Source organism: Polaromonas sp. SP1 (assembly GCF_003711205.1).
GTDB lineage: Bacteria > Pseudomonadota > Gammaproteobacteria > Burkholderiales > Burkholderiaceae_C > Polaromonas.
Map to the genome: position 1 here is coordinate 3820555 of NZ_CP031013.1, position 461373 is coordinate 4281927.

The following is a 461373-nucleotide window of genomic DNA, read 5'->3' on the forward strand; positions in this document are numbered from 1 at the left end:
AGTTGAGGAAGGTCAGCGCATGCGCCTCGGGCGTGCCTGACTTCAGACTGGCGGCCTTGAGCAGGTGCTCGCCCACCAGGTGCGGCGCCTGCCCGCGCATCGCGCCCACGCCGAGGTTGACCGACGGCTCGCGAAAGTAAATCGGCAGCAGCTGGGCGTGGCAGTCGGTCATATGCAGCAGGTGCACATTGCCGGTGCGCGGCAGCTCATACAGGCTGGCGGCCTGGGCGGCGCCGGCCTCACGCAATGGGAAACCGGCGGCCAGGGCGGCCGCCATGACACTTGCAAACTCGCGGCGGGAGAGATTCATGGCGTTAAACATCCTGCCCAGTGCGACGGGCACCTACTGGAAATCCAGTTAAATTGCTATTGATTTGATAGCTACCAGCCCAGTTGGGATATGGGCTGGAGGCCTAAAACACTGATAAATCGGCCACGGCCTGGTGACCGGCTCGATTACTTGTTGACGGGCGAATTCGGGTCCAGCAGCAGCGCCATCACGTCGCGGATCTGCTGCTCATTGAGGATGGCGGCATGGCCGAACCTGGGCATGTCGGAGCAGGCGTTGTAGGCCTTGGCGTTCCACAGCTTGCCCCAGGTGTAGTCGACGATGGGTTTGCTCTCGGCAGACGCCGGGTCGCTCACGCCGCGCAGCTTGCCGTAGTTGTAGAGGCTGGGGCCGATGGAGCCGAAGGACAGCTCGGCCTTGCTGATCTGGTGGCAGTTGTAGCAGCTGCCGCCGTTGGCCTCGCCCGGCTTGTCGGTCCAGGTCAGGCCCCGGCCGTTTTGCGCGATTTTTTCGCCTTCAGCCCAGCTGCCGAGGTATTTGCCGTCGGAAGGCAGCTTCACCGTCTTCATGTTGGCTTCTTCGATGGACTTGGCGAGTTTTTCGTCCAGCGGCTTGCCGGCGGCTTCCGAGCAGGCCTGGTTGGAGGCATCCGGCGCGAGCCGGTCCATCTTGGCGATGCCCTGTTCGCTGAAAGAGCTTTTAAGCACCTGCTGGGTGGCTTCGTCCACCTGCTGGGGTGTCGGCGCGGTGGCGCAGCTGGCCAGCAGCGCGGCTGTCATGGCGATGCCGGCGGCTGAAAGCGCCGCTTTTGCGTGGGTCTTGTTCATCGTGTTGGTGGTGTTCATTTGAATCCTCACTGCCGGCTTAGCGCTTCAAGGCAGGCGCAATCGAGACGCCGGCCTTGCTGTTGACACCCATGTACACGCCCAGGGCAATGGTCGCGTCGGACGCGTAACCCGGGAAGGGGAAACGCTGCTGGCGGTAGCAGTCGTTCAGGCGGCGCTGCATGCTCCACAGGTCGCCGCTGGAGACACGGTAGGCCGGCCACGAGCCGAAGCCGACGCCGGCGCCAGGCTGCTTGGTGAGATTGGGCAAATCCTGCAGGCGCACGCGCTTGTTGTCTTCGCCGTGGCACGACGCGCAGGAGAAATCGTAGGGGCCGCCGCGAAGGTAAAACACCTTCTTGCCGACTTCGTACATCAGTTTTTCCTTGGCGTGCGACTGCGGCACGTTGAAGGCCAGGTCACGCGATTCGCCCGAAATGTAAGCCACCAGCGATTCGATGGTTTTCTGCTCACCGGCGCCAAAGCGCGTCTTGGCGATTTCGCCGGCGTTAAAGCCCTGCAACTGCTCCATACAGGTCAAAAGGCGCGACTCCAGGTCCTGCACGCGCTGCGTATCGGCAAAAAACCGCGGCAGCTCGACAAACGCGCCCTTCACCACGCCCGGGCCCTTGCCCAGGTCGCATTTTTCAAGCGAGGCCTTTTTGGGGCCACGCGCCTCTTTCCAGAGGGATTCACCCTTGGCCTCATAGAGCTCGGCGGGGTTGCCGTCGGCCAGCATGGCGCGGTATTCGGCGATGCCTTCGGCCGTGGTTTTCTGCGCCGCGGCAGTCAAAGGCAAGGCAGCGATCGCGGCCAGCGCCGCCAGCCCGAACAGGCTTGATTTCATCGTGGTCTCCTCAAATATCGCTCAAATTTATCGTTATGGGCAGCTTGCGCCGCGGCGGGAACGCCCGGACCCGGCCGGGCTCAGGCCCGGACTCAGGAAATGACGGCTTCGTCGGTCCGCTTGTCGCCGTGGTTGTCGACCCAGCTGACGGCAACCTTGTCGCCGGCCTTGCCGCCCTTGAAGCTGAACTGCATGAAGGGGTTTTTGGACACGGCCGTGCCCCACTGGGCGCTCATGACGGTCTTGCCGTTCCAGGTCGCCGAGATGTTCTGGATAAACCAGGCCGGCACGGTCTTGCCGGCGGCGTCTTTGCGCTGGCCGCTTTCCATTTCGTGGCTCACGAGCACGCGCACCGTGGTTTTATCGCCTTGGGCCTGTGCCCGGATTCGCATCGGTTCTGACATTTTTTTCTCCTGATTTCAAGGGTTGTGGTGGTGATCGGGTTTGGGCGGGAAAGGCGGGGATTAGCCGCCGCAGCCACCCAAAGTCACTTTCACTTCCTTGACCGCATAAAAGTACTTGTCACCGGCCTTGGCCAGCGCGTAAACGTTGGACGACTGGCCCATCTTGATGTTGGTCGACACGTTGGCATCGGTGCCGGCCGGGATGTCGAACATGGCGGCGAGCGCGCTGGGGTTTTTCTCAACCACCAGGGCGATTTGCGAGGTGTTGGCGATGTTGCTTTGGGCGCCGACGCGCACCACGTTGCCGTTCTCGGCAATTTCAGGCGCCTGCAGCAGCAAATCCTTGCTTTCAACGGGCGCGCTGGTGGCGCCCATGGCCTTGGCCGCGTCGGCCAGGGACTTGCTGTCAAAAGCGGCCTTGTTCCAGCCGGCTGCGTTTTGCGCATGGGCCGGGCTCAAACCGGCGGTAGCGGCCAGCACCAGCGCGGTGGCGCCAGAACTGCTTGCCAAAAAATCACGACGTTCCATGACTGAACTCCTTTTTATATAACTTGAATGTCTTAAACACTGAACACGATTGGACACAAAAACTCGAAAACGCGGGAGGGTATTTCTCCCAAGCATGCCTCAAAAAAACACCGTCCACCTTCGCATGGCCTTTCATCCGGCCCTGCGCCCTACTTCGCCGCGCCTTGCGCCAGCCATTGGGAAATTTGCGCCGCCTCCGCCGCGCTCAAGGCCGTCGGCGGCATGGGGATGGCACCCCACACGCCTTGCCCACCGGACCTGATTTTGCCCGACAGGTAGTTCGCAGCATCTGCGCGGTCCTTATATTTGTTGGCTATATCCTTGAAGGACGGGCCCACCAGTTTGCTGTCCATGCCGTGGCAGGCCAGGCAGGCGTTTTTCTGCAGCAGCGGCATGACGGAGGCGGCGCCCGCGGCTGCCGGCTTTGTCGAGGCGGCTGCAGGTATTGCCGTGGCCGGCGCTGCCGTTGCTATCTTTTCAGGAGCGGCTAGCGCACGCCCTGCCTGGGCTGGAGCACTATTTGGCTGTGAACCGGCGGCCACTGGTGCTTGTGTGGTGTCGACCCCGCGGCTGGCGCCCACGAGCCTGGACTGCTCGGCCAGGTTGCCGTGCGCATTGCGCGCGTAGTCCGGCAAAAAGCTTTTGATGACGACCTCGGTCTTGCAATTGGCCATGCAGCTGGAGCCCTGGGCGTCGGGCCTGGCCGTGCCGCCCAGCTCCTTGCCCGGCCACATCGCGTGCGCGGTGGTCATGCCGTTGCGGTTGGGCAGGCGGGCCTGCACCTCACGGATGTTGGCATCGGACAGCGTGAAGTTGTCGGGCAGGACATTGCCCAGGTGCAGGATGTAGGCCGTCACGGCATACACCTCGTCGGCGGTCAGCGTCTTGGGCGCGTTCCAGGGCATCGCGCGGTTGATGTAGTCCCACAACGTCGACAGCGTGGAGACCTTCATCAGCGTGGTGCGGTTGGGCTGGTTGGCGCCGGGCAAGAGGCCGTCGACGCGGCCGTTCTTGATATCTTGCGCAGTCGTGCCGCCGGCAATCGGCGTGAACACCTCGGACGATTCGGCAAAGCTGCCATGGCAGGAGGCGCATTGCGCTTCCCACAGCACTTCGCCCTGGCGCACCGAGCCCTGGCCCTTGGGCAGGCCCTTGAAGTCGGGCCGTACGTCGATGTCCCAGGCCTTGATTTCGGCGGGTGTGGCGGTGCGGCCGACCTCTGCCAGCGCGGCTTGCCGCGCGGCCGGCTGGGCGTGGGCCCAACCTGCGCCCAGCAGGCAAAGGCCCGCCAGCACGAACGAGGGCGAAGAAAGCCGGTGCAACTCAAACCTGGACATTTTTCACCTCGCCGTTTTCTTCCAGCGACCACGACTGGATGGCGTTGTTGTGATAGATGCTGCGCGATGCGCGGACCTTGCGCAGTTCGCTGTAAGTCGGCTGTACCTGGCCGGTCTCATCGACGGCGCGGCTCTGGAAGATTGCCGGTTTGCCGTCCCAGACGAAGTCGGCGTTAAAACGCGTGAGGCACTTGGAGAGCACCGGCCCTTCGAGCCGCGCCTGCGTCCAGTTTTTTCCGCCATCCACCGACACGTCGACCCGGCGGATCTTGCCGCGCCCGCTCCAGGCCAGGCCGGTGAGGTTGTGAAAGCCCTTTTGCAGCAACACCTGGCCGCCGCTGGGCGAAGTCACCACGCTTTTGACTTCCTGGACGCTGGTGTACTGGCGATGCAGGCCGTCCGGCATCAGGTCGACGTAATGGATGGTTTCGTCCTTGGCGCCGTAGGGCATGTCGCCCACTTCGATGCGCCGCAGGTATTTGACCCAACTCACACCCTGCACGCCCGGCACGACGAGGCGCAGCGGGTAGCCGTTTTCGGGGCGCAGCATTTCGCCGTTCTGGCCGTAGGCCACCAGCACTTCGCCGCTCATCACCAGGCTCATGGGGATGGTGCGGGTCATGCCCGAGCCGTCCGCGCCTTCGGCCAGGATGAATTTGGCACGCTTGAAATCAGTGCCGCACAACTCAAGCAATGCGCGCAAAGGCACACCGGTGAATTCGCTGCAGCTGAGCATGCCGTGGGTGTACTGCACCGTCGGCACGGCGGCGTTGCCCCATTCCATGCCGGTGTTGGCGCCGCATTCGATGAAATGCATGCGGCTCACATTGGGCAGGCGCATGATTTCGTCCATGCTGAACACCATGGGTCGCTTGAGCATCATGTCGTCCGAGCCGTTGAGCATCAGGCGGTGTTTGGAGGGGTCGATGTCCCACCATCCCTGGTGATGGCGCTCAAAGTGCAGGCCGCTGGGCGTGATGATCCCGAACAGGCCCTGCAGCGGGCAAAAGCTCACGCTCGCCTGGCCGATGCGCGTCAGGCCCGGGCTCTCGCGGCGCTGCAGGTTTTTTTCCCATTCGCTGGGCAGGCCGTACCCGCGGGCCGCCACAGGCTGGCCCAGGCCTTTGCTGTGGGGCGGAAGGTTCAGGATATTGGCGTCGCCCTCGGCGGCAGCGCCTTGCGCGCTGGCACGGCTGGCCGCAGCGGCGGCCGCCGCAAACGCCCCGGCCAGAAAGCCGCGGCGCCCTGCCCGCACTTCATGAATCTGGTCCCGCGAGAGGAAGTGCTCAGGGGCACGCTGGATGAATCGGTTCAACATGGATGGCATCTCTTTTTATTCAGGCGTCAGCAGCTCCGGACCGGGGCGACAGGCTTTCGCCCGGCGGCAGCGCGCCCGGCTCGTCCAGCTCGATGGCGATCTGCGTGCAGACGCTGCGGCACAGCGCCACGGCTTTTTCGCTTTGCACCCGGTAGATCACCTGCGTGCCCTCTTTGCGCTTGGCCAGCACGCCGGTGCGGTAGAGCACAGCCAGGTGCTGTGAAAGATTGGGCTGCGTGGTGTCGATTTCAGCCAACAACTCATTGACGGACTTTTCACGCTCGCACAGGGCGCTGAGCACCCGCAAACGCATGGGCGTTGCCAGCACGGCGAAAAGTTCCGCCGCCAGCTCAAAAACCCGGCCTCTTTCAACCTGCGCACTGCCCTGAATCATCTGGTCCATAGCAACTTTTTCTTAATATAAGCAATGACTAATATTATTCATCAGTACCCATAAGGAAAGACACCGTAGATACCCTCAGGCACCGTGAAATTGGTAAATATCACCAGGCACCGGCCAAACCGGCAAAAGGTGTTGCCAACACGCAATTTCACCCCCCGCCGAAAGGTGTAATAAAGCGTTGCACGCCCCTTGAGCGTGATATAAAACTTTTGTTGCTTACGGGTTGTTACCTAAGACACTTAAAAAATAATACTTATGTTTTCAAAAAACACACTTTTTTCGGGTGGCTTACTGGTCGCGGCCCTGATCACCCATCCCGCACATGCAGAGGTCGACGCCCTGGTCACCAATGCCCGCACATTGCTCGACCAAAGCCAGGCGCAAAAAGCCTTCGACCTGCTGGAGCCGCAAGAGCCCGCACGCGCAGGGGATCCCGACTTCGACACCGTGCTGGGTATCGCCGCCAATGAGACCGGACAGTACACCCGGGCCGTCTTCGCACTGGAGCGCGTGCTGGCCGTGCAACCCAGCAACTCGCGGGCACGCGCCGAACTCGGCCGCGCCCTCTTCTCCGTCGGCGACACCAAGGCCTCCCGCCAGGTGCTGATGGAAACCAAGCGGGACAACATCCCCGCCGAGGCCGCCGCGACCATCGACCAGTTCCTGCAGGCCATTGACCGCACCGAGGAAGCGGCCCGCTCCTCGGTCAAGCCCTTCCTCGAAGCCGGTATCGGCTACGACACCAACATCAACAGCGGCCCGGGCAACCCCAATGTGGCCGTTCCGGCTTTCGGCGGGCTGATCTTCACGCTGAACCAGGCTGGCGTTGAAACCAAGGACACGTTTTTCACTCTGGGCGGCGGTGTATCCGCCCGCTATGTCGTGGATCCACGCTGGTCGCTGATCGGCAACGTCTACGGCAATGCCCGCGCCAACGCGAAGCACGGCGACTTCGACACCGGGCAGGTCGACGTCAACGCCGGCGCCAGCTACCGGTATGAAAAGCACGAATTCAGCGGCGTCGTCCAGGCCGGCACCTACTCCGTCAACGGATCACGCGCACGCGACCAGCAAGGCCTTGTGGGCGAATGGACCTACCGCATCGACGGCTTTCGCCAATGGAGCACCTACATCCAGTGGGGCGACCTGAAATACCCGGGGCAGTCGATTCGCGACGCCACACGCACGGTGCTCGGCACGTCATACGCGCACGCTTTCCGCGAAAGCAACATCATCGTGTTTGGCGGCGGTTATGTCGGGACCGAAAAGGAAAACGCCGCCGGTGTGCCGCACCTGGGCCACGACCTCGTCGGCTTTCGCGCCGGTGCGCAGAAAACGCTGTCAGATGCCCTGGCCCTGTTTGGCAGCGTGAGCTATGAAGACCGCAAATACGGCGGCGCCGACCCGCTCTTCCTTGTCACCCGCCATGACAAGCAATGGAATTTGAACCTGGGCCTGAACTGGGTGCCCGCCAAACTGTGGCGCGTCACGCCCCAGCTGACGCTGACCAACGTGAAATCCAATGTTGCCATTTCCGACTACAACCGCAGCCTGTTCTCCGTGACGGTGCGCCGCGATTTCTGACCTTCGTCACGACAGAGAACGCAACGGCAGGAAACCAACGCCATGAAAACAAGAAGAAGCCTTCCGCTTAAACGCACCGCCCTCTCGGTCGTGGTGGCGGCGGCCTTCCCCCTGTTTCCGGCGCACACCCTGGCGGCCGGGTCGGCGGGCGTGGCTCAATTCATCGCCGGCGACGTCAATGTGCTGCGCGCAAACGGCAAAACCGAGCCGCTCGCCAAAGGCAAAGCGCTCGAGAGCGGCGAATCCATCCTGACGGGCAACGCCGGCCGCGCGCAGGTGCGCTTCACCGACGGCGGCCTGGTGTCCCTTCAGCCCAACACCGAATTCAAGATCGCGAACTATGTCGACGAAGCAGACCCCAAACAGGACCGCTTCCTGGTCGACCTGCTGCGCGGCAGCATGCGGGCCATCACCGGCCTGATCGGCAAGCGCAACCGCGAGAACTACAAGGTCACCACAACCACCGCCACCATCGGCATACGCGGCTCCGGCTTCAGCGTGGGCTACAACCCCGACGGCTCGCTGGGCATCACCACCGAACTGGACGGCATCGAAGTCTGCAATGCCGGCGGCTGCGTGGGGCTGACGGCAGGCGAGTCAGTGCGCGTGGTAAGCCCTACCGAGGCGCCCGTACGTACCAATGTGCGGGCAAACGTGCCAACGCCGGCGCCAGCCCAGGAGGTGGTCACGGTCGGCAACCAGACCACTGCCGACGGCAAGGCCAGCATCGTTTCCACGCCGTCCGCCCCTGCCAGGCAAGTGTTCACCGACCTGTCGGTGGGCGTGGTGTTTACCGATACCTCAGCCAACCCGGTGGCGGAAAGCTACCACCCCGAGGGCGGCACCGCCGTGCTGACCAGCTTCCTCAGCGGGCAACCCATCGACTTCGACAGCGTCGACAGCAGCAACGTCCGGACCCAGTTCCGCAGCACGCCCGGCCTCACCAACATGGAAAAGGGCACGCTGGGCGTACCCACCGACGCCGATTTCGTCGGCTGGGGCAGCTGGGTAACGGGGCAAAAGATCGTGGGCGGTTCGGCCGCGTCCATCGAGTCCGTTCACTTTGTGATGGGCCGGCCGACGCCTCTGGCGCAAATGCCCACCAACATGCAGGGCACTTACGCGCTTGCCGGCGGCACGGCGTTTTCCAACACGCTCGGCGCAGGTCAATTGGTCGGCGGCTCCATCACAGCCAATTTCAGCGGCGCCGGCCAGGGCAATGGTTATCTCGACCTCACCACACGCTTTGGCGGCACCAACTACTCAGTGACGGGCATCTCCCTGGATATCAACAACTCCAGGATCACGAATACTTCGGGGTCCAATATCACCGGCTTCTTCACCGGCAGCAACGCCAGCCGGGCAGCGCTGGTCTACAGCACGCCGATCGAAAGCGCAGGCCAGGTTTCCGGCGCAGCCGTCTTCCAGCAGACCGGCTTGAGCGCCATCCCCCAATAAGCCAGCCCGCGCGCACAGCATTACCCAAAAAAATCTCCGGAGAATCAGCATGACCCCCTCGTCCTTCAAGCTTCAGCACACTGTCCTGGCCGTTGCGCTGGCTGCCATTTACCCGCTGCAGGCGTCTGTTGCGGCTTCTGCCGGTGTGGCCCAGTTCATTGCAGGTGATGTGAATGTCCGCCGTGCCGATGGCGGCTCCACACCGCTGGTCAAAGGCAAAGACATCGAAAGCGGCCAGGCCATCGTGACCGGCGCCAGCGGCCGGGCGCAGGTGCGCTTCACCGACGGCGGCCTGGTGTCCCTGCAGCCCAATACCGAATTCAAGGTGGCCAACTATGTCGACAAGGCCGACCCGAAAGAAGACCGCTTCCTGGTCGACCTGCTGCGCGGCAGCATGCGGGCCGTCACCGGCCTCATCGGCAAGCGCAACCGCGAGAACTACAAGGTCACCACCACCACCGCCACGATCGGCATACGCGGCTCGGGCTTTAATGCCGGCTACAACCCCGACGGCTCGCTGGGTGTAACCACCGAGTTCGACGGCATCGAAGTCTGCAACGCCGGCGGCTGCGTGGGCCTGACGGCCGGTGAATCGGTGCGCGTGGTCAACAACACGGACGCACCCGTGCGCACGAATGTGCGAGCCATAGTGCCCACGCCGGGGCCCATACAGGATCCTGTGATTGTGGGTAACCAGACCACGCCCAAGGGAGCACCAAAAATCCTCGTGGAAGACTCAAAAGTTGCTGGACTCCCCACCGGTGAAAACGGCACCTTCACCGACATGACCGCTGTCGTTCATTACCATCTGCCGCCTGTCAACACTGACCCGAATGGCAGCTTTGCCGGCCCGATTGCTTCAACGTCAGTGGTGCTGAGCGGCAGCAAGGCCACGTCCATCGAAGCTTCTGGCTTCACCTTCACGCCGACCGTCAACACAGCGGCGGGCTCTTTCGGTTCAGTCGCTACCAATGACTTCATCGGCTGGGGCAACTGGGCCACCGGCACCAAGACAGGCCCCACCAACCTCGCCGAGATTCACTACCTCGTGGGCCAGGCTACGCCGGTCATACCGACCATCGGGGGAGCCGCCTCCTACACTCTCGTCGGCGGCTCGGCCCCCACGTCGTACACCGGTGCCAGCGGAGTCCTGAACAGCGCAACGCTTTCGGTCAACTTTGGTGGTGGCTTTCTGGACGTCAACATTAACACCTCATTTGGCAATGTGGTGGAGAACTTCCTGTATTTCTCCAGCTCCACCTTCAGCAGCGGCAGCGGCAGCATCAAAGGCATGTTCACAGGCCCCAACGCCAATTACGCGGGCCTTATTTACAACGGCGGCCTGTCGCCGGCAGGCACGTTCACCGGCACCGCGATCTTCAAGGCGCCTTAACGCCCGCACCAGGCAGCCGCAGGCCCAAGGTAATAAACCATCTCCCGCTGCGTGGCCTCGGGGCCATGCACAGCGATCGCCTGCAGCCTTCCTGCCTCGCCCATGCTCCGGCACAACGCGGGGTCCGCCGCCAGTTGCATCACCGCGTCGTAAGCTTCTTCCTGCGACTGTATGAGCCGGCCCGACACCCCGTCTTCCATCACTTCGGCATAACCGCCGCGCACGTGCGCCACGACGGGCAGGCCCGCGGCCATGGCTTCCACCACCACGCGGCCATACGCTTCCGTTGACGCGCCGGTGCGATAGAAAAATGCATCCAGCGAACGGTAGAAATCGGGCGTGCTTTCAGCGCCGGCGGGCAGCAGTTCAACCCCTTCGACACCCGCCAGCGCCTGCGCCATGCAGGTGCCGCCCATGATGCGCACCCGCAGCCCCCGGCTGGCCAGCATGCGGTACAGCGCCGGGTCTTCGGGGTGGTGCTTGTCGGGTGCGTCGCGGCTGACGCGGCCCACGGTGAAGGGGCGATCAGCCGCCCCCGGCGTGGAAGCCTGTGCGAAGCGCTCGCCGGCTACCGCCAGGAAAGGCTGCACGTCCATCAGGCTGCGTGAAATGCGCCCAGGCAAACCAACGCTCAACTGCAGCAGCTTTGACACGAACACCAGCTCCGGGTCTAGACCCGTGCTGTCCCGCAGGGACTCCATCGCTGCAAACAGCTGCGCGTGGTTGGCCAGGTTGTAAAACAGGATGATCTGCTCAAACTTCGCGTACTTCAGCCAGAGGCCGGGCCGCATGTGCACGCCGGCAATCAGCAAGGCGCCGCCCCTGGGGAACTGCTGGGCAAAAGGCTGGATCACGGCAATGTCCTGCCCCGCGTAGCTGGGGTGCAGCGGCACATCCGACCACAGCTTCACAGGCCGCCGCCCTTGCAGCAGGCGCCGGATGTCCAGCAGCTCACGCTCTGCACCGGTATAGGCCTGGCTGAAACGCCCCAGCAAATGCAGCGTAGAGGCTGGTGATGCAGGCGAAGGCGAGGCTGGAGCAGAGGCATTCATTCTTCGGCAATTATCCCTGCGATGCGAGGCTCTGCCACATAATCCGGAGGATGCAAAACACGCTCCCGGGCGCACCCGACGCTGCCGGCCTGCAGGCCCCTGAAGACAGCCAAAGCTGGATGCTGCGCGGCTCCCGGCTTCATGCCGCCGGCCAGCTCGAGCAGGCGCTGATCGCCTTTGAAAAAGCCCTCGCCCTGCAGCCCACCGACGTCAATGCCGCCTCGGCCTGCGCCACGCTGCTGTCTGCGCTCTCCCGGCCGATGGCGGCGTACAAGGCACTGCTTTCCGTCGAGGCCCTGCTGCTGGAAACCGCCGACGGTGCAGCCAACCTGGCCATCGCGGCCGAAAGCTGCGGCGACCTCGCCCGCGCCAGCATGGCCTACCAGCGCGCATTGGTGCTGGACCCCCACCATGGGCGCGCCCTCAACAACGTCGGGCTGATGGCCGCCGCGCAGTCGCAGTGGGAGGCCGCGCTCGAATGCGCCCGCCAATGCCTGGCGCAAGACCCCGCCCACGCGCCCTACCACGTCAACCTGAGCGACTACCTCTGCGGCGCCCGGCGCTATGCCGAGGCGCTAGCCGTGCTTGAAGCGGCCGCGCTTCGCTTCCCGGACGACCTGGACATCCGCATCCGCACCGCCGCCGTGCTGGCTTTCAACGGTGACTTTGAAAAGTCCCGCGAAGCAAGACTGCGCTTTGACGCCGCCACGCTGGATTACTTCAAGGACTTCCTCTCCCGCTCAATCGCGCCCGCCTACCTCGACCACAGGTTGCGTGGCCCCCAAGGTCAACTCCCCGATGCGTTTCAGCTCTACACCGGCCAGGCCTTCGAAGCCATGACCGTCTGCGACTGGCGGGACAACGAACGCGCCGCGGCCACGCTGCGGCAAATGCTGGACGACGTCTTGCGCACCGGCATAGGCCGCGACTGGCGCGACGCGCAGTTCTACGGCCTCATGCTCGGCATGAACGAAGACGAGCTGGCACAGATACGCCGCATCTCGGTGGCCAGGATCAGCAAAGACCTGCAGTCGCCCCTGCCGCCGTTTGTGCAGCGGCAAAACCCGGTGGGCAAGCGCGACGGGCGCATCCAGATCGGCATCACGGTGCAAAGCCTGCGCGACGAGCGCCATGCGCACGCCCTCAAACGCCAGCTTGCGCTGCACGACAGCAGCCGCTTTGCCATCCACCTCTATTCACCGACACGGCACCCCGAACCCGCGCACAGCGAAATGCTGCAAGCGCACGTCGCCAGCGTGACGGAAATCGCGCACATGTCCGACGTGGAAGCCGCCGCGCGCATGCGGCTGGACCACCTCGACGTGTTTGTCGACATGACGTTTGACACCGCTTGGTGCCGGCCCGAAATACCCGAGCTGCGCGTGGCGCCGGTGCAAATACGCCAGCTCACGTGGCACCGCCACAACCCGCCGCGGCCTTGCGACTACAACATGTCCGACACCTTTGTGCACCCCGACGGGCTGGACCTCACGCCCTACGGCGCCGTCGTGCGCCTGCCGCACACCTGCTGGCTGGCCACGCATGACGAAGCACCCGAGGCCGGCTGGGACAACCGCGAGAAAGCCGGCCTGCCCGCCGGCGCGCTGGTGCTCTGCTCGGTGGTGCCGTCGGTCATGCTCGATCCGCAAAGCTTCGCCGCCTGGATGAAAATCCTGCGCTCGCTGCCCGACGCGGTGCTCTGGCTGCCCGCCTACAGCCTGCCCATTGCCGCCAACCTGGTGCGCGAGGCCAACGCCGCCGGCGTGCATGAAAACCGCCTGCTGTTTGCCAACCGCCTCTCGCGCGTGCAGACGCTCGCCTGCATGAAGCACGCCGACCTCTTCCTCGACACCCTGCGTTTCAGCGCCAACCAGGGCCTGGAAGACGCCCTGCGCATCGGCGTGCCGGCCATCACCTGCGCGGGCGACAGCATGGCCTCGCGCCTGGGCGGCAGCATGCTGCGGGCCGCGGGACTAAACCAGTGCGTGATGCAAAGCCCGGACGCCTATGTCGCAGAGGCCGTGCGCCTGGGGCGCGACCCGCAAGCGCTGCAGCAGTTAAGGCAGCAGCTGCTGGCCGAAAAAGCCGGCGCGCCGCTCTTTGACCTGGCCGCGCGCGTTCGGGAATGGGAGGCCGCCTGGGCCCATATGGCTGAGCGCACGCGCGCGGGGCTGGCGCCTGCGGCCTTTGATGTGCCCGCCTCTGCCAGCACGGCGAAGCTGTAGCGCTATCAATTTAGTAGCTACAAGCCCAGGCAGCGCCTGGGCTAGAGGCACTTTTTACTTAAAATTCCGTGAGATCCTGTGAAGCCGCGCTCAGGCCTCACCAGGCGACGCGGGCAGCGCACACACCTCGCCAGTCGGCAGCAACCCCGCCTGCGCTTTCGCTTCAGCAATACCCACAGCACGCGGCAAAGCCACGCCGTTCTTCACCGCCGTCAGCTCAGCCAGGATGGAGATCGCAATCTCGGGCGGCGTCTTGCTGCCGATGTAAAGGCCGATCGGGCCGTGCAGCTTGCCCAGCTCTTCGGCCGTCAAGTCGAAGTGCTCGGCCAGCCGCTCACGGCGGCGCTGGTTGTTCAGGCGGGAGCCGATGGCGCCGACGTAAAACGCCTCAGAGCGCAGCGCCTCCATCAGCGCCAGGTCGTCCAGCTTGGGGTCGTGCGTCAGCGCAATGACGGCGCAGCGCGCGTCCAGCTTCATGTCGTGCACCACGTCGTCCGGCATGCCGGTGGCCAGCTCCACGCCGTCGACCTGCCAGCTGTCACGGTATTCCTCGCGCGGGTCGCACACCGTCACGGCGTAGTCCATGCCCTGCGCAATCTGCGCCACAAAGCGCGACAGCTGCCCGGCGCCGATGATCAGCAAACGCCAGCGCGGGCCGTGCAAGGTCACCAGCGCAGCCTCAGACACCTGCATGCCCTGGCTGGGCTGGGCCGTGCTGAGCGTGACGGCGCCCGTGTGCAGATCAAGCCGGCGCGCCACCAGTTCACCGGCCTGCAGGCGCTGCAGCAGTTCGTCAATCCGGCTGGCTTTTGTCAACGGCTCAATCGCCAGCTCAATGGTGCCGCCGCAAGGCAGGCCGAAGCGGCGCGCCTCATCGGCGGAGACGCCGTAAGTCACGATGGCCGGCCGCGCCTGGCTCAGGCCTTCGCGGCGGGCGCGGTCAATCATGTCGTCTTCAATGCAGCCGCCTGACACCGAGCCCACCACCCGGCCGTCTTCGCAGATGGCCAGCATGGAGCCCTCGGGCCGCGGGCTGGAGCCCCAGGTCTTGAGCACGGTCACCAGCTCGCAGCGCAGCCCGGCGGCCAGCCACTGCGACGAGGTTTTCAGAACTTCGAGGTCGATGTTGTCCATGCGTCAAATGCTAGCAGCCCGCGTCCTTCGGCGCCCCGGCCTGGCGTCAATCCCTCACGCCTTGGCCAGGTTGTCATTCAGCGGCAGCGTGCGCACGCGCTTGCCGGTGGCGGCAAACACCGCATTGGCCACCGCCGGCGCCACCAGCGCCGTGGCCGGCTCGCCAATGCCGCCGGGCTTCTCGGTGCTGGGCACCAGCGTGATGTCCATCACCGGCGACTCATGCATGCGCAGCACCGGGTAGTCGCCAAAATTGGTCTGCTGCACCCGGCCCTTGTCCAGCGTGATCTGGTTGTTCAGCGCCGCCGAGAGGCCAAACACAATGCTCGACTGGATCTGCGCCTGCACCGTGTCGGGGTTGACCATGCGGCCCAGGTCGGCCACGGTGGTGATCTTGTGCACGGTGATCTGGTTGTCCTTCACCGAGACCTCGGCCACCTGCGCCATGTAGGTGTCGTAGCCCTCCATCAGCGCGATGCCGCGGCTGCGGCCCGCCGGCGGCGGTGTGCCCCAGCCGGCCTTGTCGGCCGCCATCTTCAGCACATTGGCAAAGCGCGGTTGTTTCTCGAGCAGCGACATCCGGTAGGCATACGGGTCCTTGCCCGCCGCCAGCGCCATCTCGTCGACAAAACTCTCATTGGCAAACGCGTTGAGCGCATGGCTGACCGAGCGCCAGTAGCCGGCACGCAGCCCGGTGTCATGGATCACCAGGTCGTACTGCGTGTTCGGGATGTCGTAGGGCATCACGCCGGCTTCGGCCATGAACGGGTCCAGCGTGTCCTTGGGCAGGCCAAAGGCGCGCTGCGTGATGGACTGCGAGGTCACCTTGAAATTCAGCGCCACCGGTTTGCCGTCGGCGCCCAGCCCGGCTGAGAGCTGGTTGACGGCCATGGGCCGGTAGAAGTCGTGCGTGGTGTCGTCCTCGCGGCTCCAGATCAGCTTGACGGGCTTGCCCACGGCCTTGGAGATTTGCGCCGCCTGCACGATGAAGTCGAGCTCCAGCCGCCGGCCAAAGCCGCCGCCCAGGAAGGTCGTCTTCAGCGTGATGTCTTCAGGCTTGAGGCCCAGCGCCGCCGCCACACTGCCCTCGGCACCCTGCTGGAACTGCGTGGGGCCGATCAGCAGGATCTTGCCGTTCTTGAAGTCGGCCGTGAAGTTCATCGGCTCCAGCGTGGCGTGCGCCAACAGCGGCGAGACATACTCGGCTTTCACCGTCCTGGCCGCGCCCTTCATCGCGCCCGCCGCATCGCCCTTGGCCGGCACGATCGGGATCAGCTTGCCGCTGTCCGCCGCTTTGCGGATGCCGTCCAGCATGTTGGCGTTGTTGATGGCCGCGACCGGGCCTTCGTCCCATTGCACCGTCAGCGCCTGGCGCGCCTTGTAGGCATGCCAGTAGCTGTCGGCCACCACGGCCACGCCGTCCGGGATCTGCACCACGTCGATCACGCCGGGCATGGCTTTGGCCTTCGCTGCATCAAAGCTCGTGACCTTCCCGCCGATGACCGGGCATTGCTCCAGGCTGGCGTAGACCATGCCGGGCAGCTTCACGTCGATACCGAACTCGGCCGTGCCGTTGACCTTCATCGGCGTGTCCAGCCGCTTGGTGGGCTTGCCGATCACGGTGAAGTCTTTCGGGTCTTTCAACGCCACGTTTTCCGGCACCGGCAACTTCGAAGCCGCCTCGGCCAGCGAGCCGTAAGTCGCCTTCTTGCCGTTGGGCCCGATCACCATGCCGTTTTCGGCCTTCAGCGTCGAGGCATCGACGTTCCACTTAGCAGCCGCCGCCGACACGAGCATGGTGCGCACCTGCGCGCCCGCAATGCGCAGCTTCTCCCAGCCGTCCCGCACCGAGGTCGAGCCACCGGTGATCTGCGCGCCCAGCAGTGCATTGGTATAGACCTTGCCCGGAGGCGCAATCGCCACCTTGATCTTGCGGATATCGACATTGAGCTCTTCAGCAATCAGCATGGGCATCGACGTGTACACGCCCTGCCCCATCTCGGAACGCGCCGACAGCAGCGTGATGGTGTTGTCGTCGGCAATGTGCACCCAGGCATTGGGTGTGTAGAGCGTTCCGGCCGCCTGCGCGGCCGACGGAACACCCAGCGATACACCCAGCATCAAGCCGCCGCCGGCCACCGTCAGCGCGGACGATGTCTTGAGGAAAGTGCGGCGGTTTGGAGAAACCAGTGAAGTCAATGAGGTGATAGTCATGATCGTTCTCCTCAGGCTTTACGCATCGTGGAAGCAGCATCCTTGATCGCCGCCTTGATGCGCGGGTAGGTGCCGCAGCGGCAGATGTTGCCGCTCATCGCCGCATCAATGTCGGCGTCGCTCGGGTTTTTGTTGCCCTTGAGCAAGGCCGCTGCGCTCATCAGTTGCCCTGACTGGCAGTAGCCGCACTGCGGCACATCGTGTTTGATCCACGCCACCTGCAGAGGGTGCGTGTTGTTGCGCGACAGGCTTTCAATCGTCGCCACCTTCTGCCCGGCGGCTGCAGACAGCGGTGTTTGACACGATCGCACCGGGTTGCCATTGAGGTGCACGGTGCACGCGCCGCACAGCGCAGCGCCACATCCAAACTTGGTGCCGGTCATGCCCAGCTCATCGCGTATCACCCACAAGAGGGGTGTGTCGGGTTCAGCATTAACGGAAACGGCGCGGCCGTTCACGTTGAGTTTTGTTGTCATGGTGGGGGTTCCTTTTAGCCGCTGCCTTACTCGTCGTAATCACAGAATCCGGCAGGCCCCTCCAAAAAGTCAGCTGTTCAGCGACTCACCCAGCGACTACCCGAAGGCCTTGCGCAGGTCATGCTATGACTGGGGTTTAGGGGGTGTCTGGGTAGAAACCCTTGGCTGAAACAAAGTCTCAATACTTTTTCTCAAGATGAGACATTGGCGATTAGTTCATTTGATTCATCAATTAGAGGAGGCGCCTCTTCCTGCGCCTCCCTAAACTGAGCTATGTGACCGTTTACCGGTGCGCCATAGGTCTGCTTCAACCCGATGATGCCCTTAAGTCTGAACTCAAGCATGGAACAAAAAGCTCAACTATCTTTTTCTCACACCGTCGACTACGCATTCGTCGAGACTGCACTGAAGGCCCGATGGGAACCATTCTCTGAATTGGAGACGGAATTCCACTCATTCGTACCTAAAACCATCCAAGACTTCGCTGAATATCGCAACTCTGAACTGGATAGATTAAAAGCACTAAATCCAGACTCTCCAGCGGAAGATCTCCTAAAGTTGATTGACGGTCAAATTCGTGCGCACGCGAATCCCGAATATCAAGTTTTCCGCCGCTTCACAGATCGCGTTATGGCTGAGTACGTAACCATCGCATTTCTCTCGCACGCGCTTTCAGAGTCAGCGATCAATGCCATTCTCGCAATTGGCCTAGCAACATCTGGAACTGAAGAACTTTTTAGTCTGCTGGAGCGCGCTGAAATCAAAGAAAAGTGGATTGCCGGCCCTAAAGCATTTCATCCCTCTTACACGCTCCCCAAGAACACCGCGCTCTATCAAACACTGCAAAAACTGACGCGACAACGAAACGCGTTCGTCCATCACAAAATCGAGATTGAAATGGAAGGGAAAGTAAAACTGGAAGGATCTCGTCTTGACCGACTTCCTTTGAGTGAACAGCTTTCTTGGATGAGGCGATTTTTAAGTTTGCCCTACGATTTGGCGAATCACGCGGGGAGAGAAATTCCATCCTTCCCGGGGTTGATCCTCTATGACAGCGGTCCAATCCAGCGTTTCCCCCCTCATCTTCTAACTTAAGTCACTTCCGCCATACCGGGCGGCTTATGTCAGGTAACAAGGTTTACTTATGAGAATCGAAAATTATTTTCGGTCGATTTCCGCAGAACTCGATGCTCTAAAAAATCGAGTGCGACACATGATAGAAGACCATCACTGGCCGACAGATGGAGAATGGAAAGAGTCAGTTCTTCGATCAATTATTCGCCGAAGCGCTCCAGCTTCTGTTTCGGTTGGGCGAGGTTTTGTTGTCACAGCCACCGGTTGCACCACTCAATTAGATATTTTGATTCACGACAATTCTCATCCGGTTCTATATAGGGATGGAGACTTAGTATTTGTATCTCCAGCTGCATGTTTGGCGATTATCGAAGTCAAATCAAAATTGACAACTACGAATTTTCGCGACGCAAGCGATCAACTGGCTACTGCCGCCGGTTTTGTGAGACATGCTCCGGGAGGAAGAAATATATTTGCCGGCTTATTTGCTTACGAGCTATCAGGCTCTCGTCCAGAAAGAATTCTCGACAGCCTAGCAGCGTCGGCAAACGGAGACATGCACCGAGTTATTGATCATGTCGCGCTAGGAGAAGACCATTTCATTAAATGGTGGCACACAACGCCTGAACGCCCAAGACAATTGCACGAATCGTGGCACGCATATCGACTTCGAGAAATGGCGGCTGGATATTTTGTGCATAACTTACTTATGCACCTCAGTCCGGACAAAGAGAATGATCAAACAATCTGGTTTCCCGAGCAATCAAAAGAGGCTCATGTCCTTTCGCGACATGGCCTTTAGGAATTTGTCCCGGACGACCTACCCCACATGATCACAGTGGCTCAGACGCCCGCCACCCGATCCCGAATCTGCTGCAACGCCGCCGGGTCGTCCATCGTCGTCAAATCCCCCGGGTCCCGGCCCTCGCACACGGCCTGAATCGCGCGGCGCAGCATCTTGCCGCTGCGGGTTTTGGGCAGGGCTGAGACAAAGTGCACACGTGAAGGCCGGGCGACCGCACCCAGGTCACCGTCCACGCGTTTCATGACTTCGCCCTCCAGCTTCATCGCCGCCGCCTTGTCGGCCAGCACGCCCGAATCCTTGGGCACGGCAAACGCCATGGCGACCTGGCCTTTGAGCTGATCTGCCACACCGATCACTGCCACCTCAGCGACGCCAGCGTGGCCCGAAATGCTTTCTTCGATTTCTCGCGTACCCAGGCGATGGCCGGCCACGTTGATCACGTCGTCGGTGCGGCCCAGGATGAAGTAATAACCGTCTTCGTCGCGTATGCCCCAGTCGAAGGTGCTATAGACCATCTTGCCGGGCACGCTTTTCCAGTAGGTGTTGACGAAGCGGGCGTCGTCCTTCCAGATGGTTTGCATAAAACCGGGCGGCGTCGGGCCTTCGATAACGACCACGCCTTTTTCGTTGGGCTGGGTCAGCTCTTCGCCGGTGGACTCGTGCAGGATCTTGACCTTGTAGCCGTACATGGGCACGCCGGGGCTGCCGAATTTGCTGGCTTTCTTTTCAACGCCGTTGGCAATCGTGATGATGGGCCAGCCGGATTCGGTCTGCCAGTAGTTGTCGATGATGGGCACGTTCAGGCCTTCGCTGATCCAGCGTGCTGTCGGCTCATCGAGCGGCTCGCCGGCCAGGAAGAAGGCGCGCAGGCTGGAGAGGTCGTGTTTTTTCAGCAGGGCCGGGTCCTGCTTTTTCAGCACGCGCACTGCCGTGGGCGCGCTGAACATCGCGGTCACCTTGTACTTCTCGACCAGGCTCCACCAGATCGCGCCGTTGGGCTGTTGGTCCATGCCTTGCGTGGGCAGGCCTTCGTACATGATGGTGGCCATGCCGGCAATGAGCGGGCCGTAGACGATGTAGCTGTGGCCGACCACCCAGCCGATGTCGCTGGTGGAGAAATAGGTTTCACCGGCGCGGCCGTCAAAGATGTGCTTCATGCTGGCGGCCAGCGCCACGGCATAACCGCCGGTGTCGCGCTGCACGCCCTTGGGCTTGCCGGTGGTGCCGCTGGTGTAGATGGTGTAGCTGATGGCGGCGGAGTCCAGCCATTCGCAGTGCACCTGAGCGTGCATGTATTTGGCACGCAGGGTTTCCCAGTGCAGGTCGCGGCCGGCCACGATGGTCATGGGCGCCATGCCGCGGTCGACCAGCAGCACGGCTTCGGGCTGGTGCTTGGCCAGGCGGATGGCCTCGTCGAGCAGCGGTTTGTACGCCACCACCTTGCCGCCGCGCGAGCCGGCGTCGGCGCTGATGATCACGCGCGGCGTGGCGTCGTCAATGCGTGAGGCGAGCGAGCCGCTGGCAAAGCCGCCAAACACCACGCAGTGAATCGCGCCAATACGTGCGCAGGCCAGCATGGCAAACGCGGCCTCGGCAATCATGGGCATGTAGATGAGCACACGGTCGCCCTTGATCACGCCCATGGCGAGCAGGCTGGCGGCCATGCGCTGCACTTCGACATGCAGCTCTTTGAAGCTGTAGGTTTTTTCAATACCGGTTTCGCTCGACACGTAAATCAGCGCCGCCTGGTCGGCCCGGTCTTTGAGGTGCCGGTCGACCGCGTTGTGGCACAGGTTGGTCTGCCCGCCTTCGAACCACTGGGCAAAGGGCGGCTTGTCGTCGTTGCAGACGCGGGTGAAGGGCTTGTGCCAGTCGATCAGTTTGGCCTGCTCGGTCCAGAAGGCGTCGGGCTGGGCTATGGACTGGCGGTAGAAGTCTGCGTAGCTTGTCATTGTCTTTGGCTCCGTTTTCTTTTCTTGAATCTGCGTTCAGATTTTGACGACCACCCGGCCACGCACCTTGCCTAACATCAAGTCCGCGGCTTTTTCTGCAGCGCGGGCCAGCGGCACTTCTTCGATCATGGACTCCAGCTTCGCCGTGTCCAGGTCTTTGGCCAGGCGATCCCACGCCTGCTGGCGTTTGGCCAGCGGCGCCATCACGCTGTCGATGCCGGCCAGCGTCACACCACGCAGGATGAAAGGCATCACCGTCGCCGGGAAGTCCGCGCCCTGCGCCAGCCCGCAGGCCGTGACCACGCCGCCGTAACGCGTCTGCGCGCAGGCATTGGCCAGCGTGTGCGAACCCACCGCGTCGACCACCGCGGCCCAGCGTTCCTTTTGCAGCGGCTTGCCGGGGGCCGAGAGTTCTGCGCGGTCGATGATGCTGGCTGCGCCGAGTTGCTTCAGGTAAGCCTCTTCACTGGCCTTGCCGGTGGCCGCCACCACGGTGTAGCCCAGCCTGGCCAGCAGCGCGACAGCCACGCTGCCCACGCCGCCAGTCGCGCCCGTCACCAGCACTTCGCCGTCGCCCGGCCTGGCGCCATGCGCCTCCAGCGCCAGCACGCTCAGCATCGCGGTGTAGCCCGCCGTGCCGATGGCCATGGCCTGGCGCGGGGTGAAGGCTGCCGGCAGCTTGACCAGCCAGTCGCCCTGCAGGCGCGCACGCTCGGCCATCAGGCCCCAGCGCGTTTCACCCAGGCCCCAACCGTTGTGCACAAAGCGGTCACCGGCCTTCCAGCCGGCGTGGGTGGATTCGAGCACGGTGCCCGCGCCGTCAATGCCGGCCACCATGGGCCAGCTGCGCACCACCGGCCCCTTGTTGGTAATGGCCAGGCCGTCTTTGTAATTGAGGGTGGAGTACTCGACCTGCACCAGCACGTCGCCGGCGGGCAGCTGCGCTTCGTCGGTGTCCGTGATGGCGGCGGAAAAACCGGCGTCGGATTTGCTCAGTTGAAGGGACTTGAACACGGGTTTGTCTCCGGAAAGGTGGTGGCCTGCGCTGGGCCGAAGAGGTGAAAAAAGAGCGAAACTGAATTCTTAATTATGGATAACGGGCTTTCAGCTGGCTGACGAAGACGGTTATGACCCTTTAACAGGTGCTATTTGCTATTAATTTGATAGCTATAAGCCAAGGCACGGTCTTGGCTAGATCCACTTTTCATTAATAATTTATGCCTGCCTGGAAAAGCGCTTATAGCCGCGTCAAAGCCCAAATGAGCAGCACTGCCGCAACCAGCGCCGCAAACGTGCGCACGTGGTTCCACATCGTCCAGCCAGTCACATAACCACGCCAGAAACCCACCGCCTCCGCCGCCGACGGATCAAGCCGCGCCAGCGCGTTATTGCGCGGCACATTAAAAGCCATGGTCACGCCGAAAGTACCCAGCACGTAGCAGACGCTGCCTGCTGCCAGGTACAGCGCAGCCGGCGATTGCCAGTGCATCACGGCGTAGACAAACAGTACGGCGCACGCCAGCGCCGTGCCCATAAAGAGACCGAGAAAAAGCGGGTTAAGCACCACCACATTGATAGCCTGCATAGCCGCAATGCCGGCCGGCGGGCTGATGCGGGCCAGCGCGCCCATCACGAAGCTGGAAAACGCCAGGAAGATGCCGGCGACGAGCGCGCAGCCCAAGGCGGCAAGAAAGGTCAGTGCAAACAGCCAGGTGTCAGCAGGCATGGTGTCTCGCTGGGGGGCGCAGGGTGCTCACGTCTGGCAGGGTAACGCCTCTGCGCGTCCTAGCCAACCGATTTGTTATACGCCACCCACGACCTGGTTGCGATAAGCGGTCCATCGCTCCAGACCGGCTGCCGCGTTATGGGCTCGTTCAAGGAACTCACCGGTGCTGCAGTCGAGCGCCTGCCAGCGCTGCGCAACACACATTGCGACAATCAGCTGAACGACGGCTGCAGACGCCCGGATGTGCATCATGAACCCGGTATTCGGCTTGTCTTCACCGACGCTGAACTCAATGGAGCCATGCGGCGAATTGAACCTTCCCCACGCGGGATCAGACCAGTCGGTGGCGCCAAAGTGCTGTGAAATGGCTGCGTGCACCTCGGCACGGGAGCCCAAAGGCATGCAGCACTCTGTTTCGGGGATGTCCCCGAGCGCCTCGTACTCGCGCGAGTACCGTGCCACAAATACGTCCCAACTCATAAGCAGCTCCTGTGGTACTTTTATCCATGCCTGAATAGCCCACAGACCAGGCACTTCGCGGGTCAGGGCCGTTATTTCTCAACATTTTGCCCCACCGGCACGGCCTGCGGCCTCCGCGCGACAGGGGCGTGCCTCACTTCACCAGGGCCAGCACGTCCTTGAAAGCCTCATGCTCAGCCGTTCGCAGCCACTCAAAAGCCACCATCTCGGTCGTCACCAGCTCGGCGCCGTTGCCGGCCAGGCGGTCAAAGGCGGCGTCGCGGTTGCGTTCGCTGCGGGAGCTGCAGGCATCCGTCACCACCCAGACTTCAAACTCGTCTTCCAGCAGATCCAGCGCGGTCTGCATCAGGCAGACATGGGCTTCGCAGCCGGCGATGACGATGGTGCTTCGGCCCTCTTCCGGTTCGGGCGCGGGTTTTTGCAGGTGCTTGGGCAGGCTGCGGGCGTTGCCGCCGGCCTGCGCCTTGCGCACGGGCGGGCGCAGCAGTTCACCAAAGCCGTCGGCCACGGCACTGAAAGACATCTTGTCGAAGGTTTTACCGCCGGCCGCTTCGATGGCGGCCTGTAACTCAGGCACGTTGGGGCCCAGCGATGCCGGGTTTTCGGCGGTGCCCCACACCGGTACGTCGAGCAGCTTGGCGATGCGGGCCAGCCGCAGCGCATTGGCCAGCACCACGCTGCTTTCAAAAATCGAGGGCATGAGGCGGGACTGGTAGTCCACCAGCACCAGTTGGGAGTCGTCGGCATCAAGCAGCATGGGAAATCCTGGGAAATGAGTGAAGGCGGAAGGCTGAGAGCGAATCAGGCGGACGGCCGCTGCAGGCGCTCGACCAGGGCAATCAGGTAGGCGTCAAACAGCAACGTGGCGTCTTGCCCGAACATGCGGATACGGCCTGTGTGCTTCATCAGCAGCAAACCGACACCGTGCGCGAACAAGGCCGTATTTTCGCGCAAGGCGTCTTCGGCATTCAAACCCATGGCCTGCAGGGCCGCTTCGCAGGGCCGCAAGGCGTCATGCAAGCGGTCGTTGAGCTGGTAGTTCAGCTCTGCCGTCAGCCCGCGCGGGCGCATGCCCTGCACGAGGTAAAAGCCCAGGTCCAGGTCGCGCGGGTTGGCCGCAAAAAAGCCGAACCAGGCGTCGGCCTTGGCCTCCAGCAGGTCGGCGGGCTCGGTGCAATCGTTGCCGGCCGCGTCCACCGCGGCGTTCAGGCGCTCCAGCGACTCGGCCAGCAAGGCGCCGTAAATCGCCTCTTTGTTCTCGAAGTAGGAATAGATGGCGCCGGCGGTGTAGCCGGCTTCCTTGGCGATCTCGCGGATGCTGGCGCCCTCGATGCCCAGGCGGTCAAACACCGCGCGGGCCGCGTCCAGCACCCCTTTGCGGCGCGAGTCGCTTTGGGCCTGTTGGCGGTCTAGTCGGGCTTGCATCGATCAAATGTAAGCCCAAAGGCAGCGCCGGAAGCCCTGAATTGGGGTGAAAAATAACACTTGTTTTAAATTTTGAACACTGTTCAAATAATTAACCACACGTTCAACCACGATTCAGGAGACTCCATGAATGCCCCTGCCCCCGCCGCCAGCCTGATGTCCGGCAAGGACTTTCGCGAGTCGCTGCGCCGCTACAAACCCCGGGTGTTCCTGGACGGCCGCCAAGTCGGCAGCGTGGCCGACGAGCCAGGCTTTGGCCCCGGCATCAATGCGATTGGGCTGACGTACGACTACGCGCTCAAACCGCAGTACGCACCGCTGATGACGGCGGTGCAGCACACCAGCGGAAAGCGGGTCAACCGCCTCAGCCATATCAACACCAGCAGCGGCGACCTGCTGAACAAGCTGGAAGCCGTGCGCCTGGTCTGCCAGGAGACCGGCTGCGCCCAGCGCTACCTCACGCACGACGCGCTCAACGCCATCGGCCAGGTGTCGGCGCGCATCGACGATGCGCAAGGGAGCAAAGAGCACTCCGCACGCTTCCTGAACTACCTGCACCGGGTGCAAGACCAGGACCTGACGCTCGCCGTCGCCATGACCGACGCGAAAGGCGACCGCAGCCGCCGCCCGCATGAGCAGGCCAACGTGGACAGCTATGTGCATGTGGTCGAGCGCAATGCCAAAGGGATCGTGATTTCAGGCACCAAAGCCATCGTGACCGGCGCACCCTATGTGCATGAGTTCCTCGTCATGCCCTGCCGCAACATGGGCCAGGAAGACGCCGACTTCGCCATCTGCTGCGCCGTGCCGGTGGACGCGCCCGGCATCACCATCATTGCGCGCCCTGCCGGCCGCCCTGGCGAAAAGGTCGAGCACGGCGCCGCCCTCTTCAGCCGCAAATACGGCCAGAGCACCGGCGTGGTGATGTTCGACAAGGTCTTTGTGCCCTGGGAGAGCGTGTTTTACGACGGCAGCAACGGCACCTGGGAACACTCCGGCCACCTCACCTACAGCTACGCCACCCACCACCGCCACACCTGCATAGGCGCGCGCGCCGGCTTCGGTGATTTGCTGATTGGAGCGGGCGCACTGATGTGCGAGGCCAACGGCTTTGACCCGGGCAAGGAAACGCATCTGCGTGAGCAGATGGTCGAGCTGATCACCATCACCGAAAGTTTTTACGCCTGCGGCGTGGCGGCCAGCGTGTATGGCAAGCCCGACGAGCACAGCAAGACCTTTGTGCCCGACGCCGTCTTCAGCAACATCGGCAAGCTGCTGCTGGCCACCAAGATTTACGACATGCACCGCATCGCGCACTATGTGAGCGGCGGCCTGATCGTCACCCTGCCCGGCCCGGACGAAGACCACAACCCCGAGACAGGCGCCAAGCTCTCGGAAGTGCTGCGCGCCAACCCCGATGTGCCCTATGAGCAGCGCATAGAAACCGCCCGCTTTATCGAAGACCTGACGGCCGGCTACCAGGGCGGCTGGTACAGCGTGATCAGCCTGCACGGCGGCGGCTCACCGGCGGCCATGAAGCAGGAGATCTACCGCAACTACCCGGTGGGCTCGAAGGTGGAACTGGTGGAGCGCATCCTGGAGCGCGGCGTGAATGGCGACGGCGTCCCGCACGACCCGGACCGCGCCATCACGAAGAACCGCCAGCCCGGCAAGTGCTGCGACACAGGTTGCACCGCGCCCGGGCAGCCGGTGATGGTGGATTTGCCCGCCTTGCCTTCTGCGTTGACCATCGCGCGGCACTGAGCGCGTGCGCCTCCCCCTCTAAACAAGGGAGGGGTTAACCCGCTGCGTTTCCGGGAAGACTGGGCACACATTTGCTGGGTGTTTCACCCTGCATCTCACACCGGAAAATCCATGTTGATAAAAATCAGACCCCACAACGCCGCGCTATGGAAAGCCGGCCTCGCAGCCCTCGTGGCAAGCCTTCTCGTGTTGGCGGGTTGCGCCACGCCCGCCACAAAATATGCCGCGTCAAACCCGGTGAACAACCAGAGGCTGACCACGGCGAATGTGGTGTTTCAGGATCCGCCCAACATGGGCCTGGCCTTCGCCACCACCAGGCTCGCCCCGCCGGAACAACGAAACAACGACCGCAAGTATGCGGAGGCGGCGCTGGAACCGATGGTGAGGTCTTTGCGGGTCAATGCACCGAACCAGTTGCGGGCGGCGCTCTCGCAGCGGGGCGTGACCGGCGGCAGGGACGCCATCATTTACCTGCGGCCGATACAGGCCAGCAACCTGCCGGAGACCGGGCTTCAGGTCACGCTTGAAGTCACCGTCCAGCCGAGGGACGGCGCCAAGTGGGTTGTCAGCATTCCGGATGGCTCCAGCCTCAACCCCGGCGGTGAAGAAGTCGCTGCAAAATTCACCGCCAGGATCATCCAGGAACTGGTCAAGGCTGGCTTCCTGGCAAGCTGAGGTCTCGGGGCGGAAGGCTCGCGAACTTCCGTAAGCGCGCCCACCGCCAACGCACATCACATTGCAGCCAGGTCCTGGATCGCGTCCACCACCATGTTGCTGCCCACCGCGATCAGCAGGATGTCGGTGGCGACGCGCACATATTTGTGGCCTGCGGGCGGTGCGCCGAGTTGCACCACCACCGACGAGGGCACGGGGTAGAACACCACGTCACGCGGCAGCGGCTGGCCGATGGCGTATTTTTTTGCCTGCCCCGGAGGCAGGCAGCCGTTGTTTTTCTTGGCCAGGCCCGGGGGGCATTTGCCGGCCTTGAATTGCTGGCCGTAGTAGTTTTGCACCACCACACGCTGCTGCGGCACAAAGTAACCGCCGACCTTGACCTCGGCGGCCTGCTTGTTTTTCTTCGCCTTCTTGCCCTTGCCGGAATCGCCCTGGTCGGACTGCTCCACCTGGTCGTGCTTGTTGCCCTTGTTTTTGCCGCCGCCGGCCCATTCGGGTTTTTCGGCAAAGCTGGAGGAGCAGGCCAAGGCCAAGGCGGCTGCCATGACGAGCGTAAAGCTGTGGCTCCGCAAGAAGGCATTGGTGGGACTGGTGTTTGTCGTGGGGGTTGTCATCGTGGTGCTCCGGTAGTTTTTGGTGAGAGGCCAGGCGGCAGTAACCCGCTCGCATATCACGCCTCAATATGTCCAACGGGTCTATTTGCCCACCGTTGACAGGAGTTTCCCCGGAGCCGGTGGTGTTACAAGCCTTCGCGCTCACTCCGAACGCGAAGGCTCGGCAAACTTCAGCAGCCGTGTGGCCAGCAAGGTCTCGGCCAGAAAACACACCAGCGCCAGCAAGAAACAGATCACCCCGGACAAAAAACACACCGTGGCGATCCGCAGGATCGGCAATTCACTGGTTTCGCCGAGAAACAGCAGGATGATGGTGGTGCCTATCAGGATGGCGCAAAAGGTCAGCAAGGCGATGCAGATGTTGACCAGCCAGCCGCGGTGGCGCAACTCGCGCAACTCGGCATACATGCGCTGGGCGCGGGACTCTTCCACGCCGCCGGTTTCGAGCCGGTTTTCCAGAAAGCGCGCGCGGTCGATGATGCGGGCCAGGCGGCCGGCGACGGCGGCGATCATGCCGGAGACGGCCGTGAGCAAAAACACCGGGGCTACCGCCAGCTGGATGCCGTGGGTGACCGTGGCAAGGTCGGGCGCAAAGTTCATCCGGGGCTCCAGGAAGGTTGAAGGGTTGGCGAGCTCGCTATTGTCATTCAAAGAGTCATTCAAAGAGTCATTCAAACAGCCATTCAAGCATCGTGCCAGGCGCGTTTGCGGCCTGCCCAAACCGCCCGCTGGTGGTGAAGCCTTACACCGATGTCGTCGCTGTCCGACAGCACCGCGCAGGCGGCGGTCCCCACAATGAATGACCATCCCAAGGACTCTCAAGGATTTCCCATGCTCTCCAACAACGAGGGACAACGCGTCCCGGACGTCAGCTTCAAAACCCGCAAGGACGACCAGTGGGTCGAGCTCAAAACCGCCGACATCTTTGCCGGCAAAAACGTCGTGGTGTTTTCCCTGCCCGGCGCCTACACGCCGACCTGCTCGTCCACCCACCTGCCGCGCTTTAACGAACTGGCCAACACCTTCAAGGCCAACGGCATTGACGACGTGGTGTGCTTTTCAGTGAACGATGCGTTTGTGATGAACGAATGGGGCAAGGCGCAGGAGGCCGGCAACATCACGCTGATCCCGGACGGCAACGGCGACTTCACCCGCGGCATGGGCATGCTGGTCGACAAGAGCGACCTGGGCTTCGGCAAGCGCTCGTGGCGTTATTCGATGCTGGTGCGGGACGGCGTGGTCGAGAAGATGTTTATCGAACCCGAAAAAGAAGGCGACCCGTTTGAGGTCTCGGACGCCGACACCATGCTCAAGTACGTCGCGCCTGATGCAAAAGCGCCTGAGCCGGTGACTATCTTCACCAAACAGGGTTGCCCGTTTTGCGCTAAAGCCAAGGCCCTGCTGGAAGAGGCAGGTCTCAGCTACGAGGAGATTACCTTGGGCCATGGCATTACGACCAGGACCTTGCAGGCGGTGGCGGGCGCGGGAACGGCGCCGCAAGTGTTTATCGACGGGAAAAAAATCGGTGGGTCGGAAGACTTACAGACCTGGCTGGCAGAGACAAGATCGGGAGACGGTGCGAGTTTATCGGGTGCATCAGGGGCATCAAGCCAAACCGAGGCGCAACCATTGCCGCACCAGTTTCTTGATTAGCCTCCAGCCAGTGCCCTGCGTTTGGCGCCGGCAGCACGCCGCGCACGCCAGCTGACCACCGCATCGCAGGCCTCAAAGTGTTTGAGCAGGTTCTGCTTTTGCCGCTCGAGCAGTTGGCTGTCGGCAATCATCCGCGGCCATGATTCGCAGGCTTTGCCCACTGCCTCATTGAGCACGCCGCGCACGCGCGTTTCAAACATGCCGGTGGCATTGCAGAAGCTGCGCAAGGTTTGCGCGTTCAGCCGCGCCTGCTTCTCGCCGCCGGGCACAAACCGCAGCGCGTGCCCTCGCCCCCCCAGGTAGGCCGCGTAGGCCACCACGTCATAGGCGGGAGACAACGCGGGCGTACGCCCATCGCGGTAGAGCACACCGAAGTTCTTCACATGTGCGTCGTAGTTGCCCAGCATTTCATTGACCATCACGCGGCGTATCAGCTCTTCGGCCGCGCCCTCGCCCTCTTGCGCCGGCAAGCTCATGCCTTCGCGCAGGGTGCGCGCCATGGCCGCGTAACTGGCGGCCGGGTGGGTGTATTTTTCTTCGGGCTGGATGCGCAGGATCTGCGCAAAGTCTTCGCAGTGGATGTGGCCTTCAGGCCCGCGGTCAAAACGTTTGACGGCCAGGAACTGCCGGCTCTCGCCCAGCACAAAGGGCTGCTCGGCGACGATCTCGTCCAGCGGCGCCAGCCAGGCCTCGCACACCGTCACCCCGGCGGCCCGGGCCAGGCGCAAAGACAACTCTTCGACTTCGGGCAACAGCGCAAATTCAGCCGTGGGCAGCTTGGCAATGATGTGCGTGCCCCTGGCATCCCGCGTGCGTGCCACGTAGCGCCCCTGCTGCTGCACCAGCGCCAGCTTGGGCTGCACGCCTGACAGTGAGGTCGCATCGGGCAACGGGTCGGCGGTGACGGACATCTCGAGTGCGTCGTGGTGCTGGGTCACCACGCCGGCCAGCGCCTGGGCGTCGAGGTGCGCGGGGTAGGCATAGACGTTGCCCGGCAAGTCGGTGCCGCAGGCGGCCAGCATGTCGAAATGGTCGTTGGGGCCGCAGCCGCGCAGTTGCTCGAGGTGGCGGCGCAGCGGCCCTTCGGGCAACAGGTTTTGAAAGAAGGCCGGCAGGCGGCCGCCTTCGGCATTGAAGAACGGCGTGTTCACGTAACTGCGCCAGAAAATCTCGCGGCGCTGGGCGTCGTCATCCGTCGCGGCCCATGAGAACACCGGCGAGGCCGGGTTGGACCAGAAGGCCTCGTCGGGAATCAAACGCGTGATGGCGGTGCTGCCCGTGCCGTACTGGAACAGCAGCCCGGCGCGCAAAGGGCCGATGTAGATGTCGAGCGCCAGGACGTTCATGGCTTAAGCCCGGCGAGTTGCGAGGTCTCAGCCACGATGCGGTCCACCCGCGACAGCGCAGGCGGCGGGGGTTCTTCGGCGGTATGCGCCTGCAAGCCGGACGCCACCACCTTGGGCAGCAGCAGCACCTCCAGCCCAAGCTGGTCGGCAATCGCCATCAATGTGGTGATGCGCGGCGCGGTGCGGCCCTGCAAAACGCCGCGCACCGATAGGGGCGTGAGGCCTGTGCGCTCAGCCAGGGCCTGGTAGTCCAGTCCCAGCCGCCGCCGTTCTTCTTCCAGGCGGGTGGCCATGTCAGAAAGGGTTTTCATACAGAAATAAAAGAGAAGTATAAATAAGTATCGATTTTCATGAAATCGATAGTATTTTATCTATATCAAGCTTGAAAATCAATATTGAACTATCTTTTTTGCTAAATGAGATAGTTTAATATCGATTAACACCAAGGCATGGTGGTGATGGGCGGCAAACGCCCTCCTCCAAAAGCATTCCTGAAATGCGACCCTAAAACGCGTAGCTGCCCGACAGCGACAGCAGCCAGCTTCGCCCGGCGGCAGGCTCAAAGTAACGGCCATTGCCCTCATTGACGATGACGGAGCCGGCGTACTTTTTGTCGAACAGGTTGTCCAGCCGTGCGCTGGCAAGCACTTTCCAGCCGGCGGCCTCTACCGCATACCCCACATGCGCCGCCGCCGTCACAAACGAAGCGGCCGTATCCGAGTTGAGGTCGTTCACGGCCACGCTGCCCAGGTAGCGTGCCTCCACACCGCCGCGCCATCCACGCGCCGGGCGCCAGCCGGCCTCTACCGCCAGCGCTGTACGCGCCAGCCCCGGAATGCGGTTGCCCGCCGGCACCGCCACGTTGGGCACGGCGCAGGGCGTGGCCGCGCAGGTGAGGAAGGCGTCGCGGTAACGCGCGTCCAGCCGGGTGTAGGACGCCTGCACCAGCCAGTCGCCCGGCATAGCCAGGCTGCCGGCCAGCTCCAGCCCGCGGCGGCGGGTGGCGCCGGCGTTTTGAAAAGTGCTGCGCCCGCCGACATTGGTCTGGGTGACGATCTCGTCCTGTGTGGCGGTGTTGAACAGGGCGGCGCTCCACTCCACGCGAGTCGGGTTGCCTGCCGGCGTGCGCCCTTTCACGCCGGCTTCGACGTTGTTGCTGCGCGAAGGCCTCAAGCCCAGGTTGAGGCCGGTGGAGCCGTCGGCGCGGTAAGCCGTCTCATTGAGCGTCGGCGTTTCAAACCCCTTGCCGGCCGTGGCGTAAAAGCGCAGGTCTTTCGACGGCGCGTACATCACGCCGGCCACCGGCAAGGTCGCGCTGTAGCGCGCGCTGCCGCTGTCATTGCCGTTGGGCCCGGCCACATACTGGTCGGCCGATTCAAAGCGCACCGTGCTGCGGCGCAGGCCGGCGTGCAATGTCCACTGCGGCGATAGCTTGAGGCTGGCCTGCGCGTACGGGTCCAGGCTGCTGGCGCGGTTGACTTCATCGCGGCGCAGAGCGCCCTGCACGCCCAGGGTGGCGCCGCTGAAGTTTTGAAAACCCCGGCGGTGCTCGCGCAGCGTGTCATAGGCCAGGCCCGTCACCAGCTCCAGCGGCAACTGGGCCAGGTGCGCCTGCAGGGTCAGGCGCACATCGGCGCCGCCGTAATTTCTGTCCAGATCAATCACGCCGCCGGGATGCAACGGGCTGGCCTGCACCGCCACCGGAATTGCCTGGTACTGCACGGTGGCGCGCTGGCCCTGGTAGACCATGGCGCGCAGGCGGTTGCCGCCGCCCAAAGGTTCCTCGTACACCAGTCCGGCCTGGGTCTGTCGCACCGTCTTGCGGGTGTTGAACTGGGTGGCTGACGGGTCGGCGCTTTGCGGTGCGGTGTCGAACTGGTTGCGGTTCAGGCCCAGCGGGTCGTCGGCGCGCGCATCGAGGTGGTTGGCGACCAGGGTGAGCTGCCCGCCGGAAAGCAGTTGCCAGTCCAGGCGGGCGTTGGCCAGGTCGCGCTCTGACGCGCTATGGGCACGAAAGCCGCCGCCGGCAATGCGGCTGGCGTTCAGTGCGTAGCCGAACGGCCCGATGCCCCCCGCAGCTTTGACGCCGCCCCTGTAAAAACCGTCACTGCCCCACGCGGCGCTGGGCGTGACGACGGGCCGGCCGCGGCCCTCCTCGGTAAACACCTGAACCACGCCGCCCGACGAATTGCCGTACAGCGCGGAAAACGGCCCGCGCAGCACCTCGACCCGGCCCACCGAGCCGAGGTCTATGTGCGAGAGCTGCCCCTGCCCGTCCGGCATGGTGGCCGGAATGCCGTCGACATAGATGCGCACACCGCGCACGCCGAAGGTAGAGCGCGCGCCAAAGCCGCGCACCGAGAGTTGCAGGTCCTGTGCCTGGTTTTGCCGGTCACGGGCCAGCACGCCGGGCGTGAGCGACAGGCTTTCGGAAAGGTTGAGTTGCGCGCGGCCGTCGGCGCGAAGCCGCTCGCCGTCCAGCACGTCGACGGAGGCGGGCACGTCAAAAGGTGGCAGCTCGGTGCGGGTGGCGGTTACGGTGACGGGTGTGAGGGATTGGGCTTGCGCGTCGCTTGCCGGCCACGGCAACAAGGCCAGCATCATCGCCAGCGGAACAGGCTTCGTGAATGGAAGGGGCATGAAGGCGGCAGGGTTGGTGGGCAACGGAAAAGGCCAAGCCATCGTAGCTTGCCGATGCCGCCCTTGCCACCGCAAGGCTGTAGGCCGATGCCGCAAAAGGAGGCGCCCTTCTTACTCCCTCTCCCTCTGGGAGAGGGAGTAAAACCATGTGCGCAGGTTCAGCCGAACTTGCGCACCGCATCCAGCGCCAGCCCCGCGCCGATGCTGCCGAAACGGTCACCTTCCACGCTGCGCGCCTGCGGCAGCAAGGCGGAGATCTGCTCGCGCAGCAAAGGCACGCCGCTGGAGCCACCGGTGAAAAACACGGTGTCGATGTCGCCGACATTTACGCCCGCATCTTTGAGCAGCGCCACAACGGTGCGCGACACCGTGCCGACCAGCTCGCTGATGGCCGCGTCGAAATCAGGCCGGTGCAAGGTGAGAGTCTCACCCGGCGCGATGCGGCCCAGGTCCATGGTGGTTTGCGGCGCGTCAGACAACGCGATCTTGGCCGCCTCGACCTGCATGGCCAGCCAGTGGCCCGCGCGCTCACGCACGAGGTTCTGCAGGCGGTCCAGCTTGTCCTTGTCGACCGCACTGCGCCGGATGTCGCTGATCTGCGTCCACGATTTTTTGCTGTAGACCTGGTTGATGGTGTGCCAGGTCGCCAGGTTGAAGTACTGGGCCGAGGGCACCTCCAGCCCGCTCTGCAGCTTGCTGCCCAGGCCCAGCGTGGGCATCACGCTGGCCAGGCTCAGGTATTTGTCGAAGTCGGTGCCGCCTATGTGCACACCGCCGCTGGCCAGGATGTCGTCACGGCGCTCAGCCTTGCGCGCGCGCTCGGGCGACAGACGCACGAGCGCAAAGTCCGAGGTGCCGCCGCCGATGTCGACCACGAGCACCAGTTCTTCGCGCCGGATCTGCGACTCGTAGTCAAACGCCGCGGCGATCGGTTCGTACTGGAAGGCAATGTCTTTGAGGCCGACCGCATGCGCGATTTCGGCCAGTGTGTTTTCAGCTTTCTTGTCGGCGGCCGCATCGTCATCCACGAAAAACACTGGGCGGCCCAGCACCGCTTGCGTAAAAGGCTGGTCGGCAGCTTTTTCGGCACGGTGCTTGAGCTCGCCGATGAACTGCGCCAGCAAATCGCGAAACGGCAGCGCGCGGCCGGCGACTTCGGTGTGGTCGTCAATCATGGAGGTGCCGAGCAGGCTTTTGAGCGAGCGCATCAGCCGCCCTTCGTAGCCCGCCAGGTAGTCGGCCAGCGCGGCGCGGCCGTAGCTCACATGCTCGTCCTCGGCATGGAAGAACACGACAGAAGGCAGCGTGGGCTTTCCGCCTTCAAGCGGCAACAACGCAGGAAGTGCGGGAAGCCCCGGCCGGCTCCAGCCTGCCGTGGAGTTGGACGTGCCGAAGTCGATCCCGCAGGCGCGGGGGGCGCTCACCGCCCTGCCGGCTTGGCGAAGCCGCTTTCAGCCCACGCCACGGCGCTGGCACGGTTGAGCTTGAAGGACGGCGCCACGCGGACCTGCGCGAGCTCCTCACCCGCTTCGTCAGCGGCGCTGAGCAGGCCGTGCGGGTTGTCTTCGTCCGGAACGATGTCGAGCGAAACGGTGACGCGCACCTCATTGGCCGTCACTGCAATGCTCTGGTGCAACGTGGCATGCAGTTGCTGCTCATGGCGGCGCACAAACTCCGACGCGGTTTTCACCAACGTGCTGAAGGCCGGGCCGTCCAGCGGCTTGGGGTTCTTCTTGTCGCGGCCCATGGTCCAGGGGCCGACCAGTGCGGGCTCGGGCTCGCCGTCCTTGATCATCGCCACCGCCCAACCGTCGTCGTCCTCGTTCTTGATGACCTTGGCCGTCCAGCCGTCGCCGCACCAAAGCCGCGGCTCCTGGATGGGCGTGTCGTTGGGGGATTCATCGGCCAGGCCGGCCGGCGGGGTGTGGGAGTCAGTCAAAACGCAGTCACTCGGGTGGGGCGCCCCGGTTACAGGCCGGGGGCAAATTCGGGTCACGCACCACATGGCGCGCAGAGGGGAGCGGATTTTACAACCCCTCCCCCATCCCGTCACAAGCCGAGGTCGCTCAGGCTCGGGTGATCTTCGGGCCTGCGCCCCAGCGGCCAGTGAAACTTGCGGTCGGCCGCCTTGATGGGCAGGTCGTTGATGCTGGCGTGGCGCACCGCCATCAGGCCGTTTTCGTCGAACTCCCAGTTCTCGTTGCCGTAGGAGCGAAACCAGTTGCCGGCGTCGTCATGCCATTCGTAGGCAAAACGCACGGCAATCCGGTTGCCGCCAAAGGCCCACAGCTCCTTGATGAGGCGGTAGTCGAGCTCGCGCGCCCATTTGCGCGACAGCAGGCCGGCTATTTCTTCGCGGCCGGTGACAAATTCGGCGCGGTTGCGCCAGCGGCTTTGCGCGGTGTAGGCCATGGACACGCGCTGCGGCTCGCGCGTGTTCCAGCCGTCTTCGGCGGCGCGGACTTTCTGGGCGGCAGTCTCAAGGGTGAAAGGCGGAAGGGGTGGCCGGGTTTCCATGCGATGTCCTTTGATGAAATTTGAAGGCGGTGATTTTGGTAGACAAGTCTGTCTACACGTAGAAATTCTGGCACAAGTAGACAGGCCTGTCTACTCCACCTAAAATCTCGTCCATGGACATCCCTGCCCCCTCCCCGCGCGAGCGCATCCTGCTCACCGCGCACGACCTTTTTTACCGCGACGGCCTGCGCGCCACCGGCATAGACCGCATCATTGCCGAGTCGGGTGTCGCCAAGCTCACCTTCTACCGGTGCTTTGCCAGCAAGGACGAGCTGATCCGCACCTTCCTCGACTACCGCCATGAGCGCTGGATGGCCTGGTTTGTCGATGCGCTGGGGCGGCACGGCGCTGTGGCGGGTGGCGGCCTGGCGCCGCTGGTGCCGGCGCTGGGCGAATGGTTTGCCGACCCGCTGTTTCGCGGCTGCGCTTTCATCAATGCCATCGCCGAGGTGGGCTCCGCAGTTCCTGGCGTGGCCGGCATCGTGCAAAGCCACAAGCAGGACATGCAGCAGGTGATTGCCGGTTTGCTGCCTGCCGGCGTGCGCCAGCAGGCGCTTGCCGGCGCGGCGGCATTGGCCGTAGATGGCGCCATCGTGCGGGCGCAGATGCAGGGCTCTGAAGCCGCATTGGCCGGGCTGCTGCTGCTGCTGGACGCGCTTGAGGTGCCCGCCTAAACCTTGGCAGGCCGGCGCTGCCCAGGCGCGCCGCCCGTGCGCGCTACGGCCTTCACATCTTTCACCGACTTCACCGCCGGGCGCTTGCCCGAGGCCACCCACTCGTCGTAAAAATCGATCTTGGTGTTGAGCAGCGTGAGCGCCTGCTGCCACTCGCCAATCATGGCCTTGACCTGCTCGCGGTGCGCCGCGAGCAGCGCCTGCCGTTTGGCCAGCGTGCTGCTGCCTTGCTTCACCAGCTCGGTGTACTCGCGCATTTCGGCAATCGACATGCCGGTGCGGCGCAGGCGGTCCATCAGGTCGAGCCAGTTGATGTGGAGCTCGCCATACACGCGGCGGCGGCCGCTGTCGCGCGCCACGCCGGGGATCAGGCCTTGCGCCTCATACCAGCGAATGGTGTGCACGCTGCGCCCGGTACGCGCGGCGAGTTGCCCGATCAGAAAGTTTTCAGCCATGCCCGACTGTAGGAAGTTGCGGCTCAGGCCGCAAGCGCGGCCACGGCGGGAGGAGCTTCCAACGCCTCCAGCACCAATGCGGTGTCCAGGTATTCCATCAACTCCTTCATCTGCCCGCCTTCCATGCGAAAGACATAGCAATACCGGTTGTTATAGGCCTTGCCAGCCTTGGTGGTGACCTTTCCCTCGAACTCGACCACCACCCTGTCGCCGTCGGCCAGGATGCTGCGCGTGGTGCTGATGTAAGGGAGAACGAACTGGGCATACAGCGGTTGCAGCAGCTCACTGACGACGGCCTGCTTGCCGCGGTAGCTGCGCGACCACGGGGTGTCGCCGGGGATGGTCCAGCAAAAGTCGTCGGCCATGGCGTCGACAAAAGGCTTGCCGTTGCCTTTGTCCAGCTCGGCCATGATGTGCTGCAGGCGCTGGCGGTTGGCGTTTGTGATGTCGGTGGTGGTAGTGGTGGCGGAAGCTGCGTTCATGTTCAATCTCCGTGAGGTGTTGGAGCCCGGCATCGTGCAAGGCTTGGGGCGATTAAAAATCCTTGAGTGCACTCAAGGTCAAGCCCCTGTTGCAGATTCATCAGATTGAGCACCAAATTGGCCTCCAGCCCAATACCCGCATAGGCTATTCGCTCCTTTTTTGATAGCAAACACCTCACAACCCTACAATGCCACCATGAACCAGAAAAGACCTGCCAACAGCGAATGGGTGACAAAAATGCTGGCCGTGCTGAAAACCGGCAACACGCCGGCGGCGCTGGCCCAGATCAAGGCCACCACCAGCAGCAAGGATTTGCAGCAACTGCATGCCGCGCTGGAAAAAGCGCAACTGCTCAAGCAGCTCAAGGCCGTCGATGTCGCGATTGCCGACCAGCTCGTGGCGCTGGCTTCTCCACGGCTGAGCCGCTCGCCCTGAGCGTTTCTTCCCTCCCCTGATCAGTCACTGCAGTAGTTGACAGTGCGCAATGCCCGGCTTAATATAGCTACATGGCTATATAACCAAACAGGAAAATGAACACCTCTCCAGACACCCTCAACCAGGCCTTCGCCGCCCTGGCAGACCCGACCCGGCGCGCCATCGTGGCCCGGCTGGCGTCCGGCGAAGCCACCGTCAATGAGCTGGCCGCGCCCTTCAACATGAGCCAGCCGTCCATCTCCAAGCACCTCAAAGTGCTGGAGCGGGCGGGTTTGATCTCGCGCGGGCGCGCGGCGCAAACCAGGCCGTGCCGGCTGGAAGCGGCGCCGCTCAGGCAGGTCGCCGGCTGGGTGGATCTGTACCGCAATATCTGGGAAGAAAGCTTCGACAAGCTCGACACCTTCCTGCAGTCCACCGCGCCGCCGCCTTTGCCGACCGCCATTCCAAACGCCACCCCACCGTCCACGAAAGGAAAAAAACATGTCCTCAAATAACGCCCCCTTCTTCATCACACGCGTCTTCAAGGCGCCGCGCGAGCGCGTCTGGCAAGCCTGGAGCGACGCCGCTTCGCTGCAGCAATGGTGGGGGCCCAAGGGCTGCACCCTCGACGCCTTGCGTTTTGAGTTCAGGCCCGGCGGCTTTTTTCACTATGCGATGAAGTTCGACGGCGCACCCACGTGGTGGGGCCGCTTCAACTACCGCGAGATCATTGAAGGCGAGCGCATCGTCTGGCTCAACTCATTTGCCAACGCAGCGTGCGGCATTGCGCGTGCGCCCTTCAGCGAGGTCTGCCCGATGGAGATTGAAAACACGGCGACCTTCACCGAAAAAGACGGTGTGACGACCGTCTCATTGCGCGCCCTGCCCTTCGGCGAATCCGCGGCGGAGCGCCAGTACTTTGAAGAGCTGAAGCCCTCGCTGGAGCAAGGCTACGGCGGCACGCTGGACCAGCTGGCCAGCTATCTCAAAGTGTGAATGCCTGAGCCATCACTACCGTTCGCCCTGAGCTCGTCGAAGGGCTTCGACAAGCTCAGCCCGAACGGTGTGGTGTCATCCCTCGTGGAACATCAATAGGCCGGGCGGATCTCGAACTGCGCATCACCCATATAGCGGTGCGGCCCCAGCGCGGCGGTGGTGGCGGCCAGCTCGGCCGCCTGCCACTGAGTGAAGATTTCAAGCTCGTCGCTGGACAGCACATCTTCGGCCGGTGAATCGCCATAGATGCCGACCAGCCGCATGTAGGCGGTGTAGACCGGCAGCACCAGGCTTTCATGGCCCAGCGCTTCGTCCAGCGCGGCCCTGAAGCGCTGCTCCGCCGCCTTCAGCTCGCCCTCGGAGGCGTCTTCATAGGCATACAGCCTCAAGCGGTAACTCACAACGCGTCCTTCATGGCTTGGTGACCGGGGGCCGTGCCGCTGCCGATGTGCCTTGCGTCAACTCGATGCGGCGGCGCAGCCGCTCGGCGGCCTGCGTGTCGCCGGCCTGCTCGGCACGGCGCAACTGCACGCCCAGCCAAGCCAGCAAGGGCCTGCGCCAGCCCTTGTCTGATGCGGTGTCGATCGCCTGCGCGATCACGTCCGGGCTGGCCTTGTTGGTTTGCAGCATCACGCCGGCAGCCACGAGCCTCGACAGCGGATCGGCAATGCCCTGCAGCGCGCCCGCATTGCCCGCAGCGGCGGCGCGTTGCGATTCGGGCAGCAGTGCAATGCCTGCCGGCTGCACCTGGCCCTTCAAATAATCAGCGTAGGCGCGCTGGGCGTCGGTGGCATCGGGCCGCAGTTTTTCAAACGCGGCGCAGGGCTCATCGAACACCAGGCTGGCCACGCGGGTGGCGCAGTGCAGCAGCTCGGCCGTGGCCAGCAGGTCGGCGCGGCCCGAGCGCGTGAGCTGGGTGCGTGCGCGCTCCAGCTCGGCCATCTCGACACGGCTGTTGCCCTCCATGTAGGCGGCGACGGAGCGGTCCATCGAACCTTTGGCTTCAAGCTGCCAGTCAGGCGGTTGCGGGCCGCCGGCGCAGGCGGCCAGCACAGCGGCTGCAACCATAGGCAAGATGAGTTTGATGACAGCGGTCTTCATGGCAGCTTCATCTCCGCATCACGCGCATCCTTGGCAAAAGGCCATTTGCGGCTGATCTCGTTGATCAGGCCTTCGACCTTGCGCAGGCTGGCCTCCACATCGGCGCGCAGCGCGCCCAGGTCGTCGGTGGCGTCTTTGGCGTTGCGGGTGACGGCCTGGGCGTCCTGCAGCAGTGCATCGACTTTCTTGAGGCTGGTGCGGGCCTCTCCCAGCATGGCATTGAGCTGCACGACGGTCGCGCGCGTCTCGGGCATCAGGCCTTTGTCGCCAAATACCTGCGTATCGGTCTTGGCGGCCAGCCCGTCGAGTTTGGTGAGCAGGGAGTTGGTGCGCTCCAGCGTGGCGGCAAACTTCTTGGCCTCGGCCTCGCTGCCCAGCAGCACAGTGAGCGCGCCGCCCGGGCCGTTCAGGCGCTCGGTCAGCGTCTGCAAATTGGCCAGGCTGGCGCCCACCGCGCCACCGCTGCCGGTGAGGGTGTTGAGGTTTTCGATCAGGTCCTTGGCGGCGGCAATCACTTTGGGCACCTCGCCCGCCGCGTCGCCCAGCAGCACGGTGCGCTCGGCGCCGTCGGGCAGCGGCGGGTCGTTCAGCAGCCCGGTGTAGGCGCGAATGTTGGTGCCGCCCACCAGGCCCTTCACGAGCGTGAACACGCTGGTGGTGCGCAGCCAGTGTGCATCCTTGGAAGCCACGTCGACCAGGATGCGGGCCTTGCCGTCGCTGGCCAGTTCGATGCGTTTGACACGGCCTATTGGAAAGCCGGAAAAGGTCAGGTCCATGCCGACCACCACGCCTTCGGAGTCGTCGGCGATCAGCACCAGGCGCTGGGTGGATTCAAACGCGCCGCGCGCATACATCACATACAGCGCCGAGCCGATCACCAGCACCAGCATGAAGATCAGCAGCAGCCGCGCCTTGAACTCCAGGCTGGCGATTTCCGCCGGCGAGGATTCGGTCTCGCGCGCCGGCTGGAGCGGGTCCGGCCGGTCGTGCTCCGGCGATTGCGGTGAGGGGTCGTGGGGTGATCTCATGGGTATTGTTTTTGGTATTTTTTGAGGAGGTCAATAGTAGTTGCCGACCAGCGAAGCCACTTCAATCAGCAGCAGCACAGCGAACATGCGCACCAGGCCGCGCATCTCGGCGCTGGTGCGGACGCTGGCCTCGCCCATGCCGTAGAGCGCCGAGGCCATGGGGATCAGCGACACGGCCAGGCAGAAGAACAGGGTTTTCAGCACAAAGATCAGCGTGACGGACGGGCTGAAGACCTGGCCGAACAGCCGGGTGTAGGCCGCCAGGCCTGACACGCTAAAGCCGTAGGTCGCCACATAGGCCACCACCAGCGCCACCACGCAGCTGAGCGCCGCCAGCGTGATGCCCGAGAACATGCCCGCCACCACGCGCGGCAGCACCTCTCGCCGCACCGGCTCCACGCCGCGCTCGCGCATCTCGTCGAGCTCGCCGCTGGCCTGCATGGCCGTGAGTTCCGCGCCGTCAGGGATGGTGCAGCGCAGCGCCACAAACAGCGCCGCCGTCAGCGGAATCAGCTCCAGCACCAGCACGCGGATGACGACCTGCAGCGCGTATTGCGACAGCCCGTAGCTGAGCGCCGTTACCAGCACGATGCGCGTCAGCACCACCGTGACCAACGCACACAGCAAGGTAAAACCCAGCAGGATGGGCGCGGTGTTGATGTAGATGTGGCGCGACAGAATTGCGCGGTTTTGCGGGCTGTAGCTGGACGGCGAAAGCGTCAGCACCAGGATGATCGCGCCGAGGTTGACCAGGCGCCACCATTCGATCAGCCAGTGCTGGGCGTCGCGGCCTGTTTTGGCGAGGCGGCCGTGCCAGTGTGATGCTGTTGAAGCCATCCGGGCATGATAACTGCGGGCTATCGTTGTCCATGTAGGATGGCAGGCGTTTTGAAAAGCTTGGCTTGTTCCAATACTGCTCGAGAAACCGTTCGGGCTGACCCTTCGACAGGCTCAGGACAAGGTACGCCTGACGGCGTATCGAAGCCCTCTCCGACAGCCCTTCGATACCTCAGGGCGAACGGCCTTAAACGAACAGCATTGGGGCTCGCACCCTGCCCCCATCACCACCCGCCTCTTTCTTCATCTCTACCCTGCTTCACCATGGCCATCGACACCTGGACCGCCTACTTCCTCGCTTCCATCCTCATCGCGCTGTCACCCGGCTCGGGCGCCGTGCTGGCCATGAGCCACGGCCTGAGCTACGGCATGCAGCGCACGCGCGCCACCATTGCCGGGCTGCAGCTCGGGCTGGTCATCATCCTGCTGGTGGCGGGTGCGGGTGTGGGTTCGCTGCTGATAGCGTCGGAGCTGGCCTTCAATGTGGTGAAGGTGTTGGGCGCCGGCTATCTCATTTACATCGGCTGGGCGCAGTGGCGCTCGGCAAACGGCATTGCACCGGAAGGCGGCGAAAACCTGGCGGATGCCAACGGCTTGTCGGTCAAACGGCGCTTCCTCACCGGCCTGCTCACCAACGTGACGAATCCCAAGGGCATCCTCTTCATGGTGGCGGTGCTGCCGCAGTTCATCAGCCCCACGCGCCCGCTGTGGCCGCAGCTGCTGGTGATGGCGTTGACGACCGTGGCGGTCGACACCGTGGTGATGCACGGCTATGCGTTTGCGGCCAGCCGCCTGCAAAAGCTGTTCAACAACGCGCGCGCCGTGCGGCTGCAAAACCGGGTCTTCGGCGGCATGCTGATGGCGGTGGGAGCGGGTCTCTTTTTCGTCAAGCGCAGCCACGCGGCGGCGCATTAGGCGGCCGGGGCCTGGCATGTTGCTACTAAAAATATAGCAGCATGCCCATACCCATCAAGGGCTAGAGGCCTAAATTTCTTATAAAACGCTTGTAAAACGTTTCAGCCCGCCCCGGCCTTTGCGGCCTCTGCCGACACAATCCCCGCCAGCTTGCGCAGCGCCTCGTCGGCTTGGGCTGAATACGGCGCGCCGCAGCTGATGCGCAAAAAGTGGTCGAAGCGGCTGGAGTTGGAAAACAGCGAGCCGGGCGACACGCGTATGCCCTGGCGGATGGCGGTGTTGAAGACCGCCTGCGCCGAGGTGCCGGGCGGCAACTCGACCCACAGCAGCATGCTGCCGCCGGGCACCGACAGCCGGGTGCCGGCCGGAAAGTGCGAGGCGATGGCGTCGGCCATTTGTTCACGCTGCACGGTGAATGTGCGACGCAGCCGGGCGAGGTGCCTGTCATACGCGCTGGAGGCCATGAACTCCGCCACAGCCAGCTGGGGCAAGGTTTCGTTGACGCGGCTTTGCGCGTACTTGAGCATGTTGATGCGGGCCTGCCAGCGCCCGCCGGCGATCCAGCCCAGGCGCATGCCGGGCGCCAGGGTTTTACGCAGCGAGGCGCAGTAAATCACCGAGCCGCTGCGGTCCCAGGCCTTGACGGCTTTCAGCGGAATGTCGTCGCGGCCCATGGCGGCGTAAGTGTCGTCCTCGATCAGCGCCACCTGCTGGCGCTCGCACAGCCGCACCAGCTTTTCCTTCTCGGAATCGGGCATGACGCAGCTCAGGGGGTTGTGGAAATTGGGTATCACCACCACCGCCCGAATCCGGTCGTGCGTCTGGAAGGCCAAATCCAGCGCCTCGACCGAAATGCCTTGCGTCGGGCTGGTCGGGATTTCGAGGGCGCGCAGGCCCAGGCTTTCCAGGATCTGCAGCAGGCCGTGGTACGTGGGGGATTCAACCGCCACGGTGTCGCCGGGCTGGGCCACCGCGCGCAGGGCGATGTTGATGGCCTCGATACAGCCGTTGGTGACCAGGATGTCTTCGGGCGCCAGCTGCATGCCGGCCTCCAGTGCGCGCTTGGCCAGTACGGCATTGAGCGGTGAATCATTGAGGAAGTCGGGCGGGCTGGACAGCAGCATCGGGTGCTTGCGCAGCGCCCGGATGGCGGCGTTTTTCAGCGCCTCGGCCGGGTAGACCTCAGGCGGGCCGTAGGTGCCGGCCAGGTTGGTGACCAGCGGGTAGATCTCGCACTTGGCCACGTAATCCGAGACCCGGTCATGGATGCCGACGTACTGCGCCGCATCCAGCTTGCGGCCCGGATCGGGCTCGCTGGGCGGCGGCAAATCAACCCGGCGGCGCTTGAGCACAAAGTAGCCCGACCGCGGCCGCGCCTCCAGCAGGCCTTCGTCTTCCAGCGTGTGGCAGGCCTCCACAGCCGTCGACAGGCTGACCTGGTGCAGCCGGGTCAAGGCCCGTACCGAAGGCATGCGTTCGCCCGGCATCAGCACGCCGGACTGGATGGCCTGGCGGTAGTGGCTGGAGAGCCGCAGATAGAGGGGTTCCGCGTGAGATTGCGCTGGGGATTGCACGTTCATAAGCCGAATGATCCGTGAAAGAAAAGCCTGCACACAGCCACAGATAGGGCGAAATCAGACCATAACAGATGTAAAACAAGTCGTCTGTACCGATACAGAAAGGTCCCGGGTGCATCTGTCGGAAATCAGCCGCTTTCCTTAATCTAGCGGTGTCCCTTCCCTGATTGACCCCTCTATGGAGCCGCCATGAAAAGCCATCCCGCCTCCCGCCAGCTTGAGCTTGACCCCGGTGAATCGCTGTTTTTCCACAGCAAGGCCGGCAGCGCACTGATCAGCACCGCCGGCACCCTGCTGGTGACGGGCGCGCCGCGCTGGTTGGGCGAGCAGCTTGTGTGCAACAGCACGGTGCTGGAATCAGGGCAGGCGCACACCCTCGACCAGGACGGCTGGATCACCGTGACCGCCCAGCACGGCGGCGCGGTCTGCGTGGTGGCCCAGAAGGGCCGCCCCTGGCCATGGGCCGCGCTGGTGTCCGCCTGCGTTGCAGTATTCGGCCGATACCGCAGCGCCAAACCGGTCTAAAGCCGTCGCGGTAAATTCGATCTGTTCCCCTTCCCCTTCTTATCTGTCATTCATCCGGCCCACGCCAACGACCCCATGACCACCTCCGCCTGGCTCCTCTTCATCACCATTTCGCTTGTCACCGCGCTCAGCCCCGGGCCGGGCATTTTGCTGGCGGTGTCCAACGCCGTGGCGTGGGGGCCGCGCAAGACGCTGTGGAGCTCCGCCGGCAATGTGCTGGGCGTGTTTTCCGTGTCTGCCGCGGCCATGGCCGGCCTGGGCACCTTGCTGCACACCTCGGCCTGGCTGTTTGCAGTACTCAAAACCATAGGCGCGGTCTACCTGGTCTACCTCGGCTGGCGCCAGTGGACCAGCAAGACCTCGATGTTCGACACACCGCTGCCCGAGCAGACCCAGACAGGTAAAACCAATGCCGCGCTGTTCCGCCAGGGCCTGCTGGTGGCGCTGACCAACCCGAAGAGCATCCTCTTCTTCACCGCCCTCTTTCCCCAGTTCATCCGCCCCGAGGCCCCGGTGCTGCCGCAGTTCCTGGCCCTGACCAGCGCTTTCGCCGCCTGTGTGCTGGTGTCGCATCTGGCGTATGTGCTGCTGGCCCGCCACACCCACCGCTGGTTCGGCACGCCCCGCCGGGCGCGCATTTTCAACCGGCTGTGCGGTGGCGCCTTTGGCTTGCTGGGCTTGAGCCTGCTGCGGCTGAAAAGCCCCCAATAAAACCAACACATAAAGGAATCCCCCATGAGCGACTCCCGCGACACCCGCGACACCCGCGACACCCGCGACACCCGCTTCGCCGCCATCGAAAAAGCCCTCGGCTACAGCTTTGACGGCGAAATCAAGATAGGCGGTAACTACACCTCCACCGTGCAGCACGGCGATGTGGTTTACGTCAGCGGCCAGGTGCCGCGCGTGGGCAGCACCGTGGTCGTCACCGGCCGCGCCGGAGCGGACGTGTCACTCACGCAGGCCCAACTCGGCGCCAAGGTGTGCGCCATGCGCGCGCTGGCGTTACTGCGGCAAAACCTGGGCAGCCTGGACCGCATCCAGCAGGTCATGCGGGTCACGGTCTACACGCAGTCCGCCACCGATTTCACCCAGCAAAGCGAGGTAGCCGACGCCGCGTCGGAGGTGCTGCACACGGTGCTGGGCGCGGCGGGCATCCATACGCGCACCTCGGTGGGCGTGGCCCAGTTGCCCAAGAACGCGACGGTCGAGGTCGACCTGATCGCCGCCGTCACGCCGGCTTGAACCGGCGAGCCCGATCCCGTCAGTTCGCGGGCAGCAGGCGGATCAGCTTGCCGTTGCTGTTGTCCGTCAGCACGTAGAGCAGGCCGTCCGGCCCCTGTTTCACATCGCGGATGCGTTCGCCCACCTCGGTGAGCAGCTTGTTCTCGCGCACCACCTTGCCGCTGAAGGGCGCCGACAGCTCGATCCGGTTGAGGTAGCCGAACTTGAGCGAGCCCACAAACAGGTTGCCCTGCCAGGCCTTGCCGTAGCGCTCGCTGGTCAAGAACGCCATGCCCGAAGGCGCGATCGACGGCACCCAGTAATGCAGCGGCTGCTGCATGCCGGCCTTTTCGGTGAGGCCCTCGCCGATCTTGCCGCCGCCGTAGTTCTCGCCGTAGGTGACCACGGGCCAGCCGTAATTGGCGCCGGGTTCGGGAAGGTTGATCTCGTCGCCGCCTTGCGGGCCGTGCTCGTGCATCCACAAGGCGCCGTCGGGCGCCAGCGTGGCGCCCTGGGCGTTGCGGTGGCCGTAGCTCCAGATCTCCGGCAGCGCCCCGGCCTTGCCCACAAACGGGTTGTCTTTGGGCACCGTGCCGTCCTTGTTGATGCGCACGATCTTGCCGTGGTGGTTGTCCAGCGTCTGGGCGTCTTCCTTGCGGGAATAACGGTCGCCCAGCGTGAGGAAAAGCGGGCCATCTGCAGCGCCATTCGCGCCGCCGGCCCGGCTTTCAACGATGCGGCAGCCGAAATGCGCGGTGCTGGCGAACTTGGGCTTCTGGCTGAAGATGACTTTGAGGTTCTCGAGCCGGCTGTCGTCGGCGCTCAAGGTCGCCCGCGCCAGCGCCGTGCTGTTGCCGCCCCCGCTGGCCGCCGGCTCTGAATAGCAAAAATAGACCGTGCGGTTGCGGGCAAAGTCGCTGTCGGCCAGCACATCCAGCAAACCGCCCTGCCCGCCGGCCGCCACCCGGGGCACCCCCGCCAGCGCGGCCGAGGCCTTGCCGTCCGTCGCGATCACCCGCATCCGGCCGGGGCGCTCGGTTACCAGAAAGCGCCCCTCCGGCAAAAACGCCACACCCCAGGGGTTTTCAAGCCCGGCGGCCACCGTTTGCGGCCGCACCGCCTGGCCCCAGGCAGGCTGAGTGGCTAAAACCGCCACCGATATTGCTATCAAAAAAGGAGCTATAAGTGCACGTGGCGATTGGGCTGGAGGCATATTTGATCCCTGAAGTTGGTGCTGACCGGGCGCGAACCGCCGCTGCCAGCCATTGCACCCGAAAACACGGCCGGTGAGGCTGTTTTTACGCCCCAAATCGTATGTAAACATAGCATCCAGACCAAAAACAAGGGTTTTCGCGTACACAAAACCGTTACAAATCAATGGTTTGAATACGTTATCAAGAACGGACTTGAGGTTGACGTAGGACAGATCTGTCAAGTATCCTAGGCGCCATGCGAAAAATTGCCCCTGCGCTCATCATTGCCTCTGCCGCCTGGCTGGCAATCAACGCGCACGCGGCGCCGAACCACGCGGCCGATGACATGGACAAACTGCTGGCCGACAAAGGCCTGCTGAACAAAATTGAGCATGTCCGCCAAAACGTCAGCAACAAGGCTTCCGAGCTGGTCGTCAACGCCATGGGCTTCCTGGGCGTGCCCTACAAGCGCGGCGGCAACACCGCCGAAACCGGTTTTGACTGCAGCGGCTTTGTACGCGCCATTTACGAACAAAGTGTCGGCCTGCTGCTACCGCGCCGCGCCGAGCAGCAAGCCGCCGCCACCCAGCGCATCGACAAAAACGACCTGCAGCCCGGCGACCTGGTGTTTTTCAACACCATGCGCCGCGCCTTCAGCCATGTCGGCATTTATGTGGGCGACGGCAAATTCATCCACTCCCCCAAGCCCGGCGCCGAAGTGCGCGTCGAAAGCCTGAGCGTGAGCTACTGGCAGCGCCGCTTTGACGGCGCCCGCCGCGTGCAGGCCGACGGCGCCGCAGGCCAGGACACGCAACGCACCGCCGCCCTGCCGGCTGCGCAGCCCCAGGCGGCGCAACTCGCCGTGGAGACCCAGGCGGCGCAGGCTTCGGCTTCGCAGCTCACGGTGGCCCAGCAGACGCAACTGCTGATGCAGCAAGAGCAATACAGACGCTGATCGACGCTATTCGGCGCTGATCGGCGCTATCGACACCAACCGGCGCCAAGCCGGTTTTTTTTCGCCCCTGCCCGGCCCCCGGGCCTCTGCTCAGCCCCTCAGTCTTTCTCCTTTTCCTTCCCGTCCTTCCCGTCCTTCCCGCTTTCCCCTTCATGGCCTGGCGACATGTCCAGCTCGACCGCCTGGCCGTTGTCGATGGCCTCGCCGGCGCCGGACGGTTTGCTGCGGCCCACGGCTTGCTCTCCCCCGCTTGCCAAAACGCCGGCCTGGGCCAGCTGAAGCACAGGCTCATCGGCGCCGTTGCCCTCGGCCTGGCTGCTGCCGGTGGGGATCACGCGGTTGTTCTCCGCGTTGGACGACAGCTGCTGGTTGCCCTGGGGCCTGCCGTTCACGTTGACCAGGCCGCTGCCCGAATTGGTGACCTGCCCGAAGTTGCCGCTGACGGTGCCGCTGGGGGCGTTCATCGTGACCTGGGACGACGAGCCGGACAGATGGGCATCGCTGACGGCGGCCACTTCCACCACGGGCGCGACGACGTTGGCGACGACAGAATCGCCGGCCAGCGAAGCGGAGCCCGAGGCCACCACATTCACATTCACATCGCCCTGTGCCTGCACCGTCACGTTGTTCCCGCTGATGCTGCCGGTGATGTCGCCTGTGCTGCTGGTGATCTGCACATTGCCCTGGCTGGTGGTGGTGCCCGTCACGTCGCCGACGGCGGCCACTGCCACCGTGCTGGCCGTCACGTTGGCCGAGACGTCGCCGCCGCTGGTGACCTGCACGGCGCCCAGACTGATGGTGGAGCCGCTGACGTCGCCGCCGGCGTTCAGCGTGTTGGTGGCGCTGGCATCCTGCCCGCGCAGGGTGTGGTCGCTCAGCGCGACATTGCCCAGCGCGTCAATCCCGTAGCCCTTGACCCACAGCGTGCTGTCCAGGCTGTAGCCGTTGGACACCACCTCCAGCCGGCCGAGCGCGTTGGCCTCGGTGCCGCCCGACACCATGTGCACATTGCCGCGGTTGGCGCCTGAGCCGGCCAGCAGGCTCAGCGCGCGGGCCGTGCTGCCGGCATTCTGGATGTCGCCGTTGAGCGTGATGTCGGCGCCCTGGGTGGCGAGTGTGGTGTCGCCCAGCAGGCTGACGGGCGCATTGAACACGATGCCGCCGGCGCCGTCGGCTGTCACCGTGCCGCTGACGCCGGAGCCTGCCGCGCCGCTTGTGAGTGAAAGGCTGTGCACGGTGGCGCCGTTAAAGAACAGGTTGAACGGGTTGCTCACCACCACGTTCTCGGCATAGGTGCCCGCACCCACGTTGATGCCGGCGCCGTTGGCCGCGTTGCCCAGCGCCGTGCCGATGGACATCGCCTGGCTGCCGCCGCCCAGCAGGTTGCCGGTGCCGACGTGGAAGTTCTGCGTGGCCTGCGCGCCGTTCCAGCCCTGCACATAGCTGGAGGCCGAGCTGCCCAGGTTGACGGCGAAGTCGAAGGCGTTTTGCTGCGAGGCCTGCAGCCAGGTGTACTGGTTGTTGCTATTGGCCGTGCTGGCGTTGCGCACGGCAAAGTCAAAGCCGGCGATGTTGAGCGTGCCGAAGTCGCGGCTGGCCGACTCGTCCTGCAGGTAGACCGGGTTGCGCTCGGTAAAGCTGTTGTTGGCCGCCACCGTGATGTTGTTCATCTGCTGGTTGTAGGCGCGGTTGGCCTGGTAGAGCGCCAGGCCGCCCCAAGCGTTGTTGCGCGTGGTCGAATTGGTGATCGTCACATTGGCGCTGTCGGTCAGCTGGATGCCGGCGCCCTGCGTGCTGCCGCTGTTGTTGCCCACCGGCGCGCCGTCGGCCGTGACGTGGTCGATGACCGCGCCGTCCACGCCGTTCAGGTCGAGCTCGGCCCGGCCCGCGCCGCGGCTGGTGACGTTGCTGATTGAAAAGTTGTGCAGCCGCGCCGACGCGCCGCCCGAAGGCGCCACCTTGATGCCGTAGGACGCGGCCACATTGGCACTCGGGCCGTACAGCGTGAAGTCCCGCAGCGACACGTTGTCCGCCGTGACCTGGATGCCGTAGCCGTTCACGCCGCTCGCATCGATCACGGTGGACCCCTGGCCAGCACCGGCCAGCGTCATGCTGCGGTCCACCGTGACGGTGCGGGCCTGTACATGGGTGCCGCTGCCCACGTTCACCGTGCCGCCCGCCACGACGGCGTCGACACCGCGCTGCAGGCTGCCGCTGTTTTGCGTGACATAGACATTGCCGTCCGTCCAGGTCACCAGGCCGCGGCCGGTGGCGTCCAGCGCGTGGGTCACGCGGTCTTCAATGGCAAAACCGTCGGCCGCGCCGACAAAGACGGCGCCGCGGGCGTCCACCTTCACGGCGTCCACCGAGATGTCCTGCCCGTTGTTTTTGAACTGGGTGCCGCCGCTGATGGTGACCGTGGGCTGGCCGCCGCTGCCGTTGCGCAGGGTTTCCACACGCAGGCCGGTGCGGGCGGAGTCCTCGATGCTGCCGCCCGAAATATTGACGCTTTGCAGGCTGGCCGGCGCCGCGGTGTAGTCCGTGCTGTCGCCGGCGATGCCGCGCGTCTTGATCACCACCGCCGCAGCCGTCGGGCTATTGGAGCTGTAGCCCGAGTTTTTGACCACCACGTTGTCGAAGTTGATCGAATTGAAGGCGTCGTACTTCAGGTTGATGTCGATGCCCGCGCCGTACTGCTGGTGCTGCGACGAACTGGCCGGCGCGCCGTAGTTGCCGGCGTTGCTGACGGTGACGTTCCTGAGCGTCAGGTCGTTGGCGGTCTCCAGGTAAAAGCCCTTGAAGGTCGGGCCGTCGATGGTGACGTTCTCAAACAGGGCATTGGCAAAAGAGCCCGTGGCGACCGGCTGGCCGCCCACCATCTGGTAGCCGTTGTAGGTCTGCACGCCGATCTGCCCGCCGGTGATGCTGCTGTTGAGCATGCGGAAGTTGTCGGCGCGGGTCGCCGTGCCGTTGCGCATGCCGAAGGTGTTGTTGTTGAAGGCCACGCGGTTGACCGTCACGTTGTTCGAAGTGCCGTTAAGGCGCAGCCCGTACAGGTAGTCGGCGATGGACAGGTCGGACAGCGTGACGTTGGAGGCGTTGTTGATGGTCACCGCGTCGCCGGCGCCCGCGGCGGCCGACCGCAGCACGGTTTGCCCGGCGCCCGCGCCGTCCAGCGTCAGCGACTTGCCGATGACGACGCTGCCGCTGTAATTGCCGGCCGCCACATTCACCGTGCCGCCCGTCACCACGGCGTCCACGCCGGCCTGGATGCTGCCTAGCGGGTTGAGCAGGCTGCCCTGCGCGCCGCCGGCGCCGTTGGCCGCCACGTTCACATGCGTGCGGTTGGACGAGGTATACGCCTGGTCCTGCACCGACCAGCCGCCGTTGGCCGCGCTCAGGGCCAGCAGGGATTGCTGCCACCCCAGCGTCGGCGCCGCAGCCATAGGGTTGCTGAGAATATTTCCACCCGACAGATAGCCGTTCAGGTGCAGGTTCATCCCCCACTCGTTGCCGACCGGCCCCTGGCTGTTGCCGGCCAGGGTGATGCCGGCGCCGTCGGTGTATTGCACCGAGATGGCGCTCTTGGTGTTTTCAATCCGGTTGCCGGTCACGCTGCCGGTGTTGCGCCCGTCGATCAGGATGCCGTTGCGCACATCGTGGATGTTGTTGTTGGCGATGGTGAAGCCGGTCACGCCGTTGGCGACCGCGATGCCGCGGGTGATTCCCGAACCCCAGGCATAACTGGTGTAAGGCTGGTTGACGGGGCCGGCGATCTCCATCCCGGTGACCGTCACGTTGTTGGCTGTGATGCTGATGCCGTTGAGCTGGCCGGCCGTGTCGGGCACCTCGATCTTCGCGCCCGCCAGGCCGGTCAGCGTCATGTTGGCCTTGTTGAGCGCCACCTGCTCTGCATAGTTGCCGGCATGCACATCGACCGCCGCGCCCGCACCCGGGCTGCCGGTCTTGGCGATGTTCACCGCGTCCTGGATGCGCGCGCCGCTGTACACGTCCACCCGGTTGGCGTTGCCGCTGACATTGGGCGCCTGCAGCGCCGACTTGAGCACCACGGCGTGGCCGTTGACGACGATGGCGTTGCTGGCCTGCTGCACGCCTTCCAGGTTGATCACACCCGACAGCAGGTTGGCGGCATCGCCGACGCCCAGGCGCAAGGTGGCGCCGTCCAGGCTGGCGCCTGCCGTGTTGGACACGCTGTTGCCGGTGGCGCCCGTGGGGATGGCGAATTCATAAAGCCCTCCGTTCAGCGACACCGTGGCGGCCGTGCTGCCCCCCAGCGCGATCGTGCCGCCGGTGGCGGTGATGCTGCCCTGGTTGGTGACCGAGGGCGCGACCAGCGCCACCAGCCCGGCGCCCTGCGCGGTAATGCTGCCCTCGTTGGTGATGCTGCCTGCAGCACCGGTGATCAGCGCGCCGCCGGTATTGATGAAATTGTTCACATCGATGTTGCCGGTGGTGGCAATGAGCGAACCCACATTCACGGTGGCGGTCTGTCCGAACATCACGCCGTTCGGGTTCATCAGCATGACGGTGCCGGGCGCCGTGAGGCTGCCGAGAATCTGCGAAGGGTTGGCGTCGCCCGTGACCCGGTTGAGCATGGCGGACCCCGCGCCGGGCTGCAGGATCTGCACCGCCTTGCCGGCATCGATGTTGAAGGACGCCCAGTCCACCACGGCCCGCGCGCTCGTCTGGTTGATGGTCAGCTGGTTGCCAGCAACGCAGCCGGCGACGCAGGGGGAGATCGTCCCGGAAAACACCGTCCCGTTTTGCGGCAGGCCCGCACCGCCGGCGATGTCTATCGTCCAGCCCGCCGGTGAAAACAGCAGCGCCACCGCGGCGGGGAGCGCTTTCAGTGCGAAGGATTTGCGGCGCAGCGCCGGAAGGGCCGGAAGGGCCGGGATGACCGGGAGGACCGGAAAGTAAAGATCAGCTTGCATGGAACACCTCTTGATGCAAAAAGGCCAATGACATGGAATGACGTCGAATAAGACAGCGCGCTTTCAGAACCGCACGAGCAGCGAGCCCATCAGGCGCGGGTCTTTGCCCTGCCCCTGGCCCTGGTAGCTCGCGATGGATTTGGTCAGCGGCCACGCCGCCTCAATCGCGGCCACCACATTTCTTTCGAGGAAAAGCCGCACACCCAGGCCGGCGGAGGCCAGGCTCTGGCTGGCAGGCGTGCCGGGTGTGACGCTCCCCACCTTCCAGACCTTGCCGATGTCGTAAAAGCCGAACACCTGAAAAGACCTGACGCCCGGCATGCCGGAGGCGCCGACATAACGCGGCTCGACGCGAAACGCCAGCGCGCGTTCACCCACCATTTCGGCCGGCTCATAGGCCCGCCCAAACTTGCGCCCGCCCAGGGCGTATTGCTCCGACGAGAGCAGCGGCGTGTTGGCCCACTGCCCGCCGACGCCCACACTGAAAGAGACATTCGGGCTCAGGAACTGCGAACGCTCGTAGTCAAACACCAGCTTGTTGAACACGCCCTTGGCGCCGGCCCGGCTCTTGAGCAGGTCGGACTCCTGCGTGCCGCCCAGCCCCTGGGTGAAGTCGACATCGAGCGCGTTCTGCCCGTCCAGCCGGTCCAGCACCCGCCAGCTGATGCCCAGGCGCAATGCACGGATGCGGTCTTCAATCACCCGCGTGCCCAGCACATTGGTATGCACATCCGAATGGTCGTACACGGCGCGGGCGATCACGCTTTCATTGCGCGTTCTCAGCAAGGGATAAACCGCCGCCACCGACACCGTGTCGGCATTGCCACGCACATCAAACGGCGCGAGCACATCACCCGGCTGCGTGCGCGCCCTGGACACCGCCGCGGCAAGCTTGAGCCCCTCGGTCGTCACGACCTGGCTGTACGACAGCTGGGCATAGGACATCTCGGAGTTGCCGGTGCTCACGCCGACAAACCGCCACTGGTCGTTGACGCCGAGCAGCTGGTTGCCCGTCACGGCCAGGGTCGCCTGGCCCGGCCCCAGGTATTTGGAGCCGTAGTTGTCGATCGCGGCAAAACCCTCCACCCGCTTGAGGCTGGCCACCAGCGTGAGGTCGGCCGCGCCTGGCGCCTTTGACGGCGCCAGGATGCTGCGCAGTTCAACGCCGGGAAGGTCGTTGGCCAGCAGCAGGTAGTGCTCGAGCACGGCGCTCCTGATGGGCCGCGAAGCCGTGATGCGCTCACCGATCAGCGCCAGCCTTTGTGCAATGCGGGGGTTCATGCCTTCTGCTGTCTGCACGTTAACCCGGTCGATGTAGCCCTCGATCACGCGCAGCGTGAGCGTGCCGCCAGACAGCGACTGCGGCGGCACCACCACCAGCGACAGGATGTAGCCCGCATTGCGGTACATCGCCGTGAGCGACGCCGCGAGCTCCAGGATGTCGTTGCCGGTGATTTCGCGCCCGGTGTAGGTGTCGGCGCGCGCCTGCAGCACGTTGCCGGGCAGTACGGTGGCGCTTTCTATCTCGATACGCTGCAGCGTGACGCGGATGGCTCGAAGCGAGTCGGGCATGGACTCGATGGGCTCCGTGCGCAGTTGCGCCGGCGGCGGCGCCGGCGTTGCCTCGGGCTGGAAATCAAACCGTTCACGAAGCCGGCCCGGGTCGATGGTCGGCGGTGGCTGTTGTGCCAGCGAGACGGCCGGAGCAAGCACCAGCACGCCAAGGGCATAGTGAAGAACAGGGTGTATGCCATCACCATCGGTACGCTTCATTGTCCATCCTTGCGGAAAATCCTGAATCAATGGCTCCCTGGCCAGCCGGACCGAGTATTTCGGTTCTATTTTTCGTGAATTAAGTCACGGTAACCAATTGTGAAACTTGATACAAGCAAGAAAAAGTGATTAATTACTGAAGACTTTGTGGCAGAGTTTCGCGCCGGTTTTTTGGCGATGAATTCTTGCGTGTTACATCAATGCCTGTTTTGCGCCGTTTTGCGGCAAACAAATTGCGGCAATGTGATACCTCCGGCTTATTGGAAGCCGGCGCAAACCCCGCTTCACGGGTCGCGGTTTTAGAAAAGTCCTCAGGTTTGCTGTGTAAAGTTTTGGGTGCAATTGGTGCCCGCCAGCCATGCCGGGCCAGCGGCCGGCTTGCGTTATAAGCTGCAAGGCCAAAGGCAAAAAACCGGAAACGAGACCAGGAACGAAACCAGGAAGCCGCCAGTGAAGGTTCACGTCTATACCGATATCGAGACCTTGTTCGGCCGCGCCTCGCGTGTGTGGATGGACACGCTCCTGGAGGCCGGGCATGAGGTGGAGCTCGTTGACCTGGGCACCAACACCGAGGCCCCCTTGCCCGACGTGGGCGCCGCTGATGTCAATGTGCTCATCGCCGGCATTTACGCCCTGCCGCGCTTTGCAAAACAGGGGCTGCCGCGCCACGGCAAACACCTGCTCTGGATGTTTGACCCATTGACCAAAAATGAAGCCTCGGTGCACCGCCACAAGGCCGCCCTGTTTGATGCACTGGCGCCAAAGCTGCACGCGGTCATGGCGATGGACGCTTGCATCGGGCGCTACATCGCGCAGCATTTTCCGGCGCTTGCCGTCTTTTACCTGCCCTACCTGGTGGCCGGCAAACATGTGCGCGCACCGATTCCTGAATCACAGCGCAACAGGGGCGTCATCCTGCTGGGCGGAGACACTCCGCGGCGGCGCGAAGCCGAAAAACATTTCCAGGGCGCAAAGACGCCGCTGGACGCCGAGTTCATCTGGAGCGGCATGTGGGGTGCCGCCCGCGACGCCTGCCGCGCCGGGGCGCGCATCAGCCTGAGCATTCATGCGGATGCCGAACACACCTACTTCGACCAGTTCCGCGCTTTTGAGACCTGGGCTGCAGGCACCGTGGTGGTCTCCGACCCTTTTGATGGCTGGGAGAGTTTCGGCATCGAGCCGGGTGTGCACCTGGCCATGGCGGCGCCGCAAGAAATGCCGCAGCTGTGCGCAGAGCTGCTGGCCGATGCGCCGCGGCGCGAAGCCATGGTGCAGGCCTCCCAGAAACTGCTGCGCGAGCGCTTTTCCCCGGCCGCGTGGCAGGGCCGCATGCTCTCCATGATCGAAAGCGTCGCCTGAGCTCGCAGAACCTTTCGAGAGAAGAACTGGTTGGCTTGCGACTGGCGAGCCATCGGCTGGTATCGCCCTTTTCAACCAGGCGCATAGAGCAGGCGGTGCAGTGGTCCGGCGCCGTGCAGGCGCAGGAATACACCCATGCCCGGTGGGCTATCGGCTCCCGGTTTGCGCCGGCAGCATCAGCGACCGACACCTCCATTGAACAGGCTGTGGCCAAACGCAAGGTGATCCGCACCTGGGCCTTGCGCGGCACCCTGCACCTGGTGGCGGCGGCCGACGTGCGATGGCTGCTGGCGCTGGCCGCGCCCGCGCTGCTCACGCGCACGGCGGCCAGCTATCGAGACGCGAAACTGGACGCGGCGGCCTTCCGCAAAATCCTTCCGGCCGTCCGGCAATGCCTCGAAGGCGGCCAGCAATTGACGCGCGCGGCACTTTTTGAAGAACTTGCCCGCCGCCGCATAGACACCGGGGGCCATCGCGGCGGGCTCATCCTGTACCGCGCCGCGCAAACCGGGTTGATCTGCCTGGGCCTGCCGAGCGGCAAACAAGCCACCTATACCTTGCTTGATGAATGGCTGCCGCAACCCGCAGAAGCACCGGAGCCCTCACGCGAAGACGGCCTCAAGCGGCTCGCACAACGCTACTTCACCAGCCACGGCCCGGCCACCCTGGCCGACTTCACCTGGTGGTCAGGGCTGGCCGCAGGTGAAGCCAAGGCAGCGCTGGAGATGGCCCTGCCAGGCCTGTCAGAAGCGCTGCATGCGGGCAGCACGGTCTGGTGGTCAGCGCGTACGCCGGTGCCAAGCGCATCACCAATCAGCACTCCGATGGTGCATCTTCTCGCTGGTTTTGATGAATACCTGTTGGGTTACACCGACCGCACACCCATCATCGACAAGGCGCAGGCGGGGAAGGTGATGACGCCGAACGGCCTCTTTCGGCCGGCCCTGCTGGTGGATGGCCGGGTGGCCGGAACCTGGCAAGCCGAAACCAGAGAGGGCGCACTCGTCCTGAGTGTTGCGCCGTTCGCCCCTGCGCTGCTTTCCCGCAAGGCCGGCGCTGCATTGCAAGAGGCTGCACAGCGCCATGCAGCATTCAACGGTCTCGCACTGGGTGAGATCCGCAACGGTATTGCGCCGAAGTAATTCACAGCAGTCCGACGCGGCCGCAGTGGTCACGCGCATGAATGGCAAGGGTTTACCCCATCGAACTTTGTCCGCCGCCGCAAGTCATCACATTACTCGGGTATAGACGCTGCAGGTGCATTTGACGTGCACCGGCGCTACTATCCGCCGAGCCTGTTAACAGGCCCTGGTCTTCCGCCCATCCTGGTTCCTTTCAAATAATGAGGAGTGCATCCATGGCAAAACTGAACGTCAACGGTGTCGTGCGTGAGTTTGAGGCGGAGGAGGACACACCGCTGCTGTGGGTCATCCGCGAGCAGCTTGGCCTGACCGGCACCAAATATGGCTGCGGCATTGCGGCCTGCGGCGCCTGCACCGTGCACCTCGACGGCGTCCCCACACGCAGCTGTGTGCGGCCCGTCTCCACGGTGGGCCCGACCGAAAAAATCGTGACCATCGAAGGCCTGTCACCTGACGGCTCACACCCCATCCAGAAGGCCTGGGTGGCGCTGGACGTTCCGCAGTGCGGCTACTGCCAGTGCGGCATGGTGATGACGGCAGCGGCGCTGATCAAGGCCAAACCGAACCCGACGGATGCCGACATCAACGAGGCGATGAGCAACATCTGCCGCTGCGGCACCTACAACCGCATCCGTGCCGCCATCAAGGTCGTTGCCGCCGGTGGCAACACCAAGAGCGCAGCGCTCTCTATTCAACACACCGACGGGAGCACGACATGAACGCGCCCTCCTCCACGACCTCCTCCACCTCCCCACGCCTGTCGCGCCGCCGTTTCCTGGCGTCAAGCGCATCGGCCGGCCTCATCGTCGGTTTTCACATTCCATTTGGCAGCGCGGCCCTCGCCCAGGGCGCAGCCTCACCGGAGATCAATGCCTGGGTCGTGGTACGCCCCGACGACACGGTGGTGATTCGCATCGCCCGTTCTGAAATGGGTCAGGGCAGCTTGACGGGCCTGGCGCAACTGGTGGCCGAAGAACTCGAATGCGACTGGGCCAAGGTCACTACCGAATACCCCACACCCGGGCAAAACCTGGCACGCAACCGGGCCTGGGGCAATTTCTCGACCGGCGGCAGCCGCGGCATCCGCGAGTCGCACGACTACGTGCGCAAGGGCGGCGCCACCGCCCGCATGATGCTGGTGCAGGCCGCGGCCGACGAATGGAAGGTGCCGGCGTCCGAATGCACGGCGGCCAACAGCGTGATCACGCACACGCCCTCGGGGCGCAAGACCACCTACGGCAAGGTCGCCGTCGCGGCGGCCAAGGTGGCGCCGCCTGCGGCCCCCACGCTGAAAGACCCGAAAGACTGGAAGCTGGTGGGCAAGCGCCTGGCCCGGCTGGACACGCTGGACAAAGTCACCGGCAAGCAAATCTACGGCGCAGACCTGAAGCTGCCCGGCATGCTCAATGCCGCCATCAAGGACTGCCCGGTGTTCGGCGGCAAGGTCAAAAGCTTCAATGCCGCCGCGATTGAAAAACGCCCCGGCGTGAAGAAGGTCGTGGCCGTCGGCGACAGCGCGGTGGCGGTGGTGGCCGACACCTGGTGGCGCGCCAAGACCGCGCTTGACGCGCTACCCATCGAATGGGACTACGGCCCCAACGTCGCGAACTCCAGCGCCACGGTGGCCGCGATGCTCAAGGCCGGGCTGGACGCGCCCGATGCCGCCGTCGGCAACCAGAACGGCGACGCCAAAGCCGCGCTGGCAAGCGCTGCGCGCAAGATCGAAGCGGTGTATTCCTACCCGCACCAGAACCACGCCACCATGGAGCCCATGAACGCGACAGCGCGCTGGACGTCCGAGCGCTGCGAAGTCTGGACACCCACGCAAAACGGCGAAGCCGCGCTGGCCGCCACCTCCGAGGCGGCGGGCCTGCCGGCGGCCCAATGCGAGGTCTACAAGATCCACCTGGGCGGCGGCTTCGGGCGGCGCGGCGCAGTGCACGACTGGGTGCGCCAGGCGGTCGACATCGCCAAACAAATGCCGGGCGTGCCGGTCAAGCTGCTCTGGTCGCGTGAAGAAGACATGCTGCACGGCCGCTACCACCCCGTCACGCAGTGCAAGCTGCAGGCCGGGCTGGACGCGCAGGGCAATGTCACCGCGCTGCACATGCGCATCTCGGGCCAGTCCATCCTGGCAGGGGTGTTTCCGCAAAACATCAAGAACGGGCTGGACCCCGTGCAGTTCCAGGGCCTGAATGCGCCCGGGCCTGAAGCGTCCATCGGCTACAGCTTTCCCAACCTGCTGATTGACCACGCGATGCGCAACCCCAGCGTGCCGCCCGGCTTCTGGCGCGGTGTGAACCTGAACCAGAATGCGATTTACCTCGAGTCCTTCATCGATGAAATCGCCTTCGCCACGAAGCAGGACCCGCTGGCCTTGCGGCGCAAGCTGATGACCAACCATCCCAAACACCTGGCCGTGCTCAACGCCGTGGCCGAGCGCGTGAAGTGGGATGTGCCGCCGCCCGATGTCGGCGGCCAGAAGGTCTACCGTGGGCTGGCGCAGACCATGGGCTTCGGCAGCTATGTGGCGGCCTGCGCGGAGGTGTCGGTGAACAACGAAGGCGAGCTCAAAATCCACCGCATCGTGGCCGCGACCGACCCGGGCTACGCCGTCAATCCGCAGCAGATCGAGGCGCAGGTCGAAGGCTCTTTTTCCTATGGCCTGTCGGCAGCGCTTTTTGGCGAGTGCACGCAAAAAGACGGCCGCATCGAGCAGGACAACTTCAGCACCTACCCCGTCGTGCAGATGCATCACATGCCCGCGGTGGAAACCATCATCGTGGCCTCGGGCGGCTTCTGGGGCGGCGTGGGCGAGCCGACCATCGCGGTGGCCGCGCCTGCGGTGCTGAACGCGGTGTTTGCCGCGACCGGCAAACGCATACGCGACCTGCCGCTGAAGAACCACAGCCTGAAGAAGGCTTGACGAACGCATGACCTGGCAAGGGGCCATCGCCGGCGGGATGATGATGATGGTGCCCTGGACCAGCTTTGCGCAGCAGGCGGCGCCCCCTGGTGAGCTTCGCGTGGCTGGCGATGCCATCCCGCAAACGCTGACAGGCACGCCCGGCGACGCGGCGCGCGGCCGGGCCATCGTCGCCAACCGCCAGCTGGGCCTGTGCCTGCTCTGCCACACCGGCCCCATTCCCGAAGAGCGCTTTCAGGGCAACCTGGCGCCTGATCTTTCAGGTGCAGGCACACGGTGGACTGAAGGGCAGCTGCGCCTGCGCATCGCCGACGCGCAGCGCCTGAACCCGGCCAGCATCATGCCGGCCTACTACCGCACCGATGGACTGGTGCGCGTGAATGCAAGCTGGCAGGGCAAGCCGCTGCTGGAGGCGCAGCAGATTGAAGACGTCGTGGCTTTCTTGCTGACGCTAAAGTGAACTCATGACCACCACAGACAATCCCCACGCTTTCAAACGACGCCGCATTTTGGCCGGTGCGGCCGGCATGGGCCTGAGCGTCGTTTTTCGCCCTGCAGCCGCACAGGCCGATGAGCTTGCCGCAGCGGTGGCGGCCTACGCCCAGGGCGCCCCGGTGCGCGCAGGCAAAGTCAAACTGGATGTCGCCGAGCTGGTGGACAACGGCAACGTGGTACCCATCACTGTCACGGTAGAAAGCCCCATGACAGCGGCGGACCACGTGAAAGGCATCGCTGTTTTCAACGCAAAAAATCCCCAGCGCGATGTGGCGCGCTTTACCCTCGGCCCGCGCGCCGGCAAGGCCAGCGTGACCACACGCATCCGCCTGGCCACATCGCAGCAACTGGTGGCCGTTGCGCAGATGAGCGACGGCAGCTACTGGTCGCATACCGTCAACGTGATCGTGACCTTGGCAGCCTGCATCGAGGGGGACATTTAATGGCACGCACCCTCATCAATGCCCCCACCACTGCCAAACGCGGCGAAGTCATCGAGATACGCACCACCATCGGCCACCCGATGGAAACCGGTTTTCGCCCCGGCGAAGACGGCAAGACCCTGCCGCGCAACATCATCCAGCGCTTTAGCTGCCGGTACAACGGCGAGCTTGTCTTCAGCGCGGAGTTGTTCTCTGCCGTGTCGGCCAATCCGTATATCGCCTTTCACACTGTCGCCACCGACACCGGCACCCTGGTGCTGAGCTGGGAAGGCGATAACGGCTTTGCGCAGACTGAAAGCATCAGCCTGACCGTCACGGCATGACGCGAACCGTCGCCTGCCTGCTGTCGTTGTTCTTCCTCGCGGGGCACGCCGCCTCGCAACCGGCGCCCAAGGAGGCCCGCCGCTCGGGCTACGACTTCATGGGTGCCTCCACACAGGCCATGCAGAAGGACGACACCCTCAACCCCGGCATGCTGTGGGTCAAGGACGGCGAAGTTTTGTGGAATCAGCCCGCCGGTGCCAGCGGCAAGGCTTGCGTGAGCTGCCACGCGGCAGCGCAAAGCAGCATGCGCGGCGTGGCGGCACGCTACCCCGCGTTCGAACCAAACCTGGGCCGGCCCGTGGCCTTGGGCCAGCGCATCAACCAATGCCGCCAGCAGCACCAGCAGGCCGCGCCGCTGCGCGCCGAAAGCCAGGAGCTGCTGGCCCTTGAAAGTTATGTCGCGCTCCAATCCCGCGGCCTGCCGCTGGCGCCGCCTGACGACGCCCGGCTGGAGCCGTTCCGCCGGCGCGGCGAGCAGCTCTTCATGCAGCGCATCGGCCAGCTGAATTTGTCATGCGCGCAATGCCACGACGGCCTGGCCGGCAGGCGCCTGGGCAGCAGCGTGATCCCCGAGGCACACCCCACAGGCTACCCGGTGTACCGGCTTGAGTGGCAGGCAATGGGCTCCCTGCAGCGCCGCCTGCGCGGCTGCATGAGCGGTGTGCGCGCCGAGCCCTTTGCCTATGGCGCGCAAGAGCTGGTGGAACTGGAGCTCTACCTGAACGCCCGCGCGAAGGGCATGCCGCTGGAGTCACCCGGCGTGCGGCCCTGACTAGCGGGGTTTGAACGCAGGGCTTCACCGGTTGCCTTTGCGGTGGCCGCCGCATACGATGGCCCGGCTACAACCAACAACGAGGGAGTCGGGATGATCAATACGCGGTGGGGCCTTGCCCAAAAATCTTCTCGCCCCTCGTGGCGAACGGCCCTCCTGTTCAGCCTTTCGGTGGTGGTCTCGGGCTGCGCGGCAGTCAAGCCCGCAGAAGCCGACAAACCCGCGCTCTACGTCTATTCCACCATCGACGCGCTCTTGTCCGGCGCCTATGACGGCGAGCTCACCGTCAAACAGCTGGTCAGCAAAGGCGACTTCGGGCTGGGCACCTACAACCGGCTGGACGGCGAGATGCTGGTGCTGGGCGGCGTGCCCTATCACTTCAAGGCCGACGGCTCCGTCACTGTGGCCAAACCGGACGACAGGATTCCACTGGCCTACGTGCTGCCGTTCAAGCCGACCCATCGTTTCACGCTGGCGGGCTCGCCCGCGGCGATGTCGCTGACAGACATCGAGGCCGCCATTGACGCGCGCCTTCCCAACAAGAACCTGTTTTACGCCGTCGACGTGACGGGGCAGTTCACCGGCATTACCACCCGGGCGATTGCCGCCCAGGTGCGCCCCTACCGCCCGCTGGCCGAGCTGGTGAAGACCCAGGTTCTTTTTCCCCGGGCGTCGGCCACCGGCACCATGGTCGGCATCCGCAGCCCCGCCTTCAGCAAAGGCGTGAGCGTTCCGGGCTGGCACTGGCATTTCATTTCCGACGACAGGTCTTACGGCGGCCATGTGCTGGCCATCGGCCTGGTGAATGCCGTCGCCAACATCACGCCGTCGCACAAGGTGGAACTGGATCTGCCGGGCAATGAAGACTTCGCCAATTCAGACCAGACCAGGGACCGGTCCGCCGAGCTTCACCAGGTCGAGAAGCAGCAGAAGTAGTCCGGCACCGCCCATTTGCTATCAAATCAATAGCTGTCTGCCCTTATGGTGTTTCGGCTAGATCCCTATCTCTTTTGAGTTTTGGGATGTCGGGCCGATTGCTGCAGCTGGTCCGGGAGTCACCTTCCGCAGTGACAAATAGCCCCGATCGCCGGGCGAGCGGCGTTCAGGTTATCTCGCTCAATTCATTCGCTAAACAACAATGCGAAACAGGAGGCTACCAATGAGCAAAGCAGGCATTCAATCCAATCGAGGCGATGGCTATCAGACGTTAGTGGCCTTTGAATGGGCACTAGATGTTCTCAGTGATCCGGCTTACGAATGGCTTGAAGTTGATGCTGCGACGATTCCAGTAGATGATGTGGTCGTCGGTAAAAAAGATGGGTCAAGGATTTGCTGTCAATGCAAAAAGAACCAAACATCGCATCAGTCATGGTCAATAACAGATCTTGCCGACGAACTTCAAAAAGCCAGCGAGTTGCTCGCTAGCGACCCGAAAGCATCCGTACGTTTTTATTCCCGTAGCCCCTTCGGTGAATTGGCAACTTTGCGGGAGTACAGCACCAACTATCCCAACGCGGCCAGCTACCAAGCCAACTTGAGCAAAACGACTGAGACAACAAATGCAAAACTGAAAACCCAGCTTGAGCATCGCGCCCCGACACTTTCAACCCACGACTTCCTGCGCCGCACCACGTTTGAAATCAGTCCAGAACTGGATCGTATGGAAACATTGCTGCGCGAACGCCTGCACCGGTTGGCAAGCAACCCCGATGTTGCTTTCAATGCCCTTTGGACGCGCCTTGACCTTCTCGGCATGCGTGCTGACAGCGGGAACGGACAAAAAGCAGCGATACAACACAGACTAAGCAAAGCTGATCTTCAATCCATTCTTGATGCGGCTGGTTCTTTGCTGGTTCCCACCATGAATTTGGTGGAAGTTCGCTCTACGTTTGAAAGCACATCGGCTGTTGGCAGAAAGTGGCGCAGAGACATTGCTGGCGAAGTCATTTTGACTCCGTTGGTGGCCGAAATACTGACAGCCATTGACTCCAAGCCCTCTTCCATTTTGCTCACTGGCCAGCCTGGCTCCGGAAAAACTTGCGTGATGCTTGCCTTGCAAGAAGCGCTTGAACTACAAACCCAGTCCCGCTTGGATAGATTCCCCCTTTTTATCCAATCCCGCGAATTTGCGGATTTGGATACCGCGCAAGACCGCCAAGCTCAAGGACTACCACATGACTGGGTAGAGCGCGCCGCACGCATGGCCGAAACAGCTCATGTGGTAGTAATCATTGACTCGCTAGATGTGCTCTCCATTGCCCGCGAACACAAGGTGTTGGACTATTTTTTGGCACAGATAGATCGCCTGCTGAGATTGCCTAATGTCACGGTTATCACTGCCTGCCGCGACTTTGATCGCCAATATGACAGACGCATTGCCCAACGAAAGTGGAGCAGCGAATTCAAATGCGCCCCCTTGAACTGGGCAACAGATATTGCGCCGCTACTCACCAGACAGGGCATAGATACCTCCGACATGGAGGACGCCACCAGGCAACTGATTCAAAACCCGCGTGAATTGGCCTTGTATGTGGAACTGGCTCGCCAAGGCGGCAGCTTTAATGTGGTGACCAGTCAGGCACTGGCCCAAAAATATTTGGACACTATTGTTCAAGGCAATAACGCGCTGGGTAGTGCCGCTATGCACGCAATCGAGGCCATTTCTACAGAAATGCTGAAGCTGCGCAGCCTGTCAGTACCACCGCAACGACTGGCGAGTTCTGATGCGGTGCGACGTTCGCTGTTAAGTCACAACGTGCTGCAGCAAACCCAAGATGGAAAACTGACGTTTGGACACCAAACCTTGCTGGATGTGCTGGTCATAAGTGATGCCTTGAGGCAGGGAAAAACATTGCACGCATTCGTTCAAAACTTACCGCCGGTGCCCTTTGTCCGTCCAAGCATCCGCAGCTTTGTAGCCCAACTGGCCACCGGGGACAGAAAAATATTCCGCAGCCAACTGCGCACCGTACTCACCCATAAGCATGTCTTTCACATCCGCCGCCTAGTAGCGGAATGCCTGGCCGAACAAATACCGCAGGACGATGACTGGCCCCTGATTCGCGATTTGCGTGCCCAACATCCTGAAGTTTTCCAAGTCGTGTACACCCAAGCGGTTAGATTGGAGTGGCATCACTTCTGGATGAAGCATCTGGTCCCCCACCTGAAACTTCTGCGAGACGGCGAGGGCATGACAAGGCACTTTCATCGCATCTCGGCGTGGAAAACCGATGATGTGACAGGGGTGATTGGCTTCTGGACGGAAGTACTGACGACCGAATGGGTTGATCGCGCGCACTTAGGAGAACAATTGGCCTTCGCCATATCAAGCATGGGCGACAGTTATGCAAGCCAGCTGTCCCCCTTGTTAAAAATATTGTTGAACATGCCGAGGGGGGAGCGCAGCTTTCTTGGAAAAGCTTTGGCACGTTGCGTCACTGCCGGGGGGCTGGACGATGAGGTGTTGTGGAAATACATCGCAGGCGAAGTCAGCGACAAGGACGTCCTCGGATATCGCTTCGACAAGAATTTGCATTGCGAACCAAACGAATTCGGCCATGCAAATGACCGTTTTTTGACTCGTCGCATGCAGATGTCGACATCCTTACTGAATTTGGCGGTGGACGCATTGGAAGGTTGGAGCAAGACCCATTCATCGCGATACGGCGGAGATCAGGGCTATCGGAGTGGTTTTCTGCGTGAAACATCCTATGAAGACACCCACAGCCAGACCGACCACCGACCTATCGATAGCGGGCGTATTTTTATGGACTCTATTGAAGCAGCGGTCGTTCACCATGCAAATACCAACTCCGAGTGGTGGCAACTGAACCGTAAACGACTGTGCTCCAACACGGAAGGAGCATTGCGCTATTTCGCTATCCGAGCCTGCATAGCGACGCCGGCTACCAATTTGGAGGTAATCGGCCGTATGTTGTGCGATGCAGATCTACTCAAATCGGATTTATCGTTCGAGATCGGAGCACTGATCCAGACCGCCTTTATTGACTTGGACTTTGCCACGCAAGATGCAATTCAGCTGGAAATTTTGGACATTTATCGTGAAGACACTACCGATACGGACCATCTTGCATGGAGGTTACTCCTACAAGCTCAATTGATACTGCCCATCCCATGCCATCTACGAACCCCGGCGAGTCAAGCAGTCATCGATAAGGTTGAATATTTGAAGTGGCCCCTTGTCAGACAGGCCAGCATTGACTCTGCTGGTGGCTGGGTTGCACCACCCTTTTCCTTTGAAGTTTTTTTGAACTCCAGTGACGTAGCGGTACTGGGATTGCTACGCCACTACGAGGGCTATCTGAGAAATTCCTTCAGTGATTTTTTGATTGGTGGTGAAGAAGAGGTTGGCCGTCAACTGCAGGAAGCAACATCGCGCCATCCAGGTCGCTTCATCGCATTTTTGTTGCATCACTGGGAAGACATACCAAAGAGATTCCGCGATGACCTCATGGATGGTGCCGCCACTCATCTCGCCATCCGCCACGGTAACTTGCAGCCCAATGGCAACTGGACGCCTGTTAAAGAAGCCGACGCTGCGGCACTTGCTCAAGACATGCTGAATGCTCTGGAAAAATATCCAGAACACTGGCATCACAGTCGCGAGGCAGCCAAAGCTTTGGAAGCCTGTGCACATTTAATCCATGACACTCCGACATCCCAAAGACTGGTGTTATTGGCTAGGCAGTTTTTGGCAATGACTGAGAAAGAATCCATTTCTGGCGATTCAGTTAGTTGGCTGGACATTGGCATCAACATGACAAAAGGCAATGTTGCTGATGCACTGATGATTGTGGCCACGGAGCTTCAAGAAAACAGCACGCCCTGGCCTGAACTTCTGGCTCCTACTCTGCGTAGTTTTGCAAACGATATCCACCCTGCTGTTCGGGCAGTCATGCTGCGACGGTTGCCATATTTGCAAAGTCTTAATCCCGAATTTGGATGGCACCTGTTTGACATCGCCATGCACCAACCTGCCGCGGGGCTTTGGGCGATGGCGGAGCCTTGTCTGTATTACGCGTACCACCAGCGGTTTGAGATAGTTAAGCCGCGGCTTGTACAAATGGCGACCAAAGGCGACGGCAAAGATCTCGAAACATGGGGTCGTATTGCTGCACTTGCGGCATTGAGCGACAGATTTGATTTCAATCTGCTGCTTGAGCAGCTTAAGACCATGAATACCGCGGAGGCTTGGCGAGGCGCTGCAAGTATTTGGAGTCACCCTGAAAATTACCAACGTCATATAAAGCAGTGTTACGAGGGTCTCGAAGTTGGTATGTCTCTACAGAATCAACATGCAGCGGCTGTGGCACGTAAGCTGCGAAACCTGTTCTGGGATCCGAAACCGCTGGCAGTAATTTCCCTATCACTACTCAAGCGTTGTTTTGAACTTCTGAAAGCCGAAACTGAGCCCAATCGGCGGGAGTTTCACGGGTTTGATGCTTGGCTAAATGCCATGTCTCAACATGAACCAGAAGAGGCGCTGGCGGCTTGCGAGTTTTTTTTGGAGTTTGTGCAACACACCAGGCTCCATCTGTACGACCACGAAAATAACTTCACCCAACTACTAACTCATCTTTTTGCTCATGCGGAAGAACGAGAAGAATCGGATAGCGGATCCATGATTCAGCGCGTCGTCGCAATACAGGATAAGTTGCTTGCCCTTGGCGTGAATGGCGTCAGTGAATGGCTCAAAGCGGCGGAAAGACAGTGATTAGGCTCATCAGCAAAAAAGCCCGGGCTCAGCCGGGCTTTTTACTATACGCAAGGCGCTGCTTACTTGCGAGGTGGCGGCAAATCGGTGCAGCTGCCGTGTGCCACTTCCGCGGCCATGCCCATGCTCTCGCCCAGTGTGGGGTGCGGGTGGATGGTCTTGCCGATGTCGACGGCGTCGGCGCCCATCTCGATGGCGAGGGCGATCTCGCCGATCATGTCGCCGGCGTGGGTGCCGACAATGCCGCCGCCCAGGATCTTGCCGTGGCCGTGAGCCTCCGGGCTGTCGTCAAACAGCAGCTTGGTGAAGCCTTCGCTGCGGCCGTTGGCAATCGCGCGTGCGGAGGCCGTCCAGGGGAAGAGGCCCTTCTTGACCTTGATGCCTTGCGCCTTGGCCTGGTCTTCGGTAAGGCCGACCCAGGCGATTTCGGGGTCGGTGTAGGCGACGCTGGGGATCACGCGCGCATTGAAGGCGGCGCTGGCGAGTTCCTTGTTGCCTTGCAGTTCACCGGCGATGACTTCAGCCGCCACATGGCCTTCATGCACAGCCTTGTGCGCCAGCATGGGCTGGCCGACGATGTCGCCGATGGCGAAGATGTGCGGCACATTGGTGCGCATCTGGATGTCGACGGGGATAAAGCCGCGGTCGGACACGCTGACGCCGGCTTTTTCGGCCGAGATTTTTTTGCCGTTGGGCGAGCGGCCCACGGCCTGCAGCACCAGGTCGTAGGTTTGCGGCGCCGGGGCGCCCTCGCCTTCAAACGTGACTTCAATGCCGGCCTTGGTCGCCTTGGCGCCCACGGTTTTGGTCTTGAGCATGATGTTGTCAAAACGCGGTGCGTTCATCTTCTGCCAGACCTTGACGAGGTCGCGGTCGGCGCCCTGCATCAGGCCGTCCATCATCTCGACCACGTCGAGGCGCGCGCCCAGGGTGGAATACACCGTGCCCATTTCAAGGCCGATGATGCCGCCGCCCAAAATCAGCATGCGCTTGGGAACTTCTTTGAGGTCCAGCGCGCCGGTGGAATCGACCACGCGTGGATCGACCGGCATGAACGGCAGGCGCACAGCCTGCGAGCCCGCCGCGATGATGCAGTTCTTGAAGGCGATGGTTTGTTTTTTGCCGGTTTTGTCCTGGCCGGTTCCGGAGGTTTCTTCCACCTCGATGTGGTTGGCACCGACAAAATTGCCGTAGCCGCGCACCACGGTGACCTTGCGCATCTTGGCCATGGCGGCCAGGCCGCCGATGAGCTTGCCGACCACGGTTTCCTTGTGGGTGCGCAGCTTGTTGATGTCGACCGTGGGTTCGCCAAAGCTCACGCCCACGCTGCCGAAGTGTTTGACTTCGTCCATCACGGCCGCCACATGCAGCAGCGCCTTGGAAGGAATGCAGCCCACATTCAGGCAGACGCCGCCCAGCGTGGCGTAGCGCTCGACGATGACAACCTTCAGGCCCAGGTCGGCCGCGCGGAAGGCGGCGGAATAGCCGCCGGGGCCGGCGCCCAGCACCACCAGGTCGCAATCCAGGTCGGCGGAGCCCGCAAAGCTGGCGGCCGTGGGGGCCGGAGTTGCTACAGTTTTAGGAGCGGCAGGTACAGGAGCAGCCTGGGCTGCAGCCTGTTTTGGTGCTGAATCTGCTGTGGGGGCTGCGGGTGCTGCGGCCGCGCCGGTGCTCTCGATCGTCAGCACGACGGAGCCCTGCTTGACCTTGTCGCCGAGTTTGACCTTGATTTCCTTGACCACACCGGCCGCCGACGACGGGATTTCCATCGACGCCTTGTCGCTTTCAACGGTGATCAGGCTTTGTTCGGCCTTGATGGTGTCGCCGGCCTTGACCAGCACTTCAATCACGGACACTTCGTCAAAATCGCCAATGTCCGGCACCTTGATGTCTACCAGGCTGGATGCGCTCATTTGGAGGCTTTCAATTTAAGGGTGAATATGTCTATCGGTCCGGCGGAGTTCTTGTCGAACTCGCAGCCTGCGCTGAGGCCGGCCATGGCCACCTCGCGCGCCGTTTTGGCTTTGTCCCAGGCGGCATGCATCGCGCCCAGCGCAAAGCTGCGGCCTGAGCCGATGCCCCAGAATTCCTTGAACTCAAAGACTTCACGGTAGCTGTAAAGGCCGTAAATGCCGCTGGCATTGGCGATCACTACCGTGAACTGGCTGGACTCGTAGGGATCGTTGTCGTCTTCCTTGGTCTGCAGGAAAAACGTTTCTTTCAGCATGGGGTGCAGCTTGACGAAGGTGTCGAACACCTCGTCGCGCGAACCCAGCTTGAGCTGCTCTTTGGGCAAGGCCGCCATGGCCTTGCGCAGCACCGGAAAATGCGCCACCGTACCGGCCATGCCCACATAGCTCATGCCGGCGGGCGTGTCGACCTTGAAGATCTTGCTGTTGGCCTCGAAGCGGTGCGTCAGGCTGGTGTCGCCGAAGGTCACCAGCGTGTCGGCCGCGATGGCAACCTGCCCCGCTTTTTTGACGACTACTAGCGTTGTCATATGTGCGCCACCTGTTTAGAGGAGGACGCGGCGGAAGTCAGCGAGGATTTGTCCGAGGTAGGCGTTAAAGCGCGCGGCGCCGGCGCCGTCAATCACGCGGTGGTCCCAGGCCAGCGACAGCGGCAGCATCAGGCGCGGCTGGAAGGCCTTGCCGTCCCAGACCGGCTCCATCTGGCTCTTGGAGACGCCGAGGATGGCGACTTCAGGGGCGTTGATGATGGGCGTGAAGTAACGCCCGCCGATGCCGCCCAGCGACGAGATGGTGAAGCTGGCGCCCTGCATTTCGGCCGGCGTCAATTTGCCGTCGCGCGCCTTCTTGGCCAACTCGCCCATTTCCTGGCTGATCTGCAACACGCCTTTTTTGTCGGCGTCTTTCAGCACCGGGACGACCAGCCCGTTGGGCGTGTCGGCCGCAAAACCGATGTGGTAGTACTGCTTGTAGACGATCTGGTCGCCGTCGAGCGAGGCATTGAACTCGGGGTATTTCTTCAGGGCCGCAACGCTGGCCTTGATCAGGAAAGCCAGCATGGTGACTTTCAGGCCGGCCTTTTCGTTTTCCTTGTTGGTCGAAACGCGGAAGGCTTCGAGCTCGGTGATGTCGGCGTCGTCATGGTTGGTGACGTGCGGGATCATCACGTAGTTGCGCAGCAGGTTGGCGCCGCTGATCTTCTTGATGCGCGACATGTCCTTGCGCTCGACCGGGCCGAACTTGGTGAAGTCGACCTTGGGCCATGGCAGCAAATCGAGCCCTGCGCCGCCGCCCGACGATGCGGGCGCCTTGGCGGCCTGCGCCTGGGTGCGGACGCTGCCGTCCATCACCGACTTGGTGAAGGCCTGGATGTCGTCTTGCGTGATGCGGCCTTTGGGGCCGCTTCCTTTGACTTCGGCCAACGGCACGCCGAGCTCGCGCGCGAACTTGCGCACCGAGGGCGAGGCATGCGGCAGGCTCCCCTGCGGCGCGGTGGTGGGGTCGTGGGCCGGCTGGCTTGCGGGGGCGGATGTGGTTGCCTGTGCAGGCGCAGCAGCGGCGGCGGCAGGTGCAGCCGGGGCCGCAGCAGGCGCCGGTGCGGGCGCAGGCGCTGCGCTGGCAGCCACAGAGCCTTCGAGGATGGCCACCAGGTCGCCGATGTTGACGATGTCGCCCATCTTGACCTTGAGCTCTTTGAGCACGCCGGCGGCGGACGACGGAATTTCCATCGAGGCCTTGTCGGACTCGACGGTGATCAGCGATTGCTCGGCCTTGATGGTGTCGCCGGGCTTGACCAGCACTTCAATGACGGAGACGTCCTTGAAGTCGCCGATGTCGGGCACGCGGACTTCGACCGGGCCGGAAGCGGCCGGGGCCGCAGCGGACGCGGGCGCCGGCGCTGCTACAGATTTGCTAGCGGCTGGTGCAGGTGCAGCCTGGGCTGCAGCCGGTTTTGATGCAGAAGGAGCGGCTTCAGCGCCGGCCACTTCCAGCGTCAGGACCACAGAGCCCTGCTTGACCTTGTCGTCGAGCTTGACCTTGATTTCCTTAACCACACCCGCGTGGCTGGACGGGATTTCCATGGAGGCCTTGTCGGACTCCACGGTGATCAGCGACTGCTCTGCTTTCACGGTGTCGCCGGGTTTTACCAGCAATTCAATCACCGTCACTTCGTCGAAATCCCCGATATCAGGAACTTGAATGTCTACCACTGCCATATTCTTGTCTCCGTTTGCTTCAGGCGTCTGTACGTCTACGTCAGGGTTTTAACTCAAGCGTAAAGCGGGTTGATCTTGTCGACATTGATGCCGTACTTCTTGATGGCTTCGCTCACCTTCGCGACCGGCACCGTGCCCTCTTCGCTGAGCGCCTTGAGCGCCGCCACGACGATGTAGTGGCGATTGATCTCGAAGTGCTCGCGCAGCTTGCTGCGGAAGTCGCTGCGGCCGAAGCCGTCGGTGCCCAGCACCTTGTAAGTGCGTCCCTTGGGGATAAAAGGCCTGATCTGCTCGGCGTAGGCCTTCATGTAGTCGGTCGACGCGACGACGGGGCCGGTGTGCTTTTCGAGCTGCTCGGCCACAAACGGCACCTGGGCTTTTTCGGTGGGGTGCAGCAGGCTCCAGCGTTCGGCGTTCTGGCCGTCGCGGGCCAGCTCGTTGAAGCTCGGGCAGCTCCAGACATTGGCGGCAACGCCCCACTCTTTTTCAAGCAGCTCTTGCGCGGCGATGGATTCACGCAGGATGGTGCCGGAGCCCAGGAGTTGCACGCGTGGCGTGAGTTTGGCGCCCTCTTTGCAGAGGTACATGCCCTTGATGATCTGCTCTTCGGTGCCGGGCTTGAGGCCGGGCATGGCGTAGTTCTCGTTCAGCAGCGTGAGGTAGAAGTACACGTTGTCCTGCTTTTCGACCATGCGCTTGAGGCCATGGTGCAGGATGACGCCGACTTCATGCGCAAAGGTCGGGTCGTAGCTGATGCAGTTCGGGATGGTGCCGGCCAGGATGTGGCTGTGGCCGTCTTCGTGCTGCAGGCCTTCGCCGTTGAGCGTGGTGCGGCCCGAGGTGCCGCCCAGCAGGAAACCGCGCGCCTGCATGTCGCCGGCCGCCCAGGCCAGGTCGCCGACACGCTGGAAGCCGAACATCGAGTAGTACACGTAGAACGGGATCATGATCCGGTTGTTGGTGCTGTACGAGGTGGCGGCTGCGATCCAGCTGCTCATGCCGCCGGCTTCGTTGATGCCCTCTTGCAGGATCTGGCCCTGTTTGTCTTCCTTGTAGTACATGACCTGGTCTTTGTCGACCGGCGTGTACTTCTGGCCGTCAGGGTTGTAGATGCCGATCTGGCGGAACAGGCCTTCCATGCCGAAGGTGCGGGCTTCGTCGACCAGGATGGGGACGACGCGCGGGCCCAGGGCCTGGTCGCGCAGCAGCTGCGTGAGGAAGCGCACATACGCCTGCGTGGTCGAGATTTCGCGGCCTTCGGCGGTGGGCTCGATCACCGACTTGAAGGTCTCGAGCGCCGGCACGGTGAACTGCTCGTCGGCCTTGACGCGGCGATGCGGCAGGTAGCCGCCCAGGGCCTTGCGGCGCTCGTGCAGGTAACGCATTTCGGGCGTGTCGTCGGCCGGTTTGTAGAACGGGATGTCGGCGAGCTGGCTGTCAGGAATCGGGATGTTGAAGCGGTCGCGGAAGGCCTTGATGTCCTCGTCGGCCAGCTTTTTGGTCTGGTGGACGTTGTTCTTGCCTTCGCCGATCTTGCCCATGCCGAAGCCCTTGACGGTCTTGATCAGCAGGACGGTGGGCTGGCCTTCGTGCTTGACGGCCGCGTGGAAGGCCGCGTAGACCTTCTGCGAGTCGTGGCCGCCGCGGCGCAGGTTCCAGATGTCGTCGTCGCTCATCTTGGCGACCATCTCGAGCGTGCGCGGGTCCTGGCCGAAGAAATGCTTGCGCACGTAGGCGCCGTCATTGGCCTTCATGGCCTGGTAGTCGCCGTCCAGCGTGTCCATCATGACCTTCTTGAGCGCGCCGTCCTTGTCGCGCGCCAGCAGTGGGTCCCAGTTGCTGCCCCAGATGAGCTTGATGACGTTCCAGCCGGCGCCGCGGAACTCGCCTTCGAGCTCCTGGATGATCTTGCCGTTGCCGCGCACCGGGCCGTCCAGGCGCTGCAAATTGCAGTTGATGACGAAGACGAGGTTGTCGAGCTTTTCGCGTGCGGCCAGACCGATGGCGCCCATGGATTCGACTTCATCCATCTCGCCGTCGCCGCAGAAGACCCAGACCTTGCGGTTTTCGGTGTTGGCAATGCCGCGGGCGTGCAGGTACTTGAGGAAACGGGCCTGGTAAATCGCCATCAACGGGCCCAGGCCCATGGACACGGTGGGGAACTGCCAGAACTCGGGCATCAGCTTGGGGTGCGGGTAGCTGGACAGGCCCTTGCCGTCGACTTCCTGGCGGAAGTTGAGCAGTTGCTCTTCGGTCAGGCGGCCTTCCAGGTAGGCGCGGGCATAGACGCCGGGCGACACGTGGCCCTGGATGTAGAGGCAGTCGCCGCCGTGGTTTTCGCTCTCGGCATGCCAGAAGTGGTTGAAGCCGGCGCCGAACAGGCTGGCCAGCGAGGCGAAGGAGCCGATGTGACCGCCCAGGTCGCCGCCGTCGGCGGGGTGCAGGCGGTTGGCCTTGACCACCATCGCCATGGCGTTCCAGCGCATGTAGGCGCGCAGGCGTTCTTCGATCTCGAGGTTGCCGGGGGAGCGCTCTTCGTGGTCGGCTTCGATGGTGTTGACATAACCCGTGTTGGCCGAGAAAGGCATGTCGATGCTTTTCTGGCGGGCATGCTCAAGGAGTTGTTCGAGCAGGAAGTGGGCGCGCTCGGGGCCTTCGCTTTCGATGACGGCGGACAGCGCGTCCATCCACTCGCGGGTTTCCTGGCTGTCTTTGTCCAGTGCGTCGTTGGCGGCGGCGCGCAAGTTGTCGCCGGCTTGGGTGGGGTTGGCAGCCATGTTTTGTCTCCTGAGTAGCCTGATAAAGCTTGTTAACCTGCTACCCAGCCTCTTGTCGGGCTGCGCGCAGTGCCTGGGTCTGTTTGGGTCTAAACGTGTTGTAAACGCAATTTAGATTCAAGTCTCTAGTTTCTCACAATATTCCACAGATTTCAAATCGTGCTCATTGATTTCACATTAAGAAATTTATAAACACAAACGAAACAGCCTGTGCGTCAGGCCGAACATGGCCGGAACTGAAACGCAAGACATCTCCGGGGTGTCGCAGCTGCCGGGTTTCTCCTCCAAAAGACAAGGGTCAACGCGGCCCGTCAAAGGCAACTCACTTAAACTGCTCCTTCCCTATGACCCAGCAAGCTCCCTCTCCTGCAGACGCCGCAAACCCCGCCCCCATCGCCTTGTGGCGCCACTGGTGGCGCAGGCAGTCGCCATCGCGGCAAGACCGTTTCATCACGCTGGGGCCGCTGCTGGCGGTTGCACTCTTTCTGGCTGCGGTGATCGCAGCATTTGGTTACCTTCGCATTGAAGAGATCGACCGCGAACAGCAAGCCGTCAAGCGCGATGTGGAGTACGCGCAGCAGCGCTTGCGGCTGCGCCTGCTGGAGCGGCAAGAGCAGCTCATGCGCATAGGCCGCGACGTCTCGAACAAGGAAGTCGACACCGAAGAATTCATCACCCAGGCCGAGTCGCTGGTCAACCAGTACCCGGAGCTGATGGCGGTCACCTGGGTTGACAGCAAGCGGCGCATCAAGGTGGCCTATGTGTCGCCCAGCGCCAATGCCAGCCAGCTGCGCGGCGCCGGCGAGCAGCTCAAGGTGGGCGAAACCGACGGCACCTATGAGCTGGCCAGGGATTTGCGGCAACCGGTTTATTCACGGCCGCTGGCGGCCAAAGAGGCCGGCGGCTACAACACACCGACCCTGCAATTGCAGGTGCCGCTGGACGACCAGGGCAAGTTTGCCGGCGTGATCATGGGTGAATACTCGATCGACGGGCTGCTGCGTTTTGGCGTGCCGACCGAGGTCACCGCCAAATACGCCGTCACGCTGGTGGATGACAAAAACGCCGTGCTGGCCGGCAACCTGCCGCCGCCCCGCAATCCTGCGGCCCGGCTGCTGCCCTGGTCCGACAGCGCCGCTGAATACGAGATACCGGTCTCGCCGGTCGGCAACGGCCTGCTGATACGGGCCGAAGGCTACCGTGCCTCGCTGGGCGTGGTCGGCAGCGGCTTCTTCTGGCTGGTCAGCGCGCTGAGCGCCCTGACGGTGTGGATGCTGCTGGGCACCTGGCGCCACACGCGCCGCCGCGTGCAGGCCCAGCAGGCGTTGATCTCCGAAACCAACTTTCGCCGCGCGATGGAAAACTCCATGCTCACCGGTATGCGCGCGCTCGACCTGCAGGGCCGCATCACGTATGTGAACCCGGCTTTTTGCCAGATGACGGGCCTGACCGAAGGCGACCTGGTGGGCCGCACGCCGCCCTTCCCGCACTGGCCTGAAGGCGAAATCGAGACGCTGATGGCGCGTCTGGACGATGAACTGCACGGCCGCACACCGCCGGGCGGTTTTGAAGTCCGGGTCAAACGCAAGAACGGCCAGATTTTTGACGCCCGCATGTATGTCTCGCCGCTGATCGACCCGCGCGGCCAGCAAACCGGCTGGATGACCTCGATGACGGACATCACCGAGCCCAAACGCGTGCGCGAAGAGCTGACGGCCTCTTACGAACGCTTCACCACGGTGCTCGAAGGCCTGGACGCGGCCGTGTCCGTGGCGCCGCTGGGCAGCGAAGAACTGCTGTTTGCCAACAAGCTGTACCGCTCCTGGTTTGGCGGCGAGGTGTCGGGCCACCTGAACCTGATCGCGCAAGCAGGCGTGCCCAGCGCCGTGCCCACCGACGACACGCTGGATGCGGTCGACGGCCTGGCCGGCCTGCCGACCGACACGCTGACGGCGGCGCAGACAGAAAACGCCGAGATTTTTGTTCCCGAGCTGAGCAAGTGGCTGGAAGTGCGCTCACGCTACCTGACCTGGGTGGACGGGCGCCTGGCCCAGATGGTGATTGCCACCGACATCACGCCGCGCCGCCATGCCGAGGAACAAGCCGCCCAGCAAAACGAACGCGCCCAGACCGCCAGCCGGCTGATCACCATGGGCGAGATGGCGTCCAGCGTGGCGCACGAGCTGAACCAGCCGCTCACGGCCATCAACAACTATTGCAACGGCATGGTGTCGCGCATCAAGGGCAAGCAGATCAGCAACGAAGACCTGCTGGTCGCGCTGGACAAGACCGCCAAGCAGGCGCACCGGGCCGGGCAGATCATCCAGCGCATCCGCGCCTTTGTGAAGCGCAGCGAACCCAACCGCACCGCGGCCGACGTGGCGACCATGGTGAGCAATGCCATGGAGCTGGCCGACATCGAGCTGCGCCGCCACCATGTGCGCCTGAGCCACTACATCGCGGCCCGCCTGCCGGAGATCATGGTGGACCCGATCCTGATCGAGCAGGTGCTGATCAACCTGATGAAGAACGCGGCCGAGTCCATCGAGCAGGCGCACATGCCCACGGCGCGCCGCAGCGTGGAGCTGCGCGTGGTGCCCAAACACATTGAAGACCAGGCCGTGGTGGAGTTTTCGGTGCTCGATTCGGGGCGCGGCCTCTCGCCCGAAGTGATGGGCCGGCTCTACGAAGCGTTTTATTCCACCAAGGCCGAAGGCATGGGCATAGGCCTCAAACTGTGCCGCAGCATTGTCGAGTCCCACCAGGGGCGGATGGAGGCGGAGAACCTCTACAATGGGGACGAAGTGGTAGGGTGCCGGTTTACCTTCTGGATCCCCGTAACGCCCCTGATGGCGCCCACGGCGCCTGCTAGCGATACCGTAACCACCAAGGACACCGGCGTTCATTGAAAACATTCAGGAACCGTCTTTAAGAAGTTCACGAAAGAAAGTTTGGCATGAGCTTGATTCCCAAAAAAGGTACCGTCTACGTCGTTGATGATGACGAGGGCGTGCGCGACTCGCTGCAGTGGCTGCTTGAAGGCAAGGACTACCGGGTGCGCTGCTACGACTCGGCCGAAACCTTTCTCTCCCGCTACGACCCGCGCGAGGTCGCCTGCCTGATCGTCGACATCCGCATGGGCGGCATGACGGGCCTGGAGCTGCAGGACCGACTGGTCGAGCGCAAGTCGCCCCTTCCCATCGTGTTCATCACCGGCCACGGCGACGTGCCCATGGCGGTCAACACCATGAAAAAAGGCGCCATGGATTTCATCCAGAAGCCCTTCCAGGAAGAAGCCCTGGTCAACCTGGTCGAGCGCATGCTGGAGCAGGCCAAGGAAGCCTTCAGCGACTACCAGCAGTCCGCCAGCCGCGACGCCCTGCTCGCCAAGCTCACCTCGCGCGAAGCGCAGGTACTTGAACGCATCGTGGCGGGCCGCCTCAACAAGCAGATCGCCGACGACCTGGGCATCAGCATCAAGACGGTGGAGGCGCACCGCGCCAACATCATGGAAAAGCTCAACGCCAACACCGTGGCCGACCTGCTCAAAATCGCCCTGGGATCCAACGCACCCAAGGTCTAACCCCCTTTTGCTATCTTTTTGATAGCTCATAGCGCCCGTGTTGATTGGACCAGCGGGCGTTTTTACTTTAAAAACCGATTACAAAATGACTGCCCAGCTGATCGACGGAAACGCCCTCTCCAAACAACTGCGCGCCGAAGTCGCCCAGCGCGCCGCCGCCCTGCTGGCGCGCGGCGTCACGCCGGGCCTGGCGGTTGTGCTGGTGGGCGAGAACCCCGCCAGCCAGGTCTATGTGCGCAACAAGGTCAAGGCCTGCCAGGACAACGGCCTGCATTCGGTGCTGGAGCAATACCCCGCCACCCTGAGCGAAGCGGACCTGCTGGCCCGTGTGGACGCGCTCAACAACGACCCCGCCATTCACGGCATCCTTGTGCAGCTTCCGCTGCCTGCGCACATCGACGCACAAAAGGTCATCGAATCGATCTCGCCCGCCAAGGACGTTGACGGCTTTCACGTCGCCAGCGCCGGAGCGCTCATGGTCGGCCAGCCGGGCTTCTGGCCCTGCACGCCTTACGGCTGCATGAAAATGCTGGAAAGCATCGGCTACGACCTTAAAGGCAAGCATGCCGTGGTGATAGGCCGCAGCAATATCGTCGGCAAGCCGATGGCGCTGATGTTGCTGCAAAAGAACGCCACCGTCACCATCTGCCACAGCGCGACCAAAGACCTCAAGGCCATGACGCTGCAGGCCGACGTGATCGTCGCGGCTGTCGGCAAACGCAAGGTGCTGACGGCCGACATGGTCAAGCCCGGCGCCGTCGTGATCGATGTGGGCATGAACCGCAATGACGAAGGCAAGCTCTGCGGCGACGTGGACTTTGACGGGGTGAAAGAAGTGGCGGGCTACATCACGCCGGTGCCCGGGGGTGTCGGCCCGATGACGATCACCATGCTGCTGGTCAATACGCTCGAAGCCGCGGAAATGGCCCCCACGGTCGCTCACTCCGTGTAGCTTCCTGCCCCCCGAGGGGGCCGCTGCGCCTGCGGCCTGGCAAAGCCAGTTCCGCGGCCCCGGCTGGCAAAGAAGCGTTCCCTTGCAGCACGAGCCTTCAGGTGGCAGCATCCCTTTGCAATACGGCAGCCAGGCGCCAGAGCGCCAGGCCGGCGCAAAGCCACTGCACCACATAAAGCGCCGTACCCAGGCCATGCCAGAGCTTGAGGTTGCCGCCCTCGGCACGCGCGCTGACGATGCGCGGCGCGATGCCGAACTCCACCAGCAAGGCCAGCAACAGGCCGGCCACTATAAATTTCATAGCAGCTTGTGCTTGCTGCGTAAGGGCTGCATCGTCTTTTTTATTAAGAACCAGCAGCAGCAACATGGCGCAGCCGGTGCTCAGCCAGGTTTGCGCGGTGAAGAGTCTGGCAGCCATGGCGCCGGCCACCGCAGGTGTGCCCAGGTTGGCGAACAACATCGGCACCACGACGAATCCCAGACCCGTCAGGCTGCCCCACCAGAGGGCCGCCACCATCACATTGAAGCGTTGCTTCATGGCTGTGGTATCTAACTCTAGATGTACATCACCGAAATGATTTCGTAGCGCTTGATCCCGCCGGGCGCCTGGACTTCAGCCGTATCGCCTTCGTCCTTGCCGATCAGCGCGCGTGCAATCGGTGAGCTGATATTGACCCGGCCCAGCTTGATGTCGGCCTCGTCTTCACCCACGATCTGGTAAGTCACCTTGTCGCCGGTGTCTTCGTCTTCCAGCTCGATGGTCGAGCCGAACACGACCTTGCCGCCGGCGTCCAGTGCGGAGGGATCGATGATTTGTGCGGCAGAGAGCTTGCCTTCGATTTCCTGGATACGGCCTTCGATAAAACCCTGGCGATCCTTGGCGGCGTCGTACTCGGCGTTTTCGCTCAGGTCGCCCTGGGCACGCGCTTCGGAAATGGAATTGATGACCCAGGGGCGGTCAACGGTTTTAAGCTGGTGCAGTTCGGCCTTCAGGCTCTCTGCGCCGCGCTTGGTGATGGGGATGGTTGCCATGTTTTTGCTCCTGCAAAAGCGAAACCGCCACCAGTCACCTGGCGGCGGCGCTTGAATCCAAAATTTCAGTCAAACAAGTTTAATGCAAATCAGGTCTGGCCCAACCCGGAAATAGCCCGGAAAACCCCCGGCAAAACCCGACTATCAAGCCAGCTGGGCATGCAGTTCCTGTACTGAATAGACATTCAGGTTGTCCAGGTACTTCATGCCTTCCACCGCGGCTTCGGCGCCCGCGATGGTGGTGTAAGTCGTCACGCGGGCCAGCAGTGCAGAGGTGCGAATCTGCCGCGAATCGGTGATGGCGTTGCGCCGCTCTTCCACGGTGTTGATGACCAGCGCGATCTCGTCGTTCTTGATCATGTCCACCACGTGAGGCCGGCCCTCGGTGACCTTGTTGACCACGGCGCAAGTGATACCTGCCGCCTGGATGGCCGCCGCGGTACCCTTGGTGGCCACGATTTCAAACTTCAGGGCCGCCAGCTTGCGCGCGACTTCCACGGCACGTGGCTTGTCGTTGTTCTTGACGGTGAGGAAGACCTTGCCCGACGTCGGCAGTTTGGTGCCCGCACCGAGTTGCGACTTCACAAAAGCCTCGCCGAAGGTCTTGCCCACGCCCATGACTTCGCCGGTGGATTTCATCTCGGGGCCGAGAATCGTGTCCACACCCGGGAATTTCACAAACGGGAACACCGCTTCCTTGACGCTGAAGTAAGGCGGCGTGACTTCGTCCTTGATGCCTTGCGAAGCCAGCGACTGGCCGACCATGCAGCGCGCCGCCACTTTGGCCAGCTGGATGCCGGTGGCCTTGCTCACAAAAGGCACGGTGCGCGAGGCGCGCGGGTTGACTTCCAGCACGTAGATCACGTCCTTGCCGTCGATGTTCTGGATGGCGAACTGCACGTTCATGAGGCCGACCACCGTCAGCGCTTCAGCCATGGCTGCCGTCTGGCGCTTGATTTCGGTGACAGTTTCCGCGCTCAGCGAGTATGGTGGCAACGAGCATGCCGAGTCGCCGCTGTGCACGCCGGCTTGTTCGATGTGCTCCATCACGCCGCCGATAAAGGTACGGCCTTCCGGATCGCGCAGGCAGTCGACATCGCACTCGATGGCGTCGTTGAGGAAGCGGTCCAGCAGCACGGGCGAGTCATGGCTGACCTTGACGGCCTCGCGCATGTAACGCTCAAGGTCGCGCTGCTCGTGCACGATCTCCATGGCACGGCCGCCCAGCACATAGCTGGGGCGCACGACCAATGGGTAGCCGAGCGCTGCAGCTTTTTCGAGCGCTTCGGGCTCGGTGCGCGCCGTGGCGTTGGGCGGCTGGCGCAGCTTCAGCTCGTGCAGCAGCTTCTGGAAGCGCTCGCGGTCTTCGGCCGCGTCGATCATGTCGGGCGAGGTGCCGATGATGGGCACGCCGTTGGCTTCAAGGTCCAGCGCCAGCTTCAAAGGCGTCTGGCCGCCGTACTGGACGATCACGCCCAACGGTTTTTCCTTGTCGACAATTTCAAGCACGTCTTCGAGCGTCAGCGGCTCGAAGTACAGGCGGTCAGAGGTGTCGTAGTCGGTCGAAACCGTTTCGGGGTTGCAGTTGACCATGATGGTTTCATAGCCGTCTTCGCGCATGGCCAGCGCCGCGTGCACGCAGCAATAGTCAAACTCGATGCCCTGCCCGATGCGGTTGGGCCCGCCGCCCAGCACCATGATTTTTTTCTTGTCAGTCGGTGCGGCTTCGCACTCGCTGCCTTCGGCCTCGTAGGTCGAATACATGTAGGCGGTGTTGGTCGCGAACTCGGCAGCGCAGGTGTCGACGCGCTTGTAGACCGGGCGCACGCCCAGCGCGCGGCGTTTCTCGCGGATGGCCGTGTCGGTGGTCTTGAGCTGCTTGGCCAGGCGGCGGTCGGAGAAGCCTTTTTGCTTCAGCGCGCGCAGCGTGACGGCATCGATCCTGTCGAGCGAGGTGGTTTCGAGCTCAAGCTCGATCTTGACGATCTGCTCGATCTGCACAAGGAACCACGGATCGATCTTGGTGAGCGCAAACACTTCGTCGACGCTCATGCCCTGGGCGAACGCATCACCCACGTACCAGATACGGTCAGGGCCAGGCGCGCCGAGTTCTTTCTCGAGCACTTCGCGGTCTTGCGTCTTCTCGTTCATGCCGTCGACGCCGACTTCCAGGCCGCGCAGCGCTTTCTGGAAGGACTCCTGGAAAGTGCGGCCCATGGCCATCACCTCGCCCACCGATTTCATCTGGGTGGTCAGGCGCGAATCGGCGGCCGGAAATTTCTCGAACGCAAAGCGCGGGATCTTGGTGACGACGTAATCGATGCTGGGCTCGAAGCTCGCGGGCGTTGCGCCGCCCGTTATTTCGTTACGCAGCTCGTCCAGCGTGTAGCCGACCGCCAGCTTGGCCGCGACCTTGGCGATCGGAAAGCCCGTGGCCTTGGAGGCCAGCGCCGAAGAACGCGAAACGCGCGGGTTCATCTCGATCACCACCATGCGGCCGTCGACCGGGTTGATGGAGAACTGCACGTTGGAGCCGCCGGTGTCCACACCGATCTCGCGCAGCACGGCCAGCGAGGCGTTGCGCAGGATCTGGTATTCCTTGTCGGTCAGCGTCTGGGCCGGCGCCACGGTGATGGAGTCACCGGTGTGCACGCCCATCGGGTCCAGGTTTTCGATCGAGCAGACGATGATGCAGTTGTCGGCGGTGTCGCGCACCACTTCCATCTCGTACTCTTTCCAGCCGAGCAGCGACTCTTCGATCAGCAGCTCGTTGGTGGGCGAGGCTTCGAGGCCGCGCTTGCAGATGACTTCAAACTCTTCGGAGTTGTAGGCGATACCGCCGCCGGTGCCGCCCAGGGTGAAGCTGGGGCGGATCACAGTCGGGAAACCGACCGTCTTCTGGACAGCCCACGCTTCGTCCATGCTGTGCGCAATGCCGGAGCGGGCTGAGCCCAATCCGATCTTGGTCATCGCGTCCTTGAACTTCAGGCGGTCCTCGGCTTTGTCGATGGCTTCGGGCTTGGCGCCGATCAGCTCGACCTTGTACTTGTCAAGCACACCGTTGTGCCAGAGGTCGAGCGCGCAGTTCAGCGCGGTTTGTCCACCCATGGTCGGCAGGATGGCGTCGGGACGCTCCTTGGCGATGATTTTTTCAACCGTCTGCCAGGTGATGGGCTCGATATAGGTAACGTCGGCGGTGGCCGGGTCGGTCATGATCGTCGCAGGGTTGCTGTTGATCAGGATGACCTTGTAGCCCTCTTCGCGCAAAGCCTTGCAGGCCTGTACGCCGGAATAATCAAACTCGCAGGCCTGGCCGATGATGATGGGGCCGGCGCCGATGATGAGGACGCTTTTAATGTCTGTGCGCTTAGGCATTCTTCTTCTCCCCAGCCTGTTCCATCAGCGCGGTGAAACGGTCAAACAAGTATGAAATATCGTGCGGGCCTGGCGAGGCCTCCGGATGACCCTGGAAGCAGAACGCCGGCTTGTCGGTGCGGGCCAGGCCCTGCAGCGTGCCGTCAAACAGGCTGATGTGCGTGGGCCGCAGGTTGGCGGGCAGGCTTTTTTCATCGACCGCAAAACCGTGGTTCTGGCTGGTGATGCTGACGCGGCCGCCGTATTTGTCGTCATTGGTCAGGTCTTTGACCGGATGGTTGGCGCCGTGGTGGCCGAACTTCATCTTGAAAGTCTTCGCACCGCTGGCCAGCGCCATGATCTGGTGGCCCAGGCAGATGCCGAAGGTCGGGATGCCGGTTTCAATCAGCTCGCGCACTGCGGTGATCGCGTAGTCGCATGGCTCAGGGTCACCTGGGCCGTTGGCCAGGAAAATGCCGTCGGGTTTGAGCTTGAGCACGTCGGCCGCAGGCGTTTGCGCCGGCACCACCGTGATGCGCGCGCCGCGCTCGGCCATCATGCGCAGGATGTTTTTCTTCACGCCGAAGTCGAAGGCCACGACGTGGAACTTCGGGGTAATCTGAACGCCATAACCGGCGCCCAGTTTCCATTCGGTCTGCGTCCACTCGTAAGTTTGCTTGACGGAGACGACCTTGGCCAAATCCAGGCCAGCCATGCTGGGCGCGCCGCGGGCGGCCGCAACGGCTTTTTCGATCGCGGGCTGGCTCATTTCTTCGCCTGCAGGCAAAGCCATGATGCAGCCGTTCTGGGCACCCTTGGTGCGCAGGTGGCGTGTGAGCTGGCGCGTATCGATGCCGGCGATGGCGACGGTGTTTTCCTTGACCAGGTATTCGGACAAGGTCATGGACATGCGGAAGTTCGAGGCCAGCAGCGGCAGATCCTTGATGATCAGGCCGGCGGCGTGGACTTTTTCAGCTTCGACGTCTTCGGCGTTGATGCCGTAGTTGCCGATATGCGGGTACGTGAGGGTGACGATCTGCTGGCAGTAGCTCGGATCCGTGAGGATTTCCTGGTAGCCGGTCATGGCGGTGTTGAACACCACCTCGCCGACTGTGGAGCCTGCGGCCCCGATGGAGTTGCCGATAAAGACCGTGCCGTCTGCGAGCGCCAGGATGGCGTGAGGGGTTCTTCCTGATTTTCCCTGTAGAGACAAAAGCACTGGGTTCTCCGGGTTGGTTACGGTTCGCCCAAGCGTGCACAAGAAACGTCTCGGTGAGACTCTTGCTGGCTGCCTTAGTTGGCTGCTTTTGTGAGGGTGTTTGCTTTGTCTGCGCTCGGGCGAAGCTGTGTTTTGAAAAGCCCCTGATTATAGCTCGAGGATGTGGCCCCCACGGTCGCTCACTTCGTGTAGCTCCCTGCCCCCCGAGGGGGCCGCCCGCCTGCGGCCTGGCAAAGCCAGTTCCGCGGCTCAGACTGGATGGCCCCCACGGTCGCTCACTTCGTGTAGCTCCCTGCCCCCCGAGGGGGCCGCCCGCCTGCGGCCCGGCAAAGCCGGTTCCGCGGCTCATGCTGGGCTTAAGAATTCAGTGAGCTTGCGTAAAGGCAGATCGCGGCTGCGGCTGCCACGTTGAGCGACTCCTCGCCGCCCGGCTGGTCGATACGGACCTTGAGGGCTGCCCGGGCCATCAGGTCGTCGCTGACGCCCTGCCCTTCGTGTCCCATGGCCCAGGCGCAGGGCATGGGCAGCTTTTGCTGGTGCAAGAAACCACCCTGGTGCGAGCTGGTGACCACGATGGGAACCGCCAGCGAGGCAAGCGCCTCGGGCTCGACGCCTTCGACCAGTTGCAGGGCGAAATGGGCGCCCATGCCGGCCCGCAGAACCTTGGGAGACCAGAGCGCAGCAGAGCCCTTCAGGGCAATGACCTGGGCAAAACCGAAGGCCGCTGCGCTGCGCAGGATGGAGCCGACGTTGCCGGCGTCCTGCACCCGGTCGAGGATCACCGAAGCCGCGCCGGGCTGCAGGCTGCGCGCCGCCGGCAAATCCAGCACAAAACCCATGCGCGCAGGCGACTCAAGGCCGCTGATTTCAGGCAGCAACGTATCGGCGATTACTATGGTTTTGATAGCAGACTGTCCATACTCAGCCTGGGCTAGAGGCCAAAAAGACTCGGAAAACACGGCGAGGGCGGGTTTCAGGCCACGTGCCAGCGCAGCGCGGCAGAGGTGATCGCCCTCCAGCCAGACGCGCCCTTGCTTGCGGTAGGCCGTGCTGTCTTGCGAGAGCTTGCGCAGCTCCTTGACGAGTGGGTTGTCGCGTGAGGTGATGTGGGTGACTGCGGCGGAAGGCCCGGCGCCGGCAAAACTCACCGCAGAACCTCTGCCACCGGCGCAAACGATTTGCGGTGCTGCGGGCAGGCGCCGTGCTCCCGCAAGGCGGCCAGGTGTTCGGCCGTGCCATAGCCCTTGTGGTCGGCAAAGCCGTACTGCGGGTATTCAAGGTGAAATTCGGCGCACCAGCGGTCACGGTGGACTTTGGCCAGGATGGACGCTGCCGAAATCGACGGCACCAGCGCGTCGCCGCCCACAATGGCCTCCGACAGGATGACCAGCGTCGGCAGGCGGTTGCCGTCCACCAGCACCTTGTTGGGCTTCAGGCGCAGGCCTTCCACCGCGCGCTTCATGGCCAGCATGGTGGCCTGCAGGATGTTGATGCTGTCGATTTCTTCGACCGTTGCCATGGCGATGGAGCAGCACAGCGCCTTGGCGCGGATTTCGTCGTACAGCCTTTCACGGCGCAAGGCCGTCAGCTTCTTGGAGTCGGCCAGGCCTTTGATGGGATTGAGTTCGTCCAGAATGACGGCGGCGGCCACCACGGGGCCCATGAGCGGCCCCCGGCCCGCTTCGTCAACACCCGCCACCAGGCCCGGGATGTCCCAGGACAGTGCGGTTTGTTCAGCTTTCAAGAATTTGCTGGATCGCATCGGTTGCTAAGGTTGAAGTATCCCGCTGCAGCTCTGCGTGCAGCGCGGCAAATCGTTGTTCCACGGCCGCTATTTTGGCAGGTGCCGATGATTTTGCCTCTATCCATTGCAGAGTAGCCGCCGCCAGCGCCGCGGGCGTAGCCGCATCCTGCAGCAGTTCGGGCACCACAAAATCCCGGCACAGGATATTGGGCAGGCCCACCCAGGGCTGCAGCTTCTTGCGCCGCATGATCTGCCAGGACAGCCAGTTCATGTTGTAGGCGATCACCATGGGACGCTTGAAAAGCGCGGCCTCCAGGGTGGCCGTGCCGCTGGCGATCAGGGTGGCGTCACAGGCTGCCAGGGCGGTGTGCGACTGGCCATCCATGATCTGCAGGCGCCCCTGCATGCCTGCCTCTGCGGCCATCCGCTCAATCATGCTTTTGAGTGCGGGAATCGCGGGAACTATGAATTTGATAGCGGGTTGTGCATGCAGGATAAGGGCTGCAGCCTGAAAGAACCTCAAAGCGAGGTACTGGATTTCCGATTTACGGCTGCCCGGCAAAATCGCGATCACATCGTCTTCATCCCTCAAACCCAGTTTTTTCCGTGCTGCAGCGCGGTCTGGCTGCACAGGGATGACATTGGCCAGCGGGTGCCCGACATACGTGGCGGCAATGCCGTGGGCCGCCAGCAAGGCGGGCTCAAACGGGAAAATGCACAGCACGTGGTCCACGCTGCGTTTGATTTTCTCGACGCGGTCGGCACGCCAGGCCCAGATGGCCGGGCTCACAAAATGGACCGTTTTGATGCCCTGCGCCTTGAGCGCGGCTTCCAGGTCGAGATTGAAATCGGGGGCATCCACGCCGACGAAGATGTCGGGCCGCTGGGCAAGCAAGCGCTGCTTGAGCTGCTCGCGTATACCGACGATCTCACGGTAGTGGCGCAGCACCTCGACATAACCTCGCACCGCCAGTTTTTCGCTGGGCCACCAGGCGTCAAACCCGCGTGCTGCCATCTGTGAGCCGCCGATGCCGCCGGAGGTCAATGCCGGCCAGCGCGCCTTGAAGCCATCCAGCAGCAAACCCGCCAGCAAATCGCCTGAGGTTTCGCCCGCCACCATGGCAACATTCGGTGCACGAGTAGCCGGCACCCCTGCCTTGGGGTCGTCAGCCTCTCTACGGGCTGGCAGAGGGCTGGTCTGAAGAGACATAAGGCCTTACCGGACAATGCCGCGCTGCGGCGAGGTTTGCTCCAGAAAGGAGAGCATCATCTGCACGTCGGGTGCGGCTTCCGGGTGCTTTTCAGTCAGTTCGGCAATTCGTATCCGGGACTGCTCGAGGGTCAGGTCGTCACGGTACAAGGCCTTGTGCATGGCCTTGACGGCTGAAATGCGGTCGGGAGAGAAACCGCGCCGCCGCAGGCCTTCGAAATTCATGGACCGGGCCTCGGCCGGCTGGCCTTGCGCCATCACAAAAGGCGGCAAGTCGGCAAACAGCAGTGAACACATGGCGGTAAAACTGTGGGCGCCGATTTTCACAAACTGGTGTGCGACGGTAAAGCCGCCCAGGATCACCCAGTCGTCCACATGCACATGCCCGCCCAGTTGGGTGTTGTTGGCAAAAATGGTGTGGTTGCCCACCACGCAGTCATGCGCCAGATGTACATAGGCCATGATCCAGTTGTCATCGCCGACGCGGGTCACACCGGCGTCCCCGGGCGAGCCGATGTTGAAGGTGCAAAACTCGCGAATCGTGTTGCGGTCGCCAATGAGCAGCTCGCAAGGCTCACCCGCATACTTCTTGTCTTGCGGAATCGCCCCCAGCGAGTTGAACTGGAAAATCCGGTTGTCCCGGCCTATGGTCGTGTGGCCTTCGATCACGCAGTGCGCGCCTACGGTGGTGCCGGCGCCGATCTTCACGTGGGGGCCGATGACCGTGTAAGGCCCGACGCTCACCGACTCATGAAGCTGGGCTTGCGGGTCCACGAGGGCCGTGGCGTGGATGCCCGGCGCGGTAAGGGGTGCAGTCATGTCGCGATCGCCTTGAAGCTCACAAGCCGGTTCACGCGATCGTGCGCATGGTGCACATCAACTCGGCCTCGCAGGCAATCGTGTCGCCGACACGGGTAACGCCCTTGAACTTGAAAATGCCGGCCTTCATGCGGTCCAGCGTCACGTCCATGATCAGTTGATCACCCGGCTCGACCGGCCGCTTGAAGCGCGCGCCGTCAATACCGGCGAAGTAATAAACCGTCTTGTCGTCGGGCGTCACGCCCAGCGTCTCAAACGCGAGCAAGGCAGCAGCTTGCGCCATGGCTTCAAGCATCAGCACGCCGGGCATCACTGGATGGTGGGGGAAATGGCCCATGAAAAACGGCTCGTTGATCGTGACATTTTTAAGCGCCTTGATGCTTTTGCCTTTTTCGATTTCGAGCACACGGTCCACCAGCAAGATGGGATAACGATGCGGCAGCTGCTTGAGAATTTGGTGGATGTCCATCATGATTTTTCTTGAATGTGTCCTGAATGCAGAAGGGCTTTTTCAGCCTGCCTGAGGCGCTCGCGAAAGGTGTGAAGCTGTTTGAGCGTCGCGGCATTTTTCTCCCAGACAGCATTGTCGTCTATGGGAAAGAGCCCGGTGTAGTTTCCAGGCTTCAGAATCGACCGCGTCACCACGGACGCAGCCGATACATGAACGCCGTCGGCGAGTGTCAGATGGCCCAGCACAATCGCGCCGCCGCCCACCGTGCAGTGCGCCCCTATCGTGGCGCTGCCCGCAACGCCGGCGCAGCCGGCCATGGCGGTGTGCTTGCCGACGCGAACGTTATGCCCGATCTGAACAAGGTTATCCAGCTTGACGCCGTCTTCCAGCACCGTGTCTTGCAACGCACCGCGGTCAATACAGGTGTTAGCGCCGATTTCCACATCGTTGCCGATCTGCACGCCGCCCAATTGCTCGATCTTGACCCACTGCCCCTGGTGAGGCGCGAAACCAAAGCCGTCGGCGCCAATCACCGCCCCCGGATGGACAATGCAGCGCTCTCCGATCCGGCAACCGTCGGCCACGGTGACCCGCGCAGACAGCCGGGTGCCGGCCCCAACCTGCGCATGCCGGCCCACCACGCAATGCTCCGCGATGCGCGCGCCTTCTCCAATGATGGCGCCCTCCCCGATGCACGCAAAAGCGCCCACGGACACGGCGGGCGCCAATGTAGCGCCGGGGTCGACAAACGCGCTGGGATGGATGTACGGCGCAGCCTCAGGAAATTGCCGCCGCTTCCAGAACTGGGTGACCAGCGCGAATGCATGGTAAGGGTCATCCACCACGATGCAAGCGCCCCGGCTGATTGCAGCCTCACGGGCGGCGGGCGCAACGATGACGCAGGCCGCTGCGGATTGAGCGAGCTTGGACTGGTATTTGGGATTGCTGAGAAAGCTGAGGTCCTGGGGACCCGCGGCCTCGAGGGTGGAGAGCCGCTCTATCTCAAGGCCGGAATCGCCGATGAGTTCGGCGTTGACTGCGCCGGTGAGAAACCGGGCGATATCGGCAAGACGGAGTGTCACACTGCGCCTGCCGTTTTCACGATGGTGATCGTCGTGAACACCCCGCGATCAACGGGAAGCGTTCAGCGCCTTGATCACCTTGTCGGTGATGTCATGCTTGGGGTTGACGTATACCGACTCTTGAAGGATCAGGTCGTACTTTTCGGTTTCTGCCAGCGTTTTCACCACTTTATTGGCGCGCTCGATCACCTGCTGGAGTTCTTCGTTTTTACGGTTGTTCAGGTCTTCCTGGAACTCGCGGCGCTTGCGCTGGAAATCCCGGTCCTGGTCTACCAGCTGCTTTTGGCGCGAAACACGCTGTGTCTCCGGAAGCGTGGGCGCTTCACGCTCGAATTTGTCGGACAGCGTTTTCAGCTGGTTGGCGAGGTCATTGAGCTCTTTCTCGCGCTTGCTGAATTCCTGCTCCAGTTTGGTCTGGGCTGCCTTGGCCGAATTGGCTTCGCGGAAAATCCGGTCCAGATTCACGACCCCGACCTTGAACTCTTGCGCACTCGCGGAAAAACCCGCCAGCGCGACAACAAGACCCAGGAAAATTTTGCTTGAAAGATGCTTCATTAGAAAGATGTACCAATTTGGAATTGCAACCGCTCTATTCTATCGCCAGGCTTTTTGCGCAGGGGCGTCGCAATGGCAATGCGCAATGGCCCCACCGGAGAAATCCAGCTTATACCTACACCGGTGGACACCCGCATATCGGTAAAGCTGTAGCTTTCCTTTTCGCCGAAAACGTTGCCCATATCGACAAAACCAAACATACGCAACGTTCTGTCATTTCCTGCGCCCGGGAATGGTGCAACGAGCTCTGCGTTCAAGGTCACTTTCTTCGGGCCACCCGTCGCCAGATCAGAGGCGTCACGTGGGCCCAGCGATCCCTGCTCAAACCCGCGCACCGACCCCAGGCCGCCTGAATAGTAATTCTTGAACAGCGGGTAGGGCTGCCCATTCAGGCCCTTGCCCCAACCGAACTCGCCATTCAGGGCGATGGTGAACTGCTTGTTGAGGGGGATGTACTGCTGAATCTGGTAATTGGCACGCACAAACTTGATGTCGCCCGCCACACCCCAGTCGCCATACAGGCGCTGGTAGCGGCCGGCGGTGGGGACCAGCGCGCTGTCCCGGCTGTCGCGCGACCAACCCACTGTCAGGGGAATGGAGTCGCTTTTGTTGCCGAACTGGTTGGCGTAGGTTTGGTAGCTGACCGGCAGGTTGGTGCCGGGAACAATGGTGAGCTGCTCATAGCCGCTGCCAAAATAAACCGTGTCGTTCTCGGTGAAAGGGACACCGAAGCGGATACTCGCACCGCGGGTTTTCAGGGAATAATCGCCGCCCTGGCCGGAAAGCGGCTTGGCCGTGCGGTCATACACATCAATCGTGCGTGAAATGCCGTCGGCTGTGAAGTAAGGATCGATCGTGCTCAACACAACCTGCCGGTTCGACTTGCTGGTATTGAGTTCAATCCCGAGGTAATTGCCGGAACCGAAAACGTTTTCCTGCTTGATACCGAACAACAGGGAGACGCTGTCCGCACTGGAATAACCCGCACCCAGTTGCAGGTTGCCGGTGGGCTTCTCAACCACATTCACCGTCACATCAACCTGATCGGTCGTGCCGGTAACTTCCTGGGTATCCATATTCACGTCGGTAAAGAATCCAAGGCGGTCGACACGATCGCGCGAAAGGCGAATCTTGTCGCCGTCATACCAGGAAGACTCGAACTGGCGGAACTCGCGGCGAACGACTTCATCACGCGTACGGTTGTTGCCCGCAATGTTGACGCGGCGGACATAGGCCCGGCGGGACGGGTCGGCCTGAAGCACAAAAGAAACGCGGTTGTTGGTGCGGTCAATCTCCGGCACTGCTTCGACGCGCGCAAAGGCGAATCCAAACGTGCCAAAGTAGTCGGTAAACGCCTTGGTGGTTTCGGCCACATGGTCCGCGTTGTAGGGCTCACCCGGCTCAATTTTCACCAGCGTCTTGAACTCTTCTTCCTTGCTCAGGTAGTTGCCCTCAAGCTTGACGCCCGACACCACGAAACGCTCCCCCTCGGAAACGTTCACCGTGATGGCAATACTTTGCTTGTCCGGCGAAATCGCAACCTGGGTGGAGTCAATCTTGAATTCCAGGTACCCGCGTGAAAGATAGTAGGAGCGCAAGGTTTCAATGTCTGCGTTGAGCTTGGTGCGCGAATAACGGTCGGACTTGGTGTACCAGCTGAGCCAGCCGCCGGTGTCAAGGTCAAACAGCCCGAGCAGCGTCGACTCGCTGAATGCCTTGTTGCCGGTGATGTGGATTTCCTTGATTTTTGCAACGTCGCCTTCGACCACGCTGAAAGTCAGGTTCACGCGATTGCGCTCAATCGGGGTCACGGTGGTAATCACCTCGACGCCGTACAGGCTCTTGTTGATGTACTGGCGCTTGAGCTCCTGCTCGGCCTTGTCGGCAAGCGCCTTGTCAAAGGGCTGGCCGTCTGCGATGCCGGCTTCGCGAAGCGCCTTCTTGAGCGCCTCTTTATCGAATTCCTTGGTGCCGACGAAGTCCACATCGGCAACGGTGGGACGTTCTTCCACGATCACCACCAGCACATCGCCACTGACTTCAAGCCTCACGTCCTTGAACAGGCCCAGGCCAAACAAGGCCCGAATGGCCGTTGCACCTTTGTCGTCGTTGTAGGTTTCGCCGACACGAAAGGGAAGCGACGCGAAAATGGTGCCCGGCTCTACGCGCTGAAGGCCTTCAACCCGGATATCACGGACGGTGAACGGGTCGACAGCCCAAGCGGAACTGGCGGCAAAAAGACCGGCGGCGATGGCGCAAACTGCACGAACTTTGAAACGATTTATTTGTTTTTGCATGAAATGTATGGAGTTAGCCCAAAAGCCGGGTGACATCGTTAAACAGGGCAACGCACATCATGCCCAGCAGGATCGCAACGCCACCGCGCTGCAACCGGTCCATCCAGGCGTCTGACACGCCCCGGCCGGTGATCGCCTCCCAAAGATAATACATCAGGTGCCCACCGTCCAGAACCGGCAGCGGGAGTAAATTCAGCACGCCAAGGCTCACGCTGATGAGGGCCAGGAACAGCAGGTAAGAGCTCCATCCAAGGCTGGCGGATTTGCCGGCGTAATCCGCGATTGTGAGCGGGCCGCTGAGGTTCTTGAGCGAGGCCTCGCCGATGATCATTTTCCCCATCATCCGAAGGGTGAGAACGGACACCTGCCAGGTGCGGACGGCGCCCTGCCACAAGCCGTCAAGAAAGCCATAGCGCACTGTCACGAATTCGGGCGGGGCGCCCACATAGGCGTCGATGCGGGGGCTCATAGTTCCATTGACAGACTTGATTTCGGGAGTCACCTGCAGCACCAGCGTCTGGCCACCACGTACAACTTGCCAGCTCTGCGGCGCAACAGGCGCCGCGCCGCCACCAGGCTGGCGCAGCGAAGTACGGATGACCTCACGCAACTGCTGCCCATCCACGATGGCAACGTCACCAACCCGAAGCACTTCATCACCGGCGCGCAAGCCGGCCTTTTCGGCTGCGCCTGCGGCCATCACCTCGCCGATCACGGGACGTGTCCAGGGGCCGAGAATGCCTATTTTGCGAAACAGCTGGGCATCGGCTTCCGATGCGCCCAGCGTGCTGAGCGCCAGCCGTAGCGTTTGGCCGGGATTTGCGGCGCCCTCGCCCACAACCAGCATGACGTCACGCCCGTCCAGGCCGCCCTGGGTCAGCCGCCAGCGCAAATCCTCAAAGGAACGCACAGCCTGGAGCTCGTCGCCGTCAAGCGCAGCTTTCTCAATCGTTTCATGGCCGCGCAGGCCCGCTTTTTCAGCCAGGGAGCCGGCGACAGGGCTGGCCAGGATAGCCTTGGGCTCCTGCAGGCCGATCCAGTTCACGAGGGCGTAAAGCAGCACCGCCAGCAGAAGATTGGCGGCGGGCCCGGCCGCGACCACGGCCGCCCGGGATTTGAGCGGCTGGGTGTTGAAGGCCAGGTGGCGCTCGGCCGGGTCGACCGGGGCCTCGCGCTCGTCAAGCATCTTGACGTAGCCACCCAGGGGCAGCATGCCGATGGAGAACTCCGTGGACTTGTTTTTGAGCTTCCAGGTGTAGAGGGGCTTGCCGAATCCGATGGAGAACTTCAGGACCTTGATGCCGCAGGCCACGGCCACGCGGTAGTGGCCGTACTCGTGCACCGCAATCAGGATGCCCAGCGTTACGACAAAAGAAACCAGCGTCAACATGTCATGCCTCCAGTTGTCCGGCAATTTGAACGGCGACACGGCGGGCCTGCCCGTCCAGCGCGAGCAAGCCTTCGATATCACTTGCCTCAGAGACCTGAATGGCCTCCAAAGTTGCGTGATTTACATGATGGATGTGGTCAAACCGGATCCGCTTGTCCAGGAAGGCTGCCACGGCGACCTCGTTGGCGGCGTTCAGCACCGCCGTGCTGCCGGCAGGGCCGTTCAGGACCTGCCAGGCCAGCGGCAGCCCCGGAAAGCGCTCGTCGTCCGGCGCTTCAAACGTCATGGTCGCCAGCGACCTGAAATCCAGCGCTTTGGCGCCCGACGTCACCCGGTCAGGCCAGGCCAGGCCATAGGCGATGGGAACACGCATGTCGGGCGTTCCCAGCTGCGCCACCACCGAGGTGTCGCGGTACTGGACCATGGAGTGAATGATGCTCTGGGGGTGGATCACCACCTCGATTTGTTCGGGCGTCAGGCCAAACAGGTACTTCGCCTCGATAACCTCCAGGCCCTTGTTCATCATGGTGGCCGAGTCGACCGAGATCTTGCGGCCCATCACCCAGTTCGGATGAGCGCAGGCCTCATCGGGCGTCACATGGCGCAAGCTGGCTGCGTCGCGGGTGCGGAACGGCCCGCCGGAGGCGGTCAGGATGATTTTTTCGACGCGCTGGCCCCAGGTCGCGGCGTCTTCAGGCAGCGACTGGAAGATGGCCGAGTGCTCGCTGTCTATGGGCAGCAACTTGGCGCCGCCGGCCCGGACCGCCTGCATGAAAACCTCGCCGCCCACCACCAGCGCTTCCTTGTTGGCCAGCAGCAAGCGCTTGCCGGCCCTGGCCGCAGCCATGCACGGCGCCAGCCCTGCCGCCCCCACAATGGCGGCCATGACCGTATCGACCAACTCATGCGACGCTATCATTTCGAGAGCATCAGGTGTAGACAACACTTGGACTGGGAGCCGATTTGCCTTGATTTTCTCAGCCAGCTGACGGGCATGGGGCGCGCTGGCCATCACGGCATATTGCGGCTTGAACTGGGCACACTGCGCCAGAATCAGGTCGACTTGCGTCGCCGCACTGAGCGCAAATACCTCGAAACGCTCGGGATGGCGGGCAATCACGTCGAGCGTGTTGACGCCCACGGAGCCCGTGGACCCCAGAACCGTAATCCGCTGTTTTTGAAACGACATTCGGGTGCCTAAAGAGTGACCAGCATCATCGCCAGCGGCAGTGTGGGCAAGAGGGCATCGACACGGTCCAGCACGCCGCCGTGCCCGGGCAACAAGCCGCTGGAGTCTTTCACGCCCGCGCTGCGCTTGATCAGGGACTCGACCAGGTCGCCGACGACACTCATGGCCGCCAGGAAAACAACCGCCAGCAGCATCACCACGATGCCGTGGTGTTCTGCCAGCCGGCTGTAAAGCGTCGGCTCACGCCAGAAACCCGCGCCGCCCGAAGCCGCACCCGCATAAACCCAGGCGAGCGACAGCGCCACCACACCGGCCATGCCGCCCCAGACACCTTCCCAGCTTTTACCCGGACTGATCGAGGGCGCCAGTTTGCCTTTGCTGAAGCGCCCGCCAAAGGTGCGTCCGGCAAAGTAGGCAAAGATGTCCGCGACCCAGACCAGCAGCAGCACGGAGAGCAGGAAATTGATGCCGACGACACGCGCCTGCGCGACCGCCAGCCAGGCAAGCCACAAGGCCACCATCCCACCGGCAAGCCGCAGCGCTTTGGGAATACGGGGCCAGCCGGCGACGCCGCTGCGCAGCAGCCAGCCGCCGGCCAAAACCCACGCAGCCCCGGCTACGGCCCACAGCAAGGGCAAGGGTTGCGCCAGCAGGCCGCCATACCAGGACAGCGCACAGGCAATCACACACACGAGGCCGAGCCCCACGGACACGCCTTGCCCATAACCATTGAGGCGGCCCCACTCCCAGGCCCCCGCGGCAATCAGCAGCAGCGCCACAGCGCAAAAAGGCTGGGGTGTTTGATAGAAAAGTGCGGGCAGCAAAATGGCGAGCAGAACGATCGCCGTGATAACGCGCTGTTTAAGCATCAGGCAGCCTTTATGTTGTCGTTGTTGCCGTCACGGCTGACCTGGGCGGAGGTTTTGCCAAAACGCCGCTCGCGGGTGCGGAAAACGGCGATTGCCTCATCCAGCGCGGCTTCGTCAAATTCGGGCCAGAGCTTGTCAGAAAAATGCAGCTCTGAATACGCGGCCTGCCAAAGCAAAAAATTGCTGATGCGCAACTCGCCGCCGGTGCGGATCAGCAGATCCGGGTCGGGCACGTGCGCCAGTGCCATCGCGCGGTCCAGCGACAACTCGGTGATGGCCTCGCCGCGGCCGGCGAGCTTTTGTGCGGCCTGGGCAATGTCCCAGCGGCCGCCATAGTTGAAGCACACGTTAAAAACCAGCCGGCTGTTGGCCGAGGTGTCGAGTTCAGCCTTGGCCAGCCCGGCCCGGACTTTCTCGAACAACCGCTCGCGGTCCCCGATGAAGTGCAGTTGCACGCCGTTTTCGTTCAGGCTGGGCACCTCTTTGGCCAGGGAAAGGGCCAGCAGCTCCATCAGGCCGGACACCTCTTCGGAAGGCCGGTTCCAGTTCTCCGACGAAAAAGCAAACACCGTAAGCACACCGATGCCGCGCTCCAGGCAGGCCCGGACACAGCGGCTCAGGGAATCGACACCCTGTTTGTGGCCCGCGATGCGGGGCAAAAATCGTTTGGTCGCCCAGCGCCCGTTGCCATCCATGACGATGGCGACGTGGTGTGGAACGGCGGGATGGTGGGTGGCCATGGTGAATCAGGCCAGACGGCGAGGCGTCAAACCGCCATGATGTCTTGTTCCTTGCCGGCGACCAGTTTGTCGACTTCGGCAATGAAACGGTCCGTGAACTTCTGGATGTCGTCCTGCGAGCGGCGTTCATCGTCCTCGGAAGCGAGCTTGTCCTTGACCAGCTTTTTGATGCCGTCGTTGGCATCCCGGCGCAAGTTGCGGATCGCCACCTTGGCGTGCTCACCTTCCGCCCGCACGACCTTGGTGAGCTCCTTTCGGCGCTCTTCGGTCATGGCCGGCATCGGGACGCGGATCAGGTCGCCTTGCGCCGCGGGATTCAGACCGAGGTCGGAATCGCGAATCGCTTTTTCGATTTTGGCGCCCATGCCCTTTTCCCAGGGCGAGACACTGATGGTGCGTGCGTCGAGCAGCGACACATTGGCCACCTGGCTGATCGGCACCATGGAGCCGTAGTAGTCGACATGCACGGTGTCGAGCAGGCCGGGGTTGGCGCGGCCGGTGCGGATCTTGGTCAGGCCGTTCTTGAACGAGTCGATGGACTGCAGCATTTTTTGCTCTGCCAGCTGCTTGACGTCAACAATGCTCATGGTCGAATCTCCGGATTTTTATGGCAAAAAAACAAGCCTCGGACAGGCCTTATGTGGGCGGCGGTCAAACGTGAACCAGGGTTCCTTCGTCCTCACCCTGCACGACGCGCTTGAGTGCACCGTGTTTGAAAATACTGAACACCTTGATGGGCAGCTTCTGGTCACGGCAAAGCGCAAAAGCGGTGGCATCCATGACCTCGAGGTTTTTACCCATCGCTTCATCAAAGGTGATGTTGGTGTAGCGCGTTGCCTTCGGGTCCTTCTTCGGGTCCGCGGTGTAAACGCCGTCGACCTTGGTGGCCTTCAGGACGATTTCAGCGCCGATCTCCGCGCCGCGCAGTGCGGCGGCGGTGTCGGTGGTGAAGAAGGGGTTGCCGGTGCCGGCTGCAAAAATGACGACTTTGCCCTCTTCGAGGTACTGCAGGGCCTTGGGTCGTACATAGGGCTCGACGACGCGCTCGATGCCGATCGCGGACATCACGCGGGCGATCAGGCCGGCCTTGTCCATGGTGTCGCCCAGTGCGAGGGCGTTCATCACGGTTGCCAGCATGCCCATGTAGTCGGCGGTGGCGCGGTCCATGCCGACCGAGCCGCCCGCCACCCCGCGAAAGATATTGCCGCCGCCAATCACCACGGCCACTTCGACACCCATGCGGGTGACTTCGGCGATTTCTTCCACCATGCGCACGATGGTGGCGCGGTTGATGCCGAAGGCATCGTCCCCCATCAAGGCCTCACCTGACAGTTTTAACAAGATTCGCTTGTAGGCTGGCATGTGAGGGGCTTTCTGTGGTTGGAGTGAACTGGAGTTTAGCGGCCTTCCGGCTGGGCTGAAGTGCTTAAGCGGCCTTGGCGGCTGCGACCTGGGCGGCAACTTCGGCGGCGAAATCGTCCACCTTCTTGTCGATACCCTCGCCCACCACGTACAGCGTGAAGGACTTGATCGTCGTCGCTTTTTCCTTGAGCATCTGCTCAACGGTCTGCTTGTCGTTCTTGACGAAAGTCTGGTTGTACAGGCTGACTTCCTTCAGGTACTTCTGCACGCCGCCTTCGATACGCTTTGCAACAATTTCGGCGGACTGAACAGGCTTTCCGGCGGCTTGCGCAACAGCGGCATCTTCAGCAGCCTTGGCCGCAGCCACCGAGCGCTCTTTGGCGACCAGTTCGGCAGGCACTTCGGCGCTGGACAGCGATACGGGCTTCATCGCGGCCACATGCATGGCGACGTCCTTGGCGGCGGCTTCGTCGCCTTCAAACTCCACGACCACGCCGATGCGCGTGCCGTGCAAGTAAGAGGCCAGCTTGCTGCCGGCAAAACGCTTGAAGCGGCGCACGCTCATGTTTTCGCCGATCTTGCCGATCAGGCCCTTGCGCACGTCTTCCACCGTCGGGCCGAAGCCGTCCAGCGTGAGGGGCATGGCGCCAACGGCTTCCACGTCGGCGGGGTTGTTCTTGACGATGCCTTCGACCACGGCCTTGGTGAAAGCCAGGAAGCTGTCGTTCTTGGTCACGAAGTCGGTTTCGCAGTTCACTTCAACCAGCGCGCCCACATCGCCTTCGCGGTGTGCAGCCACAACGCCTTCGGCAGTGACGCGGGAAGCGGCCTTGCCGGCCTTGCTGCCGAGCTTGACGCGCAGGATTTCTTCTGCTTTTTCGAAGTTGCCTTCTGCCTCGGTCAGTGCTTTCTTGCACTCCATCATCGGGGCGTCGGTCTTGGCGCGCAGTTCAGCGACCATGCTTGCAGTAATTGCCATCTTTGATTCTCCGTTTTGTCGTTTTGGACAGGCTGGAAGCGATCAATTCGCACCCAGCTTTTCGTTAGGTTGTGAAAAAGGGGCTACGCGAGCCCCTTTTTCGCGTCTGGCGCAGCGCCGAAAACTATCAGGCAGCTGCGTTTTCCACTTCCACGAACTCATCCGAGCTCTCAGCCGAAACCGCCTTGACGACTTCGTTCACGGCGTTGGCGCGGCCTTCCAGGATCGCGTCGGCGATACCGCGTGCATACAGGGCGACAGCCTTGGAGGAGTCATCGTTGCCGGGAATCACGTAGTCGATGCCGATAGGCGAGTGGTTGGAGTCAACCACGCCGATCAGGGGGATGCCGAGCTTCTTGGCTTCCAGGATCGCGATTTTGTGGAAGCCCACGTCGATCACGAAAATGGCGTCCGGCAAGGCGTTCATGTCCTGAATGCCGCCGATGTCTTTTTCAAGCTTTTCGATTTCGCGCTTGAAGGTGAGTTGTTCTTTTTTGCTGATGGAATCAAGGCCGGCTTCCTGCTGGGCCTTCATTTCCTTCAGGCGCTTGATGGAGGTCTTGACCGTCTTGAAGTTGGTCAGCATGCCGCCCAGCCAGCGCTGGTCGACGTAAGGGACACCGGCGCGCTTGGCTTCGGTGGCGACGATTTCGCGGGCCTGGCGCTTGGTGCCCACCATCAGGATGGTGCCGCGGTTGGCGGACAGCTGCTTGGCGAACTTCATCGCTTCCTGGTACATCGGAAGCGATTTTTCCAGGTTGATGATGTGGATACGGTTGCGGTGGCCGAAGATGTACGGGGCCATCTTGGGGTCCCAGAAGCGGGTTTGGTGTCCGAAATGAACGCCTGCTTCCAGCATTTCACGCATAGTGGTCGACATAGGAATACTCCAAAAGGTTGTGTCTAAAATCAGCGCTTATCGCCCTGTTTGGGGCGACACCTTGGGTGGCTGATTTGCGATTTGCATTGCAAACAACAAAATCGTCATTTGCAAAGCCTGTCGAGTATAACATTCTTCCGCCCTCCCCCGCCTACCCGCCCGCCTTTCCTCCCGTCTTCCGCCCTCTCGCACCCCCATGAGCCAGACACTCCCCCCAGGCGACCTCCATGCCACCCGCCAGGCACTTCAAGCCGGCCATGTGCAGGCCCGGGACATCCTGGCCCAAGCCACCCAAATCGCCCAAAGCGAGGCCTGCCGCCACGTTTTCATGCCGGAAGGTTCCCCGGGGCCTTTTGAGGCCCCGGAAACGGCCCTTTCCGGCCTTCCGCTGGCCGGCATCCCGGTCTCGGTCAAGGATTTGTTCGACGTGGCGGGCCAGCCGACCCGCGCCGGCTCCACCGTTTTGGCCCAGGCCGCGCCGGCCGAGGCCGATTGCCCCGCCGTGGCGCGCCTGAGGGCCGCGGGCGCGGCCCTGGTGGGCCGCACCAACATGGTGGAATTCGCCTTTTCGGGCGTGGGCGTCAATCCGCATTACGGCACGCCCGTCAACCCGGCCGACCCGGCAACGCCACGCATCCCGGGCGGCTCCTCGTCCGGCGCGGCGGTGTCGGTAGCCACCGGCGCTGCCCTGGTCGGACTGGGCTCCGACACGGGCGGGTCCATCCGTATCCCGGCGGCGCTCTGCGGCATCGTCGGGTTTAAAAGCACGGCGCGACTGGTGCCTACAGCCGGCGCCATTCCGCTATCCACCAGCCTGGACACCGTCTGCGCGCTGACGCGCTCGGTGCGCGACGCCGTTACGGTGCACGAAGTGCTGGCGGCGCGCCAGGTGCGCCTTGCAGGCAAGCCGCTTTCGGCCTGCCGCCTGGCCGTGGCCAAAACCGGGATGCTGGACGCGCTGGACACCGGCGTGGCGCAGGCTTTTGAGCACAGCCTGAAGGTGCTGCGCGAAGCCGGCGCGCACATCGAAGAGATCGCGCTCGAGGAAATCTCCGACCTGGCGGCCATCAACGCCACCGGCGGCCTGTCGGCAGCCGAAAGCTACGCCTGGCACCGCCACCTGATCGCCGAACACCAGGCCGGCTACGACCCGCGCGTCGCGCTGCGCATCCTGCGCGGCGCGAGCATGAGCGCGGCCGACTACATCGACCTGCTGGCGGCGCGCAAAGGGTGGATTTCACGCATGGAAGCCCGGCTTGACGCATTCGACGCGGTGCTCTCACCAACGGTACCCATCGTCGCGCCGGCGATCGCCAGCGTCGTGGCCGACGACACCGAGTTTTTCAGGGTCAACGGCCTTTTGCTGCGCAACACCGCCGTGGTGAACATGCTCGACGGCTGCGCAATCTCCCTGCCCTGCCACGCACCCGGCCAGTTGCCCGTGGGCCTGATGCTGTGGCACGCGGCGCTGCAGGACGACACGGTGCTGGACCTGGCCTTGCAGGTCGAAGCTGCCCTGACCCGTTCGCTACAAAATTAATAGCTGCTTGCCCATATAGATATTGGGCTGGCGGCCTGTTTTACTTATAAAAACAATGCACAACATGATTTCGCGCAACCGGCCCTTGCCGCTGCTTCGCCTGCCTTATTCACGCCCTTGCGGCGCCCGCGCATGAAGGTCGCCGTCATAGGTGCCGGCATCATCGGCATCACCACCGCTTACGAGTTGGCCCTGGACGGCCATGACGTCACCGTGTTCGAACGGCGCGGCGCGGCGGCCGAGGAAACCAGCTTTGCCAACGCCGGCCTGGTCGCGCCCGGCTACGTCACACCGTGGGCCGCGCCCGGCATGCCGGGCAAGGTCCTCAGCCACCTCTTCAGCCGGCATGCACCCGTCAAACTCGGCCTGCCGCTGTCGGCGGGCGAGTTGGCCTGGATGTGGAAATGGTTTCGCGCCTGCAAACTCGAGACTTACCTGGCCAACCGCGCGCGCATGCAGCGCCTGGCTTTTTACAGCCGCGAACGGCTGCATCACCTGACGGCCGAACTGGAGCTCGAATACGACGGCAGCCCCGGCTACATGGTGCTGCTGCGCTCTGAAAAAGACAGCAAACTGGTGCAACCCGGCCTGGCGGTGCTGCGCGACGCCGGCGTGGTGTTCAAGGAAATCGGCCCGGACGAGGTGCGCAAGATCGAGCCGGCGCTGAACCCGGACACCGAATTCCTGGGCGCGGTGCACCTGCCGAACGACGAGGTGGCCAACTGCCGCCAGTTTGCCCTGCTGCTGAAGAACGAGGCCCAGCGCATCGGCGTCAATTTTGAGTTCAATACGGCTGTAGCCAAGGTGGATCCTTCGCAGGCAGCTACTATTTTGATAGCAGGCGAGAGTGCGCCGCGCAGTTTCGACCGCGTCGTCATGTGCGCCGGGCTGGCCTCGGCGCAGTTGTTGAAGCCGCTGGGCCTGAAGGTCCCGATGGCTGCGGTTTACGGCTACTCCATCAGCGCTCCGATCCGCGAACCGCTCAATGCACCGCGCAGTGCCTTGATGGACGAGCGCTTCAAGGTGGCGATTTCCCGTCTTGGCAACCGCGTGCGCGTGGCCGGCAGCGCCGAGATCGGCGGCTCGCTCGAGACCAAGCGCGCAGCATCCCTGCAAACTCTTTACAAGGTCTTACATGACTGGTTTCCGGGCGCTGCGCAGCTGGCCAACACTGGTGCGAGCGTGCAGGAGTGGAAAGGAGCCCGCCCCATGCTGCCCGACGGCCCGCCCATCATCGGCGACAGCGGCATCCCCGGCCTCTGGCTCAACCTGGGCCACGGCTCCAGCGGCTGGGCGCTCAGCTGCGGCAGCGCGCGGGCGCTAGCCGACCTGATGGCCGGCAAGAACGCCGACATCGACATGGAAGGCCTGGGCGTCGCGCGCCTGACCTGAAGCCCCAAGATCTGCCCGGGCCGCAAAAGCGTCACCGCAGGCGAGTACAGTGGTTGCAGCCCGGTGTTCTTGCCGGGTTGCCATTTCTGCAACCTATCTACTGATTGGAGTTCCCATGGGCATGTTCAGTTTTATCAAAGAGGCCGGTGAAAAGCTTTTCGGTCGCGGCGAAGCCAAGGCCGCGCAGGAAGCCGCCGCAGCCAAGCCCACACCCGAGAACATCGAGGCACTGAGCAAGGCGGCGGGCGATGCCATCGCCACCTACATCAACTCCATGAACCTCAATGTGCAGGCGCTGAAGATCGGCTTTGACGCGGCCAGCGCGACCGTCACCGTCTCGGGCGTGGCGCCCGACCAGGCCACCAAGGAAAAAGTGCTGCTGTGCTGCGGCAACGTGGCCACGGTGGCCGCCGTGAACGACCTCATGACGGTGTCCAGCCCCGAGCCGGAATCGCAGTGGCATGTGGTCGTCAGCGGCGACAACCTGTCCAAGATCAGCAAACACTTCTACGGCACACCCAACAAGTACCCGCAGATCTTTGAAGCCAACAAGCCCATGTTGACGCATCCCGACAAGATTTACCCGGGCCAGGTGCTGCGCATTCCGCCTGACGCTTAAACGCCTGCCTCCCGCCTCCACAAGCCCGGCCCGCCGGGCTTTTTACGCCCGGGGCCGCACAATCGGGCCATGCGACAAATCTCCAGCGCCCACAGCGAGCCGCTTCACAGCGTGGCGGCCACCCGTGACCTTGAGCGGCAAGCCGCCGCCGGCCTGCCGCCGCACACGCTGATGCAGCGGGCCGGCCTTTCGGTTGCGCGCCTGACGCTGGCCCTGGCGCCGCACGCGCAGCACATCTGGATCGCCTGCGGGCCCGGCAATAACGGCGGCGACGGCTTTGAAGCGGCCATGCATCTGCACCAGTGGGGCAAAAAAATCACCGTGAGCTGGACCGGCTTGCCGGCCGGAAAGACCAGCCTTCCGCCCGATGCCCAGGCCTCACGCGAGCGCGCCCTGACCGCCGGCGTGCCCATGGCGGCCCAGCCGCCGCATGATTTTGATTTCTGCATTGACGCGCTGCTGGGCATTGGCGGCACGCTGGACGCGAGCCGCGAAGGCACGGCGCTGATGCTGGACTGGCTGGCACGGATGCGCGACAGCGGCGTGCCGCGGCTGGCCGTGGACGTGCCGACCGGCCTGGATGCGAATACCGGGTTTGCTACACAATTGATAGCATATACCCAAGGTGGGATATGGGCTGGAGGCCTTTTTACCTTAAGCCTTTTGACACTGAAGCCGGGCCTCTTCACCGCCCATGGCCGGGACTGCGCCGGCCAGGTCTGGTTTGACGATCTCGGAGCCGGCAGCGCGCAGGGCGCCTCGGGCTCACCGGACGCCTGGCTGCTGGGCGCCGACCAGGCCGCGCAAGCGCCAAAGCTGGCCGGCGCGCATGCCAGTCACAAGGGCAGCTTTGGCGACGTGGCCGTTATGGGCGGAGAGTCCACCGCCCGCAGCCACATGGCAGGCGCCGCGCTGCTGGCCGCGCGCGCCGCCCTGCATGCGGGCGCGGGCCGGGTGTTCGTGGCGCTGCTCGGCAGCCCCGCCCTCGCTGTGGATTCGCAGCAACCCGAGCTGATGTTCCGTGCACCTGACGCGCTGGACCTGGCCCAGCAGGTGGTGGTGTGCGGTTGCGGCGGCGGTGATGCGGTGCGCGCCATGCTGCCCAGGGTGCTGTCGGCGGCGTCGCGATTGGTGCTCGACGCCGACGCGCTCAACGCCATCGCCGGGGACTCACAACTGCAGACGCAACTCACAGCACGCCACCGCCGCGGCTACAGCACGGTGCTGACGCCCCATCCGCTGGAGGCCGCGCGGCTGGCCGGGATCACGTCCAAAGAGGTCCAGGCCGACCGGCTGGCGTTGGCCGGCCAACTGGCGGACCGGTACCAGTGCGTGGTGGTGCTCAAGGGCTCAGGCACCGTCATTGCCGCGCCCGGGCGCCCCAGCGCCGTCAACAGCAGCGGCAACGCCCTGCTGGCCACTGCGGGCACGGGTGATGTGCTGGCCGGCATGCTGGGGGCCGGCATGGCCGGGGGACTGGGGGCTTTTGAGGCGGCCTGCAGCGCCGTGTTTGCGCATGGCCGCATCGCGGATGAATGGCCGGTCGGGCAGGCGCTGACGGCGTCTGCGCTGGCCAGTCGCGCCTAAACGAGGATCATCAGGGCGATCTGCAGCAGCACGATCAGCACGATCGCCGAGATGTCGACGCCGCCGATCGGCGGGATGACCCGGCGCAGCGGCGCCAGCACCGGTTCAGTCAGGCGGCCGAGCAAGGCATAGACGGGTGAGCCGGGCTGGATCCACGAGAGGATGGCAAAACCCAGCACCAGGATGATCAGGGTTTGCAGCGCGACGCGGATCAGCATCTTCAACGCAAAGACCAGCAAGGTCAGCAGCGCCAAAGGCCCCGCCTGAACCGACCAGTACGTCACGCCGGCCAGCACGCCGAACAGCAAAGACCACAGCACCCCATAGAGCAGAGCCAGCACCACCGCCGCAATCACGCTGGCCCAGTCCACGCGCGACTGCGCAAGCGACCTGGGCAGCACGCGGCGCAGCGGCTTGACCAGCCAGTCGGTCAGGGCCATCACAAAGCTGCCCGGCTGGGCGCTCATGTTGACGCGCACCCAGTTCATCCAGGCGCGCAGCAGCGCTGCCGCGATCAGCACGAAGAAGATGGTTTCAAGCAGGAAAGACAGGATGCGGATCAGCATGGAGGGTGGTTTTGGGCAGGAAAGGTTGAAAGTTTGCCGCGTTTTTACCGGCGCGGCTTCTTGCCCTGCTTGCGCCCGGGGTTACCTGCAGCCTTCTTGACGGCAGCCTTCAGCGCCTGGATGGGCGACTTGGGTGTGCGTTCGCTGCCTGCGCTGCTCCTCCCTGAACTACTGCCGGAACTGCCGCCGGAACTGCTGCGGCTGCCGGAGCGGCCTTCGGTGTGTTTGCCGGCGGTCTTCTTGCCGGCCTTTCCAGCCTTGTCGGCCCTGCCCGTACGCTCGTCCCCGGCATGGCGCGCGGCGCCGCGCTCTTTGGCCGGCAGCTCGGTGGCATGGCCGCCGGTCTTGTCCTTCATGGCGCGCCCGACCAGGTCCTGGCCTTCCGTCACCAGCCGGAAGTCGATCTTGCGGCCGTCCAGGTCGACCCGGCTGACCTGCACCCTCACCCGCGTGCCGATGGCGTAACGGATGCCGGTGCGCTCGCCGCGCAGCTCCTGGCGGGCTTCGTCGAAGCGGAAGTATTCGCCGCCCAGCTCGGTGATATGCACCAGGCCTTCCACGTACATGGCATCGAGCGTGACGAAGATGCCGAAGCCGGTGGCCGCCGTGACGACGCCGCCGAACTCCTCGCCGAGGTGCTCGCGCATGTACTTGCACTTGAGCCAGGCTTCAACGTCGCGGCTGGCTTCGTCGGCGCGGCGCTCGTTGGCGCTGCAATGCAGGCCCGCCGCCTGCCAGGCAAGTTCGTCGGCACTGGCTTTTTTGGGTTTTTGAGTCGGCTCTTTCACGCGCGAAGCCAGGCGTTTGGACAGCTTGGCCTCGGCCTCACCCGGCGTGGGCAGGGTCGGCAACTGGTATTTGGCCTTGTTCAGCACCGCCTTGATGACGCGGTGCACCAGCAAGTCGGGGTAACGCCGGATCGGGCTGGTGAAGTGGGTGTAAGCCTCGTACGCCAGGCCGAAGTGGCCGCTGTTCATGGGCGTGTAGATGGCCTGCTGCATGGAGCGCAGCAGCATCGAGTGGATTTGCTGCGCGTCCGGACGGTCTTTGGTAGCCAGTGCGATTTTCTGGAACTCGCCGGGTTCCGGGTCGTCGCTGATGGTCATGCCGATGCCTGCCGCCTTCAGGTAATTGCGCAGCATCTCCTTCTTCTCGGGCGTCGGGCCTTCGTGCACGCGGTACAGGCCCACATGCTTGCTTTGCAAGATGAAGTCGGCCGAGCAGACGTTGGCGGCCAGCATGGCTTCTTCGATCAGGCGGTGGGCCACGTTGCGGGTGCGCGGCACGATTTTTTCAATCCGGCCAGCCTCGTCGCAGACGATTTGCGTTTCGGTGGTCTCAAAGTCCACCGCGCCGCGCACGCCGCGCTCCTTGAGCAGCACCTGGTACACATCGTGCAAATCCAGCAGGTGCGGCACCAGCGCCTTGCGCTGCGCGGCTTCAGGGCCGCGCGTGTTGGCCAGGATGGCCGCCACTTCGGTATAGGTAAAGCGCGCCTGGCTGAACATCACGGCCGGGTAGAACTGGTAGGCATGGACTTCGCCCTTGGCGTTGACCAGCATGTCGCAGACCATGCACAGGCGCTCGACGTTGGGGTTGAGCGAGCACAGGCCGTTGGAAAGCTTTTCCGGCAGCATCGGGATCACGCGGCGCGGAAAGTACACGCTGGTGGCGCGGTCGTAGGCGTCGATGTCGATGGCGCTGCCGGTTTCCACATAGTGGCTCACGTCGGCAATCGCCACCAGCAGCCGCCAGCCCTTGCCGCGGCCGACCTTGGCGGGCTCGCAGTACACGGCATCGTCAAAATCGCGGGCGTCTTCGCCGTCGATGGTCACCAGGGGCACATCGGTCAGGTCGATGCGGTGCTTCTTGTCGGCGGGGCGGACCGCGTCAGGCAAGGCACGGGCCAGGGCCAGCGCTTCATCGCTGAATTCGTGCGGTACGCCGTACTTGCGCACGGCGATTTCGATTTCCATGCCGGGGTCGTCGATCTCGCCCAGCACTTCCTTGACGCGGCCCACAGGCTGGCCGAAGAGCGCGGGCGGCTCGGTGAGCTGCACCACCACCACCTGCCCGGACTTGGCCGTGCCGGTAGCGCCCTTGGGGATCAGGACGTCCTGGCCGTAGCGCTTGTCTTCGGGGGCGACCAGCCAGACGCCGCTTTCCTGCAACAGGCGGCCGATGATCGGGTTGGAGGAGCGCTCGACGATCTCGGTCACGCGGCCTTCGGGCCGGTTTTTGCGGTCATGCCGCACGATGCGCGCCTTGACGCGGTCCTTGTGCAGCACTGCGCGCATCTCATTGGGCGGCAGGTAAATATCCGCTTCGCCGTCGTCGCGCAATACAAAGCCGTGGCCGTCGCGGTGGCCGGAAACGGTGCCCTCGAATTCAGCGAGCAAACCGGATGAATGGGCGGACGATCCGCCCGAATGGGAGTGAGTTGTTTTGATAGAAAGTCTCTTTTCGTTGGAGGCTGCCGGTTTTGAGTATGCAGCCGAAATATTTCAGGAAAATTTGCGGGCCGGGCCCTGAGAAAGCGTTGAAGTAATGGTACACTGCTAGCTGTGCCCGGGTGGCGGAATTGGTAGACGCGCACGGTTCAGGTCCGTGTATCGCAAGATGTGGAGATTCGAGTTCTCTCCCGGGCACCAGATACACCAAACAGCTTTGCCAGACTCTGAAACGAGCTCTGGAAGAAAGCAAGATTAAAGCCACTGTGAACCAGTGGCTTTTTTTGTTTCCGGTTTTGTTTCCGGAATTCCCGGGCTGCATCTTCAAGCCCGGTTTTTCGTCTGCAGTTTTAATCAAACAGGCACGGCAACCAGGTCATGGCCCTGGGTTCCGACGATCCGGGCGCGGGTGAATTCCCCCACCTTCAGCGTCTTGCTGATTTTTTCGGGCGGCAGCAGCTTGACCACGCCGTCGATCTCGGGCGCATCGGCGTAAGAACGCCCTGTGCCGCCCTTGCGGCCCAAGGCCGGCGCCGAATCTACCAGCACCTGCATGGTTGCACCGATGCGCTGCTGCAATTTCTGGCTGGACACCGCCTCTGCCACCGCCATGAAGCGGGCGCGCCGCTCTTCACGCAATTCGATCGGCAGCATGCCGGGAATGTCGTTCGCCGTGGCGCCTTCCACGGCGCTATAGGCAAAGCAGCCTGCACGGTCGATTTTGGCTTCGCGCATGAAATCAAGCAGGTGCTCGAATTCAGCTTCGGTCTCGCCGGGGAAACCGGCGATGAAGGTGCTGCGAATGACGATCTCGGGGCAAATCTCGCGCCAGCGCGCGATGCGCTCAAGATTTTTCTCTCCGCTGGCCGGCCGCTTCATGCGTTTGAGGACATCCGGATGGCTGTGTTGCAGGGGCACGTCCAGGTATGGCAAAACCTTGCCGGTGGCCATCAGCGGCAGCACTTCATCCACACTTGGGTAGGGGTAGACGTAATGCAGGCGCACCCAGGCGCCATAGGGCTCGGCGATCTCGCCCAGCGCCTGGACGAGCTCGAGCATGCGCGTCTTGACGGGCTTGCCGTCCCAGAAGCCGGTACGGTATTTGACGTCCACGCCGTAGGCCGAGGTGTCCTGGCTGATCACCAGCAATTCCTTCACGCCGCCCTCAAACAGTGCACGTGCTTCGTTGAGCACATCGCCGATGGGCCGCGACACCAGGTCGCCGCGCATGGATGGGATGATGCAGAAGGTGCAGCGGTGGTTGCAGCCTTCGCTGATCTTCAGGTAGGCGTAATGTTTGGGCGTGAGCTTGATGCCGGCAATACCGAAAGCGTTGGGCACCAGGTCCACAAACGGGTCGTGCGGCTTGGGCAAATTCAGGTGGACGGCATCCATCACTTCCTGCGTGGCGTGTGGGCCTGTCACGGCCAGCACACTGGGGTGCATCTGGCGTACCAGGTTACCGCCGCCCTCACCCGCCTTGGCGCCAAGGCAACCGGTCACGATGACCTTGCCGTTCTCGGCCAGCGCCTCACCGATGGTGTCCAGGCTTTCCTTCACCGCGTCGTCAATGAAGCCGCAGGTGTTGACGATGACCAGGTCAGCGCCCTCAAAGGTTTTGGAGGTCTGGTAGCCCTCTGCGCTCAACTGCGTGAGGATCAGCTCGGAATCGGTCAGGGCCTTGGGGCAGCCCAGGCTGACAAAACCCACGCGCGGCGCGGGCCTGGTGTTAACGGATACGGGTGGGGAAATAACTTCGCTCATGGGGTGTATTGTCTCAGGTCACCGGTTTCTACGGGGACCGCCAGAGATTCAACCCCTGGCTTTGACTTCAGCGCTTCAAGCCGAAGGCCTGCAGCATCTGCTCGCTTTGTTTTTGCATCTGCTCCTGCATCTGCGTAAAAACGGTCTTGGATTGCTCCACATAGTTGCCCATCATGCCCTGCATCATGGGAGACTGGGCATTCATGAACTGCGCCCACATCTCGGGCGTCAGCCCTTTGGACTGCTCGGCCATCTTGACCTGCAGGTCCATAAAACTCTGCACGTTTTTCTCGAGGTAGGCGCCCATGAAGCTTTGCATCGCATTGCCGTAAAAACGGATGATGTTGGCGAGCACGGCTTCGGTGAACATCGGCGCTCCGCCGGTTTCTTCTTCCAGGATGATCTGCAGCAGGATGCTGCGCGTCAAATCTTCGTTGGTCTTGGCATCGCGCACCACAAAATCGGCGGTGTCCATCACCAGCTGGCGCACTTCCGTGAGCGTGATGTAGGTTGACGTTTCGGTGTCGTAGAGCCGGCGGTTCGGGTACTTCTTGATCACGCGGGACGCCGCAGCCTTGCCAGCAGCCCGGCCGCTTTTGGCGCCGGGATTGCCGTCGGCAGCTGCTTCGCCCTGTGAAGGTGGAAGGCCGGATGCCGGGCTGGTGGATTTGCTTTTTGGCACTGATTTCTCCTCTGAATGACGACCGGCGCCGAGACGCCGGGACTCAATACATTCTAGGAATTCTGATGTACTCAATCCCCTTGGTTTACCCTGTGTGATGGGCCCGCATCACAGGGATGCAGAGCTTGTACAGGAACCGTTTGAGGGAATTGGTAGGCGCGATTGGACTCGAACCAACGACCCCCACCATGTCAAGGTGGTGCTCTAACCAGCTGAGCTACGCGCCTAAGGACTGTTCGAAGCTCGTATTGTAGCAAAGCAAAACGAGGTTCTTGGCCGGCCCTCAAAAAATGCCGAAAAAAGAACGCAGCAACCCGCTAGCGGCGCCGCGCGGAACGAACGCCGGGCACCTCGGCCACGATGGCCAGCACCTGGCTGAGGCGGCCCGACTGCGCCACCTCCACCGTGAAAGTCATCCAGGCCGTACCGCCGCGGTTGTCTTTGACCGACTGCGTCTGCACGCCGATCACATTCATCTTTTCCTTGGCAAACACCTCGGAAATATCGCGCAGCAGCCCCTGCCTGTCAGCGGCTTCCACCGCCACGTCGACGGGGTACACCGCGCCGTCCGCCGTTTTGGGTGAGTTCCACTCCACCTCGATCACGCGGTCCGGACTGCCGCTGGCCATGTTGCGGAAGTTGCTGCAATCGCTGCGGTGAATGCTGACGCCTTTGCCCTTGGTGACAAAACCCAGGATATCGTCGGGCGGCGCAGGCTTGCAGCATTTGGCGAGCTGGGTCAACAACGATCCCATGCCGACGACGAGCACCCCACCGGCACCCTTCTTCGAGCCCGGGCTGGGGGCACGTGCCTTTTTGGCCAGCACATAGTCGTCCTGGCTCATCACCGGCTCGGGCGGCCTGAGCATGTTTTCGATCGTACGCAGGGACAACTCGTCCTTGCCCACCACCTCGAACAAATCATCTGCCGTCTTGAAGCCGAGCTGCACTGCCAGGTCATCCAGCTTCATGGACGTCTTGCCTTCGCGCTGCAGCAGTTTCTCCACCGCTTCACGGCCCCTGGCAACGGTCTGCTCCATCGCCAAGGCGTTGAACCACGCGCGCACTTTTGACTTGGCGCGGTGGCTGCACAAAAAGCCCAGTTCCGGGTTGAGCCAGTCGCGCGACGGACCGCCGTCCTTCACGGTAATCACTTCCACCGTCTGGCCGTTTTGCAGCGGGGTGTTAAGCGGCACCATCACACCGTCAAGACGCGCGCCACGGCAGCGGTGCCCCAGGCTGGTGTGCACGCTGTACGCAAAGTCCACCGTCGTCGCGCCCTGCGGCAGCTCCACGATGGCCGCGTCTGGCGTCAGCACATAAATGCGGTCTTCAAAGAGCCCCTGCTTCGCGTCGCGCGCACGCTGCGCGGCCGGGCCCGACAAATCGCGTTCCCAGGCCAGCAACTGGCGCAACACGGCAATCTTGGCGTCGTATTCGCTGCTGGCGGAAACGCCGGCATAACCCTTGGCGCCCGCTTCCTTGTAGGCCCAGTGCGCGGCCACACCGTGCTCGGCATGGTCATGCATGGCCTGTGTGCGCACCTGGATTTCGACCGCCCTGCCCGCGTCGTCGCGCACCACGGTGTGCAGCGACTGGTAGCCGTTGGTCTTGGGCTTGGCGATGTAATCGTCGAATTCGCCGTCTACCGGCGTAAAGCGCGAGTGCACAAAGCCGAGCGCCGCGTAGCAGCCCTTCACGTCGGCGGCAATCACGCGCAGCGCGCGGATGTCGAACACCTGCTCGAAATCCAGCGACTTGCCGCGCATCTTTTTGACAATGCTGTAGATATGCTTGGGCCGGCCTTGAACCAGGGCGGCAATGCCGTTCTGGTTCAGCTCGCGCTCCAGCTGCGCGCGCAAAGCCTCCATGAAGCCTTCGCGCTCCACGCGTTTTTCGTCGAGCAGTCGGGCCGTTTGCTTGTACGTGTCGGGCTCGAGAAAACGGAAAGCCAGGTCTTCCATTTCCCATTTGATTTGCCAGATGCCCAAGCGGTTGGCCAAAGGCGCAAACACATGCAGCGACTCATACGCCAGCGACAAGGGCGCCGTCTGGCGCGTGGACGCATAGTGGCGCAGCGTCTGCAGGCGCGAAGCCAGCCGCAGCATCACCACCCGCAAGTCGCGCGAAAACGCCAGCAGCATCTTGCGCACGTTCTCAGTCTGCGCGGCCGGGTCGTCCAGCAGCTGCGCCTTTGCGTCGGCGCTGCGGGCCTGGCGCTGCACCTGCACCAGCTTGGTGGTCTCGATTGCCAGCGCGGCGTAGTTGGCGCCAAAGGCCTTGGTGATCACTTCCTGCGGCTTGGTGAGGTGCTGGCAGGCATACACCAGGTAGGTGGCCGCCTGCATGGCTTCCGAGCCGCCAATGGTTTTCAGAATGGCCGCCACCGCATCGGCATGCGCCAGGATGTTCTCGCCGGTGTCATGCGTTTCGCTGGCGATCAGGGGCTCGGCAAACGCGCGGGCGCGGGCCAGCGCGTGCGGCTGGTCCGGCAGGCTGTCGGCCGTGGCGGTCACGATGGAGGCGTTGGCCCCCTGGGAGGCTGCCGGGCCACCCGGCCCGGGCACATTGCTTTTCATGAAACTTCAGTCAAATAGTTGCGAGGCCGGCGGCGCATCGCGCCGGCAATAATGGGGATCACCCAAGCAGGAAACCGGCCACCGCGGCCACCTGGTCTGCTGCGACCAGCGTGGGCGCATGCCCTACCCCTTCGAATTCCACCAGGCGGGCCCTTGGGCCGCGCGCCGTCATGGTCTGTGCCGTCTGCGGGCTGAGCAGGTCCGACTGCTTGCCCCGTATCAACAGCGTTTCGGCCTTGATATTGTCGTAGAGCTGCCAGAGCGTGGCTTCGCCCTTCAGCGCGGATTCTTCCGTTGCCTGTTTGAACGGCACGGCAATGGCCGGGTCGTAGTGCAGCCGCCATTGGGCATCTGCGGCGTCGGACACGCGCCGGAGCATCGGGCGCGACAGCGCCAGCCACTGTTCGGGCGTGTGCGGCCCAAAGCTCTGGGAAATGGCCCACATCGCATCGGCCGCCTGCTGCACCGACCCAAAATGGCCAGCAAGCCCCAGATAAGTGCCGATCCGCACAATCGCCTGCCACTGGATGGCCGGCCCGACATCGTTGAGCACCAGCCGGCGCACCGGCACCGGCAACAATGGAGCCCCCACGCTTGCCGCTCCGCGTGCTGCGCTGCCCCCCGAGGGAGCCTTCGCGTCTTGGGGCGGCCCGGCGACGCTCAAACCCGGCTGCCCGCATACGGCAATGCCGATCAGGCCGCCCATGCTGGTGCCCACCCAGTCAAGTGTCTTGATGGGCGCCTGCGCATTCAGTTGCCCCAGCAAGGCAAGCATGTCACCCGCATACACCGGGATCTGGTAGCCCATCGGGTCTTTGAGCCAGTCGCTTTCGCCGCGGCCCACCACGTCGGGGCAGACCACGCGAATGCCACCCGGCTGTGCCGCGCCCTGCTCGGCCAGCGCCCGTGCCAGCACGTCAAAATCCCGGCCCTGGCGCGACAGGCCGTGCACACACACCACCACGTTGGCGCTGTCCGCCTGGCCCCATTGCCAGTAAGCCATGCGGTGGCCGCCTGCGGCGTCCGGGCAATTTACGTAGTTAAGCGTAGGTTGGGTCATGGTCGTGGGGTTTCAATCAAAGGCTTGATAATTGCTTGAGACATTGACCGGTCGCAGCGCCTGCCGCGCACCTGCCAAAGCCCCAGATCAACCATCGTAAATCATCCGGAGAAACAGCATGCTCAAAGGTAAAACAGCCCTCGTCACCGGCTCCACCAGCGGGATCGGCCTGGGCATCGCCAAGGCGCTGGCAGCGCAAGGCGCCAACATCGTCATCAACGGTTTCGGTGACGTGGACGGCCCCAAGGCCGAGGTGGAAGCCCTGGGTGCACGCGTGGCCTACCACGGCGCCGACATGAGCAAGGTTTCCGACATCGAGGACATGATGCGTTACGCCGCCGCGCAATTCGGCCAGGTCGACATCCTGGTCAACAACGCCGGCATCCAGCACGTGGCCCGCGTCGAGAACTTCCCCGTTGAACGATGGGACGCGGTGATCGCCATCAACCTGAGCAGCGCCTTCCACGCCACGCGCCTGGCGCTGCCCGCCATGCTGGCCGCTGACGGCGGCAAGGGCTGGGGCCGCATCATCAATGTGGCTTCTGTACACGGCCTGGTCGGCTCGGCTGAAAAATCCGCCTACGTCGCGGCCAAACACGGCATCGTCGGCCTGACGAAAGTCACCGCGCTCGAAAACGCCACCACCGGCGTGACCTGCAACGCGATCTGCCCCGGCTGGGTGCTCACGCCCCTGGTGCAAAAACAGGTAGACGCCAAAGCCGCTGCCGGCAACATCAGCAATGAAGCCGCCACCAAACAGCTGCTGGGCGAAAAAGAGCCTTCGATGCAATTCACCACGCCCGAAGAACTCGGTGCACTGGCCGTCTTCTTCTGCTCACCGGCCGGCAACAATGTGCGCGGCGTGGCGTGGAACATGGACGGCGGCTGGGCGGCGCAGTAAGAGGCTTTAGGCTTTAAAGCAGCCGGCTCACGTAATCGCCAATCGCCAGCGAACTCGTCAGCCCCGGCGACTCAATGCCGAACAGGTTGACCAGCCCCGCCACGCCGTGATCACGCGGCCCCTGGATGAGGAAATCTTTGGCGGCCTCGTGCGGCGCCTGGATCTTGGGCCGCATGCCTGCGTAGCCCGGCATCAGCGCACCATCCGCCAGCCCTGGCCAGTACTTGCGCACCTCGGCGTAAAAGGCGTCGCCGCGCGCCGGGTCCACCACCAGGTCGTCAGGCGAGTCGACCCACTGCACATCGGGCCCGAACTTGGCCTGGCCGCCCAGGTCGATGGTGAGGTGCACGCCCAGGCCGGCGGCTTCAGGCACGGGGTAAATCAGGCGGCTGAAGGGCGAACGGCCGGGCAGCGTGAAGTAGTTGCCTTTGGCGTAATGGCTGGGCGGCACATGTTGTGCGGGCAGGCCGGCAAAGCGGCTGGCCAGTTGCTGAGCATGCAGCCCTGCAGCGTTGACAACCGTTTTGGCTTGCAGCTCCGTGCCGTCTTCTGCTACCAAATAGATAGCAGACTGTGCACACTCCGCCTGGGCTAGAGGCGAATTTAGCACTACAAGCCCGCCCGCGTTCTCCAGGTCGCCCTGCAGCGCCAGCATGAGACCGTGGCTGTCGACAATGCCGGTGCTGGGTGAATGCAACGCGGCCACGCATTCCAGCTGGGGCTCCATCGCCCGGGCCTCCTCGCGGGTCAGCAGCACCAGGTCCAACACGCCATTGGCGGCGGCTTTCTCGCGTATGCCTTGCAGCTGCGCGACTTGCTCGTCACTAGTCGCCACGATGAGCTTGCCGCAGCGCTGGTGGCCTATGCCGCGTTCGGCGCAGTAGTCGTACAGCAGGCCTTTGCCTTGCACGCACAGCCTGGCTTTGAGCGAGCCTTGCGGGTAATAGATGCCGGCGTGAATCACTTCACTGTTGCGCGAGCTGGTGCCGGTGCCTATGGCGTCTGCCGCTTCCAGCACCATCACCTCCCGGCCATGCAGGGCCAGCGCGCGCGCCACGGCCAGGCCCACCACGCCCGCGCCAATCACCACGCAGTCGACCTGGTCCATCAGCGGCCTTCAAACCCTTCAATGACATTGACGGCATTGGTGCCCAGCTCGGCGGCGGCATAACCGCCTTCCAACACGAACACGGTGGGCAGGCCCAGCTTGCCCAGGCGCTCGCCCAGGCGGATGAAGTCCACCGGCTGCAGCGCGAATTTGGAGATCGGGTCTTCGGCAAAGGTGTCCAGTCCCAGCGACACGACGAGTGCGTCGGCGCGATAGCTGGCGATGCGCTTGCAGGCGGTTTCAAGCGCGTCGAACCAGCGAGGCACGGTGCAGCCGGCCGCCAGCGGCAGGTTGAGGTTAAAACCTGCGCCCTCCCCCTCCCCGGTCTCATCGGCATGGCCCAGGTAGAACGGGTACTCGGTCATCGGGTCGCCGTGCAGGCTCACAAACAACACGTCTGAACGGCGGTAAAAAATGCTTTGCGTGCCGTTGCCGTGGTGGTAATCCACATCGAGCACGGCCACACGCGCCGCGCCGCCGTCGCGCAGCGCCTGAGCGGCCACCGCAGCGTTATTCAGAAAGCAATAACCGCCCATGAAGTCGGGCCCCGCATGGTGGCCGGGCGGGCGGCTGCAGCAGAACACGGCACGCTCGCTTTTGCCAGCCAGCAAAGCAGCAGCGCTGGCAGCGGCGTCGGCGCCGGCCTTGGCGGCCTGCCAGGTGCCGGCCGACAGCGGTGAGCCGTTGTCCATCGAATACAAGCCCAGCCGCGCGGTGAAGTTGACGGGCTCCACGTCGCTGCGCAGGGTGCGCACCGGCCATACCGACGGGAAAGGCTGGCGCTGTTCGTTGCCGGCTTCGAGCGCGGCCCAGTCGCGCCAGGCGTGCTCCAGGAACGCGAGGTAGCGGGCGGTGTGCACTTTGGCCAGCACCGCGCGGCTGTCTGCGTGCGGCGTGCGCAGCAGGTGGCCGCGTTCGGTGAGGCGGGTTTTGACGAACTCGGCGCGGGCCGGGGTTTCAAAACACGGCACGCGGTCACCGCGGAAAAATTCGTACTGCGGGGCGTGGGCGTGGTGGCTGTCGCTGAAGAAGGTGAGCATGGCGGCGGGGAATCAAAGCGTGCGTGGATCGGTTTTCAGCAGCATCCCAACCAGGGAACGCAGCGAGGCCTTGAGCGATTCCGCGCCCGGCGTCAGCGCCAGCGTGGTTTCGTCCATGTAGAGCTTGCGGTTGATTTCGAGCTGGATGCTGTGGCGCTGCCCGGCCGGGTTGCTGTAGCGGCGAACCAGCTCGACGCCTTTGTAAGGATGGTTGTAGGCCACGCTGTAGCCGCGCGCCTTCAGATGTCCGGACACCCGCATGGACAGCGCCACGCTGGCCGTCGTGCCTTCGCGGTCGCCCACCACAAAGTCGGCGTGTTTTTCCCCCGGAAAGTCCGTCGCGCTGGCAGAGGCCACCGCCGGCATCGAATGGCAGTTGATGTGGATGCTGTAGCCGTGCTGCCTGTGGGCGCTGTCAATGGCGTCGGCCACGGCGGCGTGATACGGCTTCCAGCATTGCTCGATGCGCGCCTGGATTTCGGCCACGCCCAATTGCCGGTCGTAAAGCGGCACGCCCTCGTCGGTCGTGCGCCAGATCAGGCCCTTGCCCAGGCGGACTTTGGACATGATCCTGGGGTCGGTCTCCACCGGCCCGGGCCAGGGTGCGTCCAGCAGGGTGACGTCCATCTCGGTGGTGTTGCGGTTGGCGTCCAGGTAGCTGCGGGGAAAGTGCGCCTCTATCCAGTGCACGCCCATGGCGGGGGCAAAGTCGTAGAGCTTTTCGACGTGCGTGTCTTCGGCGCTGCGCAGCACGGCCAGCGCGCAGGCGTGCCTGAAATCTTCCGGGTAAGCCGTGCCGCTGTGGGGCGAATCCAGCACCAGCGGCGTGCTTCCGGGCAGGTAGGTAATGAAGGGCATGGCTTGACTTTAGCAGCAGGCGCCGCGCACACGCGTCTGCGAAAAAGCCGGGTTTTGCGCGGTTCTGCGGGGTCGGCAGCCGCCCGCGAACTTCCGCTTGTCCTACAGGCATTTAACGGTTGCACCCACAAGCGCGCACCGGCCTTGCCCCTAAATTTCATGACGCAAGCCAAACACCGCGCCGGCTTTTTCCGGCGTGACAAGCAAATTCATCATTGAAGGAAAAACACCATGCGATCTTTGACCCGGACTTTTACCGCAACCCTGCTGGCAGCCGCCGCCATGGCAGCCGCCACCGGCGTGCAGGCACAAAGCACCAACGCCGGCGCCTCGGCCAACACCAACTACTCGTTTTACGCCCCCGGCTCGCGCTACTTCGGGCTCAACGTCGGCAAGTCGGACTTCTCGCTGCCCAATGGCGTGGGCGCTTTCCCTTCCGACAACAAGGACACCTCGTACAACATCTACGGCGGCAGCTACTTCAACAACAACTTCGGCCTTGAGCTGGGCTACACCGACTTCGGCAAGATCACCCGCGGCGGCGGCCAGACAGAAGCCGAAGGCATCAACCTGAGCCTGGTCGGACGCCTGCCGCTGAGCAACTCCTTCAACCTGTTGGGCAAACTGGGCACGACTTACGGCCGCACCCGCGTGTCGGCTTCACCGGCTTCGGGCCTGGCCTCTGGCACGGAAAGCGATTGGGGCGTGTCGTACGGCATCGGCGCCGAATGGGCATTTACCCCTGCGCTGTCGGCCGTGGTCCAGTGGGACGAGCACAACATGAAGTTTGTCGGCACCGGCAAGGAGCGCATCAGCACCACCAGCCTGGGCCTGCGCTACCGCTTCTAAGCCTCCCGGCTTGAGCCCCCGAGCCCGCACGCCCCACAGGCTGCGGGCTTTTTGCTGGCCATTTGCTGGCCCTTCGCTGGTCATTTGTTGGCCGTTTTGCTATCAATTAGATAGATTCATGCCTATGGCACGCCTGGGCTGGAGCCTGTTTTTACTCATAATCCCGGCGGCGCAGCGGACTCGGCGGGCGTTGCCGCCGGTGCCAGCATTTCCTGCAGCAGCCACGTGCCGGCCCGGCCCAGCGGGCGCTGGCGCGACCAGACGGCGTCCACCGGCACGCGCCGCGGCCAGCCCCGTGCGTGCAGCTCCGCCAGCTTGCCGGTGGCAAAGCGCGTGACCATCCAGCGCGGGATGGCGGCCCAGCCAAAGCCGAGCACCGCCATTTCCATCAGCATGAGGTAGCTGGGCGCCGACCAGGCGCGGCGCGACTGCGCAGCGCCCTGCTCCGTCTCTATATAGGTGTCCAGCCGCAGCTCCCTGAAGTTGGCGAGCACCTCGGGTGTGATGTCTTTCATGCCGGCCAGCGGATGGGCGGTGGCCACAAACAGCGTGATCTCCGACTGCTCGGCAATGGTGGCAAAGCCGACGTCGGGCGGGTAGGCGTTTTGCGCCGCCACCACGCCGATGTGCGCCCGCCCCGTCTGCACCAGCGACACCAGGTCGCCATGCTCGGCAATCAGGCACTCAAACTCCAGGTCGGGAAAGCGGTTTTCAAAGGCCAGCAGCATCTCTTCAAAGCGGTCGGACTGGTAGGTGTCCGACCAGACCACGCTGAGTTTGGACTCCATGCCGCCGCCCAGCTGGCTGGCGGCGCGGTCCATCCGGTCGCTGGCGGCCAGGATCTCCTGCACCTTGCCCAGCATGACCCGGCCGTGCTCCGTGAGCGCCGGTTTGCGGCTGCTGCGGTCAAACAGCGTGATGCCCAGGTCGATTTCCAGGTTGGCGATGGCGCTGCTCACCGTCGACTGGCTTTTGCCCAGCTTGCGCGCTGCGGCTGAAAACGAGCCCAGCGTGGCGGCTTCGGCAAAGGCGGTCAGGGCTTCTGGTGAGTGGCGCATGGTGGTTTTTTAGGTTATCCATCTGTTTTTACGATGGTTATTGATTTTAATGTATTCGAAATAACGATGAAAATACCCGCATGGCTACCAGGCACCCGTGCTTTTGCACGCTGCTGATGGGGCCCCAATCAGTCAGAAAGTGAAGTGCATCGTGAGTCTGCAGAAATCCCTCAAAGAACGCTTTTTCCACGCCCTCGGGTTTGAAGTCCTGGCCATCGCCATCTGCGCGCCGCTAGGCGCCTGGCTGCTGGGTTATTCGCTCGCGCACATGGGCCTGCTGACCCTGATGGTCTCGCTCATGGCCATGGCCTGGAACATGGTCTTCAACGCCATCTTCGACCGGGCACAGCGCCGCATGGGCTTTCAGCGCACGCTGGGTGCGCGGGCCGTCCACGCAGTGCTGTTTGAAATCGGCCTGATCATCGCCGTGGTCCCGCTGGCCGCCTGGTGGCTGGACATTGGCCTCTGGGAAGCCTTTGTGCTGGACATCGCCATCGTGCTGTTTTTCCTGCCCTACACCTTCGGCTTTAACTGGGCCTACGACCACATCCGTGCCAAAGTTGTCGCCCGCCATCGCCGGCTGGCGCAGAAACACAAAGAAAAACAGAAGGCCTGCGCTTCAGCGGCCTGAACGCCGGGCGGCCTGGACCGCCCACGCGCCCCGCTTCATCACTTCATCTGCACGGAGCCCGACACGCTGACCTGGACGGTGCTCTTGCCGGCTTCCACCGGCACCGAGGAGTCGGCCATTTCGGACTTGGCCGCCATCGCCATCATGCGGGGGCGCGGCGGAAAGCTCTGGTCGTTGGCATTGATGGAGACTTCGCGCAGCGAGTAGTTGGCAAAACCAAAGCTGCGGGCCACCTCAGCGGCTTTGGCCTTGAAACGCTCGATCGCCTGGGCCTGGGCTTCGCCCTCGACTTTGGCGCGCTGCTCGCGGCTCAGGGCAAAACTCACATTGCCCATGGTCAGCGTCTGGATCTTGCCGGCCGTGCTGGTGATGCGCGGGAAGTCCTTGCCTTCCAGCACCAGTTCGGTCGAGCCCTGCCAGCCGTTGATCTTGCCGTCCTTGCCGTAGCGCGGGTACAGGCTGAAGTTGCCGGTGCGCACATCCATCTGGCCGGGAACGGCCGCCTGCTTGGCCAGGGCCAGCGCAGTATCAAGCGCCTGTTTGAGCTGGGTTTGCACGACGCCCGCGTCGGTGCCGTCACGCGTGGTGTTCAGCGAGATCGACAGCAGGTCCTGCTGTACTTCTACGGAGCCGGTGGTCGAGATCTGGGCCACGTTTTGCAGGGGCTCATGGTGCATGGTCTGGGCCATCACGCCGGAGGCCATGGCGGCGCCCGCCAGCAGGACACAGGCAGCTATCGATTTGGAAGTTCGCATTGGGATTTACCTTTCGGGTGGTTGATCTTGTCTTGGCCATGGTGGCGGCCGGGAAAGGAATGAAACGAAGGAGCGCGCAAAAAGGGGTTAAAACAGGGCAAAAAATTTTGCCCTTTGCAAGGGTGTCGCCGCTCCCGGTGTGCCGGCAGCCCGCACAAGCCGCCGAGTCTCGCCGTCATGGACCAGCGGCCGAATGAGCGGCCGCTGGTGCTTATGCAGCACGGGGCAGCAATTTTCACACGGCCTTTTTCGGATGGGTGTAGGAGGATTTCCACAATCAAATCCTGCGTATGCACGCTGCCGCAACTTATGTAACAGTGTGTCAAAGTGACTGAAAAATGAGACATCTCGTGTTTTCAGCCTTCAAAATGGCTCTGTTACAAATTACCAGACGACTATGACTCAAGCTCAACCTAACGCCCGCGCCGACAAAATCCTGATCCTTGACGACGATGCCCGCATCCGTGACCTGCTGCGCCGCTACCTCGCCCAGGAGGGTTTTGAAGTCATCCTCGCCGAAGACAGCAAGGCACTGAACCGCATCATGCTGCGCGACGCCGTCGACCTGATCGTGCTGGATCTGATGATGCCCGGCGAAGACGGCCTGTCCATCTGCCGCCGGTTGCGCGCCGCCAACGACCGCACGCCCATCATCATGCTCACCGCCAAAGGCGAGGACGTGGACCGCATCGTCGGCCTGGAAGTCGGCGCCGACGATTACCTGGCCAAACCCTTCAACCCGCGCGAGTTGCTGGCCCGCATCCATGCCGTGCTGCGCCGCCGCCCGACCGCCGAAGTGCCCGGCGCGCCGTCCAGCGACCAGGAAGTCATCACCTTCGGCCCCTTCTCGTTCGACATGGGCCTGCGCACCCTGCACAAGAACGGCGAAGAACTGCCGCTGACCACCGGCGAATTCGCCATGCTGAAAACCCTCGTGCGCCACCCGCGCCAGCCGCTGTCGCGCGAAAAGCTGGCCCAGCTGGCACGCGGACGCGAGTTCGAGCCCTTTGACCGCAGCCTGGACGTACAGGTCTCGCGCCTGCGCAAGCTGATCGAGGTCGACGCGGCTGTGCCCCGCTACATCCAGACCGTCTGGGGCATTGGCTACGTGTTTGTGCCGGATGGCACTAACTGACCCCCACGCTTTTCACTTCGCCTTCGGCTTCGTGTAATGCGCTGCCCCCCGAGGGGGCCGCCCGCCCTGCGGCCCGGCAAAGCCGGTTCCGCGGCGGAACTAGCCCCCACGGTCGCTCACTTCGTGTAGCTCCCTGCCCCCCGAGGGGGCCGCCCGCCCTGCGGCCCGGCAAAGCCGGTTCCGCGGCTCATGCTGGGTTTAAGAATTCTTTGGGCGCGACCAGCGGAAGCGCTTGTTTTTACCGCGGCTTCATGCCACCTGACGTGCGTCTGCAACAGGCGGCAACAGCTTGCCCGCCGTCGCGCAGGCGTATCGTGCTAACGTCCATAATCACCCGCGCTTACCGCACGCAACTGACTTTCCATGGACGCTACCAACCCCGCCCCCCTTGAAACCGCCCCGGCACCGCTGGAAATGCGCCCGCGGCGTGGCTTCAGCCTGTTCTGGCGGACTTTCTTTTTCCTGTCCCTGCTGTTGTTCGGCTCCATCGTGGCCTGGCTGCAGACCTTTCGTGCGCTCGAGTCCGAGCCGCGCGCCATCCAGAGCGCGCAGCAGCTGGCCTCGCTGGTCAACCTGAGCCGGGCTGCGCTGCGCTATTCGGACTCCATTGCCCGCGTCTCGCTGATCAAGACCCTGGCCGACGAGGAGCGTGTGCGCATCACGCCGCGTGAGCCCAAAGACAAATACGAATTGTTCGAAAGCGACGAGTTGGGCGAGCGCACGGCCGAAGAACTCAGGGCGCGGCTGGGCGGCGGCACCGTGGTGGCGAGCAGTGTCAACGGCCAGAAGGGCCTGTGGGTGGGTTTTGCCATCGACGGGGACTCCTACTGGCTGCTGACCGACCCGTCCAAGATCGGGCCGTCGCGCAACAGCACCTGGATCATCTGGTTGATCACGGCGGCGATCCTCTCGCTGGCGGGAGCGGCTTTTATCGCGCGGCTGATCAACCGGCCGCTCAAGCAGCTGTCGTTTGCGGCCAGCCGCATGCGCGATGGCGACTTTGACGCCAGCCTGCTGGACGAAAAAGTCGCCACCAGCGAAATCCGCGAGGTCAACATCGGCTTTAACCGCATGGCCGAGCAGCTCTCCAAGATCGAGCAGGACCGGGTCATCATGCTGGCCGGCATCTCGCACGACTTGCGCACGCCGCTGGCGCGCCTGCGCCTGGAAACCGAGATGAGCGTCTCCGACGCCGACGCGCGCGAGCACATGGCCGCCGACATCACCCAGCTGGACGCGATCATCGACAAGTTCCTCGACTACGCCCGGCCCGAGCCACCGCGGCTGGAGCGGGTGTCGCTCAATGCCGTAGTCGATGCGGCGGTGTACGCCGTGGCCGACTACGAAGACATGCGCGTGACCGTCACCATCCCCGACGACATGGCAGTACTGGCCGACGAAGTGGAGTTGTCCCGCGTCATCGCCAACTTGCTGGAAAACGCCAGGCGCTACGGCAAGACGCCCGAAACCGGCATCGCCCTGGTCGACATCGCCGCCAAGGCGCGCGACCAGTGGGTGCTGATCAAGGTGCGCGACCACGGCATGGGCGTGGCGCCCGAGACGCTCTCCAAACTCACGCGGCCGTTTTTCCGCGGCGATGCGGCGCGCACGGCGGCCACCGGTGCAGGCCTGGGCCTGGCGATTGTCGAGAAAACCATTCACCGCATGGGCGGCGTGTTCGGCCTGGCCAACACCGGCTCGGGCGGCCTGGCGGCGCACATCAAGCTGCGCAGGAACTGAGGTTGAAAGGGTTTGGGGCGGCGCAGGTTTTATAAGCCAAATATGCCTCCAGCCCAGACACCGCCTAGGCCTTTCGCTATTAAAACCATAGCACCCAGCCTTTAATACCCGGCGGCGGCTTAACGGTGCAGCAGGACCACGGCGCGGGCTTCCATGCCCAGGCCCTGCCCGACCGGGCCCAGTTTTTCCGCCGTCTTGGCCTTTACGTTCACCTGGCTGGCGTCCAGCCCCAAGGCCGCGGCGATATTGGCGCGCATGCCGGCGATGTGCGGCGCAAGCCGGGGCGCCTGCGCGATCACGGTGCTGTCGATGTTGCCGATCTTCCAGCCGAGTTCGGCCAGCTTTCGCCCCGCTTCCTTGAGCAACACCGAAGAGTCCGCGCCCTTGAAGCGCGCGTCGGTGTCCGGAAAGTGCGAGCCGATGTCGCCCAGCGCCGCCGCGCCCAGCAGCGCGTCGGTGATCGCGTGCAGCAGCACATCGGCATCCGAGTGGCCGAGCAGGCCCACGGTGTGGGGAATGTCGACGCCGCCGATGATGAGCTTGCGCCCGGGCACCAGCGCATGCGTGTCCCAGCCTTCACCGATTCGAAAGTTCATGGCGGTCATCGTGGGGCCTTGTTGGAGTGACGTGGGTGACGTGGGTGATGTGGGTGGGCTCGCATGGCTTATTTTCTGCGCCGCTCAAAGATGGCTTCAGCCAAGGCAAAGTCTTCCGGGTAGGTCACCTTGAAGTTCTGCGCGCTGCCGTTCACCAGCCGGGGCGACAGGCCTGCCGCCTCCATCGCGCTGGATTCGTCCGTCACCGCATCGCCCGCAAGCTGGAGCGCATCAATCAGCGGACCGATGCGAAACATCTGCGGCGTCTGCGCCAGCCATTTGTCACTGCGGTCCACCGTAGAGGCCACGCGGCCGTCGCGTTCGGTTTTGAGCGTGTCGGGCAGCTTTTGCGCCAGCAAGCCGCCCACGGCGTCGTTGCGGCACTCGTTGATCAGGGCCTTGATCTGCTCGGGCGTGACCAGGCAGCGCGCGGCATCGTGCACCAGCACCCAATCGTCCAGGTCAGCGCCGGGCTGCTGCTCCAGCATGGCTTTGAGGCCGTTGAGCACCGTGGCCGCACGCGTGGCGCCGCCGCCCACCAGCAGGACTTCATTGCGCTGGTTGAAATCAGGGAACACATCCAGAAAATCCTCGTCAGACGGGGAAATCACCACCCAGACCGCCGCAAAGCTGCCTGCCAGCGCCCTGAAGGCTTCGACCGTGTGCCGCACCATGGGCCGGCCGTCAATCAGGTGGTATTGCTTGGCCCTGGCGGTGCCGGCCCGGCTTCCCTGCCCGGCGCAGGGGATCAGCACAAAAAAACGGGCTCCGGAACGGGTATTGGCAGGGCTTGTCGTCATAACTTCATCATAGATTCTAAAATCGGGGATTGAACACGCAGGCACCCCACTCCAGATGGTTTGGGGTGCCTGGCTTTTGTCGCTTCATTTTTGAATACGCCCAGCCAGACCTCCACAGCGCCTCGATCCATGCAGCTACCCCCACTCGCCACCGGCAAACGCTACACCCTGCCCCAGCCCGCCGGTTCGGCCGATGCCTTGCTGCTGGCCCGCCTGGGCACGCGTGAAAAAGCCGCCGGCAAGCTCACCGCCATCATCACGTCGGACGCCACCACGGCCCAGCGCCTGATGGACGAGATCGCTTTTTTTGCGCCTGACTTGCGCTGCGCGCTCTTCCCCGACTGGGAAACCCTGCCCTACGACACCTTTTCGCCGCACCAGGACCTGATCAGCGAGCGCCTGGCCACGCTGTGGCGCATCCAGCAGCGCGACAAGGACACCGGCGCCGACGTCGTCATCGTGCCGGCCACCACCGCGCTGTACCGCCTGGCGCCGCCCAGTTTCCTGGCGGGCTACACCTTCCAGTTCAAGGTCAAGCAAAAGCTCGATGAAACGCGGCTCAAGGCCCAGCTCACGCTGGCCGGCTACAGCCACGTCACGCAGGTGGTCAGCCCCGGCGAATACGCGGTGCGCGGCGGCCTGATCGACCTGTTCCCCATGGGCAGCCTCGTGCCCTACCGCGTCGACCTGTTTGACGACGAGATCGACAGCATCCGCACGTTTGACCCGGACAGCCAGCGCAGCCTCTACCCCGTGCCGGAAGTGCGCCTTTTGCCGGGGCGTGAATTCCCGATGGACGACGAAGCGCGCGCGCGCTTTCGCAGCCGCTGGCGTGAGTTGCTCGACGGCGACCCGACCAAGAGCCGCATCTACAAGGACATGGGCAACGGCGTGGCTACCGCCGGCATCGAGTACTACCTGCCGCTCTTCTTTGAAGAAACCGCCACGGTGTTCGACTACCTGGGCAGCGATGCCACCGTGGTGCTGCACGGCGACCTGGAGCCGGCCTTCCAGCGCTTCTGGCAAGACACCAAAGACCGCTACCGCCTGGTGCGCGATGCGCCGGACCGCCCGGCGCTGCCGCCCGAGTCGCTCTTTCTGGGCGCCGAGCAGTTTTATGCGCGCGCCAACGACTACGCGCAGCTGGCCATACGCGCCGCGGTCGAAGACGTCGCCGACAACGCGCAGTTTCAAAAGCTGGGCGAAATGGCCGTGGTGCGCGGCGCTGAAGACCCGCTGGCCAAATTCAAGGGCCATGTGCGCAACACCGCCCACCGCGTGCTGGTGCTGGCTGAAAGCGACGGCCGGCGCGAAAGCCTGCTCGACTTCCTGCGCGCCAGCAGCGTCAGCCCGCCAGCCTTTGACTCGCTCGAAGACTTCCAGGTCAGCGACGAAAAGCTCGGCATCGCCACCGCGGCGCTGAACACCGGTTTCAGCTGGCTGGAAGAAGGCATCGACTTCATCACCGAGACCGAGCTGTTTGCCGCCGGCGCCACCGTGCGCCGCCGCAACAAAAAGCAGGAACAGGTCAGCGACGTTGAAGCGCTGATCAAGGATCTTTCCGAGCTCAACGTCGGCGACCCGGTGGTGCACAGCGCCCACGGCATAGGCCGCTACCGCGGCCTGATCAACATGGACCTGGGCCAGGGCACGAATGCCGACGGCACGCCACTGCTGCAGGAGTTTTTGCACCTTGAGTATGCCGACGGCGCCACGCTGTATGTGCCCGTCAGCCAGCTGCACCTGATCAGCCGCTACACCGGCGTCAGCGCCGAAGAAGCCCCATTGCACCGCCTGGGCAGCGGCCAGTGGGAAAAGGCCAAGCGCAAGGCCGCCGAGCAGATTCGCGATTCGGCCGCCGAGCTGCTCAACATCTACGCCCGCCGCGCCGCGCGCGAAGGCCATGCCTTCCGCTACTCGCCCGGCGACTACGAAACCTTTGCCAACGACTTCGGCTTTGACGAAACCGCCGACCAGCGCGCCGCCATCCATGCGGTGATCCAGGACATGATCAGCCCGCGCCCCATGGACAGGCTGGTTTGCGGCGACGTGGGCTTCGGCAAGACGGAAGTCGCCCTGCGCGCAGCCTTTATCGCCGTGACCGGCGGCAAGCAAGTGGCCCTGCTGGCGCCGACCACGTTGCTGGCCGAGCAGCACTACCAGACGCTGGTGGACCGCTTCGCCAAATGGCCGGTCAAAATCGCCGAGATGAGCCGCTTCCGCTCGGGCAAGGAGATCACCGCAGCCATCAAGGGCCTGGCCGACGGCACCGTCGACATCGTGGTCGGCACGCACAAGCTGCTGAGCCAGGACGTGAAGTTCGAACGCCTGGGCCTGCTCATCATCGATGAAGAGCACCGCTTCGGCGTGCGCCACAAAGAGGCGATGAAGGCGATGCGCGCCGAAGTCGATGTGCTGACGCTCACCGCCACGCCGATCCCGCGTACGCTGGGCATGGCGCTCGAAGGCCTGCGCGACCTGAGCGTGATCGCCACCGCGCCGCAGCGCCGCCTGGCCATCAAGACCTTTGTGCGCAGCGAAAACAACGGCGTGATCCGCGAAGCCGTGCTGCGCGAATTGAAGCGCGGCGGCCAGGTCTACTTCCTGCACAACGAAGTCGAGACCATCCAGAACCGGCGCGAAAAACTCGAAGAAATATTGCCCGAAGCCCGCATCGCCGTAGCCCACGGCCAGATGCCCGAGCGCGAGCTGGAGCGCGTGATGAAGGACTTCATCGCCCAGCGCTACAACCTGCTGCTGTGCTCGACCATCATCGAGACCGGCATCGACGTGCCGACCGCCAACACCATCGTGATGAGCCGCGCCGACAAGTTCGGCCTGGCGCAGCTGCACCAGCTGCGCGGCCGCGTGGGCCGCAGCCACCACCAGGCCTATGCCTATTTGATGGTGCCCGACATCGAAGGCCTGACCAAGCAGGCCAGCCAGCGGCTCGAAGCCATCCAGCAGATGGAGGAACTCGGCTCGGGCTTTTACCTGGCCATGCACGACCTGGAAATCCGCGGCACCGGCGAGGTACTGGGCGAGAACCAGAGCGGCAACATGCTCGAAGTCGGCTTTCAGCTCTACAACGAGATGCTCAGCGAAGCCGTGGCCTCGCTCAAAGCCGGGCGCGAACCCGACCTGCTGTCGCCGCTCAGCGTGACGACCGAAATCAACCTGCACGCCCCCGCCCTGCTGCCCAACGACTACTGCGGCGACGTGCACCTGCGCCTGTCCTTCTACAAAAAGCTGGCCACTGCCAAAAACACCGACCAGATCGACGCGCTGCTCGAAGAAATCGTCGACCGCTTCGGCAAGCTGCCGGCGCAGGCGCAGACACTGATCGACGTGCACCGCCTGCGCGTGATCGCCCGACCCTACGGCGTGGTCAAGGTCGATGCCGCGCCCAGCGGCATCAACATCACCTTCAAGAAAGACCCGCCCATCGATTCGATGGCCATCATGCACCTCATCCAGAAGAACCGGCACATCCGCCTGGCCGGCAACGACAAGCTGCGTATCGAGCGCGAGCTGCCGGAGCCCAAAGACCGCGCGCAAATGGTGCGCGACATCCTGCGCTCGCTCGGACAACCCAAAACCCCCTCCACCCCAGAAGCAACACCCGCATGACCCCCACGGAAATCTCCCCCGGCCTCGTCGTCAACGTCTCTACGCCCGACCTCAAGCTCAGCGACTTCAAGCTGATCGCCTTTGACATGGACTCCACGCTCATCAACATCGAGTGTGTGGACGAAATCGCAGACGCCGCCGGCCGCAAGGCCGAGGTGGCCGCCATCACCGAAGCCGCCATGCGCGGCGAGATCACCGACTACAAGGACAGTCTGCGCCAGCGCGTGACGCTGCTCAAGGGTGTGAGTGTGGCCAGCATGGACGAGGTCTACCACCAGCGCCTCCAACTCAACCCCGGCGCCGCCGAGCTGGTGCACGCCTGCAAGGAGGCCGGCATGAAGGTGCTGCTGGTCAGCGGCGGTTTCACCTTCTTCACCGACCGTGTGCGCGACGAGCTGGGCATCGACTACACGCGCTCCAATGTGCTGGAGGTGAAAGACGGCTACCTCACCGGCAAGATGGTCGACCAGCCTTGGGGCGACATCTGTGACGGTGAGGAAAAACGCAAGATGCTGCTGGAGACCTGCGGCAAGCTGGGCATCAACCCGCTGCAGGCGATTGCCATGGGCGACGGCGCCAACGACCTGCCGATGATGGGCGTGGCCGGCCTCTCGGTGGCCTACCACGCCAAGCCGCGCGTGCGCGAGCAGGCCATGGTCGCCATCAACGAAGGCGGACTGGACCGCCTGCTGGAGCTGGTGAAGTAAACAGATCACAAGACCAAAAAGGTCACAAAAAATCTCCGGACGAACCCACAAGGCGCACCCCGGAAGAAAGAACATCCCGTACCCATGCTGTTCAAGAAATTCGAGAACCTCCTTCACGCCTACCCTGAGGGCGAGCCCACGCTGCCGCCCAAGGGCTTCATGGCCTTTATCTGGGCCTGCAGCCGCGGCGCGCGCGGCTACATCCTGATGCTGGCGCTGCTGTCGGCGGCCATGTCGGCCTTTGAGGCCCTGCTCTTCGCCATGCTGGGCCGCGTGATCGACTGGCTGGGCAAGGCCGAGCCCGCGCGCCTGTGGATCGACCACGGCAGCACGCTGACGGTGCTGGCCTGGATCGTCGTGGCCAGCATCCTGGTGGTGGCGCTGCAGACCATCGTCAAGCACCAGACGATCGCCATCAACTTCCCGATGCGCCTGCGCTGGAACTTTCACCGCCTGATGCTGGGCCAGAGCATGGCCTTCTACCAGGACGAATTTGCCGGGCGGCTGACCACCAAGGTCATGCAGACGGCGCTGGCCGTGCGCGACACGCTGTTTGTGCTGGCCGACGTGCTGGTGGCCATGGCGGTGTATGTGGCGACCATGACGGTGCTGGCGGCCGCCTTCGACATGAAGCTGATCGCGCCCTTTTTGATCTGGCTGGTGCTGTACATCGCCGCGCTGTTTTTCTTTGTGCCCAAGCTGGGCCGCATCGGCAAGCAGCAGGCCGACGCACGCTCGCTGATGACGGGCCGCATCACCGACGCGTACACCAACATCACCACCGTCAAGCTGTTCTCGCACACGCAGCGCGAAGCGGCCTTTGCCCGCTCGGCCATGCAGGAGTTCATGAAGACGGGCTACAGCCAGATGCGGCTGGTGAGCAGCTTTGAGATCGTCAACCATGCGCTGAGCATGGGCCTGATCCTGGGCATGGCGGGCACCTCGCTGTGGCTGTGGAGCCTGGGCCAGGTCGGCGCCGGCGCCGTGGCCGCCGCCACCGCGATGGCGCTGCGGCTGCAGGGCATGTCGCACTGGATCATGTGGGAGATGACCAGCCTCTTTGAAAGCGTGGGCACCGTGCAGGACGGCATCAACACCCTGTCGCGCCCGCGCGTGATTGAAGACAAACCCGATGCGGCCACGCTCAGCGTGCCGCAGGGCGAAGTGCGCTTTGAAAACATCGGCTTCAGCTACGGCAAGGCCCCGCGCGTGATTGACGGCCTGACGCTAACGGTGAAGCCGGGCGAGAAGATCGGCCTCATCGGCCGCTCGGGTGCGGGCAAGTCCACGCTGGTCAACCTGCTGCTGCGCTTTCACGACCTGGACGCCGGCCGCATCCTGATCGACGGCCAGGACATTTCAACGGTCACGCAGGACAGCCTGCGCAGCCACATCGGCATGGTGACGCAAGACACCTCGCTGCTGCACCGTTCGGTGCGCGACAACATCACCTACAGCCGCCCCACCGCGACGGAGGAGCAGATGCGCACGGCCGCCCGCCGCGCCGAGGCCGACGGTTTTGTCGAATACCTGAGCGACCCGGCCGGCCGCAAGGGCTACGACGCCCATGTGGGCGAGCGCGGCGTGAAGCTCTCGGGCGGGCAGCGCCAGCGCATCGCGATTGCGCGCGTGATGCTCAAGGACGCGCCCATCCTGCTGCTGGATGAAGCCACCAGCGCACTCGACTCCGAAGTCGAGGTCGCCATCCAGGGCAGCCTGAACACGCTGATGCAGGGCAAGACGGTGATTGCGATTGCCCACCGCCTCTCGACCATCGCCGCGATGGACAGGCTGATCGTGCTGGACCAGGGCCGCATCGTCGAAGAAGGCGACCACCGCAGCCTGCTGGCCAACGGCGGCTTGTATGCGCGCCTGTGGGCGCACCAGAGCGGCGGCTTTTTGAGCGACAACCTGGAAGAGGACGCGCTGGCGGTTTGAGCTAGCCGGCTGGGGCGGGTGCTCGTTTGCTATTGTTTTAATAGCTACCCGCCCATGCTGCCATTGGGCTAAGGCGCGATTCTTCTTTCAAACAAGGACGCACTCGTTCGCATATTCAATCGCTGAATATGACCAATCTTGCTCCCACCATGAGCACAAGAAGTCCAACAGTGACCACGTTGACCCACATGGATGCCGAGAGCATTCGCGTGCTGCGATACGCCTCTTTGAACATCAACTTCTTTAGCCAAAAGGTGACGGTGATCAAGCCTAAAAGCGCCCCACAGAACAGGGTGAATGTTGATGGGATCAAGTAGATCGGCGCTGGCCAGGCGAAGTGGAACTTGTACAGGTTGGCAACTGCAGCGAAGAACCGTTCCAGAGCGAACAAAAAAAACAGCGCCGAGGCAACCATCACGCCGAGCGCAAAAATCCTGAACATGACAAATTTCTTGTTTTGAATTAACAACTGGGCCTCTCTTTTTTATAGTGCGCGGTTAGTGCATCTTGCCAGTTGTGTTGTGCTTCAACGAACATCTAGATCTTCTCAACCACCGGCCGCCCCGCCTGTACCGCAAACTGCGCCAGCGTTTGCACCCCGCTGTCCGCACGCGTCACGTCGTCCACCACACGCAAGGTGGTGGTCAGCTTGCGCGGCGTCAGCTCCACCACGCCGTAGCCCCGGCGCTCTGAATCCGCAAAGATGAAGTGCGGGTTCTCGGCCAGGTGGTCCGGGATTTTTGCGTTGCCGGCCGAGCGGGACGTGATGCTGGTGCCGCAAAACTCGGCGCCTATCGCCGCGCTGGCCGCATCGGCGTAGTCGGCTTTGACATGGCCGACCCAGTTCTCATGCACGTCCCCGCCCAGGATGACCGGGTTGGCGACGGCGTGCTTTTGCAGGGCGTTGGTGAAGCGGGTACGCGCTGCCGCATAACCGTCCCAACCGTCGTTCCACAAGGTCTGGCCGGGGCCGCGGTGAAAGTCACGCTGGCCCAGCAGCGACTGCTGGCCCACCACGTTCCATGCGCTTTCCCTGCTGGCGGCTTTGCCCCATTCGGCGTCCAGCCAGCTTTCCTGTTGCCGGCCCAGCATGCTGCGGGCCGGGTCGTTCCAGGCTGCGCAATGCACCGGGTTCAGCGTGCTGGAGCCGGCTTTGCCGTCCCGTGAGCAGACCTGCGCATCCTTGTATTGCCGCGCGTCGAGCATGTAGAGCGAGGCCAGGCGGCCATAAGGCACGCGCTGGTAGATGCGCATCTCGGCGCCGCTCGCCAAGCCTGCCAAGGCCTGGGTGAGTACTGATGCGCGCACCGGCATGTGCTCATAAAAGGCCTGGTAGGCGGCGGCGCGGCGGGCGGCAAAGTCAGGCACCGGCGGCCCGCTGTTGCCGGGTGCAGCGCCCGCATAGTCGTTTTGCACCTCGTGGTCGTCCCAGGTGACCATCCACGGGCAGGCGGCGTGCATGGCCTGCAAGTCGGCGTCGCTTTTGTGCAGGGCATAGCGCTGGCGGTAGTCGTCGAGCGTGAGCACCCAGCCGCCTGTGGGCACGCGCACGGCCTGGCCGGCGTGGGGGTATTCGTAGATGTAGTCGCCCAGGAAGAGCACGAGGTCCAGGTTCTCCTCACGCATGTGGCGCAAGGCGCTGTAGTAACCGTGCTCCCAGCGCTGGCAGGAGGCATAGGCCAGGCGAAGCCGCGCCACAACGGCATCGGGCGCCGGAAAGGTGCGGGTGCGGCCTGTCGCGCTCACCGCGTCACCCGCCACAAAGCGGTAGAAGTACCAGCGGTCGGGCTCAAGGCCCTGCACTTCCACGTGCACCGAATGGGCCAGGCCGGGCACGGCCTGGGCCTGCCCTGTTTGCACCATGCGCGAGAACCTGTCGTCATGCGCAAGCTCCCATCGCACGGCGACGGGGCCTTGCTGCAGGCGCAGGGCATCGCCGTTTGGCAGGGCCAGTCGCGTCCAGAGCACGACCGAGTCATGCGTGGGCGAACCGCTGGCCACACCGAGTGTGAAAGGGTTGCCGCCGATGCGCGCCTGGGACCATGCGCTGCGCGGCAAATACAGGCCTGCCCCCGCCGCCGCCAGTGATTGCAGCAGCCGGCGTCGCTGAATCAAGGCGGGCGTGCTCATGGCAAGGCCTTCTAGCGCCGCGCAGGCAGGCGCACCGTAAAGCAGGTGCCGGCGCCGGCGCCACTTTGGACGGCGATGGTGCCGCCGTGGATGTCCACCGCATTGCGCACAATCGCCAGACCGAGCCCGGTGCCCTGGATGGTGCCGACATTGCTGGCGCGGTGGAAGGACTCGAACAGGTGCGGCAATTCTTCTTCGGGGATGCCGATGCCCTCATCGGCGACTTCCATGACTGTCATGCCTTCGTCCTCGCGCACCTTGAAGAGCACCAGGCCGCCCAGCGGCGAATACTTGACGGCGTTGGACAGCAGGTTGCCGAAGATGTGCCGCAGGAGCTTTTCGTCGTACAGGCCCAGGCCGGGCGCGGCGGAGTACTCCAGGCGCAGCTCGCACAGGCTGTCGGGCTGCTGCATGCGCGCTTCTTCGAGCAACTGCTCGCACAGCTTTTGCAGGTCCAGCAGATGCGGCTCGAACTCCAGCATCTGCGCATCGGCCTTGCCCAGCAGCAGCACGCGGTCCAGCATGCCGGTCATGCGTTTGACGCCGGCGGCAATGCTGTCGAGGATCTCCAGCTTTTCTTGCTCGGGCAGCCGGCTGCCATAGTGCCTGAGCAGCTCTTCGGCCGACAAAATGCCCGACAGCGGCGTGCGGAACTCGTGGCTGGTCATGGCCACAAAGCGGGTGCGCAGCTCGTTGAGCGCTTTTTGCTGCTCCAGCGCCTCCTGCGTGTCTGCTTCGGATTTTTTGCGCTCGGTGATGTCGAGGAAGGCCCAGATCACGCCGGAGTCGGGGTCTTTGGGCTGGATGCAGCTTCCGGCCATTTCGGCCCAGAACAGTGTTCCGTCGCGGCGCCGGAGCTGGCGTTCGGCGATGTAGCTGCCGGTGTCGATCAGCGTCTGGCGTGCTTCCCTGCCGAATTGCTCCCAGGTGGCGAGGTCAGGATGGATATAACTGGAGGGCTGGCCGATCAGTTGCTCGCGCGGGCAGCCCATCATCTGGGCGAACTTCTCGTTCACCCATTCGTGGCGCCGGTTGACCGACAGCACGATGCCCACCAGCGCACTGTTCAGGATGGCTTCTCGCTCGGACGACGTACGCACCAGTTGCGCCTCCAGCTCCTTGCGCCGGGTGATGTTGATGATCACCCAGACCGTGCCCTGGCTGAGGTCGCGCTCGCTGACGGACTTGCCCGACAGCGACACCCAGATCCGCGTGCCGTCGAACTGCTGCACCTGGATTTCGGCTTCATAGTTTTCGCCCCGGGCCACACAGGCGGCCACCTCGCCGCCGACGCGGATGTATTCCTCGCGCGAGAGGTAAAACGGCTCCATCGAGGTGAGCTCGTTGCTGCCGGCGCCGAAGACTTTGAGCATGGCCTGGTTGGCCCAGCGAAAGCGCCCGTCAGGCGTGAGGAAGGCGATGCCCACGATGGAGTTCTCGAGGATCATCTCGCGCTCTTTGAGCTGTGTGCGGAAGTTTTCCTGCGAGACGCTGAGGGCCTCCACCATGGCGTGCTCGGCCAGGGTGCGCGCCTGGGCCTGCTCCTTTTCACGCCGGGTGACGTTGATGCGGTCGGCCAGCGCAAACGACAGCACCACCATTTCGAGCGCGGAGCCGATCAGCAACGAATTGGCCGTCAGCGAGTTGGACGGCAGCAGGCCGGTGTTGTGCAGGGCCAGCGTGACCACCCCCACCAGCAGCAAGGCCCAGGCGGCCAAAAAATATTTCGCGCCCGGATGGCCCGAGCGCAGGCTCAGCACACCCACAACCACCAGCGTGATCACACTGAAGACGGCCAGCACCGTCACCATCAGGGACGACACCACATAAGGCATGGTGAGCGCCGCCAGCAGCGTCAGCAGCCAGCCGGCCACCAGCACTTGGATGAGGCGGTCGAGGCGCGGCATTTTGAGCGCGCTGGACAAAAAGCTGCGTGCAAACAGCAGGCCGAACACCGCCGTGGCGGCCATGCCCGTGGGCGGCGAGACGCTGTTCCACCAGAGCTGCCCCGGCCAGAGGAATTGCGCGCCGAAACCCGTCAGGGCCGCTTGCGCCATCGCCATGCAGGCGACGAAGGCGACATAAATCAGGTAGGCCCGGTCGCGCACCGAGAAAAACAGCAGCAGGTTGTACAGCAGCAGGCCTATCAGCAGGCCGAAGTAGAGGCTGATCGTGGCGTACTCGGCCTGGTCGTGCCGCCACAAGGCCGCAGGCTGCCACAGCTTCACCGGCGCCGACACCGTGCCGCCCGACGTCACCCGCAGGTAGAGCGTGCTGGCGGCGCCGGGCTTGAGGCGCACCGGCATGACGTGGTTGCGGTGCACCACGGCCCGGTCGGCAAAAGGCGACAGGTCACCGCCCACCTGGCGGCTGAAGCCGCCCTTGCCGTCGGGTGTGTAGAGCTCCAGCCGGTCCAGTGGCGGGTAGGCCAGCTCCAGCATCCAGTCGGCGGGGGCGCCCGGCGCGGTGCGCAGCGTCACACGCAGCCAGATGGCCGCGCTGGTCAGGCCGAAGTTGGTGGCCGAGCCGCTTTGCGCCACCGGCTGGAAGCGCGCCTGGGCATCGGGCTTCAACAGGTCGGCCAGTGCCAGCTCGCCACCGGGGTCTTCAAGGTAAGTGAAAGCGCGCGACAGGGCGTAGCTGCCTTCGTTGCCGATGGCGGTCTCGCTGCCGGTGTTGGCGCCTGGCGTGGGAGCTGCTGCTTGCGCCCTGGCTGGCGGCGGCTTTTGTGCGGCGGCCGGCAAAGCCAGGCAAGCCAGGCTTGCCAGCAATACCGCCGTCCACGCGCCATACCACCGGCCCATCTTCATGCGGCGGCGCCGGAGTTGGCCGCCGCACGCCGCTGCACCCGCCCGGGTGCGGCGGCCGATGCCGGCACCGTGCCGGCGGCATGCCGCTGGCCGTTGCAGACTTCGTGGCTGATGGCAAGGTTTTCCGCGTGGCTGTTGCCGCCTTCGCTCAGGGGCCGGATGTGCTCCAGCGTGGCGGCCTCCTGCGTGACGTGCTCACCGCAAACCCAGCACGGCACCACCCCATGGAGCTGCCGCGCCACGGTTTTGTAGATCTTGTCCCGGGTATGCCCCAGCCGGCTCACGAATCGGCCGCTTCCTACTCGAGCCTGGCCGGCCGCGTATCCGCAGGCTGAATGAAGGAGTCTTCCCATTGCACGGCAAAACGGTCGCTGTTGTCGCTGCCGCGCAGGCCACTGCCGCCGTCGGACGTAAAGCCGATGTCGCGCGTGGCGGCGGCCTGGGCAGCCTCCTGCTGGGTTTCCTTGTTGAGCTCCTTGAGCGCGGCGTCCTTGGCGGCCTTGACGCGCTGCTTGGTAAAGGATTCCAGGTCGGCGTGAAAACTGCTGTCGCCGCCGCGCGTTTCTTCGGCTTCCTGCGCGAGTTCTTCAGGGATCTCACCCAGAAACGCGGCGCGCATGGCGCTGGCCGTGGGCGGGCGGCTGGCCTTGACCGTGGTGTAGGCAATGCCGCAGTCGGACAGCAGGGTTTCCTTGAGCTGGCGGCTGGCCCGGCTGACGTCACGCTTGCCGCGCAGATCGACGCAGCCCACGACCTTGCCGTCCAGGGTGCAGATGGTGAAGGTGGTGTAGACGCCGTTGAGCAGCTCAAGCAGGCGTGCGTTCTTCTCCTTGTTCTTTTCCTTGTCTTTGTCCTTTTCGACCGGGATCGTGAAGCGAAGCACCGGCAGCTTCACCATCACCGCGTGGTCGTGAAAGGTGTTGCGCAGCCATTTCCAGACCTCATGCTCGTCGTTGGTCACCATGCCGCGCACGGCCAGCGGCCATTTATGGGGGATGCGCAGCTTTTCGCTGTCTTTTTGGCGCAACCAGCGGGCGTACAGCAAGACTCCGCCTATGGCGCCCACGGCAATGCCCAGCAATGCCATCAGCCATGAAATCAGGTTCAAGATAGGGTTCTCCTCAGTTTTGGGGGCCGCGGCGCCACAAGCGGTGCAGTGGGGCCATCCCCGCTGAACCCAGTGAGTCACAGAACGCCAGCCGTGTCAATCTGGCGGCTCGAGGCCCAAGCCCTTATTAAAACAGGTTTTTTCCGGTTGCTTGCCGGTTTACAAGCCAAATCAGCCCCCAGCCCATACTGCACATGCACAAGCAGCTATGTTTTTTATAGCACGCCGGTTCCCCGGCTTGCATCCGGTCAACCCCCTTTGCCAGCCGGCGCCTGAATCGCTATGCTGGATTTTTTGCAGGAGCCGCCATGGAACGCAAGACCGCCCAGGACTTTGACCAGGAACTGCTGATTCTGTTTGATGCCTATGTGCACGGCACCCTGGACCGGCGCGGGTTCCTGGAGCGCGCCCAGAAGTTTGCGACCGCCGGCATGACCGCCACGGCATTGCTGGCCGCCCTGAGCCCCAACTTTGCGCTGGGGCAGCAAATCGCCAAAGACGACAAACGGCTCAAAACCGAAATGGTGAGCTACCCCTCGTCCGCCGGCACCGGCACGGTCAAGGGTTACCTGGCCAAACCCGCTAACGCCAGCGGCAAGCTGCCCGGCGTGCTGGTGATCCATGAAAACCGGGGCCTGAACCCCCATATAGAAGACATCACCCGCCGCCTGGCGCTGGAGAACTTTGTGGCTTTCGCCCCGGACGCCCTCACCCCGCTGGGCGGCTACCCGGGCGACGAGGACAAGGCCCGCGAGCTTTTTGCCAAACTGGACCAGCGAAAGTGCGTGGAAGATTTTGTGGCCGCCACGACTTACCTCAAGGGCCGGGACGACTGCACCGGCAAGCTGGGCGTGGTCGGCTTTTGCTACGGCGGCGGCATGGCGCACATCCTCACCACGCGCCTGCCCGAGCTCAACGCCGCCGTGCCCTTTTACGGCAACCAGCCCGCGCCCGAAGACGCCGCCAGGGTCAAAACCCCGCTGCTGATCCATTTTGCGGCGGTGGACGAACGCATCAACGCCGCCTGGCCGGCGTATGAGGCCGCCCTGAAAGCCGCCGGGGCCAGCTACACCGCCTACCAGTACCCCGGCACGCAGCACGGCTTCAACAACGACACCACCCCGCGTTATGACGCCACGGCCGCCAAATTGGCCTGGGAGCGGACGCTGGCGTTTTTCAACCGGCAGCTCAGGACCGGCTGATCCCGGTGCCCCGCCGGGCCCCTTTTATCCGCCCGTCCCGCCCTCTTGGCGAAAACCCTGCCCGGAACCCTCCGGGCACGGCTTTTGCAGGCGTTACCATTGACGACTTGCGCTTTATCGGCCCCTTGTGTAAGCGGGCCGACCAGCACCTTTATCTTTCCTTCTGGACATCACCATGAACCTCCTTCACAAAATCGCCGCCACCGCCGGCCTGCTCACGCTTGCCTTCGGTACCGTCCATGCCCAAAACAAGGAGCTGGTCGTCGGCTCCAGCGCGACCTACCGCCCGTTTGCCTACGAAAGCCCGACCAAGGAAATCGTCGGCTACGACGTCGACATGATCAAGGCCATCGCCCAGAAGGCCGGCCTGCAGATCAAGATCGTCAACACCCCCTGGACCGGCATCTTCGCGGCGCTCAACAACGGCGACGTGGACCTGGTTATCTCGGGCGTCACCATCAACGACAAGCGCAAGCAGTCCTACGACTTCACCACCCCTTACTTTGAAGCGCGCCAGCTGATCGCCGTGCACAGCAACAGCACCGCCAAGGGCCTGAAAGACCTGGCCGGCAAAAAAATCGGCGTGGTCACCGGCAGCACCGGCGACGACATGGCCTCGCGCGAATTCGGCAAGACCAACCCCGACATCCGCCGCTTTGAAAGCACCCCCGTGGTGATCTCCGAGCTGGCCAACAACGGCCTGGACGCCGCCATCGGCGACAACGGCGTGATCGCCTTCCGCACGCAGGAGCACAAGCAGCTCAAGACCGTGAGCGACGCCAGCTTTCCCAAGGAATACTTCGGCATCGTCGTGAAGCAGGGCAACAAGGACCTGCTGGCCAAGCTCAATGCCGGCCTGGCCGCCGTGAAGGCCGACGGCAGCTACGCCACCATCTACAAGAAGTGGTTCCAGGCCGACGCCCCTGCGTTGCCCGCGCAATAAGCGCTTAAGACTTCTTCGTCATGGAGCAAGTTCTCTGGTTCGGCTGGTTCCGGGCCGACATCATTGCAGAGTACGGCGTGCTGTTCTGGCGCGGCCTGCAGATGACCATCATGGTGACGCTGATCTGCATCGCGCAGGGCACGTTGCTGGGCCTGGCCATCGGCATGGCGCGCGTGGCGGAATCGCGCCACTCGCCCGCACGCGAAATCTGCAAATACGCCCTGCGCTGGCCGTCCACCGTGTACGTCAGCTTTTTCCGCGGCACGCCGCTGTTCGTGCAGATCCTGCTGATCCACTTCGCCGTGCTGCCGCTGTTCATCAACCCGACCGACGGGCTGATCATCTCGGGTGAAACGGCGCGCAACATCAAGCAAAACTACGGCGCCTTCCTCTCCGGCATCGTGGCGCTGACGCTGAACGCCGGCGCCTACATCTCCGAGATCTTCCGCGCCGGCATCCAGTCCATCGACAAGGGCCAGGTGGAAGCCTCGCGCTCCCTGGGCATGTCGTTTCCGCGCACCATGTACCACGTCGTGCTGCCGCAGGCGTTTCGCCGCATGCTGCCGCCGCTGGGAAACAACGCGATTTCGCTGCTGAAAGACTCGTCGCTGATCTCGGCGATCGGCCTGGCCGAACTGGCCTACGCCGCGCGCACCGTGGCCGGCGCCTATTCGCGCTACTGGGAGCCCTACCTCACCATCTCCGTCATGTACTGGGTGCTGACGCTGGGACTGGCTTACCTTGTCAAGAAACTGGAGGCTCGTTATGGACGAGGTGATTCGCGTTAACCGGCTGACCAAGCAGTTTGGTCAAACCCCGGTGTTGCGCGGCATCGACTGCGCCATCAAGGCCACCGAAGTGGTGTGCGTCATCGGCCCGTCGGGCTCGGGCAAAAGTACGTTCCTGCGCTGCCTGAACGGCCTGGAAGACGCCACCGGCGGCGAAGTGCTGGTGCACGGCGTGTCGGTGCATGAGCCCAAGACCGATGTCGACGCCCTGCGCTCGGAAATCGGCATGGTGTTCCAGCGCTTCAATTTGTTCCCGCACAAGACCGTGCTGGAAAACATCACGCTGGCGCCGACCAAGGTGCGCAAGCTGACGGCCCTTGAAGCGCGCAACCGCGCCAGCGAGCTGCTGGTCAAGGTCGGCCTGCTCGAGAAGATCGACGCCTACCCCAACCAGCTTTCGGGCGGGCAGCAGCAGCGCGTGGCAATTGCCCGGGCGCTGGCCATGCAGCCGCGCATCATGCTGTTTGACGAACCCACTTCCGCGCTGGACCCCGAAATGGTCGGCGAGGTGCTGGCCGTCATGCAGGCGCTGGCCGAAGAAGGCATGACCATGGTCGTCGTGACCCACGAAATGGGTTTTGCGCGCCAGGTGGCCGACCGGGTGATGTTCATCGACGAAGGCCTGGTGATCGAAGAAGGATCGCCGGCGGAGATCTTTGACAACCCCAGGGAAGAGCGCACCAGGCGCTTTTTGAGCAAGGTGCTGTGAGCCAGGGGCCCGCATGACCTGCGGGCCTTTTTCTTTGGCTTGCCCGCAGGAATGACCTATGCCGCAACTGCCCGGCCTTGTCCCTTCGGTGTTCACGATCGTTGCCTATGTCGTCTGCATCAAGCTGGCGGCAAGGCTCTTTCGCCAGACGCCGCTGAGCTGGAAGCACGCTGCTGTTTTTGGTGCCACGCTGTTCCTGGTGCTGCTGGCCGTCGGCACCTGTGTGAGGGCGCTGAACCTTGCCTCAGGCCCCGTGTCCGCCTCACTGCTGGATATCGCCACAGGCTTGCTGGCGCAGCCGGCTGTGGGCGCCTGGATCCTGGGGCGGTGCACCAGGACACCCGCCGGCGCGCCTATCGGATTTAAAGGGGGCGCTTTGCTGGCCCTCGTCGCCTATGCGCTGGTTTTTTTGCTCAGCATTGCAGCGACCTTCCTTCTGCCCCTGTTGGCACGCATGGCCGGCATCCCCGCGTAACCCCGTAATCTAATACCCCGGCACCTTCAGCAGCCGCGCCAGGTAGTCAAAAAACACGCAGTACAGCGCGATCGGCAGCGGCAGTCCCAGCAGCGTGCCCGCCAGGTAGTCGCGAAACTTCACGCCCGACATCGCCAGCGCATAGTTCAGCACCGGCACGGTCTGCAGCAGCAGGCGCAACACCACAACGCTGGCCACCGGCCGGGCATCGAGTTGCGCGAAGGCGCGCTGCGCCCAGCCGCCTTTGACCTGCCGCAGGGCGTCGCCGCCCAGCAGGCGTATCAGCCAGAAGGTAAAGACGCATGAGACCACCGCCGCGAGGTAGGTCGCCACGCCGCCCCACACCTCGCCCAGCGCCAGCACCGCGGCCGCCAGGAATACCCAGCCCGGGATGTGTATCAGGTTGCCCAGTGCAAACAGCGCGATAAAGATCAGCAGCCCTGTGGCCTCGTTGTCCAGGAACTTCTGGTGCAAAAAAGCCAGGCTGAAGTTGTCCCGCAAGCCGGAGAGCTGAAACACCGCCAGCAACAAACCCAGAAAGGCCAGGACGGCGAACAGTCGTTTAAAGCGGTGCATCGGGTGGTGTTGCGCAGGGGGTGGCGGGAAGCCTTTGCGATTTTGCCTGCAAATAAACAGGGCCGGCCTGTAAGAAAGGCGCACCTCGCCCGACCAAATCCCAACACGCAGCACAACTGCGGCGGAAATTCCGGCGAAAGCGCCGGGCATCGCGGGCAACCCTGAGGAGCGTTTGATGATTACAGGCAAAGAGACCGTACATCCCGGCTGGCTGCGCGCCATGCATTGGCTCAATGCGCTCGCCGTGGTGGTGCTGATGATGAGCGGATGGCGCATCTACAACGCCACCGCCTTCCTCGGCTTTGCCATTCCCAAAGAACTCACACTGGGCGGCTGGCTGGGCGGCGCGCTGCAATGGCACTTCGCGGCCATGTGGCTGCTGTTCTTCAACGGCCTGCTCTACCTGGCCTTCAACCTCTTTACGCGGCGGCTGTTTCACAAGTTCTTTCCATTGTCGGTCAAGGGTGTTTTTGCAGACCTGCTGGCCGCGCTGAAGGGCAAGCTGGCCCATGCCGACCCGCGCCACTACAACATGGTGCAGCGCCTGGCCTACCTTTTTGTCATGGCCGACAGCGTGCTCATCGTCCTGTCCGGGCTGGTGCTCTGGAAGTCGGTGCAGTTTCCCCTGCTGCGCGAACTGATGGGCGGCTATGAAGGCGCGCGCCTGGTTCACTTCCTCGCCATGGCGGCACTGGCCGGTTTTGTCGTGGTGCACCTGGTGATGGTGGCGCTGGTGCCCAAAACGCTGGTGTACATGCTGCGCGGCCGCTGAGCGGTGCCTCACAAGCCTCAAGCCTCAAGGAGCCTCAATGAAAATCCAACGCCCCCGGCGCCTGAATATCGACGGCGACGCCGTCCTCCGGGAAGCCGCCGACCGCATCGCCTCGGCCCGCAATCTCTCCCCGGCCCGCCGCAGTTTCCTGCGCGGCTCGCTCACCCTGGGCGGCCTGGCCATGCTGAGCGGCTGCGTGCTGGACGACAGCGAGGCCGTCAACACCGCACTCACCCGCATCTCGCGCCTCAACGACGGCGTGCAGGGCCTGCTGTTTGACCCCAACCGCCTGGCGCCCACCTATCCCGACTCCATGATCACCCGACCCTTCCCGTTCAACGCCTACTACGGCGAGGACGAAGTGCGCGAGGTCGAGGAAGAAAGCTACCGCCTGGAAGTCGCCGGCCTGGTGGCCGACAGGCGCAAATGGTCGCTGCCCGAGTTGCGCGCCATGCCGCAGGTTGACCAGGTGACACGCCACATCTGCGTGGAAGGCTGGAGCGCCATCGGTAAATGGGGTGGCGTGCCCTTCTTCCATTTTTTGCGCAAGGTGGGCGCGGACACCACCGCCAAATACGTGGGCTTCAAGTGCGCGGACGACTACTTCACCAGCATCGACATGGCGACCGCACTGCACCCGCAAACGCTGCTGGCGCTGACCTACGACGGCCAGGTGCTGCCACCCAAATACGGCTTTCCGATGAAGCTGCGCATGCCCACCAAGCTGGGCTACAAAAACCCCAAACACATCCAGGCGATCTTTGTGACCAACACCTACCCTGGCGGCTACTGGGAAGACCAGGGCTACAACTGGTTCGGAGGCAGCTGAGCACGCTCAGGGGCCCCGCAACGCCGGCAAAGGCAGCCACCCTTGCCGTTTTTTCAATGACTTCCAACACTCTTTCAAGGACAACATCATGAACAAGACACTGACCGCCTCCCTCCTCTCGGCTTGCCTGCTTTTCGCCGGCGGCAGCGCCATGGCGCAGGACGCCATGAAAAAAGACGCCATGGGCAAAGACGCGATGAGCAAGGATGCCATGGCCAAAGACGGCATGAAGAAGGATGCGATGGGTAAGGACGCCATGGGCAAGGACGCCATGGCCAAGAAGGACAAGATGAAGAAAGATCACATGGCCAAGGACGCCATGGGCAAAGATGCGATGAGCAAAGATGCGATGGCAAAAGACGCCATGGGCAAGGATGGCATGAAGAAGTAAGGCCTGCGCCCGGTGACCGGGCTGCATGCCCGGCGCCCTGGCGCATTGCCCCGGTTCTGCGCGCCTGCCGGCTAGCGTTCGCCCGCAGCTTCCTGAAAATAACGGATCCGCTCGGCATCCGCAGGATGGGACGCAAAGGCGATTCCCAAACCCGACTCCTGCTCCGGGCCCCGGTCGCCGGGAGGGCTTGCGTCAACCGGCTCGCCAGGCTTTGCGCCCTTGCCTGAGCCGGCGGCTTCATTTCTCTGTGCGGCGATCTTCTCAAACAGGGTCACCATCACCGCAGGTGAAATGCCGGCGGCTTTCAGGATGCGCACCGCTTCGTGGTCGGCTTCGCGCTCGGCATCGCGCGAATAGCTGGCCTGCCCCAGCAACACCGGCACACCCGCCAGCACGGTGCTGAAGTCGCCCACCACCATGGCGGCCAGCCCGCTCAGCGCGGTGGCCTGTATCAGCATGCGCAGGCCGTGGCGGTGCCGCACATGGCCCAGTTCGTGCGCGAGCACGGCGGTAATCACCTTGTCGTCACGCCCCACCAGCTCGACCAGCTCGTCGGTCATCACCATGGTGCCGCCCGGCAAGGCAAAGGCATTGGGGCCGATACGGCTGCGGCGGAACACCAGTTGCCACGCCGGCACACTGCCCGGCGGCATGGCGCTCACGGCTTTGGCAAACGCATCGCGCAGCCGTGCCTGCTCGGCCAGCGGCAGCTTGCTGGGGCGCATCAGGTGCTCGTCGATCACGGTCAGCGAGGTCTCGCCCAGGGAGCTGTCGACGCTCAGCGGGGTGACGGCCACTACGGCGCGCGCGGCCACCGGCAATCCCCATTGCTGGATCACCACCAGCAGCAGGACCAGCGCGGCTGCGCTGGCGATCACCCAGCGCCAGCTTTGCTGCATCGTCACCACGAGCGAATCGCGGCGGCCGCTGGCGCGGCTCCAATCGTCCCAGGCCCCAGCATCGGCGCACTGCACCGAGCCGCCTTCCGTGAAGTGGGCCACCCGTGTGCCGTGGCGGGTGCGCTCCGGCCACTGCACCTTGCGCAGCGCGACGCGGCGATGGAGGCCCTCGCCGGTGATCAGCAACTCATCGCCCTCGATCTGCAGCGTGACGGGCCGCGCGCGGGCGCTGGCGCCGTCAAAGTAGCTGGCCGCGAGCGTGGGCGCCTGGCTGGCCGGCGGGTGTGTCGCAGCTGTCAAGGTCAGAACCCGATGTCCAGGCCGAACAGGTCGCCGCCGGCCTCACCGGCCGCATCGCCCTCAACGGCGCCGGCCATGGCGATCAGGGTGTCCGGGCTCACCCGCGTCTTCACCGTCACGGCCTCCAGCCGGATGCGGGCCAGCGCCACCGCCGCGAAGGGCCAGTAAAGCCCGAGCGTGATCACGATCAGGAACCAGTTTTTCAGCGTGACCCACAGCAGCGACCTGAAACCCAGGCGGCTGATAAAGCGCAGGGACACATTGCCGGTGCGCGTCCACACCAGGTCCTGGAAGCGGGCCGTGGCATAGGGTTTGACCAGCACCAGCAAGACCATCATGACGGCCAGCGGCACCAGGGCCGCGAGCATGAAGAGACCGACGGAGGGACGGCCCTGCGCCCCCCCGGTTTTCACCGCATAAATAATGGCGCCGGCAATGCCTCCCGACACCAGCAGCGGCAGCACGGCGAGGCCCAGGATTTTGAAAAACAGTTTGTAGAACGAACCCAGGGTGGCCTTGAAGGTCGTCTGCAGCGACGCCAGCGCATAGCTGTTGTGCTGGTACTGCTTGAGATTCCACAGCAGCCAGGGCGCCACCACCAGCGAAACCAGCAGGATCACCCCCAGCACCTGGAGATACCAGAGCGGCGGTTTTTCAGGGTCGGCCACCTGCGTCGCCGCGGCCAGTATCACGACGCCGGGCACGAACAGCGGCAGCACCGCGCGGTAAGCGCCTTCCAGCGAGCCCTTGAACCCGAAGCGCAGGCCGCGCCAGCTGGTGTTGGCCATGCGGAACTGCATGGAGGACTTGAGCAACGCGGGCCACAGGGCCGCAACGATGAGAAAGGCAATAAAACCGGCGATGGCGGAGAACTTGCCCGCGGCCGAATACAGCATGAACAGCAGGCCGACCAGCAGGTAACCTTTGAGCAGCTTGGTAGGGTCGGCATGAAACCCCAGCGGCTCGCCGCCCACCACGGTGTTGCCGTAAAAGTAGCGCAGGCGCCGCACCTTGGCCCATGGGTAATAGATGCCGGCCGTCACCATCAGCAGCAACAGGTTGACGATCCAGATCCGGAAGTATTCGCTTCCCGAGCCGGTGAATTCAATGCTGAGTTTGTGCGTTTCGTCGGCGTGGGGCGCTTGCGGCTGCGCCAGTGGCATGCCTGGGTCCAGTACGGGCTCCATCACGATTTCCTCCCGGTGTCATTGGTATTGGTTATTGCTTGTGCGGGCTTGCATGCGCTTGCGTCGGCGCCGGCCTCCCGTCAAATAATGTAACGCCCTTCAACGGGCGGCAATTCGGTGCGGGCCTGCGGGTTACGCAGAAGGCTGGGCAGGCGCCACCGGGGCAAGCCACAGCGCGGCGGCATCGGCGGGCTCCATGCTGCGCAGGCGGGTGTCCTGCCAGATCATCCCGTTGGGGAGCTCGGCCGGCATTGTTTCCATGGGTAAATCATAGTTGAAGACTGTATGTATGTACAGTAATATTGTTCTTCAACACAAACAACTCCCACCCAGCAAATCCCAAAAACATTGCCCGGAAAAGACTGAAATGCAGCTGTCACGCCATCCCCCTCCCCCCACCAGGACGCCCGTCACGCCCTTCCTGCCGCAGCAGCAAAGCCGCGCCGCTGCCTCCTGGCCGTTTTATGTGCAGGCGCCGCGCCCGCTTTCACGTGACATCAAGGCCAACGCGGCGCGCGTCCTCGAAACCTCGGCGCGCTACTTTTTCACTGCGCCCGCGGCGGACAGCAGCCTCAAAAACGGATCACGCTGAACACCACCAGCCCGATGGCCATGCCAAAGCTCAGCGCGTGCACATTGGCGGCCATGGCGAAGCGCCGCAGCAGCCTCAGGCCGTAGGCGTCCCCCGCGCCGAGCAGGAAAAGAATGCACAGCTCGCGCCTGGCCTGGGGGTCAACGGCGCTGCGCTCCTTGAGCGCCTTGTGCATGGAAACCGAAAGATAGATAGCGAGCAGTGAGGCCGCGCCGACCACCGGCAGGAACCAGCTGTGCAGCATGGGTGGCGTCCTGGATGCGGCGAGAGGCCCGGCCCGGCTCATGGGGCACTGTCAGTTTGCTATCTTTTTAATAGCTACAAGCCCATGCCACGCCTGGGCTGGATGCCAATTTGGCTTAAATTCCTGGCTGGCGGCAAAGCACCCCCGAATAGCACCCCGGAGAGCACCCCACAAGAGCGCTTCAGAAGGGCATCGAGGCCTGCAGCCACAGCGTAGGCCGTTTGGCCGCCGAGGCGGGGATGGAGGTCGGCAGCCCGCCGTCCGTGCGCCAGGCCAGCGACGAACGCAGCTGCACCGGGCCCAGGCTGGCATTGACGCCGACGCCCACACCCGCGAGGTTGCGGCTGTTGGAGGCCGGCGCGCCGAAGGGGTTGCGGTTGATGGTGATCTTGCCCCAGTCGTAAAACACCGTGGCCTGCACGTTGGGCATCACGTTGTGGCGCAGCTCTACCGTGGCGCGGTAACCCTCGTCTCCGCTGGCTTCACCCTGCGGATAGGCGCGCACGGCGTTGATGCCGCCCAGCGAGAACTTCTCGGACGAATCCAGGTTCTTGCTGGCGGTCTGGCCGCTCACTGAAGCGGCCAGGAAGGTGCTGTCGGTAAAACGCTGCAGGCGGTTGGCGCCGTAGGTCATGCGGGTGTAGCTGCCGTTGGAGCGGGCCGAGGCGTTGTCGATGGCCAGCGCCGTGGGCGAGTTAATGCTCAGGTTGCCGAGGATCAGCGAAAGGTCCAGCCCGGTGATGCCGCCGCCGCCCAGGGCGTCCTGCAGGCTGCCCGACAGGCCGAAGCTGGTGACCGTGACCTTCTTGGGGGTGAAGGTGCCGGTGCCGTCGACATAATCCTTCAGGCGCTTGTCTTCCAGCGCGATGGTGCCGTTCAGGTTCTTGAACTGGCTGCGGATGAAGGGGTAGGCGGCAAACACGCTGGCGCTGGTGGCCGTGCCGTGGGCCTGCAGGGCTTCAAACTCCTGGCCCAGCTTGTAGTGGATGTCGGAGTAAGCGGCGCCCACCTTCAGGCCGTCGCTGCCCACGGGCAACTGGTAGGCCACGCGGCCAAAGCTGAGCCTGGAGCCGGAGGTCAAGCCGTTGAACATGAGCTGGTCGCCGATCTTCAGCGGGCTGGCCAGGGTGAAGGTGCCTGCCACGCGGTACTCGCCGGTGTAGCGGCTGCCGTAGTTATCCAGCGTCACGTTGCCGCTGTAGGGCCTGGAAGGGTTGACCTCGATCAGCAGCTCGGAGGTGCCCACGCTGGCGCCGGGCTGCAGCGTGGCGCGCGAGTTGCTGACGCCGGGTGTGTCCTGCAGCAGCAGCAGGCCGCGGTCGATCTGGTCGCTCTTGATGACGTCGCCGTCCTTGACCTGTCCGAGGTAGGCTTGCGCACGTTCGTCGGACAGCAGCGACTGGTTGTTGATCTTGTGGCTGGAAATACGCCCTTCGATGATGCTGATGGTGACGGCGCCGTCGGTGATGTCTTGTGCGGGCAGATAGGCGCGGGCCACGGCAAAGCCCTGGCTGCGGTAATAGGCCGTGATGCGGCGGGCGGCGGCGTTGAGCTGGGTCAGCGAGCGCTCGGCGCCCACCAGGCCGGCCACCAGCGGCTGCAGCTGCTCCGTCGGGATTTCCTTGTTGCCGGTGATGGCGATGGACTTGACCATGACTTTCGCTTCGCCTGCCTGGCTCAGGTCGGCGGTTTCATCGATGCGCTGCAAAGGGGCGGACTGCTGCGGCGGCGACGGCCGGGCCTGCTGCAGGTCGCGCAGCACCTGGCCGGCATCGGGCACCGGCGGCGTCTGGGCCCAGGCGCTTCCGTACAAAGCCAGCATCAGGGCTGAGGTCAGTGTCGACAGGGGCAAGGAATTGAATGTCATTTTTTTCATTTCGATTTTTCTGTTCAGGCGCGGCGGGCTTGCAAAACAGTCCAGCGAAGGTCCGGCAAGGACGCAGTCCCCGCGGCCGCTTGATTCTGTGTATCGATCGGTAACGGCACCATACTGCAAATGTAGTAAGGGGCTGGTCCCATCGCGACGATTTCAGCAATGTCGCAGAGACCACCGGGCCTGTATGTCCCTATTTTTGGGGACACACCCTGTAACACGGCCATTCGCAGAGTTGTGCCGGAAACAATGGTAGCCAGGCACGCGGGTTTTACCTGTAGCACAAATGCGCTACGAGGCCCGTCCCCCAATCCGTTGGACAATATTCCCCAGATGCAAGCGCTCAACCCCCAGACCCAAGAACAGCCGGCGCCCCTGGACGGAACCGGGCCGCGCATCCACGTCGCCATCGTTGAGGACGACCTCGGCTTTCGCGGTGCGCTGGCCCGCGCCTTGCTGGCCGCGCCCGACATGACGCTGGCCGGCACGGCCGGCACCCAGGCCGAAGGCCTCGCCCTGCTGCAGGGCCCGCCGGTGGACGTGCTGCTGGTGGACCTGGGCCTGCCCGACGGCTCGGGCATCGAGGTGATACGCGCCGCTGCGCGGCAGTGGCCCAGCTGCAGCATCATGGTCAGCACCAATTTCGGCGATGAAACGCATGTCATGCGCTCCATCGAAGCGGGCGCCGCCGGCTACCTGCTCAAGGACAGCTCCCAGGCCAAGATCGTCGACGAAATCCGCAGCCTGGCCAGCGGCGGCAGCCCCATCAGCCCCATCATCGCGCGCCAGGTGCTGGCGCGTTTCCGGCAAGACGCCACCGCCGGCGCCGCGCCAGGGACGGAGCCCCCGGGCGATGCGCCGCAGTTGCTGTCGGCGCGCGAAAAGGAAGTCCTCGACTTCATCACCAAAGGGTTCACCGCGGTGGAGATCGCCAAGCTCATGGGCCTGTCGCATTTCACGGTGCGCACCTTTGTGCGGCGCATCTACAGCAAGCTCAAGGTCACCTCCAAGGCCGAAGCCATCTACGAGGCCCGCAGCCAGGGACTGCTGGCGCAATAGCGCCCTGCCCTGCCCGGCTGTTTCCGTAGCTCAAGGCAAAATCCCGCCGTGACACCTGCGCAAGAACCTTCATCGAGCCACCCCCAACGCCGCGCCGCCCGCTTGGTTGCGGTCATCGCCGGCGCCCTGCTGGTGACCGTGGCGGCCCTGGCGGCGCTGGACATACGGCCCGCAGGCGCGGATACGCAGGAAAGCCTGCACATTACCGGGGCGCAGTGGCAGGTGGTCGATGAGCCCGGCTTCAGCACTGCGGCGCCCACGCAGGACAGCGCCTCGCTGCCCGCCGCCTGGCAAGCCGCCACGCTGCCCCATGCCTTGCCGGTATCGCTGGTTCGCCAGGCAGCGGCCTCAACCCCGGGCACCACACGCACCACCTGGTTCAGGATTTCACCGCAGCGCCTGCCTGGCATGCGGGCGCCGCTGGCCTTGTACGGCGCCCGTGTGCGCACCGACGGCACCGTGGCGGTCTATGCAGACGGCCAGCTCGTGCACACCGCCCAGCAGCAGGGGCCGCTCTGGAACAGCCCGCGCGTGCCCCTGTGGGTGCCGCTGGATAAAACCGCCGACGGCAACCCGCCGCGCGAAATCCTGATCCGCCTGGAGCACACGCGCGCCAGCCAGGTGGCACTGTCGTCACTGTGGCTCGGCGCGGCCGACGCCTTGAGCTGGCGCCACAGCTGGCGGCACTGGCTGCAGCTTGAGCTGCCGTCCATGTTCAGCACGGCCTTCCTCGCCGTGGGCATCTTTGCGCTTTTTGTGTGGTTCAAGCGGAGGCACCGCACCGATTACCTGCTGTTCTTCGCGTTGGCCGCAACGTCCTTCCTGCGCGGGCTGCACTTTTATGTGGGCTTCCCGATCGCCAACGACTGGTTTGCCTGGCTGACGGTGAATTCGCTGTTCTGGCTGGTCGTGATGGTGCATTTTTCCATCGTCCTGCTGCACCAGCGCCGGCAGCCCTGGGTCACCGGCTCGCTGGTCGCCGTCACGGTGTTGATGGGCCTTCTGACCTTGCCGGCCAGCGCCCCGCTGCCCAACACACCCCAGGTCACGCCGCTGATCTACGGGGTGGTGGCGCTCATGGGTGTGACTGTTTCGCTGGCCGGCGCCATCAGCGCCTGGCGCAGCGCTTCCGGCGAAGCCATGCTGGTGGCCATGGGCACGGCCCTGTGCACCGTGTTTGGTGCAGGCGACTGGCTGCAGCAAAGCAACTTCACCAGCCCCGAAGGCTGGTACCTGGGCGCATGGACCAACGCGATCAGCTTCAGCATCTTCGGCGCACTGCTGTACCGGCGTTATGTCGGCGCGATTGTCGAAGTCGAACAGCTCAACGCCAGCCTGGCCGAACGGCTCAGGGCACGTGAGGTCGAGCTTGAAATGAGCCACCAGCGGCTGCGCGCCGTCGAGCAGCGGCAGATGCTGAGCGACGAGCGCCAGCGCATGATGCAGGACATGCACGACGGGCTCGGTTCGTCACTGATCAGCGCGATCCGCTCCGTGGAGCACGGCGGCATGAGCGATGCCAAGGTCTCGCAAATCCTCAAGGACTGCATGGACGACCTGAAGCTGGCCATCGATTCGATGGAGCCGGTGGAGGCCGACCTGCTGTTGCTGCTGGCCACACTGCGCTTCAGGCTGGAGCCCCGGCTGGAGGGCTCTGGCGTCACCCTGTTCTGGGAAGTGCAGGAACTGCCCACGCTGCAATGGCTGGACCCGTCAAGCGCGCTGCACATCCTGCGCATCGTGCAGGAAAGCGTGGCCAACATCCTGCGCCACACGCGGGCCACAGAGATCCGCGTCGCCACCGCCACCGCAGACGGCGGCGTGCAGGTCACCATCGAAGACAACGGCCAGGGTTTTGATGTGCAAGCCGCGCTGGCCGAAGCCAGCGGCAAGGGCCTGCATAACCAGCAGCGTCGCGCGCAGACGCTGAACGGCAAAGTGGCGTGGAAGTCGGGGCCGGGTGGTACGCGGTTTACGCTGTGGATGCCGCTGGCGCGTACGCTGGCGTAAAAGGCCCCCACGCTCCCCCACTTCATGTGGGTCGCTGCCCCCGGGGGGGGCCGCCGTCAATAGGCATACCCCTATCGGGCTCACTGCGTGTAGCCCTTTTCCCCTTGCAGGGGACTGAGCTTGCGGCCCGGCAAAGCCGGTTCCGCGGCTCATGCTGGGTTGAAGATTCAGGGCGTATGCAGAGTCGGTATTTCACCAGCGGGGGCCGCGGGTCCGGCTTTGCCGGCCCCAGGCGCCGCCCCCTCGAGGGGGGAACAGGCTACACGCAGTGAGCCTGGACGGGGGTGGGTCTATTCTTCACCGGTGTTGCCGGCTTCGGCGGCTGCAGCCCGCAGCGCGTCGCTGGGATCTGCACCACCGCCTGAACCACCACCGCCGCCGCCGCCCGAGTTCGCCACGTTGTACAGCGCGCTGAGGTAAGCATCGCTCACTGGCGCGCCGCTGCCCTGCCCCGCCGGCGCCACCGGAACCGGGTTGATGGTCAACACACCGTCGACGTAATTAAGCGCGTAGTTGCCCGCGGTGTATCCGCCGGCCGTGATGGCGTAGTTGCCTGCGGCGGTCGCGCCTTGTGCGCTGCCGCCGTAGGCCAGGGCGCCACCCAGTACGGCCGCCGTTTCGCCGTTCACAAAGCCGCTGAAGCTCACGCCGTTGCCGCCGGTGTAGGCCGCACCGCCGGCAGTCCGGCTGTCGTTGTTGGCGGTGATGCTCAGGTTGGCTTTGTCGATATTGGCCGTGGTGGTGACGGGCGCTGCTGCCAGCTGGTAGTTGCTGGCCAGGCCCGTGCCGTCGGCCACGCTGTAGCTGGCGGTCACGGTCTTGCCGTTGGCGGCGCTCGCGTCAGAGAAGCTGGCGCCGGTGGCGCTCAAGGCCAGCAACTCGCCGTAGGCCAGGCCCGTCAGCGTGCCGATATTGCCCAGGGTCGCCGTGGCGTTGCCGTCGTAAGTCTTGTTGTTCGCGGCCACGCCCGTCACGCTCACCGTGGCTTTGTCTACCGTCAGCGTGCCGTTGGTGTAGGAGACGCCGTAACCCAGCGCCGCCGCCAGCGCGCCCTGCGTGATGGCGTGCGTGCCGGCCGACGCGGCAGCGCCTGTCGGCGCGGCCAGCAGGCCGGACAGCACGGTGCCTGCCGTATCGCCCGCCACGAGGCCCGAGCCCACGGTGTAGGTCAGCGTAGGGTCGGCCGCGCCATACACCTTGGTCTGGTTGTCGCCGGTGATGTTGATCACCGGTGTGACGCTGTAGACCATGCGGTTGCCGGTGATCGAGGTCATCGATGCATCGGTGGGCGCATTGGCGGCGTAGGTGCGGCTGAAGGCATTGCCGGTGGAGGCAAAGCCGCCGAAGGTATTGGCCGTCGGGTCGGTTGAATACACCAGGAAGCGGCCCGCACCGGGGTTCAGCGGCGTGGCGCCGGCGTTGTTGATGAAGTTGCGCCCGGCGGCCAGCACCAGCGAATCGCTGGCGGCGCTGCCCGAGGTCACGGTGTTGTTCAGCGTGATGTCGCCTGCGGCGCCCGTGGCGCGCACCAGCACCTTGCCGCTGGCGGTGAGGCCTGCAGTGTTGACGGTGCCAATGGTGAGCGCGCCGGCCTGCGAGTACTCGGCATTGCCGGTGTTGCCTGCCAGCGTTGTCACGGCATTGCCTGCGTTGTTGAGCGTGTGCGTGCCGGTACCCAGCAACTCCAGGCCAGTGGCGGTGATGGCCGCTGTTTGTGTGCTGGTGCCGGCAGTGTTCAGCGTGAGTTCACTAGCCATCAGCGCGCCGTTGATGGCGATGTTGCCGGCGGTCGTGCTCAGTTTGAGCTTGTCCTGCGTATTGCCGAAGGCGCTGCCCACCGTGATGCCGGCGGCTGATGACAGGCTGACCGTCTGCGCCGCCCCGGCATTGGTGGTGATGCTGAAATTGCCGGTGTTGATGGCATTGGCAGCGGCGATGCTGATGTCGCCGGTGGCACCTGTCGTGGTCAGTGTTTGCAGGCCGGACACGTTGGTGCCCAGCGTGATGCCGTTGGCGGCGGTCGCGTTGAGCGTGGCAGCGGTGATGTTGTTGGCCGCACCATTGGCGTCAAGGATGGCGCCGGCCGCGGCACCAAGGGTGACCGCGCTGCCGGCCACCGTCTTGACCGACAGGTTGCCGGCCGCGGCCGTGACGCTGACCGCACCCGGGGCGCTGATGTTTTCGACGCTGGCGCCGCCGGCCAGGGCCAGATTGACTTGCGAGGCGCCGCCACTTGCCACCGCGGTGACCGAGCCCGACGTGGAGAGGGTCACCGCATCGCCAGGGGTGGTGCCTATGTTGCCGTTGCCTGCCTCCAGGTAGACCGAACCTCCGGCAGCGTTGGTGATTTTCGAACCTGCGACGGTGCTGATTCCGCCCGTGGCCACCACGCTGACGGCTGCCGTGGCCGCGGCACCGCCGCCGGAGGCATTCGCGCTGCTGAAGTCGGCCGTGGCGCCCAGCGTGATGGCGCCGGTATTGCCGATGTCGATACGCCCGCTACCGGCACCATTGTTTGCGATGCTGCCGATGAAGGTGGCATCAACGCTATTGCGAATGACGATGTCGCCTGATGTGCCATTGTTGAAGTTGGCGAAAGTCTGGATCTGGTTGCCTGCATGGTCCAGCGTCATGCCCCCGAAGGTGGCGGCCTGGAAGACATTCGCGACGATGGCCTGGGTTTGCGACAGCGCGCCACCGGTGGTGGTGAGCACGACGGCGCCGGCGCCATGGATGCCGGCCGTTCCGTCCACCGTCCCCACGGACAGTGCGGAGTTGGAGCGGAGCGAGAAATTGCCCCCGTAGGCACGCCCGCTGACCTGGCTGAACTGGTTGTTTGGGTTGGACAGGGTGACGGTCCGCGCCTCGGCGTTGAGGTTGGCGACCTTGAATCCCGCGGTTTGCAGGATGTTGCCAATGGAGGCGCTGTTGAGCAGGCTCAAGCTTTGCGTGCTGGTCATATTGACCGCACCGCCGGTGTTGCCGATCTCAATGCCACCGTTAGCGGCGCTGCTGCCCAGGCGCAAGACCGAGGCCGTGATGTTGTTGAGCTCGCTGTTCGACAGGTTGAGCCCGACTTGCTCACTGTTGCTCAAGCCGCCGGCCAGGGTGATCTTCCAGTTGTCGTCGTTGGCCGTGATCGCCGTCACGCCGGCGCCGGAGTTGACGGTGCCGTCAATTTGCATCCGGTTGCCGGTCAGGTTGACCTGGCCGCCGGCCGTGCTGACCGCTGTGCCGGTGATGAGGCTGAGGTCATAAGAAGAAGGCAAAGAGCCCGCCAGGTTGGCAACGCCGGAGCCTTTGAGCGTGACGGTGGCCGCGCCCGTTGCAGCCAGGCTGCCGCCGCCCAGCAAGAGCGCTGTCGCCCCGGTGGCGGCGGGGGCGGCCACCGTCCCTGTGGCCGTCACATTGCCGGCCGACGTGGCACTGCCGTTGAGCGAAGCACCGGCCAGGCTGGTGGAAGCGTACGACGAGTTCACCGTGCCCGTGATGTCCAGGCCGCCTGACCCGGCGATGATTTGGGATGAAGCACCGGTCAACAAGCCGGTGCCGGCGCTGCCGGCGGGCGCGCCGCCCGTGGTGGCGGTGCCGGTGAGCGTGACCTTGCCGGCCGCGCCGGTTTCCACACGGCCGTCCACCGACAGGCCGGTGCCGCCGTAATGCTGGGCGTTGTTCATGGTGCCCGAGAGCGCCACGTTGCCGCCCGTGCTGAACACGGTGGCGCCATTGGCGAGCTCTCCGCCCATGCTGGCGGGGCCGGTATACGGGTCGGGCGTCATGATCTGGTCGCCGGTGACGGTGCCCGTCAGCGTGACGCTGCCGGCGCCCGTGATGGTGGATCCCGTGCCCACACGGAAGCCGCGCTCCACCTGGCCGCCCCTGCCCGTCCCGCCGGCGCTGCCCGTGATGGTGATGGCACCTGTGCCGCCGGTGATGTTGGAATTGGTGATGGCCACGCCGGCGGCCGAACCGCCCGTGGCACTGGCGCCGCCGCTGGTCAGGCTGCCGCTGAGGCTGATGGTGCCTGCGCCGGTGGTGCTGACGGTCGATTGCGTGGCGCCGTTGTTCACGATCTCCAGCGAATGCGCGTCGCTGGCACCTGCCGCGCTCAGCGTGAGACTGCCTCCCGCCGCGCTGACCTTGCTGCCCAGCACCTGGATGGCGCCGTTGGACGCCGTCAGGCTGACATCGGCGCCGGCTGCCTGGTTCTGGATGCCGTCACCCATGCCCAGGTTGGTGACCACCACCTTGCCCGTGCCGGTGTGCGCCAGCAAAAGATGGCCGGTACTGGTATTGATGGCGCTCAGGCGCGCCGCATCGACCGACGCCGCGCCGCCAAGGTCGTTGCCTATGCCCGATGCGGCGGAGAGTTTCACATCGCCCGCGCGCAGCGTGGCGCCGTTTTGCACCGTGATGGCGCCGCCCGCCGTGACGCTCAGGCTGGTCAGCGCAGTGGTGCCGCCCACCGCGCCGGCGAAGGTGGTGTTGCCGAAGCTGTTGGTGCTCAGCGTGTTCGCGCCGTTGACCGTGCTTTCAAATCTGATGGTGCCGCCGGTGCTGACCAGGTTGGCGGGGCCGATGACGTTCACCGCGCTGTTGAAGGTCTGCGCCCCTCCCGTCTGCAGCGTGCCGCCCAGCCTGTTGATGCCGCCGCCCGCCGTCAGCGAGAGGCCGCCGCTGAAGTTTTGCAGGCCCACCAGGTCTATGGCTCCGACATCCCTGATCAGCGTGAGCGTTCCCATATAGCTGGGCGCCGTGGGAAAAGCGAAACCTGTGCCGTAACGGAAGGCCATGTCTTTCACGTTGCCGCTGCCATTGACCGTGACGCCGCCGAGAAAGGTGTTGGCCGACGTGCCCATCAAGACGTCTTTATTGAAGCCGTTGATCGTGAAGGTGGAGGCGCCCGTTACGTTCAACGTGTCGGACTGCGAGATCGAGCCCGAGCTGGAGATGGCTGTCAGACTGCCGCCCACGGTGGACGCGCCAAGCTTCAGGTCGTCGACGTCCCGGATGGTCACGGCGTTGTTGCCCGTATTGCTGAGCGCGACCGCGCCGGTGAAGTTGTTGCCGGTGTTGCTCAGGTTGATGGCGCTGGCGCCGCCGTTGATGGTGACCGCACCCGCGCCGGCCGCCTGCGTGATCGCACCGGTCTGGGTGATGTTGTTGCCGGTGATATTGAGCGTGCCGCTGCCCAGCGACAACGTGCCCAGGGTCAGGGGGTTGCCAACGGCGTTAAGGGTGACGTTGTTCAAACCGAGATTGGTGACGCTGACCGCGCCGGTGAAGTTGTTGCCGCCGCCGCCCAGATTCACGACGCCCGCGCCCGCATTGACGCTGGTGGCACCGCCCACCGTCAATGCGCCGCCCGTTTGCTGGATGCCCATATTGGAGGAGAGTGTCAGGTTGCCGGTCGCTGTGAGGTCTGAGTTGATGCTCATGCCGTTTGTCGCGGTCAGGCTGAGGTTGTTGGCATTCAAGGCACCGCCAAGCGAGAGCGCGCTGCCCGACAAAGTCAGGTTTCCGGCGCCGGTGTTCACCGCACCATTGAGCATCAGCACACCGCTGCCGGCCCCCAGGCTGACGTTCTGGTTGACGCCCACCAGGTTCAGGGAATTGATGTTGAAGAGGCCGCCGTTCGAGGAGGAGACATTCACGTCCCTGGCGGCTGTGATGAAGGCATTGCTGACCGCCCTGTCGCTCGTGAAGTCGATCTGGCCGCCGCCGCCCGTTCCCAGGGCGGTCAGGTTGAGCGTGCCGATGGCGTTGCTGCTGCTGTTCAGGCGCATGCTGCCGTTGCCTGTGTTGCCCGAGGAAGCGGTGAAGCTGCCACCGGGCGAGGTCATGACGGCGATCAGGGCGGAGCCGGGGTCGCTTCCCCGGATGTTCGTGCCCGCAAACAGGTCGAAGGAGCCGGCGTTCCAGGTAATGCCGCTGTTCGTGACCAACTCACCGGCGGTCGCTTTCATCTTCAAACTGCCTGCGTGGATTTGCCCCAGGCCGTCGATGCTGCCGATACTGCCGCCGGCGGTCAGGTCCATCGCGCCGCCGTTCAGGTTCAGGGTTCCCCCGCCGGTAATGTCGCCGCCGGCGTTGGCCGTCATCGCCAGAGCGCCCGAAGTGCTGGTGATATTGCCGGTGAACACCATGTTGCGCCCGGCGTTGAGCGTCAAACCTGCCGCGCCCCCGCCGTTTTTACCCATGCTCGCGTTGACGTTGATGTCGCGCTCGGCGGTCAGCGTCAGGGTGTTGCTGTCCGTCCGGTTGATGGCCTGGTCGACGTGGATATCGCCATTCCCGCCCGCCGTCCCCTGGGTGACGGTGGAGATTTCCACGTCGGTCCCCAGCAGCTGGGTGGCGAGGGTCGTGGCAGATATGTTGCCCGCAGCGGAGATGGTGAAGTCGTTGGGGTCGATCAGCCATTTGCCGGTGCGGCCACCGCCGCCTGCCGCAGCCAGCGTGGTGATCCTGGCGTCACTGCCGACCTTGACATGCCCAGCGCTGGTTTCGATAAAGCCGCCGTTGCCGCCCATGCCGTCGGTGTTAGGTGCTGAGGCATCCAGCGTGCCGCCCACATTGACGGTGCCCGTTTCCATGTCGCCCATCAGCATGATGCGGCCGGCCCTGTTCTGTATCGTCTTCGCCTCAATCACACCGGTGTTGTTGACCGTGGCGGTGGTCAGGCTGTCCATGGCCTTGGCCGAGAGCAGCACCTGCCCGCCGTTGGCCTGGATGAGTTGCCTGTTCTCGGCCAGCGCGTTGATGGCGCCCTGGTCGATGCTGTAGCCCAGCAGGCTGCCGTTGTCGATGTTCAGCGTGACCTTGTTGCCGGCGGCGAGGAGTGCCGTGCCCAGGCTGGCCGTCATCACGCCTTCGTTGCGCACTTCAGGCGCCAGCAGCGCCAGGTAGCCGCCAGGCGCGGCATTGAGCGTGCCCTGGTTGACCACCGAGCCACCCGAGCCGGTGAACACATGGTTGCCGGCCATGAAGTCGGCATTGCTCATGCTGAGCGTTGAGGCCACCAGGCCGCCGACATTGACCTGCGAGCCCGCGCCAAACAGCACGCCATTCGGGTTGAGGATGAAGACCTGCCCATTGGCTGTCAGGCTGCCCAGCAGTTCACTCGGGCTGCTGCCGGTGATGCGGTTCAACGCGATGGCCGCAGCATTGGGCTGGTTGAAGATCAGCGCCTCCTGCGCTGCCGTCGACAAGCTGGTCCAGTCGATCGCCACGCGCTGGCTGCCCTGGGTAATGGTGGTGGTGTTGCCCACCGTCGCAATGCCTGCGGCGCCAGCGGTCACGGACGCGTTAGCCGCATCGGCGGCTCGTGCTTCGTGGGTGAGCACGGCCAGCGATGTGAGAAGCACCAGCACCGCCCGGCACGCGGTGTTGAGCGTAAAGCCTGTTGCGCCTCCCTGCGCCTGCACGGCATCCCGCTGCACGCTACTGCGCGAAGAGCCGCCCTTGCCGCACCCTTTGGCGTTTTCGGCCACTGCCACCCACACACTGAGTGCTGCGTTCCAGACAAGACGGTAAATGCGGTTCATGCTGGCGTGGCTCTTCATGGCGGACTTTCTCGAAAGGCCGGCAGGTGACGCGAAGGTCTTGAGGTGCGCCGGCAGACAGGGAAAACGCGCGGCGGCGCTCAACGGCGTTGCGGCGCAGAGAAGCCACGTATTGGCTTCCAGGTTGCCAATAGTATGGACGGACTGAGGCGCTGCCGATGTCAACCACGTGTAGCCACTATTGGCTACACAATCCTCAAGATTTCGCTGGACAAAGGCGTGGACCTCGGCTAAATCAACTCTGCCGGCACCAAAAATTCCTAGCGGCCGCCTTCGTCCGCAGCCTCTGCCGCCGCGGCGGACAAGGCGCCTGCCAGGGCGTCCGCGCCAGGGCGGGCTTGTGCATTCGCCGCACGGGCCACGCCGGCCAGGTACACCATGGCGCTGCGGTAGGCCTCGTCGGCCAGGAAATCGCTGCCGGAACCGGTGGGCCTGATCGTCAGCGTGCCGCCCGTGATGTCATACCCCTCCTGGGTTGACCAGGCGTTGTAGATGCCCGGGTTGGCGCCACTGGCCGCCGTGACGCCGGCCGCACCGGCGCCCGACTGCTGCGCGCCGTTGAACACCACGCTGGTGTCGGGCAATGTGACCGGCAGGAGGAAGCTGCGCAACAGCGGGCCGGTCTGCCCCTCGTAAATGCGCCAGACCACCGTGGTGCCGCCTTGCGTGGCCATGTCCCAGCCGGCGAAGGTGGCCGCCTGCATCATCTGGGCGCTGGTTCTGCCGGTGCCGCCGGCGCTGGTCGCCTGGCCCGAAGTGGTGATGTTCCAGTAGCTGTTGCTGGTGGATGCCGTTCCGATCTGTTCGCCCACAAGGCCACCCGCCGCGCCCGTGGCCGTGACAAGGCCCGTGCTGTAAGCACGCGTGATGGTGCCGTCAATCGAGGTGCCGACGAGCCCGCCCACCTTGTCCGCCCCCGTCACGGCGCCGGTGGCGTACGAGTCGGTGATGCCGCCATCGCTGAGTTCACCCACCAGGCCGCCCACTTCGTCGTTGCCGGTGACGGATGCCGTGCTGTAGATATTGGTGAAGGTGGTGCAGCAACCCTGCCCTGCAATGGCGCCCACAAAGTCGGCGCCGGTGATGCTGCCGCCCACCAGACCGAGGTTGCGGATACTGGTGCTTTGCGTCAGGCCGAAGAGGCCGACGAAGTTGTCGCCCGGCCGGTTGATAAAGAGGTTGGTGATCTTGTGGTTGAGGCCGTCGAAGCGGCCCTCAAAAATACCCGGCGCGCCTACGCCGCCCAGGGTGTCAAAGCCCGCGCCTGCGTTCCAGTTCACCGTGTCGCTGGCGTCGATGTCGGCGCCCAGCACGTAGTTCAGCGCCGGGGCGCCGTTGATGCCTTGCAGGTCGGTGCCGGTGGTGCTGCCCGCCGCGCCCAGGCTGGTGATGACCTTGTAGGGGTCGGTCGCGCCGTCACTGCCCAGCCGGGTGCTGAAGTTGTCGCCGGCCCGCAGGTTGACGGGGGCGCGCACGTTGTAGGTCGCCGTGTTGCCCGCGTTGACGGCGCCCAGCCCGTACTCCAGCGCCAGCTTGCCGTTGGCGTGCTGCGAGGTGATGGACGCGTTGATGTTGATATTGCGCCAGGCGCTCAGGGTCAGCGTGGTGCCGGCGTTCCAGGTCACAGCCGAGTTGACGTGAATGTCGCCGTTCTCGGTGCCGGCCCCATTGTTGGTAGCCAGCGCGACATTGCCCAGGTTGAGGTTGGTGGCCAGTGTGGTGGCGCCTATGCCGCTGCCGGTCAAGCCGCCGCTGCCTGCGGCGATGGTGAAGTCGGTCGGGTCGATCAGCCAGGTGCCGTGCTTGCCACTATTGGCCAATGTGGTGACTTTGGCGCCATCGGCCACCTTCACATGGGCCGCGCTGGTCTCCATAAAACCGCCGTCGCCACCATCCGGTGCGGACGCATCCAGCGTGCCCGCCACATTGATAGTGCCCGTCTCCATATCGCCCATCAGCAGGATGCGGCCGGCCTTGTTCTGGATCGTCTTCGCTTCAATCACGCCGCTGTTGTTGACCGTGGCGGTGGTCAGCTTGTCCATGGCCTTGGCCGAAAGCAGCACTTGCCCGCCGTTGGCCTGGATCAGGAGCTTGTTTTCGGCCAGTGCGTTGATGGCACCCTGGTCGATGCTGTAGCCCAGCAGGCTGCCGTTGTCGAGGTTCAGCGTGACCTTGTTGCCGGCGGCGAGGAGTGCAGTCCCCAGGCTGGCGGTCATCACGCCCTCGTTGCGCACCTCCGGCGCCAGCAGCGCGAGGTAACCGCCGGGGCTTGCGTTCAGCGCACCCTGGTTGACCACCGGGCCCGAACCGCCCGAACCGGTGAACACATGGTTGCCGGCCATGAAGTCGGCATTGCTCATGCTGAGCGTTGAGGCCACCAGTCCGCCGACATTGACCTGCGAGCCCCCGCCAAAGAGCACACCGTTCGGGTTGAGGATAAATACTTGCCCATTGGCTGTCAGGCTGCCCAGCAGTTCACTCGGGCTGCTGCCGGTGATGCGGTTCAGCGCAATGGCCTGGGCATTCGGCTGGGTAAAGATCAGCGCCTCGTTGGCCGCGGTGGACAAACTCGTCCAGTCAATCGCCACGCGCTGGCTGCTTTGATTGATCGTGGTGGTATTGCCCGCCGTTGCAATACTGGCTGCGCCCGCAGAGACGGAGGCATTGGCGGCATCCGCAGCCCAGGCTTGCGGGGCGCCCACCATCAGCAAGGCGGCATTGAGTATGAAAGCGCCTGCTACGCCGGCGCCGGCGCGCCCCCCGCCCCTGGCGTTTTCAGCCACGGCCACCCAAAGGCTTGCTGCGGCGTTCCAGACGAGGCGGTAAATGCGGTTGATGCTGGCGTGGCTGTTCATGATGCGCCTTTTGGGACAGACAGGACGATTGCAAGATCCCAAAAGATCTCCTTTCTCCTGCCGGCGATGGTATGCCAGTTAAAGCGCCACGCCCATGCCCATGCCCCGCACATTACAAATGCAATGCAGCCCCGCCTGATCGCCCTGCCGTGCAGACGGGAATTGGCGTGATTTTGCTATTTTTTTTATAGCTAACTGTCCATACAAGTATTGGGCTACAGCCTCTTTCTACTAAAACCAGGCGATGGCGGCGTCCGTCAAGCAAGCAGGGCGCCGTGGAACCGGTTTCGCCGGGCCACAGGCACCGTCCCCTGCAAGGGGAAAAGGGCTACACGAAGTGAGCCCGATAGGGGTGTGCCGATTTTTCGGCTTCGCCAGACCGCAGGCACCGCCCCCTTGAGGGGGGAACGGGCTACACGAAGTGAGCCCGGACGGGGGGGAGCCTATTTCTCGTCTGTGTTGCCCGCTTCCGCAGCCGCAGCAGCCAACGCATCGGCTGCGGCGCTGCCGCCGAAACCACCGCCACCGCCGCCACCGGACAGGGAAGCTCCCAGGCCGGCGATGGCCTGCAGGGCGCTGTCGTAGGAGTTCACCAATCCGGCATTGCCCACAGCCGCCGTGCTGGCGTTGGAGGTTTGAATGCTCAGTGCGCCATCCACAAAGCCCAGGGTGTAGTTGCCCGAGATCGAGCTCAGGCCGCCCGCAGTAATCACATAGTTGCCCACGGCGACCGCCCCTTGCGAAGAGCCGCCGTACGCCAGCGAACCGCCGATGTCGGAGGCCGAGTCGCCCGCCACAAAGCCGTTGTAGCTCACCCCATTGCCACCGCTGTAGGCCGAGCCGTCATACAGCCGGGTGTCGCCGTTGGCCGTGACCGTCAACGCCTTGGGTGTGATGCTGGCCGTGGTGGTGGCCGTGGTGTTCAGCAGGTTGTAGTTACCGGCATCCGTGCCGCCCACGGCAATGCTGTTCACGCCCACCGATTTACCGGTGCCGGCATTCTTGTCGGCAAACGATGCAACGCCCATGATGCTCAGCACATCGCTGCCCAGCCGGTTGTCACCGTAGCCCACCGTGGCGGCAGTCGTGCCGTCATAGACCTTGTCCACGCCGCTGGCCGTCACCGTCAGGTCGGCCTTGTTGATGGTGCTGGTCGTGTTGTTGGTGTAAGTCACGGCGTAGTTGCCGTTGTTCACGCCGTCACCCACCGTCACACCGCTGGCCGTTACCGTCTTGTTGCCGGTGCCGGCGTTCTTGTCGGTGAAGGCAAAGGTGCCGCCCGTCAGGCTGTCGCCGGCAAACAGCGTGCCGCCGGTCACCGTGGCCGTCCCCACCGCCGTGGTGGTGGCGTCATAGGTTTTGGTGACATTGGCGCTGCCCACCGTCAGGCTGGCCTGGGTGACGCTGGCCTGCTGCGTGCCACCGGTGAAGGTGTAGTTGCTGGCCAGGCCGGTGCCGTCGGTGAGGCTCAGGCCGCCGACCGTCAGCGTTTTGTTGGCGCCCACGTTCTTGTCGGCCATTGTGGCCAGGCCGGAGAGGCCCAGCGTTTCACTGCCCACCAGCGGGCCGATGTTCAGCACACCGGCGGCCACGTCGACCGTGCCGTCATACGTGCGGGTGCCCGACACACTCACGGCAAACGGGTTGATGGTGCTGGTGGTGTTGTCGGCGTAGGTGACTGCGTAGTTGCCGTTGTTCACGCCGTCGCCCACCGTGACGCCGCTGGTTTGCACCGTCTTGTTGCTGTTGCCGGCGTTCTTGTCGGTGAAGGCAAAGCTGCCGCCGGTCAGGCTGTCGCCGCTGAACAGCGTGCCACCGGTCACCGTCACGCTGCCTGCGGCCGTCGTGTTGCCGTCGTAGGTTTTGGTGACGTTGCTGGTGGACAGCGTCAGGCCGGCCTGGTTGATGGTGCTGGTGGTGTTGTCCACGTAGCTGACGTTGTAGTTGGCGTTGTTGACACCATCGCCCACCGTCACGCCGGTGGTCGTCACCGTCTTGTTGCCCGTGCCGGCGTTCTTGTCGGTGAAGGCGAAGCTGCCACCGGTGGTGTTGTCGCCGGCGAACACCGTGCCGGCTGTTACTACCACCGCACCGGTTGCGCCTGTCGTGCCGTCGTAAGTCTTGGTGACATCGGAAGTCGACAAGGTCACATTGGCCTTGTTGATGGTGCTGGTCGTGTTGTCGACGTAATTGATGTTGTAGTTGCCCGTCACGTCGGCGTTGCCGCTGTCCTTGATGGTCAGGCCGCTGGCCTGGACCGTCTTGTTGCCGATGCCGAAGTTCTTGTCGGTAAAGGTCTGCGTCGCGGCCGTGTTGACCACTTCGCCCGCACCGGCGCCGGCCAGCGCGCCCACGGTGCCCGAGCCCGCAGCGGCCAGCGTGCCGTCGTAGGTCTTGGTGACCGCATCGGCCGTCACCGTCAGGTTGGCCTTGTTGATGGTGCTGGTGGTGTTGTCAGCGTACGTGACGTTGTAGTTGCCGTTGTTGAAACCGTCACCCACCGTCACGCCGGATGTCGTCACCGTCTTGTTGCCGTTGCCCGCATTTTTGTCGGTAAAGGCAAAGCTGCCGCCTGTCAGGCTGTCGCCCGCAAAGAGCGTTCCGGACGACACTGTGGCTGTGCCCGAGGCGGCCACCGTGCCGTCGTAGGTCTTGGTGACATTGTTGCTGGTGAGCGTCAGGTTGGCCTGGTTGATGGTGCTGGTGGTGTTGTTCACATAGCTGACGTTGTAATTGCCGTTGTTCACGCCGTCACCCACCGTCACGCCGAAGGTCACCACCGTCTTGTTGCCCGTGCCCACATTCTTGTCGATGAAGGAGAACGCGCCGCCCGAGGTGCTGTCACCCGCAAACACTGTGCCCGATACCACGACCACCGTGCCGCTCGCAAAGAAGTCGCCGTCGTAGGTCTTGGTGACGTCGGAAGTCGACAGGCTCAGGTTGGCCTTGTTGATGGTGCTGGTCGTGTTGTCGACGTAATTGATGTTGTAGTTGCCCGTCACGTCGGCGTTGCCGCTGTCCTTGATGGTCACCCCGCTGGCGACCACCCTCTTGTTGCCGATACCGAAGTTCTTGTCGGCAAAGGCCTGGCTGCCGGCGGCATCTACCACTTCACCCGCTGCCGCACCGGCCAGCGCGGCCACGGTGCCCGTGCCGCTGGCAGAGATCGTGCCGTCGTAGGTCTTGGTCACGCCGGTGGCCGTCACCGTCAGGTCGGCCTTGTTGATCGTGCTGGTGGTGTTGTCCACATAGCTGATGTTGTAGTTGCCGGTCACATCCACGTTGCCGCTGTCCTTGATGGTCAGGCCGCTGGCTTGCACTGTCTTGTTGCCAATGCCGAAGTTCTTGTCGGTAAACACCTGCGTGGCGGCGGTATTGACCGACTCACCCGCACCGGCACCTGCCAGCGTGCCGACCGAGCCTGTGCCCGTCGCGCTGGTCGTGCCGTCATAGGTTTTGGTCACACCCGTGGCCGTCACCGTCAGGTTGGCCTGGTTGATGGTGCTGCTGGTGTTGTCGGCATACGTGACGTTGTAGTTGGCGTTGTTGACGCCGTCGCCCACTGTCACGCCGGATGTCGTCACCGTCTTGTTGCCGTTGCCGACATTCTTGTCGGTAAAGGTGAAGGTGCCGCCGGTGGTGCTGTCACCCAGGAACACGGTACCGGCTGACACTGTGACCGTGCCTGCCGCACCTGTCGTGCCATCGTAAGTTTTGGTGACGTCGGAAGTCGACAAGGTCACGTTGGCCTTGTTGATGGTGCTCGTCGTGTCGTCCACATACGCAATGTTGTAGTTGCCCGTCACGTCGGCGTTGCCGCTGTCCTTGATGGTCACGCCGCTGGCGCGCACGGACTTGTTGCCGATACCGAAGTTCTTGTCGGTAAAGGCCTGGCTGCCGGCGGCGTCCACGACCTCGCCGGCGGCCGCGCCGGCCAGCGCGGCCACGGTGCCCGTGCCGGTGGCGGCGGTTGTTCCGTCGTAGGTCTTGGTCACGCCGGTGGCCGTGACCGTCAGGTCGGCCTTGTTGATGGTGCTGTTGGTGTTGTCGACGTAGGCAATGTTGTAGTTGCCGGTCACGTCGGCGTTCCCGCTGTCCTTGATGGTGACGCCGCTGGCGCGCACGGCCTTGTTGCCGATGCCGAAGTTCTTGTCGAGGAAGGCCTGGCTGCCGGCGGCATCCACTACTTCACCCGCAGCCGCTCCGGCCAGCGCAGCCACGGAGCCCGTGCCCGTGGCGCTGGTCGTGCCGTCATAAGTTTTGGTCACACCTGTGGCCGTGACTGTCAGGCTGGCCTTGTTGATGGTGCTGGTGGTGTTGTCGACGTAGCTGACGTTGTAGTTGTTGCCGCTATTGCCGTCATGGATTGTCACGCCGGCCGCCGTCACCGTCTTGTTGCCGGTGCCGGCGTTCTTGTCGGTAAAGGCGAAGCTGCCGCCCGAAACGATGTCACCGCCCAGCAAGGCCGTGCCGCCCGTGGCCACGGCAGTGCCGGCGGCCGAGGTGGTCCCGTCATAGGTCTTGGTGACATCACTGGTGGTCAGCACCAGGTTGGCCTGGTTGATGGTGCTGCTCATGTTTTCGGCATAGCTGACGTTGTAGTTGCTGTTGTTCACGCCGTCACCCACCGTTACGCCGCTGGTCGTCACGGTCCTGATGCCATTGCCCACATTCCTGTTGGTAAAGGCAAAGGTTCCGCCTGTGGCGCTGTCACCCGCGAAGATCGTGCCGCTCGTCACGACCACGGTGCCGTTGGCGGAGTAAGTGCCGTCGTAGGTCTTGGTGACGTCGGAGGTCGACAGGGTCACATCGGCCTTGTTGATGGTGCTGGCCGTGTTGTCGACGTAGGCAATGTTGTAGTTGCCTGTCACGTCGGCGTTGCCGCTGTCCTTGATGGTCACGCCGCTGGCGACTACTGTCTTGTTGCCAATACCGAAGTTCTTGTCGGCAAAGGCCTGGCTGCCGGTGGCATCCACCACTTCACCCGCGCCGGCGCCGGCCAGCGCGGCAACAGTGCCCGTACCGGTCGCCATGGTCGTACCGTCGTAGGTCTTGGTCACTGCATTGGCCGTCACCGTCAGGTCGGCCTTGTTGATGGTGCTCGTCGTGTTGTCAACGTAGGCGATGTTGTAGTTGCCCGTGACATCCAAATTGCCGCTGTCCTTGATGGTCACACCGCTGGCGCGCACCGACTTGCTGGCTATACCGAAGTTCTTGTCGAGGAAGGCCTGGCTGCCGGCGGCATCCACCACTTCGCCCGCACCGGCGCCCGCCAGAGCAGCCACGGTGCCCGTGCCTGTGGCGGCGGTCGTACCATCGTAGGTTTTGGTCACCGCATTGGCCGTCACCGTCAGGTCGGCCTTGTTGATGGTGCTGGTGGTGTTGTCGACGTAGCTGATGTTGTAATTGCCGGTCACATCGACGTTTCCGCTGTCCTTGATGGTCAGGCCGCTGGCCTGGACCGTCTTGTTGCCGGCGCCGAAGTTCTTGTCGGTAAACACCTGCGTCGCGGCCGTGTTGACCACTTCACCCGCACCGGCGCCTGCCAGCGTGCCGACCGAGCCCGTGCCCGTGGCGCTGGTCGTACCGTCATAGGTTTTGGTCACGCCCGTGGCCGTCACCGTCAGGTTGGCCTTGTCGATTGTGCTGGTGGTGTTGTCTACATAGCTGACGTTGTAGTTGTTGCCGCCATTGCCGTCATTCACCGTCACGCCAGCCGCCGTCACAGTCTTGTTGCCGGTGCCCACATTCTTGTTGGTGAAAGCAAAGCTGCCGCCGCTGGCGGTGTCACCGCCCAGCAGCGCCGTGCCGGCCGTGGCCACCGCCGTGCCGGCAGCCGAGAGCGTGCCGTCATAGGTTTTGGTCACGTCGCTGGTGCTCAGCGTCAGGTTGGCTTTGGCGATGTCGAGCCCGCCGCCGATGATGTCGTAACCCTGCTGGTTCGAGTAATAACCCGTGAGGTAGCTGCCCGCGTTGCGCGCGCTGGCGTTGCTGCCCGACACCCCCACGACGCCGGTGGTGGCGCCTGCCTGCGTGCCGCCGTCATAGGTCACGTTGGTGTCGGCCAGGGTCAGCCCGGTCAGGAAGCCGCGCAGCAGCGGGCCGGTGTTGCCCTCGTAAATGCGCCAGGTGGTGCCGTCTCCGCCTACATTGCTGGCGTTCCAGCCGGCGTCGGTGAAAGTCTGGGCCTTCATCATGTCAGCGGTGAGGATGCCTGTGCCCCCGCCTCCACTGCCGGCCTGGCCGCTAGTCTGGGTGTCCCAGAAACTGGCGGTCACCGTGCCAATGTTGTCCCAACCCACCAGGCCGCCCGTCTCCGAGGAGCCCTGCACCAGGCCGTTGGCATAGCTGCTGGTGATGGTGCCGCTGTTGATGCCCGCCAGGCCGCCCGTCGTATGGTCGCTGGCAGTGCCCACGGCACCGCTGGCATAGCTGTTGGAGATGGCGTTGCTGTTGACCCCCACCAGTCCGCCGGCGTTGCTGCCGAGGACGGTTCCGGTGGCGTAGCTGCCGCTCACGGTTCCGCTGTTGGTCCCCGCCAATCCCCCCGTATAGATCGAGCCGGACACATCGCCGCTCGCGTAACTGTTGCTGATGGTTCCGGCATTGGTGCCGACCAGCCCGCCCACTCTCGAACTGCCGTTCACGGCCGCCGAGCTATGGCTGTTGATGATCGTTCCAATGGAGCGGCCGACCAGCGCGCCTACGGTGTCGTCGCCAGTGACACTGCCTCCCGTCAGCCCCAGGTTGGAGACTGTTCCGCCGTTCATCAAACTGATCAAACCTACATCGGTGCCAGGCCTGTTGATGACGAGTTGGTCAATCACATGGCCGCCGCCATCCAGGGTGCCAAAAAATTGCGCGCCTCTGGCGATGGGGTTGAAGCCCGCACCCGCATTCCAGTTCACGGTACCGCTGGCATCGATGTTGTTGGCCAGTTTGAAGTTCTTGTTCAACATGTCGGCGGAGCCCGCGCCCTGCAGGCCATAGACATCGGCGATCTGGTAGACCGTGCCGGTGCTCAGGCCATCGCCGGCCAGCGCGCGCACAAAGGTGCCGCCGGTGATGCGGAAGTCACCCGCGGAGAAGGTGGGCAAAGTACCGACCTGGCTGAAGGTGCCGGCCTTGAGGTCAAACACGCCGCTGACGTTAATGGCCGCCGGGGCGCTGATACTGCCCTGGGCGCTGAGCGCCAGGCCTGCGGCGCCGATGGCACTGGTCAGGTTGATATCGCCTGCCGTGGCCGTGAGGTTGATGTTGTCATTGGTGGCAGCAAAGGCATTACCCACCGTGATGCCCGAGGCCGAGCTGGAGGTAAGGCTGACGTTTTGCGCCGAGCCGCTGTCGGTGCTGATGCTGTAGTTGGCGGTGTCTATCGCATTGGCGGTGCTGATGCTGATGTCACCCGTGGCGCCGGTGGTGGACAGCGTCTGCAGGCCGCTGACGTCGGTGCCCAGTGCAATCCCGTCCTGCGCCGAGGCGGTCAAGGTAGTGGCCGTGATGTTGTTGTCGGTGCCGTTGGCGTCGGTGATGGCGCCTACTGCGGCCGTGAGTGTGACGTTCGCTCCAGAAACGGTCTTCACGTCCAGGCCCGCGTAGGAGGTCAAAGAAATATCACCCGTAGTCGAAACGTTTTCAACGGTGCCCCCGGTCAGGTTGATGCGTATCGACCCGGAAGTGCTGGTGGCAGTCATGGAGGGTGAATCGACCAGGTCCATGTCTATGCCAGTTGCGGCATTCAGCGTCACCCCGCCAGCGGCGGATACGGTGTGCATGCCGGTGATGCTGCCGCTGCCGGCAGTGATGTGAACTGCGCCAATAGCGCTGCTAACGGCGGCATTTACGGCGACATCGGTGGCACCGGCGAGGGTTAAAGCCCCATCGGCCACAAAAACAGGTGCTGCCACGGTCAGTGCGCCGGCTGTGGTGCTCACAGCCACATTGCCGGTGCCCGTGGTAGACACACCGTTGATAGCGCCGCCGGGAACGGCAGCGCCCCCAAAGGTCACCTGGTCAATCGCCAGCGCCTTGTTGTTGCTGATGCCGATGTTGCTACCAGCCACCGCCGAGACTGCGTTCACGCTGGTGTTCAGCGTGTTGTCGCCGCCCGCGCCGGCGCCGATGTAGCCGCCGGCCCGCACGGCCAGGTTGTTGCCGGTCAATGCCATCGTCACGGCGTCGGCCTGCTGTATGTTCGCTCCGGCAGAAACATAGAGGTCGCCCGTGTTCGTTGTGGCCTTCCCTACGCCCGAAAAGATGACATCGCGCCCCGCTTCAAGCCGGATATTGCCGTCGATGGCCGACAGCGTGCCTCCGTTGATGGTCAGGTCGTTGCCGCCGCCCGCGCTCAGGCTGATGTTGCCGGCGCCGTTGCGGCCCAGGCCGTTCACCGTGAGCGCGCCGTTGCTGGTGGCGATGTCCAGGTCCCCCGTTGTGAACGTGTTCTGCACCTGCGCGCCGACCAGGGTCACAGCACCGCCGCCATAGATGACACGGACCGAGCCCGCGGCACCCGCGTTCTTGTTTTGCGCCGTGCCGGTGACGGGAATGATGCCCAGGCGCTGGCTCAAATCACCCGCCCCCGTACCCGCGCCTATGCCCTGGTTGGCCGTCACGGCAACCGTCGCGCCATTGAACCAGCCGCCGGGCACCTGCTGCACATAGCCGGCCGCTGCGGTCACATTCACCGCCTTGCTGGCGCCCGCGGCGCCGCCGGCCAGCCCATTGCCGCCTGTCGCATCGATGGAGCCGATCGACACATTGTGGTTGGCGCCGCCAGCGCTCACCGTCACAAAGCCGCCCGCGCCGCCGTTGTTGGCCAGCAGGGTGCCGCCGCCCACGGCATTGCCGCCCTTGGCATTGGCGCTGCCGGCCAGGCTGACGCTGCCGTTGCTGGCGGTCATGGTGATATTGCCCGCGGCGCCTATGCTGCAAATACTGTTGTTGCTGCAACCGGCATTTTCGACAAAGCTCAGCACATTGCCGCTGCCGGTGATGTCGGCATTGGCGCCCGCCGTTTTGATATTGACCGTACCGCCTGTGCCCGACACGATGGTCGCGCCGCCGTTTTGGGAGTAGTTGGTGTTAACCCGGTTGAGCGAACCTGCGCCGCCGTGCGCGTCGAGGTTGCCGAACTGGATGGTGGCGCCTGCGCCTTTGGTGTCCAGCGTGACGTTGCCGGCATTGCCGCCGTTGTTGCCGGGATTGGAGTTGCCGACGTACTTTCCGCCCCAGGTGCTGATCGCCCCCGTCGTGATGGAGGCCGCGCCTGTGGCCACCGTCGTGACGGAGACGTTGCCGCCGCTGCCGCCGTTGCCGATGTAGCCCGCCTGCCCGCCCTGCGCGGAAAGGTTGCCCACGCTGATCGTGCCTGCACCACTGGTGGAGGTGGTTTTGATATCGATCGCGCCGCCATTGCCGCCGATGCCGAAATTCCAGGCAAAGTTGGTGCCGCCGCCGCTGCCGTTGCCGCCGTTGGCCAGCACATTGCCCGCTATCGCGATGCCGGCGCCGGCGGCCGCCGCAGTCACGTTCACGTTGCCGCCGCGGCCGCCTGCGTTGGCGGCGTTGCCCGTGGTGTTGTTGGCATTGGCGTTGCTGCCCTGCGCGGCGAGGTCGCCCGTGATGTTGATGGAGCCGCCATTGGCGGTGAGCGTGATGTCGCCGGCGTTCGAGCCGTTGGTGTCCATGCTGCTGGGTGCGCCGGAGGTCACGATGGCGCTGCTGCCGCTGCCGGATGCCGTCAGGGCCCCGCCGGCGGTGATGGCCACATTGGCGCCCACGGTGGATACCGTTACCGCGTTTTGCGCGTAGTCGTCATTGGCGTTCAGCGTGATGGTGTTGGCGCTGCCGCCCGTGGTGCTGACGGCCTTGTTGAGCGTCAGGCTGTCTGTCGCACCGCCGCTATCGACGGTGGCCAGCGAAATCGCGCCACCCGTGCTGCTCACGCCGACAATCGAGCCGCCATGGGGAGGGGTCGTACCCTGGAAGGTGACCGTATCCACCGTCAGCGCGCCGGTGTTGCTCACCGAAATCGCACCCGGTGCCACCGCAGAGAGCGTATTCACCTGCGTGTTGAGCTTGTCGTCACCAGCCACCGCGGCGCCGCTGTTGCCGATATAGCCAGTCGATCGTATGGAGAGTTTGTCAGCGGTGACCGCAATGCCGGTGCCGCCCTGCTGGATATTGCGCCCCCCCAGGTAGACATCACCCGCGGCGGTGATGGCGCCCGTGCCGTTGAAGATGATGTCCTGCTGGCCGTTGAGTTCCACGTAGCCGGCAACGATGCCAGAACCATTGCCGATGGTGATGTCCCGGGCATTCAGTTTCACATTGCCGCCGTTGGTGTTGATGGCCGCGCCGTTGGCGAGGCTGATATCACCTACGAAGCCTCCGCCGGCAAAGGCATTCACATTCAGTGCGCCATTGGTGCTGGTGATCGACTGGTTGATGGCGATGTTGTTGTCCGCGACCAGGGCCAGCGTGCCGGCGCGTGAGCCGGTATAGGTCACGGCGTCAACGACTGTGATGTTGCCCGCGCCCGCACCGTCCGGGTTATTAGTGCTGATAACCACGTCGTTGTTGGCCAGCGCCGCCGTGAGGGACGCCGTAGTCAGCAGCGAATCGTCCACCGCGCCGCTGGCGGCAAAGGGCTGGCCCGCGCCGCCGTCGGCGCTGCTGTCGCCCACGGCATAGCCCGCAGCGGCATCGGCGCTGGCGCTGTCGACGGCGATCCAGATATTGGTGGGGTCCAGCAGCAGCGTGCCCTTGTGGCCATTCGCCGCCGAGGTATCGACCTCGCCCTTGAAAGCCAGCAGGCCTTTGCCCGACACCTCAACAAAACCGCCGTCGCCGCTGTCCGCGCCGCCCCTGGCCGAGATGCTGCCGTTGTAGCGCGTGGTGCCGTCGGACCAGACAATGACCTTGCCGCCGTCGCCCGAAGTGATGGCGTCGGCATTCACGTTGGCGTCCGCACTCACATAGGTGGCCGAGGCATTTTTGACCGCCGCGTTCTTGCCCTGGAAGTCGCCGCCAATCAGCGCCGTGCCGCCGCCGGCATCGCCCGAGACATCGACGTGGGCCGCATCAAACAGGCCCACCTTGTCGCCGGTAACCTGTACCCGGCCGCCGCGTTCGCCCGTGCCTTTGCCGCTGGCGTCCAGCGTGCCGCTCACATGCACCACGCCGCTGTCACCGCCTTCGAGGCGGATCACGCCGCCCTGGTTGTTCAGGGTCCTGGCCTCAATGACGCCCGAGTTGTTGACCACCGTGCGCAGCAAGGCGTCTGTGGCGCTTGCCGTCAGGATCACCTGGCCGCCGTCGGCCTTGATCAGGTGCCGGTTGTCGGCCAGTGCATTAAGGGCCGCCTGGTCGATGCTGTAGCCCAGCAGGTTGCCATTGTCGATATGGAGGGTGACCTTGTTGCCCGCCGCCAGCAAGGCGGTGCCCAGCGTCGCGCCGATCACGCCTTCGTTGCGCACTTCAGGCGCCAGCAGGGCGATGTAGCCGCCGTTGGCCGCCGTGAGCGTGCCCTGGTTGACCACCGAGCCTGAACTGCTGGAGCCCGTGAACACATGGTTGCCGGCCATGAAGTCGGCATTGCTCATCGACAGCGTCGAAGCCACCAGGCCGCCCACGTTGACTTGCGAACCGGCGCCGAAGAGCACGCCGTTCGGGTTCAGGATAAACACCTGGCCGTTGGCCGTCAGGCTGCCCAGCAACTCGCTGGGGCTGCTGCCGGTAATGCGGTTCAGCGCTATCGCCGCCGCGTTGGGCTGGTTGAACCGGAGCGCCTCGTTGGCCGCAGTCGACAGCGATGTCCAGTCGATGGCCACGCGCTGGGAGCTTTGGTTGATCGTGGTGGTGTTGCCGACGGTGGAAATCCCGGCGGCGCCTGCCGTCACGCTGGCATTGGCGGCATCGGCGGCACGGGCCTGGTGGGTGATCACAGTGAGGGAGGTCAGCAGCACCAGCGCTGCCCGGCACGCGCTATTGAGCCTGAAGCCCGAACCTGCACCGCCCCCTTCAGCCGCACCGGCCGGCGCCGAGCCAAACAGCACGCTGCTGCGCGCCGAGCCGCCCTTGCCGCGCCCTTTGGCGTTTTCCGCCACCGCCACCCACAGGCTGAGTGCGGCGTTCCAGACAAGGCGGTAAATGCGGTTCATGCTGGCGTGGCTCTTCATGGCGTAGGTCCTCCGGAAAATAGACAGGGGCGGCTCCCGGCTACAGGCACGCGCGACACGGGCGCACGCGGGTAACCGTGACAAAACGTACAAATCGTAAAAGTCCGCCCGCCGCCTGTATGTCCCCACTTTTGGGGACGCGGCGCTTGCGCCGCTGGTGAAAATTTCCCTTTTCGCCTGTGGGTTCCGGTGCCCGGAACAGCACGCCGCCGGAACAAAAGCCAGGGCCGCACCCGGCTTCCGGGCACCGGTTTTTTGTAACAAGCCCGGTGCCCAGACACGCTGCCGATGCCGGACGAGCGCCGGCAGGTTTGCGTGCGTGTCCCCAGTTTTGGGGACAAGCACGCAAGCCGGGCAACCGCAAAATCCATCCCGGACGCGGGCGCACCCGCCAGGGCGGCCATTTGCTATCGTTTTTATAGCTGCCTGCGCTTGCCAGCAAAGGGCTGGAGACCAATTTGCCTGCTATTTCGCTTCGCTGGAAGCTCTTGCGCAAATGGCGGGGCCGCTGCGCGGCGCTGCTGCTGGCCGCGCTGTTGCCGGCGCCGGCGAGCCTGCAGCCGCTCACTGCCGATGCCTTGCATATCACTGCCGCCGAGCTTTTAGCGGTAGACGGCCGCGCGTTTTCGCCGCCACCCTACGCGCTGCAAGCCGGCACGCCGCCGGGCGCCTGGCAGAAGGTAAGCCTGCCGCATGCCTTGCCGAGGCAACTGATTCCGGACCGCGACGACGCCGAGGCGCCGCAGACCGTGGTCACCTGGTACCGCGCGCAACTGCCGGCGCGCCCTGCTTCGCGCGAGCCTCAGTACCTCTACGTCCCGCGCTGGAAGAGCGACGGGCAGATCGCGGTGTATGGCGACGGCCGCCTGGTCTACCAATCGCATTCCAACCTGCTGTGGAACGGCTCCAACCATCCGCTGTGGATCGCGCTGGATGGGACCGCCGATGCGGCGCCGGTGCAGACCATCGTGTTGCGCATTGAGCGGCTGCGCACCACCGGCGGCGCGATTTCCAGCCTGTGGGTGGGGGACGAGGCCGCCATCGGCTGGCGCTACCGTATCCGCGATGCGCTGCAGATACAGCTGCCGCTGATGAGCAGCGCAGCCTTCCTGGCCGTAGGCATGTTCGCGTTGTCGGTGTGGATGCGGCAACGGCGGGTGTCTGGGGGCGCCTCGCTCTATCTGCTGTTTTTCATCATCTCAGTCGCTTCCTATCTCCGCTGCCTGCACTACTACGTGGGCCAGCACCGGCTGCCGGTGTCTGACGAATGGTTTGGCTGGTTCACCATCAACTCGCTCTTCTGGCTGATTGCCGCGGCGCACTTCTTTTTGGTCCGGCTGCACCGTCAGCAACAGCCGTGGCTGAACCGTTCAGTTCTGCTGCTCACGGCGGCGGTCGGCGTGCTGACGCTGCCGGTGTTTGCCGGCAACTGGCCGGGCGCCACCGCGCTGGCGCCGCTGGCCTACCTTTTTGTGCTGGTCATGGGCATCACGGCTTTCGGCTACGGCCTGGCGAACGCCTGGCGTGCCCGCTCGCGCGACGGCATGGTGCTGGCCGGCTGGAGCCTCTTGAGCATGGGGATAGGTGTGTATGACTGGCTGCTGCAGAACAACCACGTCAGCGTGGAAGGCAGCTTCCTGGGCTCCTATGCCAACGTGGGCGCATTCTTCATCTTTGTGTACATCATGTTCCAGCGTTACACCCGCGCCATTGAAGAGGCCCGCCAGGTCAACGCCGGGCTGGAGCAGCGACTGCAGGCGCAGGAGGCCGAACTGAACCGAAGCCATGCACTGTTGCGCGAGGTCGAGCAGCGGCAGATGCTGAGCCAGGAACGCCAGCGCCTGATGCAGGACATGCACGACGGACTGGGCTCCTCGCTGGTCAGCGCGCTGCGCGTGGTCGAGCGCGGGCGGCTGGAAGACATCCAGGTGGCCGAAGTGCTCAAGAGCTGCATCGACGACCTCAAGCTGGCGATCGACTCGATGGAGCCGGTGGAGGCCGACCTGTTGCTGCTGCTGGCCACGCTGCGCTTTCGCCTGGGCAGCCGGCTGGAGAGCACCGGCATCGCACTGCGATGGGAGATCAGCGATGTGCCGACACTGGACTGGCTGGACCCGCGCAATGCGCTGCACATACTGCGCATCCTGCAGGAAGCCTTTGCCAACATCCTCAAGCACGCCCAAGCCAGCGAAATACGCGTGACCACCGCCGCGGGTGACGGCTGGGTGTACGTCGGCATCACCGACAACGGGAAAGGCTTTGCCGTGGAAGCAGCGCTGGATAACGGCCGCAAAGGCGGCAAGGGCGGCAAGGGTTTGTCCAACCAGCGCCGCCGCGCGCAAGCCATAGGCGGCGACGTGGCGTTTGAATCCTCGGCAGCCGGCACGCGCCTGACCTTGCGCTTGCCGGTGCAGCGGCCCGTAACGGCCTGAATGGGCGGCCGCCGGAAGCTGAGACCCCTACTCCCCGCCAGCCAGCGCTGCATTCTCTGCAGCGGCATCGTTCAACGCTTTGATCAGCGCGGCGTCACTCGACACAGTCGATTCACCGTCGATATCGCTGCCCAGATCCTTGTCGGCGCTGGTAACGGTGTTGATCGCGGTCACATACGGCCCATCCAGCACCCCCGTCACGCCGAAAAGAGATGCAGGCAATGGCGGCGTACCGGTCATCGTCAGTGTGCCGTTGGTGTAGACAACGTTGTAACCCAGGGCCGATGCCAGCGTGCCCTGCGTGATGGCGTGTGTCGGGCCCGTCGTGGCAGCGCCTGTGGGCGCCGACAGCGCGCCGCCCAGCGCGCTGGCCGCGGTGTCGCCCGCCACCAGGCCGCTGTTGACGGTGTAGGTCAGAGCCGGGTCGGCGCCGCCGTAGGCCTTGCTCACGTTATCGCCGCGCACATTGAGCGTCGGCACAACGCTGTAGACAAAGCGGTTGCCAGTCAGCGAGGTCATCGAGGCATCGGTGGGCGCATTGGCGGCGAAGGTGCGGCCAAACGCATTGCCGGTGGAGACCAGGCCGCCCAGGGTGTTTGCCGTCGGATCGGTTGCGTAGACGAGGAAGCGGCCTGCGCCCGGATTGAGCGCACCCGCGCCCGCGTTGTTCACAAAGTTGCGCCCGGCGGCCAGCACCAGCGCATCGTTGGCGGCACTGCCGGAGGCCACGCTGTTGTTCAAGGTGAGGTCGCTGGCCGCGCCCGTTGTGCGTATCAGAACTTTGCCGGTGGCGGTCAGGCCTGCGGTGTTGACGGTGCCGACAGCCAGCGCGCCAGCCTGCGTGTAGCTGGCATCGCCGGTATTGCCCGCCAGCGTTGTCACCGCATTGCCCGCGTGGTCGAGCGTGTGCGAGCCGGTGCCCAACAGCTCCAGGCCGGTGGCGGTGATCGCCGCTGTCTGGGTACTGGTGCCAGCGGTGTTCAGCGTGAGTTCACTGGCCGTCAGCGCGCCATTGATGGCGATGTTGCCGGCGGTGGTGGTCAGCTTCAACTTGTCTTGCGCATTGCCGAAGGCGGCGTCTACCGTGATGCCGGCGCCGGACAACAGGCTGACCGTCTGTGCGGACCCGGCGTTGGTGGTGATGCCGAAGTTGCTGGTGTTGACGGCATTGGCGGCGGCGATGGTGATGTCGCCCGTCGCACCTGTGGTCGCCAGGGTTTGCAGGCCGGTCACATTGGTGCCCAGCATGATGCCGTCGCGCGCACTTGCATTGAGCGAGGTGGCGGTGATGTTGTTGGCCGCGCCATTGGCGTCGGTAATTGAGCCGGCCGCTGCGCTGAGGGTGACCGAGCTGCCGGCCACCGTTTTGACCGCGAGGTTGCCGGCCGCGGCGGTGACGCTGACAGCGCCCGGTGCGCTGATGTTTTCGAGGGTGGCGCCATTGTTCAGTGAGAGATTGACTTGCGAGGCACCGCCATTCGCCACCGCGGTAACCGAGGTCGCGTCCCAGATATTCACCGGGGCAGCGGTGCTGGCGCCTATGCTGCCATTGCCCGCCTCCAGGTAAACCGAGCCACCCGAGGAGGTCCAGATGTTGGGCGAGATTGTTTGCGCACTGATGCCGCCCGTGGCCACCACGCTGAAGCCTGCGGTGCCCGCCGTCGTACCCGAGGCGGTGCTCGACGTGGCAAGGGCGCTGCCACCTAAAAAGATATTCCCCGTGTTGGCGATATCGACGCGACCCTGGCTGAAGATGAAGTTCAGGAAGCTGGCGGTGGCAGCGGTGTTGCGAAGGGTGAGGTTGCCTGATGTACTGTTGGTGAGGTTGCCGAAATTCTGAACCCGGTTACCTGCGTGGGTGAGCGTCATGCCCCCGAAGCTGGTGACCTGCAAGGTGTCCGCGACGATGGCCTGGGTTTGCGACACGGCGCCGCTGCTGTGCAGCATCACCCTGCCGGTGCCGGAGTGGGTGATGCCGGCCGTTCCGTCAACCGTTCCCACCGACAGCGCAGAGGCCGAGCGGACCTGGAAATTGTTCGTTCCGTAGCCGCGGCCGCTGAGCTGGATGATCTGGTTGGCCGTGTTGCTCAAGGCGACGCTTCCTGCATCGACGTTCAGATTGGCAGCTGTGAGTCCCGCCGTCTGCGTGATCGTGCCCGAGGTGCTGTCGTTAAGCAGGCTCAGAATGGGTGCGCTGGCCAGGTTGATCGCGCCGCCGGTGTCGCCGATGGATATGCCGCCCGTATTCAACGTGCTGCCGATCTCGATCACCGACGCGGTGATCCGGTTGAGCTCGGCGTTGCTCAGGTTCATGGCGGTGGTTTCTGATGCGCCGCCAAGTGTGATCGACCGGCTGTTGTTGAGGAAGTCCGCGCTGACCACCACCTTGCCCGCGCCCGCGTTGACGGCAGAGCCGATGTTGATGCGGTCGCCCATCAGCGTGATCGCACCGCCTCCGCTGGTGATGCTGGTGCCGTCGATGTTCAGGGCGTAGCTGCCGGCCGGCGCAATGGCAGCCGCTGGAAAATTCATTCCGCGCAGCGTCATGGCCGCCGTGTTGGAGTTAATGCTGCCGCCGGTCAGGCTCACGGCATGACCGCCGCCCATGGAGCTTACCCCACCGAGGCTTCCGATCATGGTGACCGGGCCGGTCGAGTTGATACTGCCGCCAACCATGGAGATGCCGTTAATGGTCGGCGTCCCCCCGCCCGAAACACTGAAAATCCCCGTACTGCTAAAACCCTGCCTCCCTGCGATGATGTCTGCGCCGGCATCGATAAGGACGCCGGAGCCGCTGATCCCGGCAGCACCCAAGTTTGAGGAACCGTCGAGTGTGATGCCGCGCAAGGTGCCGGACTGCACTTTGCCTCTTGCCATCAGGCCATAGCTCTCTGTGACGACGCCGTTAGCGGAAGTCCCCCGGCCGGTAACCGTCACATTGCCGCCGGTGCTGGACACCTCCGAGCCGGTGCCGAGCTCGGCGCCCGCGCTGCCAGTCAGGATACCAAACACCACACGTCCGGTGATGTCGATGTTGCCGGCACCCGTAATCTTGGCCAAGGAATCCAGCCGTACCCCGCGGGACACCTGACCGGCGAGTATGGGCAGACTTACATCACCGTTCACCGTGACAGCGCCGCTGCCGCCCGTCACGTTCGAATCGCTGATGACCACGCCGCCCGCGGAGCCGCCGGTGGCGCTGCCGCCACCGCTCTTCAGGTTGCCGGTGATGTTGATCGTGCCGCCGCCGGTGACGCGGACGTTGGTTTGCGTGGCGCCGGAATTGACGAGCTCAACCGCGTGATGGCTCGAATTGGCATTGGACGCATCGATGCTGATGTTGCCGCTGCTGGTCAGGCTGCTGCCCATCAGCTTGATGGCTGAACTGGCGCTGTTGATGTTGGCATTGCCGCTGGTGAGGGTGGCACGGTCCAGCAGCACGCCATACTGCGCCATGTCAGCCGTGATGCCATTGATGGTGAGGGCGCCGGTGCCGGCGTTCACCGTGCCCTGGGACACCAGAACACCCGAACTCCCCGTCTGGCCCGCCCCGGTCAATGAAATGGCGCCTCCGCTGCTTTGAACAATCGCATTGCTGATATCCAGCGCGCCGGCGGAGTTGACGGTGATCGTGCCTGCGCCGCTGGTCACGGCCAGCCCGGAGCTCTTGATGGCCTGGGTGGCCGAAGCCGTACTCAGCACAAGCGCGCCGCCGCCGGAGGTCTTGAATGTCAGGGCAGCTCCATCGCCGCTGCCCGTGAGGTCAATACCGGTGCCGGTGGGCCCGGTGGTCTTGATCGTGAGGCTCAGGCCAGTGGGCATGTCCACATCGGCATTGGTGAAGTTGCCCGTGACGTTGATCGAGTCCGTGGCCTCGATGGTCATGTCGGCGCCGACCGATTCAAGAAAGTCCTCGTAAATGGTGTTGGCCGCTCCACCATTACCGGCCGCAATGGTCATCGTGGCCGGGTCCAGCAGCCAGTTGCCGTTCTTGCCTTGCGGCGCCCGCGTGTTGACCCTGAAGCCTGGCAGTATCTTGAAGCTCGCGGCGCTGGTTTCGATAAAACCGCCGTCGCCGCCATCGGGGGCAGAGGCGTCCAGCGTGCCGCCGATATTGACCATGCCGTGTTCCATGTCGCCGATCAGCATGATGCGCCCGGCCTTGTTGGCAATCGTCTTTGCTTCAATCACGCCGGTGTTGTTGACGGTCGCAGTTGTCAGGCTGTCGAGTGCCTTGGCACCGAGCAGCACCTGGCCGCCATCGGCCTGGATGAGTTGCTTGTTCTCGGCCAGCGCATTGATGGCGCCCTGGTCGATGCTGTAGCCCAGCAGGCTGCCGTTGTCCAGGTTGAGCGTGACCTTGTTGCCCGCTGCAAGCAAGGCGGTTCCCAGGCTGGCGGTCATCACGCCCTCGTTGCGCACCTCGGGCGCCAGCAACGCCAGGTAGCCGCCCTGCCCTGCATTCAGGTTGCCTTGATTGACGACGGAACCGCTGGAGCGGTTGTTGCTGAACACGTGGTTGCCGGCCATGAAGTCCGCATTGCTCATGGACAGCGTCGAAGCCACCAGCCCGCCGACATTGACCTGCGAACCCGCGCCAAACAACACGCCGTTCGGATTCAGGATGAAGACCTGGCCGTTGGCGATCAAGCTGCCCAGCAACTCGCTGGGGTTGCTGCCGGTAATGCGGTTCAGCGCAATCGCCTGCGCATTGGGCTGGTTGAAGATCAGCGCTTCCTGCGCCGCTGTGGAAAGCGAAGTCCAGTCAATCGCTGCGCGCTGCGTGGTCTGGTGGATGGTGGTGGTGTTGCCCACCGTGGAGATCGCGGCAGAGCCGGCTGTCACGCTGGCGTCGGCCGCGTTGGCGGCATGAGCCTGGTTCGTCAGAACCGAGAGGGACGTGAACAGCACCAGCGCCGCACGGCAAGCGGCCCTGAGCGTGAAGCCCGAGGCTGCATCGCCCATCGCAGCAGAACCGAACAACACGCTGCTGCGCACCGAGCCGCCCTTGCCACGCCCCCTGGCGTTTTCAGCGACAGCCACCCAAAGGTTCAGGCTTGCGTTCCACACCAGTCGATAGATGCGATTCATGCTGGCGTGGCTTTTCATGGGCGGCTTTCGTAGGCGATAAAGGCAAAGGCGACCGGTTGATCCGCCAGGCTGTCAAGCCGGTGCACCGCACCCCGGAGCGGATCATCCGGATTGACGGCCGTCATCGTACGAATGACAGGGCCGGCTGTCTGTAGCACGTATGCGCTACAGCAGGCTTCCTGGAATTTATGGAGTGAAATCAGGCTGAAGCCCAATGCAGGCATAGGGATTTCGCTATCAAAAATGTAGCAACTACCCGACCTCAACTTTGCGTGCCGCCTAGCATTCATCGGCGTCAAAGCCCACCGGCATGCGCACACCGCAGCCCTCGACGCGTGTCGCAGTGCCTTCTGGTCTATCGCCCACGCTGCGTTGTTGCCGCGGGTTCAAAAGGTTTTCACCCTGCTCGGCCTGCATGCCTTGCAACACGGCGCTGTACTGCGCCATCAGTTCACCGCCCGAAGTGCTTGTGGCGACGGGCAGCGGTGTCCCGCCCACCCACACGCCGTTGACCCGCAGCGTGACCACGCCTGTTCCGGCGTTGATGGCCGAGCCCGCGCCGAAGTTGATGCCGGCCGCGCCGGCCTGGCGGTCGGCTGGTAACGCGCCGGCATCCCCGGCGGATGCGGTGAAGGCGCCGTTGGCCGTATTGATCACGCTGTTGAGGTTGATGTTGCGCCCGGCTTGCAAGTTCAGTGCGCCGCCTGCGGTGCCTGCCACGTTGATGTTCGAGTTCACCGTGATGTCGTTGCTGGCCTGCAGCGTGACCGCCGTGCCGCCGGCCAGTGTGGCGCTGAGGGCGGAGGGGTTGAAGCTCATGGTCTGGCCTGTGCCGTTGGCATAGCTGATGCCGCGCGGTGTGCCCATCAGCACCTGGCCGTTGTTGCCGCCGGCATTCGGGCTGGCCACCAGGTAGTTGCCGTTGCCCAGCGGCGTCACGGCGCTGATGTCCAGTCCCGTGCTGCTGTCCACCGCCTTGAAGCCCACGCGGTCATTGGCCGCGGTTCCCACCAGACTGTTGAGGCTGTTGACCGCGCCGCTGACGCCGCCCGCGCCGCTGCCCCAGGTCACGGCCCCGGCATCGGTCAGGGCGCCGTTGTCCCAGCGTGAGCTGCTCACCACATAGTCGCCGGTGGCCAGCGCCGTGACGCCGGTGGCGCCCACCTTGTCGTTGGTCTGGCTGCCCACCAGGCTGTTGGCGGCGCCGACAACGCCGGTCGTGCCGGTGCTGCCGTTGCCCCATGTCACGGCGCCTGCGTCCACCACACCGCCGTTGTCCCACTGCGAGCTGCGCACCACATAGTTGCCGTTGGCCAGCGCCGTGACACCGTCGGAGCCCAGAAAATCGCTGGCGCTGCTGCCCAGCAAGCTGTTGCCCGCGTTGATGGAGCCGACCAGCCCGGTGCTGCCATTGCCCCAGGTGATGGCGCCTACATTGACCAGTGCGCCGCTGTCCCACAACGGGCTGCGCACCACGTAGTTGCCATTGGTCAATGCCGTAATGCCGTAGTTGCCGACGGCATCATTGGCCTGCAGGCCGACAAAGCTGTTGGCGGCGCTGACGGGGCCGACCAGGCCCGTCGCGCCATTGACCCACGTGGCCGCGCCGGCATCGGCGATTGCGCCGTTATCCCAGACGGGCGAACTCACCACATAGTTGCCATTGCTCAGCACGGTGACTCCGGTGCCGTTGCCGGAGCCCACCTGGTCACTCGCCTGGGTGCCGTACAGGCTGTTGGCGGTACTGATGTCGCCGGTGATGCCGGTGGCGCCGTTGGCCCAGACCACGGCGCCCGCATTGGAGATGGCGCCGTTGTCCCAGAGACGGTTGCTCACCACGTAGTTGCCGTTGGGCAGCGCCGTCACGACGCTGCCGATGTAGTCGCCGTCATGGGTGCCGTGCAGGCTGTTGGCCAGGGTAATGTTGCCGGTAAGGCCGGTGCTGCCGTTGCCCCAGATGGTGGCGCCGACCCTGACGCCGCCGCTGGACCAGTTCGGGGCATTGACCACATAGTTGCCGTTGCTCAATGCGATCGCGGCCACGGTAAGGTCGTTGTTCGAGGTGCCCACCAGGCTGTTGGCCGCCGAGACCACACCGCTGGTGCCGGTCGCGCCATTGCCCCACGTGATGGCGCCGGCATTGAGCAGGCCGCCGGTGTCCCACTGCGTGGAGGACACCACATAGTTGCCGTTGGTCAGCGCGGTGATGGTGCCGCCCACGTTGTCGTTCAAGGTGCTGCCCACCAGGCTGTTGGCCGCGGTGATGGCGCCGCTGACGCCGGTGGTGCCATTGCCCCAGGTGGCCGAGCCGGCATTGACGACGGCGCCGTTGTCCCAGTTGGGGTTGCGCACCACATAGTTGCCGTTGGACAGCGGGGTCACGCCGAACAAGCCCACGTTGTCGCTGGCGGTGCTGCCCACCAGGCTGTTGGCCGCGCTGACGGCGCCGGCAGTGCCGGTCGCGCCGTTGCCCCAGGTGGCGGCGCCCGCGTCGGCAATGGCGCCGTTGTCCCATATCGAGCTTCGGACCACATAGTTGCCATTGGTCAGCGCGATGACCTCCCGGTTGCCCACGTTGTCATTGGCGGTGGTGCCGTAAAGACTGTTGGCGGTGCTGACCACACCATTAATGCCCGTCGCCGCGCTGCCCCAGGTCGCCGCGCCGGCGGCAGCCACAGCACCGTTACTCCAGAACTGGCTGCGCACCACATAGTTTCCGTTGGACAGCGCCGTCGCGCTGGTGCCCACGCGGTCGTTGGCCCGGCTGCCCGTCATGGTCGACACCAGGGCGCCCGTGGTGGTGTCGAACAGGTAGACCGCACCTGCATTGGAGGCGGCCAGGCTGTCGGTAGTCACCGTGATCACGGCCTTGCCGTTTTCGGTGAACACGCCGTTGGTGGTGGTGCCCAGCAAGGTGGTGTTGGCGCCGAACTGGTTGCCGGGCGTGGCGTGCGGATCGACCAGCGCATAGGCGGCCGGGCCGGCGGTGTCGCTGATGATGATGTTGGCCGGATCCAGCAGCAGCGTGCCGCCCACGCCCGCATCGGCCTGGCCGCCGTAAGTCAGCTGGCCCTTGCCCGAGACTTCAATGCGGCCGGCGCCTGTGGCGCTGGCGCTGCCGTAGTAGTCGGTCTGCCCGTCGGACCAGACCACGATCTCGCCGTTCGCGCCGTTGGCCTTGAGTGTGGTCGCGCCGTTGACGAAAGTGGTTTGCGCATTCATCACGCCGGCGTCGCGGCCCTGGAAGCCGCCGCCTACGCGGATCAACCCGCCGCGTTCGCTGCCCGAGGCGTCCAGCCTGGCCGCCGCCAGCGAGACGCGGTTGCCCAGCGTGTCAATCGTGCCGCCGCGCTGGCCGGTGGCGCTCAGCGTGCCGGAGCTGAAAAAGCTCTCATCGCCCTGCAGCGAAATCGCGCCACCTTGCGTGGCGCCGTCGGCCTTCAGGTTGGCCGAAGCCGTCTGCACGATGGCCTGTGTAGCGCGGTAGGCGATGCTGCCGCCCTCGCCCGCCGCGCCGCTGGCGTTCGCCGTGCCGGCATCCAGGATAGCGCGGCCCTTCAGGTCGATACGGCCACCTTCGGCGCCTGACGCGTCCAGTGTTCCGGCCTGCACGATGAAGTCGCCTTCCAGCGCGATCCGGCCCTTGCTGGCGTTCAGCGTTTTGGCCTCGACGATGCCGGCGTTGTTGACGACGCCCGAGCTCAGCGCATCAAATGCCCTGGCCGAGAGCAGCACCTGCCCGCCGTTGGCCTGGATGAGTTGCCTGTTCTCGGCCAGCGCGTTGATGGCGCCCTGGTCGATGCTGTAGCCCAGCAGGCTGCCGTTGTCGATGTTCAGCGTGACCTTGTTGCCGGCGGCGAGGAGTGCCGTGCCCAGGCTGGCCGTCATCACGCCTTCGTTGCGCACTTCAGGCGCCAGCAGCGCCAGGTAGCCGCCAGGCGCGGCATTGAGCGTGCCCTGGTTGACCACCGAGCCACCCGAGCCGGTGAACACATGGTTGCCGGCCATGAAGTCGGCATTGCTCATGCTGAGCGTTGAGGCCACCAGGCCGCCGACATTGACCTGCGAGCCCGCGCCAAACAGCACGCCATTCGGGTTGAGGATGAAGACCTGCCCATTGGCCGTCAGGCTGCCCAGCAGTTCACTCGGGCTGCTGCCGGTGATGCGGTTCAACGCGATGGCCGCAGCATTGGGCTGGTTGAAGATCAGCGCCTCCTGCGCTGCCGTCGACAAGCTGGTCCAGTCGATGGCCATGCGCTGGCTGGCCTGGTGAATGGTGGTGGTGTTGCCCAGCGTGGAAACACTGCCGGCGCCGGCGGACACGCTGGCATCGGCCGCATTGGCCGCAAGCGCCTCATGGGCCGGCGCCGCCAGCGCAGCGACCAGCACCAGCGCCGCCCGGCACGCGGTGTTCAGGCGAAAGCCGCCGGCCTGCAAAGCTGCCGGCGCCAGGCCGCCGGGCACCGGGCTCCCCTTGCCGCGCCCTTTGGCGTTTTCAGCCACCGCCACCCAGAGGCTGAGTGCGGTGTTCCAGACCAATCGGTAAATGCGGTTCATGCTGGCATGTGATTTCATGGAGGGCTTTCAGGGTACGCGTGGCGCACTCCGCACGCGCGGACTGCAACAAAATCGTTAATGTCGCCATCTGTTGCCGCGCTGTCTGTCCCTTGTTCTGGGGACAGGGTCCCGTCTTTTGCAGTCGCGCTGCAGTCGTGCGGGCAGCCGTGTCCCCAGATATAGGGACATGCCCCCACCCGCTGTTGACGCACAATGCGTGTATTTCGGCCGTCCTCTTTTTCTCCCCTTTTCTTTTCACCCTGTAGGGGCGGCCATGCATGCGCAGCGCATGCGACAACGCAGGAACCGACATGCAGTCCAGCCCCACCCCACCGCTGATCCATGTGGCGCTTGTCGAAGACGACGTTCACTTCCAGAACGCCATCGTGACCGCCATCGCAGCCTCGCCCGACATCCGGCTGATGAGCCTGGCCAGCACGCGTGCGCAGGGCTTGCAGTCGCTGCAAAGCGCACCGGCCGACGTGCTGCTGGTGGACCTGGGATTGCCCGACGGCTCTGGCATCGACGTGATCCACGCCGCGCATGAGCGGTGGCCCACCTGCGCCGTCATGGTGTGCACGGCCTTTGGCGATGAGGCGCATGTGCTGCAGTCCATCGAGGCGGGTGCCTCGGGCTACCTGCTCAAGGACAGCGAACCCGAGAACATGCTGGACGAAATCCGCAGCCTGCACGGCGGCGGCAGCCCCATCAGCCCGCTGATCGCGCGGCAGATCCTGATGCGCTTTCGCGCATCGCCCGCCGCGACTGCGCCCTTATCCCTGTCGACATCCGCCGCACCGGCCGCGGTGCCCGCCACGGGCGAAAACGCCGTGCTGTCCGCCCGCGAAAAGGAAGTGCTGGAGCTGATCACCAAAGGTTTTACCGCCGACGAAATCGCCCGGCTGATGCAGGTGTCGCAGCACACGGTGCAAACCTATGTGCGGCGCATCTACAGCAAGCTCAATGTGAATTCCCGGGCCGAAGCGATCTATGAAGCCAGGCACCAGGGCATTTTGGCGGCCTGACGTGCTGGCGCGCTTTGTTCGCCTGCTGCTCGTATGCGGCGGCCTGCTCGCAGCAGGCCCCTGGGCATGGGCCGCGGACGCGGTGGTGCACTACACCCGCGCCGAGATGCTCCGCGAAGAGGGGCCCCGCTTCAAGCCGCTGGCGGCGCAAGTCGACGAAGCCGCCCTGCCGGGCAACTGGACGACGGTGGAGCTGCCGCTGGTCATTCCCAAATCTGCGGCCCTCCCTGCAGCATCACCTGCGGCGTCAGGCACCGCAAAACCGCCCCTCGTCACCACCTGGCTGCGCGTGCGGCTCGATGAGCTGCAGGGCATGCGCACGCCCACCCATTTCTACCTGATCCGCTGGCTCGCGGCCGGCCAGATCGCGGTCTATGCCGACGGCAAACTGCGCTACCGCTCCACGGGCAGCCCGGTGTGGAATTTGTTCAACCACCCGGCGCTGCTGCTGCCGCTGAACCTGACCGCCGACAGCGCGCCGCCCCGGACCCTGCTGATCCGCATGGACAGCCTGCCCTCGCCCGAGGCGGCGATTTCGTCCTTCTACGCGGGCGACTCCAACAGCCTGATCGAGATGGCCGCCAAACGCGACTGGCTGGCCTACCAGTTGCCCTTCATGAGCAGTGCCGCGTTTTTGGCGGTCGGGATTTTTTCGCTGGCGGTGTGGGTGATCCGCCGCCACCCGGCCAGCCTGCTGCTGTTCGTGATTGCCCTGATGGGCGCGATACGGCGCTGGCATTTTCAGCTGGGCCCTGAAAAACTCATCGTCAGCGACGCGTGGTTCATCTGGCTCACCCTCAATGCCCTGATGTGGCAGCTGCTGGCGCTGCACCACTTCATGCAACTGCTGCACGGTCGCGTCATGCGCCGGCTCGGCTGGCTGATGCTGGGCATCGCCGTGGTTTTTTCCGTCATCACGCTGCCCTTCGCCTCGCTCGTGCCCAGCCTGCTGGTGATCAGGCCCTACGCCCACCTGCTGCTGATCAGCATGGGCACGGTGGTCACCGCCATCGGCCTCTGGCACTCCTGGCGCAGCCCCTCGCCGGACGCGAAGATGCTGTCGTTCGCGCTGCTGATCAGCTATGTCTTCGGCTTTTACGACTGGGCGCGGCTCAAGTACGTGCTGGACCTGGAAAGCTACTACCTGACGCCTTACGCGGCCATGATTCTTTTTGCGGTGTTCGTCGTGATCATGTTCCGCCAGTATGTGGGCGCGCTGGCCACGGTGGAGCAGCTCAACAGCGGGCTGGAAGAACGCCTCAAGAACCGGGAAACCGAACTGGCGGCAAGCTACGAAAAACTGCGCGAAGCCGAGCAGCGGCAAACCCTGAGCCAGGAGCGCCAGCGCCTCACGCAGGACATGCACGACGGCCTGGGCTCCTCGCTGGTCAGCGCCCTGCGCGTGGTCGAGGGCGGGCGGCTCAGCGAGGCCGACGTGGCCGAAGTCTTGAGGGGCTGCATCGACGACCTCAAGCTGACCATCGACTCCATGGAGCCGGTGGAGGCTGACCTGCTGCTCTTGCTGGCCACCCTGCGCTTTCGCCTGGGGCCGCGGCTGGCAGGCGCGGGGGTGTCGCTGCAATGGGAGATCTCCGATGTGCCGCCGCTGCCCTGGCTTGACCCGCGCAACGCGCTGCACATCCTGCGCATCCTGCAGGAGGCTTTCACCAACACCCTCAAGCACACCCGCGCCACACAGATGCGCGTGACGACCGGCGCGCAAGACGGCTATGTCACCGTGACCATCACCGACAACGGCGGCGGCTTTCCGGTCGACCAGGCACTGGCCGGCGGCGGCAAAGGCCTGGCCAACCAGCAGCGCCGGGCCCAGGCCATAGGCGCCGAGATTGTGCTCACCACCAATGACGCGGGCACCACGCTGGTCCTGAAGCTGCCGGAAAAGCGCCTCCCGGGCTGAGCGCCTGTTTGCTACTCTTTTGATAGCGACTTGCCCAGGCGGCGATTGGGCTGGAGGCTGATTTTGCTTAAAAGACTGCGGCGCCGCACTGCCCCGCCGCGCAAGCCGCCACCCGGCCTGGGGCATGGCCATTCATCCCTCTTCATAATCACCCCATGAAGATTTCACGCCACCCCTTTCGCGCGCTGACCGGCGTTGTTCTTGCGGCCCTGTTCAGCGGCCTTGCCGGCGCACAGGCGCTCAAACCCTCCAGCGCCATCGCTGCGCCCGCATCAGCCCCCGCCGCAACGTCACCCCACCCCCTGACAGGCACCTGGAGCTGGACGCTGCCCGGAAAGACCTGCACCGAAACCTTGCAATACCGCGCCGACGGCAAACGCCTGGGCACCAGCGGCGAAGAAACCACCCAGGCCGACTACCAGGTACCGGCCAAACCCACGACCACGGGCTTTTACCCGCTGACTGAAACGATCACGGGCAGCAACGGCAAGCGCGACTGCTCGGGCGACCTGCATGCCGACGGGGACGAAAGCGTGATCCGCTTCCTCCAGTTCAGCCCAAAGCAGGACCAGTTCATCGTGTGCAAGACCGCCTCGCTGGAGGCCTGCTTCGGGCCGCTCAAGCGGGTGCCGGACTGATCAGTATTTGTATTTGGAGCCGCAACCGATGACGTGGTTGCGGTCGCTGGACATGCACTGGTAAAACAATTTTTTGTTGCCGGTGGCCGACTCGCAATCGGCCGGCGTGGTTTTTGAAAGCCCCTCGCGCAGCTTGCTTGCCACGCCTTCGAATTCGGCGGCGCCGGTGTAACCCTGCTGGACGTTGCGCTGGCCCGTCTCCAGCATGGTCTTGACCTGCGAGCGCACGTTTTCCACCGCGGTGCCGCAGGACAAGGGCACGCTTTTCGGATCCACCTTCTTGAGCGCGACCTCCATGCCACTCATCAGTTCCCGGGTGTCCTTGGGAATCGGCTTGGTGCCTCCCAGGTTGTTTGCACTGGTGCTGCTGGTGCTGCTGGTGCTGCTGGTGCTGCTGGTGCTGCTGCCGGTGCCGCGGCCGCCCTGCAGCTTCATCGGCTCCACCTCCTTGTCGGAAGGGGGCGGCTGGGAGCCATAGTGGGTCTTGCCGCTGGCATCCACCCATTTGTAAACCGGCTGGGCCTGGCCGCCGTGCCACACCGCCAGCAACGCGGCTGCCATCAAAATCGTTCGCCATTGTTTTTTCAGCATGTGCATCCTTGCAGGGCTCGTGTCCGATGCGGCACGAATGGCTGAAATTGTAGGGGGCCGCCTGCCGCGCCCGCGGCTTTTTCAGGCGCGCGCCGGCCCGGAAACCAGGCTGTCCAGTACGCCCGGCGCGAAGTGCTCACCGATGTAGTCAGCCAGGCCATCGAACACCGAGTCCAGCGTGGGCACGGCCGCGCCGAACAGGGCTTTGAGCACGCGCGGGTCTTCAAACATGCCGTGCAAATACAGGCCCAGCACATTGCCCGCCTGGTTCTGCCAGGCCAGGCCTTCGGGCATCACGGCATACGCCACGTCGCCCGCCGCCGCCATCGCTGAATGCGGGGCGGTCTGGCCGTGGTGAATCTCGTAGCCCTGCACCTCGACATTTGACAAACCGGTCCACAGCCCGTGCAGCGGCGTGAACGCAGCCTGCCGGTGCTGCACGGTCTTGGCTTCGTCAAACACCGTGACCACCGGCAGCAGGCCCAGGCCGGGCGCGTTGCCGTCAATGCCGTGCGGGTCGATCAAGGCCTCGCCCAGCATTTGCAGGCCGCCGCAAATGCCCAGCACCGCGCCGCCCCGGCCCGCGTGTGCGGCAACGGCCTGGTCCAGGCCCTGCGCGCGCAGCCAGGCCAGGTCACCGCTGGTGTGTTTGGAGCCCGGCAGGATCACCCAGTCAGCGCCCATCAGGTCGGCCGGGCTGCGCACCCATTTCAGGCGCACGCCGGGCACGTTTTTCAGCGGCTGGAATTCATCGAGGTTGCTGATGCGCGGGTAGGCGATCACCGCCACGGTCCGGGTCACGGCACCGCTGGCGACGCTGCGGTCGTCAAAAACGCCATCCTCTTCAGGCAGGCCGTGCTGCCACCACATCGGCAGCGTGGCCACAGTCGGAATACCGGTCATGTCCTGCAGCATTTGCGGGCCGGGCGCCAGCAACCGGGCGTCGCCTCTGAATTTGTTGAGCACAAAACCCTTGATGAGTTGGCGCTCCGATTCGTCGAGCATCGCCCAGGTGCCGTACAGGTGCGCAAACGCACCGCCACGGTCGATGTCGGTCACCAGCAGGCAGGCGGCGTTGGCGTGTTGCGCCGCGCGCATGTTGACGATGTCGCTGGCCTTGAGGTTGATCTCGGCGGGCGAACCGGCACCCTCCATCACCACCACATCGTTTTCTTCCAGCAGCTCATCGAGCGCACGCGCCACCACCGGCCAGACCGACGCGCTGCGGCCGCGCCACTCCATGCGCGAGAGTTCGGCATTCACCTGCCCCATCAGCACGACCTGGCTTTGGGTGTCTTTTTCGGGCTTGAGCAGCAGCGGGTTCATGCGCACATCGGGCACCGCGTTGGCCGCGAGCGACTGGAAATACTGGGCAGAGCCGATCTCGCCCTGCGCCACCACCCTGGCGTTGTTGCTCATGTTCTGCGCTTTAAAGGGCGCTACCTTCAAACCCTGGCGCGCGTAATAACGGCACAGCGCGGTCGTCAGCCAGCTTTTGCCGGCGCCGCTGGTGGTGCCCAGCACCATCACACTTTTTGCGGTCATTGGCTTGCCTTGATGAGTTGTTGCCATGCATTGTGCAGGTCGTCCTGCGCGCCAGGCGGCAGCACACCCAGGCGCACATGGCCTGGCAAGCCAAATGAGGTGGTGTCGCGCAGCTTGATGCCACTCGCGCGCAACGCGGCCAGCGCCTGTTGCAAATCAAGCCCCTCGGGCAAGGCCGGCTGCGCACAAAAGAAGTTGGCCTCACCAGGCAGGCACTTCCAGCCCAGCGATTCGCAGACGCCGATCTGCCGGGCTTTCCATTCACGCAAGGTCTCGAGGCTGGCGGCCAGCCAGTCCTGCGCCTCGCGGCCAGTCCAGGCCTGCAGCATGGCCACGCCGTGCGCGCCCACCGGCCATGAGGGGCAGAGCTGCTCCAGCGCTTGAGCAGCATCGACCCGGCCCACGGGCGCAATTGCGTAGGCGGCGCGCACGCCGGTCAGGCCGAGCGCCTTGTTGGGCGTCCAGATTTGCCAGGTGGTTTGCAACTGCTGCGGCGACAGCGTTGGCGCGCTGCCAAGGCGCAAGGGTTCATAGGCGCGGTCCAGCACCACAAAGGTGTGCGCTTTTTGTTCAGCCGCCAGCGCCTGCAAACCGGCTTGCGCTGCCCCGGCCGGACTGGAAGGCTCGCAGGCCCACAGCAGTTGCGCATCGGCAGGCTGCCCCGCCACCGCAAGCCGGTGCGCCGCGGCGGCCTGGGCGTAGTCGCCATAACTCATCGGCGGCAACCAGGCGGAGCGCGCACCGCCTTGCACGGCCAGCGCCGTGATGCGAAAGATAAATTCGCTGGCGCTGCCGGCCAGCAGCACACGCGCTTCGTCAACCTGGTGAAAGGCCGCCAGTTGGGCCCGCAGTGCCGTGTAGCCGGCGTCGGGGTAACGCGTGGCATCGGCCCGGCTGACCGCAGCCTGCGCCGCGGGGCAAGGACCGCAGGCGTTGCTGTTGGTGGAAAAGTCATGCAGCGGCACGCCGAGCCCGTCCGGCCCGCCGTGGATGCGCGCATGCCTGGCAAGGCCTGCGCTCATGACCACGCCCCGATTGCTACAAAAATCATAGCTATAAGTGCAACATACATAAGGGCTTGAAGCACTTTTGACCCAAAATTTTGAGCCTGAACGACATCCGCCGCGCCGGGGGACCGCCCTTGCGGGTTGAGGCTGTAAACCCCCGGCTTGCTGAGCGAAATGCCCAGCGCCAGGGCCATGGCCGCCATGGGCCAGCCGCTGTTGGGCGATGGGGTCTTGCGTGCCTCTTGCCGCAAAGCCCGCAGGGGCAAGCCTTTGGCCGCCAGCGCCAGCAGCAGCGCCGTGATGCGCGCCGGCGCCCACGACAGCACGTCGTCGGCGCGTGCGGCCCACTTGCCGGCCCACTCCCAGTTCTTGCCGCGGTAGACGCCGCGGTAACCCCACATGGCGTCGGCCGTGTTGGCAAACCGGTAAACCGCCGCGCCCGGCAAGCCCAGCAACACAAACCAGAAGATGGGCGCCACCACGGAGTCATTGAGGTTTTCGGCCAGCGACTCGATGGCGCTTTCGCGCACCTGGCCTTCGGTGAGCTGTGTGGTGTCGCGGCTCACCAGCCACGACAGGCGCTCACGCCCGGCATCCAGCGACTGGCCCAGGGCCAGCTCGACCGCGCCCACTTCTTCGCGCAGCATGCGCCAGGACAGCATGCCCTTCAGGGCCCAGGCCACCAGCACGGCGACCAGGGCCGCCTCGACGCCGTTCGGCAAATCAGGGTGCGCGCGGTATTCACCGACCTGCCAGAACAACAGCACTTGCAGGCTCCAGCCCAGCGCGCCCACCACCAGCACGCCCACCCACCAGGCCAGCGCCCCCAAAAGAAAAGCCGGCGCCGGCGCGCAGCGCACCGTGACGCTTCCGCACAGGCGCAGGTAATTGCCCATCCAGACCACCGGGTGCACATTCGCAGGCGGCTCGCCGAAATGCTGGTCTATCCACAAGGCCAGCAACAGCACAAAGGCCAGCACCAAAGCCGGCACCAGGGCCGGCACCCACGCCACGCTGCCGGGCAAGCCCTGTGAAGCGATAAAGGACGTCCAGCTTGCGAGCACGTCAGCCCTCGGCAGGGCCGCGCCCGCCGGCGCCGCCCCAGCGGTCTTCAAACACCATGTCGGCCAGCGGTGCGCGGCGCGCCCACTTTTCGGCCTGCAACATGGGCTGGTCGTAAAAAGCGGCCACCGGCCCCAGGCACAGCACCGCGATGGGCTTGGCGCCCACGGGCATCTGCAGCAGGCCGGCCAGTTGCTGCGGATCAAAAATCGACACCCAGCCCATGCCCAGCCCCTCGGCCCGTGCCGCAAGCCAGAGATTCTGGATGGCGCAGGCCGCCGAGGCCACATCCATTTCAGGCAAGGTGCGGCGGCCAAACACATGCTGCTCGCGCCCCGGCGGCAAGGCCACCACCAGCACCTCGGCGGCGTCGAGCACACCCTGCACCTTGAGCTTCATGAACGCGTCTTCGCGCTCGCCCAAGGCTTTGGCCGTCAGCACGCGCTCCTGCTCGATCAGGGCATGGACGCTTTCGCGCAAGGGCCGGCTGCGCACGCGGACAAAACGCCAGGGCTGCATGAAACCCACGCTGGGCGCATGGTGCGCGGCTGACAGCAGGCGCTGCAGCACGTCGTCGGCCACCGCGCCGCCGCTGAAGTGGCGCATGTCGCGCCGCTCATGGATGGCCCGGTAGAGCGCCTGCTGCTCGGCCGGGCTGAAGGCGTGGCTGGGCCTCACCTCGCCCGCGGCAGCGTTAGCGGCCTCAACGCCGCTCACATCACTCACTGCGACGCTTGTACAGCGCCCACAGCCGGCGCCTCGGCACGCTGCAGCACCGCCAGCAAGGCCGGGCGCACCCAGCGCTGGAAGGCCCATCCGCCTGCCAGGCCCATGCAGACCCAGAACGACAGCGACACCCAGGTCGTTGCCCAGATGAACTGCGTGCCCAACTGGCGCAAGGCTACCTGTGCCTCACCGCTGAAACCGGCGAGCGGGTCGGCCGTGATGTGGGGTGCACCTACGACATAGGGCACAGCCAGCCAGCCGGCTGCGGCGATCCAGCGCCAGGGATTGCGCAGCACGGCCAGCGAGCCGCAGGCCAGCGCCGCACTGGCGGCCGCCAGCACCCACCAGCCCTGGCGCGAGCCCAGGCGGGCGGCATCCATGCCGGGGATTTCCGCATGCAGGCCCAGCGACGGCCAGAAGTGAAAAGTCAGCCAGCCCGCGGCGGCCACCCAGGCGGCCAGCGTGAAGGAACGCAGCTTGCTGCCGCGCGCCAGGCTCAAACCCATCACCACAAACACCAGCAGCGCCATGCTGAACGCGTGCAGCACATTGGCCACCCAGGTCCAGACAATGCGCTCCGCGCCATCGGCCGGCGACCACTCGCTGGCTTCGTCCGCATGGCTATGCGCGGCGGCACCATCAGCGTGTGTGTGCGCCGCGGCGGCCGCGGGCGCGGGCGCAGCGGCCGGCTGAGGCGTTTCCGCCTTCTGGTTCTCAAACACCTCTGCGGCCAGGATGATGGGCACGGCCTGCAGTTGCTGCACACCCGACTGCACGCTCCCCACCACCAAGGCGACCGCCAACGCGGCCCAGATCAATCGTTGAAAAATCATGGCTTTCTCCTTGTGAAGCGCGCCGCGCTCAGTGGCAGGGCTTGACGGTCACGTGGCGCACATCGTGCGCGGCGTTGTGCGCCAGCGGGCTCTCGGCAAAAGCCACGCCGTACAGCACGGCGAAGCCCAGCACGGCAGCGCCGAGCAGCGGGCGCAGCACGGCCTGGGTGGGGTTGAGAGTGTGGGACGGGCTGTGGGCCAGCGTTGTCGGGTCAGTCATGGGGATCTCCTTGGGTTGGTGGTAAATAAAAATAAACGTAGTGGATTTGGCCGCTCATGTCGAGGCCAAACCGACAGGGGGAAGCCGCGCGAGGATGCCGGCGCGCAATCGCTCGGGCCGTGCGTTGCGCATCAGGTTGCCGTCGCTGCTCTGCCGGTGCAGCTGCGCGCAGGCAATCACCTGGGCGGCGGTCTCGTCGTCCGCCGCCAGGTCGCCAAAGTAATAGGTGAACTTGCCCTGGGCCTGAAGCGTGACGGTGCAGGCGCGGGAGCAGCCGCTCATGCAGGCCAGGCCGCGTAACTTCAAGCCTTTGTGCAGCCCGGCGTCGAGCTCGCACACCAGCAGCGCGTCCTGCACGGCTTCAAACAGGGCCAGGCCTTCAGCGGGCAGCTCGCGCGATGCGCCCGGTGGGCGGCAGGTGGTGCAGACAATGATTTCGGTATCGGACATGGGTACGTTGTTCGGTTTGTCGTTGTTCGGTTTGTTGTGCGTTTTTTTCAGGCCAGTGCCAGGCGGTGTTCCGCGCCCCATCGCACGGCCCAGGCGGCGCAGCGGCCCAGTTGCTTTTTCGGGTCGTCAAAGTCGACGATCACCAGGTGCTGTGCCGCGAGCGGGGCCTGCGGTTGCTCCAGCGTGCGGCCGTCTGTCAGCAGCCACAGCCAGCATTCACTGGGGCCGCTCTTGCGAAACGTCCGTTGCAGCAGGCGGTCGGCCTGGGCCAGCGCTTCGGCCAGCGGCGTGCCCCCGCCGCCGCCCACGGGGCGCAGGCGCTGGCTGGCGGCGGCGCGCGCGCGGCCCGGCGGCAGCAGCAGCTCCACGCCCTGCCCGCCAAAGCTCAGCAGCGCCACATCGTCACCTTGCCTTGCGGCCTGCTCGATCATGAAAGCCGCATGACCCTTGGCCAGGGCCAGGCGGCCGCGCCGGCGCATCGAGCCCGAGGTGTCGAGCACGATGCAATGCAGGCGGCCGGCGCGCAGCGCGACGGGCTGGCGGCGCAGGTGTTCGCGCTGGAGCGGCGCAGGTCCCTTGGCCACCACGGTGGGAAGCCAGGCAATCGCGGCGCTGCGCTGCCGTGCGCCTGGCGTTGCGGCGCTTGCCAAAAGTTGTTGGGGTGGAGGCCACCGCCAGCTGCCAGGCCCGTTGCGCGGGCGGCGGCTGGGGTGGCCTAGGCTTTTTTTGGCGGCCACCCTGCGATGCGCTGAACTTTGGTGATGCCTTCAGGCTGGGCGGGCAGCGCGCCCCAATCGCCCTGGCGTTCCGGGGCTGCAGATACGGCGGGTGGCTGGTCTTGGTGGCGATCCGGTTTGGACTGGGCCTGCTGCGACGGTGCGGCGCCGCTGGATGGCGGGGCCACGCCCTCAGGCCGGCGATGCACCAGGGCCAGTTCGGCCACGGCATCGACATCGGCTACCGTCACTTCGCTGCGCCCTTCGAGTGCCGCAAGTGCACGCGCAGCGCGCAGCATCACCAGGTCGGCACGCATGCCGTCGACACCGGCCGCGATGGCGCAGGCGGCTGCATGCTGCAGTACTTCGTCCGACCACTTCAAGTACGGCAACGCGGCACGCGCCGCTACCAGTGCGGCGCTGAGCGCGCGTTGTGCTTCGGCATGCCGTGCAGCCAGCGCCTCGGGGTTTTCATCAAAGCCCAGGCGGGCACGCAGGATGGCGGTGCGTTCTGCGGCATCGACCGTGTTGGCCAGCACCAGCGAAAGGCCGAAGCGGTCCAGCAGTTGCGGGCGCAGCTCGCCCTCCTCCGGGTTCATGGTGCCGACCATCACAAAGCGGGCGGCGTGCTGCTGCGAAATGCCGTCGCGCTCCACGGTGTTGACGCCGCTGGCGGACACGTCCAGCAAGGCATCGACCAGTGCGTCGGGCAGCAGGTTGACTTCGTCCACATAGAGCACGCCGTTGTGGGCGCGTGCCAGCAGGCCCGGCGCCAGGCGCACCTGGCCGTCGCGCAGCACGTCTTCCACATTCAGTGTGCCCACCAGTTGCTCCAGGCTGGCCGCCAGCGGCAGGGTCACAAAGGGCGCGCCGGGCAGCAACGCGGCCAGCGCGCGCGCTGCGGTGGACTTGGCCGTCCCGCGCGGGCCGCTGATCAGCACACCGCCGATGCCGGGGTCGATGGCCGCCAGCTTCAGCGCAAGCTGCAACTGCGGCTGGCCCACCAGCCCGGTGAAGGGGAAAGCCGCGCGCGTGGCGGGCTCGACGGGAATGTTCAGTTCAGGAATGCTCATGGGGGTGCTCATGGAAATGCTCATACCAAGGGTCCTTCTCCGTGTTCTTCAAGCCGGCGCTCCAGCGCCAGCAAATGGTCTTCAATGCGCTCGCGGTGGTCGCCCGGCGCCTCCCAGAGGCCGCGGTGCATGGCTTCGAGCAGGCGCTCGCCGATGCTGCGCAGGGCGCCAGGGTTGTGTTGCTGCAGGAAGGCGCGGTTGATGTCGTCGTGCAGGTAGGCCTCGGCAACCAGCGCGTACTGGTGGTCGCCCACCACGCCGGTGGTGGCGTCAAACGCAACCAGGTAGTCGACCGTAGCCGCCATTTCAAACGCGCCCTTGTAGCCGTGGCGGCGCACACCCTCCAGCCACTTGGGGTTAACGGCGCGCGAACGCACCACGCGCGCCACTTCTTCCCCCAGCGTGCGGATGCGCGGCGCGCCCGGCACGCTGAAGTCGCCGTGGTACAGCGCGGCCGGCGCGCCGGCCAGGTGCTCCACCGCCACCGCCATGCCGCCCTGGAACTGGTAGTAGTCGTCCGAATCGAGCACATCGTGCTCGCGGTTGTCCTGGTTGTGCAGCACCGCGTCCAGGCCGGCCAGGCGCTGCTCAAACCTTTCGCGCGCGGGCGCACCGTGTTCGCCCTGGCCGTAGGCAAAGGCCCCGGCACGCAAGTAGGCCTGGGCCAAATCCGCGCCATTATTCCAGCGGCCGCTGGCCATGACTTCCTGCAGCCCGGCGCCATAGCCGCCGGGGCGTGGGCCAAACACGCGCCAGGTGGCTTCGCGCTGGGCCGCCTCGGCGCTGAGCCCCTTGGCCTGCGCCTCGGCCGCTTCGCGCCGCACGCGGGCGCGGATGGGGTTCACGTCGTCGGGCTCGTCCTCTTCGCTGATCGCGGCCACGGCACGCACGGCGGTGTCAAACAGGTCAATCACATTGGGAAAAGCATCGCGGAAGAAACCCGACACGCGCAGCGTCACGTCCACGCGGGGCCGGTTCCGGATGGCCATGGGCAACACTTCAATGTCTGTCACCCGGCTGCTGCCGTCGGCCCATTTGGGCCGCACACCCAGCAAGGCAAAGGCCTGGGCGATGTCTTCGCCGCCGGTGCGCATGGTGCTGGTGCCCCAGACCGACAGGCCCAGGCAACGCAGCATCTCGCCGTGGTCTTGCAGGTGGCGCTCAATCACGCGCTCGGCGGCGGCCGCGCCCATGGCATAAGCGGTCTGAGTCGGCACGGCGCGCGTGTCGACCGAATAAAAGTTGCGGCCTGTGGGCAGCACATCGGGCCGGCCGCGCGACGGCGCACCGCTCGGGCCGGCAGGCACAAACTGGCCCGACAAGCCGCGCAGGCACTGCGCAATCTCTTGCGGCCCGCAAGCGTCCAGGCGTGGGCGCAGTACAGCGCGCATGCGCTGCAGCACCGGGGCGGTGTGCGGCCAATCGGCGGCATTCCATGGCGCATCGGCCACCACATGGTCGGCCACGAGTTTTCGCGCCAACAGTTCCAGCCGTTCCCGTGTATGGCCGGCGTGGCGCCAGGCCTCGCCGCTGACTTCCTGCAACACGGCCGGGTAAGGCCCATTCCACGACGCGGCCCATTCCGGGCTCAGCGCGCTAAAGCCCTCCACACCGTCCAGCTGTAAATCCTGCGCCAGCGCCACCAGCAGGCTGCGCTGCCCGGCCGCCGTGCCGCCGGGAAAGCGCGCCAGTGCGACCAGCGTGTCGACCTGCTGGCGGCCCTGCGGCGAACTGCCCAGGATGTGCAGGCCGTCGCGGATTTGCGATTCCTTGATCTCGCACAAATAAGCATCCAGCCGCTGCAGCAGCGCGTTGCGTGCCGCCTCGTCGGCGGGTTTGGCAAAACCCAGCTCGGCGTGCAGGCCTTCGCTGAGCACGCGCTCCAGGATGTCTTCACGCAGGCGCTGCGCGCGCCGCGGGTCCAGCGACAGGGCTTCGTAGTACTCGTCCATCTGCCGCTCGAGCTTTTGCAGCGGGCCGTAGGTTTCGGCGCGGGTCAGGGCCGGCATCAGGTGGTCGATGATGACGGCCTGCGTGCGGCGCTTGGCCTGGCTGCCCTCACCGGGGTCGTTGACGATAAACGGGTAGAGGTGCGGCAAGGGGCCGAGGATGGCGTCGGGCCAGCAGGCCGCGCCCAGTGCCACACTTTTGCCGGGCAGCCATTCGAGGTTGCCGTGTTTGCCCACATGCACCACCGCATCAACCGAAAAGCTGCGGCGCAGCCAGAAATAAAACGCCAGGTAGTTGTGCGTGGGCACCAGGTCAGCATCGTGGTAGGTCGCCACCAGGTCCAGGTCGCGGCCACGTGCGGGCTGTATGCCGACAAACACGTTGCCATACATCTGGCCGGACACCATGAAGCGGCCGCTGCGCACCATGGGATCCTGTTCCGGTGCACCCCACAGCGCCTTGACGGCGTCGCGGCTGGCTGCGTCCAGCCGGTTGAAATCTTGCAGGTAGTCGGCCATCGCCAGGCTTTGGCCCGCGGGCCGGCCGTCGTTGGCGTCCAGGTTGTTGGTAACGCCGGCTACCAGCGCGGCAATCAAGGCATCACCGCCGCCCGGCAATTCGCCCGTGGCGTAGCCTGCGTCCTGCATGGCACGCAGAAGCGCCACGGTAGAGGCCGGCGTATCCAGGCCCACGCCATTGGCCAGGCGTGCATCGTCGTTCGGGTAGTTGGCCAGGATCAGCGCCACCCGCTTGCCGGCGTTGGGCTTGCCGCGCAGCACACACCAGCGTCGCGCCAGCTCGGCCACAAAAGCCATGCGTTCGGGTTCGGGCTGGTAACGCACCACGTCTACTTCGGTGCGCTCATCGCGCCAGGCCAGGCCCTTGAAGCTGATGGCGCGGGTGCCGATGCGGCCGTCGACCTCGGGCAACACCACCTGCATCGCCAGGTCGCGCGGCGCCAGGCCATGCGGGTCGGCCTGCCACTGATCTTGCGAACAACCGGCGGTGATGAGTTGCAGCACCGGCGCGTCGCCGGCCAGCGGCGCCATCTGCGCGCCTTCGACGCTGTCGACGTCATCGCCGTCGAGCGCGCTCATGGCAAAGCTGGTGGCGTTGAGCACCACACCCACCTGGTGCTGCACGGCGAGCGATTGCAGCAGTGTCAGGCTGGCCGGGTTCTTTAGCGAGTCCACGGCCACTGCCACAGTATTGAGACCCACGTCACTGAGCGCGGCAAGCATGGCATCAAACACGGGCGTGTTGCCGGCCTGCACGTGGGCGCGGTAGAACACGAGCATGGCTACCGGTGCGCCTTCTTTCCATGGCGCATGGGCAGCCTGCGGCTGGTAGACCATGGCCGGCGGCAGGGCCACGGGCGGCGCGGGGCGTAGGCCCAAGCCAAACGCGGAGTGGCCAATCAGCTCAAAGAAATTGCGGGCGTTGTCACGGCCGCCTTCACGCAGGCAGCGCCAGAGCTGACGGCAATCCTCCTGCGGGGCGGTGCTGCGCAGCAGCAGTTGCAGGTCTTCACTGGCATCGCCCGAAAACAAGGCCAGCCACTGGCCGCGCGCACGGGCCAGCTCGCGCACCTGCTCCACCACATAGGCCCAGTCGCTGGCACTGCCGAGGTGGTCAATCACCACCACGCGCGCATGCTGCAACACGTCGTCCACATACATGTCGGCCGATGCCGGCTGGCGCAGCCACATCAGGTTGGCCAGGCGCACCGTGGGGAAATCCGCGCCCAACTCCCCCGCCGCATCGGCCAGCAGGGCCAGCGTGGTGTCGGCCGCGCTGAGCACCACGATGTCGCCCGGCGTTTGCGCCACACGCACCACGCCCTGGCCACCGTCTTCAACGTGGCCGCCCGGGCGGGTGGAGAGCAGATGCATGGCGTGTTCTTTATCGTTACGCCGTGACAGGCGTCGCCAGTGCGGCGCTCAGTTCAGCTTGAAGCACAGCCGCATCGAGTTCAGAACCAATCAGCACCAGCCGCGATTGCCGCGCCTCATCGGCACGCCACGGGCGGTCAAAGTAACTGTCAAAGCGCGTCCCCACGCCCTGCACCACCAGGCGCATGGCCACACCGGGCAAGGCGACAAAGCCCTTGGCGCGGTAAATCTCGTGGCGCTCGACCACGCCGCGCAGTGCGGCCAGCAGCGCGTCGCGGCCGGGCACATCGAGCGTGACCTGCACCGAATCAAAGGCGTCATGGTCGTGGTCTTCTTCCTCGTCGTGGTGGGTCTTGCGCTGGTCGATCACGTCTTCCACCGCGCGCTCCAGGCCCAGCAGCACGCCGATGTCGATGCGGCCATGCTGCGCATGCACCAGCTTCACACCGGGTGCGGTTTCTAAACGAATGGCGGCTTCCACATCCGTCAACTGGACGGCGGTCAAACCGTCGGTCTTGTGCACCACCACCAGGTCGGCTGTGGCGAGCTGGTCTTCAAACAGCTCGTGAAGCGGCGAATCGTGGTCCAGGTTGTCGTCGGCGCGGCGTTGGGCGTCAACAGCGACCGGGTCGTCGGCAAAGTCGCCGGCCGCAACGGCAGGCGCGTCCACCACCGTCACCACCGCATCCACGGTGAAGGTGTTGCGCAGCGTGGGCCACTGGAAGGCCTGCACCAGCGGCTTGGGCAGGGCCAGGCCTGAGGTCTCGATGATGAGGTGGTCGATCTGGTCGCGGCGTGCGGCCAGCTTTTCCATCACCGGCGCAAACTCTTCCTGCACGGTGCAGCACAGGCAGCCGTTGGCCAGCTCATAGAGCTGTCCATTTTCTTCACCGTTCTCATCACAGCCAATGCCGCAGCCGCGCAGCAATTCTCCGTCGATGCCGAGTTCGCCGAACTCGTTGACGATGACGGCGATGCGGCGGCCCTGCGCATTGGCCAGCAGGTGGCGCAACAGCGTGGTCTTGCCGCTGCCCAGAAAACCGGTGACGATGGTGGCGGGAATTTTTCGGGTTTGCATAAGGGTGTCCTGGTTGGAAAAGTTAACGGGGCGGCAGCGCGCTCAGGCACTCCACCAGCATTTGCGCGGCCTCGCCCAGGCGCGGGCCGGGGCGCGACAGCAAATCCATGCGCTCGGTGTCCAGCAGGCACAGCTGCTGGCGGCGCACGGCGGGCAGCGCGCCCCAGCCTGGACGGTCTGCCACATTGGCCAAGGTGGCGCGCGGGCCGATGATGATGTCTGGCGGGCGGCGCAGCAGCAGCTCGGGGTTGATGCGGGGGAACAGGCCTAGCTCGCCGCTGACCACATTGACCAGTCCCAGCCTGGCGACCGTCTCGCCGATAAAACTTTTTTCACTGGCCGCAGACGACCCCGCCCCCACTTCGACATAGACGGTGCGCCCGCGCAAGGCAGCGGGCATTCGGGCGGCCGCTGCGTCCATTTCGGCATCCATGCGGGCGATCAGCTCTGCAGCACGGGCCGGCTCGCCCAGGGTGTCGCCCAGCTTGAGCAGCATGCGTTTCAAATCGGCATGCGTTCGGGCATCGAAGGTCATCACCGGCACGCCCAGGGCCTGAAGGCGTTCACCCGCACGGCTGCGCGGGCCCAGCAAAACCATATTGGGCCGCAGCGTGACGATGCGTTCGATCTGCGCGTCTTCCAGGCCACCCACCTTGGGCAAGATTTGCACCGAGCCGGGCCAGGTGGAATGGCGGTCGGTGCCGACGAGCTGGGCGCAGCGGCCCAGCGCGCACACGGCTTCGGTCAGGGACGGCGACATCGTGACGATGCGCGACACCGGCTGCACGCCCTGCGCCACCGCGAAGCTCGAAAACAAGCCCAGCGCCGCCATCGACGACACCGAAGGCAGCATGCGCAATGCAGTACGCGAGGCGACAAGCGTGGGAGTCATATCTCTAATCTTCGATGCCACGTTGGGCTGGCACGCCCGCTTTGAAATGGTGTTTGATGAGCGTCATCTCCGTCACCGTATCCGCCAGCTCCACCAGCTCATTCGGCGCATTGCGGCCGGTCAGCACCACATGCACATGCGCCGGGCGTTCGCGCAGGCAGGTCAGCACGGTTTCCAGCGGAATCCAGCCGTAGCGCAACGGGTACATGATTTCATCCAGCACCACCATGAAGTGCTCGCCGGCGCGAATCGTCGCTTCGGCCTTGGCCCAACCATCGAGCGCCAGCTGGGCCGAGTGATCCAGGTCGCGGCTCTTCCAGCTGAAGCCGTCGCCCAGGCCTTCGATGGGAATGCCCAATTGCTCGAACAGGCGGTGCTCACCAAAACGCGCGGTGGGTACCTTCATGAACTGGTAGACCTTGACGGCCTTGCCGCGGCCGTGGGCGCGCAGGGCCAGGCCGAAGGCGGCCGTGCTCTTGCCCTTGCCGTGGCCCGTGTTGATCATGACCAGGCCGCGGCGCTCGGCCGTGGGAATGACACGTTCGTAATCGACGGGTGGGGTTTCAATTTGCATGGGGGCCTTCTTTGCAGGGGTGTTGACTTTGGGCAGCGCGATCCACTGCCCTTGCAGGGGGTGGACGGCAATGCGCCCGTCGAAGACGTCTTCCAGGGCCCGGTGCGTGGCCGGCTCGGCGCAGGCGCCCTGGTGGGTGATGCGGCCGCCCGCCATCACCACCATGGTGTCGGCCTGCAGCGCCATGGTGATCTCATGCAGCACGCTGACGACGGTCTTGCCCTCAGCCACCAGCGCACGCACCACATCCAGCCAGTCGGCCTGGTGCGGCGGGTCCAGGTTGGCCAGGGGTTCGTCCATCAGCAGCACCTGGGCCCGCACCGCAAGGGCCCGTGCCAGCAGCACGCGCTGGCGCTCGCCGCCCGAAAGCTGCCCCAGGGCGCGCTCGCGCCAGTCCCAGGCGCGGGTGGCGCGCAGCGCCTGCTCTACCGCCGCATGGTCGGCGGCGCTGGGCGGCGCCAGCCAGGCCTGGTGCGGCAGGCGGCCCAGCATGGCGACGTCCCACACCGTCAAGTCATCGGCCGAGGTTTCGTTCTGGCCCAGCCAGGCCAGCTGGCGCGCGCGTTCACGGTGCGGCAGGTTTTGCATGGGCTGGCCCAGCAAGGTGACGCTGCCGCTGTGCGGCAACACGCCCGCCAGCGCCCTGAGCAAGGTGGACTTGCCCGCGCCATTGGGGCCGACGATGCTGGTCCAGCGCCCGGCCGCAATGTCCAGGCTGATGCCGTGCAGCACCGCCTGCTTTTGCAAGCCATTTCCGAGGCTGGCACTGATGGCGCTTGCGCCTATAGCTATTGATTTGATAGCAACGCTCATGCCGCGCGCCCTCCGCCCAGGTTGCTGCTCCGGTGCATCAGCCACAGCAAATAGCCGCCGCCCAGAACCGCGGTGAGCATGCCCACGGGCAGCTCCTGCGGCGCAATCAGCCAGCGCGCCAGCGTGTCGGCCGCCATGAGCAGCACGCCACCCATCAGGCTGGACAGCAGCATCAGGTGGGCGTGCGTGGTCTTGACCACCGAACGCACCAGGTGCGGCGCAGCCAGGCCGACAAAGGCGATCAGCCCGGTTTGCGCCACGGCCGTGCCCGTGGCCAGCGCCAGCACCGCCACCAGCGCCGCGCGCATGGGCGCCACCGGCAGGCCCAGGCTGATGGCCGTGGCATCGCCCAGGCTCAGGCCGTCCAGCACACGCGCCAGCAGCCACGCCGCCAGCACGCACACGCACCAGACGCTGGCCATCAGCACGCAGGATGTCCAGCCGACAAAGGCCGTCGAGCCCAGCATGAAGGCCTGCATGGCCTGCAGCGACTCCGGCGAGAACAGCAGCACCAGGTGCGTCATGGCGCCCAGCACCACGCCCACCACCACGCCGGCCAGCAGCAGGCGCAGGGTGTGGCCCACACCGCGCGACAACACGAGCGTGAGCATCACTGCCAGCACCGCGCCCAGAAACGCCGCGCCCGTCAGGCCCAGGCGCACCCAGAGCGCGCTGGAGAACACGCTGACGGCCACGCCGCCATTCATCATGCTTCCCCCTATCGATCCTCCCAACATGCCCGCGCCGCCGCCCAGGGCGGCCAGCGCCAGCGCCACACCCAGCGAAGCGCCCGATGCGCTGCCCAGCAAATACGGGTCGGCCAGCGGGTTGCGAAACAGGCCCTGCGCCACCGCGCCGGCCAGGCCCAGCAAGGCGCCGGCGGCCCAGGCGCCCAGCGTGCGCGGCAGGCGGATTTGCCAGACGATTTGCTGCGCCATCGCGGTTTGCGGCGGGTCCAGCGCGGGGTTGAGCAGCGGGCCGATCAAATTCTCCAGCCCGGCGCTGCCCACGCAGATGCCCAGCACGACGAGCGCCAGCGCACCCAGCACACCGGCCCACACCAGCCACCACACGCGGGCCTGCATCATGGCTTGGCCTCCGCGGTGGATTTGGGTGCTTTGCCGGCGATGCACGTGGCCATCAGGCGCGCAGCCTCGGCCATGCGCGGGCCCGGGCGCACCAGCACATTGGCCTCTTCCGTCGGAAAGATGCAGACGCGTTGTTCACGCAGCGCGCGAATGCTCTGCCAGCCAGGCCGCGCCTGCAGGCCGTCGGCACTGCGCTGGCCGATCATGATCAGGTCGGGGTTGGCGCGCACGATGAACTCGGGGTTGAGCTTGGGAAAGGGCCCGAGCCTGGCCGGCACGATGTTTTTCACGCCCAGGCGCGTCAGCGTCTCGCCGATAAAAGACGCCTCGCTGGCCGCATACGGCCCCTGGTTGACTTCAAAGTAGACCCGCGTGCCGCGCACGCCGGGCGGCAGCGACTGGGCCGCGGCCGAAACGCCGGCATCAATCGAGCGCCAGATGCGCGCGGCGTCGCGCACCTCGAGCAACTGGCCGAGCTTGAGCATCACGCGCTGCACATCGGCGTGGCTCCTGGGCTCCAGCGCCACCACCTTGATGCCCAGCGCCTGCAGCCGGTCGGCCGCGCGTGACGACGTCGCCAGCAGCACCACATCGGGCTTGAGGGCCACCATGCTTTCGATGTTGGGGTCCAGCCCGCCGCCGACCTGGGGCAGCTTTTGCACGCTGGCCGGGAAGTTGGAATAGCGGTCCACCCCGACCAGGCGCTGGCACTGGCCGAGCTCGCACACCGTTTCGGTCAATGAAGGCAGCAGGCTGATGATGCGCTGCGGCGCCTGGGCCAGCGTGACGGTCACGCCGCGGTCGTCGGTGATTTGCAGCGCGCGGGCCGGCGCCGTGGCGGCCAGGCACAGCAGCAGGAAAAGAAAGACGATGCGGTTCACGAAGGGGCTTTCAGGATGAGCGGCAAACCCGCCGCCATCAGGGTGACACGTTCACAGGCGCCGGCGACCTGCTGGTTGAGCAGGCCCAGGGCGTCGACAAAGGCGCGGGTTTCACGGCCCAGCGGGATGACACCCAGGCCGATCTCGTTGCCGACCAGGACAACGGGGCCGGGCGCAGCCTCGATTGCTCTCAAAATCATAGCGGTATGTGTAGATGCAACCTGGGCTGGAGACTGATTTGACTCATAACCCGGGGCGGGCATGAGCAGGTTGGTCAACCAGAGCGTCAGGCAGTCGACCAGCACCAAAGTGTGGGCTGCGCTGTGCCGGGTGATCGCCTGGGCCAGCTCCAGCGGCTCTTCCACCGTGGCCATGCCGGGCACGCGCTCGGCCCGGTCCTGCTGGTGGCGCCGGATGCGTTCGCGCATTTCGTCGTCCCACGGGCGGGCCGTCGCGACCATCACGGCGCGGTGCTGCGGCGACTGCGCCAGCCACTGCTGGGCCAGTTGTTCGCCGCGGCGCGACTTGCCGCTTTTCTGGCCGCCGAGGATGAGCTCGCTTTTGGCAATCGTCATCGTGCTCATGATTCGGACGCTCCGGCTTGGTCAGAATCCATCCACTTCAGGATGATCTGGTGCATCCTGGCCACGCCGTCCGTCAGTGCGGCGGGGCCGGGCTGCAGGATGTCGGGGGACTTGATTTCAAACAGTTGCTGGTGGCGCACCGCATTCACCGCATCCCAGCCTTCACGCGCCACCACGTTCTCGGGCCGGAATTTTTTGCCGCACCAGGAGCCCAGGATGATGTCCGGGTTGCGGCGGACGATTTCGGCGCCGTCGGCAATGATGCGGTTCTTGCCCAGCGATTCGGCGGCGAGCTCGGGGAAACAATCGTCGCCCCCCGCGATGCCGATCAGCTCCGACACCCAGCGGATCGCGCTGATGTGCGGGTTGTCCCATTCCTCAAAATACACCTTGGGCCGGCGTGCACCGCCGGCAAGCTTGCTTGCGACGGCCGCTTGCATGGCGCGCAAATCAGCCTGTATCTGTGCAATGCGCCGGGCGCCCTGCTCCGCCTCGCCGACCATGGCGGCCAGCTGGTACAGCATGGAGAAAATTTCGGCCACGCTGCGCTGGTTGAAGATGGTGACTTGCACACCGCGCTTGACCAGGTCCGAGGCAATGTCGGCCTGCAGATCCGAAAAACCCAGCACGCAATCGGGCTGCAGTTCCATGATCTTCTCGATCTTCGCGCTCAGGAAGGCGCTGACGCGCGGCTTCTCGTCGCGCGCGCGTTTGGGGCGTACGGTGTAACCCGAGATGCCCACAATGCGCTGCTGCTGGCCCAGCAGGTAGAGCCATTCGGTGGTCTCCTCGGTCAGGCAGACGATGCGCTGCGGGCCGGGCTGGTAGTGCAGCAAGTCCGTCATGCCATCACCTCCGCAGGTGCGGTGAACAGCTCCGCCACCGCTTCGGGGCAGGAGGGAAACCAGGCGTGGAAGTAGCTGGCGCGCACCGCACGCTGCTGCCACACGGCCTCGCCCACATCCGGCGCAGGCGCGGTGCCCGGCCGCGAGGTGCGGGCCACAGGCTGCAGCGGCGTGGCCGTGGTCGAGTAATGGAAGGTGTGGCCGCGGACAGTGCCGCCGGCCAGTGGCAACTGCTGCGGGCCCAGGCCGGCCAGCAGCTTTTGCATGGTCACCTCGCCGGGAAGCACACCCCATTGCGCATGACGCTGGCCGTCGAGCGTGACCAGCGTGTCGAACAGCGCCATCATGCCGCCGCACTCGGCCCACACCGGTTTGCCTGCGGCGATGTGCGCGGCCAGGCTGTCCCGCATCGCGGTGTTGGACGCAATCGTCTCTGCATGCAGTTCGGGGTAGCCGCCGGGAATCCACAGCGCGTCGCACCGGGGCACGGCCGCATCCGCCAGCGGCGAGAAAAACACCAGCCCGGCCCCCAGCGCACGCAAGGTGTCGAGGTTGGCTTCATAGATAAAGCAGAAAGCGGCGTCGCGCGCGATGGCGATTGTCTTTCCCTGAAGCGCTGGCGCCAAGGGAGCAGAAGCTTCAGGCGCCGCGAAGTCCACCGCCCAGCGCTGCAAATCGTCCAGGCTCATCTGGCCCAGCGGCGTGTCGGCCAGCGCATCGGCTGCGGCGTCCAGCCGCTCCATGGCATCGGTCACTTCGCCTGCCACCGTCAGGCCCAGGTGGCGCTTGGGCAGGCTCATGGCGGCATTGCGCAGCACCGCACCCAGCCATTGGCCGGGCGCCACGCTGGCCTGCAGCATGCCCGCATGGCGCGCATTGGCCACACGATTGGCCAGCACCCCGGCCCAGGGCATGTCGGGCCGGTAGTGCTGCAAGCCGAACGCCAGCGCGCCGAAGGTGGCCACCATGGCCGACGCATCCACCACGGCCAGCACCGGCAAGCCGAATCGCTGCGCCAGGTCCGCCGCACTGGGCTCGCCGTCAAACAGGCCCATCACGCCTTCCACAATGATCAGGTCGGCCTCTTGTGCCGCCGCATGCAGGCGCGCACTGCAATCGGCCTGGCCGGTCATCCACAGGTCCATCTGGTACACCGGCGCACCGCTGGCCAGGGCGTGCCAGCATGGGTCCAGGAAGTCCGGCCCGCACTTGAACACCCGCACCCGCCGCCCCTGCCGTGCATGCAGCCGCGCCAGGGCGCACGCCACCGTCGTCTTGCCCTGACCGGAAGCCGGGGCGGCGATGAGGATGGCGGGGCAGCGGGAGGGGTTGGTCATCTGGAATTTCCCGGTCAAAGAGGCGCCCACGTCAAACCGACGTACACCGCGCGCCGCGGCATGGCGTAGGTGCCGGCGGTTTGATAGGCCTTGTCGTTCAGGTTATCCACTTTGGCCGTCAGCTTCCAGTCTCTGGAAAGCGCCGTCGAGGCACTCAGGTTGAGCATGCCGTAGCCCGGCAGCAAGGTGGTGTTGGCAGCCGTGTCATAGCGCTGGGCCGAAAGCAGCACGTCGGCGCCGAAGTCCCAGCCGGCCACTTTGGTGTCGACGCCCAGCACGGCGTGCCGGCGCGCGCGCCGGGCCAGGTACTTGTCCAGGACCACGTCGCGTGGATTTTGCAGGTCGAGCGAGCCGTACAGCCTGACGCCGCCCAGCCGCTCGGCGGCGGTGAAGGTGATGCCCTCGTACTGCGCCTTCGCGGTATTGGAATAGCAGCCGTTGGCCGGCACCGGGCAACCGGCTGCGCCGGCGCCTGACAGGAAGCTCAGCAGGTTGGTCATTTTGTTTTTGTAGACGACCACGCCGTATTCGCTGCTGCCTTCGGCATATTTAAGGCCGATCTCGGCGTTGCGCCCCGATTCGGGTTTGAGGTTGGCCACGCCGTATTGGCTAAAGCGCTGGTACAGCGTCGGCACGCGGTAAGACGTGCCGGTGCTGGCCGAAACTTTCAACGCAGGCGTGATGGCGAAGGCATAGGCGGCCGAGCCGGTCGTCTTGCCGCCGAACTCACTGTCGTTGTCATGGCGGACGTTGAGCTGCACGGTGTGCCCGGCTTGCGACCAGCCGTAGCCCAGGCCCACGCCGGTCTGCGATTTGCTGCGGTCCACGCGGGGGGCGCTGGTCAGCAGGAACTCGTCCCTGCGCTGCTCCAGCGTGGCGCTCAGCAGGTGGTTGCCGATCTTGTATTCGTTTTGCCAGAGCACGCCGGCGATGCGGGTCTGGTCGACCGATCGGTCGATGCTTTCCTCGCCTTTGTCGGTGCCGTGGCTCAAGGCGATTTTGGTGCTGTAGCTGGCGGTCCATTTGGACTCCAGCTGCAGGCCCAAAGTCTGCAGGGTACTGGTGCGGCGGTAGTCGCGCACCAGCGGAAAAGGCGTGCTGTCGTACTGCGCCTCCACCCGGCTTTGCAGCACATTGGCCTCGATGCGGTGGTCGGCGTTGACCTGGAAACCCAGGCGGGCATTGGCGCTGCGGGCCTTGTAGCCGTCGGCATCGGGGTTCTGCGCGGGAACGAGGTTGGGCCGGATATTGAAGCCGTCGCTGGCGCCTTCGGAGACCCCGAACGAGTAATCGAATGCGTCGACCGAGCCGCTGGCCGACACGTCCAGCCGGTGGGTCTGGTAAGTGCCGTAGGTCAGCGCCACGACAGGCGCGAAAGGGCCTTCGCCCTTTTTGGTGAAGATCTGCACCACACCCGCCACCGCATCGGAGCCGTACACCGCGCTGGTGGGGCCGCGGACCACTTCAATGCGTTCGATCTGCGACAGCGGGATCGCGCTCCAGCCGGCGCCCCCGCTGGTGGTTTGCGAGTCGATGCGCACGCCATTGATAAGCACGGCCGTATGCCGGCTCTCGCCGCCGCGTATCGACACGCCGGTGGTATTGCCGATGCCGCCGTTGCGGGTGATTTCAATGCCCGGCACGCGCGCCAGCACGTCGGCAACGCCTACGGCGCCGGCGCGCTCGATGGTTGCACGGTCGATGATGGTGACATCGGCCACCACATCGCCGACAGGGCGCGCGCTGCGTGTGGCGGTGACCATCATTTCCTTGAGCTGCGGCGTCGTGCCGGCAGTTTGGGACAAGGCAGGAGAAGCGGCGAAAAAGGCCAGCGGAAATGCGGCGGCAACGGCCAGCGGAAGCACGGCAAGGCGTGCACGGGGAACAGTTTTCATTGAACAGACAGTCAGCAATGTGCCCTCACCGGCTTCCCCGCCGGCGTATGAGCGTTACAAACGCCCAGCCCAAAACTGGACGTGCGCGTTCACCTTGTTGGCCGGTATCCGGGCTGACGGAACTGCCCCCATCGCCTTCCCAAGCGCTTGTTCAAGGCGCTCAGTGGCGAGTGATGAGAGCTGAATGGGCCTCTGGCTTTGACACCAGGAAGCGCATTCGTCCGTTTTACCGTTGCGGGGGCAGCGCAGGTTAAAAGCCTCGGCGCCGGCACATCAGGGTTGACCCGATGGGCGTGGCTTTGACTTTCTCCTGCTTCCCGTTGAACTGCAGCGTGTGAACCACACTGCGGGCACCAACAGGGCAGATTCTACGCGGCCCTCCCCCACGCCGCCCCGCAAACCCTACAATGAGGCCTGCCATGGCGAACCAAACCCAAATCGACCAGATCGTCGAACGCGTTGAGCGGCTTTTGCTGCGCTACGAAGAGCTGCAGCGCACCAACGCGCTGCTGACAGAGCAGGTCAACGTTTTGACACAGGAACGCGACTCGCTCAAGTCGCGCCTGGGTGCCGCGCGCGCGCGCGTGGATGCGCTCCTGGAGCGCCTGCCTGAAAGCAATGGCCACACCAAAACCACCGTGGGAACCGAGTCATGAAGCAGCTCGAAGTACAGATCATGGGCCAGAGCTACCTGCTGGGCTGCCCCGAAAACGGCGACGCCCGCATGCTGGATGCCGTCAACCGGGTGGACATGGCCATGTGCCGCATTCGCGATGCCGGGAAAATCAAGGCACGCGACCGCATCGCCGTGCTGGCCGCACTGAACCTCGCATTTGAGCTTCCCGAGCGCACGCCGAACAGCACACCCGCACCTGCTGCCGCGCCCGCACCCGCAAGCAGCGGCGCCGCTGAAACAGAGCACCCGCAGCTCTCTGCATTGCTGCAGCGGCTTGACACCGCACTGGGGATCGACGGCCGCCTGCTCTGAGCACGCGGGCGCTGTCCGGCGTTCATCCCGTCACGCTTCTTTACCGACGCGCGGGGCTGCAAAGGCCTACAATGAAGACGTCTGCGATGCGCACTGGGCTTTATATTTCCTTGAACCAATGCTCTTCGAGCACGGGCTTGGTAAATTGTCCGGCAGGTGTGATCGTCTCGCGTTAGACGAACCCGAAACCTGACTGCCCTCGCCCACCTGAACCCCGGTTCAGGATGACGGTCCGGTGGCACTCGCAGACACCTTTTTCCAGCGTTCCGGCTTGACACGTCGTCAGCAAGCCGCGAACACCATCGCCGCGAAATAGCGGGGCCAGGCGGTCACGCCCACAACAACAACTTCGATGTCCCTAGAGCCCCAACTCATTGCTGAACTCCTTGTGGTCGGGCTGTGCACCGGCTTTCTTGCCGGCCTGCTGGGCATAGGCGGGGGCATGATCATGGTGCCCTTCATCACCTTCATCCTCACGTCAAAAGGGTTCCCGGCGGAATACACCGTGAAAATCGCGGTCGCCACCTCGCTGGCCACCATCTGCTTTACCTCGCTGTCGTCGGTGCGTGCGCATCACCGGCGAGGCGCGGTGTTATGGCCCATCGTCCGTTTGCTGGCGCCGGGCATCCTGGTGGGCTCGCTGCTCGGCGCGCAACTGGCCGTGGCGCTGCCGGGGAAAATCCTGAGCATCCTGTTTGCGGTCTTCGTGGCGTTTTCCGCCACGCAGATGTTCCTCGGCCGCAAACCCAAACCCACCCGCACACTGCCCGGCCCCGTGGGCACCTTCAGCATGGGCGGCGTGATCGGCATGTTGTCCTCGCTGGTCGGCGCGGGCGGCGCTTTTGTTTCGGTGCCTTTCATGACCTGGTGCAACGTGAAAATTCATGACGCCGTGGGCACTTCGGCTGCACTCGGCTTTCCGATTGCGTTGGCCGGCACGCTGGGCTACATCTGGGCGGGCCAGGATTTGCCGCAGATGCCGCCCGGCTCCCTGGGCTTTCTTTACCTTCCGGGCCTGGTCATCATCTCGCTGGCCAGCATCTGCACGGCGCCGCTGGGCGCGCGCACGGCCCACCGCATGGACATCCAGCCGCTGAGAAAAGTCTTCGCGGTCGTCCTCTACATCCTGGCCGCGTACTTCCTGCTGCGCTGATCTGTATCGCCTAGCGGCGCGCCGGTGTGGCCCGCTTCGTGGCCGGTTTGGTGCGCAGGCCTATCGTCTGCTCGATCAACGCCCCGCCGTCGCTCATCAAAAAATCCTTGAAGGCTTGCGCCACCGGCGTGAGTCGCTTGTTGCGGCGGTGCACCACATACCAGTTCAGCATCAGCGGAAAGCCCTGCACATCGAGCACCGCCAGGCTGCCGACCTGAAGCTCGCGGCTGATGGTGTGCGCCGACAAAAAGCTGACTCCCATGCCCGCAATCACCGCCTGCTTGATGGTTTCCGTGCTCTTGATTTCCATGGCGATGTTGAGCTCGGCCAGGTGATCACCAAAGCCCTCCTGCATCGAATTCCAGGTGTCCGACCCCTTTTCACGCACGACAAAAGGCTCACTTGCCAGGCGCGATAAGGGAATGCGTTTTTTACTTGCCAGCGGGTGGTCGGGCGCGGCCACGACCACATAGGGATGCGGCGCAAACGGTTCGCTCACGGTATCCATGTCCAGCGGCGGACGCACCATGACGGCCAGGTCCGTCAGGTTGTCGTTCAACTGGTTCAGCAGTTCCTCGCGGTTGCACACACCGAAGTCCAGGCTCACGCCGGAATGGCGCCGGGCAAACTCCACCAGCAGGCGCGGAAAAAAATAGTCGCCGGCACTGATCACCGTGACATTCAATTTGCCGCCGGAGACGCCCTTGAACTGCGCCATGGCGTCTTCCACCTCCTTGAACTGCTGGATGATGATCCGGCTGGAGTGAAGCATCTCAACGCCTGCCGGCGTGAGGTGTATTTTTTTGCCCAGCTGCTCAAAGAGCGGAAGGCCTGCGTGGTCTTCCAGCTTGCTCACCTGGATGGACACGGCGGGCTGCGTCAGGTGCAACTCTTCCGCGGCCCGCGAAAAGCTCAGGTTTCGGGCCACCGCTTCAAATACCTTGAGCTGGCGCAATGTCGCGTTCTTCATACCGGCCGTCCACCCATAAGCACTAGATAATCAATAGTACCAAAGGGTTTAGCAATGGCTAATTCATCTTTGGCCCGTGTTTTCGCGGCTATTTCTGGTCGGCCCACCATGACTCGCCGAACTGGCCCTGCAGCCAGCCGACAAAACCGCTGACCTTGGCAGGCACCAGTTGGGGAGAAGGAAAAACGGCGTGGATCTCCTGCGAAGGAAGCATCCAGTCGTCCAGCAAGGTCACCAGCGCACCGCTGCGTATCGACTCATGCGCCACGTACTTCGGCAAGGCGGCCACCCCCATGCCCCCGCGCGCCGCGACCAAAAGTGCGGAGAGATTGTTCGAGCGCAAAGGCCCGCTGACCGAGACCGGCAGCGCATGGCCTTCGGCGCCGGTGAAATGCCAGCGGGCATCGCCCTGCACCGTGCTGTAGACGAGTGCACTGTGGGCGGCAAGACCGGCGGGATCGACCGGTGCGCCGTGCTTATTAAGGTACTCCGGCGACGCCACCACCACCCACGGGTTGATGCCGAGGTAACGCGCCCCCAGTGTCGAGTCCGCCAGCGGCCCCATCCGGATCGCCACGTCAATGCCTTGCTCGACCAGGTTGACGTACCGGTCTTCGAAGTTCAACTCGATTTGCAGTTTGGGATGGAGCTGCATGAAACGCATCACCAGCGGCACCAGCACACGCCGCCCGAAGGCCACCGAGGTGGTGATGCGCAGGCCGCCCTGCACCTGAGATTGCAGCAGCGCCGCCACTGTCTCCGCCTCTTCGACATGGTGGGCGATCAGCTTGCACTTGGCGTAATACAGCGCACCGATCTCGGTGGGCGTCACACCGCGCGTCGAACGGTGCAGCAAGCGCGAACCCAGTTGTTTTTCCAGTTGCACGACCAGTTTGGTGGCCGAGGGCTGGCCCATGCCCATGTCGGCCGCGGCCTTGCTGAACGAGCCGAGGTCCACCACGCGAATGAAAAGCCGGATGGCCTGAATGCGGTCCATGGCCGCAAGTAGACCACGGCACTGCGGGCGCGGCAACTATTTATTCCAGTTTGGAATAAGCGTAATGCACGCAGCAGGGATTCCGCCAGGCAGCCAAGGCCGCGACCATCAGCCCAACGTTCAACAACCCCCAGGAGACTCAAATGGCAAAAATGAAAGCCATCATGGCCGCTGTGCTGGTGATGGAAAAAGAAGGTATTACACAAGCCTTCGGCGTCCCCGGCGCGGCCATCAACCCGCTGTATTCGGCGCTGCGCGAGCGGCAGTCCATCACCCACATCCTCGCACGCCACGTCGAAGGCGCCTCGCACATGGCCGAGGGTTACACGCGTGCCGCGGCAGGCAACATCGGCGTGTGCATCGGCACCTCGGGGCCAGGCGGCACGGACATGATCACCGGCCTTTACTCGGCCAGCGCGGACAGCATCCCCATCCTCTGCATCACCGGCCAGGCGCCGCGCGCGCGGCTGTACAAGGAAGACTTCCAGGCCGTCGACATTGAGTCCATTTCCAAACCGGTCACCAAATGGTCTTGCACGGTTCGCGAACCCGGCCAGGTGCCGCGCGCCTTCCAGCAAGCCTTCCACCTGATGCGATCGGGCCGGCCCGGCCCGGTGTTGCTCGATTTACCTTTCGACGTGCAGATGGCCGAAATCGAATTCGACATCGACACCTACGAGCCTTTGCCGGTCTACAAGCCCGCGGCGTCGCGCAAGCAGATCGAAAAAGCCCTGGACATGCTGACAGCGGCCGAGCGCCCGCTGATCGTGGCCGGCGGCGGCATCATCAACGCCGACGCCAGCGCCCTGCTGGTCGAGTTTGCCGAGCTGACCGGTGTGCCGGTGATTCCCACCCTGATGGGCTGGGGCACGATTGCCGACGACCATCCGCTGATGGCGGGCATGGTCGGCCTGCAGACCAGCCACCGCTACGGCAATGCCACCATGCTCGCCAGCGACTTCGTGCTGGGGATCGGCAACCGCTGGGCCAACCGCCACACCGGCTCGGTCGAGGTCTACACCAAGGGCCGCACCTTTGTGCACGTCGATATCGAACCGACGCAAATCGGCCGGGTATTCACGCCTGACTACGGCATCGTCTCGGACGCCAAAGCAGCGCTCGAACACTTCGTGCAGATTGCCCGCGAGCGCAAGGCGGCCGGCCAGTTGCCGGACCGCAGCGACTGGGCTTACCGCTGCGCCGAACGCAAACGCCTGATGCACCGCAAGACCCATTTCGACAACGTGCCGATCAAGCCCCAGCGCGTTTACGAAGAGATGAACAAGGCCTTCCCGCGCGACACCATTTACGTCAGCAACATCGGCCTGAGCCAGATCGCCGCCGGGCAGTTCATGCAGATCTACGGCCCGCGCCAGTGGATCAATTGCGGACAGGCCGGCCCGCTCGGCTGGTCGATGCCCGCGGCCCTCGGCGTGGTGGCGGCCGATCCTTCACGCACCGTCGTGGCCATCACCGGCGACTACGACTTCCAGTTTCTGCTCGAAGAGCTGGCGGTGGGTGCGCAGTTCCAGTTGCCCTACGTGCATGTGCTCGTCAACAACTCTTACCTCGGCCTGATCCGCCAGGCCCAGCGTGGCTTCGAGATGGACTACTGCGTGCAGCTGGCTTTCGACAACATCAACGTGCCCGACTCCGACGACAAGCTGCGCAGCTACGGCGTCGACCATGTGGCGGTGGTGGAAGGCCTGGGCTGCAAGGCGCTGCGCGTCAAGCACCCGGACGAGATCCAGGGCGCGCTGCAGCAGGCGCGGGCGCTCGCCGCCGAGCACCGTGTGCCGGTCGTGGTCGAGATCATCCTGGAGAAGGTCACCAACATCGCCATGGGCACCGAGATCGACAAGGTCAACGAGTTCGAAGACATCGACTGCCGCCATCCGGAAGGCCTGCGCGGCCTCGAGCTGGCCGGCTTGCTCGAGTAAGCCAACGCGCTTGACTCGCCTCACCTGTTCCCACACATCAACCCATACAGAAAGCAGCTCATGCCCCGCTTTGCAGCGAACCTGACCATGCTCTTTAACGAGGTGCCTTTCCTCGACCGCTTCGAACGCGCCTCCATGGCGGGCTTTGAAGCTGTCGAATTTTTATTCCCGTATGCATTCGATGCCGGTGATATCCGGCAACGCCTGGACGCCCACGGCCTGAAGCTCGTCCTGCACAACCTGCCCGCAGGCGACTGGGATGCGGGCGAGCGCGGCATCGCGTGCCTGCCCCGCCGCGTGGACGAGTTTCGCGCCGGCGTGGCCAAAGCCGTGACCTATGCCAAGGCGCTTGGCGTCGGCCAGCTCAATTGCCTGGCCGGCAAGGCGCCGCCGGACATGGACGGTGCGCTGCTGCGCCGCACCTTTGTATCGAACCTGCGCTATGCCGCGGCCGAGCTCAAAAAAGCAGGCCTCAAGCTGTTGATCGAGCCAATCAATACCTTCGACATCCCGGGCTTTTACCTGAACCGCACCGCGCAGGCGATCGAGATCCTTGACGAAGTCGGTGCAGATAACGCCTACGTGCAGTACGACCTCTACCACGCACAGCGGATGGAGGGGGAGCTGGCCGCCACGCTGCAGAAATACCTGCACCGCATCGCCCACGTCCAGCTGGCCGACAACCCCGGCCGCAACGAGCCCGGCACGGGCGAGATCAACTACAGCTTCCTGTTCGCCCTCCTCGACCGCCTTGGGTACAAGGGCTGGGTCGGTTGTGAATACAAACCCGCGACCACGACGGAAGCGGGACTGGGCTGGTGCTGCCAGCACCTGGCCACCGAAACGGCCATCGCTTAAACAGAAAAGGAAACCATGCACCCGTCTGCATTAAAAATTGGATTTATCGGCCTGGGCATCATGGGCGCGCCCATGGCGGGCCACCTCATCAAGGCCGGGCACCAGCTGTTTGTCCATACCCTGGGCAAGATGCCGGAAGCAGTCTCCGCCAGCAGTGCCACCCAATGCATGAGCGCCCGCGGCGTCGCCGAACGCGCCGACATCATCTTCCTCATGGTGCCGGACACGCCTGACGTGGAAGCGGCCCTCTTCGGTGAAGCAGGGGTCGCGGCCGGGCTCAAGGGGGCCGGCTCGGGCAAGGTGGTCGTCGACATGAGTTCCATCTCGCCGATCGCCACCAAGGCTTTTGCGCAAAAGATCAACGCGCTGGGCTGCGACTACCTGGACGCGCCCGTCTCCGGCGGTGAAGTTGGCGCCAAGAATGCGACGCTCTCCATCATGGTGGGCGGCGCCGAAGCGGTGTTTGACCGCGTCAGCCCCCTGTTCGCATTGATGGGCAAAAACATCACGCTGGTGGGCGGCAATGGCGACGGCCAGACGGCCAAGGTCGCCAACCAGATCATCGTGGCGCTAACCATCGAAGCGGTTGCCGAAGCCCTGCTGCTGGCCTCCCGCGCCGGTGCAGACCCGGCGCGTGTGCGCCAGGCCCTGATGGGCGGCTTCGCCTCGTCGAAGATTCTGGAGGTGCACGGGGAGCGCATGGTCAAGCGCAATTTCGAGCCCGGTTTTCGCATCGAGTTGCACCAGAAGGACCTGAACCTTGCGCTGTCTACCGCGCGCCAGCTGGGCATCTCGTTGCCCAATACGGCCACGGCGCAGGAGCTGTTTAACGCCTGCTCCGCCCACGGCGGCAAAGCCTGGGATCACTCGGCCATGGCGCGCGCGCTGGAAAAAATGGCCAACTTCGAAATCGGCCAGAAACCCGGTTGAGGTCGCGGCTCCCCGCATTTTTTCGGCGCCGCAATCGGGCGCCTTTTTTCTTGCCGGCCCTGTTTTTTCACTCACCCCTATCATTACTTATAAGTAATACATAGCATCAAATACTTTAACTATCATTAATCGTTCTTTCTTTTTACAGTTGCCTCAAGCCCGGTGAAATAAACCCCATGGATACCGGGCAGTGCCTCAAGAGCGCCAACCCCTTCAAAGGAGAATCCTCATGCTCAACGCCTTGCCTGACAACACCGCCACCGACCAGGCCCGCCACGCTTACAACGCCGCGTTTGAAGAACTCGGCCTGAGCTGGCACTGGGACGTGGCCACGTATGCCCGCCTGCAAAACAGCGCCCACGGTGCAGTGCGCACTTACCTTGAAACCGAGCAGTCCCACCTCTTGCGCGCGTACGAAGCCGATTTCCTGGTGGAAGCCGTTGAAGCCGCCAAGGCCCGCTGCTACGCCAGCCTGGCTGCCGAGAGGGTGAGCCCGGCGCCGTATGCCGTCTGGTCCAGCCATTCACTCGCACCGGCCAGCAGCCGCCCCCAAAACACCACGCCAGCACCCCGGTTCACGCCGAGCGCGCTGTACACGTGAAGGGCCGCAATGTCCAAGCGTTGGCTGCGTTTCAAGAAAGACAACTCCACCGGATTCGGCGTCCTGGAGGGCGAGAATATCCGGGTGTGCCAGGGCGACATGTTCTCGGGTGCGACCCCGACAGACCAGGTACTGCCGCTGGCCGGCGTCGAGCTGCTGATGCCGGTGCGGCCCACCAAGGTCATCGCGATGTGGAACAACTTCCACGCGCTGGGCCAAAAGCTGAACCTGGCGGTGCCGGCTGAGCCGCTCTACCTGATCAAGGCGCCGAACTCCTACCTCGACCCCAACGGCATCATCCTCAAGCCTCCCTGCAACGGCAAGGTGGTGTTCGAAGGGGAACTGGGCATCGTCATCGGCAAGACCTGCAAGCAGGTCTCTGAGCGTGACGCCATCGACCACGTGTTTGGTTACACCTGCGCCAACGACGTGACGGTCGCCGACATCCTGAACCGCGATGCCTCATTCGCCCAGTGGGTGCGCGCCAAGGGCCTGGACACTTTCTGCCCCTTCGGGCCGGTCGTGGCCACAGGGCTGGATCCCGAGAAACTGGTGGTGAAAACCATCCTCAACGGGGAAGTCCGCCAGGACTATCCCATCAGCGACATGCGCTTTTCAGTCAGGCAGCTGGTGAGCCTGATCTCGCAGGACATGACGCTTTATGCGGGCGATATCATCCTGTGCGGCACGTCAATCGGCGTGGGATCGATGAAACCGGGTAGCACGGTCGAGGTGGAGATTGCCGGCATCGGCAAGCTCAGCAACCGGTTCGAATAACGTTTTTTGCCAGGAGTACGGGTGTGAAGATTGCGATCATTGGGGCCGGGGCCATCGGCGGTTATGTGGGCGTGAAATTGGCTTTGGCCGGTGAGGACGTGACTTTCATCGTACGCGGTGCCAACCTGGACGCCATCCGCAAGAAGGGCATGAAGCTCATCATGCACGACGGCACCGAACATATCGCGGACAACGTCAAGGCGACCAATAACTACGCTGAAGCCGGCCCGCAGGACCTGGTGATCCTGGCCATGAAAGCGCACCAGGTCGAGGCCGTGGCCAATGAATTGCCCAAGCTGTTCGGCCCTGATACCGCGGTCGTCACCATGCAAAACGGCATCCCTTACTGGTACTTCCACAACCACGGCGGCCCGTTCGAGGGCAGCCAGGTCCACAGCGTTGATCCCAGCGGCGTACAGTCAAAAATGATTCCTGCCCAGCGGGTGATCGGCTGCGTCGTGTACCCGGCCTCTGAACTGGTGGCGCCGGGCGTCGTCAAACATATCGAAGGTGATCGTTTTCCCGTGGGCGAGCTCGACGGCTCCACGAGTGAACGTGTCACGCGCATTTCAGAATGTTTTTCCAAAGCGGGCTTCAAGGCCCCGGTGCTGGACAACATCCGCTCGGAAATCTGGCTCAAGTTGTGGGGCAACCTCACCTTCAACCCCATCAGCAGCCTGTCCCATTCCACGCTGGTGGACATCTGCCAGTTTCCGCTGACGCGCGACCTGGCCGCCAACATGATGCGCGAAGCGCAGGAAGTTGCGCACAAGCTGGGCATCGAGTTTCGCGTCACGCTGGACAAGCGCATCGCCGGCGCCGAAAAAGTGGGCAAACACAAGACGTCCATGCTGCAGGACATCGAAGCCGGCCGGGCGCCGGAGATCGACGCCCTCGTGGGCTCGGTGGTGGAACTGGGCCGCCTGACGCAAACGCCCACGCCGCACATCGACACGGTGTATGCCCTCGTCAAGCTGCTCGCCAAAACCATGGACGAAGAGCGCGGGCAAGTGCGGCTTCAGCTGGCCGCCTGAGCAGGCACCGCAGCCAGTCGCTATATTTTTTATAGCTACAAGCCAAGTCGCTGCCTTGGCTACAGCCACTTTTCTTATAAATTCCGGCTGAAGCCGGCTTCAGGGCCCAAAGGCCAGCGATTTCTTCATCGCTTCGACGACCCCATCGGAGGGGGTCTCGAAATCGAACTTGGCCCCAAGGTCCAGCGCTTTCAACAGCAGCGGATTGGCGTTCTTGAGGGAGTCGAACAAACCCGCCGCTTTTTTGACCGCGTCTGCCGATGCGCCAGGGTGAACGTAGAGCCCGTAGCCCCAGCTCGCGTTAGTGGTCGGCACGATCACCAGTTGCGCCATATGGATACGCTCATCGGTGCCGTGGTGGCTCTTCATGGAGGCGGCCTGTGCGCTCTGCAGCCGGGTAATCAGGCCGGCCCAGCGGTCTGCCTGCCAGTGAAACGCCGCCTTGGTCGGCAAATAGCTCTGCCCCAACCCTTGCTGCGGCAATATCTCAACCACCGTGCCGCAAATACTTTCGGCCTTCACCAGCGATGTGGTCACGCCGCTTTTCATTCCAAAGCAACTGGTCGTCTTGAGTTTGGCCAGCACTTTGGCCTGATCGGCGGCGGGAAGCGTCTTCAGCTCGACGGGTTTGCCGTCTTTGACCGTTCCGATGTCAGCCAGAATCAGTACAGCCGACTGGATCGGATCCATGTTGACCGCCACCGGCCGATAGCCCGAGGCAAGACCGACCACCGGATTGCCGTAGACCCAGCAGGGTGGTGCGGGCTTTTTGACAGCCGTCAAAACATCCTGCGTCTCCCGGATGTTGAGCACCGGCGTGACCGACAGCCCCGTGGGGCGGATGAAGTCAACGAGTTCTTTCAGGGCACTTTCGGTTTGCGATGCGCCCTCGCCCCGAATGACCTGGGGATTCAGGTAAAGCCCGCCTTCGCACTGCTGCGCCTGAGCGGTAAAACCGCAGAAAAACAAAGCCACCAGCAACAATGCGTTTTTCATGGTTATTACCTTTCAAAACATTTTTTATGTTCCAGTTATCGCCATGGAACGAAGCGCCAGCCCTGTTGAAATTCATGGTATCGGCGATGTGACACTTTCCTCCTAGGGACATACGCTATCCGTGGGCGCCGGAGCGGCTCCGGAGAAACCCTAGAGGGGCTCGAAAATCCCGCAAACTTGACCCCTGTCAAGAGTTTTTGGCCCACTTGGTAAGACCATACGTCTGCAATATCCTCGGCGAGGGAATCAATAAAGAAATTCCAGCCAACAACAGAGTTACCCAACACAGGAGACAACGTGATGAAAACCAGATTTGCAAGCATCCGGAATAAATTGGCTGCAGCGGGGACAACCGTCATCGCAGCAGCTGCGCTGACGGCCTTCCCGGCCCACGCGGCCTGGGAACCCACCAAGCCGGTGGAGTTCGTGGTACCTGCGGGTACCGGCGGCGGCGCCGACCAGATGGCGCGACTGATGCAGGGCATCGTCATCAAGCACAAGCTGATGAAAGAGCCGCTGATCGTCGTCAACAAATCCGGTGGCGCAGGCGCCGAGGGTTTCCTGGAGGTCAAGGGCGCTACGGGCAACCCGCACAAGATCATCATCACGCTGTCCAACCTCTTCACCACGCCGCTGGCAACCGGTGTTCCCTTCAACTGGCGCGACATGACACCGGTGTCCATGATGGCACTCGACCAGTTCGTGCTGTGGGTGAATGCAGAGAACCCGGCCAAGAACGCCAAAGACTACCTGGCTGCCGTGAAGGCCGCGGGCCCCAGCAAAATCAAGATGGGTGGCACCGGCTCCAAGCAGGAAGACCAGATCATCACCGTCGGCATTGAGCAAGCCACCGGCACCAAATTCATCTACGTGCCCTTCAAGGGCGGCGGTGAAGTCGCGGTCCAGCTGGTCGGCAAACACGTTGACTCTTCCGTCAACAACCCGATCGAGGCGGTTGCCCAGTGGCGCGCCAACCAGCTGCGCGCTCTGTGCGTGTTCGATGACAAACGAATGACCTACAAGACCAAGGTGACCGACACCCAGTCGTGGGCCGACATCCCAACCTGCAAGGAAGCCGGTGTGCCCACCGACTACACCATGCTGCGTGGCATTTTCATGGCGCCCGGTGTCTCCAAAGACCAGCTCCAGTTCTACGTCGATCTGCTCAAGAAAATCCGCGACACACCTGAGTGGAAAGACTACATGGAAAAAGGCGCATTCAACCAGACCTCCATGTCCGGCGACGAGTTCGGCAAATGGCTCGGCAGCGCAGAGCAGCGCCATCGCGAGCTGATGAAGGAAGCCGGCTTCATCGCGAAGTAACGATCAAGAAAACCCCGTTCGCCGGGTTTTCCCCTGCGGGCTGGCCATGCGCCAGCCCCACAATCATCAAAGTTCGCCCTGGTACAGGGCACTCAATCCAACGGAGTTGCTCATGGAGCCAAACCAAGAATCCGGCGCGGAGCGCACGGGCGTCGCCACCTATGTCGTTGAAGCCATCGTCGCGACCTGTATCGTCATCATGGGGGCGGTGGTCCTCCAGGGCAGCTGGGCCCTCGGCTCCGGCTGGACCAGCGACGGGCCAGGCGCAGGTTACTTCCCGTTTTACATCGGCATCATCCTGTGTATTTCCGGCGCAGGCACCCTCTACCAGGCGCTGTTCGGAAAGAACAAGAACACCGAAGTGTTCGTCGACGGCGAGCAGCTCAAGCGCGTGCTGTCGGTACTGGTTCCCGCCATCGTTTACGTGGGGGCTGTCCAGTTTTTGGGCCTCTACGTTGCATCGGCCGTCTACATCGCGCTGTTCATGATCATCCTGGGAAAGTTTTCCCCGATCAAGAGCGTGATCACTGCCCTCCTTGTGAACGCACTGTTTTTCTTCATGTTCGAGGTCTGGTTCAAGGTCCCCTTGTTCAAGGGCCAATTCGAGCCGCTGAGCTTCCTCGGCTATTGAGCCCTCTCTAACCGTACCGAGCCCCACAGAACTTTTACCGGATATCGAAATGGAAGAACTAAATTCGCTTTTTCACGGATTCAGCGTCATTCTGACGCCGATGAACATCGTCCTGATGTTCGTGGGCATCATTCTGGGTGTGCTGATCGGCGTGCTGCCCGGCCTTGGCGGCGCCAACGGCGTGGCCATCCTGCTGCCACTGACCTTCACGATGTCGCCCACCTCGGCCATCATCATGCTGTCCTGCATTTACTGGGGCGCACTGTTCGGTGGGGCCATCACCTCGGTGCTGTTCAACATACCGGGGGAGCCCTGGTCGGTTGCCACCACCTTTGACGGCTACCCGATGGCGCAGCAAGGCAAGGCCGGCGCTGCGCTGACGGCTGCTTTCACCTCGTCTTTCATCGGCGCCTTTGTTGCCGTGGTGATGATCACCTTCCTGGCGCCCCTGGTCGCCAAGTTCGCGCTCAAGTTCGGCCCTCCCGAATTTTTCGCGGTCTACCTGCTGACGTTCTGCAGCTTCGTGGGCATGGGCAAGGGCTCTCCGTTCAAGATCCTCGCGTCGATGACGATCGGCTTTGCGCTGGCCTCCGTCGGCATGGACACGGTGACCGGCCAGCTGCGCCTGACCTTCGGCATCCCCGACCTGATGCGCGGCTTCGACTTCCTGATCGCGGTGATCGGCCTGTTCGGTATCGGCGAGATCCTGCTGTCCATGGAAGAAGGCCTGGCTTTCTCGGGCAAGAGCGCCAAGATCGACCCCAAGGTCGTGCTGGAAACCTGGAAGAAGCTGCCGAAATACTGGATGACCTCGCTTCGCAGCTCGCTGATCGGTATCTGGATGGGCATCACCCCCGGCGGCGCCACACCAGCCTCGTTCATGAGCTACGGCCTGGCCAAGAAGATGTCCAAGAACGGTTCGAAATTCGGCACGGGCGAAATCGAAGGCGTCATCGCCCCCGAAACCGCAGCGCACGCTGCCGGCACCAGCGCCCTGCTGCCCATGCTGGCACTGGGCATCCCGGGCTCCCCCACCGCAGCCGTGCTGCTCGGAGGCCTGCTGATCTGGGGCCTGCAGCCCGGACCTTTGCTCTTCGTTGAGCAAAAAGACTTCGTCTGGGGCCTGATTGCCAGCATGTACCTGGGTAACCTGGTCGGCCTGATCGTTGTGCTGACCACGGTGCCGCTGTTTGCGTCCATCCTGCGCATTCCGTTCTCCATCATTGCGCCGGTGATTGTGGTGATCTGCGCGATCGGCGCCTACACCGTGCACAACGCCATGCTGGACATCTGGTTCATGATGCTGTTCGGCGTCATCGGCTACCTCTTCAAGAAGCTGGACTATCCGCTCGCGCCGCTGGTGCTCGCATTGGTCCTCGGAGACAAGGCCGAAGACTCGTTCCGCCAGGCCATGCTGGTGTCGCAAGGTGAGATGTCCATCATGTGGTCCAACCCGCTGGTGGGCGGCATCACGACACTGGCCCTGGTCCTGCTGTTCTGGCCCCTGATCTCCCGCGTGATGGCCAAGATTCGCCCGCCCAAGAAGAACGAATTTGCCGCGGAACAGCCCGTCGACTGATCGTCGGGGCAAGCAACAAAAAGCCGGGTAACTTACCCGGCTTTTTTATTGCTGCTTCACCTGCTGCGGCTTTGCTTTTTAGCGTCAGATCTTGCCGCGCTGCTTGAGCCGGCTCAGGGTTTCCGCGGAGAGGTTCAGGTAGGACGCCAATTCCTTTTTGGGAATGCGGTCGAACAGTTCCGGGTGCTTGCGCTGAAAGCGTTTGACACGGCCGGGTGCGTCCAGCAAATGCAGCGTGATGGTATGGGCCATGATCTCGCTCATCAGGCGCATCACGTAGTACTCGAACGATTGCTTGATTTCATGATGGCGTTCCAGAAACGCTACCCATTCCGGCAACGGCAGCTTTGCCACCCGCACTTTGGTCACGCACACCGTGCTGTAGGGCGTCGGCGTGCCCAGCCGCCAGGCGGCGTAGCTGGTTTCCATGTCGCGCTCGTCGGCAAAACGAAGAATCATCTCCTTGGCCTGCTCATTGGTCACCACGCGCTTGAGGATGCCTTCAAGGATGAAATATTGCTCCATCTCATGCACCCCCTGCTCCAGCAGGGCATCGCCTTTCTGCCCGTCAACAATGACCAGGTGCGACTCGAGTTCCGCGCTTTGTTCCGCCGTCATTCCCTTGAGCACGATGTTCTGCGCCAGCTGGACACGAATGACGTTTCTCTCGGAATGATTTGGTATGGACGACATGAAGGCAATAAGGATTGGGCAGGACCCGGATCCATCGGTTTTTCAGAGGGGCGAATACACCGAAAATTGACCGTGGTCAATGTTGGAATCCGAATCGATTCCTATGATACCTCGACGGTGCAAATGACCCCTTGGGCACCCAAAAGCGAGGCGACGTAACACACCGCTGAAGGCCCTTCACTCAAGTCAACGAGTTTCAGGGCCCGATACGGCCAGTTGCTTTGCTCAACCTTTATCGAAGTCAAAACGAAGAGACATTTCATCATGACCAACGCCACCACATCGACAGAGCAGATCGACGGTTTCCACCTCGTCATCGATGCCCTCAAGCTCAACGGCATCGACACGATCTTCGCCCTGCCCGGCATCCCCATTACCGACCTCACCCGCAAAGCGCAGGCTGAAGGCATTCGCATGATCTCGTTTCGCCACGAGCAGCATGCCGGCAATGCCGCCGCAGCCGCCGGCTTCCTGACGCAAAAACCCGGGATTTGCCTGACCGTCTCCGCTCCCGGCTTCCTGAACGGCCTCACGGCCCTGGCCAATGCCACCACGAACTGCTTCCCGATGATCCTGATCAGCGGCTCCAGCGAGCGCGAGATCGTCGACCTGCAGCAGGGCGACTACGAAGAAATGGACCAGCTGGCGATTGCCAAGCCATTGTGCAAAGCAGCATTTCGCGTTCTGCACGCTGAAGACATCGGCGTGGGCATCGCCCGCGCCATCCGTTCGGCACTGTCCGGCCGTCCCGGCGGCGTTTACCTCGACCTGCCGGCCAAGCTGTTCAGCCAGTCGATGGACGCCGCGGCTGGCAAGAAGTCGCTCATCAAGGTGGTCGACCCCGCACCGCGCCAGATCCCTGCCCCCGATGCCGTCAAGCGCGCACTCGACCTGCTCAAGGGCGCCAAACGCCCCCTGATCGTGCTCGGCAAAGGCGCTGCCTACGCCCAGTGCGACGCCGATATCCGTGCCCTGATCGAAAAAACCGGCATCCCTTACCTGCCGATGTCCATGGCAAAGGGCTTGCTGCCTGACACGCACCCACAGTCGGCTTCGGCCACCCGCTCCCACGTATTGGCAGAAGCCGATGTGGTGGTGCTGGTCGGTGCTCGCCTGAACTGGCTGCTCTCGCATGGCAAAGGCAAAACCTGGGGCGGCGCGAATGCCGACACCCGCCAGTTCATCCAGATCGACATCTCGCCGACCGAAATGGACAGCAACGTGCCGATCGCCGCACCGCTGGTCGGCGACATCGGCTCGTGCGTCTCGGCATTGCTGGAAGGCCTGGGCGCCAAGTGGGCCAAGCCGCCTGCCGACTGGACCCAGGGCATCACCGAGCGCAAGGACAAGAACCTGGCCAAGATGGCCGCAACGCTGGCGCTGAACCCGCCGACGATGAACTTCCACAGCGCGCTGAACGTCATCCGCAATGCGGTCAAGGCCCGCCCCGACGCCATCGTTGTCAACGAAGGCGCCAACACCCTCGACTTCGCGCGCAGCATCGTCGACATGTACGAGCCGCGCAAACGCCTGGACGTCGGCACCTGGGGCATCATGGGCATCGGCATGGGCTTTGCCGTCGCCGCCGCCGTGACCACGGGTAAACCCGTAATCGCTATCGAAGGCGATAGCGCTTTCGGCTTCAGCGGCATGGAAGTAGAAACCATCTGCCGCTATAACCTTCCAATTTGTGTCATCGTCTTCAACAACAACGGCATTTACAAAGGCACCGACGTGAATCCACGTGGCGGCGATGTAGCGCCTACTGTTTTTGTCAAGAATGCACGCTACGAGATGATGATGCAGGCTTTCGGCGGCGTGGGCGTTCTGGCCAACACACCGGACGAGCTGGCCAAGGCGCTGGACGAGGCCGTCAAATCCGGCAAGCCAACCCTGATCAACGCCATCATTGACGAAACTGCAGGCACCGAAAGCGGCCGGATCACAAGTCTGAATCCGCAAAGCGCTGCAGCGAAGAAGTAATCCAAAGCATCCTAAGGAGAAATCAAATGAGCAACAAACCACTCGCCGGCATCAAGATCATCGACTTCACCCACGTTCAAGCCGGTCCCGCCTGCACCCAGATGCTGGCCTGGTTCGGCGCCGACGTGATCAAGGTCGAGCGTCCCGGCTCCGGCGACGTCACCCGAAGCCAGCTGCGCGACATCGAGGGCGCCGACGCGCTGTACTTCACCATGCTCAACAGCAACAAGCGCGGCCTGACGCTGGACACCAAAAAGCCCGAGGGCAAGGAAGTGCTGGAGAGGCTCATCAAGGAATCCGACGTGATGGTCGAGAATTTTGGCCCCGGCGCGCTGGACCGCATGGGATTCACCTGGGAGCGCATCCAGGAACTCAACCCCAAAATGATTCTGGCTTCCGTCAAGGGTTTCTCGGACGGCCACCACTACGAAGACCTCAAGGTTTATGAAAACGTGGCCCAGTGCGCAGGCGGCGCGGCGTCCACCACCGGTTACTGGAAAGGCGAGAACTCAGGCCCCACCATTTCGGCTGCCGCTTTGGGCGACAGCAATACCGGCATGCACCTGGCCATCGGTATTTTGACGGCCTATATCGGCCGCCAACAGACCGGCAAGGGCCAAAAAGTGGCCGTGTCCATGCAGGACAGCGTGCTCAACCTGTGCCGCGTCAAAATGCGTGACCAGTTGCGCCTGGACAAGCTGGGCTACCTGGAAGAGTACCCACAGTACCCGCATGAAATGGAAGCCTTCAAGGACGGCGTGGTGCCGCGCGGCGCCAATGCCGGCGGCGGCGGCCAACCCGGCTGGATTTTGAAGTGCAAGGGCTGGGAGACAGACCCCAACGCGTACATCTATTTCACGGTTCAGGGCCACGCCTGGGAGCCGATCTGCGACGCGCTGGGCAAACCCGAATGGAAAACCGACCCCGCCTACACCACGGCCAAGGCACGCCAGCCGCACATCATGGACATCTTCGCCACGATTGAAGCTTTCATCGCCGACAAGACCAAGTTCGAAGCCGTGGACGTCTTCCGCAAGTTTGACATTCCCTGCGCACCCGTGCTGTCAATGAAGGAATTGCTGCACGACGAGTCCTTGCGCGCCAGCGGCTCCATCGTTGAAGTGCCGCACAAGGTGCGCGGCAGCTACTTCACCGTGGGCAGCCCGATCAAGTTCTCCGACACCAAACCCGAAGTGACGGCATCGCCCCTGCTGGGCGAGCACACGGATGAAGTTCTGGCTGAACTGGGCTACAGCAAGGACCAGATCGCGGCCATCCACGCGGCAAAAGCGGTTTAACGCAAGCGCGGTTTTTTTGACTTAGAGGTCTGGTGACCCGCAAAAACGGCGTTCAGTTTGAGCGCCGTTTTTTTTAAAGCCCAGCCAGCTTAATTGCCAGCAGCAGGAGTGGACCTATGCAAACAACAACCGACCTGAAACAGCTCGTGGAAGCCGTGGGCGACGCCATTGTGGCCTCCGATGCCGGCGGTGCGATCGTGCTGTGGAACCCGGCCGCTACGCGGATGTTCGGTTTCACGGAAGAAGAAGCCCTGGGCAAGTCGCTGGACATCATCATTCCGCAGCGCCAGCAGCAGCGTCACTGGGACGGCTACCACAAGACCATGGAAACCGGCAAAACGCGGTATGGCAACGACGTGCTGCGGGTGCCGGCCGTGCACAAGGACGGGCATGGCCTGTCCATCGCCTTCACCGTGGCCCTGTTACATACCCCGGACAACAAGGTTTCGGCCATTGTTGCGGTGATCCGCGACGAAACCGCCCGCTTTGCCGAAGAGCGAAATCTGAAGAAACGCCTGACGGAGCTTGAAATGCAGCTTGCCCCTCAGGGCAATACACCCTAACCCAAACCGTACAGGCTTACCACTGGAGCAGTGATTACCATAGGGGTTGACAGGGCACAAGAGGCCCGGCCATGGCCAAAACCATGTGTCAAACAACCACTTTTTCAACTTCCCAGCAGGAACTTTCATGAGCAAAGCGTTAGACGGCGTTCGCATCCTTGATTTCACCCATGTCCAGTCGGGGCCGACGTGCACCCAGTTGCTGGCGTGGTTCGGCGCCGACGTCATCAAGGTCGAGCGTGCGGGCGAAGGCGACGCCACGCGCGGGCAGCTGCGCGACATCCCCGGTGTGGACAGCCTGTATTTCACGATGCTCAACCACAACAAGCGCTCGATCACCCTGGATACCAAAAAGCCCAAGGGCAAGGAAGTCCTGGACACGCTGATCAAGGAATGCGACGTACTGGTGGAAAACTTTGCACCCGGCGCACTCGACCGCATGGGCATCACCTGGGAACACATCCAGAAGCTCAATCCCCGCATGATCGTCGCCTCGGTCAAGGGTTTCGGCCCTGGCCGCTACGAAGACTGCAAGGTGTACGAAAACGTCGCCCAGTGTGCCGGCGGCTCCGCCTCCACCTCGGGCTTTGACGACGGCCCGCCCATGGTGACGGGCGCACAGATCGGCGACAGCGGCACCGGCCTGCACCTGGCCCTGGGCATCGTCGCCGCCCTCTACCAGCGCAACACCACGGGTCGCGGCCAGAAGGTGCTGGCCCCCATGCAGGACGCCGTGCTGAACCTGTGCCGCGTCAAGCTGCGCGACCAGCAGCGCCTGGAGCGCACCGGCACCATGCACGAATACCCGCAGTACCCCGACGGCAAGTTCGGTGAAGCGGTCCCCCGCGCAGGCAATGCTTCCGGCGGCGGCCAGCCGGGCTCCATCCTGAAATGCAAGGGCTGGGAGACCGACCCCAACGCGTACATCTACTTCATCACCCAGGGCGCAGTGTGGCCTGCCGTCTGCAAGGTGATCGGCGAAGAAGGCTGGATTGACGACGAGGCTTTTGCCACGCCGGCGGCCCGGCTGCTGCACCTGAAGCCCATCTTCGCGCGCATCGAGAAATGGACCATGACCAAGACCAAGTTCGAGGCCATGGAAATCCTGAACCAGTACGACATTCCCTGCGGGCCCATCCTGTCGATGAAGGAGATCGCGGAGGAGCCAGGCCTGCGCGAGACAGGCACCATTGTGGAAGTCGACCACCCCACCCGCGGCAAGTACCTCACCGTGGGCAACCCGATCAAGATGTCAGACAGTGCCACTGAAGTGACCCGCTCACCCCTGCTGGGCGAGCACACCGACGAGGTATTGACGCAATTGGGCTACGGCGCCGATTACATCGCCGAACTGCGCGCCGAGCGCGTCATCTAGGCCGGGCAGCCCACGCCACCAACGCCAGCCATACAGCGAGCCAACACGCTTCATGAACCATCCCATCATTCCCATCGCCGTCATCGACGCCTCCAAGCAGCGAAAACGCCAGGCCCCCAAGGGCCGCCGCGTAGACCCGCAGGCGCTGGCGGAGGTGCAGCGTCTGCTGGGCACCGAGTCGCGCCGTGCGGACCTGCTGATCGAGCACCTGCACAAGATCCAGGATGCGTTCGGCCACCTGTCGGCAGCGCACCTGGCCGCGCTGGCCCAGGAGATGAAGCTGGCGCAGACCGAGGTCTATGAAGTGGCAACCTTCTATCACCACTTTGATGTGGTCAAGGAAGGTGAATCAGCGCCCCCCGAACTCACCGTGCGCGTCTGCGACGGCCTGTCATGCGAGATGGCGGGCGCCAAGGATCTGCTGGCCAGGCTCCCTGCCCTGCTGGGCCGCGAAGTCCGTGTCATTGCCGCGCCCTGCATAGGCCGCTGCGAACAGGCTCCCGCGGCCGTGGTGGGCCAAAACCCGGTGCCGAACGCCAGCTGCGAAGCCATCGTGTCGACCGTCGCTGCGCAGGCTGTGCAACACGTGCCCGAAGGGTTTGTCGACCTTCCCGCCTACCAGGCAGAAGGCGGCTACAGCCTGCTCAAGCAATGCGTCTCGGGCGGACGTGATGTCGAAGCCGTCCTCAAGACCATGGAAGACTCCGGCCTTCGCGGCCTCGGTGGGGCAGGATTTCCGTCCGGCCGCAAGTGGCGCATTGTCCGGGCCGAAAAAGGCCCACGCCTGATGGCCGTCAACATCGACGAGGGCGAGCCCGGCACCTTCAAGGACCGCGTTTACCTGGAGCGCGACCCGCACCGTTTCCTCGAAGGCATGCTGATCGCCGCCTGGGCCGTCGGCATCGAGAAGATCTACGTTTACCTGCGGGATGAATACCACGGCTGCCGCAACATGCTGGAAGCCGAACTGGCCCGGCTGCGGCTGGACCCATTGATGGCCGGCATGCCGGAGATCGAGCTGCGCCGCGGCGCGGGCGCCTACATCTGCGGCGAAGAGTCGGCCATGATCGAATCCATCGAAGGCAAGCGCGGCATGCCCCGCCTGCGCCCACCGTACGTGGCGCAAGTTGGCCTGTTCGGCCGGCCGACGCTGGAGCACAACTTCGAAACGCTGTACTGGGTCCGCGACATCCTGGAAAAAGGCGGCGAGTGGTTTGCCTCGCACGGCCGCAACGGCCGCAAGGGCTTGCGTTCGTTCTCGGTGTCGGGGCGGGTCAAGGAGCCCGGCGTCAAGCTGGCGCCGGCCGGCATCACCATCCAGGAGCTGATCGACGAGTACTGCGGCGGCATGCTGGACGGTCACACGTTCTATGCCTACCTGCCCGGCGGTGCTTCGGGCGGCATCCTGCCGGCCACGATGAACACGATTCCGCTGGACTTCGACACGCTGCAACCCTACGGCTGCTTTATCGGCTCGGCGGCCGTCATCATCCTTTCCGACAAGGACACGGCCACCGGCGCTGCACGCAACATGATGAGTTTCTTTCACCATGAGTCTTGCGGCCAGTGCACGCCCTGCCGCGTCGGCACGGCGAAAGCGGCGCACCTGATGGAGCAGCCCAAGTGGGATCTGGCCTTGCTGGCAGACCTGTCGCTGGTGATGCGTGACGCATCGATCTGCGGCCTGGGCCAGGCAGCACCGAACCCGATGGACTGCGTCGTCAAGTACTTCCCCCACGAACTATGAGCCCCCACGCTTGTCGCTTCGCGTACTACGCTGCCCCCCGAGGGGGCTGGCCTTGCTTGGGGCGGCCCGGCGCTGCGGCCGGCCTGCCTGCGCACTTTAAGGATTTCTCATGAATGCAATTACCCGCCAGGAACTCGCAGAGCTCGATGCTCCGCTCGTAAGTTTCAGCCTCAACGGCCGTGAAGTCCAGGGCCGTGCCACCGAATCGCTGCTGCAGGTCGCCAAACGCGAAGGCGTGGAGATTCCGCACCTGTGCTTCAAGGAAGGCATGGAAGCCGTCGGCAACTGCCGCTCCTGCATGGTCGAGATCAACGGTGAGCGCGTACTCGCCCCCTCCTGCTGCCGCGCGCCGACTGCCGGCATGAAGGTCGTCACCGACAGCGAACGCGCCGTCGCATCCCAAAAAATGGTGCTGGAGCTGTTGCTGTCGGACATGCCCGAGAAGGAATACACCCGCAACAACGAGGTGGACCAGTGGGCCGCCAAAATCGGCGTCGGCAAGCCCCGTTTCGAGGCGCGCCAGCAGGTGCGCCAGGATGTGTCGCACCCCGCCATTGCCGTGAACCTGGACGCCTGCATCCAGTGCACGCGCTGCCTGCGCGCCTGCCGCGACGAACAGGTCAACGACGTGATCGGCCTGGCCTTCCGCGGTGACCAGGCCAAGATTGTGTTCGACATGGACGACGCGATGGGCGCGTCCACCTGCGTGGCCTGCGGCGAATGTGTGCAGGCCTGCCCCACCGGCGCACTGATGCCCGCCCGTGAGGCTGCGCTGACCGTGCCGGACAAGCAGGTCAAGTCGGTCTGCCCCTATTGCGGCGTCGGCTGCCAGCTGACCTACAACGTCAAGGACGACAAGATTCTGTTTGTGGAGGGCCGCGACGGCCCGGCCAACCACGAGCGCCTGTGCGTCAAGGGCCGCTACGGTTTTGATTACGCACACCATCCGCAGCGCCTGACCAAGCCGCTGATCCGCCGCGAAGGCGTGCCGAAAACCGGCGACTTCACGATGGACCCGGACCGCGTGATGGACGTGTTCCGCGAAGCCAGCTGGGAAGAAGCGCTGGAATTCGCCGGCGGCAAGCTTGCCGCCATCCGCGACCAGTACGGCAAAAAATCGCTGGCCGGTTTCGGCTCGGCCAAAGGCAGCAACGAAGAGGCCTACCTGTTCCAGAAGCTGGTGCGCACCGGCTTCGGCAGCAACAACGTCGACCACTGCACCCGCCTGTGCCACGCCTCTTCCGTGGTCGCCCTGCTGGAAGGCATCGGCTCCGGTGCGGTGTCCAACCCGGTGATGGATGTGACCAAGGCGGATGTCGTTGTCATCATCGGTGCCAACCCGACGGTCAACCACCCTGTCGCTGCCACCTGGATCAAGAACGCCGTGAAAAACGGCACCAAACTGATCGTGATGGATCCGCGCCGCTCTGACCTGACCCGCGTGGCGCACCGCCACCTGCAGTTCAAGCCCGACACCGACGTGCCCATGCTCAACGCGATGATGAATGTCATCGTGACCGAAGGCCTGGTAGACCAGGCCTTCATCGACAGCCGCACCATCGGCTACGAAGAGCTGCGCAAAAACGTGGAGGGCTACACGCCCGAGTTGATGGCCCCAATCTGCGGTATCGACGCCGAGACGCTGCGCTACGTGGCACGCCTGTTCGCCACCTCCAAAGGCTCGATGATCCTCTGGGGCATGGGCGTTTCGCAGCACGTGCACGGCACCGACAACGCACGCTGCCTGATTGCCCTTTCATTGATGACCGGCCAGATCGGCCGTCCCGGCACCGGCCTGCACCCCCTGCGCGGCCAGAACAATGTGCAGGGCGCGTCCGACGCGGGCCTGATCCCCATGATGCTGCCGGATTACCAGCACGTCTCCAAACCCGAGGTCCGCGCCAGCTTCGAGAAGGCCTGGGGCGTGGCGCCCGGCTCCCTGGATGACCAGGTCGGCCTGACAGTGGTCGAGGTGATGCACGCCATCAAGAAGGGCGGCATCAAGGGGATGTACGTGCAGGGCGAGAACCCGGCCATGTCCGACCCCGACGCCAACCACGCGCGTGAAGCCCTGGCGGCCCTGGACCACCTGGTGGTGCAGGACATCTTCCTGACTGAAACCGCCTACCTCGCGGACGTGATCCTGCCGGCCAGCGCCTTCCCTGAAAAGGACGGCAGCTTTACCAACACCGACCGGCTGGTGCAGATGGGCCGCAAGGCCATCAACCCGCCCGGCGATGCGCGCCAGGACCTCTGGATCATCACGCAGATCGCCAACCGGATGGGTTGCGGCTGGGACTACAAGCACGTCTCCGAGGTGTTCGACGAGATGCGCCACACCATGCCCAGCATTGGCGGCATCACCTGGGAGCGGCTGGACCGCGAGCATTCGGTCACCTACCCCTGCATGAAGGAAGGCGATCCCGGCCAGTCGGTGGTGTTCGTGGAGGACTTCCCCCGCGAAGGCGGCCGCGCTAAATTCGTTCCGGCAGACATCATCCCGGCCAACGAGCGCCCCGATACCGAGTACCCCATGGTGCTGATCACCGGCCGCCAGCTGGAACACTGGCACACCGGCAGCATGACGCGGCGCGCCACGGTGCTCGATGCGATCGAGCCTGATCCGGTCGCCCTGGTGCACCCGCTGGACCTCGCCGCCATGGGCGGAAAACCGGGCGATGTGGTGACGATCGAGTCGCGCCGCGGCAAGGTGGGCCTGTACGCCCGCGCCGATGAGAGCTCGCCACGCGGCGCTGTGTTTGTACCTTTCTGTTACTACGAGGCCGCCATCAACAAACTGACCAACGCGGCGCTGGACCCTTTCGCGAAGATCCCGGAGTTCAAGTACTGCGCGATTCGTGTGTCGCTGGGCGGCGTGCCGCCCGAGCAGGACAGCTACGGCGGCGGGCAGGCGCTGAAGAATTCGATCGCGCTTGCCGGCTTCTGAGCGGACCGGCGGCGCGTCAGTGACGCGCCCCGGCCGCACTTCAAAAATTTACGCCAAATCGCCTTCCAGCCCAGTCGCCACCTTGGGTTATAGCTATCATTTAGATAGCAACCAGGCGCTCGGCCCTTATTCCCGCTGCGGCGCCGGCATCACGACGATGCCGTCCTCATCGGCGTAAAGCCAGTCGCCCGGCCGCACCCAGACGCCTTGAATCTGCACGGGGACGCCCGTCAGGCCCGCCTGGCGCCTTTCCGTGGGCAGTGGCATGCTCGCCAGCGCGCGGATGCCGGTCTGGCATTGCGCCAGCTCAGCCACGTCGCGCACGCAGCCGTCAATCACCACCCCCGCCCAGCCGTTTTTGGCGGCCGCCGCGCCCAGGTTGCCGCCCAGCAGCGCACGGCGCAGCGAGGCCCCGCCATCCACTACCAGCACGCGTGCCTCGCCCGGCGACTCCACCGCCGCCTTGACCGGCGTGTTGTCCTCAAAACACTTCACCGTGACCACGGGGCCGCTGAACTTCTGCAGGCCGCCATAGCCCCTGAAAACAGGCGGCAGCACCCTGAAATTTCCCGAGGTATCGCCTTTGTGGAGGTCGCAGAGATCGCAGGTGGCGAATGGCGTGACATTGTTCTGGCTCATTTTCCGGTGACTTTCTTGATGACGGGCTTGATGTCTTCGCGGCGGGCCGGCAAGACGACGGCATTTTCGCGGGGGGCGTTGAGGACGATGGACGTCGAGGTCTCGGTGAGGATACAGAACTTGGTCACCACCGCGTCCAGGTGCGCCACGTCGATCACCGCGATCTCCAGCACCCAGCTGTCCTCGCCGGTCACGTTGTAGGCATTGATGACCTCGGGTGTCTGCTCGATCAGCTTGACGACCCGGGCGTACTCGACCCGCCCCACCCGCGCGATGGCGCGTATGCCATAACCCAGGCGTGCCAGGTCCACCTCGGCCCGGTAGCCCTTGATCACGCCGCCCAGTTCGAGCTTGCGTACGCGCTCCGTCACCGCGGGCTGGCTCAGGTGGACGCGCCGGCCCAGTTCGGCCATGGTGATACGCGCGTCCCGCTGCAGCTCGCCAAGGATGCGGCTGTCGTAATGGTCCCATTCGGTGGTTTCGGTCATGCGTGCTTTCAAGCTTTAAATTCAAAGGCCGGATGTCGTTTTGCCGTTAATTTTGCATGGCCTGAACGCACATGGCAACCTACGATCACGGCATGACCTCAGCACGCCTTTCCACTCCCGCCGCCGGCAAAGCGCCGGCGCTTTTAATCCCCGCCCTCCTCGCCTGCTACCTGGTGTGGGGCTCCACCTACCTGGCGATCCGCTTTGCCCTCGTCAGCTTTCCGCCCTTCTTCCAGATGGGCACGCGCTTCCTGGCGGCGGGCATCCTGATGATGGCCTGGGTGCTGCTGCGCGGGCACAAGCTGCCGAGCCGGCGCGAATGGGCCAACGCCGCCGTCATCGGCACCCTGATGCTGGGCGGCGGCATGGGGTTGACGGCGTCGGCCGAAGTCCACATCGGCTCCGGGCTGATCGCCACCTTTATCGCGGTGGTGCCCATGATGGTGTCGGCCTGGGGCCTGCTGCTGGGCCAGCGGCCCGGCAGGCTGGAGTTCCTGGGCATGGTGGTGGGGCTGGCCGGCGTGCTGATGCTGGTGCAAGGCGCCAGCTTCAGCGCCGCCCCCGTCGGCATGGCGTGCATCGCGGCGGCCACCTTGCTGTGGTCGCTGGGCTCGGTGCTGTCGACCACGCGGCTGCCTCTGGCCAACGGACCCGCCGGTTTTGCCAGCGAAATGTTGTGTGGCGGCGCGGTGTTGATGGTGATTTCTCTCGCACTGGGTGAGCATCGCGAAGCCGCCGCCAACTGGCCCGCGCAGCCCGAAGCCGTGCTCGCCTGGCTCTACCTCGTGGTGTTCGGCTCGCTCATCGCCTTCAGCGCCTACCTGTATTTGCTGGCCAATGCCTCGCCTGCAGTGGCCACCAGCTACGCCTTCGTGAACCCTTTGATCGCGATTTTCCTGGGCGCATTTTTCGCCGGGGAGCACGTCACCGGGGGAGAATGGGTCGCTTGCGGCGTGATTCTCGTGGGCGTTTTCCTGATTTTCAGAGGTAAATCTGCAACATTCAGGCGCAAATAAAGTGTGTTTTCGCTAGGAAACTGCGTTTTTCTCCAGTAGCATCCGCATTGCCACAAGGAAGAGTAGTTATCCATGTGGTGATTTATCAACTTCTAGAAGGAAAATCAATCATGGCAACTGCAAAAAAAGCACCGGCTAAAAAAGCGCCTGCAAAAAAGGCTGCTCCGGCAAAGAAAGTAGCTGCGAAGAAAGCAGCTCCTGCAAAGAAGGCTCCTGCTAAGAAAGCAGCTCCTGCAAAGAAGGTAGCCGCGAAGAAGGCAGCTCCCGCCAAGAAAGTTGCGGCCAAAAAGCCAGCAGCGAAAAAAGCGCCTGCCAAAAAGCGCACTCCCAATGCAGCGTTCATGAAGGCACTGACCTTGAGCCCCGCACTGGCAGCCGTGGTGGGCGACAAGCCTCTGCCACGTACCGAGATCGTCAGCAAGCTGTGGGTTTACATCAAATCCAAGGGCCTGCAGGACAAGGTCAACAAGCGCATGATCAACGCCGACGAAAAACTGCGCGCCGTTTTCGGCAAGGCGCAAGTGTCGATGTTCGAGATGGCTGGCCTGATCGGCAAGCACGTCAAATAATCGGTTTTTGCCGATTTCAAAAAGGCCGGTTTCGCCGGCCTTTTTTTATGCCCCCACGCATCAAGGCAGCGGCGCAGCGGCCGCCCTCTGGCACGCTTCCTGCGTTGCTTTCTCCATGTTCATTCACCTTTCATTAGCGCCACAAGCACCCGTGAAGCCCTCCTGATGCCATAGGGTTACTGAGTAGCCCGCCCCTGGCGGCATAGGCAAAAAATCACGCTAATGTTGCTAAGATAAAAAATTCCCCGCGGCACTGCCCGGGCCAGACTGACCAGAACAAGATTTCATGTTGAAGCCATTGCATTCCAAGACCTGGGCGGCGGAAATTTCCGTGCGCCTTTCATGTCGCTTACGCGACGGATTCTCCACAGCCCGCGCTAAGCGCTGCTTTAGCATCCCGCGATAATGCTGCGCTTTATCTTTACCCGACTGAGCCTGATCATTCCCACCTTCCTGGGAATGACACTGCTGGCCTTCTTCCTGATCCGGATGGTGCCGGGCGACCCGATTGAAACCATGGCGGGCGAGCGCGGCATCGATCCGGTGCGCCACGCCCAGCTGCTCAAGGAATTCGGCCTGGACCAGCCCGTGATGGTGCAGTACGGCATCTATATCGTCCGTGTGCTCAAGGGTGACCTGGGCAAGTCCCTCATCACGCAAGAGCCCGTGCTGCGCGAGTTCCTCACGCTGTTCCCTGCCACCATCGAACTCGCAGTCTGCGCCATCCTGTTCGCACTGCTGATCGGCATACCCGCCGGCATCCTGGCAGCGGTCAAGCGAAACTCCATCCTCGACCACGGTGTGATGGGTATCTCGCTGACGGGCTATTCCATGCCGATTTTCTGGTGGGGCCTGCTGCTGATCCTGCTGTTCTCGGTCCAACTCGGCTGGACGCCCGTGTCGGGCCGGCTCTCGGTGCAGTACTTCATTGAGCCCACCACGGGCTTCCTGCTGATCGATTCGCTGCTGTCTGACGACAAGGGCGCCTTCTGGTCGGCCGCCTCCCACCTGATATTGCCGATGATCGTGCTGGGCACCAACCCGCTGGCGGTGATCGCGCGCATGACGCGCTCGGCCATGCTGGAGGTGCTGGGTGAAGACTACATCCGCACCGCCCGCGCCAAGGGCCTTTCCAACCTGCGTGTGGTGGCCCTGCATGCACTGCGCAATGCGCTGATCCCGGTGGTCACCGTGATCGGCCTGCAGGTCGGCGTGCTGTTCACGGGCGCCATCCTGACCGAAACCATCTTTTCCTGGCCGGGCGTCGGCAAGTGGCTGATCGAAGCCATCAGCCGCCGCGACTACCCGGTTCTGCAAGGCGGCATCCTGCTGCTGGGCGCCATCGTCATGGCCGTCAACCTGCTGGTGGACATCACCTACGGCATCATTAACCCACGCATCAGGCACCAGCGATGAGCACGGCCACCTTGAAAACCGCCGCCCAAAAACCGGGCACACCGCCGGCGCCACCGCACCCGCTGCGCGAGTTCTGGAACTACTTCAGCGCCAACAACGGCGCCGTCATCGGCCTCGTGATCGTGATCGGCGTGCTGCTGATCGCGCTCTTTGCACCGCTGCTGGCGCCGCACGCACCCAACATCACCAACAACGCGGTGTTCCTCAAGCCGCCGGCCTGGCAGGCAGGCGGCTCCTGGACATACCCGCTGGGCACCGACGCCATCGGCCGCGACATCCTTTCGCGCCTGATGTACGGCGCACGCCTGTCGCTGGTCATCGGTCTGGCCGTGGTGGCGCTGTCGGTCATCGTCGGCACGGTGCTGGGCCTGCTGGCGGGCTTCTTCCGCGGCATCTTCGAGATCGCCGTGATGCGCCTGATGGACATCATCCTGACCCTGCCCAGCCTGCTGCTGGCCATCGTCATCGTTGCCATCCTCGGCCCCGGGCTGATGAACGCGATGCTGGCCGTCGCCATCGTCGTGCTGCCGCATTACGTGCGTATCACACGCGCCGCGGTGATCGCCGAGACCTCCCGCGACTACGTGACTGCCGCCCGCATGAGCGGCGCCAGCCGCTTCCGCCTGATGTTCAGCGAGATCCTGCCCAACTGCACGGCGCCGCTGATCGTGCAGGCCTCGCTGGGCGTGTCGACTGCCATCCTGGACGCCGCCGCCCTGGGCTTCCTGGGCCTGGGCGCCCAGCCTCCCTCACCTGAATGGGGCACCATGCTGGCCGATGCCCGCGAATTTGTCTTGCGCGCCTGGTGGGTGGTTACCTTCCCCGGCCTCGCAATTTTGATCACTGTGCTGGCCTTCAACTTGCTCGGCGACGGACTGCGTGACGCGTTCGACCCCAAGCTGAAGCGCTGAAAGATTCCGTATGGCTCTCCTGGAAATAGAAAACCTCTCCGTCGAGTTCCCCTCGCAAAACGGCATCATGCATGCCGTCGACGGTATCAGCCTGTCGCTCGAAGAAGGCGAAGTGCTCGGCATCGTCGGCGAGTCCGGCTCCGGCAAAAGCGTCACCATGATGGCCTTGATGGGCCTGGTGGCCTACCCCGGCCGCGTGAAAGCCGACAAACTGCGTTTTGCCGGCCACGACCTGCTCAAGCTGTCGCAGGGCGAGCGCAACAAGCTCATCGGCAAAGACGTCGCGATGATCTTCCAGGAGCCCACGACCAGCCTGAACCCCTGCTTCACCGTCGGCTTCCAGATCACCGAAACCCTGCGTTTGCACCTGGGTATGGACAAAAAGGCCGCCACGCGCAAGGCCATCGAGTTGCTCGAACAGGTCGGCATCAACTCGCCTGAAAGCCGCCTCAAGGCCTACCCGCACCAGCTCTCGGGCGGCATGAACCAGCGCGTGATGATCGCCATGGCGATTGCCTGCAACCCACGCCTCTTGATTGCCGATGAACCCACCACGGCGCTTGACGTGACCATCCAGGCGCAAATCCTCGACCTGCTGCGCAGCCTGCAAAAGGAACGCGGCATGGCCCTGGTGCTGATCACCCACAACATGGGGGTGGTGTCCGAAATGGCGCAGCGCATCGCCGTCATGTACGCCGGCCAGATCATGGAAGAGCAAAGCGCGCAAGCCCTCTTCAACACGCCCCAGCACCCGTATACCGAAGCCTTGCTGTCGGCCCTGCCCGAGCGCAGCGACGGCAGCGCGCGCCTCGCAACCATTCCCGGCATGGTGCCCGGCCTCTACGACCGCCCCGCCGGCTGCCTGTTCGCGCCTCGCTGCTCCTACGCCACCGAGCATTCCCGCAATGAGCGCCCGCTGCTGCGCGCCTGGAAGGACGGCATGGTCCGCTGCCACTACCCGCTGGGCGACCCCAGCCGCGAGGGCAATATCGAACGCGACACCCCCGTGATGGAGGCCGCGCAATGAGCACCGCCACCACCCCCACCCCGCGCACCCTGCCCACCGGCCCCGTCGTCGAGGCAAAGAACCTCCGGCAGGTCTACGAAATCCGCCGCGGTTTCATGCGCAAGTCCGATCATCTGCAAGCCGTCGGCGGCGTCTCTTTCTCGGTCGACGCCGGCAAGACGCTGGCCGTCGTCGGCGAATCGGGCTGCGGCAAGTCCACCCTCGCCCGCATGGTGTCGCTGATTGAAACCCCCACGGGCGGCGAACTGACCATCACCGGCATCGACGCGGTGAACGGCGCCCAGGAAGAACGCCAGGGCCTGCGCAAAGCCGTGCAGCTGGTATTCCAGAACCCCTACGGCTCGCTCAACCCGCGCAAGAAAATCGGCGCCATCCTTGAAGCGCCGCTGGAAATCAACACCAAACTGACCGCCGCGGAGCGCGCCGAAAAAGCCCGTGCCATGCTGGCCATGGTCGGACTGCGCCCCGAACACTACGACCGCTACCCCCACATGTTTTCGGGCGGCCAGCGCCAGCGCATTGCCATTGCACGCGCCCTGATGCTCAACCCCACCGTGGTGGTGGCCGACGAGCCGGTGTCCGCCCTTGACGTCTCCATCCAGGCCCAGGTGCTCAACCTGCTGGCCGACCTGCAGCAGTCCATGGGCCTGGCCTACCTGTTCATTTCGCACGACCTGGGTGTGGTGCGCCACATCGCCCACGACGTGCTGGTGATGTACCTGGGCCACGCGGTAGAGCAAGGCGAGAAGAACGCCCTGTTCAACCGCCCCCTGCACCCCTACACCCAGGCTTTGCTGGGGTCCACACCGGGCCTGGCCGGCACCGGTGTCAAGCAGCGCATCGTGCTCAAGGGCGAATTGCCCTCGCCGCTCAACCCGCCCACCGGCTGCGTGTTTTCCACCCGCTGCCCGCACGTCACCGACCGCTGCCGCGCCGAAAGGCCCCAGCTGCGCGAAGTTGCAGGGCGGCAGGTTGCGTGCCACTATGCTGAAAACTTTCTCACTGCGTGACCTGAAACCATGCATTTCCGCACCGGTTTCAGGCCACGTTTTTCAATGACCAGAGCGCACAACGTCACAAATGTTGTGCAATCTGGCCGCAAGCCCCGCTGCGATGCAGCATCAACCTCCAAAGGGATCGTCAAATGATTCAGACCAAACCAAGTGCGAGCCGGCTCCGTCCGGTCCAGCGCGCATTGCTGTGCGCCGTTGCCCTGCCAGCGCTGCTGGCACTTTCACCCGTCTCCGCCAAGACGCTGGTGTTCTGCTCTGAAGGCAGCCCCGAGAACTTCTACCCCGGTGTCAACACCACGGGTACGTCGTTTGATGCCAACGAACCCGTCTACAACCGCCTCGTCGAATTCGAATACGGCGGCACCAAGGTTGTCCCCGGCCTGGCCGAAAAATGGGACATCTCCGCCGACGGCCTGACCTACACCTTCACGCTTCGCAAGGGCGTGAAATGGCATGCCAGCAACAAGGCCTTCAAGCCAACGCGCGACTTCAACGCCGACGACGTGCTGTTCATGTTTGAACGCCAGTGGAAAGAAGACAACGCCTTCTTCAAGGTCACCAGCCCCAACCACTCCTACTTCAGCGACATGGGCATGCCCAAGCTGCTGAAATCGGTGGAAAAGGTCAACGACCTCACCGTCAAGATCACGCTGGACAAGCCTGAAGCGCCGTTCCTGGCCAACCTGGCCATGCCTTACGCGGCCGTCCAGTCCAAGGAATACGCCGACGCCATGCTCAAGGCCGGCACGCCCGAAAAAATCGACCAGGACCCGGTCGGCACGGGCCCCTTCTACCTGGTGCAGTACCAGAAAGACGCGGTCATCCGCTACAAGGCTTTCCCACAATACTGGGGCGGCAAGGCCAAGATCGACGACCTTGTGTACTCGATCACGCCTGACGCATCGGTGCGCTGGGCCAAGCTGCAAAAAGGCGAGTGCCATGTCATGCCTTACCCCAACCCCGCCGACCTGGACGCCATCCGCAAGGACGCCAACGTCACCATCGTCGAGCAGGCCGGCCTGAACGTGGGCTACCTGGCCTACAACACGACCAAGAAGCCGTTTGACGACGTGCGCGTGCGCAAGGCCATCAACATGGCCATCAACAAGAAAGCCATTGTTGACGGCGTGTACCTGAGCACCGGCGTGGCCGCCAAGAACCCGATCCCGCCGACCATGGCCGCGTACAACAACGCCATCAAGGACGACGAGTACAACCCCGAAGCCGCCAAGAAATTGCTGGCCCAGGCCGGTTTCCCCAACGGCTTCACCACCGACCTGTGGGCCATGCCCGTGCAGCGCCCGTACAACCCGAATGCCAAGCGCATTGCCGAGTTGATGCAGGCTGACCTGGTCAAGGTCGGCGTCACGGCTGAAATCAAGAGCTTCGAATGGGGCGAGTACCGCAAGCGCCTGCAGGCCGGCGAACACCAGATGGGCATGCTGGGCTGGACCGGCGACAACGGCGATCCTGACAACTTCATGTACACCCTGCTCGGCTGCGCTTCGGCCCAGTCCGCCAGCGGCTCCAACATCGCCAAGTTCTGCTACCAGCCGTATGAGGACCTGGTCCTGAAAGCCAAGACCGTGACCAACCCCGCAGAGCGCATCAAGCTCTACCAGCAGGCCCAGGTCATCTTCAAGGAACAGGCTCCCTGGTTCACCATCGCCCACGCGGTGCAGCTCAAGCCCATCCGCAAGAGCGTGATCGGCTACAAGAACAGCCCGTTCGGCCGCCACAACTTCTACGCTGTGGACATCAAGGAGTAATTCTTCAAGACCAGGCGGCTTCGTCACGAAGCTGCCGCCACAAAAAGGCCGGGATAACCCGGCCTTTTTTGTTTCCCTCAATCGCTTTTTTAAGAAAAATCAGCCTCCAGCCCAATCAGGGTATGGGCTAGCCGCTCTCTTTTTTATAGCACCACTAGGTCGGGCGTTTCAACGCGTTCTGCGTGATCGCCGACAGCGTGCCGCGCGTGGTGATGACTTCCGGGTCCAGCGTGACTTCGATCACCGTGCCCTCCTTGCGCGCCAGCGCCGCCAGCAGTTCCGCTTCAAACTCGGCCGTGCGCGTGATGCGCACGCCGGCATAGCCGTAGGCAAGAGCCAGCGCGGCGAAGTCCGGGTTGTTCAGGCGTGACCCACTTTCGTGCTTCGGGTACTCCCTTTCCTGGTGCATGCGGATGGTGCCGTACATGCCGTTGTTGAGCAGCACGATGATGCTCTTGGCGCCATGCTGCACGGCCGTGGCCAGCTCCTGCCCGTTCATCAAAAAGTCACCGTCACCCGCGATGGTGAAGGCCACCCGGCCGGTCGTGATGGCCGCCGCGATGCCGGCTGGCACGCCGTAGCCCATCGCGCCCACCGTCGGCGCCAGCTGCGTCTTGTGGCCCTTGACGAGGCCGTGGTGCTGGAAGAAGCGGTGCACCCAGCTGGCGAAGTTGCCTGCGCCGTTGGTCAGCACCGCGTCGTCCGGCAAATGCTTTTGCAGCAGGCTGACGATGGCCGGCATGTCGATATCGCCCGGCAGGTTGGCCGTTGCCGTGGGTTTGAGGTTTTCCAGGTAGTCCTCATTCGCCGACGCCGTCCAGGCCTCCCAGGCTACGGTGACCGGTGCCGTCAGCACCTCGAGCGAACGCGCCGCCGCATTCATGGTCGCGTTGATGGCCAGGTCGGCGTGGTAGACGCGGTTGAGTTCCTCGGCGCTGGCATGGATGTGCACCAGCTTCTGCTTCGGCCGGGGCGCTTCGAGCAGCGTGTAGTTACCGGTTGTCATTTCGCCCAGGCGCGGGCCGATGGCGATGATCAGGTCGCTGGCCTTCACGCGTGCGGCCAGCTTGGGATTGAGGCCTATGCCCACATCACCGGCATACAGAGGATGGTGGTTGTCAAAGGTGTCCTGGAAACGGAAGGCATTGCCTACCGGCAACTTCCAGTTCTCGGCAAAGCGCTGCAGCGCCTGCGCCGACTGCGGCGTCCAGCCGCCGCCGCCCGCAATCACCAGCGGGCGCTCGGACTTGAGCAGCATCTCGCGCAGCGTGCGCAGCGAGCCCGGGTCGCTCCAGGCCTGTACCGCTTCCACACGCGGCAGCGGCTGTGCGGCGGTCATGCGCGTCAGCATGTCTTCGGGCAAAACCAGCACCACCGGGCCGGGCCGCCCGTTCAGGGCGGTGGCAAAGGCGCGCGCGACGTATTCGGGAATGCGGTCGGCGTCGTCAATGCGCTCCACACGCTTGGCAAAACCTTTGGTGCTCGGCCCGAAGAAGTTGAAGTAGTCCACTTCCTGGAAAGCTTCGCGGTCGCGGCAGTCGCTGGCCACGTCACCCACCAGCAGCACCATGGGGGTGGAATCCTGGAAAGCTGTGTGCACACCGATGGACGCGTTGGTGGCGCCCGGCCCGCGCGTGACCATGCACACGCCCGGGCGGCCCGTCAGCTTGCCATGCGCCTCGGCCATAAAGGCGGCGCCGCCCTCCTGGCGGCAAGTGACGAACTGGATCCTGTCCTGGCGCGCATGCAGGCCGTCGAGCACGGCCAGATAGCTTTCACCGGGCACACCAAACGCATGGGTAACGCCCTGGGCCAGAAGGCAATCGACTAGGAGGTGGCCAGCAAGTTGAGGGGTAGTCATGAGCCTATTGTGCCGCTGGATGTGCACAGCCGCAGCGCCAGAACGGGCCTCTATCAACCAAGCGGGTGCCGCGGAACCGGCTATGCCGGGCCGCAGGCGCCGTCCCCTGCAAGGGGAAAAGGGCTACACGGAGTGAGCCCGATAGGGGTGTGTCAATTTTTCGGCTTTGCCGGGCCGCAGGCGCCGCCCCCTTGAGGGGGGAACAGGCTACACGCAGTGAGCCTGGACGGGGGCGGGCTCTTTATTCAGGCGTCGCTGCGTCGCCGTCACCGCCGCCTGCTTCCAGGGCCTGACGGGCGAGCTCTTCGTCGCTCAGTGGGGGCGCTGCTTCCAGCGCGGCAAGTTCATCAAGGAACTCCTGCGTCGGCTCCTCATGCTCCAGCAGCACTTCCTCCAGCTTTTGCCGACCGGTCTCTGCATGTACCGACGGTGAAACCAGCACGGTGGGCGGCACCGGGAATTTCTCGCCGAGTTCAAACTTCAGCGCTTCAGATTTCTCTTCAACCCAGTGCGCGAAATCACCGTCTTTGGGTGTGTTCGAATTGCTCATGGCGGCCTCCTTGGCTTGCGTTGCGGACCGGGCGCGAGTGGCCAAGACCTGAATCATTATGAAACGGTGCTGCGTATAACGATAGTGCCGGCCGCGCTCATTCGCGTAGGCCGCAGCCCCCTGCTGCGACTGGGGACTTGATTTAATTCACCAAACAGTTAAATTTGCAACATGCCAGCCGCCACCGCCTCCACACCCGAACCGCGCTCACGCGACGCCGACCGCTCGCAACAAACCATCCTGCTGGCCGCACGCGACGAGTTTGCGCTCTATGGCCTCGCAGGCGCGCGGGTGGACCGCATCGCCGAGCGCGCCGACATCAACAAGCGCCTGATCTACTACTACTTCAAGAGCAAGGACGACCTCTTCCTGGCGGTTCTGGAGAACACCTACGCCGACATCCGCGCGGCCGAGCAGAAGCTGCACCTGGACGAGATGGACCCGGTCGAAGCCATCCGCGAGCTGGTGTCCTTCACCTGGCATTACTACCTTGAGCACCCCGAGTTCATCTCGCTGCTCAACAGTGAAAACCAGCACAATGCGGCGCACCTGAAAAAGTCCGCGCGCATCCAGGAAATGAACTCCCCGCTGGTGCAGATGCTCGATACGGTGCTGGAGCACGGGCGCCGCAAGGAGCTGTTTCGCGCGGGCATAGACCCGATCCAGCTCTACATCTCGATTGCGTCGATCTGCTACTTTTACCTCTCCAACAACCAGACGCTTTCCACCATCTTCGGGCGCGACCTGCGCGCGCCCAAGGCCATGGCGCAACGCCTGTCGCACATGACGGACATGGTGCTCGGCTATGTGATGCGCTGAGCGCAGCGCCCTCGCAGGCACACCTCCGGGATTTCCCTAGGGGCCGTTGACAGCCCTCGCCACAGCCCCAACAATTCACCATATAGTTACATACGGACGTGCCAAACCCCGGCACAGCGCCGCATGGGCGACAAGGAGACTTCCCGATGCTGCGCAAGTTGCTGCTGTTACCGGCGCTCAGGCCCTTCCTGCTGATCATCCTGCTGCTGGTGCTGTGGGACCTCGCCATCCGCGTCTTCAAGATCCCCGCTTACCTGATCCCGCGCCCCGAGGAAGTCGTGCGGCAGTTGATTGGCGAATGGAACAACCTGCTCAAGCAAAGCTGGAAGACCACCCAGGCCACGCTGGGGGGCTTTGCGCTGACCATCGTCATCGGCATTCCACTGGCCATGGTGATTGCCTACTCCCGCCTGGTCGAGTCTTACGTCTACCCGCTGCTGGTGTTTTCACAAAGCATTCCCAAGGTCGCGATTGCGCCGCTCTTTGTCGTGTGGTTCGGCTTCGGCATCTTTCCCAAGATCATCTCGGCCTTCCTGCTGGGCTTTTTCCCCGTCGTGGTGTCTACCGTCATGGGCTTCAAGTCGGTCGAGCCCGACATGCTGGACCTGGCGCGCTCCATGGGCGCCAGCCGCCTGCAAACCTTCTTCAAGATCAGCCTGCCGCAGGCCCTGCCCGCCATCTTCAGCGGCCTGAAGGTGTCGATCACGCTGGCGGTGGTCGGCGCAGTCGTCGGTGAATTCGTCGGCTCCAACTCCGGCATCGGCTATGTGCTGCAGGTGGCCAATGGCAATTTTGATTTGCCGCTGATGTTCGCCGCGCTGGTCGTGCTGTCGTCCATCGGCGTGCTGCTGTTTGCGGCCATCGACCTGGCCGAGCGCCTGACGATTCCATGGCATGCCTCGCAGCGCCAGGTGTTCTGAGTTCCCGTCCTTCCTTCGTCGTTTCACGTTCCATCACCGGCAACCCCAGGAGACACATCATGAAGAACCGCATTTCCCCTCTACTCACCGCCATCACCGCCCTCGCCGGCGCATTGATGCTGGCCATGGCGCCCGCCCAGGCCCAGACCAAGGCGCCCGAAAAAGTCACGCTGATGCTCAACTGGTACCTCTACAGCGAGCACGCGCCCTTCTTCCTCGGCAAGGAGCGCGGCTTCTATGCCGAAGAAGGCATAGACCTGGACATCCAGGAAGGCCGCGGCTCGGCGGTGACGGCGCAGGCGGTGGTGGCCAAGTCGGCCACCTTCGGCTATATCGACGTCACCACCATGATCAAGGCCGCCGCCAAGGGCGCGCCACTCAAATCGACCGGCGTGCTCTTCCAGCTGAGCCCGATGTCGGTCATGGGTTTTGCCGACAAAAACATCAAGACGCCCAAAGACATCATCGGCAAGACGGTCGCCACCACGCCCGGCGATTCGATGTCACAGATGTGGCCGCTGTTCCTGAAGGTCAACAACATCCAGGCCGACCAGGTCAAGATCGTCTCGGGCGACGGCCAGACCAAACTCAACGCCGTGATGAACGGCCAGGCCGATTTGCTGCTCGGCTACGTGATGGACCAGGCCATCAAGCTGCAGGACGCCACCGGCAAGCAGGTCTACCCGATCCGGTTTGCCGACTCGGGCATCAACCAGATCAGCTCCGGCATCATCGCCAACAAAAACCTGCTGACCGAGAACCCCGACCTGGTCAAACGCTTTATGCGCGCCTCCACCCGTGCTGCTGAAGCCGCTGAGAAAAGCCCTGAAGCGGCCGTGGACGCCATGCTGAAAGCCAACCCCAAGGCCGGTGTGCGCGACACGCTGATCGTCGGCATGAAACAAAGCGTGGCGCTGTACCACACCAGGGAAACCGCCAACCAGCGGCCCTTCCGCGTCACGATGAAAAACGTCAGCGACTCGCTGGACCTGCTGGTGCAATACGGCGGCATGGACGCCTCGACACGCGGAAAACCAGAGGACTACGTGAGCCTCGACTTCCTTCCTGCAAACTGAAGAAGGCATACCGCATCCATGCCCAACGACCACCTGATTGAAGCCCGCGGCGTCTCCAAGACCTACCAGACCAAGGACGGCCCTGTCGAGTCACTCAAGCCGCTGGATTTCTCCATCCGCGAGGGTGAATTCATCTCGGTGGTCGGCCCTTCGGGCTGCGGCAAAAGCACGCTGCTGAAAATGGTGGCCGGGCTGCTGCCCATCTCCGGCGGCACGCTCACGCTGGCGGGCAAGCCCATCAACGGGCCGCAGAAGGACGTCGGCATCGTGTTCCAGAGCGCGGTGCTGCTGGCCTGGCGCACGGTGCTGAAAAACATCCTGCTGCAGGCCGAGATGCGCCACATGCCCAAAGAGCAGGCGCTGACCAAGGCGATGCAGCTGATCGAGATGGCCGGCCTCAAGGGTTTTGAGAACAAGTACCCGTGGCAACTGTCGGGCGGCATGCAGCAGCGCGCATCGATCTGCCGTGCCCTGCTGCACGACCCCTCGGTGCTGCTGATGGACGAGCCCTTCGGCGCGCTGGACGCGATGACGCGCGAGAAGATGAACCTGGAGCTGCAGCGGATCTGGTCGGCCTCACAAAAAACCGTGCTGCTGATCACCCACAGCATTCCCGAGGCCGTGTTCCTGTCGGACCGCGTGATCGTGATGAGCGAGCGGCCCGGCTCGATTGCGGCCATCTATGACATCGACCTGCCGCGCCCACGCACGCTGGACATGATGGGCTCGCCCGAATTTGCGGTGTACGCCAGGCAGATACGCGCGCATTTTTACTCGCAGGGCACGCTGGACCACTGAGCGTATCAAACGGACACCATGGACGAACCCCTCCGCTTCCGGATTGACGAGATCCGCTTTTCCGAGCGCGATGTGGTGCTGCGCCTGCCCTTCCGCTTCGGCGCGGCCACCGTCACCTCCTGCCCGCAGGTGTATGTGCAGGCGCGTATCCGCTTTGCCGACGGCGCGACCTCACTCGGCGTCGCGGCCGAGATGATGATTCCCAAGTGGTTTGACAAAAACCCGGCGCTCACGAATGAAGACAACTTCAGGCAACTGCGCGACGCGCTGACGGCCGCCCGCGCCGCCTACTGCGCCGACGCCGGCCACAAAACTGCCTGGCAGCATTTTGCGCAGCACTACAAGCCGCTGCTCCAAAGCGGCGCAGCCGCGGGCCTCAACCCGCTGGCGGCCAGCTACGGCCCCGCCCTGCTGGACCGCGCCATCCTCGACGCCCTGCTGCTCAAACTCAACTGCAGTTTCGCCACCGGGATGAGCGCCAACGTGGCGGGCATTGCTTTGCGCGGCAGCGGCCTGGCAGACGACCTCAAGGGTTTCGACATCGCGCGCTTCATGTCGCTGCAAATGCCGCGCAAGCAGATTTCGGCGCGGCATACGGTCGGCCTGGCCGATGCGATCCACCCGGCAGACCGGCCGGCCGGCGAGCCCAACGACGGCCTGCCGGCCTCGCTGGTGGCGGTCATTGCCCGCTACGGCCACCGCGACTTCAAGATCAAGCTGAGCGGCGACACCAACGCCGACATGACGCGCCTCATGGCCATCAGCCAGGTCATTGAAGACGTGGCGCGCGTCATCACGCTGGACGGCAACGAGCAGTACGCCAGCGCCGGCGCTTTTGCCGACTTCTTCGCGCAACTGACGTCCGACCCGCAACTGGTGCCGCTGGTTGAAAAAATTGCTTTTGTCGAGCAACCCCTGCACCGCGACCAGGCGCTGGCGCAAGACGTGTCCAAGCTTGCCAGGCAGATTCCGCTGCTGGTCGATGAGTCGGACGCCACGCTGGACGCCTTCATCAAGGCCAGGCCGCTGGGCTACACCGGCGTCTCCAGCAAAAGCTGCAAGGGTTTTTACAAGTCCGTCATCAACGCCGCACGCTGCGCCGAATGGAACACCAAAGCGCCGGGCGCGCCCTACTTCCTCTCGGGTGAAGACCTCACCATGCAGGCCGGCCTGGGCGTGCAGCAAGACCTGGCGCTGGTGAGCTGGCTGGGCCTGGCGCATGTGGAGCGCAACGGCCACCACTATGTCAACGGCTTGATGGCCGCGCCTGAAACCGAGCAGCAAAACCTGCTGCTGGCGCACGACACCCTGTATGAATACAGCGCCGACGCGGTGCGCCTGCGCATCAAGGGCGGGCAGATCGCGTTGGGCTCGCTCGACTGCCCGGGCTTTGCCACCGGCCAGGCCGGCGGCAACATTTCGTGGGACGCGATGCGTTCCGTTTACTGAACCGACCTACCAAGGACCCCACCATGAGCACACAAACCCTGGGCATCATCATGCACGGCGTCACCGGCCGCATGGGCATGAACCAGCACCTGATCCGCTCCATCCTCGCGATACGCGCGCAGGGCGGCGTGCTGCTGTCCAACGGCAACCGCGTCATGCCCGACCCCATCCTCATCGGCCGCAACGCCGAGAAGATGGAGGCGCTCGCCAAGGCCCACGGCGTCGCGCGATGGGGCACCGACCTGGACAAAGCGCTGGCCAACAAAAGCGACACCGTCTTCTTCGACGCCGGCACCACGCAGATGCGCCCCACCCTGCTGGCCAAGGCGATACGCGCCGGCAAACATGTCTACTGCGAAAAGCCGATTGCCACCAACCTCAACGAGGCGGTTGAAATTGCCCGGCTGGCTGAAAGATCCGGCCTGAAACACGGCGCGGTGCAAGACAAGCTCTTCCTGCCCGGCTTGCGCAAGCTCGACATGCTGCGCCGCGCCGGCTTCTTCGGCCGCATGCTGTCGGTGCGGCTGGAGTTCGGTTACTGGGTGTTCGAAGGCGACCTGCAGCCCATCCAGCGCCCGAGCTGGAACTACCGCAGCGAAGACGGCGGCGGGATGATCCTGGACATGATGTGCCACTGGCGCTACGTGCTGGACAACCTGTTCGGCGAAGTGAAATCTGTCTCCTGCCTGGGCGCCACCCACATCCCCGAACGCTGGGATGAAGCCGGCAAACCCTACAAGGCCACCGCCGACGATGCAGCCTATGCGACGGCCCAACTCATCGGCCACAACGGCGAGCCGGTCATCGCCCAGATGAACATGTCCTGGGCCACGCGCGTGCGCCGCGACGACCTGGTCACCTTTCATGTCGACGGCACCCACGGCTCGGCCGTGGCGGGCCTTTCCAGCTGCCGCGCGCAGTCGCGCGTGACCACACCGCGCCCGGTGTGGAACCCCGACGAGAAGCAGATGATGAATTTCTTCGAGCAGTGGCAAGAGGTGCCGGACTCGCAGGTCTATGACAACGGCTTCAAGATCCAGTGGGAGCACTTCATCCGCCACGTGGTCGAGAACGAACCCTACCGCTGGACCCTGCCCGAAGGCGCCAAGGGCGTGCAGCTGGTCGAGGCGGCCCTGCAAAGCTGGAAAGAGCGGCGCTGGGTTGACGTTCCTCCGCTACAGGTTTGATAGCAACAACCCAAAACAGGGTATGGGCTAGAGGCCTTTTTTACTTATAAACCGACAAACCAATAAAGCGATAAAGCGGATTTACCATGACGCTGACACTCACCTTGCCCCAGGCCGGCGGCGGTTTGCAGCCCTATGCCTTGCGCGGCAGCGCGCCGGCCAAAGCCGCTGCACGCCGGCCGTTCAACCGCATCGCCTATTCCGCCGCGCATGTGGTCGCTGACCCGCTGGCGGCCGTGGACCCATGGCTTCACTGCGCGGTCGACTGGGACGCCACCATCAACTACCGGCGCCACCTGTGGTCGCTGGGCCTGGGCGTGGCCGAAGCCATGGACACCGCCCAGCGCGGCATGGGCCTGGACTGGCCGACCTCGCTGGAGCTGATCCGCCGCTCGCTCGATGCCGCCAAAGAGATGCCGGGCGCGCTCGTCGCCTCCGGCTGCGGCACCGACCACCTGGTGCTCGAGGAGGTCAAGACCGTCGACGACGTCATACGCGGCTACGAAGAACAAATGGCCGCCATCGAAAAACTGGGCGGCAAGCTCATCGTCATGGCCTCACGCGCGCTGGCCCGCGTGGCCACAAGCCCGGCCGACTACGAACGTGTGTACGACCGCATCCTGCGCCAGGCCCGCCAGCCCGTGGTGCTGCACTGGCTGGGCGACATGTTTGACCCGGCGCTGGCCGGCTACTGGGGCAGCCCCAATAGCGACCGCGCCATGGACACGGCGCTGGGCATCATCCACGCGCATGCAGCCAAGGTCGACGGCATCAAGATTTCGCTGCTCGACAAGGACAAGGAAATCGCGATGCGCCGCCGCTTGCCGCCGGGTGTGCGCATGTACACCGGCGACGACTTCAACTACGCCGAGCTGATTGCCGGCGACGGCGTGGGCAACGCGGCCAACCGGCAGCAAAGCGATGCGCTGCTGGGCATCTTCGACGCCATCGCACCGGCGGCCAGCGCCGCGCTGGGCGAGCTGGCTGCCGGCAACATCGACAAATTCCACGCCATCCTCGGCCCCACGGTGCCGCTGTCGCGCCACATTTTTGCCGCGCCCACACGCTTTTACAAAACCGGCGTGGTCTTCATGGCCTGGCTCAATGGCCACCAAAGCCACTTCACCATGGTGGGCGGGCAGCAAAGCACGCGCTCGCTGCAGCACCTGGCCGAGCTGTTTCGCCTGGCTGATGCAGCCAACCTGCTGGAGCAACCCGAGCTGGCGGTGCGCCGCATGAAGACCCTGCTCGCAATGCACGGCGTTGAATGACGGCGCTCATCCGATGAGAGACTTTTCCCAAGACCACCGCTGGCTCTCCATCAACACGGCCACCGTGCGCAAGCAACGCGGCACCGAGCAATCGCTGACCGCCATCATCGAAGCCTGCGCAGCCCGCGGCATACGCGCCATCTCGCCCTGGCGCGACCAGGTGGCTGCCGCCGGCCTGCCGGTGATTTCCAAGCTCGTCAAAACCCACGGGCTTGAGCTCTCCGGCTACTGCCGCGGCGGCATGTTTCCCGCAGCGGATGCGGCCGGCCTGAAAGCCGCCCATGACGACAACCGCCGCGCCGTCGATGAAGCCCGCGAACTGAACGCCGCCTGCCTGGTGCTGGTGGTGGGCGGCCTGCCCGGTGCGCTGGCTGGCAAGGCGGTGCACAAAGACATTGCACTCTCACGCAGCCAGGTGCATGACGGCATCGCCGCCTTGCTCGAACATGCGCGAACCGCCGGCATGCCGCTGGCGATCGAGCCCCTGCATCCCATGTACGCAGCAGACCGCGCCTGCATCAACACCCTGGAGCATGCGCTCGACGTATGCGATGAACTCGACCCCGGCAAAAGCGGCGCGCTCGGCGTGGCGGTAGACGTGTACCACGTCTGGTGGGACCCGAAGCTTGAGGCGCAAATTGCACGCGCCGGTAAAAACCGGCTGCTGGCCTTTCACGTGTGCGACTGGCTCACGCCGACGGCCGACCTCTTGAACGACCGCGGCATGATGGGCGACGGCGTCATCGACATCCCGAAGATCCGCAGGTGGATGGAGGCCCAGGGCTTTGCGGGCTACAGCGAGGTGGAGATTTTTTCGTCCGCCAACTGGTGGCAGCGCGATGGCGGCGAGGTGCTGGACACCTGCATGGCACGGCATCGCACGGCGGTGTAAGCCAACACGGCGCGCTCAGGGTTTATGGGCGGTCATCCGCCCCGCCACCTTGAAGCGGCCATCGCCCTGCGGCGTGAGCACCACCATCTCGGCGGTGTCCGGTGAAATGCCGGTCAAGGCCAAAATGGTCGAGCCGTGCGAGACCATCACCGTATTCCCGTTCGCAGGGATCTGGCCCGCCAGGGGTCTAAGGTCGGCCAGCTGCCGGGCCGACTCCTCGCTGCGGCCGAAGAGATTGCCCAGCGCCGGCGTCAGATCCGGCGTCTTTCCAAAAGCCAGCTTCGCAGTCTCAATCGACCGGCACCACGGGCTGGACAGCAGGCGGCCGACAGCAACGCCGCGTTGGCGGAAGGCCTCACCCAGTTGCCGCGCGTGCGTGCGGCCTTCATCACTCAGGTTGCGCTGCGTGCCGCAGTCGGCCAGCTTCATGCCGGGCGGGTCACCCACACCGGGCGTGGTCAGCGCATGGCGCACCATCACCACCTGGCCGCCGCCCTTGAGCAGCGCCCACAAAGCCTCGTCCGCCCAGGCAGAAGGTGCCGACACCAGCGCCGCCACCAGGGCCAGCAGCTGTCCGATCCGGTTCAGGGTCATTGCAATCTCCAGGATTTTTATGAGGGCCCCAACTGGCAAGGCCGGCAGCGCTACCTGAAGCGGTACGACACCGCGATAAAGCCGAAGTCCTGCGTTCTGCGGCCGACCAGCGGGCTGTTGCGCACCGAGGAGTCCAGCCACTTGCGGCGCACCTGCATGGTCAGCACCCAGGGCTCGCCCAGCGGTACGTCCACACCCAGGCCCAGCATCGGCGCGGTGGAGCCGCCGGCGTTGTACGCGGCAAAGCCGCTGGCGGCCGACTCTGCGGCAGTGACGCCGTACAGGTAGTTGTTGTATTTGCCGCTGGTGTATTCAAGCCCCACCTGCGGAAAGAAGGACCAGCTGCCGACCTTGAACTCGGCGGCGTAAGTCGCCTCCAGCAAGGTGCCGTGCGACTTGTTGGCGTCGACAAAGGCGTTCAGGAAGAGGCCGCCGTAAGGCGTTTCCTGGAAGGTGCCAATGCCCAGCGGGATCGGTGTCTTGCGGTCTTTCAGGCCCGACAGCGCCGCCGTGTCGGCGCGCCAGCCGTCCTGGCTGATGCGGCCCGCAAATTCGAGGTAGCCGTAACCAAACTTGACGGTTTTCAGGCTCAGGGTGTCGACCCGCGCGGCAAAGCGGCCGTAGTCGAAAAAGCCGTAAGGCAACAGCCGTGTTTCGCTGCCCTTGCTGCGGATCACGCTTTGCGTGCCGTAAAACGCGCCGCCGACGTCGCCCGTCACCTGGTAATTAATCGGGGCGACCTGCGCCTGCGCGGAGCCCAGCAGCAGCGCCGCGCCCAGCAAGCCGGCAGCGCGCAGGGCTGCGACCGCACGCGCGGCGTGGCTGTAAGAGTTCATCACATACGAGGTGGAGGCCATGCGAATCAGTATAGGACTGCGCCCCTAAAAATGCACCTTTGCAAGCCCCCGGCGGGGCGGTCTCACGCAGGCTTGCCCCAAAACCGTTGCTGCGGCGCACAACCGTTGCTGTTTCGCCGCAACCCGTCCCGTCCTAGACGGCTGTAGGCAGCTGGCCGGCGGCCGGCAGCACCGTGCGGCGCACCTTGCGCACGTTAAAGGCGCTGGCGATCAGCACACATTGCATGAAGGCCAGCCCCAGCAGCACGCCGCGGTACTGGCCGTGGTCCATCATCGCGCCGAAAACCAGCGGCGACACCGCCTGGCCGATGTCCAGGCCCGCATACACCACGCCGTAGACGCGGCCTGATGCGTTTTCAGGCGTCGAGCGCTTGACCAGCAGGTCGCGCGACGGCCCGGCGATGCCCGAGGCGAATCCCATGATGCCGAACAGCACCGGCACCATCCAGGCGGCAAAGCTGCCCACCGCCAGCAGCACGGCCGCAACGGCAGCCACGCCAAACCCGATGCCCACAATGCGTTCGCAGCGCGTGGGGTCTGCGGCCAGGAAGCCGCCCATCACCATGCCGCCGGCGGCGCACACCATATAGATCGTCAGGCACATGGCCACCAGTGCCAGCGGCACCTCATGCAGGTGGCGCGCGGCCTCAGGCGCAAAGGCCTGCACCACGCTGAGCACGATGGCGTAGAGGAAGAAGAAGGTAAAACACATCCAGACGGCCGGAATCCGGAGGAAACCCAAGGAGCTGTCGGCGGCCGGCGCACCCTTCAGCGGGGGCGTGATGGTCAGCGTCAGCTTGTCGCGGTTGAACACCAGCACCGCCAGCACAGCAAACGCCAGCACGCCCGCAGAGGCCAGCGCCACGCGCCATGAGAACGCAAACGTCAGCGGCACCAGCATGGCCGGCGCCAGCGCCCAGCCCAGGCTGCCGGTGATGCCGTGCACGCTGTAGGCATGGCCCAGGCGCGGCGCGCTTACCTTGCGGTTGATCAGCGTGTAGTCGACCGGGTGGAAAACGCCGTTGCCGATGCCGGCGACCACCGCAAAGGCTGCAAGCATCCAATAGCTGGTGCTGATGGAATAGCCGAAAGCGGCGATGCCCAGCAAACTCAGGCCGCCAAACAGGATGGGGCGCGGACCGAACCGGTCGACCACAAAGCCCGACAGCGCCTGCACCGCGCACGAGACGACAAAGAAGATCGTCATGAGGAAACCCAGCTCGGCGTAGCTCACGTTGAACGCTTCCTTGAGCCAGGGAAAGAGCGGCGCCAGCAGCAGCTGGCTGAAGTGGCTGATCATGTGAGCCGTGCCGACCAGGCCGATCACGCTGGCGTCCTGCTTGAGCGAAATGGCGTTCGCCGCAGGCGAATTCAGGGTGCTTGAAGTATTCATGCCGCTATCGTAGTATTGGCCTTGCCTGCTGAAATGCGACAAAAAGCCATGATTCATCGAATTTCGGACAAACCGCAAAAACCCCTCAAACCATCGCCCCGCGCCGTGCGCTCCAAGGTGCGCAGCCTCAACGCCGGCCTTCAGCTGATACCGGTCGGCGACACCGGCAACTTCACGCCCAGCCCCAAGCGGCCGGTGTGCGTGCGCTCCCGCTCCCTGCTGGCCGATACGCACTTCGAGCCGCACGCCCACGCCTGGGCGCAACTGGCCTATTGCGCCACCGGCGTGCTGCAAGTCACGGCTGAAGGCGCCATGGACAGCAATGAGGCCGGCGGCGAAGTCAGCTACATCGTGCCGCCCTCGCGCGCCGTCTGGATCGCCCCCGGCGCGCGCCACCATGTCACCGTGCTGGAGGCCGCCGAGTTCCGCACGCTGTACATCGACGCCAGCGCCACGCCGCCGGGCTGGAGCGGCTGCCGCGTGCTGGTGGTCTCCCCGCTGCTGCGCGAATCGATCCATGCACTGGACACTTCAGCACTTGACCGCCCGCTCACCGCCGCACGCGAACAGTTGCTCAGCGGCCTCATCCTGGACGAACTCGCGCATGCCGACACCCAGGCGCTGGGCGTGCCCATGCCGCATCCGCAAACCGGCGACAAGCGGTTGCGCGCGCTGTGCGAGGCGGTGCTGCGCTCACCCGCCGAGCGCGCCACGCTGGCCGAATGGGCCGCCGGCACAGGCGCCAGCGAGCGCACGGTGGCCCGGCTTTTTCGCGACGAGCTGGGCCTGAGCTACCAGCAGTGGCGCCAGCAAGCCATCCTGGCGCACGCCCTGCCCCTGCTCACGCGCGGCCAGCCGGTCAGCGCCGTCGCTGCGGCCAGCGGTTACGCCAGCGACAGCGCGTTCTCCGCCATGTTCAAAACCGCCATGGGCCAGTCGCCCAGTCATTTTCAAGGCAAATAGGCCTACCCCCGTCCTGGCTCACTTCGTGTAGCCCGTTCCCCCCAAGGGGGCGGCGCCTGGGGCCGGCAAAGCCGGACCCTCGGCCCCCACTGGCTAAATACTCCGGCTGGCTATCATGGGCTGATGCATACCCCAGCAACACCCACGACACGGCCAGGCCTGTGCTGGCATACCGTCGGCTGCTCGGTGCTTGCCGCTGGCTTGATCACGGCCGGCCCGGCACACGCACAACCCGCCGAAGACCACCCGGCACTGCTGCGCGCGCTGAATACCCTGCGCCAGCAAGGCTGCAGCAAAGGCGCACGCCCGGCCACCCCGCTGCGTGAAAACGCCGCCCTCTCGCGCGCTGCCGCGCGCATGGCGGCCGGCAGCAAGCTGGACGACGCACTCAAGTCGGCAGGCTACCGTGCAGTGCGCGTTACGCAGATCACGGTGAAGGGTGCCAGCGGGGCCGCAGCATTGACGCGCAGCACGCTGGGCAGCTCATGCAGCCCGGCCATGCACGGCGAGCTGCAGGACGCCGGCTTTCACCAGCGCGGCACCCAAACCTGGGTGCTGCTGGCCGCGCGCTTCTCGCCACCCGACGCAGCCGATACCAACAAGGTGGAGGCACGTGTGCTGGCGCTGGTCAATGAAGCACGCGCAAGGCCGCAGCGCTGCGGCAACCAGGCTTTTGCCCCCGCGCCGCCATTAAGGCTTAACGACACCCTGCAAAGCGTGGCCAGCGGGCATGCCGCCGAGATGGCGCGCTACAGCTACTTCAGCCACACCGGCCGCGACGGCAGCAACGTCGACGGCCGCGCCACCGAAGCCGGCTACCCCTGGCGCAACATCGGCGAAAACATCGCCGCCGGCCAAACGACCGCCGACGCCGCCGTGCAAGGCTGGATCAAAAGCCCCGGCCACTGCGCCAACATCATGTCGCCCGCCTACAGCGAAATGGGCGTCGCGTTTGTCGTGAGCCAGCAAAGCAGCGCCGGGATTTATTGGGCGCAGGTGTTTGGGGCGAGGCGGTAGCGTGCCTTGCAGCAGCGCGGGCTAGACCAGCCGCTTGAGCAAACCCATCACCTGCGCAAACCGCTTGCCATACGGCGGGTAAAACAGATCACCGCGCGCCCACTTCGACTGCACCATCACTGGCTTTTGCTGTGACAGGCGCAGGAAGCCGGCTTCACCGTGGTACGAACCCCAGCCGCTTTCACCGACGCCGCCGAAAGGCAGGTTCTCGTGGGCGATGTGCATCAGCGTGTCGTTGACGGTGACACCGCCGCTCACCGTGTTGGCGAGCACGTGATCGCGTGAGCCGGTGTCGGTGCCGAACCAGTAGAGGGCCAGCGGGCGTGGCCGGGCGTTGATGTAGCTGATGGCGTCTTCGAGCGAGTCATAGGGCATCACCGGCAGGATGGGGCCGAAGATTTCTTCGCTGAGCAGCTTCGAGTGGGCGGGAGTGTCGAACACCAGCACCGGCGCCATCTGGCGCGATGCCGGGCTTGTACCCGCAGCGCCGGGGTTGATCGTCTGCAAGCGTGCGCCCTCGCCTTCGGCCTGCGCCAGCAGCGCCTGCAGGCGCTCCAGGTGGCGCGGGCTGATGATGGCGGCGTAGTCGGGGTTGCCGGCGATGCTGGGGAAGAGTGTGGCCACGGCGCGGGCAAAGGCTTCGCCGAACGCCGTCTCGCGGCCTTTGGGCAGCAGCACGTAGTCGGGCGCGATGCAGGTCTGGCCGGCGTTGAGCAGCTTGCCGTGCGCGATCTTGATGGCGGCTTGGTCGATGTCGCACGAGACATCGATGATGCAGGGCGACTTGCCGCCCAGCTCCAGCGTGGTCGGCGTCAGGTTGGCGGCGGCGGCCTCGGCGACCTTGCGGCCCACGGCGGTGGAGCCGGTGAAAAACAGGTGGTCAAACGGCAGGCCGGCAAATTCAGCGGCGAGCTGGCCGTCGCCCTGCACCACGCACAACTCTTCGGGCGCGAAGGATTGTGCGATCAGGCTGGCGAGCAGCGCCGAGGTCTGCGGCGTGAGCTCGCTGGGCTTGAGCATGACGCGGTTGCCTGCGGCCAGGGCGGTGATGACGGGGCCGAGCGAGAGTTGCACCGGGTAGTTCCACGGCGAGACAACACCGACCACGCCCAGCGGCTGGCGCTGCAGCCAGGCGCGTGACGGTTGCAGGTAGAGCGGCGTGCTGACCTTCTGCGGCTTCATCCACTTGGGCAGATGCTTCAGCGTGTTCGACAGCAGCGAGCGCAGCACAAAGATGTCGGCGATCTCGGTGAGCTGGGCGGAGCGCACGCCGAAGTCGGCGTTGACCGCTTCGGCCAGCGCGCTGCCGTGCGCGTCCAGCAAGGCGCGAATGCGCAGCAGGCGGTCGCGGCGCAGCGCCAAGGGCACATCGATCTGCGCGCGGCTGGCGCGGTGCTGGGTGTCAAAGAGTGTGCGAAGCGTTGCTGCGGATGGGGTGGTGCTGGAAGTCATCCGGCCATGATAGAGACGGCCGCTCACGTTCAGTAGGGGCGCAACTCCACTTCCGCCCCTGGAAAACCCCTCTACAACCCCCTCTGACGGTCCCTCTGGCAGGCCTTCTCAACGGCACGCACCCGCGCCGCATCCGCGGCTTTCCTGACGCAAGACTGAAAGCGGATTGACAGTCTCGGTTCCTAGCATTCATCACGCAGAACCGCTGCATTGACGTAGATACACGTAGATAAAAACCCAGGAGACATTTTCATGAAAGCATTGCCACTCGCGGCCGCCCTCGTTTCACTGTGCGCCGCAAACGCCCAGGCTCAATCGTCTGTCACCGTGTTCGGCATCGTCGATGCCAACTACGCCCACATGAGCGGCGCCGGCAACGCCTCGCAAACCATGATCGGCACCGACGGTTATTCGTCCAGCCGCATCGGCTTCAGGGGCATGGAAGACCTGGGCGGCGACCTGAAGGTCGGCTTCTGGCTGGAGGGCGCCTTCAGCCCCCACACAGGCCAGGGCGGCTCGACCAACTCCAACAACCAGCTTGCCGGCAACGTTGCCGCCAGCGGCCTGACGTTTGGCCGCCGCTCCACCATCAGCCTGATCGGCTCGTGGGGCGAAGTGCGCGTGGGCCGTGACTTTGTGCCGGGCTTCCAGAATCTTTCGGCCTTCAGCCCCTTCGGCACCAACGGCGTGGGCACATCGGCCTTCCTGTTCTACCCAGTGCAGGCGGCCGCCCGCGTGACGCACATCCGCGCCTCCAACTCCATCGGCTTCTTCCTGCCGAAGATGGGCGACGTGTACGGCCAGGCCATGTATGCCTTCGGTGAAAACCCGTCCAACTCAGGCGCCACCAGCGACGACGGCAAGGTTGCCGGCCTGCGACTGGGTTATTCGCCCGGCCCGTTCGACATCGCTTTCGGCATCACCAAAACCAAAATCAGCGCGCTGGGCGATTTGACGCAAACCAACCTGGGCGCCAGCTACGACTTCGGCGTGGTCAAGGCCATGGCGCTGTGGAACGAAAACAAGGTGGGTGCCACCAAGACGCGCACCTACCTGATCGGCGGCCACATCCCCGCGGGCCCGGGCGTGGTGCGCGCGGCTTACAGCCGGGTCAACACCACCGGCGTGGCCAACGACGCCAACCACCTGGCGCTAGGTTATGTCTACAACCTGTCCAAGCGCAGCGCGCTGTACGCCAACTACGCGCATATTTCCAACAAGAACAACGGCACCAACTACAACGTCGGCGTCGCGGTGCTGACGCCGGGCGGCTCGTCCAGCGGCTACGAACTCGGCATCCGCCATTCGTTCTGAGCTGCGGCGGCTCCGGCCGCCACACGCCATGAAAGCACTGCTGGTTGAAGACGACGGGCCCATGCGAAGCCTGCTGTGCGGCGCGCTTGCCGCATGGGGCTTTACCACGACCAGCGCGGTGGACGGCGCGCAGGCGCTGGCCAGCTGGCAATTGCTGCAGCCCGACGCACTGATCCTGGACCTGGGCCTGCCCGACATGGATGGGCTGGATGTGCTGCAGCGCGGCCGCGCGCTGGGGCTGCAGACGCCCGTCATGCTGCTGTCGGCGCGTGCCACGCTGAGCGACCGCATCCTGGGCCTGAACTTCGGCGCCGACGACTACCTCACCAAGCCGTTTGACCTGGGCGAACTCGAAGCCCGCCTGCGCGCGCTGTGCCGGCGCAAGGGCGCATCGCCGCCACTTCCGCCGCAAGACCCTGACCTGGCGCAAAGCCTGGGGACGCTGAACTGGCGGCCCTCCAGCGGTGCGTTTTTTTGCGGCGACAAGCGGCTGTCGCTCTCCCCGCGCGAGCTGGCGCTGCTGCGCGCGCTGGTGGAGCGCCCCAACCGCGCCCAGCCCAAGGAATATTTGGTCAACGCGGTGTTCCCTGAGCGCGACGTGCTGGAAGACGCGGTGGAGGTGGTGGCCCATCGACTGCGCAAGAAGCTGCTGCCCTGCGGCGTGGCTGTGGTCACGCTGCGCGGGCTGGGCTACCTGATCAAGTCGGCCGGCTGAAAATATTCAGCCAAATCGGCCTCCAGCCCAGGTACCACCTTGGCTATTAGCTATCAAAACAATAGCGTCCCAATAACGTCAATCACTTGTTAATCAGGGCAGTTATCGGCACGATGGCGGGCCGCACCCGATGGCAGGCTGGCAGAATCAGTCGCCATGTCCGACACCGCAGCACCCGCCCTCAAACACATCTTTGACCCTGCCCGCCTGCGCCACATCGCAGCCGAAACCGCGGCGGTCTACCCGCGCTTTGACAGCAAGGAATTCCTCAAGCTCGCGCTGAAAGACCTGGACGATTTATCGCTGATGCAGCGACTGCGCCGCACCACCGAATGCCTGCACGCCACGCTGCCGGCCGACTACCCCAAAGCCATCGCCATCCTGCGCAAGCTGGCGCCGCGCATCAACAGCGGCTTTGTCACGCTGGTGCTGCCCGACTACGTGGGTTTGTATGGGCGCGACGACTTTGACACGTCGATGGAAGCGCTGAAGTTTTTCACCGCCTTCGGCAGCTCGGAGTTCGCGATCCGCGAGTTCATCCGCCAGGACCCGGCGCGCACGCTGGCCGTGATGAAAACCTGGGCCAAAGACGAGAGCGAACACGTACGCCGCCTGGCCAGCGAAGGCAGCCGCCCCCGCCTGCCCTGGTCCTTCAGGCTCGATACGCTGATGGCCGACCCCGAGCTGGCCGCGCCGATTTTGGAAGCCCTCAAGGCCGACAGCGCGCTCTACGTGCGCAAGTCGGTTGCCAACCACCTCAACGACATCACCAAGCTGCACCCTGAATGGGTGCTCAAACGCCTGAAAAGCTGGCCGCTGGACAACCCCCACACCGCGTGGATCGCCCGGCACGCGCTGCGCACGCTGATCAAGCAGGGCGACAAGCAAGCGCTGGGCGTGATCGGTGCCGGAAAAAAAGCCGCCGTCAGCATCAGCGATTTCTCCGTGGCTCCGAAAAAACTCAAGCTGGGCGAGCGGCTGGCGTTGTCGTTCACGCTGCAATCCACCTCACGCCAAAGCCAGCGCCTGGTGGTGGACTACGCCATCCACTACGTCAAAAAAGCCGGCAGCAGCTCAGCCAAAGTCTTCAAGCTCAAGGAGCTGACCCTGGCCGCCGGCGACAGCGTGGCACTTTCACGCAGCCAGGTGGTACGCGACTTCACCACCCGCGTGCACCACGCCGGCCGGCATGAGGTGGACATCATGGTCAATGGTGAGCGGCTGGCGAGCGGGTTCTTTGAGCTTTTGAAGCCGTAAGCGCCCTCACTCCTGTACAGATGCACACAAACGGGCGGCACGCCCGGCGCGCAGCTTTTGTACATTAGAAGCTCGGGCCGCACGAAGCCCACGCCACTCATACACACCAGGAGGGATACACCATGACCACTCAACCCCAACTCATGCGCCGCCTGCGCCCTGCGTTCAGCGCGCTTTTCCTGACCGGGCTGTTGTCGGCCTGCGGCCAGGCCGGCGGTGAAGAAGTCGGCGCAGTCGACACAGTCTTCAAGTTCATAGGACCCGACCACAAGATCGTGGTGGAGGCGTACGACGACCCCAAGGTCAGCGGCATCACCTGCTATGTCTCACGCGCCAAAACCGGCGGCCTCAAGGGCGCTTTCGGTGTGGCGGAAGACAAGGCCGAGGCGTCGATCGCCTGCCGGCAGACCGGCCTCATCATCTTCAACGGCAAACCGCTGGAAAAGCAGGAAGAGATGTTCAGCGAGCGCATCTCGCTGGTGTTCAAGAAGCTGCGTGTGGTGCGCATGGTGGACACCAAACGCAACACCCTGGTCTACCTGACGTACTCCGACCGCGTGATCGAAGGCTCGCCGCAAAACAGCGTGACGGCGGTGCCGGTGCCAGCGGGTACGGTGATCCCGGTCAAGTAAAACGGTGGGAAAAACGGCTTATTGGCCGAAAGAATGCCAGCCCTGCCAGGCGGTAAAGATGGCGCTGGCAATCAGCACCGCACCCACGCTGCGCGCCATCATCACATTGGCGGTGGGCCGGCCGGCCATCCACTGGCGCACACCGCCTGCCGCAAACGCAAAGACACCGTAGACCACCGCCTGCGTCACGCTGATGATGAGGCCGAGCGCCACCGCCTGCACCCACAGCGTGCCGTAGGCTGGCTTGAGGAACTGCGGGAATATCGCCAGCATGAAGAGGTAAGCCTTGGGGTTGAGCAGGCAGGTGAGCGCCGCCTGCCGGAAGGTGCGCCACGGCGCGGCCTCTGACAGCACGGGCAGCGCCACCATGACCGACGAGCTGCGAAGCAGCGACCAGCCTATCCAAGCGATGTAGGCGCTGCCCGCCAGCAGCATCAGGTTGATCAGCCCCGGCACCAGCTTGAGCAGCAGACCCAGCCCCAACGCACCGGCAATTACGTGGCACACCCCGCCAAAGACGATGCCGGCCACGGCAAAAAAACCGGCCTTGCGCCCGCCGGTGAGCGAGCTGGCCATGACAAAGGCCATGTCCATGCCGGGCAACACGATGATGCCGAAGACCATCAGGAAAAAAAGCCAGAGGTGCGAGAAGTGGTCCATGAAACGTGTTGCCTCTTTCGTTGTTTCTTTCGTTGTCTTTTTTTGCTTACCGCAGCAATGAGCGGCGGGTTGGCGCCAGCCTCACCACCTCGTTCTCCCGCCAGGTGCGCCTGCAGATCTCCGGCTGCACCTGCTCACGCCACACCGCTGAAGCCGCCAGCTTGCGGTGAAACGCCTGCTGCTGTTCATCCCCGTCAAAGCGCAGCAGCCAGATAAAAAGCGTTTCGCCTTCCCGTACCGGCAGGCGCTGGAAGTTGTTCTCACGGTGGTCCACCATCCAGCGGCCTTCGATTCTGGCGCCTGCCGCCTGCAATACAGGGCAGATCGTGTCCTCAAACCAGGCGGCAAATGCCATGTCGGTGCGCGGGGCCAGGTAGCAGGTCGTCATCTCAAAGACGCCGGCGTCGCCAAGGTCTGCCGCAGGCGATGGGCGGTGCGCGCCAAAACGGCGGGGCAAAGGGCCGGGGCCGAGCAATGAGGGCGCGGCGGCATCGCCCAAGGGCGTGAGCATCAGCACGTTGTCGGAGTTGACCATGGTGCCGTTGGCTGCGCCTGCGTGCTGCGCCCACACCGGGCCGGTGTAGAAGCTGCGCAGCGCCTCGGCCCGTTGCGGCAGGTCTTCAAAACGCCGCAGCCAGACGAAGGCATCCGGGTCGTCCAGGTCGCGGAACTGGGCCAGCACGGACATGCCGGCGGCCTCCTGCGTTTCGAGGAACTCGCGGTCGAACAGGTCGATCAGCATCTCGCGGGCATCACGTTGCAGGCGGTAGCGGCGCAGTTCGACCACGGGGCGGGCCGGGGCTTGAGATGGGGTGCTGGTCATAGTGCGTGCAGCGCCAGTGCCAGATGCTGCGGCGCCAGCGACTGGAGGAAATCGCGCGAATCAAAAGTCTCACCGGCTGCGCGCACGCCTGTGGCCCGCGCGCGGCCGTCGACGGCACGCACGGCCGCCTCCACCACCAGCGGCGCGGTGATGGCGTAGATGTCCCGCCCGCTGGCGACGGCGCGGCGCTCCCGGCCCGCAGAACGCACCACCACCTCGACCAGGAAGGTCTGCGATGAACGCCCGCTCTCGTCGATGGCCGGCGGCGGCGCCAGGTCGGGGTTGACGAGGTCCTTGACGGCTGCGGCGGCCATGTAGGTGCGTATCTCCGGCACCTTCACATGGCGCGGGATCGTCACGCTGTCGGCCATGGTGAACTCGGTCACGACGGGCTGCGTGCCGACTGGCGCGGGGAAAGCCCACTCACCCGGCGGCGCTGCCTCGGTGCGGTACGCCAGTTGCCCTTCTGTGAAAACAAGCCTGCGCCCGCCCCTGCGCTGCCTTGAAACCTGGCCCGCAGCCCGCGTGCCGGCCGTCGGCGCCCAGCTGCTCAGTGCATACGCCACGCTGATCTCGTCGGCCGCCGTCCAGTCCCCCATCGCCACCGTCGCCAGCAAATCACTCAGGCCGCCATAAAACGCCATGGCGGGCACGACCAGGATGCCGGCGTCGCGTGCGCGATCGGCGTAGTGCGCGAAGGTGTCCACGTTGGCTTCTATTTCCGCCGCGACATCCAGGTAGGGAATTCGCGCGCGCAGCGCGGCGTCGATCACGGGGGCGGCCGTGCTGGCAAACGGCCCGGCGCAGTTGATGACGGCTGCCGCGCCCTGCAGCGCGTGGTCCAGCGCAGCCGGGTCGTCGATGGCCGCGGCGCGAATCGCCAGGCCGGGATGCGCCATCCCGAAGGCGGCCAGCTTGCCGGCATCGCGGCCCGACAGCACGGGCGTCAGGCCGCGCCTGAGCAGCTCGGCCACCACAAAGCGCCCGGTATGGCCGTAGGCGCCGTAGACGGCGATGGTTGGGTTGGAATGCATGAAAAAGTCCTTTGTCCAGGGGGTGATTGAGGGGTGCTGGGGAAGCCTGATCGGCTAGAATCAAAACGCTACAGACCTGTCTGTTTTTTATCTTGGGCGAGTATGCGCTACAGATCTGTAGCGTGTCAACCGCTTTTGCCTTGCCCTGAGAGGATTTGCCATGCCCCGCACCGCCGCCCTCCCCAACACGCCTGGCGCTGAAACCCCGCCAGCCGCCTCCGCCAGCGTGCGCGACCGCATCCTCGACACCGCCACCGAGCTCTTCTACCAGGAGGGCGTGCGGGCCGTGGGTGTTGACCTCGTCGTCGACCGCTCAGGCGTGGCCAAGACCAGTCTGTACCGGCACTTCAGCACCAAGGACGAGCTCGTCGTGGCCTTTCTGGAGCGCGAGAACAGCGATTACTGGGGCCACTGGGACAACATCGCCCATCGCCCGCAGGCCAGCGCCGCGGCCGAACTCAAAGCCCATTTGCAGCGCATCGCCGACTACATCGCCGGGCCGAAATACCGCGGCTGCCCTTTCCTCAATGTGGCGACCGAATTCCCCGCCCCGGACCACCCGGCGCGCGCCGTAGCCGCGGGCCACAAGGCCGAGCTGCGCCGCCGCCTGACCGGGCTGACGCGGCAAATGGGCGCCGGCCAACCCGAGGCCTTGGCCGACCAGCTGGTGATCCTGATTGACGGCGCGTATGTCAACGGCCACCTGCTGGGCAACAAAGGGCCGGCCGGCTCCCTGGTGCCGGCGGCGCTGGCGCTGATTTCCGCCGCCGGCCTGCAGGCAGGCTGAGCCGGCACGCGGCTGCGGCTGCCCGGCAAGCCGACGGTGTATAACCGTAACCCCCGGTCATGCGCCACGCCACTTGCGTTAGCGCATGCCCCACCCTCTTTCACAGACCCGGCGCACCGCAGCGCCGCACAACATCAAGGAACATCCACCATGGGCGCGCAATGGAAAGCAAAAGGCAAGGAACTGGCCGCGAATGCCAGGGGCCGTCTCTTCGGAAAGCTCGCCAAGGAAATCATGGTGGCCGCACGCAACGGCGCCGACCCGGCCTCCAACGCGCGGCTGCGCCTGGTGGTGGAGCAGGCGCGCAAGGTCTCCATGCCCAAAGACACGCTGGAGCGCGCCATCAAGAAAGGCGCCGGCCTCACGGGCGAGTCGGTGCACTTCGAGCACGTGATCTACGAAGGCTTTGCGCCGCACCGCGTGCCCGTCATGGTCGAATGCCTGACCGACAACCTGAACCGCACCGCGTCTGAAGTGCGCGTGCTGTTTCGCAAGGGGCAGCTGGGCACCTCCGGCTCGGTCAGCTGGGATTTCGACCACATCGGCATGATCGAAGCCGAGCCGGCGGCAGCCGGCGCCGACCCGGAACTGGCCGCCATCGAAGCCGGCGCGCAGGATTTTGAGCCGGGCGAGGAAGAAGGCACCACGCTGTTTGTGACCGATGCCGTCGACCTGGACCTGGTCAGCCGCGCGCTGCCGGCCCAGGGTTTTACCGTGCTGTCGGCCAAGCTCGGCTACCGCGCCAAGAACCCGATCGCGCCTTCATCCCTGAGCGCCGGCGAGCTCGAAGAGGTCGAAGCGTTTCTGGCCGCCATCGACGCGAATGACGATGTGCAGAACGTGTTTGCAGGCCTGGCCGGTTAAACACCAAACGCGTGCCAGACGCGCCCCAGGCAAAAAAAGGCCCGCCATCTGCGAAAGATGGCGGGCCTTTATTTTTAAGTAAAAACAGGCTGCAGCCCAATCAGCGCCTGGGCTTATAGCTATCTAATTGATAGCATATGAATGACCCGGACTACGCGGCTACGGTTTCCGGCGCAGCGCCTGCCGCACCAAAGCTGAACACGCCCGGGTTGCGGATCGGGTCCACGTCCACCGGGATGGTGCTCTTGGGCGGAAAGCGCCCTTCGAGCAGCAACTTGCTCAGCGGGTTCTCGATGCGCTGCTGGATGGCGCGCTTCAAAGGCCGCGCACCGAACACCGGATCGAACCCGACCTTGGCCAACTCGGCAATCGCCGCTTCCGACACGTCCATCGTCAGGTCCATCTTCTGCAGGCGGGCCATCAGCACCTTGAGCTGGATGCGTGCGATGGATTCGATGTTCTTCGCGTCCAGCGCATGGAACACCACCACCTCGTCGATCCGGTTCAGGAACTCGGGGCGGAAGTAGTTCTTCAGCTCGTCGGTCACCGCGTCCTTGATTTCCTCCGTCGGCTTGCCGACCATGGACTGGATGATGGGCGAGCCGATGTTGCTCGTCATCACGATCACGGTGTTCTTGAAGTCCACCGTGCGGCCCTGGCCGTCGGTCAGGCGGCCGTCGTCCAGCACCTGCAACAGCACATTGAAGACGTCCGGGTGGGCCTTCTCGACCTCGTCGAGCAGCAGCACGCTGTAGGGCTTGCGGCGCACGGCTTCGGTCAGGTAGCCACCCTCTTCATAGCCGACATACCCCGGGGGCGCGCCGATCAGGCGGGCCACGGAATGCTTTTCCATGAACTCGCTCATGTCGATGCGGATCAGGTGGTCTTCGCTGTCAAAGAGGAAACCGGCCAGCGCCTTGCACAGCTCGGTCTTGCCCACGCCCGTGGGGCCGAGGAACAGGAAGGAGCCGGTGGGCCGGTTCGGGTCACTCAAGCCTGAGCGCGAGCGGCGAATGGCGTTGGCCACCGCGCCAATGGCTTCGTCCTGGCCGACCACTCGGTCGTGCAGCTTGTTTTCCATCAGCAGCAGTTTGTCGCGTTCACCCTGCATCAGCTTGCTGACGGGGATGCCGGTGGCGCGCGCCACAACTTCGGCGATCTCTTCGGCGCCGACCTGGGTGCGCAGCAGCGTGGGCGCGTTGGACTTGCCTTTGCTGGCTTCGCTGTCCTGCGCTTCTTTGAGGCGCTTTTCCAGCTCGGGCAGCTTGCCGTATTGCAGCTCGGCGACCTTGTTGAAGTCGCCCTTGCGGGTGAACTCCTCGATCTGGAAGCGGATGCGGTCGACCTCTTCCATCACGTCTTTGGAACCCAGCGCCTGGGCCTTTTCGGCCTGCCAGATTTCGTCGAGGTCGGAGATCTCTTTTTGCAGCTTGGTGATCTCTTCTTCAATCAGGCCAAAGCGCTTTTGCGAGGCTTCGTCTTTTTCGCGGCGCACGGCTTCGCGCTCGATCTGCAGCTGGATCAGGCGGCGGTCGAGCTTGTCCATCACCTCGGGCTTGGAGTCCATCTCGATCTTGATCTTGGCCGCGGCCTCATCGATCAGGTCGATGGCCTTGTCGGGCAGGAAGCGGTCGGTGATGTAGCGGTGCGAGAGCTCGGCCGCGGCCACGATGGCCGGGTCGGTGATCTGCACGCCGTGGTGCACTTCGTATTTCTCTTGCAGGCCGCGCAAGATGGCGATGGTCGCTTCCACCGTCGGCTCGCCCACCAGGATTTTCTGGAAGCGGCGCTCCAGCGCAGCGTCTTTTTCGATGTACTTGCGGTATTCATCCAGCGTGGTGGCGCCCACGCAATGCAGCTCGCCGCGGGCCAATGCGGGTTTGAGCATATTGCCGGCGTCCATCGCGCCTTCGGCCTTGCCGGCGCCCACCATGGTGTGCAGCTCGTCGATGAAAACAATGGTCTGGCCTTCGTCTTTGGCCAGTTCATTGAGCACGGTTTTCAGGCGCTCTTCAAACTCGCCGCGAAACTTGGCGCCGGCCAGCAGCGCGGCCATGTCGAGCGACAGCACACGTTTGCCTTTGAGCGAATCGGGCACCTCGCCGGCCACGATACGCTGGGCCAGGCCTTCAACGATGGCGGTCTTGCCGACGCCGGGCTCGCCGATCAGCACGGGGTTGTTTTTGGTGCGACGCTGCAAAACCTGGATGGCGCGGCGGATTTCGTCGTCGCGGCCGATGACCGGGTCGAGCTTGCCCAGGCGGGCGCGCTCGGTCAGGTCCATGCAGTATTTTTTCAGGGCTTCACGCTGGCCTTCGGCGTCGGCGCTGTTCACGCCCTGCCCGCCGCGCACCGCGTCAATTGCGGCTTCAAGGGCCTTGCGGGTCAGGCCGTTGTCCTTGGCCATCTTGCCGGCTTCGTTTTTGCTGTCTGCCAGCGCCAGCAAATAGAGCTCGCCCGCAATGAACTGGTCGTTGCGTTTGATGGATTCCTTTTCGGTCGCCTGCAGCAATTTGGCCAGCTCGGAACTGACGGAAATCTGCTCCTGCCCCTGCACCTGGGGCAGCTTCTTGACCGCGGCATCGGCGGCCTGCATCAGGCCGCCTACGTTGACGCCGGCCCTTTCAAGCAACGCACGCGGGCCGTCTTCCTGGCGCAGCATGGCCAGCAAGAGATGCACGGGCTCGATGTAGCCGTTGTCATTGCCCAAGGCGAGCGACTGCGCATCGCTGAGCGCTTCCTGGAATTTGGTCGTAAGTTTGTCTTGTCGCATGGACGATTTCTCCGAAATTTTCTGACTTGCCCTTCATTTCGGGCATTTAAGGGCATTTTCAAGGGAGCCCACGGCCTGCATTTGCGCAGGATCAAGGCCAGGGGGAATACCGCAGGCAATGCTTCACCGCACGGGTAAAGATGGCCTGCCTGCGCTTGAGCCACCGCAAGCAGGGCCGATAAGCGGCACCTTAAAATCGGCCGATGAACATCCAGCAGGTCTCCGTGACCTACCTCCCGGAGCAGGACCGCTTCCTGGCCCGCATCAGCAGCCGGGAAGGTGAGGAACTGCGCCTGTGGCTGACCCGCCGCCTGGTGCTGCCCCTGCTGCCGGTTTTGACCAAAACCGCCGCTGAGCAATTGGCGCGGCAAACCAGCAAAATCGACCCGGCGGCGCCACCCGACATCCAGCGCCAGCGCGTGGTCGAGAACTTCAAGAAAGAAGCGCTGGCCCACGCCGCCGACTTCAAGACGCCCTACCAGGCCAAAGACGCCGCGCTGCCTTTGGGTAAAGAGCCGCTGCTGGTCACGGAAATCAAGATGTCTTTGCTCGCATCCGGCAAGCTGCAGCTGGACCTGATCGAGAAGCTGCCGGGCCAGGGGCGCAATGTGCAGGTTGCCATGAACGCCCAGCTCACACAAGGCTTGCTGCACCTGCTGAACCAGGGCCTGAAGAAGTCCCAGTGGCTCAAGCCGCCGGCCGCCGGCGTCCATGCGGCAGCCGATGCCGCTGAGCCGGTGGAGCCGGCGGAAAAACCCCGTTACCTGAACTGAGGTTTGCGGGTGTCCTGGCGTCTCAAGCGTTCGAAACGCTGATGCCCCATTTGGCCAAAGCCGCGTCGTCGGTGACGCGGGCATCGACCCAGCGCGCGCCCTCCGGCGTGACTTCCTTCTTCCAGAAAGGCGCCTGGGTCTTCAGGTAGTCCATCAGGAACTCGCAGGCCTTGAAGCTCTCGCCGCGATGGGCCGACACCACGGCCACCATCACGACCTGGTCCAGCGGCTGCAGCAGGCCGACACGGTGGATCACACGGGCGCCAAAAATATCAAAGCGCGACAGCGCCTCATCGATCATGGACTCAATCGCTTTTTCGGTCATGCCGGGGTAGTGCTCCAGCTCCATGCTGCTGACGCTCAATCCGTCATTGCGGTCCCTTACGGTGCCCGTAAAAGTGCAGACAGCGCCGACCCGCTTGTCGTCGGCGCGCAGGGCGGCGACTTCATCGGCGAGGTTGAAGTCATCGGTGGTGATCAGGACGCGGGGGGATGTCATAGTGGCAATTTTGCCACTGGGGCGCCCTGGCCGGTGTCTATTCAAGGCCGAACCGGCGCCAGAATCCGCCCCTTCAAGTAATATGGGCCGCATGACTGGCCACACCCACCTCCTTGCCAACCGGACGCCCCGCAGCGCCTGTGGCTTTGAGGCGTGCGCCAGCAAATCGAAAAAACCGTTGCTCATTTGACCGGGGCTGCGGTTCCGTCGTCGAATGAGCGATGGAGCCGCCGGTTACTTTTCCAGAGTCTTTTGCGGACACCTTCCCTAGTTCTGATGACGGCCTTTTTAGCCGGTCAGTTTTTTGGGATGTGTATTCATGCAAACAGCGTTTAACGTCAATCAGACCAATCAGGCCAATCAGGCAATCCACGATTTCTCCGGGCTTTGGATCCCGCTCGTCACCCCGTTTGAGCAGGGCAAGGTCGACTACGCGGCCTTGAAGCGCCTGGTGGCGCATTACCGGGCCAGCGGCATCGCCGGGCTGGTGGTGTGCGGCTCTACCGGCGAAGCGGCGGCCCTGAGTGATGAAGAGCAGCTCGAGGTGCTGCAAACCGTGATGGCCGAAGCCCCTGGGCTGCCGGTGATCGTGGGCGTGTCGGGCTATCACCTGGGCAAAACGGTGGCGCGCGTCCGGGCCTTAAGCCAGCTGAAACTCGCCGGCATCCTGCTGCCGGCTCCCAGCTACATCCGTCCTTCGCAAGCCGGCCTGATTGAATGGTTTACGGCGCTGGCCGATGCCAGTGCGGTGCCAGTGGTGCTTTACGACATCCCTTACCGCACGGGCAGCCAGATCGCGCTGGACACCCTCCGCGCGCTGGCGGCGCACCCGCGCATCCAGGCGCTGAAGGACTGCGGCGGCGACCCGGCCAAAACGCGGGCATTGATTGCCGATGGGCAGTTGCAGGTGCTGGCGGGTGAAGACGCGAACATCTTCAGCACCGTCGCAGCGGGCGGCCGGGGCGCGATTGCGGCGGCCGCGCATGTGCACACGGCGCGGTTTGCGGAGGTCGTGCAACGCATCCAGGCAGGTGATGTGGCCGGGGCCGAAGCGCTGTGGGCGCCGTTGCCACCGCTGATCGAAGCGCTGTTTGCCGAACCCAACCCGGGGCCGCTCAAGGCCTTGCTGGCGCGGCAGGGTTTGCTTCGCGACGAGTTGCGCAGCCCGATGACGCGGGCGTCTGCGGCGCTGGTGGAGCGGCTTGCGCGGCTGGATGCGCTGGTGGCTTGAATCAACCGCCGGTGACGGGCGGGAAGAACGCGACTTCGCAGCCCTCGCTGAGCGCAGCGGATTCGTCGCTCATGACCTGGTTGAGCGCCATGCGCACAGACCGGCCTCGTGCAAGCGCCGCAGCGTGCGCGGGCGAGGCGGCCAGCAGTTCGTCGCGCAGTGCGGCCAGCGTGCGGGCGGAGGTCTCGCGCAACTCGCTGCCCTGCCCTATGGCTTCGCGGATGGAGGCAAAGTATTTGACGGTGATTTTCATGATGGGCCTTGCGAGACGCTTTTACGACATCAGCGCCGAGAACGGGATGAACTGCACCATGTCGCCGTGCGCAATGGTCTGGCCGGCCGGGTTGTCGATCACACCGTCCCCCCAGACCGCCGAGGTCAACACGCCTGAGCTCTGGTTGTTGAACAGCTCCAGCCCGCCGGCGGCGTTGCGCCTGACGCGCAAAAACTCGCGGCGCTTGTCGGCCTTGGGCCAGTCGAAATGCGCCGGCGCCGCAATGGGCCGAACGGCGGTTTCAACAGCGCCCTGCAGCTTGAGCAGGAAGGGCCGCACCAGCACCAGAAAGGTCACAAAGCTGGACACCGGGTTGCCCGGCAGGCCGATGAAGTGCGAGCCTGCAATCTTGCCGTAGGCAAAGGGCTTGCCCGGCTTCATGGCGATTTGCCAGAGTGCCAGTTCGCCCAGCGCCTGCACGGCCGGCTTGATGTGGTCTTCTTCGCCCACCGACACACCGCCGCTGGTGAGAATCAGGTCGTGCTGCTCGCTGGCGCCCTTGAGTGCCGCGATGGTGGCATCCAGCCGGTCGGGCACGATGCCCAGGTCGGTCACGGTGCAGCCCAGGCGCAGCAACAGCGCCCGCAAAAAGAAACGGTTGGAGTTGTAGATGGCGCCGGGCTTCATGTCGGCGGGCGCGACCTCACCGGGCATCACAAGCTCGTCACCGGTGGAGAACAGCGCCACGCGCACGCGCGGGGCCACCTGCAGTTTGTCAAAGCCGATGCTGGCGGCCAGGCCGAGCGAGGCGGGCGTGAGGCGCTCGCCACGGTGCAGCACCACGGCGCCGGAGGACACGTCTTCGCCGCGGCGGCGTATCCATTGGCCGGGCTGGGGCTGGACCTTGATGCGCACGCCGGTGTCCACCGCGTCGCAATCTTCCTGCATGACCACGGCGTCGGCGCCGGGGGGAATGGGTGCGCCGGTGAAGATGCGCGCGGCGGAATTCGCAGCGAGCGCGTGGCCGCTGCTGCCGGCCGGAATGCGCTGGTTGACCTGCAGCACGGCGCCCTCGGCCCAATCGGCAACGCGTAGCGCGTAGCCGTCCATCGAGCTGTTGTCGTGCGCCGGCACGTCGAGGCTGGAGGCCAGGTCTTGCGCCAGCACGCGGCCATCGGCGTCAAAGGTGGAAACGGCCTCGTTGCCGGGCAAGGGCGTGGCGCGGGCCAGCAGCTCGGCGAGCGCTGTGTCGAGCGGCTTAAGCGGGGCGCGGGCGGGGGCTGCGGTGGATGGAGGGGCAGAACTCATGGTCGGGTTGTCCGTTGCAAAAGATCAGGCCTGCGTGCGCCAAGACTAATCGTGGAAGCGGTCTTCAAACGAATACGCAAACCGTTCCTGATTGTTCACCAGGTAGTCGGCCACGGCGCCGGGGTTGTTCAAATCCAGCACCGGGCGCAAGGTTGCCTGGGGCAACTGGTCGGGGGCGTCGGTGGCGATGGCGACGATGAAGTCGTCGTCCATGTAGCGCGCCGGTTTGCCGGCGTAGTCGGCCGTCGGGCCGCGCCAGACTTCGATCTTGAGCAGGTCGCTGCTTTTAAAACCCTCAACCAGCACCCAGTCCACACCGCCGTACAACTCGGCGATCAACTGGTGAACGGTGAGCTCGGATGGTTTTTCAAATTCGCGAATAAGCGCCAGCCGGTTTTGCGAGGCCACCACCACCTCGAAGGCGCCGGCCTCGCGGTGGCGGAAGGTGTCCTTGCCCGGGTGGTCGATGTCGAACTTGTGGTGGGCGTGCTTGACGACCGACACACGCAGGCCTTTGGCCTTCAAAGCCGGGATCAGCTGCTCGACCAGCGTTGTCTTGCCCGAACCGGAATACCCGGAAAATCCGACCACATTCATGCGTTACTTTCCAGTGACAGGGTTTGGCACTTTGCTATCAAAAAAGGAGCTGCCTGCCCATACAGGTATTGGGCTGGAGCCCGATTTAATGCACATTGTCGGCAATGTAGCGCTTGATCACGGCCGCATCGGCCGGCAGTACCTTGACACGTTTGGGCAAGGCCTCAATGCCTTCAAACTTCGCGGGCCGCGTGGGCAACTGGCCCAGGGCTTCTTCAATGGTGGCCGCGAACTTGATGGGCAAGGCGGTCTCAAGCACGATCATGGGAACGCCGGGCTGCAGCTGCTCACGCGCCACCTTCACGCCGTCGGCGGTGTGGGTGTCGATCATGGTGCCAAAGCGCTTGTAGGTATCGCGGATCGTGGCCAGCCGGTCGGCATGGGTGCTCTTGCCGCTGGCAAAACCGTAGCGCTGCGCGGCGGCCTTGAAGGCGGCTTCACCGCTCAGGTCAAAGAAACCCTGGCTGCCGAGCTGGTCGTGGAACAAGGCCTTGGTCTTGCCGCCGTCGCGGCCCAGCAGGTCAAACACAAAACGCTCAAAGTTCGAGGCCTTGGAAATGTCCATGGACGGGCTGGAGGTTTCGTGCGTGTCGGCGCTGCTGCGCACGCGGTACACACCGGTGCGGAAGAACTCGTCGAGCACGTCGTTCTCGTTGGTGGCGACCACCAGTTTGCCGATGGGCAGGCCCATCATGCGGGCGACATGGCCGGCGCAGACATTGCCGAAATTGCCGGAGGGGACCGTGAAGTTGACCTTTTCGGTGTTGTTGCTTGTGGCCTGAAAGTAACCTGCGAAGTAGTAGACGACTTGCGCCATCAAGCGCGCCCAATTGATCGAATTGACCGTGCCGATCTTGTACTGGCGCTTGAAAGCCAGGTCGTTGGACACGGCCTTGACGATGTCCTGGCAGTCGTCAAACACGCCTTCAACCGCGATGTTGTGAATGTTCTCGTCCTGCAGGCTGAACATCTGCGCCTGCTGGAAAGGGCTCATGCGGCCGTTGGGCGAGGTCATGAAAACGCGCACGCCCTTTTTGCCGCGCATGGCGTATTCGGCCGCGCTGCCGGTGTCGCCGCTGGTGGCGCCCAGGATGTTGAGTTCTTCACCGCGGCGCGCCAGTTCGTACTCGAACAGGTTGCCCAGCAGCTGCATGGCCATGTCCTTGAAGGCCAGTGTGGGGCCGTTGGACAGGGCTTCAAGGTACAAGCCGTCTTCCAGCTTTTTCAGCGGGACGATCGCCTGGGTGCCGAAGACTTCCTCGGTGTAGGTCTTGTTGCAGATGGCTTTGAGGTCGGCGGCGGGAATGTCGTCGACATAGAGCGAGAGCACCTCGAACGCCAGCTCGGCGTAAGGCAGGCCGCGCCATTTGGCAAGGGTCGCCTCGCCAACCTGCGGATAGGTCTCAGGCAAATACAGGCCGCCATCAGGCGCCAGCCCTTCGAGCAGGATTTCGCAAAAGCGTTTGCGGTCAGCGTGGCCGCGTGTGGACACGTAAAGCATCAGGCCAACTCCTCCTTGCGGATGCGCGTGATGGGTGCCAGCACCGTGGGCAGCGCCTGCATCTGCGCCAGGGCGCCGTTCATCTTGGCTTCCTGGCATTCATGCGTCAGGATGATGAGGTCGGTGTGGGTGGAGCCTTCGCCGCCCACTTCATCGGCTTCGCGCTGCAGCACGGCGTCGATGCTGATGCCCGCGCTGGCCAGGATGCCCGTGACCTTGGCCAGCACGCCGGCTTCGTCGGCGACTTTCAGGCGCAGGTAGTAGCTGGTGACCACATCGGACATCGGCACCACGGGCAGGTCGCTCATCGCGTCGGGCTGGAAGGCCAGGTGCGGCACGCGGTGTTCAGGGTCTGCAGTGTGCAGGCGGGCGATGTCGACGAGGTCGGCGATCACGGCGCTGGCCGTGGGCTCGCTACCCGCGCCCTTGCCGTAGTACAGCGTGGTGCCGACGGCATCACCCTGCACTACCACGGCGTTCATTGCACCTTCGACATTGGCGATCAAACGTTTGGCCGGCACGAGGCTCGGGTGTACGCGCAGCTCAATGCCGTTGGCGGCGCGCTTGGTGATGCCCAGCAGCTTGATGCGGTAGCCGAGTTGTTCGGCGTAGCGGATGTCTTGCGCAGCCAGGCCGGTGATGCCTTCGACGTAGGCCTTGTCGAATTGCACCGGAATGCCGAAAGCAATCGCCGACATCAACGTGACCTTGTGGCCCGCGTCCACGCCTTCGATGTCGAAGGTGGGGTCGGCTTCGGCGTAGCCCAGGCGTTGTGCTTCTTTGAGCACGACGTCGAAGTCCAGGCCCTTGTCGCGCATCTCGGACAGGATGAAGTTGGTGGTGCCGTTGATGATGCCGGCGATCCACTGGATGCTGTTGGCGGTCAGGCCTTCACGCAGCGCCTTGATGATGGGGATGCCGCCGGCCACGGCCGCTTCAAACGCGACCATCACGCCCTTGCGGTGGGCCGCTGCAAAAATCTCGGTGCCGTGCACGGCCAGCAGCGCCTTGTTGGCGGTGACCACATGCTTGCCAGCCTCAATGGCTTCAAGCACCAGCTGTTTGGCAATGCCGTAGCCGCCGATGAGCTCGATCACGATGTCGACATCCGGGCTGGCGACGACTTTGCGGGCGTCGTCGACCACCTGCACACCCGCGCCCACGGCGGCCTTGGCGCGCACCACGTCGAGGTCGGCCACCATGGTGATTTCAATGCCGCGGCCGGCGCGGCGGCGGATTTCTTCCTGGTTGCGCTGCAGTACGTTGTAGGTGCCGCTGCCCACGGTGCCAATGCCCAGGAGGCCTACCCGGATCGGGCTCAAATTCGTCGGTTTCATAGTCGCTGAGGTCTTGCTTTACGTTGATCTTGGATGCCCGCGCCCAAAAAGGATGCGCGAAAGGAAAGAGGCCGAATACAGGATCAAATTCGGTTGTTGCGGTAGTTCTCGAGGAACTTCGCAATGCGGCCGACGGCTTCGCGCAGGTCTTCCTCATGCGGCAGGAAGACGATGCGGAAGTGGTCCGGTTCGGGCCAGTTAAAGCCCGTGCCCTGCACCAGCATGACCTTGGTCTCTTTGAGGAGCTCCAGGAAAAACTGGCGATCGTCCTTGATCGGGTAGACCTTGGGATCAAGCCGCGGGAACATGTAGAGCGCGGCGCTGGGTTTCACACAGGTGACGCCGGGAATGGCGGTGATCAGTTCGTAGGCCAGGTCGCGCTGGCGGCGCAGGCGCCCGCCTTCGCAGGTCAGGTCGTTAATGCTCTGGTAGCCGCCCAACGCCGTCTGGATGGCCCACTGGCCGGGCACGTTGGAACACAGCTTCATGTTGGCCAGCATGTTCAGGCCTTCGATGTAGTCCTTGGCCTGCTTCTTGGGGCCGGACACCACCAGCCAGCCGGCGCGGTAGCCGCAGGAGCGGTAGCTCTTGGAGAGCGAATTGAAGGTCAGCGTGAGCACATCGGTGGAGAGGCTGGCGATGGCCGTGTGCTTGACGTCGTCGTACAGCACCTTGTCATAGACCTCGTCGGCGAGGATGACGAGGCCGTGTTCGCGCGCGATGGCGACGATGCCCTTGAGCAGTTCGTCCGAATACAGCGCACCCGTCGGGTTGTTGGGGTTGATGACCGCGATGGCCTTGGTCTTCGGCGTGATCTTTGCGCGGATGTCGTCCAGGCTGGGCATCCAGCCATTGCTTTCATCGCACAGGTAATGCACCGGCGTGCCGCCCGAAAGGCTGGTGGAGGCCGTCCACAGCGGGTAGTCGGGTGCGGGCAGCAGCAACTCGTCGCCGTCGTCCAGCAGGGCGTTGGTGGCCATGGAGATCAGCTCGCTCGCGCCGTTGCCGAGGTAGATGTCGTCCAGCGTCACACCCTTGATGCCCTGCTTCTGGGTTTCGTGCATCACGGCCTTGCGCGCCGCAAAAATCCCCTTGCTGTCCGAATAGCCGGCCGAGGCGGGCAGGTTGCGGATCATGTCCTGCTGGACTTCTTCGGGCGCGTCGAAACCGAACACCGCCAGATTGCCGATATTGAGCTTGATGAGCTTTTGGCCCTCTTCTTCCATCTGCTTGGCGGCATCCATGATCGGGCCACGGATGTCGTAAAGCACATTGGCAAGCTTGGCGGATTTGGTGATCGGTTTCATGCAACTTTATGGATATGTGGGCAAAGACCCCATCGCCGGCAAACGCCGGCAACAGCGGCCAAACGGGGCGCACGGGTGATATGCACCCGCATTGCGGCGGGAAATTCGGGCGGAATCTATAATTTGACCACATAAACAAGGGTTTTCGCCCGGAAAACCGCGGCAAACCGCCCTCGCAAGCAGCGCCTTCCACGCCTTCACAACGCCCGGATCCATCCCGCATGAAACTCCAGCCAGACCGTCTCGATGTCCAGTCCATTCTTGGCTACGGCCCCGGATGGGTCGGCCTGGCAAGCAACGGCGTGGCGGAAAAGATCGAGCACAGCGTCGTCATTGGCTCGCGGGGCGAGAAGTTCGACTGGAAGTGCCCGCGCTTTGAAGACCTCACGGCGGAGCACTTCGCGCTACTGGCCGAAACGCAGCCCGAACTCGTCATTTTTGGGAGCGGCCCCCGCCTTCGCTTTCCGCCGCCGGCCTTTTTGCGCATGCTGATGGAGCGCCGGATAGGCATTGAAACCATGGATACGCTGGCCGCATGCCGCACCTACAACATCCTTGCCGGGGAAGGCCGGCAGGTGATTGCAGCCCTGCTGATTGAAACAGAAGGAACCAGGGACTGAAACAGACCCTCTTTCAGGGTAAAATCTAGGGTTGCACTTGGCACCACATCCCGGGATGAGTCCCAGGCCGGTTGCCAAAAGGCACGGCTAATTACAACTACTTTCGTCAGGGTCAACTCAGTATGGCAGTCGTCGTCAATAAACCACTCCCCGAATTTGAAGCGATCGCCACCGGTGGCCTGAAGGTGTCCAACACCTCCCACCTGGGCAAAGTCGTGGTGTTGTACTTCTATCCCAAGGACAACACACCGGGTTGCACCACGGAGGCCATGCAGTTCCGTGACCGCTACAAGGACTTCGTCAAGGCCGGCGCGACCGTGTTCGGCGTGTCCCGCGACAACATGAAGTCCCACGACGAGTTCAAGTCCAAGCTTGAGCTCCCGTTTGAGCTGATTGCGGACACCGAAGAAAAAATGTGCCACATGTTCGGCGTGGTCAAAAACAAGATCATGTACGGCAAAAAGGTCAAGGGCATCGAGCGCAGCACCTTCCTGGTGGGCGCCGACGGCCAGCTGAAGGAGGAATGGCGCGGCCTGAAAGTGCCGGGCCATGTGGACGACGTGCTCAAGGCCGTCAAGGCCCTCAAAAAAGCAGCCTGAGCCTTGTTGAGGCCAGTTAGCAACACAGGATTTATAAAGAATTGCGAGGGATTGCCCTGTCACTTGAGTTGTGCATAATGAACTCATGCTGTTGACCTTCGCAACTGCGCCCAAAGAACAAGCCGCCCTGGTTTCAAGGCGGCTTTTTCGCTTCTGGAACCCTTCTTTTTTAGAGAGTTTTAAGCACTATGCCCCTGCCCCCCGCCCCGACCAAACGTGCCGCCCTGCTCTCCCCTGACGCGCTCGACGCGCCCGCCCGCTCACCCTCGAAAGTCGCACGAAAGACGGAAAGCGCTGAATCCACCCAGAAACCCCCGGTAATGGACCTGTTTGACAGCCGCGCGGCAGGCGAAGGCAGCCACCCGGTGGCTTTTAAAGGAAAAGAGCCCTCCAGCCCAGACAGGGCAACGGCTGGTAGCTATAAAAAAGAGAGCATCGCGCTGCCCCAGCCGGCCGCAAAACCGAAAAAGGCCAGGCGCACGGGGCCATCCAAGCTGTTCGTGCTCGACACCAATGTGCTGATGCACGACCCGATGTGCCTGTTCCGCTTCGAGGAACACGACATCTTCCTGCCCATGATCGTGCTCGAGGAGCTGGACGGTCACAAAAAGGGCATGACTGAGGTTGCGCGCAACGCCCGCCAGACCAGCCGCACGCTGGATGCGCTCGCAGGCGCCCAGGGCGCCGATATCGGCAAGGGCCTGAAACTCGACACCACGGGCCATCCGGAAGCCGGCGGTTGCCTGTTTTTCCAGACCAAACCGCTGGACTACACCCTGCCCATGAGCCTGCCCCAAGGCAAGGCCGACAACCAGATCCTGGGTGTGGTCGAGGCCCTGCGCAAGGAATATGCGCCCCGCGAGGTCGTGCTGGTGTCCAAGGACATCAATATGCGCGTCAAGGCGCGTGCCCTGGGCCTGGCCACAGACGACTACCAGAACGACAAAACCCTGGAAGACGGCGACCTGCTGTATTCCGGCTCACTCGCCCTGCCGGCTGACTTCTGGACGCGCCAGAGCAAGACCATCGAGAGCTGGCAACAAGGCAGCCACACCTTCTACCGCATCACCGGCCCCATCGTGGGCAGCCTGCTGATCAACCAGTTTGTGTTCTTCGAAGCCCCGGGCGAGCCGCCTCTGTACGCCCGCGTGACCGAAATTCGGGCCAAAACAGCCGTTTTGAAAACCCTGAAGGACTACAACCACCTCAAAAACGCCGTCTGGGGCGTCACCACGCGCAACCGCGAACAAAATTTTGCGATGAACCTGTTGATGGACCCAGAAGTGGACTTCGTCACGCTGGCCGGCACGGCAGGCACCGGCAAGACCCTGATGGCGCTGGCCTCGGGCTTAACGCAGGTGCTGGACGATCGCCGCTACACCGAAATCATCATGACGCGGGCCACGGTTTCGGTCGGCGAAGACATCGGCTTCCTGCCGGGTACTGAAGAGGAAAAAATGGGCCCCTGGATGGGCGCGCTGGACGACAACCTCGAAGTGCTGGGCAAAACCGACAGCGGCTCGGGCGAATGGGGCCGCGCCGCCACCAATGAGTTGATCCGCTCTCGCATCAAGGTGAAAAGCATGAACTTCATGCGCGGCCGCACCTTCCTGAACAAGTACGTCATCATCGACGAGGCGCAAAACCTGACGCCCAAGCAGATGAAAACACTGATCACGCGGGCCGGCCCCGGCACCAAGATCATCTGCATGGGCAACCTGGCGCAGATCGATACGCCCTACCTGACCGAAGGGTCCTCCGGCATGACCTTTGCGGTGGACCGCTTCAAGGGCTGGCCGCACGGCGGGCATATCACGCTGGCACGCGGCGAACGCTCCAGGCTGGCTGATTTCGCGAGCGAAGTGCTCTGACCCTGCCCAAAACCGCGCCACGCCGCGCCGAAATGAAAAAAGGCCAAGTCGCAAGACTTGGCCTTTTTTGTTCTTCAAATTCTGGTGGGCGGTGCAAGTTTCGAACTTGCGACCCCTGCAGTGTGAATGCAGTGCTCTACCCCTGAGCTAACCGCCCTATCGGTCAGCCTGCGATTATATGCTGTTTCGGGCCTTTTTTGAGCCTGATCCGTGGAATTGCTGTTTCCTGCTCGCGGCTCAGGCGGCCAAAGCGCGCCAGACGGTTTTGCCTTTGCTCGCCTTGTCGATATCAGTGAGCAATTTCTCATGCTCGGCAATTTCCTGGTCATTGGCCGCCAGCAGCGGCAATTCAAAGGTGGCCAGGTCAACCAGCGGCGTACTGTCCCCCTCCTGATTGTTGCTGCTCACCTCCATCACCAGCGAGTTCTGCCCCCGGGTCAGGTTGATGTAAACGTCGGCCAGCAACTCGGCATCCAGCAAGGCGCCGTGCAAGGTGCGGCCTGAGTTGTCGACATCGAGCCGGTCGCACAGGGCGTCGAGCGAATTACGTTTACCCGGAAACAGCTCCTTGGCCATCATCAGGCTGTCGGTCACCTTGGCCACGCAATGCTTGATGGGCGGCCTGCCGATGAGCTCGAGCTCCTTATTGAGGAAGCTCACGTCGAAAGGCGCGTTGTGGATGATGATCTCGGCGTCCTGCAGGTACTCCAGCAGTTCGTCGGCCACGGCCGCGAACTTGGGTTTGTCCTTCAGGAACTCGTTGCTGATGCCGTGAACCTTGAGCGCGTCTTCGTGGCTGTCGCGCTCGGGGTTCAGGTAGAAGTGGCGGTTGTTGCCGGTGAGCTTGCGGGCCACCAGTTCAACGCAACCGATTTCGATGATGCGGTCGCCGTTTTCAGCGGAAAGACCGGTGGTTTCAGTGTCCAGAACAATTTGGCGCATCACCCGATTATCGCCGCCTCACGGCTGTCTGAATCCGCTTTCAGGGCTGCTCCGGGGTTTCAGGACGCTCCTGCGCTCCGGCACTGGCGCCCCGGTACCCGGGCGAGCGGCGTGCAAAGGCAATCGCGGCAATTGCAGAAGTTTGTATTGATATTTAAATAGTTTATATATAAACTATATTTTCAAGCAGTTCCAGCTGCTTGAGACGTCGCGCACTTCTGCCGCCCTCCCCGCAAGCTCCATCGAGGCCCCATGTTTTCAACCTTCCGTCTTCTGGCCGCCATGGCCGCAGTACTGCTTCCCGTTTGCGCGTTCGCACAGGCCAAGCCCATCCTGATCGGGCAAACCTATGTACAGACGGGACCCCTGGCCAGCCTGGGCACAGAGCCGCTCATCGGCATCAAGGCCATGCTCGCAGCCACCAACGAAGCGGGCGGCATCAACGGCAGGCCGGTCGAGATCCGCCAGGTCGACGATGCCTATGACGCGGCAAAAGCGGCGGACAACGTCAAGAAACTGGCGGCAGACGGCGCGGTCGCCATCCTCATGCCTGTGGGCACCACCTCGTCCGTGGGTGCGCTCAAGGCCGCCAACGAGCTCAAAATCCCGCTGGTCGCGCCCTATACCGGCGCCGGCCCGGTGGTGAAGTTTTCTGAGTACGGCTTCCCCGTGCGCATCAGCTTTGACGAAGAGTACGGCCGCATCGTCAACCACCTGTTCACCATCGGCATCACGCGCATCGCGTTTGCCCACAACGACAACCCCGGCGCCCGCTCCGCGATGGAAAGCACCAAAGCGGCCATTCAGCAACGCGGCGACAAGATGCTGGGGAGCGTGGCCATACAAAACGATGGCGCCGACGCGGAAGCGAAAGCAGTCGAGTTGGCCAAACTCAAACCCACGGCCATTGTCTTGTCCGCCACCAACGCGGTCACCGCCAAATTCATCAAGGCCTATAAAGCCACCGGGGAGGAAGCCCGGTTTTACTCGTTCTCTTTCCTCAATGGCCAGCAGCTGCACAAGGCAATCGGCGACGATGCGGTGGGCGTGGTGATTTCCCAGGTTGTCCCCTATCCATGGAACTCGGTCATGCCCATCATTGCCGAGTATCAGGCAGCCATGAAAAAGATCGGTGTGAACGAATTCAGTTACGGCAGCCTGGAAGGCTATGTCAGCACCAAGGTACTCGTGGAGGGCCTCAAGCGCGCCGGTTCCAGCCCTACGCCCGAGTCACTCAAGAAGGCGCTGGAAACATTCAAGCCACTGAACCTGGGCGGCCTCTTCATTCGCTACGCACCCGGAGAGCACCAGGGCCTGACCTTTTCCGAGCTGTCCATGCTGCGCAAAGACGGCGGATTCGTACGCTGAGCGTATTCGCGGGCCGGATGGCAACAAGCCACGCCAACAAAAAAGCCCGTCGCTGACGGGCTTTTTTATGATCCGCAGAAGGCACAGCTACGCGTTCAGTGGTTTTCCTTGGCGTGGTTGATAGAGTACTTGGGTATCTCCACCGTCACATCGGACTGGGCCAGGAACGCCTGGCAGCTCAGCCGTGAATTGGGCTCAAGGCCCCAGGCGCGGTCGAGCAGGTCTTCTTCGCTTTCGTCGAGCTCGTTGAGCGATTTGAAGCCCTCGCGCACAATGACATGGCAGGTCGTGCAGGCGCAGCTGAGGTCGCAGGCGTGCTCGATGTTGATCTTGTTGTCGAGCAGGGCTTCGCAGATCGAGGTACCGGCCGGCGCGCTGATCTCAGCGCCTTGGGGGCAGTACTCGGGATGGGGCAGTATTTTGATGATGGGCATGGTTGTCAGTCGAATCAGACTGCCTCAATGTTTTTACCGGCCAGGGCTTGCTTGATGCCGCGGTTCATCCGCTGGGCGGCAAAACCTTCGGTGCCTTTGGCCAGCGCCTGGGTGGCTGCTTCGATCGCAGCCGCGTCGCCGTGGACACGCGTGTCGGCAAGGCCAACGATCAGGCTGTCGATTTGCGCGCGCTCGTTGGGGCTGAGCAAATCGGCATCGGCCGCCAGCGCGCTTTGCGTGGCAAGGATCATGCGGTCGGCATCGACCTGGGCTTCGGCCAGCGCGCGGGCCTGCATGTCTTGCTGGGCGGTTGAAAAGCTGTCTTGCAGCATTCGCGCAATCTCGTCGTCCGACAGGCCGTAGGACGGCTTGACATCGATGCGCGCCTCAACGCCGCTGACCTGCTCTTTTGCATTCACGCTGAGCAAGCCGTCGGCATCGACCGTGAATGTCACGCGGATACGCGCGGCGCCGGCCACCATGGGCGGAATGCCGCGCAGTTCAAAGCGGGCGAGGCTGCGGCAATCAGCCACGAGGTCGCGCTCGCCCTGCACCACATGCAGCGCCAGCGCGGTCTGGCCGTCCTGGTAGGTGGTGAAGTCCTGCGCCATCGCCGTGGGGATGGTCTGGTTGCGCGGCACGATACGCTCGACCAGCCCGCCCATGGTCTCAATGCCCAGCGACAGCGGGATCACATCCAGCAGCAAGAGATCTGCGCCCGTGTTGTTGCCGGCCAGCTGGTTGGCCGAAATGGCCGCGCCCAGCGCTACCACTTCATCAGGATTCAGGTTGACCAGCGGCTCGCGCCCGAAGAAGCTGGCGACCGCCTTGCGCACCTGCGGCATGCGGGTAGAGCCCCCGACCAGCACGGCGCCCTGCACGTCTTCTTTCGTCAGCTTCGCATCGCGCAAGGCCTTGCGGACGGCAGCGAGCGTGCGTTGCGTCAAATGCGCCGTAGCGGTTTCAAAATCTTCCGCCTTCATCTCGAAATTGACGAGCGCCTTGGCCAGCTGCACCGAAAAAGGCACCGGGTCGGCGCAAGACAGCGCTTCCTTGCAATTGCGGGCCGTGCGTTGCAGGGCGGCCTTGTCGGACGGCGTGAGCGTGTCTGCCGCGAGCCCGGCCTTGGCCAGCACCCAGTCGACCAGCGCGCGGTCATAGTCGTCGCCGCCCAGCGCGGAATCGCCGCCGGTAGCAACAACTTCAAAGACGCCTTGCGTCAGGCGCAGGATGGAGATATCGAAAGTACCACCGCCCAGGTCGTAGACGGCGTAGACACCTTCGCTGGCGTTATCCAGCCCATAGGCGATGGCGGCGGCCGTGGGCTCATTGAGCAGGCGCAGCACATTGAGGCCGGCCAGTTGCGCGGCGTCTTTGGTGGCCTGGCGCTGGGCATCGTCAAAGTAGGCCGGCACGGTGATCACGGCGCCGTAGATGTCGTCGTTGAAGGTGTCTTCGGCGCGATAGCGCAACGTGGCCAGGATCTCGGCGCTGATCTCGACCGGGCTCTTCTCACCGGCAACCGTCTGCAGCGTGACCATGCCCGGCTTGTCGTTCAACTCGTAAGGCAATTGAGCGCGGCTGCCGATGTCGTTGATGCCGCGGCCCATCAGGCGTTTGACCGACGAGATGGTGTTGCGCGGGTCTTCTACCTGGGCGGCCAGGGCTTCGTAGCCAATCTGGCGCTTGTCGCCCTCAAGGTAGCGCACCACGCTGGGCAGCAGAACACGCCCTTGCTCGTCGGGAAGGCATTCTGAGATGCCGTTGCGTACGCTGGCGACCAGCGAATGCGTGGTGCCCAGGTCTATGCCCACCGCGATGCGCCGCTGGTGCGGGTCGGGCGTCTGGCCGGGTTCGGAAATTTGCAGAAGTGCCATGCGCGGTTGTCGTACTTTTTCTGTAATGCCTTGGAACAGGATCCTATTGTCCCAGCTGGTCGATGCGTGCATCCACCTCACTGGCAAAGCGCTCAATAAACATAAGGCTTCTGACCTGCTGGGCGGCGGCGGGAAAATCCTTGTCCACGTCCAGCAGTTGCTCTATTTTTGATAGCTGCATGCCCATACTGGACAAGGACTTCGAGGCTATTTCTTCAAAATCTTCGATGCTCTCAGCGTCGTCGAGCGCTTCGCGCCATTGCATCTGCTGCACCAGGAAATCGTGCGGCATCGCGGTGTTGTTCTCGGCATTGATGGGCGCGCCGTTCAGCTCGCACAAATAGCTCGCCCGCTTGAGCGGATCCTTCAGCCGTTGGTAGGCTTCGTTGATACGCACCGACCACTGCATGGCGACGCGTTGCGCCGCCGCCCCCTGAGCCGCAAACTTGTCGGGGTGTGCTTCACGCTGCAAATCCTTCCAGCGTGCATCAAGCGCCGCGCGGTCTTGCGCGAAACGCTGGGGCACGCCGAAAAGTTCGAAGTCGTTGGATTGAAGATTCATGCCGAGAAAAAGCCGCCAGCACCATCAGTGGAGGCGGCTTCGGTAAGGGTGCAGCACGCGTTCGACCGCTCGCCCGTCAAACCCGGAAGCTTTCGCCGCAGCCGCAACGATCACGCTCGTTGGGGTTGATGAACTTGAAGCCTTCGTTCAAGCCCTCGCGCACAAAGTCCAGCTTGGTACCGTCGATGTAAGCCATGCTTTTCGGGTCGACCAGCACCTTGACGCCATTGTCTTCGAATACAACGTCCTCGGGTGCGATCTCGTCGGCGTATTCCAGCTTGTAGGCCAGGCCGGAACAGCCGGTGGTCTTCACGCCCAGGCGAACGCCCACACCCTTGCCGCGCTTGGTCATATAGCGGGTCACGTGTCGGGCAGCAGCATCAGTGAGGGTAACGGACATTTAAATCACTCGAAAGAAAGGCAGGTGACGGGAAATGCGTTGTATCAGTGCGTGTGCTTTTGCTTGTAGTCGTTCACGGCGGCCTTGATGGCGTCTTCGGCCAGGATGGAGCAGTGAATCTTGACCGGCGGCAAAGCCAGCTCTTCGGCGATCGCGCTGTTCTTGATGCTCGCCGCTTCGTCCAGTGTCTTGCCCTTGACCCATTCGGTCACAAGCGAGCTGGAGGCGATGGCGGAGCCGCAGCCGTAGGTCTTGAAGCGTGCGTCTTCGATCACGCCGGTAACCGGGTTGACCTTGATCTGCAGCTTCATCACGTCGCCGCAAGCCGGTGCGCCGACCATGCCGGTGCCTACCGATTCGTCGCCCTTTTCAAAGGAGCCGACGTTGCGGGGGTTTTCATAGTGGTCTACCACTTTTTCGCTGTATGCCATTTTGTTTACCTCTTTAAGCTATTGGGCGCGCTGCTCAATGAGCAGCCCACTGGATGGTGGACAAATCAACACCATCCTTGAACATCTCCCACAGGGGGGACAGTTCGCGCAGTTTGGCCACGTTTTCCTTGATGGTGGCGACCGCGTAGTCGATTTCTTCTTCGGTGCTCCAGCGGCCGATGGTCATGCGCAGGCTGCTGTGCGCCAGCTCGTCGCTGCGGCCCAGGGCGCGGAGCACATAGCTGGGCTCCAGGCTGGCCGACGTACAGGCTGAACCGCTGGACACGGCCAGACCCTTGATGCCCATGATCAGCGACTCGCCTTCAACGAAATTGAAGCTCATGTTCAGGTTGTGCGGCACGCGCTTTTCAGCGTGACCATTGAGGAACACCTCTTCCACATCCTTGAGGCCATTGAGCATGCGCTGATGCAGGGCCAGGATGCGCTTGTTTTCCTCATGCATCTCGGCCTTGGCGATGCGGTAGGCCTCGCCCATGCCGACGCACTGGTGCGTAGGCAAGGTGCCCGAGCGCATGCCGCGCTCGTGGCCGCCACCGTGCATTTGCGCTTCAAGGCGCACGCGCGGCTTGCGGCGAACGTACAGTGCGCCAATGCCTTTGGGGCCGTAGGTCTTGTGCGACGTGAGGCTCATCAGGTCGACCGGCAAGGTGGCGAGGTCGATGTCGACACGGCCCGTGGCCTGTGCGGCATCCACATGGAAGATGATGCCTTTTTCGCGGCACAGCGCGCCGATCGCCGGGATATCCTGGATCACGCCGATTTCGTTGTTGACGAACATGACGCTGACCAAAATGGTGTCGGGACGAATAGCGGCCTTGAGCGCTTCCAGGTCGAGCAAACCATCGGCCTGCACGTCCATGTAAGTCACTTCAAAACCCTGGCGCTCCAGCTCGCGGCAGGTGTCCAGCACGGCTTTGTGCTCGGTCTTGACCGTGATGATGTGCTTGCCCTTGGTCTTGTAGAAATGCGCCGCGCCCTTGAGCGCCAGGTTGTTGGACTCGGTCGCGCCGCTGGTCCAGACGATCTCGCGCGGGTCGGCGCCAATCAGGTCGGCGATCTGCTCGCGCGCCTTCTCGACGGCGGCTTCCGCTTCCCAGCCCCAGGCGTGGCTGCGCGAAGCAGGGTTGCCGAAGTGCTCGCGCAACCAGGGAATCATGGCGTCCACCACCCGCGGGTCGCAGGGGTTCGTGGCGCTGTAGTCCATGTAGATGGGAAAGTGTGGGGTGTCCATGTGGCTAGCTCTTTAAATTCACAGGCTGGCTGGCAGCGCGATCAATGAAGTCAATGCAATCGGGTCACAAAAGGAAGGTGCCGGGCATACGCCCGGCATCGATCCATCAGGATTTGGAAAATGCATTGCCCAGCGCAAACACCGAATTCGGTGCGTTCACGCGAATCGGCTTGACCGCCGGCGCCGTGAAAATCGCTTTTTTCACCTGGGGGGTGTTCTCGATCACCACGCCCTTGGCCAGCTGGTCTTCCACCAGTTTTTGCAGGGTCACGGAGTCCAGGAACTCCACCATGCGGCTGTTCAGCGAAGCCCACAGCTCGTGCGTCATGCAGCGGCCGCCCTCGCCCAGGCAGTTTTCCTTGCCGCCGCACTGGGTGGCGTCGATCGGCTCGTCCACCGACACGATGATGTCGGCCACGGTGATTTCCGAAGCCTTGCGGCCCAGCGTGTAACCGCCGCCGGGGCCACGGGTGGATTCCACCAGTTCGTGGCGGCGCAGCTTGCCGAACAGTTGTTCGAGATAGGAAAGGGAAATTTGCTGGCGCTGGCTGATTGCAGCCAGGGTGACCGGGCCGTTGTTCTGACGCAGTCCCAAATCAATCATTGCAGTGACCGCGAAGCGGCCTTTGGTCGTGAGGCGCATAACAAGCTCCTTTAAATGGCTTGACTGTCGTTTTCACCCTGAAAGCTTGTGGCTTACAGGGAACTCTTCCTCCAGCCGCCCAGGTCAGTCAACCGGTATCGCGGGGGCTTTTTGTTGTTCTGATATTGTTCTTGACTGTTTTCGTCAAGTATAACACAGGCAGGGTTTTTCCTGCTGAGACTGCCCAAAGATGGGAGCTAACCCGTAGTCGCCCCATCCAACGCACCATTTCAGTGCGTCAGATGGATAAACGGGTCGAACAGGCCTAGGCGCGGCTTGGGCCCGCAACGCCCGGCGGCACGACATTGTCGATGCCGGGCGCGCCAAAAGCCTGTTGCTTGAGGCTGTGCAGTTGGTCCCGTACCCGGGCGGCTTTTTCGAACTCCAGGTTCTTGGCGTGTTCGATCATCTGCTTTTCCAGGCGCTTGATCTCGCGGGCGATGTCTTTTTCGCTCATGTCTTCGACCAGCGCTTTTTGCATCTCGAGTTTTTCGGCTTCCTTGCCGGATTTCTCGCTGTAGACGCCGTCGATCAGGTCGCGGATGCGCTTGACCACGCTGCGCGGCGTGATGCCGTTTTCCAGGTTGAAGGCAATCTGCTTGTTGCGCCGCCGCTCGGTTTCGTCCATGGCTTTTTTCATGGAATCGGTGATGCGGTCGGCATACAGAATGGCCCGGCCATTGAGGTTGCGGGCCGCCCGGCCAATGGTCTGGATCAGGCTGCGCTCCGCGCGCAAAAAGCCTTCCTTGTCGGCGTCCAGGATGGCCACCAGCGACACCTCGGGGATGTCCAGGCCCTCCCGCAGCAAGTTGATGCCCACCAGCACGTCAAAGGTGCCCAGCCGCAGGTCGCGCAGGATTTCCACGCGCTCAACCGTGTCCACATCGCTGTGCAGGTAGCGCACCTTCACGCCGTTGTCGCTCAGGTAGTCGGTCAACTGCTCGGCCATGCGTTTGGTCAGCGTGGTGATCAGCACCCGTTCATTCTTCTCGACCCGGATGCGGATTTCCTGCAGCACATCGTCGACCTGGTGCGTGGCCGGCCGCACTTCCACCTGCGGATCGACCAGGCCTGTAGGCCTGACCACCTGCTCCACCACCTGGCCGGCGTGCTCTTTCTCATAGGCAGCCGGCGTGGCCGAGACAAAAATCGCCTGGCGCATCTTGGTTTCGAACTCTTCGAACTTGAGCGGCCGGTTGTCCAGCGCGCTCGGCAGGCGAAAGCCGTATTCCACCAGCGTGGTCTTGCGCGCCCTGTCGCCGTTGTACATGGCGTTGAGCTGGCCGATCATGACGTGGCTCTCGTCCAGGAACATCACCGCATCCTTGGGCAGGTAGTCGCACAGCGTCGACGGCGGTGAACCCGGCGGCGCGCCGCTCAGGTGGCGGGTGTAGTTCTCGATGCCTTTGCAATGGCCGATCTCGCTGAGCATTTCCAGGTCAAACCGGGTGCGCTGCTCGATGCGCTGGGCCTCGACCAGCTTGCCGTCGGCCACGAACTGGGCCACGCGTTCAGACAGCTCGAGCTTGATGGTCTCCACCGCCGTCATGACCTTGTCGCGCGGGGTGACGTAATGGCTCTTGGGGTAGACCACAAAGCGCGGGACTTTCTGGCGGATGCGGCCCGTCAGCGGGTCAAACAGCTGCAGCGACTCGATCTCGTCGTCGAACAGCTCGATGCGTATGGCCAGCTCGGAATGCTCCGCCGGGAAGACGTCGATCACGTCGCCACGCACCCGGAACGTGCCGCGGGAAAAATCCTGGTCGTTGCGCGCGTACTGCATGCGGATCAGCCGCGCGATCACGTCGCGCTGGCCGGTCTTGTCGCCGGTGCGCGCGATGAAACGCATCTGCGTGTAGTCCTCGGGCGCGCCTATGCCGTAAATGGCGCTGACCGTGCCCACGATGATGGTGTCGCGCCGCTCCAGCACGCTCTTGGTGGCCGACAGGCGCATCTGCTCGATGTGCTCGTTGATGGCCGAGTCCTTTTCGATGAACAGGTCGCGCTGCGGCACATAGGCTTCGGGCTGGTAGTAGTCGTAGTAGCTGACGAAATACTCCACCGCATTCTTGGGAAAGAACTCGCGGAACTCGCTGTAAAGCTGCGCCGCCAGCGTCTTGTTGGGCGCAAACACAATGGCCGGGCGGCCCAGGCGGGCGATCACATTGGCCATGGTGAAGGTCTTGCCGGACCCGGTCACGCCCAGCAGAGTCTGGAACACCTCGCCGTCGTTGACGCCCTCGACCAGTTGGTCGATCGCCGTGGGCTGGTCGCCTGCCGGCGGAAAGGGCTGGAACAGCTCAAACGGCGAATCCGGAAAACGGATGAACTGGCCCTCGCTGGGGGCCGACTCGGCCTCATCGGTTATGACTTCTATTGTTTCTGGCATAAAACCTCGATCAAGCCCCGTTAAAATTCGGGGCAACCAAACAGAATACGACATTCGGCCGAAAATGGGAATTGCAAGCCCAACGGCCCTTTTGGATACCTCTTGTAGCCTTGTTTCCGGTCAGCTTGTGCCCTAAATCACCGGCCCCGAAAAGCCAGACGCCCCCACACCGCCGCTTTCGCTTTTTTCCACTTCTCTGAGGATATTTCATGTCTTTGTTTACCGCTGTCGAAATGGCCCCGCGTGACCCGATCCTGGGTCTCAACGAGCAGTTCAACGCCGACCCCAACCCCGCCAAGGTCAACCTGGGCGTGGGCGTGTACTACGACGACAACGGCAAGCTCCCCCTGCTCGAATGCGTGAAGACGGCTGAAGCGCAGATGATGGCCGACCCCAAGGCCCGCGGCTACCTGCCGATCGACGGCATCGCCGCCTATGACGCGGCCGTCAAGGGCCTGGTTTTCGGCGTCGACAGCGAACCCGTCAAGAGCGGCCGCATAGCCACCGCACAAGGCATAGGCGGCACGGGCGGCCTGAAGATCGGCGCCGACTTCCTCAAAAAACTCAGCCCCAATGCCAAGGTGCTGATCTCCGACCCGAGCTGGGAAAACCACCGCGCGCTGTTCACCCAGGCCGGTTTCACCGTTGAAAGCTACCCTTACTACGATGCGGGCAAGCGCGGCGTCAACTTCGACGGCATGCTCGCCGCCCTCAATGCCGCAGCCGAAGGCACCATCGTCGTGCTGCACGCCTGCTGCCACAACCCCACGGGCTACGACATCACCGCCGAGCAGTGGGACCAGGTGATCGCCGCCATCCAGGCGCGCAAGCTGACACCCTTCCTCGATATGGCTTACCAGGGCTTTGGCCACGGCATCGCAGAAGACGGCGCAGTCATCGGTAAATTTGTGGCTGCCGGCCTGAGCTTTTTTGTGTCGACGTCGTTTTCCAAGAGCTTCAGCCTCTACGGTGAACGCGTGGGCGCCCTCTCGGTGCTCTGCCAGTCCAAGGAAGAAGCCGACCGCGTGCTGTCGCAGCTCAAGCTGGTCATTCGCACCAACTACAGCAACCCGCAGATCCACGGCGCCATGGTGGTGGCCACGGTGCTCAATACGCCCGAGCTGCGCGCCCTCTGGGAAAAGGAGCTCGGCGAAATGCGCCTTCGCATCAAGCAGATGCGCATTGCCCTGGTCGAAAAGCTCAAGGGCGCCGGCGTCAAGGAAGACATGAGCTTCATCACCACGCAGATCGGCATGTTCAGCTACTCCGGCCTCTCCAAAGACCAGATGGTGCGCCTGCGCAATGAGTTCGGCGTTTACGGCACCGACACCGGCCGCATGTGCGTCGCGGCACTCAACAGCAAGAACATCGATTACGTCTGCGCGTCCATCGCCAAGGTCATGTAACGCAGCCCCGGTGACGGCGCCCTCCGCTGCCCCGCTCCCGGACGACTTCATCCGGGACGCGCTGCAAAACCGCCACAACCGGGCCATCCTGGATCGCTTGCCCGCACTGGGCTTGCCTGACGCCTGGCTGGTGGCCGGTTGCCTCTTCCAGACTATCTGGAATCTGCGCTCGGGCCAGCCGCCCGAGGCGCAGATCAAGGACTACGACCTGTTTTACTTCGACCCCTCCGATTTGTCGGAGGCGGCTGAAGCGCGCATCAACGAGAGGGTCAGCGCCTGTTTTTCAGGGCTGGGCATTGTGGTTGAAGCCAAAAACCAGGCGCGCGTCCATACCTGGTACCAGGCGTACTTCGGTTTTCCCTACCCTGCCCTGGGCAGTTCCATGGACGGTATCGACCGCTTCCTGGTGCGCTGCACTTGCGTCGGATTGAGCGCGGGCGAATCAGGGCTGGCGCTGTATGCACCGAACGGCATGCAAGCGCTCTATCAGGGCCAGCTTGGCCCGAACCCCCTGTGCCCCCACCTGCCGCTGTTTGAGAAGAAGGCCAGGGCCTACCAGGAGCGCTGGAGCTGGCTGGAAATCGCACCCGCCCCAAGCCGAGATTTTTAAGAAAATCGACCTCTAGCCCACGACCTGCATGGGCAAGCAGCTATTAATTTGATAGCAAATCGACTCCAGAAAGCTCAGCCCCACACCACCGAGCGCATGGAAATCGAACCCGCCTGGAAGCTGGTGTTGAAAAAGCGCATAGGCTCCTTCGAATCGGCAGCGCCTGCCGCATACAGCAAGGGCAGGTAGTGCTCATAAGTGGGGTGCGCCATCCTGGCCACCTGCCCCAGTTTCTGGAAGTTCTGCAGTGCGTCCAGGTTGCCCTGCTGCAGGTAGCCGCCAATCGTCTGGTCAAACTCCAGCGCCCAGTCGTAGGCCTGGCTGCCCGTCGCGCCGCGCTGCATCTGGCGCAGGTTGTGCACGATGTTGCCGCTGGCCACGATCAGCACGCCGCGCTCGCGCAACGCCTTGAGCTGCTTTGCCAGCGCATAGTGGTCCTCGGGCGCGCGGCCGTAGTCCATGCTGAGCTGGATGACGGGAATGTCCGCATCGGCAAACATGGGCTTGAGCACCGACCAGGCGCCGTGGTCCAGCCCCCACTCGCTTTCGTCCAGCCCCAGAGGCGCCGACGCCCTTTGCCTGACCAGCTGGCTGATCGCCCGGGCGGCCGCCGGATCGCCGGGCGCGGGATATTGCTGGTCAAACAGCTCCTGCGGAAACCCGCCGAAGTCGTGAATGGTCTTGGGCTTGTCCATCGCGGTCAGCCACCAGCCCTCTGTCAGCCAATGGGCTGAAACGCACAAAATCAGTTGCGGCCGCGGGTATTTGGCGCCGAACTCCGCGCCCAGCGCCTGCCAGCTGCGCCGGTACTCGTTGTCGCCGATGGCGTTCATTGGGCTGCCGTGCCCCAGAAAAAGGACCGGCATCCGGTCGGATTTCTTCAGGGAGGCGACCTGGTCCAGCGCGGAAATGTCGATCGGGGAGCTCATGTTATTTTTTCCTGTTCAAGAGGGCTGCATCGGGCCCGGCAAAGATTGCTGCCGGGGCGCAAAATGATAAGTATTCCGTCAATTCCCCAGGTGGCGCCGGCCTCCAGGTAAAACAAGCCCGCCGCCGCTTTGTGGTGCACCGGCGCCAGCCGCGTGAAAACCGTCCGGATTTAGGGCGGAATTAGTAGATATCCCTAAATCAGTGCACCCCTCGCCTGTTATATTGCACTGCAACATAATACGTTTTACGTAAAAAATTTACATAACCAAGGTTGATCCCGATGCTGTATCAAGTCTATGAAACCCAGCGCACCTTGATGGAGCCCTTTGTTGATTTTGCGCAGGCAGCGGCCAAGCTCTACGGCAACCCGCTTTCGCCGCTCGGCCAAAACCCCTTTGCCCAGCGCGTGGCCGCCGGCTACAGCCTGATCTACCGCCTGGGCAAAGACTATGAAAAGCCGGCCTTCGACATCCGCACTGTCGACGTCAACGGCACAGAAGTCAGCATCCATGAACGCGTGGAGATCGACAAGCCCTTTTGCGAGCTGCGCCGCTTCAAGCGTTTCACCGACGACCCCGCCACGCTGACCGGCCTGAAGGGCGAGCCCGCCGTGCTCATCGTGGCGCCGCTGTCGGGCCACTACGCCACCTTGCTGCGCGACACCGTCAAGACCATGCTGAAAGACCACAAGGTCTACATCACCGACTGGAAGAACGCGCGCACCGTACCCCTGTCCGACGGCGCCTTCCACCTGGACGACTACGTCAACTACGTGCAGGAATTCATCCGCCACATCCAGGGCATCTACGGCAACTGCCACGTCATCAGCGTCTGCCAGCCCACCGTGCCGGTGCTGGCCGCCGTGTCGCTGATGGCCTCGCGCGGCGAAACCACGCCCCTGAGCATGACCATGATGGGCGGCCCGATCGATGCGCGCAAGTCGCCGACCGCCGTGAACAACCTGGCCATGAACAAGAGTTACGAGTGGTTTGAAAACAATGTGATCTACCGCGTGCCCAGCAACTTCCCGGGCGCCGGCCGCCGCGTCTACCCCGGCTTTTTGCAGCACACCGGCTTCGTCGCGATGAACCCCGACCGCCACGCCAAGAGCCACTACGACTACTTCAAGGATTTGCTCAAGGGCGACGACGCCAGCGCCGAGGCGCACCGCAAGTTCTACGACGAATACAACGCCGTGCTCGACATGGATGCCGACTACTACCTCGAAACGATCAAGACGGTGTTCCAGGAGTTCAAGCTGGTCAACGGCACCTGGGACGTGCGCAACGTGGACGGCGAACTCGAACGCGTGCGGCCCGAAGACATCAAGACCACGGCCCACTTCACCGTTGAGGGCGAACTGGACGACATCTCCGGCTCCGGCCAGACCGAGGCAGCCCACAGCCTTTGCCACAACATCCCCAAGGCACTGCAAAAGCACCTGGAAGTCAAGGGCGCGGGCCACTACGGCATCTTCAGCGGCCGCCGCTGGCGCGACATTGTCTACCCTCAGGTCAAAGCCTTTATTCTTGAGAATAATCGGGCTCCAGCCCAGGCCAAACGTGCGGTAGCTGCTCCTAAAAAAGTAGCAAAGCCTGCCGTGAAGGCCGCCCCAAAAGCCGCAGCCAAGCCGGCAGCCAAAAAGGCAACGCGCAGCAAAAAGGCCTGACGGCCGCTGCGGCAAAGCTGTTTGCGGGCCATGGCTGGTAGGACAATAGGGCGGTGACCTCCCCCGCCGACCTTCCCCTTTTCGAACGCATCAACGCCGCGCTGCCGCAAACCCAGTGCACGCGCTGCGGCTACCCGGATTGCGCGGCCTACGCCGCGGCCATTGCGCAAGGCGAAGCCCCCATCAATCAATGCCCGCCGGGCGGCGCTGAAGGCGTGCAGCGCCTCGCGGCCATTACCGGCCAGCCTGCCCAGCCGCTCAACCCCGCCAACGGCACCGAAGGCCCGCGCGCCGTGGCCATCATTGACGAAGACTGGTGCATAGGCTGCACGCTGTGCATCAAGGCCTGCCCGACCGACGCCATCATGGGCAGCAACAAGATGATGCACACCGTGATCGAGCCCTGGTGCACGGGCTGCGAGCTGTGCATCCCGGTCTGCCCCGTCGACTGCATCAGCCTGGAAAACGTCACCGGCGAGCGCACCGGCTGGGCTGCGTGGTCGGCGCAGGAGGCCGACACGGCCCGCAAACGCTATCAAATTCATAGCTACAGGCTCAGCAAGGGCAAGGGCTACAGCCCTAAATCGCTTGAAAAATCCGGCGGCGCTGCTTACCCTGCAACGGAACCACCTGCAGCGACCGCCGCACGCGCCGAAACCGATACCGACGTCGTCGACCGCAAGCGCGCGGTGATTGAAGCCGCCCTCGCCCGGGCCCGGGCGCAGCGCGAAAAAAAGGCCGGCTGAGAAGCCGGCCTTTTCTGCAGCACCTGCAAACTCAGGCCGTCAGTTCCGTCAGGCCCAGCACATCCGCCTCAAAGGCGTGCAGCGAAGGCGCGCCGCCTGTGTGGATAAACAGCACGTTCTCGTCCTTGCGGAAGAAGCCCTTGCGCGCCAGGCCGATCAGGCCGGCCATGATCTTGCCGGTGTAGACCGGGTCCAGCAGGATGGCCTCGGTGCGCGCCAGCATCTGCACGGCCTCCACCATGGCCTGGTTGGGCACCGAGTACTTGGGCCGCCACCAGTCGCCGTGGCTCACCACCGCCTCGGCCGGGACCGTGATGCCAAGGCCCAGCAAGTCGGCCACGGCCTGCGCTTCCTTGTGCACCAGCGGGTTCTGGTCGGCCGGGTCGCGGCTCACGCCGATGCCGACGATGGGAATGTTGATGTGGTTGCCCATAAAGCCGGCCAGCAAGCCGCCATGCGTGCCTGAGCTGCCCGAGCCCACCACGACCTTGTCGATACGCACACCCTGCTCGAAGAACTGCTGCTGCAGCTCCTGCGCGCAGGCCACATAACCGAGGCCGCCGATGGCGTTGGAGCCGCCGCCGGGCACGATGTAGCCCTTGCGGCCTTCCTTGGCCAAATCCGCCGCGACCTTCTGCATGGCTTCGAGCATGTTGGTGCCGGCCGGCACCACGGTGATGGCTTCAACGCCCATCAGGCGGAACAGGAAATTGTTGCCGCTGGCGTCTGCCTTGTAGCTGTTGGGTACACGCTCTTCAATCACAAAACGGCACTTCATGCCTTCCTTGATGGACGCGGACAGCGTGGCGCGGCAGTGGTTGGACTGCGGCGCGCCGCAGGTGATCAGCGTGTCGGCGCCTTGTGCCAGCGCATCGGCCGCCAGGAACTCGAGCTTGCGTGTCTTGTTGCCGCCGGGCGTCAGGCCCAGCATGTCGTCGCGCTTGATCCACACATTGGGCCCGCCATCGGGGCCGCAAGTGGCGCGCAGGGCTTTAGTGAAATTGGGGAGAAACTCCAGCGGCGTGTGGCCTTCGGTGTAACGGCGGCGGGGAAAGCGGCTCAAATCCATGAAACGATGCTCCAGACGAATCGGTGGTTGAAAATCAGGCAGCCTGCATTGTGCCGCCAGCCCTGCAATTGCGTGCGCTAGTGGGGCATTCAGCCCAGCGCAGCAAACGCCTTGATCACCTCAGGCGGCGCCTGGACCATTTCAATCAGCACCCCTTCGCCTGACACCGGAAATTCGTCGTTAGCCTTGGGATGCAGGAAGCAGATGTCAAAACCCGCCGCGCCCTTGCGGATGCCGCCGGGCGCAAAGCGCACACCCTTGGCCGTCAGCCATTCCACCGCCTTGGGCAAGTCATCAATCCACAAGCCCACATGGTTGAGCGGCGTGGTGTGCACCGCCGGTTTTTTGTCCACGTCCAGCGGCTGCATCAAATCGACCTCGACCTTGAACGGGCCGCTGCCGATCGCGCAGATGTCTTCGTCAACGTTCTCGCGTTCGCTCACAAAGTTGCCGGTGACTTCAAGGCCCAGCATGTCGACCCACAGCGTGCGCAGCCGGTCCTTGTTGGTGGCGCCGATGGCGATCTGCTGGATGCCCAGCACTTTAAAAGGGCGACCGGCGCTCATGCCTGGAATTCCACAATCGGCTGGTCGACGCTCAGCGATTCGCCCTTGGCTGCCAGCACCTTGCCGACCACGCCATCAGCGACAGCAAACAGCACGTTTTCCATCTTCATGGCTTCGATCACGGCCACACGCTCACCGGCCTGCACCTTCTGCCCCACCTGCACGGCAACGTCCACCAGCAAGCCGGGCATGGGCGACAGCACATAACGGCTCATGTCCGGCGGCGCCTTGTAGGGCATCAGCGCATGCAGTTGCGCCGCGCGCGGCGTCAGCACCAGCGCATCCAGCCGTGTGCCGTTGTGCGCGATGCGGATGGCCAGCGGGTTACGGCCCACGCCGCGCTCCACCTGCGCGGCGAACGGCTGGCCGTTCACCGTGCCGCGTATGCGCGCGCCGCCCAGATGCCAGTTGCTACAAATTTCATAGCTGCCAACCCGCGTCTCTACTGTGCCGGAGCCCGATTGGGCCTGATAATTTCTTACGGTGACGGGGTGCTGCGTGTTTTGCCCCGCAGCGCCCAGGCTGACCACCACAAACTCTTCACCCACCGTCACGCCATGGCCCGGCAGCTGCCCACTGATACCGGCTGCCCGGCCCAGCATGCGGCGGTTGACGTAAGCCGCCAGCGCGAGCAGGAAGGACGGGTCGTCGTGCGGCACGTCTTCGGCGTGAAAGCCTTTGCCGTAGTTCTCGGCAATGAAGCCGGTGTTGAAGTCACCGGAAACGAACTTCGGATGCGCCAGCAAAGCCGCCTGGAAAGGGATGTTGCTGGAGATACCCCGAATGACAAAACCATTCAGCGCCTCGCGCATTTTGGCAATGGCGTCTTTACGGTCTTTCCCGTGCACGATGAGCTTGGCGATCATCGAGTCATAAAACATCGGGATCTCGCCGCCGTCCTGCACGCCGGTGTCGACGCGCACGCCATACAGCTGCGAGGTGTCGGCCGCGAACATCGTCTCTTTGGGCGGTTGAAAGCGCACCAGCCGGCCCGTCGAAGGAAGAAAGCTGCGGAACGGGTCTTCGGCGTTGATACGGCACTCAATCGCCCAGCCGTTGCGCTGCACGTCTTTTTGCGCAATCGGCAGCTTCTCACCCGCTGCCACGCGAATCATCAACTCCACCAGGTCCAGCCCGGTGATGCATTCCGTCACCGGGTGCTCCACCTGCAGACGGGTGTTCATCTCGAGGAAATAAAAACTCTGGTCCTTGCCGACCACAAACTCCACCGTGCCGGCGCTCTGGTACTTCACCGCCTTGGCCAGCGCCACCGCCTGCTCGCCCATGGCCTTGCGTGTGGCGTCGCTGATAAAGGGCGACGGCGCCTCTTCAATCACCTTCTGGTGACGCCGCTGGATGGAGCATTCGCGCTCGTTCAGATAGACCACGTTGCCGTGGCTGTCGCCCAGCAGCTGGATTTCGATGTGACGGGGCTCCTCGACAAACTTCTCGATAAAGACACGGTCGTCGCCAAAGCTGTTGCGGGCTTCATTGCGGCAAGAGGTGAAACCTTCAAAGGCCTCTTTGTCATTGAACGCAACGCGCAAGCCCTTGCCGCCGCCGCCGGCCGAAGCCTTGATCATCACGGGGTAACCAATCCCCTTGGCAATCTCCACAGCCTTCTCGGCCGTTTCAATCGCATCGTTCACACCGGGAATGCAGTTCACCCCCGCCGCGCCCGCCAGTTTTTTCGATTCGATCTTGTCACCCATCGCGGCAATCGAATAGTGCTTGGGGCCGATAAAGATGATGCCCTCTTCCTCGACACGCTTGGCAAAGCCAGCGTTCTCGCTCAGGAAGCCGTAGCCCGGATGCACGGCTTGCGCGCCCGTCTGCTTGCAGGCCGCGATGATCTTGTCGGCTTGCAGATAACTGTCACGGCTGGGCGCGGGGCCGATATTGACGGCCTCGTCGGCCAGTTCGACATGACGCGCATCCTTGTCGGCGTCGGAATAGACGGCAACGGTTTTGATGCCCATCTTGCGGGCGGTGAGGATGACGCGGCAGGCGATTTCACCGCGGTTGGCTATGAGGATCTTTTTAAACACGTTTACATAACTCCAATAGTTCGAAATTCAATTTCGTTCTTCACGCCTCTTCGGGCTCGCTCGTCGCTTGAATTTCCATAGCGGATAACCGGCTTATCGCCTCTTTGCAATCAATCAAGGGGACAAGAAAACCGCAATACTCGTCCCCACCGGTGTCGAAAATAATCAAATCAAACGATCGCTCAATCAACCAATTCTTGAACAGTCCCAGAACCTTCAGGGGCATCGCCCCTTGAATCGCCTCGTCGAATTGAAAGCGGTCCTTAATTCCGTATGCGTCACAGACTTTGCCAAGAATGATTTGGGCATTCTCGGTATATCTGGCCTCAAAAAGAAAGACAAATGGCGTTCGCCTGCCACCAAAAAAATCCCCCATCAAGCCGTCTCGAAGAGCGCTTGCAGGCTCCATAACTTCGCCATCCTCGCTTCGAGCGGCCTTATGAACGCGTCGCGAAATTCGCTCTGCGACTTCGCTACCCAGGAATGAGAAAGTCGCAAGAACAAAAACATGCAGCTCAGCTCTCAATTTTTTGAGAGCTCTTGCGTCATCTCGAGCATCTTCAGGGCTCGGTTGGCCGTCCCATGCTTCCAGGTCATCTTTCGAGACTATCCCTTGCCACCATGCTTTTAGGCTTTGAATTGCACCCATCGGGTTATCCCAGTTTCAAAGAGAAGATTTCCGAGCTTGCGCCACGGGGTTGCGTGTAGATACAGCCAGAACTTCCCGAGCTGAGCGTCCTTGCTCTCAACCATTCTCACAACATTCACCTAGCTATTCATAACGGGATATTCCCGTGCTTGCGCCACGGGTTCTCAATCTTCTTGTCGCGCAACATCACCAGCGAACGGCAAATCCGTTTGCGGGTTTCATGCGGCAGGATCACATCGTCGATAAAGCCACGCGCGCCGGCCACGAACGGGTTGGCAAAGCGGGCCTTGTATTCGGCTTCCTTGGCGGCCAGCTTGGCCGGGTCGCCTTTGTCCTCGCGGAAGATGATTTCGACCGCGCCCTTGGCGCCCATCACGGCGATCTCGGCGTTGGGCCAGGCGAAGTTGACGTCGCCGCGCAAATGCTTGGAGGCCATCACGTCGTAGGCGCCGCCGTAGGCTTTGCGTGTGATCACGGTGATCTTGGGCACGGTGCATTCGGCGTATGCATAGAGCAGCTTGGCGCCGTGCTTGATGATGCCGCCGTATTCCTGCGATGTGCCGGGCATGAAACCGGGCACGTCAACAAAGGTGATCACGGGTATGTTGAAGGCATCGCAAAAGCGCACAAAGCGTGCCGCCTTGATGGAGCTCTTGATGTCCAGGCAACCGGCCAGCACCAGCGGCTGGTTGGCAACGATGCCGACGGTCTGCCCTTCCATGCGGGCAAAGCCGACGATGATGTTTTTCGCGTACTCGGGCTGTATCTCGAAGAAGTCGCCGTCGTCTACCGTCTTGACGATGAGTTCTTTCATGTCGTACGGCTTGTTCGGGTTCTCGGGCACCAGCGTGTCCAGGCTCAGGTCCATGCGGCTGGCCGGGTCGGCGCTGGGGCGTACGGGGGCCTTTTCACGATTGTTCAGCGGCAGGTAGTTGTAGAGGCGGCGCAGCATCAGCAGCGCCTCGACATCGTTTTCAAATGCCAGGTCGGCCACGCCGCTGCGCGTGGTGTGGGTGGTGGCGCCGCCCAGCTCTTCGGCCGTCACTTCTTCATGCGTCACGGTCTTGACGACTTCAGGGCCCGTGACAAACATGTAGGAGCTGTCCTTGACCATGAAGATGAAATCGGTCATGGCCGGTGAATACACCGCGCCGCCAGCGCTGGGGCCCATGATCATGCTGATCTGCGGGATCACACCGCTGGCCATCACGTTGCGCTGGAACACATCGGCATAACCGCCCAATGAGGCCACACCCTCCTGGATGCGCGCGCCGCCCGAGTCGTTCAGGCCGATGACGGGTGCGCCGACCTTCATGGCCTGGTCCATCACCTTGCAGATTTTTTCGGCATGGGCTTCGCTCAAGGCGCCGCCAAACACGGTGAAGTCCTGGCTGAAGACAAACACCAGGCGCCCATTGATCATGCCGTAACCGGTGACCACACCGTCGCCGGGAATCTTGTTGTCCTGCATGCCGAAGTCGGTGCAGCGGTGCTCGACAAACATGTCCCATTCTTCAAACGTGCCTTCGTCGAGCAGCAGCTCCAGACGTTCGCGCGCGGTCAGCTTGCCTTTACCGTGCTGCGCGTCGATGCGCTTTTGGCCGCCGCCCAGCCGGGCTGCGGCGCGTTTCTTTTCGAGTTGTTCAAGGATTTCTTGCATGGTGTGTTCCGCAATGGTGGGACGTTGGAAATTACTTGGCTGATTCAAACAAAAGGCGAGCGGCTGCCTGGCTCATACGGCGTGAGTCATGCCCCACGCCCGGCACGGTGACACGCTCCCAGGCCAGGGGCGTGCCCAGCCTTTGCGCCTCTGCCTGGGCCTGTGCGAAGAAGTGGGTGCCGCGCTCAAGACGGTTCACGCCCTGGGCCGTGGCTTGCCTGGCTTTGGGAAGGTTGGCTGCATCGGTTTGTGTGTCGTTTTCACCCAGCAGCACAATCAGCTTGCGCGCAAAAACCTGCTTGAGCTTGTCGGGGCTGACGATGCCTTCGTCGAGTGCATAAGGAAACTTGTCATCCATCAAACCCGGATAGATGGGCAGGGTGTAGCTGCCGGCATTGGCCGCCACGGCGACAGAGACGCGCGGCGCCTCGGACAGCAACATGAAGCGATGCACAAATTGGCCGCCCGCCGAATGGCCGAACAGCAGGTAGTCGGGCGCAGTGAGCCCCTCATCGGCACGTACAAACTCAAAGAGGTGCTCGACGATCTGGAACGACCACTTGCTGCGGTCGCGCGTCTCAATACCGCCCATGTTGAAGAGCCGGGAGGGATACCGCGCCTCGTCGAACTCCGGGGCCAGCACGATCAGCCTGTTTTTCTCGGCAAAGGGCATCCAGTTGTCGCGCATGCGCGAGCCCTGGCGCTCGGCGCCGTGGATCACCAACATGACTTTGGCATCGGGGCCGGCGCTGCGCGCCTTGTAGTAATACACGGTGACGGGCTTGTCCGCAAAGTAGCCTTTGTCGGTAAAGACAAAACTCTGCGGCTCACCGGCGATCAGGCCGCCGGCCCAAGTCAGGCAGGCCTGCAGAAGCAGAGTGCAAAGAATGGCGATTTCCTTCATGCGTTCCACCCCTTCGAGGCGAGGGCCAGCAAGCTCCTGGCAGCTGTCGATGCCGCGACTTCACCACGCGCCACCTCCGCCATCAGGCCGGGCAGGCGCTCGCGCACCTGCGGATTTTGGCGGAAAGCCTGCTTCAGGCCCGCGTCAATGCGCTCCCACATCCAGGACAGCGACTGCTGCTGGCGGCGAGCGGCCAGCTGGCCGTTGGCAGTCTGCAAGGTTTTGAACTGCGTCACGGCTTTCCAGAACACATCGACACCCTTGTTGTGCAATGCGCTGAGCTGGACGACTTGCGGGTGCCAGTTCTTGTCATAGCTGGCGGCCTGCGCGCCATCCATGGCGTTGTTGACCAGGCCAAACAGGCGCATGGCCGAAGTGATCTGCGCTTCAGCCCGCATGGCCGCGTCGGCATCAATGTCGGCCTTGTTGATGATGACCAGGTCGGCCAGCTCCATCACGCCCTTCTTGATAGCCTGCAGGTCGTCGCCGGCGTTGGGCAACTGCATCAGCACAAACATGTCGGTCATGTCGGCCACGGCGGTTTCGCTTTGTCCCACGCCGACGGTCTCCACAATCACCACGTCGTAGCCGGCAGCTTCGCAGACCAGCATGGCCTCGCGCGTTTTCTCTGCCACGCCACCCAGGTTGCCGCTGGAGGGACTGGGCCGGATGTAAGCGCGTTCATGCACCGAGAGCTTTTCCATGCGGGTCTTGTCGCCCAGGATGGAGCCGCCGGAGACGGAAGACGAAGGATCGATGGTGAGCACGGCCACGCGGTGGCCCTGGGCGATCAGGTAGAGGCCCAGCACTTCGATAAAGGTGGACTTGCCCACGCCGGGTACACCGCTGATGCCCAGGCGGAAAGACTTGCCGGTATGAGGGAGCAAGGCTGTGAGCAGTTCGTCGCCCTGGGCTCTGTGATCAGTGCGGGTGGACTCCAGCAGCGTGATGGCTTTGGCGATGGCGCGGCGCTGGAGTTCTGGCTTGTCTCCGAGCACGTTTTGGAGAAGATTGAAGGGGGCCTTGTCCGCGCTGACGGAAGAGCCCTTCGATACCTCAGGGCGAACGGGGAGGGAAGCATTCGCGGGCGGGTCACCCTGGACGCCAATCTCATCGGCAACCTGAGCCCGTTCGCCCTGAGACCTCTCATCCCGTTCGCCCTGAGGTATCGAAGAGCCATCACCCGCCAGATGGGCCGGCAGAGGGTTGTTCGTACCCCATGCGTGTCTTTGCACCGCTTTCCAGTCGCCGCGTATCAGAGCCTCCTTCTTCGCCCGCGACCACCCCTTGATTTGTTGCTCAAAAGCAATAGCGCCCTCGCGCGTTTCAAACTCGCCCTGCCACACCAGCTCCACCGGCTTGCGTGTCGACGTGTAGCCAATCTCTCCTGCATGGTGTTGATGCATGCGAACGGCCATGTCGTCCGTCTGGCCGCCGTAATAGGAGCCATCCGAGCATTTCAGCAGGTAGACGAAGAAGGGTTTCACTGATTCAGGTGATTACAAGAGTGGAGGTATTCGGCGAGCCCTTCGATACCTCAGGGCGAACGGAAAAGCGAGGCATAAATGCTGGGCTGAATCACTTCAAGGAAGCCCTGATCTGCTCAAGCACATCCTTGGCACTCGCCGGAATCGGCGTGCCAGGGCCGTAGATGCCCTTCACGCCGGCCTCATACAACATCTCGTAATCCTGCCGCGGAATCACCCCGCCGACAAACACGATGATGTCGTCAGCACCCTGCTTTTTGAGTTCGGCGATGATGGCCGGCACCAGCGTCTTGTGGCCGGCGGCCAGGGTGGAAACACCCACCGCATGCACGTCGTTTTCAATCGCCTGGCGGGCGCATTCTTCGGGCGTCTGAAATAGCGGGCCCATGTCGACGTCAAAGCCCAGGTCGGCGAAGGCCGTGGCCACGACCTTGGCGCCGCGGTCATGGCCGTCCTGGCCGAGTTTGGAGATCATCACGCGCGGGCGGCGGCCCTGCTCTTCGGCAAAGGCATTGATCTCGGTCTTGAGGGTTTCCCAGCCTTCGGCCGAGTCATAAGCGGCAGCGTACACACCGGTCACCTTTTGTGTATCGGCGCGGTGGCGCCCGTAGACTTTCTCGAGGGCATCGCTGACTTCACCCACTGTGGCGCGCAGGCGCACGGCCTTGATGCTGAGGTCCAGCAAATTGCCGTTGTTATTTTCCGCCGCGGCCGTCAGGGCGTCCAGCGCGGCCTGCACGGCGGCGTTGTCGCGGCTGGCCTTGATGGCCTTGAGCCGCGTGATCTGCCCGTCGCGCACGGCGACGTTGTCGATGTCGCGCGACTCAATCACGTCTTCGGTCTTGAGTTTGTATTTGTTGACGCCGACGATGACGTCTTTACCGCTGTCAATGCGCGCCTGCTTTTCGGCGGCGGCCGCCTCGATCTTGAGCTTGGCCCAGCCGCTGTCGACGGCCTTGGTCATACCGCCCATGGCTTCGACTTCTTCGATGATGGCCCAGGCCGCGTCTGCCATATCCTGCGTGAGCTTTTCCATCATGTAGCTGCCGGCCCAGGGGTCGATGACGTGCGGAATGTGGGTCTCTTCCTGGATGATGAGCTGGGTGTTGCGGGCAATGCGGGCGCTGAACTCGGTGGGCAGGGCAATCGCTTCGTCAAACGAGTTGGTGTGCAGGCTTTGCGTGCCGCCAAACACCGCAGCCATGGCCTCGATGGTGGTGCGCACCACGTTGTTGTACGGGTCCTGCTCGGTCAGGCTCCAGCCGGAGGTCTGGCAGTGGGTACGCAGCATCAGGCTCTTGGGGCTCTTGGCGTTGAAGCCCTTCATGATGCGGCACCACAGCAGGCGCGCGGCGCGCATCTTGGCAACTTCAAGGTAGAAGTTCATGCCGATGGCCCAGAAAAAACTCAGGCGGCCGGCGAACTCATCCACGTCCAGGCCCTTGCCCAGCGCGGTTTTCACATACTCTTTGCCGTCTGCCAGCGTGAAGGCCAGCTCCAGCGCCTGGTTGGCGCCGGCTTCCTGCATGTGGTAGCCCGAGATCGAGATCGAGTTGAACTTCGGCATGTTTTGCGCCGTGTACTCAATGATGTCGCCGATGATGCGGATGCTGGGCTGGGGCGGAAAGATATACGTATTGCGGACCATGAACTCCTTGAGGATGTCGTTCTGGATGGTTCCGCTCAATTTGTCCTGGCTCACGCCCTGCTCTTCGGCCGCGACCACATAGCCCGCCAGCACCGGCAGTACCGCGCCGTTCATTGTCATGGAGACGCTGACCTTGTCCAGCGGGATCTGGTCGAACAGTATCTTCATGTCCTCGACCGAATCAATCGCCACGCCGGCCTTGCCCACGTCGCCGGTCACGCGCGGGTGGTCGCTGTCGTAGCCGCGGTGCGTGGCCAGGTCAAATGCGACCGATACGCCCTGCCCGCCTGCGGCCAACGCCTTGCGATAGAAGGCGTTCGATTCTTCGGCTGTGGAAAAGCCTGCGTACTGGCGGATCGTCCAGGGGCGCACCGCATACATGGTGGCCTGCGGGCCGCGGATAAAAGGCTCAAAACCCGGCAGCGTGTTGGTATGGGGCAGGTCTTTGGTGTCTTCGGCGGTGTAGAGCGGCTTGACGCTGATGCCGTCCGGCGTCTGCCAGTTCAGCGCGCCGACATCGCCGCCAGGGGCCGATTTGGCCGCAGCTTTGGCCCAGGCTTCAAGGCTCGCTGGGGAAAATTCAGGTTCTTGGCTGGGCTTGTTGGGCTTGGACATGGGAAGGTTTACCGTAACGGGTCTGCACGCCAGGGCGCTGTGAAGAGCATAGGCCCAAGCTGCAAGGGAGTCATGAATCCGGCCAAGTTTACATCATTTATAATTATTGATGCAAAATTCAGTTTGCAGTAAGATGCCACCAAATCGAGCAGGTGCCGGCACGCAAGCAGCACCCACTCCAAGCAGTTGCAGACCCCAAAACACCTTATGCCCATGGCCGCAGTTTCGCTAACCCCTCGAGCGCTTTACGAAGAAGTGGCGGAGCTTTTGCGCCAGCGCATCTTCAACCGCGAGCTGGCGCCGGGCAGCTGGATTGACGAGCTCAAGCTGGCCGAGGAATACGGCATCAGCCGCACGCCGCTGCGCGAAGCCCTGAAGGTGCTGGCCACGGAAGGCCTTGTCACGATGAAGGTGCGGCGCGGCGCTTACGTGACCGAAGTGTCTGAGCGCGACCTGGCCGATGTGTACCACCTGCTCGCGCTGCTGGAGAGCGATGCGGCCGGCGTGGTGGCCGCCCAGGCCACACCGGCCCAGCTCAAAGAACTGCAGGGCCTGCACAACGAACTGGAAAAAGCGGTGAGCAACCGCGAGCGCTTCTTCGAGATCAACGAAGCCTTTCACATGCGCCTGCTCGAAATCGCCAACAACCGCTGGCGCGACCAGATGGTGGCCGATTTGCGCAAGGTGATGAAACTCAACCGGCACAACTCGCTGCTCAAGAGCGGCCGGATTGAAGAGTCATTGGCCGAGCACCGCGCCATCATGCAGGCGCTGAGCACACGCGACGCCGATGCCACCGCGCAACGCATGCGCGAGCACTTCAGGAACGGGCTGGAAGCGGCGGCCTGACGGGAGCGGGCGGCCTGCCCGTCACCAAAAACACCCCGGGGAGGATCAGCAAGGCGCCGATGGCGTGGTGCCAGCCCAGCGGCTCACCCAACACGCCCCAGGCAGCCAGCCCCGCATACAGCGGCCCCAGGTAAAGCGACACCGCCACACGGCTTGCGCCCAGGATTTTTTGCGCCCAGCCGTAGATCCAGTACGCGCCCAGCCCCGGCACAATCGCGGCCACCACGATCAGCCACAGGCCGTAACCGCTCAGCGGCAGGGCGTCGGGCTGCGACATTTCCCACAGGGTGAATGGAATCAACACCAGCGTGCCACCCGCGCAGATGGCGGCCAGCCGGGCGGTGGCGCCCAGCGGGCTGGGCCACTGCTTTTGCAGCAGCGCGTAGGCAGCCCACGACACCGTCGCCGCAACAATCCACAAATCGCCTGCGGAGAACTGCACGCCGGCCAGTGCCGTCCATTGGCCTTTGACCACCACATGCACCACGCCGGCGATGGCTAATGCCACGCCCACACCCTGGCGCACGCCAAAGCGTTCACCCAGCCACAGCACGGCGCCCAGGCCGATCAGCACCGGCGAGGCTGAATAAATCAGCGCGATATTCATCGCCCCGGTGGAGCGCGCACCCTGGTACACCCAAGCGCCGCAAATCATCATGCCCAGGGTGCCCAGGATCAGGTATTGCCGCCACACCTTGGCGATGTCGGCGCGCTGGCGCCAAAGCTCGGTACGGGTCAGCAACAGCAGAAACAGTGCCGCCAGGCCCCAGCGCCCGAATGCCAGCAAATACGGGCCGATCACCCCGGGCGCCTTGCGGGCCACGATGTAGTTGACCGTCCAGAGCGCCGGCACCAGCCACAGCAGGGCCAGCGCCTGGCGCGAATGTTTTTGCGCGGAATCAGGCATCGGCCGTGGCGGTCGCGTCTGCAGGCTCGTGGTTTTGCGAGGCCGGCACTTCATGCGCCAGCGCCATCACCGCGTGCGGCGGCATATCGCGCAGGCGGTGGTCACTCCACACCTGGCGCCAGCGCCGCGCACCCGGCAGGCCGTTGCGCAAGCCCAGCATGTGGCGTGCGATGGCGCTCTTGGGCGTGCCATGCTCGGCGGCTTCACGGACCATGTAGTCGCACATCAGCGCTTCCACGTGCTCGCGCGTCAGGGGTGATTCGGGGGCGGCCTCACCGAAAAATTCCGCATCCCACGACGCCAGCCACCAGGGGTTGTGATAAGCCTCACGGCCCACCATCACGCCATCGAGTTCACCCAGCTGCGCTGCAACTTGCGCGCTGGTGTTGATGCCGCCGTTGATGCCGATGACCAGGTGCGGGAATTCTTTTTTCAGGCGGTGCACCAGCTCATAGCGCAGCGGCGGCACTTCGCGGTTTTCTTTGGGCGACAAGCCTTTGAGCCAGGCATTGCGGGCATGCACCATAAACACCTTGCAGCCGGCTTCACTGACGGTGCCGACAAAGTCGCGCACAAAGTCGTAACTTTCGGCCTTGTCGATGCCGATGCGGTGCTTGACGGTGACGGGCACATCCACCACGTCGACCATGGCCTTCACGCAATCGGCCACCAGTTGCGGCTCGGCCATCAGGCAGGCGCCGAAAGCGCCGCGCTGCACGCGCTCGCTGGGGCAGCCGCAGTTGAGGTTGATCTCGTCGTAACCCCACTGCTCACCGAGCTGGGCACAGCGGGCCAGGTCGGCGGGCTCGCTGCCGCCCAGTTGCAGCGCCACGGGATGTTCTTCGGCGTTAAAGCGGAGGTGGCGTTCCACGTCGCCGTGAATCAGTGCGCCCGTGGTCACCATTTCGGTGTAGAGCAGCGCATGGCGCGACAGCAACCGGTGGAAATGGCGGCAATGTTTATCGGTCCAGTCCATCATGGGGGCCACACTCAGCCGCCACGGGCTGGCAGGTTCAGGCGTGCCGGCGCTGGCCGGGCATAGAGGCGAAAACGAAGGGACAGACGAGACGGGCATGGTGCATTTTCCCAGAAAGAGCCTCGTCCGGCCCGGGTGGGGTTTTGCAAGGGTGCAGGCAGCTTACGAACTGCGCCAAAATCGCCCTCGCTTGTCACGCCGCCACACCCTCGGGCGGGTAACATGGGCATTCACGCCGCCCCATCAGGCCGCGACTGGCCTTAGAGACAGGAACGAGGAACAGGACATCCCAGAATGCAAAAGACGATGACAATGCCGCGCCCCCTCCCGATAGCCCTCCACGCCTTGCCCGCTCGCCGCGCCGTCCGCCGCGTGCGTCCGCTTGCCGCCATGGCTCCCCTGGTTTTGCTGGCGGCTTGTGCATCGACCCCCCTGCCGCCCTGGACGCCCGCCGCCTTGCCGCGCCCTCCTGCCAGCGCGCAAGCCCCTGCGCCCGTGCCGCCTGCCGCACCCCGGCCGGCAGCGGTTCAGGTCACGCCTGTTGCGCCGGCTGCGTTGCCCCCGCTCGCCTCATCACCCGCAGCACCACAATCCCCCGCTGCCGACCAGGCGGCCCCTTACAGCGCTGCGGTGGCTGCGCGCTTCCCGGCGCCCTCTGTGGTGTACAACACCCCGGGGCTGCAACCCGGCCGCACCACCTTCACCAGCCAGGCGGAGATCCAGGGCTGGCTGCGCGAACAGTCGGCCGCCGCATCACGCACACCCGGCGTGAGGGCGGCCGTGTTGCCGATTGGGCGTTCGCAGCGCGGCGAGACGCTGGAAGCGCTGGTGCTGACCCGCGCGGGCGGCACCGATCCGGCCGTGCTGAAATCCGCCGGCAAGCCCACGGTGCTGCTGGTGGGGCAGCAGCATGGCGACGAGCCCGCCGGCAGCGAGGCCCTGCTGGTCATTGCAAGGGAACTGGCGCAAGGCCTCCTGTCGCCCGTGCTGGACCGCATCAATGTGGTGATCGTGCCGCGCGCCAACCCCGACGGTGCGGCAAGCGACCAGCGCGCCACCACCGGCGGGCTGGACATGAACCGCGACCACCTGCTGCTCAACACGCCCGAAGCCCAGGCGCTGGCCCGGCTGGCGCGCGACTACAGCCCGACGGTCGTGGTCGACGCCCATGAATACACCGTGGTGGGCCGCTACCTGCAGAAATTCGGCACGGTGCAAAAGTTCGACGCGCTGCTCCAGTACGCCACCACCGCCAACCTGCCGGAGTTCCTGACCAAGGCTGCTGAAGAGTGGTACCGCCGCCCGCTGCTGGCCGCGCTCAAGGGCCAGAACCTCAGCACCGAGTGGTACTACACCACGTCCAGCGACCTGGCCGACCGGAAAATCTCCATGGGCGGCACACAGCCCGACACCGGCCGCAATGTGAACGGCCTGAAGAACGCCGTCAGCCTGCTGATCGAAACGCGCGGCGTCGGCATCGGCCGCCTGCATATCCAGCGGCGCGTGCACACCCATGTCACGGCCATCACCAGCGTGCTGGCCAGCACGGCGCAGCGCGCCAACGAGCTGCACCAGTTGCGCCCCTATCTCGACAAGGAAGTCGGCGGCCAGGCCTGCAAGGAGCAAACCGTGGTGGAGGCCGGCCCCACCGCCGCCCAGTACGAGCTGCTCATGCTGGACCCGGTCAGCGGCGCCGACAAGGCCGTCTCCGTCGACTGGGACTCCGCACTGGCGCTGCGCAGCCTCAAGGCCCGCGCCCGCCCCTGCGGTTACTGGCTGTCGGCAGCGTCCACGGTTGCCGTCGACCGGCTGCGGCTGCATGGCGTGCAGGTGCTGCGCGTGGCCGAGCAAGGCTCCATGCTGGGCGACAGCTACCGGGAAACCGCCAGTGCGACAGGCGAGCGCCAGGACGTGCGCGGTGCGATCGCCGACGGCAACGCCATCATCAAGGTGCAGGTGAGCCTGGCACGCGGTGTGGTGGACGCGCCGCGCGGCAGCTACTACGTGCCGCTCAACCAGCCCATGGCCAACCTGGTCGTCGCAGCGCTGGAGCCCGACACCCAGAGCAGCTACTTCGCCAACCAGATCCTGCAAGGCCTGCAAAGCACGGTGCGCGTGATGGCCGAGCCGACCATCAAATTAGAAGAACTGAATTAGGCTCCACACCTTCGCTTCGCGTAGTACGCGCGCCCATAGCCAGCGGGTGCCGCGGGACTGGCCTTGGCTTGTCCTGAGCTTGTCGAAGGGCCAGACCGCAGGCACCGCCCCTTGAGGGGGAACAGGCTACACGCAGTGAGCCTGGACGGGGGGATTGACGTTAGTGTCTGACAGGAACAGGATGTGATCGCTGACCGGAAATCCACGATTTCCGCGCCTTAATGATTCGTTGATACAACGTTAATTCATGAAAGGACTTGCGATGAAGCACTTTGAACTGACCAAAAAAATGTTCAGCATGGGCGGGGTCTTCTACCCCACCGGCTACGCCTTCATCATGTTCCCGGATGCCGAGGACGCCAGGCAGGTAGCGAAAGACCTGGAGGTGGGTAACGAAGGCGTCATGCTGCTCACCCCCGAAGATGTCATCCAAAGCATCGGTAACGCGGACGGCAAGTCGGTGGTAGACCTGCCCGATGTCGGCACCGAGGGCGCCACCGTGCACAAGTACGTTGACCTGGCACGCGATGGTCACCATGCGGTGATGGTTCCGGCCCCCAACAAGGAGGCGACGGAGCGCATCATGGAAGTGGTGCGCCAGGTACCGTTTTCGTACGGCCAGAAGTACCACAGCCTGGCGATCGAAGACCTCGAATAGCGCCTGTCCCGGGAAGGGCCCAAGGGCAATCGCCGCCGCTTGAAGCCCGCGGCGGGATTGAGGCACACTGCGCCTCATGCCCCAGCCCAGCCATCCCGGATCCCTTCCCACACATCCCACACCCCGCGCCCGGCAGCTGATTGACCAGTTGCAACTCCAGCCCCACCCGGAAGGCGGCTGGTACCGCGAGGTGTTCCGCTCACAGGGCCACGTCATGCCGCAAGACGGCAGGCCCGCGCGCAACGCCCTCACCTCCATCTATTTTTTGCTGGACGACACGCAGCATTCACGCTGGCACCGCGTGCTGTCCAACGAGGTGTGGGTTCACCTCGAAGGCGCGCCACTGGATCTCTGGACATGGGATGCGGCGGACGGCAAGCTGCACCGCGCGGTGCTCGGCCCGGTCAGTGCATCAACCCTGCCCCAGCACGTTGTGGCGGCCGGCCTGTGGCAGGCGGCCAGGCCACAGGCCGGCGACGCGGCGGGCTATGTGCTCGTGGCCTGTGCCGTGGGGCCAGGCTTTGACTTTTCGGATTTCCGGATGATGGCGCCGGACGGCGAAGAAGCCCGGCGGATGGCCGCCGACCATCCGGCATTGGCGCCATTGATCTAGCCCTCACACACGCTCCAAAATCTCAAGGACTCCCATGATCGATCTGCACTACTGGCCCACCCCCAACGGATGGAAGATTTCCATCATGCTCGAAGAATGCGATCTGCCCTACAGGCTGGTTCCCGTCAACATCGGCAAAGGTGAACAGTTCGCGCCGGAGTTTCTGGCCATCAGCCCCAACAACCGCATGCCGGCCATCGTCGACCACGCACCCGCCGGCGGCGGCGCGCCCGTGGCCGTGTTTGAAAGCGGCGCCATCCTGATGTACCTGGCCGAAAAGACCGGCCGCTTTTTGCCGACTGAATTGCGCGAGCGCTACCAGGCCATGCAGTGGCTTATGTGGCAGATGGGCGGGCTGGGTCCCATGGCCGGGCAAAACGGCCATTTCCTCTTGTATGCGCCGGACAAAATCCCCTACGCCATCGAGCGCTACGGCAAGGAAGTGGACCGCCTTTACGGCGTGCTCGATGCCCAGCTGGCACGCACCGGCGCGCATGTGGCCGGCGCCGGCTACTCCATCGCCGACATGGCGATCTTCCCCTGGGTGCGCACGCACAAGGCCCAGCAGGTTGATCTGCAAAAATTTCCCCATGTGCAGCGCTGGTACGACGCCCTGTTTGAAAGGCCGGCCGTCAAACGCGGGCTGGACCTGGGCAAAGAGCTGCGCGCGCCGGCCCTGACCGAAGAGGCCCGCAAGGCATTGTTCGGGCAGACCGCACAAAGCGTGCGTGAGGGCATGCACAAGGTTTCCTGATCCCTTTTTTGAAAAAGAACGAGACACGCCATGATTGAATTTTTCTTCGACTGCTCCAGCCCCTGGACCTACATCGCCTTTCGCAACATCCAGCCGCTGGCGGCCGAACTCCAGGAGACCATTTCCTGGCGGCCGGTGTTGGTGGGCGGCATCTTCAACAGCGTCAACAAAGGCATCTACGCCGCGCGGGAAGACATGAACTCGCCGAAGAACCGCTACATGCTCAAGGACGTGCAGGACAGCGCGCGCGAGGCGGGGCTGAAGATCGCCTTTCCGCCCAGGGTGTTTCCGGTCAACAGCGTCAAGGCCATGCGCGGCTGCCTGTGGATTGCGCAAGATGCCGCGGCCCAGACGCATTACCTTGAATTCATCGAGGCCACCTTTGCGGCCTACTTCAGCCGTGAAGAAGACATTTCGCAGGACGAAGTGCTGGCGGCCATTTGCCGGCAGGTGGGCATTGATGCGGATGCATTCCTGGAGGGCATCGCACGGCCCGACATCAAGGATCAGCTCAAGGCCAACACCGACGAGGCCATCCGCCGCGGGGCTTTCGGTTCACCCACCTTCTTTGTGGGCGACGACATGTACTTCGGCAACGACAGGCTGGCGCTGGTGCGCTCTGCCGTGTTGCGGGGAAAATCCAAAAACTAGTGGGACGCCGCGGCCGCTGCGCGCTCCAGCACATGCCGCGTCATCGACTGCGCCAGTTCGTGCTCGCCGAGGAAAACCTTGCCGGCCTTTTCGTTGTCGAGCAGGCGCGCTTCGGCCTCATTGTGGGTGCGCACCACGGTTTCGATGCCGGGGTTCAGCGCCCGCGCTGTCGACACGATCTGCCGCACGTCCAGCGTGTCGGGCGTGGCAATCACCAGCATGCGCGCCTGCGCGATGTGGGCCTGAATCAGCACTTCCGCCTCGACGGCATCGCCTGACACGGCCGCCATGCCTTGCTCCCGCAGGCGCTCTACCGCCTCGCGGTTCTGCTCGGCCACCACAAAAGGAATGTGGTTTGCCTTGAGCGCATCGGCGATGCGCCGCCCTACCCGGCCGTAGCCCACCAGCACCACATGGTTGGCCAAATACTTCTGGTCTGTTGTGGCCGGGAGTTCGGCCATCGGGTCGTCGCGCGCCTCCAGCTTGCGGGCCAGCGGCGATTTGGCGAGTATCCATTTCTGCAGCGGCTCGACCGACTTGAACACCAGTTCGTTGAGTGCGATGGAAATCAGCGCGCCTGCCAGCACCAGGCTCTGACCCTCTGGCGGCAGCAAACCGAGCGACGCGCCCAGGCCCACCAGGATGAAAGAGAACTCGCCGATTTGCGCCAGGCTGGCGGAGACCGTCAAGGCCGTGTTCAGCGGGTAGCGAAACGCCATCACCAGCACGCCGGCGGCCAGCGTCTTGCCGACGATGATGATGCCGACCACCGCCAGCACCTGCAGCGGCCGCTCGATCAGCACCCACGGGTCAAACAGCATGCCGACCGACACAAAAAACAGCACGGCAAAAGCGTCGCGCAGCGGCAGCGATTCTTCGGCGGCCCGGTGGCTGAACTCTGATTCGCGCATCACCATGCCGGCGAAAAATGCGCCCAGCGCAAACGACACGCCGAACAGCGCCGTCGCACCGAAGGCGATGCTCACGGCGGCGGCCACCACGCACAAGGTAAAGAGCTCTCGCGAACCGGTGCGCTGCACCTGCCATAGCACCCAGGGGAAGAAGCGCCGCCCCACCACCAGCATCAGGGCAACAAAACCGCCCACCTGCAGCAGCGTGATGCCCAGCGTCTTCCATAGCGCGTTGACGTCCGCATCGATCTTGCCCGAGAGCCAGCCACCCAGCGGCGGCAGCAGCACCAGCACCAGCACCATGGCAAGGTCTTCCACCACCAGCCAGCCGACGGCGATGCGTCCGTTGACCGAGTCGAGAATGCCGCGGCTTTCAAGTGCGCGCAACAGCACCACGGTACTGGCAACCGAGAGTGACAAGCCGAACACCAGCGCACCGCCCAGGTTCCAGCCCCACCAGTGCGCCAGGCCCATGCCGAGGGCCGTGGCCACCGTCATCTGCACAACGGCGCCGGGTATCGCGATCTTGCGTACCGCCAGCAAATCATCCAGCGAAAAATGCAGGCCCACGCCAAACATCAGCAGCATCACACCGATTTCAGCCAGCTGGCTGGCGATCTCCGCATCCGCCACAAAGCCGGGCGTGAACGGCCCGATGATCACGCCCGCCAGCAAATAGCCCACCAGTGCCGGCAGGCGAAGCCGAACGGCAAGAAAGCCAAAAATCAGGGCAAGGCCGAGGCCTGCGGCAATGGTGCTGATCAGAGAGACGCTGTGGGGCATGCGAGAGGGATTCCTTTAAGAATGCGGTTTAAGAGTCTGTCGAGACTCCAAGGAAGGCCTGCGACGCAGCCCGGCAAGCAGGCTGTCCCCGTAGAACACGTCGCTTTAATTTACTACAGTTGCCGCCCGAGGCCCCACAGAAAATCCCCACGCGCTTGCAGGGTGTTTTTACCAGGCGCGGGTGGAACGGCCATAAAAAAACCCGCCGAAGCGGGTTTTCCAGAAACAGGGCTGCGTCAGCTCAGCCCATGTGCAAACCGCCGTTAAGCGAGAAGTCGGCGCCGGTGGCGTAGCCGCCTTCATCAGCGGCGATCCACGAAATGATGGACGCAATTTCTTCAGGCCGACCCAGCCGCTTTGCCGGCACATCAAGGCGGATTGACTTGACCATGTCAGTGCCTATTTAGCCACCTACTGTTTACTTAGTTTATTTTCTCGTGCGAGGAGAGGCAGTTCGAAGGCTCTCCGGCCATGAAATCAAGGCGGAGGCTGGTGCAATGTCTCCGACCACAAACCGATCGGTCTCGGAAATTGAGAGCGGAGGCACGCCACGAAGCGTTATCGGATTGAATGTCCGAGACGAGGGACGCGCAGCCGAGTAAGGAACAAGTTTAATTTGGTCACTCCCGGTCTGTCGATCTAGATGCACGATGGTCAGATGACAGACGCCACTACCTCCAATAATGACAGGGCGCAAAGGATCAAAGCTGAGTTCGTCACGGAAGCTGGAGCGAAAGTCATTCAGTGCGATAACGCCAAGAATATGCGCATCTTTGGTGCGGTGGATCACCCATTTTGTTGGTGTTTCCCGCGCATTGATCAGTAACAGCAACACAGGTTCTTTTGTTTTTCCAACAGTGACTGCAGTGACATCACCTTCGAGGGAGGGGCGCACTCCATCTTTTCTCTTGCGTACGAGCCCAATGAATTCAAAGCCCGGATAAGCACCAATTTCTGGAAAATAACATGCAGACCGTGCGGGACTGAAGTTCTTTGGTACGTCGGATTTGTTGGCGGGCACCCCTGGAACAATCCCGGGACTAAGCTTGACGACAGTTGAAAGTCGTCGGGTCAACTCAATAACGGGTTCGTAATCTGACATATCGGCACGGGCATCCGCCATAGAAAGCAGACCGTATTCGAATTCCGTTCCGCGAAAATCGAATGACTGACCTTTTGCGAGTTCCTCAACGACGGCCCAGTTCGATTCAACGATACCGCCACCCGCAGTCCGAGCAGAACGAGTCCAGCTTTGAAAGGCTTCAACGGTGACACGAGCCCCAAGTTGCTTGAGTAAGGGATACATCTCGCGACGCAAACAACCGGTAATACTCCTAAGTGGGTCCGGATCGTTGATGTTCGCACCACGCGCAAGCAGCATTCGATATGCTTCGATCATTCGCCGCTGGATCTGCTCTTTGGACAGACCATTTGGTGCATCGCCGTATTGTTGCCCAAAGCCACATCTCGTGAAGATCGAACTTCGGTTCCCAGAGGATTTCGCACTTGGGTCAGCACCCATATCCAACAGCCATCGCACAACTTCGAGATTGCCATTGGCAACCGCGTAATCCAGAGGGAACTCACCGTGACTGCAGTGCACCGGTTGAAGGAGCATCTGATTCCTGACATCGTCGCGCCACGCTTTTATAGCGGCAGGATCGTTTGCGTCAGGTTTTGATTGTCGTTTTAGATACGTCAGCCGTCGTGAAGTGTTTGCTGAAATATACGATTCGATTGTTGACGGCGTGCCAAACGCTAATGTGCGGGCATACTCTCTGTCGAATCCACATCCTCCAGAATCACCAATGGCAAGGGCATCGCCGCCACCTAAGGTGAGCAGTGTCACGAGCGATATCTGGGCGAGCAATTTCTCGGATTTCGACAATCGTGACTTGGTAAAAAGCAAAGCCATTTCAGTTCAATCTTTCTGACGTTTTTAATTAGCCGCAGTGCTACGCGTATGAGATAACCACAGTGCTGGGTATGAGCAAGATGTCTGCGGCTAACTTACCGCCGTCGAAAAGGATAGATTGCTACCGCCCCACTTCAGTTGTCCATCCTACCCCCTGATACAACCCCTTGAATGCCTACTTTCTGGCAAACTTTCGGGGGACCGAATACTTTTTTGAATCGAAGGCCCCTTATAAAAAAACCCGCCGAAGCGGGTTTTCCAGAAACAGGGCTGCGTCAGCTCAGCCCATGTGCAAACCGCCGTTAAGCGAGAAGTCGGCGCCCGTGGCGTAGCCGCCTTCGTCAGATGCGATCCAGGAAATGATGGACGCGATTTCTTCAGGCTGGCCGAGCCGCTTGGCGGGCACACCCGCCACGATCTTTTCGAGCACATCGGGGCGAATGGCTTTGACCATGTCGGTGCCGATATAACCCGGGCTGACGGTGTTGACGGTCACGCCTTTGGAGGCAACCTCTTGCGCCAGCGCCATGGTGAAGCCGTGCAGGCCCGCCTTGGCGGTGGAGTAGTTAACCTGGCCGAACTGGCCCTTCTGGCCGTTGACCGACGAGATGTTGATGATGCGGCCAAAGCCCGCTTCAATCATGCCTTCAATGACCTGCTTGGTCACGTTGAACATGCTGTTGAGGTTGGTGGAGATCACGGCGTCCCAATCGGCCTTGCTCATCTTGCGGAACTGGCCGTCGCGCGTGATGCCGGCATTGTTGACCAGCACCGCCACGGGGCCGTGCTCGGCCTTGACCTTGTCGAAGGCGGCGACGGTGGAGTCCCAGTCGCCGACATTGCCCACCGAGGCGTAGAAGGTGTGGCCCAGGGCCTTTTGCTCGTCAAGCCACTTGGTGTAGTCGCGCGTGGGCCCGCAGCCCGCCACCACGGTATACCCGTCCTTGTCCAGCCGCTGGCAGATGGCGGTTCCGATGCCGCCCATGCCACCTGTGACGTACGCTACTTTTTTTGCCATGACTCTCTCCTTGATTTTGTGAATTATGAAAAACCGTTGATGCTTTGGCCGCCCGGCCTGCCATCAAGCGTTTGCTATAACTTTTATAGCTACCTGCGCATGATTGGCGTGGGCTAGAGGCCTTTTTACCTGATATTCAGCGCTCCAGTGTGAGGGCAACCCCCATGCCGCCGCCGATGCAGAGACTGGCGATGCCCTTTTTGGCATCGCGCCTGGCCATCTCATGCAGCAGGGTCACCAGGATGCGGCAGCCGGACGCGCCGATCGGATGGCCGATGGCAATAGCGCCGCCGTTCACGTTGACCTTGCTGGTGTCCCAGCCCATTTCCTTGTTGACCGCGCAGGCCTGTGCCGCGAAGGCTTCGTTGATCTCGAGCAGGTCGAGGTCTTGCGCCTTCCAGCCGGCGCGCTGCAGCGCCTTGGTCGACGCCGGCACCGGGCCCATGCCCATGTAGGCTGGGTCCAGACCCGTGGTGGCGTAGCTCGCAATACGCGCCAGGGGTTTGAGCCCCAGTGCAGCGGCTTTCTTGGCCGTCATCACCATCACGGCGGCCGCGCCGTCGTTGAGGCCCGAGGCATTGCCTGCCGTCACGCCGCCGGCTTTGTCAAACGCCGGGCGCAGGCCTGCCAGGCCTTCGGCGCTGGTTTTGCGGTTGATGAATTCGTCGGCGGCAAACACCACCGGGTCGCCCTTTTTCTGCGGGATGGTGATGGGGATGATTTCATCCTTGAACTTGCCGGCGTCTTGCGCAGCCGCGGCCTTGGTCTGGCTGGCCAGGGCCAGCGCGTCCTGCGCTTCACGGTCGATGCCGTATTTCTTGGCCACGTTTTCGGCGGTGATGCCCATGTGGTACTGGTTGTAGACGTCCCACAGGCCGTCGACGATCATGGAGTCGACCATCTTCCAGTCGCCCATGCGCTGGCCGTCGCGCGAACCGTTGAGCACGTGAGGTGCGGCGCTCATGTTTTCCTGGCCGCCGGCGATCACGATTTCGCTGTCGCCGGTGGCCACCGACTGGGCCGCCAGCATGACGGCTTTGAGGCCGGAGCCGCACACCGCGTTGATGGTCAGGCCCGGAATGCCGTTGGGAAAACCTGCCTTGATGACCGACTGGCGCGCCGGGTTCTGGCCCACACCAGCGGTGAGCACCTGGCCCATGATGACTTCACCCAGCTGGTCGGCGCTGAGGCCCGAACGCTCCAGCACGCCCTTGATGACCGCGGCGCCGAAATCTGTGGCAGGGATCTTGGCCAGCGAGCCGCCAAATTTGCCCACGGCCGTGCGGCCGGCTGCAACGATAACGATGTCTTCCATGATGTCTTTCCTTGTGAAGTTTTTTGGATGGTTTTAAAGAAGCGGTGGCTTGCGCAACTCAGGCCTTTGCCTTGACGTAGCGGCCCGGTGCGGCCTCGATAACTTTGTATTGGCGGTTGCCGTATGTTTTGGGTGCAGCAATTTGCTTGCCAGCATGGCCCTTGAGCCAGGCAGACCAGTCCGTCCACCAGCTGCCGGGGTGTTCGGTCGCCCCCTTGAGCCAATCTGCCTGCGCCGCCGGGAATTTGCCCTGCGGCAGTTTGTCGTTGGTCCAGTAGCTGCGTTTTTTCTTGGCCGGCGGGTTGATCACACCGGCGATGTGGCCCGAAGCGCCCATCACAAAACGTTTTTTGCCCGGCAGATGCTGGGTCGAGGCGTAGGCGCCGCCGATCGGCACGATGTGGTCTTCGCGCGAGCCGTAGAGGTAAACCGGGATGTCGACCTTGCGCAAATCCACCTTCTGGCCGCACACCGAAACCTTGCCGGGTTTGACCAGGTTGTTTTCAAAGTAGGTGTTGCGCAGGTACCAGGCGTAAAAAGGCCCGGGCAGGTTGGTGGAGTCGCTGTTCCAGTAAAGCAGGTCAAAAGGCGGCGGCGTTTCGCCCTTGAGGTAGTTGCCCACCACGTAGTTCCATACCAGGTCGTTGGGGCGCAGGAAGCTGAAGGTGGACGCGAGGTCTTGCCCCTTGAGCAAACCGCCCTGCCCCATCTCGGCCTCGCGGTATTTGACGGACGTTTCGTCGATGAAGATGTCGAGGATGCCGGTGTCGGTGAAGTCGAGGAAGGATGTCAGCAGCGTGGCGCTGGCCACCGGCTTCTTGCCCCTGGCCGCCAGCACCGACAGCGCCGTGCCCAGGATGGTCCCACCCACGCAAAAGCCAAGCGCATTCAGTGTCTTGGCGCCGGTGATCTCCTGCACCACGTCGATCGCCTTGATGGCGGCGTGCTCAATGTAGTCGTCCCAGGTCTTGCCGGCCATGGACTCGTCGGGATTGCGCCAGCTGACCACAAAGGTGCGGTGCCCTTCACTCACCGCATAGCGGATCAGCGAGTTCTCGGGCTGCAGGTCGAGAATGTAGAACTTGTTGATGCAGGGCGGGATCAGCAGGAAGGGCTTTTCATACACCTTGGCCGTGAGCGGCTTGTACTCGAGCAACTGAAAGAATTCATTTTCAAACACCACGGCGCCTTCAGTGGTGGCGACGTTTTTGCCGACTTCGAACACGCTTTCGTCCGTCATCGAGACATGGCCCTGCTTCATGTCGTGCAGCAGGTTGGTGATGCCCTGGGCGATGCTTTCGCCCCGGCTTTCGATGGCCTTTTGCTGGGCCTCGGCGTTCAGCGCCAGGAAGTTGCTGGGCGCGGTGGCGGCCATCCATTGCTCCACCGCGAAGCGCACGCGGGCGCGCATCTTGGCGTCGCCTTCCACAGCGTCCGCCAGCCCCATGAGGGTGCGTGCATTGAGCAGGTAGGCTGAGGCGGAGAATTTCGAAACGGGGTTGGATTTCCAGGCTTCGCTGGAAAACCGGCGGTCGGAAAACGCCGGGGCATCTGCACCATCCTGCAGGCCTTGGTTCCAAAGGGCTGAAGCCTCTGCGAGGTAGCGCTGCTGAAGCGCCTGCAATTTGGCTGCATCAAACTGCAGGCCGGCTTGTGCCGCCGGGAAGCCGGGTGTTGCGCCGGCCTGGGTCATGGCGCCCATGGCCTGTTGAAGGCCTGCCGCAAAGGTCTCTTGCATCTGCCGGGCCGCTTCGGCCTGCTTTGCGTCAAAATTCATCTTGTCTCCCCGATCATGTTGAGTCTCGGTGACTCTTTTGAGTACACCAACAGTATCGTAGGATTTGCATTACAAATTGCCACCCCCAGCGCGGAGTTCTACGTATTTATGTATTTGATTGTCATCGCCTGGATTTACGTCGTCTTCATGATGAGTGTTGCCGAAGCCACCAACAGCACCGGCACCGTCCTGGGCGCACTGGTTACCTTTGTACTCTATGGATTGGGGCCTGTGGCATTGGTGGTTTACCTGATGGGTGCACCGGCGCGCAGCAAGGCGATCAAAAAGCGGGCTGCACAGGAGCTCGCCGAACAGGCCGCGGCGGACAAAGCAGCAGCCAACCAGACAGATGCGCTCCGTTCAGCTGCGCCAGATGCAGGCAGCCATGCGGCCGGTGGTGCCGAAGCCGTTGCCGGCTACGCCCGCGTCGCGCCGGTGGGAAAAGAACCTTGAAGGATTTCGCACCGTGCACCAGGCATCGCTGCCGTCATTGCCGTAGACCTGGGTAATTCCCATCGCCTTCAGGCGCAAGCGCGCCAGCGCCGGCAGGTCGGCCAGGTATTTGCCGGGCCCGCCGGGTACAAACAGCTTTCCCGCTCCAGGCAGCACCGCTTCAAATGCGGCCTTGACTTCAGCGCCCACTTCAAAGGCGGAAGGCCCGATGCACGGGCCCAGCCATGCTATTGTTTTGATAGCGGCCTGCCCACGCCCTTGTTGGGCCAGGGCACGAAATGACGCATAAGCCGCTTCAAGGACACCGTCTGCCAGCCCGCGCCAGCCCGCATGCGCAGCGGCCACGACTGCGCCGTCTTCGCTGGCCAGCAGCACCGGCAGGCAGTCGGCCACCATGATGGTGCATGCCAACCCCGCCTGGTCCGTCACGCAGGCATCGGCTTTCTGGCCGTCGGCGGAATCGGCATGCAGCACCAGCACTTCGCGGCCATGCACCTGCTGCAGAAACACCGGCTGGCTGCCCGTTGCCCGCCGCAGCACATCGCGGTTGGCGGCAACGTGGGCCGGCAGGTCGCCCACGTGGTCGCCCAGGTTCAGGCTGTCATAAGGCACGGGCGAGACGCCGCCGGCGCGCGTGGTGAACACCGCCCGCACGCCGACCGGCGCCGGCCAGTCGGGAACCAGCCAATCGGCATGCAGCACGGGCACTGGCTTCAGGCCTCGTTGTCGGGGCAAGCGGACGGCTGTGCCTTCTGAAACGCCGGCAGCTTCATGCACGCATCAAACGCGGCCATGGTGCGCGGCAAACCGTCAAAGCTCACGTTAAAACGTTTGGCGTTAAAGATCTGCGGCACCAGGCAGCAATCGGCCAGCGTGGGTGTGTTGCCGTAGCAATAGGTCGATGCGGGCAGCTGGGCCAGCTGGCGCTCAAAGGCCTCCAGGCCTTCACGGCACCAGTGCACGTACCAGGCGTTCTTGGCTGCCTCGTCGAGCTTGAGCTCCTTGACCAAATACTTGAGGACACGCAGATTGTTGATGGGGTGAATTTCGCAGGCGATGGACTGCGCCAGCGCGCGCACCTTGGCGCGGCCCAGCGCGTCGGCCGGCAGCAGCGCCGGCTCGGGGTGCTTTTCGTCCAGGTATTCAATGATGGCCATGGACTGCGAGAGCTTTTCGCCGTCCACTTCCAGCAGCGGCACCAGGGTGTCGACCGCCAGGTTGGCATAGGGCGGCTGCTTGTGCTCGCCTTTGGCGATGTGCACGGGAACGTAGTCGTAGCTGAGGCCTTTGAGCTCCATCGCAATGCGTACACGAAAGGACGAAGAAGAGCGGAAATAGTTGTGGAGTTTCATCTCTAAAGCATAAACCGAAACGGTGTCTGACCTCGTCCGAATCGCCTTTGCGACTCATGCGAGTCCTTGCCGCCGCTACCATTTCACCAACCCATTCAAACCATTCAGCGGAGACAAACCATGAGCGCCATCACCAGCCTGAGCAACCACCAGATTCGTCTCGCCAGCCGACCCGTCGGCCTGCCCACGCGCGACAACTGGAGCTTCACGACCGAGCCCGTGGCCGAGCCCGGCCCGGGCGGCGTGCTGGTGAAGACCCTCTACCTCTCGCTCGACCCCGCCATGCGCGGCTGGATGAACGATGCCAAGAGCTACATCCCGCCGGTGGAGATCGGCGCCGTGATGCGCGCCGGCGGTGTGGGCAGAGTCATCGCCTCGCAAAACCCGGCCTTTGCCGTGGGCGACTATGTGAACGCCGCACTCGACGTGCAGGAGTACTGCCTGATCCCGGCCGACCAGATCAAGCGCAGCGGCATGTTCAAGATCGACCCGCGCCTGGGCCTGACCTCCTGGCTCAATGTGCTGGGTTTGCCCGGTATGACGGGTTACTTCGGCCTGCTCGAAGTCGGCCTGCCCAAGGCGGGCGAAACCGTGGTGGTCTCGGGCGCCGCCGGTGCGGTGGGCCAGACGGTCGGCCAGATCGCCAAACTCAAGGGCTGCCGCGTCGTCGGCATTGCCGGCGGCAAGGCCAAGTGCGACTGGGTGGTGAACGAGCTGGGCTTTGACGCCTGCATCGACTACAAAAACGGCGACGTGCGCGCCGGCCTGAAGGAACACTGCCCCAAGGGCATCGACATCTACTTCGACAACGTGGGCGGCGAGATCCTGGACATGGTGCTGGCGCGGCTGGCGCGCGGCGCCCGCATCATCATCTGCGGCGCCATCAGCCAGTACAACAACACCACGCCCGTCAAAGGCCCGGCCAATTATTTGTCGCTGCTGGTGAACCGCGCGCGCATGGAAGGCATCGTGGTGTTCGACTACGCCGACCGCTACCACGTCGGCGTGGCCGAGATGGCGGGCTACCTCAAGGCCGGCACGATGAAGAGCAAGGAAGACATCGTCGTCGGCCTGGACACCTTCCCCGAGACGCTGCTCAAGCTCTTTAACGGCGAGAACTTCGGCAAGCTGGTGCTGCAGGTCTCGAAAGACTGAGGCTGCGCTGGCCGTTTACTTCGCGCTGCGCACCAGCCGCACCGCGGCCGCGGTGGCGCGCGGGGCTTCACCCGCGCTGCCGTCGCTGAAACCCACAAACGTGAAATAACCCGGGCCGGTGCTGCTGGACGTCCAGAAGCGCGCCAGCGGCGTGCCCGGAAAAGCATTCGGGTCTATCGCGGCCTTGTCGACATCCGCCTCCCGTGCAGACACGATGCTGGACAACTCCTTGAGAATCGGCAGGCGCCATTCAGCCCCCGGCGTGGAGGCCGCCTTGGCGCGCGCGGCCGCGTCGGGCGCGCTTAAAAAAGCCGCCTGCCCGGTACAGGTTTTGCCCTTGAAGACCATGCCCTCGGCGCAGCGCTTCCACGTCAGGCCGGTGCGGCTGTCGGTGACTTCCTGGCCGTCGGCGGATGCGGTGAAGCGCTCTTGCGCAAAGCTGGCGCCAGCCAGCGACAGCAACAAAAGAAAAAGAAAAAAACCCACGGGGCGAACAGGAACGCGGCGCATAAAAACCTCCATGGCCGAAGCAGCTCTTGCAGCTTTACGACTGGTTACGGATGCTAGGCAAGTCGGTCGCGAACGGCCATAGGGAAGCTATGTAGTGGCTAGTACTTAGCGGGTATTACTTACGCAGACGGCCCGGGTGTGCCGACACCGCGATCAAGGCTGATGCAACTGGTACTCCAACCCCAACCCGCCGCCGTCAATCACCTCCTGCGTGACCTGCTCCACCAAAAAGTCCAGCAGCACGCGCACACGCGCCGGCAGGCGCCCGCCCTTGCCCAGAAACACCGCATGAATCGGCTCGCGCTCGCCCGGGTTCAGGTTTTCAGCAACAGGCACCAGGCGGCCCGCGTCGACGTCGCGGCCTACATGGAACATCGACATGCGCGCCAGCCCGGCGCCTGCCAGCACCAGGTGCCGCAGCGCCTCGCCGTCGCTGGCGCGCGCATAGCCGGTGATGGGCAGTTGCTGGATCTGGCCATCCACACGCACCGGCCAGTAATGCATGTTGCGCTTGAAGGTGTGGGCCAGCCGCTGGTGCGCCTCCAGGTCCGCCAGCGTCTGCGGCGTGCCGTGGCGCGCCAGGTAAGCCGGGCTGCCGACGATCACCTGCGCCGTATCGCCCAGGCGCCGCGCCACCAGCTGCGACGACGCCAGCGCGCCCCAGCGGATCGCCACGTCGGTGCGTTCGTCCAGCAGGTCGACGATGCGGTCGGTGAGTGTGATGTCCAGCGAGATGTCGGGAAAGCGCTCATGAAAGGCCGGCACCAGCGGCAATAGCAGGCGGTGCGCCGTCGGCATGCTGGCGTTGATGCTGACGCGCCCGCGCGGCATGGCGGCGGCGGCCGCACCGCGCTCGGCCTCGTCCATGTCGGCCAGCACACGCGTGCTTTGTTCGTAAAACGTGATGCCTTCGGGCGTGAGCTGCAGCTTGCGGGTTGAGCGGTTGACCAGCCGCGTGCCCAGCCGCGCCTCCAGCCGGGTGACCAGCTTGCTGACGGCCGAAGGCGTCATGCACAGCTGCCGCGCGGCGGCAGAAAAACCGGCCTTTTCCACGACCTGAACAAAGGCCTCCATTTCGCCGGAGCGGTTGACGTCGATACGGGGCATAGGGTTACCTTTTTGCTATGCTTTTGATAGCTGCAAGCCAATATGGTTATTGGGCTAGAGGCCTTTTTCACTTAGAAATCCCCTCGCCTCCAAAAACCGCAGGACACGGCATCATGGCATTTACCAACCTCATTTATCGTGAACTGAATTCACAAATGATTGTCGTCAAGGCATTCTAGTCAACCAAACCAATCGTTTCCATACTAGTCGCATCCTCTTTTTAAAGCGACTTCCATGGCTTCGAGCACCTCACTTTCATCCCCTCCACGGCTCCCCCTGGGCCTGCTGGCCCTCACCGCCGGCTCCTTCGGCATCGGCACGACCGAGTTCGTCATCATGGGCCTGCTGCTGCAGGTTTCCGCCAACCTGGGCGTCACCATCGCTTCGGCCGGGCTGCTGATCTCGGGCTACGCGCTGGGCGTGGCGGTGGGCGCTCCGCTGCTGACGCTGGCCACGCGCAAGCTGCCGCGCAAAACCGTGCTGCTGGCGCTGATGGCCATCTTCACGCTGGGCAACCTGGCCTGCGCGCTGGCGCCCGACTACGGCAGCCTGATGGCCGCCCGCGTCATCACCTCGATGGCGCACGGCACCTTCTTCGGCGTGGGCTCCATCGTGGCCACCGGCCTGGTCGCGCCCGAGCGCAAGGCCTCGGCGATCGCCATCATGTTCAGCGGTTTGTCGCTGGCCACCTTGCTGGGCGTGCCTGCGGGCGCCTGGCTGGGCCTGCACTACGGCTGGCGCTCCACCTTCTGGGTGGTCACGCTGATCGGCTTGCTGGCTTTTGTGGTGCTGGCGATTTTTGTGCCGCGCAGCGCGGCTGAAAACGGCACTTCAACCATCCGCCAAGAGCTGGCCGGGCTGGCCCGTGCGCAGGTGCTGCTGGGCCTGTTGATGACGGTGCTCGGCTTTGCGGGCCTGTTTGCGATCTTCACCTACATCCAGCCCATCCTGACGCAGATCACCGGCTTCAGCGAAGCGGCGGTGTCGCCCATCCTGCTGGTGTTTGGCGGCGGCTTTTTTGTGGGCAACCTGCTGGGCGGTCGCCTGGCCGACCGCGGGCTGCGGATGTCGCTGCTGCTCACGCTGGGCGCGCTGGCACTCGTGCTGGGCGTGATGGGGTTTGTGCTGCACTCGCCCGTCGCCACGGTGGTGTTTGTCGGGCTGCTGGGCGCGGCTTCTTTTGCCACCGTGGCGCCGCTGCAGATGCGCGTGCTGCAGCAGGCGCACGGCGCGGGGCAGAACCTGGCGGCCAGCCTGAACATCGGCGCCTTTAACGTCGGCAACGCACTGGGCGCCTGGCTGGGCGGCCTCGTCGTCAGCAGTTCCTTCGGTCTGGGCGGCCTGAGCTGGCTGGCGGCGCTGATCACCGTTGCCGGCATCGTGGTCGCGCTGTACAGCCTGTCGCGCGACAAGGCCGAACCCCGGGCCATCCCCGCAACCTCCTGAGATCCCATCACCATGAATACCTTCTTTGCCCCGAAGCTGCGCGCGCTTCAAGCCGTTCTTTCATTTGCGCTGCTGGCCGGCGGTGCGTTATCGCCAGCGCAAGCTGCCGATGCCGGCGTGTGGACGCCCAGCTGGACAGCCAGCCCGCAACCCATCTGGAGCAGCGACTTTGTGCTGCCCCTGGGTCTTCCGGCCACACTGCGCGACCAGACGGTGCGCCAGACCGTCCGGGCCAGCGTGGGCGGCTCGCGTGTGCGCATCGTGCTGTCTAACGAATACGGTGCGCAGGCCTTGCAGATCGGCGCGGCCCAGATAGCGCCCGCCGAAGGAACCGGCAACGCACTGACATTCGGCGGTCAACAATCGGTCACCGTGCCGGCAAGCGCTGTCGTGATGAGCGACCCGGTCGAGATGCCGGTCGCGCCGCTCAGCCGCCTGTCGGTGAGCCTCTACTTTCCGCAAACGACACCCATCACCACGATCCACTGGGACGGCCTGCAGCCCGCGCAGATTGCGGCGGGTAACGCCGTGAACGCGACTGCGCTCAAGGCCGACAGCACGGTGAACAGCCGTCTCTTCCTCAGCGCCGTGCTGATGGAGGCCGAACGCGGTACGCGCACTGTGGTGGCCTTTGGCGATTCCATCACCGACGGCGCGGCCTCCACACCCGGCACCGACCAGCGCTGGCCCGACTTTCTGGCGCGCCGCCTGGCCGGGCACAACGTGGCTGTGATCAATGCCGGCATCTCGGGCGGGCGCGTGCTGAAGAACCACATGGGGCCCAATGCACTCGCACGCTTTGAGCGCGACGTGCTGAACCAGCCCGGCATCCGCAGCGTGGTGCTGCTCATGGGCATCAACGACATCAGCTGGCCCGGCAGCACGTTTGAACCCCAAGAGCCGGCCACGCAGGCCGACGCGCTGATGGCCGGTTACCGCCAGCTGATCACCCGCGCCAAAAGCCGCGGCGTGCGCATCGTGGGCGCCACGCTGACGCCCTTCGAAGGTGCGCTGACCATGCCGGGCTCGCCGATTGCGAATTACCACAGCCCTGCCAAAGACGCTGTGCGCCAGCGCATCAACAGCTGGATACGCAGCAGCGGCGAGTTTGATGCGGTGCTGGATTTCGATGCGGTCGTGCGAGACCCGCAGAACCCGCTGCGCATCCTGCCCGCCTATGACTCGGGCGACCATTTGCACCTGGGGGATGCCGGCAACAAGGCGGTGGCCGAATCCATCGACCTGAAGTTGCTACTGGGCGAGCGATAGCCTTACCGCTCAGCCGCCCACCACCAGCCGCAAACCGGGCATCAGGCTTTCGGTCTCAGCGCGCCGCTGCAGCGCCATGCGCATGTTCATCTGCGCCACCTCGGTGTGTTCCACCGCCAGCGCCTGCGCACGCGCACCCTCACCCGCCTTGAGCGCCGCGAACAGCATGTGGTGCTGGCGATGCGCGTAGTGCATCCAGTCGCGGTCCTGCTCCAGCGTCGACTGCATGGGCAGCATCGCTGACGCCGAAGCAAAGGGCAGCTTGTCGTTGAGTTCGATGGCGCGCTGCAAGGCACGGTTGCCGCTGGCCTCCAGGATGAGCGCGTGGAAGCGGTCGTTCATCGCCGCATAGGCCGCGTAGTTGTCATAGCCCAGTGGGTTGGCGGCCAGCGCGCGGTCGCCTTCGTCCAGGCAGGACTGCAAATCCAGCTGCAGCTGCCGCGACAAGCCGTGCTCGGCCACCAGCCGCGCCGCCATGCCTTCAAGATGGCCGCGCACCGCAATCGCATCGGCCACTTCACGCGGTGTGAACTGGCGCACCAGGTATTTGCCGGTGTCGTTGGCTTCGACCAGGCCTTCCTGCTCCAGCGTGACCAGCGCGGCCCGCACCGGCGTGCGCGAGGCGCCCAGGCGCTCGGCCAATTGCTGCTCGGCCAGGCGCTGGCCGGGCTCAAACTCGCCGCGCAGGATCAAATCGCGCAACTGCATCAAAACGGTTTCTTGCAAGTTCATGGTCATGAATGTACACTGAATTTTAATTTCGGTATACCGTTTTAAAGACCACCCATGAACGCTGAACAAAATGAGTTGTTGACCCGCATCACGCCGGGCACGCCCTGCGGCAAGCTGCTGCGCCAGTACTGGCAGCCCGCCGCGCTGGTGGATGAATTCAACCCGGCGCTGGACCCGCGCATGGGCATCCGCCCGGTCAAGGCGATCAAGCTGTTCGGCCAGGACCTGGTGCTGTTCAAGGACGCCTCCGGCGACTGGGGCCTGCTGGACCGCGACTGCGCACACCGCGGCGCCGACCTGTCGTTTGGCCGGCGTGAAAGCGCAGCGCAAGGCGGCGGCCTGCGCTGCCCTTTTCACGGCTGGAAGTTCGCCACCGACGGCCGCTGCCTGGAGACGCCGGCCGAACCCACCGGCAGCAAGCTCTGCGAACGCATACGCCAGCGCAGCTACCCCGTGATTGAAAAAGCCGGCGTGCTGTTTGCCTGGCTGGGCGACGAAGGCAGCACGCCGCCGCCCTTCCCGGCCTTTGACTGCTTTGCCGCGCCGGCCACGCACAGCTTTGCCTTCAAGGGTTTGTGGAACGCCAACTGGCTGCAGGCCTTTGAGGTGGGCATAGACCCGGCGCACCCGTCCTTTCTGCACCGCTTTTTGCAGGACGACCCGCTGGCCGAAATCGGCGACAACCCGGCAGGCAAACAGTTTCGCAGCGCCAGCGCGGGCAGCAAAGACGGCGAGCAATGGCCGATGACGCGCATCATGCGCGAGTTCGCCCAGCCCGACATCAGCTTTGAGAGCAAGCCCTGGGGCATGCAGCTGACGGCCCTGCGCGCCATGACCGACAAGCTGACCCACGTGCGCGTGACCAACGCCATCTTCCCGGCCACCTTTGTGATCCCGCTGTCGGAGACCATGACGATCACGCAGATGCACGTGCCGGTGGACGACACGCACACCTACTGGTACACCTTCTTCACCAGCTTTTCCGGTCCGCTGGACCGCGAGAGCATGCGCGCGCAACGCCAGCAGTTCATCGCCCTGCCCGACTACATCCCCAAGGCCGGCCGCCACAACAACTGGGGCTTTAACGCCGAAGAGCAGATGAGCACCACTTACCTGGGCATGGGCGAAGAAGACATCAATGTGCACGACCAGTGGGCCGTAGAAAGCATGGGTGAAATCCAGGACCGCACGCGCGAACACCTGGGCACATCGGACAAGGTCATCATGGCCAACCGGCGCGTGCTGCTCAAGGCGATCGAGACGGTGCAAAACGGCGGCGTGGCGCCCGGTATTGCCGACCCTGCGCTGGCTGCGGCGATCACCGGCCCCGATACCGTCGACGGCATTGCGCCGGCCGGTGAATGGGCCCAGTGGTGGCAGCAAACTGCGGACGCCAAGCGCAAAGGCGCACCGTGGCTGGGGGCCAAGGCCGCCGCCGACACACCCAGCACCGTCGCACAGCCATGAGCAGCTTTGCGGCGCAATGCGGTGTGCACGACGCCGCGAGGCAGGCCGCGCTGGCGGAGGCCACGCGGCGCATTGAGGCGCGCGGACTGGAGCTGGTGCGTTTTGCCTGGTGCGACCTGCACGGCATGCTGCGCGGCAAGACGCTGGTGGCCTCTGCCGCTGCAGAGGCCATGACGGGCGGCGTGGGGATGGTGAGCACGCTGCTGCTCAAAGACACCGCCGACCGCACCGCCTACAAGGTGTTTGAAGCCGGCGGCGCGGCCGGGTTACCGGGCTTTGAATTCGGCGGCAATGTGATGCTGCTGGCCGACCCGGCGAGCTTCAAGGAATTGCCGTGGGCCGACAAAACCGGCTGGGTGCAATGCCAGCCGTGGTTTCCCGATGGCCGCCCGGTCGAGCTCGACACGCGCCGGGTGCTGCAAAGCGCGCTCGCCAAACTGGCTGAAGCCGGCTACGGCATGAAGTGCGGGCTCGAAATCGAATTTCACATCTACCGGATGACCGATAAGGGCAACAACCCCCAGCTCGATCCGGCGCTGGCCGACTGGCCTGGCTTGCCGCCCGAGGTCAGCATGATCCACCCCGGTTACCACCTGCTGTCGGAGCAGTGGGCGGACCTGGCCGAAGAGCCGCTGCGCATCGTGCAGCGCACGGCGCAGGCGCTGGGCCTGCCGCTGCTGTCGCTGGAGATCGAACTCGGCCCCAGCCAGGTCGAAGCGGTGTTTGATGCGACTGACGCAATGGCCGCCGCCGACAACATGGTGCTGTTTCGCAGTGCGGTCAAACAGGCGTTGCGGCGCGCCGGTTACCACGCCACCTTTATGTGCCGGCCGCCCTTTCCGAACATCATGTCCAGCGGCTGGCATTTGCACCAGTCGCTGGTCGACCTGAAAACCGGCGACAACCTGTTCAAGCGCAGCAGCCCCGCCGCCGGCAGCACGCCGGCCGATGCGCAACACACCCTGTCGGAAGTGGGTGAGCAGTACCTGGCCGGTTTGCTGGCGCATGCGCGCGGCATGACGGCGTTTTGCACGCCGACCATCAATGGCTTCGGCCGCTTTCGGCCCAACGCACTGGCGCCGCAATCCATCCTGTGGGGCCGCGACAACCGCGGCGCCATGCTGCGTGTGGTGGGCCAGTGCAATGACAAGGGCACGCGCATCGAAAACCGCCTCGGTGAGCCGGCGGCCAATCCCTATCTTTATCTCGCCTCGCAGATCCATGCCGGGCTGGACGGCATCACCCGCCGCCTCAAAGCGCCGCCGGCCACCGATGCGCCGTACGGCACAGCGGCAGAAAAAATCCCCACCAGCCTGGGCGAAGCGCTGGACGCGCTGAAAGCCGACACTGCGTTGACGGCGGCCTTCGGCGACACTTTTATCAGTAGCCTCACCCGCATCAAACAAGCCGAAATCGCCCGCCATGCCGACGCCGAAGACAAGGACGACTGGCAGCGCCGAGAATATTTCAGCCGGATCTAATACCACCTCATGACAACCATTACTATCAATTTAATAGCAACAGGCGGAAGCACCACGCGGATCAGCGGCAAGATTGGCAAAAGTTTGATGGAAGCGGCCGTTTCTGCCGGTGTTGACGGCATCGCTGCCGACTGCGGCGGGCTGCTGACCTGCGCGACCTGCCATGTGTACGTGCAGGAGCCTTTTGCCTCGGACGCCGGCAGCTTGCCGCCCCCCGACGGTGAAGAACTCGGCATGATGGAATTTACCGCCGCGCCGCGCATGCCCACGAGCCGCCTGAGCTGCCAGATCAAGCTCACGCCCGCGCTGGACGGTTTGACGGTAGAGTTGCCGGCTACCCAATACTAATAATCCGACATAACGACAGGAGTTTTTTCATGATTCTCGAACTCGCCGACATCCGCATCCAGCCCGGCCAGCAAGCCGCCTTTGACGAAGCCATCCAGCGCGGCATCAAGGACGTGATTTCCAAAGCCAAGGGCTTTCAGGGCTACAAGGTCAACAAAGGCATTGAAAGCCCCGAGCGCTACATCCTGCAGATCTTCTGGGACACACTGGAAAACCACACGGTCGACTTCCGCCAGTCGCCCGCCTTCGCCGACTGGCGCGCCATCGTCGGGCCGTTTTTTGCGGGGCCGCCTACCGTCGAGCATTTCGACCTGCTGGCCAAGTCGAACTGAACAAGACACGCACAAACAAAAACGGGGCTTTTCAGCCCCGTTTTTTATGTAATTTGCTTAGCCGCCTTATTACTTGGCGTCGTTTTCGTGCCCTGCGACCAGCTTGGTCAGCAGGATGCCGAGTTGAACCCGCTCGTCCGCGTCTAACGGCGACAGGATGCGCTGCTGGGTCTTGCCCACTGCCCGCTTCATCTGCAGTGCGACTTTTTCGCCTTCCGGCGTGTTCCAGAGCAGCTTGCGGCGCTTGTCCTGCGGATCAGCCTCGCGCTTGACCCAGCCTTTGGCCTCCAGCCGGCCAATGACGGAGCCGAAGGTGGCCGGGTCAAAGGCAACACGGCCCGACAGCGTGATCTGGTCTTCGCCGGGGTCGTCCATCAGCGCGTTGAGGATCGCAAACTGCACCGGAGTGGCGTCAAAACCCGCCGTCTCCTCCATGAAGATCGCGACTGCCAACTGCTGCGCGCGCCGGATCAGGTGCCCGGGCGCTTCTCCAAAGTTGAAACTTTTTGCCATTTGTCGAGTTTAACGTTCGGTTTTGCGATTCAGGGTATCTACTATGCCAAGTATTAATAAGTATACTTATCATTAACGCCTTCACAGCAGATCCATGGCTCCATTCCCGGCTTACTTTTACCACTATGGCACACACATCTCCCCTCATCATCTCGGGCGGCGGCATCGGCGGGCTGGCTGCGGCCATGGTGCTCGCGCAGGACGGCCATCCGGTGACATTGCTGGAGCAGGCGGCGAGCTTCGGTGAGATCGGCGCCGGCATCCAGCTGGGGCCGAATATCTTTCGCATGTTCGACTACCTGGGCCTGACCGAAGCCATCAACCGAGTGGCCTTCTTCCCGCCCGGCCTGGGCATGAACGATGTGCGCACCGGCGAAAAAGTCGTTCGTGTGCCGCTGGGCGATGTGGCGCGCGCCACTTACGGTTTTCCTTACGGCGTGATCTACCGCGCCGACCTGCACCAGGTGTTCCTGGACGCCAGCCGCGCCCAGCCCAATGTCACCCTGCGCACCAGCGCCAAGGTGGAGTCGTTCAACCAGACCGCGGACGGCGTGACCGTGCAGCTCGAAGGCGGTGAAGTCGTTGAAGGCCGCGCGCTGATCGGCGCCGACGGCATGTGGAGCCGCATCCGCGAAGCGGTGGTAGGCGACGGCAAGCCCCGCGTGTCCGGCCACATCGCCTACCGCGCGGTGCTCAAGCGCGAAGATGTCCCCGCCCACCTGTGGAGCGACGACGTGCTGCTCTGGGGCGGCGAAAAAACCCATTTGGTGCACTACCCGCTGCGCCGCGGCGAGCTGTTCAACCTGGTGGCGGTTTTCCACAGCAACAAATACGACGAAGGCTGGAACACCTTTGGTGACACCGCCGAGCTCAACGAGCGTTTTGCCGACGCCTGCCCGCAAGTCAAGGAGCTGCTGGGCAAGATCGAGACCTGGAAGATGTGGGTGCTGTGCGACCGCGAACCGGTGAAGAACTGGACCGACAAGCGCGTGACCCTGCTGGGCGACGCCGCCCACCCCATGCTGCAGTACCTGGCGCAAGGCGCCGGCCAGGCGATTGAAGACGCGGTCGTGCTGCGCGAGGCGCTGCGCCATACCCGCGGCGACGTGGAAAGGGCCTTCCAGAAGTACCAGGAAAAGCGCTATTTGCGCACCGGCCGCGTGCAACTGACGGCACGTTTCTACGGCGACATCTACCATGCAGCCGGCGTGCAACGCGAGCTGCGCAACCAGATGTTCCAGAGCGGCACCGAGAGCGCCGGCTTCGCTGGTTTGAAGTGGATGTACGACGGGATCGAGCCGTCAAAACTGTTCCAATAAAGCTTTCAAAGCTTCCGGGACCCTCATGAAATTTCCGTCTTTTTTACGGCCGATTGCTATATTTTTAATAGCGGCATGTGCATGCAGCACCTGGGCTGCAGGCCAAAAAGACTTAAAAAATACCGGTGACTGGCCAAACCGCCCGCTGCGCATCCTGGTGGGCTTTCCGGGCGGCTCCACACCCGACATGGCGGCCCGCACCTTGGCCGAACCCCTGAGCCGCGCGCTGGGGCAGCCGGTGATCATCGAGAACAAACCCGGCGCGTCCGGCAACGTCGCGGCCGACCAGGTCGCCAAGGCCACGGACGACCACACACTGGGCGTCGTCATCAACGGCAACCTCACCTCGGCCAGGCTGCTGTACCCCAAGCTGCCTTACGACCCGGCCAAAGACTTTGCGCCGATTTCGCTGCTGGCCACCGCACCGCTGATGCTGGTGGCGCCGGCCAGCGAGCCTGGCGGCACAGAATTCTTCACCGCTGCGCGCAAAGGCGGCAGCCAGTGGAACTACGGCTCGGTCGGCAACGGCTCGGTCGCCCACCTGGGCATGGAGCTGCTGAAAAGCCGCATGCCCGGCCTTACGCCCGTGCACGTGCCCTTTGCCGGCAACCCGCAGGTGGTCACCGCCATGCTGGGCGGCCAGATCCAGATGGCGCTGATCCCGCCCGGCGTGGCCATGCCGCATGTGCGCGCGGGCAAGCTCAAGGCCATCGGCCTGGCCGGCGGGCGCTCGCCGCTGGTGCCCGACGTGCCGCCGCTGGCCGATGCCGGCGTGACGAATGTCAACCTCGAAGTGTGGACGGCGCTGATCGGCCCCGCGAGCCTCTCGAAAGCCGCACAGGCCCGGCTCGCGCGGGAAGTGCCGCGCATCATCCGCGACGCCGACACACGGCAAAAATTGTTCAACCAGGGCTGGCAGGCCGTGGGCACTTCGCCTGACGGCCTCAGAAGCCGCGTGAAGGAAGAAGCTGCGATTCTGGGCGGCATCATCCAGGCGCGCGGTATCGCACTTGAATAAGCCGCTGAAGACAGCCATGCCCACCCTGAACGATTTCAACAACCATTTTCCAAACGGCGATCTTTAACCCAAGACTGGACACCCCATGGACATGACGCCCCCACCCGCAGCGCCCAACAGCGCGGCACGCAAAGCTTTTTACGACGCCATTTCGGCGCACAGCATGACGCCGCTGTGGGAAGTGCTGCATGCGCTGGTGCCGCAGTCGCCCAGCACGCCGTGCCAGCCGGCGCTGTGGAAGTACGCCGACGTGCACCCTTTCCTGATGCAGTCGGGCCAGCTGATCACGGCGGAAGAAGCCGTGCGCCGCGTGCTGATCCTGGAGAACCCGGGCCTGCGCGGCCAGTCGTGCATCACGCAGTCGCTGTATGCGGGCCTGCAGGTGATCATGCCGGGCGAGATCGCGCCCAGCCACCGCCACACACAAAGCGCGCTGCGCTTTGTCGTGGAAGGCCACGGCGCCTTCACCGCGGTGGACGGCGAACGCACACAAATGAAACCGGGCGACTTCATCATCACCCCGAACTGGACCTGGCACGACCACGGCCACGAAGGCCGCATGGAATCGGATACGCCGGTGGTCTGGCTGGACGGCCTGGACATTCCCATGCTGCGTTTCTTCGATGCGGGCTTTGCCGAAAACGGCACGGCCAAACAGCAGGAAGTTACCAAGCCCCAGGGCATCAGCACGCATCGCTACGGCGCCAACATGCTTCCCATGCGCTATGACGCGCCTTTTGGCGGCAAGACCTCGCCCATCTTCAGCTACCCCTACGACCGCACGCGCGAGACCCTGCACCAGCTGGAAACCCACGCCGACATCGACGCCTGGGACGGCGTGAAGCTGCGCTATGTGAACCCGGCCACCGGCGGCTCGCCCATGCCCACCATGGCCACCTTCATGCAGCGCCTGCCAGCAGGCTTTACCGGCAAGGCCTGGCGCCAGACCGACGGCGCCGTTTTCAGCGTGGTCGAAGGCAGCGGTTCCGTCGTCATTGAGCGTGACGGCAAGACCTCGACTTTTGAGTTTGGCCCCAGGGACCATTTTGTGATTCCGTCGTGGCACACTGCGCAATTGCGTTCGGCGCAAGGTTGTGTGCTGTTCAGTTTTTCAGACCGCCCGGTGCATCAGGCACTGGGCATACACAGAGAAGAAAGGTTGTCATGAGTTTTGTCATCACCCCACCGGCGGCAGTGTCCGTCCCCGTCGTCGGCACCAAGGACCGTTTCCCGGTCAACCGCATTTATTGCGTGGGCCGCAACTACGAAGAGCACGCCAAGGAGATGGGTTTCACCGGCCGCGAGCCGCCCTTCTTCTTCCTCAAACCCGCCAACGCCGCTGTCGTGGTGGAGGCCGGCGCCACCGGCACCATCCCCTACCCGTCACTCACCAAAAACCTGCACCATGAAATCGAGCTGGTCGTGGCCATCGGCACGGGCGGCAAAAACATCAAGGCGGCCGACGCGCAAAAACACATTTACGGTTACGCCGTGGGCCTGGACATGACGCGCCGCGACCTGCAAGGCGAGATGAAGAAACAAGGCCGCCCCTGGTGCATCGGCAAGGCGTATGACGACTCCGCACCCATCGGCCCCATCACGCCCGCGGCCCAGGCCGGCGACGTGGCCAATGCCGAGCTGTACATCCAGGTCAACGGCAAGGACCGCCAGCGCAGCAATGTTTCCAAGCTGATCTGGAACATCGCCGAAACCATCGAGCACCTGTCGGCCGCCTGGGAGCTGCAGCCCGGCGACCTGATCTACACCGGAACGCCCGAAGGCGTGAACGCCGTGGTCTCGGGCGACACCATGGTGGGCGGTGTGGCGGGCCTGGAAACGCTGACCGTCAAGGTCGCGTAAGCGGCCAGCGCGCCGCGCTGCGCCGCTCACGCGCGTGCCCAAGAGACCGGAACAAACGGCCGCGCTGTGCGGCCGTTTTGCATGGCGGGAAGCGGTGGCGGCGGCTTGCGCGATGACCGCACACCTGTTTTAATCACCGCGCAATTACCCGTGCCTCTTCGGGTAAGCCGCCTGCCCGGACCAAGCTGCAATTCCCATAATCGGCCCATGCAGTTTGGGGACGCTCCCCCAGACCCTGCCCTGTTTTTCGGAGACCTTTTTTGAAAATCCTGGAGTCCCTTGCAAAACTCTGCGCCGTGCTGGCCGGCGTGCTGCTCACAGCCATCACCCTGATGACCTGTGCCAGCCTGATCGGCCGCAACCTGTTCGGCGTCACGCTGGCCGGCGACTTTGAACTCACCGGCGTCGTCACCGGCGCGGCCATTGCGCTCTTCATGCCTTTTTGCCAGGTCCAGCGCGGCAACATCATCGTGGACTTCTTCACGGCCAAACTGGGCCCGTCGTCCACCGACAGGCTGGACCGCTTCGGCGCGCTGCTGCTGGGCCTGGTGTTCGCGCTGCTGGCGTGGCGCACCGTGCTGGGCGGCCTCAACTCCTACAACACCCACTCGGAGACCCAGATCCTGGGCTTCCCGGAATGGGTGACCTATGCGGCCATGGTTCCGCCTTTTGTGCTGGCCTGCGTGATCGGGGTTTACCAATCCCTGTTCGGCTTCGGCGACGCCCATGAGCCGCACAATCCGCTGAACGATCTGGAGGCGCAGGTATGAGCGCCATCACACTCGCCCTGCTGATTTTCGGCGTCATGCTGGTCTTCATGGCCGTGCGCGTACCGATTGCCATCGCCATGTTCGCCGCAGGCGGCATCGGCTATGTGATGCAGACCGGCTGGGGGCCGTTTTCGAGCTTCCTCAACACGCAGGCCTTCGCGCGCTTTGCCAGCTACGACCTGTCGGTGATCCCGCTGTTCATCCTGATGGGGCACTTCGCGACGCAAGGGGGCATCAGCCGCGCCCTCTTCGGCTTTGCGGCCGGCGTGATGGGCCGCTTCAAGGGCGGACTGGCCATGGCCTCCATCCTCGCGTGCGCGGCGTTCGGCGCCATCTGCGGCTCCTCGGTGGCCACGGCCGCCACCATCACCGGCGTCGCGCTGCCCGAGATGAAGCGCCACGGCTATTCGGGCCGGCTGGCCACCGGCACGCTGGCTGCCGGCGGCACGCTGGGCATCCTGATCCCGCCTTCGGTGCCGCTGGTGATTTACGCCATCCTCACCGAGCAGAACATCGCCAAGCTGTTTGCCGCGGCCATGGTGCCGGGCATCATCGCGATGATCGGCTACATGGTGGCGATTGCCATTTACGTGCGCGTGGTGCCCGGGCAGGCGCCCGAGGTGGATAACGACAGGCCGCCGCTGACGCTGGCTTCCCTGCTGGGCATATTGCCGATTGCCATCATCTTTGTCATCGTCTTCGGCGGCATTTACGGCGGGCTCTTCACGCCCACCGAAGGCGCCGCGGTGGGCGCGGCCGCCACCTTTGTGGCCGCATTGCTCAAGCGTGAGATCACCTGGGCCAAGTTCAAGCTGTGCTTTTATGCCACAGCCGAAAGCTCGGCCATGATCTTCCTGATCTTCATCGGCGCCGACCTGATGAACTCCGCACTGGCGCTGACGCAAGTGCCCAACCAGCTGGCCGGCGTGGTCGGCGGCTGGGGCCTGTCGCCGCTGATGGTGGTCACGGCCATCCTGCTGTTTTACGTGGTGCTGGGCGCGGTGATGGACGAGCTGTCCATGCTGCTGCTGACGATCCCGATTTTCTTCCCCATGGTGATGGGCCTGGACTTCGGCATGAGCAAGGAATCCACCGCGATCTGGTTCGGCATCATGGTGCTGATGACCGTCGGCTTCGGCATGCTGGCGCCGCCGGTGGGGCTGAATGTCTATGTGGTCAACGGCCTGGCCAAAGACGTGCCCATCAGCGAAAGTTACAAAGGCGTCATGCCCTTCCTCATCAGCGACACCCTGCGCACCATCCTGCTGCTGCTGTTCCCCGGCATATCGCTGTGGCTGGTGAAATACATCAGCTAGATATCGGCCCTGGCGACAGGCCTAGGGCTTTTACCGCTTCTCAAACCGACCCGCCTGCCTTAAGTTACTTACATTGTTCACAGGAGACACGACATGATTCAGCGACGAACCCTTCTTAAAACCGGCGCCGCCGCGGCGCTCGGCACACCGGCCCTCTCCGGCCTGGCCCAGCAGGCCGTGACACTGAAGTTCCACACCTTCATGTCGCCCTCGTCCAATGTCTGGCTCGCCATGCACAAGCCCTGGATGGACAAGGTCGAAAAAGAATCCGGCGGCCGTATCAAGTTTGAAGGCTACCCCGCCATGCAGCTGGGCGGTACGCCCGTGCAGCTTTACGACCAGGCCAAGGACGGCGTGGTCGACGTGGTGTGGACATTGCCCGGCAACACCGCAGGGCGCTTCCCGCGCATCGAGGTGTTTGAGCTGCCTTTCATGATGTCCAACGCCGAAGCGACGTCCAAGGCGTACTGGGAGTACGTGCAGACGATGGCGCCGGACGAGTTCAAGGACACGCAGGTGCTGGCGCTGCAGGTGCACGGCCCCGGCGTGATCCACACGGTCGACAAGCCCGTGAAATCGATTGCCGACATGCGCGGCCTCAAGCTGCGCGCTCCGACGCGCCAGGTGACCAAGCTGATGGGCGTGCTGGGCGCGACGCCGGTCGGCATGCCGCTGCCGCAGATTCCCGACGCGCTGAGCAAGGGCACCATCACCGGCTGCGTGATTCCCTGGGAAGTCGTGCCCTCGGTCAAGGTCAACGAGCTCACCAAGTTCCACGCCGAGTTCGACCCCGCCGGCGGCAGCCTCTACACCACCACGTTTGTGATGGCGATGAACAAGGCCAAGTACAACTCGCTGGCGCCCGACCTCAAGAAGGTCATCGACAACAACTCCGGCATGGCCACCTCGGCCTGGCTGGGCAAGGTGCAGCAGGGCAACGACGTGCCGGGCCGCAAGACCGCCAGCGACCGCGGCAACACCATCTACACCGTGAGCCCCGCCGAAGCGCAGGAGTTCCGGCGCAAATCCCGCACGGTGGAAGTCGAGTGGGTCGAAGACATGAACAAGAAGGGCTTTGACGGCAAGAAGCTGCTGGACACGGCCCGCAGCCTGATCGAAAAGCACACCAAGACGACCAAGGCCTGATCAGGAGGCCGCGCCGGGTGCGCACTCATTCAGAGAACCGGGCCCGGGCCCGGTTTTTTTACGCCTCCTGTTTTTATATGTTTTAGGCCTCCAGCCCAATAAGCACCTTGGGAAGCAGCTATCAACTTCATAGCAGACCGCCTACCGGAAAACCTGTGCGGCAAGCCGGGTTACTGCGGCCGCGCCTTCGGCCATGGCCCGCCTGCATAAGAATCCACCCCTCACCACCCCATCCTTTCATTCAATCAAGGGAGTCATTTCATGCCACGCTCTTTGAAAACCCTGGCCGCTGCGATCCTCGTCTCCAGCCTGGCAGCCTTCACCTTGCCGGCTTTGGCCGCCGGCCCCATGGTCAAAACCCAGGCGCCCGGCTACTACCGCCTGGCGCTTGGTGATTTTGAAGTCACCGCCCTGTCGGACGGCACGCTCAAGCTGCCCATGAAAGAGCTGCTCACCAACACGACACCGGCCAGGGTTGGCGCAGCGCTCAAGCGCGCCTTCCTGCCTGACGCAGTCGAAACCTCCTTCAATGCCTTCCTCGTCAACACCGGCAGCAAGCTGGTGCTGATCGACACGGGCGCCTCAAACCTCTTCGGCCCGACGCTGGGCAGCCTGCAGGCCAACCTCAAGGCCTCCGGCTACCAGCCCGAGCAGGTCGACGAGATCTACATCACCCACCTGCACCCCGACCACGTGGGCGGCCTGGTGGTGAACGGCGCCATGGCCTTCCCGAATGCGGTGGTCCGCGTGGACAAGGCAGACACCGACTTCTGGCTGGACGAAGCGAAGATGAACGCTGCACCCAAAGAGTCGCAAGCTTTCTTCCAGGGCGCCATGACCTCCCTCAAGCCCTATGCCGCGGCCGGCAAACTCAAGACCTTTGAAGGCGCGACCGAGCTCGTGCCCGGCGTCAAGGCGCAGCCTGCGCACGGCCACACCGCCGGCCACAACGTGTATGTGGTGGAAAGCAAGGGCGAAAAACTGGTGCTGTGGGGCGACCTGATGCACCTGGCGGCCATGCAGTTCGACAACCCCGAAGTCACCATCAAGTTCGACACCGAATCGCCCAACGCAGCCAAAGAGCGCGCGAAGGCCTACGCCGATGCCGCCAAAAATGGCTACCTGGTCGGTGCGGCGCATATCGCCTTTCCCGGCCTGGGCCATGTGCGCAAAGGCGCGGGCAAGGCCTACACCTGGATTCCGGTGAACTATTCGTCACTCAAATAAGGTTAGTGAATGAAATAGGCCTCCAGCCCAATACCCGTCTTGGTATGCAGCTATATTTTTGATAGCGTCCAGGCAAGCGCGCCACACACCGGAGCGGGCCTTGCCCGGTGCAAAGCCGCTACACTCATTCGATGCAACGCCCGCCCCTGAACCACTGCCGCGTCTGCGGCACCGCCGTCGTTTATCGCTTGCCGGATGACGGCGACACCAAGGAGCGGGCCGTCTGCCCCGCCTGCAACACCGTCCACTACGAAAACCCGCTCAATGTCGTCGGCACCGTGCCCAGCTGGGGCGAAGACGGCGCGCAGGTTTTGCTCTGCAAACGCAACATCGAACCGCGCCGGGGCAAGTGGACATTACCCGCCGGCTTCATGGAGCTGGGCGAAACCACGGCGCAAGGCGCGGCCCGCGAGACCGATGAAGAGGCCGGCGCCCGGTATGAAATGCTGGGCCTTTTCACCGTCATGAACGTGGTGCGTGTGGGGCAGGTGCACATGTACTACCGGGCACGGCTTTTGAGTACCGAGTTCGACCCGGGCCATGAAACCATGGAAGCAAAGCTGTTCACCGAGGCCGAAATCCCCTGGGACGAAATCGCCTTCAAGACGGTCAAGCAAACGCTGGAGCAGTATTTCGAAGACCGCCGCAAGGGCGCCTACGGCATCCATTCGTTTGATATTGAATGAGCCGGGGCCGTCAAAGCGCCCAGTAAAATTTCCCTGAGCGGCCTTTGGCCCTCGTCACCTGGCCGTCAGCCGGCCTCTCTTCTTCCAACCCCCTTCCCCGGATTCCATGTTCAACACCGCAATCTTTTTCCGCATTGCCGACGATTTTGTGCTTCCACCGCTGGAAGCGCTTGAAGAAATTTTCCAGTCCCACCGTTTTGTGCCTTGCGGCGCGACAGAGCCCGAGTCCAGCGGCTGGGTGCCGCCGCGCGGCAACAAGAGCACCGTGCTGCTCGAAAGTGTGGGCCGCCAGCTGATCGCCCGCCTGTGCACCGAGCGCCGCCCCGTGCCGTCGTCCGCCGTCAAGGCTGCGGTGGAAGAGCGCATTGAAAAGTACAAGGAAGAAACCGGCCGCGAGCGCGTCGGCGCCAAGATCAAGAAAGAGTTCAAGCAGGAGGTCATGCTGGACCTGCTGCCGCGCGCTTTTACCAAACGCTCGACGACGACGCTCTGGATCGACATGGCCAACAAGTTCCTGGTGGTCGACGCCGGCAACCTCACCGGCGCCGACAAGATCGTGAGCTACCTGGTGGAAGCGTTGAGCGAGGTGCCCGGCGCCCTGCCCGGCCTGAAAGCCAGCCCGATCCAGACGCAGATGTCCGCCGCGGCGGCGATGTCGCACTGGCTGTCGACCCGCGAAGCGCCATACAACTTCTCGGTCGACCGCGACTGCGAACTCAAGACGCCGGACGACCAGAAATCCACCGTGCGCTATTCACGCCACACGCTGGAAATCGACGAAGTGGCCCAACACATTGCCGCCGGCAAGGTGCCGACGCAACTGGCCATGACGTGGAACGAGCGCGTGTCTTTTGTGCTGACGGAAACCGCGCAACTCAAAAAACTCAAGCTGCTGGATGTGGTGCTGGACGGCGTGCAGGAAAGCGGCAAGGATGACGACGGGTTTGACACCGACGCGGCCATCATCACGGGCGAGCTGTCGTCGCTGATCCCCGACCTGCTGGATGCGCTGGGCGGCGAGCTGGGCGATGAGGAGGCTTCAGGCGAGCCCGAAGCACCGGCCGCGAAGGACCTGGCGCCCGAGCCCGCCTGACCCTGCCCGCGCGGGGGCTCCGGCCCTGGCACTCAGGGTTTTCCGGGGGTTGAGAATGCGGACGGAAAACTTATCTGACCCAATAAGCATCTTGCCGTTCAGGTGGGTGCCGCCCACACCTACACAAGGCCACCACCACCATGCCCAAGCCCCAACACATCGGCATCGTCGGCTGCTCCGCGGAAGGCGCAGCGCTTTGCTACCAAACCATCTGCGCGGAAGGCGCCAAACACCTGGGCCCGCACGCCCATCCCGAGGTGTCGATGCACACGCCTTCGCTGTCGGACTATATGGCGCACATCTACCGGGATGATTGGCAGGGTGTCGGCGACGTCATGCTGGCTTCGGCGCACAAGCTCGCCAAAACGGGCGCCGATTTCCTGGTGTGCCCCGACAACACCATCCACCAGGCGTTTGCCTATGTGCAGGAGCGCTCACCGTTGCCGTGGCTGCACATTGCAGAAGTCGTCGCCGAAGAAGCCGCACGGCGCGGATACCGCCGCATCGGCATCACCGGCACCCGCTGGCTGACGAACAGCGAGGTATACCCCGAAAAACTCACAGCGCGCGGGCTGCAGTATTTGCGCCCTACTGATGCCGAGCGAGACGAGATCAACCGCATCATCATGGATGAGCTGGTCTACGGCGTCTTCAAGCCCGAGGCGATTGGGTATTTCCAGCAAGTGATGGCGCGCATGAAAAGCGAGGGCTGCGACGCCGTCGTGCTGGGCTGCACGGAGATCCCGCTCATCATGAGCGACGCCAATTCGCCGCTGCCAACGCTGGATTCGACACGCCTGCTAGCACGGGCCGCGCTGGGGCGGGCTACGCGGGGCATCACAAGCGCAGCGTGAGCTGTTGAGCCGTCGGGTCGCTTGGCCTGCTGCCCTTTGCTATTTTTTCTTTGCCTTGCGCAAAGTGCTCTCGCGATTTCTGGCCCGCCAATGAAAAAAGGTTAGCAGGCACTACTTTGCCAACCCTAATCAGTATTGTGTGAAACGCTTGAATGATCACCGGCCACCCGCATGAAAGCTAAGTCTTAAGCGGCGCTGAACATTACAATACCGCAGTTCATATAAGGCCATCTCCCATAAACGCATAACGGCTGCCTATAGGACCTCAAATATGGCGCGGCAGGCCCTTTCACGCTTTCGGAATTTGGTTTAAACAAACCGGATTTCCTGCATGTTGTTTAACTCCTACGTCTTTATCTTCGGCTTTCTGCCGATCACTCTGTTCGGTTTTTTCTTTCTAGGTAGAACTAGCCATCGTCTGGCAGCGCTGTGGCTGGCAGCGGTATCGCTGTTTTTCTACGGTTGGTGGGACGAGCGCTATGTGGGGCTGCTGCTGGCATCTATCGCCTTTAACTTCGGGGCTGGTTTCCTCATTGGGCGCAGCGTACGACAGAATCATGGCACCTCGGGCCGACGTTCAAAAGTCATGTTGGCTTCAGCGATAGCAGTCAACCTGGTTTTTTTAGTCTATTTCAAATACGCCAACTTCTTTGTTGACAACCTGAACCAGGTAACCGGTGGGGTCTGGACGCTGACCAATGTGGTGTTGCCGCTCGGCATCTCGTTTTTCACCTTCACACAAATCGCTTATCTGGTCGACACCTACCAGGGCAAGGTCAAGGAATTCAACTTTATTCACTACACGTTGTTTGTGACGTATTTTCCGCACCTGATCGCGGGACCGGTGCTGCACCACAAGCAAATGATGCCGCAGTTTCGGCACTCCGTGACCTACCGGATCAGCCTGGAAAACTTCAATATCGGCTTGACCATTTTCATCATCGGACTGGCGAAGAAAGTGCTTCTGGCAGACCAGTTTGCGCTTTACGCCAACCCTGTTTTCAACGCGGCGGCCCTTGGCGGCGAACCAAAAGTGTTTGAAGCCTGGATTGGTGCGTTGGCCTATGCGCTACAGCTTTACTTCGACTTTTCTGGCTATTCCGACATGGCGATCGGCTTGTCGCGCATGCTAAACATCAAACTACCTCTCAATTTTGATTCGCCCTATAAGGCCCCCAACATCATTGAGTTCTGGCGGCGCTGGCACATGACACTGTCCACATTCCTGCGCGATTACCTCTATGTGCCACTGGGCGGTAGTCGTAAGGGTGTTCCGCGTCGCTATGTCAACCTGATGATCACCATGTTGCTTGGTGGGCTCTGGCACGGTGCAGGCTGGACCTTTGTGCTGTGGGGTGGTTTGCATGGCGTGTACCTGGTGATTAACCATGGGTGGCGCAATTTGACTGGCGCGTGTGTGGCGGCTACGGGCTGGCGTGCCGTTGCAGGTATCGGCTTGACCTTTGTTGTGGTGGTCGTTGCGTGGGTGCCTTTCAGGGCGCCTGATATGGAGGTGGCGCTGCGAATGTGGGCGGGGATGGTCGGGGTCAATGGGATGTCTTTGCCCTCAAGTTTTGAGTCGAGGTTGCCTGGATTTTTCAGCATGTTCACGGTGTTTGAGGGTCTTACGCCAATGGCGGCTCTCAAAAATTGGGACGTGCTGCTCGCTATTCCCATTGGTCTGGCTATCGTGTGGGGCTTGCCAAATACTCAACAATGGATGTCGCGTTATGACCCGGCATTGGATCTTGTGCCTGTGACGCGGTTGACGTGGAAGTTGTCCAGGGTGTGTGGTGTTGCAGCCGGAGTCCTGTTTGCTCTGAGCTTATTAATGCTTACCCGCGAAAGTGCATTTCTATATTTTCAGTTTTAAGACTGATATCACTTCCATATGACCTATTTCCTGACCACACTGAGCACTGCCGCTTCTATGGTCGCTATCGCAGCCGCTTTGAACTGGACCATAGACCCCGCAGGGTTATACCGCCCGACGACATTCGGTCAACAATACGCAAAAGCGCTTATCCAGTCAGAGCATGGACTTATCCAGCCGGACTCGATGGACGAGCGGGAGTACAAGTCTGAATTGGCTAAATTCGCTGCCAACTATGACTGCGTTGTCATAGGAAGCAGTCATGTCATGCAAATTGGCAGTGAAAGAAAACATCGCTCTTTCCCTAGCTGCAAAAGCATACTGAACCTCGGTGTCTCAGGTGCAGCAATCGAAGATCACATCACACTGACTTGGTTGGCGTTGTCAAGCGGCAAGCCGCGAAAATTGATCTTCGGCATTGATCCATGGACATTTGCATACGAAAAAGATGAGCGCTGGAAAGTTCGTTTTGCAGATTCGTACCTTGCGGCTCAATCAGCGATCGGAGACTCCCCCCAGGAGGCAGCGTCTTCCAATCGTTGGAGTAGCCTCGTAAGTGCCGAATACACGTCGAGATCAATCGGTCTTCTTTCCAAAGGCACGCTAAAACCAAAAATCGAGCTTGCCCAAAACGTGGATGAAGATGTAGGTGGGAAATTTCCGATAATTTTGCAAGACGGAAGTAACGTCTACTCTTCAGAATACATTACCAGCACAATGGCTGCAAAGGTGCCTATTGGCGGAACCCCCTATAAAACCACTGGTGTGGTTAACGACTTTCGCGCAGTGACCGCCTTCATTGCTCTGCTCAAGTGGGTAAAGTCTCAGGGCGTACAACCTGTTCTATTGATGACGCCATACCATCAAAATGTCTGGCTTGTTGAAGCGTCGCCCAACGTGAAAGCCATGATTCCGACCGAGAAAATAGTTCGGGAAATTGGTCTAGATTTGGGTGTGGCGGTGATTGGCTCTTACCGCCCGGATGTTGTTAATTGCAGGTCTGGCGAGTTTTATGACTTTATGCACGCAACGGCTTCCTGTCTTGCCAAAATGACAGCAACTCCAGCGAACTGAAGTTCAGCGCTTTGAGGCTGGCTATTTGAGAAAGATGGGGATTGCTGGCCGCCATTAGCCCACTTGGTAGCTTGAATGACGGCCATCTTGCGCTGCCCATGCCACCCCAAACCGCCGCCGCACTACGTTCGTCCTCTCGCCCGCGGCGCGCAGGGATACAGGCGGAGCCGGTCCCCTAGCAACCGCGATGCGTCGCGCATGAGGCCTTCTACTAGGCGCGTTAGTAGATAGGTGCGCTTTGTTTGGCTTGCGCTCGCAAATCTGAGATTAGGCGGCAAATTGTTGTTAACCTGTTGCGGCCCATTGGCAATGTTGGCCTGTTTCACGAACGTCGCTTGGCGGGAATATTTCAATTCCACCAGCCGATATGGTCGCCCCGCTCTGGGCCTGCGCTTTCAGGGCCAGCCCCAAAAATTTTTTCCGTTCAAACCGCTGCTTGTATCCAGGCCAGGCAGGCAATAGAGTTCTTTGTACGTTATGGCAGCCTAAGCTATTGATTCGCCAATGAAAAAGCCTTCAAGAATCGCTCCTTGAAGGCCTCTGCACTATCTAATGGTCGGTGTGAAAGGATTCGAACCTTCGACCCCTTGCACCCCATGCAAGTGCGCTACCAGGCTGCGCCACACACCGAAGCCTCAGATTATAACGTGGCGCAGTGCACTTCTCAGTGGTTGTTGCCGAGCAGATCGCGAATTTCGAACAGCTCACGGCGAACCAGTTGCAGCCGTTGCTGCGCCGCCGTGCCGCTGGGAAGATCGTGGCCTTCAGGTTCGCTGTCTTCGAAGTCGGAGTGGTCGACAGAGTCTTCAAAATCTTCAAGCAGGGATTCGCCGCCTTCGAGCACTTCAACGCCGTCGAGCATGACTTCACCGTTGCGGCGCTTGTCGCGTTCGATCTGGACGATTTCCTGGAGCTTGTTGCGCGCACCGCTGATGGTGAAGCCCTGGTCGTAGAGCAAATCACGAATGCGGCGGATCATGAGCACCTCATGGTGCTGGTAGTAGCGGCGGTTGCCGCGTCTCTTCATCGGGCGCAGCTGCGTAAACTCTTGCTCCCAATAACGGAGCACGTGAGGTTTGACGCCGCACAAATCGCTGACTTCACCAATGGTGAAATAGCGTTTCGCCGGGATGGGTGGAAGGGTTTTCTCCAATTAAATCAATGCGCTAAGGAGGAAACCTCTAAATCTACTCTAAGTCTAAAGTTAGCGCAAAGAGTTGCTTCTGTTTTTTGAAATGTGTTGTTCCGTCACACAATTGACTTACCGTTACAAAAACTCACGGCCGGTGGAATTGGCAGTCCGGTAGCCGGCGCGGCGGCACACTGCCCGGACCTGCCCGGGCTTATTCAGCCGGGTTCTCGCCCTGGATCTGGTCTTTGAGCTTGTGGCTGGCGTGGAACGTGACGACGCGGCGAGCCTGGATGGGAATGGCTTCGCCGGTTCGGGGGTTGCGGCCGGGCCGCGGCGCCTTGGTGCGGATCTGGAAGTTGCCGAATCCGGAAATTTTTACATCATTCCCGTCCACCAGGCTGTCGGAAATCAGGTCAAAAAACGCGTCGATCATGTCTTTTGATTCGCGTTTGTTGAGCCCGATCTGCTCAAACAGCAGTTCGGCCAGGTGTGCTTTGGTCAGCGCCGGGGTTTCCAGGCTCTCTACAGAAAATTCCATGTGGCGCAACTCCTGCAATTTTTATTTTTGGAGGCTGGTATTGACGGATCAGGCACGCAACCGTGCGCCCAACTGACCCTGCAGATTTGCGAGAACCGCCTGAACGGCCGCCTCAATCTCCTCGTCGGTCAGTGTAGCGGCGTCGCTCGAAAGCACCAAGCGCACGGCCAGGCTTTTTTCGCCCATCTGCATGCTGGCGCTGGCTTGCTGGGGGCGATAGACGTCAAACAGCGTCGCGCCCTTGAGCAGGCCCTGCGTATTGGCGCCGTGGATGGCCGACATCAGCGCGGCGTGTGTGACGCCCTCGGCCACGATGACGGCGATGTCGCGCTCGACCGGCTGCAGCTTGCTGACCGGCTTGAACTCCGGCACCTGACGCTGCAGCACGGCGTCAAGCTCCAGCTCGAACAGCAGCGGCGCCTGGGCCAGGTCGTAGCCCTGGCGCCACTGCGGATGCAACTCGCCCACAAAACCAATCGCCCTGCCGCCCACCGACACACTCGCGCAACGGCCGGGGTGCATGGCAGGGTGCGCCGCCGGCGCAAAGACAGCCTTGAGCGGCGCGAGCAAAGCCTCCACGTCGCCCTTGATGTCGAAGAAATCCACCGCCTTGTCGGGCTGGCTCCAGTTCAGCGCCGCACGCGGGCCGTAAGCCAGGCCGGCCACACGCATGGGCTGGTTGAAGCCGGCCACGGTGGTATCGGTGTTCTGACTTTGCGCGTCGCGCAGGAACACGCGGCCCAGCTCAAACACATTCACGCGCGGAGCCTTGCGGTCCAGGTTGAACTTGAGCACTTGCAGCAGCGAGCCCAGCAAGGAAGAGCGCATCACGCTCATCTGGCTGGCGATGGGATTGAGCAGCTTGATGGGGTTGGGATTGCCGGCGAGTTCATGCTCCCAGCGCTCTTCCACAAAGCTGAAGTTGATCGTCTCTTGATAACCCAGCGACGCCAGCGCGCGCCGCACGCCAAACGGACTGCGTTCGGCCTCAGCGCGCAACCTGGCCGTGATGGGCGCCAGCGGCGGCGTTTCGGGGAGCTGGTTGTAGCCCACCATGCGCACCACTTCTTCAATCAGGTCTTCTTCGATCTGCAAGTCGAAGCGGTAGCTGGGTGGCGTCACGGTGAGCGTGCCCTCGCCTTGCGCCACCGGCAAGCCGAGGCGCTGGAGGGCGTCCAGGCATTGCGCCTGCGTGAGCGGCATGCCGATCACCTTGGCTGCACGGGCCACGCGCAAGGTGACCGGCGCGGCCTTGGGCAGGTTGACCTGCTGGTCGTCCATCGGGCCGCACGCGGTATCGGCGGTGCTGCAAATGTCGATGATCAGCTGCGTGATGCGCTCGATGTGCTCCACGGTCTGGCCGGGATCCACACCGCGCTCGAAGCGGTGACCCGCATCGGTCGAGAAGTTATAGCGGCGTGAGCGGCCGGCAATCGCTTTGGGCCACCAGAAAGCGGCTTCGACATAGACGTTTTTGGTGTCGTCGGATACGGAAGTTGCATCGCCGCCCATGATGCCGGCCAGCGACTCCACCTGTTCGTCGTCGGCAATCACGCCGACCTTTTCGTCCACCGTCACGGTATTGCCATTGAGGAGCTTGAGCGTCTCGCCGGGCTTGCCCCAGCGGACGTCAAGCCCGCCATGGATTTTGTCGAGGTCAAAGATGTGCGAGGGGCGGCCCAGCTCGAACATCACGTAGTTGGAGATGTCGACCAGCGCCGTCACGCTGCGCTGGCCGCAGCGGGCCAGGCGGTCGACCATCCATTGCGGAGTGCTGGCCTTGGTGTTGACGTTGCGCACCACACGGCCGGAGAAGCGGCCGCACAAATCGGGTGCGCTGATCTTCACCGGCAGCTTGGTGGCGTCCGTGGCCTTCACGGCGGGAATAGCCGGCGTCTTCAGCGGCGCCGCCGTGAGCGCGGCGACTTCACGCGCGACGCCGTACACGCTCAGGCAATGCGCCAGGTTGGGCGTGAGCTTGAGGGTGAACAAGGTGTCGTCAAGCAACAGGTGCTCGCGGATGTCCTGGCCCAGCGGCGCGTCGGCCGCCAGTTCGAGCAGGCCGCCGTGGTCTTCAGAGAGCTTGAGTTCACGCGCGGAGCACAGCATGCCCTGGCTTTCAACGCCGCGCAGCTTGCCGACCTTGATCAGGAAGGGTTTGCCGTCTTCGCCGGGCGGCAACTCGGCGCCGACCAGTGCGCACGGCACCTTGATGCCGACGCGGGCGTTGGGCGCGCCGCAGACGATGTTGAGCAGGCTGCCCTGCCCCACGTCAACCTGGCAGACGCGCAGGCGGTCGGCGTCCGGGTGCTGGACGGCCTCCTTGATTTCGCCCACCACGATCTTGGTGAAAGGCGGCGCCACCGGCTTGAGTTCTTCAACCTCCAGGCCGGCCATGGTGAGCGTGTCGGCGAGCTGCTGGGTCGTCAAAGGCGGGTTGCAGAATTCGCGCAACCAGGATTCTGGGAATTGCATGGTCTAACCTTGTTTTTCTTGTTCTTGTATTTCAGGACTGGAATTGCGAGAGGAACCGGATGTCGCCGTCGAAGAACAGGCGCAGGTCATTCACGCCGTAGCGCAGCATGGTCAGGCGGTCGGGGCCCATGCCGAAGGCAAAACCGATGTACTTCTCGGGGTCCAGGCCCATGTTGCGCACCACGGTCGGATGCACCTGGCCGGAGCCCGCCACCTCCAGCCAGCGGCCGGCAAGCGGGCCGGTCTGGAACTGGATGTCGATTTCGGCGCTGGGCTCGGTGAACGGGAAAAAGCTGGGTCTGAAACGCAGCACCAGGTCGTCGCTTTCAAAGAAGGTACGGCAGAAATCGGTGAAGACGAACTTGAGGTCTTTGAAGCTTACGTTCTCGCCTATCCACAAGCCTTCGCACTGGTGGAACATGGGCGAGTGGGTGGCATCGCTGTCGACACGGTAGGTGCGGCCCGGCGCGATGACGCGGATCTCGGGCATGCGGCCGCCGGCGTCGATCAGTGCGCGGTGCTTTTTGACGTGTTGCACCGCATAGCGGATCTGCATGGGGCTGGTGTGGGTGCGCAGCAAATTGGGGGCGGCCTCGGTGCCGCCTTCGACGTAAAAGGTGTCGTGCATCGAGCGCGCGGGATGGTCTTCCGGCGTGTTGAGCGCGGTGAAGTTGAACCAGTCGGTTTCAATCTCGGGGCCCTGGGCCACGTCGAAACCCATGGAGCCGAAAATGCCCTCAATGCGCTCCAGCGTCAGCGACACCGGATGCAGACCGCCCTGCGTGCGCTGACGGCCGGGCAGGCTGACGTCGAGCGCTTCGGCCTTGAGTTGCTTTTGAAGCTCTGCATCCGCCAGCGCCTGGCGGCGCTCGGTCAATGCGGCCTCGATGGCCTGTTTGGCCAGATTGATGGCGGCGCCGCGGGATTTTTTTTCTTCCACGCTGAGCGCGGCCATGCCCTTCATCAGTTCGGTCACACGGCCGGTCTTGCCGAGGAACTGCGCCTTGGCGTTTTCCAGGTCGGCAGGCGTGAAGGCCTGCGCAAAACTGGCCTGGGCGCTGCTGACCAGTTCATGGAGGGCATCAGGTTGGGTCATACGTTCTCTTGTTCGAAATGCAAATCAGCAAAGGCGTTTTCGGCAACACTCTCACCCCACGTCGGGGATCGCGAGCGCTGCGGAAAAGACCATGAAAAAGGGCCAGAGCCTTTTCAAGCTCCAGCCCTTTAATTTCCTGGGTAAGCAGCTATTGATTTGATAGCATCAATACTGCCTGGCCTGAAAATCAGGCGGCCAGCTTGGCTTTCACCTGTTCAACGATGGCGCCGAAAGCGGCGCTGTCATTGATGGCCATGTCGGACAGAACCTTGCGGTCGATCTCGATGCCGGCTTTCTTCAGGCCATTGGCGAACTGGCTGTAGGTCAGGCCAAATGAACGGCTTGCAGCATTGATACGGGCGATCCACAACTGGCGGAACACGCGTTTCTTGGTACGGCGGTCACGGTAGGCATATTGCCCAGCCTTCATTACCGCTTCTTTGGCGATACGGAAGACATTACCGCGGCGGCCGCGGAAACCTTTTGCAAGGGCTAAAACTTTTTTGTGGCGGGCGCGAGCCGTTACACCACGTTTGACGCGAGGCATGTGTGTACTCCTTGTTCGTCGTTAATTAAATGCCCTGGCCTGGGAGCATCTGTGCCATGTGACCCATATTGGTCTCATGAACAGTCACCGCACCACGCAGATGGCGTTTGTTTTTGGTGGTCTTCTTGGTCAGGATGTGACGTTTGAAGGCTTGACCGCGCTTGACGGTACCACCCGGACGAACGCGGAAACGCTTTTTAGCGCCGCTCTTGGTCTTCATTTTGGGCATGTAAATGCTCCTTTTCATTTGTGCTCGTGAGGCGCTGCGAACCTTCCGCAGACTTGATGGCCCCGAGACACTTGTTAAGCAAAAAGCCTTTCAGCCTTTTGCCTGGCGCAGAAGATTCGACCCTTCTGCTTTTGGAAAGCCGGTTTGCACCTGCTTCCACAGGAACGCCGCGAAGCGCCCCTTGTTCTTGCCTTCTACCCCTGACTCAGGCCGCGGACGGTGCCGGCGCTGGCGCCGCGTCGGCTGCAGACTTGGCGGCACCCGGCTTTTTACGGCCCGGCGCGATCATCATGACCATCTGCCTGCCTTCCAGCTTGGGGAATTGCTCCACCACAATCAAATCAGCCAACTCATCGCGGATACGTGCCAGCAGGGCCAAACCCAATTCCTGGTGCGTGATCTCACGGCCGCGAAAGCGCAAGGTGATCTTGCACTTGTCGCCTTCCTCCAAAAAGCGCTTGATATTGCGCAATTTGATGTTGTAGTCCCCATCGTCAGTGCCGGGCCGGAATTTGATTTCCTTGATCTCGATCACTTTTTGCTTGGACTTCGCTTCCGCCGCCTTCTTCTGCTCGGCGTACTTGAACTTGCCGTAGTCCATCAACCTGCACACCGGGGGAACCGCTGTGGGGGAGATTTCAACGAGGTCCACGTCGGCCTCACCTGCCAGGCGCAAGGCCTCCATGAGACTGACAATGCCCAAAGGCTCGTTGTCTGGCCCGGTCAGACGTACTTCGGGGGCCATGATTTCACGGTTCAAGCGGTGCTTGCGTTCTTCACGGTGACGGCGGTCACGAAATTCAGTAGCGATGGTTCTATCCTTTAACTCTTGCTATAAAAGCTATAGCGGCTTGCGCCCGTCCTACATGGACGAGAAGCTTTAATGCTCACAAATTCGGGGGAATCGTCAGCGGTTCAGGCTTTTTGTGTGATGTCAGAGGCAATTTGCCGGGCAAACGCATCGAGAGGCATCACGCCAAGGTCTTTGTTACCCCGGGCGCGCACTGCAACGGCTCCGGCTGCTTTCTCTTTGTCGCCTACGACAAGGATATATGGCAGCTTTTGCAACGAGTGCTCCCGTATTTTATACGTAATTTTCTCATTGCGCAGGTCCAGGTTGACCCTAAGCCCTTGATTTTGCAGCGTTTTGGCAACTTCCCGGGCATATTCGGCCTGAGAATCGGTGATATTGAGGACCGAAACCTGCTCGGGGGCCAGCCAGGTCGGCAGGGCGCCGGCGTGCTCCTCGATCAAAATCCCGATAAAACGCTCCAGGCTGCCCACAATCGCGCGGTGCAGCATGACCGGGCGGTGGCGGTTGCCGTCTTCGCCCACATATTCGGCGTCCAGGCGCTCCGGCATCGAAAAATCGACCTGCATGGTGCCGCATTGCCACTGGCGGCCGATCGCGTCTTTCAGGGTGTATTCGATCTTGGGACCGTAAAACGCACCGTCGCCGGGGGCGATTTCAAACTCGCAGCCGGACGCGCGCAGGCTTTCCATCAAAGCGTGCTCGGCCTTGTCCCAGCTTTCGTCGGAGCCGATACGGGCTTCGGGGCGCGTGGCGACCTTGTAGATGATGTTCTTGAAGCCGAAGTCGGCGTACACCTTTTGCAGCAAGGTCGTGTAATCGACGCATTCCTTGAGGATCTGGTCTTCGGTGCAGAAGATATGGCCGTCGTCCTGCGTGAAGCCGCGCACGCGCATGATGCCGTGCAGCCCGCCCGAGGGCTCGTTGCGGTGGCACTGGCCGAATTCGCCGTAGCGCAGCGGCAGGTCACGGTAGCTCTTGATGCCCTGCTTGAAGATCAGGATGTGGCCGGGGCAGTTCATCGGCTTGAGGGCATATTCGCGCTTTTCGCTCTCCGTGGTGAACATGTTGTCGCGGTACTTGTCCCAGTGGCCGGTTTTTTCCCACAGCGTCTTGTCGATGATCTGCGGACCTTTGACTTCCTGGTAGCCGTTGTCCTGGTAGACCTTGCGCATGTACTGCTCCACGCCCTGCCAGACCGTCCAGCCCTTGGGGTGCCAGAACACCAGACCGGGCGCATGGTCGTCGATGTGGAACAGGTCCAGTTCCTTGCCGAGCTTGCGGTGATCGCGCTTTTCGGCCTCTTCCAGCATCGTCAGGTACTGCTGCAGCTCGTCCTTGGTGGCCCAGGCCGTGCCGTAAACACGCTGCAGCATTTCATTGCGGTGGTCACCACGCCAGTAGGCGCCGGCCACCTTCATCAGCTTGAAGAACTTCAGCTTGCCCGTGCTCGGCACGTGAGGGCCACGGCAGAGATCCTCAAAAGCACCCTCGCGATACAAGGATACGTCCTCATTCGCGGGAATGCTCGCGATGATCTCGGCCTTGTAGTGTTCGCCGATGCTCTTGAAGTGCGCCACGGCTTCGTCGCGCGGCAGCACGCGGCGTGTCACCGGCTCGTCCTTGGCGGCGAGTTCGGTCATGCGTTTTTCAATCGCTACCAGGTCTTCCGGCGTGAACGGGCGTTTGTACGAAAAGTCGTAGAAAAAGCCGTTTTCAATGACGGGGCCGATCGTGACCTGCGCATCCGGGAACAGTTCCTTGACGGCGTAGGCCAGCAAGTGCGCCGTCGAGTGGCGAATCATGTCCAGGCCGTCGGCATCCTTGGCCGTGATGATGGAAAGCGCGCTGTCTTTGTCGATCAGGTAGCTGGTGTCGACGACCTTGCCGTCTACCTTGCCGCCCAGGGCGGCTTTGGCCAGGCCGGCGCCAATGGAGGCTGCGACCTCGGCTACCGTGACGGCTTGCGGGTATTCGCGCTTGGAGGAATCAGGGAGCGTGATCTGGATCATGGGAGTGACTTTTATGGGAAACGGAAAGTTGGAATAGGACAACAAAAAAGCGCGGAACATGCCGCGCTTTGATGGGGGAATTTGGATTTAAGCTATGAAATTTTTAGCTAACAATCACCAGGGGACGCGGGCTAACGCCCTGGATGACTCCAGAAAACGGGCGAAGTCGTAGTTCGCGGTGTCATAACCCGAACTATCCTTCCTGTTTCCAGCTTGATTGATTGCATCCGCACATTTTACGGCAGGATGGCGGGCCTGTTCACAAGAGCCGGCCGGAGCCACTGAATTCGTTATTGCGGCGAGCCCGGCGGCAGGAAACCGAGGCCCAGGCAACGCGGGCATTCGGTGATGACGGTCTGCTTTTCGACTTCGAAATGTTCATTGATGTTTTCACTTTCAATGCGCAGTTCACCGGAACCTTCGCAATCAGGACATGAGATGCGCTTGAAACCCACGGTTAAGTCCGACACGGCAGCCTCCTCCAGTTGATGTTCACAGTCGTGTTTTATGTAACAAACTGCACTCTACGCCAAAAAGCGCCCGCAAAAAAGCCCGGACAGGCCCTAAGTTCCTGTCCGGGCTAAAGCTGTACCCGTGAAGGCACAAGCGTCTGGGTAATTTATCGGGTTGGAGCCAGCTCAGTGGAACTGCTCTTCTTCGGTGGAGCCGGTCAGCGCGGTCACGCTGGACTTGCCGCCCTGGATGGTGGTGGTGACTTCGTCGAAGTAACCGGTGCCGACTTCCTGCTGGTGCGACACAAAGGTGTAGCCGCGGTCGCGTGCTGCGAATTCGGGCTCTTGCACCTTCTCGACATAAGCCGTCATGCCGCGCTTGACGTAGTCTTGCGACAGGTCGTACATGTTGTACCACATGGAGTGGATGCCGGCGAGCGTGATGAACTGGTACTTGTATCCCATGGCGCCGAGTTCGCGCTGGAACTTCGCGATGGTCGCGTCGTCGAGGTTCTTCTTCCAGTTGAAGGACGGCGAGCAGTTGTAGGCCAGCATCTTGCCGGGGTGAACCTTGTGCACGGCATCGGCGAATTTCTTCGCGAAGTCGAGGTCAGGCGTGCCGGTTTCGCACCACACCAGGTCGGCGTACTCGGCGTAAGCGTTGGCGCGGGCAACAGCCTGGTCCAGACCCTTGCGCGTCTTGTAGAAGCCTTCGGCCGTGCGTTCACCGGTCAGGAAAGGTTTGTCGATCTCGTCGTAGTCGGAGGTCAGAAGGTCAGCGGCTTCAGCGTCGGTGCGGGCAATCACCAGCGTGGGCACGCCGCAAACGTCTGCCGCCATGCGGGCTGCGATCAGCTTCTGGCAAGACTCGCGGGTCGGGAGCAGCACCTTGCCGCCCATGTGGCCGCACTTCTTCACCGATGCGAGCTGGTCTTCCCAGTGCACGCCGCCGGCGCCGGAGCGGATCATGGCCTTCATCAGCTCAAACGCGTTGAGCACACCGCCGAAGCCGGCTTCGGCATCCGCCACGATGGGCGCGAAGTAGTCGATGTAGCCCTTGTCGCCGGCATCGATGCCTTTGGAGTGCTGGATTTCGTCGGCGCGGCGGAAAGTGTTGTTGATGGTTTCAACGACCTTGGGCACCGAATCCACCGGGTACAGCGACTGGTCGGGGTACATGGACGAGTAGGTGTTGTTGTCGGCGGCGACTTGCCAGCCCGACAGGTAGATGGCTTTGACGCCGGCCTTGACCTGCTGCATGGCCTGGCCGCCGGTGAGTGCGCCCAGGCAGTTGACGTAGGGCTCGCTGTGCAGGATGTTCCAGAGCTTTTCAGCGCCGCGGCGGGCCAGCGTGTACTCGATGGGGAAGGAGCCGCGCAGGCGGACCACATCGGCGGCGCTGTAGCCGCGCTTGATGCCTTTCCAGCGCGGGTTGGTGGCCCAGTCTTTTTCCAGGGCGGAAATCTGCTGGTCGCGGCTCAATTGTTCGGTCAGGGTTTGCGGCATGGTGGGCTCTCCGTAGGTTGAAAAGAAAACGAAATGAATTGGCTGATTCGATGGGGTAACTTTAAGTCTTCTACAAGACTTTGTGAAGCTCTTATGTCTTATATAAGATAAAAATTAAACCTAATAAAATCAACAACATTTAACTCAAATACCGCAATACGAAATTCAATTTCTTGCATTGAGAAATATTTTTGCGGCGCACCATTTTCTTATTCCACATTACGGAATGAATTTATCGAATGATGAAATACACAACATGCAGCGGGCGCGCCCGCCACGTAAAGGGATGCCTGGGGCCCCTCAGGGCAGTCAGCCGCAGCTCAGAAGCTGAAGTTCAGCTCTCGCGGTTGCGTAGATGCTCAACCCAGTCACCACCGGCGATGATGGGTTTTCCTTGCGTGTGCTCAGGCGCGATTTCGTAGAGGAGGCAAACCAGCTCACGGGCCCTGTCAATCGACCCGGACGGAGCGTCTGCCGCATCGAGCCGCACCGCAACTTCCCGCTTGAAATATTCACCGGTTTGCTGCGGCCAGACCTCTTCGATCTCGTCCAGCACCCGTTCCAGTTCTGCCTCAACGGCATAGACCTCGCCGTGCACCGTGCCCTCCCCTCCGAGCACAAGCCCGGGATAGCGGCCAAGGTGATGCATCACTCCGGCCACGGAGCCACGCCCTATCCACCGCGGCGCGGGCCGCAAGCGGTTGATGTCCCGCTCTTCACCCTTGCGCAGGGTGCCGTAGACAAAAACATAGCGGGCGGAAGGTTGCGGCATCAGGTCAAGCCCCATCGATGGTTCGGATCGTGCATTAAAAATTGAGGCATGATTTCAGCCTGCGCCGGGCACCGCCAGGCCAACTTCTTCAACCGGCAGGCTGCAAGGCCGCTGCAACAGGAACTCCCAGTTTAATGAACCGCATTGTGGCGTACGCCTGCCTCGCGCTCAGCATGTCTTTGGTCGGCAGCTACGTAGCGCTCTCCAAACCTCTCGTCGCTGCCCTTCCCGTCTTCTTGCTGGCCTGGCTGCGCTTTGGCATTGGCGGTGCGGCCATGCTGCACTGGCTGAAAAAGCCTGCAGACGAAGCCCCCATGAGCCGGCAAACCGGCCGGCTGCTGTTCCTCGAATCCTTCCTGGGTAACTTCCTGTTTTCGATCTGCATGCTGTTCGGCGTGAGCATGACCAGCGCGGTGGCGGCCGGCGTCATCATGGCGTCGATCCCGGCCGCCGTGGCGCTGATGAGCTGGATGTTCCTGCGCGAGCGCATCGGCCTGCGTGTATGGGGCGCCGTGGCCTGCGCGGTTATCGGCATCGGTTTGGTTTCGCTATCAAAAAGTGAGCTGCCAGCCCATGCTGTGACTGGGCTGGAGGCCGATTTGGCATCAAAGAACGCCTGGCTGGGCAATCTGCTGCTGGTCGGGGCGGTGCTGTGCGAAGCCGCCTATGCGGTCATCGGCAAGAAGCTCACCGGCGTGCTCAGCCCCAAGCGCATCACGGCGCTGATCAATCTCTGGGGCTTTGCGCTGATCACGCCCTTGGGCATCTGGATGGCGTGGAGCTTTGACTTCAGCCGCGTGGCGCCTTCGTCCTGGTTGCTGCTGCTGTTTTATTCGCTGGCTGCCAGCGTCTGGACGGTCTGGCTCTGGATGACCGGGCTGAAGACCATTCCGGCCAACCAGGCTGGCGTGTTTACCGTGATGCTGCCGGTCAGCGCGGCGGCCGTCGGCGTCATCGTTCTGGGTGAAACGCTCAACCCCACGCAGATCGGTGCCTTTGGCATCGCGCTGGCCGGCGTGGTACTGGCTACTTTGCCCGGGCGGGGTCCGGAAAGGCCTGCTCAGGCCGGGCCGCCGCACTGATCTCGCGGTCCAACCGTTTTTGCCGGCGCAACACAGCGATGCTGTAGGCAATGATGCCCACCGATACCACCGTGATCAGGATCGTGGCCGCCGCATAAATCGATGGGTTCACGCCGCGGCGGGCATAGCTGAAGATGACCTGAGGCAAGGTCGTGACACCTGGCCCCGACAAGAACTCGGAAATCACCACGTCGTCAAACGACAGCGTGAACGTGAGCAGCCAGGCTGACACGAGCGCCGGTGCAATGCTGGGCAAGGTCACGAGGAAAAACACCTGGATGGGCCGGCAGCCCAGGTCCATGGCGGCCTCCTCCAGCGTGCGGTCCATTTCACTGAGGCGTGACTGAATCACCACCGTGGCGTAGGCCATGCCCAGGAGGGTGTGGCCGGTCACGATGGTGATGAAGCCCCGGTCCGGCCAGCCTATGGTGCGCTGCACCGCCACCATCAACAGCAGCAGGGCCAGGCCGATGATGACCTCGGGCATGACCAGCGGCGCGTTGACCAGCCCGTAGAACAGCGTGCGGCCGGTAAAACGCAAATAGCGCACCAGCACAAAAGCGGCAAAGCTGCCGAGCACCACCGACAAGGTGCCCGTGATCAGCGCGACTTTCAGCGACAGGAAGAAGCCCTCGACCAGCCGCGAATCAGACAGCAGCGCCTCGTACCAGCGCAGCGAGAAACCGGTGAAGACGCCGTCTTGCCGGGTGCTGTTGAAGGAAAAGACGATCAGAAAAATCAGCGGGATGTAGAGGAACAGGTAAACCAGCCCCATCCAGATCCGGCCCACATTGTTTTCAAGAAAGCGCAGCAGAGTTCTCAACACGTTGCTCATGTCAGTGCCGTCCTTGCGCGTCGCGGTCGCTGCTGGAGCGGTAATAAAACGCCAGCGGTACCAGGATCAGCAAAATCATCACGACCGCCAGCGCCGACGCGCGCGGCCAGTTGTTGCTGCTGAACATCTCGTCCCACACCACGCGTCCGATCATGATGTTTTCAGCGCCGCCGAGCAACGAAGGAATCACGAACTCACCGACGCTGGGGATGAACACCAGCATGGAGCCGGCCACGATGCCCGATTTGCTGAGCGGCACGGTGATCAGCCAGAAGGCTTTCCAGGCGCTGGCGCCCAGGTCGTGGGCGGCCTCCAGCAGGCGGAAGTCCATCTTCACCAGGTTGGCATACAGCGGCAGGATCATGAAAGGGCAATACACGTACGTCATACCCACCAGCATGGACACATCGGTGTAGAGCATCACCATCGGCTCCTGGATGATGCCCAGCGAGATCAGCAGGTTGTTGAGCACGCCCTGGTCGGCCAGGATGCCCTTCCAGGCGTATACGCGCAGCAGGAAGGACGTCCAGAACGGCAGCATCACCAGCATCAGCAAGGCCGGGCGAATCGCGGGACGCGAACGGGCGATGAAGTAGGCAAAGGGGTAGCCGATCACCAGGCACGACAGCGTGGTGAGCACGGCGTACTTGAGCGAGGTCTTGTAGGCCTCCATGTAAATGGTGTTGCCGAAGCCGCCCACCGCATCGGCTGCGCTGTCGATGAAGATCGACGCGTAGTTGTTATAGCGCAGCATGACGTGCCACGAACCTTCTACCGTCTCGATCAGCGGGGCAAAGGGGTCCACGCCGTTGCCCATGTCCGTCACGCTGATGCGCAGGAGGATCAGGAAAGGCAGCACAAAGAACAGCAGCAGCCATGCATAGGGCACGCCGATCACGAAGCGCCGCCCCAGGTTGAGTTGAAGCCAGGAAGGGATTTTCATCGCCGTATGTTGCCGCGGCTTATTGGGTCAGCACCACGGGCGCCGAATCGTCCCACCAGAAAAACACCGCGTCTTCCCAGGTGATCAGGGAGCTTTCGTGGCGCGTGGTGTTGGTCTCGGTGATCTTCACCCGGCGGCCATTGGGCATTTCCACGATGAAAGTGTTGTAGCTGCCGAAGTAGGCGATCTCCCGCACCTTGCCGGTGAAAAGATTGACGTTCACGTCCGGCCGGGTCTTGGCGATATGGATCTTTTCGGGCCGCACCGCGATGGCCACCGACATACCCAGCGTTCCGCTGATGCCGTGGCCCACGTTCACAATGCCCTGCTCCGTCGTGACCTCGCAGCGGTCCGCTTCGTCCACCGTGAGCTCGCCTTCAAACATATTGACGTTGCCGATGAAGTCGGCCACAAAGCGGCAGTTGGGGTGTTCGTAGACTTCCTTGGGCGTGCCCACCTGGAGCACGCGGCCGTGGCTCATCACGGCAATACGCGACGCCATGGCCATGGCCTCTTCCTGGTCGTGCGTCACCATCACGCACGTCACGCCGACGGATTCAAGGATGTTGACCAGCTCAAACTGCGTGCGTTCGCGCAGCTTTTTGTCGAGCGCGCCCAGCGGCTCATCGAGCAGCAGCAACTGCGGCCGCTTGGCCAGGCTGCGCGCCAGCGCCACACGCTGCTGCTGACCGCCCGACAGCTGGTGCGGCTTGCGTTTGGCGAATGTCTCCAGCTGGACCAGCTTGAGCATCTCCTGCACACGCGCCTCGATCTCGCCCTTCGGCATGCCTTCGCGCTTGAGGCCGAAGGCGATGTTGTCCCAGACGGTCAGGTGGGGAAACAGCGCATACGACTGGAACATCATGTTGATGGGCCGTTCGTAGGGCGGAAAGGACGCGATGTCCACACCATCCAGGATCACCGAACCTTCGGTGGGTTTCTCAAATCCCGCCAGCATGCGCAGCAAGGTCGACTTGCCGCAACCGGAACTGCCGAGCAGCGCGAAGATTTCGCCCTTGTGAATGGACAGGGACACGTCGTCGACCGCCGCCACGGCATCAAAACGCTTGACCAGCTGGTTTGTCCGCAAAAATCCGTCGCCGGCCGAGAGGGGTAGGTTCATGAACAGGGGTTCTCACCAAGAAAAAAGCTGCGCACACAACGCATTGCATGCACAGCCGGGGTCACACTGAAATCAGCGCTTGCCAGAGATCAGTAAAACGTCACTTGCCTTTTTTGAAGGCGGTGAACACATTGCTCATGGACTCGCGCGCCTCGTTGCTGAAGCTGGCCGGGGACACCATCTTCTTCAGGTTGTCCGCATCGGGAAAGACGGCCTTGTCTTGCGCGATTTCAGGTTTGACATTGGCGAGGCTGGCCTTGTTGGCGGTGGCGTATCCCAACTCGTTGGTGAGCGACGCGGAGACGTCCGGGCGCAGCGAGTAGTTGATGAAGGCCAGCGCGTTGTTCGGGTGCTTGGCATCCTTCGGAATGGCCAGGGTGTCAAAGAAGATCAGGCCGCCGGTGCTGGGCAGCAGGGCTTCAACGTCGTTGCCGCTCTTGTTCTCAAGCGCACGGCCGCGGGCGATGTTGATGTCGCCAGCCCAGGCCAGCGCCACGCAGGCCTTGCCGCCGGCCAGGTCGTCAATCATGGTGCTGGAGAACATGCGGATGTGCGGGCGCACCTTGGCCAGCATCTCGGCGGCGGCCTTGTGGTCGGCCGGGTCGTTGGAGTAGGCGTTTTTGCCCAGGTAGTGCATGGCCGGTGGCAGCACTTCGGTCGGCGAATCCAGGTAGGCAATGCCGCAGGACTTGAGCTTGGCGGTGTAGACCGGGTTGAACACCAGGTCCCAGGCGTTTTCAGGCATGGGGGTGGAGCCCAGCGCCTTGGTCACCTTGGCCTTGTTGATGCCGACGGTGGTGAAGCTCCAGGCCCAGGGAACGAGGTAGGCATTGCCCGGGTCGATGGTGCCCAGCTTTTCCATGATGGCGGGGTCGAGGTTGCTGTAGTTGGCGACCTTGGACTTGTCGAGCTTGGCGAGCAGGCCGCCGTCGATTTGCGGCTTGGCGAACACGGCGCCCGGCACCACGATGTCGTAGCCGGTGTTGCCTGCGACCAGCTTGGCGTGCAGGGCTTCGTTGTTTTCAAAGGTCTGGTAGTTGACCTTGATGCCGGTTTCTTTTTCGAAGTTGGCGATCATGTCCTTGGCGACATAGTCAGGCCAGTTGTAGACATTGAGCACCTTTTCTTCGGCGGGGGCCGCGGCCGGTGCGCTGGCTGCGGGGGCCGGCGTGGCAGCGACAGGCGCCTCGTCTTTTTTGCCGCAACCGGCAAGCACGGCTGCCAGGATGGTTGAAATCGCCAGATAGCCAAGATGCTTTTTCATAATGTCCGCAACTCCTCTTAAAACTTGGAAGTGAAACCAGGAAACACACTCAAAAATACAAGCAAAAATCAGACCGGAGCAATTGTATAAGAGGGCTCACGTCGAGGGGGCTTTTTATCCACCCCCGGATGCCTGAGTCAGGCGCCTGTCCGGCAATGTGGCAAATTTGCCTACAGCAGGACACGCCGCAAGGCCGCTGACAGAGGGAGTTGAGCCGCCTACGCTGGAGCCTTCATTCGTTTCAGCTCAGGAGAAACCATGGGATTTGCCCAATGGCTAGGCCAGGCCGCCATGAAACCCTTTGCCCGTGCGCTGCCCGCCATGGGCGATACCGAACGGGCCGCCCTCGAAGCCGGCACGGTCGGGTTTGAAGGCCGGCTGTTCTCGGGAACGCCCGATTTTGATGCGCTGCTGGCCGCCGGGCCCAATGTGCTCACCGCCAGGGAGCAGGCTTTCCTTGCCAACGAAGTCGGCGCGCTGTGCGCCCTGCTGGACGATTTCGCCATCGACCAGGCCGGCGACCTGCCGCCCGAGGTATGGGCTTTCATGCGCGACAAGCGCTTCTTCGGGATGATCATTCCTGAGGAATGGGGCGGGCTCGGCTTCAGCCATTACGCCCACGCCACCGTGGTGACGCGCATCGCCACCCTCAACATTTCAGCCGCCGTTACGGTGATGGTGCCCAACTCCCTGGGCCCGGCCGAACTGCTGCTGCGCTACGGCACCACAGCCCAAAAGCAGCACTACCTGCCGCGCCTGGCCGACGGCCGCGACCTGCCCTGCTTCGGGCTGACCTCGCCGTATGCCGGCTCCGATGCCGCGTCCATTCCCGACCGCGGCGTGCTCACCGAGCGCGAAATCGACGGTGTCATGGTGCGCGGCTTCAGTGTCAACTTCTCCAAGCGCTACATCACCTTGGCGCCGGTTGCCACTGTGGTCGGCCTGGCCTTCAACGCCGTTGACGAAACCCTGCCCGATGGCCAGCGCAACCTGGGCATCACCTGCGCGCTGATCCCCGTACCGCAAGCCGGCATGCAGATCGGCCGGCGGCACCGGCCCATGGACGCCGCCTTCATGAACGGCCCCATTGAAGGCCGCGAGGTGTTTATCCACATGGACTGGGTCATCGGCGGCGAGCAGCAGGTCGGCCAGGGCTGGCGCATGCTGATGGAATGCCTGGCCGCGGGGCGCGCCATCTCCTTGCCGGCGCTGGGCTCGGCCATGCAGCAAACCTCTCTTTTCGTCGCCAATGGCTACGGCCAGGTGCGTGAGCAGTTCGGCCTGCCCATTGGCCGCTTTGACGCGATTGCCGGCGTCATTGCCGAAATGGCGTGCGAACTCTATGCAACCGATGCCGCACGCCGCTACACCGCGGCGGTGCTCGACAAAGGCGAGCAGCCCAGCGTGGCCAGCGCCATCCTGAAAGTGCACCTGACCGAGGCCGGCCGGCGCGCCGTCAACCACGGCATGGACATCCTGGGCGGCAAAGGCATCATCCAGGGCCCGTCCAACCTGCTGTCGGTCGCCTACCGCGGCGCGCCCATCGCCATCACGGTCGAGGGCGCCAACATCCTCACCCGCTCATTGATCATTTTTGGCCAGGGTGCGGTGCGCTGCCACCCCTACGTGATGAAAGAAATGGAAGCCGTGCGTGACAACAACGCAGAAGCATTGGGCGAAGCGCTGATCGGCCACGGCGGCCATGTGCTGCGCAACTTCTGGCGCAGCATCGCCGGCGCGCCGCTGCAAGGCACACCGCCCGAGGGTCTTGAAAAAGAAGCCCGGCTGGTCGACCGCCTGAGCAGCCAGTACGCACTCACCTGCGACCTGGCCATGGGCCTGCTGGGCGGCAAGCTCAAGCGCATGGAGCTGCTGTCGGCACGGCTGGGCGATGTGCTGGCCCACCTTTACATGGCCAGTGCCAGCCTGTGGCGTTATGCGTTTGAAAAAGACGCCGCCATGCTGCCGGTGGCGCGCGCCGCCATCCGCATGCAGCTTGACCAGGCCGGCGATGCGCTCGAAGCGCTGTATGCCAACTTCCCGTCGCCGCTGCGCCGGGTGGTGGGCGCGATGGTGCTCAACCGCAGCACGCGCCTGGCGCCGCTTCGGGACGCTCAGCTGCTGGAGCTCGCCAAGCTGCTGCGAACCAACCCTGCTGTGGTGAAGCGCCTGTGCCCTGACCTGGCGACGCCAAGCAGCGGCGGGCTGCGCGACCTGATGGATGCGCTTGATCTGGCGACTCAGCTCGGGGAAGACACCGTAGCGCTCAACAAGGTCGTGCGCAGCAACCAGTCGATGGAGCGCGCCGCGCAAGCCTCAAGCCGGCCTGAGCTGGCGCTGGCCTACCTGCGCGCCGCCGACAAGGTGATCCAGGTCGACGACTTCGCGCCTTAAGCTGCGGCCCGGCTGAACAAGTCTTTGTACTGCTCGCGCAGCAGGTTCTTTTGCACCTTGCCCATGGTGTTGCGCGGCAGTTCATTGACGACAAAACACTGCTTGGGAATCTTGAAGTTGGCCAGCTTCGACTTCAGCTCGCCCACAATCCGGCCGCCTTCCAGCGCAACGCCCGGCTTGGCGATCACGACGGCCACGCCGACCTCGCCGAAGTCCGGGTGCGGCACGCCGACCAGCGCGCTCTCGGCCACGCCCGGCATGTCGTTGATGTAGCCCTCAATCTCTGCCGGGTAGACGTTGTAGCCGCCGCTGATGATGAGGTCCTTGCTGCGGCCCACGATGACGATGTAGCCGCGCTCGTCGACCTTGCCGACATCGCCGGTCTTGAAGTAGCCGTCTGCGGTGAACTCTTCTTTGGTCTTCTCGGGCATGCGCCAGTAGCCCTTGAAGATGTTCGGGCCCTTGACCTGGATGCCGCCGATCTCGCCGGCCGGCAGCGACTGCCCGCCATCGTCCTGCACACGCAGGCTGACACCCGGCAGCGCAAAGCCGACGGTGCCGCCGCGCCGCTCGGCGCCTTCATACGGGTTGGAGGTGAGCATGACGGTTTCCGACATGCCGTAGCGCTCCAGGATAGTGTGGCCGGTGCGCGCTTTCCATTCGTTGAAGGTCTCGATCAGCAGGGGCGCAGACCCGGCCACAAAGAGGCGCATGTTGCGGCAGGCCTCGCGCGTGAGGCCCGCCTCGGCCAGCAGGCGCACATACAGCGTGGGCACGCCCATGAAGACCGTGGCTTCCGGCAGTTTTTTCACGACGAGCTTGGGGTCAAACTTGGCCAGCCAGATCATCTTGCTGCCGTTGATCAGCGCGCCGTGAATGGCCACAAAAAGGCCGTGCACGTGAAAGATCGGCAAGGCATGGATCAGCACGTCGCCTTGCTTCCAGCCCCAGGCGTCTTTCAGCACCAGCGCATTGCTCAGCATGTTGCCGTGCGTCAGCATGGCGCCCTTGCTGCGGCCGGTGGTGCCGCTGGTGTAGAGGATGGCGGCGAGGTCGTCCGCCTTGCGCGCCACCGCCTCGTGCTTGTCGCTGCAATGCGCGGCGCGGTCCAGCAAAGAGCCGGTGCGGTCGTCGTCCAGCGTGAAAACGTTTTGTGTGCCGGCCTTGAAGGCGATCTTGCTCACCCAGCCGAAGTTTTTGCTGCTGCACACCATCACCGAAGGCTCGGCGTTGCCGATGAAGTATTCGATCTCGGCGCTTTGGTAGGCGGTGTTGAGCGGCAAAAAGACGTAGCCCGCGCGCAAGGTCGCCAGGTAAAGCATCATCGCTTCAACGGACTTTTCAACCTGCACGGCCACCCTGGCGCCTTCAGGCAGGCCCAGCGAGGCCAGCAGGTTGGCCATCATCGCGGTGCCGCGTTCCAGGTCGCGCCAGGAGTAATTCAGGCCGGTGTCGGTTTCGACGGCGACCTCGTCGAGCGAGGCGGGAAAGGCGGCTCGCAGCGCCGCAAACAGGTTGTGGTTTTTCATGGGTCAGGCTGTCGATGGTGATGGGAGGCCGGCGGCCGGGTTGTCAAACCGGGGCTGGCGTTTTTCAGTAAAGGCTGTCACGCCTTCCCGGTGCTCGGGCGACGCGGCGTAGCGGTAGGCGTCTGTCAGTGTGCTTGCTATCAAATCAGTAGCTGCATGCCCAATAGGGTCCTGGGCTAGAGCCCGAAATGCCTGTTTATTCAGGCGTGCGGCGCCCGGCGCCAGCGTGGCGCAGCGGTCTACATAGGCCATCGCGGCAGCGGCGGCTTCAGCCGCCGGTACTGCCTGGTTGAGGAAGCCTCGCTGCTTCATCTCGGCCGCGCCGAGCACGGCGGCCGACAGCAGCATCTCCCGCGCGGTCAGCTCGCCCGCAGCGCGCATCACCAGCGCGGCCTCGCGCGGCGCCATCGGAAAACCCAGCTTTGCGATGGGCGCGCCAAACTTCGCCGTGTCGGCCGCGACGCGAATGTCGCAGCAGCTGGCAATCTCCATTCCGGCGCCCATGCAATTGCCTTCGACCTGCGCGACGAGGGGCACATCGCAGTCCAGCATGGCCTTGAGGCCGCCCCAGACATCGCCCTCGTGAAACTCACGCAGGGCGCTTTCTTCAAACCGGAAGCCGGCGTACTCGGAAATATCGCCGCCCGCACAGAAGTGCCCGCCCTCACCCCGCACCAGCACGCAGCGCAAGGCCGCGTTGTGCTGGATGCTTCCAAACACCGCACGCAGCTCGCGCCACATGGCGCGGGACATGGCGTTGAGCTTGCCGGGATGGGACAAGGTGACGAAGGCAACAGGCCCTTTCACCTCGAGTAAGACGGCTCCGGTCATCAAGCGGTCATTCGAGTTTGGCGCCCGAGGCCTTCACCACGGCCGACCAGCGTTTGACTTCATTGCTGACAAAGGTGCCGAACTGCTGCGGCGTGAGGTTGCCGAAGTCGGCGCCGTTGTTGGCCCAGATGGCCTTGAGCTCATCCGAGGCAGAAGCCTTGCGCAGGTCTTCCACGATGCGCGCCTGCACGTCGGCCGGTGTGCCCTTGGGCGCCCATACGCCGTACCAGGTGGTCACGGTGTAATCGGGCAGGCCGAGCTCGGCGGCGCACGGCACGTCGGGGAAGGCGGGGTTGCGTTTGGCGCCGGCCACCATCAGCGCCTTGATGCGGCCACCCTTGATGTGGGCGGCAGATGAACCCAGGCCGTCAAACATCATGTCGACGTTGCCGGAGATCAGATCCTGCAGGGCCGGGCCCGCACCGCGATAAGGAATGTGCGTGATGAAGGTCTTGGTCTGCTGCTTGAACAACTCGCCGGCCAGGTGGTGCGATGTGCCGGCGCCGGCCGAGCCGTAGTTGTATTTGCCCGGCGCCTTGCGCACGGCCTCGATGAAGGCCTTGAAGTCGGCAAAGGGCATGGCGCGCGGGTTGACCACCAGCACCTGCGGCACGTTGGCCATCAGCGCCATGGGCAAAAAGTCTTTCTCGATGTCGTAGTCCAGCTTGGGGTACATCGACGGCGCAATGGTGTGGTGCACCGCGCCCATGAAGAGCGTGTAGCCGTCGGGCTGCGCCTTGGCGGCGATGCTGGCGCCCAGCGTGCCGCCGGCGCCGCCGCGGTTGTCGATGATGAGCTGCTTGCCCGTGAGCTTGGCGAACTGGGCCGACAAAGGCCGCGCAAACGCGTCGGTGCCGCCACCGGCCGGGAAGGGCACGATCATCGTCACCGGCTTGGTGGGCCAGGCCGACTGGGCGTAGCTGCCGAACGAAATCGTCGCTGCACCGGCCGCCGCGGCGCGCAAGACATCGCGCCGGGAACCGCGGGCTTCAAAATTGAATGTCATCTTTGTCTCCTGTCGTTGTTGAACTCAAAAAATAAACCACGTCAAAAAAAAGCGCCCGTGGGTCACAGCCAATGCAAATCTGCTGAAGCCCAGGGCAATCCTAAGTACACATTCAAATGTACAAATCTTCGATGTCGCCTGATACGGGGATTTCCCCCTGTGCGAGACGCGCGCGATGCCGGTCCAGGCGCTTCAGGTCGTAAAGGTAATTCACCATCAGGCCGTAGGACTGCTTCAGGCCCTTGGGCGTGGGGTCGCCGGCCCAGTTGATGCGCTCGATGCGTGCGCCGTTGCCCAGGTGGAATCGCGCGACCGGGTCCAGCGGCTTGCCCTCCTCCATCGCCCGGCCCAGATAGTGCGCCGCAAACTGCAGCAGCGTTTTGCGCACCGGGGATTTGTCGCCCAGCGACAGCGGGTCTTCAATCGCGGAGAGAAAGTGCCCGGCAGCGGGCGGCTCAAAGCCGACGGCCCGGCCCAGCGCCGTGAGGTCTTTTTCGCCCAGCTTTTGCAGCATCGCGCCGGCATTCTTGCCCAGCCAGCTGCGAAAGCCGGGGATCGGCGAGAGCGTGGCAAAGGTCTTGAGCTTGGGAAATTCTTCCTTGAGCGTTTCAACAACGCGCTTGATCAGCGAGTCGCCAAAACTCACGCCGCGCAGGCCGGATTGCGTGTTGCTGATGGAATAAAAAATCGCCGTGGTGGCGCGGCTCAGGTCCGACGGCGCGGCCAGTTCGTCAAGCAGCGGCATGATGTCGCCGGCGATCTGCTCGACCATGGCGACTTCCACAAAGATCAGCGGCACCTCAGGAAGGCGCGGGTGAAAGAAACCGTAGCAGCGCCGGTCGCTGTCGAGGCGGTTCTTCACATCGGCCCAGCCCTTGATGTCGTGCACGGCTTCGTACTTGATGAGTTTTTCAATCAGCGAGGCCGGTGAGTCCCAGGTGATGCGGCGCAGGTCGAGGAAGCCGACGTCGAACCAGGTGGAGAACATGTATTCCATCTCGACGTCGAGCGCCAGCAGGCGCTTGTCGGCCTTCAGGCTGGGCTGCATGTCGGCGCGCATGTCGACCAGGAACTGGATGCCGCCCGGGTAGACGCTGAAGCGCTGCAGCAAACGCCGGCGCGGCGACACCGTGGCGCGGCGGTAGCGCACTTCGGCCACGGCTTCTTCAGGCGTGCCGACCGCCGCGGCAAACTGCGCCTGCGCGGCCTTGACCTTTTGCGGGTTGGCGACGAACTGCTCGCTCATCAGCATCCACAAGTCGCGGCGGCGCGCAGGCGTGGCGCCCTCATACCAGGCCGCAATCTCCATGGCGCGGCGCCCGCCTTCGACCTCGCTCACGCGCGGGTCGATGATGGCCTGCAACTCCTGCAAGGTGCGGCGCAATACGCGCGGCGACAGCGCTTCGTCTTTCTGGCTCAGCGTGGCCTGCAGCCTTTCATGCGTGCTGCGCACCGGCAGCCCGGCGCCCGTTGCTATCTTTTTTGTAGCTGCCTGCGCAGGCTCCGTATTGGCTGCAGCCGTTTTTTCTGATGAAATTTTCTCGCCGGCCGTGAATCGCGAGACATTGCGGCTGAGCCATTCGGCGGCGCTCATGAGGCCACCCGCGTGCGTTGGTTGCGGGCCAGGTCGCGCAGCGCCTCGCGCTGGCGCGTGAGGTGGGTGCGCATGGCGGCTTCGGCGCCTTCGCTGTCGCGGCTTTTCAGGGCGGCAAACACCGTCATGTGTTCCGACAGGCTTTGCGCCAGTCGGCCCGGCGCGTGCAGCTGCTGCAGCCGCGCCAGCTTCAGGATCTTGCGCAGGTCGGCGATGGCCTGCGCCAGCCAGCGGTTGTCGGCCAGCATGATGATGGCCTCGTGGATGGCGAAGTTGGTGGCGTAGTAGTCGTTGATGCGGCCGGCGCTGGCGTGGCTGTTCAGGCGCTCATGCAGGTTGGTCAGCGCCACCAGGTCGGCGTCGGTGGCGTTGCGGGCGGCCTCATAGGCGCAGCGCCCTTCCAGCAGCGCAATCACCGGGAAGATGTCGTCCAGGTCTTTCTCCGTCACCTCGTTGACAAAGCAGCCGCGCCGCGGCTCGTGGCGCAGCAGCCCCTCGGACGTCAGCACCTTCAGGGCCTCGCGCAGCGGCGTGCGGGAGATTTCCAGCCGTTCGCACAAGGCCACTTCGTCCAGGAAGCTGCCGGGCGCCAGCTGGCCCGCGAAGATCTGCTCGCGCAGGGTGTCGGCGACTTCCTGGTGCAACGAACTCTGGACAAGACGCATGGCACGACCTTTTGATGGACACGAGCCGCTGAAGCGGCGGCTGATTGCTAAACCCCAATGACCGAAAAGCGGGACCCGGCAGCCGGAAACCCAATCGCTGGAAACCCCATCACTGAAAGCCCATGGCTGGCAACCCCATTACCGGGAAACCCGATAGCCAATTGCCAATTGCAGTGCAGGTGTTTGCGGCTTGATCCGACCCATAATTTCAAATAATTACGTGTAATTATGAGAACACCGAACCATTCAATCAAGAGGCCTGTGCCTGAAAACGACAGGGATAAACCCGTAGCGGGGACCGCGGGCCGCGCCTGCCCGAGGCCGGCCTCCGCAGTTCGGCTGGCTCAGGGCACTTGTCACGGCGCCTGAGCCATCCACTGATCAGGCCCTGTGCAACCCGGGAACTGGCTGCAGGAAACCCCAAACGCTATCAAATAGATAGCGAAATACCAAGGTACCGTATGGGCTAGGCGCGTTTTGAAGCCCAAACCCAGAGCCAGGCGCCGCCCGCGATCATCGGGATGCACAGCCACTGCCCCATGCTCATGCCCAGGGCGAGGATGCCGAGGAACTCGTCCGGCTCGCGGAAGAACTCGGCAATAAAGCGGAACACGCCATAACCCAGCAGGAAGGCGCCCGAAACCTGGCCCGTCTTGCGCGGCTTGCGTGCATACAGCCACAGCAACACAAACAGCAGCAGCCCTTCCATCAGGAACTGGTAAACCTGCGAGGGATGGCGCGGCTGCATGGAGCCGCTGTGCGGGAACACCATGCCCCAGGGCAGAGCCGGGTCGCTGAAGCGCCCCCAGAGCTCGCCGTTGATAAAGTTGCCGACACGCCCCGCCGCGAGCCCCGTCGGCACGCAAGGCGCCACAAAATCCATCACCTGCAGCCAGGGCCGCTGGCGGGAGCGCGCAAACCACCACTGCGACACCAGCACGCCCAGCATGCCGCCATGAAAACTCATGCCGCCTTGCCAGACAAAAAAGATCTCCAGCGGGTGCGTAAGGTAGTAGCCGGGTTTGTAAAAAAGGCAGTAGCCGAGCCGGCCACCGATCACCACGCCCATGACCCCCAGGAAGAGGATGTCTTCAATGTCCTTGCGCGACCAGGCGCCCGGGCCGGTGATGGACGCAAAGGGCTCATGGCGAAGGCGCCGTGTTGCCAGGAAGAAAAAGAGGCCGAAAGCCGCCAGATAAGTCAGGCCGTACCAGTGGATGCCGACAGGGCCGAGCTGAAGTGCGACCGGATTGATTTGGGGATGGATAAGCATGGCGGGTATTTTGCACGCAGCCCCTGAGGCTGGCCGTAGGAAGGGGCTTACGCACACAGCGTCACACCTCGTCCGGGCTTGCTGATGGTGCGGCCCGTTACGGTTGCGGTCGCTATCAATTTAATAGCAACTTACTAAGATGGGTATTGGGCTGGAGCCCGATTTGATTCATAAAATTACCTGCTTCTGGCAGGTCGCCGCTTATCGGCTAACGCAGCGCCCGCCCAGCCTGATGCCGCCCGGGCCGCGCTGGATTAGACTGCGGCCAACGCCCACCCGGAGCCACCATGCGCCACGCTTTCCGCCCCGTCCTTTTCACCGGCCTGCTGGGCCTCCTCTTCCTGCAACAGGCTGCGGCGCAGGTCTACCAATGCGTGGATGCGGGCGGCAAAAAAGTGTTTTCACAACTGCCTTGTGCATCCCAGGCCGGCAAGGAAGAAAAGCTCATCATGCGGGCACCCGCCGCTGCGGCGCCGGCAGCGCCCGCGGCTCCGGCCGATGGCACACCGTTCAAAGGCCAGCAGGGCGCGCTCTACGGCAACAGCGGCGCCGCGCCTGCGCCGAAAGACTGGGCTGCCGAGAACGCGGCAGCCAACGCACGGGCTGCCGCTGCCGAGGCATCCGCCGGCGGCTCGCGCCAGACCGTGCCTTCCGGCTTGGGCGGCCTGCGAAAGTCAACGCCCGCATCGCCCGTTGCCAGCGACAAGCAGATCATTGCCAATTGCGAAGCCAACCGCGGCGCGCGCTGCAACAGCCCGGGCGAAATCGCGCAGCGCCGCATGGAGCAGCGCGAGCTCTCGCCGGCTGAAAGGCAGCAACAGCAAAGCGCTGTGGCGGCCCGCCGGCAACGTGAGCAGGAAGAAGCCTTTAACCGGATGATTCGCCGATAAACGCCAGAAAGCGGGCCAGCGCCGGATTGGCGCTCGCGCCGGGCCAGACCAGGCTGGTTTCGCAGCCGGGCACCGCCGCCGCCTTGCTGCCAGGCACGCTGCGATACACCACGCCAGGCCGCTGAAACTGCCGCACGCTTTCGGGCACCCAGGCGACACCCAGCCCGGCCGACACCAGGTTCACGATGGTCTGCATCTGGATGGCCTCCTGCGCCACACGCGGCAGCGTGCCCGCCGCGTGGTACATCGCAAAAATCGCGTCGTAAAGCGAAGGCAGGATGCGCCGCGGGAAGATCACAAGTTGCTGCTCCAGCAAATCCTTCAGAGACAGCACTGTCTGGCTGGCGAGTTCACTTTGCTCGGGGACCGCGACCAGGAGCGGCTCCTGGCTGATGCGCCGGGATGCGAGGCCCGGCGGCGCGAAGCCTGGTGAATGCAGCATGAAGCCCGCATCGATCTCGCCGCGCTCAAATGCCTGCAGTTGCACATCACCCGTTGCCTCGATCAGCTCAAGCTGCACCTTGGGGTATTGCTCGCGAAAGGCGCGCACCCAGCGCGGCAACAAGTCAAAACCCACTGTGGAGACAAAGGCCAGCCGCAGGCGCCCGGCCTCGCCGTCGGCGCTGGCGCGCGCGTAAGCCGGCAAAGCCTGGGCGCGCGCGAGCAGGTCGCGCGCCTCGGGCACCAGGGCAGCGCCCGCGGCCGTGAGCTGCACGCTGCGCTTGGTGCGGTCAAACAGCCGCAGTTCCAGCAACAGCTCCAGTTGCGCAATGGCCTGGGTCAGGGGCGGTTGGGTCATGTTCAGGCGCTGGGCGGCGCGGCCGAAATGGAGCTCTTCGGCCACGGCCAGAAACTGGCGCCACAAACGAAGCTCGATCAAGGGGGTCTTGCGGGAATTTAGCGCATCACTCATATCCATGGCATATTAATACACCATAAATAATGGATTGGAAAGAATCAATCAAAGCACGCATACTCTGCTTTTCGACAAGACCGCCGGGGCCAATGCCCGGCAAACAACCCACCCACGAGACACCCCATGACCACCAAAACCGTCAACATCGTCGCCAACCCGCGCAGCAAAAACATCACCGAAGGCAAATCGCGCGCGCCCAACCGCTCCATGTACTACGCCATGGGCTACGAGGCGGACGACTTCAAGAAGCCGATGATCGGCGTGGCCAACGGCCACAGCACCATCACGCCCTGCAACAGCGGCCTGCAAAAGCTGGCCGACGCGGCGATTGCCGGCATTGAAGAAGCCGGCGGCAACGCGCAGGTGTTCGGCACGCCGACCATCTCCGACGGCATGGCCATGGGCACGGAAGGCATGAAGTATTCGCTGGTGAGCCGCGAAGTGATCTCGGACTGCATCGAAACCTGCGTGCAGGGCCAGTGGATGGACGGCGTGCTCGTCGTCGGCGGCTGCGACAAGAACATGCCCGGCGGTCTGATGGGCATGCTGCGCGCCAACGTGCCGTCGATCTACGTGTACGGCGGCACCATCCTGCCCGGCAGCTACAAAGGCAAGGACCTCAACATCGTCAGCGTGTTTGAAGCCGTGGGCGAAAACGCCGCCGGCCGCATGAGCGACGAAGACCTGCTGCAGATCGAGCGCCGCGCCATTCCGGGCACCGGCAGCTGCGGCGGCATGTACACGGCCAACACCATGTCCAGCGCGTTTGAAGCGCTGGGCATCTCGCTGCCCTACTCCAGCACCATGGCCAATCCGCACGACGAAAAAATGAACTCGGCCAAAGAATCGGCCAAGGTGCTCGTCGAAGCCATCAAAAAGGACATCAAGCCGCGCGACATCGTGACCAAAAAGGCGATTGAAAACGCCGTGGCCGTGATCATGGCCACCGGCGGCTCCACCAATGCCGTGCTGCATTTCCTGGCCATCGCCCACACGGCGGGCGTCGAATGGAGCATTGACGATTTCGAGCGCGTGCGCCAGCGCACGCCGGTGCTCTGCGACCTCAAGCCCTCCGGCAAATACCTCGCGGTCGACCTGCACCGCGCAGGCGGCATTCCGCAAGTGATGAAGACGCTGCTGGCCGCCGGCCTGCTGCACGGCGACTGCCTGACGATCTCGGGCCAGACCATCGCCGAGACGCTCAAGGACGTGCCCGAAGTGCCGCGCGCCGACCAGGACGTGATCCGCCCCATCAACAACCCCATGTATGCACAGGGCCACCTGGCGATCCTGAAGGGCAACCTTTCGCCCGAAGGCTGCGTGGCCAAGATCACCGGCCTGAAGAACCCCGTCATGACCGGCCCGGCCCGCGTGTTCGATGACGAGCAATCCGCGCTGGCCGCCATCCTGGCCGGCAAGATCAAGGCCGGCGACGTGATGGTGCTGCGTTACCTCGGCCCCAAGGGCGGCCCCGGCATGCCTGAAATGCTGGCCCCCACCGGCGCGCTGATTGGCGCCGGCCTGGGCGAAAGCGTCGGCCTGATCACCGACGGGCGTTTCTCCGGCGGCACCTGGGGCATGGTGGTCGGCCACGTTGCGCCCGAGGCGGCAGCGGGCGGAAACATCGCCTTCATCCACGAGGGCGACTCCATCACCATCGACTCGAAACAGCTGCTGCTGCAACTCAACATCAGCGACGCCGAACTGGAAAAACGCAAAGTCGGCTGGAAAGCACCCGCGCCGCGTTACACCCGCGGCGTGCAGGCCAAGTTTGCGTTCAACGCATCCAGCGCCAGCAAGGGCGCAGTGCTGGACGACTATTGAAATCCTGATCCCGGCACGTTAAAAAACAAAGAGCCCGTGAAGTTACAGACTTCACGGGCTCTTTGCGTTGGGATCATATTTCCGCCAGGCAAGGCGGGGTAAATTGATCTCTACAGGAAAGAGATCGGGATCACTTCAGGCAGTTTGCTATTTACGTTTCTTTTTCGCTGAAAGCATGCCCATGGCATCACGCGACTTCTCGATACGGTCCAGCCTGCGTTTTTCCATTTTTTCAACTTCCTTGCGCTTGGTGTAGCCCGACGCGTCGGCGTACCACCACCATACCGCAGCCAGTCCAAAAGGAGACAGCACGATGAGCCAGCTCCACTGTGCGACAGGATCGACCTCAAGGTACTTGAGCGCCAGCGCCACAATGCCAATCAATAAAAAATACATGCTTTTCTCCTGAAAATATCGACCCGAGCCAAGGGATATCCCCTTGAAACAAGGGTCAACCGGCACTACTACAATCACGTTAAACGACTGTAACCGAAACCATAACTTCCCCACGAGGACTCTTCATGAAACGCATTCTTTTGGTACTCGCTTCCATGGCTGCAGGTCTTGCAGTGTCAACCCCCGCCCTGGCTGACCTGCAACTGGCAACCGCCAAAAACTGCATGGCCTGCCATGCAGTCGACAAAAAGCTGGTGGGCCCTTCCTACAAGGACGTTGCCGCCAAGTACGCCGGCCAGAAAGACGCAGCTGACAAGCTCGCAGCCAAGATCATCAAAGGCGGCTCTGGCGTGTGGGGACCCGTGCCCATGCCAGCCAACGCACAGGTCAGCCCTGACGAAGCCAAGAAACTGGCCGCCTGGGTCCTGGCAACCAAATAAGCGGCTCACAAGCCCACAAAAAAGCCCGTCAATGACGGGCTTTTTTTATGCCTGTTTCAACATCACTGCTTTTCAGACAGCTGCTCAAGGATTGCAGGATTCTCAAGTGTTGATGTGTCCTGAGTAATAGCCTCACCCTTCGCAATGCCGCGCAGCAAACGGCGCATGATCTTGCCGCTCCGCGTCTTGGGCAGGTTGTCGCCGAAACGGATGTCCTTGGGCTTGGCGATGGGGCCGATTTCCTTGCCGACCCAATCGCGCAGCTCCTTGGCAATCGCCTTGGCTTCGTCGCCGGTGGGCCGTGAGCGCTTGAGCACCACGAAAGCCACAATGGCCTCGCCGGTCAGATCGTCGGGGCGGCCCACCACTGCGGCCTCGGCCACCAGGGTGGAATGCGCCACCAGCGCCGATTCGATTTCCATGGTGCCCATGCGGTGGCCCGACACGTTCAGCACATCATCGATGCGGCCGGTGATGCGGAAATAACCGTTGTCGACATTGCGCACCGCGCCGTCACCTGCGAGGTAAATCGTGCCGCCCATTTCTTCGGGGAAGTAGCTCTTCTTGAAGCGGTCCGGGTCATTCCAGATGGTGCGGATCATGGACGGCCAGGGGCGCTTGACGACCAGCATGCCGCCCGCACCGTTGGGCAGGTCCTTGCCGGTCTCGTCAACGATGGCGGTCATGATGCCGGGCAAGGGCAGCGTGCAGCTGCCGGGCACCAGCGGGGTGGCGCCGGGCAGCGGCGTGATCATGTGGCCGCCGGTTTCGGTTTGCCAGAAGGTGTCCACGATGGGGCAGCGCTCGCCGCCCACGTTTTTGTAGTACCACATCCAGGCTTCCGGGTTGATCGGCTCGCCGACCGAGCCCAGGATGCGCAGGCTGCTGAGGTCGGAGCGGGCCGGGTGCACTTTCTCATCGCCCTCGGCAGCCTTGATCAGTGAGCGTATGGCCGTCGGCGCCGTGTAGAAAATCGTGACCTTGTGTTTTTCGATCATCTGCCAGAAGCGACCTGCGTTCGGGAAGGTCGGGATGCCTTCAAAGATGATCTGCGTCGCGCCTGCCGCCAGCGGGCCGTAGGCCACATAGGTGTGGCCGGTGATCCAGCCGATGTCGGCCGTGCACCAGAACACATCGGCAGGCTGGATGTCGAAGGTCCAGTCCATCGTGAGCTTGGCCCACAGCAGGTAACCACCCGTGCTGTGCTGCACACCCTTGGGTTTGCCGGTCGAGCCTGAGGTGTAAAGAATGAACAGCGGATGCTCGGCGCCCACAAACTCGGGCTCGCACACCGGCGAAGCCTTGGCGGTGATCTCGTGCATCAGGCTGTCACGCCCGGCCACCATGTTGCAGGCGGTTGAGGTGCGCTGGTAGACGATCACGTTCTTGATCGACTCGCAGCCGCCCATGGCGATGCCTTCATCGACGATGGCCTTCAGCGGCAGCTCTTTGCCACCGCGCAACTGGTAGTTGGCAGTAATGACGGCCACGGCGCCCGCGTCCTGGATGCGCTCCTGCAGGCTCTTGGCCGAGAAGCCGCCGAACACCACCGAGTGCGTCGCGCCTATGCGCGCGCAGGCCTGCATGGCTACCACGCCTTCAACCGTCATCGGCATGTAGATGATGACGCGGTCGCCCTTCTTGATGCCCGCGCCCTTGAGTGCGCTGGCGAACTGGCTGACCTTGGCATGCAGCTCTTTGTAGGTGACGTTGGTGACCTTGCCATCGTCGCTTTCAAAAATAATGGCCTTCTTGTTTTCGACCGGCGTGCCGAGGTGGCGGTCCAGGCAGTTGTACGACGCGTTGAGTTCGCCGTCGGCAAACCATTTGTAGAACGGGGCTTTGGACTCGTCCAGGGTCTGGGTGAAGGGCTTCTTCCAGCTGAGGTTTTCACGCGCCAGACGGGCCCAAAACCCTTCGAAATCTTTTTCGGCTTCCGCGCACAAGGCCTGGTAGGCCGGCATGCCTGAAATGCGCGCGGCCTTCACGGTGGCCGGCGCCGGCGGGAAGATGCGATTTTCAACCAGGGTGGATTCGATCGCGGATGTAGGGGCGCTCATTGGTTTTGTCTCCTGTTTGTCACTGAATGCGTGGTACTGTCTTCTGCCGCACTTACAAGCCACTGACTGGCTTGAACCTTACAAATCTCCGAGTTCCGGGGCCGGCCGCCCCTCTACAATGCCGCAACTCCCCAGCTTACGCCATCATGACTGAACCAACCCTCCCCCCCGTCGCCACCAAAATCTCGCCCTTGCGCCCGCTTCCCAACCTGATTTTTGCCAGCCGCTGGCTGCAGTTGCCGCTGTACCTCGGGTTGATCGCCGCCCAGGCGGTGTATGTGGTGCATTTCCTGGTCGAGTTGTGGCACCTGATTGAAGCCGCCTTCGGCAGCCAGACGGCCCTGCAGTCGCTGATCACCAGCATTGGCTACAAAACCGCCGTCCCCGTCGTGACGCTCAACGAGACGGTCATCATGCTGGTGGTGCTGGCGCTGATCGACGTGGTGATGATTTCGAACCTGCTGATCATGGTCATCGTGGGCGGCTATGAGACCTTTGTGAGCCGCATGAACCTTGAAGGCCATCGTGACCAGCCGGAATGGCTGAGCCATGTGAACGCCTCGGTGCTGAAAGTGAAGCTGGCAACCGCCATCATCGGCATCAGTTCCATCCACCTGCTGAAGACTTTCATCAACGCCGACAACTACACCGACAAGGTCCTGATCGCGCAAACGGTGATCCACATCACCTTCCTGCTGTCAGCGATCGCCATTGCCTACACCGACAAGATCATGTCGGGCATCGCTGCGCAAAAGCACTGAACGTGCTGCGCCGGAGGGTCAATCCGGCGCCTTTTTGGCAGGGCCGCTGCGCAGCAGCATCAGCGCCCCCAACACCCCCGACAGCAGCGAGCCGCACAGCACACCCAGCTTGAGCTGCGTCTCGTACGCGGCATCCTGGCCGGAAAAGGCCAGCGCACCGATGAACAGGCTCATGGTGAAGCCCACGCCGCACAGCAGGCAGACGCCAAAGAACTGGCTCCAGCCGGCCCCTGCGGGCAGGCGCGCACCGGCAAAGCGGATCAGCAGCCAGGAGGCACCAAACACACCGACCGCCTTGCCCACCAGCAGGCCCGCGGTGATGCCCAGAGGAACGCTCTGCAGAAGCGTTGCGGGCGTAACGCCTTGAAGCGACACCCCTGCGTTGGCAAACGCAAACATCGGCAACACGGCAAATGCCACCCAGGGGTGCAGTGCATGTTCAGCGGTTTTCAGCGGCGAGCCGCCTTTGCCGTCCGACAAGGGAATCGCCAGCGCGGTAATGACACCCGCCAGCGTCGCATGAATGCCGGACTTGTAAACAAAGAGCCAGATCACCAGTCCCACGGCCACATAAGGCCCTATGGCCATCACCCTGGCCCGGTTCAAGGCCAGCAAGAGCAAGCCGCCGATGCCGGCGCCCAGCAATGCCATCACCGACAAGCCCTCGGTGTAGAAAAACGCAATGATCAGGATGGCACCCAGGTCGTCGATGATGGCGACCGCCGTCAAAAACACCTTGAGCGATGCCGGCACGCGGCTGCCCAGAAGCACCAGGATGCCCAGCGCAAAAGCGATGTCGGTGGCGGCCGGAATCGCCCAGCCGCGCATCGCGACAGGGTCGCCGGCATTGATCGCCATGTAGATAAGCGCCGGCGCCACCATGCCACCCAATGCGGCGCCTGCCGGCAAGAGCGCCTGCGCACGCGAGGCCAGCTCGCCCTCGATCAGCTCGCGCTTGATCTCCAGCCCCACCAGGAAGAAAAACACCGCCATCCACAGGTCGTTGACCCAGTGCAGCAGCGACTTGGAGAGCACCAGCAAGTCGCCGCCGACACGCAGCTCACCAGGCAGTTGCACAAACCGGTTGTAAGCCTCGCCCCAGGGCGAGTTGCTCAGGACCAGCGCCAGGGCGGCGGCCAGCGCCAGGACGACGCCCGAAAGCGACTGCGAATGGATGAACTGGTTGAGGGTGCGATGGACAAACTTGAGCATGCCCCATTGTCCCAGACACGCCGCGTGGAAAGAAGGGCTCCCAGGCCCGGCCCAGGCCCCTCTTGCCGGCTTACTGCGCGGACTGCGGGAGGTGACCGAAGCCGGCCTTGCTGCCCGGCGCCGCCGCCGGCAGCACGGCCTTTTCCATCTCGGCACGACGCATCGGGCGCAGCACATACCAGGCCATCAGCGCAGCGATCGCATTCATGACGCTGCCGACAATGAACACGGCGTGCCAGTTGCCGGTCATCGCCGTGAGCACGCTGGAGAGCGGAACCAGCAGTGACGCGGTGCCCTTGGCGGTGTAGAGCAAGCCTGCGTTGGAGGCGGCGTACTTCGAGCCAAAGGTGTCGGCGCAGGTCGAGGGAAAGAGGCTGTAGATCTCACCCCAGGCGAAGAACACCATGCCCGTGAGGACCACGAAGGCCACAGGGTTGTGGCCGAACTGGTACAGCGCCAGGATACCGACCGACTCGATGCCAAAGGCGATCAGCATGGTCTTCTCACGGCCGATCTGGTCCGAGACCCAACCGAAGAAGGGACGGGTCAGGCCATTGAGCACGCGGTCGATAGCCAGGGCAAACGTGAGCGCCGGCAGCGCCAGGCCCATGATGCTGACCGGCACATCGCCGACATTGAAATCCTTGGCGATGGGCCCGAGCTGCGCCGTGGCCATCAAACCGCCGGCAGCGACCATCACAAACATGACGTACATCACCCAGAACACCGGCGAGCGCAGAACTTCGGACGGCGTGTAGTCGCGCCGGCTTTGCTGCACATTGATCGCTGAGATGGAACCGCTCTTGGCCAGGTTCGCCGGCGCCCGCGTCAGCAGGAAGGACACGACGAAGACGATCACGCCCTGGATGATGCCGAAATACAGGAAGGCCGACTGGTAGCCGCTGCCCTTGATCATGGCCGAGATCGGAAGGATGGTGAGCGCGGAGCCCGCACCAAAACCCGCAGCGGTCAGGCCCGCAGCCAGGCCGCGGCGATCCGGAAACCACTTCAGCGCATTGCCCACGCAGGTGCCGTACACCGCACCGGCGCCAATGCCGCTGATCGCAGCGGCGATGTAGAGCAGCATCAGCGAATCGGCAAACGAGTTGATCACCCAGCCCACGCCGCAAAGAATGCCGCCGACCATGACCACCGGACGTGGCCCGAAGCGGTCGACCAGGTAGCCTTCAATCGGCACCAGCCAGGTTTCGGTCAACACAAAAATCGTGAAGGCCACCTGAATGGCGGCCTTGCTCCAGCCGTACTTGTCGGCAATCGGGTTCACAAAAAGGGTCCAGCCATATTGCAGGTTGGCAATCATCGCCATGCAGACGATGCCCAGGAGAAGCTGTATCCAGCGATGAGCGCTCGATGGCGCGGAGGTGGCCGTGTTGGCGTATGTCATGAATGTCTCCAGTCGTTGTATGCCGAGGAAATTGCAATTGCAATCACTGATGCTGTTGTTGTGGGCGGATTGTGAGAGCGCGCATTTGCAAGCCCGCTTGATCGCGATCAAGTTTGAAAAAACTTTTGCACATCGCGAAAAAAACGAAAGCTGATTGAAAGAATCACGCAGCGTTAACCCTCGACTGCTGCGCTTGATTCAGTTCACAAGATGAAGGCGTGCGGGTATCGGCAAGGCCGAAACTGAACACGCAATGCGTGAATCAAAAAGCCCGGCATTGCACCGGGCTTGGGAGGCACTGGGAAGAAAAAGCAAAGAACAACCGCATCGCGCGGCCTGTCGCCGGCGGCGCAACCGCCCGGCAACAATCAGCGATCCCGCAGGGCGCTGATGAAAATAGAGAGCGGCGTAGCAGCCACCAGTTCACGCAGCAAAAGGCGAATACGTGCAATGGCTGCGGGTCGCGCCATCTTCCAATACAGGGCGAAGGGGGTCATGATTTTTCCATTGCCGGATCAGATCTAGGCCAGCGTCAGCCCACCATGTTTTCAGGCCGCACCCAGGCATCAAACTGCTCAGCCGTGACATGGCCGGAAGCCAGCGCCGCATCGCGCAGGCTGCTGCCTTCCTTGTGCGCCTTCTTGGCGATGAAAGCAGCCTTGTCGTAGCCGATGTGCGTGTTGAGGGCGGTCACCAGCATCAGTGAGCGCTGCACCAGTTCGTTGATGCGTTCGAGATTCGGCTCGATGCCGACGGCGCAATGGTCGTTAAAGCTCACCATGCCATCGGCCAGCAGGCGCACGCTTTGCAAAAAGTTGTGCGCCACCATGGGACGGAACACATTGAGCTCGAAGTTGCCCGAAGCGCCGCCGAAGTTGATGGCCACGTCGTTGCCGAACACCTGCGCCGCCAGCATGGTGACGGCCTCACTCTGCGTCGGGTTGACCTTGCCCGGCATGATGGACGAGCCGGGCTCGTTCTCGGGAATGCTGAGCTCGCCGATGCCGCTGCGCGGGCCGCTGGCGAGCCAGCGCACATCGTTGGCGATCTTCATCATGCTGGCCGCCAGTGTCTTGAGCGCGCCGTGCGCGTGCACCAGACCGTCTACCGAAGCCAGCGCCTCAAACTTGTTGGGCGCCGTAACAAAAGGCAGGCCCGTGAGCGAGGCCAGCTCGGCAGCCACCTGCTCCGCATAACCCTTGGGTGCGTTCAGGCCCGTGCCGACAGCGGTGCCGCCCAGCGCCAGCTCATACAGATGCGGCAAGGCGGCGCGCACATGTTTTTCGCCATGGTCCAGTTGCGCCACATAGCCCGAGAACTCCTGGCCCAGCGTGAGCGGCGTCGCATCCTGCAGGTGGGTGCGGCCAATTTTCACGATGCCGTCAAAGTCCCTGGCTTTTTTCGCCAGCGTGGCGCGCAGCTTAGCAATCGCCGGCAGCAGCTTGTGCGTCATGGCTTCTACGGCAGCCACATGCATGGCGGTCGGGAACACATCGTTGGACGACTGGCTGCGGTTGACGTCGTCGTTGGGGTGCACCAGCCGGCCTTCGCCACGCTCGCCGCCCAGGATTTCGCTCGCGCGGTTGGCCAGCACCTCGTTGACGTTCATATTGGTCTGCGTGCCGGAGCCCGTCTGCCACACCACCAGCGGGAATTCATCGGGATGCTTGCCCGCGATCACCTCGTCCGCCGCAGCCACGATGGCTTTGGTCTTTTTCTCGTCCTGCAGGCCCAGCGCGTGGTTGACTTTGGCCGAGGAGCGTTTGACCTGGGCCAGCGCCTTGATGATTTCACGCGGCTGCTGCTCGCCGGAGATGTCGAAGTTCTGCAATGAACGCTGCGTCTGCGCGCCCCAGAGCTTGTCGGCCGGCACGTCAATCGGGCCGAAGGTGTCGCGCTCCGTGCGCGTGGTGCTGCTTGTCGTCATGGAATGTCCTGCGCTGTCAAAAAGAAAGGGGGAACGCGGAAGTATGACGTCAATCGAGAAAGATTCTCATCTGAAGGGGTTTTGAGCCCCCTCAGGCGGCTTGCCTTACTTCAGGTAGGCCGGCAGCACGCGCGCGGCGTTCTGCAAGAACTCGAATTCGCCATCGGGCAAAGGACGGGGCACAAAGTCGAAATGGCACAGCGTGCCGAAAAGTTCGCCTCTGGCATCCAGCAAAGGCAGGCCGTGGTAGGCCACCACCACGCCCTTGAAGGGGCTGCCGTCCACGCGCGAATCACCGCGTGTGTCGTCAGTCAGAAAAGCGCCTTCGCGCATGGCGTGCTGGCAGAAGCTGTCGCCCAGCGGCACCACGCCCAGCGATTCGGGCAGCAGCGAACCTTCGCGGTCAAAAAGATAGAGATTGCGCACCGTCATGGCCTCAAGCCGGTAAATCGCGGTGCAGCGGTGCGTGACGCGCCCATTGAGAAAGGCAAGCCCTGCCAGGACGCCCCCGGCGCCAAGGATACGGGTGAAGTCGGCCAGAGGGGGTTGGAGCAATACGGTCATGGTGCAGCTCCGACTATAGCCCCGGGGCGATTGCACCGGCAACGTCAAAAGACGCAGGCGGACACAGGGCGCCCCAAGGACGGATAATTGCAGGGTTTGCCCGAAACCTCCAAAACGCCCCCCAAAACGATCTCCACGACGACCCCACCATGACCACGATCAAGCAAGCCGACCTCATCGAATCCGTAGCCGCCGCCCTGCAGTACATCAGCTACTACCATCCCGCCGACTACATCGCCCACCTGGCGCGCGCTTACGAGCGCGAGCAAAGCCCGGCAGCCAAGGACGCGATTGCGCAGATCCTTACCAACAGCAAGATGAGCGCGACCGGCCAGCGGCCGATTTGCCAGGACACCGGCATCGTCAACGTGTTCCTCAAGGTCGGCATGGATGTGCGCTGGGAAGGTTTTACCGGCAGCCTGGACGACGCCATCAACGAAGGCGTGCGGCGCGGCTACAACCACCCCGACAACACGCTGCGTGCATCCGTGGTGGCTGACCCGCAGTTCGACCGCAAGAACACCAAGGACAACACGCCGGCCGTGATTTTCACCGAGCTGGTGCCCGGCAACACCATCGACGTCACGGTGGCGGCCAAAGGCGGCGGCAGCGAGAACAAAAGCAAGATGGTCATGCTCAACCCAGGCGACTCGGTGGTCGACTGGGTGCTGAAAACCGTGCCCACCATGGGCGCCGGCTGGTGCCCGCCCGGCATGCTGGGCATCGGCATTGGCGGCACCGCCGAAAAAGCCGTGCTGATGGCCAAGGAAAGCCTGATGGACGACCTGGACATGTACGAGCTGCAGGCCAAGTCGTCTTCCGGCGCCAAGCTCACCAAGACAGAAGAGCTGCGCCTGGAACTGTTTGAAAAGGTCAACGCGCTGGGCATAGGCGCGCAGGGCCTGGGCGGCCTGACCACCGTGCTGGACATCAAGATCAAGATGTACCCGACGCATGCCGCCAGCAAGCCCGTGGCGATGATCCCCAACTGCGCCGCTACGCGCCACGCGCACTTTGTGATGGACGGCAGCGGCCCGGTGTACCTGGACCCGCCGTCGCTGGACCTCTGGCCCAACGTGAACTGGACGCCCGACTACCAAAAGAGCAAAAAGGTCGACCTCAACACCCTGACCAAAGAAGAAGTCGCCAGCTGGAAGCCCGGCCAGACGCTGCTGCTCAACGGCAAGATGCTGACCGGCCGCGACGCCGCCCACAAGCGCATCAAGGACATGCTGGCCAAGGGCGAAAAGCTGCCGGTGGATTTCACCAACCGCGTCATCTACTACGTCGGCCCGGTGGACCCGGTGCGTGATGAAGCCGTAGGCCCGGCCGGCCCGACCACGGCCACCCGCATGGACGGCTTCACCGAGATGATGCTGGCCGAGACCGGCCTGATCTCGATGATCGGCAAGTCCGAGCGCGGCCCGGTCGCCATTGAGGCCATCAAGAAACACAAGAGTGCTTACCTGATGGCCGTCGGCGGCGCCGCCTACCTGGTCAGCAAGGCCATCAAGACCGCCAAAGTGCTGGGTTTTGCCGACCTGGGCATGGAAGCGATCTACGAGTTCGACGTGGTCGACATGCCCGTGACCGTGGCGGTGGATTCGGGCGGCACCAGCGCCCACATCACCGGCCCGGCCGAGTGGCAAAAGAAGATCGCCACCGGCGAGTTCAAGCAGATTCCGGTCACCAGCGTTTGAGCCCTTTGCGGCGGAGAACACTGACTTGACCGGCCAGCCCATCGGTATTTTCGACAGCGGCGTGGGCGGCCTGAGCATTTTGCAGGCGCTGCGGGCCGAGCTGCCGCAAGAAGACTTCATCTACATCGCCGACAGCGGCCATGCACCGTATGGCGAGCGCGACGACGCCTACGTGCTGGCGCGCTCACGCGCCGTCACCGCCCACCTGGCCGCGCAAGGCGTCAAGGCCCTGGTGATTGCCTGCAACACCGCCACGGCGGCGGCCGTTGACTCGCTGCGCGCGGAACACCCCACCCTGCCCATCATCGGCGTGGAGCCGGCGCTCAAGCCCGCCGCGCTGCTCAGCCGCACCCGCCGCATCGGCGTGATGGCCACCCGCAGCACGCTGGCCAGTGCACGTTTCAAAACCTTGCTGCAATCGTTCGCCGGGCAGGCGGACTTCGTGCTGCAGCCCTGCGACGGCCTGGCCGGCGCGATCGAGCACGCCGGCATCCAGGCAGCCGCCGGCACTGAAGATGCTACAAAAATCATAGCTATATGTGCAAGCAGCGTAAGGGCTATGGGCCAATTTGGCTTGAAACATGGGGAAATCGACACGCTGGTGCTCGGCTGCACGCACTACCCTTTCGCCAGCCCGCACCTGCGTGAGTTGCTGGGCCCTGCGGTGCAGTTTCTCGACACGGGCGCGCCTGTCGCGCGCCAGACGCGCTGGCGGCTGGCGGCAATCACGCCGCCCGCCGGCGCCGCTGACCACCGGGTTCCCGGCCGGGTCAGCTTCTTCACCACCGGCCAGCCCGCCGCCCTGCAGGCTGCGGCGCAGCGCTGGCTGCAACTGGGTGGTGAGGTGGGGTCGCTATCGCTGTAATCACGGCTTGCGCCCTGGCGCGCTGGCGCCCGTCAGTGAATGCAGAAACCCTAAGCCCCTGGATAAAAGCTGAAATCTGCTTCGCGGTCTATTTTCATGATCAAATGGGCTTGTAGCCCAATAAACACGTGGGCTTTTCGCTACTAAATTTATAGCATCTTCCCCCGCCGGCCGGCATCCCGCCAACCGGCAAACCTTCCAGGAGAAGCGCTCATGTCCTCTGCAGCACCCCGCGAATCACACCACGCACCCGTCGATGTCTCCGACTGGTTTGCCTGGCGCGCCACCCGCTTCCTGCGCTTTCTGGCCGACACCTTTTTTGCCGGCCGCTATGGCAACCGCGCCGTGGTACTTGAAACCGTGGCCGCCGTGCCCGGCATGGTGGGCGGCGCGCTGGTGCACCTGAAATCGCTGCGCAGCATGGTGGACGATGAGGGGTGGATCCGCACCCTGCTGGACGAAGCCGAGAACGAGCGCATGCACCTGATGACTTTCGTCCACATCGCCAGGCCGAGCCAGTTCGAGCGCTGGATGGTGATGCTGGCGCAGGGGATTTTCTACAACCTCTTCTTCCTGCTGTACCTGGTGTCTGCGCGCACAGCGCACCGGCTGGTCGGCTATTTTGAGGAGGAAGCGGTCTACAGCTACACCGAATACCTGGCCGGCATCGACGCCGGGCAGTACGAGAACGTGGCCGCGCCGCAGGTCGCCATCGATTACTGGAAGCTGGCGCCTGACGCACGCCTGCGCGATGTGATCCTGGTGGTGCGTGATGACGAAGCGGGTCACCGCGACGTCAACCACGACTTTTCAAACCAGCTCAAGGCCCGGGACTAAAAGCCCGGGCCCGGCCGGCCCCTCAGCGGCTGAGCTGGGTGTCGGCCCGCAGGGTCAGGCCTTCTTCGGGCAGGTCTTTCCAGCCACCGCCCAGCGTCTTGTACAGCGTGACCTGGCTCTGCAGCTGGGCCAGGCGGGTTTGCACGGCGGCCTGGCGTGCGGCGAACAGCGAGCGCTGCGCATCGAGCTGGTCCAGGTAGCTGGCCACGCCGTTCTGGTAGCGCAAATCAGCCAGCTTGAAACGCGTGGCTTCGGCGTTGGCCTGGGCCTGCTGGGCGCGCAGCTGCTCACCCAGGGTGGCGCGGGCCGCCAGCGCATCGGACACCTCACGAAACGCCGTCTGGATGGCTTTTTCGTACTGCGCCACGGCAATGTCGCGGCCGGCATTGGCTGAATCGAGCCCCGCGCGGTTGCGGCCCGCATCGAAGATCGGCAGGATCAACTGCGGCGCGAGTGTCCAGCCGTAGGAGCCGCTCTTGAAGAGGCCGGAAAGGTGCGAGCTGGCGCTGCCGGCCGATGCCGTGAGCGAGATGCGCGGGAAGAACGCCGCGCGCGCCGCACCGATGTCGGCATTGGCAGACAGCAGTTGCTGCTCGGCCTGGCGGATGTCGGGGCGGCGGGTCAGCAGGTCGGACGGCAGGCCTGCCGGCACATCCACCATCATGGGCGCGTCAGCCAGGCCCTTGCCGGCCGGCAAAGCCACCGCGAGATCACCCGTGAGCGGCTGGCCCAGCAGCAGCGTCAAAGCGTTCTGGTCCAGCGCGCGCTGGCGCACCTGCTGGGCCAATGAGGCGCGGGCCGCTTCGGTCAACGACTCGGCCTGGCGGAACTCCAGCTCGGACGTCACGCCGTTGTCAAAACGCAGCTTGCTCAGCTTGAAGGACTCTTCGCGCGTGACCAGCGTTTGCTGCGTGATGGCCAGCAGTTCCTCGTCGGCCAGCAGGCTGAGGTAGGTATTGGCCACCGCGGCGATCAGGCTGATCTGGGTGGTCTTGCGCCCTTCTTCGGTGGCCAGGTATTGCGCCAGCGCCGACTCTTTGAGGCTGGCGACTCGGCCGAAGAAGTCGAGCTCATAGGATGTCATCAGCAGGCCGCCCGTGTAGGCGCTGGTGATGCTGCCGTTGCCGTTGGCATTGGGCTGGCGTGAACCGGTGATGCCGGCGTTGATCGTCGGGAACTGGTCGGCACGGCGGATCTGGAACTGCGCGCGTGCCTGCTCGATGTTAAGCACGGCAATACGCAGGTCGCGGTTGTTGCGCAGCGCGGCATCGATCAGCAGGCGCAGCTTGGGGTCGCTGAAGAAAGCCTGCCATTCGATATCGGCCGCGGCGGGCGCGGCAGCCGTCGCCGGCGTGGCGGCAGCCGGCTGGGCAGACCCGGCCACCCAGTTGGACGTGGCGGGCCATTCAGCAGCCACAGGGGCTGCCGGGCGTTCGTACTTCGGGATCATCGAGCAGCCGGCCAGTATCACTGCCGCGCTCAGCGCCAGAAGTTGTGGGAGCCTTGTTTTAGTCATGGGCCTTGCCTTCATTTCCTTCTTCTCCGGTGATGCCTGCCGCCTTGGCATGTTCGGAATACATCCTGTTCTGGCGCTCGCTGCCCTTGAAGAGGCCGCGCACCACCACAAAGAACACCGGAACAAAAATCACCGCCAGAGCCGTGCCGGTGATCATGCCGCCGATCACGCCGGTGCCGATGGCGCGCTGGCTGGCAGAACCCGCGCCGGAAGCCAGCACCAGGGGCAGGACGCCCAGGCCGAAGGCCAGCGAGGTCATGACGATGGGGCGGAACCGCAGATGCGCCGCTGCCAGCGCCGACTCGATCACGCCCTTGCCCTGCGCCTGCAGGTCTTTGGCGAACTCGATGATCAGAATGGCGTTCTTCGCCGAGAGGCCAATGATGGTAATCAGCCCCACCTGGAAGTACACGTCGTTCGCGTAACCGCGGAACAAGGTCGCCAGCAGCACGCCGATCACGCCCAGCGGCACGACCAGAATCACCGCCAGCGGGATGCTCCAGCTTTCGTACAGGGCAGCCAGGCAGAGGAACACCGCCAGGATGGCGAAGCCGTACAGCAGGGTCGCCTGCGAGCCGGCGAGTTTTTCCTCGCGCGACTGGCCGGTCCATTCAAAGCCGAAGCCTTGCGGCAGCTGCCCGGCGAGTTTTTCCATCTCGGCCATGGCGGCGCCTGTGCTGTAGCCCGGTGCGGCGCTGCCGCCAATGCGCATGGCGGGGTAGCCGTTGTAGCGCACGGTCTGCATTGCGCCGCTGATCCAGCGTGTGGTGGCGAATGCCGACAGCGGCACGGGCTGGCCGCGGCTGTTGCTGGCGTTGAGCTTGAGCAGGTCGTCGGGCTGCATGCGGGCAGGCGCATCGGCCTGCACCACCACGCGCTGCAAACGCCCCTGGTTCGGGAAGTCGTTGACGTAGCTGGAGCCCAACGCGGTCGACAGGATGGAGTTGATCGAGTCAAAAGGCACGCCCAACGCGTTCGCCTTGTCGCGGTCGATGTCGATCTGCAGCTGCGGCGCATCTTCCAGGCCGTCGGGGCGTACCTGCGCCAGCACCTTGCTCTTGGACGCCATGCCAAGTAGCTGGTTGCGTGCATTGACGAGCGCCTGGTGGCCCGCGCCTGAGCGGTCTTGCAAACGGAAGCTGAAGCCGGAAGCCGTGCCCAGTTCGGGAATCGGAGGCGGGCTGAGCGGGAAGATGAAGGCATCGCGAATGCCCATCAACGCACCGAAAGCGCGCCCCGCAACCGCGCTGGCCGAGTGTTCTTCGCCTTCGCGTTCTTTCCAGTCCTTGAGCGTCACAAATGCCAGCGCGGCATTCTGACCCTGACCTGAGAAGCTGAAGCCAAGCACGCCGACCATGCTTTGAACCTCAGGCTGCTTGAGCATGAAACCTTCGACGTCCTGCATCACAGCCAGCGTACGTTCGTAGGTTGCGCCCGGCGGCAACTGCACATTGACCAGCAAATTACCCTGGTCCTCGTTGGGCAGGAACGAGGTCGGCAGGCGCAGGTACACCACCGCCACCGCGGCGATGATAGCCACGTAGATGACGAGGTAACGTGCCGCGCGCTTGAGGATTCGCGCGACGACGCTTTCATAGCTCTTGGCCGTGCGCGAGAACCCGCGATTGAACCAGCCGAAGAAGCCCTTCTTCTCGTGATGGTGCCCGGCTTCAACGGGCTTGAGCAGCGTCGCGCACAGCGCCGGCGTGAGCGACAAGGCCATGAAAGCGGAAAAAGCAATGGACGACACCATCACAGCAGAAAACTGGCGGTAAATATTGCCGGTCGAACCCGCAAAGAATGCCAGCGGCACGAACACGGAGATCAGCACCACCGTCACGCCGATGATGGCGCCGGAAATCTGCTGCATGGCCTTGCGAGTCGCTTCCAGCGGAGGAAGGCCCTCCTCGGTCATGATGCGCTCGACGTTTTCGACGACCACGATCGCATCGTCCACCACGATACCGATCACCAGCACCATGCCGAACATGGTCAGCACGTTGATCGAAAAACCCAGCGCGAGCAAGGTGGCAAACGTGCCCAGCAGCGCGATAGGCACCACGATGGTCGGGATGATGGTGTAGCGCCAGTTCTGCAGGAACAGGAACATCACCAGGAACACCAGCGCCACGGCTTCGAACAGCGTCTCGGCCACCTGGGAGATAGAAATCTTGACGAAGCGCGAGCTGTCGTACGGAATATCCCACTTCATGCCTTGGGGGAAGAAGCGTTCCAGCTCGGTCATCCTGTCGCGCACCGCCTTCGCCGAAGCCAAAGCATTGCCGCTGGGAGCGAGCTGCACGCCGATACCGATGGCCTGCTTGCCGTTCAGGCGTGCCGAAGTTCCGTAAGACTGCCCACCCAGCTCAATGCGCGCCACGTCTTTGAGGCGCACAGACGAGCCGTCGGTATTGGCGCGCAACACGATGTTGCCGAATTGCTCGACGTTGGCGAGCTGGCCGTTGACCACCACAGTGGCTGCAATGCCTTGCCCTGCCACGTTGGGCCTGTCGCCGATGCTGCCGGCCGACACCTGCGCGTTTTGTGCGCGGATGGCGTTGTTGACGTCACTCGCCGAGAGGCTGTAGCCCGTGAGCTTGGCAGGGTCCAGCCAGATGCGCATGGCGCGTTCGGTACCGAACAGCTGGGCCTGGCCGATACCTTTGACGCGCTGGATCTCGGGCACGACATTGCGCGAAGCGTAATCGCCGAGCGCGACCGGGTCGTGCGCGGGATTGTCGGACGACAGCATGATGAACAACAGGAAGTTGGCGCGCGATTTATCAACGCGTACACCCTGCTGCGTCACGGCGGCAGGCAAACGCGGTGAGGCGCGCGACAGGCGGTTTTGCACATCGACCTGCGCCAAATCGGCATTGGTGCCGGGTTCAAAGCTCAGCGTGATGCTGCCGGTGCCGTCCGCTTGCGCGACCGACTCCATGTAGATCAGGCCGGGGGAGCCGTTCATTTCGCGCTCGATCACCGACAGCACGCTGTCTTCGAGGGTCTGGGCAGATGCGCCTGGATACGCGGTGTTGACTACGATGGCGGGCGGCGCTACCGGCGGGTACTGCGCGACCGGCAGCTGCGTGATCGCCACGCCGCCGACCACCAGGATGAACAAGGCAATCACCCAGGCAAAGATCGGCCGATCAATAAAAAACTTGGCCATGTACTGGGCTCCTTACTTCGCTGCCGAGGATGCGGCGGACGCGGCAGGCGCGGCGGCTGAGGCGGACGCCGCCGGGGCCGAGGCGGCGCCTGCGGCTCCGGGCGGTTGCCACGGCACGGGCTTCACAGGAGCGCCGGGCTGCATCTTCTGGAAGCCGTCGACGATGACCTGCTCGCCGGTTTTGAGGCCGTCAAGGACGACCCACTTGTTGCCTTGGGAAGAGCCGATCTTGATGTTGCGCGGGCTGACTTTGCCGTCGGCGCCGACCACCATGACGGAGTCACCCTGGTTGGTACGCGTCACAGCCTGCTGGGGCAAGGTAATGGCATTGGTGGCTTGCGCCTGCTCAAGGCGCACGCGCACATAGAGGCCTGGCAGCAGCTGGCCGCCGGGGTTCGGTACTTCGGCCCGCAGCGTCACCTGCCCGGTCGTCGCATCGACGGTCAGGTCGGAAAACAGCAGGCGCCCGGGTTTGGCGTATTCGGTGCCGTCTTCAAGCACGATGCGTACGCTGGCGGCATCGGCGCCGCTGGCGCGCTTGAACTGGCCGCTTTCCATCGCGGCACGGAGCTTCATCACATCCGTGGCGGACTGCGTGAAGTTGACATACATCGGGTTAATCTGCTGGACCACCGCCAGTTGGGTCGCTTCACCCTGACCGACCAGTGCACCTTCAGTCACCAGCGCGCGGCCGATACGGCCTGAAATGGGCGCCGTCACCGCGGCATATCCCAGGTTGATGCTGGCCGTCTGCACATTCGCCTTGCCCACGGCCACGTCGGCTTCGGCCTGCTTCTGGGCAGCCACGGCGTTAGCGTACTCCTGCTTGCTGATGGCGTTGGCCTCTACCAGCGGCTTGTAGCGCTCGGCCAAAGCGGTGGCCTGTGCCAGATTGGCTTCGGCGCGCGCCTGGCCCGCCTTGGCGCTGGCGGCGGCTGCCGCGTACGGTGCGGAGTCGATGGTGAAAAGCGGCTGCCCCTCTTTCACGTCGCTGCCTTCGCGGAACAGCCGTTTTTGCAAAATACCGGCGGCGCGCGCCCTGACCTGCGCCACACGAGACGCCTCCAGGCGGCCTGGCAACTCGGTGACCAATCCGACATCGCCCTGGGTGACCGTCACCACACCCACCTGCGGCGGGGGTGGCGCGCCGCCGCCCTGTGCGTCACCCTTGCCGCAACCGGCGAGGAGCAGTGAAAGCGCCGCGACCACAACAAGCGGCTGGTGAAGGGTAAATTGGGGGCTCAAAATTGAACGGACAACGCGAGACTTGGGCATGCTGTTCCTCGGATTTTTGGGAAAGAAGGCGCGAGACAAAAAGCGATATCGGCGACTGGAACAAAACACAGTCACCGAAAACGAAAAGAATAAGGGTTTTTGCGAGTGTTATAGTTTACATACATTTGTGAATGTATAACGACAGCGATAAAAATTCCATTTCTGGAGACCCACTTGGCCCGTCGAACCAAAGAAGAGGCGCTGGAGACACGCCACAAACTGCTGGATGCGGCCGAACACCTGTTTCAGTCGCAGGGAGTGTCACGCACCAGCCTGCAGGACATTGCCAGGCGCGCAGGAGCGACCCGTGGCGCGGTGTATTGGCACTTCAGGGACAAGGCAGACCTCTTCAACGCCATGATGGAGCGGGTCACGCTCCCGATGGAAGAGTCCTTTCACCACGAAAACAGCCAGCAAGACAGCCCGGATCCCCATCTGACTGCGATCGACAGAATACGGCATTCCACCGTCAATGCCTTGCGGCAAATTGTTACCGACACCCAGACACGGCGCGTCTTCGAGGTTGCGACACAAAAGGTGGAGTACGTCGAGGAACTGCAGGCAGTTCGCCTGCGCCACCTCACCGTGCGCAAGGGTTTTCTGGACCGCATCCAGCAAGGCATGGAAACCGCGGCGACTCAGATGGATTTGAAGTTACCTGTTTCAGCCTCGGCGGCCGCGCAGGGATTGCACGCTCTCATCGACGGACTGATTCAGAACTGGCTCCTGGACCCGGAGGCCTTCGATCTGCTGGAAGTGGGCCAGTGCGCAATTGATGTGTACTTGCGAGGCATGGGCTTTCCCGGCGATCAGCAGGCAATTACCGCCTGCGCAGAGCCCGCCGTGCAAGCCTAGTGCAAATGCCGCGGCTTGCGGCCGCCGCCATGGCCTGAACCGCCCTGCGGCCCACCCAGGCCTCGCGGCGGCTTGCCGAGCTGCATGGAATTGACGAGTGCGTCAAAGCGTTGCTCAAACAGCTTGTCAACCGCCGCAACGATTTCACCGAGTTCGGAGCCGTCAAAGTGGCGCTCCATCAGGCCGATCATGTCCTGGACCAGAAGGTCGCGCTGCACCTGCATGATGGCGGCCGGCGTGGGGCCGACAAAATACATCGCAAAGTCGTCACGCGCCTCTTCTTCGTCATCGCCCTCTTCTTCATCAAAGTCGGAGTCATAGAAGGTCACCTCTATCGGCGCACCCGCTTCCGCCAGGTCATTCAGGCCCATGCACATCTCATCCAGCGCCTGGCGGAAATCTTCGTCGCCCGGTACGGTCCAGCACATCTGCAAGAGATGTTTGTGCGCGTCGAACCGGATGCCGGGCTCTTCTTCATAAGCGCTGGCAGCACCGGCCGCCAGGGACTTGGAGCCCGCGTACTTCCAAAGGGGCTTGAGAGCCTCCTGCAGTTGCTCAAAGCTGACGTCAGCCCGCAAAGGCACTTCGCCATGGACGTGAATTTCAAAAGGAGTGTTGTAGCGGGACATGATGGAATTTATCTTACCCAGTTTTCAAAGTCGCGCCAGGGGCATGGGTGAGCCGAAGTGGTGCCTGAGACCGGAATCGAACCGGTACGCCCGCTATTCACGAAGCGGCGGATTTTAAGTCCGCTGTGTCTACCTATTTCACCACTCAGGCTCAAGCTCTTTACGCCAACGCCGTATTCGAACCTTCCAGCGTATTGTCAAACAAAAAAGCCCCATGGCTGGGGCTTATGACAACTGGCTTGATGGAGGCGCGGCCCGGAGTCGAACCGGGCTAGCCGGATTTGCAATCCGGTACATAACCGCTTTGTTACCGCGCCGTATTCTGTCTGCCTCGGCAAAGTCCAATGACCCTGCCGGTACTCAACGAAACTCCAATGAAAAAGGACAGCATTTTGAAGTGCTGCCCTTTGAATTGGAGCGGGAGAAGAGTCTCGAACTCTCGACCTCAACCTTGGCAAGGTTGCGCTCTACCAACTGAGCTACTCCCGCGATTACAGCCTCAAATTATAGCTTAACTTTTCGGCCTTTTCCAGAACTTTGAAAAAACTTCTGAATTAATGCTTCACCGTTCCCGTAGCTTCCGCTGGAGGAACCACTGCGGCAGCCGCAGCCACAGCGACTTCCTCATCGGTGAGCGGGACTGGCTGACGTTCCAGCGCTACCTGAAGAACCTGATCGATCCATTTCACCGGCACGATCTCCAGACCACTCTTCACGTTGTCGGGAATCTCCTGCAAGTCCTTGGCGTTTTCTTCCGGGATCAACACCGTCTTGATGCCGCCGCGCAAAGCTGCCAGCAATTTTTCTTTCAGCCCACCGATGGCAGTGACCTCACCGCGCAGCGTGATCTCGCCGGTCATGGCGACATCGCCCCGCACCGGAATGCCGGTCAATGCAGAAACAAAAGCCGTCGTCATCGCGGCGCCCGCGCTCGGGCCGTCCTTGGGTGTCGCGCCATCCGGCACATGAATATGGATGTCGCGTTTTTCGAACATCTCATCCTTGATGCCAAGCACCTTCGCGCGACTGCGCACCACCGTGCGTGCAGCCTCGACGGACTCCTTCATGACGTCGCCAAGCGAACCTGTCCGCGTGATCACACCCTTGCCGGGCATCATGGCGGCCTCAATCGTCAGCAGGTCGCCGCCAACTTCCGTCCAGGCCAGGCCGACCACCTGGCCCACCTGGTTTTGCTGCTCAGCGCGGCCGTAATTGAATTTGCGAACACCCAGGAAGTCGTTGAGGTTGTCCGGCGTGACGACGACCTTGGGCGTCATCTTCTTGAGCTGGATTCCCTTGATGACCTTGCGGCAGATCTTGGAGAGTTCGCGCTCGAGTGAACGCACGCCCGCTTCACGCGTGTAGTAACGCACGATGTCGCGCACGGCCTGCTCTTGCACCTCAAGCTCGCCGTCCTTCACGCCGTTGTTCTTGACCTGCTTGGGCAACAGGTAACGCATGGCGATACTGGTTTTTTCGTCTTCGGTATAGCCCGAAAGCCGGATGACTTCCATACGGTCCAGTAGGGCCGGCGGGATGTTCATCGAGTTGGACGTGGCCACAAACATCACGTCGCTGAGGTCGAAGTCGACCTCCACATAGTGATCACCGAATGTGTGATTCTGTTCAGGGTCAAGCACCTCCAGCAATGCGCTGGAAGGGTCACCACGGAAATCCGTGCCCAGTTTGTCGATTTCATCGAGCAGGAAAAGCGGGTTACGGGTACCGGCCTTGGTCAGGCTTTGCAAAACCTTGCCCGGCAAAGCGCCAATGTAGGTGCGGCGATGGCCACGAATTTCTGCTTCGTCCCGCATGCCACCCAGAGCCATGCGCACATACTTGCGCCCGGTCGCCTTGGCGATCGATTGGCCCAGAGACGTCTTGCCCACACCGGGAGGCCCCACGAGGCACAGGATCGGCGCCTTGAGCTTGTCGACGCGTTGCTGCACCGCGAGGTATTCAACGATTCGGTCTTTGACCTTCTCCAGGCCGTAGTGGTCTTCATTGAGCACGTTCTCGGCATTGCCCAGGTCGTGCTTGATCTTGGTCTTCTTGCTCCAGGGCAAGCCGGTGAGCACATCGATATATGTCCGCACCACCGTCGCTTCAGCGGACATGGGCGACATCAGTTTGAGTTTCTTGAGCTCGCTCTCAGCCTTTTTACGGGCCTCCTGAGGCATCTTGGCAGACTTGATCTTTTTCTCGATCTCTTCGATGTCCGCGCCTTCTTCGCCTTCGCCCAGCTCCTTCTGGATCGCTTTCACCTGCTCATTGAGGTAGAAATCGCGCTGGTTCTTCTCCATCTGGCGTTTGACACGGCCGCGGATTTTTTTGTCGACGTTGAGAATGTCGACTTCGCGCTCGAGCTGCTCATAGAGGTTCTCAAGCCGCGCCTTGACATTGTCGAGGTCCAGGATCACCTGCTTGGCATCCAGCTTGAGCGGCAAATGTGCCGCAATGGTGTCGGCCAGCCGTCCGGCATCGTCGATGCTGGAGATCGACGTGAGAATCTCTGGGGGGATTTTCTTGTTGAGTTTGACGTAGTGGTCAAACTGCTGCATCACGGCGCGGCGCAATGCCTCGATTTCGCTGGTCTTGTCGCCGGCAATCACGACAGCCGTTTCAACCGGCGTGACATTGGCGGTGAAATGCTGTTCACCCTCTTCGATCTTGTTGACAGTGGCGCGTTGCTGCCCTTCCACGAGCACCTTCACGGTACCGTCAGGCAACTTGAGGAGTTGCAGGATCGTGGCCACGCAACCCACTTCAAACATGTCCTCGACAGACGGCTCATCTTTGGCTGCGGCTTTTTGCGCCACCAGCATGATCCGGCGCTCGGCCTCCATCGCCGACTCCAGCGCCTTGATGCTCTTGGGGCGTCCCACGAACAGCGGGATCACCATGTGCGGAAAGACCACCACGTCCCGCAAAGGCAGGAGAGGCAGGTCAATGGGGGTGGAAGGCAATGAAGTTTGTCCGGACATATAAACCTTAAACGTTAGCCGTGGCGGCCAGTTGCATGGCCCGGCGAAACACAATCAACCCAGACATGGGGCGCACGGGAGCGCTTTTCAAGCATTCCGGCCAGCCTGTTGGGGTGTTCAGGCTTTCTTGGCCGCTTCTCGGTACACAAGCAAGGGAGCCTTGTTTTCTTCGATTGTGGACTCGTCCACAACAACCTTGTCCACATTGCTGGCATTTGGCAGGTCAAACATGGTGTCAATCAGCGATTGCTCCAGGATGGAGCGCAGGCCCCGCGCGCCCGTCTTGCGAGCCAGCGCTTTGCGGGCAATGGCCTTGAGGGCGGATGGGCGAATTTCCAGATCAACCCCTTCCATGGCCAGCAGTTTGCTGAACTGCTTGACCACCGCGTTTTTCGGTTCGGTCAGGATTTGCACGAGCGCGTCTTCACTGAGTTCAGCCAATGTGGCAACCACGGGCATGCGGCCGACCAGTTCAGGGATCAGGCCGAACTTGATCAGGTCTTCCGGCTCGACTTCCTTGAAGGCATCGGTCAGGGTTCGCGATTTTTTGCTTTTGACGACCGCGCCAAAACCCATGCCGGAAGCTTCCGTGCGGTTCTCGATGACTTTTTCCAGGCCGGCGAAAGCCCCGCCACAGATAAAAAGGATGTTGGTGGTGTCCACCTGCAGGAAGTCCTGGTTCGGGTGCTTGCGCCCGCCCTGCGGCGGCACCGAGGCCATGGTGCCTTCAATCAGCTTGAGCAGCGCCTGCTGAACGCCCTCACCCGACACATCGCGAGTGATGGACGGGTTGTCGGACTTGCGCGAAATCTTGTCGATTTCATCGATATAAACAATGCCCTGCTGGGCGCGTTCGACCTCGTAATTGCAACTCTGCAGCAATTTCTGGATGATGTTTTCGACGTCTTCACCGACATAACCGGCCTCTGTCAGCGTGGTGGCGTCGGCCATCACAAAGGGCACGTTGAGCGTGCGGGCCAGGGTTTGGGCCAGCAAGGTCTTGCCGGAGCCGGTCGGGCCGATGAGCAAGATATTGCTTTTGGTCAGCTCGACATCGTCTTTCTTGGCTTTTTCCTTGTGGCGCAGGCGTTTGTAGTGGTTGTACACCGCCACAGCCAAGGTGCGCTTGGCCGGCTCCTGGCCGATCACGTAGCCGTCCAGCGTTCCCTTGATCTCGGAGGGGGTGGGCAGATCGGTGCGTGTTTCGCGGACATCTTCGCCGGCCGGCAACTCATCACGAATGATCTCGTTGCAGAGATCGATGCACTCATCGCAAATAAAAACCGAGGGGCCAGCGATCAGTTTTTTGACTTCGTGCTGACTTTTGCCGCAAAAAGAGCAGTGCAAAGTCTTTTCGCTGGAGGAGCCTTTTTTCTCGGCCATTGTTGGGGATGCCTTTAAGGTGCCTGGAGGGGGAACTGTTACCTAATGATAACCAATAAAAAAACGGCGTTTCTGTTACAGAAAACGCCGTTGTTGCGATGCAACCCGGAAGCGCTTCAAGCGGTTTTTAGCCGCTTTTGGGCGATCAGGGACGCTTGGCAATCACCTGGTCGACCAGGCCGTACTCTTTGGCTTCGTCCGCGAACATGAAATAGTCACGTTCGGTGTCACGCTCAATTTTCTCGACGGTTTGACCGGTGTTGGCCGCCAGGATGCGGTTGAGCTGGTCACGCGTCTTGAGAATGTCGCGGGCATGGATCTCGATGTCCGTTGCCTGGCCTTGCGCGCCGCCCGAGGGCTGGTGAATCATCACGCGCGAATTGGGCAGCGAGAACCGCTTGCCCTTGGTGCCGGCCGACAACAGGAAGGCGCCCATGCTGGCCGCCATGCCGACGCAGAGGGTGGAGACATCGGGCTTGATGAACTGCATGGTGTCGTAAATCGCCATGCCGGCCGTGACGGAGCCGCCCGGGGAATTGATGTAGAAGGAAATGTCCTTGTCCGGGTTTTCGCTTTCCAGGAACAGGAGCTGGGCCACCACCAGGTTGGCCGTCTGGTCATTGACCGGGCCGACCAGGAAAATCACGCGCTCCTTGAGCAGGCGCGAGTAAATATCGTAAGAGCGCTCGCCGCGGCCGGACTGCTCGATAACCATGGGCACCATGCCCAGGCCTTGCGCGTCCTGGGCGCCGGCTTGCGGGCCGGTGTAGGCGCCGCCGTAAATACTGTTTCGGACCATCATGTTTTCTCCAGAGATGTTTGTACTGTACCCAAAAATAAATTGGGGCCTGCGCCGTAAAGCACAAGCCCCAATATCAGGAAAGACCGGGAAGAATCAGTTCTGGCCCATCAGGTCGTCGAAGGAAATTGCCTTTTCGGTGACCTTGGCTTTGCCCAGGACGAAGTCGGTGACGTTGTTTTCGATCACGACAGCCTCGACTTCCGCCATGCGGCGGTTGTCGCTCAGGTACCAGCGCACCACGTCTTGCGGCTTCTCGTAGCTGGCGGCCAGCTCTTCGATGTGGGCCTTGAGCTGCTCGGGCTTGGCCTGCAGGTCGTTGGTGCGGACCAGTTCGGCCACCACCAGGCCCAGGCGCACGCGCTTTTCAGCCTGCGGGCGGAAGATTTCTTCAGGAATCGGCGCCTTGTCGGCGTCCTTGATGCCGCGCTGCTTGAGGTCGGCGCGCGCGCCTTCGATCATGCGGTCCAGTTCAGCTTGCACGCTGGACTTGGGCAGGTCGAGTTCGGCGTTGGCCACCAGCGCGTCCATCACCGCGTTTTTGTTGCGGGACAGCAAGCGGAACTTGACTTCGCGTTCGAGGTTTTTCTTGATGTCGGCGCGCAGGCCTTCCACCGTTGAGTCAGCGATGCCCAGGGACTTGGCCAGTGCTTCGTTGACTTCAGGCAGGTGTGCCGCTTCGATCTTTTTGACCGTGACCAGGAAGTCGGCCTGTTTGCCGGCGACGTCCTTGCCGTGGTAATCAGCGGGGAAGTTCAGCGGGAACGTCTTGCTTTCGCCGCTTTTCATGCCGCGCACGGCGTCTTCGAATTCCTTGAGCATCTGGCCGTCGCCGATCAGGAACTGGTAGTCCTCGGCCTTGCCGCCGGCGAAGGGTTCGCCGTCGATCTTGCCCTCGAAGTCGATGGTGGCACGGTCGCCGTCTTGCGCAGGCGCATCGGCTGCGCGCTGGGCGAAAGTACGGCGCTGTTTGCGCAGGATGTCCAGGGTCTTGTCGATGGCGGCATCGCTGACTTCAGCGCTGACCTTTTCGACTTCGGCGCCCGACAGGTCGGCGATCTTGACTTCCGGGTAGACCTCAAACACCGCGTCGAATGCGAGTTCGCCTTCAGGAGCGCCCTCTTTTTCGCTGATGCGGGGCTGGCCGGCAACGCGCAGTTTGGCTTCGTTGGCGGCCACGGCGAAGGCTTCACCGACCTTGTCGTTCATGACTTCGTAATGCACCGAATAGCCATAACGCTGGGCCACCACGTTCATGGGGACTTTGCCGGGACGGAAGCCGTCCATCTTGACCGTGCGGGCCAGCTTTTTCAGGCGGGTGTCGACTTCCGACTGGATGGTGTTGACGGGCAGCGTCAGCGTCATTTTGCGCTCGAGCTTTTCAAGGGTTTCAACAGTCACGGCCATGATGGTTTCCTAAGATCAAAAATAGTCAAAACAGGTTTTCACCTGGCAAGCTGCGGGCTTTGCCGCAACGGCTGAATGCATGGCGTGCGGCAAATGCCGCCCACAAGCCTCAGGGTGGTGCGCGGGGGGGGACTCGAACCCCCACACCATTGCTGGCGTCAGGACCTAAACCTGGTGCGTCTACCAATTTCGCCACCCGCGCGCCGGAAACAAAAACGGGAATCCGAAAAACCTCCGAATCCCCGCTTGAAATCGGTCAACTCTCTATTTTAGCCGTTATCGGGCCCGGTTTTTGCGTCCGGGGCCGGCGGCCAGAGAGAATCAGGCCGGCAATGGCTTTTCGCCCGTGTGGCGCTGAACTTCCAGCTTGTCACCCCGTTTGACACGGAACCACGCCGCATACATGGCCGGCAAAGCCAGCAGCGTCAGCACCGTCGCCACAATCAGGCCGCCCATGATGGCAACCGCCATCGGGCCCCAGAACACGCTGCGCGACAGCGGGATCATGGCCAGCACGGCGGCGGCAGCCGTCAGCACGATGGGCCGCAGCCGGCGCACGGCCGCCTCGACGATCGCGTCCCAGGTCGCCACGCCGCGAATGCGGTCCTGCTCGATCTGGTCGATCAGGATCACCGAGTTGCGGATGATCATGCCGAACAGCGCAATCACCCCCAGCAGCGCGACAAAACCGAACGGCCGGTTCAACACCAGAAGCGCGCCCGCCACACCGGCGATACCCATGAAGCCCGTCACAAAGGCGAGAATCGACCGGCTGAAACTGTGCAGTTGCAGCATCAGCAAGGTGAGCACGATAAAGAGCGCCACCGGCAGGCCAGCCACAATCGACGATGAGCCCTTGCTGCTTTCCTCTACCGCACCGGCCACCTGGATGCGGTAGCCCTGCATGCCTTTTTCCAGCCATTTGGCTTCCAGGGCCTTGAGTTTGGGCATCAGCTCCTGCGTCACCGTGGCGCCTTGCAGGCCTTCCACGATGTCGCTCTGCACCGTGATGGCGTAGTCGCGGTTTTCGCGCCACATGACGCCCGGTTCCCAGGTAAACACCGGCTTGGCGATTTGCGTCAGCGGAATCGACTTGCCCGACGCCGTAGGCAGGTAGGCGTTGCCGATGTCGGTGATCGCGTTGCGCTCGTCCAGCGGCTGGCGCAGCACGATGTCGATGAGCTTGTCGCCTTCACGGAACTGGCCCACGGGCGTTCCCGCCAGGATGGTGCGCGAGGCCTGTGCAATCGACTGGCTGGTCACGCCCAGCGTGCGCGCCTTGGCCTGGTCCACCTCCAGCCGCAGCACTTTCACCGATTCATTCCAGTTGTCGTTGACGCCGCGCGTGTTGCCGCTTTCGCGCATCACGGCCTTGACTTCATCGGCGCGCTCGCGCAGCACCAGCGGGTCGATGCCGACCACGCGGAACTGCACCGGGTAAGGCACCGGCGGGCCGTTGGGCAGCAGCTTGACGCGGCCGCGCACCTCGGGGAACTCGGTGGCCAGCAGGGCCGGCAGCTTGATGCGCAGGGACTCGCGCACCTTCAAATCCTTGGGCACCACAATCATCTGCGAGACGTTGGTCTGCGGAAAGACCTGGTCCAGCGGCAGGTAAAAGCGCGGCACGCCCGAGCCTATCCAGGTGCTGACCGTACTCACGCCCTCTTCCTTCATGAGGCGCGCCTCCACCCGTTTGGCCGTGGCCTCGTTGGCGGCGAAGGACGTCCCTTCCGGAAACCAGATGTCGACCATGATTTCAGGGCGGCTGGAGTCCGGGAAGAACTGCTGCTGCACCTTGCCCATGCCCACAATGCCCAGCACAAAGATCAGCACGGTGGCGCCTATCGTGAGCCAGCGGTGCTCCACGCACCAGTTCACGGTTTTGCGGAAGTTGCTGTAGAACGGGCTGTCGAACATCTCGTGCGGGCTGTCCTGGCCTGCGGCCACCTCCTGCACATGCGGCGGCACCTTCAAAAACAGGGTGCCCAGGTAAGGCACGAAGTACACCGAGACGATCCAGCTGAGCACCAGCGCAATCACCGTCACCGCAAAAATCGCAAACGTGTATTCACCCGTCGTGGATTTGGCCAGGCCGATGGGCAAAAAGCCCGTGGCCGTGATCAGCGTGCCCGTCAGCATGGGCATGGCGGTGATCTCATAGGCAAAGGTCGCGGCGCGCACCTTGTCGTAGCCCTCTTCCATTTTGCGCACCATCATCTCGACAGCGATGATGGCGTCGTCCACCAGCAAGCCCAGCGCGATGATGAGCGAGCCCAGCGAAATCTTGTGCAGGCCGATGCCGTAATACCACATGGCCAGGAAAGTCAGGCTCAGCACCAGCGGGATGGTGATGCCCACCACCAGCCCGGGCCGCATGTCGATGTAATAGCGCTTCCACAGCGGCAACTGGCCGGGGCCGTTGTGCGGCCGCTTGTGAAAGCCGAGCGCGATGAAACTCACCGCCAGCACGATCACCACGGCCTCGATCAGCACGCGCACGAATTCATTGACCGACGTGGAGACCGCCTTGGGCTGGTTCTGCACGTTCACCAGCTTGATGCCTGCCGGCAGGGTTTTCTCGATGCGCTCCGACAGCGCCGTGAGCGACTTGCCCAGCGCGATGATGTCGCCGCCCTTGCCCATGGATACACCCAGCGCAATCACTTCCTTGCCCTGGTGGTGCACCTTCACGGAAGGCGGATCCACATAACCGCGTTTGATGGTGGCGATGTCGCCCAGCTGCAGCTGGCTGCCGGAGCTGCCGCGTATCGGCATGACGCGCAATTGCTCAATGACTTCAAACTGGCCCGCCACGCGCACCTGCACCACGTCCAGCGGCGTCTGCACCGCCCCGGCCGACTCGATCGCGTTTTGCTGGCCCAGTTGCGCCAGCACCTGGTTCAAGTCCAGCCCCAGTTGCGCCAGGCGCTTCTGCGAAATTTCAATAAAGACTTTTTCGTCCTGCACGCCAAAAAGCTCGACCTTGCTCACGTCCGGCACGCGCAGCAGTTGCTGGCGCACGTCGTCGGCAAAGGTCTTGAGTTCGGCGTAATTGAAGCCGTCGGCTTCCAGCGCATAGATCACGCCATACACATCGCCGAAATCGTCATTAAAGAACGGCCCCTGGATGCCGCCCGGCAGTGTGCCGCGCATGTCGCCGACCTTTTTGCGCACCGAATACCAGACATTCGGCACGTCAGCCGGTTTGGACGAATCCTTGATCTGGAAAATGATCTGCGATTCGCCCGGCTTGGAGTAGCTGCGGATCTTGTCGGCGAACGGCACCTCCTGCAGCGTGCGCTCGATCTTGTCGGTGACCTGCTCGGCCACCTGTTGGGCCGTGGCGCCCGGCCAGTAGGTGCGCACCACCATGGCGCGAAAGGTGAAAGGCGGGTCTTCGTCCTGCCCGAGCTGGAAGTAGGACGCAAAGCCCAGGATCATCAGCACCAACAGCAGGTAGCGTGTGAGGTCCGGATGGTCCAGCGCCCATTTGGACAGGTTGAAACGGGTGGAAGGCGAAGCGAGTTCGCCGGCAGAGTGACTGTCGTGTTCAGCTTGCGTCATGCCGGCCTCACTTCGCGGCCGGAGCAGCGGATGCGGCCGATACCGCAGGTGAAGGGGCAGACGCGGCCGTCGGGGCGACCGACGACGTTGCTACAGAATTGATAGCGGTCTGTGCAGGCGTAGCACCGGCCAGGGCCACACTGGGCTGGTAAAAAGTCACTTTCTGCCCCGGCGAGAGCACATGCACGCCGGCGCTCACCACCAGCATTCCGGGCTGCAGACCGGACGCCACCACCACCTCGTTGCCGTCGGCCGTGGCGACCTGGATCGGTTGCGCCTTGATGGTCATCGTGGACTTGTCGACCACCCAGACAGCCGTGGCCTTGCCTTCCTGGCGCAAGGCCGTGGTCGGCAGCTTGATCACCGGCAGGCCGGCAATGCTGCCCGCCTCGGGTATCACCGACACCGTGGCGCCCAGCGGCGGGGGCTCTTTGGCATCTATCGACACCTTGACGGTGTAGGTGCGGGTGACCGGGTCGCTGCTCGCAGCCACTTCCCTGACCTTGCCGTCAAATTCGGTGCTTTGCGACCACAGGCGGATCTTCACCGCGGAGCCGGGCTTGATGTTGGCCACCTTGTCTTCCGGCACCGAGAACACCACGTCGCGCACGCCGTCGGCCGCGATGCGGACCACCGGCGTGCCGGCGGTAACGACCTGGCCGGGCTCGGCTTCAATCGCCGTCACGACACCCGATACATCGGCGACCAGCGACGCATAGGCGGCCTGGTTGCCCTGCACCGAGAACTGCGACTGCGCCTGTTCCAGCTGCGCCTGGGCCGACTTGAAGGTGGTTTCGCGGCGCTCCAATTCGGCGCCGCTGATGAAGTTTTGCTCTTTGAGTTCTTTGTAGCGCTTGAAGTCGGCGGCCGCCAGGTCGCGGTTTGTGGTGGCCGCGGCCACCTGGGCGCGGGCCGAATCGGCGGCCAGCCTGAGGTCCTGCGGATCCAGCTGGGCCAACACCTGCCCGGCCTTCACACGCTGGCCGAGCTCGGCCTGGCGCTTGATGATCTTGCCGCCGACCCGAAAGCCCAGCCGCGACTCGACCTGGGCTTTAACCTCGCCGGAATACTCGTGCACCGATGAGAACGCGTTGGTTCCCACAGTGATCACCTTGACGGCGCGGACCGGCTCCTCGGGTGGGGCGGATTTGGAACAGGCGGCCAGCAGGGCAGCGGCGCTCACCAGGGAGAAAACGGTTTTATTCATGGTCTGTTTCGGATGAAAACTCGGGCGGGCAGACGGAGCCAAGTCACTTAATAATGCCGTTGAAGCAGCTCCAGCGGATCGTTACTGACTGACCGGTTAGTAATCTAGGGTAATTGCCCATACTTGTCAAGCGACAATCGCCCGCATGACCCCAGGCCCCCACCAGCCCATTGCGACTCCCACCCCCGCGCCCGCATTCCAGGGTGTGTCGCACTATGAAAACTTCCCCGTGGCGTCGCTGCTGTGCCCGCCGCGGCTGCGCCCGCCCATCGCCGCCATTTACTGGTTTGCCCGCACCGCGGACGACATCGCCGACGAAGGCGACGCCCCGCCGCAAACCCGCCTGGACGACCTGGCGGCCTACCGCGCCGACCTGATGGCGACTGCGGCGGGCTTGCCGCCCTCACCGCGCTGGGCCGCGGTCTTTGGCCGGCTGCAACCCCAAATGGCGCAATTCGCGCTGCCGGTCAATTTGCTGGCCGATTTGCTCAGCGCGTTTGAGCAGGATGCCGTCAAGCAGCGCTATGCCGATGACGCTGAACTGGACGACTACTGCCGCCGCTCGGCCAACCCGGTCGGCCGGCTGCTGCTACACCTCTACGATATCCACGATGCCGCCTCACTGCAAATGAGCGACGACATTTGCACCGCCCTGCAACTGATCAACTTCTGGCAAGACCTGAGCGTGGACATCCCGCGCGGGCGCATCTACCTGCCGGCCGACGCCTGGGCCCGCCATGGCGTGGACGAAGCCCAGTTGCTGGCGTTGAGCGTCAACCCGGCCACTATCAATTTGATAGCAGAATGCACAGAATCCACAAGGGCCAGGATGCTAAAAGGCTCTCAACTGGCAAAACGGATTCCGGGCCGCGGCGGCTGGGAGCTGCGACTGGTGGTGCAAGGCGGCCTGCGCATCCTGGACAAGATCGAGGCGCAGGGCTTTAACACCCTGCAGCGCCGTCCCAAGCTCGGCCCCTGGGACGTGCTGGTGATGGGCTGGCGTGCACTCTGGATGTAGGGACTTCGCCGCGCCAAGGCCCACGACCAGCGCTACTGGATAGATAACAAGCAAAAACATCAGGGAAGTACATGGCAACGCCACAGGCTGCACAGACAAGCCGGCCACCTTCGGCCACCTACCGCGTGCTGGTGTGGGGCCTGCTCCTTTTTTGCATCAGCCTGGCGCTGGTCGGCGGTGTCGTCGCAGAGCAGGTCATGGCCGCGCTCAACTGCCAGTACCGCGCCGACCCCAGAACCGGTTCCTGCTCCTTCCTGCAGCATGCCCTGGCCTCCGGCTTTGCGCCTTTCCTGTCGGCCGAGACGCCGCTGGACTACCCCTTCATGCTGCTGCGTAATTTCTGGGGCCTTATCCTGGTCTGGCTGGCCGCCATCGCCTGGAGCCGCCATGCCTGGTTAAACCCCCGCCAGGCGCCGGCCACGCGGCGTGCGCCTGTGCCGACAGCTATTTCCCTGCAACAAGGCTTGCACAAGGTCCTGCACGCCAGCTTCTGGATTTTGCTGGTCGGGCTCATCGCGTTTTGCATCGCTTTCGGCACGCCCTTCCTGAGCACCTGGCTGGCACGCGAAATACTGCAGACGCTGGGATGCAGCCCCGGAAGCTTTGACCCGCTGGTCTCGGCCTGCATGTCGAAGCTGGGCTTCTGGACGCCCCGGCTGCAGCCCTTCCTGCTGCCCTTCCTGGGCCAGCTGGGCTCACCGCTCTGGCTCTTCTGGCAATTTGGCGATGTGCTGGTTTACTGGTTCGCCCTCACTGCGCTTGTGCTGGCCTTGAAGGTCTACGTTGCAAGCCGCATCGCTGTCACCAAAGTCTCCTGACATGGGTGCGGGCCTCAACTCCCATGGGACAATTGCCGCATGACGCCTGAGCAGTATGTCCAGCAAAAAGCCGCCGCATCCGGCAGCAGTTTTTATTACGCCTTCCTGTTTTTACCCAAAGAGCGGCGCGCCGCCATCACCGCCTTCTACGCCTTTTGCCGCGAGATCGACGATGTGGTGGACGAGGTCACCGACCCCGGCGTCGCACGCACCAAGCTGGCCTGGTGGCACAGCGAAGTGCTCAAGTCCTATGCCGGGCAGCCGACGCACCCGGTCATGAAAGCGCTGATGCCGCTGGCCGCCACCTACCGCATCGAGGCCCGCCACCTGCAGGCTGTCATCGACGGCTGCCAGATGGACCTGGAGCAAAACCGGTACCTCGACTTTCCCGGCCTCAGGCAGTATTGCCACCTGGTGGCCGGCATTGTGGGCGAGGTGGCTGCGCGCATCTTCGGTCAGACGGACGAGGCCACTACCGCCTACGCGCACAAACTGGGCCTGGCTTTCCAGCTGACCAACATCATCCGCGACGTGGGCGAAGACGCGATGCGCGGGCGCATTTACTTGCCCGTCAACGAGTTGCAGCAGTTTGACGTGAAGGCGCATGAGATTTTGAAGCGCCAATACTCCGACCGTTTCACCGCGCTGATGAAGTTCCAGACCGACCGCGCGCTGGCGCTGTACGACGAAGCACTGGCCATGCTGCCCGAGACCGACCGCCGCGCGCAAAAGCCCGGCCTCATGATGGCCAGCATCTACCGCACGCTGCTGCGCGAAATCGCCGCCGACGGCTACCAGGTGCTGCACCAGCGCGTGAGCCTCACGCCGCTGCGCAAGTTCTGGCTGGCGTGGAAAACTCAGGCCTTCGGCAGGGTTGTCTAAATGAGGGTTGCCGTCATAGGCGCCGGCTGGGCCGGCTGCGCGGCTGCCGTGGAGGCCACGCGCCTGGGCTACCAGACCACGCTGTTTGAAACCACGCGCATCCCCGGCGGGCGCGCCCGGCGCGTGGGTGCCACGGTGTCCGGCCAGTCCGTCGCCCTCGACAACGGCCAGCACATCCTGATCGGCGCTTACGCCGAAACACTGCGCCTGATGAGGGACCTGGGGGTTGATCCCGACACCGCGCTGCTGCGGATGCCGCTGACGCTGCAGTTCCCGGACGGCAGCGGGCTGAAGCTGCCCAACCTGCCGGCGCCGCTGGACGCGCTGGCCGGCATCATCCTGGCCAACGGCTGGTCGCTGGCCGACAAGTTCTCCATGCTCAAGGTCGCGGTGGGCTGGCAGCTCAAAAAATTCCAGTGCGAGCCCCACCAGTCGGTGGCCGACCTGTGCCGCGGCCTGGCGCCCGGCGCGATGGCGGCGCTGATCGAGCCCCTGTGCGTGTCGGCGCTGAACACGCCGGCCGAACGCGCCAGCGGCCAGGTGTTTTTGCGTGTGATGCACGACTCCCTTTTTTCTGAAAGCGGCGGCTCCAACCTGCTGCTGCCGCGCACCGACCTCAGCGCCCTGCTGCCCGACGCGGCGCTGGCATGGCTGACCGCACAAGGCGGTACACCACGGCTGGGCGCCCGCGTGCAGTCCATGGCGCCGATCGGCTCCAGCTGGGTGGTGACCACCGATGTCAGCGCCGCATTCGACTGTGTGGTGCTCGCCTGCCCGCCGCATGAGGCGGCAAGGCTGGTCGAAGGCAGCGGCGTGACCGCCGACAGCTGGCTGGCCCAGGCCAACGGCTTGCAGCACGAGGCCTTGACCACCGTCTATGCCTGGGCGCCCGAAGCGCGGCTGGAGCAACCCATGCTGGCCCTGCCGGCCGAGCCCGGCGAGCCGGCGCAATTTGTGTTTGACCGCGGGCAACTGGGCGGCCCGGCCGGCCTGCTGGCCTTTGTCATCAGCGCCAGCACGGGCGACGGCGCCGCGCTGACCGCGCAGGTGCTGGCGCAGGCCAAGGCGCAACTCTGGCACCTGGGCATGGGCCCGCTGCAAGCGGTGCAAACCATTGTTGAAAAACGTGCCACCTTTGCCTGCACGCCCGGCTTGCAACGCCCCGGCACCGATGTGGCGCCCGGCCTCTGGGCCTGCGGCGACTACATCGAGGGGCCCTACCCCGCCACGCTGGAAGGCGCTGTGCGCTCGGGGCTGGAGGCAGCCCGGCGTTTGCACTGAACAGGGAGCGGCCTCGTTCAGCCCTGGTTTGCTATCAAATAGATAGCTACATGCCAAGGCAGCGACTGGGCTTCAGGCACTTTTTGCCAATAAACGCACCGTGCGGTAAGCCGGGCGCGAAAGGCAGCGTTTGAGCCATTCGTCCACCCGCGGGCATTGCGCCATCAGGCTGGCGGCGCCCTGCACCCAGGCCAGGACAGAGGCCACACAAATGTCGGCCGCCGTGAAGCGCTCACCGGCCAGGTAGGGGCGGCCCTGCAGGTGCTGGTCCAGCACGCGCAGCGGCGTCAACAGGTGCCGCTCGGCATCGTCGGCCAGCTGCGGCTTGCGGCGGTCGGCCGGCATCATGATGCGGTGCATCAAAAACGCCAGCGCGTCTTTTTCGCACTCGGTCACCACCCAGAAACTCCAGCGCAGGATCTCGGCCTGCTCCGCATGGTTTTGCGCGGCGAGCAGCGGCGCATCCGGCGTCTTGAAACGCTCGGCCAGGTAGAGCACGCAGGCCATGGACTCCCACACCAGCACGCCGTCGTCGTCCACCACCGGGATGCGGCCGTTCGGGTTGATGGCGAGGAACTCAGGCGTGCGCGTGGCCCCGCCGGCGTAAGGCAGCGGGATGTGTTCGTGGGTCAGGCCCATTTCGTGAACCAGCCAGAGCGGGCGCGCCGCGCGCGAGGCTGCTGTACCGTAGATCTTGACTGTCATGAAAAGCCCCTTATGAAAAGACCCTGGGCACGCTGTCAGTTTCAGCGCGGGAACAAATCACACAGCTCGGTCAGCGTGGCCACCGTCTCGTGCGGCACGGCCGGGTGGGCCCACAGCTGATCGGAGCGGTTCACCCACACCGTCTGCATGCCGCAGTTGAGCGCGCCCAGCACATCGAGCGTCGCATCGTCGCCCACATGCAGCACTTCGGTGGGCAGCACGTCCACCGCACCGGCGGCCGCATGAAAGATGCGCGGGTCCGGCTTGCCCACACCGAACTGCTGGGCGCTGATGTTGGCCTTGAAGTAGCTGTCGATGCCGATGCGCTTGATGTCGGCGTTGCCGTTGGACACCGCCACCAGCGGGTAGCGGCCGGACAAAAACTCCAGCGCGAACACGGCGTCTTCAAAAAGCGTGACCTTGTTGCGCGCCGCGTAAAAAACGTCGAACGCGGGCTCGGCCAGCAAGGGGTCTTCACGTGAGCGGTAAAGGGCCAGCCGGATCGCCTCGCGGCGTATCGCGCTGAGGTTGTATTTGAGTTCGGGGCGCGAGCGGGTGACGTGCTCGCGGATCTCATGCCGTGCCGCCGGGTTGGAAAACAAGGCCGCCGTCATGGGCGCGTGCCGGCTGAGCCAGTCGTCCAGTGCTTTTTCGGCCTTTTCTATGGCGGGCCAGATGGGCCACAAAGTGTCATCGAGGTCGAGCGAGATGGCTTTAATGGTAGTCAGGTCAAGCATAGGCAGGATCAATGGGATAAGCGAGAATAACCCATGTCTTTTCGCTCTCGCCTCCTCACGCCTTTCAATCCTGAGCCCCCCTTCTCCCATGGCGCGCCGCCGGCCGGGCCTTCCAGTTCCCCCGCCACTGCCGTCCTGCTGTGCAACCTCGGCACACCCGACGAGCCCACGGCGCCGGCCCTGCGCCGCTACCTCGCCGAATTCCTGAGCGACCCGCGTGTGGTCGAGATTCCCAAGCCGCTGTGGTGGCTGATCCTGCACGGCATCATCCTGCGCGTGCGGCCCAAAAAGTCGGCCGCCAAATACGCCAGCATCTGGATGAAGGAAGGCTCGCCGCTGCGGGTCTGGACGCAAAAGCAGGCGGTGATGCTCAAGGGCTACCTGGCGGTGCGCGGCCAGCCAGTGGAGGTCCGCTACGCCATGCGCTACGGCAACCCGTCCATCGCCTCCCAGCTCGACCAGCTCAAGGCCGACGGCGTGACGCGGGTGCTCATCCTGCCGGCCTACCCGCAATACAGCGGCACCACCACCGCCAGCGTGTTTGACGCGGTGTACACCTGGGCCGCGCGCATCCGCCGCATCCCCGAGTTCCGCTTCGTCAACCACTACCACGACCATGCCGGCTACATCGCCGCGCTGGCAGCGCGCGTGCGCGAGCACTGGCGCACGCAGGGCCGCGCGGAGCAGCTGGTCATGAGCTTTCACGGCGTGCCTGAACGCACGCTCAAACTCGGCGACCCCTACCACTGCGAGTGCTACAAGACCGCCCGCCTGCTGGCCAACCAGTTGGGCCTGGAGCCCACGCACTACAAGGTGACCTTCCAGTCGCGCTTCGGCAAGGCCAAATGGCTGGAACCCTACACCGAGCCCACGCTGGTGGCCATGGCCCAGGCCGGCGTGAAGAAAGTCGACGTGATCTGCCCGGGCTTTACCGGCGACTGCCTGGAAACGCTGGAAGAAATCAGCATGGAAGCGCGTGAGGCTTTCCTGCATGCGGGCGGCGCGGAGTTCCGCTACATCCCCTGCCTGAACGACAGCCACGAATGGATCGCCGGGCTGGCCGATGTGGCGCAGCAGCACCTGGCGGGCTGGCCTGCGGAGCAGGCCGACGCCAAGGCGCTGGCGGCATCGCGTGAACGGGCTATTGCCCTGGGCGCCACACGATAAGAGAAAGAGAAGCGCGGCGGGTCAAGCTTTCAGCTTGAGCAACTGCACCATCAACTGCGTCGTCTTCGAGTCAAAGTCAATGAAGTTGGCCAGGTCCGGCCCTGACAGCCAGGACTGCTCCCAGTAAGCTTGCTTGAGGGTCTTCTTCCACAGCTCATACGCCAGCGACGCCTTCACCGCCTCCACCATCTCGGCCTGGCGCGCGGCCGGCACGCCCTGGCCGGTGAACACGGCGCGCCAGCTAGTGATGTCCACGTCCACGCCCTGCTCCCGCACCGAGCGCACGCCGTAAGCCGTCTTCTTGGCCGCCACGCCCACGGCGCGCAGCTTGCCGCTGGCCAGTTCCGCGCTGAAGGTGCTGTAACCCGCAATGCCGATAGCCGCCTTGCCGCCGGTCACGGCATCCACCAGCTCAAAGTTGCGCGTAAAGGGCAGGTAGACCGCGTCTTCAGGGCGGTTGCCGGCCGCCTTGGCCAGCAGGCCGGCGAAGACGTGGTCTGCGCCGCCCACCGCACCGATGGCCATCGGCATCAGCTTGGGGTTGCCGCGCAGGCGCTCGACCAGCTCGTTGATGGTCTTGATGGGGGATGCGGCCGCCACCACCACAACCGGGTAGTCGCTGACCAGCCGCGCCACGGGCTTGACCCTGGTGAGGTCGACGGCAGGCTTTTGAAGCGCCAGCGAACCGACCAGGTTGCTGTCGCCCATGAAGAAGGTCGTGGGGTCGGCGTTGTACTTCTGCACATACCAGGCCAGGCCGGCGGTGCCGCCTGCGCCTTCCTTGTTTTCGTACTCGATCTCGTCGGCCAGGCCCTGGCCCACCAGGGCATCGCCCAGCGCGCGGCCGGCTTCATCGAGTGCGGTGCGCGTCATGGCGGGGATCACGATGCGCAGCTTGGGCGCGAGTTTTTTGGGCGCGGGCTGGGCCCAGGCCGGTGCGGCCATGCCGCCCAGTGTGGCCACACCCAGGCCGGCGAATCCGCCGAGAAGCTTGCGTCGCTGGATAGTCGGCATGATTTCCCTCCTGCCTCATGGTTTTGTGCTTTTCAGGGACTGGATCGTTTATTCATCCAGTCCCTGCCCGTGCGGGGGAGCAGCATTTTCCATGCCATCGATACGGGCTCCGCGATCAGCCCGCCGTTTTTCTGGCCGTGAAGAACTTCACCAGGCGCGGCAGCACCAGCACCGCCACCACGATCACGACCAGCGTGATCGACATCGGCCGCTGCAGGAACACCATCGCGCTGCCCTCGCCGATGGACACCGCATTGCGCAGTTGCGCTTCGGCCAGCGGGCCGAGGATCATGCCGACCACCACCGGGGCCGTCGGGAAATCAAAGCGGCGCATCAACACGCCGAGCAGGCCGATGCCGTAGAGCAGGAACAGGTCAAACGCACTTTGGCGCATGCCGTAGGCGCCTACCGTCGCGAAGATCAAAATGCCCGCATACAGCTGCGGCTTCGGGATCTTCAGCAGCTTGACCCACAGGCCCACCATCGGCAGGTTCAGCACCAGCAGCATCACGTTGCCGATGTAGAGCGAGGCAATCAGCGCCCACACCAGCGCGGCGGAGGTGGTGAACAGCTGCGGCCCGGGCTGGATGCCGTAGTTCTGGAAGGCGCCCAGCAAAATCGCGGTGGTGTTGGAAGTCGGGATGCCCAGTGTGAGCAGCGGAATCAGCGCCGCCGTCACGGTGGCGTTGTTGGCGGCCTCAGGCCCGGCCACGCCTTCGATGGCGCCCTTGGTGCCGAACTCGGCCTTGATGTCGGGGCTGGCCAGTTTCTTTTCGGTCGCGTAGCTCAGGAAGGTCGGGATCTCGGTGCCGCCGGCCGGGATGCAGCCGAAGGGCGTGCCGATGGCGGTGCCGCGCAGCCAGGCGGGGATCGAGCGCTTCCAGTCCGCCCGGGTCATGTGCACGCGGCTGAGCTTGTTCTGGTCTTCCACCGTTTTGCCCTCGTAGAGCACGGCGTACAGCACTTCAGCCACCGCAAAGAGGCCGACGGCCACCAGCACGATTTCAATCCCGTCGAGCAGTTCCGGAATGCCGCCGGTGTAGCGGCCCTGGCCCGAGATCTGGTCCAGGCCCACGCAACCGGCGGCCAGGCCGACCAGCAGCGCCGTCATGCCGCGCAGCGTGCTTTTGCCCAGCACCGCGCTCACCGTGGTAAAGGCCAGCAGCATCAGCAGGAAATATTCCGGCGGGCCGAGCTTGACGGCGAACTCCGCGACAAAGGGCGCAAACAGCGTGACGATCACGGTGGCGATGGTGCCCGCCACAAACGAGCCGATGGCCGCCGTGGCCAGCGCCGCGCCGGCGCGCCCGCTCTTGGCCATCTTGTTGCCTTCCATCGCGGTGACCATGCTGGCCGTCTCGCCGGGCGTGTTCAACAGGATGGAGGTGGTTGAGCCGCCGTACATGGCGCCGTAGTAAATGCCCGAGAAAAAAATCATCGAGGCCGTGATGTCGACCTTGGCGGTGATGGGCAGCAGCATGGCCACCGCTACCGCCGGGCCTATGCCGGGCAGCACGCCCACGGCCGTGCCGAGGGCGCAGCCGACCAGACACCAGATCAGGTTGGCTGGGGTGATGGCTGTGGCGAAACCCGCCATGAGGGCATTAAAAATGTCCATGTCAGATCCACCCCGTTGATGTCAGGCCCGGCAGGTTGATCGCCAGGAATTTGGTGAACATCCAGAACACGGGCGCCGCAATCGCCAGGCCCACCAGGAAGTCGGTGACCCAGGTGCGCGGCGCATTGACAGCCGTCTGGCCGCCCGCGCGGCGCAGGCCTTGCACCGCCAGCAGGTAGCACAGCGTGCAGCTCAGGATGAAGCCCAGGGTGGTGATCAGCGCCGCATTGAGCAGCAGGCCCGCCGACACCCAGACAAAGCCCGGCCAATAGGCCTGGGCTGCACCGGGTGGCGGGTCCAGCTCGCGAAAACCGCCGCTTTGCGCCTCCCAGATGATCCAGGCGCCGCAAATGGTGAGCCCTACAGACACCAGCCAGGGCAGGAAGTTGGGCCCGACGCCGCCATAGCCAGCTTCAGACGAAATGCCGATGGCGCCGAAGCCGAGCGCCAGGCCGGTCAGCAGCACGCCGGCGCCGACCAGGGTTTGCGGCCAGACGGCCGGGGGATTTGAAGTTGTCATTGTTTTGATTCCCGTAAGGCTTGGGACAACGTGGGGCGGCCCGGCGAAAGCGCTCGGGCCCGGGTCGGTCCACGGCTCAGACCATGCCGGACTTGACCATGGTGGCGCGCAGCGCGGCAAAGTCGTCGTCGACGAATTTGGCAAACGCGTCGCCCGACAGCACGGCGGGCGTCCAGTCGTTCTTCTTGACGGCCTCGGCCCAGGCCGGCGACTTGAGCGCCGCCAGCACCATGTCGGTCAGGGCCTTGCGCTGCTCGGCCGTGATGCCGGGCGCGCCGTACACGCCGCGCCAGTTGCCGATTTCAACGTCGATGCCCTGCTCCTTGAGCGTGGGCACATCCACGCCCTCCAGGCGTTTGCCCGACGTGACGGCGATGGCGCGCATCTTGCCGGCCTTGATGTATTCGGCGAACTCGCTGTAGCCGCTGCCGCCCACCGAGACGTTGCCGCCCAGGATGGCCGCCGTGGCCTCACCGCCGCCGCGAAAGGCGACGTAGTTGATCTTGGACGGGTCGGCGCCGACCTTCTGCGCGATCATGGCCGCCGCGATGTGCTCGGTGGAGCCGCGCGAGCCGCCGCCCCACTTCACGCTGCCGGGGTCTTTCTTGAGCTGCTCGACCACGTCCTTCATGGTCTTGAAGGGCGAATTGGCGGGCAGCACAAAGACGTTGTATTCGCTCGAGAGCCGGGCGATCGGCGTGGCCTGCGACAGGCTGACCGGCGGCTTGCCGGTGATCAGGCCGCCCAGCATCACGGCGCCCATCACCATCAGCGCATTGGGGTCGCCCTTGGAGCCGTTGACGAACTGGGCCAGGCCCAGCGCGCCGGCGGCGCCGCCCTTGTTGTCGTAGGTCACGGTGTCGGCCACCTTGGCGTCCGTCAGCGCCTTGCCCAGCGCGCGGCCGGTGGTGTCCCAGCCGCCGCCGGGGTTGGCCGGGATCATCATTTTGACGTTGGCGGCCGCAAAGGCCGACAGGGGAAAGGCACCGGTTGCGGCCAGGGCCGCCATGGATTTGAGGAAGGTATCGCGACGCATGAAGATGTCTCCTGTTGGAATACGCGCATGGCAGGCGCATGGGCGCTTGGGGCTGATAACCTGCCTATCATGCACCCGCTGCCTGTCAAACGGCTGTCCGGCCGGACTGGGGAAAGTGCTAATGTCTGGGCCTCCTGACGCCTTCCTTGCCCGCACCCTTGTTGCATCCTTGCTGCATCCTTACCAACGTCTGTTAACACTGCGTTGCAAACCCTCACATGACACCCGCCGTGAAGCTGCTGCTGATAGAAGACGACGCCTCGATGCAGGCGGCGCTGCAGCGCGCGCTGGGCCGGCGCGGCATGGAGGTGGTTGTCTGCGCCGACGGGCGCCAGGCGCTGGCGCAATGGACGGCCACGCAGCCGGACGTGGTGGTGCTGGACCTGACGCTGCCCGGCCTGGACGGCCTGCAGGTGCTGGAGCAGGCGCGCGGCCAGGGCCTGACCACGCCGGTGCTCATCCTCACCGCCCGCGGCACCGTGGGCGACCGCATCATCGGCCTGAACACCGGCGCCGACGACTACCTGCCCAAACCCTTCGACCTGGACGAGCTGGAGGCCCGGCTGCGCGCCCTGAGCCGCCGCCGCCCGGCGCCGGGAACAGGTACAGGGACAGGCACCGAATCGGGCTCCAGCCCAATAACCGTAGGGAGTTTGCGCTATGAAAAAGATAGCGGCGCGATTTACCACCGCGACGAAGTGCTGGAGCTCACGCCGCGCGAGCTGACCCTGCTGCAGTCGCTGATCAGCAAGCCCGGCCACGCGGTGTCCAAAGAGCGGCTGTTCGAACTGGTGTTTCCCGGCGAGGTTGACGTGCAATATGAAGCGGTGGAAGTGGTGGTCTACCGTCTGCGCAAAAAGCTGGCCCACACCGGCGTGACGCTGGTCACGCTGCGCGGTTTGGGCTACTTGCTGAAGGTGACGGCATGAGTTCCGAGACACCGGAGACCGAATTGGGCGATCAATTTTCCGCCGGGCCGCCCCAAGGAAACGAGCCCCGGAGCATGGGGGAACGGGGCAGCGCATTACACGAAGTGAAAAGCGCGGGGGCAATATCGCTTAGGCGGTATTTATTGACCGGCATCCTGCTGCCCGTCGGCGTGCTAATCATCGTGAACACCGCCAGTCTCTACCGCCAGGCGCTCTCCGCGGTGAACACCGCGTACGACCGCACGTTGCTGGCGTCGGCCAAATCCATCGGCGAGCAACTGGGCGTGACGGGCTACGACGAGCAATCAGAGCTGCGCGTGACCGTACCCTACGCCGCGCTGGAGGCGTTTGAGGCCGACAACCAGAGCCGGCTGTTCTACCGGGTGTCCAGCCTGGACGGCAAGATGATTTCAGGTTTTGCGCAGCTGCCTTTCTGGCGCGGCAAGATTCCCATGCGCCCGCCCTACTCGGCGCTGGTCGACTTTTACGACGACGAGTTTCGCGAGCAGCCCGTGCGCGTGGCCGTGCTGCTGCAGCCGGTGGCCAGCTCCAACGGCCGCGCCATGGCGGTGATCCAGGTGGCCGAAACGCTGGAGCTGCGCCAGACGCTGGCGCGCAAGATCCTTTTTGACACCCTGTGGCGCCAGGCCGTGCTGCTGGCGGTGATCGCCATGGTGGTCGTGGTCGTGGTGCAGCGCGCCACACGGCCGGTGCGCCGGCTCAGCGCTGAATTGCAGGCGCGCCACGAGGGCGACCTGACGCCGATTGCCGCCGCCGATGCACCGCGCGAACTGCTGCCGCTCATCGAGGCCACCAACCAGGTGATGGGCCGGCTGCAGCACCTGCTGGACCACCAGAAACGTTTTGTGCGCGACGCGGCGCACCAGTTGCGCACGCCGCTGGCGGTGCTCAAGGTGCAGGTGCAGTCCGCGCTGCGCGGCGACATGGACGCGCAGGGCGCGCTCGCCGAAGTCAACCAGACGGTCGACCGCGCCACCGTGCTGGCCAACCAGATGCTGGCGCTGGCCAAGGTCGAGCAATTGCGCCAGCAGGCTGACCTCAAAGCCATCGACCTGGCGCAGATCGTGCGCGCCGTCGCGCTGGATGTCGCGCCGCTGATCGCCGACAAAGACATCGACTTCGAGATTGAAACCGTGCCGGCGCTGGTGACCTCGCACGAGTGGATGCTGGGCGAGCTCACCCGCAACCTGCTGCACAACGCCATCAAGCACACACCCGCCGGCGGCACGCTGTCGGTGCGCATCGTGCGCGACGCCAGCTACGTCGCCCTGACCGTCAGCGACAGCGGGCCGGGTATATCGGCCGAGCTGGCGGCGCGGCTGTACCAGCCGTTTTCAGCCGGCAATGTGCGCCACGGCTCCGGCCTGGGCCTGGCCATCTGCCGCGAGATCACCGAGGCCATGCATGGCGGCATTTCGCTGGAAAACCGGGTGGTGCATGGCCGGGTCACCGGCCTGGACGCGACCGTCCGCCTGCCCGCGACGTGAGCTTGAGGCGGCCTCCTACGCGGGGCATGACGCAGTGGGCGAAAATAAGCGTCAATGGACAAACTGGATAAATTGCGGATCGACAAATGGCTGTGGGCCGCCCGTTTCTACAAGACCCGTGCGCTGGCCGTGGAGCAAATCGACAAGGGACGCGTGCACGTCAACGGCGTGGAAGCCAAGCCCGCACGTGAAGTCAAGGCGGGCGACACGGTGACGCTGCGGCAAGGCCCGGTGCAGCGCACGCTGACGGTGCGCGGCATCAGCAGCCAGCGCGGCGCGGCGCCCATCGCCCAGCAGCTGTATGAAGAGACGGAAGAAAGCCTGCGCCTCAAAGCCGAGGCCGCCGAGCAGCGCCGCCTGGCCGGCGACCCGGCCGGCAGCCAGGAGCACGGCCGCCCCACCAAACGCGACCGCCGCACGCTGGACAAAGCCTGGAACAACCGCTGGAGCGCGTCGGCCGACTAGGCGCTTCGATCCTGCATCGCTATCTTTTTGATAGCTATAAGCCAAGGCACGTATTAGGCTAGAGGCCGATTTTCCTTATAAAACCTGGGCCGCCGAACCTACGCCGCCGCATAAGCCCGCTGCGCCAGCGCCCGTGCCAGCAGGGCCGCCGGGTCCACCAGGTCCAGCCCATCCATCCCCGGCACCGCGCTGAGCGCCAGCGGGATCTCGGTGCAGCCCAGCACCAGGGTTGAAAGCCCGTGCCGCGCCGCCAGGTCTTTGGCCACGCCCGCAAAGCACGCGTGCGCCAGGGCCATGTCGCCCACTTTCACGCCGTCGTAAATGCCGCGCATCACACGCTCACGCTCGGCCGGCGAAGGAATGTGGCATTGCAGCCCGGCCTGGCGCAGCGCCTGGTCGTAAAGACCCGCGCGGTAAGTGCCTTCCGTAGCCAGCAGGCCGACCTCACGCACGCCGCGGGCGGCCAGGGTCTCGGCCACCTCACGCGCCACGTGCAGCACTTCGAGCTGCGGAAAGCGCTCCTGCAACTGGCCGTGCCAGGCATGCGCCGTGTTGCAGGCCACCGCCACGGTGGTGGCGCCCAGCGCCGCCAGCTTGCCCATGGCGTGCAGCATCGGGTCCAGCGGCTGGTGGCCGCCGGGGCCGGGCAAGCCCAGCGCGGTGCTGCGGTCGGGCACCGGCACCTGGGCCAGCCAGTGCTCGGGAAACGCCTGGTCAGATACGGGAATCTGCAGCGAGCGCATGTGGTCCGCACAGGCCTGGACAAACAGCCGCGCAAAGTCGGCGCCGGCCGCCGGGCCCATGCCGCCCAGGATGCCGACGACGCGGGTCCTGTGCAGGCCCTGCCTTTCAGTGCTGCTCATGGCTTGAACTCCAAAACAAAATTCCGCGCGCACCCATCCACGGGAGCGCAAAGGCTCCGGGCTGGGTTTTTAAGGGGGAAGAAAAGCTGCCGGCCTGATCCGGCGCGGCAGCGGTCAATGCAAGTAGGAGCGGCGCGCGGCGCTCCCGCCTGGCATTTACATCGCCGGCTTGTCGCTCAGCGCTTTCAGGTTGGCCTTGAGTTCTTCGCTCATCGGCAGGTTCAGGTTCACGCCTTTCGGGGGGATCGGCGAGGTGAACCACTTGGCGTACATCTTGGCGAATTCACCCGACTTGATCAGGCGCATGATGGTGCCGTCGACCAGCTTCTTGAACTCGGGGTCGTCCTTGCGCAGCATGCAGGCGTAGGGCTCAACCTGCAGGGAGTCGCCCACGACTTCCAGCGACGCCGGGTTCTTGGAGTTGGCCATCAGGCCGAACAGCAGGATGTCGTCCATGGCGAAAGCCAGGGCGCGGTCGTTTTCGACCAGCAGTAGCGAGTCGTCATGGTCTTTGCCCAGGATGAGCTGCATGTCGAGTTTCTTGTCGGCGCTGTACTTGCGGATCACCTGGGCGTTGGTGGTGCCGGTGGTGCTGGCAACCGTCTTTTTGGCCAGGTCGGCGTAGTTCTTGATGCCGGACGATTTTTTGACCAGCAGGCGCGTGCCGGTGTAGAAGTGGTTGATCGCGAAGGCCACGTCTTTGCCGCGTGCGATGTTGTTGGTGGTCGAGCCGCACTCCAGGTCGTAGGTGCCATTGACCAGCAGCGGGATGCGGTTTTGCGACGTCACGGGCATGTAGGCGACTTCAAGGTTGGGCTTCTTCACCTTCTTGCGCACGTCGTCGATGATGGCTTCGGTCAGTTCCGCCGAGAAACCCACCGAGGTCTTGGAGCCGATCAGGTAGCTGAACGGAACCGATGCCTCACGGTAGGAAACGGTGATCTTGTTGCTGTCGGCAACCTTTTTCAGCGTCGGCACGGTTTGCGCGCCGGCGGTGGTGGCCAGGCCGGCTGTCATCAGCACGGCGGTCATGAGAATCGAGAATTTCATGCTTGTCCTTTCGGGGGCAGGGTTGGTAGTTTCGGGGAACTGACATCGCTAACTGGCATCGCTAGTGTAGGAAGCGCAACGCCAGCCGTGTCATTCATTTTCGCGGCAATCCCATGACCAAAACTCATGGTTTACCCAAGAGCGCCCCTGCGTGGCAGGGTTGTCCCTTAGGGCTCCGCGCCTGTTTCTTTTTGGGTCACAAGACACAGACAAGGGCATAACCGAAAGTCATGGCCTTGGGCGAATTCAGCATTGTTCAAACCGGCGCGCGCTGCGTAAAGTTGCGCTCATCCAAGGAACAAAAGGGCTGTTATGCATGTGTGTGTGCTGGGTGCGGGAATCGTCGGTCTGGCTACGGCTTACAGCCTGCACCGCGCAGGCCATGAGGTCACCGTGGTGGACCGGGCCACGCCCGGTAGCGGCGCCAGCGGCGGCAATGGCGCGCAGCTGAGCTACTCCTATGTGCAGCCGCTGGCCGACCCGGGCATCTGGCGCCAGTTGCCCAAGCTGCTGCTGTCGCCCTCTTCCCCGCTGAAGCTGCGCCCGCGCCTGGACGTCCATCAATGGCTGTGGGGCGCGCGCTTTCTGGCCGCGTGCAACAGCAAAACCTCGCGCGACACCACCGGCTACCTGCTGACGCTGGCGGCGCTGAGCCGGCAGTCTTTCGACGCGATGATGCTTGAGGAAAAACTCGATTGCGATTTCTCGGCCACCGGCAAGCTGGTGCTGTATTCGGACGAAGCAGCGTTTGCCGGCGCGCAACGCCAGATGCTGCTGCAGCGCGAACTGGGCAGCACCCAGGAGGCGGTTGACGCGGATCGCTGCGTGGAGATCGAGCCCGCATTAAAAAGCCGCCACGGCCAGATCGCCGGCGCGATCTACACGCCCGGCGAATGCGCCGCCGATTGCCAGAAAACCTGCGACGGCTTGATGGAGGTACTGCGCCGCCGTGGCGTGCGTTTTTTGCTGGGCACGCAGGTCGACCAGCTGGTGCTGCGCGGCAAATCCATCGCGGCGGTGGCCACGCAGCAAGGCCACATCGAAGCCGACCGCTTTGTGATGGCGCTGGGCGCTGAGTCAGCCCGCATGGCCGGCACCGTGGGCGTGCACCTGCCGGTGTACCCGCTCAAGGGATACAGCATCACGGTGGACGTCGCGCCCGAGCCGGACGCCGCCCCGACAGTCAGCGTGACCGACAGCGCGCGCAAGGTGGTGTTTGCCCGCATCGGCTCGCGCATGCGGGTCGCCGGCATGGCGGAGCTCTCGGGCTACGACAGCACCGTCGACCCGGCGCAGATTGCGTCGCTCAAAGCATCAACGCAAACGCTCTTTCCGGCCTCCAGCACGTTTGACAGCCTCAGCCCCTGGGCCGGCATGCGCCCGGCCACGCCGACCGGCCTGCCGGTGATTGGCTTGCATGCGAAGGGCCCGCACAACCTGCTGTTCAACACCGGCCACGGGGCGCTCGGGTTCACGCTGGCTTTCGGCTCGGCCCAGCGCATCAGCCGCATGATGGCCCGCTGATTTCCCCTCCCCCTTCTCGGCTCACTTCGTGTAGCCGGATCCCCCCGCAGGGGGCAACAGCAGCGGCCCGGCAAAGCCGGTTCCGCGCTGTTGTATTGAGTTACCCCCTTCTCGGCTCACTTCGTGTAGCCGGATCCCCCGCAGGGGCAACAGCAGCGGCCCGGCAAAGCCGGTTCCGCGCTGTTACTTGCGAAGAGAGAAGCAGGCCACGCCTGGAGTTTCAGGCGCGTTGCGTCAGCGCCTGCTGGAAGCAGCGCACAAAAGCCCTGACCACCACCGAGCCCGGCTTGCCCGCAGGCAGCAAGGCCTTGATGGGCACGGGGATCAGCGGCTCCAGCTCCAGCACATCGACCCGGCTCGGGTCGGCCGAGGCGGCGGTGCAGGTGTCGATCACCGCCACACCGAGGCCGTGGTGCGCAAGCGCGAGCGCCGAGTGATAGGTCTGCACGGTGATGTGAAACTCCAGCCCCACACCGGCTTCGCGGCAAGCCTGGTTGAGGCTGCGGCCCACCGGGTCGAGCACGTCGAGCCCGACCACCGGGACTTTGGTGAGGTCTGCCAATGCCACGTTGCCGCGCTTGACCAGGCGCGCAGGCAGCATGCCCTTGGGCGCCACACACACCATGCGGCCGTCGGCCAGGTGTTCCTGCGCCAGTGCTGAATGCGCCACGGGGCTGAAGAGGAAGCCGACGTCGGCCTCCTGCAAAGCCAGCGCCGAGACGATTTGCGGCGAATGCAGCGCCTGCAAGGTGATGGCCACGTCGGCATGCTTGACGCGAAAGAGCTTGATGGCGTGCGGCAAGATTTCATAGCTCAACGCCAGCACCGTGAGGATGCGCAACTCTTTGGCGCTTTCACCGGTCTTGAGGTTGGCGGCCAGGCGCTGCACTTCGTCGAGTTGCGCAAACAGCCGTTCGATATGCGGGTACAGCGTCAGGGCTTCAGAGGTCGGCGTGAGCCGGCCTTTGGTGCGCTGGAAAAGGGCAAAGCCCAGTTGCAGTTCAGCGTGCTGCAGGATGCGGCTGACGGCCGGCTGGGTGACATTGATCAACCGGGCCGCCCCGCTCACGCTGCCGGTCAGCATGACGGCGTTGAAAACTTCAATGTGGCGCAGGCGCATGGCAGGTTCCGGTGGGCGTTCGTACTGGAAGGGCTAGAGCAATTATCGTGCGCGGTGCTGGGGTGTCAGGACACTGGCGCGCCGGGCGCCGTTGAAGCCAGCAACCAGTCGCGAAAAACATTCATCGCCAGGGTCGTTCGTTTTGACTTCAAGCGGGTGAGCCAGTAGCTGCCGTTTTCAATCTCAATCGCGAATGGCCTGACCAGACGGCCGGCCCGCAGTTCACGCGCGAACAGGTTCACCGGCAGCAGCGCCACGCCCGCGCCCTGTACCGCCGCTTCCGCCATCGTCAATGACGAATCAAACACGGTGCCCCTGACAACGGGAGAATCCACACCCGCTGCGGCAAACCAGTTGACCCATTCATCCGACCGATAAGAGCGCAGCAGCAGCTCACCCGCCAGGTCCGCAGGCTCACGCAAACGGGATGCGATGGCCGGTGCGCACACCGGCGACAGCGGCGCGGCAAACAGCGGCTCGGCTTCGGTGCCGTGCCAGGCGCCGTCACCAAAACGGATGGCGTAGTCCAGGCCCTCGCCCGCCAGATCAACGCGGTTGTTGTTGGTAAAGAGCCGGAAATCCACAAACGGATGCGCCTCCTGAAACTGCGCCAGGCGCGGGATCAGCCAGCCCACGGCGAACGTGCCGACCGCGCCCACCGTCAACACTTCACGAAAGCGGCCGTCGCGGAACTGTTCGATCAGGGCGCCAATGCGGCCAAACGATTCAGCCAGGGCAGGCAACAAGGCCAAACCTTCATCCGTCAAGGCCAAGCCGCGCGGCAGCCGCCGAAACAGCGGCACGCCCATGCGCTCTTCAAGATTTTTGACATGCTGGCTGATCGCGGTCTGCGTCACGTTGAGCTCGTCGGCGGCGCGCGTGAAGCTCAGGTGCCGGGCGGACACCTCAAAAGCGCGCAGGGCATTCAGGGGAAGGTGCATGGTCGTTAGCCCAAGATTTACTTATGAGTCACCCTGATTATTGCCGTTTGTGGGCTTGGCAGGTTTTCCTTATCGTTCCCGGACTGCGTCAATTAATTTCACCCATCACCAAGGAGAATCAATGCAAAGAAGGCAATTTACAGGTGCACTCGGAGCCATCATGGCCGGCGCCGGGGTTTCGGCCTATGCCCAGAAATCATTGGGCACCGGCGCAGTCACCGCACGCCTGCAAGCCATTGAACGCGAAAGCGGCGGCAGATTGGGCGTCAGCATTCTCGAGACCGGCAACGGCGCCCGCTGGGGCTATCGCGCCGGCGAGCGCTTCCCCATGTGCAGCACCTTCAAGCTGCTGGCCGCCGCACTCATACTGCATCGCGTAGACAAGGGCCAGGAACAGCTGGACCGCAAAATCATCGTCAAGCCAAGCGACATCATCACCCACTCGCCCACCACGAAGCAGTACGTCGGCACACAGGGCATCACCATCGCGCAACTGTGCGAAGCCACCGTCACCCTCAGCGACAACGCGGCAGGCAACCTGCTGCTGGAAAGCTTCGGCGGCCCCGCGGGCCTCACGGCCTATACCCGCTCCCTCGGCGACACCATGACCCGCCTGGACCGCAACGAACCCAGCCTCAACGAAGCCACAGCCGGCGACAAACGAGACACCACAACGCCCGACGCGATGGTGAGCACCATCCAGAAGATCGTTCTAGGCACAGCCCTGTCCGAAGCATCACGCAAACAGATGACGCAATGGCTGCTAGACAACAAAACCGGCGACACCCGCCTGCGCGCCCTGCTGCGGCCCGGCTGGCGCGTAGGCGACAAAACAGGCACGGGAGGCCACGGCTCCACCAACGACGTCGGCATCCTCTGGCCGCCTGGCCGCGCGCCCGTCGTGGTGGCGGCGTATCTCACCGGGACCAGCCGGCCGATTGCGCAGCGTGAGGCGACTTTGGCGAAGGTGGGTGAGCTTGCGGCGTCTTTGGTTGCTTGAGCCTGAAGAGCCGGGTCACATTCCATCTGACGCAAGAAAGCCGCCCAAAGGCGGCTTTCTATGCTGGCGAAGTGTGAGGCAGTCGATTTATAGAATCGTTGTTGAATGCCGTCGAAATCTGACCCGGTTAGAGCAGTAATTTCCATCGAAACCTGACCCACGTAGGCACTACTCTGCTTGTTTTAAAAGCAGAGGGAAATTAGGAGTGATAGACGTGGCGACATTGAATGTCATCAGGCGGTGGGCATTGAGAGATCAGTTGTCCATCCGCGAGATTGCAAGGCGTACAGGCCTGGCTCGCAACACAGTAAAGAAGTACCTTCGGTCCGATGAGGCTGAGCCCAGGTACGCAAGGCGGGTCAGCTCAAGCAAGCTCGATCCCTACGCTGAGAAGCTGGCCACCTGGCTGGGAATCGAGGCAACAAAATCGCGGAAACAGCGGCGCACTTTGAGGCAGATCCACACAGACTCAGCCCAAAAAGGAGAAGATCAAGAACTTATCCACACCGTGAGCACTCTCTGCTCACAAAGAGTGTGGGTCAAGATTTGATGGAAAGATCGGGTCAGGCTTCAGCGGAACTCAACAGAGTCAGCTGTTGATCGCTTGGTGAACCTAGCCCGCTCCGCGCAGACGAAATAGACGGTTCCCTGCAGAGCCTTCTAGGACATAAAAAAACCGACTCCTCCTTGCGGAGAGAGTCGGTAGTCTTGGCGGAAACGGAGGGATTCGAACCCTCGATGAGGCTCTACACCCCATACTCCCTTAGCAGGGGAGCACCTTCGGCCACTCGGTCACGTTTCCAATAAATCGATTATCTCACGACTTGCGGGCCGTTTTCAGACGGTCGGCTGGTCCAGGTCAAAAGCCTTGTGCAGGGCGCGTACGGCGAGTTCCATGTACTTTTCGTCGATGACGACGGAGGTCTTGATTTCGCTGGTGGAAATCATCTGGATGTTGATACCCTCTTCGCTCAGGACGCGGAACATCTTGCTGGCGATGCCCACGTGGCTGCGCATGCCGATGCCGACGATGCTGACCTTGCAGATCTTGGCGTCGCCGGTGACTTCCTGCGCGCCCAGCTTGGGCAGGACCTGGGTTTTGAGCAGGTCGACGGCCTTGGAGTAGTCGTTGCGGTGAACGGTGAAGCTGAAGTCGGTTTTGCCGTCTTTGCTGATGTTCTGGATGATCACATCGACTTCGATGTTGGCGTCGGCCACGGCACCCAGGATCTGGTACGCAATGCCGGGGGTGTCGGGCACGCCGAGCACGGAGATTTTGGCTTCATCGCGGTTAAATGCGATGCCCGATACGATGGCTTGTTCCATGTTTTCGTCTTCCTCAAAACTGATCAAAGTGCCTGACTTGGCTTCTTCGTTGATGTCGATGTCCCATTCGGTGAAGCTGGACAGCACGCGCAGCGGCACCTTGTATTTGCCGGCAAATTCGACCGAGCGGATCTGCAGCACCTTGGAGCCCATGGAGGCCATCTCCAGCATCTCTTCGAAGCTCACGGTGTGCAGGCGGCGCGCCTCGGGCACGACGCGCGGGTCGGTGGTGTAGACGCCGTCGACGTCGGTGTAGATTAGGCATTCATGCGCCTTGAGCGCAGCCGCCACGGCCACGGCCGAAGTATCGGAGCCGCCGCGGCCCAGCGTGGTGACGTTGCCGCCATCGTCTACGCCCTGGAAGCCGGTGATGATGACGACCTTGCCGGCGTTCAAATCGCCGCGCACGCGCTCGTCGTCGATCGACTCAATGCGGGCCTTGGTGTAGGCGTTGTTGGTCTTGATGGTGACTTGCCAGCCGGCGTAGCTCACGGCCTGCATGCCTTCGGCTTGCAGCGCAATCGCCAGTAATGCGCTGGAGGCCTGCTCGCCGGTGGCGGCCAGGGCGTCCAGCTCGCGGCTGTAGGCGTCGCCCGGTTTGGTGGGGGCCAGCTCTTTGGCCAGTCCCAGCAAACGGTTGGTTTCGCCACTCATGGCGCTGGGAACGACGACCATCTGGTGGCCGGCGCGCGCCCACTTGGCCACGCGTTTGGCCACGTTGCGGATGCGCTCGGTGGAGCCCATCGACGTGCCGCCGTATTTATGAACGATCAATGCCATTGCAGGATGTCAATCAGGAAGTTGGTTTGAGGCCCGGGCGCCTGTATGCAGAACGCCCTGATGCGGGTAGCCAAAGCCACCAGCAAAGCCTTCAATTATACCTAGGACTACTACCTAGTTAGGCCGGCTTATCTGCTGCCGCGGTGTACTGCAGCACCGCGCCGTCCCGTGTCACATGCCCGGTCGCCACCTTGAGGTGAATCTGGTGGCCGCGTGTGGTGCAGGCGGCGATTTGCTGCTGCAGTTGCTCCAGCTGCGCCGCGCTGGGCGTGGCCTGTAACTGCAGCAACCAGTGACGCAACACATTGGCTCGCCGTGGCGCCGTCAGTGCTTGCAAGGCCTTGATCACCGGCGGCGAGCCGACCGCCGCGAGATCTTGCTGCGCCACCTCGACCAGCATCGCCTGGGCCTGCGCCGAATGCCGGGCGCTGCGGGCAAAGGTCTCGCGAAACTGCGGGAAAACCTCTTCCAGCGCGGGCAGCAGCCGGGCCCGGATCCGGTTGCGCGTGAAGCGCTCATCGGTGTTGGTCGGGTCTTCCACCCAGGCGATGCCGCGCTCCCGCAGCCATGCGCGCAGCAGCGCCCCGGGCACAGTGAGCAGGGGGCGGTGGTAAGTGATGCCGTCCCGCTCCCAGCGCGCCGGCATGGCAGCCAGCCCCGGCAGCCCGGCGCCGCGTGACAGCGCCAGCAAAATGGTTTCCACCTGGTCATCGGCATGTTGGGCAATTGCTATATCTTTGATAGCAACAAGTCCATGCCCCTCCTTGGCTGCAGCACTAAAAGCCTTGTAACGTGCCTTGCGTGCCGCGTCTTCCGGGCTCTCGCCGGCAGCGTGGCGGGCATCCACACGCTGGATGATCAAGGGCACATTCAACTGTGCGCACAGGGCGGCGCAGTGCCGCTCAAAGTCATCAGCCGCTGCCTGAAGGCCATGGTGGATATGGATTGCGTACACCTGCCCGGGCCATTTTTCGGCGCAGGCCACCAGCAAGGCCACGGAGTCGGCGCCGCCGCTGAGCGCCACGGCCAGCGGCAGGCCGGGTGAAAAAGAACTCAGTGCGTCAGGCAGGCCCGGTTCTTGTGCGGCGCCTTTATGCGCCACGGTGGCCCACCGTGAAGTCATTGCGGCCGGTTTTGTCTTCACCGCGCAGCAGCCACAGCGGCCGCGTCGCAAAACTGACGGCCACGCCGGTCTTGCCGTCGGCCGGCCGCAGGCTGCGGTCAAACAGCGAGGTGCCGGGCATGTAGCGCAGCGCCACGCCGGTGCGGCGGATGCCGGAGGTGTTGGCCTTGGCGCCGTGGATCATGTAGATGTCGTGCAGCGACATCTGCCCGGGCTGCAGCTCCAGGTCGACCGCATCGTTTTCGTCAAAACTGCCGTCGGCCATGCGCTGGTTCAGCGTCAGGTCGGTGCGGTCTTCGTGCAGATGGGGGTGGAGTTGTTTGCCGCTGTGCGATCCGGGGATCACGCGCAGGCAGCCGTTTTCGCGAGTGCTCGGCTCCAGTGCCACCCAGACGGTGCAGTTTGCCAGCGGCCGGATGGGCCAGTAGTGGCCGTCCTGGTGCCACGGCGTTTCATAGCCTTCGCTGGCGGGCTTGCAGAACACGTGGCAGCCCCAGAGGATCACGTCGGGGCCGATGGCCTGGGCCACCAGGTCGACGATGTCGGTATTCATGGCCAGGTCGAAGAAATCGCGGCTGCCGCGCACGCCTTCGTCGTTGCGGCCTTCAATATGGGCGCTGACAAGCTTTTCGGGCCGCACGCCGGGGTTGTCGCGGATCAGGGTATTGAGGGCGTCCTGCATGCGCCGCACCCAGCCGTCGTCCAGCCGGAACTGCGGGATGACATAGCCCTGCTCCCGGTAGTGCCTGATCTCCTGGTCGGACAGGCTGGCCATGGTTTGTTTGGCTTCGGGGCCGGGGGCCTTGTCGCGGGCTTACTTGCCGGCGTCGGCCTTGGTGTCGGTGAAGCGTCCGTAGCTTTGCAGGCGCTCGTAGCGGCGGTCCAGCAGTTCCTTGACCTTCAGGTCGCTGACCTGGCGGAAGGCATCGTTGAGGGCGCGTTTGAGGAAAGCGGCCATCTGCTTGTGGTCGCGGTGGGCGCCGCCCACGGGTTCATTGACGATCTTGTCGATCACGCCCAGGGCCTTGAGCCGGTGCGCGGTGATGCCCAGGGCCTCGGCGGCTTCCTGCGCCTTGTCGGAGGTCTTCCACAAGATGGAAGCGCAGCCTTCAGGGCTGATGACGGAATAGATCGAATACTGCAGCATCACGACCTGGTCGGCCACCGAAATGGCCAGCGCGCCGCCGGAGCCGCCTTCTCCGATGATGGTGGTGATGATGGGCACTTCGAGTTGCGCCATCTCGAAGATGTTGCGGCCGATGGCCTCGGACTGGCCGCGCTCTTCGGCGTCGATGCCGGGGTAGGCGCCGGGCGTGTCGACAAAGGTGAACACCGGCAGCTTGAACTTCTCGGCGGTTTTCATCAGGCGCAAGGCCTTGCGGTAGCCCTCGGGCTTGCTCATGCCGAAGTTGCGCAGGCCGCGTTCCTTGGTGTCGCGGCCCTTCTGGTGGCCCAGCACCATGCAGGCGGTGCCGTTAAAGCGGGCCAGGCCGCCCACGATGGACAGGTCGTCGGCAAAGTGCCGGTCGCCGTGCAGCTCGACAAAATCGGTGAAGATTTCGTTGACGTAGTCCAGGGTGTAGGGGCGTTCCGCGTGGCGGGCGATCTTGGTGATCTGCCAGGGCGTCAGGTCGCTGTAGATGTCTTTGGTGAGTTGCTGGCTCTTTTTGGCCAGCTGGTCGATTTCCTCAGAGATATCAACGGCCGACTCGGTCTGTACGTAGCGCAGTTCTTCAATTTTTCCTTCAAGCTCCGCGATCGGTTGCTCGAAATCGAGGAAGGTCTTCTTCGCCATGTGCTGCTCCTCAGGGCTTCTTCAAAAAGTCAATTCTGCTCGGCGCCCAAAACGGGTAGTGGGTCCAGAGAGCGCCAAATATACCAAGTTGCGACACTGCAGTACGGCGCCCAGGCGGCGGCCACCTCGCGCGCGTCGCTCCGGCTGACGGATTCACCGGAAAAATAGTTCTGGCTGATGCCGCTGATCAGGCCGACGTCGTCCAGCGGCAAGACGTTGGGGCGCATCAGGTAGAAGATCAAAAACATCTCGGCCGTCCAGCGGCCAATGCCGCGAATGGCGACCAGTTCGGCAATGATGGCCTCGTCGTCCATGGCCTGCCAGTCCTTCACGTGGACGGTGCCGGCGTCGAAATGGATCGACAAATCCACCAGGTACTCGACCTTGCGGGCGCTCAGGCCAGCCGCACGCATGTCGTCGACCTTGAGCCTCAGCACATTGGCCGGAGTGACTTTTTTGGGCAGGGCCGAAAACTTTGCCCAGACGCTCTGGGCGGCTTTCACGGAAATCTGCTGGCCGACGATGCTGCGCGCCAGCGTGCTGAAGGCATCGCCCCGGGCCTGCAGGCAGGCGTCGCCAAACTGCGGAATCAGCCGCTTCATGACCCGGTCTTTTTTGACGAGGTGCTTGCAGGCGTCCGCCCAGTACTCCGGCACCGTGGTGGCCGGCTCGGGGACTTCGGCCAGCTCAACGCTGCCGGGACCGCTCTTTACTATCTTTTTCATAGCGATCAGCCCACGCTGCGCTTGGGCTGGAGGCCGAAATGACCAACAAGGCTCACGACTGGGCCTCCCAGGTCGTGCCGGTGGGCGAGTCTTTGAGTACGATGCCTTTGGCCAGCAAATCCTGGCGGATGCGGTCGGCTTCGGCGAAGTTTTTGGCGGCCTTGGCGGCGGCGCGCTCTGCGATCAGGCCCTGGATGCTGCTCTCGTCGAGGCCGGCGCCGGCCTGAAGGTAAGCGCCAGGGTCGCCCTGCAGCAAGCCCAGGCAGCCGCCCAGGCTTTTGAGCAGACCCGCCAGGCTGGCAGACCGCGTCTTGTTGACTTCACCTGCCAGCTCGAACAGCACAGCCACCGCTTCGGGCGTGCCGAAGTCTTCGTCCATCGCGGCCTTGAAGCGGGCGGCGAAGGGGCTGGACCAGTCGATGGCCACCGCCTCCGGCGTGACGCCGGCCAGCGCGGTATAGAGGCGCTTGAGCGAATTGCGGGCGTCGTCCAGGTGGGCGTCGCTGTAGTTCAGGGCGCTGCGGTAATGCGCGCGCACGATGAAGAAGCGGACGGTTTCGGCGTCGTACTTGGCCAGCACTTCACGGATGGTGAAGAAGTTGCCCAGCGACTTGGACATCTTTTCGTTGTCCACCCGCACAAAACCGTTGTGCACCCAGAAATTGGCCAGCGGCTTGCCGTTGGCGCCTTCGCTCTGGGCGATCTCGTTTTCGTGGTGCGGAAACTGCAGGTCGGCGCCGCCGCCGTGGATATCGAAAGTCTCGCCCAGCGTCTGGCAGCTCATGGCCGAGCATTCGATGTGCCAGCCCGGCCGTCCGGGGCCGTAGCGGCTGTCCCACTTGGCGTCGTCGGGCTCGGTGGGCTTGGCGCTTTTCCAGAGCACGAAGTCCAGCGGGTCGTCCTTGCCGTCCAGCACCGCCACGCGTTCGCCGGCGCGCAGCTCGTCCAGGGATTTGCCGGAGAGCTTGCCGTAGCCGGGAAACTTGCGCACCGCGTAATTCATGTCGCCGGTGGAGCCCTTGTAGGCCAGGCCTTTTTCTTCCAGGGTGGCGATCATGCCCAGCATCTGCGGCACGTATTCGGTGGCGCGCGGCTCCAGCGACGGCGGCTCGATGCCCAGCGCGCCGATGTCCTGGTGCATGGCCACGATCATCTCGTCCGTCAGCTGGCGGATGGTGATGCCGCGCTCGACCGCCCGCTTGATGATCTTGTCGTCGATGTCGGTGATGTTGCGCACGTAGGTCACGCGCAGGCCGCTGGCCTTGAGCCAGCGCTGGACCACGTCGAACGCCATCATCATGCGCGCATGGCCGATGTGGCACAGGTCGTAAATCGTCATCCCGCACACATACATGCGCACGTGGCCGGGCTCCAGGGGGGAAAATTCTTCCACTGCACGCGACAGCGTGTTGTAAATGCGAAGGCTCATGAAAATTGTGGCGGCGGGGGCCCGGCGTCGGCCGGCACCCGACTATCGGTCAGGCTGGGTCTGGGGGTCTGGGTAACAGGGAAGCTCGGGAAGCTGGAGGGGAGCGAAGGAAGGTTATCTCACGGACACCTCAGGCGGGCAAGGGCCATTCGGCGTACGCGCAAAAACGTGGCGTAAAAACGAAAACTGCGAAATCCCGGGGGTCTTGAACTATACCCCCTCAGCTACAATCAGGCAGTATATCCAGCCCGTCGGGCGGCGTTGGGCCGGCCTTTACGCCCCCTCAAAAACCGGCTGTTTATAGGGATTTCCACCCAAAAGCCGCCAAACGGCCCTGAGGGGTTTCAAAACAACAGCGAGTGTCTTATGCCCACGCAAAACTTCTTTACCCGCAAACCCCTGTCCGCAGCCCTGCGCATGCTGGTCGTGGCGGCCGCCCTGTCGGTGTCCGCAGCGCATGCCGACGACTACGCCGACGTCAGCCGCCTGATGCGCGCCGGCCAGTTTGCTGAAGCGATGACCAAGGTGGACCAATACCTCGCCAGCAAACCCCGCGACCCGCAAATGCGTTTCTTCAAGGGCGTGATCCAGACCGAAACCGGCAAGACCAACGACGCGATCGCCACCTTTACCAAGATCACCGAAGACTACCCCGAGCTGCCGGAGCCTTACAACAACATGGCCGTGCTCTACGCCGGCCAGAGCCAGTTCGACAAGGCCCGCGCCGCGCTTGAAATGGCGATTCGCACCAACCCGAGCTATGCCACCGCGCACGAAAACCTGGGCGACGTCTATGCGCGCCTGGCCAGCCAGGCCTACAGCAAGGCGCTGCAACTGGACGGCGCCAACCCGGCCGTGCCGCCCAAGCTGGCCCTGATCCGCACCCTCTTCTCGGCTGACGCCAAGGCCCAGCCGCAAGCCCAACCCCAGGCCCAGGCCAAACCCGCTACCGGCGCCCAGGCGTCCGGCCAGGTCACCGCCGCGGCGCCTGCGGCCGCACCGGCAGCCAAACCTGCCGCACCCGCTGCGGCAACGCCCGCCGCCGCGCCTGCTGCTGCGGCAACGCCCGCAGCACCTGCCGCCGCATCCGGCGCCGACAAGGAAGTTGAAGCGGCCGTGCGTAACTGGGCACAGGCATGGGCCGGCAAAGACATGAGCGGCTACCTCGCCAGTTACGGCCAGAACTTCGACCCGCCCGGCAACCAGGCCCGCAAGGCCTGGGAAGAAGACCGCCGCGCACGCATCGTCGGCAAAAACAGCATCAGCGTGAAGCTCTCCAACATGACCGTCTCGGTGACGGGCGCCAAAGCCGTCGCCAAATTCAAGCAGGACTACAGCGCAGACTCGCTGAATATCTCCAGCCGCAAAACGCTGGAGCTGGCCAAGGTGGGTGATCGCTGGGTCATCGTCAAGGAATCCACAGGCGGTTGATCGCCGGCGGCCGACCTGACCCAAGTGTTCCGTTCCAGCCTGTCTTTGTCCGTAGTAGCCGGCCGATTTTCCGTGGAAACCCGCATGAAAAAGGCGGTCTCAACGTTTTGCTTGATGGCGCCATGCCTGCTGCTGGCGCTTTCGCCTGCGCACGCTGAAAAACGCGCCCGCACAGCGTCGAACAAGGAAGCCGCGCGCCCGCCCGCCCAGCGCGAAGCGCGCGACGGCGAAGCCGAAGCCCGCCTCATTGACATCTACAAACTGATCGGCCAGGCCAGGCCGCGCGAGGCGCTGCAAAAGGCCGAGGGCCTCGTCAAGGACCACCCCAACTTCCAGCTGGCGCAACTCGTCTATGGCGACTTGCTGTCGGGCTTTGCACGCCCTGTGCGCACGATGGGCGATATCCCTCCAGACACGGCCTCCAGGGCCGCGGCGCCCTTGCTGGCCGAACTGCGGCAGGAGTCCCAGCTGCGCCTGCGCGCGCTGCGCGAACGCCCGGCGCCCGGCACGGTTCCCTCGCAGTTCCTGGCGCTGTCGCCGCGCAACAAGCATGCGATTGCGATCGACGCTTCCCGCTCGCGCCTGTACCTGTTTGAAAACACCGCCACCGGCCTCAAGCTGGTGGCCGACTACTACATCTCGGTCGGCAAGTCGGGTATCGAAAAATCCGTCGAAGGCGACCTGCGCACGCCGGTCGGTGTGTACTTCATCACCAGCAACCTGAACCCCAAGTCGCTGCGCGACTTCTACGGCTCGGGGGCCCTGCCCATCAACTACCCCAACCAGCTCGATGTCAAACGCGGCAAGACCGGCGGCGGCATCTGGCTGCACGGCACGCCGCCGGCGCAGTTCTCGCGGGCGCCGCTGTCCACCGACGGTTGCGTGGTGCTGGCCAACCCCGACCTCGAACGCATCATCCGCACGGTCGAGGTGCGCAGCACACCCGTGGTCATCGCGCACAGCCTCAAGTGGGTGGCGCCGCAGTCGCTCAGCGCCGACAGCAAGTCTTTCGAGAACGTGCTGCAAAGCTGGCACAGCGCCAAAACCAGCGGCGACATGGCCAAACTCACCGCCTGGTACGCACCCGACTTCACCAGCTACGGCAAGACCCTGGCCGAATGGACGCCGGCCCTGCAAACCGAGCTCAAGCAGCTGGGCGGGCGCGACATCCAGCTCAAGGATGTGTCTTACCTGCGCTGGACCGACAGCACCGACACGATGGTGGTAACCTTTGGCGAGCTGGTCAAAGGCGCCAAGACCGGCCGCACCAAGCGCCAATACTGGGTCCGTCAGGGCAGCCAGTGGAAAATTTTCTTCGAAGGAACCATTTGATGGCAGTTCATCCCGCCTTTTTGCCCTTGCGCCGCGCCTTGCTGGCCGCCGCTGCGGCAGGCCTGGCTCTTGCAGCCGGCCCTGCACTCTCGCAAACAGCACCCAAGGTGAAGTTCGTCACCAGCGAAGGGGACTTCGTGGTCGAGGTCTACCCCGACAAAGCCCCCAAGACCGTCGAAAACTTCCTGCAGTACGTCAAGGACAAACACTACGACGGCACGATTTTTCACCGCGTGATCAGCAACTTCATGGTGCAGGGCGGCGGCTACGACGCCACCTACGCCGAGAAAAAAACCCGCCCGCCCGTTGCCCATGAAGGCCGTGAAGCACTTGCCAAAGGCGGCCCCAAAAACGTCGTCGGCACCCTGGCCATGGCGCGCACCAACGACCCCAATTCCGCCTCGTCGCAGTTCTTCATCAACGTGAAGGACAACGACTTCCTGAACCCCACCATCATCCCGCCGGGCGACCCGGTACCCAGGTTTGAATACCAGGGCCGCGTGTATGAAAACACCCCGCGCGCCCAGCTCGTCAATGCACCCCAGCTCTACGGCTACACCGTGTTCGGCAAGGTCGTGAGCGGCATGGACGTCATCAACAAGATCAAGGGCGTGCCGACCGGCGCCGGCGGCCCCTTCCCGACGGACGTCCCCAAGACGCCCGTCCTCATCAAATCAGCAACCCTCGTCAATTAAGTCCATTGCTTGACCCACTCTTCAGGACCCCATCATGAGCAACCCCAAAGTCGAACTGCACATTGCCGAATACGGCGTCATCACCCTCGAGCTGGACGCCGCCAAGGCGCCCAAGACCGTCGCCAACTTCCTGAACTACGTCAACAAGGGCCACTACGCCAACACCGTGTTTCACCGCGTGATCCCCGGCTTCATGGTGCAGGGCGGCGGCTTTGAACCCGGCATGAAACAAAAGCCCACCGACGGCGAGATCGAGAACGAGGCCAACAATGGCCTGAAGAACGACAACTACACCGTGGCCATGGCGCGCACCAATGCACCGCACTCGGCCAGCTCGCAGTTCTTCATCAACGTGGCCGACAACGGCTTCCTGAACCACACCGCACCCAACGCATCGGGCTGGGGTTATGCCGTGTTCGGCAAGGTCGTCGCCGGCACGAATGTGGTCGACAAGATCAAGGCCGTCAAGACGGGCCGCAAGGGCTTTCATGACGACGTGCCGATGGAAGACGTGATCATCCAGAAAGCCGTTGCGCTGGCCTGAAGCAGCCGGTGAACACCCCACAGGCCGTACCCGGGATGGCGGAGCTTGTAGCGCCGCCGTCCTGGCGTACGGTCGATTTCATTTCGGACCTGCATTTGCAGGCCTCGGACCCGGCCACCTTTGCGGCCTGGCAGCACTACCTTGAAAGCACACCCGCCGACGCGGTCTTCATCCTGGGCGACCTGTTTGAAGTCTGGGTGGGCGACGACGCGATCGAGGGCGACCTGGATTCGCCCTCCGCCGGCTTTGACGCGCGTTGCGCGCAGGTGATGGGTGAGGCCGCCGGCCGGCTGGCGCTCTTTTTCATGCATGGCAACCGCGACTTCCTGGTCGGCCAGGGCTTGATGGACCTGTGCAACGCCACCTTGCTGGCAGACCCGGCCGTGCTGGTGTTTCCCGCGGGTACGGGCCGTCGCTGGCTGCTGTCGCACGGCGACGCGCTGTGCCTGGACGATGTCGACTACATGCAATTTCGCAGCCAGGTGCGCACCGATGAATGGCAGCGCGCCTTTCTCGCCAGGCCGCTGGCCGAGCGCCAGGGCATCGCCCGCGGGCTGCGCGCGCAAAGCGAAGCACGCAAGAAGTCGGGCGTGCAGTACGCCGATGTCGACACCGATGCGGCCCGCCAGTGGCTGCAGGCCGCAGGGTCGCACACACTGATCCACGGCCACACGCACAAGCCGGCCGTGCACGATCTGGGCGGCGGCTACTCGCGCGTGGTGCTCAGCGACTGGGACCTGGCCGCGCCGGCCCCGCGCGCCGAAGTGCTGCGCTTGACTTCAGCCGGGCTGCAGCGCATAACGCTCGCCTGATCTATCCTCGAGGCCGCGCTTTTCATTTTTCTTTCCACCCCTGCCTTTTACTTTCACCCTCGCAGCCCCACCTTTTTTGCTCCTGACTTCAATCGACACCCCATGCTGAACTGGTTACGAACGCTTGGCGGCTCCAAGGGCCCCACCAAAACCATTCCGGACACGCTGTGGATGGACACGCTGCTGCGCTTCCCCTTTCTGGCGCGCCGCCCGGTGGCCGAACTGCAGGAACTGCACGCGCTGGCCGGCAAGTTCCTCAAGCAAAAAGAATTCAGCGGCGCACGCGGCCTGAAGGTCACCGACGAAATGGCCGTGGCCATTGCCGCGCAAGCCTGCCTGCCGGTGCTGCACCTGGGCCTGCGCTGGTACGACGACTTCAAGGGCATCGTGGTGCACCCGGGCGCCATGCTCGCGCGCCGCGAGGTCACCGACCACGCGGGCGTGGTGCACTACTACAGCGAGGCGCTGCTCGGTGAAGCCATGCAGGGCGGCCCCGTCACCCTGAGCTGGCAGGACGTGGCCGACGCCGGCAACTCGGCCGAGCAGGGGCACAACGTGGTGATCCACGAGTTCGTCCACAAAATCGACATGCGCGACGGCGCGGCGGACGGCTGCCCGCCCCTGCCCACGCGCAGCGCCCATGCCTCCTGGCATTCGGTGATGCAGCCGGCCTACGACGAGTTTTGCGAAAAAGTCGCGATGGCCAAGCGCTTCGGCGCCGAGCCGCCCTGGCTGGACGACTACGCCGCCAAATCCCCGGGCGAGTTCTTCGCCGTGACCTGCGAGGCCTACTTCGTCAACCGCGAGCGCTTCACGCTGGACTTTGCGCCCTTGACGGTGCTGTTCGACAAATTTTTTATCCCCGGCAAATAAGGCCGGCCGGCTGCGCCGCGGCCGGCGCGCAGAAGCCTGGATTTCAAGCCAAATCGTGCTCCAGCCCATACGGCGCCTGGGCTACTCGCTCCTGAATTGATAGCAAATCACCCGCACCGGGCTTCGCCGTGCCTGTGGGGCCAGGCCTGCTTTGGGCTGGTTTGGGGCGTTCCGGGTTTTCTTTAGCCACTTCTTTAGCCCTTCTTTAACCCCATTTCCGGCGCCGCCTCGTTTCAACCAGCTCCACCACTTTTCTGGAGCTTCCCGTGAAACCCCAACTTCTTGCCTCCTGCGCCCTGCTCGCCCTGTCTGCCTGGGTTTTGCCGGCGCATGCCGTCGGCAGCCTGGCCGACATCACCGTGATAGACCGCAATACCGGCGCGACGCTGCCGGTCTATTCCCACGGCGGTGAGTACTGGGTGGCGGGCCAGGCTGGCGCCAAATACGCGATTGCCGTGTACAACAAGTCCACAGAACGCGTGCTGGCCGTGACCGCCGTTGACGGCGTGAACGTGGTGAGCGGCCAGACCGCCGCCTGGAACCAGGCCGGCTATGTGTTTGCATCCGGGCAGCAATACCGGCTGACGGGCTGGCGCAAAAGCAGCAGCGAAGTCGCCGCGTTTGAGTTTTCCGCGCTGGGAGATTCCTACGCCGCCCGCACCGGCCGGCCTGCCAACGTGGGCGTGATCGGTGTGGCGCTTTTCAGGGAACAGCAGCCCGAGCCGGTGGTGCAGGCGCCAGCAGTGCAGCCGCCGGTGGTACAAAAGCCTATGGACCCTGCCCGCTTTGACCGCCCGGGTGAGGTGCCCGAGTGGTACCGCCGAAGCCTCTCGCGGCCGCCGGCCTCGCGCCAGGCTTCACCGGAAGCGCCCGTCGCGGGCCAGGCGGAGCAGGCCGACCGCGTCGGCAATGCCGCAGAGGCCTCCGCCGCCGAAAGCCGGCCCCCGGCAGTTCCGCTACCTGCCGCCAAACTGGGCACGGGCCACGGCGCCCGCGAAAACTCCGCCGCATCGCAGACCACTTTTGTGCGCCGGCAAGTCCAGCCCGACGAGGTCATCCGCATCCGCTACGACAGCCGCGAGAACCTGATTGCCAGCGGCGTGATCCCCCAGCCGGCTGCGGCGGCGCCGGTGGCGCCCGTTCCCAACGCCTTTCCAGACTCCCGCGGCTTCTCGTATGTCCCTGACCCAAATTGAGCCCCCACGGTCGCTCACTGCGTGTAGCTCCCTGCCCCCCGGGGGGGCCGCCCGCCTGTGGCCCGGCAAAGCCGGTTCCACGGCTCATGCTGGGTTGAAGAGGTTTGGCGATGGCTCTGTATATGGCTTTCTGCGCCGTGATAATGTGGCCCATGCCCATCGACCCAGCAACGCAAGAAGAAAGCGACGAATCGCTGATGCTGCGCTACGCGGGCGGCGACATCAGGGCTTTCGATGTGCTGTATGCGCGTCACGAGCTGGGGGTGTGGCGTTATGTGTTTCGCAGCGTGCGGGTCCAGGCCGTGGCCGATGACCTGCTGCAGGACGTGTGGTTTTCGGTGGCGCGCAGTGCGCCCACCTACGCCGTGTCGGCGCGCTTCAAGACCTGGCTCTTCACCATCGCGCACAACCGGCTGGTCGACCACTTCCGCACGGCAAAGCAGCACGTGAGCATCGACAGGCACGAGGGTGACGACGACGAAGGCGGCAGCCTCGCCGACACGCTGGCGGCCGACTCGGGTTTTGGCCCGGTGCGGCAGCTGGAGTCGCGCGAGCAGGCCGCGGCCCTGATTGCCGCGGTGGAGCGGCTGCCGCTGGAGCAGCGTGAGGCCTTCCTGCTGCAGGCCGAGGCGGGCCTGAGCGTAGAGGGTATCGCCGAGGCCACCGGTGTGACGTTTGAAACCGCCAAGAGCCGCCTGCGCTACGCGCGAAACAGCCTGCGCCAGCAGCTACAGGAGTTTGCATGACAGAGCCCGACCACAGCCCGCCCGGCGACGAGCTGACAGCGCGCTACCGCGAGGCGAGCGCCGGGGACACACGCCGGCCCGGCGCGCATGTGCAGGCTGCCGTGCGCGCCCATGCACAAATGATGATTGACGCCCGGGCGCAAGGCGCGGCCCCGCAGGTCAAGGCAACGTCATCTGCCGCCAACCAGTCGCGCTGGAAGATTTCCGCCCTGGCCAGCGTGGCGCTGGTGGGCCTGACGGGTTTGCTGGTGCTGCAATTCGACCGCGGCAGCGACGAAGAAAAAGACCTGGCATTTGGCCAGCCCAGCGCGAGTGCGCCGCCTTCCGCACCGGCACCGGCACCGGCACCGGCACCGACACCGACACCGACACCGACACCTGCACCTGCACCTGCACCTGCACCTGCACCTGCACCTGCACCTGCACCTGCACCTGCACCTGCACCTGCAGCAGCGCCAGCACCTGCGCCCGACCCGGTAACCACCACACCGCAAGCACCCAAAACACCACCTGCACCCCAGGCGCCGCAAGGGGAGGCCAAACCCAAAGCGGCAGGCAATGACTCGCCATGGGTGCCCGAGCCGCCCGCAAAGCCCGCCGCCAAAGCCGGGGCAGACAGCGCGCGAACCCTGGGCGGCGCAGCGCCCCCGCCTGCTGCCGCCGCCGCGCCCGCCCCCTCCCCCCGCGCCATGACGCAAGACAACGCCGGCTTCACCGCTTCCCCTCGCATGGCCGATGCGCCCGCAGCCCCCATGGCACGGGGCGAAGCGCCCGTTTCGCGCTCCGCACCCGCAGCCGCACCCGCAGCCGCGCCTGCACCCGCCATGGCCGCCCCTGCTGCAGCCGCTGCGGCGGCAGAACAAAGACAGGAAAAATCCGCCGCCCCCGCGCGCGCCCTGCGCGCCGAACCGGCCAGCGCACTGGGCCTTGCCGGCCCCCTGCTGCAAGCGGCCCGCAATGCCGACCTGCCGCAACTCGATCGGCTGCTGCAGCAAGGCGCGCCGCTCAATGCGGCCGACGCGGCCGGGCGCACGCCACTGATCCTGGCGGTCATGCAAGGGCACACGGCCGTGGTGCAGCGCCTGCTGGCGGCGGGCGCCAACACGGCGCTGATCGACAAGGATGGATTGAACGCCCTGCAGCATGCACGGCGGCTGGGCTTTGACGGGATTGCCCGCCTGATTGAAGCGGCGCGTTGAGTTGGCGCCGGCCGCCATGCGCCGGCACACTATTCAATAAAACAGGCTGCAGCCCAATGACTGCCTCGGGTAACCGCTACTTTTTTGATAGCAAATGCCGGCGTTAACTGGCGTAGTACAACACCGCCACAAAATGGCAAACCGTGCCGGCCGCCACAAACAAATGCCACACAAAGTGACCGTAACGCAGCCGTGAATCGGTGGCAAAAAAGCCCACGCCCAGCGTGTAAAAAAGCCCGCCGGCCACCAGCCAGAACAAGCCCCAGTCCGGGATCAATTCCAGCATCGGCTTGATAGCGATCAGCGCAATCCAGCCCATCGCCACATAGAGGGCCGTCGACACACGCGGGTAGCGTATGCCCGCCACGGCCTTCACCGCCACGCCGGCCAGCGCCATCGTCCACACCAGCGCAAACAGCGTCCAGCCCCAGGGCCCGCGCAGCGCGCCCAGCGTGAAGGGCGTGTAGGTGCCGGCAATCAGCAGATAGATGGCACCGTGGTCCAGGATCTGGAAAATACCTTTGGCACGTGCCGCGCGCACCGCCGGCAGCGCGTGGTACAGCGTCGAGGTGAAGTACAGCAGCACCATGGTGGCGGCAAACACGCAGGCGGCGGCGATGTCGATGGCATCGCCGTTGCGCACGCTGGCGATTACCAGGAAAGGCGCGGCAATGACAGCGGCCAGCAAGGCCACGCCATGACTAACGCTGTTGGCGATTTCCTCGCCCAGCGTCTGCTGGCGGTCCGGCGCCACCACCGCAGCGGCGGCGACTTCGCTCATCGTTTGAGCAGCGCCTTCAGCACGTTCTGCACGCGCCGCGCCTTGGCGGGGTCAAAGTCGGCGGCCAGCACCTGGGCGGCGTCTTCGCCCCAGGTCTCGGCCGGTGCGGGCGCGTTGCGTTTGGTGAGCAGCTGCAGTTGCAGCATGCGGCGTTCGCTGATGTGCTCGGCCGGCGTGGGCAGCTCGGCCGCGATTTCCAGGCGCAGCAGCGCTTCGGAGGCGTCCTTGCCCGACGGCGTGCCGACGGCCTGCACCCAGCGGTTGCGCACCGCGGGCGAGACCACCTTGCCGAGATCCTGCGCGCTTGGCAGCTGTGCCGGGTCGCGTTTTTCCCAGGCGGTGAGCAGATTCGTCAGCACCTCGCCGTGCGCCTGCATGGCGAGCTTTTTCAGGGCATTGTTGGCCGCCTCAAAGGCTTCACGCTGGGCGCGGAAAGCCGCGTCGCCCAGGCGTGGGCCGCGCTCTTCAAAGGCAGGGCGTGCGTTGCGGTCGCCACGGTCAGCGCCGCGCGGGCCGCGGTCGTCACGGCCTTCACGGTAAGGTTCGAACTTGTTGTCGGTGCTCTGGCGCGCACCGCCTGGCTTGCTGCCGGGGCGTGCGTCCTTGCGGTCGCCGAATTTGCCGCCGCGTCCAGGCGCCACAGGCTCGGCCTTCTTCATGCCGGGGCGGTCGTCGCCGCGCCGTGCGATGACGGGCTTGGGTGCGGGTTTCGGTGCGGGTGCGGGCTCAGCCGGTGCGCTGGCGGGCTCGCTGGCTTCGGCGAATTCCGCAGCGGCAGCATCGGCCGCCGCATCGGCGGGCGTTGCATCTGCTATGGTTTCTGTAGCGGACTGTCCAGTATCTGCGCTGGCTGCAGCCTCATTTTCTTTAGAAACGGGTGCGGCATTCGCATCGGCCAATGCAGCCTCGACGGATGGCGCAGCGGGTGCGGCAGCCGGTGCAGGCACGGGCACCTGGCCGCGCACGATGGCTTCCAGCGCCTTGGCGGCGGCGTGAATTTTCTGCACATCGCCGCTGGCGGTAGCGGCTTCAACTGCTTTGGAGGCCTCGAGCACCATGCGGTCGTATTCGCCCAAAGCGGCCGCGGCTTTTTCGCGCTCGGCCGTCTTGCGCTGGAAGGCGTCGTCGATGGGTTTGCGGAAGGCGTCCCACATCTTTTGCTCTTGCTTGCGCTCGATCGGCACGCCCTGCGCCTCATGCTGCCAGCGCTGCTGCAGCGACTTGACGGCGTCGATGCGCAGTTGCGGCTCGGCGCCCAGCACCACGGCCTCTTCAATCATGGCCTTGCGGCGTGCGATGCTTTCGGTGCGCGCGGCGGTCAGCGCGGCGTCGGCCGTCTCCATGGCGGCTTTCCACTGGGGCTGGATTTCGGCAAACGCCTTTTCACCCAGGTGGCCGGCGTCGCGCCATTTTTCGACAAAGCCGTTGAGGCTGCGGATGTGGTGCTTCCAGTCGGTGTTGCCCTTGTTGGCTTCAGCCCAGGCCAGCACTTCGTCGATCAGCAGCTTGCGCTCGGCCTTGACGGTTTCGCTTTGCTCCTTGACCTTCTCGAGCCAGGCTTCGACGACCTTGTGCGCTTCGTTGCAGGCGTCGTCAAAACGCTTCCACAGCGCGTGGTTGGGCGTGCCGCCCTGGTCGCTGGTCTTCCACTGCTCGCGCATGGCGCGCAGGGCTTCTTGCTGCTTGCGGCCGCCCAGCGGCTTGGCCACCAGGGCCTCGGCTTTGACGACCAGCTCTTCGCGGATCTGGTCGGCGCGCCAGCGCTGCCAGCCTTCGAGTTCACCGGCGGCCGTCAAGGCGGCGTGCGCAGCGGCTTCAAGTTTGCTGTCGATGTTGCGGATGTTCTCTTTCAGGGCCTGGCGCAGGTCAGCAGCGACCTTGGGCGTGGACTTGCCATGGCCTTCGCCGACTTCATGCTCCAGGCGCGCGAGTGCTTCCTGCACGATGGCGGTCGATTTTTCGCGCATGTCTTTGAGCACGGCCGGATCGATCTTGGCCTTGGGCGCACGTGCGGGCTGATCGCCTGCGGCGGGCGGCAGGCCGCGGGCAGCGCGCAGCTCGTCGGCCCACACGGGCACGGCGGGCAGAGGTGCGGCGGTATCTTCAGCAGCCTTTTGGGCCTGCGCGAGTGCGCCCTGGAAGGCGTCCCACACAGCCAGCAACTGCGCGCGCGATGCGTCGAGCAGCGGCGGGAACTTGGCATCCACGCTGGCCCAATTGGCGTCATGCGTGATTTCGTCGGCCTGCGACTGCCAGTGCGTGACATCACCGCGCAGGGATTCGAGGGCGGCTTCGGCGTCGCGCCAGGGCTTGAGGGACAGCACTTCGGTGCGCTGGGCCAGCAGCACGGCGGCCTCGCGCTGCACCTGGGTGCGGTGCTGCAGGTCTTCAATCGTCTTGACGCGGTCGGCCAGCTGGACCTTCAGGCCGGCCAGCGGCTCTTTGGACAGCGGCGCGCCGGCCTTGGCGGCATCACGCTGCCAGGCCAGGGCGTCGGCAAGGTTGAGCTTGGGCACGGCCAGCAGCGCCTGGGCTTTGTCGGCCCACTCGGCGGCCACGGCTTCCTGGCCCTTGCTGCGTTTGATCTCGTCGAGCTTTTCTTTCAGCGGCTTGGCGGCGCCCTTGTCGCGGTTGGCCAGGTCCTTGTAGACCTCGGCCATCTGCTCGGCCGAAGGCTCGGTGGCCAGCCAGGTGCGGATGCGCGCGGTGCGCTCGCCCGAGGTCGGCGCGGAAAACGCGCCGCCGGTCAGGCCGTCCAGCGGATGGGCTTCTGCCTGCTTGGTGGTGGGCGTTTTCACGGCGGGGGTTTCGGGTTTGGAAGATTTAAACATGGGAGCGCAAGGTCAAAAAATAAGTGCCGCCAGCCGCAAGGCTCCCCGGGAAATGGGGGACTTTGCAGGCGGCAGCGGGTGTTGGATTGGATGGGGGGCCGGCGCCGCAACCCGTGTTGCGCGCCCAGGCCCGAGGGCCCCATAAAAGCTTTATCAATAAAGCACTGACGCTATTTTCGCCTTTTTTAAGGCATCGCCAAATTCAGCTCTGCGCGAGGTGTCCATTTGGCCTCCGGCGGTATGGCTTTGGCGGCGCCCAGGAAGAGCCTTTCAGGAGGCAAATCACGCGACGCGAGGTAGTCTTTCACCGCCACACCGCGCTGCACCGCCAGCTCGCGCATGGCGCTGTCGTTGACCTGGATGTCGGCCAGCAGCAGTTTTTCCATCTCGGGCACGGGCAGGTCTTTGGCCAGGCCGACCAGGTTGCGCGGCTTGGGCATGTCGGCGCGTTTGTAGACCTCTTTGAGCAAGGCGGGGTATTCGTCCGCACCGATGCTGACGGCGGCGGCGGTGGTGCCGCCCTCCTTCACGGCCAGGCGGCGTTTTTCAGCGCGCACCAGCGAATCGAGCCGCGCGCGCTTGAAGCCGTCGCGCTCGGCCTCGACGCTGCTGGTGCCCACCACGGTGAGCTGCAGCGAGGGCCGCTCGGCCAGCGCCTTGGCGACTTTGTCGAGGCCAGCCTTGGCTTCGGGGCCCAGCTCGGCGCTGCCGGCGTTAAAGCCGACGGTGCTGAGTTCTTCACCGCCGCCGCCCAGCGCGCTGGCCAGCAGCGAGAACGGCGCGGTGATCGCCTTGACGATCACATTGATGATGACCTTGACGATGATGGGCCCGAGGCTGAACTGCGGGTCGTTGAGCGAGCCGCTGATCGGCAGGTCGATGTCGATCACGCCGTTGCGGTCGGCCAGCAAGGCGACGGCCAGCTTGACCGGCAGGCTGGCGGTGGAGCCCGGCACTTTCTCGCCGAAGGCCAACTGGTTGAGGATGACCTTGTTGGTGGCGGTGAGCCGGCCGTCGGGCAGCACCACATAACCCACGTCGACGCTGAGCTTGCCGCGGTTGATGCCGTAGCCCGAATACTTGACGGAGTACGGCGACAGCGGCGGCAGCTCGAGGTCGCGCACCTTGCCTTTGATGTCGAGCGCGAGCGGCTTGGCCAGCGGGTTGAGCTTGCCCAGGATTTCAAGCGAGGCCGTGCCCTCGGCCCGGCCGCGCAGTTCGAGGTCGGCCATGTTGGGCGCCACCGGCGCACCGCCGGCCGCAGCCGCAGGCGCCACCGACGAGAACGCGCTGAGCTTGCCGGTCAGCTCGGTCAGGTCGGCCGAATAATTGGGTTTGACAAAACGGTCTGAGAACAGCACCTTGCCGTTGATCAGGCTGATGGGGCCGAAGCTCACAACGGCGGGCGGCCCGCCGGATGCCGTCGCCGCCGGTGCAGCAGGGCTGATCGGTTGCGCGGAGGTTTGTGAGCCTTTTTGGCCTCCGGCCAAGGCAGCGCCTTGGGTGGCGGCTATCGTTTTTGTAGCATCGGCGGCCGGGGCCGCCGTGGCCGATGTCTCGGGTGCGTTGCCCTTGACCAGGTCCTGCAGGTTGATGCGGCCGTCGGGCATGACGATCACGCGCGCAAAAAAGTCGGTGAGCACCGTTTCCTTCACGTCCACGCGCGTGGCCTTGGCAGGCTCCAGCGCCACATGCAGGCCGCGCAGGTTCAGCGCTTTCCAGGCCAGCAGGTCCTCACTTGGCGCCAGCTTGTTGGCGCGGAATTCTTCCAGCGCCACATCGCCCGTGACCTGCGCCTGCGTGCCGGCCGGCAGCTGGCGGTAAGCAACGCGGCCCTTGAAGCTGGCGTCGGCGCGCAGCAGTTCGATGTTCAGGGTTTCGGCAAAGTAAGGCTCAAAGGCCTGCAGCGGCAGGCGGTCGACCACCAGCCGGCCCTGCGCCTGGATGGGTGCCAGGCCCAGGTTGCCATTGAAGTCGACCTTGCCGGGCTCGAAGCGGCCGGTGGCCAGGCGCAACGACGCCGTCAGCGGCATGGGCCTGGCAGCCTGCGCTTTGGAGGCCGGCCTGTCGTCCAGCAGCAAACCCGTGAGCTGGGCCTTGACGGCGCTGACCTCAAAGGCCACGGGCTTGGCGCCGGCCTTGTCAGAGAACGACATGGCCCCGCCGTCGAGCTGCACATCCTGCACGGCCACGGCCCATGAGGGTGCGGACGCACGGGTGGCGGCGTCGGTGGGCGGTGGGGGTACAGTGGCTGCGCCGCCCGGGGTTTTGCCGACCATCCAGCGCTCATACATCCAGCGTTTGTCGCTGCCGCGCTCGACGCGGGCTTTGGGCTGGGTCAGCTGCAATTTGGCGGCCTTGAAGGTCTGGCCGGTCAGGTCGATGTCGACCTGCGCCAGGTCCACCCGTTTGACGGAGACCAGCGAGACCTTGCCCTCGGCCAGTTGCACGTCGCTCAGGGCGACTTGCGGCGCGGTGACTTGCAGCGCCTGCGGTTTGTCGCCGCTGGGCGCCTGCCAGGTGATGCCCAGCTGGGCGTCGAGCTGGCCGTTGAGTGCGGGCAGCAAAAACTGGCCGATGTATTTGGCGGCCATGCCCAGCGGCCAGGAAGCCACGTTGGCGGTGACCTGCGCGGCCTGGTCGGTGGCGGTGCCGTTGAAGGTGAGGAGCGCGGGGGCCGCGGGGGCCTCTGGCACGGCGGGCTGGGCGGTCTTTTTAGCTGCGGGCTTGGCCGGCGCCGGCGCGGCGGCCGGCGGCTCCAGCCCCACCGAGCCGTCGAACTTCAGGGGCGCGCCGGCGGCAAAGGGGATGGCGATGGCCGAGGCGTTGAGCGCCAGGCCGGCCAGGCGGATGTCGGCGGGCGAGGCCAGGGTTTCGTCCAGCCAGTTCACCCGGCCGCCGCGTACCGCCACGCGGGCGACCTGCACTTTCCAGGGCGTGGCGGCGGGTGCTTTGGCGGGCGCTGCGGGGACGGGACTGCTGGCGGCGCCGCTTGCAGCCCCGGCCTGGCCTTGTGGATCATTTTGGCCTCCAGCCCTTTCTGTACCTTGGCCAGTAGCTCCTTTTTTGATAGCAACCGGCGCACCGGACGACGCCAGCAGGTTCAGCCGCCCTGCCCTGTCACGGGCCAGCGACAGCGTGGGCGCCGTGAGCTCCACCGCCGAAAGCTTGACGAACTGCTCGAGCGGACGAACGTCGTCCATGCTGACCTGCAGGCGGTCGAAAGCCAGCAGGTCGGGCCGGGCGGGCGGCGGGGTTTCGGCGGCGGCGGCGCGTTTGCCGGGGGACGCGGGCTTGGCCTGGACGGCCGCTGGCGCCGCCTGCGCGCTTAGCAGCCTGACTTTTTCCGCCGTCACCGTTCCGGAGATCCGCACCGAAGTCGCCGGGGTTTGCTCAAACGCGACCTTGGCGTCGGCATGCAGCACGGCGGCCTGCAGTTTCACCGGCAGGCTGGCCGGCCAATAACCGAGGTAGGGGCTCAGATCAAGGCCGCGCAACGTGAGCGTGGCATCGGTTTTGTGTGTCTGGGCAAAGGGCGTGCCTTCGGCGGCGGTGTCAAAACTGCTGCCGTTGAGCTTGAAAGCCAGGTGCGGCGAGGTCTTGATCTCGCGTTTGGACTTGAGGTTGCTCAGGAATGGCACCGACAGGCCCAGCTCGCGCAGTTCATGGGTTTTGCCGACGGACTGGTCGGTAAAGTCCATGCGCCCGCCGCTGACCACGATGTTATAGACCGCGAACTTCGGCGGGTCGCCGGCCGGCGGCGCGTCTTCGGGCGACTTCAAACGCTCAAGGATGTCGTCGATGTCGTATCGGCCGTCGCCCTGGTGCGTGAGAAAGACCACCGGTTCGTCGACCTGCACCGCGTCGGCCACCGGCGCAAAACGCAGCAGGGACTCGAGCTCTGCATCTATATATATGCGCTTGATGGAAAGCTGGGGGGTTTTCTGGGGAGAGGCCTGGGCAGAGGAGGCCTGGGAAGCCCTGGCAATCGCCAGGTCGCGCAGGGTCAGCTCCAGCGACCAGGGCTTGAAGTCGACCTCGCCCACCGTGACCTGCCGGCCCAGCTTTTCAGAGGCGATCTTCTCGACTTGCGACTTCAGGATGGACGGCACGGCCGCATAAGCCAGCGCCCAGACCAGCAGCAGGATCCCGACCGCCCAGGCCGCGCGCCGCCGCCAGAGCGGCGACCGGGCCACGGCGGCCCCCCTGGCCGGCAGTGACTTGCCGATTTCGCGCCAATCGGCCTCGCGCCAGTTGAACTCCCGCCATTTATTCTTCAAATCTTTGATTGCCATAGGCGTCGAGTTTTTAGCGCCGGGGCCGATAGGTCAATGATTTATTTGAAAAAGACGGTCAATCAAAGGGCATTAAAAAGCGGTTGCGCCAAAAGAAAAACCCCGGGCAGCGAGGCCGACCGGGGTTGACGGCGGGCGTTTATGCTCATGCCGTCTGGTTTCCGCAAAGAAGAGATGAATCGTCCTCAGTGCGATGAAAGCAAGTGATTG

Annotated in this window: 386 protein-coding genes, 9 tRNA genes, 4 pseudogenes and 1 riboswitch (1 of these 400 only partly in view); of the genes and pseudogenes, 167 read left to right on the forward strand and 232 right to left on the reverse strand. The window is 63.5% G+C overall.

Annotation, left to right across the window (positions count from 1 at the left end):
- The 8 genes from soxB to DT070_RS18180 form a co-directional block, all read right to left on the reverse strand.
- A protein-coding gene (gene soxB, locus DT070_RS18145; protein ID WP_122956659.1) for a thiosulfohydrolase SoxB crosses the window boundary here: on the reverse strand, positions 1-310 show its beginning. 1406 nt of this gene lie to the left of the window's left edge; 310 of the gene's 1716 nt are visible here — the first part of the coding sequence; the start codon lies at positions 308-310; the stop codon falls past the left edge of the window.
- 146 nt (positions 311-456) lie between these two features.
- Positions 457-1116: a sulfur oxidation c-type cytochrome SoxX gene (soxX, locus tag DT070_RS18150; RefSeq protein WP_122957484.1), complete on the reverse strand. Its 660-nt coding sequence runs from the start codon at positions 1114-1116 to the stop codon at positions 457-459.
- Between the two features lie 37 nt (positions 1117-1153).
- Positions 1154-1960, reverse strand: a complete 807-nt coding sequence (soxA, locus tag DT070_RS18155; RefSeq protein ID WP_122956660.1) for a sulfur oxidation c-type cytochrome SoxA — start codon at positions 1958-1960, stop codon at positions 1154-1156.
- A gap of 92 nt (positions 1961-2052) precedes the next feature.
- Positions 2053-2364 (reverse strand): thiosulfate oxidation carrier complex protein SoxZ, encoded by a 312-nt coding sequence (gene soxZ, locus DT070_RS18160; RefSeq protein ID WP_122956661.1) that lies wholly within the window; start codon positions 2362-2364, stop codon positions 2053-2055.
- A gap of 60 nt (positions 2365-2424) precedes the next feature.
- Positions 2425-2892 carry a thiosulfate oxidation carrier protein SoxY gene (soxY, locus tag DT070_RS18165; RefSeq protein ID WP_092125878.1) on the reverse strand — a complete coding sequence of 156 codons (468 nt, stop codon included), beginning with the start codon at positions 2890-2892 and terminating at the stop codon, positions 2425-2427.
- Positions 2893-3041: 149 nt separating this feature from the next.
- On the reverse strand, positions 3042-4229 hold the full coding sequence (locus DT070_RS18170; protein ID WP_122956662.1) for a c-type cytochrome: 1188 nt from the start codon (positions 4227-4229) through the stop codon (positions 3042-3044).
- Positions 4216-5556, reverse strand: coding sequence for a sulfite dehydrogenase (gene soxC, locus DT070_RS18175; RefSeq protein WP_122956663.1), 1341 nt, complete (start codon positions 5554-5556; stop codon positions 4216-4218). Before soxC ends, DT070_RS18170 begins: the two co-directional genes overlap by 14 nt.
- A 10-nt stretch (positions 5557-5566) precedes the next feature.
- Entirely contained in the window at positions 5567-5950 is a 384-nt protein-coding gene (locus DT070_RS18180; RefSeq protein ID WP_122956664.1) for a metalloregulator ArsR/SmtB family transcription factor, read from the reverse strand.
- 255 nt (positions 5951-6205) lie between these two features.
- Between DT070_RS18180 and DT070_RS18185 the strand changes: the two genes are divergently transcribed.
- Genes DT070_RS18185 through DT070_RS18195 form a run of 3 tightly spaced genes read left to right on the forward strand, consistent with a single transcriptional unit; the run spans position 6206 to position 10385 of the window.
- A complete protein-coding gene (locus tag DT070_RS18185) occupies positions 6206-7534 on the forward strand; it encodes a surface lipoprotein assembly modifier (protein ID WP_122956665.1) in 1329 nt (442 codons plus the stop codon).
- 42 nt (positions 7535-7576) lie between these two features.
- Positions 7577-8992, forward strand: coding sequence for a FecR domain-containing protein (locus DT070_RS18190; protein WP_122956666.1), 1416 nt, complete (start codon positions 7577-7579; stop codon positions 8990-8992).
- 49 nt (positions 8993-9041) lie between these two features.
- Positions 9042-10385, forward strand: a complete 1344-nt coding sequence (locus DT070_RS18195) for a FecR domain-containing protein (protein WP_122956667.1) — start codon at positions 9042-9044, stop codon at positions 10383-10385.
- Here the strand turns inward: DT070_RS18195 and DT070_RS18200 are convergent.
- Positions 10382-11437, reverse strand: coding sequence for a glycosyltransferase (locus DT070_RS18200; protein WP_122957485.1), 1056 nt, complete (start codon positions 11435-11437; stop codon positions 10382-10384). The genes DT070_RS18195 and DT070_RS18200 overlap by 4 nt on opposite strands.
- Before the next feature lie 50 nt (positions 11438-11487).
- On the opposite strand from DT070_RS18200, the gene DT070_RS18205 reads away from it, so the two are divergent.
- Positions 11488-13662, forward strand: a complete 2175-nt coding sequence (locus DT070_RS18205) for a hypothetical protein (RefSeq protein ID WP_164483779.1) — start codon at positions 11488-11490, stop codon at positions 13660-13662.
- Between the two features lie 90 nt (positions 13663-13752).
- On the opposite strand, the gene DT070_RS18210 is transcribed toward DT070_RS18205, so the two are convergent.
- The 3 genes from DT070_RS18210 to DT070_RS18220 are packed head-to-tail and all read right to left on the reverse strand — an operon-like array spanning position 13753 to position 17486.
- A complete protein-coding gene (locus tag DT070_RS18210; RefSeq protein ID WP_122956669.1) occupies positions 13753-14796 on the reverse strand; it encodes an XdhC family protein in 1044 nt (347 codons plus the stop codon).
- 54 nt (positions 14797-14850) lie between these two features.
- Positions 14851-17010, reverse strand: a complete 2160-nt coding sequence (locus tag DT070_RS18215) for a xanthine dehydrogenase family protein molybdopterin-binding subunit (protein ID WP_122956670.1) — start codon at positions 17008-17010, stop codon at positions 14851-14853.
- Between the two features lie 11 nt (positions 17011-17021).
- Positions 17022-17486: a (2Fe-2S)-binding protein gene (locus tag DT070_RS18220; protein ID WP_122956671.1), complete on the reverse strand. Its 465-nt coding sequence runs from the start codon at positions 17484-17486 to the stop codon at positions 17022-17024.
- A 342-nt stretch (positions 17487-17828) separates the two neighbouring features.
- Between DT070_RS18220 and DT070_RS18225 the strand changes: the two genes are divergently transcribed.
- Both DT070_RS18225 and DT070_RS21425 read left to right on the forward strand, forming a co-directional pair.
- Entirely contained in the window at positions 17829-18581 is a 753-nt protein-coding gene (locus DT070_RS18225) for a hypothetical protein (RefSeq protein ID WP_153976339.1), read from the forward strand.
- Positions 18582-18630: 49 nt separating this feature from the next.
- Positions 18631-19362, forward strand: a complete 732-nt coding sequence (locus tag DT070_RS21425; RefSeq protein ID WP_153976338.1) for a DUF6602 domain-containing protein — start codon at positions 18631-18633, stop codon at positions 19360-19362.
- A 41-nt stretch (positions 19363-19403) separates the two neighbouring features.
- Here DT070_RS21425 and DT070_RS18230 read toward each other — a convergent pair whose 3' ends face one another.
- The 6 genes from DT070_RS18230 to DT070_RS18255 form a co-directional block, all read right to left on the reverse strand.
- Positions 19404-21317: a propionate--CoA ligase gene (locus tag DT070_RS18230; RefSeq protein ID WP_122956673.1), complete on the reverse strand. Its 1914-nt coding sequence runs from the start codon at positions 21315-21317 to the stop codon at positions 19404-19406.
- Positions 21318-21353: 36 nt separating this feature from the next.
- Complete coding sequence (locus DT070_RS18235; protein ID WP_122956674.1) at positions 21354-22331, reverse strand: MDR family oxidoreductase; 978 nt, start codon at positions 22329-22331, stop codon at positions 21354-21356.
- 223 nt (positions 22332-22554) lie between these two features.
- Entirely contained in the window at positions 22555-23043 is a 489-nt protein-coding gene (locus tag DT070_RS18240; RefSeq protein WP_122956675.1) for a DUF1772 domain-containing protein, read from the reverse strand.
- A gap of 75 nt (positions 23044-23118) precedes the next feature.
- Positions 23119-23523 (reverse strand): hypothetical protein, encoded by a 405-nt coding sequence (locus tag DT070_RS18245; RefSeq protein ID WP_122956676.1) that lies wholly within the window; start codon positions 23521-23523, stop codon positions 23119-23121.
- 133 nt (positions 23524-23656) lie between these two features.
- Positions 23657-24280 carry an isochorismatase family protein gene (locus DT070_RS18250; protein ID WP_122956677.1) on the reverse strand — a complete coding sequence of 208 codons (624 nt, stop codon included), beginning with the start codon at positions 24278-24280 and terminating at the stop codon, positions 23657-23659.
- 44 nt (positions 24281-24324) lie between these two features.
- On the reverse strand, positions 24325-24948 hold the full coding sequence (locus DT070_RS18255) for a TetR/AcrR family transcriptional regulator (RefSeq protein WP_122956678.1): 624 nt from the start codon (positions 24946-24948) through the stop codon (positions 24325-24327).
- Positions 24949-25074: 126 nt separating this feature from the next.
- On the opposite strand from DT070_RS18255, the gene DT070_RS18260 reads away from it, so the two are divergent.
- Both DT070_RS18260 and DT070_RS18265 read left to right on the forward strand, forming a co-directional pair.
- On the forward strand, positions 25075-26712 hold the full coding sequence (locus DT070_RS18260) for a 4-hydroxyphenylacetate 3-hydroxylase family protein (RefSeq protein WP_122956679.1): 1638 nt from the start codon (positions 25075-25077) through the stop codon (positions 26710-26712).
- A gap of 111 nt (positions 26713-26823) precedes the next feature.
- Positions 26824-27387, forward strand: coding sequence for a hypothetical protein (locus tag DT070_RS18265; protein WP_153976337.1), 564 nt, complete (start codon positions 26824-26826; stop codon positions 27385-27387).
- A 56-nt stretch (positions 27388-27443) separates the two neighbouring features.
- On the opposite strand, the gene DT070_RS18270 is transcribed toward DT070_RS18265, so the two are convergent.
- On the reverse strand, positions 27444-28001 hold the full coding sequence (locus DT070_RS18270; RefSeq protein WP_228778450.1) for an RcnB family protein: 558 nt from the start codon (positions 27999-28001) through the stop codon (positions 27444-27446).
- A gap of 141 nt (positions 28002-28142) precedes the next feature.
- Positions 28143-28601, reverse strand: coding sequence for a DUF2721 domain-containing protein (locus DT070_RS18275; protein ID WP_122956682.1), 459 nt, complete (start codon positions 28599-28601; stop codon positions 28143-28145).
- Between the two features lie 231 nt (positions 28602-28832).
- On the opposite strand from DT070_RS18275, the gene DT070_RS18280 reads away from it, so the two are divergent.
- A complete protein-coding gene (locus DT070_RS18280; RefSeq protein WP_122956683.1) occupies positions 28833-29654 on the forward strand; it encodes a glutathione peroxidase in 822 nt (273 codons plus the stop codon).
- Here the strand turns inward: DT070_RS18280 and DT070_RS18285 are convergent.
- The 6 genes from DT070_RS18285 to DT070_RS18310 form a co-directional block, all read right to left on the reverse strand.
- Complete coding sequence (locus DT070_RS18285) at positions 29651-31000, reverse strand: type II toxin-antitoxin system HipA family toxin (protein ID WP_122956684.1); 1350 nt, start codon at positions 30998-31000, stop codon at positions 29651-29653. The two genes, DT070_RS18280 and DT070_RS18285, sit on opposite strands and share 4 nt — an antisense overlap.
- Positions 30997-31311, reverse strand: coding sequence for a helix-turn-helix transcriptional regulator (locus tag DT070_RS18290; protein ID WP_122956685.1), 315 nt, complete (start codon positions 31309-31311; stop codon positions 30997-30999). Before DT070_RS18290 ends, DT070_RS18285 begins: the two co-directional genes overlap by 4 nt.
- Before the next feature lie 193 nt (positions 31312-31504).
- Positions 31505-33640: a TonB-dependent receptor gene (locus DT070_RS18295; RefSeq protein ID WP_122957486.1), complete on the reverse strand. Its 2136-nt coding sequence runs from the start codon at positions 33638-33640 to the stop codon at positions 31505-31507.
- A gap of 158 nt (positions 33641-33798) precedes the next feature.
- On the reverse strand, positions 33799-35064 hold the full coding sequence (locus tag DT070_RS18300) for an Hsp70 family protein (RefSeq protein WP_122956686.1): 1266 nt from the start codon (positions 35062-35064) through the stop codon (positions 33799-33801).
- Complete coding sequence (locus DT070_RS18305; protein ID WP_122956687.1) at positions 35061-35579, reverse strand: hypothetical protein; 519 nt, start codon at positions 35577-35579, stop codon at positions 35061-35063. The genes DT070_RS18300 and DT070_RS18305 overlap by 4 nt, the downstream gene beginning before the upstream one ends.
- Before the next feature lie 110 nt (positions 35580-35689).
- The gene (locus tag DT070_RS18310) at positions 35690-36157 is read right to left on the reverse strand and encodes a nuclear transport factor 2 family protein (protein ID WP_122956688.1); all 468 of its coding nucleotides are present in this window, start codon (positions 36155-36157) and stop codon (positions 35690-35692) included.
- 113 nt (positions 36158-36270) lie between these two features.
- On the opposite strand from DT070_RS18310, the gene DT070_RS18315 reads away from it, so the two are divergent.
- Entirely contained in the window at positions 36271-36831 is a 561-nt protein-coding gene (locus DT070_RS18315) for a TetR/AcrR family transcriptional regulator (RefSeq protein WP_122956689.1), read from the forward strand.
- Here DT070_RS18315 and DT070_RS18320 read toward each other — a convergent pair.
- Positions 36828-37286 (reverse strand): MerR family transcriptional regulator, encoded by a 459-nt coding sequence (locus DT070_RS18320; RefSeq protein ID WP_122956690.1) that lies wholly within the window; start codon positions 37284-37286, stop codon positions 36828-36830. The genes DT070_RS18315 and DT070_RS18320 overlap by 4 nt on opposite strands.
- Positions 37287-37309: 23 nt before the next feature.
- The gene (locus DT070_RS18325; RefSeq protein ID WP_122956691.1) at positions 37310-37768 is read right to left on the reverse strand and encodes a nuclear transport factor 2 family protein; all 459 of its coding nucleotides are present in this window, start codon (positions 37766-37768) and stop codon (positions 37310-37312) included.
- Between the two features lie 196 nt (positions 37769-37964).
- Between DT070_RS18325 and DT070_RS18330 the strand changes: the two genes are divergently transcribed.
- From DT070_RS18330 to DT070_RS18340, 3 genes are all read left to right on the forward strand, one after another.
- On the forward strand, positions 37965-38204 hold the full coding sequence (locus tag DT070_RS18330) for a hypothetical protein (protein WP_122956692.1): 240 nt from the start codon (positions 37965-37967) through the stop codon (positions 38202-38204).
- 95 nt (positions 38205-38299) lie between these two features.
- Positions 38300-38698 (forward strand): helix-turn-helix transcriptional regulator, encoded by a 399-nt coding sequence (locus DT070_RS18335; RefSeq protein WP_122956693.1) that lies wholly within the window; start codon positions 38300-38302, stop codon positions 38696-38698.
- The gene (locus DT070_RS18340) at positions 38685-39179 is read left to right on the forward strand and encodes an SRPBCC domain-containing protein (RefSeq protein WP_122956694.1); all 495 of its coding nucleotides are present in this window, start codon (positions 38685-38687) and stop codon (positions 39177-39179) included. The genes DT070_RS18335 and DT070_RS18340 overlap by 14 nt, the downstream gene beginning before the upstream one ends.
- A gap of 92 nt (positions 39180-39271) precedes the next feature.
- On the opposite strand, the gene DT070_RS18345 is transcribed toward DT070_RS18340, so the two are convergent.
- The 4 genes from DT070_RS18345 to DT070_RS18360 are packed head-to-tail and all read right to left on the reverse strand — an operon-like array spanning position 39272 to position 42145.
- Positions 39272-39580 carry a hypothetical protein gene (locus DT070_RS18345; protein WP_122956695.1) on the reverse strand — a complete coding sequence of 103 codons (309 nt, stop codon included), beginning with the start codon at positions 39578-39580 and terminating at the stop codon, positions 39272-39274.
- Positions 39581-39590: 10 nt separating this feature from the next.
- Positions 39591-40280 (reverse strand): hypothetical protein, encoded by a 690-nt coding sequence (locus DT070_RS18350; protein WP_122956696.1) that lies wholly within the window; start codon positions 40278-40280, stop codon positions 39591-39593.
- Complete coding sequence (locus DT070_RS18355) at positions 40277-41308, reverse strand: MlaD family protein (RefSeq protein WP_122956697.1); 1032 nt, start codon at positions 41306-41308, stop codon at positions 40277-40279. The genes DT070_RS18350 and DT070_RS18355 overlap by 4 nt, the downstream gene beginning before the upstream one ends.
- A 30-nt stretch (positions 41309-41338) precedes the next feature.
- Complete coding sequence (locus DT070_RS18360; RefSeq protein ID WP_122956698.1) at positions 41339-42145, reverse strand: ABC transporter permease; 807 nt, start codon at positions 42143-42145, stop codon at positions 41339-41341.
- A 264-nt stretch (positions 42146-42409) separates the two neighbouring features.
- Here DT070_RS18360 and DT070_RS18365 point away from each other — a divergent pair, with 264 nt between their 5' ends.
- Entirely contained in the window at positions 42410-43060 is a 651-nt protein-coding gene (locus DT070_RS18365) for a LysE family transporter (protein ID WP_122956699.1), read from the forward strand.
- A gap of 101 nt (positions 43061-43161) precedes the next feature.
- Here DT070_RS18365 and DT070_RS18370 read toward each other — a convergent pair whose 3' ends face one another.
- A complete protein-coding gene (locus DT070_RS18370; protein WP_122956700.1) occupies positions 43162-44640 on the reverse strand; it encodes a PLP-dependent aminotransferase family protein in 1479 nt (492 codons plus the stop codon).
- A 186-nt stretch (positions 44641-44826) separates the two neighbouring features.
- Between DT070_RS18370 and DT070_RS18375 the strand changes: the two genes are divergently transcribed.
- The 3 genes from DT070_RS18375 to DT070_RS18385 all read left to right on the forward strand — a co-directional run bounded on the left by DT070_RS18375 (position 44827) and on the right by DT070_RS18385 (position 46407).
- Entirely contained in the window at positions 44827-45162 is a 336-nt protein-coding gene (locus DT070_RS18375) for a hypothetical protein (protein WP_122956701.1), read from the forward strand.
- 75 nt (positions 45163-45237) lie between these two features.
- Entirely contained in the window at positions 45238-45873 is a 636-nt protein-coding gene (locus tag DT070_RS18380) for a LysE family translocator (RefSeq protein ID WP_122956702.1), read from the forward strand.
- A gap of 24 nt (positions 45874-45897) precedes the next feature.
- Positions 45898-46407, forward strand: a complete 510-nt coding sequence (locus DT070_RS18385; protein ID WP_122956703.1) for a RidA family protein — start codon at positions 45898-45900, stop codon at positions 46405-46407.
- 19 nt (positions 46408-46426) lie between these two features.
- On the opposite strand, the gene DT070_RS18390 is transcribed toward DT070_RS18385, so the two are convergent.
- Entirely contained in the window at positions 46427-47599 is a 1173-nt protein-coding gene (locus DT070_RS18390; RefSeq protein ID WP_122956704.1) for a PQQ-dependent sugar dehydrogenase, read from the reverse strand.
- 236 nt (positions 47600-47835) lie between these two features.
- On the opposite strand from DT070_RS18390, the gene DT070_RS18395 reads away from it, so the two are divergent.
- Complete coding sequence (locus DT070_RS18395) at positions 47836-48534, forward strand: C40 family peptidase (protein ID WP_122956705.1); 699 nt, start codon at positions 47836-47838, stop codon at positions 48532-48534.
- A 98-nt stretch (positions 48535-48632) separates the two neighbouring features.
- Here DT070_RS18395 and DT070_RS18400 read toward each other — a convergent pair whose 3' ends face one another.
- Both DT070_RS18400 and DT070_RS18405 read right to left on the reverse strand, forming a co-directional pair.
- The gene (locus DT070_RS18400) at positions 48633-53489 is read right to left on the reverse strand and encodes an S-layer family protein (protein WP_122956706.1); all 4857 of its coding nucleotides are present in this window, start codon (positions 53487-53489) and stop codon (positions 48633-48635) included.
- Between the two features lie 63 nt (positions 53490-53552).
- Positions 53553-55262, reverse strand: coding sequence for a ShlB/FhaC/HecB family hemolysin secretion/activation protein (locus DT070_RS18405; protein ID WP_122956707.1), 1710 nt, complete (start codon positions 55260-55262; stop codon positions 53553-53555).
- 450 nt (positions 55263-55712) lie between these two features.
- Between DT070_RS18405 and DT070_RS21430 the strand changes: the two genes are divergently transcribed.
- The 10 genes from DT070_RS21430 (at position 55713) to DT070_RS18450 (ending at position 68457) form a co-directional block, all read left to right on the forward strand.
- Positions 55713-56621 (forward strand): glycosyltransferase, encoded by a 909-nt coding sequence (locus tag DT070_RS21430; RefSeq protein WP_164483780.1) that lies wholly within the window; start codon positions 55713-55715, stop codon positions 56619-56621.
- A gap of 35 nt (positions 56622-56656) precedes the next feature.
- A complete protein-coding gene (locus DT070_RS18410) occupies positions 56657-57763 on the forward strand; it encodes a winged helix DNA-binding domain-containing protein (protein WP_164483781.1) in 1107 nt (368 codons plus the stop codon).
- Positions 57764-57978: 215 nt separating this feature from the next.
- Positions 57979-58482, forward strand: coding sequence for a (2Fe-2S)-binding protein (locus tag DT070_RS18415; protein WP_122956709.1), 504 nt, complete (start codon positions 57979-57981; stop codon positions 58480-58482).
- Positions 58479-60689: a xanthine dehydrogenase family protein molybdopterin-binding subunit gene (locus tag DT070_RS18420; protein WP_122956710.1), complete on the forward strand. Its 2211-nt coding sequence runs from the start codon at positions 58479-58481 to the stop codon at positions 60687-60689. Before DT070_RS18415 ends, DT070_RS18420 begins: the two co-directional genes overlap by 4 nt.
- A gap of 7 nt (positions 60690-60696) precedes the next feature.
- On the forward strand, positions 60697-61149 hold the full coding sequence (gene soxX / locus DT070_RS18425) for a sulfur oxidation c-type cytochrome SoxX (protein ID WP_122956711.1): 453 nt from the start codon (positions 60697-60699) through the stop codon (positions 61147-61149).
- A 4-nt stretch (positions 61150-61153) separates the two neighbouring features.
- A complete protein-coding gene (locus DT070_RS18430) occupies positions 61154-61627 on the forward strand; it encodes a SoxY-related AACIE arm protein (RefSeq protein WP_122956712.1) in 474 nt (157 codons plus the stop codon).
- A complete protein-coding gene (gene soxZ / locus DT070_RS18435) occupies positions 61627-61950 on the forward strand; it encodes a thiosulfate oxidation carrier complex protein SoxZ (protein WP_122956713.1) in 324 nt (107 codons plus the stop codon). The genes DT070_RS18430 and soxZ (DT070_RS18435) overlap by 1 nt, the downstream gene beginning before the upstream one ends.
- Entirely contained in the window at positions 61947-62723 is a 777-nt protein-coding gene (gene soxA, locus DT070_RS18440; protein ID WP_122956714.1) for a sulfur oxidation c-type cytochrome SoxA, read from the forward strand. The genes soxZ (DT070_RS18435) and soxA (DT070_RS18440) overlap by 4 nt, the downstream gene beginning before the upstream one ends.
- Before the next feature lie 93 nt (positions 62724-62816).
- The gene (gene budA, locus DT070_RS18445; protein WP_122956715.1) at positions 62817-63659 is read left to right on the forward strand and encodes an acetolactate decarboxylase; all 843 of its coding nucleotides are present in this window, start codon (positions 62817-62819) and stop codon (positions 63657-63659) included.
- Between the two features lie 223 nt (positions 63660-63882).
- Positions 63883-68457 carry an ATP-binding protein gene (locus tag DT070_RS18450; RefSeq protein ID WP_122956716.1) on the forward strand — a complete coding sequence of 1525 codons (4575 nt, stop codon included), beginning with the start codon at positions 63883-63885 and terminating at the stop codon, positions 68455-68457.
- 62 nt (positions 68458-68519) lie between these two features.
- Here DT070_RS18450 and lpdA read toward each other — a convergent pair whose 3' ends face one another.
- From lpdA to aceE, 4 genes are read right to left on the reverse strand one after another with little or no spacing between them, the layout of a single operon-like run.
- Positions 68520-70370, reverse strand: coding sequence for a dihydrolipoyl dehydrogenase (gene lpdA / locus DT070_RS18455; RefSeq protein ID WP_122956717.1), 1851 nt, complete (start codon positions 70368-70370; stop codon positions 68520-68522).
- Entirely contained in the window at positions 70367-70957 is a 591-nt protein-coding gene (locus DT070_RS18460) for an MFS transporter (protein WP_122956718.1), read from the reverse strand. Before DT070_RS18460 ends, lpdA begins: the two co-directional genes overlap by 4 nt.
- Positions 70958-70972: 15 nt before the next feature.
- Positions 70973-72643, reverse strand: a complete 1671-nt coding sequence (aceF, locus tag DT070_RS18465; RefSeq protein ID WP_122956719.1) for a dihydrolipoyllysine-residue acetyltransferase — start codon at positions 72641-72643, stop codon at positions 70973-70975.
- A 53-nt stretch (positions 72644-72696) separates the two neighbouring features.
- Positions 72697-75420, reverse strand: a complete 2724-nt coding sequence (aceE, locus tag DT070_RS18470) for a pyruvate dehydrogenase (acetyl-transferring), homodimeric type (RefSeq protein WP_122956720.1) — start codon at positions 75418-75420, stop codon at positions 72697-72699.
- A 344-nt stretch (positions 75421-75764) separates the two neighbouring features.
- On the opposite strand from aceE, the gene DT070_RS18475 reads away from it, so the two are divergent.
- From DT070_RS18475 to folD, 3 genes are all read left to right on the forward strand, one after another.
- Complete coding sequence (locus tag DT070_RS18475; protein ID WP_122956721.1) at positions 75765-78329, forward strand: PAS domain-containing sensor histidine kinase; 2565 nt, start codon at positions 75765-75767, stop codon at positions 78327-78329.
- Between the two features lie 47 nt (positions 78330-78376).
- Entirely contained in the window at positions 78377-79003 is a 627-nt protein-coding gene (locus DT070_RS18480) for a response regulator transcription factor (RefSeq protein WP_092125738.1), read from the forward strand.
- An 85-nt stretch (positions 79004-79088) separates the two neighbouring features.
- Positions 79089-79955 carry a bifunctional methylenetetrahydrofolate dehydrogenase/methenyltetrahydrofolate cyclohydrolase FolD gene (gene folD, locus DT070_RS18485; protein ID WP_122956722.1) on the forward strand — a complete coding sequence of 289 codons (867 nt, stop codon included), beginning with the start codon at positions 79089-79091 and terminating at the stop codon, positions 79953-79955.
- Between the two features lie 97 nt (positions 79956-80052).
- Here folD and DT070_RS18490 read toward each other — a convergent pair whose 3' ends face one another.
- From DT070_RS18490 to rpsB, 20 genes are all read right to left on the reverse strand, one after another.
- Positions 80053-80493: a DUF4149 domain-containing protein gene (locus tag DT070_RS18490; RefSeq protein ID WP_122956723.1), complete on the reverse strand. Its 441-nt coding sequence runs from the start codon at positions 80491-80493 to the stop codon at positions 80053-80055.
- 17 nt (positions 80494-80510) lie between these two features.
- Positions 80511-80987 (reverse strand): transcription elongation factor GreA, encoded by a 477-nt coding sequence (gene greA, locus DT070_RS18495; protein ID WP_122956724.1) that lies wholly within the window; start codon positions 80985-80987, stop codon positions 80511-80513.
- A 144-nt stretch (positions 80988-81131) separates the two neighbouring features.
- Positions 81132-84362 carry a carbamoyl-phosphate synthase large subunit gene (carB, locus tag DT070_RS18500; protein ID WP_122956725.1) on the reverse strand — a complete coding sequence of 1077 codons (3231 nt, stop codon included), beginning with the start codon at positions 84360-84362 and terminating at the stop codon, positions 81132-81134.
- A complete protein-coding gene (gene carA, locus DT070_RS18505) occupies positions 84355-85560 on the reverse strand; it encodes a glutamine-hydrolyzing carbamoyl-phosphate synthase small subunit (protein WP_122956726.1) in 1206 nt (401 codons plus the stop codon). Before carA ends, carB begins: the two co-directional genes overlap by 8 nt.
- 356 nt (positions 85561-85916) lie before the next feature.
- A complete protein-coding gene (locus DT070_RS18510; RefSeq protein ID WP_122956727.1) occupies positions 85917-86708 on the reverse strand; it encodes an RNA methyltransferase in 792 nt (263 codons plus the stop codon).
- Positions 86705-87322 (reverse strand): ribonuclease HII, encoded by a 618-nt coding sequence (rnhB, locus tag DT070_RS18515; protein WP_122956728.1) that lies wholly within the window; start codon positions 87320-87322, stop codon positions 86705-86707. Before rnhB ends, DT070_RS18510 begins: the two co-directional genes overlap by 4 nt.
- Entirely contained in the window at positions 87294-88424 is a 1131-nt protein-coding gene (gene lpxB / locus DT070_RS18520; protein WP_122956729.1) for a lipid-A-disaccharide synthase, read from the reverse strand. Before lpxB ends, rnhB begins: the two co-directional genes overlap by 29 nt.
- Before the next feature lie 96 nt (positions 88425-88520).
- Positions 88521-89333: an acyl-ACP--UDP-N-acetylglucosamine O-acyltransferase gene (lpxA, locus tag DT070_RS18525; protein ID WP_122956730.1), complete on the reverse strand. Its 813-nt coding sequence runs from the start codon at positions 89331-89333 to the stop codon at positions 88521-88523.
- Positions 89334-89364: 31 nt separating this feature from the next.
- On the reverse strand, positions 89365-89805 hold the full coding sequence (gene fabZ / locus DT070_RS18530; RefSeq protein ID WP_122956731.1) for a 3-hydroxyacyl-ACP dehydratase FabZ: 441 nt from the start codon (positions 89803-89805) through the stop codon (positions 89365-89367).
- Positions 89802-90866, reverse strand: coding sequence for a UDP-3-O-(3-hydroxymyristoyl)glucosamine N-acyltransferase (gene lpxD / locus DT070_RS18535; RefSeq protein WP_122956732.1), 1065 nt, complete (start codon positions 90864-90866; stop codon positions 89802-89804). Before lpxD ends, fabZ begins: the two co-directional genes overlap by 4 nt.
- 48 nt (positions 90867-90914) lie before the next feature.
- Positions 90915-91421: an OmpH family outer membrane protein gene (locus tag DT070_RS18540; protein WP_122956733.1), complete on the reverse strand. Its 507-nt coding sequence runs from the start codon at positions 91419-91421 to the stop codon at positions 90915-90917.
- On the reverse strand, positions 91421-93718 hold the full coding sequence (gene bamA, locus DT070_RS18545) for an outer membrane protein assembly factor BamA (RefSeq protein ID WP_122956734.1): 2298 nt from the start codon (positions 93716-93718) through the stop codon (positions 91421-91423). The genes DT070_RS18540 and bamA overlap by 1 nt, the downstream gene beginning before the upstream one ends.
- Positions 93719-93731: 13 nt before the next feature.
- Positions 93732-95108, reverse strand: coding sequence for an RIP metalloprotease RseP (rseP, locus tag DT070_RS18550; RefSeq protein WP_122956735.1), 1377 nt, complete (start codon positions 95106-95108; stop codon positions 93732-93734).
- A gap of 1 nt (position 95109) precedes the next feature.
- Positions 95110-96297 carry a 1-deoxy-D-xylulose-5-phosphate reductoisomerase gene (gene ispC / locus DT070_RS18555; protein ID WP_122956736.1) on the reverse strand — a complete coding sequence of 396 codons (1188 nt, stop codon included), beginning with the start codon at positions 96295-96297 and terminating at the stop codon, positions 95110-95112.
- An 8-nt stretch (positions 96298-96305) separates the two neighbouring features.
- A complete protein-coding gene (locus DT070_RS18560; RefSeq protein WP_122956737.1) occupies positions 96306-97166 on the reverse strand; it encodes a phosphatidate cytidylyltransferase in 861 nt (286 codons plus the stop codon).
- Positions 97166-97906, reverse strand: a complete 741-nt coding sequence (gene uppS / locus DT070_RS18565) for a polyprenyl diphosphate synthase (RefSeq protein WP_122956738.1) — start codon at positions 97904-97906, stop codon at positions 97166-97168. Before uppS ends, DT070_RS18560 begins: the two co-directional genes overlap by 1 nt.
- A gap of 26 nt (positions 97907-97932) precedes the next feature.
- Positions 97933-98493, reverse strand: coding sequence for a ribosome recycling factor (frr, locus tag DT070_RS18570; RefSeq protein ID WP_122956739.1), 561 nt, complete (start codon positions 98491-98493; stop codon positions 97933-97935).
- A gap of 64 nt (positions 98494-98557) precedes the next feature.
- Complete coding sequence (gene pyrH / locus DT070_RS18575) at positions 98558-99268, reverse strand: UMP kinase (protein ID WP_036838012.1); 711 nt, start codon at positions 99266-99268, stop codon at positions 98558-98560.
- 64 nt (positions 99269-99332) lie between these two features.
- Positions 99333-100247, reverse strand: a complete 915-nt coding sequence (gene tsf, locus DT070_RS18580; RefSeq protein WP_122956740.1) for a translation elongation factor Ts — start codon at positions 100245-100247, stop codon at positions 99333-99335.
- A gap of 127 nt (positions 100248-100374) precedes the next feature.
- Positions 100375-101127 carry a 30S ribosomal protein S2 gene (rpsB, locus tag DT070_RS18585; protein ID WP_122956741.1) on the reverse strand — a complete coding sequence of 251 codons (753 nt, stop codon included), beginning with the start codon at positions 101125-101127 and terminating at the stop codon, positions 100375-100377.
- Positions 101128-101323: 196 nt separating this feature from the next.
- Between rpsB and DT070_RS18590 the strand changes: the two genes are divergently transcribed.
- The 4 genes from DT070_RS18590 to DT070_RS18605 all read left to right on the forward strand — a co-directional run bounded on the left by DT070_RS18590 (position 101324) and on the right by DT070_RS18605 (position 106265).
- Positions 101324-102667 (forward strand): amidase, encoded by a 1344-nt coding sequence (locus DT070_RS18590; RefSeq protein ID WP_122956742.1) that lies wholly within the window; start codon positions 101324-101326, stop codon positions 102665-102667.
- A 132-nt stretch (positions 102668-102799) separates the two neighbouring features.
- Positions 102800-104059, forward strand: coding sequence for a D-amino acid dehydrogenase (locus DT070_RS18595; RefSeq protein ID WP_122956743.1), 1260 nt, complete (start codon positions 102800-102802; stop codon positions 104057-104059).
- A gap of 115 nt (positions 104060-104174) precedes the next feature.
- On the forward strand, positions 104175-104678 hold the full coding sequence (gene lysM / locus DT070_RS18600; RefSeq protein ID WP_122956744.1) for a peptidoglycan-binding protein LysM: 504 nt from the start codon (positions 104175-104177) through the stop codon (positions 104676-104678).
- 69 nt (positions 104679-104747) lie between these two features.
- Positions 104748-106265 (forward strand): NAD(P)H-hydrate dehydratase, encoded by a 1518-nt coding sequence (locus DT070_RS18605; RefSeq protein WP_122956745.1) that lies wholly within the window; start codon positions 104748-104750, stop codon positions 106263-106265.
- Here DT070_RS18605 and DT070_RS18610 read toward each other — a convergent pair.
- Positions 106262-106831 (reverse strand): YggT family protein, encoded by a 570-nt coding sequence (locus DT070_RS18610; protein WP_122956746.1) that lies wholly within the window; start codon positions 106829-106831, stop codon positions 106262-106264. The genes DT070_RS18605 and DT070_RS18610 overlap by 4 nt on opposite strands.
- 44 nt (positions 106832-106875) lie before the next feature.
- A complete protein-coding gene (gene rnr, locus DT070_RS18615; protein ID WP_194965900.1) occupies positions 106876-109230 on the reverse strand; it encodes a ribonuclease R in 2355 nt (784 codons plus the stop codon).
- A gap of 167 nt (positions 109231-109397) precedes the next feature.
- On the opposite strand from rnr, the gene DT070_RS18620 reads away from it, so the two are divergent.
- Positions 109398-109482: transfer RNA gene (locus DT070_RS18620), tRNA-Leu, on the forward strand.
- Between the two features lie 153 nt (positions 109483-109635).
- On the opposite strand, the gene rimO is transcribed toward DT070_RS18620, so the two are convergent.
- The 5 genes from rimO to DT070_RS18645 form a co-directional block, all read right to left on the reverse strand.
- Entirely contained in the window at positions 109636-111045 is a 1410-nt protein-coding gene (rimO, locus tag DT070_RS18625; protein ID WP_122956748.1) for a 30S ribosomal protein S12 methylthiotransferase RimO, read from the reverse strand.
- A gap of 67 nt (positions 111046-111112) precedes the next feature.
- The gene (phaR, locus tag DT070_RS18630; protein WP_092128509.1) at positions 111113-111604 is read right to left on the reverse strand and encodes a polyhydroxyalkanoate synthesis repressor PhaR; all 492 of its coding nucleotides are present in this window, start codon (positions 111602-111604) and stop codon (positions 111113-111115) included.
- 273 nt (positions 111605-111877) lie between these two features.
- Positions 111878-111954: transfer RNA gene (locus DT070_RS18635), tRNA-Val, on the reverse strand.
- A gap of 90 nt (positions 111955-112044) precedes the next feature.
- Positions 112045-114306 carry a bifunctional (p)ppGpp synthetase/guanosine-3',5'-bis(diphosphate) 3'-pyrophosphohydrolase gene (locus tag DT070_RS18640; protein ID WP_122956749.1) on the reverse strand — a complete coding sequence of 754 codons (2262 nt, stop codon included), beginning with the start codon at positions 114304-114306 and terminating at the stop codon, positions 112045-112047.
- 58 nt (positions 114307-114364) lie between these two features.
- Entirely contained in the window at positions 114365-115366 is a 1002-nt protein-coding gene (locus tag DT070_RS18645) for an alpha/beta fold hydrolase (RefSeq protein WP_122956750.1), read from the reverse strand.
- Positions 115367-115484: 118 nt separating this feature from the next.
- Between DT070_RS18645 and DT070_RS18650 the strand changes: the two genes are divergently transcribed.
- Positions 115485-116267: a 3-hydroxybutyrate dehydrogenase gene (locus DT070_RS18650; RefSeq protein WP_092127949.1), complete on the forward strand. Its 783-nt coding sequence runs from the start codon at positions 115485-115487 to the stop codon at positions 116265-116267.
- Positions 116268-116280: 13 nt separating this feature from the next.
- On the opposite strand, the gene DT070_RS18655 is transcribed toward DT070_RS18650, so the two are convergent.
- Genes DT070_RS18655 through DT070_RS18665 form a run of 3 tightly spaced genes read right to left on the reverse strand, consistent with a single transcriptional unit; the run spans position 116281 to position 119273 of the window.
- Positions 116281-117375, reverse strand: a complete 1095-nt coding sequence (locus tag DT070_RS18655; RefSeq protein WP_194965899.1) for an NAD(P)/FAD-dependent oxidoreductase — start codon at positions 117373-117375, stop codon at positions 116281-116283.
- Complete coding sequence (locus DT070_RS18660) at positions 117375-118415, reverse strand: histone deacetylase family protein (RefSeq protein WP_122956752.1); 1041 nt, start codon at positions 118413-118415, stop codon at positions 117375-117377. The genes DT070_RS18655 and DT070_RS18660 overlap by 1 nt, the downstream gene beginning before the upstream one ends.
- A gap of 12 nt (positions 118416-118427) precedes the next feature.
- Entirely contained in the window at positions 118428-119273 is an 846-nt protein-coding gene (locus DT070_RS18665) for an N-formylglutamate amidohydrolase (RefSeq protein WP_122956753.1), read from the reverse strand.
- A gap of 231 nt (positions 119274-119504) precedes the next feature.
- On the opposite strand from DT070_RS18665, the gene DT070_RS18670 reads away from it, so the two are divergent.
- A complete protein-coding gene (locus DT070_RS18670; protein ID WP_122956754.1) occupies positions 119505-120122 on the forward strand; it encodes an outer membrane beta-barrel protein in 618 nt (205 codons plus the stop codon).
- Between the two features lie 155 nt (positions 120123-120277).
- Here DT070_RS18670 and DT070_RS18675 read toward each other — a convergent pair whose 3' ends face one another.
- Entirely contained in the window at positions 120278-121180 is a 903-nt protein-coding gene (locus DT070_RS18675; protein WP_122956755.1) for a LysR family transcriptional regulator, read from the reverse strand.
- A gap of 148 nt (positions 121181-121328) precedes the next feature.
- Between DT070_RS18675 and DT070_RS18680 the strand changes: the two genes are divergently transcribed.
- Positions 121329-121811, forward strand: a complete 483-nt coding sequence (locus DT070_RS18680) for a multidrug/biocide efflux PACE transporter (protein ID WP_122957487.1) — start codon at positions 121329-121331, stop codon at positions 121809-121811.
- A gap of 38 nt (positions 121812-121849) precedes the next feature.
- Here the strand turns inward: DT070_RS18680 and DT070_RS18685 are convergent, their stop codons facing one another.
- Positions 121850-122566 (reverse strand): SIMPL domain-containing protein, encoded by a 717-nt coding sequence (locus tag DT070_RS18685; RefSeq protein WP_122956756.1) that lies wholly within the window; start codon positions 122564-122566, stop codon positions 121850-121852.
- Between the two features lie 397 nt (positions 122567-122963).
- Between DT070_RS18685 and ompR the strand changes: the two genes are divergently transcribed.
- Positions 122964-123701, forward strand: coding sequence for a two-component system response regulator OmpR (gene ompR / locus DT070_RS18690; protein ID WP_007866319.1), 738 nt, complete (start codon positions 122964-122966; stop codon positions 123699-123701).
- Positions 123702-124064: 363 nt separating this feature from the next.
- On the forward strand, positions 124065-125441 hold the full coding sequence (locus DT070_RS18695) for a sensor histidine kinase (protein ID WP_122956757.1): 1377 nt from the start codon (positions 124065-124067) through the stop codon (positions 125439-125441).
- Positions 125442-125560: 119 nt separating this feature from the next.
- Here the strand turns inward: DT070_RS18695 and ispF are convergent, their stop codons facing one another.
- Positions 125561-126046, reverse strand: a complete 486-nt coding sequence (gene ispF / locus DT070_RS18700; RefSeq protein ID WP_194965898.1) for a 2-C-methyl-D-erythritol 2,4-cyclodiphosphate synthase — start codon at positions 126044-126046, stop codon at positions 125561-125563.
- A 59-nt stretch (positions 126047-126105) separates the two neighbouring features.
- The gene (ispD, locus tag DT070_RS18705) at positions 126106-126837 is read right to left on the reverse strand and encodes a 2-C-methyl-D-erythritol 4-phosphate cytidylyltransferase (RefSeq protein WP_122956758.1); all 732 of its coding nucleotides are present in this window, start codon (positions 126835-126837) and stop codon (positions 126106-126108) included.
- A gap of 129 nt (positions 126838-126966) precedes the next feature.
- Between ispD and mfd the strand changes: the two genes are divergently transcribed.
- The 3 genes from mfd (at position 126967) to DT070_RS18720 (ending at position 133112) form a co-directional block, all read left to right on the forward strand.
- On the forward strand, positions 126967-130467 hold the full coding sequence (mfd, locus tag DT070_RS18710; RefSeq protein ID WP_122956759.1) for a transcription-repair coupling factor: 3501 nt from the start codon (positions 126967-126969) through the stop codon (positions 130465-130467).
- Entirely contained in the window at positions 130464-131174 is a 711-nt protein-coding gene (gene serB / locus DT070_RS18715; RefSeq protein ID WP_122956760.1) for a phosphoserine phosphatase SerB, read from the forward strand. Before mfd ends, serB begins: the two co-directional genes overlap by 4 nt.
- Before the next feature lie 84 nt (positions 131175-131258).
- The gene (locus DT070_RS18720) at positions 131259-133112 is read left to right on the forward strand and encodes an ABC transporter ATP-binding protein (protein ID WP_122956761.1); all 1854 of its coding nucleotides are present in this window, start codon (positions 131259-131261) and stop codon (positions 133110-133112) included.
- 115 nt (positions 133113-133227) lie between these two features.
- Here DT070_RS18720 and DT070_RS18725 read toward each other — a convergent pair whose 3' ends face one another.
- The 5 genes from DT070_RS18725 to DT070_RS18745 form a co-directional block, all read right to left on the reverse strand.
- Positions 133228-133554, reverse strand: a complete 327-nt coding sequence (locus DT070_RS18725) for a hypothetical protein (protein ID WP_122956762.1) — start codon at positions 133552-133554, stop codon at positions 133228-133230.
- A gap of 95 nt (positions 133555-133649) precedes the next feature.
- A complete protein-coding gene (locus DT070_RS18730; RefSeq protein ID WP_122956763.1) occupies positions 133650-135242 on the reverse strand; it encodes an alkaline phosphatase in 1593 nt (530 codons plus the stop codon).
- 11 nt (positions 135243-135253) lie between these two features.
- Positions 135254-138052, reverse strand: a complete 2799-nt coding sequence (locus tag DT070_RS18735; protein WP_122956764.1) for a 7TM diverse intracellular signaling domain-containing protein — start codon at positions 138050-138052, stop codon at positions 135254-135256.
- Positions 138049-138336, reverse strand: a complete 288-nt coding sequence (locus DT070_RS18740) for an HNH endonuclease (protein WP_122956765.1) — start codon at positions 138334-138336, stop codon at positions 138049-138051. Before DT070_RS18740 ends, DT070_RS18735 begins: the two co-directional genes overlap by 4 nt.
- A gap of 14 nt (positions 138337-138350) precedes the next feature.
- Positions 138351-139160 carry a DUF2726 domain-containing protein gene (locus tag DT070_RS18745; protein WP_122956766.1) on the reverse strand — a complete coding sequence of 270 codons (810 nt, stop codon included), beginning with the start codon at positions 139158-139160 and terminating at the stop codon, positions 138351-138353.
- A 308-nt stretch (positions 139161-139468) separates the two neighbouring features.
- Here DT070_RS18745 and DT070_RS18750 point away from each other — a divergent pair, with 308 nt between their 5' ends.
- The 5 genes from DT070_RS18750 to DT070_RS18770 all read left to right on the forward strand — a co-directional run bounded on the left by DT070_RS18750 (position 139469) and on the right by DT070_RS18770 (position 143277).
- On the forward strand, positions 139469-140362 hold the full coding sequence (locus DT070_RS18750; protein WP_122956767.1) for a dienelactone hydrolase family protein: 894 nt from the start codon (positions 139469-139471) through the stop codon (positions 140360-140362).
- A 175-nt stretch (positions 140363-140537) separates the two neighbouring features.
- Entirely contained in the window at positions 140538-141305 is a 768-nt protein-coding gene (locus DT070_RS18755) for a basic amino acid ABC transporter substrate-binding protein (protein WP_122956768.1), read from the forward strand.
- A 20-nt stretch (positions 141306-141325) separates the two neighbouring features.
- Positions 141326-142093: an amino acid ABC transporter permease gene (locus DT070_RS18760; RefSeq protein ID WP_122956769.1), complete on the forward strand. Its 768-nt coding sequence runs from the start codon at positions 141326-141328 to the stop codon at positions 142091-142093.
- Positions 142080-142802 (forward strand): amino acid ABC transporter ATP-binding protein, encoded by a 723-nt coding sequence (locus DT070_RS18765; RefSeq protein ID WP_122957489.1) that lies wholly within the window; start codon positions 142080-142082, stop codon positions 142800-142802. Before DT070_RS18760 ends, DT070_RS18765 begins: the two co-directional genes overlap by 14 nt.
- Before the next feature lie 58 nt (positions 142803-142860).
- A complete protein-coding gene (locus DT070_RS18770; protein ID WP_122956770.1) occupies positions 142861-143277 on the forward strand; it encodes a hypothetical protein in 417 nt (138 codons plus the stop codon).
- Between the two features lie 9 nt (positions 143278-143286).
- Here the strand turns inward: DT070_RS18770 and DT070_RS18775 are convergent, their stop codons facing one another.
- The gene (locus DT070_RS18775) at positions 143287-143853 is read right to left on the reverse strand and encodes a TVP38/TMEM64 family protein (protein WP_122956771.1); all 567 of its coding nucleotides are present in this window, start codon (positions 143851-143853) and stop codon (positions 143287-143289) included.
- A 175-nt stretch (positions 143854-144028) separates the two neighbouring features.
- Here DT070_RS18775 and DT070_RS18780 point away from each other — a divergent pair, with 175 nt between their 5' ends.
- From DT070_RS18780 to DT070_RS18790, 3 genes are all read left to right on the forward strand, one after another.
- Entirely contained in the window at positions 144029-144625 is a 597-nt protein-coding gene (locus tag DT070_RS18780; protein ID WP_122956772.1) for a cytochrome b/b6 domain-containing protein, read from the forward strand.
- Between the two features lie 37 nt (positions 144626-144662).
- Entirely contained in the window at positions 144663-145454 is a 792-nt protein-coding gene (locus DT070_RS18785; RefSeq protein ID WP_122956773.1) for a molybdopterin-dependent oxidoreductase, read from the forward strand.
- Positions 145455-145542: 88 nt separating this feature from the next.
- Positions 145543-145845 carry a pentapeptide MXKDX repeat protein gene (locus DT070_RS18790; protein WP_122956774.1) on the forward strand — a complete coding sequence of 101 codons (303 nt, stop codon included), beginning with the start codon at positions 145543-145545 and terminating at the stop codon, positions 145843-145845.
- Between the two features lie 71 nt (positions 145846-145916).
- On the opposite strand, the gene DT070_RS18795 is transcribed toward DT070_RS18790, so the two are convergent.
- The 3 genes from DT070_RS18795 to DT070_RS21700 form a co-directional block, all read right to left on the reverse strand.
- Entirely contained in the window at positions 145917-147044 is a 1128-nt protein-coding gene (locus tag DT070_RS18795) for a M48 family metallopeptidase (RefSeq protein ID WP_122956775.1), read from the reverse strand.
- A gap of 2 nt (positions 147045-147046) precedes the next feature.
- Positions 147047-148231, reverse strand: a complete 1185-nt coding sequence (locus DT070_RS18800; RefSeq protein WP_122956776.1) for a YjgN family protein — start codon at positions 148229-148231, stop codon at positions 147047-147049.
- A gap of 132 nt (positions 148232-148363) precedes the next feature.
- Positions 148364-148492 (reverse strand): hypothetical protein, encoded by a 129-nt coding sequence (locus DT070_RS21700; protein WP_255416845.1) that lies wholly within the window; start codon positions 148490-148492, stop codon positions 148364-148366.
- A 106-nt stretch (positions 148493-148598) separates the two neighbouring features.
- Here DT070_RS21700 and DT070_RS18805 point away from each other — a divergent pair, with 106 nt between their 5' ends.
- Positions 148599-148823, forward strand: coding sequence for a hypothetical protein (locus tag DT070_RS18805; RefSeq protein WP_122956777.1), 225 nt, complete (start codon positions 148599-148601; stop codon positions 148821-148823).
- On the opposite strand, the gene DT070_RS18810 is transcribed toward DT070_RS18805, so the two are convergent.
- Positions 148804-149067 carry a hypothetical protein gene (locus tag DT070_RS18810; RefSeq protein WP_122956778.1) on the reverse strand — a complete coding sequence of 88 codons (264 nt, stop codon included), beginning with the start codon at positions 149065-149067 and terminating at the stop codon, positions 148804-148806. The genes DT070_RS18805 and DT070_RS18810 overlap by 20 nt on opposite strands.
- A 181-nt stretch (positions 149068-149248) precedes the next feature.
- The gene (locus DT070_RS18815) at positions 149249-150934 is read right to left on the reverse strand and encodes a ShlB/FhaC/HecB family hemolysin secretion/activation protein (RefSeq protein ID WP_164483782.1); all 1686 of its coding nucleotides are present in this window, start codon (positions 150932-150934) and stop codon (positions 149249-149251) included.
- A 339-nt stretch (positions 150935-151273) separates the two neighbouring features.
- Between DT070_RS18815 and DT070_RS18820 the strand changes: the two genes are divergently transcribed.
- The gene (locus DT070_RS18820) at positions 151274-151999 is read left to right on the forward strand and encodes a response regulator transcription factor (RefSeq protein ID WP_122957490.1); all 726 of its coding nucleotides are present in this window, start codon (positions 151274-151276) and stop codon (positions 151997-151999) included.
- Positions 152000-152113: 114 nt separating this feature from the next.
- On the forward strand, positions 152114-154009 hold the full coding sequence (locus DT070_RS18825) for a sensor histidine kinase (protein ID WP_122957491.1): 1896 nt from the start codon (positions 152114-152116) through the stop codon (positions 154007-154009).
- Between the two features lie 290 nt (positions 154010-154299).
- Here the strand turns inward: DT070_RS18825 and DT070_RS18830 are convergent, their stop codons facing one another.
- The 3 genes from DT070_RS18830 to DT070_RS18840 form a co-directional block, all read right to left on the reverse strand.
- Positions 154300-161571 carry an MBG domain-containing protein gene (locus tag DT070_RS18830; RefSeq protein ID WP_164483783.1) on the reverse strand — a complete coding sequence of 2424 codons (7272 nt, stop codon included), beginning with the start codon at positions 161569-161571 and terminating at the stop codon, positions 154300-154302.
- 260 nt (positions 161572-161831) lie between these two features.
- Complete coding sequence (locus tag DT070_RS18835) at positions 161832-164426, reverse strand: filamentous hemagglutinin N-terminal domain-containing protein (RefSeq protein ID WP_122956781.1); 2595 nt, start codon at positions 164424-164426, stop codon at positions 161832-161834.
- Between the two features lie 443 nt (positions 164427-164869).
- On the reverse strand, positions 164870-176608 hold the full coding sequence (locus DT070_RS18840; protein WP_122956782.1) for a YDG domain-containing protein: 11739 nt from the start codon (positions 176606-176608) through the stop codon (positions 164870-164872).
- Between the two features lie 458 nt (positions 176609-177066).
- Here DT070_RS18840 and DT070_RS18845 point away from each other — a divergent pair, with 458 nt between their 5' ends.
- A complete protein-coding gene (locus DT070_RS18845) occupies positions 177067-179040 on the forward strand; it encodes a sensor histidine kinase (protein ID WP_228778449.1) in 1974 nt (657 codons plus the stop codon).
- A 27-nt stretch (positions 179041-179067) separates the two neighbouring features.
- Here the strand turns inward: DT070_RS18845 and DT070_RS18850 are convergent, their stop codons facing one another.
- Both DT070_RS18850 and DT070_RS18855 read right to left on the reverse strand, forming a co-directional pair.
- Entirely contained in the window at positions 179068-184149 is a 5082-nt protein-coding gene (locus DT070_RS18850) for a filamentous hemagglutinin N-terminal domain-containing protein (protein WP_122956783.1), read from the reverse strand.
- A gap of 261 nt (positions 184150-184410) precedes the next feature.
- Complete coding sequence (locus DT070_RS18855; RefSeq protein ID WP_122956784.1) at positions 184411-188706, reverse strand: filamentous hemagglutinin N-terminal domain-containing protein; 4296 nt, start codon at positions 188704-188706, stop codon at positions 184411-184413.
- Positions 188707-188999: 293 nt separating this feature from the next.
- Between DT070_RS18855 and DT070_RS18860 the strand changes: the two genes are divergently transcribed.
- The 3 genes from DT070_RS18860 to DT070_RS18870 all read left to right on the forward strand — a co-directional run bounded on the left by DT070_RS18860 (position 189000) and on the right by DT070_RS18870 (position 192269).
- Positions 189000-189713 carry a response regulator transcription factor gene (locus tag DT070_RS18860; protein WP_122956785.1) on the forward strand — a complete coding sequence of 238 codons (714 nt, stop codon included), beginning with the start codon at positions 189000-189002 and terminating at the stop codon, positions 189711-189713.
- Positions 189679-191631, forward strand: a complete 1953-nt coding sequence (locus DT070_RS18865; protein WP_122956786.1) for a sensor histidine kinase — start codon at positions 189679-189681, stop codon at positions 191629-191631. The genes DT070_RS18860 and DT070_RS18865 overlap by 35 nt, the downstream gene beginning before the upstream one ends.
- A 155-nt stretch (positions 191632-191786) precedes the next feature.
- A complete protein-coding gene (locus DT070_RS18870) occupies positions 191787-192269 on the forward strand; it encodes a hypothetical protein (RefSeq protein WP_240642554.1) in 483 nt (160 codons plus the stop codon).
- Here DT070_RS18870 and DT070_RS18875 read toward each other — a convergent pair whose 3' ends face one another.
- From DT070_RS18875 to DT070_RS18975, 21 genes and pseudogenes are all read right to left on the reverse strand, one after another.
- Entirely contained in the window at positions 192270-192860 is a 591-nt protein-coding gene (locus DT070_RS18875; protein ID WP_164483784.1) for a DUF4124 domain-containing protein, read from the reverse strand. It abuts the gene before it with no gap.
- A gap of 81 nt (positions 192861-192941) precedes the next feature.
- Positions 192942-194405 carry a cobyric acid synthase gene (locus tag DT070_RS18880; protein WP_122956788.1) on the reverse strand — a complete coding sequence of 488 codons (1464 nt, stop codon included), beginning with the start codon at positions 194403-194405 and terminating at the stop codon, positions 192942-192944.
- The gene (locus tag DT070_RS18885; protein ID WP_122956789.1) at positions 194402-195427 is read right to left on the reverse strand and encodes an aminotransferase class I/II-fold pyridoxal phosphate-dependent enzyme; all 1026 of its coding nucleotides are present in this window, start codon (positions 195425-195427) and stop codon (positions 194402-194404) included. Before DT070_RS18885 ends, DT070_RS18880 begins: the two co-directional genes overlap by 4 nt.
- Positions 195424-196425, reverse strand: coding sequence for an adenosylcobinamide-phosphate synthase CbiB (cbiB, locus tag DT070_RS18890; protein WP_122957494.1), 1002 nt, complete (start codon positions 196423-196425; stop codon positions 195424-195426). The genes DT070_RS18885 and cbiB overlap by 4 nt, the downstream gene beginning before the upstream one ends.
- Before the next feature lie 52 nt (positions 196426-196477).
- Positions 196478-197191, reverse strand: coding sequence for a 5,6-dimethylbenzimidazole synthase (gene bluB / locus DT070_RS18895; RefSeq protein WP_228778668.1), 714 nt, complete (start codon positions 197189-197191; stop codon positions 196478-196480).
- A gap of 5 nt (positions 197192-197196) precedes the next feature.
- A complete protein-coding gene (locus DT070_RS18900; protein ID WP_122956791.1) occupies positions 197197-198033 on the reverse strand; it encodes a CbtA family protein in 837 nt (278 codons plus the stop codon).
- 28 nt (positions 198034-198061) lie between these two features.
- Positions 198062-198253: a CbtB domain-containing protein gene (locus DT070_RS18905; RefSeq protein WP_122956792.1), complete on the reverse strand. Its 192-nt coding sequence runs from the start codon at positions 198251-198253 to the stop codon at positions 198062-198064.
- Positions 198254-198307: 54 nt separating this feature from the next.
- Positions 198308-198703 (reverse strand): DUF1636 domain-containing protein, encoded by a 396-nt coding sequence (locus DT070_RS18910; protein WP_122957495.1) that lies wholly within the window; start codon positions 198701-198703, stop codon positions 198308-198310.
- A 47-nt stretch (positions 198704-198750) separates the two neighbouring features.
- Complete coding sequence (locus DT070_RS18915; RefSeq protein WP_228778447.1) at positions 198751-199353, reverse strand: VWA domain-containing protein; 603 nt, start codon at positions 199351-199353, stop codon at positions 198751-198753.
- Between the two features lie 65 nt (positions 199354-199418).
- Positions 199419-200492: an ATP-binding protein gene (locus DT070_RS18920; protein WP_122957496.1), complete on the reverse strand. Its 1074-nt coding sequence runs from the start codon at positions 200490-200492 to the stop codon at positions 199419-199421.
- 20 nt (positions 200493-200512) lie between these two features.
- Positions 200513-204334 (reverse strand): cobaltochelatase subunit CobN, encoded by a 3822-nt coding sequence (gene cobN, locus DT070_RS18925; RefSeq protein WP_122956794.1) that lies wholly within the window; start codon positions 204332-204334, stop codon positions 200513-200515.
- Between the two features lie 16 nt (positions 204335-204350).
- Positions 204351-205412, reverse strand: a complete 1062-nt coding sequence (gene cobW, locus DT070_RS18930) for a cobalamin biosynthesis protein CobW (protein WP_122956795.1) — start codon at positions 205410-205412, stop codon at positions 204351-204353.
- 22 nt (positions 205413-205434) lie between these two features.
- Complete coding sequence (locus DT070_RS18935; RefSeq protein ID WP_122956796.1) at positions 205435-206304, reverse strand: ABC transporter substrate-binding protein; 870 nt, start codon at positions 206302-206304, stop codon at positions 205435-205437.
- 4 nt (positions 206305-206308) lie between these two features.
- Positions 206309-206878 carry a cob(I)yrinic acid a,c-diamide adenosyltransferase gene (gene cobO / locus DT070_RS18940; RefSeq protein WP_122957497.1) on the reverse strand — a complete coding sequence of 190 codons (570 nt, stop codon included), beginning with the start codon at positions 206876-206878 and terminating at the stop codon, positions 206309-206311.
- Between the two features lie 27 nt (positions 206879-206905).
- Positions 206906-207691 (reverse strand): annotated as a pseudogene (locus DT070_RS18945) (ABC transporter ATP-binding protein); the annotation flags it as partial.
- Positions 207688-208779 carry an iron ABC transporter permease gene (locus DT070_RS18950; protein WP_122956797.1) on the reverse strand — a complete coding sequence of 364 codons (1092 nt, stop codon included), beginning with the start codon at positions 208777-208779 and terminating at the stop codon, positions 207688-207690. The gene DT070_RS18950 and the pseudogene DT070_RS18945, both read right to left, overlap by 4 nt.
- Complete coding sequence (locus DT070_RS18955; RefSeq protein WP_369973889.1) at positions 208776-209660, reverse strand: ABC transporter substrate-binding protein; 885 nt, start codon at positions 209658-209660, stop codon at positions 208776-208778. Before DT070_RS18955 ends, DT070_RS18950 begins: the two co-directional genes overlap by 4 nt.
- Complete coding sequence (gene cobU, locus DT070_RS18960; RefSeq protein ID WP_122956798.1) at positions 209657-210244, reverse strand: bifunctional adenosylcobinamide kinase/adenosylcobinamide-phosphate guanylyltransferase; 588 nt, start codon at positions 210242-210244, stop codon at positions 209657-209659. Before cobU ends, DT070_RS18955 begins: the two co-directional genes overlap by 4 nt.
- Positions 210241-211089 (reverse strand): ABC transporter substrate-binding protein, encoded by an 849-nt coding sequence (locus DT070_RS18965; protein WP_122956799.1) that lies wholly within the window; start codon positions 211087-211089, stop codon positions 210241-210243. Before DT070_RS18965 ends, cobU begins: the two co-directional genes overlap by 4 nt.
- On the reverse strand, positions 211086-212426 hold the full coding sequence (locus tag DT070_RS18970; protein WP_122957499.1) for a cobyrinate a,c-diamide synthase: 1341 nt from the start codon (positions 212424-212426) through the stop codon (positions 211086-211088). The genes DT070_RS18965 and DT070_RS18970 overlap by 4 nt, the downstream gene beginning before the upstream one ends.
- A 14-nt stretch (positions 212427-212440) precedes the next feature.
- The gene (locus DT070_RS18975) at positions 212441-214321 is read right to left on the reverse strand and encodes a TonB-dependent receptor domain-containing protein (RefSeq protein WP_122956800.1); all 1881 of its coding nucleotides are present in this window, start codon (positions 214319-214321) and stop codon (positions 212441-212443) included.
- 81 nt (positions 214322-214402) lie between these two features.
- A riboswitch (cobalamin riboswitch) is annotated at positions 214403-214694 on the reverse strand.
- A 46-nt stretch (positions 214695-214740) separates the two neighbouring features.
- Here DT070_RS18975 and zapB point away from each other — a divergent pair.
- The 3 genes from zapB to DT070_RS18990 all read left to right on the forward strand — a co-directional run bounded on the left by zapB (position 214741) and on the right by DT070_RS18990 (position 216462).
- The gene (gene zapB / locus DT070_RS18980) at positions 214741-214977 is read left to right on the forward strand and encodes a cell division protein ZapB (RefSeq protein WP_122956801.1); all 237 of its coding nucleotides are present in this window, start codon (positions 214741-214743) and stop codon (positions 214975-214977) included.
- Positions 214974-215309: a cell division protein ZapA gene (locus DT070_RS18985; protein WP_122956802.1), complete on the forward strand. Its 336-nt coding sequence runs from the start codon at positions 214974-214976 to the stop codon at positions 215307-215309. The genes zapB and DT070_RS18985 overlap by 4 nt, the downstream gene beginning before the upstream one ends.
- 352 nt (positions 215310-215661) lie before the next feature.
- The gene (locus tag DT070_RS18990) at positions 215662-216462 is read left to right on the forward strand and encodes a sulfite exporter TauE/SafE family protein (protein ID WP_122956803.1); all 801 of its coding nucleotides are present in this window, start codon (positions 215662-215664) and stop codon (positions 216460-216462) included.
- 10 nt (positions 216463-216472) lie between these two features.
- On the opposite strand, the gene DT070_RS18995 is transcribed toward DT070_RS18990, so the two are convergent.
- Both DT070_RS18995 and DT070_RS19000 read right to left on the reverse strand, forming a co-directional pair.
- Entirely contained in the window at positions 216473-217432 is a 960-nt protein-coding gene (locus DT070_RS18995; RefSeq protein WP_122956804.1) for a LysR family transcriptional regulator, read from the reverse strand.
- Between the two features lie 88 nt (positions 217433-217520).
- The gene (locus tag DT070_RS19000) at positions 217521-218429 is read right to left on the reverse strand and encodes a LysR family transcriptional regulator (RefSeq protein ID WP_122956805.1); all 909 of its coding nucleotides are present in this window, start codon (positions 218427-218429) and stop codon (positions 217521-217523) included.
- A 143-nt stretch (positions 218430-218572) separates the two neighbouring features.
- On the opposite strand from DT070_RS19000, the gene gcl reads away from it, so the two are divergent.
- The 6 genes from gcl (at position 218573) to DT070_RS19030 (ending at position 224569) form a co-directional block, all read left to right on the forward strand.
- Positions 218573-220369, forward strand: coding sequence for a glyoxylate carboligase (gene gcl, locus DT070_RS19005; protein WP_122956806.1), 1797 nt, complete (start codon positions 218573-218575; stop codon positions 220367-220369).
- Positions 220370-220429: 60 nt separating this feature from the next.
- Entirely contained in the window at positions 220430-221227 is a 798-nt protein-coding gene (gene hyi / locus DT070_RS19010; RefSeq protein ID WP_122956807.1) for a hydroxypyruvate isomerase, read from the forward strand.
- Positions 221228-221242: 15 nt separating this feature from the next.
- The gene (gene glxR / locus DT070_RS19015; RefSeq protein WP_122956808.1) at positions 221243-222157 is read left to right on the forward strand and encodes a 2-hydroxy-3-oxopropionate reductase; all 915 of its coding nucleotides are present in this window, start codon (positions 221243-221245) and stop codon (positions 222155-222157) included.
- A 229-nt stretch (positions 222158-222386) separates the two neighbouring features.
- Entirely contained in the window at positions 222387-222758 is a 372-nt protein-coding gene (locus tag DT070_RS19020; RefSeq protein ID WP_122956809.1) for a hypothetical protein, read from the forward strand.
- A 9-nt stretch (positions 222759-222767) separates the two neighbouring features.
- On the forward strand, positions 222768-223535 hold the full coding sequence (locus DT070_RS19025; protein ID WP_122956810.1) for a fumarylacetoacetate hydrolase family protein: 768 nt from the start codon (positions 222768-222770) through the stop codon (positions 223533-223535).
- Positions 223536-223558: 23 nt separating this feature from the next.
- Positions 223559-224569 (forward strand): 2-dehydropantoate 2-reductase, encoded by a 1011-nt coding sequence (locus DT070_RS19030; protein WP_122956811.1) that lies wholly within the window; start codon positions 223559-223561, stop codon positions 224567-224569.
- 99 nt (positions 224570-224668) lie between these two features.
- Here DT070_RS19030 and DT070_RS19035 read toward each other — a convergent pair whose 3' ends face one another.
- Positions 224669-225565 carry a hypothetical protein gene (locus DT070_RS19035; protein WP_122956812.1) on the reverse strand — a complete coding sequence of 299 codons (897 nt, stop codon included), beginning with the start codon at positions 225563-225565 and terminating at the stop codon, positions 224669-224671.
- Positions 225566-225865: 300 nt separating this feature from the next.
- Between DT070_RS19035 and DT070_RS19040 the strand changes: the two genes are divergently transcribed.
- The 3 genes from DT070_RS19040 (at position 225866) to DT070_RS19050 (ending at position 229098) form a co-directional block, all read left to right on the forward strand.
- Positions 225866-226888 carry a tripartite tricarboxylate transporter substrate binding protein gene (locus DT070_RS19040; protein ID WP_122956813.1) on the forward strand — a complete coding sequence of 341 codons (1023 nt, stop codon included), beginning with the start codon at positions 225866-225868 and terminating at the stop codon, positions 226886-226888.
- Positions 226889-227000: 112 nt separating this feature from the next.
- Entirely contained in the window at positions 227001-227519 is a 519-nt protein-coding gene (locus DT070_RS19045) for a tripartite tricarboxylate transporter TctB family protein (RefSeq protein ID WP_122956814.1), read from the forward strand.
- A gap of 49 nt (positions 227520-227568) precedes the next feature.
- Positions 227569-229098, forward strand: a complete 1530-nt coding sequence (locus tag DT070_RS19050) for a tripartite tricarboxylate transporter permease (RefSeq protein ID WP_122956815.1) — start codon at positions 227569-227571, stop codon at positions 229096-229098.
- 84 nt (positions 229099-229182) lie between these two features.
- Here DT070_RS19050 and DT070_RS19055 read toward each other — a convergent pair whose 3' ends face one another.
- On the reverse strand, positions 229183-229791 hold the full coding sequence (locus DT070_RS19055; protein WP_122956816.1) for a Crp/Fnr family transcriptional regulator: 609 nt from the start codon (positions 229789-229791) through the stop codon (positions 229183-229185).
- Between the two features lie 264 nt (positions 229792-230055).
- Here DT070_RS19055 and oxc point away from each other — a divergent pair, with 264 nt between their 5' ends.
- The 6 genes from oxc to fdhF all read left to right on the forward strand — a co-directional run bounded on the left by oxc (position 230056) and on the right by fdhF (position 239704).
- Positions 230056-231774 (forward strand): oxalyl-CoA decarboxylase, encoded by a 1719-nt coding sequence (gene oxc / locus DT070_RS19060; RefSeq protein WP_122956817.1) that lies wholly within the window; start codon positions 230056-230058, stop codon positions 231772-231774.
- 26 nt (positions 231775-231800) lie between these two features.
- Positions 231801-233072: a formyl-CoA transferase gene (gene frc, locus DT070_RS19065; RefSeq protein ID WP_122956818.1), complete on the forward strand. Its 1272-nt coding sequence runs from the start codon at positions 231801-231803 to the stop codon at positions 233070-233072.
- A gap of 116 nt (positions 233073-233188) precedes the next feature.
- Positions 233189-233635 carry a PAS domain S-box protein gene (locus tag DT070_RS19070; protein ID WP_122956819.1) on the forward strand — a complete coding sequence of 149 codons (447 nt, stop codon included), beginning with the start codon at positions 233189-233191 and terminating at the stop codon, positions 233633-233635.
- A 127-nt stretch (positions 233636-233762) separates the two neighbouring features.
- Complete coding sequence (gene frc, locus DT070_RS19075; RefSeq protein ID WP_122956820.1) at positions 233763-235010, forward strand: formyl-CoA transferase; 1248 nt, start codon at positions 233763-233765, stop codon at positions 235008-235010.
- Positions 235011-235062: 52 nt separating this feature from the next.
- A complete protein-coding gene (locus DT070_RS19080; RefSeq protein WP_122956821.1) occupies positions 235063-236757 on the forward strand; it encodes an NAD(P)H-dependent oxidoreductase subunit E in 1695 nt (564 codons plus the stop codon).
- A gap of 109 nt (positions 236758-236866) precedes the next feature.
- A complete protein-coding gene (gene fdhF, locus DT070_RS19090) occupies positions 236867-239704 on the forward strand; it encodes a formate dehydrogenase subunit alpha (RefSeq protein ID WP_122956822.1) in 2838 nt (945 codons plus the stop codon).
- Positions 239705-239830: 126 nt separating this feature from the next.
- On the opposite strand, the gene rraA is transcribed toward fdhF, so the two are convergent.
- Together rraA and DT070_RS19100 are read right to left on the reverse strand one after the other, a co-directional pair.
- Positions 239831-240343, reverse strand: coding sequence for a ribonuclease E activity regulator RraA (rraA, locus tag DT070_RS19095; protein WP_122956823.1), 513 nt, complete (start codon positions 240341-240343; stop codon positions 239831-239833).
- Positions 240340-240831, reverse strand: coding sequence for an Lrp/AsnC family transcriptional regulator (locus DT070_RS19100; protein WP_007873193.1), 492 nt, complete (start codon positions 240829-240831; stop codon positions 240340-240342). The genes rraA and DT070_RS19100 overlap by 4 nt, the downstream gene beginning before the upstream one ends.
- A gap of 92 nt (positions 240832-240923) precedes the next feature.
- Between DT070_RS19100 and yedA the strand changes: the two genes are divergently transcribed.
- The 7 genes from yedA (at position 240924) to DT070_RS19135 (ending at position 248552) form a co-directional block, all read left to right on the forward strand.
- Complete coding sequence (yedA, locus tag DT070_RS19105; protein ID WP_122957500.1) at positions 240924-241847, forward strand: drug/metabolite exporter YedA; 924 nt, start codon at positions 240924-240926, stop codon at positions 241845-241847.
- Positions 241848-241957: 110 nt separating this feature from the next.
- Positions 241958-242416, forward strand: coding sequence for an SWIB/MDM2 domain-containing protein (locus DT070_RS19110; RefSeq protein ID WP_122956824.1), 459 nt, complete (start codon positions 241958-241960; stop codon positions 242414-242416).
- A gap of 405 nt (positions 242417-242821) precedes the next feature.
- Positions 242822-243832, forward strand: coding sequence for an ABC transporter permease subunit (locus tag DT070_RS19115; protein WP_122956825.1), 1011 nt, complete (start codon positions 242822-242824; stop codon positions 243830-243832).
- A complete protein-coding gene (locus DT070_RS19120; RefSeq protein ID WP_122956826.1) occupies positions 243829-244743 on the forward strand; it encodes an ABC transporter permease subunit in 915 nt (304 codons plus the stop codon). Before DT070_RS19115 ends, DT070_RS19120 begins: the two co-directional genes overlap by 4 nt.
- Positions 244744-244753: 10 nt before the next feature.
- Entirely contained in the window at positions 244754-245770 is a 1017-nt protein-coding gene (locus tag DT070_RS19125) for an ABC transporter ATP-binding protein (protein ID WP_122956827.1), read from the forward strand.
- Positions 245767-246780: a peptide ABC transporter ATP-binding protein gene (locus tag DT070_RS19130; protein WP_122956828.1), complete on the forward strand. Its 1014-nt coding sequence runs from the start codon at positions 245767-245769 to the stop codon at positions 246778-246780. Before DT070_RS19125 ends, DT070_RS19130 begins: the two co-directional genes overlap by 4 nt.
- A 134-nt stretch (positions 246781-246914) precedes the next feature.
- The gene (locus DT070_RS19135) at positions 246915-248552 is read left to right on the forward strand and encodes an ABC transporter substrate-binding protein (protein ID WP_122956829.1); all 1638 of its coding nucleotides are present in this window, start codon (positions 246915-246917) and stop codon (positions 248550-248552) included.
- A 154-nt stretch (positions 248553-248706) separates the two neighbouring features.
- Here DT070_RS19135 and DT070_RS19140 read toward each other — a convergent pair whose 3' ends face one another.
- The gene (locus DT070_RS19140) at positions 248707-250413 is read right to left on the reverse strand and encodes a thiamine pyrophosphate-binding protein (RefSeq protein WP_122956830.1); all 1707 of its coding nucleotides are present in this window, start codon (positions 250411-250413) and stop codon (positions 248707-248709) included.
- Positions 250414-250654: 241 nt separating this feature from the next.
- The gene (locus DT070_RS19145; RefSeq protein WP_122956831.1) at positions 250655-250963 is read right to left on the reverse strand and encodes a hypothetical protein; all 309 of its coding nucleotides are present in this window, start codon (positions 250961-250963) and stop codon (positions 250655-250657) included.
- Positions 250964-251134: 171 nt separating this feature from the next.
- Between DT070_RS19145 and DT070_RS19150 the strand changes: the two genes are divergently transcribed.
- From DT070_RS19150 to DT070_RS19185, 8 genes are all read left to right on the forward strand, one after another.
- A complete protein-coding gene (locus tag DT070_RS19150) occupies positions 251135-251782 on the forward strand; it encodes a TetR family transcriptional regulator (RefSeq protein WP_122956832.1) in 648 nt (215 codons plus the stop codon).
- Positions 251783-251928: 146 nt separating this feature from the next.
- Positions 251929-252702 carry an ABC transporter permease gene (locus DT070_RS19155; RefSeq protein WP_122956833.1) on the forward strand — a complete coding sequence of 258 codons (774 nt, stop codon included), beginning with the start codon at positions 251929-251931 and terminating at the stop codon, positions 252700-252702.
- A gap of 116 nt (positions 252703-252818) precedes the next feature.
- On the forward strand, positions 252819-253778 hold the full coding sequence (locus DT070_RS19160) for an ABC transporter substrate-binding protein (RefSeq protein ID WP_369973958.1): 960 nt from the start codon (positions 252819-252821) through the stop codon (positions 253776-253778).
- 18 nt (positions 253779-253796) lie between these two features.
- The gene (locus DT070_RS19165) at positions 253797-254576 is read left to right on the forward strand and encodes an ABC transporter ATP-binding protein (RefSeq protein WP_122956835.1); all 780 of its coding nucleotides are present in this window, start codon (positions 253797-253799) and stop codon (positions 254574-254576) included.
- Positions 254577-254594: 18 nt separating this feature from the next.
- Positions 254595-256025: an enolase C-terminal domain-like protein gene (locus tag DT070_RS19170; RefSeq protein WP_122956836.1), complete on the forward strand. Its 1431-nt coding sequence runs from the start codon at positions 254595-254597 to the stop codon at positions 256023-256025.
- Between the two features lie 23 nt (positions 256026-256048).
- Entirely contained in the window at positions 256049-257212 is a 1164-nt protein-coding gene (locus DT070_RS19175) for a Gfo/Idh/MocA family protein (RefSeq protein ID WP_122956837.1), read from the forward strand.
- Positions 257213-257298: 86 nt separating this feature from the next.
- Complete coding sequence (locus DT070_RS19180) at positions 257299-258483, forward strand: dihydrodipicolinate synthase family protein (protein ID WP_122956838.1); 1185 nt, start codon at positions 257299-257301, stop codon at positions 258481-258483.
- Positions 258484-258496: 13 nt separating this feature from the next.
- The gene (locus DT070_RS19185) at positions 258497-259375 is read left to right on the forward strand and encodes a sugar phosphate isomerase/epimerase (protein WP_122956839.1); all 879 of its coding nucleotides are present in this window, start codon (positions 258497-258499) and stop codon (positions 259373-259375) included.
- Between the two features lie 15 nt (positions 259376-259390).
- Here DT070_RS19185 and DT070_RS19190 read toward each other — a convergent pair whose 3' ends face one another.
- From DT070_RS19190 to DT070_RS19200, 3 genes are all read right to left on the reverse strand, one after another.
- Positions 259391-259969 carry a histidine phosphatase family protein gene (locus DT070_RS19190; RefSeq protein ID WP_122956840.1) on the reverse strand — a complete coding sequence of 193 codons (579 nt, stop codon included), beginning with the start codon at positions 259967-259969 and terminating at the stop codon, positions 259391-259393.
- A 50-nt stretch (positions 259970-260019) separates the two neighbouring features.
- Positions 260020-260826, reverse strand: a complete 807-nt coding sequence (locus DT070_RS19195; RefSeq protein ID WP_228778446.1) for a MipA/OmpV family protein — start codon at positions 260824-260826, stop codon at positions 260020-260022.
- Between the two features lie 133 nt (positions 260827-260959).
- On the reverse strand, positions 260960-262219 hold the full coding sequence (locus DT070_RS19200) for an MFS transporter (protein WP_122956841.1): 1260 nt from the start codon (positions 262217-262219) through the stop codon (positions 260960-260962).
- Positions 262220-262267: 48 nt separating this feature from the next.
- Here DT070_RS19200 and DT070_RS19205 point away from each other — a divergent pair, with 48 nt between their 5' ends.
- The gene (locus tag DT070_RS19205; RefSeq protein WP_122956842.1) at positions 262268-263182 is read left to right on the forward strand and encodes a helix-turn-helix domain-containing protein; all 915 of its coding nucleotides are present in this window, start codon (positions 262268-262270) and stop codon (positions 263180-263182) included.
- A gap of 123 nt (positions 263183-263305) precedes the next feature.
- Positions 263306-264199, forward strand: a complete 894-nt coding sequence (locus tag DT070_RS19210; RefSeq protein ID WP_122956843.1) for a CAP domain-containing protein — start codon at positions 263306-263308, stop codon at positions 264197-264199.
- Positions 264200-264220: 21 nt separating this feature from the next.
- On the opposite strand, the gene DT070_RS19215 is transcribed toward DT070_RS19210, so the two are convergent.
- On the reverse strand, positions 264221-265651 hold the full coding sequence (locus DT070_RS19215; RefSeq protein ID WP_122956844.1) for a coniferyl aldehyde dehydrogenase: 1431 nt from the start codon (positions 265649-265651) through the stop codon (positions 264221-264223).
- Between the two features lie 252 nt (positions 265652-265903).
- Between DT070_RS19215 and DT070_RS19220 the strand changes: the two genes are divergently transcribed.
- The 4 genes from DT070_RS19220 (at position 265904) to DT070_RS19235 (ending at position 269569) form a co-directional block, all read left to right on the forward strand.
- A complete protein-coding gene (locus DT070_RS19220; protein WP_122956845.1) occupies positions 265904-266965 on the forward strand; it encodes a porin in 1062 nt (353 codons plus the stop codon).
- Positions 266966-266993: 28 nt separating this feature from the next.
- Positions 266994-267680, forward strand: a complete 687-nt coding sequence (locus tag DT070_RS19225) for a response regulator transcription factor (RefSeq protein WP_122956846.1) — start codon at positions 266994-266996, stop codon at positions 267678-267680.
- 156 nt (positions 267681-267836) lie between these two features.
- The gene (locus DT070_RS19230; RefSeq protein ID WP_122956847.1) at positions 267837-268937 is read left to right on the forward strand and encodes a DNA alkylation repair protein; all 1101 of its coding nucleotides are present in this window, start codon (positions 267837-267839) and stop codon (positions 268935-268937) included.
- A 122-nt stretch (positions 268938-269059) separates the two neighbouring features.
- A complete protein-coding gene (locus tag DT070_RS19235; RefSeq protein ID WP_369973892.1) occupies positions 269060-269569 on the forward strand; it encodes a CreA family protein in 510 nt (169 codons plus the stop codon).
- Between the two features lie 18 nt (positions 269570-269587).
- Here the strand turns inward: DT070_RS19235 and DT070_RS19240 are convergent, their stop codons facing one another.
- The 3 genes from DT070_RS19240 to DT070_RS19250 are packed head-to-tail and all read right to left on the reverse strand — an operon-like array spanning position 269588 to position 272086.
- Positions 269588-270229: a LysE family translocator gene (locus DT070_RS19240; RefSeq protein WP_122956849.1), complete on the reverse strand. Its 642-nt coding sequence runs from the start codon at positions 270227-270229 to the stop codon at positions 269588-269590.
- A 46-nt stretch (positions 270230-270275) separates the two neighbouring features.
- Positions 270276-271052, reverse strand: a complete 777-nt coding sequence (locus tag DT070_RS19245; RefSeq protein WP_122956850.1) for an NIPSNAP family protein — start codon at positions 271050-271052, stop codon at positions 270276-270278.
- Positions 271049-272086 carry a trans-acting enoyl reductase family protein gene (locus DT070_RS19250; RefSeq protein ID WP_122956851.1) on the reverse strand — a complete coding sequence of 346 codons (1038 nt, stop codon included), beginning with the start codon at positions 272084-272086 and terminating at the stop codon, positions 271049-271051. The genes DT070_RS19245 and DT070_RS19250 overlap by 4 nt, the downstream gene beginning before the upstream one ends.
- A 160-nt stretch (positions 272087-272246) precedes the next feature.
- Here DT070_RS19250 and DT070_RS19255 point away from each other — a divergent pair, with 160 nt between their 5' ends.
- Positions 272247-272873, forward strand: a complete 627-nt coding sequence (locus DT070_RS19255; protein WP_122956852.1) for a TetR/AcrR family transcriptional regulator — start codon at positions 272247-272249, stop codon at positions 272871-272873.
- Positions 272874-273023: 150 nt separating this feature from the next.
- Entirely contained in the window at positions 273024-273737 is a 714-nt protein-coding gene (locus DT070_RS19260) for a YebC/PmpR family DNA-binding transcriptional regulator (protein WP_122956853.1), read from the forward strand.
- Positions 273738-273888: 151 nt separating this feature from the next.
- On the opposite strand, the gene clpB is transcribed toward DT070_RS19260, so the two are convergent.
- Positions 273889-276510, reverse strand: coding sequence for an ATP-dependent chaperone ClpB (gene clpB, locus DT070_RS19265; RefSeq protein WP_122956854.1), 2622 nt, complete (start codon positions 276508-276510; stop codon positions 273889-273891).
- Between the two features lie 203 nt (positions 276511-276713).
- Here clpB and DT070_RS19270 point away from each other — a divergent pair, with 203 nt between their 5' ends.
- A complete protein-coding gene (locus tag DT070_RS19270; protein ID WP_122956855.1) occupies positions 276714-277283 on the forward strand; it encodes a hypothetical protein in 570 nt (189 codons plus the stop codon).
- A 22-nt stretch (positions 277284-277305) separates the two neighbouring features.
- Here DT070_RS19270 and DT070_RS19275 read toward each other — a convergent pair whose 3' ends face one another.
- Positions 277306-277782, reverse strand: coding sequence for a molybdenum cofactor biosynthesis protein MoaE (locus tag DT070_RS19275; protein ID WP_122956856.1), 477 nt, complete (start codon positions 277780-277782; stop codon positions 277306-277308).
- Positions 277783-278101: 319 nt separating this feature from the next.
- On the opposite strand from DT070_RS19275, the gene dapA reads away from it, so the two are divergent.
- Positions 278102-279013 (forward strand): 4-hydroxy-tetrahydrodipicolinate synthase, encoded by a 912-nt coding sequence (dapA, locus tag DT070_RS19280; RefSeq protein WP_122956857.1) that lies wholly within the window; start codon positions 278102-278104, stop codon positions 279011-279013.
- A 1-nt stretch (position 279014) separates the two neighbouring features.
- Here the strand turns inward: dapA and moaD are convergent, their stop codons facing one another.
- The 6 genes from moaD to DT070_RS19310 all read right to left on the reverse strand — a co-directional run bounded on the left by moaD (position 279015) and on the right by DT070_RS19310 (position 285277).
- Entirely contained in the window at positions 279015-279266 is a 252-nt protein-coding gene (gene moaD / locus DT070_RS19285) for a molybdopterin converting factor subunit 1 (RefSeq protein ID WP_122956858.1), read from the reverse strand.
- Positions 279267-279287: 21 nt separating this feature from the next.
- Positions 279288-280535 (reverse strand): gephyrin-like molybdotransferase Glp, encoded by a 1248-nt coding sequence (glp, locus tag DT070_RS19290; RefSeq protein WP_122956859.1) that lies wholly within the window; start codon positions 280533-280535, stop codon positions 279288-279290.
- Between the two features lie 45 nt (positions 280536-280580).
- On the reverse strand, positions 280581-281132 hold the full coding sequence (gene mobB / locus DT070_RS19295) for a molybdopterin-guanine dinucleotide biosynthesis protein B (protein WP_122956860.1): 552 nt from the start codon (positions 281130-281132) through the stop codon (positions 280581-280583).
- An 85-nt stretch (positions 281133-281217) separates the two neighbouring features.
- Complete coding sequence (gene thrC / locus DT070_RS19300; RefSeq protein ID WP_122956861.1) at positions 281218-282633, reverse strand: threonine synthase; 1416 nt, start codon at positions 282631-282633, stop codon at positions 281218-281220.
- Positions 282633-283955 carry a homoserine dehydrogenase gene (locus tag DT070_RS19305; RefSeq protein WP_122957502.1) on the reverse strand — a complete coding sequence of 441 codons (1323 nt, stop codon included), beginning with the start codon at positions 283953-283955 and terminating at the stop codon, positions 282633-282635. Before DT070_RS19305 ends, thrC begins: the two co-directional genes overlap by 1 nt.
- Positions 283956-284053: 98 nt before the next feature.
- Positions 284054-285277 carry a pyridoxal phosphate-dependent aminotransferase gene (locus DT070_RS19310; RefSeq protein ID WP_122956862.1) on the reverse strand — a complete coding sequence of 408 codons (1224 nt, stop codon included), beginning with the start codon at positions 285275-285277 and terminating at the stop codon, positions 284054-284056.
- A 221-nt stretch (positions 285278-285498) separates the two neighbouring features.
- Here DT070_RS19310 and DT070_RS19315 point away from each other — a divergent pair, with 221 nt between their 5' ends.
- The 3 genes from DT070_RS19315 to DT070_RS19325 all read left to right on the forward strand — a co-directional run bounded on the left by DT070_RS19315 (position 285499) and on the right by DT070_RS19325 (position 288367).
- Positions 285499-285897, forward strand: coding sequence for an Mth938-like domain-containing protein (locus DT070_RS19315; RefSeq protein ID WP_122956863.1), 399 nt, complete (start codon positions 285499-285501; stop codon positions 285895-285897).
- A 122-nt stretch (positions 285898-286019) separates the two neighbouring features.
- A complete protein-coding gene (locus tag DT070_RS19320) occupies positions 286020-286496 on the forward strand; it encodes a peroxiredoxin (RefSeq protein WP_122956864.1) in 477 nt (158 codons plus the stop codon).
- A 188-nt stretch (positions 286497-286684) separates the two neighbouring features.
- Entirely contained in the window at positions 286685-288367 is a 1683-nt protein-coding gene (locus DT070_RS19325; RefSeq protein WP_122956865.1) for a PhoH family protein, read from the forward strand.
- Positions 288368-288449: 82 nt separating this feature from the next.
- On the opposite strand, the gene DT070_RS19330 is transcribed toward DT070_RS19325, so the two are convergent.
- Positions 288450-288524, reverse strand: a tRNA-Val gene (locus DT070_RS19330).
- A gap of 80 nt (positions 288525-288604) precedes the next feature.
- Positions 288605-289309, reverse strand: coding sequence for a DNA polymerase III subunit epsilon (gene dnaQ / locus DT070_RS19335; RefSeq protein WP_194965897.1), 705 nt, complete (start codon positions 289307-289309; stop codon positions 288605-288607).
- Between the two features lie 252 nt (positions 289310-289561).
- Here dnaQ and DT070_RS19340 point away from each other — a divergent pair, with 252 nt between their 5' ends.
- Positions 289562-290677, forward strand: a complete 1116-nt coding sequence (locus DT070_RS19340; protein ID WP_122956867.1) for an ABC transporter substrate-binding protein — start codon at positions 289562-289564, stop codon at positions 290675-290677.
- 95 nt (positions 290678-290772) lie between these two features.
- On the opposite strand, the gene fdx is transcribed toward DT070_RS19340, so the two are convergent.
- The 8 genes from fdx to uvrB form a co-directional block, all read right to left on the reverse strand.
- Entirely contained in the window at positions 290773-291111 is a 339-nt protein-coding gene (gene fdx / locus DT070_RS19345; RefSeq protein WP_122956868.1) for an ISC system 2Fe-2S type ferredoxin, read from the reverse strand.
- Between the two features lie 14 nt (positions 291112-291125).
- Positions 291126-292988, reverse strand: coding sequence for a Fe-S protein assembly chaperone HscA (gene hscA, locus DT070_RS19350; RefSeq protein ID WP_122956869.1), 1863 nt, complete (start codon positions 292986-292988; stop codon positions 291126-291128).
- Positions 292989-293031: 43 nt separating this feature from the next.
- Positions 293032-293550: a Fe-S protein assembly co-chaperone HscB gene (hscB, locus tag DT070_RS19355; RefSeq protein ID WP_122956870.1), complete on the reverse strand. Its 519-nt coding sequence runs from the start codon at positions 293548-293550 to the stop codon at positions 293032-293034.
- 76 nt (positions 293551-293626) lie between these two features.
- Positions 293627-293950 (reverse strand): iron-sulfur cluster assembly protein IscA, encoded by a 324-nt coding sequence (gene iscA / locus DT070_RS19360; RefSeq protein WP_074575253.1) that lies wholly within the window; start codon positions 293948-293950, stop codon positions 293627-293629.
- 44 nt (positions 293951-293994) lie between these two features.
- A complete protein-coding gene (gene iscU, locus DT070_RS19365; protein WP_122956871.1) occupies positions 293995-294381 on the reverse strand; it encodes a Fe-S cluster assembly scaffold IscU in 387 nt (128 codons plus the stop codon).
- Between the two features lie 34 nt (positions 294382-294415).
- Complete coding sequence (locus DT070_RS19370) at positions 294416-295633, reverse strand: IscS subfamily cysteine desulfurase (protein ID WP_122956872.1); 1218 nt, start codon at positions 295631-295633, stop codon at positions 294416-294418.
- A gap of 106 nt (positions 295634-295739) precedes the next feature.
- A complete protein-coding gene (gene iscR, locus DT070_RS19375; RefSeq protein WP_092128187.1) occupies positions 295740-296276 on the reverse strand; it encodes a Fe-S cluster assembly transcriptional regulator IscR in 537 nt (178 codons plus the stop codon).
- A gap of 265 nt (positions 296277-296541) precedes the next feature.
- Positions 296542-298665: an excinuclease ABC subunit UvrB gene (uvrB, locus tag DT070_RS19380; RefSeq protein WP_122956873.1), complete on the reverse strand. Its 2124-nt coding sequence runs from the start codon at positions 298663-298665 to the stop codon at positions 296542-296544.
- Positions 298666-298874: 209 nt separating this feature from the next.
- Between uvrB and DT070_RS19385 the strand changes: the two genes are divergently transcribed.
- Positions 298875-300071 (forward strand): amino acid aminotransferase, encoded by a 1197-nt coding sequence (locus tag DT070_RS19385; RefSeq protein ID WP_122956874.1) that lies wholly within the window; start codon positions 298875-298877, stop codon positions 300069-300071.
- Between the two features lie 10 nt (positions 300072-300081).
- Positions 300082-300681 carry a nucleotidyltransferase family protein gene (locus DT070_RS19390; protein WP_228778444.1) on the forward strand — a complete coding sequence of 200 codons (600 nt, stop codon included), beginning with the start codon at positions 300082-300084 and terminating at the stop codon, positions 300679-300681.
- Positions 300682-300755: 74 nt separating this feature from the next.
- On the opposite strand, the gene ygiD is transcribed toward DT070_RS19390, so the two are convergent.
- The gene (ygiD, locus tag DT070_RS19395; protein WP_122956876.1) at positions 300756-301610 is read right to left on the reverse strand and encodes a 4,5-DOPA dioxygenase extradiol; all 855 of its coding nucleotides are present in this window, start codon (positions 301608-301610) and stop codon (positions 300756-300758) included.
- Between the two features lie 281 nt (positions 301611-301891).
- Between ygiD and DT070_RS19400 the strand changes: the two genes are divergently transcribed.
- A complete protein-coding gene (locus tag DT070_RS19400) occupies positions 301892-303280 on the forward strand; it encodes a polyhydroxyalkanoate depolymerase (protein ID WP_122956877.1) in 1389 nt (462 codons plus the stop codon).
- A gap of 53 nt (positions 303281-303333) precedes the next feature.
- Positions 303334-304026, forward strand: coding sequence for an electron transport complex subunit RsxB (gene rsxB / locus DT070_RS19405; RefSeq protein WP_122956878.1), 693 nt, complete (start codon positions 303334-303336; stop codon positions 304024-304026).
- A 31-nt stretch (positions 304027-304057) separates the two neighbouring features.
- Here the strand turns inward: rsxB and DT070_RS19410 are convergent, their stop codons facing one another.
- From DT070_RS19410 to scpA, 9 genes and pseudogenes are all read right to left on the reverse strand, one after another.
- Positions 304058-305095 (reverse strand): D-cysteine desulfhydrase, encoded by a 1038-nt coding sequence (locus DT070_RS19410; RefSeq protein WP_122956879.1) that lies wholly within the window; start codon positions 305093-305095, stop codon positions 304058-304060.
- An 89-nt stretch (positions 305096-305184) separates the two neighbouring features.
- Positions 305185-305661, reverse strand: coding sequence for a VOC family protein (locus DT070_RS19415; RefSeq protein ID WP_122956880.1), 477 nt, complete (start codon positions 305659-305661; stop codon positions 305185-305187).
- Positions 305658-307709 carry an acetyl/propionyl/methylcrotonyl-CoA carboxylase subunit alpha gene (locus DT070_RS19420; RefSeq protein WP_122956881.1) on the reverse strand — a complete coding sequence of 684 codons (2052 nt, stop codon included), beginning with the start codon at positions 307707-307709 and terminating at the stop codon, positions 305658-305660. The genes DT070_RS19415 and DT070_RS19420 overlap by 4 nt, the downstream gene beginning before the upstream one ends.
- A 40-nt stretch (positions 307710-307749) precedes the next feature.
- Positions 307750-308358, reverse strand: a complete 609-nt coding sequence (locus DT070_RS21435; RefSeq protein ID WP_153976332.1) for a hypothetical protein — start codon at positions 308356-308358, stop codon at positions 307750-307752.
- 127 nt (positions 308359-308485) lie between these two features.
- Entirely contained in the window at positions 308486-310018 is a 1533-nt protein-coding gene (locus tag DT070_RS19430; protein ID WP_122956883.1) for an acyl-CoA carboxylase subunit beta, read from the reverse strand.
- Between the two features lie 31 nt (positions 310019-310049).
- Positions 310050-310922, reverse strand: a complete 873-nt coding sequence (locus DT070_RS19435; RefSeq protein WP_122956884.1) for a hypothetical protein — start codon at positions 310920-310922, stop codon at positions 310050-310052.
- Positions 310919-311920, reverse strand: a complete 1002-nt coding sequence (gene meaB / locus DT070_RS19440; protein WP_206074071.1) for a methylmalonyl Co-A mutase-associated GTPase MeaB — start codon at positions 311918-311920, stop codon at positions 310919-310921. The genes DT070_RS19435 and meaB overlap by 4 nt, the downstream gene beginning before the upstream one ends.
- A 279-nt stretch (positions 311921-312199) precedes the next feature.
- Positions 312200-312409, reverse strand: a pseudogene (locus DT070_RS21705) (GIY-YIG nuclease family protein); the annotation flags it as partial.
- Positions 312410-312500: 91 nt separating this feature from the next.
- Positions 312501-314672 (reverse strand): methylmalonyl-CoA mutase, encoded by a 2172-nt coding sequence (gene scpA, locus DT070_RS19445; protein WP_122956886.1) that lies wholly within the window; start codon positions 314670-314672, stop codon positions 312501-312503.
- Positions 314673-314885: 213 nt separating this feature from the next.
- Here scpA and DT070_RS19450 point away from each other — a divergent pair, with 213 nt between their 5' ends.
- Positions 314886-315521 carry a GntR family transcriptional regulator gene (locus DT070_RS19450; RefSeq protein ID WP_122957503.1) on the forward strand — a complete coding sequence of 212 codons (636 nt, stop codon included), beginning with the start codon at positions 314886-314888 and terminating at the stop codon, positions 315519-315521.
- On the opposite strand, the gene DT070_RS19455 is transcribed toward DT070_RS19450, so the two are convergent.
- Together DT070_RS19455 and dusA are read right to left on the reverse strand one after the other, a co-directional pair.
- Positions 315493-316428, reverse strand: a complete 936-nt coding sequence (locus tag DT070_RS19455) for a DMT family transporter (protein ID WP_122956887.1) — start codon at positions 316426-316428, stop codon at positions 315493-315495. The two genes, DT070_RS19450 and DT070_RS19455, sit on opposite strands and share 29 nt — an antisense overlap.
- Complete coding sequence (gene dusA, locus DT070_RS19460; protein WP_122956888.1) at positions 316421-317503, reverse strand: tRNA dihydrouridine(20/20a) synthase DusA; 1083 nt, start codon at positions 317501-317503, stop codon at positions 316421-316423. Before dusA ends, DT070_RS19455 begins: the two co-directional genes overlap by 8 nt.
- A gap of 207 nt (positions 317504-317710) precedes the next feature.
- On the opposite strand from dusA, the gene DT070_RS19465 reads away from it, so the two are divergent.
- From DT070_RS19465 to DT070_RS19485, 5 genes are all read left to right on the forward strand, one after another.
- The gene (locus tag DT070_RS19465; protein ID WP_122957504.1) at positions 317711-319561 is read left to right on the forward strand and encodes a M14 family metallopeptidase; all 1851 of its coding nucleotides are present in this window, start codon (positions 317711-317713) and stop codon (positions 319559-319561) included.
- A 262-nt stretch (positions 319562-319823) separates the two neighbouring features.
- Positions 319824-320219 (forward strand): RNA-binding protein, encoded by a 396-nt coding sequence (locus tag DT070_RS19470; protein WP_122956889.1) that lies wholly within the window; start codon positions 319824-319826, stop codon positions 320217-320219.
- A gap of 76 nt (positions 320220-320295) precedes the next feature.
- Positions 320296-320832 (forward strand): cupin domain-containing protein, encoded by a 537-nt coding sequence (locus DT070_RS19475; protein WP_122956890.1) that lies wholly within the window; start codon positions 320296-320298, stop codon positions 320830-320832.
- Positions 320833-320866: 34 nt separating this feature from the next.
- Entirely contained in the window at positions 320867-321586 is a 720-nt protein-coding gene (locus tag DT070_RS19480; RefSeq protein ID WP_122956891.1) for a glutathione binding-like protein, read from the forward strand.
- Between the two features lie 30 nt (positions 321587-321616).
- The gene (locus DT070_RS19485; protein WP_122956892.1) at positions 321617-322237 is read left to right on the forward strand and encodes a 2-hydroxychromene-2-carboxylate isomerase; all 621 of its coding nucleotides are present in this window, start codon (positions 321617-321619) and stop codon (positions 322235-322237) included.
- Here the strand turns inward: DT070_RS19485 and ybaL are convergent.
- The 6 genes and pseudogenes from ybaL to DT070_RS19515 form a co-directional block, all read right to left on the reverse strand.
- Positions 322234-323931, reverse strand: coding sequence for a YbaL family putative K(+) efflux transporter (ybaL, locus tag DT070_RS19490; RefSeq protein ID WP_122956893.1), 1698 nt, complete (start codon positions 323929-323931; stop codon positions 322234-322236). The genes DT070_RS19485 and ybaL overlap by 4 nt on opposite strands.
- A 241-nt stretch (positions 323932-324172) precedes the next feature.
- Positions 324173-324334: pseudogene (locus DT070_RS19495) on the reverse strand (SDR family oxidoreductase); the annotation flags it as partial.
- Between the two features lie 24 nt (positions 324335-324358).
- On the reverse strand, positions 324359-325846 hold the full coding sequence (locus DT070_RS19500; protein WP_122956894.1) for an ankyrin repeat domain-containing protein: 1488 nt from the start codon (positions 325844-325846) through the stop codon (positions 324359-324361).
- Positions 325847-326126: 280 nt separating this feature from the next.
- Positions 326127-326864 (reverse strand): acetoacetyl-CoA reductase, encoded by a 738-nt coding sequence (gene phbB / locus DT070_RS19505; protein WP_092128230.1) that lies wholly within the window; start codon positions 326862-326864, stop codon positions 326127-326129.
- A 136-nt stretch (positions 326865-327000) separates the two neighbouring features.
- Complete coding sequence (locus DT070_RS19510) at positions 327001-328179, reverse strand: acetyl-CoA C-acetyltransferase (RefSeq protein ID WP_122956895.1); 1179 nt, start codon at positions 328177-328179, stop codon at positions 327001-327003.
- A 58-nt stretch (positions 328180-328237) separates the two neighbouring features.
- Entirely contained in the window at positions 328238-329956 is a 1719-nt protein-coding gene (locus tag DT070_RS19515; protein ID WP_122956896.1) for an alpha/beta hydrolase, read from the reverse strand.
- Positions 329957-329971: 15 nt separating this feature from the next.
- Here DT070_RS19515 and DT070_RS19520 point away from each other — a divergent pair, with 15 nt between their 5' ends.
- On the forward strand, positions 329972-330409 hold the full coding sequence (locus DT070_RS19520) for a hypothetical protein (RefSeq protein ID WP_369973893.1): 438 nt from the start codon (positions 329972-329974) through the stop codon (positions 330407-330409).
- Here the strand turns inward: DT070_RS19520 and pgeF are convergent.
- Positions 330317-331108 carry a peptidoglycan editing factor PgeF gene (gene pgeF / locus DT070_RS19525; RefSeq protein ID WP_194965988.1) on the reverse strand — a complete coding sequence of 264 codons (792 nt, stop codon included), beginning with the start codon at positions 331106-331108 and terminating at the stop codon, positions 330317-330319. The two genes, DT070_RS19520 and pgeF, sit on opposite strands and share 93 nt — an antisense overlap.
- 14 nt (positions 331109-331122) lie before the next feature.
- The gene (maiA, locus tag DT070_RS19530; protein ID WP_122956898.1) at positions 331123-331761 is read right to left on the reverse strand and encodes a maleylacetoacetate isomerase; all 639 of its coding nucleotides are present in this window, start codon (positions 331759-331761) and stop codon (positions 331123-331125) included.
- Positions 331762-331881: 120 nt separating this feature from the next.
- On the opposite strand from maiA, the gene DT070_RS19535 reads away from it, so the two are divergent.
- The gene (locus DT070_RS19535; protein WP_122956899.1) at positions 331882-332916 is read left to right on the forward strand and encodes an NADP-dependent oxidoreductase; all 1035 of its coding nucleotides are present in this window, start codon (positions 331882-331884) and stop codon (positions 332914-332916) included.
- Positions 332917-332931: 15 nt separating this feature from the next.
- Here DT070_RS19535 and DT070_RS19540 read toward each other — a convergent pair whose 3' ends face one another.
- Positions 332932-333426 carry a DUF1566 domain-containing protein gene (locus tag DT070_RS19540; RefSeq protein WP_164483785.1) on the reverse strand — a complete coding sequence of 165 codons (495 nt, stop codon included), beginning with the start codon at positions 333424-333426 and terminating at the stop codon, positions 332932-332934.
- Positions 333427-333579: 153 nt separating this feature from the next.
- Complete coding sequence (locus DT070_RS19545) at positions 333580-334533, reverse strand: LysR family transcriptional regulator (RefSeq protein ID WP_122956901.1); 954 nt, start codon at positions 334531-334533, stop codon at positions 333580-333582.
- A 234-nt stretch (positions 334534-334767) separates the two neighbouring features.
- Between DT070_RS19545 and DT070_RS19550 the strand changes: the two genes are divergently transcribed.
- Entirely contained in the window at positions 334768-335979 is a 1212-nt protein-coding gene (locus DT070_RS19550; RefSeq protein ID WP_122956902.1) for an MFS transporter, read from the forward strand.
- Positions 335980-335991: 12 nt separating this feature from the next.
- Positions 335992-337248 (forward strand): SGNH/GDSL hydrolase family protein, encoded by a 1257-nt coding sequence (locus DT070_RS19555; protein WP_122956903.1) that lies wholly within the window; start codon positions 335992-335994, stop codon positions 337246-337248.
- Positions 337249-337257: 9 nt separating this feature from the next.
- On the opposite strand, the gene DT070_RS19560 is transcribed toward DT070_RS19555, so the two are convergent.
- The gene (locus tag DT070_RS19560; protein WP_122956904.1) at positions 337258-337980 is read right to left on the reverse strand and encodes a GntR family transcriptional regulator; all 723 of its coding nucleotides are present in this window, start codon (positions 337978-337980) and stop codon (positions 337258-337260) included.
- A gap of 54 nt (positions 337981-338034) precedes the next feature.
- On the opposite strand from DT070_RS19560, the gene DT070_RS19565 reads away from it, so the two are divergent.
- Genes DT070_RS19565 through DT070_RS19580 form a run of 4 tightly spaced genes read left to right on the forward strand, consistent with a single transcriptional unit; the run spans position 338035 to position 341608 of the window.
- On the forward strand, positions 338035-339447 hold the full coding sequence (locus tag DT070_RS19565; protein WP_122956905.1) for a Rieske 2Fe-2S domain-containing protein: 1413 nt from the start codon (positions 338035-338037) through the stop codon (positions 339445-339447).
- A complete protein-coding gene (locus DT070_RS19570; protein ID WP_122956906.1) occupies positions 339444-340928 on the forward strand; it encodes a glutamine synthetase family protein in 1485 nt (494 codons plus the stop codon). The genes DT070_RS19565 and DT070_RS19570 overlap by 4 nt, the downstream gene beginning before the upstream one ends.
- Before the next feature lie 9 nt (positions 340929-340937).
- Positions 340938-341276: a 2Fe-2S iron-sulfur cluster-binding protein gene (locus tag DT070_RS19575; protein ID WP_122956907.1), complete on the forward strand. Its 339-nt coding sequence runs from the start codon at positions 340938-340940 to the stop codon at positions 341274-341276.
- 29 nt (positions 341277-341305) lie between these two features.
- Positions 341306-341608 (forward strand): antibiotic biosynthesis monooxygenase, encoded by a 303-nt coding sequence (locus DT070_RS19580; RefSeq protein WP_122956908.1) that lies wholly within the window; start codon positions 341306-341308, stop codon positions 341606-341608.
- A 69-nt stretch (positions 341609-341677) separates the two neighbouring features.
- Here DT070_RS19580 and DT070_RS19585 read toward each other — a convergent pair whose 3' ends face one another.
- On the reverse strand, positions 341678-342121 hold the full coding sequence (locus DT070_RS19585) for a MarR family winged helix-turn-helix transcriptional regulator (RefSeq protein WP_122956909.1): 444 nt from the start codon (positions 342119-342121) through the stop codon (positions 341678-341680).
- Positions 342122-342246: 125 nt separating this feature from the next.
- Here DT070_RS19585 and DT070_RS19590 point away from each other — a divergent pair, with 125 nt between their 5' ends.
- The 13 genes from DT070_RS19590 (at position 342247) to DT070_RS19650 (ending at position 356357) form a co-directional block, all read left to right on the forward strand.
- Positions 342247-343440: a 3-hydroxybenzoate 6-monooxygenase gene (locus DT070_RS19590; RefSeq protein ID WP_122956910.1), complete on the forward strand. Its 1194-nt coding sequence runs from the start codon at positions 342247-342249 to the stop codon at positions 343438-343440.
- Positions 343441-343465: 25 nt separating this feature from the next.
- Positions 343466-344458, forward strand: coding sequence for a tripartite tricarboxylate transporter substrate binding protein (locus DT070_RS19595; protein ID WP_122956911.1), 993 nt, complete (start codon positions 343466-343468; stop codon positions 344456-344458).
- 85 nt (positions 344459-344543) lie between these two features.
- Positions 344544-345626: a gentisate 1,2-dioxygenase gene (gene gtdA / locus DT070_RS19600; RefSeq protein ID WP_122956912.1), complete on the forward strand. Its 1083-nt coding sequence runs from the start codon at positions 344544-344546 to the stop codon at positions 345624-345626.
- The gene (locus DT070_RS19605; RefSeq protein ID WP_122956913.1) at positions 345623-346318 is read left to right on the forward strand and encodes a fumarylacetoacetate hydrolase family protein; all 696 of its coding nucleotides are present in this window, start codon (positions 345623-345625) and stop codon (positions 346316-346318) included. The genes gtdA and DT070_RS19605 overlap by 4 nt, the downstream gene beginning before the upstream one ends.
- 260 nt (positions 346319-346578) lie before the next feature.
- On the forward strand, positions 346579-347088 hold the full coding sequence (locus DT070_RS19610) for a TRAP transporter small permease (RefSeq protein ID WP_122956914.1): 510 nt from the start codon (positions 346579-346581) through the stop codon (positions 347086-347088).
- Positions 347085-348404, forward strand: a complete 1320-nt coding sequence (locus DT070_RS19615; protein ID WP_122956915.1) for a TRAP transporter large permease — start codon at positions 347085-347087, stop codon at positions 348402-348404. The genes DT070_RS19610 and DT070_RS19615 overlap by 4 nt, the downstream gene beginning before the upstream one ends.
- A gap of 93 nt (positions 348405-348497) precedes the next feature.
- Entirely contained in the window at positions 348498-349550 is a 1053-nt protein-coding gene (locus DT070_RS19620) for a TRAP transporter substrate-binding protein (protein ID WP_122956916.1), read from the forward strand.
- Positions 349551-349811: 261 nt separating this feature from the next.
- The gene (locus tag DT070_RS19625) at positions 349812-350777 is read left to right on the forward strand and encodes an MBL fold metallo-hydrolase (RefSeq protein ID WP_122956917.1); all 966 of its coding nucleotides are present in this window, start codon (positions 349812-349814) and stop codon (positions 350775-350777) included.
- Between the two features lie 131 nt (positions 350778-350908).
- Complete coding sequence (locus DT070_RS19630; protein ID WP_122956918.1) at positions 350909-351463, forward strand: NUDIX hydrolase; 555 nt, start codon at positions 350909-350911, stop codon at positions 351461-351463.
- Positions 351464-351569: 106 nt separating this feature from the next.
- Complete coding sequence (locus DT070_RS19635; protein ID WP_122956919.1) at positions 351570-352556, forward strand: recombination-associated protein RdgC; 987 nt, start codon at positions 351570-351572, stop codon at positions 352554-352556.
- Between the two features lie 140 nt (positions 352557-352696).
- Positions 352697-353410 carry an aspartate/glutamate racemase family protein gene (locus DT070_RS19640; RefSeq protein WP_122956920.1) on the forward strand — a complete coding sequence of 238 codons (714 nt, stop codon included), beginning with the start codon at positions 352697-352699 and terminating at the stop codon, positions 353408-353410.
- Positions 353411-353741: 331 nt separating this feature from the next.
- Positions 353742-355283 carry an MBOAT family protein gene (locus DT070_RS19645; protein ID WP_122956921.1) on the forward strand — a complete coding sequence of 514 codons (1542 nt, stop codon included), beginning with the start codon at positions 353742-353744 and terminating at the stop codon, positions 355281-355283.
- A gap of 18 nt (positions 355284-355301) precedes the next feature.
- Complete coding sequence (locus DT070_RS19650; RefSeq protein WP_122956922.1) at positions 355302-356357, forward strand: hypothetical protein; 1056 nt, start codon at positions 355302-355304, stop codon at positions 356355-356357.
- A 553-nt stretch (positions 356358-356910) separates the two neighbouring features.
- Here DT070_RS19650 and DT070_RS19655 read toward each other — a convergent pair.
- The 12 genes from DT070_RS19655 to DT070_RS19705 form a co-directional block, all read right to left on the reverse strand.
- Positions 356911-356987, reverse strand: a tRNA-Pro gene (locus DT070_RS19655).
- A 34-nt stretch (positions 356988-357021) separates the two neighbouring features.
- Complete coding sequence (locus DT070_RS19660) at positions 357022-357510, reverse strand: MerR family transcriptional regulator (RefSeq protein WP_122956923.1); 489 nt, start codon at positions 357508-357510, stop codon at positions 357022-357024.
- Positions 357511-357700: 190 nt separating this feature from the next.
- The gene (locus DT070_RS19665) at positions 357701-358027 is read right to left on the reverse strand and encodes an integration host factor subunit alpha (RefSeq protein WP_074575303.1); all 327 of its coding nucleotides are present in this window, start codon (positions 358025-358027) and stop codon (positions 357701-357703) included.
- Between the two features lie 48 nt (positions 358028-358075).
- Positions 358076-360502, reverse strand: a complete 2427-nt coding sequence (pheT, locus tag DT070_RS19670) for a phenylalanine--tRNA ligase subunit beta (RefSeq protein WP_122956924.1) — start codon at positions 360500-360502, stop codon at positions 358076-358078.
- 31 nt (positions 360503-360533) lie between these two features.
- A complete protein-coding gene (pheS, locus tag DT070_RS19675; protein WP_122956925.1) occupies positions 360534-361598 on the reverse strand; it encodes a phenylalanine--tRNA ligase subunit alpha in 1065 nt (354 codons plus the stop codon).
- 187 nt (positions 361599-361785) lie between these two features.
- The gene (gene rplT / locus DT070_RS19680) at positions 361786-362145 is read right to left on the reverse strand and encodes a 50S ribosomal protein L20 (RefSeq protein ID WP_092128304.1); all 360 of its coding nucleotides are present in this window, start codon (positions 362143-362145) and stop codon (positions 361786-361788) included.
- A 25-nt stretch (positions 362146-362170) separates the two neighbouring features.
- A complete protein-coding gene (gene rpmI, locus DT070_RS19685; protein ID WP_007870723.1) occupies positions 362171-362374 on the reverse strand; it encodes a 50S ribosomal protein L35 in 204 nt (67 codons plus the stop codon).
- A gap of 205 nt (positions 362375-362579) precedes the next feature.
- Positions 362580-363185, reverse strand: coding sequence for a translation initiation factor IF-3 (infC, locus tag DT070_RS19690; protein ID WP_122956926.1), 606 nt, complete (start codon positions 363183-363185; stop codon positions 362580-362582).
- A gap of 104 nt (positions 363186-363289) precedes the next feature.
- Positions 363290-365197 carry a threonine--tRNA ligase gene (gene thrS, locus DT070_RS19695; protein WP_122957506.1) on the reverse strand — a complete coding sequence of 636 codons (1908 nt, stop codon included), beginning with the start codon at positions 365195-365197 and terminating at the stop codon, positions 363290-363292.
- A gap of 290 nt (positions 365198-365487) precedes the next feature.
- Positions 365488-365667, reverse strand: a complete 180-nt coding sequence (locus DT070_RS21440; RefSeq protein WP_153976329.1) for a hypothetical protein — start codon at positions 365665-365667, stop codon at positions 365488-365490.
- Between the two features lie 168 nt (positions 365668-365835).
- Entirely contained in the window at positions 365836-367155 is a 1320-nt protein-coding gene (aceA, locus tag DT070_RS19700) for an isocitrate lyase (protein ID WP_092128310.1), read from the reverse strand.
- Positions 367156-367489: 334 nt separating this feature from the next.
- Complete coding sequence (locus tag DT070_RS19705; RefSeq protein ID WP_228778441.1) at positions 367490-367942, reverse strand: gamma-glutamylcyclotransferase; 453 nt, start codon at positions 367940-367942, stop codon at positions 367490-367492.
- Positions 367943-368061: 119 nt separating this feature from the next.
- Here DT070_RS19705 and DT070_RS19710 point away from each other — a divergent pair, with 119 nt between their 5' ends.
- Positions 368062-369009 carry a DMT family transporter gene (locus DT070_RS19710; RefSeq protein ID WP_122956927.1) on the forward strand — a complete coding sequence of 316 codons (948 nt, stop codon included), beginning with the start codon at positions 368062-368064 and terminating at the stop codon, positions 369007-369009.
- Here DT070_RS19710 and DT070_RS19715 read toward each other — a convergent pair.
- From DT070_RS19715 to DT070_RS19730, 4 genes are all read right to left on the reverse strand, one after another.
- Positions 368954-369844 carry an ABC transporter permease gene (locus tag DT070_RS19715; RefSeq protein WP_122956928.1) on the reverse strand — a complete coding sequence of 297 codons (891 nt, stop codon included), beginning with the start codon at positions 369842-369844 and terminating at the stop codon, positions 368954-368956. The genes DT070_RS19710 and DT070_RS19715 overlap by 56 nt on opposite strands.
- 1 nt (position 369845) lies before the next feature.
- A complete protein-coding gene (locus tag DT070_RS19720) occupies positions 369846-370787 on the reverse strand; it encodes an ABC transporter permease (RefSeq protein ID WP_122956929.1) in 942 nt (313 codons plus the stop codon).
- A gap of 19 nt (positions 370788-370806) precedes the next feature.
- A complete protein-coding gene (locus tag DT070_RS19725; RefSeq protein ID WP_122956930.1) occupies positions 370807-371910 on the reverse strand; it encodes an ABC transporter ATP-binding protein in 1104 nt (367 codons plus the stop codon).
- 100 nt (positions 371911-372010) lie between these two features.
- Complete coding sequence (locus DT070_RS19730; RefSeq protein WP_122956931.1) at positions 372011-373174, reverse strand: extracellular solute-binding protein; 1164 nt, start codon at positions 373172-373174, stop codon at positions 372011-372013.
- A 258-nt stretch (positions 373175-373432) separates the two neighbouring features.
- Here DT070_RS19730 and DT070_RS19735 point away from each other — a divergent pair, with 258 nt between their 5' ends.
- Positions 373433-375568: an acyl-CoA dehydrogenase gene (locus DT070_RS19735; RefSeq protein WP_122956932.1), complete on the forward strand. Its 2136-nt coding sequence runs from the start codon at positions 373433-373435 to the stop codon at positions 375566-375568.
- On the opposite strand, the gene DT070_RS19740 is transcribed toward DT070_RS19735, so the two are convergent.
- The 6 genes from DT070_RS19740 to lgt form a co-directional block, all read right to left on the reverse strand.
- The gene (locus DT070_RS19740) at positions 375565-377097 is read right to left on the reverse strand and encodes a malonyl-CoA synthase (protein WP_122956933.1); all 1533 of its coding nucleotides are present in this window, start codon (positions 377095-377097) and stop codon (positions 375565-375567) included. The two genes, DT070_RS19735 and DT070_RS19740, sit on opposite strands and share 4 nt — an antisense overlap.
- A 3-nt stretch (positions 377098-377100) precedes the next feature.
- Positions 377101-377928 (reverse strand): enoyl-CoA hydratase/isomerase family protein, encoded by an 828-nt coding sequence (locus DT070_RS19745; protein WP_122956934.1) that lies wholly within the window; start codon positions 377926-377928, stop codon positions 377101-377103.
- Between the two features lie 7 nt (positions 377929-377935).
- Positions 377936-378934, reverse strand: coding sequence for a tripartite tricarboxylate transporter substrate binding protein (locus DT070_RS19750; RefSeq protein WP_122956935.1), 999 nt, complete (start codon positions 378932-378934; stop codon positions 377936-377938).
- A 112-nt stretch (positions 378935-379046) separates the two neighbouring features.
- Complete coding sequence (locus DT070_RS19755) at positions 379047-380528, reverse strand: malonyl-CoA decarboxylase domain-containing protein (RefSeq protein ID WP_122956936.1); 1482 nt, start codon at positions 380526-380528, stop codon at positions 379047-379049.
- The gene (locus tag DT070_RS19760; RefSeq protein ID WP_122956937.1) at positions 380525-381193 is read right to left on the reverse strand and encodes a GntR family transcriptional regulator; all 669 of its coding nucleotides are present in this window, start codon (positions 381191-381193) and stop codon (positions 380525-380527) included. The genes DT070_RS19755 and DT070_RS19760 overlap by 4 nt, the downstream gene beginning before the upstream one ends.
- A 466-nt stretch (positions 381194-381659) precedes the next feature.
- Positions 381660-382466, reverse strand: a complete 807-nt coding sequence (lgt, locus tag DT070_RS19765) for a prolipoprotein diacylglyceryl transferase (protein WP_122956938.1) — start codon at positions 382464-382466, stop codon at positions 381660-381662.
- Positions 382467-382753: 287 nt separating this feature from the next.
- Here lgt and DT070_RS19770 point away from each other — a divergent pair, with 287 nt between their 5' ends.
- Positions 382754-383356 carry a DUF4124 domain-containing protein gene (locus tag DT070_RS19770; protein ID WP_122956939.1) on the forward strand — a complete coding sequence of 201 codons (603 nt, stop codon included), beginning with the start codon at positions 382754-382756 and terminating at the stop codon, positions 383354-383356.
- Here the strand turns inward: DT070_RS19770 and DT070_RS19775 are convergent.
- Complete coding sequence (locus DT070_RS19775) at positions 383334-384269, reverse strand: LysR family transcriptional regulator (protein ID WP_122956940.1); 936 nt, start codon at positions 384267-384269, stop codon at positions 383334-383336. The two genes, DT070_RS19770 and DT070_RS19775, sit on opposite strands and share 23 nt — an antisense overlap.
- A 126-nt stretch (positions 384270-384395) precedes the next feature.
- On the opposite strand from DT070_RS19775, the gene ilvD reads away from it, so the two are divergent.
- Entirely contained in the window at positions 384396-386096 is a 1701-nt protein-coding gene (gene ilvD, locus DT070_RS19780; protein WP_122956941.1) for a dihydroxy-acid dehydratase, read from the forward strand.
- A 147-nt stretch (positions 386097-386243) separates the two neighbouring features.
- On the opposite strand, the gene DT070_RS19785 is transcribed toward ilvD, so the two are convergent.
- On the reverse strand, positions 386244-386492 hold the full coding sequence (locus tag DT070_RS19785; RefSeq protein ID WP_122956942.1) for a TIGR04438 family Trp-rich protein: 249 nt from the start codon (positions 386490-386492) through the stop codon (positions 386244-386246).
- 125 nt (positions 386493-386617) lie between these two features.
- Between DT070_RS19785 and DT070_RS19790 the strand changes: the two genes are divergently transcribed.
- Entirely contained in the window at positions 386618-386932 is a 315-nt protein-coding gene (locus DT070_RS19790; RefSeq protein ID WP_122956943.1) for a c-type cytochrome, read from the forward strand.
- 62 nt (positions 386933-386994) lie between these two features.
- Here the strand turns inward: DT070_RS19790 and acs are convergent, their stop codons facing one another.
- Positions 386995-388992, reverse strand: a complete 1998-nt coding sequence (gene acs, locus DT070_RS19795; RefSeq protein ID WP_122956944.1) for an acetate--CoA ligase — start codon at positions 388990-388992, stop codon at positions 386995-386997.
- Positions 388993-389138: 146 nt separating this feature from the next.
- On the opposite strand from acs, the gene DT070_RS19800 reads away from it, so the two are divergent.
- Positions 389139-389753 carry a YqhA family protein gene (locus tag DT070_RS19800; protein WP_122956945.1) on the forward strand — a complete coding sequence of 205 codons (615 nt, stop codon included), beginning with the start codon at positions 389139-389141 and terminating at the stop codon, positions 389751-389753.
- Positions 389754-389771: 18 nt separating this feature from the next.
- Here the strand turns inward: DT070_RS19800 and nhaA are convergent, their stop codons facing one another.
- The 5 genes from nhaA to DT070_RS19820 form a co-directional block, all read right to left on the reverse strand.
- Positions 389772-390965 carry a Na+/H+ antiporter NhaA gene (nhaA, locus tag DT070_RS19805; RefSeq protein WP_122956946.1) on the reverse strand — a complete coding sequence of 398 codons (1194 nt, stop codon included), beginning with the start codon at positions 390963-390965 and terminating at the stop codon, positions 389772-389774.
- A gap of 70 nt (positions 390966-391035) precedes the next feature.
- A complete protein-coding gene (gene oxlT / locus DT070_RS19810; RefSeq protein WP_122956947.1) occupies positions 391036-392370 on the reverse strand; it encodes an oxalate/formate MFS antiporter in 1335 nt (444 codons plus the stop codon).
- A gap of 368 nt (positions 392371-392738) precedes the next feature.
- Positions 392739-392867, reverse strand: a complete 129-nt coding sequence (locus tag DT070_RS21710; RefSeq protein ID WP_255416848.1) for a hypothetical protein — start codon at positions 392865-392867, stop codon at positions 392739-392741.
- Between the two features lie 35 nt (positions 392868-392902).
- Positions 392903-394297: a class II fumarate hydratase gene (fumC, locus tag DT070_RS19815; RefSeq protein WP_122956948.1), complete on the reverse strand. Its 1395-nt coding sequence runs from the start codon at positions 394295-394297 to the stop codon at positions 392903-392905.
- Between the two features lie 105 nt (positions 394298-394402).
- Entirely contained in the window at positions 394403-394861 is a 459-nt protein-coding gene (locus DT070_RS19820; RefSeq protein WP_153976328.1) for a GAF domain-containing protein, read from the reverse strand.
- 149 nt (positions 394862-395010) lie between these two features.
- Between DT070_RS19820 and DT070_RS19825 the strand changes: the two genes are divergently transcribed.
- From DT070_RS19825 to DT070_RS19835, 3 genes are all read left to right on the forward strand, one after another.
- Positions 395011-396561, forward strand: coding sequence for a fumarate hydratase (locus DT070_RS19825; RefSeq protein WP_122956950.1), 1551 nt, complete (start codon positions 395011-395013; stop codon positions 396559-396561).
- Positions 396562-396586: 25 nt separating this feature from the next.
- The gene (gene murI, locus DT070_RS19830; RefSeq protein WP_122956951.1) at positions 396587-397426 is read left to right on the forward strand and encodes a glutamate racemase; all 840 of its coding nucleotides are present in this window, start codon (positions 396587-396589) and stop codon (positions 397424-397426) included.
- Between the two features lie 213 nt (positions 397427-397639).
- Entirely contained in the window at positions 397640-398263 is a 624-nt protein-coding gene (locus DT070_RS19835; protein ID WP_122956952.1) for an alternative oxidase, read from the forward strand.
- Positions 398264-398285: 22 nt separating this feature from the next.
- Here DT070_RS19835 and DT070_RS19840 read toward each other — a convergent pair whose 3' ends face one another.
- From DT070_RS19840 to DT070_RS19850, 3 genes are read right to left on the reverse strand one after another with little or no spacing between them, the layout of a single operon-like run.
- Positions 398286-399779: an efflux transporter outer membrane subunit gene (locus DT070_RS19840; RefSeq protein WP_122956953.1), complete on the reverse strand. Its 1494-nt coding sequence runs from the start codon at positions 399777-399779 to the stop codon at positions 398286-398288.
- The gene (locus DT070_RS19845) at positions 399772-402951 is read right to left on the reverse strand and encodes an efflux RND transporter permease subunit (RefSeq protein WP_122956954.1); all 3180 of its coding nucleotides are present in this window, start codon (positions 402949-402951) and stop codon (positions 399772-399774) included. The genes DT070_RS19840 and DT070_RS19845 overlap by 8 nt, the downstream gene beginning before the upstream one ends.
- Before the next feature lie 12 nt (positions 402952-402963).
- Complete coding sequence (locus tag DT070_RS19850) at positions 402964-404226, reverse strand: efflux RND transporter periplasmic adaptor subunit (RefSeq protein WP_122956955.1); 1263 nt, start codon at positions 404224-404226, stop codon at positions 402964-402966.
- Positions 404227-404400: 174 nt separating this feature from the next.
- On the opposite strand from DT070_RS19850, the gene DT070_RS19855 reads away from it, so the two are divergent.
- Positions 404401-405081, forward strand: coding sequence for a TetR family transcriptional regulator (locus DT070_RS19855; RefSeq protein ID WP_122956956.1), 681 nt, complete (start codon positions 404401-404403; stop codon positions 405079-405081).
- Here the strand turns inward: DT070_RS19855 and DT070_RS19860 are convergent.
- The 11 genes from DT070_RS19860 to DT070_RS19910 form a co-directional block, all read right to left on the reverse strand.
- Positions 405078-405710, reverse strand: a complete 633-nt coding sequence (locus tag DT070_RS19860) for a DUF6806 family protein (protein ID WP_122956957.1) — start codon at positions 405708-405710, stop codon at positions 405078-405080. The genes DT070_RS19855 and DT070_RS19860 overlap by 4 nt on opposite strands.
- A 58-nt stretch (positions 405711-405768) precedes the next feature.
- Positions 405769-405861, reverse strand: a tRNA-Leu gene (locus DT070_RS19865).
- Positions 405862-405953: 92 nt separating this feature from the next.
- A tRNA-Cys gene (locus tag DT070_RS19870) sits at positions 405954-406027 on the reverse strand.
- A gap of 96 nt (positions 406028-406123) precedes the next feature.
- Positions 406124-406199, reverse strand: a tRNA-Gly gene (locus tag DT070_RS19875).
- Positions 406200-406264: 65 nt separating this feature from the next.
- Positions 406265-408694: an endopeptidase La gene (lon, locus tag DT070_RS19880; protein ID WP_122956958.1), complete on the reverse strand. Its 2430-nt coding sequence runs from the start codon at positions 408692-408694 to the stop codon at positions 406265-406267.
- A 117-nt stretch (positions 408695-408811) separates the two neighbouring features.
- Positions 408812-410077, reverse strand: a complete 1266-nt coding sequence (gene clpX / locus DT070_RS19885) for an ATP-dependent Clp protease ATP-binding subunit ClpX (RefSeq protein ID WP_122956959.1) — start codon at positions 410075-410077, stop codon at positions 408812-408814.
- 145 nt (positions 410078-410222) lie between these two features.
- Positions 410223-410879 carry an ATP-dependent Clp endopeptidase proteolytic subunit ClpP gene (clpP, locus tag DT070_RS19890; protein ID WP_369973896.1) on the reverse strand — a complete coding sequence of 219 codons (657 nt, stop codon included), beginning with the start codon at positions 410877-410879 and terminating at the stop codon, positions 410223-410225.
- Positions 410880-410972: 93 nt separating this feature from the next.
- Entirely contained in the window at positions 410973-412283 is a 1311-nt protein-coding gene (tig, locus tag DT070_RS19895; RefSeq protein ID WP_122956960.1) for a trigger factor, read from the reverse strand.
- A 115-nt stretch (positions 412284-412398) separates the two neighbouring features.
- Positions 412399-412485: transfer RNA gene (locus DT070_RS19900), tRNA-Leu, on the reverse strand.
- A 119-nt stretch (positions 412486-412604) separates the two neighbouring features.
- Positions 412605-415847 carry an efflux RND transporter permease subunit gene (locus DT070_RS19905; protein WP_122956961.1) on the reverse strand — a complete coding sequence of 1081 codons (3243 nt, stop codon included), beginning with the start codon at positions 415845-415847 and terminating at the stop codon, positions 412605-412607.
- Between the two features lie 7 nt (positions 415848-415854).
- Complete coding sequence (locus DT070_RS19910) at positions 415855-417054, reverse strand: efflux RND transporter periplasmic adaptor subunit (RefSeq protein ID WP_122956962.1); 1200 nt, start codon at positions 417052-417054, stop codon at positions 415855-415857.
- A gap of 145 nt (positions 417055-417199) precedes the next feature.
- Here DT070_RS19910 and hpnC point away from each other — a divergent pair, with 145 nt between their 5' ends.
- From hpnC to hpnE, 4 genes are all read left to right on the forward strand, one after another.
- Positions 417200-418072 carry a squalene synthase HpnC gene (hpnC, locus tag DT070_RS19915; protein ID WP_122956963.1) on the forward strand — a complete coding sequence of 291 codons (873 nt, stop codon included), beginning with the start codon at positions 417200-417202 and terminating at the stop codon, positions 418070-418072.
- Between the two features lie 71 nt (positions 418073-418143).
- Positions 418144-418890, forward strand: coding sequence for a hypothetical protein (locus DT070_RS19920; RefSeq protein WP_122956964.1), 747 nt, complete (start codon positions 418144-418146; stop codon positions 418888-418890).
- 39 nt (positions 418891-418929) lie between these two features.
- Entirely contained in the window at positions 418930-419772 is an 843-nt protein-coding gene (gene hpnD / locus DT070_RS19925) for a presqualene diphosphate synthase HpnD (RefSeq protein ID WP_122956965.1), read from the forward strand.
- Positions 419773-421053, forward strand: a complete 1281-nt coding sequence (gene hpnE, locus DT070_RS19930; protein WP_122956966.1) for a hydroxysqualene dehydroxylase HpnE — start codon at positions 419773-419775, stop codon at positions 421051-421053.
- A 72-nt stretch (positions 421054-421125) separates the two neighbouring features.
- Here hpnE and DT070_RS19935 read toward each other — a convergent pair whose 3' ends face one another.
- Positions 421126-421758: a glutathione S-transferase family protein gene (locus DT070_RS19935; protein WP_122956967.1), complete on the reverse strand. Its 633-nt coding sequence runs from the start codon at positions 421756-421758 to the stop codon at positions 421126-421128.
- A gap of 41 nt (positions 421759-421799) precedes the next feature.
- Positions 421800-422495 (reverse strand): HAD family hydrolase, encoded by a 696-nt coding sequence (locus DT070_RS19940; RefSeq protein ID WP_122956968.1) that lies wholly within the window; start codon positions 422493-422495, stop codon positions 421800-421802.
- A 33-nt stretch (positions 422496-422528) separates the two neighbouring features.
- On the opposite strand from DT070_RS19940, the gene hemH reads away from it, so the two are divergent.
- A complete protein-coding gene (gene hemH / locus DT070_RS19945; RefSeq protein WP_122956969.1) occupies positions 422529-423662 on the forward strand; it encodes a ferrochelatase in 1134 nt (377 codons plus the stop codon).
- A 21-nt stretch (positions 423663-423683) separates the two neighbouring features.
- On the opposite strand, the gene DT070_RS19950 is transcribed toward hemH, so the two are convergent.
- From DT070_RS19950 to DT070_RS19965, 4 genes are all read right to left on the reverse strand, one after another.
- Positions 423684-424676, reverse strand: a complete 993-nt coding sequence (locus DT070_RS19950; protein WP_122956970.1) for a tripartite tricarboxylate transporter substrate-binding protein — start codon at positions 424674-424676, stop codon at positions 423684-423686.
- 115 nt (positions 424677-424791) lie between these two features.
- Complete coding sequence (locus DT070_RS19955) at positions 424792-426294, reverse strand: tripartite tricarboxylate transporter permease (protein WP_122956971.1); 1503 nt, start codon at positions 426292-426294, stop codon at positions 424792-424794.
- Between the two features lies 1 nt (position 426295).
- The gene (locus DT070_RS19960) at positions 426296-426814 is read right to left on the reverse strand and encodes a tripartite tricarboxylate transporter TctB family protein (RefSeq protein ID WP_122956972.1); all 519 of its coding nucleotides are present in this window, start codon (positions 426812-426814) and stop codon (positions 426296-426298) included.
- 76 nt (positions 426815-426890) lie between these two features.
- Positions 426891-427850 carry a tripartite tricarboxylate transporter substrate binding protein gene (locus DT070_RS19965; RefSeq protein ID WP_122956973.1) on the reverse strand — a complete coding sequence of 320 codons (960 nt, stop codon included), beginning with the start codon at positions 427848-427850 and terminating at the stop codon, positions 426891-426893.
- A 218-nt stretch (positions 427851-428068) separates the two neighbouring features.
- On the opposite strand from DT070_RS19965, the gene DT070_RS19970 reads away from it, so the two are divergent.
- From DT070_RS19970 to DT070_RS19980, 3 genes are all read left to right on the forward strand, one after another.
- Positions 428069-428779, forward strand: a complete 711-nt coding sequence (locus DT070_RS19970) for a response regulator transcription factor (protein WP_122956974.1) — start codon at positions 428069-428071, stop codon at positions 428777-428779.
- Positions 428780-428853: 74 nt separating this feature from the next.
- Positions 428854-430287, forward strand: coding sequence for a sensor histidine kinase (locus DT070_RS19975; protein ID WP_122956975.1), 1434 nt, complete (start codon positions 428854-428856; stop codon positions 430285-430287).
- Between the two features lie 54 nt (positions 430288-430341).
- Positions 430342-430752 (forward strand): RNA-binding S4 domain-containing protein, encoded by a 411-nt coding sequence (locus DT070_RS19980; RefSeq protein WP_122956976.1) that lies wholly within the window; start codon positions 430342-430344, stop codon positions 430750-430752.
- A 98-nt stretch (positions 430753-430850) separates the two neighbouring features.
- Here DT070_RS19980 and DT070_RS19985 read toward each other — a convergent pair whose 3' ends face one another.
- Both DT070_RS19985 and DT070_RS19990 read right to left on the reverse strand, forming a co-directional pair.
- Positions 430851-431615: an aspartate/glutamate racemase family protein gene (locus DT070_RS19985; protein WP_194965979.1), complete on the reverse strand. Its 765-nt coding sequence runs from the start codon at positions 431613-431615 to the stop codon at positions 430851-430853.
- A gap of 156 nt (positions 431616-431771) precedes the next feature.
- On the reverse strand, positions 431772-432665 hold the full coding sequence (locus DT070_RS19990; RefSeq protein ID WP_122956977.1) for a transporter substrate-binding domain-containing protein: 894 nt from the start codon (positions 432663-432665) through the stop codon (positions 431772-431774).
- A gap of 312 nt (positions 432666-432977) precedes the next feature.
- On the opposite strand from DT070_RS19990, the gene DT070_RS19995 reads away from it, so the two are divergent.
- Positions 432978-434189 carry a D-amino acid dehydrogenase gene (locus DT070_RS19995; protein WP_122956978.1) on the forward strand — a complete coding sequence of 404 codons (1212 nt, stop codon included), beginning with the start codon at positions 432978-432980 and terminating at the stop codon, positions 434187-434189.
- A 220-nt stretch (positions 434190-434409) separates the two neighbouring features.
- Here DT070_RS19995 and DT070_RS20000 read toward each other — a convergent pair whose 3' ends face one another.
- Complete coding sequence (locus DT070_RS20000; protein WP_122956979.1) at positions 434410-435309, reverse strand: LysR family transcriptional regulator; 900 nt, start codon at positions 435307-435309, stop codon at positions 434410-434412.
- Between the two features lie 65 nt (positions 435310-435374).
- Entirely contained in the window at positions 435375-436250 is an 876-nt protein-coding gene (locus DT070_RS20005; RefSeq protein WP_122956980.1) for a LysR family transcriptional regulator, read from the reverse strand.
- A 121-nt stretch (positions 436251-436371) separates the two neighbouring features.
- On the opposite strand from DT070_RS20005, the gene bla reads away from it, so the two are divergent.
- Both bla and DT070_RS20015 read left to right on the forward strand, forming a co-directional pair.
- The gene (gene bla / locus DT070_RS20010) at positions 436372-437250 is read left to right on the forward strand and encodes a class A beta-lactamase (protein WP_122956981.1); all 879 of its coding nucleotides are present in this window, start codon (positions 436372-436374) and stop codon (positions 437248-437250) included.
- Positions 437251-437455: 205 nt separating this feature from the next.
- Positions 437456-437734: pseudogene (locus tag DT070_RS20015) on the forward strand (IS21 family transposase); the annotation flags it as partial.
- 225 nt (positions 437735-437959) lie between these two features.
- On the opposite strand, the gene DT070_RS20020 reads toward DT070_RS20015, so the two are convergent.
- The 7 genes from DT070_RS20020 to cysS form a co-directional block, all read right to left on the reverse strand.
- Positions 437960-438052, reverse strand: a tRNA-Ser gene (locus tag DT070_RS20020).
- 35 nt (positions 438053-438087) lie between these two features.
- Entirely contained in the window at positions 438088-439356 is a 1269-nt protein-coding gene (locus DT070_RS20025; protein WP_122956982.1) for an aspartate kinase, read from the reverse strand.
- Positions 439357-439474: 118 nt separating this feature from the next.
- On the reverse strand, positions 439475-440479 hold the full coding sequence (tilS, locus tag DT070_RS20030; protein WP_122956983.1) for a tRNA lysidine(34) synthetase TilS: 1005 nt from the start codon (positions 440477-440479) through the stop codon (positions 439475-439477).
- Positions 440448-441254, reverse strand: a complete 807-nt coding sequence (locus DT070_RS20035) for a phytanoyl-CoA dioxygenase family protein (protein WP_122956984.1) — start codon at positions 441252-441254, stop codon at positions 440448-440450. The genes tilS and DT070_RS20035 overlap by 32 nt, the downstream gene beginning before the upstream one ends.
- Before the next feature lie 39 nt (positions 441255-441293).
- Positions 441294-442274: an acetyl-CoA carboxylase carboxyltransferase subunit alpha gene (locus tag DT070_RS20040; protein WP_092131429.1), complete on the reverse strand. Its 981-nt coding sequence runs from the start codon at positions 442272-442274 to the stop codon at positions 441294-441296.
- 29 nt (positions 442275-442303) lie between these two features.
- Positions 442304-442999, reverse strand: coding sequence for a DNA-3-methyladenine glycosylase (locus DT070_RS20045; protein WP_122956985.1), 696 nt, complete (start codon positions 442997-442999; stop codon positions 442304-442306).
- 52 nt (positions 443000-443051) lie between these two features.
- Positions 443052-444428 carry a cysteine--tRNA ligase gene (gene cysS, locus DT070_RS20050; protein WP_122956986.1) on the reverse strand — a complete coding sequence of 459 codons (1377 nt, stop codon included), beginning with the start codon at positions 444426-444428 and terminating at the stop codon, positions 443052-443054.
- Positions 444429-444794: 366 nt separating this feature from the next.
- On the opposite strand from cysS, the gene DT070_RS20055 reads away from it, so the two are divergent.
- From DT070_RS20055 to DT070_RS20095, 9 genes are all read left to right on the forward strand, one after another.
- Entirely contained in the window at positions 444795-445859 is a 1065-nt protein-coding gene (locus DT070_RS20055) for a tetratricopeptide repeat protein (RefSeq protein ID WP_228778636.1), read from the forward strand.
- Positions 445860-445943: 84 nt separating this feature from the next.
- Complete coding sequence (locus DT070_RS20060) at positions 445944-447191, forward strand: L,D-transpeptidase family protein (RefSeq protein ID WP_122956987.1); 1248 nt, start codon at positions 445944-445946, stop codon at positions 447189-447191.
- Entirely contained in the window at positions 447191-447886 is a 696-nt protein-coding gene (locus tag DT070_RS20065) for a peptidylprolyl isomerase (RefSeq protein WP_122956988.1), read from the forward strand. The genes DT070_RS20060 and DT070_RS20065 overlap by 1 nt, the downstream gene beginning before the upstream one ends.
- A 34-nt stretch (positions 447887-447920) precedes the next feature.
- The gene (locus DT070_RS20070; protein WP_122956989.1) at positions 447921-448430 is read left to right on the forward strand and encodes a peptidylprolyl isomerase; all 510 of its coding nucleotides are present in this window, start codon (positions 447921-447923) and stop codon (positions 448428-448430) included.
- A 35-nt stretch (positions 448431-448465) separates the two neighbouring features.
- Positions 448466-449242, forward strand: a complete 777-nt coding sequence (locus DT070_RS20075) for a UDP-2,3-diacylglucosamine diphosphatase (protein ID WP_122956990.1) — start codon at positions 448466-448468, stop codon at positions 449240-449242.
- Between the two features lie 102 nt (positions 449243-449344).
- Positions 449345-450115 carry a zinc-dependent peptidase gene (locus DT070_RS20080; protein ID WP_122956991.1) on the forward strand — a complete coding sequence of 257 codons (771 nt, stop codon included), beginning with the start codon at positions 449345-449347 and terminating at the stop codon, positions 450113-450115.
- A 266-nt stretch (positions 450116-450381) separates the two neighbouring features.
- Positions 450382-451311 (forward strand): hypothetical protein, encoded by a 930-nt coding sequence (locus tag DT070_RS20085; RefSeq protein ID WP_122956992.1) that lies wholly within the window; start codon positions 450382-450384, stop codon positions 451309-451311.
- A gap of 152 nt (positions 451312-451463) precedes the next feature.
- On the forward strand, positions 451464-452057 hold the full coding sequence (locus DT070_RS20090; RefSeq protein ID WP_164483786.1) for a sigma-70 family RNA polymerase sigma factor: 594 nt from the start codon (positions 451464-451466) through the stop codon (positions 452055-452057).
- The gene (locus DT070_RS20095; protein ID WP_122956993.1) at positions 452054-453256 is read left to right on the forward strand and encodes an ankyrin repeat domain-containing protein; all 1203 of its coding nucleotides are present in this window, start codon (positions 452054-452056) and stop codon (positions 453254-453256) included. The genes DT070_RS20090 and DT070_RS20095 overlap by 4 nt, the downstream gene beginning before the upstream one ends.
- Before the next feature lie 103 nt (positions 453257-453359).
- On the opposite strand, the gene DT070_RS20100 is transcribed toward DT070_RS20095, so the two are convergent.
- From DT070_RS20100 to DT070_RS20110, 3 genes are all read right to left on the reverse strand, one after another.
- Positions 453360-454037 carry a hemolysin III family protein gene (locus DT070_RS20100; protein WP_228778635.1) on the reverse strand — a complete coding sequence of 226 codons (678 nt, stop codon included), beginning with the start codon at positions 454035-454037 and terminating at the stop codon, positions 453360-453362.
- Positions 454034-456868 carry a DUF349 domain-containing protein gene (locus tag DT070_RS20105; RefSeq protein WP_122956994.1) on the reverse strand — a complete coding sequence of 945 codons (2835 nt, stop codon included), beginning with the start codon at positions 456866-456868 and terminating at the stop codon, positions 454034-454036. The genes DT070_RS20100 and DT070_RS20105 overlap by 4 nt, the downstream gene beginning before the upstream one ends.
- 185 nt (positions 456869-457053) lie before the next feature.
- Positions 457054-461163 carry a DUF748 domain-containing protein gene (locus DT070_RS20110; protein WP_122956995.1) on the reverse strand — a complete coding sequence of 1370 codons (4110 nt, stop codon included), beginning with the start codon at positions 461161-461163 and terminating at the stop codon, positions 457054-457056.
- Positions 461164-461373 lie beyond the last annotated feature (210 nt).

Excerpts from the sequence above, each read along its gene's own strand:
- DT070_RS18355 (WP_122956697.1), bottom strand. The coding sequence starts at position 41,308 with ATGAGATCACCCCACGACCCCTCACCGCAATCGCCGGAGCACGACCGG.
- DT070_RS19120 (WP_122956826.1), top strand. The coding sequence starts at position 243,829 with ATGAGCACGGCCACCTTGAAAACCGCCGCCCAAAAACCGGGCACACCG.
- DT070_RS18395 (WP_122956705.1), top strand. The coding sequence starts at position 47,836 with ATGCGAAAAATTGCCCCTGCGCTCATCATTGCCTCTGCCGCCTGGCTG.
- bla (WP_122956981.1), top strand. The coding sequence starts at position 436,372 with ATGCAAAGAAGGCAATTTACAGGTGCACTCGGAGCCATCATGGCCGGC.
- DT070_RS19760 (WP_122956937.1), bottom strand. The coding sequence starts at position 381,193 with ATGCGTCTTGTCCAGAGTTCGTTGCACCAGGAAGTCGCCGACACCCTG.
- hpnE (WP_122956966.1), top strand. The coding sequence starts at position 419,773 with ATGAGGGTTGCCGTCATAGGCGCCGGCTGGGCCGGCTGCGCGGCTGCC.
- hemH (WP_122956969.1), top strand. The coding sequence starts at position 422,529 with ATGTCTTTTCGCTCTCGCCTCCTCACGCCTTTCAATCCTGAGCCCCCC.
- DT070_RS19510 (WP_122956895.1), bottom strand. The coding sequence starts at position 328,179 with ATGGAAGACATCGTTATCGTTGCAGCCGGCCGCACGGCCGTGGGCAAA.
- DT070_RS19665 (WP_074575303.1), bottom strand. The coding sequence starts at position 358,027 with ATGGAATTTTCTGTAGAGAGCCTGGAAACCCCGGCGCTGACCAAAGCA.
- DT070_RS19430 (WP_122956883.1), bottom strand. The coding sequence starts at position 310,018 with ATGCAAGAAATCCTTGAACAACTCGAAAAGAAACGCGCCGCAGCCCGG.
- DT070_RS18905 (WP_122956792.1), bottom strand. The coding sequence starts at position 198,253 with ATGACTGACCCGACAACGCTGGCCCACAGCCCGTCCCACACTCTCAAC.
- glp (WP_122956859.1), bottom strand. The coding sequence starts at position 280,535 with ATGAGTTCTGCCCCTCCATCCACCGCAGCCCCCGCCCGCGCCCCGCTT.
- DT070_RS20055 (WP_228778636.1), top strand. The coding sequence starts at position 444,795 with ATGCCCACGCAAAACTTCTTTACCCGCAAACCCCTGTCCGCAGCCCTG.
- pheS (WP_122956925.1), bottom strand. The coding sequence starts at position 361,598 with ATGACCCAACCTGATGCCCTCCATGAACTGGTCAGCAGCGCCCAGGCC.
- DT070_RS18820 (WP_122957490.1), top strand. The coding sequence starts at position 151,274 with ATGCAAGCGCTCAACCCCCAGACCCAAGAACAGCCGGCGCCCCTGGAC.
- DT070_RS19070 (WP_122956819.1), top strand. The coding sequence starts at position 233,189 with ATGCAAACAACAACCGACCTGAAACAGCTCGTGGAAGCCGTGGGCGAC.
- frr (WP_122956739.1), bottom strand. The coding sequence starts at position 98,493 with ATGAGCATTGTTGACGTCAAGCAGCTGGCAGAGCAAAAAATGCTGCAG.
- DT070_RS18855 (WP_122956784.1), bottom strand. The coding sequence starts at position 188,706 with ATGAAATCACATGCCAGCATGAACCGCATTTACCGATTGGTCTGGAAC.
- DT070_RS19970 (WP_122956974.1), top strand. The coding sequence starts at position 428,069 with ATGACACCCGCCGTGAAGCTGCTGCTGATAGAAGACGACGCCTCGATG.
- DT070_RS19100 (WP_007873193.1), bottom strand. The coding sequence starts at position 240,831 with ATGACCGAAACCACCGAATGGGACCATTACGACAGCCGCATCCTTGGC.
- DT070_RS18880 (WP_122956788.1), bottom strand. The coding sequence starts at position 194,405 with ATGACCGCAAAAAGTGTGATGGTGCTGGGCACCACCAGCGGCGCCGGC.
- soxA (WP_122956714.1), top strand. The coding sequence starts at position 61,947 with ATGACGCGAACCGTCGCCTGCCTGCTGTCGTTGTTCTTCCTCGCGGGG.
- cysS (WP_122956986.1), bottom strand. The coding sequence starts at position 444,428 with ATGAGCCTTCGCATTTACAACACGCTGTCGCGTGCAGTGGAAGAATTT.
- DT070_RS19720 (WP_122956929.1), bottom strand. The coding sequence starts at position 370,787 with ATGAAAATCCCTTCCTGGCTTCAACTCAACCTGGGGCGGCGCTTCGTG.
- rplT (WP_092128304.1), bottom strand. The coding sequence starts at position 362,145 with ATGCCTCGCGTCAAACGTGGTGTAACGGCTCGCGCCCGCCACAAAAAA.
- DT070_RS18900 (WP_122956791.1), bottom strand. The coding sequence starts at position 198,033 with ATGATTTTTCAACGATTGATCTGGGCCGCGTTGGCGGTCGCCTTGGTG.
- iscA (WP_074575253.1), bottom strand. The coding sequence starts at position 293,950 with ATGTCCGTTACCCTCACTGATGCTGCTGCCCGACACGTGACCCGCTAT.
- dnaQ (WP_194965897.1), bottom strand. The coding sequence starts at position 289,309 with ATGCGCCAAATTGTTCTGGACACTGAAACCACCGGTCTTTCCGCTGAA.
- DT070_RS19820 (WP_153976328.1), bottom strand. The coding sequence starts at position 394,861 with ATGACCGTATTGCTCCAACCCCCTCTGGCCGACTTCACCCGTATCCTT.
- DT070_RS19840 (WP_122956953.1), bottom strand. The coding sequence starts at position 399,779 with ATGACTAAAACAAGGCTCCCACAACTTCTGGCGCTGAGCGCGGCAGTG.
- DT070_RS18830 (WP_164483783.1), bottom strand. The coding sequence starts at position 161,571 with ATGAAGAGCCACGCCAGCATGAACCGCATTTACCGTCTTGTCTGGAAC.
- DT070_RS19520 (WP_369973893.1), top strand. The coding sequence starts at position 329,972 with ATGTTGAGTCTCGGTGACTCTTTTGAGTACACCAACAGTATCGTAGGA.
- ybaL (WP_122956893.1), bottom strand. The coding sequence starts at position 323,931 with ATGCCCCACAGCGTCTCTCTGATCAGCACCATTGCCGCAGGCCTCGGC.
- rpmI (WP_007870723.1), bottom strand. The coding sequence starts at position 362,374 with ATGCCCAAAATGAAGACCAAGAGCGGCGCTAAAAAGCGTTTCCGCGTT.
- DT070_RS18965 (WP_122956799.1), bottom strand. The coding sequence starts at position 211,089 with ATGACGGACTTGCTGCACTACCAGCCCGGCCCGCAGCGCATCGTCTGC.
- DT070_RS19020 (WP_122956809.1), top strand. The coding sequence starts at position 222,387 with ATGCTCAACGCCTTGCCTGACAACACCGCCACCGACCAGGCCCGCCAC.
- DT070_RS19845 (WP_122956954.1), bottom strand. The coding sequence starts at position 402,951 with ATGGCCAAGTTTTTTATTGATCGGCCGATCTTTGCCTGGGTGATTGCC.
- DT070_RS19980 (WP_122956976.1), top strand. The coding sequence starts at position 430,342 with ATGGACAAACTGGATAAATTGCGGATCGACAAATGGCTGTGGGCCGCC.
- DT070_RS19800 (WP_122956945.1), top strand. The coding sequence starts at position 389,139 with ATGACTGAACCAACCCTCCCCCCCGTCGCCACCAAAATCTCGCCCTTG.
- DT070_RS19225 (WP_122956846.1), top strand. The coding sequence starts at position 266,994 with ATGAAAGCACTGCTGGTTGAAGACGACGGGCCCATGCGAAGCCTGCTG.
- DT070_RS18275 (WP_122956682.1), bottom strand. The coding sequence starts at position 28,601 with ATGAACTTTGCGCCCGACCTTGCCACGGTCACCCACGGCATCCAGCTG.
- DT070_RS19370 (WP_122956872.1), bottom strand. The coding sequence starts at position 295,633 with ATGGACACCCCACACTTTCCCATCTACATGGACTACAGCGCCACGAAC.
- DT070_RS18475 (WP_122956721.1), top strand. The coding sequence starts at position 75,765 with ATGACCCAGCAAGCTCCCTCTCCTGCAGACGCCGCAAACCCCGCCCCC.
- DT070_RS18920 (WP_122957496.1), bottom strand. The coding sequence starts at position 200,492 with ATGAGCATTCCTGAACTGAACATTCCCGTCGAGCCCGCCACGCGCGCG.
- DT070_RS18760 (WP_122956769.1), top strand. The coding sequence starts at position 141,326 with ATGGAGCAAGTTCTCTGGTTCGGCTGGTTCCGGGCCGACATCATTGCA.
- DT070_RS19115 (WP_122956825.1), top strand. The coding sequence starts at position 242,822 with ATGCTGCGCTTTATCTTTACCCGACTGAGCCTGATCATTCCCACCTTC.
- pyrH (WP_036838012.1), bottom strand. The coding sequence starts at position 99,268 with ATGCCAGCCTACAAGCGAATCTTGTTAAAACTGTCAGGTGAGGCCTTG.
- gtdA (WP_122956912.1), top strand. The coding sequence starts at position 344,544 with ATGGACATGACGCCCCCACCCGCAGCGCCCAACAGCGCGGCACGCAAA.
- DT070_RS20095 (WP_122956993.1), top strand. The coding sequence starts at position 452,054 with ATGACAGAGCCCGACCACAGCCCGCCCGGCGACGAGCTGACAGCGCGC.
- DT070_RS19710 (WP_122956927.1), top strand. The coding sequence starts at position 368,062 with ATGAACCGCATTGTGGCGTACGCCTGCCTCGCGCTCAGCATGTCTTTG.
- DT070_RS20070 (WP_122956989.1), top strand. The coding sequence starts at position 447,921 with ATGAGCAACCCCAAAGTCGAACTGCACATTGCCGAATACGGCGTCATC.
- iscR (WP_092128187.1), bottom strand. The coding sequence starts at position 296,276 with ATGCGCCTCACGACCAAAGGCCGCTTCGCGGTCACTGCAATGATTGAT.
- DT070_RS19165 (WP_122956835.1), top strand. The coding sequence starts at position 253,797 with ATGCCCAACGACCACCTGATTGAAGCCCGCGGCGTCTCCAAGACCTAC.
- dusA (WP_122956888.1), bottom strand. The coding sequence starts at position 317,503 with ATGCCCGTCTCGTCTGTCCCTTCGTTTTCGCCTCTATGCCCGGCCAGC.
- DT070_RS19150 (WP_122956832.1), top strand. The coding sequence starts at position 251,135 with ATGCCAGCCGCCACCGCCTCCACACCCGAACCGCGCTCACGCGACGCC.
- fdx (WP_122956868.1), bottom strand. The coding sequence starts at position 291,111 with ATGCCCATCATCAAAATACTGCCCCATCCCGAGTACTGCCCCCAAGGC.
- DT070_RS18735 (WP_122956764.1), bottom strand. The coding sequence starts at position 138,052 with ATGAAGATGGGCCGGTGGTATGGCGCGTGGACGGCGGTATTGCTGGCA.
- DT070_RS19975 (WP_122956975.1), top strand. The coding sequence starts at position 428,854 with ATGGGGGAACGGGGCAGCGCATTACACGAAGTGAAAAGCGCGGGGGCA.
- DT070_RS19775 (WP_122956940.1), bottom strand. The coding sequence starts at position 384,269 with ATGAGTGATGCGCTAAATTCCCGCAAGACCCCCTTGATCGAGCTTCGT.
- DT070_RS19475 (WP_122956890.1), top strand. The coding sequence starts at position 320,296 with ATGCCCCAGCCCAGCCATCCCGGATCCCTTCCCACACATCCCACACCC.
- DT070_RS19255 (WP_122956852.1), top strand. The coding sequence starts at position 272,247 with ATGCCCCGCACCGCCGCCCTCCCCAACACGCCTGGCGCTGAAACCCCG.
- DT070_RS18595 (WP_122956743.1), top strand. The coding sequence starts at position 102,800 with ATGAAGGTCGCCGTCATAGGTGCCGGCATCATCGGCATCACCACCGCT.
- DT070_RS21425 (WP_153976338.1), top strand. The coding sequence starts at position 18,631 with ATGAGAATCGAAAATTATTTTCGGTCGATTTCCGCAGAACTCGATGCT.
- DT070_RS19955 (WP_122956971.1), bottom strand. The coding sequence starts at position 426,294 with ATGGACATTTTTAATGCCCTCATGGCGGGTTTCGCCACAGCCATCACC.
- DT070_RS19185 (WP_122956839.1), top strand. The coding sequence starts at position 258,497 with ATGAGAGACTTTTCCCAAGACCACCGCTGGCTCTCCATCAACACGGCC.
- DT070_RS19230 (WP_122956847.1), top strand. The coding sequence starts at position 267,837 with ATGTCCGACACCGCAGCACCCGCCCTCAAACACATCTTTGACCCTGCC.
- soxY (WP_092125878.1), bottom strand. The coding sequence starts at position 2,892 with ATGGAACGTCGTGATTTTTTGGCAAGCAGTTCTGGCGCCACCGCGCTG.
- DT070_RS19205 (WP_122956842.1), top strand. The coding sequence starts at position 262,268 with ATGATTCATCGAATTTCGGACAAACCGCAAAAACCCCTCAAACCATCG.
- DT070_RS18790 (WP_122956774.1), top strand. The coding sequence starts at position 145,543 with ATGAACAAGACACTGACCGCCTCCCTCCTCTCGGCTTGCCTGCTTTTC.
- DT070_RS18170 (WP_122956662.1), bottom strand. The coding sequence starts at position 4,229 with ATGTCCAGGTTTGAGTTGCACCGGCTTTCTTCGCCCTCGTTCGTGCTG.
- DT070_RS18480 (WP_092125738.1), top strand. The coding sequence starts at position 78,377 with ATGAGCTTGATTCCCAAAAAAGGTACCGTCTACGTCGTTGATGATGAC.
- DT070_RS19735 (WP_122956932.1), top strand. The coding sequence starts at position 373,433 with ATGGGATTTGCCCAATGGCTAGGCCAGGCCGCCATGAAACCCTTTGCC.
- DT070_RS18650 (WP_092127949.1), top strand. The coding sequence starts at position 115,485 with ATGCTCAAAGGTAAAACAGCCCTCGTCACCGGCTCCACCAGCGGGATC.
- DT070_RS20025 (WP_122956982.1), bottom strand. The coding sequence starts at position 439,356 with ATGGCATTGATCGTTCATAAATACGGCGGCACGTCGATGGGCTCCACC.
- DT070_RS19175 (WP_122956837.1), top strand. The coding sequence starts at position 256,049 with ATGAGCACACAAACCCTGGGCATCATCATGCACGGCGTCACCGGCCGC.
- cobN (WP_122956794.1), bottom strand. The coding sequence starts at position 204,334 with ATGCATCTGCTCTCCACCCGCCCGGGCGGCCACGTTGAAGACGGTGGC.
- iscU (WP_122956871.1), bottom strand. The coding sequence starts at position 294,381 with ATGGCATACAGCGAAAAAGTGGTAGACCACTATGAAAACCCCCGCAAC.
- DT070_RS19715 (WP_122956928.1), bottom strand. The coding sequence starts at position 369,844 with ATGAGCAACGTGTTGAGAACTCTGCTGCGCTTTCTTGAAAACAATGTG.
- clpB (WP_122956854.1), bottom strand. The coding sequence starts at position 276,510 with ATGCGACAAGACAAACTTACGACCAAATTCCAGGAAGCGCTCAGCGAT.
- DT070_RS19985 (WP_194965979.1), bottom strand. The coding sequence starts at position 431,615 with ATGAGCAGCACTGAAAGGCAGGGCCTGCACAGGACCCGCGTCGTCGGC.
- DT070_RS20065 (WP_122956988.1), top strand. The coding sequence starts at position 447,191 with ATGGCAGTTCATCCCGCCTTTTTGCCCTTGCGCCGCGCCTTGCTGGCC.
- DT070_RS18780 (WP_122956772.1), top strand. The coding sequence starts at position 144,029 with ATGATTACAGGCAAAGAGACCGTACATCCCGGCTGGCTGCGCGCCATG.
- DT070_RS19080 (WP_122956821.1), top strand. The coding sequence starts at position 235,063 with ATGAACCATCCCATCATTCCCATCGCCGTCATCGACGCCTCCAAGCAG.
- DT070_RS19200 (WP_122956841.1), bottom strand. The coding sequence starts at position 262,219 with ATGAATACTTCAAGCACCCTGAATTCGCCTGCGGCGAACGCCATTTCG.
- ompR (WP_007866319.1), top strand. The coding sequence starts at position 122,964 with ATGACTCAAGCTCAACCTAACGCCCGCGCCGACAAAATCCTGATCCTT.
- DT070_RS18375 (WP_122956701.1), top strand. The coding sequence starts at position 44,827 with ATGAAAAGCCATCCCGCCTCCCGCCAGCTTGAGCTTGACCCCGGTGAA.
- zapB (WP_122956801.1), top strand. The coding sequence starts at position 214,741 with ATGGCGAACCAAACCCAAATCGACCAGATCGTCGAACGCGTTGAGCGG.
- DT070_RS19540 (WP_164483785.1), bottom strand. The coding sequence starts at position 333,426 with ATGCGCCGCGTTCCTGTTCGCCCCGTGGGTTTTTTTCTTTTTCTTTTG.
- DT070_RS18870 (WP_240642554.1), top strand. The coding sequence starts at position 191,787 with ATGAAGATTTCACGCCACCCCTTTCGCGCGCTGACCGGCGTTGTTCTT.
- clpX (WP_122956959.1), bottom strand. The coding sequence starts at position 410,077 with ATGGCCGAGAAAAAAGGCTCCTCCAGCGAAAAGACTTTGCACTGCTCT.
- DT070_RS18285 (WP_122956684.1), bottom strand. The coding sequence starts at position 31,000 with ATGAACGTCCTGGCGCTCGACATCTACATCGGCCCTTTGCGCGCCGGG.
- DT070_RS19130 (WP_122956828.1), top strand. The coding sequence starts at position 245,767 with ATGAGCACCGCCACCACCCCCACCCCGCGCACCCTGCCCACCGGCCCC.
- DT070_RS18885 (WP_122956789.1), bottom strand. The coding sequence starts at position 195,427 with ATGAGCGCAGGCCTTGCCAGGCATGCGCGCATCCACGGCGGGCCGGAC.
- DT070_RS19585 (WP_122956909.1), bottom strand. The coding sequence starts at position 342,121 with ATGGCAAAAAGTTTCAACTTTGGAGAAGCGCCCGGGCACCTGATCCGG.
- DT070_RS19250 (WP_122956851.1), bottom strand. The coding sequence starts at position 272,086 with ATGCATTCCAACCCAACCATCGCCGTCTACGGCGCCTACGGCCATACC.
- DT070_RS18950 (WP_122956797.1), bottom strand. The coding sequence starts at position 208,779 with ATGATGCAGGCCCGCGTGTGGTGGCTGGTGTGGGCCGGTGTGCTGGGT.
- DT070_RS19920 (WP_122956964.1), top strand. The coding sequence starts at position 418,144 with ATGGCAACGCCACAGGCTGCACAGACAAGCCGGCCACCTTCGGCCACC.
- DT070_RS19620 (WP_122956916.1), top strand. The coding sequence starts at position 348,498 with ATGATTCAGCGACGAACCCTTCTTAAAACCGGCGCCGCCGCGGCGCTC.
- DT070_RS19450 (WP_122957503.1), top strand. The coding sequence starts at position 314,886 with ATGGCCGCAGTTTCGCTAACCCCTCGAGCGCTTTACGAAGAAGTGGCG.
- DT070_RS18755 (WP_122956768.1), top strand. The coding sequence starts at position 140,538 with ATGAACCTCCTTCACAAAATCGCCGCCACCGCCGGCCTGCTCACGCTT.
- DT070_RS19640 (WP_122956920.1), top strand. The coding sequence starts at position 352,697 with ATGCCCAAGCCCCAACACATCGGCATCGTCGGCTGCTCCGCGGAAGGC.
- rraA (WP_122956823.1), bottom strand. The coding sequence starts at position 240,343 with ATGAGCCAGAACAATGTCACGCCATTCGCCACCTGCGATCTCTGCGAC.
- DT070_RS18405 (WP_122956707.1), bottom strand. The coding sequence starts at position 55,262 with ATGAAGCGTACCGATGGTGATGGCATACACCCTGTTCTTCACTATGCC.
- DT070_RS18785 (WP_122956773.1), top strand. The coding sequence starts at position 144,663 with ATGAAAATCCAACGCCCCCGGCGCCTGAATATCGACGGCGACGCCGTC.
- DT070_RS18255 (WP_122956678.1), bottom strand. The coding sequence starts at position 24,948 with ATGCAAGCCCGACTAGACCGCCAACAGGCCCAAAGCGACTCGCGCCGC.
- tig (WP_122956960.1), bottom strand. The coding sequence starts at position 412,283 with ATGGCCGTGACTGTTGAAACCCTTGAAAAGCTCGAGCGCAAAATGACG.
- scpA (WP_122956886.1), bottom strand. The coding sequence starts at position 314,672 with ATGTCCAAGCCCAACAAGCCCAGCCAAGAACCTGAATTTTCCCCAGCG.
- DT070_RS18335 (WP_122956693.1), top strand. The coding sequence starts at position 38,300 with ATGAACACCTCTCCAGACACCCTCAACCAGGCCTTCGCCGCCCTGGCA.
- DT070_RS19515 (WP_122956896.1), bottom strand. The coding sequence starts at position 329,956 with ATGAATTTTGACGCAAAGCAGGCCGAAGCGGCCCGGCAGATGCAAGAG.
- DT070_RS18685 (WP_122956756.1), bottom strand. The coding sequence starts at position 122,566 with ATGCGAACTTCCAAATCGATAGCTGCCTGTGTCCTGCTGGCGGGCGCC.
- DT070_RS20035 (WP_122956984.1), bottom strand. The coding sequence starts at position 441,254 with ATGGCCAGCCTGTCCGACCAGGAGATCAGGCACTACCGGGAGCAGGGC.
- DT070_RS18205 (WP_164483779.1), top strand. The coding sequence starts at position 11,488 with ATGCAAAACACGCTCCCGGGCGCACCCGACGCTGCCGGCCTGCAGGCC.
- DT070_RS18750 (WP_122956767.1), top strand. The coding sequence starts at position 139,469 with ATGGAACGCAAGACCGCCCAGGACTTTGACCAGGAACTGCTGATTCTG.
- aceA (WP_092128310.1), bottom strand. The coding sequence starts at position 367,155 with ATGCCGCAAACCCTGACCGAACAATTGAGCCGCGACCAGCAGATTTCC.
- clpP (WP_369973896.1), bottom strand. The coding sequence starts at position 410,879 with ATGATGGTCCGAAACAGTATTTACGGCGGCGCCTACACCGGCCCGCAA.
- DT070_RS19560 (WP_122956904.1), bottom strand. The coding sequence starts at position 337,980 with ATGAACTTGCAAGAAACCGTTTTGATGCAGTTGCGCGATTTGATCCTG.
- DT070_RS18985 (WP_122956802.1), top strand. The coding sequence starts at position 214,974 with ATGAAGCAGCTCGAAGTACAGATCATGGGCCAGAGCTACCTGCTGGGC.
- DT070_RS18320 (WP_122956690.1), bottom strand. The coding sequence starts at position 37,286 with ATGGCTGAAAACTTTCTGATCGGGCAACTCGCCGCGCGTACCGGGCGC.
- DT070_RS19485 (WP_122956892.1), top strand. The coding sequence starts at position 321,617 with ATGATTGAATTTTTCTTCGACTGCTCCAGCCCCTGGACCTACATCGCC.
- DT070_RS18725 (WP_122956762.1), bottom strand. The coding sequence starts at position 133,554 with ATGTTCAGGATTTTTGCGCTCGGCGTGATGGTTGCCTCGGCGCTGTTT.
- DT070_RS18365 (WP_122956699.1), top strand. The coding sequence starts at position 42,410 with ATGGCCATCGACACCTGGACCGCCTACTTCCTCGCTTCCATCCTCATC.
- DT070_RS19850 (WP_122956955.1), bottom strand. The coding sequence starts at position 404,226 with ATGCCCAAGTCTCGCGTTGTCCGTTCAATTTTGAGCCCCCAATTTACC.
- DT070_RS18860 (WP_122956785.1), top strand. The coding sequence starts at position 189,000 with ATGCAGTCCAGCCCCACCCCACCGCTGATCCATGTGGCGCTTGTCGAA.
- DT070_RS18190 (WP_122956666.1), top strand. The coding sequence starts at position 7,577 with ATGAAAACAAGAAGAAGCCTTCCGCTTAAACGCACCGCCCTCTCGGTC.
- DT070_RS19545 (WP_122956901.1), bottom strand. The coding sequence starts at position 334,533 with ATGCCCCGTATCGACGTCAACCGCTCCGGCGAAATGGAGGCCTTTGTT.
- DT070_RS19465 (WP_122957504.1), top strand. The coding sequence starts at position 317,711 with ATGACAATGCCGCGCCCCCTCCCGATAGCCCTCCACGCCTTGCCCGCT.
- ilvD (WP_122956941.1), top strand. The coding sequence starts at position 384,396 with ATGACCACCAAAACCGTCAACATCGTCGCCAACCCGCGCAGCAAAAAC.
- thrS (WP_122957506.1), bottom strand. The coding sequence starts at position 365,197 with ATGATCCAGATCACGCTCCCTGATTCCTCCAAGCGCGAATACCCGCAA.
- hyi (WP_122956807.1), top strand. The coding sequence starts at position 220,430 with ATGCCCCGCTTTGCAGCGAACCTGACCATGCTCTTTAACGAGGTGCCT.
- DT070_RS19480 (WP_122956891.1), top strand. The coding sequence starts at position 320,867 with ATGATCGATCTGCACTACTGGCCCACCCCCAACGGATGGAAGATTTCC.
- DT070_RS19750 (WP_122956935.1), bottom strand. The coding sequence starts at position 378,934 with ATGACATTCAATTTTGAAGCCCGCGGTTCCCGGCGCGATGTCTTGCGC.
- DT070_RS19270 (WP_122956855.1), top strand. The coding sequence starts at position 276,714 with ATGAACATCCAGCAGGTCTCCGTGACCTACCTCCCGGAGCAGGACCGC.
- DT070_RS19705 (WP_228778441.1), bottom strand. The coding sequence starts at position 367,942 with ATGGGGCTTGACCTGATGCCGCAACCTTCCGCCCGCTATGTTTTTGTC.
- soxX (WP_122957484.1), bottom strand. The coding sequence starts at position 1,116 with ATGAACAAGACCCACGCAAAAGCGGCGCTTTCAGCCGCCGGCATCGCC.
- DT070_RS18245 (WP_122956676.1), bottom strand. The coding sequence starts at position 23,523 with ATGAGTTGGGACGTATTTGTGGCACGGTACTCGCGCGAGTACGAGGCG.
- cobO (WP_122957497.1), bottom strand. The coding sequence starts at position 206,878 with ATGCAAATTGAAACCCCACCCGTCGATTACGAACGTGTCATTCCCACG.
- DT070_RS18540 (WP_122956733.1), bottom strand. The coding sequence starts at position 91,421 with ATGAAGCATCTTTCAAGCAAAATTTTCCTGGGTCTTGTTGTCGCGCTG.
- maiA (WP_122956898.1), bottom strand. The coding sequence starts at position 331,761 with ATGAAACTCCACAACTATTTCCGCTCTTCTTCGTCCTTTCGTGTACGC.
- DT070_RS18340 (WP_122956694.1), top strand. The coding sequence starts at position 38,685 with ATGTCCTCAAATAACGCCCCCTTCTTCATCACACGCGTCTTCAAGGCG.
- DT070_RS19170 (WP_122956836.1), top strand. The coding sequence starts at position 254,595 with ATGGACGAACCCCTCCGCTTCCGGATTGACGAGATCCGCTTTTCCGAG.
- DT070_RS18315 (WP_122956689.1), top strand. The coding sequence starts at position 36,271 with ATGGACATCCCTGCCCCCTCCCCGCGCGAGCGCATCCTGCTCACCGCG.
- DT070_RS21435 (WP_153976332.1), bottom strand. The coding sequence starts at position 308,358 with ATGGGTGCAATTCAAAGCCTAAAAGCATGGTGGCAAGGGATAGTCTCG.
- DT070_RS19940 (WP_122956968.1), bottom strand. The coding sequence starts at position 422,495 with ATGCTTGACCTGACTACCATTAAAGCCATCTCGCTCGACCTCGATGAC.
- DT070_RS18560 (WP_122956737.1), bottom strand. The coding sequence starts at position 97,166 with ATGCTTAAACAGCGCGTTATCACGGCGATCGTTCTGCTCGCCATTTTG.
- DT070_RS18865 (WP_122956786.1), top strand. The coding sequence starts at position 189,679 with ATGAAGCCAGGCACCAGGGCATTTTGGCGGCCTGACGTGCTGGCGCGC.
- DT070_RS19415 (WP_122956880.1), bottom strand. The coding sequence starts at position 305,661 with ATGAGCGCCGGTCGCCCTTTTAAAGTGCTGGGCATCCAGCAGATCGCC.
- rseP (WP_122956735.1), bottom strand. The coding sequence starts at position 95,108 with ATGTTGACGCTGGTTTCTTTTGTCGTAACGCTGGGCATCCTGATTGCG.
- DT070_RS18775 (WP_122956771.1), bottom strand. The coding sequence starts at position 143,853 with ATGCACCGCTTTAAACGACTGTTCGCCGTCCTGGCCTTTCTGGGTTTG.
- DT070_RS19745 (WP_122956934.1), bottom strand. The coding sequence starts at position 377,928 with ATGACCGGAGCCGTCTTACTCGAGGTGAAAGGGCCTGTTGCCTTCGTC.
- DT070_RS19145 (WP_122956831.1), bottom strand. The coding sequence starts at position 250,963 with ATGAGCAATTCGAACACACCCAAAGACGGTGATTTCGCGCACTGGGTT.
- DT070_RS18350 (WP_122956696.1), bottom strand. The coding sequence starts at position 40,280 with ATGAAGACCGCTGTCATCAAACTCATCTTGCCTATGGTTGCAGCCGCT.
- hpnD (WP_122956965.1), top strand. The coding sequence starts at position 418,930 with ATGACGCCTGAGCAGTATGTCCAGCAAAAAGCCGCCGCATCCGGCAGC.
- DT070_RS18990 (WP_122956803.1), top strand. The coding sequence starts at position 215,662 with ATGTCCCTAGAGCCCCAACTCATTGCTGAACTCCTTGTGGTCGGGCTG.
- DT070_RS18330 (WP_122956692.1), top strand. The coding sequence starts at position 37,965 with ATGAACCAGAAAAGACCTGCCAACAGCGAATGGGTGACAAAAATGCTG.
- DT070_RS19790 (WP_122956943.1), top strand. The coding sequence starts at position 386,618 with ATGAAACGCATTCTTTTGGTACTCGCTTCCATGGCTGCAGGTCTTGCA.
- DT070_RS19040 (WP_122956813.1), top strand. The coding sequence starts at position 225,866 with ATGAAAACCAGATTTGCAAGCATCCGGAATAAATTGGCTGCAGCGGGG.
- DT070_RS19235 (WP_369973892.1), top strand. The coding sequence starts at position 269,060 with ATGACCACTCAACCCCAACTCATGCGCCGCCTGCGCCCTGCGTTCAGC.
- DT070_RS19990 (WP_122956977.1), bottom strand. The coding sequence starts at position 432,665 with ATGAAATTCTCGATTCTCATGACCGCCGTGCTGATGACAGCCGGCCTG.
- DT070_RS19910 (WP_122956962.1), bottom strand. The coding sequence starts at position 417,054 with ATGAATAAAACCGTTTTCTCCCTGGTGAGCGCCGCTGCCCTGCTGGCC.
- DT070_RS19310 (WP_122956862.1), bottom strand. The coding sequence starts at position 285,277 with ATGAAACCGATCACCAAATCCGCCAAGCTTGCCAATGTGCTTTACGAC.
- budA (WP_122956715.1), top strand. The coding sequence starts at position 62,817 with ATGATCAATACGCGGTGGGGCCTTGCCCAAAAATCTTCTCGCCCCTCG.
- DT070_RS19385 (WP_122956874.1), top strand. The coding sequence starts at position 298,875 with ATGTCTTTGTTTACCGCTGTCGAAATGGCCCCGCGTGACCCGATCCTG.
- lpxA (WP_122956730.1), bottom strand. The coding sequence starts at position 89,333 with ATGACTGCACCCCTTACCGCGCCGGGCATCCACGCCACGGCCCTCGTG.
- mobB (WP_122956860.1), bottom strand. The coding sequence starts at position 281,132 with ATGAATGTGGTCGGATTTTCCGGGTATTCCGGTTCGGGCAAGACAACG.
- DT070_RS19835 (WP_122956952.1), top strand. The coding sequence starts at position 397,640 with ATGTCCTCTGCAGCACCCCGCGAATCACACCACGCACCCGTCGATGTC.
- uppS (WP_122956738.1), bottom strand. The coding sequence starts at position 97,906 with ATGGCCACCCACCATCCCGCCGTTCCACACCACGTCGCCATCGTCATG.
- oxlT (WP_122956947.1), bottom strand. The coding sequence starts at position 392,370 with ATGACATACGCCAACACGGCCACCTCCGCGCCATCGAGCGCTCATCGC.
- DT070_RS20080 (WP_122956991.1), top strand. The coding sequence starts at position 449,345 with ATGCTGAACTGGTTACGAACGCTTGGCGGCTCCAAGGGCCCCACCAAA.
- DT070_RS18675 (WP_122956755.1), bottom strand. The coding sequence starts at position 121,180 with ATGCGCCACTCACCAGAAGCCCTGACCGCCTTTGCCGAAGCCGCCACG.
- DT070_RS20060 (WP_122956987.1), top strand. The coding sequence starts at position 445,944 with ATGAAAAAGGCGGTCTCAACGTTTTGCTTGATGGCGCCATGCCTGCTG.
- hpnC (WP_122956963.1), top strand. The coding sequence starts at position 417,200 with ATGACCCCAGGCCCCCACCAGCCCATTGCGACTCCCACCCCCGCGCCC.
- DT070_RS19905 (WP_122956961.1), bottom strand. The coding sequence starts at position 415,847 with ATGACGCAAGCTGAACACGACAGTCACTCTGCCGGCGAACTCGCTTCG.
- DT070_RS19595 (WP_122956911.1), top strand. The coding sequence starts at position 343,466 with ATGAAATTTCCGTCTTTTTTACGGCCGATTGCTATATTTTTAATAGCG.
- DT070_RS19995 (WP_122956978.1), top strand. The coding sequence starts at position 432,978 with ATGCATGTGTGTGTGCTGGGTGCGGGAATCGTCGGTCTGGCTACGGCT.
- DT070_RS18810 (WP_122956778.1), bottom strand. The coding sequence starts at position 149,067 with ATGCTGCACAGCTGGTTCCTGCCGGTGGTCGGCGCGGCCTCACTGCTC.
- DT070_RS20000 (WP_122956979.1), bottom strand. The coding sequence starts at position 435,309 with ATGCGCCTGCGCCACATTGAAGTTTTCAACGCCGTCATGCTGACCGGC.
- DT070_RS19580 (WP_122956908.1), top strand. The coding sequence starts at position 341,306 with ATGATTCTCGAACTCGCCGACATCCGCATCCAGCCCGGCCAGCAAGCC.
- cobW (WP_122956795.1), bottom strand. The coding sequence starts at position 205,412 with ATGCAAACCCGAAAAATTCCCGCCACCATCGTCACCGGTTTTCTGGGC.
- DT070_RS18975 (WP_122956800.1), bottom strand. The coding sequence starts at position 214,321 with ATGAAAACTGTTCCCCGTGCACGCCTTGCCGTGCTTCCGCTGGCCGTT.
- DT070_RS19500 (WP_122956894.1), bottom strand. The coding sequence starts at position 325,846 with ATGGCTTTGCTTTTTACCAAGTCACGATTGTCGAAATCCGAGAAATTG.
- DT070_RS19240 (WP_122956849.1), bottom strand. The coding sequence starts at position 270,229 with ATGGACCACTTCTCGCACCTCTGGCTTTTTTTCCTGATGGTCTTCGGC.
- oxc (WP_122956817.1), top strand. The coding sequence starts at position 230,056 with ATGACCAACGCCACCACATCGACAGAGCAGATCGACGGTTTCCACCTC.
- DT070_RS19935 (WP_122956967.1), bottom strand. The coding sequence starts at position 421,758 with ATGACAGTCAAGATCTACGGTACAGCAGCCTCGCGCGCGGCGCGCCCG.
- DT070_RS19155 (WP_122956833.1), top strand. The coding sequence starts at position 251,929 with ATGCTGCGCAAGTTGCTGCTGTTACCGGCGCTCAGGCCCTTCCTGCTG.
- DT070_RS19055 (WP_122956816.1), bottom strand. The coding sequence starts at position 229,791 with ATGTCGTCCATACCAAATCATTCCGAGAGAAACGTCATTCGTGTCCAG.
- aceE (WP_122956720.1), bottom strand. The coding sequence starts at position 75,420 with ATGGCTGCCAACCCCACCCAAGCCGGCGACAACTTGCGCGCCGCCGCC.
- DT070_RS19470 (WP_122956889.1), top strand. The coding sequence starts at position 319,824 with ATGAAGCACTTTGAACTGACCAAAAAAATGTTCAGCATGGGCGGGGTC.
- DT070_RS18415 (WP_122956709.1), top strand. The coding sequence starts at position 57,979 with ATGGCAAAACTGAACGTCAACGGTGTCGTGCGTGAGTTTGAGGCGGAG.
- DT070_RS20040 (WP_092131429.1), bottom strand. The coding sequence starts at position 442,274 with ATGGCGAAGAAGACCTTCCTCGATTTCGAGCAACCGATCGCGGAGCTT.
- DT070_RS18695 (WP_122956757.1), top strand. The coding sequence starts at position 124,065 with ATGGACGCTACCAACCCCGCCCCCCTTGAAACCGCCCCGGCACCGCTG.
- DT070_RS18995 (WP_122956804.1), bottom strand. The coding sequence starts at position 217,432 with ATGAAGAACGCGACATTGCGCCAGCTCAAGGTATTTGAAGCGGTGGCC.
- DT070_RS18840 (WP_122956782.1), bottom strand. The coding sequence starts at position 176,608 with ATGAAGAGCCACGCCAGCATGAACCGCATTTACCGCCTTGTCTGGAAC.
- bamA (WP_122956734.1), bottom strand. The coding sequence starts at position 93,718 with ATGCAAAAACAAATAAATCGTTTCAAAGTTCGTGCAGTTTGCGCCATC.
- DT070_RS19455 (WP_122956887.1), bottom strand. The coding sequence starts at position 316,428 with ATGCCTGATTCCGCGCAAAAACATTCGCGCCAGGCGCTGGCCCTGCTG.
- DT070_RS18800 (WP_122956776.1), bottom strand. The coding sequence starts at position 148,231 with ATGGAGCCCGTACTGGACCCAGGCATGCCACTGGCGCAGCCGCAAGCG.
- DT070_RS19135 (WP_122956829.1), top strand. The coding sequence starts at position 246,915 with ATGATTCAGACCAAACCAAGTGCGAGCCGGCTCCGTCCGGTCCAGCGC.
- DT070_RS18910 (WP_122957495.1), bottom strand. The coding sequence starts at position 198,703 with ATGTCCGATACCGAAATCATTGTCTGCACCACCTGCCGCCCACCGGGC.
- DT070_RS20100 (WP_228778635.1), bottom strand. The coding sequence starts at position 454,037 with ATGAGCGAAGTCGCCGCCGCTGCGGTGGTGGCGCCGGACCGCCAGCAG.
- dapA (WP_122956857.1), top strand. The coding sequence starts at position 278,102 with ATGCAAACAGCGTTTAACGTCAATCAGACCAATCAGGCCAATCAGGCA.
- DT070_RS18875 (WP_164483784.1), bottom strand. The coding sequence starts at position 192,860 with ATGCTGAAAAAACAATGGCGAACGATTTTGATGGCAGCCGCGTTGCTG.
- DT070_RS18590 (WP_122956742.1), top strand. The coding sequence starts at position 101,324 with ATGAGCCAGACACTCCCCCCAGGCGACCTCCATGCCACCCGCCAGGCA.
- DT070_RS19615 (WP_122956915.1), top strand. The coding sequence starts at position 347,085 with ATGAGCGCCATCACACTCGCCCTGCTGATTTTCGGCGTCATGCTGGTC.
- ispF (WP_194965898.1), bottom strand. The coding sequence starts at position 126,046 with ATGACCGCCATGAACTTTCGAATCGGTGAAGGCTGGGACACGCATGCG.
- DT070_RS18670 (WP_122956754.1), top strand. The coding sequence starts at position 119,505 with ATGCGATCTTTGACCCGGACTTTTACCGCAACCCTGCTGGCAGCCGCC.
- rimO (WP_122956748.1), bottom strand. The coding sequence starts at position 111,045 with ATGAGCGAAGTTATTTCCCCACCCGTATCCGTTAACACCAGGCCCGCG.
- DT070_RS18180 (WP_122956664.1), bottom strand. The coding sequence starts at position 5,950 with ATGGACCAGATGATTCAGGGCAGTGCGCAGGTTGAAAGAGGCCGGGTT.
- ispD (WP_122956758.1), bottom strand. The coding sequence starts at position 126,837 with ATGACGACAAGCCCTGCCAATACCCGTTCCGGAGCCCGTTTTTTTGTG.
- DT070_RS18240 (WP_122956675.1), bottom strand. The coding sequence starts at position 23,043 with ATGCCTGCTGACACCTGGCTGTTTGCACTGACCTTTCTTGCCGCCTTG.
- moaD (WP_122956858.1), bottom strand. The coding sequence starts at position 279,266 with ATGAAAATCACCGTCAAATACTTTGCCTCCATCCGCGAAGCCATAGGG.
- DT070_RS19755 (WP_122956936.1), bottom strand. The coding sequence starts at position 380,528 with ATGAGCGCCGCCGAATGGCTCAGCCGCAATGTCTCGCGATTCACGGCC.
- DT070_RS19045 (WP_122956814.1), top strand. The coding sequence starts at position 227,001 with ATGGAGCCAAACCAAGAATCCGGCGCGGAGCGCACGGGCGTCGCCACC.
- DT070_RS18250 (WP_122956677.1), bottom strand. The coding sequence starts at position 24,280 with ATGCTGCTTGATGCCGACGACTCCCAACTGGTGCTGGTGGACTACCAG.
- DT070_RS18430 (WP_122956712.1), top strand. The coding sequence starts at position 61,154 with ATGACCACCACAGACAATCCCCACGCTTTCAAACGACGCCGCATTTTG.
- DT070_RS18460 (WP_122956718.1), bottom strand. The coding sequence starts at position 70,957 with ATGACAACGCTAGTAGTCGTCAAAAAAGCGGGGCAGGTTGCCATCGCG.
- DT070_RS21710 (WP_255416848.1), bottom strand. The coding sequence starts at position 392,867 with ATGACCCCCTTCGCCCTGTATTGGAAGATGGCGCGACCCGCAGCCATT.
- rpsB (WP_122956741.1), bottom strand. The coding sequence starts at position 101,127 with ATGTCGACCACTATGCGTGAAATGCTGGAAGCAGGCGTTCATTTCGGA.
- DT070_RS18490 (WP_122956723.1), bottom strand. The coding sequence starts at position 80,493 with ATGAAGCAACGCTTCAATGTGATGGTGGCGGCCCTCTGGTGGGGCAGC.
- DT070_RS19575 (WP_122956907.1), top strand. The coding sequence starts at position 340,938 with ATGACAACCATTACTATCAATTTAATAGCAACAGGCGGAAGCACCACG.
- lpdA (WP_122956717.1), bottom strand. The coding sequence starts at position 70,370 with ATGAGCGCATCCAGCCTGGTAGACATCAAGGTGCCGGACATTGGCGAT.
- DT070_RS18815 (WP_164483782.1), bottom strand. The coding sequence starts at position 150,934 with ATGACATTCAATTCCTTGCCCCTGTCGACACTGACCTCAGCCCTGATG.
- soxZ (WP_122956661.1), bottom strand. The coding sequence starts at position 2,364 with ATGTCAGAACCGATGCGAATCCGGGCACAGGCCCAAGGCGATAAAACC.
- DT070_RS18185 (WP_122956665.1), top strand. The coding sequence starts at position 6,206 with ATGTTTTCAAAAAACACACTTTTTTCGGGTGGCTTACTGGTCGCGGCC.
- DT070_RS19180 (WP_122956838.1), top strand. The coding sequence starts at position 257,299 with ATGACGCTGACACTCACCTTGCCCCAGGCCGGCGGCGGTTTGCAGCCC.
- DT070_RS18645 (WP_122956750.1), bottom strand. The coding sequence starts at position 115,366 with ATGACCCAACCTACGCTTAACTACGTAAATTGCCCGGACGCCGCAGGC.
- DT070_RS18200 (WP_122957485.1), bottom strand. The coding sequence starts at position 11,437 with ATGAATGCCTCTGCTCCAGCCTCGCCTTCGCCTGCATCACCAGCCTCT.
- DT070_RS19190 (WP_122956840.1), bottom strand. The coding sequence starts at position 259,969 with ATGACCCTGAACCGGATCGGACAGCTGCTGGCCCTGGTGGCGGCGCTG.
- fabZ (WP_122956731.1), bottom strand. The coding sequence starts at position 89,805 with ATGATGGACATCCACCAAATTCTCAAGCAGCTGCCGCATCGTTATCCC.
- DT070_RS18935 (WP_122956796.1), bottom strand. The coding sequence starts at position 206,304 with ATGACTCCCACGCTTGTCGCCTCGCGTACTGCATTGCGCATGCTGCCT.
- DT070_RS21700 (WP_255416845.1), bottom strand. The coding sequence starts at position 148,492 with ATGGAAACAATGCCGGCCGAGCTCCCCAACGGGATGATCTGGCAGGAC.
- DT070_RS19245 (WP_122956850.1), bottom strand. The coding sequence starts at position 271,052 with ATGACCAGCACCCCATCTCAAGCCCCGGCCCGCCCCGTGGTCGAACTG.
- DT070_RS18370 (WP_122956700.1), bottom strand. The coding sequence starts at position 44,640 with ATGAACGTGCAATCCCCAGCGCAATCTCACGCGGAACCCCTCTATCTG.
- DT070_RS20005 (WP_122956980.1), bottom strand. The coding sequence starts at position 436,250 with ATGCACCTTCCCCTGAATGCCCTGCGCGCTTTTGAGGTGTCCGCCCGG.
- DT070_RS18265 (WP_153976337.1), top strand. The coding sequence starts at position 26,824 with ATGTTGATAAAAATCAGACCCCACAACGCCGCGCTATGGAAAGCCGGC.
- DT070_RS18770 (WP_122956770.1), top strand. The coding sequence starts at position 142,861 with ATGCCGCAACTGCCCGGCCTTGTCCCTTCGGTGTTCACGATCGTTGCC.
- DT070_RS18400 (WP_122956706.1), bottom strand. The coding sequence starts at position 53,489 with ATGCAAGCTGATCTTTACTTTCCGGTCCTCCCGGTCATCCCGGCCCTT.
- DT070_RS19650 (WP_122956922.1), top strand. The coding sequence starts at position 355,302 with ATGACCTATTTCCTGACCACACTGAGCACTGCCGCTTCTATGGTCGCT.
- DT070_RS19965 (WP_122956973.1), bottom strand. The coding sequence starts at position 427,850 with ATGCGTCGCGATACCTTCCTCAAATCCATGGCGGCCCTGGCCGCAACC.
- DT070_RS19570 (WP_122956906.1), top strand. The coding sequence starts at position 339,444 with ATGAGCAGCTTTGCGGCGCAATGCGGTGTGCACGACGCCGCGAGGCAG.
- tilS (WP_122956983.1), bottom strand. The coding sequence starts at position 440,479 with ATGACTTCACGGTGGGCCACCGTGGCGCATAAAGGCGCCGCACAAGAA.
- DT070_RS19770 (WP_122956939.1), top strand. The coding sequence starts at position 382,754 with ATGCGCCACGCTTTCCGCCCCGTCCTTTTCACCGGCCTGCTGGGCCTC.
- DT070_RS18280 (WP_122956683.1), top strand. The coding sequence starts at position 28,833 with ATGCTCTCCAACAACGAGGGACAACGCGTCCCGGACGTCAGCTTCAAA.
- DT070_RS18210 (WP_122956669.1), bottom strand. The coding sequence starts at position 14,796 with ATGGACAACATCGACCTCGAAGTTCTGAAAACCTCGTCGCAGTGGCTG.
- frc (WP_122956820.1), top strand. The coding sequence starts at position 233,763 with ATGAGCAAAGCGTTAGACGGCGTTCGCATCCTTGATTTCACCCATGTC.
- nhaA (WP_122956946.1), bottom strand. The coding sequence starts at position 390,965 with ATGCTCAAGTTTGTCCATCGCACCCTCAACCAGTTCATCCATTCGCAG.
- DT070_RS18295 (WP_122957486.1), bottom strand. The coding sequence starts at position 33,640 with ATGCCCCTTCCATTCACGAAGCCTGTTCCGCTGGCGATGATGCTGGCC.
- frc (WP_122956818.1), top strand. The coding sequence starts at position 231,801 with ATGAGCAACAAACCACTCGCCGGCATCAAGATCATCGACTTCACCCAC.
- ispC (WP_122956736.1), bottom strand. The coding sequence starts at position 96,297 with ATGTCGTTTCAAAAACAGCGGATTACGGTTCTGGGGTCCACGGGCTCC.
- glxR (WP_122956808.1), top strand. The coding sequence starts at position 221,243 with ATGCACCCGTCTGCATTAAAAATTGGATTTATCGGCCTGGGCATCATG.
- DT070_RS19860 (WP_122956957.1), bottom strand. The coding sequence starts at position 405,710 with ATGTCCCGCTACAACACTCCTTTTGAAATTCACGTCCATGGCGAAGTG.
- ygiD (WP_122956876.1), bottom strand. The coding sequence starts at position 301,610 with ATGAGCTCCCCGATCGACATTTCCGCGCTGGACCAGGTCGCCTCCCTG.
- phbB (WP_092128230.1), bottom strand. The coding sequence starts at position 326,864 with ATGGCAAAAAAAGTAGCGTACGTCACAGGTGGCATGGGCGGCATCGGA.
- DT070_RS19825 (WP_122956950.1), top strand. The coding sequence starts at position 395,011 with ATGACCACGATCAAGCAAGCCGACCTCATCGAATCCGTAGCCGCCGCC.
- DT070_RS20090 (WP_164483786.1), top strand. The coding sequence starts at position 451,464 with ATGCCCATCGACCCAGCAACGCAAGAAGAAAGCGACGAATCGCTGATG.
- DT070_RS19340 (WP_122956867.1), top strand. The coding sequence starts at position 289,562 with ATGTTTTCAACCTTCCGTCTTCTGGCCGCCATGGCCGCAGTACTGCTT.
- DT070_RS19635 (WP_122956919.1), top strand. The coding sequence starts at position 351,570 with ATGTTCAACACCGCAATCTTTTTCCGCATTGCCGACGATTTTGTGCTT.
- fumC (WP_122956948.1), bottom strand. The coding sequence starts at position 394,297 with ATGACGACAAGCAGCACCACGCGCACGGAGCGCGACACCTTCGGCCCG.
- DT070_RS19220 (WP_122956845.1), top strand. The coding sequence starts at position 265,904 with ATGAAAGCATTGCCACTCGCGGCCGCCCTCGTTTCACTGTGCGCCGCA.
- DT070_RS18730 (WP_122956763.1), bottom strand. The coding sequence starts at position 135,242 with ATGAGCACGCCCGCCTTGATTCAGCGACGCCGGCTGCTGCAATCACTG.
- DT070_RS18450 (WP_122956716.1), top strand. The coding sequence starts at position 63,883 with ATGAGCAAAGCAGGCATTCAATCCAATCGAGGCGATGGCTATCAGACG.
- DT070_RS19625 (WP_122956917.1), top strand. The coding sequence starts at position 349,812 with ATGCCACGCTCTTTGAAAACCCTGGCCGCTGCGATCCTCGTCTCCAGC.
- DT070_RS19125 (WP_122956827.1), top strand. The coding sequence starts at position 244,754 with ATGGCTCTCCTGGAAATAGAAAACCTCTCCGTCGAGTTCCCCTCGCAA.
- DT070_RS19325 (WP_122956865.1), top strand. The coding sequence starts at position 286,685 with ATGCCCCTGCCCCCCGCCCCGACCAAACGTGCCGCCCTGCTCTCCCCT.
- yedA (WP_122957500.1), top strand. The coding sequence starts at position 240,924 with ATGACCTCAGCACGCCTTTCCACTCCCGCCGCCGGCAAAGCGCCGGCG.
- lysM (WP_122956744.1), top strand. The coding sequence starts at position 104,175 with ATGGGCATGTTCAGTTTTATCAAAGAGGCCGGTGAAAAGCTTTTCGGT.
- DT070_RS19315 (WP_122956863.1), top strand. The coding sequence starts at position 285,499 with ATGAAACTCCAGCCAGACCGTCTCGATGTCCAGTCCATTCTTGGCTAC.
- DT070_RS18325 (WP_122956691.1), bottom strand. The coding sequence starts at position 37,768 with ATGAACGCAGCTTCCGCCACCACTACCACCACCGACATCACAAACGCC.
- DT070_RS19275 (WP_122956856.1), bottom strand. The coding sequence starts at position 277,782 with ATGACATCCCCCCGCGTCCTGATCACCACCGATGACTTCAACCTCGCC.
- DT070_RS19725 (WP_122956930.1), bottom strand. The coding sequence starts at position 371,910 with ATGAACCTACCCCTCTCGGCCGGCGACGGATTTTTGCGGACAAACCAG.
- DT070_RS19400 (WP_122956877.1), top strand. The coding sequence starts at position 301,892 with ATGCTGTATCAAGTCTATGAAACCCAGCGCACCTTGATGGAGCCCTTT.
- tsf (WP_122956740.1), bottom strand. The coding sequence starts at position 100,247 with ATGGCAATTACTGCAAGCATGGTCGCTGAACTGCGCGCCAAGACCGAC.
- mfd (WP_122956759.1), top strand. The coding sequence starts at position 126,967 with ATGCAGCTACCCCCACTCGCCACCGGCAAACGCTACACCCTGCCCCAG.
- lgt (WP_122956938.1), bottom strand. The coding sequence starts at position 382,466 with ATGCTTATCCATCCCCAAATCAATCCGGTCGCACTTCAGCTCGGCCCT.
- DT070_RS18390 (WP_122956704.1), bottom strand. The coding sequence starts at position 47,599 with ATGCCTCCAGCCCAATCGCCACGTGCACTTATAGCTCCTTTTTTGATA.
- soxX (WP_122956711.1), top strand. The coding sequence starts at position 60,697 with ATGACCTGGCAAGGGGCCATCGCCGGCGGGATGATGATGATGGTGCCC.
- DT070_RS18220 (WP_122956671.1), bottom strand. The coding sequence starts at position 17,486 with ATGACAACAAAACTCAACGTGAACGGCCGCGCCGTTTCCGTTAATGCT.
- hscB (WP_122956870.1), bottom strand. The coding sequence starts at position 293,550 with ATGAATCTTCAATCCAACGACTTCGAACTTTTCGGCGTGCCCCAGCGT.
- DT070_RS18605 (WP_122956745.1), top strand. The coding sequence starts at position 104,748 with ATGCGACAAATCTCCAGCGCCCACAGCGAGCCGCTTCACAGCGTGGCG.
- DT070_RS18215 (WP_122956670.1), bottom strand. The coding sequence starts at position 17,010 with ATGACTATCACCTCATTGACTTCACTGGTTTCTCCAAACCGCCGCACT.
- DT070_RS19215 (WP_122956844.1), bottom strand. The coding sequence starts at position 265,651 with ATGACTTCCAGCACCACCCCATCCGCAGCAACGCTTCGCACACTCTTT.
- DT070_RS19410 (WP_122956879.1), bottom strand. The coding sequence starts at position 305,095 with ATGGATTTGAGCCGCTTTCCCCGCCGCCGTTACACCGAAGGCCACACG.
- DT070_RS20105 (WP_122956994.1), bottom strand. The coding sequence starts at position 456,868 with ATGTTTAAATCTTCCAAACCCGAAACCCCCGCCGTGAAAACGCCCACC.
- DT070_RS19160 (WP_369973958.1), top strand. The coding sequence starts at position 252,819 with ATGCTGGCCATGGCGCCCGCCCAGGCCCAGACCAAGGCGCCCGAAAAA.
- DT070_RS18225 (WP_153976339.1), top strand. The coding sequence starts at position 17,829 with ATGGAACAAAAAGCTCAACTATCTTTTTCTCACACCGTCGACTACGCA.
- thrC (WP_122956861.1), bottom strand. The coding sequence starts at position 282,633 with ATGCTTTACGTGTCCACACGCGGCCACGCTGACCGCAAACGCTTTTGC.
- gcl (WP_122956806.1), top strand. The coding sequence starts at position 218,573 with ATGGCAAAAATGAAAGCCATCATGGCCGCTGTGCTGGTGATGGAAAAA.
- DT070_RS19320 (WP_122956864.1), top strand. The coding sequence starts at position 286,020 with ATGGCAGTCGTCGTCAATAAACCACTCCCCGAATTTGAAGCGATCGCC.
- soxZ (WP_122956713.1), top strand. The coding sequence starts at position 61,627 with ATGGCACGCACCCTCATCAATGCCCCCACCACTGCCAAACGCGGCGAA.
- DT070_RS18260 (WP_122956679.1), top strand. The coding sequence starts at position 25,075 with ATGAATGCCCCTGCCCCCGCCGCCAGCCTGATGTCCGGCAAGGACTTT.
- DT070_RS18655 (WP_194965899.1), bottom strand. The coding sequence starts at position 117,375 with ATGGACCAGGTCGACTGCGTGGTGATTGGCGCGGGCGTGGTGGGCCTG.
- DT070_RS18660 (WP_122956752.1), bottom strand. The coding sequence starts at position 118,415 with ATGCTCACCTTCTTCAGCGACAGCCACCACGCCCACGCCCCGCAGTAC.
- DT070_RS18310 (WP_122956688.1), bottom strand. The coding sequence starts at position 36,157 with ATGGAAACCCGGCCACCCCTTCCGCCTTTCACCCTTGAGACTGCCGCC.
- DT070_RS18640 (WP_122956749.1), bottom strand. The coding sequence starts at position 114,306 with ATGAAAAGCAATGTGCCCGGGCCGGGTGGCCCGGCAGCCTCCCAGGGG.
- DT070_RS19605 (WP_122956913.1), top strand. The coding sequence starts at position 345,623 with ATGAGTTTTGTCATCACCCCACCGGCGGCAGTGTCCGTCCCCGTCGTC.
- DT070_RS19535 (WP_122956899.1), top strand. The coding sequence starts at position 331,882 with ATGAGCGCCATCACCAGCCTGAGCAACCACCAGATTCGTCTCGCCAGC.
- DT070_RS19050 (WP_122956815.1), top strand. The coding sequence starts at position 227,569 with ATGGAAGAACTAAATTCGCTTTTTCACGGATTCAGCGTCATTCTGACG.
- rnhB (WP_122956728.1), bottom strand. The coding sequence starts at position 87,322 with ATGCGATCCAGCAAATTCTTGAAAGCTGAACAAACCGCACTGTCCTGG.
- DT070_RS19740 (WP_122956933.1), bottom strand. The coding sequence starts at position 377,097 with ATGAAAAACCACAACCTGTTTGCGGCGCTGCGAGCCGCCTTTCCCGCC.
- DT070_RS18665 (WP_122956753.1), bottom strand. The coding sequence starts at position 119,273 with ATGCCCTTCATTACCTACCTGCCCGGAAGCACGCCGCTGGTGCTGGAT.
- DT070_RS19555 (WP_122956903.1), top strand. The coding sequence starts at position 335,992 with ATGAATACCTTCTTTGCCCCGAAGCTGCGCGCGCTTCAAGCCGTTCTT.
- DT070_RS18610 (WP_122956746.1), bottom strand. The coding sequence starts at position 106,831 with ATGCTGATCCGCATCCTGTCTTTCCTGCTTGAAACCATCTTCTTCGTG.
- DT070_RS19550 (WP_122956902.1), top strand. The coding sequence starts at position 334,768 with ATGGCTTCGAGCACCTCACTTTCATCCCCTCCACGGCTCCCCCTGGGC.
- DT070_RS18230 (WP_122956673.1), bottom strand. The coding sequence starts at position 21,317 with ATGACAAGCTACGCAGACTTCTACCGCCAGTCCATAGCCCAGCCCGAC.
- DT070_RS19195 (WP_228778446.1), bottom strand. The coding sequence starts at position 260,826 with ATGGCCTCCACCTCGTATGTGATGAACTCTTACAGCCACGCCGCGCGT.
- DT070_RS19630 (WP_122956918.1), top strand. The coding sequence starts at position 350,909 with ATGCAACGCCCGCCCCTGAACCACTGCCGCGTCTGCGGCACCGCCGTC.
- DT070_RS18360 (WP_122956698.1), bottom strand. The coding sequence starts at position 42,145 with ATGGCTTCAACAGCATCACACTGGCACGGCCGCCTCGCCAAAACAGGC.
- DT070_RS18805 (WP_122956777.1), top strand. The coding sequence starts at position 148,599 with ATGCAGCTGTCACGCCATCCCCCTCCCCCCACCAGGACGCCCGTCACG.
- lon (WP_122956958.1), bottom strand. The coding sequence starts at position 408,694 with ATGTCCGGACAAACTTCATTGCCTTCCACCCCCATTGACCTGCCTCTC.
- DT070_RS18420 (WP_122956710.1), top strand. The coding sequence starts at position 58,479 with ATGAACGCGCCCTCCTCCACGACCTCCTCCACCTCCCCACGCCTGTCG.
- DT070_RS18270 (WP_228778450.1), bottom strand. The coding sequence starts at position 28,001 with ATGACAACCCCCACGACAAACACCAGTCCCACCAATGCCTTCTTGCGG.
- aceF (WP_122956719.1), bottom strand. The coding sequence starts at position 72,643 with ATGGCAGTGGTAGACATTCAAGTTCCTGATATCGGGGATTTCGACGAA.
- DT070_RS18850 (WP_122956783.1), bottom strand. The coding sequence starts at position 184,149 with ATGAAAAGCCACGCCAGCATGAATCGCATCTATCGACTGGTGTGGAAC.
- lpxB (WP_122956729.1), bottom strand. The coding sequence starts at position 88,424 with ATGGTGGCGGGCGAAACCTCAGGCGATTTGCTGGCGGGTTTGCTGCTG.
- soxC (WP_122956663.1), bottom strand. The coding sequence starts at position 5,556 with ATGCCATCCATGTTGAACCGATTCATCCAGCGTGCCCCTGAGCACTTC.
- fdhF (WP_122956822.1), top strand. The coding sequence starts at position 236,867 with ATGAATGCAATTACCCGCCAGGAACTCGCAGAGCTCGATGCTCCGCTC.
- DT070_RS20075 (WP_122956990.1), top strand. The coding sequence starts at position 448,466 with ATGGCGGAGCTTGTAGCGCCGCCGTCCTGGCGTACGGTCGATTTCATT.
- DT070_RS19000 (WP_122956805.1), bottom strand. The coding sequence starts at position 218,429 with ATGGACCGCATTCAGGCCATCCGGCTTTTCATTCGCGTGGTGGACCTC.
- folD (WP_122956722.1), top strand. The coding sequence starts at position 79,089 with ATGACTGCCCAGCTGATCGACGGAAACGCCCTCTCCAAACAACTGCGC.
- DT070_RS19730 (WP_122956931.1), bottom strand. The coding sequence starts at position 373,174 with ATGAAAAAGCATCTTGGCTATCTGGCGATTTCAACCATCCTGGCAGCC.
- DT070_RS19435 (WP_122956884.1), bottom strand. The coding sequence starts at position 310,922 with ATGAAGGAAATCGCCATTCTTTGCACTCTGCTTCTGCAGGCCTGCCTG.
- DT070_RS19960 (WP_122956972.1), bottom strand. The coding sequence starts at position 426,814 with ATGACAACTTCAAATCCCCCGGCCGTCTGGCCGCAAACCCTGGTCGGC.
- DT070_RS18290 (WP_122956685.1), bottom strand. The coding sequence starts at position 31,311 with ATGAAAACCCTTTCTGACATGGCCACCCGCCTGGAAGAAGAACGGCGG.
- DT070_RS19950 (WP_122956970.1), bottom strand. The coding sequence starts at position 424,676 with ATGCCGACTATCCAGCGACGCAAGCTTCTCGGCGGATTCGCCGGCCTG.
- carB (WP_122956725.1), bottom strand. The coding sequence starts at position 84,362 with ATGCCTAAGCGCACAGACATTAAAAGCGTCCTCATCATCGGCGCCGGC.
- serB (WP_122956760.1), top strand. The coding sequence starts at position 130,464 with ATGACCCCCACGGAAATCTCCCCCGGCCTCGTCGTCAACGTCTCTACG.
- soxA (WP_122956660.1), bottom strand. The coding sequence starts at position 1,960 with ATGAAATCAAGCCTGTTCGGGCTGGCGGCGCTGGCCGCGATCGCTGCC.
- pheT (WP_122956924.1), bottom strand. The coding sequence starts at position 360,502 with ATGCAATTCCCAGAATCCTGGTTGCGCGAATTCTGCAACCCGCCTTTG.
- cobU (WP_122956798.1), bottom strand. The coding sequence starts at position 210,244 with ATGAGCACGATGACGATTGCCAAAAGCGAGCTCATCCTCGGCGGCCAG.
- DT070_RS18380 (WP_122956702.1), top strand. The coding sequence starts at position 45,238 with ATGACCACCTCCGCCTGGCTCCTCTTCATCACCATTTCGCTTGTCACC.
- DT070_RS19785 (WP_122956942.1), bottom strand. The coding sequence starts at position 386,492 with ATGTATTTTTTATTGATTGGCATTGTGGCGCTGGCGCTCAAGTACCTT.
- uvrB (WP_122956873.1), bottom strand. The coding sequence starts at position 298,665 with ATGCCAGAAACAATAGAAGTCATAACCGATGAGGCCGAGTCGGCCCCC.
- DT070_RS18970 (WP_122957499.1), bottom strand. The coding sequence starts at position 212,426 with ATGACCAACCCCTCCCGCTGCCCCGCCATCCTCATCGCCGCCCCGGCT.
- DT070_RS18195 (WP_122956667.1), top strand. The coding sequence starts at position 9,042 with ATGACCCCCTCGTCCTTCAAGCTTCAGCACACTGTCCTGGCCGTTGCG.
- greA (WP_122956724.1), bottom strand. The coding sequence starts at position 80,987 with ATGGCAACCATCCCCATCACCAAGCGCGGCGCAGAGAGCCTGAAGGCC.
- DT070_RS19260 (WP_122956853.1), top strand. The coding sequence starts at position 273,024 with ATGGGCGCGCAATGGAAAGCAAAAGGCAAGGAACTGGCCGCGAATGCC.
- DT070_RS19035 (WP_122956812.1), bottom strand. The coding sequence starts at position 225,565 with ATGAAAAACGCATTGTTGCTGGTGGCTTTGTTTTTCTGCGGTTTTACC.
- DT070_RS19210 (WP_122956843.1), top strand. The coding sequence starts at position 263,306 with ATGCATACCCCAGCAACACCCACGACACGGCCAGGCCTGTGCTGGCAT.
- DT070_RS19140 (WP_122956830.1), bottom strand. The coding sequence starts at position 250,413 with ATGACTACCCCTCAACTTGCTGGCCACCTCCTAGTCGATTGCCTTCTG.
- DT070_RS19110 (WP_122956824.1), top strand. The coding sequence starts at position 241,958 with ATGGCAACTGCAAAAAAAGCACCGGCTAAAAAAGCGCCTGCAAAAAAG.
- DT070_RS18720 (WP_122956761.1), top strand. The coding sequence starts at position 131,259 with ATGCTGTTCAAGAAATTCGAGAACCTCCTTCACGCCTACCCTGAGGGC.
- DT070_RS19590 (WP_122956910.1), top strand. The coding sequence starts at position 342,247 with ATGGCACACACATCTCCCCTCATCATCTCGGGCGGCGGCATCGGCGGG.
- DT070_RS18385 (WP_122956703.1), top strand. The coding sequence starts at position 45,898 with ATGAGCGACTCCCGCGACACCCGCGACACCCGCGACACCCGCGACACC.
- DT070_RS19025 (WP_122956810.1), top strand. The coding sequence starts at position 222,768 with ATGTCCAAGCGTTGGCTGCGTTTCAAGAAAGACAACTCCACCGGATTC.
- DT070_RS19565 (WP_122956905.1), top strand. The coding sequence starts at position 338,035 with ATGAACGCTGAACAAAATGAGTTGTTGACCCGCATCACGCCGGGCACG.
- acs (WP_122956944.1), bottom strand. The coding sequence starts at position 388,992 with ATGAGCGCCCCTACATCCGCGATCGAATCCACCCTGGTTGAAAATCGC.
- DT070_RS19645 (WP_122956921.1), top strand. The coding sequence starts at position 353,742 with ATGTTGTTTAACTCCTACGTCTTTATCTTCGGCTTTCTGCCGATCACT.
- DT070_RS18835 (WP_122956781.1), bottom strand. The coding sequence starts at position 164,426 with ATGAACAGCCACGCCAGCATCAACCGCATTTACCGCCTCGTCTGGAAC.
- hscA (WP_122956869.1), bottom strand. The coding sequence starts at position 292,988 with ATGGCACTTCTGCAAATTTCCGAACCCGGCCAGACGCCCGACCCGCAC.
- DT070_RS20045 (WP_122956985.1), bottom strand. The coding sequence starts at position 442,999 with ATGAAAAAGATAGTAAAGAGCGGTCCCGGCAGCGTTGAGCTGGCCGAA.
- DT070_RS20110 (WP_122956995.1), bottom strand. The coding sequence starts at position 461,163 with ATGGCAATCAAAGATTTGAAGAATAAATGGCGGGAGTTCAACTGGCGC.